This is a genomic window from Paenibacillus periandrae (assembly GCF_022458865.1).
GTDB lineage: Bacteria > Bacillota > Bacilli > Paenibacillales > NBRC-103111 > Paenibacillus_S > Paenibacillus_S periandrae.
In genome coordinates this window covers 230,687-569,750 of sequence record NZ_JAJNMU010000001.1, presented here as the reverse complement: position 1 = coordinate 569,750, position 339,064 = coordinate 230,687, and the positions used below count along the sequence as shown (strand labels likewise).

Below are 339,064 nucleotides of genomic sequence, written 5' to 3'. Positions count from 1 at the left end.
TGCATAACTCTCAGAATTGCTTAAATAACGTTGAACAGCTGATAATTTTTCGTCTGAAGTATACTTAGCCATTAAAAAACTGCACCTCCAACTGTTAGATGATGTCTAACAATTGGGGTGCAGTTCAAAGAGGGGCGGTTTTTTGTATAAATACCTTAAGATAGTACCAGAAACACAAATATTGTCATCTACAGACTGATCAGCTCTCTCTATATAATACAAATATACCAACACGGAGGTGAGCTTACCACATGAGTCGTACCCTAGTAGAACCAGACCCCCAAATCGTTCAAACCAAAGCGAGAAGAGTAAGCAGCGGCCGCTGGAGATTGTTTCGAGGCAATCTCGACCTCTATATATTGTTAGTTCCTGGCTTGCTGTTTCTATTGATGTTTAAGTATGCGCCCATGTATGGCATTATTATCGCTTTTCAGGACTTTAACATTTTTGATGGGTTTGCCGGCAGTAAATGGGTCGGACTGGCCCAATTCGAAAAGTTGGTTCGCTCGGAAGAATTTTATCAGGTATTCATCAACACGTTATTGATTTCACTGTACAAAATCGTGCTGCTATTCCCGATCCCGATCCTGATTGCACTTTTCCTGAATGAGGTGCGCAAGGCCTGGTTCAAAAAAACCGTACAAACAATCATCTTCCTGCCGCATTTCTTGTCCTGGGTTATTATTTCGGGCTTGTTCATTAACATCCTCTCACCAAGCGGCGGACTGGTCAATAATGTTATTCAAGCCTTTGGCGGCACACCGATATCCTTCTTTCTGGACAATAGCTTCTTCCGTAGTGTGGTCGTATTTACAGCTGGCTGGAAAGAATCAGGCTGGAATGCGATCATCTTCATCGCCGCTATCGCAGGTATCGAGCAGGAGCAGTATGAAGCGGCTGCCATTGATGGAGCAGGGCGAATTAAACAAATGCTGCATATTACACTGCCTGGTATCGTGCCAACGATCATTCTGATTTTTATTCTGCGCCTGGGTTATTTACTGGAAGCGGGAACCGAACAAATTTTGACCATGTACAATTCGGTTGTCTATCAATCCGGCGATGTCATAGGAACCTTCGTATACCGTCAAGGGCTTGGGCAGCAGGATTACAGCTTCAGCACGGCGGTTGGCATATTCAATTCGCTAGTTGGCTTCATCCTGATTGTCGCAGGCAACGAGCTTAGCAAAAAACTGATCAAACGCAGCATCTGGTAGGAGGCGAGAATTATGCATAAAAAAACAATTGGCGATTGGTCCCTCGACATCTCCGTTTATCTGGTATTGCTGCTTTCGGGTCTGGCTACCTTACTGCCGCTGGCTAACGTGCTTTCCAAAGCAATCAGTGAGGAATCCGCCGTGGTATCCGGGAGAGTCGGGATCTTCCCTGTAGGCTTTCAGCTCGACACGATGAAGCATGTGGTATCTTCAGCACAATTCCTTCATTCGATAGGGGTTTCCCTGCTGATCACAGTGGTGGGTACGGTGCTTTCGATTCTTTTGACAGCGATAACAGCCTACCCCTTATCCAAAAGGCACCTGCCGGGCATTTCCTTTATTATGCTGCTGTTCATTTTCACCATGCTGTTTAATGGCGGCATCATTCCGAACTATCTGTTGATGAAGCAGCTTCACCTGATTAACAGTCTATGGTCGCTTATGCTGCCCGCCTTGATTAGCGTGTTCAATATGCTTGTCATCAAAAGCTACTATGAATCGTTACCGGAAGCGCTGGAGGAGTCAGCCAGAATGGATGGTGCACGCAACTTTACGATTTTATTCCGCATCATAATGCCGTTAAGCGTTCCTGTTATTGCGACCATCGCGCTCTTCTATGCTGTGTATTTCTGGAACGACTATTTCCATCCCATGCTTTATATCAACGACGCCGGCTTGAAGCCATTGCAATTATATTTGCGAGATATCGTTATGGATGCGGACAGCTCCAGCGCCGTTAACAAAAGCGTTGACGATATGATGAACGTATCTCCGGAAGGTGTGCGTGCAGCAACCGTTATTGCTTCGATTATCCCGATGCTGCTCGTGTATCCTTATTTGCAAAAGCATTTTGTCAAAGGTGTACTGATCGGCTCTGTCAAAGGATAAATTTGCGTTAATGCTCGGGGTGCTTGCATCTTGGGTTTAATGATATAGTAAACATAATCGAATCGGGAGGTTTACACATGTTGATAAACAGAAAAACGATGCTGCTTACAGTTGCAGCCACCTTGTCCGTGACGTCGCTTGCAGCCTGCTCCAGCCCAACCAACACCAGCGGTGGCAGCGCGCCAAATCCAGCCCCTGCAGCTTCATCGCCAGCAGCACCAGGTCCCAAGCCGGAGTTGAAATCACTTCAAATCTGGCAAAAGGATGACTACAATACGTATCCGGTAGCCAAGTATTTAGAGCAAGCTACAGGCTATAAGGTCCAATATGATATGCTGCCGCAGGATAAGCCACAGGACAAGCTGAACATTCTGATTGCCTCTGGAGAGCCTTACGACGCGATTACAACTACCGGCGGTACTGATTTCAAAGCTTTGTATGCCGATTACGCCAAAAAAGGAGCATTAACGGACTTAGGCCCCCTGATCGACAAATTTGGACCTAACATTAAAGCAGCGATTGATCCGGCTGCCCTGGAAGCGGCTAAAGTGGATGGCAAGCTGTATGCGATTCCTACCAGAACGATTCCCTTCGCTGCATCCAGCTTATACATTCGTGAGGATTGGTTAGATAAAGTCGGAATGAAAGCGCCTACTACGTTAGATGAGCTCGTGGCAGTCCTGAAAGCGTTTAAAGACAAGGATCCAGGCGGCAACGGTGATAAAAATATTCCTTTGACGATAAGAGGGGACGCTTCCTTTATTGACAATATTGTCGGTGCATTCGGAATGCCTGGCTTCTGGAACAACGTGAATGGCAAGCTGACGCCTCGCGCCATGGACCCTGCTTACAAGGAATATGTAACGTTTATGGCAGATCTGTTCAAACAAGGCTTGCTCGATAAAGAATTCGGTGCGAACAAGGATGCGACTGCCAAGGAAAAATTCACCAGCGGCAGAGCGGGCATGATTATGTTGAATTGGTCCGATGTACCGACCATTGCGGATGCTTTAACCAAAAGTGTACCTGCGGCCAAAGCTGCTTTTATTCCTACGATAAAAGGTAAGGATGGAAAAATCGGACTTAATGCTACCGCAGGTTTCGACCGTATCACATATATTCCTAAATCCTCCAAGCATGCAGAGGATGCGATCAAATGGATGAATGCGAAGCTTGAAAAGGACGTCTTCAAAACGATGGCGATCGGTGAGGAGAATAAGCATTATACATTCAAGGACGGTGCGTATACGCCTATTTTGCCAATCTTTACCGATGAACGGAATCAGGCTAACAATTTCCTGACGGGTACAGACGATAAAAACTATCCGACCTATTGGCAGGCTCGTGTTCGCAAGGACCCGCGTTTGTTCGACGCATGGAATTATATGAATAAAATCCAGCCGGACAACACAAGGGTTGCGGATCCGCTGGGATTTGCTCCATACTTGCCTGAGTTCTCCAAAAATTTCCAACAGCTGAATACGTTAGTTGGCGATTATACGAACAAGCTGATTTATGGTGCAGAACCGATGACGGGGATCGACAATTTTATTCAAAAGTTTAAAACCTCCGGTGGAGATGCGAGCTACAAGGAAGTAAACGATTGGTACGCAACAGCGAAGAAATAAGGTAGATTAAATTCGCGGCAATTCTCGCACTGTTGTTGGAGTGTGAGGTTGCCGCTTTGTTTGTCTTTGAATTATCTTGTTCTCGGAGGGAATACACATGGATAATCGATTTGAACGCAAATGGCAAGGGAAAAGCTGGTGCACCTTGGGTGACAGCATTACCGAAGCCAATGGCTATCAGCCCTTGGTTGGTGCTGCCCTAGGGTTTTCCGTAATCAGTAATGAAGGGAAAAGCGGTTGTCCACTCACTGCTGGCGGTGATCGGGATTATGGGGCCACCGTGCATGTGGGTCGCAGCATCGAGCCGATGTACGATTGCGTTACGATCTTCGCGGGTACCAATGATTATCGCCTGGACAAGCCGATAGGGCACAGGGATGATCGGAATATCCATACCTTTTATGGTGCTTATCTCACATTGGTCGAGGATTTATTGAACAAGAACCCGGCGTGCAGGCTCAATTTATGGACGCCTCTCCAGCGCGATAAAGACGGCTTCGACATCGATACTATCAATCAGTCCGGTCATCGGCTTATCGATTACGTCGAGGTCATTCAGGAGATCGGCAACCGTTATGCACTTCCTGTACTGAATTTATATGCAGAAAGTGGCTTCAATCGATATACGCTGTCTTATTTGAGTAAGGATCGGCTGCATCCGAACGAACAAGGCTATGAACGGATTGCGTCGATGGCTGTCAGCTTTCTGGAACGGTTATAATCACTTTGAATGGTTCAAACTATCATACGATCCCTAACAGACTTTCCATGCTGCTCTGGAGCAAATGGAAGGTCTTTCTTCATGTACACGCCCTGATCAAGGCTTATTTCGACTGCTGCTCTCTGTACTGCCCCGGTGTGATACCCTCATGCTTCTTGAAGGTTCGATTAAAATAAGCGGCCTGATAGCCTACCTGCGAGGCAATATCATTGATTTTCTCATCCGTTTCTATTAACAGCCGTTTGGCTTTGTCCATACGGAATTGGGTTAAATAATCAATAAACGTTGTGCCTGTAACCTGCTTAAAGCCGACACTCAGCTTCTTGGGGTATGTGCCGTGCAAATCTGCGCAATATTCCAGGGAGATATCCTTCATATAAGTTTCGTGAATCGTATGAAGCACCTTTTCGACGAGCTGTTTGAGCTGGATATCCTGCGTTTGATGCATTTCCTGCAAATAAGGTGCGATTAATTTGTCCTTGATCGTTTGGATCGTGGTCTTGGGGTCCATATGAAACAGCTTTTCCCACAGGGTCTCACCTTCATCCAAATGCAAGGGGTTGAAACCGGAAAGCATGATCGTGTTTTGAATATTGCCAAACAGTTGAAGCAAACCCTGACGCACCTGAATTTCCTTATCACTCTGCTGCTGAAGAGCTGCCAGAAAATGATCCAGACTCTGGTACAGCTCCGTATCGCTACCCATGCGAAGAGCTTGTATAACTTCCTTCTCAGTTTCGAATGGGTAATTAATGGCATGAGACCCTTCCGGCATCATTTCATCCATATACAAAATCTGCTGCTGTTCATCTAGCTTCTTATACTTCAGCGCTTTGCGTGTATCATCGAATAGATCCGCGAGACTGCTGAGCGAGCGGGTGCTTTTGCCTACACAAATGGTAATATGCACCTTGAGCAAATTGTACAGCATAGAAGCGAGCTCGTCAGCAAGATGATACAGGGTGGCCTTGATATCTGCCTCCGACATATCGTTAGTGAATCGGATGAGCAGTCCGACCGTCAAATCCTGAAAGTTAATGACGCTGCAGGCCATCGTTCGACCATTCGTAGCTTCCGCAACAATATTGGATGCTGCAAATGTCACCAACTGCTCGTCACCAGGCGAAAATTTACCTTCGTGATGAGACAAGCCATGCATTTGAATCATCATTACCGAATGGATGGTATCCTGAACATCCCAGCCGTACTGCTCCATGCGATCGACGATTTCCTTTTCATTCAGAAAATACAAATGACCTTGTACAAGCTGGAGCAAAAAGCTTTCCTTAAGCGTAGGCAGCTGGGTGTCCAGACGCTCCTGCATCATCTGACTTTCTCGTGAGATATGCTTCCATTCGCTGGCTATAAAATCAAGCTCATCCGTTCCTTCGGAGCTTTGCTTGCCAGAACGAAAGAGCTGAGCAAGCTTGCGAATCGGACGATACGATTGCCTGGAGGCGAACCAGGAGAGGAACAGGGCCAACAGCAGTCCAAAGCAGCCTGAATAGATAACTAACCGGGACAGCAGCTCGACTGGCTGGGTCAACTGTGCAAGCGGCGCAGCTGTGGCGACCTTCCATATATGTCCGATCCGTTTCATCGTGGCATATGAAATCGAATACGATTGACCTTGTAGGTTTTCCACGTAGGAGCCCTGCTCATTTTCTCCGATGACCCTTGCCACTAATAAATCCAGCTCCGTAGGCTGGTTAATGGGGCTCAAGCCCAGGGATATGGTTCTGCCATCCTGCTGCATCAGAATTGTGGAGCCTTCGCCTCCGGGTTCAAGCTCCCCGATCAGCCGGTTTAACTGCTTGGCGTTAATTTCTATGATTAATGCAGCCTCTGTAGTGGCTAATCCACCAGGAAGCCGGACGACCAGCATATACGGAGCGGCATTGGGATTATGCGTGATTGTATCTGTCCAATATATGTCCCGTTGGTAGGAAACCAATGCTCGATAGTCCTGCAAGGAATCCTTGGAGGTAAACTTCTGAATGCCTTTATTTTCCTTGATCAGGACTTCCTGCTTATCCAGATACAGGCTGACCTCATCGATCAGCGGATCTGATGCCTTGATCCACGTCAGTGATCGATAGATCACCTGCTGGATATTATAGAAGTCACGCTCGACATCCAGATTGCCATACGTATTGCTGAGGTTCAAATTAAATGACCATTGGGCAATGACGGTTTCCAGATGCGCGAGATTACTGTCAATTCGTTCAGTCGCAAACGAAACCTGATTTTGATGGGTTCGTTTGGCTTCTGCTTCAATATTGGCAGTCCCTATGAAATATACAAACAGTCCGATTATGGCAGCGGGTAAACAGGCGCTGATGGCTGCGATGAGAAACGTATTTCTATAATGTTTGTGCTTCCACATGCGCTCACCCCCCAGTATACGTTATATCTTAATACATAGGTGGGCTGTAAGCCAAGCGTTTTTGGCCCTTGGAATGAAAGTCCAATGGCAGGAAATCGAGTGGAATGAAAGTACATATACAGGAAATGGATGGGGAACGAATATGCAATTGCCGGAAATTAAGCGGCATTATAAAGTGAGTCCAAGAACAACAAGAGGATGGTGAATGGGATGAGCGGCCCAAAGATGGATTCCATGAATGCTGCCGCATGGAAGACGACAACGCACAACAAGAAAGCAACCAAACGAAGAGCAGTCTGGCGAGGGATAATCAGGGACAAGTATTTGTATGTGCTTGCATTGCCCATGCTTGCGTATTTCCTCATCTTCAAATATGTACCGATGTGGGGAATACTCATTGCTTTTAAAAACTACACGCCTTATGTAGGGTTTATGAACAGCCCATGGGTAGGGTTGGAGCATTTCGAACGGTTTTTCTCCAATACGGACTTTGCGATCTTGCTTCGCAATACACTGGCGATCAATGTGCTGAACTTGGTCTTGTTTTTTCCGCTGCCGATCCTGATCTCTGTGATGCTTAACGAGGTCCGTAGAGAATGGATCAAGAGAACGATACAATCGGTGATTTATTTACCGCATTTTTTATCGTGGGTTGTGATTGCAGGGATTACTTTTCTGATGCTGTCCACGTCAGATGGTGTCATTAACAAGATGATGTTTGCACTTGGCTTTCAAAAGCATGATTTCTTGACGGACTCCAGCTTCTTCTGGCTGCTGCTCACGTTTCAGTCGATGTGGAAGGAAGCTGGGTGGGGAACGGTCATTTTCCTCGCTGCGATTGCTTCGATTGATCCGGGACAGTATGAGGCTGCCAAAATTGATGGTGCCGGACGCTTGCGGCAAATCTGGCATGTGACCCTACCGGCGATTCGTAATGTGATCATTATTTTACTCATTCTGCGGATTGGCCATATGATGGATGTGGGCTTCGAGCAGGTGTATCTGATGATGAATGGAGCCGTGGCCGATGTGGCGGATGTATTCGATACGTATGTGTACCGCAGCGGGATTCAGCAGGCTCAGTTCAGCTACAGCACTGCCGTCGGTTTGTTCAAATCGATCGTAGGTGTCATTCTGGTTGTGTTCACGAACCGTTTAGCCAAAAAATTCGGAGAAGAGGGCATTTACTAAGCAGGGTACCAAGGGGAGCAAAAAGATGCGGTACCTGATCTTGGGAACAAGCTCAGTGAGCTGCTTGATATCAGCCTAACAAGGAGGTTAACCGATGGTAGATCGGAGTATTTCGGACAAGTTGTTCAGCTCGGCAGTTTTATTCATTTTATTGCTTATTGCTTTAACGATGTTTTTTCCTTTTTATTATGTATTTGTCGTTTCCTTCACCTCACCCGTTGAATACTTGCGCAAAGGTCTGGTGCTGTTTCCAACTGAATGGACCTTAACCTCGTACAAATATTTACTGGCGAATAATGTATTTGTGAATGCAACGGCGGTGAGCACCTTTCTCGCGACAGTCGGAACAGCGCTAAGCTTGATTGTTACCGCAGCGGGTGCCTATACCTTGTCCAGAAGACGGCTGCAGGGGAGAAGGGTGCTGCTGATTCTGATTCTGATGACGACCCTGTTTAATCCGGGCATTATCCCGCCGTATCTGGTGGTTAGGGAATTGGGTTTAATCAACAGTATTTGGTCATTAATCGTACCTGTGCTAACGAGCGGCTGGTATGTGATATTAATGAAAGGCTTTTTTGAAAGTATTCCAGAGGAGCTTGAAGAGGCAGGGAAAATTGATGGTGCCTCTGATATCGGGATTTTCCTGCGGATCATTTTACCGCTGTCGCTTCCTTCTCTGGCTGCTTTTGGCTTGTTTTATGCAGTGGCTTACTGGAATACCTTCTTCTCGGCGATTTTGTATATCAATAAGGCAGATTTAAGACCTCTGCAGGTTGTACTTCAAATGCTGCTGATTGATTCCTCCAGCTCGTCCTCGGGAGAAATCGCAAATCAGATGTCGAGTGAAATTTCGATTCCAACCGATACGCTAAAAATGGCTGCTGTCGTCATCTCGACCGTGCCGATTTTACTGGTATACCCGTTTTTGCAAAAGCATTTTGCCAAAGGGGTTATGGTAGGCTCGATAAAGGGGTGAGCAGGTTTGGAATAGCCCGTTTGTCTGTGGTGGGTTGATGAATGCAGCTGAAAAAGCTGATATTGGGGTAAGCTTAATAACATACTCAGGGAGGTTACAAGGATGAAACGTTATCATTCAAACATGCATCAAAAAATCGCATTTACATGTGCTGCGGCACTCGTTCTGCCTGCATTGCTCACGGCTTGCTCAGGTGGTGCCGGAAGTACGGGCGGAGAACCCAAAGCCGGAGGCGCGGCGAATGCGGATACAGGGAAGCCTACGGAAATATCGATCTTTGCCAACCAGCAGGGGGCGCAAGCCGTAGATTCCTCTAATGAGCTGCTCAAGGAAATCGAGAAAAAAACAAACACGAAATTGAGTATTACCTGGGTGCCATTTAACTCGATCAAAGAAAAAACAAAGGTAGCACTGGCATCTGGAGACTTATCCGACCTGACCTTTGTCGATAATGTTTACGATTCGCAGGTGGTCCAAATGGCGACTTCGGGAGCTTTTTGGGATTTGACTCCTTATATCAAGGATTATCCGAACCTGAACGCGCTGCCCAAGGAAATATGGGATAATGCGAAGATCGGCGGCAAAAACTTTGGAGTACCCCGGCCTCGTCCGCTTGAGGGTGGTTGGGGTGTTCATGTCCGTAAAGATTGGCTGGATAAGCTGGGGCTGAAGGTTCCTGAAACGATGGACGATATTTATGCAGCAGCCAAGGCGTTCACTGAAAAAGATCCTGATGGCAACGGAAAAGCGGATACGTTTGGACTTACCGGAAATGTGGATGCCGATGGGATGGGTGCTTATGGCTGGGTTGAAAATGTATTTGTCGGGGCTTCAGGCAAATGGAAATTGAAAGATGGACAGCTGGTTCCTGTTATTTATGAGCCGGGACAGAAGCAGGCCTTGGAATGGTTGAAAAAAGCTTATGATGAAAAGGTGCTTGTTCCCGATTTTGCCGTTATGAAATCAACACAAGCCAGAGAGCAGTACATGGCGAACAAGGCGGGAATATTTGGCTCTGCACTTAATCCTCAATGGTTGTATACGGATGCGCTACGTAAAATCGATCCGCAAGCCGACTCCTATCCGTTAACATATGTGATAGGACCGGAAGGCAAGTTCGCCGGCAAGGATTCCGGTGTATTCGGGATGTTCGTCATTCCCAAAACGGTGCCGGAAGCGAAGCTGAAGAAAATTTTGACTTTTGTGGATCAAGGCAATAGTGAGGAAATTTCAACGATGACTCAATTTGGCCTGGCCGATAAGCATTATACGATCAAAGACGGCTTCAAGGTTGCGACAGAGCAAGCCAAGATTGACAATATTCCGGATGTGACGAATAACCTGCTGCAAATTTTTCAGCGTTACGATAAATACCAACGGGCCTATTACAACGGTATTCCCAAAGAATTCTATGAGCGCAACAAAAAAATCGTCGATGATCGTTCGAGCTTCAGCAAGCCGGACATCAGTACGGGGTTAATCTCGCAAACGGCGCTGACCTTAGGACCCGATCTGTACAAAAAGATTCAGGATATGAAAATCAAAGTCATTCTCGGTAAAGAGCCTATGTCTGCTTGGGATGATTATGTGGCTAAGCTGAAAACCGATCCGCAGTTCGTGAAAATTATTCAAGAAACCAACGAAGCTTACAAAAATAAAAATAAATAATAAGCTGTTTGTCCCTGGTTGCCGATGTGGTGGTGATCAGGGATGATGTTATTTTCTAATGACTGGGCTGAAGCGTATGGATTATGAGTTTTTGACAGGCTTTACGCCGCGAATGGTCGATGTGGTGGAGCGGGATGTTGAGTTCTGGGAACGTTTTAATTATGTGTTATTGCGTGAGAAGACCAGACTTCATGTGCTCTGTTACGTATATGCGGGTAAAGGCCTGCTTGAGCTTGATGGGGAAAGGCATTTGCTCGTACCTGGCAGTCTGTTTCAAATTCGCCCGAACCGACATATGCAGATTACGACTCAACCGGATACTCCGGTAGGCTTCTTTTCCTTTCATTTTCAATATTGTCTGACCAGCTGGGAGGGTATCATCATGAAAATCACGGAAGGGATTGAAGAGCTGCCTTTTCCAATCGTTCAATATGTTCAGGAGCAGCCTGCTCTCACAGCCGCATTCCGTAAAGCCTTTCAACTGTGGGAGGACAAGAACAGCGGCTACGTATGGCTGGTCAAGCTTGAATTCCTGAATACACTCCAGCTTATGAATCAACTATCCTCGATGCAGCAGGAGGATTCCTCGACCTTGGCAGCGATTCAGAAGGCCATTCAATATATGAAATCTGCCTATCAGGAGCCGTTAACGAGAGATAAGCTGGCCGAGCACGTGTCCTTATCACATGGTTATTTTTCCGTTTCCTTTAAGAAGCATACAGGCATTAGTCCTATCCAATATTTAACGCAAATACGTATGGATTCCGCCAAGCATCTGCTTAAAAGTTCAATGCTCCCGATCAAAAAAATCGCTGAAGAGAGCGGATTTCCCGATTCCTTTTATTTCTCACGTTTGTTTGTCAAAGAAACCGGTATGTCTCCTCGCGACTATCGTAACTCTTAACTGCAGCAGCCAAGAAGAAACCTCTATCACATACATGAGAGAGGTTCCTGATCAATCTTATAGTGCGTGTTCAAAAAGTCGACATTTCAGCACCGAGAAGGTTGCAAGCAGGTGAAGAAGGAGGAGCGGAGTTTAGGCAAACCTAAATGAGCACCGGACTTCGAGCCTGCTTGCAAGATTCGATGCCGAATACGCTTCCTTTGTAACCGCGTGATCAAAAGGTGACTTTTTGAACAACCTCTTATAACTACATTTTAGGATTCGCACCATATTTATTATCATACTCTTCGCTATCCTGACACAAAAATACGATGAGGATGATGCTTCCAATCAGCGGAATCAAACTAATTAAGAGCCACCATCCGCTTCTTCCCGTATCGTGTAGTCGACGAGCTCCAACAGCTAGGGACGGTAACAAAATAGCTAATGAATACAGTCCTGCTAATACGGAATTCAGATTTACGATTGAATCCAATATGGCCGCTACAATAGAAAAAATGGTACTGAACAGAACAAACATCCAGTATTCCTTGCGTCTTGCTCTCCCTTGAAACCCAGCGTAATTCTTAAACGCTTTTAAAAACCATTCCATTTCCTATCCACCTCGATTTCATTTTGTTGCGGTATCCGCAATCTTTCAAGTACTTTTTCTATATCGGCAGGCAGCATACAAATTTTAAGTGTATTTCCAAATTTTTTTTGAGAATATGTCTGCTCTTGCCCTTAGGTTTCCTCTTTGCTCTTGCTCTTGCCCTCTACCTCCTGCCAAGTGAGGTGAACGATGAGCGAAGCGGTCGTGGTGTTCTGGAGAAGCGGAGCGCTCGCCTTTGTTTGCGGATTTTCACCGATAAATAACTGATCAAATGAGGAAAATCCGCAAACAACAGCGATCGTAAGAATACTTCGACCGCGCAGCTCCTACCGTTCACCTCACTTGTTGCATACTTTTCTCCAGATTTTCCGAAACATTTGTTTATGTACGTACCTCTGATGTGTCTTTATAGTAGAACCTATAAGCAATTAGATTCCACGGTTAAAGGAGCGAATAAGATGAACAATAAACCTAATATCATTGATGCTGATGTTCATAATGCGATTGCCAAGCCCAAGGATCTGCTTCCATTTTTGCCGAGAGTATGGCACGAGAACTGGCTGGCAAGCGGTCCAGGCTACGGTGGAGGCTGGTATTCACCGATAGGTGTGATGCGTAAGGATTCCGTTCCTGAAGGCGGAGGAACCCCAGGCAGCGACCCTGCCTTCATGCTGAAGCATCATTTTGAAAAATACGGAATTGACTACGGGATTTTGACAGGGTCCGGGGTGCTCGGCATTTCTTTGAATCCGAACCCCGATTATGGTAATGTCGTCGCCAGTGCTTACAACGATTGGCTCGTTGAAACCTGGCTGAAGGCCAGCCCGGTATTTAAAGGGTCTATACTTATCAATCATTCGGACCCGCAGGCAGCAGCCCATGAAATCGATCGAATGGCCAAGCACCCGGATATGGTACAGGTGATTATGTGCAGCGGTTCGAGAATGCTGTATGGTCAGCGGTTTTATCATCCGATCTACGAGGCGGCGGAACGCAACGGACTGCCGGTGGCTGTTCATCCGGGAACGGAAGGCAGGGGCATATCGGGGGCGCCGACACCATCCGGTTACCCGACATCCTATCTGGAATGGCACAATATTTTACCGACGAACTATATGGCTCATGTGAACAGCCTGGTCTGTGAAGGGGTATTCGAAAAGTTTCCAAAGCTGAAGTTTGTTGCCATTGAAGGCGGAATTGCATGGCTGCCGCATCTGATGTGGCGGATGGACAAGAATTACAAGGCGCTGCGGGATTTAGTTCCTTGGTTGAAGCGTATGCCGTCAGAGTATATTCGAGAACACATTTTGCTAACGACTCAGCCGATTGAAGAGCCCTCAAGCCCTGATCATCTTAACCAGATTTTTGATATGATTGGCGGCGACCATATGGTCATGTTCTCATCCGATTATCCGCATTGGGATTTTGATAATCCACAGATGGTGCTTGCGCCGATTCGCAAAGATTTACGACGTAAGATTCTGGTCGAAAATGCTATGAATCTGTATGGACTGTATGACAAACCAGCTGCAAACATCGCACAATCGACTGAGGCTCCTTCGAACGTAGCTTCCTCAGAGCCTTACAACAAGGCTTAAGCGGGTAAGGTCCGTTGATTCTATAAATTCGAAGGAGGAACACCATAATGAATAAAGTCAAAGTACGTTATGAGGCTGCGTCGCTGATGGAGTTACAGGAAAAAGGGCGGGTCATAGCAATGGTTAAAGGCATGGAGATCGGGATCTTTCTCGTTAAAGGCAGCCTGTATGCATGGCGTAATGTGTGCCCGCACGCTGCGGCTCCGGTATGTGTAGGGGTTGTATGCGGAACCCGATTGCCCTCAATGGTTTATGAGTATCAATATGGCAGGGAGCAGGAAATTATTCGCTGTCCCTGGCATGGCTGGGAGTTCGATCTGACCAATGGTCAGCATTTGGCAGATCCTAACGTTCGACTGCGGGGATATGAGGTGGAAACAGAGGGTGATCAGGTATATGTGCTGATCTGAATGCTTACGTTAATGTCTGTTCCGAAATTGAGTCGGTGAAACGCCGAAATAGGCTGTAAATTGCTTGGTGAAATAATGAATGGAAGCATAGCCCAGATACATTGAAATATCGGTTATGGATCGGTTGCTTTCAAGCAAGGTGGCTGCAGCTCTGCGCATTTTTATTTTCAAAAGATAGGCTTTAGGTGACAGTCCCGTCATCTGTTTAAATAAATTATAAAAATGGGTCTTCTGCAGCCCGCTTTGGATTTGCCAATCCATCTTATTGTCCTCGTTCCAGGAATGGCTTTCCATCTTTTCGATAATGCGTTGAATCCGTGGGTCAAAGGGTTGTGCTGAGCGGCAAATTTGATGAAATTCCAAAATCCATCCATAAAGCAGGCTTGAAGCAATTTCGTGCTTAAACAGGCTGTTTTCACTGTACACACGAGTTATATGAATAAACAAATCGACAAGACGTGGGTGCTGCTGGATTTGTACCACCGAAGGAATGTGCTCCAGTTCATCACAGGGCATTATGGTAGTGAGGTATTGAGAGTCGATTTGTACGGTGCTGTAGGCTACATGCTGCTTTGTCTCCTTGGGATGATTGGTCCAAAGCTCGCAATAAATATTATAGCTGGACAAAGGATCTTCATGACTGCTCTGAAAACCATGTATGTGTGTCGGTGGAATATAGAACAAAGATCCTCTACGTACAGGATAACGTTTGGAGCCGACTGTCACCGTGCCTTGTCCACCATCAAATAGATGAAAAGCATAGCAATACCCATAACGATTTCCTTCATTGGAGCTTTCATAAAACTTGTAATGGTGGGCAATTCTTAGGGAAGGAACTATATCTTGAATGTTTTTCACGGAGCCGATTCATCTCCTGACCTTTGGAACGAGCTGACCTCCTTAGTTTAACATACTTGGTTGAACTCAAATCACCGGAATTTTGTACAAATCAGTGATGATTTATTAAAATACTTATGAACCGCCCATTGCTATAATAATCCTGCAGATCGATCCAAATTTTATTATCTGGAGGTGTTTGAGTGAGGGATGTGTATGTAAGTGGCAGCTTAACGAAAGAGCAATTGGATTTTTATAACGAAGAAGGTTATTTGGTTGTTCCCGAATTATTAACAGAAGAAGATTTGCAAGCGGTAAAGCAAGCGATGTCACAAAAGGTGACACAGATAGCGGATGAGCTGTTAGCCGCAGGTTTAATTACGGATACTTTGGCGGATACTCCTTTTCCGAATCGACTGGCGGATTTGTTCAAGGACTTGTCCGCAGAGGAATTTCTGAAATACGGGCGCAGCTGGAGAGATCGATTACTGGGTTACTTTACCTTAATGAGCAATCCCAAAATATTGAATGCAGTAGAATCGCTGATTGGCGGTGAAATATTTTCTAATCCGGTTTATAATGTTCGTCCCAAGGTTCCTCTTGTTGCGGCAGGTGCAGTGCCGTGGCATCAGGACAAATCGTATTGGCCGGATGCGAATGCAAATCCTGTAATAACAGTATGGATTTCATTGGTTGATGCAACCGAAGAAAATGGCTGTCTGCATATCAAGCCGCGAACGCATAAAAAGCGGGTGTTGAAATGGCATCGGGAGAGTGCTACAGGAACTGGCTACACCACTTTAAGCGAGAAGCAATTAGGAACTGCACCAACCGTAATCTTGCCCGTAAAAGCAGGGAGTGCGATATTGTTTAACGATCGCTGTCTGCACATGTCCACTCCAAACTTGTCGAAAAGTGTTCGCTGGAGTGTGGATCTGCGTTACCAGCCAACAGATCAGGATCCCATGCCACAGCATGGAGCCGGTTTTCTTGCAAGAAGCCATAAGTATCCTGAACGGGTATGCACCTTGGCGGATTGGCTGAACAACAGACCCGAGCGTGGGGAGCAGGATTTAACATAATCTACTTTTGCATACCAAATAGCGCCCTGAACCCGATATTTCAGTCGGATCAGGGCGCTGTTTATTTGGAGCCATCATGCTAGGTACCGCCATGTACAGGGACTTGTTACTACCCTAGTCTAACGGAGAATAGGTTAATGTCATACTAATGAATCCAGAGCGAAAGGTGTAAAGTATATGGATTCAAGCGTATTTGTATAAGTGCGTACGGTATCCATTGAGGTCAGGCAAACAACACCGCTTTCTATGGCTTCACGACGCAATTGGAAGCCGCTGCTGTCAGCCATTTTCCCTGTCGTTACGGTGTTGATGAACAGGTCCGCTTTGAGGCTTCGCAGCGAATGGACCATTTCCTCTATGGGAAGGCTTGCAGCTGGAATACCGGCTGCTTGCAGCACCAGCGCAGTCCCGGGTGTAGCGATAATCTTGTATCCCAATTGGAAAAGCAGCCTTAATGGCTCCACCACTTCCTGCTTATGCCTGTCGTCAACAGAAACAATAACAGTACCTTGAGCTGGAAGCTTCATGCCTGCGGCAAGCATGCCCTTATGCATCGCTTTGGCAAACACGGGATCTCTGCCTATCACCTCACCGGTAGATTTCATGACCGGACCGAGTGCGATCTCCACTCCGCTTAATTTATGCATAGAAAACACGGGGACTTTGACGGATACTTCGTCCGTTTCCTTAAGTAAGCCTTCCGGGAATCCGAAAGAGGAGAGGCTTTGACCTAACGATACTTTTGCAGCCATATTAGCCATAGGTACACTCGTGACTTTGCTCATAAAAGGTACGGTTCTTGATGCACGCGGATTGACTTCGATAACATATACCAGCTCGTTTTCGACTACAAACTGAATATTAACGAGTCCTACGATGCCGAGGTGTTCAGACAATTGCAAGGTGATGGCTACAATTTGAGCTTGGACACCGGACGATAAGCTTTGTGGTGGATATACGGCAATAGAGTCTCCGGAATGGACACCGGTTCGTTCGATTTGTTCCATAATGCCAGGAATCAGGATGGTTTGGCCATCATAAATGGCATCGATTTCGACCTCGATTCCGTGCATATAACGGTCGATTAAGACGGGATGCTCAGGGCTGACCTGAGCTGCACGTACCATATAAATCATCAGCTCGGCCTCGGAATGAACAATTTCCATGGCGCGTCCCCCAAGAACGTAGGAAGGACGTACCAATACAGGATAGCCGATACGTTGTGCGGTATCCGCGGCCTCGACAATCGAACGTGCTGTGGCTCCTTGCGGTTGGGCAATATGCAGCTTGCTAAGGAGCGCCTCGAATTTTTTGCGGTCCTCGGCCGTATCGATTCCGGCAAAGCTGGTACCATAAATACGAATGCCCCGCTCCACTAAAGCCGAAGCCAAGCCAATAGCTGTCTGACCACCGAATTGCACGATAACCCCTTCAGGCTGCTCATGTTTAATCACATGCAGGACGTCCTCAAGATGAAGAGGCTCGAAATACAAACGGTCGGAAATGTCGAAATCGGTCGAAACCGTCTCTGGATTATTATTAATGATAACTGCTTCATAACCCATTTCCTGTATGGCTTTAACAGCATGAACGGTGGAGTAATCAAATTCGATTCCTTGTCCGATACGTATGGGACCAGAGCCCAATACCACAATCCTCGGCTTCGTTGGTGTCGGGGTTTCATTTTCCATTTCATAGGTTGAATAATAATAAGATGAAGTTGCTTCAAACTCCGCCGAGCAGGTGTCCACCATCTTGTATACCGGAACCATGCCAAGAGCATAACGATATTGTTCAATCGCCAATGCGGTTGTCAAGGAATAGGAGGGATTCGCTGAGCGACGAATGCCAGCAATAGCCTGATCGCTGAAGCCATGCTGCTTGGCTTCCAGAAGCAGTGACTCCGTTAGCTCCTCTTGTTGAAACTCATATTCGAATCGAACCAACTGCTCGATATTGTGCAAGAACCAGGGATCGATCTGTGTCAGACGATGAACGTCGGATACGGAATATCCGCGACGAAATGATTCGGCAACCAGAAATAGCCGCTCATCGTCCGCTTTTTGCAGCCGTTTATGCAAATCGTCTTGCTGGAGCTGTGCCACGTCGGGAAGATAGAGTCCTACAGCCCCGATTTCAAGGGAACGAACAGCTTTCTGCAGGGACTCGCCAAAGGTTCGGCCAATCGCCATGACTTCCCCTGTGGCCTTCATTTGTGTGCCCAGCGTACGATTGGCTGAAGGAAATTGATCAAACGGCCAACGTGGAATTTTCGTCACAATATAATCGAGCGCAGGCTCGAAGAAGGCATAGGTTTGGCCTGTTACCGGGTTAACGATCTCATCGAGGGTAAAGCCCATTGCTATTTTGGCAGCAATTTTGGCTATCGGATAGCCTGTGGCCTTGGAAGCCAGAGCCGACGAACGGCTGACCCTCGGATTCACTTCGATGACGTAATGCTGGTAGCTGTCTGGGTCCAGCGCGAACTGGACGTTGCATGCTCCCTCTATACCAAGCGAGCTAACGATTTGTATGGAGGCCGTGCGCAGCATTTGATATTCGCGATCGGATAAAGTCTGGCTTGGAGCAACGACAATACTATCCCCTGTATGTACGCCAACAGGATCGAAATTTTCCATATTGCAGATGACAATGCAGTTATCGTGGGCATCCCGCATAACCTCATATTCGATTTCCTTCATACCGGCGATACTTTTTTCCACCAGACATTGACCGATGGGACTGCAATACAGACCAGAGCGGACGATATCCATCAGCTCATCGGCCTGATGGGCGATACCACCACCGCTTCCGCCCAGCGTATAAGCGGGGCGAACGATGACCGGATACCCGATTTGCTCGGCAAACCGTATAGCCTCGTCGGGCTCGGTAACGATGACGCTCTGTGGCACTGGCTGCTGAAGCTCCTTCATCAGCTCGCGGAACAGCTCACGGTCCTCCGCCTTGCGGATGGCATCCAGCTGCGTACCAAGAAGCCTCACCTGTTCACGCTCCAGAATGCCGTCTTGAGCAAGCTCAAGCGCCATGTTGAGCCCCGTTTGCCCGCCAAGTGTGGCAAGTATCCCGTTAGGACGCTCCTGCATAATGATCTGTTTGACGAATTCCAGTGTTATCGGCTCCAGATAAACCTTGTCGGCAAACGTATGATCGGTCATAATCGTAGCCGGATTGCTGTTAATAAGCACTACCTCTACGCCTTCCTCCTTAAGCGCTTGGCAAGCTTGTGTACCCGCATAGTCAAACTCGGCTGCCTGCCCAATCACGATGGGGCCTGATCCGATGATGAGAACCTTTTGATAAGCTTTATTTTTCGGCATACAACCGTTCTACTCCTTTGTCTTGAGAATTATTTAAAGCACGAGTTGGCTGAAAACGACGGATAACGTCCAAAAATTGATCGAACAGCGCATTGCTGTCGTAAGGTCCCGGAGACGCTTCGGGGTGGAACTGTACTGAAAATGCAGGATAATGGTTGTGTCGGAGTCCTTCTACCGTGCCATCGTTATTATTGATATGAGTAATCGTCAGATCGGTGGCAGCAACGGAAGCATCCACCACCGCATAGCTGTGATTTTGTGAGGTGATGAGACAGCGGCCGGTTTCCAAGTGCTTTACCGGATGGTTGGAGCCGCGGTGCCCGAAGGTCAGCTTGCTGCAATCCGCACCACAGGCCAGTGCAAACAGCTGATGCCCCAGACAAATACCGAACATCGGAATCTCGCCGAGAAGCTCCCGGATCACGGGTAACACATAAGCGACATCCTTCGGATCGCCTGGACCATTGGAGAGCAGAATGCCATCCGGGTTAAAGCGGCGAATTTGCTCGGCTGTCGTATCATGAGGAACGACGGTAACATCGCACCCCCGGGTGATTAGCTCTCGGATAATTCCTGATTTACAGCCGAAATCCACAACCACAATACGCTCTTTGGCTCCGGGGCTCCGGTATGGCTGCGGGGTGGAGACAAGCGCTGCGGGATTACTCAGGGGAGATGTGGCATGCAGCTGCTCCTGCAGTGAGGCTAGCGATTGGCTGCTGGTCGTCAGCAGCCCCTTCATCGTACCGTGCTGTCGCAGAATACGTGTCAGCATCCGTGTATCAATACCGCTGATCCCTGGAATTTCATACTGCTTCAGCAAGGCATCAAGGCTCATGGACGATCTCCAATTGCTTGGTGCTAGCTCGTGCTTTCTAACAATAAAACCGTGAATCCACGGGCGGATAGCTTCAAAATCGTCCCGGTTGATACCATAATTTCCGATCAACGGATACGTCATCGTAACGAGCTGTCCGCAATAAGAAGGATCAGAAAGTACCTCCTGGTAACCTGTCATACCGGTTTGGAAGACGACCTCTCCTGCGGATTCTCTCTCACTGCCAAATGCCTGACCCTCAAAAAGGGTTCCATCCTCTAACAACAATCTGGCTTTCATCCTGCTTCACTCCTAAAATAATTATATAAAAAAGGTGGGATATTAAATTAAAGTTTTATAATTGTGATTAAATATACATTAAAACGAATAAATATACAATCCTATAATTTTTCTGGATAACTGACGAAGGATTCGCAAATGTAGTATAATGTCCTTTTCAAAGAGGGGGAGTGGGAGTTGGATGGGAGTCAGCGTAAAGGATGCGATGCAGATCGGCGGTTTGGTCAAGTGTAAGGTGGTAGCCGGGGAAAAGGGGCTGCATAAGACGATTGATTATATCACTGTTATGGAAGTGCCGGATGTGATCCGTTGGCTGAAGGGAAATGACCTATTGTTGACGAGTCTGTATCCGATCAAGGACGATGAGGAAGCGATTGGACAGCTGGTTCAACAATTGCATGCTGTGGGGAGCTCGGCCTTGGCGATAAAAACCGAGCGGTACGTGAAACAAATCCCTGCTGCGATCATTGAGGCGGGGAACCGGCTTGATTTTCCAATTATTGAAATTGATGACGAGGTTTCCTATCTGGATATCATGACCCCACTGATGGAACGGAGCTTAAATGAGCCGGATCTGGGGAAGGAGCAGCTGGAAAAGTCGTTCCAGTGGATCACGGAGCTGGCTATGGGAGGCAAGGGCATACCGGCCTTGGTGGAAGCTGTCCAGCAAATGACGGAAAACATCATTACCGTGGGTTCGGAGATGCCTAACCTCGAAGGTATTTCGTCGGGCAGTCATGTCGCTCCCCTCACACGGTCACAAAAAAACGAGTTGAAAATAGCGAAACGCTCAATCAGGATGGAGCGAATGCTTAATCATCTCAATACCCCCTGCATAGTCACACCATTGCTGTTAAACGATGAACTGTATGGAGATGTAACGTGCTGGCAAACCAAACGAGAATTTGTTGAGCGGGATTTTCTTATACTGGATCGAACGATACTGCTGATGGCTCTTGAGTTTTTGAAGGTGATTACGAAGGCTGATGTAGAACAAAATTTTAAGGATGACCTGTTAACGGAAGTGCTTTTGGGGAATATTAAGGATAAAGCCGAGGTTATTAATAAGGGGAGAATGTTCAACTGGGATTTAGCGAAGGATTATCAGGTGTTTGCTATCGCTTTTACCAGCTCTTCTTCACATACGACACTGATCGAGAATGAGGCACTGTGGTTTCAGGAGCGTAAACGAAAGCTGCTGCGCAAAGTGAACGATATTTTCCGATTTAATGCCATACTTACGATACGTAAGGAGCATATCATTGTGCTCTATCACTGCGATGGGACAAGTGCAACAGTGTATGCCCAGCAGCAGGGGCCCCACAAAAGCTCCACCATGGATTTGGCTGAATCCGCGTACCGGCAGCTTTCGCAAGAATTTGAGGAATTGCAGTTTACCATCGGTATCGGGCGGTTTTATCATGGACTGGAAGGCATTCACGAAGGGTATAAGGAGGCAGTTAAAGCGATTCAATTGGGAAAACCGATCAGCGGAGCCACAGGCTGTGTCCATTATGAGGATCTGGGTATTTATCGCGTATTGGGCCAGGTAAATGATTGGAAAGAGATGGAGGAGCTGTATTCGGAAACCATCGGCAAGCTGGTAGAATACGACTGGAGTAACAATGCCACCCTTGCAGATACGCTGAGGGAGTACTTTGCGAGCAATTGCTCTTTGTCGGAATCGGCAGAGAAGCTGTTCGTTCACGTGAATACGATGAAATACCGGCTGCAAAAAATAGAGCAGCTTACAGGCTGTAACGTTCATGATGCGGAGAAACGGCTGCTGCTGCATATGGGGCTTAAAATAGATCAGCTTTTACAGTCCGGCAATATTTAGGATTTGGCTAAACCGACGACACTCGGTTTATTTTTTTGTCCAATTCCACATATTCGCACCGCGATTTTCTTGGTACGATTTCTACTATCTCTTTCTATTACTTGAATTGAAAGGATTGACAGGACATGAAGATACTTATAAAAAATGGAACGGTTATCAATCCGGAAAACGATTTTAACGAAATCGCTGACGTCGTCATCGAAGATGGCAAGGTGGTTGCTATTGGAAATAAGCAAGTTGAAGCTATAGATCATGTGATTGACGCGAAGGATTTACTAGTGGTTCCAGGTCTTGTCGATATTCATGTTCATTTTCGTGATCCCGGCTTCCCACAAAAGGAAACGATTTCATCAGGTGCCGCTTCTGCTGCTGCAGGGGGATTTACCTCAGTGGTCTGCATGCCGAATACGAAGCCAAGTATTGATACGGTACAGACCCTTGAATATGTGCTTCGCACCGGACAGGAGCAAGCTAGTGTCAAGGTTTATTCCTCGGCAGCTCTGACTTATGGGATTGAAGGCAAGGTGCTAACAGAAATGGAAGCCCTTTATCGGGCAGGAGCTGTTACGTTTACCGACGATGGCAAATCTGTTATGGACCCACGACTCGTGCATGAGGCTTTCCGCAAAGCTGCAGAATTGGATGTGCCGATCAGCTCACATTGTGAGGATCATCAGCTGGTTCACAGCGGTTCCCTTAATCAGGGTAAGGTAAGTGAGCAACTTGGAGATCCGGGAATCCATCGGCTTGGTGAAGAATTGATTATTGCCCGTGATATCCTGTTCGCAGAAGATACTGGTGCAAGGCTTCACATTCAGCATGTGTCCACATCCAGAGGCGTTCAGCTCATACGCGAAGCGAAGGCTAGAGGGGTGAGGGTGACGGGTGAAGGTGCGCCGCATCATTTTTCCTTAACGGATGAACAGGCATTGGTAAGCGGGACCATGGCCAAGGTGAATCCACCGCTTCGCACCCGTGAGGACGTGGAAGCCGTCATTGCGGGTTTGGTTGACGGAACCCTGGATGCCATTGCAACCGATCATGCTCCGCACACGCTTGACGAGAAAGGGAGCCCATTAGCAAAAGCACCGTTTGGGATGGTGGGGCTGGAAACTGCTGTGGGTTTAACCTTCACCTACCTGGTTCATCCAGGGAAGCTGACTTGGACAGAGGCGATTGCCAAGCTGACGATTATCCCTTCGCGAATTATGGGTCTTTCTTCCGGAAGGCTGGCTGAGGGCTGTGATGCTGATATTACATTACTTGATCCGCAGAAAGAATGGACGGTCGATGCAGAGGCCTTTCAATCCAAATCCCGAAACAGTCCGTTTATCGGTATGAAACTTAAAGGGAAAGCCGTTCTAACGATGGTCAATGGTAAGGTCGTATATGACGAAATGGGGATAACCAGATGACGATTCGATTTCCTAGGGTTTTTCTGATTATTCTTGATAGTGTGGGCATCGGTGCGCTTCCGGATGCATCACAATATGGAGATTCAGGTTCTCATACGTTGGGACATATTGCCGAGACGACAGGACAACTGCGGCTGCCGCAGTTGGAGCAAATGGGTCTTGGCTGTATAGAAGCCATTCAAGGGCTGCAGGCTGTAGCAAATGCCAAGGCTCATTATGGGAAAATGGCCGAGATTTCAGCGGGCAAAGACACACTGACAGGTCATTGGGAGATTATGGGTGTATGGAATAAGGTGCCGTTTCAAACTTTCCCTGAAGGCTTTCCTGAAGCGTTCATTCAGGCTCTGGAGACGGCAGCAGGCCGCCGTATTATCGGCAATAAGGTTGCTTCGGGCACCGATATTCTTGTTGAGCTGGGTGCTCAGCATATGCAGAGTGGACATCTGATTGTATACACCTCAGCTGATAGTGTACTGCAAATTGCGGCACATGAAGATATTGTTCCTCTTGAGGAATTATACGCAATTTGCCAGAAGGCTAGGGAAATGACCTTAAATGAGAACGGTATCGTCGTGGGCAGGGTTATCGCTCGTCCATTTACTGGAGGACCTGACCTGTTCGTAAGAACGCCGAATCGACGGGATTACGCTGTGACTCCTCCTACGGCTACGGTTATGGACTGCTTGGTTGAGCAAGGGCTTGCTAGCATAGGGATCGGTAAAATTTCTGATATATTTGCAGGTGCGGGCGTTACGGAAAGCTTGAAAACCAAATCCAACAGGGATGGCGTGGACCGGCTGCTGAGCGTTATGAAGCATGATTTTACAGGTCTCTGCTTTTTGAATCTGGTTGATTTTGATGCTATTTATGGCCATCGTCGGGACCCGGCAGGGTATGCGTCCGCATTGCGGGAATTCGATGCGCGCTTACCGGAAATCACCGGAGCTTTAAGGCCCGATGATCTGCTCATCATTACGGCTGACCATGGCAATGATCCGACACATCTGGGCACTGACCACACCAGGGAATATGTGCCGCTGCTCGTTTCACATCGAAATCTCGATCAAGGCTTAAATCTGGGAATTCGTCCGACCTTTGCTGACGTTGGAGCGACGATTGCCGATAATTTCAGCTCGAAGCCCCCGGCGCATGGGCAAAGCTTTCTTTCCGATATCTAAGGGGAAAACTGCATAGTCAGAAAGAACAGTGGGCATGAATAAGAGCAAGGAAAAACTTGCTAGATGAACTAATTACAAATATTTCTATTCCGTTTCTGTTTGATATTGCAGTCCACAAAGGCTCAGCCGGATCAAGAATGGTAAATATGTACATTGTCTGAGCGGACAAAAATGATGGCTTTAATTTGTCGGTTTGGATATATTTCTTTACATTTATAAAATGTAAAATAAATGTATACAAAAGGAACAGCTATTTATAAAATGGTGTCCGTAAAATTGCGAAGTTTAAGGGGTGTTATACGTGTCTACTACTGCAATTCACATCGAGGATGTTAACAAAATCTACAAGGCAAGCGATGGGCGAGAGGTACAGGCGTTAACACATATTAATCTGGATGTAAAAAAAAGTGAGTTTATTTCCATTATTGGTCCATCCGGGTGTGGAAAATCCACATTATTGCGTATACTCGCGAATTTGGATACGCCATCGACGGGTAAAATTACATGGGAGAACTCGGCAGATAATATCGGTTTTGTATTTCAGGATGCTACCTTGCTCCCTTGGAAAACTGTATACCAGAATGCCAAATTTCCGCTTGAAGTCAAAAAGATGGAAACTTCGGCCAATCTGGAAAATTTGGACAAGCTATTGGAGCTTGCAGGCTTGAAAGGGTTTGAAAAGGCATATCCCCGTGAGTTGTCCGGCGGGATGAGGCAGCGGGTAGCGATAGTCAGAGCATTATCGTATAATCCGGATGTTCTGCTCATGGATGAACCGTTTGGTGCATTGGATGCTCTGACCCGCGACAAGATGGGTCTTGAATTGCTCCGAATTTGGACCGAAACCCAAAAGACTATCCTGTTCGTGACTCACAGTATTTCCGAAGCTGCATTTCTATCGGATCGTGTCATTGTGATGTCACCACGCCCAGGGAAAATTGATGAAATTATTGATATTCAATTACCACATCCGCGGACCGTAGAAGTGAAGGAAACGATCGAGTTCGTGAACTACGTTAAAAAGCTAAGGGAAGTGCTGGGCTAATGCTGAGATTAAGGCAAGCTGGAGAGTATTTCGTTGCCATCCTTATTCTAGTAGTCATCTGGTATGTGTATGTCATCGCTTTTGATGTACCTGCGTTTATAGTGCCGCTTCCTTCGGATGTAGGAAAAGCACTTATCGAAATGTTTTCCGCTCAGGATTTGCTGCACCATTTTTTCGTCACCTCCGGTGAGGTGCTGGCGGGTTTTGTATTAGGTATTGTATTTGGTTATTTGGTCGGTTATTTGATTGGCCGTTATAAATTTCTTGAAGAAGCATTGATGCCATACATTCTTCTTGCTCAAACGGCGCCGAAGATTGCCCTTGCTCCTTTGTTTGTCATTTGGTTTGGTCTGGGCTTCACCTCCAAGCTGATGCTAATTGTATCTATGGTGTTTTTTCCAGTTATGCTGGGTGCCATATTTGGCTTGAAAAGTGTCACGTATAATCTCAGATGCTTGATGCAAATAACGGGATTAAACTGGTGGCAAAAAATCATTCAAGTTGAGCTTCCTTATTCCTTGCCGCAAATTTTTGCAGGCTTGAAGGTCGGCATGGTCCAGGCGGTTATTGCTGCAATCGTTGCGGAATGGATTTCGGGTGAGAGCGGGCTTGGTTATTTGCTGGTGTTTAACAGCACAACATATAATTCCCCTATGCTGTTTGCCAGTATTATATACACGATTGTAGTTGGGATTATTTTCTACGCACTTATTAGCTTTTTGGAAAACCGTTTTCTATTCTGGCACGATTCCAAGCAAGTGAAATAATATTAGGGGAGGTGAAAAGAGAAGATGAACAGCAGATTCATTCAAGCAGATTTTCCTCTGTATGAAGGAACGAAAGTACCTCATTTACGCATTTCTGAAGGGGAAACAGCACCTTACGTACTGCTGCCAGGCGACCCGGCGCGAGTCGAGCTGATCCGTGAATTGTTCGACAGTTATGACATCATCAGCTCGAATCGTGAATTTAAAGTAGGCACAGGCGAGTACAAGGGGAATCCGATCTCTGTCTGCTCAACCGGCATAGGCGGTCCTTCGACAGAAATTGCTGTTCTGGAGCTGCTTCGCTTAAAGGCCAAGTGTTTACTTCGCATTGGCGGAACGGGAGCGATTCAGGAAGGCATTGATTGCGGGGATATGATTATCAATACGGGAAGTGTCCGGTTAGGCGGTACAACTGGCCACTATGCACGTCCTGAATTTCCGGCGCTAGCCAATCATTATGTGACTCAGGCGTTAATAGAAGCCTGTGAGGAATTAGGCTACCGCTACCATATTGGAATTGGCGCAACGACCTCTTCCTTTTATCACGGTCAGGGGAGAGACGTAGCTCCTTACAATTATTCAACTGACATCATTAATGAGATGAAGTCGCTTGGCGTGCTGAATCTGGAGATGGAATCAGAGACGCTGCTAACGATTGCTTCGGTTATGGGCGCTTACGCAGGCACCTTGCTTGTTGTTCATGCTAACCGCATCACGAATCAATGGCTGGTTGATTATGAGGAAAGTCAAATAAAACTATGCAGGGCCGCTTTGCTAGCTGTAGACAAATTGATAACCAGGGGTGTTGTTTCGTGATGAAGAAAAAATCAATTAGCCTTTTAATTTGTATGTTGTTTGTTGCTTCGATCTTGGCTGCTTGTGGAGCTAAGACGGGGAATGAAGCTGCACCTGCTGCACCTGCGCCAGGCGCAACCGATAAGCCTAAGGAGCTCCAAAAGGTTACCGTTCAAATGGACGGAGCTGCTGTTCCTTACTATGCACCGATGTATGTGGCCAAAGAACAAGGCTTCTTCAAGGAGCAAGGGTTGGATGTTGATTTTGTCTATGCTGATGCTGCAAGTATCGTGAAGAATGTTGCTGCCGATAACGTGCAATTCGGATTTCCTAATGCGGATGCAGTTATTACAGCCAAATCACAGGGTATTCCTGTAAAAGTCGTACACACGACTTATCAGCGCGGTTTGGGAGCGACTATTTTCAAAAAAAATAAAGGGATCACAAGTCCTAAAGATTTGAAAGGCAAGACAGTTGCCGTAACCAGCTTTGGAAGCCCGAACTATATCCAGCTTCAAGTTATGCTCGAGAAGAACGGCATGAATATCAAGGACGTCAATACGAAAATCGTAGGTACGGGTGCTATTGTCAATGCACTGGTGTCTGATGAAGTCGATGCTATCACTTTCTCGATGTTGAGAACCGTTGAGCTCAAAAACAGTGGTGTGGATGTGGACGAAATCCGCTCTGACGATTTCTTGCCTTCATTCGGTAATGTTGTCATCGCATCGGACAAGTATTTGTCCAGCAATAAGAACATGGTTATTGCGTTCAATAAAGCATTGAACCAATCGTTGGATTATATTATTAAAGGCAATGCCAAAGCAGCTATCGATATGTCAATCAAGAAGTATGCGACATCGTCTGAGGGTAAACAGGAGATTACAGAAAAAATATTCAATGATGTGTTCATTCCTTATCTATGGCAAAGTGATTTGACGAAGAAAGATGGCTATGGAGCTGCCGATATGGCAAGATGGCAAGCATCCATCGATACTCAAAAAACGTTTGATACGATCAAGACCAGCTTTAAAGCAGAAGATTTAGTTGTAACCAATCTAAAGTAACGCAGGTGATCGTAAATGAAGTATTACGGACGTAAAAGCTTGCTCGTTCTTGCTACGCTGATTGTGTTTATAGGGCTATGGCAAGCCTACGTATCTGTATTTCATATACCGGTACAAATTCTTCCGGGTCCATTATTGTTCTTGTCCAAGTTTTTGAATATTATGGCCATGGGTGATATGAGCACGCATATTGGATTAACCTTGTATGAGATTTTTGTCGGATTTTTGATTGGTTGTGTGCTTGGCTTGCTCTTTGGATATTTGCTTGCCAAGAGTGTACTGCTGGAGCGTATGTTCACGCCGTATATCGTTTTGGTTCAAATTGCACCCAAAATATCGATCGCTCCGCTGTTTCTATTATGGTTCGGGCTGGGCGCTACCTCGAAAATTGCTTTGGTGATGCTGGTTGTCTTTTTCCCTATTATGGTCAATACGATTGTCGGTATTCGTTCCGTGGAGAGCAATATGCAGGATTTGCTGCATATTCTCAAGGCTAACCGGTGGCAGCGTTTCTGGACCGTGGAGATTCCTTATTCATTGCCTTCAATCATGTCAGGTGTCAAAGTGTCTACGACCTATGCGATTACCGGTGCCGTGATTGGAGAAATGATCGGTGCAAAGGCAGGTCTCGGGTATCTCGTTATTCTGGGCAGTGAAACCTATGATATTAACCTTATATTAACAGCTGTATTGATATTAAGCGTAATCGGTCTGGTTTTATACCTTTTGTCTAATTTATTGGAGAAAAGGCTGCTCCGTTGGCATGAATCTCAAGAAGTTATTATGTAAGAAAAGCTTTCCGTTTCAGCCGACCCCAACGTTTTGTACTCTGTCTGACAGACCTTAACGAAGGGGCGTTTTTTTTAGAGTAAGAGGTGAAGAATCGTGAATATCACTCGTTTGGAGACTGCGTTATTAGAAGTCAATGAGATAGGTGCTGTCAAAGGGCAGGGAATCACCAGACTTGCCTACTCTCGCGAGCACTGGGCAGCGAATGCTTACTTTATTCAAAAGTGTGAGGAAGCAGGGATGTCCGTAAGCATAGATGCCTGCGGCAATGTGATTGCACGGAGGGAAGGCAGCGACCCACAGCTGCCTGCTGTAGCTTGCGGATCTCATCTGGATACGGTACAGCACGGTGGACGTTATGATGGAACGCTTGGCGTTATCGTGGGGTTGGAGATGATACGCAGCTTAAATGATAGAGGCGTTGTCACCCGTTATCCGATTGAGCTTATTTCATTCGCTTGTGAAGAATCGGCTAGGTTTGGAGTCTCAACAATCGGAAGTAAAGCAATGGCAGGGAAATTGAACCCGGATTCGCTGGAGCATTTGCTGGATAATGAGGGTATATCCTTTCCGCAGGCATTGGCTGCAGTCGGCCTGGACTTTGCACAAATCACAAATGCGCAGAGAAAGAACAATGAACTGAAAGCTTTTTTTGAGCTTCATATCGAGCAAGGTCCGCTGCTTGAAAAGCGCGGAGTGGAGATCGGCATTGTCACAGGCATAGCTGCTCCCGTCCGCCTGGAAGTAACGATTCAGGGTCAAGCGTCCCACTCGGGGACGACACCTATGAACATGCGTAAGGATGCGCTGATCGGAGCTGCCGAAATCATCACGGCTCTGGAGAAGGCGGCGTTAGAGCAAACCGAGCATGATACGGTCGCTACCGCAGGTGTCTGCGAGGTTCTTCCGGGAGCGATGAATGTAGTACCGGATTGGGTGAGCCTGAAGATAGATATTCGTGGCACAGATGCGACTTCCAGACAAATGATTATCGAACAGCTATACAGCTTGTTCCATGAATTGGAAAAAAAACGGGGACTGCAGATTGCAGCGCGAATCTTAAGTGAAGAAAAGCCGGTTGCCTTGGACAAAGAAACGATACGTTTGTTGTCCTCTGAGTGTGAGGCTCAAGGTGTCACTTATACCGATATGATGAGCGGTGCCGGGCATGATGCGATGAATATGGCTAGTATTTGTAAAACCGGTATGATTTTTATTCCATCCAGAGACGGTATCAGCCATCATAAAGATGAATACAGCTCCATCTCCCAAATAGCAAAAGGCGCTGCCTTGTTGGAAGAAGTTGTTCTCCGGTGTGCAGAAGAAGTTCGGAATGGTTCAACCGGGGCATTCAATAACATGGACAGGAGCATACAAGATGAAAGCGGAAAAAAGAAAAGTGCTATCTAATCAACAAGTCAGCGAACGTTATTGGCATATGATTGTTGATGCGTCAGACCACCAGATCACAGCAAAGCCCGGCCAGTTCTTTAATGTTCTCTGCGGGGAGTCTTATTATCCGCTGCTGCGTCGGCCTTTTAGCATATACAGAATCAATAAAGACAGCAATACGCTCGAATTTCTTTATTTGGTTAAAGGGATCGGCACCAAGCAGCTGGCAACTATTCAAGCAGGAGATACTGTCGATATTTTCGGTCCGCTTGGCAATGGCTTTACCCTGCGTGAAGAAGACGGAACGATTCTGATGCTCGCTCGTGGTGTTGGCATCGCCACACTGGCAGCGCTGGCGCAAGAAGCTGCGCAGCAGGGGGTTCGCAGTGTGGCTATCCTTAGCGCGAGAACAGCCAATGATTTACTTGCAGCCGATGCTTTGCAAGGATTCGGTGCGGAAGTATACAAGGTGACGGACGAAGACGGCAGCAGCGATGTCGAGCAGGTACGGCTGTTGATTGAGCGTATTATGCAAGAGCATTCCATCCACGCGGCCTACACCTGCGGCTCGAAACGGTTGTCTATGCTGCTGCAGGAGATTGCCGCCGGGCAGGATATTTTCGCTGAAATCGCATTGGAAGAAAATATGGGCTGTGCGTTGGGTGTCTGTTTTGCTTGTGTCTGTGATATTCAGGACGAGAATGGAGCTACCCGGAGTGTCAGGGTTTGTAAAGAGGGCCCGGTATTTGCCTTGGAACAGGTGGTGCTATCATGATCAAAGCGGACCAAGAAACACGAAAGCAGGAAGCTGCTTTAAATTTGCAAGTCCAAATCGGAAGTCTCACTTTGCAAAATCCGATCATGCCGGCCTCGGGAGCCTTCGGCGAAGAGATGGAACAAGTGATTGATTTTAATGAAATTGGGGCGATCGTTCCGAAAAGTATTACCAAGCATCCTCGTAAGGGAAATTTAACGCCAAGAGTTTGCGAGGTTCCTGCAGGAATGATCAATTCCATTGGTATTCAGAGCAAAGGGATTGCGTATTACCTGAAAGAAACGATTCCGAGTTATGATAAGTATGATACACCTCTTATCTCCAGTATTTCGGCGGATTCAATAGATGAGTTTGCGGAGATGGCAGAGATTATCGGGAAGCTGGATAGAGTCAGAGCCTTGGAGCTGAATATTTCATGCCCCAATCTGAAAGGAAATGGACTTGCCTTTGGTATGGACCCGGAAAGCACACGCGCATTAGTCTGTAAGGTGAAGGAAGTTACCGACAAGCCGATTATCGCAAAGCTTTCACCCAACGTGACCAGTATTCAGGAAATTGCCCTCGCAGCTGAGCAGGGCGGAGCGGATGGGTTGAATGTGGCGAATACCATACTGGCTATGGCTATTGATATCCATACACGCAAGCCCAAAATCGGAAATAATATGGGTGGTTTATCCGGACCGGCGGTCAAACCGATTATTGTCCGTATGATTTATCAGGTACGTCAGGTCACCTCTTTACCGATTATCGGCTGTGGCGGGGTCTCAAGTGGCGAGGATGCCATCGAAATGATTTTGGCAGGAGCTACTGCGATACAAGTAGGAACGGCCAGCTTTATCCAACCAACGGCAATGATTGATATCCTGCAGGAAATCAAGGACTACATGGTGCTTTATCAAATTCAGAATATTAATGATTTAATAGGGAAAGTTATGGTAAATAGTATTTATGCTGCAGAATAAGGGAGGTTTATTTTGAGTATAGTCATACTTCGCAATCTGAAATTCAGGTCAAAAATGATAATATTAAATGTGACAGCTCTTATTTCTATCATTCTTATTGCGTTTGTAGGCTATCATTATATGACGAGTATGGCTGTGAATTCCAAGGAAATGTACATGAGTCGATTGATGCCGGTCAAATGGATCAATAATGTTCAAACCAGCACACGCACGAACGAAGCCAGTATGCTTGAGTTTCTGTTGACGAAGGATGAACTGTTAAAAATCAAGATCAGCAAGCAGGATCAATTTATCGATACTACAATTGAAGCGTACAGTAAGATTGCCAATACTCCAACCGAAATGGAGCTGCTCGAGCAGTATAAGAAGCTGCTTCCTGCTTACCGTACAGCTGTCGACAAGGTAATTGGGCTTGCTATGGCTAATAATGAAGCCAAGGCTTACGATGCTTTTGTGACAGAGGCCAGCATACTTGGCAAACAAATTAATCAAACCCTAATCGACTTGTCTGATTACAATGAACAAATCGCTGAGCAGTTGTATGTGCAAACCGAGCGGGACTCAACTACAGCACAGCTCATTACTTTCATTTCAACCTTGTTGGCTGTAGCGATTTCTATTCTTGTAGGCGTTATGATCAACCATGTCATTACAACACCACTGCGCTCCCTGCAAGAGTTAATGAACAGGGCTGGAGCTGGCGATCTTTCGGCAAATGGAGATTATCCTTATCAGGATGAGGTAGGCAGTCTGACCAGCTCTTTTAATAAAATGCTGGAAGGCTTACGGGGCTTGGTCGTACAGGTTTCGGACAATGGGCTGATCATTTCTTCGAGCTCTCAACAGCTGCTGGCAAGTACAGAGCAAAGTGCGCTGGCCTCCGAGCAAATCGCTTCATCAAGTGAATATTTGGAGCAGGAGCTGGATAAGCAAGTGATCAGTTTAGAGGATGCGACGAATGCCATAGATCAAATGGCGGACAAGATTACAGCGATCCAAAGTAACAGTGAAAACGTGTATGTATCTGCTGGACAGGCCGCTACCGCTTCCAAAGAAGGGGCCTTGACCGTAACATCCGTATCGGAACAAATGGTATCGATCCATTCGTCGGTGAAGGATTTGGATGCTACTATTGAGCTGTTGACTACGCATATTCGTGATATTGGCAAATTCGTTGCCGTCATCCATGAGATTTCAGCTCAGACGAACCTGCTTTCCTTGAATGCGGCAATTGAATCGGCGCGTGCAGGAGAAGCAGGAAAAGGCTTCGCGGTTGTCGCTGCAGAGGTCAAAAAGCTTGCTGACGAATCCGCAGTTTCCTCTCAACAAATTGAGAGGCTGATCGGTTTGATTCAATCGGAGATGAAACGAATTGGCAGTACCATGCAGAGCGGTTTATACGAAGTGGAATTAGGGATCGAAAAAACGAAGCAAGCCCAAGTCGTCTTTCAGCATATTGATGTGGCGGTTGACCATGTTTATGCAGGTGTAAGCAGCGTCAAAGAAACGGTTGACCATCTGATATCAGGCAGCCAAAGAATCGTGACCGTTATGGATGTCGTCGATAACGTTGCCAAAGAGGGCAAGGCAGTGAGTCGGCAAAGCTCAGCTTCAAGTCAGGAGCAGTTCTCCAGTATGGAAGAAATCAGAAGTGCGGCAGAATCATTAGCCAAGCTTTCTGAGGATTTGCAGCTGGCTTTACAGCATTTTCGACTGTAAACGACAATTTTTAACAAAAGTCGCTAGATTGTCATAGTGTTGATGATGATTTTAAGGTAAACTAATGGCAAGCGACACAGTTGGTTTATCCATTCGTCGATACTACATTTATGGAAGGGATGATTTTTATGAATAAAGTGGAAAAGGTAAAGGCATTTTCAGAGTTGTTTGAACTCATTAACATGTATTATGTTGAACGGGATCAACCAAGCGAGGAAGACAACTTTTTTGCAAAAGTGGAGAACTGCTGTGATCTATTGGAATTGGATTTTGAAGAGCTTAAAAGAGCGTTTGAGCTTAACTCTCTGGCTTAAAACCCATACGTTTGGAATGACCTGGCCTTTGGCCAGGTTTTTTTCTTATTTTCATGAAAGTCTGAGGCATCTGAAATGACCGTTATTGTAGCGATTATGACCGTTTGAGCACAGGTGGGTGCCGATAAATGTAAACAACGGTAAGCCTTTCAACAATTTCTTTACGTGTCTCTAATCCTTGCAAAACACTGCATAGGTAGAATTAGTATGTAAGCCAAACAAGGAAGCTATCAGGAAGGAGCATTCGGAGTGATATTTAAAGAGGCTGTAGCATTAGGGAGTAAGCCTACTGTTAAACCTGCCGCAACCCTTCGTGAACGCAAGCAAGTCAAGCCGCGTTCCAAACGAAAAATAAGAGAAGCATGGACTGGATTTATGTATGCCCTGCCTGCACTGGCACTACTATTGCTGTTTCGATACTGGCCACTTGTGTTCGGGATGTGGATCAGTTTATGGAAATGGGGATATGTGCCGGAGCGTTTTATTGGCTTGGACAATTATGTGCGAATATTCACCGAGGATCTAATTGTGAGTGATTCTGGAGCCGGCTTGGAGCTTGGCGCTGTCGCGCAGGCATTTATGGTGACGATCTTTTATGCGATAGGAACGATTCCGTTAACGCTATTGCTTGCTTTTATTGTAGCTTATGTGTTGTTTCATATTACGAAAGGGAAGACACTGCTGCGGGTTCTGTTTTTCCTTCCTTATATTACCTCTCATGTAGCTGCGGCGATTGTGTTCAAATGGATTTTTCATCCGAGTGTCGGTCTTGCCAACTGGGGAGTACGCTCCATGGGAGGAACTCCGCAGCAGTGGCTTACTGATCCTGATCCCATTCTGATCAAGCTGATCACGACGCTTGGAGGCCAATGGCCGGCTGCCATTCCGACCGTGCTTGCGGGGCCGACCTGGGCACTGGCTGTCATTATATTATTCTCGATATGGAGCAGCCTTGGCTTTCAGATTATCGTGTTCCTGTCCGGCATGACACAAATTCCGCATGATCTGACGGAGGCGGCCCGTATCGATGGAGCGCGGACCTGGAATGTGATTCGTCATGTGACGCTTCCATTGCTGTCTCCGACCTGGTTTTTGCTTACGATCGTATCGGTCATCGGGGCTTTTGAATCGTTTAATGCTTTTTATGTATTTTCCGGTGGTGAGGGTGGTCCGCTCGGCTCGACAATGTCATTACCGTTGTATATTTTTCGCAGCTTTTATGTGTATGGTCAGATTGGCTATGCTTCGGCAGTATCGATGGTATTGTTCGTGCTGCTGCTGGGATTGACCTGGCTGCAGCTGCGCTATGGTGAGAAAAAGGTTCATTATATGCATTAAACGGAGGAAAGCTTTGAGGAGGAATGTAGCATGTACCAAATGGTTGGGGCGCGTCGCTCCTCCAAAATCTTATGGACTGTTGTGCTGATCAGTGTGTCGCTGTTGGCTTGCTGTGTCGTCTTTCCTTTCTTTTGGATGATCATGACCTCGCTAAAAAGTGCTGTGGAAATCAACCGGATGCCGCCGACCGTGCTGCCTGAGCTGTGGCAGTTTCACAACTATGCGGCAGCTTGGCTAAAGCCGGAGTCGACATTTGAACAGTATTTTATAAATACAGTCATTATCGCCGGGATTGGAACGGCTCTGCAGCTGCTGGTTTGTGTACCGATAGCTTTTGCCATCACGCACTTTTCATTTCGTGGACGCAATCTGATTTTTATGCTGGTAGTTATCACGATGCTGATTCCTTACGATGTGACGCTGGTACCGAATTTTGTAACGATGCGTCATATCCCTTTCGCTGGCGGCAATGATTGGTTGGGTGACGGGGGTCAAGGGTTTTACGATAGCTACATGGGGATGATGCTGCCATTTCTGGCTGAGGCGTTCACGATATTTTTGCTGAGACAGGCGTTTCTTTCCGTACAGAAGGAATACTGGGAGGCGGCTCAGGTCGACGGAATGTCAAACGGTCGCTATCTGTGGACGGTGCTGCTTCCACTCGTGCTGCCTTCGTTGATAACGACAGCATTGCTTGCATTTATCGGTAAATGGAACGGGGTGCTGTGGCCGCTGCTGATCACGTCCAGTGAATCACTTAGACCGCTGCAGGTTGGACTGCTCTATTTTGTCAGCGAGGAAGGTCCGAATTACCATCTTCTGATGGCGGCGGCTACCTTCACAATCGCACCGATTGTGCTGCTGTATGTGTTCGCTCAGCGCTGGTTTCATCAAGGTATCACGGCAACAGGGCTTAAAGGATAAGCATGTGTGCATACAAACATAGCAGTTACTTGACAGAGGAGGATTACAGATGAATGAGCTGCACAATGTGGAGGTCGTACTATTTGATCTGGACGGTACGCTTTATCAGGATGGAACCTTTTATAAGCGTTACCTGGAGCTCTTGTTTGACAAAGGGGAGCACGCTGCAAGGCTGGAAGAGTTTCTGGCCGAAATGGCTTCCTTATTGGAAGGAAGTCATCCGAGCAGCATTGGGGATTGGTACCACCCGGGTTCGGATACATGGACACGCGGTGGAGATCTGACCGTGTACCGGGATTGGCAAGGTCAGCAAGTAGAGGCTGTAACGGATACGGCCGAAATGGCTTCTATATATGCAGGGGATGCATGGAGTCTGGTCAGCATCTTTGCAGCCAAATACGGTGTTGGGGAAGGGCAGCGACAACAGGCCTTCCAGCAGGTACGTAAGGAAATGCTGCGGGGCGCTTCAAGCTTCGAACGCCATCCGGGTTTATACGAGGCGATTGGGGGACTGACCGGAGTACGTAAACGGATACTGCTCACCAACTCGCCGGAACATACAGGCCGCGAATTTATTTCGGCACTTGCCTGCACGGAGCTGTTCGACGAAATCGTGTATGGGGCTGGAAAGCCTAGTGGACTTGAACGATATATGTCTGAGCTGATCGAGCAGGAAGGTCTGCGTCCAGATCAAATCTTATCGATTGGCGATCACGCCTGGAACGATCTGTATCCAGTACGCAAGCTTGGTGGCCGAACCGTTTGGCTGTCTCCGTATCCATCCTCGGAAACGGTGCAATGGGATGTGCAGCTGTCCACACTTGATGAGCTGGCAGACCTGTTAGTGAGGCTGCAGCAAGCACAGGAGCAGAAGCTCGAACAACAGGCTGAGGCCAACATATAAAGCATTCAAAGGAGGAAACAAACATGAGTGATCGGTATGAGGAAAAACTAACCTTCTACGGCGGATTGACTACGATTGGCGGTGTACACATTATGTACAGCTGCGGGGATACGGGAATCGTATTCGATTTGGGTATGGCACGCGGTTTTTTTAACGGAGATACCCGGGTTCGGTCAGATTATGGGATTCGCAGTTTTTTACTGACACGCATGGCTCCACCCGTGCTTGATCTGTATGACCCGGAACTGCTGGGTGATCTGGGCGAAGCAGAGCTGCAGCAGGTATGGGGCAGGGAGCAGCTGGAGCAGGTAACCAATCTGCATGGCTTTGTCAGCCACATTCATCAGGATCATATGGCACTCTTGCCTTCACTTCGGCCAAATCTCCCGGTATGGATGCATCGTGATGCCTATGCAGTATATGAAGCGATTGTGGCAGCGGGTGAATACGAGGACACACGTGCTGATATTCGCATCATTGAGGACGGGCAGATCGTCGATTATGGTCCCTTCCGCATCGAATTTATTGAGGTCGATCATGATAGCCCCGGTGTGACAGGCTTCATCATTCATGGACCGGAGCATCGGATAGCTTTTACCGCTGACTGGCGTCGGCATGGTCGAAATCATCATCGCCTGGACCGTTTTATCGAACGCTGTCAGACGGTTGGTGTGGATGTGTTGATTACAGAAGGCACAAGGATGCGCCCTGATACTTTATTCCGTAAGCCGAAGGATCGGCTTGAGGTGCAGGTAGCTGTTGAATGCCGCCTGGCGATGGAGCAAACGGACGGATTGGTGTATGTGAACATTCTTGCCCGCAATGTGGAGCGAGTAGCCGATCTGATTATGAAGACGCAGGAAGCAGGTCGTGAGCTGGTGATGGACGAAAGCACGGCGGTGCTCTGGTTTGAGGCTTCAGATAAGCTGCAGGTGCTGTCCGGACATCCCGCATTGGAAGCTGGACGCCATGTAATCAGACTGCTTCGCACACCTGTTTGGTCACAAGGACCACGCCCTGCGAAGAATGTTAAGCTTCCTTATGCGCCGATTACATTGAATGAAATTACGGCGAACAAATCGCAGTATGCGGTTTACCTGATTTATCCACTCACAGCATTAATTGCAGAGCTTGAGACCAAAGGCTCGCTAGCTGCAGCGTCCATATACGTTCATGCTGATGGCAATCCGCTGACTTCGGCTGACGAAACGCTATTAAAGTGGTTGAACGAATTTGGTGTTCAATACCGTTATTGTGCAACCGGAGGTCACGCAGCTCCGCAAGAAATTACGGAATTGACGACGGCCATTGCGCCGGGACTCGTGATTCCACTGCACAGCAACCATCCGACCTTGTTCAACAGCGGTGGCGTTCGCAAATATTATCCAGCTCCAGGAGAAAGCTTCAAGGTGTCCGAGCTTGTGGGTCATACAACAACCGTGTAGGACCTGTATTCAACGTTCGATATGACTTGCCATTTACCCAATAAACAATTCCCAACAATCGAAGGAGTGATAGTCGTGTATTCACGTAAATCGTTTGCTCATTGGAAAGCTTCACTGGCGTCTTTGTTATTAATCACAACGGTAGGCTGTGGGGTGACAACTCCCGCAGCAACAACAGGCAGTGGGACGGATAAGAAAACGGAAAGCACAGCAGCCAAAGGCATTGAGCTTGGTAAAAACGGACCGATTACTATTGACTTCTGGCACATTCAGGCTACGATTTATGGCGATGCGATTAAAGAAATGGTAGCTGCCTTCAACAAGGAGTACGAAGGGAAAATCATCGTCAAGGAAGTATTCCAGGGCTCCTATGATGACCTGAACAAAAAGGTTCGTGCTGCGCTGCAGGGCGGAGGACTTCCGGCTGTTGCGATGTCCTACGAGAGCGATACGCTTGAATATATGAAGGCTGATAAAATTGTACCGTTGGACGAGTACATTAATGATCCGGTGAACGGGCTGAACAAGCAGGCGTTGGACGATATTATGCCAGGGGTGCTTGCGCGTCAGCGTATTCCGGAGTACAACGGCAAGACGATGAGTTGGCCGCACGGTAATTCCTCCATGGGCGTATACTACAACATTGATGTACTCAAAAAAGCAGGTTATGAGAAGCCGCCGGCTACGTGGCAGGACTTTGAGAAAATGGCGCTCGATATTACACAAAAAAGTGGTGAGCCGGCACTCGTGATGGGCAACGCCAACAACGGAGGTACGTTCCGTACGTGGCTGCGCACCTACGGCATTGATCCGATCAAGCTGGATCAAAGCGGCGTGAATTATGATAATCCGCAGGCGGTAGAGCTGGCTGCTATGATGAAAAACCTGCTGGATAAAAAAGCGATCATTCTGGCAGAAAATACGGAGCAGGAATTCACGAACGGCAGAGCAGCCATGGAAATCGGAACGACTGCCCGTACAAGCTCTAAGCTGGATTTGATTAAGGACAAATTCAAATGGGGAATCACTCTGATTCCGCAGGGCAAGAGCGATAGCAAGGTAACTGAGCTTTATGGTGGCAATCAGGTGCTGTTCAAGACGACCCCCGAGAAGCAGCTGGCCGGATGGCTGTTCCTGAAATACTTTGCAGAATCCAAGGCACAGGCGATCTATGCAGCGAAAACCGGATATTTCCCGGCTACCAAGTCTGCACAGGATACGGATTTACTGAAGAAAAACTATGCGGATAATCCGCAAAAGAAACAGGCGTTTGATGAAGTGTTCCCTTATGCCCGCATCGATGTATCATCCGCTGCCCGCAGCAAGATGGATACGGTTCTGGGTGAAGCGTTACAGGCGATGAATGCAGGAAAGCTGACTCCAGCTGATGCGATGAAGAAAGCGCAGACTGACGTTACCAAGGCTTTAAAAGAATTCAAATAACTGTTGAATAAGTGAAACCTGAGTCTGGGAAAGCACGCTAACTTCTCAGGCTCTTAGGGGGTAACAGCGTTGAGCTCAGTTCATCGGAGAAATGAAATTATGATCGCAGTACGGCGTGTCGGCAGCGTCTCAGTTGAAGAGCTGGTCGATACGTATCAAGTCTCGGTGGAAACCATCCGCCGGGATCTTCGTATTTTGGACGAGAAGGGATTTTTACGCAGAACGTATGGCGGAGCGGTGAAGCGAGAGCAGACCACCTGGGATATGCCTTATTACGAAAGGATGCAGCTCAATCTGGAGCGTAAAGAGGCGATTGCCCGTGAAGCTGTGAAGCTGCTGGAGGAGGGCGACAGCGTTTTTATTGACGGAAATACCTCCGGTCTGGTGCTTTCCCGTTACATCCCTGATGACAAGAACCTTACGATTGTTACGAATTCGGCTATGGTTACGCTGAATCTGATTCAGAAGAAGGGGAAGCTGAAGGTTTATCTGGTTGGCGGAGAGGTCGATGAGGACGGCAAGACGTTCGGCTACAAGCTGCACTGTGAGCTGCGTCAGTACCGATTCGATAAGGCGCTGTTTTCCTGCATGGGCTTTGGGCCAGAGGGCATCTATTATTCCAAGTGGGAACCGCTGCAAATTGCGCAGATGCTGGTCGAGCAGAGCAATCATCTGATTCTGATGGCGGATTCGTCAAAGGTCAACCGCAGCGGGTTTTTGTTTGGCATGGTACTGAACCGCATTCATACACTTGTAACAGACGAAGGAACACCTTCCGATATGCGCGATAGTTTGCGGGATTCAGTCCGCAGCTTGGTCATCAGCGGCATTGAAGGCAAGGAAGAATAGCTGCCTGATAGGAAATGAAGCATAGAAGTAAATTGAACTGCGGCATCCTTAGGGACGTCGCAGTTATTTGGCATGCCTCAAAGTACTGATTACCGACAATCTGCCCTAATGATTATATACAATCATGACACCAACAGATAACTTAGAGAGCATAGGGGCTGATTTGTAACCCCATTTTGTATTCTATATAATGTAGAAACCAGATACCATTGAAAAACAGTTGTGCCGAGACGTTTTGAATGTATATATTTTCCATCTCATCAAACGTGATGACTATAGCTTGAATCGTGAGGGAATGCCATGTATAAATCCAAATATTTACGGAGAATCATTCTCTTTAGTATGATCCTGGTTACGATCCCCGTCGTATCCTTAGGTATCTTATCTTATTTTAAAGCCAAGGGTATTGTTCAGGAAAAGGTTAATGAGGGCAACATGCAAGTGCTGACGCAGACGGAATTGAAGGTTGAACAGATATTGCAAACGATCGATAACGCAATTGTCCAATTCAGTAACAGTAAAATTGTCAGCGAATCGATAACCCGCGGCTTTGAGGCCAGGGATTTTATGTTAGTGACCGACTTGGCGAATGGCCTGTACAAGCTGCAATCGTATGATTTAGGTATTTCCAATGTACAGCTTGCGAGCTTTGCGCATAGATGGACACTCGACAACAGCGGGTTCACGCAATCTATGACGGACATCGAACTGAAAACGCTGACAGCACGAACACAGTTTGCAGAATCATCCAAGTGGGTTACCAACGAAGGTAACTCCCATATTTTGCTGGTCAAGAAGCTGCCAATCAATATCTATAAGGGCACATCCGGTGTGATTGTTGCGAACGTTCCTAACTATAGACTGCAAAAGCTGATTCCCGAATATAACGGCGTGTCGGACACGATTGTCTTTGATGCGGATTACCGCTTATTGACACAGGTGTCCAATCCCAATTTTTCGCAGGAAAAGATTGATCAGGTGGTTCAACATTTAAAAGCATCGACAGAGGATAAAGGCAGCAATGAACTTCGTCTCCAGGATGGGTCCATCGGTATCACTTACAAAAAATCTGCTTTTAACGGCTGGATCTATGTTTCACTTGTTTCCATTGAACAGATTACGAAGGAGTCAGGGGCGATCGGCTGGTACACGTTTTATGTGTGCACGGGGGTATTTCTTATTTTGCTGGTGCTATCGTTAATCGGTTCCAATCGAATCTACACACCCATTCGTCTTGTATTCGAGTCCGCGGCTGGAGATAAAGCTATCGAGAACAGAAATGAGGATGAGCTGCAATTCATTGGCAAACATATTGTTTCGCTGCGAACCTCACAATCAAGACTGCTGGATCAAATACAGGGACATACGAAGCAGCTGAAGGAATTTTTTGTGAGAAAATTGCTGTTAGGTGAGCTGAATGGTCAAGAAATTAAGGAAAAGTCAGAGCAATTTCAGTATGAATGGGGCGGTGACTCCTATTGTGTGCTGACAGTACAAATTGACACTTTAGCGGGAACGCGTTTTCAGGAAAATGATCATGACCTGCTGATGTTTGCGGTTAACAATATCGTCTCGGAGCTGACACTTCCGGAATCCCGTCTTGAACCTGTCGTTATAGGCGGCAATCAGGTGACACTGCTGAGGAACAGGACTTCCTCGTCCGAGCAAGGCAAGAACGATGTGTATGCCCTCTCAGAGCTGATTCAGACAACGGTCAAAGAAATACTGGGGCTGCAGATCAGCATAGGCATCAGTGGCTTCTATACAAATTTGAATAGAGGGGCGCAGGCTTACCGGGAAAGTCTGGAGGCATTAAAGTATAGAATTCGCTTTGGTGAAGAGGCCATTCTGCATGTTGAGGATGTGCTGCCTGACCATCGGATTCAGACAATTTTCCCCGAATGGATCGAAAAGCAGCTTATCGATGCGCTCAAGATTCCCGATTTGGACAAGGCCCAGCAGCTGCTGCACGAGTTTCTTACTGTGATGCTGCGCGATCCTATTCGGCATCAGGAATACCAGATGATTTTGTTCCGGCTGCTGGCCGATCTGATTCGCGAGATTCAGAATGCAGGCGAGAATCTGCAAGCCTCCTCCCAGGAGGACAGGCAGTTGTTTGAGCAGCTCTTTAACCTCAAAACGATTGCAGAAACCGAGAGCTGGTTTATGAAAACAGTGCTGGAGCCGATGGTCACATTGTTGAACAAAAAGTGGGAAAGCCAGAATAAAAATATTTCCGAGCATATGATCGAAATTATCCATGAAGAGTTTGAGTCCGACCTGACACTGGATCTATGTGCGACGCGGCTTAATTATCATCCGAATTATCTTAAGACGGTGTTTCGTAAGGAAACAGGAGTGAATTTCAGTGATTATGTATCCCAATATCGGCTCAATCAGGCGAAAAAATGGCTGCTGGAAACCGATATGAAGGTATCGCAAATTGCGGAAAGGCTCAGATATCAGAATTCGCAAAACTTCATTCGGTATTTCCGCAAGATGGAGGATATGACTCCCGGCGATTATCGCAAAAAATATTTGGATACCTGAAGAATGTTAGTTAAACTGGCATTCTTTTTTTGTATGCAGTCAATTAATGGACATATTTCGACAAAAAGTTCTCCATTCTTAGATCTCCCATTTGGAATAAACACTCGTTTTTACTATAATAGAAAGCACATGATCAGGACGGGAGTACGAATTCAATATGAATGCTTATCATGACGTTGAAGAAGCCGAGCAGTTTATTCATATATGCTACAGTGAAACAGGCAAAACAATGGGTGAAATGGAACAACGAATTATAGAGATCCGGCAAGCGATGGCCGAACAGGGCTTTTATGAGCATACGTTGGAGGAACTGCAATATGGAGCCAAGCTCGCATGGCGCAACAGCAATAAATGCATCGGCAGGTTGTTCTGGGAGACCCTGCATGTTATCGATGCGCGCACTCTGGAAACGGAGGAGGAGATCGTGCAGGCACTGTACCGTCATATCGAATACGCTACGAATGGTGGTCGGATTCGTCCGGCAATCACTATTTTCAAGCCTGCCATTCAGCCGGAGCAGCAGATTCGCATTATGAATCACCAACTCATTCGTTACGCGGGTTATGAAACCGATGGTGGTGTGGTTGGAGATCCGGATTCCGTTGCCCTCACGAAGCTTTGCCAGGAGCTGGGCTGGACGGGAGCCGGGGGCTCCTTTGACGTGCTGCCGCTCTTGGTAAAAATAGGCGATCGAGTACCGCGGCTATTTGAGATTCCGTCATCGCTCATCATGGAGGTGCCTTTGAGCCATCCGGAGCTCCCTGGCTTTGCCGATTTGGGGATGCAATGGTACGCCGTGCCAATGGTCTCCAATATGCGGCTGGAGATTGGAGGCATTCATTATACAGCAGCACCCTTCAACGGCTGGTATATGGGGACTGAGATTGGAGCGCGGAATCTTGCGGATACGGGGCGTTATAATCTGCTGCCCAAGGTAGCTGATCTGATGGGACTCGATACGAGCAGGGATTCAACCTTATGGAAGGATCGGGCGCTGGTCGAATTGAATTTAGCCGTATTGGATTCTTTCAGGCAGCATGGCGTAGCCATCGTCGACCACCATACAGCCGCCCAGCAATTTATGAGATTTGAGGCTAACGAGCAAAAGAAGGATCGTCAGGTGACCGGGAATTGGTCCTGGTTGATTCCTCCCTTATCGCCTGCGACGACACCTATTTTTCATCGGCAATATGAGGATGCAATTGTTAAACCGAATTTTTTTTATGCTGAAACTATATAGAGCCATCAGCGAAACCTCCCATCAAGGAGGTTTTTTGGCTTCTTAAGAGATTATCCGATCTGCCATAATGATTATTAATGATCAAATTGGCACATAAACCGGCCTCTGAGGCTCTCACAACCCATGATCTGCTGCCGTGATTGTAGACGGTAACGGGCATTGCCTTTAAAGTATGAGCTACAGACAAACAACCATACAACGGGTGAATGGGGAGTGAACCAAGATGCAGGCTGTATCTGAAACGAAGCCATCCATTTCAGATTCCAAAATGAATGCTTTCAAACGAAGATTCAAACGACAAAAATGGTTTTTTATTATGCTGCTTCCGGGACTCCTGTACTTCCTAATTTATAAGTATATGCCGATGTGGGGTATACTCATTGCGTTTCAGGATTACCAGCCATTCCTGGGTTTTTTTGGGAGTAAGTGGGTTGGGTTCAAGCATTTCGAAACGTTTTTTGGCAATGAGATGTTCTGGCAGCTGTTCAAGAATACATTCATTCTGGCTGTATATAACATCGTGTTTTTCTTTCCATTACCGATTATCATTTCGCTGATGCTCAATGAGGTTCGCCGAGATATATTTAAACGATGGATTCAAACACTCATCTATGTACCGCATTTTGTATCGTGGGTAGTTGTGGTCGGGATCAGCTTCCTGTTCTTCTCGACAGAGGGCGGAATCGTCAATACGATGCTGAACAGTATGGGGGCTGAGCCAGTCAAGTTTCTGCTAAGCAAAGATTGGTTCCGAACGATCATTACTTCACAAGTGATATGGAAAGAAACGGGATGGGGCACGATTATTTTTTTGGCTGCGCTCGCTGGTGTCGATCCTGGATTGTATGAAGCGGCCCGCATCGACGGGGCTAACCGGTGGAGACAAATGTGGCATATTACGCTTCCTGCGATTCGCAGTACGATCATTATTTTACTTATTTTGCGGATTGGCACGTTCCTTGATTCCGGCTTCGAGCAAATTTTCCTGATGGTTAATCCATTAAACCGCGAGGTTGGAGAAGTGTTCGATACGTATGTATACACGACGGGGATTTCGCAAGGGAAGTTCAGTTACAGTACAGCGGTGGGTGTGTTTAAATCGATCATCGGGCTGCTGTTGGTAACCGGGGCGAATCGCTTAGCCAAGAAGTTCGGTGAAGAGGGTATTTATTAGATTTCCAGTCAAACTCGAAGGAGGATCAAACCCATATGGTAGAAAAACAACTATCCAGCAGATTGCTTGACGGCATCAATTCCTTGCTTCTGCTCATTATTGCCGCCGCTTGTATCCTGCCTTTTATCTTTATCATCGCTTCGTCACTGACAGCTCCTGAGGAACTGCTGAGGAAAGGATTTATCTTATTCCCTACCAAATTTTCTTTGGTTGGTTACAAGTATATTTTATCGACGGACATTATTGTATCCAGCCTTGGTGTTTCGATATTTATCACGGTAGTTGGAACGCTGGCGAATCTGTTGTTCACCGCCTTAATGGCGTATCCGCTGGCGCAAAGAGAGCTGATGGGCGTCAAGCTGTTCATGAAGCTGGTCGTGTTCTCGATGCTGTTCAGCGGCGGGATGATTCCTACGTATCTGGTCGTGAAGGAGACGGGGCTGCTCGATCATGTTGGCTCTCTTATCATTCCGGGCTTGATCAGTGCCTTTAACCTGATTATTATGCGCAGCTTTTTTCAAAACCTGCCTGATGGTCTGGAAGAGGCAGCACGGATTGATGGATGCAGCGATGTGGGGATTTTGTTCCGGATTGTGCTGCCATTGTCGGCACCTGTATTGGCTTCACTCGCTTTATTTTATGCGGTAGGGCATTGGAATGCTTACTTCAATGCCGTTCTATATATTAACGACAGCACGCTATGGCCAATTCAGGTATGGCTCAGACAAATCGTTATTCTATCGCAGGGAGGGATTGGAGATTCTACGAATTTCGGTGAGGATTTTGTTGCTCCACCAGCGGAAACGGTCAAGATGGCAGTTATTGTGCTTTCAACGCTGCCAATTCTGATTGTATATCCGTTTTTGCAAAAGCATTTTGCCAAAGGCGCGTTATTGGGGTCAGTAAAGGGTTAAACTAAACTAGAGATGAAGAGGAGACTTAACTATGAAAACGAATGAAACTCGTAAGTTTGCGAAAATGATTAGCGTTGTTTGTTTGACCTGCATGTCGGTGTCATTGCTGGCAGCCTGCACAGGCAAAACCGAAACACCTGCCGGACAACCGGCAGCAGGCACACCAGCCAAGCCGTTAGAGCTTCAGATTATGATGATTCAACAAGGTGCTGAGCCGCCCAAGAAGGATAGTCCCATTCAGAAAAAGATCGAAGAGTACACCAATACGAAGCTTGATATTATCTGGGTACCTGGAGCGGGTACAGCCTATGACGACAAGGTTAGTGCGACCAATGCTTCCGGTAAGCTGCCTGATGTGATGCTGATCCGTAAAACAAAGGAATCCGCCATGCTGAACGCGCAAATGTCAGGCATGTACTGGGATTTGACTCCATTTATTAAAGACACGAAAAACCTCAGCAAGATGAATCCGGTTGCAGTTAAAAATGCGAGCGTCAGCGGCAAGCTGTATGGAATCCCGCGGGAGCGCGTATTGGCTCGTTACGGTATGATATTCCGCAAGGATTGGTTGGATAATCTGGGATTGCAAACTCCTAAAACAGCTGATGATATATACAATGTGGCGAAAGCCTTCACGTTAAATGACCCGGATAAGGATGGGAAGAACAATACAACCGGTATCCAGGAGGATGCTACGATGGAATTGCTGAAGCAGCTGACGATCTACAATGGTGGACCGAACGGCTGGGGACTGAAGGACGGCAAGATTACACCTGATTTCCTATATCCAGAGTTCAAGAAATCTTTGGACCTCTATAAAAAGATGGTTAGCGAAAAGCTGATCAGCCCGGATTTCCCGATTGCCAAGAAATACGATTACTTTAACCAGGGCAAAGCGGGCATGTATTTCTCCGTTATCGATGATGGCGCTACCCGTCATTTGGATATGATTAAAGCGAATCCAAAAGTGGTCGTTGATGTCGCTGAGAATTTCGATGGCCCGCAAGGACAAAAGGTAAGAGGCACTGTAGGTTATGATTCTCTGATCGTCATTCCGAAATCGAGTGTTACGACTGAAGCCAAGATGAAGCAGGTGCTGGCGTTCCTGGACAAGTTGGGTGATGAAGAGATGCTCACACTGCTCAATAACGGAATTGAAGGGACTGACTACAAGGTTGAAAATGGAGCAACGAAAAGAGTCGATGGCTCGCAGCTATCTGGTGAGTTTGTTAACCTAAGATGGGGCGATCAGTACGGCGGCATCAAGATTACTAAAAATGCGATTGAAACCAAGATTGACAAAATGTTCGCTGACAATAAAGGTATCGCGGTTAATGATCTAAGCGCTGCATTATTATCCGATACCAACACAGAAAAAGGCGTGGACTTGAAAAAGGCGATTACCGATGCGCAAACCAAATACGTATTAGGTGAGCTTGATGACAAAGGCTGGAGCGATGCCGTTGACAAATGGGTTAAAGGCGGCGGCGGCAAGATCATGGAAGAGTTCACAGCCGATTATAACAAAAACGGCAAATAAAGAGCTGATACCATAATCAAATCTTAGATACCCACGCTTGTATCAGAATCGCGTGGAGCGATGATTTTGTGGAGTGGCATTGGCCGAAATAAACCTGAGCAAGAATAGAGATTCACAGCATTATCATCTACGAGCAGTAGCCGCCTGAGCATCAACTCCGGCGGCTTTTGCAAGATGACATTTGCAAAGCAATCTACACTCGTTGACAGGCAATGGGTAACGACTGGAGCTTAGCCAATAACAACTCCGACTTTGCCTTCGTCAACTTGTGTTGTATAGCTTCGGGTACGCGTTTTGTCATTAAACAACGACTTTCCGGTCTTGATATCAAATTCCCAGCCGTGCCACGGACAGCGAACGATCTCCTGATCTCTTCCATATATAAACTCATATACGCCGGAATCCAGTGTTGTTCCACAAACGTCACCCCTGCACAAAGGCGCACCCTCATGCGGACAATAATTGTGAATGGCGTAAAATTCCCCTTTAATATTGTAAACACCGATCGATCGACCGGATACCTCCACTACCTTGTGACTCCCTGGCGGAATGTCAACGGCTTCAGCAATATAATAAACGGCCATATGTGGGAACCTCCTTAAAGTTTTCGCAGAAAACTTACATCGAAAGCATCTGCCAAGTTTTCGCAGAAAACTCACATCGAAAGCATCTGCTCTTATTTTAGCTGGTACAGCTGACGGGCATTTTCGTAAAAAATCTTGTGTTTCGCTTCAGCGGACAAACCTCTCATGATCATGAAAGGGTCGTCAAAATCCCAATGCGGGAAATCGCTGGAAAATAATAGGATATTCTCCGCGTCCATCATTTCAAATATTTGCTGCAAATGCTTGGGATTATCTGGCTCTTCAATCGGCTGTGTGGTCAAATAACAATGATCACGGATGTATTGGCTGGGCATCTTCTTCAGCCATGGAGTGGTTGCGCGCAGTGCTTTGAAGTTTTTATCCATTCGCCACATCAGATGGGGAAGCCAGGCTACTCCGCCTTCTACGAGTACAAATTTTAAGCGCGGGAATTTCTCGAACACGCCTTCCAGCACAATACTAACGAGCTGAGCCATGAAATTTTGTGACAAGCAAGTGTGCCATTGAAAATAGTTGCTCACATAACCCGCCGCAGTAGGCGGATTGGAAATGCCGCTTCCTTCGGCTCCCGGGTGGATGGCAACAGGAAGCCCATGCCTCTCTGCCGCTTCATAAATCGGATGATAGTAGCGGTTTCCATAGGGAATGTGAGTAGCGCTAATGAGTATGACCTGTACGATATCGGGATGTGGTCCAATCCGATCGATTTCCCGGGCTGCCTGCAGGGGGTCTTGTGTGGCCACGGTCATAGAGCCTTTAAGCTTTGGATGATTCGGGAGCCAATGATCAATCAAATAGTCATTATAGGCTGCTACAATAGCCGTGGAATAATCGGCATCGGGATGAATGGACATTGCATAGGTGCTGCCGGTAAGTATTGCATAATCCATACGATAAGCATCAACCAGATGCTCCATTACGAGCTCAGGATAGGCTGCTGCGTCCCGTCCGTCATCCGCATAAGCATCCTTACGCTGTACGCCAATAGGCGAAGTATACGTGCCACCGCCGCCCTGTATACCGAATTTGATAACTCTGCTTTTCCATGGCTCTTTCAAGTAAGGCACGAGATCCATAGGGCTCTTCAGTGCATGATGAACATCGCAATCAATGATTTGGGCTGGAAGCTTCATATTGTCATTCCTTTCACAACGGCTGATTGATTTCTAGTTCAGTATAAAAAAATAAGCTTCTGCTTGCGATAAACAAAACAATTATTATTTGGACAATTCGATGATTACTGACTATAATGGGGGGGATTAGCCGTAACACTTAGCGAAGAATTGATAATGAAACGAATGAGCAAAACAACATGTATATGAGGTGAAACCGCGATGATTGAATTAAAATCCGTTCTTCTGGAGGAGGTTGGTCCTGAATGGAGGAAGGCAGAGGAGATCACGGAAGCCCATATTTTCATCTATGTGGTCAGTGGTCAATTGACCTATCGACTGAACCACGAGGATATACCGCTTACAAAAGGGGATATACTGTTTATTCCCAAAGGCACACTTCGTGCAGGCATCGGGGATGGTATTCAAATGCATCAAAAGTTCGCATTTCTGTTCCAGTCCTCTGGTGCAGCAGATCACACCTCCATTCCGCTGCTTGCACACAAGCCGTATCTGCTGCTGCATACCCGGAATCATGAATATATGAAGCAGCGCTTTTCACTGCTGCTGCAGCAGTGGCTTGGCAAGCTGCCGCATTACGAGCTGATCTGTACGGGCATCGTGCTGGAGCTGCTCGGTATTGCAGCAAGAGAAGCGGATCATGCAGACTTACCGTTGAAAAAGCTGTCCATGGTAGCGACGATTCAGCAGTATATCCTCGACAGCTACCGCGGACAAATTCGTCTTGAAGAGCTGTCACAGCTCGTTGACCGGACTCCTAATTATGTGACACGAATATTCCGCGAGGTGACAGGACAGACCCCAATCGATTATTTGCATCAGGTGCGTGTGTATGCCGCCCGCGATTTGCTGCTGAATTCGCCGATGACGATTGGGCAGGTTGCTGATCAGCTCGGCTATTGCGATCAATCCTATTTTAACCGGATGTATAAGAAAATCACCGGACATCCACCCTCCAATCATGCCGGACCTCAAGCGATCGGGCAGCGGAAGGAGGAGCAGGCATGAGAAGCTTGTCGAGATTGAATTCGATGCAGACGAAGCTGACGCTGACGTTCCTATTGATCCTGCTGCCGCTCGTGAGTGTCAGCATATTTGCCAATTATTATTCGCAAAGCATTATGAATGAGCAAATTAGTGACCGAACCAAAGGGGCTCTGCTAACTACCTTGGAGTATATCGATCAGCTAACCCAAAATATGGATCAGCAAACACTGCTGATTGCGTCCAATCCCAACATCGTCGATATCTGGAAAGGAATCGAGAATCCTTTAAGCCCGGACCATTTGTATGGCATCCATACCGTTCAGCAGCAGCTGACTGCGCTGACGAACGTGAATGGAGCGGTCAAGGATGCTTTTATCATTCATGGTGAAAGCGGTAACGGAGTCTCCACACTGAAGGGGGGAATCAAATGGCCTGATGTGAAAAAGGATTATTGGTTTCAGCAAACGATTAAAGGGAGCGGAGGGCTGGTAGTATATGTGCCGACCAGGGAGAGTCGCAATCCGTCGCTGTATATGAGTGAGGACATGATTTATTATATGCGTCTGCTGGATGTGCTCAGCAGTACTCGAGAACCGAATGTGATGGTGCTGGCTGTCGACAAGCGATCTTTTCAAAAAATCATCCAAAATCTGCAAACCTCGATCAATATGAACATTACACTGCTCTACAACGACGGATTTGTGCTCGAAACCAATCCAAATTCGGAAAATTTGCATAAGGAGGAGCCTTTTTCGATTACCGTACAAAAGGGTGAATGGTCGATGCGGTTGGAGCAGCCGAGGGAGGAGGTATTCAAGCTATCTCATATTCTTCAGCAATTTACTTATTTGATTACAGCTATCAGTATTATGCTGGCGATATGGATTGCATGGCTCGTGTACAGCAGCATTTCCAAACCGCTGCAGCAGCTATCGGGTGCCTTTAAACAATTCAGCAGCGGGAATCTGGCTTTCGAGGTTGTACATCAGAGGAAGGATGAGTTCGGCTTTGTGATGAATGGCTTCAATCGAATGGCGGCTGCACAGCGTAAAATGATTGAAGATGATTACGAAAAGGAGCTGCGGCTGGCCAAGGCCGAATTCAGCTTGCTGCAGTCGCAGATTAATCCGCATTTTCTGTATAATACTTTGGATTCAATCTATTCGGTTGCTTCAAGCAAACGTATTCCGGAAATAAGCGAAATGGTCATTAATCTGGCCCGTTTTTTTCGTGTAAGTCTGGGTAAAGGCAGAGACTCTTTCACATTGGCGGAGACGGTTCAGCATCTGATGTATTATATGCGTGTACAGCAAATCCGCAAGGATCATTTCACCGTGGAAATCGAGCTGGATGAGGCAACGAAGGAGCTTCAGATCCTGAAATTACTTCTACAGCCCATTGTGGAGAACTCGATCATCCATGGACTGGAACAAAGCCCGAATGAGGGTTACTTATACATTCGCTCGCGAATTGTAGAAGACAGATTATATGTCGAGGTGGAGGATACGGGAGTCGGAATCCCCGAAGACAGACTGCAGGAAATTATCATGGAAATGGACAAAATCACGAGCAAATCGTATATGAGCTCTCCAGATAAACCAACGATTCTCTATTATGGATTGAAAAATGTGAAATCACGGATCAAGCTGTATTATGGCGGTGACGCTGATTTGTTAATCGACAGCCAAGAAGGCAAAGGTACGAAAGTAACGTTGATTTTGCCAATGGGAAGGAAGGATAAACATGAAACTGTTAATCGTTGAGGATGAGCATCATGTCAGGGAGCGGATTGCGGAAGGGATCGAATGGGCAGATAATCAAGTAGAGCTGGTAGCGGCCGTCGGCAGCAGCAGGGAAGCATTAACCATTCTGCAAAAGGATCATATTGATATCGTGCTCACGGATATTCAGATGCCCTTGATGAGCGGACTGGAGCTGGCCAAATGGCTGAAACAGAAATTCCCGCTTATTAAGGTTATTATTTTAACCGGTTATGACGATTTTGAATACGCGCGGGAAAGCATCGAATATGGCGTGTTCCAGTATTTGGTCAAGCCGGCGGAGAACGAGCTCATTATGCGGACAGTACTGGATGCCAAGGCAGTCAGGGAGCGGGAAATTAACGAGAAGCACAATATAGCCATACTCGAAGCCAAGTGGAATGAGCAGCTGCCGGATTTGCAAAAGATGTTTTATAAAAATTGGTTGAATGGGCGCTATTCCATATGGGAGATTGAGAAAAGAAGCCGGGATCTTCTGCTATCTCTGGATGCCCGCAAATATTTGCCCATCATATTTGATATGGACCCCATCTCGGAGGACAACGGCCGTTTTCAGGTACACGATCGATCACTCGTGCAATTTTTGCTTGCTACCATTGCGAGCGATGTGCTGGCTGATCAGGAATGTGTGGTATTGCAGGATGATGACGGCATGACCGCTGTGGTCTTCATATGGCCGGATGAAGAGCAGGATGAAACGTTGTACGGGCGAGTGAATCCGCTCATTAGCGGGCTGCTCGGGACGGTTAAGGACTGTCTCAAGCTGACGGCGAGTGCAGGTATAGGGCCTCTGGTAGCAGACAAACAGCTGCTCGCCAATGCCTATAAGCAAAGCCGAATGGCTCTGCAGGAGAGGATTATTTTGGGCAATGAAATCGCGATTCCGTATAGGGATGTGGTTTCGATTCAGGATTCGTGGATGATGATGAGCCATTTGGAGAAGGAATATGAGGTCGCTATTGAAACAGGTGACCGTACGAAATGCGAAGCCTTTATTCAACAGATGATGGAGCTTGGTTTCTCTGCTCATACACCTGTAACAGAGGCGAAGGAAATGCTGTGGCGAATTACGTGTCTGTTGGCAAGGATTATCCATATCCACGGATGGACACTGCGTGAAGCGCTGCAGCAGGATTATGCGGATTTTGAAAACTTCAACCAGCTGTTATCCAAAGAGCAGGTTGGCGAATGGCTGCGCCGGATGACTTCACGTATTAGCCAAACGATAACCGAACGGCGGCAAACCGGCACGCAGCTTGCCATGAGTCAGGTAATCGGGTTTATTCAGGAAAGGCTGCACGAAGAGGAATTGAATCTGTATCTGGTTGCCGAAAAAATGTTTATCAGCTATTCCTACTTAAGCCGGACATTCAAGGAAGTGACCGGGGAATCCTTTTCCGATTATGTGCTTCGACTGCGTATGGAAAGAGCCAAGGAATTGCTGACCAAGGGTATTAAGGTGTACGACACGGCTGAGCAGGTGGGATATAAGCATGTGAATTATTTTTCCAAAAGCTTTCAGAAGTACTGGGGAGTCAAGCCCAGCGAAATTTATAAATGAGCGTGTTCAAACAGGAAAGTCGGAAAGCGATCCGGCTTTTTTGTGCGTTAGACAACTAGTTCGCAAAAAAGTTGCATGTAAAGGTTTAGAACTGGGGTACGAAAGATAGGTCATCCACGTTATAGTAGACAAATAAAACAAGATCAGACAGCGAGGGGAGAAAGCGATGAAAGCAGTTTCGAAAAGATTCCGGTTCAAATACGTGGATCTTTATCTGATGGTACTGCCTGGTTTACTTTTTTTGATTATTTTCAAATATGTCCCGATGTACGGCGTTGTGATTGCATTTAAAGACTACAACCTCATACAGGGAGTCATGAACAGCAAATGGGTTGGACTGCAATATTTTCGCGAGCTGTTTTTGTTTGATGAATTTCCAAGAGTGGTGCGCAACACGTTATACATCAGCCTGATGAAGCTGATCGTCGGATTCCCGGCCCCAATTTTGTTGGCACTGCTCTTAAATGAGCTTAGGCTGGTTCGGTTCAAGCGTGCTGTGCAAACGGTTACCTACCTGCCTCACTTCATTTCGTGGGTCGTTATTGGGGGGATTGCCGTAGATTTGCTGTCGCCCAACAGTGGTATCGTCAACAAGGCGTTGGAAGTGCTTGGCCTGCAGCCTGTTTTTTTCTTATCTGATGAACGGCTGTTTCGTTGGATCCTTGTCTATTCGGATGTGTGGAAGGAAGCAGGCTGGGGCGCGATTATTTATTTGGCTGCCTTGATCGGGATTAATGAGGAGCTGTTTCAGGCGGCAACAGTCGATGGAGCCGGAAGGTTAAGACAGATTTGGCATGTTTCCTTGCCCGGTATTCGATCGACGATCATCGTACTGCTCTTATTGAGGCTTGGTCATGTGCTGGATGCCGGGTTCGAGCAGGTTCTGGTCATGTACAATCCGGTCGTATATGACGTTGCGGATATTATTGATACCTATGTATTTCGCGTTGGCTTAGGTACAATGCAGTTTGGCTTGACGACGGCTGCCGGACTTTTTAAATCCGTTATCGGCTGTGTGCTGCTGCTGCTGGCTAATTATTTGGCAAGAAAAATGGGCGAAGAGGGTGTATTTTAATGACAGAAGGACGGTGGTCTCCATGATCCAAACAAAAGGTGAATCGGTATTCAGCTATGTGAATGTGCTATTCTTGTCGCTCGTTTCCTTATCGATGATATTGCCGTTCATTCATATTGCCGCCAAATCGTTAAGCAGTGAAGCACATGTATTAGCCAAGGACATCACCCTATGGCCCCAAGGCTTTAATCTGATGTCGTACCAATATGTGCTTTCCAACAAGCAATTTTTTTACTCGTTTGGCAATTCGATATTCATTACGGTGGCAGGAACCTTGATCAGTATGGCTCTAACGGTCCTGGCAGCGTATGCTTTATCCAAAAAAACATTGCCCTACGGCAGATTTCTGATGATGCTGTTCGTGATCACGATGTTTTTTAGCGGGGGTCTGATTCCGACTTATCTGGTCGTGAAGCAGGTGGGGCTGATGAATTCGTTATGGGGTCTCATTTTGCCGGTTGCGCTGGCTCCTTTTAACCTGATTCTCATACGCAATTTTTTTATGGGAGTCCCGGAGTCTCTGGAGGAATCGGTTCGCATGGACGGTGCTAATAACTGGCGTATTCTTTGGTCCATTTACTTGCCCTTATCCAAGCCGGCGCTGGCGACGATTTCGATGTTTTATGCGGTTGGCTATTGGAACAGCTTTTTTCAGGCGATGATGTACATTACAGAGAGACGCTTGATGCCGCTGCAAATGTTCCTGCTCCAGCTCGTGACAGATGAGAAAACATCAGATACGGTCATCACGGATGTATTCAAGGAGGTCACCCCCGAGACGATTCGTGCGGCAGCCATTCTATGTGTGGTTATTCCGATTATATGTGTGTATCCGTTTATTCAAAAATATTTTGTCAAAGGAATTATGCTCGGTGCGGTAAAAGGATAAGTGCCGTTCCGTTCATTATATAAGCAGCTTTTCATGATATGATTAAACAAACAGGAGGGGTTTCAATGAACTACAAGAAATCGGCATGTATAGGGATGTCAGCGGTTCTGCTAACTAGCTTAATCGCGGGCTGTGGTAACGATTCAGGCACAAGCACGACTGCGGGCAGCAGTTCCAGCAAACCTGCAACCAAAAACAAAGAATTAAAGATTATGATGTCCTATCACCCATCGTTGGAGCAGTTTCAAGGCTCTGATAATATGAACAGCAACAAATTGGTCAAGCAGCTCAAAGAGAAATCAGGCTTTGATCTTAAATACGAAGCACTGCCCAAGGATAATCCCTCGCAAAAGGTTTCGATCATTTTGGCATCCGGTGATGTGCCCGATCTGATTCGCATCAATAACAAATCGGATTATTTCAAGCTGGCCCAGCAGGGGGCATTTGAGCCATTGGATGACCTGATCAAGAGTAGTATTCCGACCCTGTCTGCTATGATTACACCGGAAATATTGGACGCCACCCGCTTCGAAGGCAAGGTGTACGGTATTCCTCACCGCGTCGCGCAAAAGGTCGGCAACGGTCTGCTTGAACGTTCGGATGTGATGAAAGAGCTGAACCTGAAGGACCCGGAAACTCTGGATGATTTTTATACGACGCTCAAAACGATCAAGGAAAAGAAAAATATTGCACCACTGACTGCAATGGCCTCCAATCCAGGTTCATTAACGGGTTCCTTCACACCGTTTGCACAAGCATTTGGGGTAGGAATGACGGCGGTAACCAAAAATAACAAGCTGGAATTCAGCTGGCTGCAGCCGGAGTACAAAGAGTTTTTAACGACGATGAAGAAATGGTATGGGGAAGGCTTGATTGATAAGGAGTTTTCGATCAACAAGGACGTGAAGGACAAATTGATTAACGGAACGGCTGTATTCACTACCACGTCGTGGTCAGATGCACAAATCATTGACCGATCTATGAAGGAGAAGAACAATGGAGGTACGCTTAAATTCATCGCACCTGTTGTGGGTAAGGGAGGCCAGTCCGGCTTTCCTGAGGAACGTCCGATAGGCACTTATTGGGTTATTCCGAAGCAAGCGAAGAATAAGCAGGGTGCTGCGGAATATATGAACTTTATTTTAGGTCCAGAGGCGGATAAGCTGCTGACCTACGGAATTGAAGGGGAAGACTACAAGGAAGAAGGCGGTAAAGTCGTTCAAACAGCTGAGCAAAGCAACGCAATTCCGTGGCGCACGCTGTATTTCTTAGGTGATTCGGACCCGAGCTTTTTTGCACGGCTGGGAGCCAAAGGATTTTTGCCTTACTATGAGCCTTTGATTCCATTTAAGCGCAACCGTGATGAGACTGCATACGCTCCTTCCGTGGAAGTGTATGATACGAAGTTTAATGAGCTGCGAAATTACGCAGAGGAGAATGCTTTGAAATTCATTATGGGTAAACGAAGCCTGGATGAATTCGATAAGTTCGTGCAGGAGTTTAATGCAAAAGGCGGCAAGGCGGCGATTGATGCCATGAATGAATGGTACGCGAAGAAAAAATAAACGACATGGTGAAGTAGCAGATACAATGGCATGAAGTGAAGATGGGACTGTCCTGCAAGGTCTGAAGCGACCTGTGAGGCAGTCTTCTTTATGTTGACTGAACAAAAGTACAACTTTTACGTCAGGTTTGGGGAAGTTTTGAACAGCTTTCCATGATACAACTAAAGTAGGACTGTATTCGCTTAAGAAGGGAGACTTATATGCAAACGTCCGTGTTCGCTCGTTCAGGTGAAGCCATCAGCAGGCTTGGCTTTGGTGGTATGGGTTTAAATGGCATCTTTGGCCAACAAGACGATGCTGCAATGATCCGTTCCCTTGTGTATGCGCTGGAGAACGGAGTTAATTTTATTGATACCGCAAGAGTGTACGGAAGATCGGAGGAGCTTATAGGCAAGGCATTAAAGGAGTGGAACGGGGAAAAACCGTTCATAGCCACAAAAGCTGCTGCCTCGGCACCGCCTCATTCCTTACCTGGTGCAGGCTTTCATTTCCCGCTGGATGTACAATCCACCTATCCGCCCGGATCCATACGGACGAGCGTGGAGCAATCGCTGCAGGCTATGGATATCGAGACACTGGATCTGCTCCAGCTTCATGTCTATTGGCCGCAATGGGATGGTGTTGATTATTGGATGGAAGAGCTGCTCAGGCTGAAGGACGAAGGCAAGGTTCGATATTTGGGTGTCTCTCTGCCGGATCACCGGCATGATCATGCGATTTCATTGGTTAGAGCGGGTGTTATTGATTCGGTGCAAACGATCGTCAATATTTTTGACTCGGTTGCACTCGATTGCCTGGTTCCAATCTGCCAGGAGAATAAAGTGGCTGTCATCGCAAGAGTTATTCTGGACGAGGGAGGGCTGACTGGATTCTTGAAGGAGGATACCGTTATCCCCGATTCGGATTATCGCTACAATTATTTTGACTGTCAGCCACGAAGTGTTTATCTGGACAAGGTGGATCGCCTTCGTCAATATGTGCCTCAGTATGCGAGCTCATTAACGGAGCTCGCGATTAAATTCGTGCTGAAGGACCCGGGTGTGACCGTTGCGATTTCTTCGATGCAGGTGCTCGAATATGCGGCGGAAAATATCGCGGCTTGTGACAAGGAAGCTTTGCCCGATGAGCTGTATGAGCTTATTAAAATACGTGAGCGTTGGATCAGACACTTCTATCATGCAAGGAGACATTTATGAGCAATGACTCAAAAACTGTATCCAAGGTGCTGTGGGCCGAGTTGTTCCCGGCTGAATTGATTGAGCGCCAGCAGCAATGTCCTGTCGTGTATATGCCGCTTGGTTTATGTGAGCCGCATGGTCAGATCAGTGCTTTTGGTTTGGATACCTTCAAAGCTGAATATTTATGCACACGTGTAGCCAAGCAGATGGGTGGTATTGTCGCTCCCAGCATGAACTATCATGTGCATGAGTCAGGACCTTCAGCCAAATTTCTGGAGGCAAATGTGGGGGAACATAATCCTTATATGTCATCCGTTCCGCCATACGTATTTTACCATTTTTTCCTGTATCAGCTGCGTTCCTTCTATAATGCAGGCTTTCAGTCGGCGGTCATATTGTCCGGACACGGTGGGGCTCATGTGCATGATCTGCGTAAAATTGCACGGATGTTTCAGGAGCAGACAGGAATGAACATTTGGTATGGAACGGATTTTGATCTGGTCGAGGGTAAGTATACGGGAGATCATGCTGGTAAATACGAGATTTCGATGCTGATGCATATTCGTCCTGATCTGATAGATCCTTCCAAAAAAGCTTTTGAGGAGCTGGAGGGGGCTGGGGGACGGTTGGCGGCTGCATCGGATGCCAATGAGGCAACTCAGGCGTACGGTGAACTGATTTGCGATGCATGTGAGCTTGCTTTAAGCCGCATTGTGGCTGAACTTGGACTGCAATCCGAACCTGTGACGAACCGCCGGCTCCCCCTTTCCTATGGAGTAGTTGAGGAATTATGGTCACATATTGTTGGCTCAGCTGAATCAGGTGCCGAGCATTGGGCAGCTTTGCAGCCGAGGGAAGGGCAAGAGCCTGTCTCTGAGCAGTCACGTTGGAAGCCTTATGAGTATATCCGTATGCAGACTAACCGGTAAGCAAGAGCACTTCTGCCTTATTCTATAAATTTCTTTGAAAAGCTGAACAAAAGTACAACTAATTGATTGAATTGAAGCAGTGAAGAACATCATTTTTCGATATATTTGTAGCATACCAAACAAGGAGGGTTTACCCATGTTAACGACCAATGCATCGAATTTTGTATTGACTGAAGAAATGATTGAAGAATTTTACCGCGAAGGCTTCTTCTACGCACCTGGCTTTTTGACCCAGGAAGCCGTTGATAAAATTAACAAGGAAAATACGGAATTCGCCACCCAGCAATCCAATGACGGCAAGTGGAAGTCCAATGCTACTGTAAACTTGGCCAAAAGTCAGGCACAGTTTCCGGAAACAGTCAATTTCCTGAGCGATACGCGAATTATTGAATCCTTTGAACGCATTTTGGGAGACGATGTCAAGCTATGGATGGGGATGTATGCTGTCGTGCCCCCGCGTGGCGAAGGCTTGGCCTGGCATCAGGATAATATGTACACGCATATTCTGGGGCATATGCTGAATGGCTTTGTCGCATTGGATCACATTACTCAAGAGAACGCAGGCTTGTGGCTGGCACCAAGATCCCATCGTTTGGGTCGTCAAAAGGATCTGAATGAGGCGGGTGAAACACATCGCCGTGCTGCTGATCCGGATAACGGGGCACCTTGCAAGCCGATGGCTCCCGGGGATGCTGTCATATTCCATAGGGAAACGCTGCATCACAGTAAAACCAACCATACCGATCTGCCAAGAAGAGCATATGCCTTTCAGGTGGCATCAGCCGTCTGCCGATATGCCGAGACAGGCAAGCTGCTGACAGACCGAGAAGATTTGTCTCCTTACAAGAAATAATTGTTTATTTATTCAAATAAAGCTGCTCATGGTTGTCTAACGTGAGTAGCTTTACGTTTTTTTATGAGATAGTGAGTTTAAGTAATTAAATATTATTGAAAATGATTCTCATTGTCAACGATAAATTTAATAACAAATTTTAATGCCCCTATCAAGAAAATTTATGTTATTTTGGGGGTTGACAATTATTTACTCCCTCATATACTATCGAAATTGTATGCATACAGCACTCCAACTACCTGGTATAAGCAGAAACGCAGATTGATTAGCAAGTACAAAGCAAAATAAGAAGGCATATGAATATTTTTTTGTGTAATTATTGAGAATGATTATCGTTATTATTTGAAGATTTGGATAAACCTGCTGAGTTTTATTGGTGGCATATTTAAGCTGCTTATTCGTAAAGGAGAGATATTGTGAACGCGCAATTTAAGAAAGTCCTGTCAAGCTTACTCATCCTGTTTGTCCTGCTTGCAGGCATCCCGCTTCCGGATGCAACGGCTGCTATCGGTGATCCAACCGTACAATTAAAATCCGCCACAACCTCGGTGTATGGTGGAAACAAGCTCTCTAGCATTTGGCAATCTGTCGGCAATGTGACCAATAGTGTATATCAACAAGTGTATGGATATGAAGCGACGATATCCTTTGATCCAAATGAGATGGAATTATCGGGCGCTACTGCCCAAACTCAGTTTAATACACCTGTAAAAACGGAAGTAGCTCCCGGAAAGTATCTTGTTACTTTTGATATCAAGGACAGAAGCAATCCTGTCAGTATTACATCCGAGACTTCTTTTCAATTGCTCTCCTTATCCGTGCAGACTAAAGCAACCTCGCAAATTCGTAACGTAACGATACAAGCATCCGATATTTCCATTATCAACAAGGATGGAAGCAAATTAAAAGTCGATGATTGCTCGTTCACCTTTACTGTGTACCCGGCCGGTGATATTACCGAGCAGAATGTGAGCTTTACAGCATTGCATGCTACCAAGGATCAAGCTTCATCTATGGATAGTTACTTTAACAAGCCAGCAAAATGGAAGGTACAAGACGGCAAGAACAAAGTTTCGTTCACTATCAATAACAGTACGGTGGTACCGAGCTTCAAGGTAGAGCAGAACGGTACCATGGTGGAAGCAACTACAGTCAGCACAGATACAGCAGCGAATACAAGAGTAGTTGAGTTTGAAGTGAGCGACATGACGGCATTGTTGAACGCTGTGGTGCATGTATCTACCTCACTGCCAAATGGATCACCTTATGAAATGGATCATTCGATTCGCTTGAGATTCGAAATCTCGAATAAGACCACCTTGAAAACGCTGATAACCGACGCACAAGCATTTCATGATGCAGCTGTGGAAGGAAGTGCAAATGGTCAATATCCAGCAGGTGCGAAAAGCACATTGCTTGTGGTTATTAATCAAGCCAAGGCGATAGCTGACAGTGCATCCGCAACCCAGCAGCAGGTGGATGAAGCACTAGCAGCTCTGCAAGCGGCGCTGGCTGTGTTCAAAGCAGCAGTCGTTGTTGTCACTAACCCGGGTACAGGAACGGGAGGTTTAGCGGACGGCCAGTATGCAATCAATTTCAACATTTACAAAAAAGGTACGAATGAAAATTCGGTAATGTACGATTATGTAGATAAGAGCAGTGGTAAATTAACGGTTGCCGGCGGTAAAAAATATGTCTCGTTCAAATTGCTGCAAAGTGCTGAAATCACTTCGTTCAAAACTGAGCAGGCTGGAATTTTGACAGAAACGGCAATCGTAAGCCAAGATACCGCTAACAACACCCGAGTTATTAAATTTGAAGTCAATGATTTGAATGCACGATTGAACGGATGGGTGAAAATATACTGGCAGGTAACGCCTACCTTCTTGTACGACAATGAGTACGATGTAGAGCTCGGTTTTTCCAGTGTAACCACAAAGCGAGAAATAAACTTTACAGCATTGCATGCTACCAAGGATCAAGCTTCATCCATGGATAGTTATTTAAACAAGCCAGCAAAATGGAAGGTACAAGACGGCAAGAACAAAGTTTCGTTCACTATCAATAACAGCACGGTGGTACCGAGCTTCAAGGTAGAGCAGAACGGTACTATGGTGGAAGCAGCTACAGTCAGCACAGATACAGCAGCGAATACAAGAGTAGTTGAGTTTGAAGTGAGCGACATGACGGCATTGCTGAACGCTGTGGTGCATGTATCTACTTCACTGCCAAATGGATCACCCTATGAAATGGATCATTCGATTCGTTTGAAATTCATTATCGTGAATACCAATTCCTTGCAAGCACTTCTAGCTGAAGCTCAAGCCATCCATGATGCAGCTGTAGAAGGAACAAGCCACGGTCAATACCTGGCAGGTGCGAAAAGCACATTGTTAGTGGCTATTAACGAAGTCAAGACGACGGGTGGCAACACATCCGCAACCCAGCAGCAGGTGGATGGAGCATTAGCAGCTCTGCAAACAGCGCTAAATGCGTTCAAAGCAGTCGTAGTTGACAAGACTATTGATTTAACTCAGCCTGTTAAAAACGGTGAATACAGTGTTACCTTCAAGGCAGCAGTATCGGAGGATGGCTCTGGGACTCCTATCAGTAATTATGTGGACAATGGAGGTACACTGAAGGTAGTTAACGGTAAGAAAATGGCAGTAATAAAATTGAAAAGTGGAGTAACGGTTTCGAAAATTCAGCTTATTAAAGCTGACGGTACAAAATCCGAGTTATTGCCGCAATATTCACTTAAACAATCAGGGGTCGTAAGAATATTGGCTGCTGAGGAAAGCTCCAGGCAGGTGGAGTTTGAGACTGCGGATTTGACAGCTACCTACGCAATTCAATTAAAGGGTTCAGGCGGAGAGGAACATACGTTTAAATTAGAATTTGACAAGGTCATCGCAGTCAATGTACCCGACGATTCGACAACACCGACCACTCCAACGACACCAGGCACCGGTACAAGCGGATCTGGAAGTTCAGGTGGCGGTGGCTCTGGAGGCGGATCAGGAACGATATCATTCACTTTGGCTGATGGCAAGTACAGCACGAACCTCACGATTTTTAAAAGTGGAACAGATGAGAAATCAATCATTCAGGATTATGTGCAAAGTCCAGGTATTGTAAGAGTAGTTGGAGGAAAACAATATATTTCCTTTATTATTAAACAAAGTGAAAAAATTACAGAAATGAAGATTGAGCAAAATGGAAGCTTGTCCGAGGTCAGCGTCCTGAGCAAGGATGAATTGAAAAATACTCGTGAGATCGAATATGAAGTAAAGGATTTATCAGCGAGATCAAAAGGCTCTGTCAAATTGGCTCAGACAGCCGTCAATGACGTCCAGTCCTTCGATATTGAAATTGCTTATGATAAGTCCAGCTTGAAGGAAATTGATCAAAATGCAACACTGACATCGATCGCCGAGAGTGGTCAACCAACGGTTAATCCAACAGCAGGACAGATTGCATTAAGCGATATCCAGAACCATTGGAGCAAAGACGCAATTGAGCGTGCAGTGGCACTTGGCATCGTTAATGGGTATGAGGATGGTTCGTTCCGACCTGACGGTGAAATCAATCGTGCCGAATTTACGGTAATGATCAGTCGAGCACTCAAATTAGAAGGCAAAGCAACAGAATTAACTTTTGCTGACCTCTCCAGCATACCAGCTTGGGTGAAACCACATTTGGCTCAGACAGTAGGTGCAGGTATTATAACGAGCTATGAGGATCAAACTTTCCGCGCAGACCGCAAAATTTCCAGATCGGAAATCGCGGTTATGATCGGGAGGGCGTTGAAGCTTCCGTCTGATGAAAAGGCAACACTTTCGTTTGCAGATGCCGAGCAAATTCCAGCTTGGGCACGTGCGTATGTTGCTGCTGCGGCCAAGCAAGGAATTATTAACGGAAGAGATAATAATATATTCGCACCTAATGCGAGTGCAACCCGTGCAGAAGCAGTGACTCTGATTGCCAAGCTGCTGGTCCAGGTTAAGTAATAATTGCTAAATCATATCCGTTTTGGAAATACGAAGGGTGCCGGGCAACTGGTATCCTTCGTGTTTTTATATGTATCTTTTAACATGATGTTAAATTTTATACCAATATTTATGTATTGAGCGAATAGCTAGGAAGAGGGTAAGATGGGAGAAACTTCATTGTGGGAAGGGAACTGACAAGATGAAACAGACATTATCCAAATTTCTGCTCTGCTCTACACTATTGTTATCCGCCTCCACTCTCCCTAATCTTACTTTATCCGCTTCTGCTGAGCCGATCTCCTCAACAGTTCTGTCACAGGGGTCTACAGGCAACCAGGTATCCTTGCTGCAAACCAATTTGAAAGTACTTGGTTATTTTAAATACTATACCGCAACAGGTTACTACGGAAGCATGACTTCACAAGCTATCGTGGACTTTCAACAAGCATACAGTTTGCCGACAACTGGAATCGCCGATCTGAAGACCCAGGCAGCCATTACAAATGCGTTGATCAAAAAGAAAATTGTTGCTGATAGCTACAGTTACCTAAAAACTCCATATGTATGGGGCGGCACGAATCCTGGTATTGGCTTTGATTGCTCCGGCTTCGTTTATTATATGTTTTCGTCACATGGTGTTTCCATGCATCGGACGTCCTCTGCCGAATTGTCACAAATGGGTACAGCGGTAAGTCGAAGCAAGCTGCAGCCGGGTGATCTTGTTTTCTTCAGCATCAATACACCAGGAGTCGTTGATCATGTAGGCATCTATGTAGGTGGGGGCCAGTTTATTTCAGCGACCCGCTCAGCAGGCATTGCTGTGCAAGCTTTAGACAACAACAGCTACTGGACACCGAGATATTTGGGAGCCAAGCGGATTTATTAAGATAAGCTAAGATAAGCAGCAAGAACCGGAAGCCATGTGCTTTCGGTTTTTTACCTCGAATTTGCTCATGCTTGGATCCGCTTTCATAATAAAAGGATGTCTGCTATACTTAAAGGCTGACAAGTATTCTAGGTTCAACCTGAAATGACGGAGGAAGCAGCTATGTTTTACGATGATATTCGTTTGGATGATGAACTTAATTTTGTGAAAAAAGTAGGTACTTTAACCGAACACGAAATGCATGTTCATGATGCGCTGGAAATTAGCATTGTGTTAAAAAATAATGTTAAATACCACCTGTGCGACCGTGATTATCATGGCAAGCCCGGTGATGTTTATGTGTTTCGTCCGTTTGAGCCGCATTGGAATCTCGCTGAGGAAAGCGATAAGCCGGTAGAGTGGACGATGGTGTTGTTTGCTCCTTCGATTGCAAGGTCAATCCCCGAAGGGCATAAGCTGCTGACGCCGTTCTATGCGGCCGACATGTTCTCGCCATTAATTCCTGCGCATACAAGCTACGCCCAAGCGATTCAAAACGCCTCCAAGCTGGCGATAGCCGAAGGTGAGCAGCAGCTTCCCGGATGGAGGGCCAAGCAATATTTGTATTTTATCGACATTCTGGTGATGATTTTCCGCTACTATGAGGCTGTACAACTGGATGATTCTTCCAATTCGAAAACGGATCAGGGCATTATTCATGTTATTCAATACATGCTGTCCCATTTCTCTGAGGATATCGATATTAACGAAATGATTGTCATGTCAAATCTGCGAAAAACACTGTTTTTCCAAAAATTCAAAGGTACTACGAGTTTGTCCCCCAATGAATTTATTAACCGTCTTCGTTTGCAATCTGCAGTCTATTTGCTGGACCACACGGCCAAGTCGATCACGGATATCGCATTTGAGTGCGGCTTCCATTCCTTAAGTTATTTTAACAAGCAATTCAAGCAGTACAGAGGAATTTCACCCAGAGATCAGCGCAATCAATTGAATATTAGAAGAGAGCTATAGATCCAAATACTGCTTTCGGTATTGATAGGGCGTAATTCTCATCCTTTTTTTGAAAAACTGGCAAAAGTAAGACAGATTCGCGAAACCGCTTTCCAAACAAATCTCGCTGATGGTTTTGGAGGAGGTTTTTAATAATAAACACGCCTGATTCAAACGTTTGGCCATCAGGTAGTCGGTGATGGTTCCCCCGGTTTTTTGCTTGAACAGCGCAGAGATATGCTTGTGGGACAGATGAACCTCCTTGGCCAGCTCTTGGATGGAGAACGGCTCCTGATAATGCGCCTCGATCCAATCCATAATGCGTTCGGCGTGGTTGAGGGAGCGGATTGAAGCGCCATCCGTACTATCATATTCCGTCCATATGGGGCGAAGCAGGCATAGAAATCGAACAAAAAATAAACCATATTCCTCTGCCAGCGTATTGACAGGAACCCTGGAACAGCGACTGTGAAGTTCCTCGTAGAGCAGGACCAGCGGGTGCTCCTCGTTCAGCTCGAATATTTGCTTGGTCAGCTGATCCTTCCATAGATGCTGGAAAAAGCTGCGCAGCACCGGAAATGGTGCCAAATAAGTATCAAATAGTGACGGCTCGAATACAACATAGGAACGTATATAATCCGAGCTGTTATCCTGTTGGATACGGTGCAGCTGAAAGGGCTGGAACACAATCAACTGTCCGCTTTTAAACTCATACATTCGGCTATCCAGCATCAAATGACCTTTCCCCTTGTAAATATACATAAACTCCATCCCTTTATGGGCATGAAAATGGTTCACCATTTGTTGATCTGCCTGATACTTCAGAACAAAATGGTTATCCGTCAAATCCAAATGCTCAAAAACGGCCATACAGTACCTCCTAAGATCGTACTTTAACTACATTATAACCGTTATTAGTGAAAGTTTAACGCGTTTTTTTATGATAAGCTTTTTAGGAAGAGTCGGTATGGCTAAAGGGGGATCAAAAATGACAATCATTATATTTGCCGACAAGTTCAACCAGGATTCTGAAGCAGCTGTATGTAGAGAGAATCAATTACAGCAAATTTGGAAGCGCGTACATGAGGATAACAGAGAGCTCATTGATAACGCTTTCGGATCAAGGATCAATAAGGGAGATGAGCAGAGTGACGGTACGGACGGCCGCATTAATTGGAATCGGAGGCATTGCGCAGGCGCTTCACCTTCCCGCACATCAAGCGTTGCACGGCTCCAGACTCAAATGGCTGTGTGATCCTGATATTCATAAGGCAAAAGCCGCCGCCGAGCAATTTGGTATTCCTCACTGGACGAATGATTCCAACTTGATATGGTCAGATCAGGAAGTCGATTGGGTGGATATTGCTGTGCCTAATCGTTTCCACGAGTCCGTGACCATAGCCTGTCTCGAATCCGGCAAGCATGTTTTATGTCAAAAGCCGTTGGCTGGTACCTTCGATGCTGCTAATCGGATGGTGGATGCAGCCGTTCGTTGTGGACGTCAGCTTGGCGTCTATATGTGCTTTCGTGGGGACCCGGCACTTCAGTTGCTCAGACGGTTGATCCGGCAAGACCATATGGGTGAGATCATTTCACTGCGGGGCAGGATGATTTCTTCCAACGGCTTCCGCATACAGGAGGGGCAATGGCGAATGGAGGAGGCTTCGGGTGCGCTGGATTTGCTTGGTGTCCATATGATCGATCTGTTTGCCTGGCTGCATAGCGATATGGAATGGGTTCAAGCCTACTCCAATACGCTGTATGCTCCGATGAAGGGCGATGATGTGACAACGGCCATATATGGTTTGGCGAGAGGAGTAACAGCAGTCCTCGAAACAACGTACAGCTCGTTCGTTCAAGCTGATACCCCCTTGTATGTGCTGGAGGTTAACGGAACGGCAGGCTGGGCCCGATATGTGCTGGATCGTGGGGAACTGACGATACAACTCAAGGACAGCTTTATTGATGAGCAGCTGGCTTATGAGGGTGGAACCATAATGGAGGCTGAATTTCCACATACGTTATCCGGTGGCGGGGCATTGCCCAATGTTCATCAAGCCTTCGTAAATGCGCTGCGTGAAGATCGTCCTTTCGAGATCGACGGTCAATGCGGCGCGCAAGCCATTCGCGTCATGTCCTGTACCAGGGAAGCGGCGATTACACACGCGAGGGTCATGATTTAAACTGTAAGGTTGGACTTGGTTGTTTTCACGTCATGATGTACATAGGAAAAGGGAGGGTTTAATATGAAGCGAAGTTTGGTAGCAATGATGTCCATGGTGATATTGGCAGGGGGAGTGGCAGGCTGTTCGACGGGAGCCAATAGCGGTAACAATACAATGGCTCCCAAAACCGACACATCCAAGCAGGAGGCGCCCAAGACAGATACGGCCAAGACAGATCCGGCAGCCAAGGTGAAAATTCGTGTAGCCTGGTGGGGCTCTCAGGACCGGAACGATAAAACGCTGAAAGCGATCGATTTGTTCATGAAAAAAAATCCGAACATTGAGGTGCAATCCGAATTTATCGGGTTTGATGATTACTGGAATAAAGTGAACACCCAGGCTGCAGGAGGTAATTTGCCAGATTTGATGCAAATCCATGAAGGCGTCATCAATGAGTACGTCTCACGGAAATTGCTCGTCGATTTGAACCCTTATGTAGATAAGGGAACGATTAATCTTAAAAATGTCGATGCCAACTATTTACCGGATAAGGTGGACGGCAAGCTGTGGGGTGTCAATCTGGGTACCAACACGATGACGATGATCTACGATCCGGCTCTATTCGCAAAAGCGGGCGTTGAAGAATTAAAGCCGGGCTATACGTATGAGGATATGGCCAATACGCTGCGTGCCATGAAAGCCAAGCTCGGTAAAGACTTTTACGGGATTACGCTGGATAACGGTTATGACGGATTCAAGCATTTTGTTAGACAGAACGGAACGATGTTTTATTCGGCTGATGGGAAAAAGCTCGCATATCCCGACGATAAGGTGTTCGTTGACTACTTTACCTATTGGCAGAAGCTGATGAAGGAAGGTTTGACACCAGGACCTGAGGTTCAATCCGAATTTAAACAGCTGGAAAATTCACTTCTGGTCCATGGCAAAGCAGCGATTCAGCCGGTTCAAAGCAACCAGATTGTAGCCTTGGTAGCGGCCTCCAAACGTCCGTTGAAAATGACGGTTTACCCGACGCTGCCCGGCGGAAAGGAAGGGCATTTCCTGAAGGCGGCGATGTCATTCGCTGTTACGAGCCACTCGAAAAATCCGGAAGCAGCAGCCAAGCTGATCGACTTTTTCACCAATGATGCTGAAGGCAACGATATCTTGGCGGCAGAGCGGGGAATTCCGATCTCCTCTGAAATCCGCAAATCGGTTTCGGCGAAGCTTCCAGACACGTCCAAGCAGATGTTCTCCTACGTCGAAGTTGCCCAAAAGTATGCTCGTGAGAGTGAAGCACCATCCCCTCCAGGCGATAACGAGATCCGTACGCTGCTCGGCAAGCTGCAGGAGCAGATCAATTTTGGCAAGCTGACGCCGGAGGAAGGTGCCAAGCAATTCCGTAAGGATGCTGAGCAAATTCTAGCCAAAAGCACAAAGTAAATTTACTAACACGTTAACCAGGATTTCTACAAATTAAGTAAACAGCCGTTCGGCATCGGACGGCTCATCTTCATATAGGGGGCGATTCACGATGCGCCAGACAGTAGCAACAGACCGCCATTCTATCGGGGTGAATAAGCTTGCGGCGTTACGGGAATGGAAAAAAACGATCATTGCATATGGTTTTATTTCACCGTGGCTCATAGGCTTTGTTGTATTCATTATCGGCCCGATGCTGGCTTCTTTATATTTTTCCTTTACGCAATATGACATGCTGTCCAACCCCAAATGGATTGGACTTGATAATTATATCGAAATGTTCACCAGCGATAAGCGTTTTCTCACTGCACTTAAGGTGACCCTGCTGTTCGTGCTCGTTTCGGTTCCGCTTAAATTGATGTTTGCTTTGCTGGTTGCGATGATTTTCAATGTGGATCGAAAAGGGGTTACCGTTTACCGTACGCTTTACTACATCCCGTCCATCCTGGGGGGGAGTGTCGCGGTTGCTGTGATGTGGAAGCAATTATTTGGCTCCAAGGGAGCTGTCAATTCACTTCTGGGCTTGATTGGAATTAAAGGCATGAGCTGGATTGCAAGCCCCGATTTTGCTTTATGGACATTGATTCTGCTCGTGGTTTGGCAGTTTGGCTCACCGATGCTTATTTTCCTGGCTGGGCTCAAGCAAATTCCGACTGAATTGTACGAGGCCGCCAAGATGGATGGAGCTGGTGCCGTCATGCGCTTTTTCCGAGTTACGCTGCCGATGCTGACGCCTATCATATTTTTTAATCTGGTGATGCAGACAATAGGAGGCTTTATGACCTTCACGCAAAGCTTCTTGATTACAAGTGGCGGCCCAATGGATTCTACTTTATTTTATGCGGTGTATTTGTACGAGACGGCTTTTACGCATTTCCATATGGGCTATGCATCGGCGATGGCCTGGGTGCTGCTGCTTATCGTGGGCCTGTTCACAGCATTGATTTTCAAATCCTCGTCCTCATGGGTTCATTATGAAACCGAAGGAGGGAAATAGGATGAGCAGTTCGATACGTACGGTTTTATTTCATACAGGTGTGATACTGCTGGGGTTGTTCATGGTGTACCCGATCCTGTGGGCCATTTCGAGCTCGGTGAAGCCGGAAGCGGAGATTTTTCAGAATGCGTCTTCCTTAATACCTTCAAGCCTGCGATGGGATAATTATGTGAAGGGCTGGGCGGGTTTCGGTAATTTTCATTTTGGGCTGTTTTTTCAAAATTCCTTAATCATTACGACAGCGATTGTGATAGGTACGCTGATTTCGTCCAGTCTGGTAGCGTTTGGTTTTGCACGTCTGCAGTTTAAGCTGCGTAAGCTATTGTTTGCTTTACTGCTGATGGCGATCATGCTGCCCGCGCAGGTCACTTTGATTCCTCAATATATTTTGTTTCACAAGCTGGATTGGGTGAATACCTTTTTACCATTGATCGTTCCCGCATTTGTAGGGGGAACCCCGTTTTTCATTTTCCTGCTGATTCAATTCATCAGAGGTATCCCCAAGGAGCTGGATGAGTCAGCAGTGATCGACGGCTGCTCTACCTTTGGCGTGTTTTGGCATATGATGCTCCCGCTGATGGCTCCTGCCCTGGCGACGGTTGCTATCTTTTCGTTCTATTGGTCGTGGGATGATTTCCTCGGGCCGCTTATTTACTTGAATCAAACGAAGCTGTTCACCGTATCGCTTGGCCTGCGGATGTTTGCAGATCCGTCCTCGATGTCACAATGGGGCCCGTTATTTGCGATGTCCGTGCTGTCGATTGTTCCGCAGATGCTCGTATTTTTGTTTTTCCAAAAATATCTGGTGCAGGGACTTGCTACTACCGGCTTGAAGGGGTAAGGGAAGAGCTGCCAGCAGCCACAGCAATAGTGTTGTAGGCTTAGAACGTATTGGATGGATAGAAACCCGCCGAGAGCGGGTTTTTGTGAATAAACGTACATTTGATTTGTAAATAAAAGGTATCAAATTGTGTACGAAGGGAGACATTAATTTCAGCGAATTTAAAATAGGCCGTCTGTAATTAGATAGGTTGCAAACCTATCTAATTGTGTGATTTAATATATGCATGTCCAGTACAATTTAAAACTGTTGAAGAGGAGAAGCTAGGTATGGAATTATTTATTACGATTTTGGTTCTGCTTGCGCTTATTGGGGTGTCAAATGTTATCAATCGGGAGATCCCATTCGTTCCCGTTCCCCTCATTCAAATTGCTCTGGGCGTTATAGTAACTTTTCTTCCACTGGGCATTCATATGCACCTGGAGCCTGAGCTTTTCTTTCTTTTGTTTATCGCTCCTCTGCTCTATAACGATGGTAAACACACCCCCCGCGGTGAGCTGTGGCGTCTTCGCGCACCTATTTTAATATTAGCCGTCGGCCTTGTGTTCGCAACTGTTTTTGTGATCGGCTATGCCATTCATTGGATGATACCATCGATTCCGCTGCCTGTGGCGTTCGGTCTTGCTGCCATACTGTCGCCGACTGACGCCGTAGCTGTCAGTGCATTAGCAGGGAGAATCCGTCTGCCCAAAAGCTTGATGCATCTGCTTGAAGGCGAGGCGTTAATGAATGATGCTTCAGGACTTGTCGCTTTCAAATTCGCGGTAGCAGCTGCTGTAACCGGCGTATTTTCTTTACCGAAGGCTGGTGCCAGCTTCTTGATTATTGCCATTGGCGGCCTTGTCGTTGGTGCGGTGCTGGCATCGCTTATTACCGGTTTACGTATATTACTGCGCAGATCCGGGCTCGAAGACGAGACCATGCATATGCTCATACATATTCTGACTCCGTTTGCACTTTTTTTGGCAGCAGAGGAATTAGGCTTATCCGGCATATTAGCCGCGGTGGCCGGTGGTGTTATGCACGCTGTCGAACGAGATAAGTCGCAAAAGGCAAAACCACGAACGAATGAGGTTTCAGATAATACCTGGTCTGTGATTCTTTACCTGTTAAACGGGCTCGTATTTGTTATTCTGGGTTTACAAATTCCAAGTGTTTTCAGTACGGTATTAGGGAGTCCTGATTTCAACAATGGGGAAGTTCTGGGTTATGCGTTGGCCATTTTCATTATGCTTATCGTACTGCGTTTTTTATGGACCTTCGCTTTTTCGCGAGTGGGCACTGTATTTGGTCGTAGTAAAAGTAATGAGAAAATATCGTTTAAAATCCTTGCGATGACTTCTTTATCCGGTGTTCGCGGTGCTGTAACGCTTGCGGGCGCCTTCTCCATTCCGCTGATTATCGAGAATGGCGACCCATTTCCAGAACGCACCTTGGTTATTTTCCTGGCAACGGTTGTCATCCTGCTGTCTCTGCTTACTGCAAGCATTCTACTTCCCTTGTTAGCCAGCAACGATGGAAAAAAGAATGAAGAGGAGCGGCTGGAAAAAGAACGATTGGGTCAGATCAAGATGATGAGCGCTGCGATTGAGGCGGTTCATCATGCTACGAATGAAGACAACGAGGTTGAATCCGCGGCTGTCCTTGCCGATTACAATCGTTGGATGAAGCACATTCATCCAAATGAAGGCAGATATGGCAGCCTGCGCATGAGCAAAGATGAACCCAAATTTCGAATCGAAGCTGTTGAAATAGAACGTGAAGAAACGCGCCGTTTGCTGGCAAACAAGGAAATAAGCAAGGAGCATGCTGTTTTATTTCTTGACAGCTTGGAGCAGCTTGAATTAATTTTATCAAGTCGGATGCATCTCTTGCTTATTATACTGAAGTCTTTAGCTAAAAGGTTTAAGGGAGTTTTGTTCAAGGATGTATCGAGGCTTTCAGAAGCTCAATCCAGATCGGATCGGGAGGCTATGAGACAAATTAAGCTTCGAACCAGCAGTGTCGTTATCGAAACTATGGGAAGACTCCATTCTGGATCCAATGAGAAAGAGGTTATGGAGGTTATTAACCATTACCATTTTATTAAAGATAAACTATCAGAGTCTTATCTTTCCCTGCATGGAAATAAGGAAGGCAGTGATGAAGTCAAAAGAGATTTGCATTGGGTAGCCATCCAAGCGGAACGAGATGAGGTACAAGCCTTGTACGAGCAAGGTATAATTACTCGGGACATTGCCAACGAGCTCAGACGGATCATCCGTGATCGCGAGGCATCGATACTTGAGCAGGAGTAGTACAATAAATGAAAATATCAAACGGAGGTGATTGTTGCCGTGGATGAGGAAATATCTTCTATTATGAAGGAAATGACTGAAACCTTCGAACGGTTTGGTAAAGCCGCATGGCGAAAGCAAACCGTCTACGGTATGAAATCGAGCGAGATTCGGGTACTGCTATGTTTGCATCAACTTACGAATGAAAGCGATCATGGAGTTAATATATCTGACATCAGCAAACGGTTATCGGTGACCTCGCCAACTGTCACACAAATGATCAAAAATGTAATAGCTGCTGGTCTGGTAGAGCGTTTTAATGATTCTACCGATAAACGGATTACTTTACTTCGACTGACAAGCAAAGGGGAAGTTGTCGTTCAGAAGGCTACAGAAAGATACCAGTTTCTTTTCTCCGGTCTCATCGAGAAATTGGGTGAGGAGCAAAGCAGAACGCTCATCATGCTGCTTAACGAAGTTTATAATCATTTTTACGAGGTCAGCTCCAATGAGTGGGCACATGAGGATGAATAGGATGGCTGCCGTTCGTATAAAAATCGCTTTTCAGCATCATGATTGGATTGTGTAGGTGGATATATCAATGATTGGATACCAAGCCCGCTGCTGCAATGTATGATCAGTGGGCTTGGTTATTATCCAGTCCTATGTGTAAACATGATAGGGTACTTGCTTTTAGTTTTTATTAGTTGTTTTTAATTGTTTTTAATTGACAGTTTGAAAGCGGCGGAGTATGATGAAGCCATAAGCATTTATCTCCGATAAAGGAGGAGAAGTGGTCATCGTTATCGCTTTTATACTCGTGATTGGCTCTGGGCTGATGCACGCAGTCTGGAACTTATTTACCAAAACGAGCACTAATAAAATTGTATTCCTATGGTCGATTCACATTACATCGTTTGTGTTATTGCTGCCCCAATTTGTTAGTGAATTGTGGCAGTCGCAGCTTACCCCGGCCGTGGTGTCGCTTATGCTGCTGTCCATGGCATTTCAAATGGCTTACTGCTTTTTGCTTCCGGTTGTATATCGGCTTGGAGATATGTCACAAACGTATCCCATTATGCGTGGAACGGGTGCGCTGCTTGTGCCGATTCTAAGTGTGTTGTTCATGGGTGAAACGATGACACCTGTGGGATGGGCAGGCGTGTGCGGTATCGTTCTCGGTCTGTTCGCACTCGGTGGATTTACCCGGAAACGAGGAGAGGAAGCGCCTGCCATTCGCAACATGCTGCCTGTGTTTGCGGTAGGGCTATGCATCACCGGTTATGTCATGACTGACAAAATAGTACTACAGACGCTCTCGCCAGTAGCTTTAATCGAGCTAGCCAATATCGCGTACCTGCTTGTGCTAAGTCCGTTTGCGCTTCGATCCGGCTTGATCAAACAGGAATGGAAGCTGAATTTCAAAACGATTCTACTGGGAACGGTATGCTCACCGGGCTCGTACCTGCTGTTTTTATTTGCTATGCAGCTTGCACCTTTATCGTATTTGGCGCCTATGCGCGAGATTGGAACCGTTTTCGGTGCCTTATTTGGCATCATATTATTAAAAGAATCGGATGGACTGCGCCGTATCATTTTATCCGGTGTGATAACGGCAGGGGTCATTTCGGTTGGCATTTGGGGAAATCCATAATCATTTTCTAGGAGCGTGATGGGTATTGAAGAACATTAATCGTGTCATTATTATTGGATGGGACGGGGCTGGAACTTTTGTGCAAGGGGCACATACTCCCCATTTGGATCGATTCATTCAGACAGGCGCATTTACTCTGGAGGCTCGAACGGTAGTGCCCTCGATCAGTGCCCAATGCTGGGGGGCTCTGTTGCATGGAGTTGTTCCGGAGAAACATGGACTTACCAATGATTTGGCAGCTGCGGCAAGCTTTCCGGAGGATTCCGAATTCCCATCGATCTTTAGATTGGCAAGGGAAGCCTATCCACATAAAAAGCTGGCCTCCTTCAGCGCCTGGCAGCCGATTAATGACGGGATTATTGAACGTTCGCTTGGGGTTTACAAAGAAAATAACCCTGTGGATGGTGAGCTTGCTCTTGCGGCTGCGAGCTATATTCGCGACAACCCGGATTTGCTGTTGATGTATATTGATTTGGATTGGCCAGACGCAATGGGGCACCGACATGGCTTTAATACACCGGAACAGATTGACGGAATTGAGATGACGGATGCACACACGGGGATCATTCTCGATGCGATTGAGGCAGCGGGAATCTGGGATGACAGCCTGATCATCATCGTAACCGATCACGGGGGCGGAGGGCTTCAACCACAGGACCATGGCAGTGATCATCCACTCGACACAACGATTTTTTGGGGATGTATCGGTCCGGGCATCCAGACGGAGGCAGCGCTTTCAGGAATTACAATCACGGATACGGCCGCTGTCGTTGCGCATGCTCTCGGGCTTCAAGCGCCTGCTGCTTGGGATGCAAGGCTGCCGAGTGGATTATTTGCCAATGCAAAGCATACAGCACCATCGGCAGCCGATTAAACGGCGTTGTTTAAGAATCAGCTGTCTTCAGCCATTCGATAGTATGCTGCTTTAATGCCATTTCCCATTCTTCAGGAGGCTCCAGATCACATACAATTCGTGATATGTGATCTGAATCGCTAATTTTATAAGGAAAGCGTTGACCCAGCTTGGAGGAATCGGTGATAACGATCACATCGTTCGTCTGCTGGATAGCTTTTCGGGAAATGAGCGCTTTGCCTTCGTCCATACTTGTAATGCCTGCCTCAGGATGAAGACCGTCAACAGAAATGAATGCTTTATCCACGTAGTAGTGGCTCAGCATGGTTTCCGTGATGGACCCGGAACAGCGTGCCTGCTTGACACTGATTTCGCCACCAAGAAACAGCACCCGTCCTTTAAAAGTATGCCGATTGCTTCTTTCGATCAACAAGGTCGATATGGGAAATGAGTGCGTTATGATCGTAAGATCATGTTGGTTCAAATATGGAACGATGGATAGTGAAGTCGTGCCTTCATCCAAAAAAAGGACATCTCCGTCCTTCACAAGGCCAGCCGACAGGCGGCCTATTTGTGTTTTTTGCTTCTGATACAGGGTGACTCGTTCCAGATAAGGGGGCTCCTCCTGAGCATAGCTCCGTTTAACAGCTCCGCCGTAAATCTTTCTTAGCTTTCCTTGAGCTTCAAGATCGTCCAGATATCTGCGTATTGTTTCTTTGGATACCTGCAATAAGCTGACGAGCTCAGCTGTGGTGACCTCGCCGTTATTGTCAAGAAGCTCAATAATGGTGCGTTTGCGTTCTTCACCGATGAGTGACAATGTAATCCTCCTGGCCTTGGTGGAATGAGTAATAGTAATTCTCAACTGATGTGTTAATCACCGCCCCCACCACCTCCACAACTTGATGAAGAGGAGCAGCTTGACGATGAGCAGCTGGAAGAGGAACCGCCGCTGTCATGGCCGCTGCCGTTATCATTGCTGCAATTGCTTTCATTTCCATTGCCGTGGAATAATGAACCTGAATCACTGCTGCAAGATGAGCCGCCACCTGATGCTGCAGCGTCCTGTTCGCGCTTCAAGGTGTCTTCCTCGGTGTAATGCTGTCCCATGAAGGAATCGAAGCTGCCAAGCTGGGTGGCGGAGTAGAATAGCAAGGCTCCAGCCAAATAAGGCATATAGCCCGCCGATTGGGAAACGGGACGCTCTGTGTAGTAGGTGGTGCCGGGAATTGCCTTGGATACTTGTTCTTTGGCCTGGCCTATGAGCTTGCTGATCGTTTCATTGATCTCGGGGTAACGCTCCGCGGCACTTTGATTGAACCTGCGGGCCCGTATTGTCGTCTCATCAGCCTGCCTAAGCTCCTCAAGCCGTTCGGCATTTAAAGGAAACCGGAAGAACGGACCCCAGATCCGGTTGGAATAAGCGGTATCGATGAACATATGGGAGTATATCCAATCAAACCAAGCCCGGCCATCAGGGTCAGGTGCCCCGTCAGTATGTGGGGCGTGATGGATGGGGGAACCGAGAAAAGCTTCTCCCAGCTGGCCGTATTCACGTGTAAACATCAGCATTTCATGCCAGATCTCGTCAACTGCATCACTGAACATCGGAACATCCTTTAACACCGCAGTCATCAAAAAATAACGTTTCAGCTCAAGAAATTTCCATTCAAATTCAGCTGGGGACATCTGCGGATACTTGTTCAGCATGCGGGTTTTAAGCTTGGCTGTAAATTCTCCGGCTAATGCTTGTTCCAGTCGAAGCACAGCTTGCTTGATGGGCAGTGTTGGCTGGATACCGAGCAGGGAGGGTAATGGAGTATCCTCGTACAAGGCTAGCGGCGGCTGGAACTTTCTTCTTGGCGCCGTAGTCTTATGACGTTGGTGACGATTACGACTGGAGAAATGGTCTTGATTGGATTTGCGTATAGTGGCGTTGCTAATGACGACGACGACAATAACGAGAAGCACAATAATAACAATAGATGCCACAGTCATAAGTTGACCTCCTTTAAATTGTCGAAGTAATGACCTTCAAAACGATTTACCAGGAACTGCCTACAGTATACCATAACACCCCTAAGTGGAATCAACCGTTGATAAAAGAGCTGAAGGAGTGGGGCTGTGGGCATAAGATTTAAATTCAGAATAAATTAAGAAATTTCCCAACTTTATCCGCAGATTTATACGCTAAGCTTATGAACGTTACGGTTCAGTTGCGAATTGCTGATTGCGGAGGAGTCGAGAGGATGTATAAGTTAACCCATTTTTCCATGAAAAATATAGCTGCAGTCGTCATTATTATGCTGCTGCTGCTGCTTGGAGGCAGTTATTCTGCAACAACCTTGAGGGTAGAGCTGATGCCGGATATTTCATCGTCTGTCGTTTACGTTACGGTTCAGTATACAGCTCCGCCTCAGGATATTATGGAAAAGGTCACCAAGCCTATTGAGAAAGCTGTTTCTGGTGTAGCGGGCTTGAAAAGCCTGATGTCCACCTCACAGGATAACTACGCTCAAATCGTATTGGAATTTGAGCAGGGTACAAAGCTGGACGATCTAAAGAAGGAGGTAGAAAGCGCAGTTGCTAACGTTCGCATTCCGCAAGGCGCTGAGAAACCCCAGGTGCTTACCGAAGGCTTCACCTCAAGCGTCATCTATTACATGGCTGTATACGGAAATGAGGGTATGAACCAAAACGAGCTGGACAAAGTGTATAAGGACACCATTCTTCCGGGCTTTGAATCGATTCGGGGGGTCGACCACGTTGATTCCGTCGGCAACCAGGAGAGTGTGTTAACGATCAGACTCGATGCAGCAGCGATCAATAATTATGGGCTTACGCCTTCTCAGGTTAGCGATCTGCTGCAGGCCTCGCTCGTTTCCAGCCCGGCGGGATTACTTGATTTTAACGGAAATACACATATGGTTCGTGTCAAGGGACAGCTCAACTCCTTGTACAGTCTGAACCATCTTCCCCTAACTACGCCTCGTGGTGATACGCTTTTACTTAATCAGCTTGCTACTATTGAAGCGATCAACGAGTCAGCGTTCATAGCCAGGTTGGATGACAAGCCGGCTATTGGCGTGCAGCTGTATAAAGCCAAAGGGGCCAATGAAGTGCAAATCGCCAGTAAGGCGGAGCAAATGATGACCGAATGGGAGCGAACCTTGCCCGGAGTGAAATTTCATATTGTGTTGAATACAGCGGTTACGATTAATCAATCCGTTCATGGCATGGTGCAGGAGGGGGCACTCGGAGCACTATTGGCCTCGCTGATGATATTATTGTTTCTAAGAAATGTACGGATGACCCTCATCGTACTGGTTTCCATTCCACTGTCCATTTTGATCACTCTCTTGCTCATGAACCCGCTTGGGATTTCTCTGAACATTATGACGCTCGGTGGCTTGGCCATAGCCGTTGGCCGTGTTGTCGATGATAGTATTGTTGTAATAGAAAATATTTACAGCCAACTGCAAAAAGCGCAAAAGCGCAGCGAATCGGTAATCAAGCTTGCGACAAAGCAGGTGTCCTCGGCCATTACGTCCTCAACGATTACGACAGTTGGGGTATTTGCTCCGATCGCTTTCGTCAGTGGGGAAATTGGCGAGGTGTTCCGTCCCTTTGCCTTAACATTGGCGTGTGCGCTGCTGTCTTCACTATTGGTTGCATTGACAGTGATTCCGATGCTGGCTAAGCTTATGGTCATGAACAGCAGCATTCCTTGGCATGATGAGACTCAAGTGAGCTGGTCCGCAGAGCACTATAAAAAGGCGCTGTTATGGTCGCTTCACCATCGAATCAAGACGCTCCTGTTGGCTGCGCTTTTATTTATTTTATCAATTGTGCTGATAGTTCCACAGCTGGCGATAAGCTTTATGCCGGAGGAGGAGTCGGATGGACAAATGCTGTATCAAATCAAGCTGCCGCGGGAAACGTCGCTGGAATCGATGAATGCTAAATCCAGAGAAATAGAAGCCATGTTCAGAGAGGCTGTGGATACCGAGGGCAAGCCCATCTTTATGTACAACGAATCACTTGTCGGCTACAGCTTCAGCAGAGAGCGAACTGCCTATATAACGTCAATGTTTACAGAAGTATTTAATAAGAAAGCAGCCAATGAAATTGTTAAAAAGTATGAGCGTGAAATTCTCAATCTGCTTCCCAAAGGTGCTACTGTAAGAGGTGTACTTTTAAGCGGAGGGAACAGCAGTGGATCTATTGATTTCTCTTATTCCTTGCTCGGAAGCGATCAGCGTAATCTGGAGCAGGCAGCGGTTTTGGTCAAAGAGAGGATGTCCACCTTTCCCGAGCTTTCTGATGTTAAGGACAGTCTGAGCGAATCCAAAAGCGAGATTGAAGTAACCGTTGATGAAAACAAGGCAAGGGTATATGGATTGACTGCCGCAGAGGTACTGGATCATGTGCACAAGTGGATCGCGGAGGAAAAGCTGGGAGATCTTAATTTCGATAATGTCATATTTACAACAAAGGTTATGCTCGACCCCCAATTCAAAAACTCGATTGACAAGCTGGGTACCTTGCTCATGAAAACACAGACCGGTTTGAAGGTTCAACTGAATGAAATCGCCAAAATACGACTTGTCGACGCACCGATCGTCATTAGTCGCGAAGGGCAAAAGCAGGTGCTGAAGCTAACAGCCAAAATCGATAGCAAGGATAAAGGCGGAGTTAGCAACCTCGTATCTGCACAGCTGGGCAAGCTGGAGCTGCCGGCTGGTGTCACCCGTGAGGTGAAGGGCGTAGCCCAGGAAATTGACAATAGCTTCCTGCAAATGTACGCAGCGATGGCTGTATCGATCTTTATCGTATTTTTGGTCATGGTACTTGCCTTCGGCAATATCAGTGCGCCAATCGCGATCCTGTTTTCCCTGCCACTGGCGGCTATTGGTGGCCTGCTGGGTCTTCTGGTTACAGGAGAATCGCTCAATGTGACCTCGATGATCGGATTCCTCATGCTGATCGGTATCGTTGTAACGAATGCGATCGTGCTGGTTGACCGGGTTCAGCAGCTGAGCAAGGAAGGACATTCTGTGCGCGATTCGCTTGTGGAAGCGGGATTAACCCGATTAAGACCGATAATCATGACGGCAGGTGCGACCATACTGGCTTTGATGCCCTTGGCGTTAGGTCTGTCCAAAGGCACCTTGATCTCTAAAGGCTTGGCAGTCGTGGTCATTGGAGGACTGACAACATCAACCATTTTGACCCTTGTCATTGTACCGATTATTTACGAGCTGATTTACGCACTTAAAGCTGGTTTGGCCCGATTCAAGAAGCCAGGCAGGGATGTGCAAGCTTAACCCACACTTGGCTCAATCTCGAAAATAAAATTGGTGTGATCAATTCGGCAATGAGCCGTGACCGTGAATTGGGACGTAGCGTAGATATCGTCCCATGAAGCTTGCATTTTTTTCCAATAATTAGGATAGCTGCGATGAATCTTTTCTCCGATACCGAGCAAATCGATTTTATGCTTTTGGGAATAGCGGATATATTGCTGTACGTCACTGGCGATTGTCTTATTCAGCTTCTTTTCCAATTCAAGGATGATCTCGGGATTGATTTCGGCACCCTTACACTCATACCCGGTAATATTTAAGGTCGCATAAATATCAATGTGAGTTTTTGGTTTCAGGGTGGTATCGACAAAGGGTTGAATGACGCTCTTGTTACTGACGTTTTCAAATGTGATGCTTTGATTAGGTCCGCAGGAGAGGGTCTCTACGGCACTCTCCATCTTGTTCAAGGCACGCAAATAGCCCTTGGTTTCCGTTGTACTCATAAGACCGATGAGCTGCTCACCCTGGAATGCATATAGACCCGTAGCTTGCAGCTCCTGCTTCTTGCTCATAATGGGGTCCTTTACAACCTGGAGTGCAGGTATAGTCAAATCATGGGTACGGTTAACCAGATCTTTATAAACTTCAATCAAACTCGTTTGCTGCGTTAACGCGGTGCTCTTCTCACCCTGTGACAGGCCCTTCAGAGTTTGTGAAAAAATCGGACCCTTCGGTTTAGACACCTGCAAAGCTTCAAAAGCTTGTCCTTCCGTCACATAGAGCAGTGTAGAATTACGGAACTGCTTTAAACGGCGTATGGCTTCTATATGCTTGTTAATTCCATTTTTTGCGGCTGCCTTGCTGAACAGGATAACTGCCGTATGTCCCCATAGCAGCGTTCGATCCGATTTGGTCCTCATCAATCGTGCTGCCTCGAACAAGCTATTCCCTTCTGAAGAAAGAAAAAAAGTACCGTTATGCATCCCTTTTGGCTGTTGTCCGCTTGGCGATAGCTCAGCAATTTCGGCAGTAAGCTTAGTTAATCCATGACTTCCCTCGTCAATGGCAATCGAATGGACCAGATGTAAATCGTTCAATTCCATATTGCCTCTGCAGCCTGAGCTGATCAGGCATATGCCCAGAATGACAGCTAACCTCCATGTCCGATGCTTCATCTTCTTTTACCATTGAAGCGGGTTCTGCTAATCGGCCTGAACATACTCGGACGCTTATAATTGACGGAATGGGGTCTCCGAATAATGACATCGGTCAATTGGTCCATATCAAACGGCGCAGCAGGTCCCAAATAAGGAATGCCAAACGAACGAAGAGAAGCCAAGTAGGTCAGCAGCATAATAATCCCCACCATAATCCCAACGTAGCCTAACAGGAAAGCAAACAGCGTCATGGCAAACTGAAGAATACGAATCGTGTAATTCATAGCTGTTGGCGGAAGTGTAAAGGTACATATCCCTGTTAATGCCGCGATAATTACCATAATCGGAGAAACAATACCGGCCTGTACCGCGGCTTGTCCCAGGATAAGGGCACCGACAATGCTGACAGCCTGACCAATCTGCTTAGGCATCCGAACTCCGGCTTCACGCATAATCTCAAAAGCGAACATCATCATGAAGCTTTCTAGCACCGCGGGAAAAGGTACGGGTTCTTTGGCCGCTGCGATGCTTTGCAGTAACGGAGTTGGCACGAGTTCGTGGTGATAGGTAACTGTAGCCACATAAAAAGCGGGAAGGATCAAGCCGAGAAAGCCGCAAAATAAGCGAAGCAAGCGAACACAGGAGCCGATATAAAAATTCCAGTTATAGTCCTCGCTTACTTGAAACGCCTGCAGAAATACAAATGGCAGCAGAATGACAAAAGGAGTCCCTTGAGCTACAACCGCAATCCTTCCATCGAGCAATGCGCCAATGACCCGATCCGGTCTTTCTGTTGACTCCACTAAAGGAAACAAGGTATACGGATTATCAATGATCCACTCCTCGACATAATTGCTGCTCAAAATAGCATCTATCGGAATTTCATCAATTCTGAGGTGCAGCTCATTCAGAATGTCGGGATTGGTGATTTGATTGACTGAGAGTATAGCCAGAGTCATTTTGCTTAAATAACCAACTTTACGGTATTCGACCTTCAGATCCGTTGAGGGAAAATGAAATCGAACCAATGCAATATTATTATGCAACGATTCTGTAAACCCGCTTCGTGGTCCTTTCACCGTAGATTCACTATCAGGTTCATCCACATTTCGCAGCTGAACACCAAATGTAGCTATAGCGATTCCATATGCCTCAGCTGGAATAAGCAGTACCGTTAACCCCGATACAAGTTGTTCGGCAGCATCCTCAATGGTGTATACCTGGGTCTCTTTTTGAAAAGCACGCAGCATTTCCTTATTTTCTTTAAACAGCGTCAACATCTTCTCCAGCTTTTTGGAGTCGGTCATTCCTTCCAAATAACACACCGTCATGGCTTGCCCGGCATCCATAAATAAGTCAGCCATAATCAGATCATCAGAATGTTGAAGCTGATCCAGCAGCAATTGCTTATTATCCGACATATTGTCCGTCAATGCGGTTTTGTTCGTTTGTATGAGGCTCACCCACTTTTAAAGACTTTTAGTTTCATCAGGGCTACTGTTAACAACAAGGTGGGAATAAATAATTGAAAGGATACAAAATACCAGGCTTGTTTATCATAGATGGCTGCTAGTTCGATAAGACCCCACACTTTGTATTTGGCGCATATGACAAATCCAATAGCCATAGGTACGATAAACATGCGAGGGTGTTGAATTCGCAGCAAATCTGTGATTCCCTGCAGAGCTGACCAGAAATAGACCGTAATCTTGATAAAGGAGCTCATCACCCATACCGCAATTAGTAGAGCATCGAATCGTTCAATATTGGTAAATATTCGTATGTTTTGTATGAGACTGATGCTCGGGTATGTAAAAGTTGATGTCGTTCTCCAACCAAATATCAACGTGCTGGCCATGACCGATAACAGCAGTATACAGGCAATAAGTCCAACTGCACCTGCTGCGTAATAAGAGGATTGCTCAGTCTTGCGAACATGCTTGAGAATCATGGAAATAAACATCAGATCACCATACCAGGAGATAGCAACCATCAGACCTTTCAAAGGCTGAATCAATCCGTTCTCCAAAATGGGAAGCAGGTATTCGGCATGGTACTGATTGACCAATAACAAGTAAATACCTATAAATGTGATTAGAGTCACAATGAAAATAATTTCAGATACGCGGGCAAACACCTCGAGGCCATGATAAACCGCATAAGAGCACATAAGTGCACAGGCAATCATGTACCATACTTGTGGGGTTGTAGGATCAAGGGCAATAATAAAAAATTCAGCAAACTCGCGAAGTGTCCATGTGGATACGTCTATTAAATAAAAAATGATAAGAGCAGCAACCAAGCTGCCTATCCAACGCCCTAACAAGGAAATGCTGATTGTAATTATATTTTTACCGGGAAATAAACGGTCCAGCCATGCAAATACGAATATGTTGAACAATCCAAAGGCGCCACCCATCAATACTAGATACCAGGCGTCGCGTTCCGCATAGTGGGCAAGTGCCGCCGGAGCGTATAAGCTTGAGGCCCCAATGGTCGAGATCACAACTAATGCCAGCATTTGATGATTGGTAATCATAACTCGGCGTTCCATATCGGACCTTCCTTTCCATTGATTATAAGTATGCTCATTCATCAATGAAATCATCACCAGAATAACAGGCTGATTTTGGGAAAAGCTAACTTTGGTATATAAGGATTTTGAGAAGAAAGAGGGAGACTTGTCTATGAGTTCTGTACCTATAGTATTTCGATTCCAAGACGATGGGGCGGCTGCCTTGGCTTATGACACGTTACTGGAAATCGGCTATCATGCTCATCAGGATGTACAAGAAGGTCAATGGATCGTTCAAGTGTTTGTGGATCACAGTGAGCTGACTTCTGCTTTGGAAATTGCGCAAGCTCATGGCGGGGAATTGCTGTTATCGGGCGAAGGTACTGCAGGGGATGAAGACGATGACAGTGGCGTATTCATTGGCGGTAATTTAACGGATGCAGCTGGCGGACAGCTGTTCAATACGGCTTATGGACTGGATATGATTCCGATTCCGGCTCATCTCGTCAATGAGGACGAGGTTGCAGATGCAGCAGCATCCGACTGATGAAACCTTATATTTATGCGTACATCCTGTCGGCTATTTGGTTTCTGCTTGTGATCCTGTACATGCCTCACAGTAGAGGGTATCAAATGATCGCAAGCAATAACTGGAGCTTCGTTGTTGTGGATACCTTATTGATCGCTCCTGTGCTCATTTTCCTTGTTATTGCAGATCGCTTTTGTCGTACTGGGAAGAAAGCTGACGGACAGAAGAAATCATCAGATCCATAAAAAATCGATAATGACCGTGCATGTGCTCAAGCCCGATGCGTCCCCCATGCAGCTCAACAATATGTTTGGCAATGGACAATCCGAGGCCGGACCCGGAGGGCATTTGGTTATCATATCGGGACGGTTCTATTTTGTAAAATCGTTCAAATAGCTGTTCTTCCTGCTCGGGTGAGATAGGGATACCGTTATTTTCAATGCTCAGGGTAACCGAAGCTGCTCCCGCATCAAGTGAAACCTGAATGGTACCGGGTCTGTCCGAAAATTTCATGGCATTCATGAGTAAGTTATCTATAGCTCTAACGATCTTTTCAATATCCAGATCCAGCATCACGGGCACCGGCAACAAATTTGTACGTACAGTGATTCCCTGCTCCTTGGCAACGGGCTCAAACTCGGTGATCATTTGCTCCAGTAAACTATTCATATCAACCTGCTGAACTGCTAATTGAATATGACCGTCGGTAAGTCTCGTATACTCAAACAGATCATCAATCAGTTTTTTGAGCTGCTGGGTTTTATTAAATGCGTTGTCAATAAAACGCTCCTGTTCAGTCACATTCTGATAGGTATGCGATTTAAGCAAATCGAGATAGCCTATGATACTGGTGAGCGGAGTTCGTAAATCGTGGGATACATACGTAATCAGCTCCATTTTTGACTTCTCGAGCTGTCGTTCCCGTTCCTGCTGGATCTGCAAGCGTTCTGCCATTTGATTAATATTGTGCGCGACAGTCCCCAGCTCATCCAGTCGGGACAAGGGGAGACGATAGCTCAAGTCCCCGCTTGCGATTGATTGTAATCCCTCCGTTAAGGCCTTGAAGTAACGCACGATAGGATGGGTAAATACAAAAAAGAACACAATAAAGCAAGCTAACAGCATGATCAAATTAAATAGCTTAGCTAGTGATTCAGCCCAGGGAGGCAGGAGGAGGGTTAAGTTATCAGAAACTACAGTCATGAACATTGCGAGAAACCAGCTTAGGATAACCACCCATAAAATGCGGCCTCGAATGTTTCTTTTACCACTCAGGAGAGACCAGAGCTTATTTGTCAATTTTATATCCCACTCCCCAAACGGTTTTTATATATTGAGGTTCTCTGGCATTGATTTCTATTTTCTCGCGAATATTTCGGATATGGACCATGACCGTATTTTCGGAATAAAATTCATTTTGTTCCTTCCACACACTCTGATAAATTTTATCGATACTGAACACTTGTCCCTGGTGGGTGGCAAGCAGCTCAAGGATGGAAAACTCAATGGGTGTTAATGAGATCACTTGACCGCGAACGGTTGTCCTGTGGTGATCCTTGCTTATGACCAATTCATCGATATGAATTTCGGAGCTGCTCTGGGCTTGTGGATGAACGGCGAAGTTCTGTCTTCTCAGCTGGGCTTTCACCCTTGCGATTAATTCCAGAGAGTTGAACGGTTTGGTCACATAATCATCGGCTCCGGTAGAGAGACCGGTGATTTTATCCAAATATTCCTCTTTGGCCGAAAGCATAATAATGGGAACATGGGAGATCTCGCGAATTTTGAGACATGCTGTAATTCCATCCAGAAGAGGCATCATGACATCCAATATGATCAAATCGATCTTATGCTGCTGAACCATTGTCAAGGCCTGACTTCCATTCTCCGCTTCAAGAACCCGATACCCCTCATTTCGCAAGTAAATGTGGATGACATCGCGAATATCCCGATCATCATCAGCAACTAATATAGTGACACTCATCGAGCCGGATCTCTCCTTCGAACTAACCGTATGACGATCATAATAATGATACACAACCCCAGCAATCCTAACAGCCGGATACCGTAATTATAAACCAGAACCCCGACATCCTGCACATGATTTCCAACAAAACGCCCCACGGTAAAAAAAATCAATGTCCAAACAAGACCGGTCGTATACGAGAGCAGCGCATAACGTCTAAAACTCATTTTATTGATCCCGACCAGATACGGCATGATGTGCCGGACTACGGGAAGCAAGTAGCTGATACACAGTGCGAAGCTTCCATACTTGACGATTAATCGCTCCGAAAAGCCGATCCATCTATTCATCCTTGGTTTGCGCCGCAGCTTATCCAGCACTGGTGTACCCACATATCGCCCCAGTATATATCCTAAGGATAACCCGGATATAACACCCAAATACGTAAGCACAAAAGCGGGAATCACCTGCAGAATTCCACTTACTGTAACCGCCCCGCCAGTCATCACAACAACCTCGTCAGGAATCGGCATCCCGACAATCCCGAGCCATAAGGAAAAAAACAAGGCTGCATAACCATAATGTTCAATCATGGATACGAGAGTGTCATAGTTCATGATGGTCGAACTCCTTTTTTGCGGCACACATAAACGAAGGCCGGAGGCAGGTTCAAGGGAACCCAATGGACAGCTTCGATATCAAAATGTTCACTTAGCTGTGACTTCATCTGCAGGGAGTATTGAAAAGCGATAAACAGTCCACCTGTTTTCAGTGACGTGACAATCTGGTTCATCAGCTGATCCCTGATAGCTTGTGGAAAGTTGAAAAAGGGCAGTCCGGAAATGATCGCATCCAGCTGCTCAATGGACTCCTGACGCATTGCATACGACAGGTCGCGGCCATCGGAATAACAAGCAAATTGTGGATATTGGCGTTCCAGCGCTTGCTGCAAATACGGATCTTTTTCAAATAGCAGTACATTGGTATGGACTTGTCTGACAGCTTGGATGTGCTTTGTGATGGCACCTGTACCTGCACCAAGCTCAGCGATGCTGCTTACCTGATCCCATGGTACGGAGGCAAGCATTTTATCGGCCAAATAACGGGAGCTTGGTGTCACACTGCCGATTTGTCCGGGTGAGCATACAAATTTATATAAGAACAGCAGCTTTTCATGTATTTGTGACTTGGTTTCTACCATCATACGAATTCCTCCTGTAAAAGAACTGTTTATAGCATAACTAAAAGTTCTTCAGATAAAGTAAGGGGAATTCTGAAGATTTTCTTAAGAATTTACAAAACTATTAAGCTTGTATGATCTTGCGTTAATAGTGGAGCTGTACAATAAGGTGAAATATAGCACAAAAGAGGAGAGATACCGATAATGCGTAAAGGTAAATGGATCACAATGAGTCTCGCCTGCATCATGGTTTGGACGATCAGCGGCTGCGGCACCTCGCCCACCAGCACAGAAAAGTCCGCCTCTCAGGCAGCGTCTGCCGGAGTAGCGGAGACGAAAGCGGCTGTAGCAGGCAAGCTGAATTTTTACACCTCCCAGCCTGAAGAAGATGTGACAAAGCTGATTACAGCTTTTAATAAAAAGTTTCCTGAGGTGAAGGTGGAGACATACCGCTCCGGGACGGAAGAGGTGATCGCCAAGCTTCAGGCAGAGAATCAGGCAGGTAAAGTCCAGGCCGATGTGCTGCTGGTTGCAGATTCCGTAACCTTCGAGGCGCTTAAACAGCAGAAATTGTTAAAATCTTACAAATCACCTGAACTGGCCAAAATCCCAAAAGGATTTGCTGATCCCGATGGGATGTATCAAGGTACCAAAATTTTAGCGACGGTGCTCGCTGTTAATACACAAAAAGTAAAAACGATGCCTACTTCTTGGAAGGTGTTGACGGAAGCGGCCAACAAAGGCGCAGCTATTATGCCCAGTCCATTGTATTCGGGAGCGGCTGCTTATAATGTTGGCGTGATGACAAGGACGAATGAATTTGGCTGGGACTTTTTCAAACAGCTTAAAGCAAGCGAAATCTCTGTAGTCAAGGGTAACGGCGCTGTTCTTAAGGAAGTAGCGACAGGCGCCAAGTCATATGCCATGGTGGTAGATTATTTAGTGCCGCGTGAGAAAAAGAAGGGTTCTCCGGTTGAGCTTATTTATCCGACGGAGGGAGTGCCGGTTATTACGGAGCCGATTGGTATTCTAAGCAACACGGCTAATGAAAAAGCGGCGCAGGCACTGGTCGATTTTGTACTATCCGAAGACGGTCAGAAGATCTCCGCGGAAATCGGGTATACACCGCTGCGTGATGGTATTAAAGCACCGGAAGGTTTAAAGTCGTTCTCTGAGATGAAGGTATTATCCGGTGATCTGGCTAAGCTGGTAGAAGCACGTGATCAGGATAAAAAAGCATTCACGGACATATTCGGACAATAAGCTAGCGAAGGACGCGAGTACACAGATATGAATACGAATCTTGAGCAGACAGGGCACCGTAACAACGGGTCAAGAGTCGATAAGGCTCCGACCCGATTGGGTTCCCGTGTCTGGCTGCAACGGATCGCTCTTGGATTAGGTTTCGTTACTGTCATTCTGCTGTTTCTGTTCCCTATCATAAAGCTGATGGCGTTAAGCTTTGTGCACAAAACAGGGACGGGGCTTGGCGTATACTTTGATCTATTGAGTGAGGCAAGAACATGGAAAACGGTGGAATCGACTTTAATCATCATCAGCGGTTCGACCCTGGTTGCCATACTTTTAGGTGTAGGTCTTGCATGGTTAATAGCCTATAGTAACTTGTCACATAAATCATGGCTTCACTTGATTGTCATGCTTTCATTTATAATGCCTTCTTATGTTGTAACATTAGCCTGGACATCATTTACAGGTGTACAAGGACCAATAGCCGAATTTCTGCATCTATTTTCCAAGGATATGAAGCCGTGGAGCATGTACAGCTACGGGGGAATTATATTCGTCATGGGTATCCATCATTATCCGCTTGTGTATTTGCTGACGGTTGGTGTGCTCAGGCGAATTCCGCGAGAGCTGGAATGGGCAAGCCGTGCAGGTGGAGCCGGCCGATGGGCGACATTTCGCACGATCACGCTGCCGCTGGCGATTCCGGGTATAGCAAGCGGTGGTCTGCTCGCTTTTCTGGCCAGCCTGGACAACTTTGGCATCCCTGCTTTCCTGGGAATTCCGGCTAATATTACGGTATTAAGTACGCTGATTTATGAGCAGGTAGTCGGATTTGGCCCCAGTGCGTTTGCAAGAAGCTCTGCGCTGGCTGTCCTTCTGGGAATTGTCGCTTTAATCGGGACTTTAATACAATGGCTTGTTCAGCGTTCCTACAAGACATCGGAAACGGGATACGAGGACATGGTTCCGCGGTTTCAGTTAGGCAAAAAGAAGTGGCTGTGGACGGGGCTTGTCTGGCTGTTTCTGGGTGTGATTACCTTTTTACCGTTAGTCTCGATGCTGATGTATTCCTTAAAGAAAGCTTATGGGCTTCCACTTAGCTGGAATAATACGACCTTCGATCATTTCCGTTTCGTCTTGTGGGAGAGTGCCAAGGCGTACCGCGCGATCGGTAATAGCCTCACATTAGCGTTGGTCACCTTAATCGTCTGTATGATAGTGGGGACAGCCTTTGCGTACTATCGGCTGCAACGGTCTACGCTGCTTGTAAAAGGAATGGATCTGGTGATCAGCCTGCCTTATGCGCTTCCGGGCATAGTGTTCGGCTTAGCAATGATTCTTACCTGGATGGAGCCGATTCGAGGCTGGAATCCGGGAATATACGGCAGTGTGGCCATTCTGTTCATTGCTTATATGATCCGTTTCATGACGCTGCAGGTGCGCAGCAGCATGACGGATTTTCAGCAAATCGATGCTTCAGCGGAGGAAGCCGCCCGGATTTCAGGTGCAGGGTGGAGCAGCGTATGGCGTAAAATTCTCCTGCCTCTGACGCTGCCGGGGATACTGGCCGGAGCCCTTCTGGTGTTCTTGTCCGCTTTGACGGAGCTGACGGTATCCTCGTTGCTATGGTCGTCAGGATCGGAAACGATTGGTGTCGTTATTTTTAATTTTGAGCAGGCAGGCAGCACGAATTATTCTACTGCATTGTCGTGCGTCATTGTGGCCCTGATTATGATATTGATGATTCTGCTGCAGGCTGTGAAGTGGACAGCCCAAAGAAAGGGAGGCACATTGTGAATACGGAAATCATTCGAGTAACGAAGCATTTCGGATCGCAGGAGGTATTAAAGGGGATTGACCTGCAGATTCAATCGGGAGAATTTATCGCTATTCTGGGGCCGTCTGGCTGTGGCAAAACGACATTGCTGCGGCTTATGGCAGGCTTTGATCATACAACCGATGGGGAGATACGGATTGCAGGGAGAACAGTCGACGGCAACGGGCATAATGTTGCGTCTGAGCACCGGAATATCGGTATGGTGTTTCAATCCTTTGCGCTGTGGCCGCACCTGAGCGTCAAGGAGCATGTCCGTTTTCCATTACGTCATCAAAGTAACAGAGCTGCTTTACCACGTGCGAATGAGCTATCACGCATATCCGAGGTATTGGAAATGGTCGGTCTGACACAGCTGGCAGATCGGATGCCGCATGAGCTGTCCGGCGGACAAAAGCAGCGGGTGGCCTTTGCCCGTGCAGTCGCAGCCAAGCCCAGCTTGCTGCTGATGGATGAGCCGTTATCGAGTCTGGATGCGATGCTGCGCTTGGAGATGCGCCGGGAAATTCAAAGCCTTCACCGTCGTAGCCAAGCCTCGATTGTTTATGTGACACATGATCAGGGAGAAGCCCTGGCGATGGCAGATCGCATTGTGGTAATGAATGAGGGGCGGTTTGAGCAGATCGGCACTCCGCAGGACGTATACCTGCGGCCGCAAAGCAGCTTTGTGGCCCGATTCGTAAGCAAGGCCAATCTGGTTGAAGGCAGCTGGGACGGTGCTGTTTTTCATCCGAGAAGCGAGAATGTGGCTGCACCTGCATGGGCTGGAAATGAGGTTTCAGGGGAGATCAAAGCCAGCGGCTTGTACCCGGTCAGACCTGATCAATTTTTGATGCATAGAGATGGCAGGGAGCGATCGGAGCGGAATGGATTACCCGGACAAATCGTCAATGTGCAATATCAAGGCAAAGAAATTCATTATGCGGTTAACGTGAATGGGCATACCTGGGAAGTGCATACAGGATTTACGGAGCCCTTCGAGGTAGGCGAGCGGGTACAGGTTGCCTTGAAACAGCAGGCTGTATAAATTAGCGAATATGAATCAGCAGCATAAGCAGTTCATAAGCAAGAGCCGTTTCCTGGAACGAACAGGAACGGCTTTTTGTGTACGATGTTCAATGGAATGCTTATTTTTTATCGGCTAGCCAAGTCGCAAGCGCACCGATTTCAGTATCTGTGAGCTTGCCTTTAAAGCTGGGCATGGCCCCTTTTCCGTTATTTAATATCGTGGCAAGCTGATCCTTGGAGTATTTGGCACCGGCCTTTTGCAAGCTGGGTCCAACCGCACCCTCCAGTGCATTACCGTGACAGCTTACACAGTTTTGCTTATAAATCGCACTAGCATCTGCAGTGGTACCGCCGCCCGTAGTTGATCCAGCTCCCTGATTAGCTGCTGGCGGAGTTGGGGTACTTGGAGGTGCAGAGCTTTTCGAGCCACAGGCGGATAGTGAAATAGAAAGCAGCAGGGTGACACAGACAAGTGATTTGTTCATTGGGTATTCCTCCTTGGGGTTGGTTCTGGTTTCAGCTATTTTGTGAAAAACAGTTTGTTTGCATAAAATGTCCGTCCGGTGATCAAAATATACGCAACGTCCATTTATTACAAAATGAAGCTCAATAATCCAATCTAAAAGGAGATTGCTGTCATGGAAGAAAAGGATACACAACGTCCATCGGATGATTCGCGCCGTCGTTTTTTGAAATATTCCGGAGCTGCTATTGGTGGGGTCGTTGTGGGTGGAGTGCTGACCAAGGCTTTCACCGGCGGGTTGACCAAACCTTCAGAGACTCCTGCCCCAGCGCCCGCACCTGGCAATGAAGCCTCAACGATTGATTACAATCAAGCTCCGATGTTTTTTGATCAGACTCAGCTTCAGCTGACGGAAGCGGCTGCAGAATGTATTTTTCCTAAGGATGAACTTGGACCAGGAGCTACAGAGCTGGGTGTTGCCTTCTACATAGATCATCAGATGTCCAGCCGCTGGGGCGTGAACGCCCGAGAATATCGGACGGGCCCTTTTGTTAAAGGGGAAGTGACTCAGGGCGATTATCAAAGCATTCGGCGTAATGAGCTGTTTACGATGGGTCTGCAATCGTTGGAGGAAGCCAGCCAGAAAAAATATTCAAAAGGTTTTGTAGATCTGGCCGAGGAGGAGAAGATCGCGATTCTCACGATGATGGAAAAAGGAGAAATTATGGTTGTGAATGGGGTCACGGGCAAAACCTTTTTCAACATGCTGCGCGCTTTAACGATAGAAGGCGCCTACTCTGATCCGCTATATGGCGGCAACAAAAATATGATGGGTTGGAAAATGCGCAAATATCCGGGCAATCAAATGAGCTACGCCGAAATTATGGACAAGGAACAATTCGTCTTAATGGAGCCAAGAAGCTTACGTAACCATTTTGTTACCCATTAAATCAGTGAGAGAGCAGTCAACCATAGAAAGTGAGGAAAATAAATGGCTACAGTATTGCCAAAGGTTCCGGTAGTGATCGTGGGCATGGGATTTCTGGGAGGAATTATTGCCGCGGAATTGACCAAGGAAGGGGTCAAGGTAGTCGGATTGGAGCGCGGGAAGCCTCGGAGCACCAAAGACTATTATATGGTGCATGATGAACTGCGTTATTCACAGCGGTATGAGATGATGCAGGATTTATCCAAGGAAACGATTACGTTTCGCAATACCGAAAAGATTGCTGCTGTGCCGATGAGAGAATATGGTTCTTTCCTGCTTAGTGAGGGGCTTGGTGGTGCTGGGGTTCACTGGAATGGACAAACGTATCGGTTCCTGCCTTATGATTTTGAAATCTACAGTAAGACCGTGGAAAAATATGGTAAAAATAAAATTCCGGCAGGGATGACGATTCAGGATTGGGGTATTACCTATGATCAAATGGAGCCGTACTTTGATAAATTTGAGAAGATGGCCGGCATATCCGGTGACCCCGAACAAAATCCGCTTGTAGGAAAAAGAACTAATCCTTTTCCAACCAAGCCGATGATACGGACACCAGTGCTCAAATTATTCGAAGAGGCCTCGAAGAAGCTTGGCTATCACCCCTACATGATGCCATCTGCTAATCTTTCCGAGCAGTATACGAATCCTGACGGTATCACACGGGCTGCCTGTCAATACTGCGGCTACTGTGAACGATATGGCTGTGAATATGGGGCCAAAGCGGACCCGGTGGTGACAGTCCTGCCTGTAGCTCAAAAAACCGGCAATCTGGATCTGCGATCCTACTCGAATGTCATTCAAATTTTGAATGACGGCAAGAAGGCTACTGGAGTCGTCTATGTAAATACGCTCACTGGGGAGCAATTCGAACAGCCGGCAGACGTGGTGATCATGGCAAGCTACGTGTTCAATAATGTTCGTCTGCTGCTGACTTCCAAGCTGGGCAAGCCCTATGATCCCGTTTCGGGAACAGGAGTGATCGGCAAAAACTACGCTTATCAAACAAACGGGGGAGCAGCTACCGGATTTTTTGATGATCGAGAATTCAATTTGTATGCAGGGGCCGGATCACTCGGAATCGAAGTTCCTGATTTCAATGGAGACAACTTTGATCATACAAATCTCAATTTTATTCATGGAGCAGGAATCCGGATTTCCCAGACAGGGCTTCGACCGATAGCAACCAATTCGGTACCCAAGGGAACCCCGTCATGGGGAAAAGAGTTCAAGAAACAATCGATCAAATATGCTAATAGTGTGCTGGCAGTATCTCCGCAGGGCAGCAGTATGCCTTGGAAGCATCATTATCTTGACCTGGACCCTACGTATAAGGATGCGTACGGACTGCCCCTGATTCGAGTGACCTTTGACTTTGAGGATCAGGATCGTGAAATGATCAAATTCGTCGCAGGTAAAGCGGCCGAAATTATGAAAGAAATGAAACCGACGACGATGGGATCGGCCGATCAGCTGGGGCCATACAATATTGTCCCTTATCAATCGACTCACAATACAGGAGGAGCGATTATGGGAGCTGACCCATCCACTTCTGCAGTTAATTCCTACTTGCAAATGTGGGATCACGAAAATATTTTCGTTGTTGGGGCATGCGCATTTCCGCATAACAGCGGCTATAACCCTACAGGAACCGTTGGCGCACTCGCATACCGGGCAGCGGAAGGGGTCTCTCAATATATAAAAAAAGGCGGATCTCTGGTGTGAATACACGGAATCTGCAATCTAGCTTCTAATGGGGTGGGGATCGGATGGAAATGGAGGACTGGGTACTGCATTTGGCGGAGATCAGGAAGCGGCTGATTATCGTGGGCTCATGGTTTATTGCCGCACTTTGTGTAGGACTGTACTTGTCTCCGAGTATTTTACGTTACATCAAGTCACAGCCTTCAGCGAGCGCAATTGAATGGAATGTATTTTCTTTTACGGACGGGCTGCTCATCTATATGAAGTGTGCTTTGCTGTTTGCTCTGCTGTTCGCGGTGCCTGTCATATTGCATCAGCTATGGGGGTTCGTGAAACCAGGGCTTACAGAAGCTGAGGCCAGAAGCACCTTGCCTTACATTCCTGCGGCGTTTGTACTGTTTTTAGCTGGAGCTGCCTTTGGTTACATGGTTGTGTTCCCGATGATGCTGCATTTCATGAAGACCATGAACGTGACGATTGGCGCTGTGGAAACGTATGGTATCGACCGCTACTTTTCGTTTTTATATGAAATTGTGTTTCCGATGGCGGTAGCCTTTGAGATGCCAGTGGTTCTGATGTTTCTTACCAAATTGGGATTGCTGACACCCGAGCGGTTAAAAATGACACGAAAGTATGCCTACATCACCCTGGCCATTGTAGGCTCGTGCATTTCGCCACCAGATATGATTTCTCACCTATCGGTAACTGTTCCTTTGTTCTTGCTGTTTGAAATCAGTGTATTCGTTTCAGGCAGGCAGTGGCGGGCCATGCAGCATACGCCGACGAACAGCTAAGGAAGCCTGTACCGCAGCAGAGGATGCATACATAGGAGCCTTCTTCATTCGGCCAGGCTCCTGATCATTAAGGGAAGAAAGGAGAATCCATATGTTCAACAATATTGGTGTTTCAGGCTTAGTGTTAATTCTGGCTATCGCTCTGATCGTGTTTGGTCCTTCCAAGCTGCCACAGCTCGGCAGAGCCTTCGGGGACACACTCCGCGAATTCAGGAATTCTACGCGCAGTATCGTAGAGGATGAGGAGCCTGCCGACAAAGCTTCTATCAAGAACGAAACGACAAAACTGCTGTAAAGCTGGCTCGTGATTGAGTAGCGTGGAATAACAAATACACCTCTCAAATCCCACTTGAATTGTGGTTTGGAGGTGTATTCGTTGTTATTGGGAAGTGCGATGAATAAGTCTCGCTGCGCGGTCAAATATCCTAACGAATTTATTTACCTTGGTAGAAAGTAAGGGATCCAGCTACTTCATTAGCGCTGACGAACAGGTTGCGTCCGCCAACCTTGTGAATGCCCTCAGGTGAAGTGCCGGAAGGAAGCAAGCCCAGGTAATTCGGTTTCTTGGGATCGGTTACCTCGAAGAACAGAATCACGCTTGCACGTTCAGCAGCTACCGCCATGATTTGCTTGCCGTTCACTTCGGCGATCGTCAGGTTCTCAACCTCGCTGCCACGATTACCGCTGCGGTTTTCTGGGTAAAGACCTACTAGAGCAGCAGATTGATCGATCAGTTCCATGCTGTCATAGATCACATTTCCATCTAAATCCCAGCCCATCACATTACGTCCGCCCGAGCGAACGCCATCCTTGAATTCGTCTTTACCCAGATCACCTTCATTGGCGGTGAACAGGTATTTGCCGTCAGTTGTAAAGGCGATACCATCCGGCTCAGGGCGAGCGGTCATATCTTCGGTGAACGACACTTTGTCATCTGTTTTTAAATCGGCCTTATGCTTGGTAACACCAAGCGAGAAAATTTTGGTAATTGCTTTTTTGTTCAGATCTACGATGGCAATTGCATTGTTTTCCTGCAAAGTGATTGCGGCTGTAGAGCTGTCCGGACTGATCGCTACATATTCAGGCTGAGGATCATGGGGGTAGATAGCTCCCTTTACATTGGTCAAATCTATTTTAAGATCGGTTAATTCACCCTTTGTTACATCTCCACCTGCAAAGCTGATAATTGCGATCGACCCTGGACGTTTGGCATTTTTATAATCGATTTCGTCCTTCGCTACATCAATTTCTTCATCTTCAATCGCGATGACCACATGTTTGCCGTCCTTGGAGATTACGATACTGTCGGGTCCGATGCCAACCTCGTAGGATTTGACAATGCTATATGTATTTAAATCGACTGCGGCCACTATACCTTTGTTGGCGTGCGTTACATCATCACCTGTACGGATAGCAGCCAATGCAAATTTGCCATCAGGAGTTACCGCCACACTGGTAACGGTTGCTTTATCAGAAAGGCTTTTGAAGCTGACTTGCTTCAAGACACTAACCTTAGTCACATCTTCAATATTCAAAATACTGATACTGCCCAGGTCATCCTCGGTAACGACCAAACGTTTACCATCCGGTGTAGATGAAGCGATCTCAGCTTTGCCGCCAGGCATTTTGAAGGTGCTTGCCACCTCGTAGCCGGTTTTGTTTTGTTCTGCAATGGCAACCTGTTGAATAGACTGGAAGGTCTCAGGTGAGATTTGCATCAAGGAATCCGTCAGATAAGGCTTTTTATTTAATTTGAACAGCTTGCCCTGAAGTGTTGCATCTTCGGAATCGAGCTTGAGCACTGCTTGTACGCTGCCGACCACGATTTGCACACTGCGATCCTTTTCATTCCAGGTAAGCTTACCTTGCATGTTTTCAAACGTTTTTCGTACAGGTACATCCTTTGTTTCCGCAAAAGCTGTAGCGGTTGTCAGGCTTGTGATCAATAAGGCGCCTGCGGTCATACTGGTTAATAGTTTACTACTGCGTTTCATGGATACACCTCTTCATCAAAATAGTGACAATATGCATAGTATAAGAGGACATTGTAAAGAGAACGTTATAAAAATATAAATAAATTGTAAAGAAGTGCGTTATTTCCAAGATGTTAATTGTTTACATTACGTTTACACACGCTAAATATTCAGATAGTACTTCCTATATATAATGATTAAAGACCATATTGAAAGAGTGGAGAGTTTATATGACCAAAGGTGATATTTCACAATTTGAAAAAAAAATCATAATCCGCAATATTGTGCGTGCCGACTTCGAAAATATCATCGCGCTGCAAAATATCTGTTTTCCGAATATGCTCCCTTGGAAAATCGAGCAGCTGGAAAGCCATATCCGTATATTCCCGGAAGGACAAATCTGTGTGGAATATGATGGGATTATTATCGGTTCGTGCTCCAGCCTGATCGTTAACTTCGATGAATATTTGGAACAGCATACTTATGCGGAAATTACGGATAAAGGCTATATTCGTACGCATGATCCATTAGGTGGAAATTTGTATGGTATGGAGGTCATGGTGCATCCGGATTACCGCCGCATGAAGATTGGCAGACGCTTGTATGAAGCGCGGAAGCGGTTGGCCGAGGAGCTGAATCTGAAAAGCATTATTGTAGGCGGACGTATTCCGCTCTATCATAAATATAGTGATAAAATGTCGCCGAGAGCGTATGCCGAAGAGGTATTGCAGCAAAACATATATGATCCCGTGCTGACTTTCCAGATGATGAACGGCTTCACGTTGAAACGGATCATTACGAACTATTTACCCGATGATCAGGAATCGATGACCTATGCGACACTGCTGGAATGGAACAACATTGAGTATAAACCGAAGGTTTCCAAAATCCATTACAAAATGTCATTTCCCGTGCGGGTATGTGTCGTTCAATATATGATGAAAAAAATTGAATCGTTTGAGGAGTTTGCTACCCAATGCGAGCATTATGTGGATGTAGCCTCGGATTATAAATCTGACTTTGCCGTATTTCCGGAAAATGTGACGATGCAGCTGTTATCGTTCCTGGAAGAGCGCTCGCCCAGCTTGGCTGTGCGCAAATTGACCGAATTCACACCGAATTATGTGGAGCTCTTTTCCGATCTGGCTGTGAAATATAATGTCAATGTTATAGGCGGTTCACACTTCTTGGAAAAAAATAATCGTATCTATAATGTGGCCCATTTATTTCGCCGTGACGGGACAATAGCCCAGCAGTATAAGCTGCATATTTCTCCCAATGAACGCAAGTGGTGGGGAATCAACGGTGGCAATCGGTTGGAAGTATTCGATACGGATTGCGGCAAAATTTCGATCCAGCTCAGCAGTGATATTGAGTACCCTGAGATTTCACGCATTGTTGCTGAAGAAGGGGCACAAATTATTTTTGTACCGTATTGTACGGAGGACCGCCAAACCTTTTTACGTGTCAAATTTTGTGCCCAGGCGAGAGCGATTGAAAATCAGATGTTCGTTGTGACCGCAGGCACAGTAGGCAATCTGACGCATGTTGAGAATATCGATATCCAATATGCCCAATCCGGTATTTATACACCATCCGACTTCTCCTTTCCCCGTGACGGTGTGGCCGCAGAGTGCAGTGAAAATACGGAAACGGTTATTATGGCCGAGATCGATCTGGAGGTACTGCAGCGTTACAGAAAAACGAAGGAAGTTTTGACGATAGGGGATCGACGAACCGATATTTATTCACTGCAAATTCGTTCCTAATTCGTTTTTCTATTGCAAAGGAGTCACGCCACTATGACAACATTGAAAATTGCTACGATTCAATACGGTTTGAGCGACCTTCATTCCGCTGAGCATTACTGGGAGCTGATGGCTGAGAAGCTGCAGGAGGCAGTCAGGCAGGAGGCGGAGCTGGTTGTTTTACCGGAATATGTGACAGCGCACTTGCTGTCGCTCGTTCCAACTATGAATAATGAGGAAGCGTGCCGGTATTTGGACAGCTTTACGACCGCCTATTGTGATTTCTTTGAGCGTCAGAGTAAAGAAACCGGTATGGTAATCGCGGCAGGCAGTCACATTTGTCAGGAAGCAGACAGTTACGTGAATACGGCATTTATGTTTTTTCCTGACGGCCGGGTAGAAACGCAAAATAAATTCCATCTTACTCCTGAGGAAAAGCATCGCTGGCTGCTGAAAGGCGGCGATTCACTTAATATCATTCATACCCGTTGGGGCAAAGCAGCCATCTTAACCTGTTACGATATTGAATTTCCTGAAATTGCGCGAATTGCTGCAGCCAGAGGCGTAGAGCTGATCCTGTGTCCCTCTTACACGGATTCTGCGGCGGGATATCATCGTGTCCGGCATTGCTGCCAGGCACGTGCCGTTGAAAATCAATTGTTCGTGGCATTAAGCGGGATCGTCGGCTCATTGCCCGTAAGTCGTCCTCAGATTGATGAAGGTCATTGTCAGGCGGGAGTATTTGCACCATGCGATGTTCCTTTTCCCAATGATGGGATCTTGATATCTGGGCGTTTGAACGAAAATATGGCCGTTTATGCGACGGTCGATTTCTCCGAGCTCGACAAAAACCGCAAGCATGGCGTCGTCGCTCCCTTCTATGACCGCAGACAGGATTTATATGAGCGTGAAGAGAAGGCGTAAGTATAATTAGATCGGCATACGCAAGAAAAAATGCACACACAAGAACATATAAGAGTTGGAAAAGCCGATACTGTCTCGCTGCGAGATAGCTCGGCTTTTTCTTTCCGTCTGTTGTATAATCAATATGATGAATTATGCATCAATGATCTGACGGTTTGTAGGCGTAATGGTTATGGACTGTCGTTATTTGAATCATGGAGGGCTTATCATGTTGAATTTTTTGATAATTGCTCCTTATCGCGGGATGAAGGATCTTTTGGAAGATATCCCGTCATCGCCCGACTATGAGGTTCATGCAGAGGTGGGTGATCTGAAGCACGGACTGAACATTGCCAGGACAGCTGAGCTGCAGGGCTATGACGTTATTATAAGCAGAGGCGGAACCGCACGACTAATCCGCAGCCATGTGCAAATTCCGGTGATCGAAATAACGGTCAACGGCTATGATATATTACGTTCGCTTACTTTGGTTAAAGGATATCGGGGGACGATTGGTATCATTGGATTTCCCAACATTGTGGATGGAGTGGACACGATTGCCGAGCTGCTGGACATTCAGGTCATGACCTTCATTATCCATCATGAGCATGAGGCGGAGGCGGCGGTGAATAATGCCAAGGAGTTGGGCGTCGATCTCGTGATTGGCGATGTAGTTACTGTGGCCGTCGCTGAGCATTCAGGTGTTCGGGCAATTCTGATAACGTCTGGGCGAGAGGCGCTGCAGGAATCGCTGCTGCAAGCCGAGCAAATAGCCAGAAAGAGGCAGGCAGAAGCCCATCAAAGAGTGTTAATGAAATCGATACTGGATGCTTTGCACCATGGAGTTGTTTATGTCGATGCCGAACAGAACGTGAAATTTTGCAATGAGCAGGCTGGGCGTCAATTAGGGGTAAGAGCGATGTCAGCGGTAAATATGAAATGGGCTGAGCTCATTGCCAGCACATCCACTTCCCTGGTTTATACAGATGCAGGTCGTTCGGCAGACATAACCAAAGGAGCAGACAGAACGGTTAGAACAGCTGTGCGAAGTAGAACAGATTCGTTTAAGCTTCAGCAGGCTAACTCGACAGAGGATCTCATTCTAGTGATAGAGCATTCTTTGGCGGAGCAAGGAACGATCTTTGAGCTGCATGAAAGTCAGACGATTGAAGGAATGGAGCGGCGGGCCCGCAAGGTAAGGGAAGACAGGCTTTCACCAGCCAAGAGCAGGTTCCAGCAGTTCGTGCAGACAGATTATATGAATGAGGCTTACATGGATAAGGCCAAACGATGGAGTAAACAACTGTATCCGATCTTGATTACGGGAGAGCCGGGGACAGGAAAGAAGACATTAGCTGAAGCTCTGCATAATGACAGCTCTTATCAGTCGGGGCCCTTTGTTCTGTTCGATGCGGGAAGCTGTGCCACCGAGCAGCAGGACCAACAGCTGTTCGGTCGTTTGGAACAGCCAGATAGCTGCTTGCTGCGTCGTGCAGAATCAGGAACGCTGCATATCCAGCGGATTGAGCAGCTTAGTCTACCCGTTCAACGCAAGCTTGCAGCGGCATTACAAGCTTCCCATACAGCTATGACGAATGGTGAGCGGCCGCCGTTTCGTTTTATGGCTTCGACAGCCGCAGATTTGGCGCATCAAGTAAATCTGGGCGAATTCGACCTGCTGCTGCTTGTACAGCTGCAGCTTTATTCGCTTCATCTCCCACCACTTCGCAGCGTAACAACAGAGCTGGATCATATCGTATTTTGGTATTTGGCAGAGATGAACCGAACCTTGGGCAGTCAGGTGCTGGGAATTAAACCGGATGCATTGAATCTGATGACCACATATGAATGGCCGGGTAATTTTGCTGAGCTGCAGCAGGTGCTCAAGCTGATTGTCGAGACGTGTGAAGGTTCTTTTATTACGCTGCAGCATTTACAGCCGGTAATGGACAGCTTAATCAGTAAACATGATAAAACAACGAATAGCAGTCTGGAGCAGTTGATCGGAGCAACGCGGACTCTGGAGGAAATTGAGGCTGATATTATACGTTTCGTTCTTGAGCAGGAGGGCTTTAATCAATCCGCTACTGCCAAAAGATTGGGGATGAACCGCACCACGCTCTGGCGCAAGCTAAGCCCATGAGTCGAGTCTTGTACGATTATAGCTATTACAAATGTCACAATTTAAAAATGTGTTTAAAAATGAAACACAATTTGTATTTCTCGCCGTTGTATTATGAAACGCTGATTTGATAAGATGAGATCAGACAGCAAGTGGAAAAGGAAAGCAGGCGGGTATGATTATGGATAACGTCATTATTCTTTCTGATGATTTAACAGGGGCGAATGACTCTGGCGTTCAGTTCGCCAAGCACGGAATGCCTACAGTTGTTTGCATCGATGACAGGCAAGCTCTTAGGCCGGCTAATTCCGGTACAACGTGTGTGATGAATGTGGAAAGCCGGTCACTTACACCGGAAGCCGCTTTCCATAAGTGGAGCGAGCTGCTTGAAACCCAGGATTTGAGTCAGTTTCAGGTCATTATGAAAAAAATAGATTCTACACTGCGTGGAAATATTGGCAAAGAAATTGAAGCTCTGATGAGCACAGGACAGTTTGACCTGGCCATCGTAGCCCCTGCCTATCCGCAGAAGGGGAGGTTGACCATAGGCGGTTATCAGCTGCTTAACCAGCAATTGCTTGAAGATAGCGAGATTTCACGGGACCCGAAGTTTCCGATTACGAATTCCAAGATTTCTGATATCATCGGTGCTCAATCTTCGATTTCGGTGGGTGAAGTTGAAATTCGTTCAATCCGCAGCGGCAGGCTGGCTATGGAGGTACGCACACTTCAGCAGCAGGGAACACGTGTCATTGTAGCGGACAGCGCCACGCCTAATGATTTGCAAATCATTGCTGAGCAATTCGCGGGCGAGCGTGTGCTTTGGGTAGGCTCTGCAGGGCTGGCGGAAGCATTGGCTAATCGTTATCCCAAGCTTGGATTCTATAAGCTGGAGTCGGACGTTGAGAGGCTTGATGATGAGAGACTCCAAGAACAGGAACAGCTTGCCGATCCTATTGCTCCTGTACTCGTTGTGGCAGGAAGTGTCAGTCAGGTTACGAGACAGCAGGTAGAGACACTGAGGCAGAATGGCTTCCGGTCATTGGTGATTGATCCGCTCCTGCTTCTCGGTATTAGCGATCAGGAAATGGCTGAGCTCGTACAGGAAGCGCGGCAGTTCATTGCCTCGGGCGAGGATCTGGTTGTAACTACGGACATTTCCAATGAAGCCAAACTTCAAGTGGTTAATTATTTGCAGCAGGCAGGCTTAAGTGCACTGGCTGGCGGGGATCTGATCGCAGACGGTATCGGAAGGCTGGCAGCAGCGGTCATTACTCAGGAAAGGCTTGCCGGTGCAGTACTAACGGGTGGAGATATTGCCTACCGTGCCTGCACACATTTGAACATTGCCAGCTTGGTTATTATCGGTGAGGTGGAGGAAGGCTTGCCGCTCTGCAAAGCTGAAGGTAGAGTCTCGATTCCTCTGGTCACAAAGGCGGGGGCTTTCGGAAATCCTAATTCTTTACTGCAGGCAGCAAAAGTTATCAGGGATAGAAAGTAGTCATTGCCCAAGCAAACAGTCATGGAAAATAATCAGCCAAGCATAAGGAGATATATAGGATGCATAGACCGATAATAGGAATTACAATGGGTGACGCGGCAGGTGTCGGCCCGGAAATTATTATGAAAGCATTGAAGGACCCACAAGTATTTGAAACTTGCAAGGCGATCGTAATCGGTGATGCCAAATTTTTATCAAGAGCCGAATTATTTTTGCAAACCGGTTTGCGCGTTCATTCGATAAAGTCCCCTGAGCAGGCATTGGATCAAGCTGGAGTCGTCAATTGTCTTGATATGGATCTATTGCCAATGAGTCTACCTTACGGTAAAGTTTCGCCACAGTCCGGCGATGCCGCGTTCCGCTTTTTGGAGAAATCCATTGAGCTTGCGAAGGAAGAGAAGATCGACGCCATCTGTACGGCACCCTTGAACAAGGAGGCGCTGCAGAAGGGTGGACATCATTATCCGGGACACACGGAAATTTTGGCGGATTTAACTGCAACTAGTGATTACGCAATGATGCTGAGCTCCCCCAAGCTCAAGGTTATTCATGTGACAACCCATATGGGTCTGATCGATGCGGTCAAGTCGATAACGGCTGGACGTGTATATTCGGTTATTAAGATGGCACATGACACACTGAAGAAAGCAGGCTATGAGCAGCCGCGGATTTGTGTATGCGGGATTAACCCTCATGCCGGAGAAAACGGACTGTTTGGTTATGGTGAAGAGGATGCGGTTATTGTACCTGCTGTAGAGCGAGCCAAGCAGGAAGGAATTAACGTGGTTGGGCCGTTGCCTGCGGATACGTTATTTTTCCTGGCAGTTCGCGGCGATTACGATATTGTCGTTGCGATGTATCACGATCAGGGTCATGGTCCTATCAAGGTATTGGGCCTGGATGCAGGCGTCAATATTACAGTAGGCTTGCCAATTATACGTACCAGTGTGGATCATGGAACCGCATTTGATATTGCAGGCAAGGGCATTGCTGATGAAAAAAGTCTTTTGGAAGCGATCCGTCAAGGTATCGAATTAGCACCCAAGCGGTAGAAGTGATGCCATGACACACATACATGACAATCGAAACCATATCCTAACAAGGAGGAATACATCCAATGTTGCTGCCAAAGTTTGTGAAGGTCAAACAGCATTTTAATGGACCCAGGATCGACGATATCGAGGCGGAAATCAGCAAGCAAATGGAAGCTATCCGTTTGTCCGACAAGGTCAAGCCGGGGATGAAGGTGGCAATAACAGCAGGTAGTCGAGGCATCGCTAATATTGCCTTGATCATCAAAAATGTGGTCAACGAGCTCAAGAAGCTTGGGGTTGAGCCGCGAATCATTCCGACAATGGGCAGCCATGGTGGAGCGACCGCTGAAGGACAGATTGAGGTGCTGGAGGGTCTGGGAGTGACTGAGGACTTCTGTGGGGCTCCAATTCTTTCGTCCATGGAGGTCACACAAATTGGTGAGACTCCGGCAGGCCTAGCGGTATACGCGGACAATCACATTCTAGCCAGTGATGCGGTTATCGTAATTGCCAGAATCAAAGTTCATACTGATTTCAAATCATCGCAATGGATTGAAAGCGGAATTGTGAAAATGGCCGCTATCGGTATTGGCAAGCACAAGCAGGCACTGCTGCTTCATTCGTATGGGATTCATGGTATCCGTGATTTGATGCCTGCTGTGGGTCAAGTCACTCTCGATAAATTAAATGTGTTATTCGGATTGGGCATTGTGGAAAATGCCTTTGATCAGACGGCCATTATCGAGGCTATTGAAGCGAAGCAAATTGTTGAGCGGGAGCAGGCGCTTTTGAAAATATCGAAAAGCATGATGCCCAAGCTTCCCGTAGACGATATAGACGTGCTGTTCGTTGACGAAATCGGCAAAAACTACAGTGGGACCGGGATGGATACCAATATAATAGGTAGAATGCGGATTTTGGGCGAGGAAGAGCTGGATAGTCCGAGGATCAAATATATAGTAGCCAGTGATTTAAGTGAGCCTTCTCATGGAAATGCACTCGGAATGGGGCTTGCCGATCTGACAACCAAACGTTTTTTCGATAAAATCGATATGAAAATAACGAACGAGAACGTCATTACAAGCTCATTCATTATGCGAGGCATGATTCCGATGGTCATTGATAACGACAAAGAGGCGCTTCATGTGGCTTTACGCTGTAACTGGGGTATTGAATCGTCACAAGCAAGAATAGTACGTGTCCCCAATACACTTCATTTGAAATATGTCTATGTTTCAGAAGTGCTGATACCCGAAATTCAAAAGCTGTCTCATATCGAAATTTTGGGTCAGCCGGAGCCCATGCAATTTGACGATCATGGTTATCTACCGAAAATGGCTGAGCACGACTAGAGGAGGCAGCGGGCAGACTCACTTTATTTCAGGTAACTATAGGAATCCGAGTATATTAAATGAGAAAAATGTCAGTTCTTTCTATTCTCTCAATTATTGGTTATGATTTAAGAGGTAGATTACATATACCAAAGGAGCTGAGTATTAATGGAGTACACGTTCTTAGGAAGAACCGGACTTAAAGTGAGTCGTCTTTGTTTAGGCACAATGAACTTTGGACCGTCGACGGATGAGAAGGAAGCTTTCAGTATTATGGATGCTGCACTGGATGCTGGAGTGAATTTCTTTGATACCGCCAACGTTTATGGAGGGGAAAACCGCCGTGGCTGGACCGAGGAAATTATCGGACGTTGGTTCGCTCAAGGCGGGAATCGTCGGGAGAAAGTTGTGCTGGCTACCAAAGTGTATGGTCCTATGGAGGATGAAAATGATGGTCCTAATATGGAAAGAGGATTATCCACGTACAAAATCCGCCGTCATCTGGCAGCTTCATTAAAGCGGTTGCAGACCGATCATATTGAATTATATCAAATGCACCATATTGCCCGAAGCGCCACTTGGGATGAATTATGGGAGGCATTTCAGGCACTGGTGCAGCAGGGTACCGTTGACTATGTGGGCTCCAGTAATTTTGCAGGCTGGCACATCACTTTGGCACAAGCCAAGGCGAAGGAGCGTCATTTCCTCGGGCTGGTTTCTGAGCAGCACAAGTACAGCCTGTTTTGCCGTGAGCCTGAATTGGAAGTACTACCGGCTTCGGAGCATCATGGAATCGGTGTGATCGCATGGAGTCCATTGGCAGGAGGCCTTCTGGGTGGTAATGCATTGAATCCGGATGCAGGCTCCAGAACAGCGAATCAGGCCAAGGCTATCGAGAAGCATCGCTCGCAGCTGGAGCAATTCTCCGCGCTGTGCAAGGAGCTGGGGGAAAGTGAAGCGAATGTTGCATTGGCATGGGTATTATCTCATCCGGCACTCACCGCACCGATCATCGGACCACGGACTCTGAAGCAATTTGAGGATACGTTAAGAGCTGTAGAAATCAAGCTCGACAAGGAAACGTTGACCAAGCTGGACGAGATATTCCCGGGTCCAGGCAAGCCTGCCCCGGAAGCGTACGCCTGGTAGCAGGCTGACACATCCATATTTGCATCTATACTTAACAGACTACCCTCCAATTTCGTTGTGAAAACGCGATTGGAGGGTATTTTACTCTCATGCATACTGGGTAAGAAGCAAGGTGTTACACTTTAAACTTACCGATAACGTCCTGAAGTTCGTCGGCCATGCCGGAGAGAACGGTTGCAGATGCCGTGATCTCCTCCATGGTAGCGAGCTGTTCTTCGGCCGCAGCCGATACATTTTGCGTACCTGATGCCGTCATATCGGAAACCTCCATAATGGTCTCAAACGACTGAACGACCTGCAAGGCATTCGCACACATTTGCTGGGATGAGTCGGACACCTCTTGAATTTGTGTAGATACCTGCCGGATTGATTGCTGAATTTGTGTAAAAGCGTCACCTGCGGTATGGACGGCGTGCAGGCCTTGGTTGACCTCGGTAATTCCGATATCCATAGATTCAACCGCGTTTGCGGTTTTGTCCTGGATGATGGCAATAAGCTCGGCAATGGTTTGCGCTGAGCGGGAGGATTGCTCGGCAAGCTTCCTGACTTCGCCAGCAACAACAGCAAAGCCGCGGCCCTGCTCTCCGGCACGAGCTGCCTCAATGTTGGCGTTCAGAGCCAGCAGGTTGGTTTGTTGGGCAATGTTTGTAATAACGCCGATGATTTGTCCGATTTCCTGTGATCGGTCACCCAGTTCCTTGATTACCAAGGCAAGCCCGTTAACGGTTTGCTGCATGGATTCCATTTGGGTAATAGCCGAATGAATGGCCACGTTACCTTGTTCAGTCTTCTCGGAGGCGTCCAGAGCCAGAGAAGAGACATTGGTTGCATTAGCAGCAATCATTTGAATACCATCTGAAATGTCCTGAACCGACTGTGAGCTATCTTTTAAAGTCTGAACCTGCTTCTCCGTTCCTAATGCTACTTCTTCAGTGATCTTAGCTACTTGCTCTGTGGCTTGACTGGTCTGCGACGCGCTGGCTGTCAGCTGCTCGGCAGATGCTGCCAGGCTTTCGGAGTTGGAGCCGATCTGCTGAATCATATGCCTCAAATTTTGAAGCATCAAGTTAAAGCTGTCGGCAAGCTGCCCGATTTCATTGTTGTCCTTGATTGTCACTTGTACAGTAAGATCACCGCTTGATGCTTGTTTAGTAAAGGCGGTCAATTGAATGAGCGGTTTGGCAATTGTATTAGATAAAAAGAAGCCCGCGGTACAGGATACTAGCAATACAATGACAAGTAAAACGATGCTTTCATTGATGATTTTTGTGTTTTGAGACATTACGGAATCGTAGGATTGAGCATTACCTACAAGCCAGCCAGTCAGTTCATTATAAGTGTAAGAAACCATCATTTTCTGACCATTTTCGACAAAAATCGATGTTCCGTCATTTCCCTTCAAGCCCTGTTGGACAAAATCGACCGCACTGATGTCCTTATCTATGTAGCTTTTATCCACGTGAGCCAAAATTTTACCACTGCGGTCTATGATAAAAGGAATATTACCGTTCTGAGAAAGTTTGGTCACATATTCGCTGAGAAAAGAAAGATCAATATTATCAGTCAGGATGCCAGTGACCTGTTTGCTTTCATTCAGAACCGGCACAGCTAGGACGATAATTTTACTTCCGGTAGCTTTGGCTACCAATACTTCGGATACAACAGGCTTACCGGTTTGCAGAGATTGTTTGAAATAGTCCCGGTCGGCTACGTTTGTCATAGCCAGATTATCACTGCGGACTTTTTGCTGCCCTGTAACATCGGTGTAATTTAGGACCGCTTCTGGATGAACCTTTACCGAGGCGTTTAGTAGTGCTTTAGCGGTTTCAGCTTTGGGTGCTCCGCTCTGAAAGATTTCATTCTGGGCAAGTACTTTTAATAAGTCAAAGTTTTGGCCGATGACAACGCTAATATCATTCTGAATCGATTGGGCATTGGCTAGGCTAAATTCGCTGGCATTATGCTGCAACTCCTGGCTATTTGAGTAAATACTGAAACTGGAAAATACTAACATAGGTAATGAAGCGAATAGCATAAGAACAATGATAAGTTTCTTTTTCACATGATGCCCCCCCCTAGGATGTACTTGTAAAAAATTAGTCATCTTTCGTACATTATATTGTATAATTCGACAAAAAATCTATTAAATAATAGTCAAGTTCTTGATAAATTACATAAACTAAGACTAATGGACTAGAGCATTCATGCTTACAAAAGCTGGTTTTTCCTGTCAATTGCCAATTGTCAATGTATTGGAATTTGGGCTTGATTCTGTTAGAGTATTTATATGGAAAATTGATCCAATCAAACAAAGGATGGGGAGACATTTAATTGAATTATTTACAAAAAATAGGCAAACGTTTTATGCTGTCGGTCCTTGCGATGATACTGTTTGTATCCGTTGCAAGCTCGTCAGTTTATGCGGATGCCGCAGCCGACAAGGGAGCTGTTCCCGCGGTTATCGAAAAAACGACCCGATCTGTCGTAGCGATCATCGGTAAACCTATCGATAATAAAAAGACAGTGGAGAAAAACCGCTATGATCTTGCTCACGGCACCGGAGTTATTGTAAAAAGCGATGGGTACATCCTGACCAATGCCCACGTGGTAAAAAATATGCGCAATATCGTGGTTGTAACCTCTGATGGACAGACACATCCTGGGAAAACGACACATTTTGATGAAGAAAGTGATCTGGCTCTCGTGAAAATCGAGGCGACGGGCTTGACCCCGGCCGTGCTGGCTGATCCAACGGACCTTAAAGTCGGTGAATCGGTTATGGCGATTGGGACACCGTTATCCTTTGCGCTGCGCAACTCGGTTACTTACGGTATCGTCAGTGGAATGGACCGCTCGGTCTTATCCAAGTATCAGCTGATACAGACGGATGCGGCGATTAATCCCGGCAATAGCGGGGGGGCGTTGGTCAATATGAAAGGACAGGTTATCGGGATCAATACGCTCAAGTATGTCCAGTATGGTGTGGATGGACTTGGCTTTGCGATTCCGGTGGCGACTGTGCAGCATGTATTGGATCACTTTTTCAAATACGGCAAGGTGAAGCGTTCTTCCCTGGGATTGGAGCTTGGAGAGAGCTGGGAGGCTGTTGTTGGCTTACCGTCAAGCAATGGTCTGGAGGTAACTTATGTAGAACCGGATTCTCCGGGTGCGAAGGCTGGGATTGTCCAAGGTGATGTGCTGCTGGCCATCGACTCTTACCCAACACGCAATCAGGTCGAATTCAACGAGGCTTTGAAGAACTATTTACCGGAGCAAAAGGTCAGATTGACGCTGCAGTCAAGCGGAAGCTCCAAAATCATCGAGGTGGTTCTGGGAGAAGAGCATACCAGCTCCGAAACCGTTATTCAGGATGCCGATGGTTCCTATATTGATGCGGACCAGGGCAAAACGTGGATTGGCGATAGCCATTACGGCTGGTCGATGAAATATCCGGCAGGACTTGTTAAGGCCAATGAAGACTCGGGGCAGGGCAAAAGTGTGCTTCTTGTTGATGCCAAAGGCGAGTTTGCCATCAGTATTATCGTTGAAGAAAAGCAAAGCGAGGATATTTCTCCGGTTGGACTCATGAAAAAAATGGCCGATGATGGCAAAGGTACGCTTTTGGAAAAAAGGTTTATCGAGCAAAAGCCGCAATCTTATTTATTACTTGTAAAGAAAAATGAGCGTGGGGAATATTATCAAACACGAGCCTTTTCCAAAGGGGATAAAGTTTATTACCTGACGCTGATCGTCGAGAAGGAGGAATCCTACAACAACGCGATCAAACGCAACAGCTACAGCGATCTGCTGGATTCGTTCGTGCTCTCTTTTGACGCGAGTAATGCCTCCTTGAAGGATATATCCGCCTATCAAACCGGAAATATGGTGACGACGGAATATGGGCTGGTCTTTGAAACACCTCTGGAATGGAGCAAGCGGGAATGGGGCAATGGTCTGAATTATGCAAGCAAGGATGGTGAGCAAACTTTATCTGTACAGGTGAGCTCGGCCGCATCCGGTGATACCTTGAAGGACTGGGTGGCAAGGCAATCAGCAAAATTTAATGATGCCTACACGGAAGGCTATAAGGAAGTCGGGGAGTCGAATGAAACGGTCATTGGCGGCACCGCAGCTATTGAAAAGCGTTACGCATCTACTATGGGTGATAAGTGGCGTCAGTCTCATGTTATTTATATGATTAAGGATAAATACAAGTACGAAATTAAATTCATGTATCCAAAAGCCGCAGGCGGTGAAGATATGGATACGCTGATCAGCAGCTTTGAGAAGTCTGCTTCCTTTACCAAGGAAGGTGTCAATCGTTCGCTCGGATTTATTCAGGATGAAGAAGATCTGACTGATCTGAACAAAACGATAACGTACACCAACAAAAAATATATGTACACATTGCGTGTTCCCGAAGCCTGGCAGGGAGTTTACCAGAGAGAGCTTGACAGTCCATCCGCGCAGTTCAGCTTTAATGGAGGCAGCCTGAACATATCGGCTGATGACCGTTCGAGTCTGGAAGAGACGATAAAGCGGATTGAACAGGATCATAAGAAAAGTACTGAAGCCGATGCAAATTACAAAAACTCCGCCGCTGACGAGGAAATGTTGGGCATGACGGTCAGAAAGTTCACAACCACGTACAAAAGCAGAAATGTGCCCTACACCCTGGTTGAATATGTATTTGAAAAAAATGGTTATGTGTATTCCGTTCGTCAGCGGATTAATGATGCGGTCAAAACCGACGGTCAGTGGCAGCGGCTGGAAAATGCTGTGCATTCGATTCAACTGCTGGATAAGTAAGGATTGGATGAGTAATGGTGACGAACTATCGATGTAATTTCTTGAATCCGTAGTATCAGGAAGGGGATTATGATCATGCGAGGTTTGGATCAGCAGGTAGCTGTTATCGCAGGCGGCGGCAGAGGGATTGGCAAAGAGATAGCCAAGGCTCTCGCCGGCTATGGCAGCAAGGTCATCATCGGAAGCCGTACCGAGGAGCAGTTTAAGGGGACAGCAGAGGAAATTCGCGGGTTGGGCGTAGAGGCGGACGGACTCCCGCTCGATGTTCAGGATCAGGCCAGTATTCAGCAGTTTGTGGATCAGGCGCACCGTATTCATGGGCGAATTGATATCCTGGTTTATTGTGCCGGGACGAACAAGCGAATGCCTGCCGAGCAGTACACATCGGAAGCATGGGATGAGATTATCGGGATTAATCTGAGAGGTGCCTTTTTAACCTGTCAGGAGGTCGGTAAACGGATGATCGAACAAGGCAGCGGCTCGATCGTGACGATCACCTCGATGCTGTCCCATATCGCTACCCCGAATCAGAGCGCGTATTCAGCCTCCAAGGGCGGTCTGCTGCAATACAGTAAGGTGTTGGCGGTGGAATGGGCCAAATATGGAATTCGTGTTAACTCGGTAAGTCCGGGCTATATCGAAACCGATCTCAATTCGGCGAACTTTAAACGACAAGCGTTCCGAGACGGTGTATTGGGCAAAACCCCGATGGAACGGTTTGGTCTATCACATGAAGTGGCGGAGGCGGCATGCTTTCTGGCATCTCCTCAAGCCTCGTATATAACGGGCATCAGTATCCCTGTGGATGGCGGCTTCTTGGCAGGACATCAAAATATTGTTATGCTATAGGTTCAGTCAGTTAAGGATAGAAGGGAGGCTCATCTCCAGATGGCCAAAAAACAAAGACCCGCAGCGGCACCCAAACCAGCTGCTCAGGATAAGCCGGCTACTTTGAAGGATTTGATTAATCCTGATGTTCTAAGCAAGCTGCAGGCACAGTCTGATGCGATGAAAGCAGCCGAGGCGAAGCAAAAGGAAGATGCCAGACAGCAGATTGTGGATGCCCGCAAGGCCGAACAGAAGCGGCTGGAAAATGACTTCGAATATCTGCTGAACAACAGCAGTACAAAGGGAACGAAGTACTGATAGAAGGGTAAAATTAAAAAGGAACAAAGAGGACGACGGTAAGCTGTCGTTGCTTTGGTCCTTTTTTTGTGCACCAAATTGATCAGGCTTCGTCACTTGATTCCGATCCTTTCGCATAGTATTCCCGAAAATAATAACAAGTGCTATGATGGAAATTGAAAAAACTGATGCTGCATAAGAAATGCTAATCATACTGGTTTTCTGCACAAACTCGGTTTATAATAGTGAAATAAGTTTTCTTGAAAAAACCAAATGAATGCCTATGGAGGGCTACGAAGAAATGCGCATTGACGCACATCAGCACTATTGGCTAACCTCACGTACAGACTACGGATGGCTCAAGCCTTCATTGGGACGTATCTATGCGGACTATATGCCTGAGCAGTTAAAGCCTTTGCTGGAACGGTACGATATCCCCAAATCTATTGTTGTTCAGGCTGCTCCAACCTTAGAGGAGGCGGAATTTCTGCTAAGCATAGCGGAGAGCGAACCTACGATTGCCGGCGTAGTCGGATGGCTGGATCTCGAATCAAGCACATTTGAACAGGAATGGGACCGTTGTCGCCGCAACCCCAAGTTTGTCGGTCTGAGACCCATGATTCAGGATTTGCCATCCGACTGGATACTGGGAGAAATGGTTATCCGTCATCTCAAGTTATTGGCCGATGCCCAGTTCCCTGTTGATTTGCAGGCTAATCCCCGTCATTTGCCGTATATCGTGGAGCTGCTCAAGCAGGTTCCGGAATTACGTGCTGTTGTCGACCATCTGGCCAAGCCGCCGATATTGGAAGGCATAATGGAGCCTTGGGCTTCACAGATCCGACAAATAGCTGCGTATCCGAATGTGATGTGCAAGCTGTCTGGAATGGTTCCCGAGAAACTGGATGCTGACTGGACGCAGGCGGCTATTCAGCCATTTGTGAATGTAGTGGTTGAAGCCTTTGGCAAGCAGCGTGTGATGTTCGGCAGCGATTGGCCGGTATGCCTGTTCTCAGCGACATACGCACAAATAATGGAGTTGATCGAATCAAGTCTGGATGCAAGCTGGACGGAAGAAGAACTGGCTGCTGTCTATGGAGGCAATGCAAGTCGGTTTTACCGATTAAAGGAATAATATAATCGATATTCTTATATTCAATAACCAAGTAAAGCATATTACAGGAGGCATAATGATGACTACTATCCAACAATCAGGCAGCAAAAGGAGCTTATCCGATATTCCACAAACGATGAAGGCAGCGCTAATGACGGAGCCGCATCAAATCTCGATCGTCGAGCTGCCCGTACCAGCAATCAAGCCCGATGAGGTACTCGTCAAGGTAATGGCAGTGGGCATTTGCGGTTCGGATCTCCATTATTATGAACACGGCCGAATCGGTTCCTATGTTGTAGAAAAGCCGATTATTCTTGGCCATGAGTGTGCAGGAATCGTCGCAGCTTGCGGTGAAAATGTAACGCGCTTTAACCCGGGTGACCGTGTGGCCATCGAGCCTGGAATTACTTGCGGTCGCTGTGATGCTTGCAAGTCGGGCCGTTACAACTTGTGTCCAGACGTTCAGTTCCTGGCTACACCTCCTGTAGATGGAGCCTTCTGCCAATATATTGCCCACCGTGAAGACTTTTTGTTCCCGATTCCTGATTCCTTGACCTTCGAGGAAGCTGCTTTGAATGAGCCTTTTTCCGTCGGTATTCACGCGCTGAATCGGGCTGGCTTTCAACCTGGATGGGATGTGGCTATTATCGGGATGGGACCTGTGGGCTTAACAGCTGTGGCTGCCGCCAAAGCCTTTGGAGCCAATCGGATTTTTGTTAGTGATCTGGAAATCAACCGGTTGGAAGCAGCCAGAAAGCTGGGTGCAACCGACCTGATCTATCCTGATGTGGCCGATGCTGCAGCCGAGATCAAACGATTGAGCGGCGGAGGCGTTCATCTGTCTATTGAAACCGCAGGACACCCACGTGCACTCAAAACAGCGATGCAATCGATTCGCCGTGGAGGCAAGCTGTCGATAGTAGGACTGCCACCGGTTGATGAGGTTGGCGTTAATGTTCCTTTTATTTGTGATAATGAAATCGACATCTATGGTATTTTCCGTTATGTGAATACGTACCCGCAAGGAATTACCTTCTTGTCTTCCGGCAACACGGACATGTTGAGCTTAATTACCGACCGATATCCACTCGAGCAGACACATGAAGCGATGGAGCGGGCCAGAACGAATAAAGCAGGCAGTCTGAAGGTTATGGTATATCCGAATTCACTTACGTAACAGGTTTTGAATCAAAAAAGATTAATTTAACAAACCTGATTCATAAAAAACGGGCTGTCCCGAAGAAGTAGCTTTAGCTACCAATGGGACAGCCCGTTTTGCTTGGCTATTAAGGAAGGAGGATTTCCTGACCTGGATAAATGCGATTCGGGTTTGTCAGACTATTCAGCCTTTGTAGGGTTTGCCAGGTTGTTGCGTAGATACCAGCGATTTTCCAAAGTGTATCGTCAGGCTTAACAATGTACACTTTGGATGTATTCGTTAAAGCAGGAGCAGTAACTGACGGAGCCGGAGGAGTGGCGGCAGTATTAGTGATACTGGACGCTGCTGCGCCTTTTACAGTGATACGGCCCTCGATCTTCGGTACAGTACTCCCTTCGGTTTGCATATAGGTGATCACGGACTCCTCGAGTGAAGAGAAGTCGTTGGCGATCGGATAATCCTTGAACATCGTATATTGATCACCGCCTGCAGCCATAAAATCGTTAGTGGCAAGCAGATACGTTTGGTTAGGGTCTAGCTGCTTGCCCTTGATTAATATAGAGAGCACACGGTTACCGACTGGCTGTGCAGGATCGAATTCGAAGATAATACCGCCTACATGCGGAAAACCGCCTAATTCACCGGGATAACCGGATACACCAAGCTCCAACGCTGCTTTAATATCAGAGCCTTTGACTTTCTTGGTTTGAATATAGTTGCCAAAGGGCAGCACTGTAATAATGTCACCCTTTGTTATTTGACCAGCTTCGATAGAGGCACGAATGCCGCCGCCATTCGTAATGGCCACATCAGCACCGGTCTCGCTGAGCATCGCATTGGTTATAAGATTGCCGAGGTTGGATTCACCTTTGCGAACGATTGTCCGGTCACCGATGAGTTTATCAGAGGAGGTTCCGACTACTTGTGAGAGCACTGCCTCTTGTTCCTTTTTAACGTTGTTGATGTCATCCAACACAGCAGGATCTGCCTGAAGCTGATCAGCTTCCTTACGAGTGATTAAACTTGCGTTTTTACTGGTCAACTTACCGCCTTCGATACTGAGCTGGATTTTTCCGATATTTTTACCGTACTCACCAGTTTGTGCGATCAGCACGCTGCCGACCATCATTCCTTTTTCCAAGACCGTATGGCTATGTCCATCAATGATGACATCGATGCCAGGCACCTGCTCAGCGACCTTTTTGCTTGTGTCGATGCTGGTGGTATCTACACCAAGATGCGAGATGGCAATAATGATATCCACCTTGCTCCTTAGTTCAGCAACCTGGGCTTTTGCTTCCAGTACCGGATCGGCAAAAATGATGCCTTCGACATTGTTGGGATGAGTCTTGTAGGCTGTTTCTGGTGTCGTCAGGCCGAAGATCCCGATTTTCACACCGTTCACTTCTTTGATGAGGTTAGTCCCCAGCAGCCTGGAACCATCTGTTTTCTTCACATTTGCACCAAGTACCGGAAAATTGGCCTGCTTGGCAAGCTCTACCAAACGTGTGCTCCCATAATTGAAGTCGTGATTACCGGCGGTCATGACATCATATCCGATCAAATTCATGATCTTTACTATGCTTTCCCCGCGTACCAAATTTGCGATCGTCTGACCGTGGAACGTATCTCCCGCATCTATCATGAGTGTGTTTGGGTTGGCAGCCTTGATTTGCTTAAGTAAAGTGGAAAGTTTGGCGTAACCGATGCTATCAGTGCTTTCCTCAACCCGGCTATGTATGTCATTGGTGTGGAGAATGGTGATCATTTGGCTTGAGCGGTCTCCCGTAACTCTGTTGGTGTCGGTGGTCGTCCCATTGTCTGCAGATATAACGGATTCAGTTGAAGTCAGAACCAGTAATGACGCTAGCACTGTGAAAGCCCACTTCTTCAATTTTTTCATACAAACCTCCATTAGTCGTAGAATTTAAATGATCGCCCCCCTAAAATATAACTATGATTTGTTAATTGAGCCGTCAATTTATATAAAGGATTTGTAAAGTGTGGGAATTGGATGAACATAAATATCATAATGAAGCAAGCTGGAAGCTGACATAACGAAAGCAATCCGGGAATTTGAAATAGGGACTGCACGGATTGCGGCAGCCCCTAACTTATAAATAACCAGTTATCTACTTGCGGATTAAGCACTCGACTGCTTAGTGCCGCTGCTTGTGATGTTTACTTTGCTTGCACGCTGATACGAATCACATTCCATGAAGCCTTTGTCAATTGAGCCGTCAAGCCGGAACCATTCACCACGGCATTGCCGCGGTTATGCGGTGCAACTGCAGTTGAATCGTCAGCAGTGTTGCGCGCCTTGAGATCAGGATTCTCCAGAACGATATGCTCGATCAGACGGCTGTTGGCTCCAAAGCTGCGAAGATCAAGCTCAAGCGGGAGTGGATGCTCCAAATCACGGTTGACAGCAAATACCGTAACCTCCTGCGCTTCCTCATTATGCACAGCTACAGCTTCGAGGTAAGGGACATCGGTGATCTCGCTTGTATCGTATTTCGGCGAATGAATTAACGGAACCAACGCATTGCCTCTCCCATATACCGATGCATGCATATAAGGGAAGAAAATCGTTTGCATCCACGCTTTACCGCCTGTTTCCGTCATAATCGGTGCAATGACGTTGACCAGCTGCGCAAGGCAGGCCATTTTGACACGGTCGGCATGTTTCAATAAACTGATAAGCATACATCCAACAACCAACGCGTCCTCCATCGTATAAATATCCTCAAGCTGTGGAGGAGCGATTTGCCATGGGTCGCGCTTCTTATCAGCCTCATTGGAGTGATACCAGACATTCCATTCATCAAACGAGAGATACATCGTTTTTTTGCTGCGCTTTTTGGCTTTGATATAGTCGCTTGTAGCTATAATTGTTTTAATGAAGTCATCCATTTCCAACGAACGTGCAAGGAATGTTGGTGTATCGTTCTTTTTATTGCCATAATAGGTATGCATCGATAAGTATTCAACGTGATCATACGTATGATCAAGCACAGTAGCTTCCCATTCCGGGAAGGTAGGCATCGTCCGACTTGAGCTGCCGCACGCTACGAGCTCAATCGTTGGATCGACCCATTTCATGACCTTTGCGGATTCGGCAGCGACACGGCCATACTCGGTTGCCGTCTTGTGACCGATTTGCCAAGGACCATCCATTTCATTGCCCAGGCACCAGGTTTTAATTTGATGGGGCTGCTCATAGCCGTGGCTTCTTCTCAAATCACTCCAATATGTACCGGAGGCATGATTCGAATATTCCACGATATTGCGCGCTTCATCGACACCATGGGTGCCCAGATTAATTGCCCACATGACATCGGTTTGAGCTTTTTGAGCCCATTCCACAAAATCATTCAAACCGAACTGATTCGGTTCAATCGTTCTCCAGGCCAGCTCCAGCCTGCTTTTGCGCAATTCCTTGGGTCCGATTCCGTCCTTCCAATCATAACCTGATACGAAATTGCCGCCGGGATAGCGAACAATCGGTACCTGAAGCTGCTGAATCAAAGAAAGCACATCTTGACGAAAGCCTTTTTCATCCGCTTCAGGATGCCCTGGCTCATAAATGCCTCCATATACGGCACGGCCAAGGTGCTCGATGAATGAACCGTAGATGCGATTGTCAATTGCGCCAATAATAAAATCCTTGTCAATAATCATGGTTGCTTTGTGTTGGGACATGATCTGTAACACTTCCTTTTTGATTAATATAATTATTAATTTAAATAAACTATGTTCTTTCTGATATCAATTTAACACGTATGTAAAAGGAATATCAATGTTTATTTTTCAAATTTTCTTGATTTTATTGAAATAATATATATATTAATTATAGTGATTGTTTATACGAAGGAGGCTCTTATGTTAAAAATAAATACGGATACCAAATGGCTTGCGCTCTATGAGGCGTTGGCAAGTAGTGTGCGGCTGCATATTCTGGAGCTGCTGGGGGAACAGCCAATGAACGTAAAGGAACTTGCTGCAAGTTTGAATCTGAGCAGCGCTATTGTCACCATGCACGTCAAGAAGCTCGAAAAGGGTGGGTTGATAACGACCCGAATGGTTCGCAAGCAGGGAGGTACTCACAAAATATGCTCGCTTGCTGTTCAAGGCATTGAGATAGTACTTCCGGGTGAGGCGCCAGTAGAAGAAAGAAGCTACCATGAAGCGAACATACCGATAGGCCATTATACAGCCTTTGACGTATATCCCACATGTGGATTGGCTACACAAAAGCAAAATATAGGACAATATGATGATCCGCGTTATTTTCTGGACCCTGAGCGGATGCATGCCCGGATTTTGTGGTTTAGTAAAGGGTTTGTGGAGTATACGGTTCCTAATTATTCACAGCAAACTCAGAAGTTGGAGGAGATTGAAATCTCCATGGAAATTTCTTCGGAAGCACCTGGTATCAATGAGCATTGGCCTTCCGATATCCGTTTTTACTTAAATGGAATATGCCTGGGAGAATGGACGAGCCCTGGAGATTACGGGCATACCCGAGGTCGGTTCACACCATCCTGGTGGCAGAGAAATGTCAATCAGTATGGATTACTCAAAGTCATTCGAATTGACCACAAAGGGACTTATATCGATGGAAGACAAATATCAGACGTCACAGTCGATTCCTTAAGCCTGCACAAAAAGTTCTGGACGCTGAGATTTGCCGTGGAGGAAGATTCTGAGCACGTAGGCGGGCTGACCCTGTTCGGCGAAGGCTTCGGCAATTACAATCAGGATATTGAACTTCGTGCCTATTATAGTGAAAGCTAAAGGTGTGGTGAAAGAGCGGTAAGAGTTAAAGGAAGCTAATTGAAGATCTTTAAGGTCAAAGAAGGTCAAAGAAACAGAAAGTCCATGATTTGGCAATCATTTTACCGGAAAACCGGTCTATTTTGAGAAATACAGCCGATAATCGCTTTTGATTCTTTAGTCAAGACAGCTTATAATGAACATATACCAGAAAGTTAGATAAACTGAGAGTAGCGGTTGCAGGCTTGCGGGTAACCATAAGGATATTGTAAATACAGCGATTTGGGGCACATTAATGGTTACTGTAACCGTTCAATCGTGCCCTTTTTAATAAATCTGGTTTGACCTTTATTGACCAATTCGATATAGGGAGTGAAGACTATGAGCCCTACCAAGGATTTCTATAAGATACTCGGTGTTGACCGTAAGGCGACAAAGGAACAAATTAAAAAAGCCCATAAAAAAATGGCCAAAACTTATCATCCCGATGTGAATAAAAGCCCTGAAGCAGAAAAGAAATTCAAGGAAATCCAGGAAGCTTACGAGGTCCTGAGCAATGAAGAATCCAGAGCCAACTACGACCAATACGGCGAGAGCTGGCAGGATCGAGGTCGTGCCCAGCAAGGTGGCTATGAAGACTTTGGACAAGCGGGCGGCTTTAATTTCAATGGACAGCACTGGGGAGGCGCATCTGGAGGTGCCACCTTTCAGACTGGAGAAAATGATTACGGTGATCTGTTCAGCCAATTTTTTGGCGGAGCTGCTGGTCGTGGCGGCCCGGCGGGTGGTGGTTTTTTTACGAACGAGGACAGATTTGGTTCAGAGCAAGTGGATGAAGAGGCGTCATTGCTTCTTACTTTAGAGGAAATTATAAAGGGCGGCAAGGTCAGGGTACAGGTTCAAGGCAAGGAGATTGGCGTTACGCTGCCTGCATCCATAAGTGATGGACAGCGTATTCGTCTCAAGGGTATGGGTGGAACCTATAGGAATGGCAGCAAAGGCGACCTGTACATTACGCTCAAATTCAAGCCTGATTCTGTATTTGCCGTAGACGGCTTTAATCTGTCTGCCCGACTTGAGACTGCTCCTTGGCACGTGGCGCTCGGTACTGAAGCGAAGGTCAAGCTGCCGGATGGCGGCATGCTTAATGTTAAGGTGCCGGCCGGAATCAGCACAGGGCAAAAGCTGCGGGTTACCGGTAAAGGCTTGCGCAAGCCGGATGGCAGCTTCGGGGATTTGTATGTCACTGTACAGGTGGCGGTACCTAAGGCAAGCTCGGAGAAGGTGCAGCAGCTGTATCGCGAGCTTGCACAAGAGCAAGCCTTCGAGCCTAAATTTATGACTAGATGAATGGGGGAAACAACATGGATTTTAATCGTTTTACACAAAAAGCGCAGGAAGCCATTATCGCAGCTCAGCAGACGGCGATATCACGGAAGCACCAGGAAATTGGTTTGACCCATCTGTTATGGGCACTGCTGGATCAGCAGGAAGGACTTGCGCCGCGGCTGCTGCAAAAACTGAATGTGCCTATGGAAGCGTTCCGCACCCGTTTGGAGGAGCAGCTTGGCCGTAAGCCGAGAGTAAGTGGAACCGGTACGGACACGATGCGTAATTATTTATCTCCTGCTTTTGACCGGGTTATACAGGATGCAGAAAAGGAAGCCAAATTACTGAACGATGACTATTTGTCGATTGAGCATTTATTGCTCGCACTTCTTGAAGATAAGCAGGAAGCCGGGGGACTGTTTCGTTCCTTCGGTGTGACGCGCGAGACGCTATTGAAGGCATTGTCCGAGGTTCGTGGCCATCAGCGTGTAACGAGTCAGGAGCCGGAAGCAACCTATGAAGCGCTGAGCAAATATGGCCGTGATCTCGTTGCCGAGGTGCGGACAGGCAAGGTAGATCCTGTAATTGGGCGAGACGCCGAAATACGTCGTGTCATTCGTATTCTCTCGCGTAAAACCAAAAATAATCCGGTCCTGATCGGTGAACCCGGAGTTGGTAAAACAGCGATCGTTGAGGGTCTTGCCCAACGTATTGTCAAACGTGATGTCCCGGACGGCCTGCTCGACAAAACGATTTTTTCACTGGATATGAGCTCACTCGTGGCCGGCGCCAAATACCGCGGAGAATTTGAGGAACGTTTGAAGGCTGTACTTCACGAGGTCAAGGAAAGTCAGGGGCGCATTCTGCTCTTTATCGACGAACTGCATACGATAGTGGGAGCGGGTAAAACCGAAGGCGCGATGGATGCAGGCAATATGCTGAAGCCGATGCTTGCGCGTGGCGAGCTTCACTGTATCGGTGCAACCACATTGGATGAATATCGTCAATATATCGAGAAGGACCCGGCGCTTGAGCGTCGTTTTCAACAGGTGCTTGTCAGCGAGCCGGATGTGGAGGACACGATATCGATATTGCGTGGTCTGAAGGATCGCTTTGAGCTGTATCACGGTGTGAAAATCCATGATAATGCACTCGTGGCTGCTGGTGTTTTATCGAATCGCTATATATCTGACCGCTTTCTGCCGGATAAAGCTATCGATCTGATTGATGAAGCCTGCGCGATGATACGTACCGAGATTGACTCGATGCCGACGGAGCTGGATGAGGTAACGCGGCGGATGATGCAGCTCGAGATCGAGGAAGCTGCTCTGCGCAAGGAAACCGATGCAGCAAGTCAGGACAGACTGAGGGTGCTTCAGAAGGAGCTTGCGGATTTAAAAGATCGGCATAACACGCTGAAAGCCAAATGGGAAAATGAAAAAGAAACCATTCAAGGCATCCAAAGGCTTCGTAAGGAATTGGAGCAGCTCCGGATGCAGCTGCAGGAGGCTGAGGATCGTTATGATCTTGAAAAATCCGCAGAGCTGAGCTACGGGCGTATACCCGAGCTGGAAAAACGTGTGAAGCAGGCGGAGGAGGAGGCGCGGGCGAACACGGACCATCGTCTGCTGCGTGAGGAAGTTACGGAGGAGGAAATTGCCGGAATCGTTGCGCTCTGGACCGGTATACCGGTCAGCCGCCTCGTTGAAGGCGAGAGGGAAAAGCTGCTCCGTCTGGAGGAGCTGCTGCATAAGAGGGTTGTCGGCCAGGATGAGGCCGTTAATCTGGTTTCCGATGCTGTGCTGCGCGCGCGGGCCGGATTAAAGGACCCGAATCGACCTATCGGCTCGTTTCTGTTTCTGGGACCTACTGGCGTCGGTAAAACAGAATTAGCCAAAGCATTGGCTGAAGCTTTGTTCGACAATGAGGACCGAATCATTCGGATTGATATGTCGGAATACATGGAAAAGCATTCGGTATCCCGACTGATTGGAGCTCCTCCCGGTTACATCGGCTACGAGGAGGGCGGACAGCTCACAGAAGCGGTGCGCAGACAGCCTTATTCCGTGCTGCTGTTTGATGAGATCGAGAAGGCGCACCCTGAAGTATTCAACTCGCTGCTGCAGCTGCTTGATGATGGCCGGTTGACCGACTCTCAGGGCAGAGTCGTTGATTTCAAAAACACGATTGTGATCCTGACCTCCAATATCGGGTCTGCTTATTTGCTCGATGGTGCAGATGACAACGGAAATATTGCAAAACAAGCGCAGGAAGCCGTCTTCCGTGAGCTGAGGCAGCATTTCCGTCCTGAATTTTTGAACCGGATTGATGATGTTGTCCTGTTCAAGCCGTTATCGCTTCATGATGTGGAGCAAATCGTCAGCAAGCTTGTATATGGCTTGGAGCAGCGCCTTAGTGAACGGCGGATTGAACTGCGCTTGACGGACGAAGCCCGTTTTCATATTGCGGTTGAAGGCTATGATCCTATGTATGGCGCAAGGCCATTGAAACGCTATATTCAGCGATTTTTGGAAACCAAATTGGCTCGTGAGATTGTGGCTGGCAGCATCCTGGACGGCTCGCGGATTGCTATAGGTGTCAGTGAGGGCCAGCTTGCCATTATTCACGAGGAAAAGGTTGCTTATTCTAACGATAGCGAGGCAGATGCAACCATGGATGACCCGACCGCCAGCGTAAAATAACAGGCGGACCGAGTTGCTCACAATTTGTAGATGCTCTTGGTACAGCTGCAGCTTCATGCAAAAAGTCCTTGTCAGATGTTTACACTGATACCCATAGACTAGACACTTTTAAAAAAGGTGTTCAGGCTGTGGGTATTCCTTTTATACTGAGATACGATAACGGACAGTTTTGTTGAAGGAAAACAAATAATGATATAATTATCCTATAAAAGGAATTTGAGGGAGGGTATATATGATTTTAAAGGATTTAACTGGTGTTAAAAAACTTTGGATTCCCATAGGCATTATTCTTGTTACCTTGCTTTCATTCGTCCCTTTCGCTTACTTGTTACCAGTTAAAAAAACGGTGCCCGAAACGAGTCCGGTTCCTTGGGAAGGTGGTAAATGGAGAACCTCTACTCCCGAAGAGCAAGGTATTCATTCTGCTGAGTTGGCTGATGTCCTCAAAACTATCCAAATCCAGCATACCAATATTCACTCCTTACTTATCGTGCGTAATGGTTACCTTGTACTTAGCACCTATTTTGCTCCTTACCAAGAAGGTGATGGCGTATTTTATCAAGTCCATTCCGTGACGAAAAGTATTACTTCAGCATTAACGGGGATTGCCATCAATGAGGGTGCCCTCAAAGGCACAGATCAAAAAGTTCTGAATTCCTTTCCGGAGGAAAGCAAAAACAATACGGATTTGAATAAAGCCGCGATTACCGTGAAAGATTTACTGACGATGCAGAGTGGATTAGATTGGCCGGAAACGCAAGTGCCTTACGGAAACAACAACATTGTCAGCCAGATGATGGAGAATCCTAATCAAGTTCAATTTATCCTTAACCAGCCCATGTCAAGTGCTCCCGGTACTTCCTTCAATTATAATACGGGGGCTTCCCATCTGCTATCCGCTATGATTCAAAAAAGAATCGGGATAAATTTAAAAGAATATGCTATGGAAAAATTATTCGGACCGCTCAACATTACAAATTTCCAATGGGCGGCTGATAAGCAAGGGGTTAGCGACGGAGGGACAGGGCTTCAGCTAATCCCGGAAGATATGGCAAAAATCGGCTATCTCTATGCCAATAATGGCTTATTAAATGGAAAACAGGTAGTACCTGCTAAATGGATATCAGAATCAACAACAATGACGAACACCAATGGTTTTAAATATGGATATCAATGGTGGGGTGGTCAAGATTATTTTTACGCGAGTGGTTCTTTTGGACAGGGAATTTTTGTATCGCCTGAGAAAAATCTTGTCGTTGTAATGACAAGTGACATTTTGGATACTGACCCCATGATAGAGACAAACAAAATATTCTCTCGTATTAAAAGCGCCGCCGTATCCGAACAAGCCCTTCCATTTAATGCGGAAGGTAACCAGCAAATGAAAGAACAAGTACGTCTGGCCAGCTCTTCCAAAATGCCTATTCCTCAGCTTCCGATGATCGCTAACGAGATTAGTGGAAGGACTTATATGGTAAAGAAAACGGGTCTTGATTTTAGTGCATTTACGCTTAACTTTTCTAATAAGAGTGATGTAGCTGTATTTAAGAAAATTTTGGGAGCCGAAACCGTAGATATATCAATCGGACTGGATAACGAATATCGAGAAACTGGAAATTATAAAGCGAAAGGATATTGGGATGGAGATGCATTCATTATAAATGTGCATTACGTCAATCCGGATTTTCATTCCACTTATGATTATATATATAAGTTCCTGTTCGACGAGAGGGAAGGGAGTTTGGAAGTTCAGGGGCTAACCGGAGACAATAGAAATTACCACGAAATTATTGATATCATTTCCGAATGATTGGCTTATAGAAATGCCTTTTTATGTTTTTACATGCTAATAAAATAAATGATTTTATACAAATATCAATATAACCCAACATAAATCCATTCTTATCCTCATTTTCAAGCGCTACACTGTAATTTATTAATACGAAATTGGGATGGGGTATTTAGATGAAAGTTATCATTGGTGCAGGAAGAACAAACTATGATGGGTGGCTCAGTACACAAGAGGATGAGTTAAATTTACTTTATTTGAAAAGTTGGAGCGCTTTATTTAAACCGGGCAGTATTGATGCGCTGTTGGCCGAACACGTGTGGGAACACTTAACTTATGAGGAGGGGGTTGTTGCTGCGAACCATTGTTATGAGTTTTTAAAACCAGGAGGGTACATTCGTTGTGCCGTTCCGGATAAAAATTTCCATAACGAACGGTACCAACAGATGGTTCAAGTCGGTGGTCCCGGTCCGGCGGACCATCCGGCGGCAACTCACAAAATAGTTTATGACGCAAAAACATTCGTAGAAGTATTTGAAAAAGCGGGGTTTGAAGTATCATTGTTGGAATATTGTGATGAAAAGGGAGATTTTCATTATACTTACTGGAACGAAGTGGATGGGAAGATAGGAAGATCCTTTTGGTTTGATTCAAGGAATTCTATCGAAGGACTTGGTATGGTTTCCATTATTGTAGACGCAAAAAAGCCATTGATAATAAAAAATAAGCTCTGAGTGACTATGGCAGGTGGGATAAGAGAAATAAATCGGCTAAGTATTTGGATATTTGGCATGATTTTTTTGCTGATTATGGCTATGTTTGGCACTTATAGTATAGTAATTTGGATCAAAGAAGGAAAGATTTAACTTAACTACCCGGAAGACTATAGTTGAGGGCATAGCTAGATCTTGGAACATACGTTCATAATCGGGAGCGTGTTGTACCCAATCGAAGAATGGATACGTTGGTTGTTGTACAACACTTTGAAAGGACTCAAAGATGCTCTTCTTAATCCAAGGAGGCGTACTGGCTTCCATGATCCGAATAGTGCAGTAACCGCTGGCCGGGGTGTTGGCGTCCATAGGCTTGTTTAATGCCTGTAGAACCAACCCCTTTGTCATTCGTTTACTTATGTGCCAGCCGACGATCTTACGGAAAAACAGGTTGTGGATGCTTCTCTTCTACGGGAAATCTGGCTTGCTATCCTTCGATATTTCCATACTTGCTGCGGTACTGCCCTGGGGTCATTTCCTCCTGCTTGCGGAAGGAGCGAATGAAATTTTGCGGGTTATTGTACTGCAGTTTTTGTGCGATATCCTTGATCGGCATATCGGTTTCGATCAACCATTTGCGTGCCATCTGAAACCGGTACATTAACAGATAGTCGCTGAACGTCATATCGGTTTCTTTTTTGAACACACTGCTTAAATAAAAGGCATTATAATGCAGCCGCAGGGCGCATTCGTCTAAAGTCAGCTCGGTATCATATTCACTATGAATCATGCTAATAATTTGCTCGGATAAATTATGGTATTGCGAGTCGCCGCGGTCACGGAACACTTGCAGCATCGGCTGCAAAATACGAGTGCGGAACCAGGATTCGATTTCCCCGCTAATATACAGCTGCAGCAGCTCTTCATGCATCGAACGTCCTTCATGATGAATTTGCACCAAAGCAATACCGGATTCCTGTGAGACGATCATTAAATCGTTCAGCAGCCTGATCAACGAAATTTGGTATAATTGCGGTGTCTGATCCTTGCCCAGCACTTGAACAAGCCATTGCTTCAGCAGCGCATACGATTTCTCCTCGTCGGCCAGCTTAATGGATTCGATCAGTTCATTTTCCAACTGCTTGGGATACGTGTAAATTAAGGTATGCTTGCCCGAATTGAGGTTTTCATACGGAACCACGATACCTTGTCCGAGCTTGAGCCGCTGCATCAGCGCTTCCAAGCCTTCGCGGTAAGCACGGGCACTTTTGCTCGCACTGTCAAAAGGCAGACTTAAACCAATACTGATCGATAAACCGAGATAAGTACGAATATTTTGCTGAATGGATTCAGTAAATTGGTAAACACGGTCCTTGAAAGAATCCGTCTGTGAACTCTTGAAGCCGATCAGAGTGACCTGTGTCTGGTCAAAAATCACGGGCGTCAATCGGTTTTCTGCAGGCACGATTTCCTCGACGATATTATTGATGGCAAACATCAAGAGATCCAGATCATTAGCGGTAAAACGGGTTTCCTCCAGAGAATCGATCTGAAGCGTCAAGACAATCATCTGATCCCAGCCATCCATCAGCTCGGCATAACCATATGCCCGGAGTCGCTCTTCGATTTCCGTTTTGACGACGTTGTCCTGATACATATTAATGAGAAAAAAACTGCGGACCTGCTGGGAATGCCGGTTGATCTCGACCTTCAGATTCGAGTTGGAGGCAAATAGCTGCTGAATATGCTCCTGGATCACCTGAAACTCATTACGTTTGACAGCATTCCACTCCGGCAGGCCCTCTGAAATCGCTTGAAGAATGCGCCGCATCGGATTATACATATTTCGGCTTCCGTACCAGACGAAGATTACGCATACGGCGAGTATGAGCAGGCAAGCATACAAGGTAAACCAGCCAATGGCTCGTGATTCCTTGGTAAACTGACTCATTTCCGTGAACGATACGTAGATCCAATTGTTTAAATCCGATTTCACATAGGTGACTGAATAAGAACCGGTAGTTGTGTTGGTTTCAAATTGCTCACTATTATTGGCGAAATGGGTAAGCTCGTTCTCATTGATATACCCGGTTTCCATAATGGATTTACCGATCAGGGTTTCGTCGGGATGAACCATGATTGTATGGTTTTGGTCCATAATCATAAAGTGGCGTGCTGTCGAATCCGATTCCATCATACTGGCAAGGCTGCAGACCGGAATCGGCGCAAAAAGAATGCCTCTTTTATCGGACAGCAGCAGGGGAAGCTTTTTGACCAAAATCACGGTATGGCTGCATTTGTTGCTTTGCGTGTCCGGCGAACCGAGATTGCTGTTCTCGTGCAGGATCCAGCTTGAATTGTTCGGTAAATTCATAAAGCTCAGCAGGTGTTCCGTTTCTTTAAATTTATTAAGCTCGTATAAGCCGTTGTTGTTAATCAACCATTTATCGGCCGCATTTAGCAGGAGTACATCCGTTACTTTCATATCGAACGATTGAATATGCCCAAACTCACGACGGAGGCTATTATAGAGCTGAAAGTCGTTATAATCCATCTGACGGAATAGCGCATCCTGCATCAAGGTCGAATCCGCCATATGATTGAGTGTATAATCAAGCGTTTTCAAAACCTGTTCGATATTCCCTTTCATTTGCTTCATAATAAGCGTATTACTTTGATTCACCTGATGCTGAATTGAGCTTGAGGACTCCATATAGGAAAGCATACCGAGCAAGAGCACGGGTACAATGCAGAGGACACATCCAAAAAGGATCAGCTTCGTCAGCAGGCTTTGTTTGTTCATAGATCGGCGACTCCTTTATGAGAGTTGTATAAGTAATCTAGAGATTATTTGTGCAGGTTCGGTGAATCGGGAATGCAGTGCGATCGCATCAGGTACCCGATCGTAGCTGTATGTAATAGTAACAAATACAAGCCGTATCTCCAATAATCATTTTGCCAGAAGTAATCATTATATCAGATTCAGCATGCACATAACAGGTTTTACCGCGTCACACCAGCATGTTGCAAGCCTGCAAAGCCAATGATTATAGACGTAACGGATTAATGATTATAGTCTGAGACTGTCACAAACAGCTTGAAAATGTTCAGCGACAATCACACTTACAAATGATAATGGGGGACCGAACAAATGATGAATAAACGAGTATCGATGGTTATGGCAGCTGTATTATCACTTACCGTAGCGGCTGGATGTGCATCCAGTTCAACGCAGCCCGCTGCTAATGATGGTAAGAATGCCGCTCCAGCAACGCCCGCAGGACCTACCAAAATTTCAATCATGGCTTCACTGAAAATTCCAGAGGTACCAACGGATACAATCCAAAAGCTGGTTGAAGAAAAAACCAATACAAAACTTGAAATTCAATGGGTTCCAGATGGCAGCTACGATGAGAAGATGAACGCTTCAATGGCGACAGGCACACTGCCGCAGGTATTATATTTGAAAAACCCGGCCTCGCTGATCCTCTTGAAGGATGCCATTCGCAACAATCAGTTCTGGGAGGTAGGACCACTACTTAAGGATTATCCGAATTTGAAGAAATTGCTTCCGACGATTTTGAACAACACATCGGTTGACGGAAAAATTTATGCGTTGTATCAGGAAACGCCATTGTCACGCCAAGGTGTTATTTATCGTAAGGACTGGGCTGACAATCTTGGTCTGGCTGCTCCCAAATCTACGGATGATCTTTACAAAATGCTAAAGGCATTCACAGAAAACGATCCTGATAAGAACGGCAAAAAAGATACGATCGGTTTGGCTGACCGTAATGATCTGATCTACGGAGCCTTCAAAACGGTATCCTCCTACTTTGGTACACCTAACAATTGGGGCGAGAAGGACGGCAAGCTCATACCGGAATTTATGTATCCTGCCTATATGGACACGTTGAAATACTTCTTGAAGCTTCATAAAGAAGGCTTGATCAATCAGGATTTCCCGGTTACAAGTAAAACCGACCAACAAAATCTGTTCCAAACCGGTAAAGCGGGCGTTTATATTGGCTCGATGGCCGATGTTATTTCCCTGAACCAAAAAATGACAAATAAGGATTCCAAGCTTGATGTGGCTAATCGTCTGACAGGTCCGGACGGCAAAACCGGCATTTGGTCCATTCCTGGCTACGGCTCAGCCGTATTCTTCCCGAAATCCGCTGTAAAAACAGAAGCAGAGCTCAAGGGCATTCTGACGTTCTATGACAAAATGATGAGTCCGGAATTAACGAACCTGATTTACTACGGTATTGAAGGCAAGCACTACACGTTGAAGGATGGTAAAGCCCAAGTTTCCGAGGATTCCAAAATGACTGACCGCGATGTGAAGCCTTATCAGGCTACACTGATTGGTGGACAAAGCACGAATGGTATGCTGACAGGCTACTTTACTTATGATGCCAAAGCAAAAGCTGAGGATCTGATTGTCGACAATAACAAAATTCTTATTAATGATCCAACTGCACCTCTGGATTCCAAAACCTACACTGAGAAGGGTGTTCGTCTGCAGGATATTATCAAGGACGCAACCTATAACTTTATTATTGGGAAGATTGACGAAGCCGGCTTCCAAAAAGAAGTAGACAGATGGAAAAAAGAAGGCGGAGACAAAATTATCGAGGAATACACAGCTGCCTATCAGAAAGCCAAGAAATAATTTAAACGTTAATTCTCTATGAAGCTGGGGGCCTTCCGGTCTGAGGATGGCTCCCGTGCTTGTTGTATTAAAGGAAGGAGGAACCTGCGATGAATGACACAATTGTCTCCAATCAAGTCCAAATCAAACCGAAATCAAGCTCGAGCCTTTTGCAGCGAGTTATCAAAAATAGAGCGATCTACCTGATGATCTTACCGGGGTTCCTGTTTTTTATCATTTTCAAATACGTCCCGATGTGGGGACTCGTTATTGCTTTTCAGGATTACAAGCCTTATCTGGGAATTGCCGGGAGTAAATGGGTTGGATTCGACAACTTCCAGCGACTTTTTGAGGAGCCGGCGTTTTTTAGAATACTGGCCAATACTTTGATTTTATTCGGGATGAATTTATTGTTCTTTTTCCCGGTGCCGATTTTACTGGCCTTAATGCTTAATGAAGTGCGGCACAGCGGCTTTAAACGCACCGTGCAAACGTTGGTTTATATACCGCATTTTATGTCCTGGGTCATTATCGTGTCGATTACATTCGTTATGCTCTCGATGGATCGGGGGATCATTAATGAATTACTGGTAGCGGCGGGATACGAAAAAATTAACTTTTTACTTAACGCCTCATGGTTCCGGCCTACGTACATTTTACAGGTAATCTGGCGTGAAGCGGGCTGGGGAACGATTATTTATTTGGCGGCGATGGCGGCGATCGATCCTGGTTTGTATGAAGCGGCCAAAATGGATGGTGCCGGACGTCTGCGTCAAATATGGCATATTACGATTCCTTCGGTACGCGGAGTTATTATCGTGCTGCTCATTCTGAAAATCGGTGATGTGCTGGAGCTAGGGTTTGAACAGGTCTACTTGCTGTTAAACTCAGCTAACCGTGAAGTGGCAGAGATTTTTGATACGTATGTGTATACCGCCGGCTTGAAGCAAGGACAATACAGCTTCAGTACCGCTGTCGGATTCTTCAAATCGATTATCGGCCTGATTCTCGTGATGAGCGCTAACAAATTAGCCAAAAAAGCCGGCGAGGATGGCATTTATTAAGTCAACATGGAAAGGAGACAGAGCCTTATGCAGCAAGATAAATCGATGAGCAGTCGCTTGTTTGATGTGATAAATTACGGACTTTTGGCTATTATAGCTCTGGTGATGATTCTGCCGTTCATTCACGTGGTAGCGGGATCGTTCACGACTGCCGAGGAGATGGCGGCCAGACAATTTGTTATCTTTCCGACCGTCTTTTCGTTGAATGCTTACAAATACATTTTCTCGACGAATACGATTCTGCGTTCGTTGGGGGTTTCAATCGGAGTTACATCGGTCGGTACCGTGATTAGTATGTTTTTAACGGCCTTGATGGCGTATGGCTTGACTCGACGTGATCTGGATGGACGGAAAGTGATCATGTTCATGGTCGTGTTTACGATGCTGTTTCATGGCGGATTAATTCCAACCTTTATTACTGTAAAAAACATGGGTTTAATCGATTCCTATTTTGCTTTGATTATACCGACTGCTATTAATGCGTTTAATTTGATCATTATGCGCAACTTTTTCCAAAATATCCCTGACGGTCTGGAAGAGTCGGCCAAAATGGATGGCTGCAGCGATTGGGGCATTTTGTTCCGGATTGTGCTTCCGCTGTCAATGCCTGCCATTGCGACGATTTCACTATTTTATGCGGTAACCTATTGGAATACGTACTTATCGGCGATTCTCTATTTGAACGATAATGCGAAGTGGCCGGTACAAATTATATTGCGGCAAATTGTTATTTTGGCAAGCGGACTCAGTGCAGATTCTTCGGGCTTCGATGACGGTTATGCAGCACCACCGGAACAGACAATCAAGATGGCTGTTATCGTGGTAGCTACCATTCCTGTGCTGATCGTGTATCCGTTCCTGCAAAAGCATTTTGCCAAAGGTGCATTACTCGGTTCGATTAAAGGCTGATTGTACGATTCCATACATTATTCACTTACTACCCGAAGGGAGCTAATTATGAACACTACCGACGCTACATTTAACCGGACTGAAGCAACCCCTATCGATTGGGCCAAAGCGGCCTGCGATTCACTCGTATCCAGCTTTGTGCCAGGGGAGCTTCCTCCAGCTAATCGCTGGCATTATCACCAAGGCGTGTTTTTGCAGGGTATGCTCGCTCTATGGGAGCAAACGAAGGATGAGAAGTATTTGCTGTATCCCAAGGCATATGTGGATCATCTGATTGACGAGCAGGGCAACTTCTATTTCAGCCGCGATGAGCTGGATGCAATCCAACCGGGCCTGCTGCTGTTCACGCTGGATAAGCATTTCAAGGAGCCTCGTTACCGTATTGCGATGGAGAAGCTGCGACAGCTGTTCCGTACCTTGAATCGTACGGCTGAGGGAGGATTCTGGCATAAAGACAAGTATCCCTACCAAATGTGGCTGGATGGCTTGTATATGGGCGGCGTATTTGCGATCAAATATGAGGTCGAGTATGGTGAAGCCGGATTAATCGAACAAACTCTGCATCAAGAGAAGCTAATGCGTACCTATATGACTGATCAAGCAACCGGACTGTTGTATCATGCTTGGGATGAAAAGAGGCAGACGCCTTGGGCGAATCCGAAAACAGGCTGCTCACCGGAATTCTGGGGCAGATCGCTTGGCTGGTATGGACTGGCCTTGGCTGATTTCCTTGACGCTTTGCCTGCCAATCATGAGGCGCGTGAGCAATTGACGACATCGTTGGGTAACTTCGCTGCAGCGCTAGCCCGCTATCAGGATGAAGCCAGCGGATTATGGTATCAGGTTGTAGATAAAGGTGATCGTCCTGAGAATTGGTTGGAAACCTCAGGCTCAGCCTTGTTCGTATATGCGATTGTCAAAGCAATTAAACACGGCTATGCAGATACTGATGGAAGCTTGGCCAAGGCAGCTAAGCATGGTTATCAAGGTTTGGTTAACCGGATGAAGTTCGATGAGCAGGGACGTTTTGTTATGCCGGATATTTGCATCGGTACATCAGCGGGAGACTATACGAATTACATGACAAGACCTGTTTGCGAAAATGATCTGCATGGCGTAGGTGCATTTGTGCTGACTTGTGTTGAAATGAACGGTATTCTTTAGCATACTGAATAGGTGAAGGAAAATCATACACTATGAGTTGCTAAAAGTAGTGTGTCATGGAAGGAGTTGTCTTTCATCTGGAAGCCTGATTTGTATTTGGAAAAGCTGTATGCAGAGACGGAAGCCATACGCAAGAGGAATGGCAGTGATTCTCAGGGCCAGGAGCAGCTTCGCAATAAGCTTGCAACAGCTCTTGGCTCCTTCGAAGCGTTGGATGGCACACAGCCTGCGCTTGATCCTGTAATTCTGGAAAGCACCGATCTGGGTGATGTTATCCGGGAACGCGTTGAGTATTCGTCTGCTGATGGACTGCGGGTTCCGGCCTATGTGCTGATCCCGAAGAAGCATGGCAATGGACCGTTTCCTGCGGTTCTGGCCTGGCATGGACATGGCTATGGCAGCCGGGAGGTTGTCGGACTTCTGCCTGATGGTTCAGAGGATACCGGCGTTTTGGGGATTCATCGTCATTTTGCTCTGGAGCTGTGCCGAAGAGGGATGATCGTCATCGCACCCGAGATTGTCGGCTTCGGTGACCGTAAGCTGACCTGGGATACCGAACAGAACCCGGACACGCCGAACTCGTGCTTTCCGATTGCCGCTGCACTGCTGCTGGCAGGTAAAACGATTGCCGGACTGAGAGGGTATGAGGCCATTCGTTCAGCGGACTATTTGACGACACGAACAGATGTAGATGCCTCCAGAATCGGATGTATGGGCTTATCGGGCGGTGGTATGGTTGCCTCGTTGTCTGCGGCATTGGATCAACGGATTCAGGCTGCTGTTATTTGCGGATACAGCAATACGTATAAGCGCAGTATTTTATCGAGGCGGCATTGCCTGGATAATTACATTCCTGGTATTTTATTGCATGCGGAAATGCCGGAATTGATCGGATTGATCGCGCCGCGAGCCTTATTTATTGAGTCAGGTATTAGCGATCCGTTATTCCCGGTCGATGCGACTGAGGTGATGATAGAGCGAGTGAGCGGCATTTATGCTTCGATGGGTGTACAGGAGCGTTTTTTATCTGATTTATTCGAAGGCAGACATGAGATTAGCGGACGACGTTCATTCGATTGGCTGGCCGAGAGATTAGGCGCTGGCAGGCAAGCAATCAGCAGTTGAAATATAAAGTGGACGGCCGCGCAGGTCGTCTTTTTTTTGTTCATATTTGTGATAACTCGGATTTTGTCGATAGGACTTGAGCTAGTGATCGATATCGAGGTAGACACATTTTGATGCTTGGCGCTGCATTTAGCTCGAAGTACCGATAATAACAAGACATTTTTTGATATCCTGCAGCACTTTTGGCAAAAACAATAAATGTCGCTACCATCTGATGTCAACTTCTATTAAAATAGAGAAGAATGTTACAAAGGAGGAATTTGGATATGGGTTCAATTAAACAAGGTGCTGCAATCGGCTTCATTGGTACGGGTGTCATGGGTCAAAGCATGGTCAAAAATTTAATGAATGCAGGATATAAGCTGCATGTGTACAGCAGAACCAAATCGAAAACCGATGAATTGGTGGAAGCTGGCGCAGTATGGCAGGAAACACCGGGAGCTTTGGCCCGTGAGGTTGACGTTGTGATCACGATGGTTGGGTTTCCAAGCGATGTTGAAGAAGTGTATTTGGGCGAGCAAGGTATTCTCCGTCATGCACAATCAGGCACTTACCTCATTGATATGACGACCTCCAGTCCTTCACTTGCCAAAAGGATCGAGCAGGAAGCGAAAAAAGTCCAATGCTTCTCCCTGGATGCTCCAGTTTCCGGTGGCGATGTGGGTGCTCGTGAAGCCAGATTATCGATTATGGTTGGCGGTGAGCAGGATGTATTTGACGCAGTTTTGCCTGTATTTGAAGTGATGGGCAAAAATATCGTCTATCAAGGACAAGCAGGTGCAGGTCAGCATACGAAAATGTCCAATCAAATTGCGATCGCTTCGAATATGATGGGTGTTTGTGAAGCCTTGATTTATTCGAAAAAGGCGGGTCTTGATCCGTCCACTGTGCTTAAGAGCATTGAATCGGGTGCTGCGGGCAGCTGGTCACTGAGCAACCTGGGACCGAGAATTATTAAAGGCGACTTTGAACCTGGATTTTTCGTGAAGCACTTTATTAAAGATATGGGAATTGCTATTGATTCAGCTGAAGAGATGGGTCTGCAAACACACGGTCTCAAGCTGGCTAAATCGTTGTATGAACAGCTGCAAGCGCTTGGAGAAGAAAACAGCGGCACACAGGCTTTATATAAAATATACGAATAAGCGAGTTTAAGCTGAATGGTCGAGGCTGGATGGTGTTCACGGCTCTACTTGGCCTATACGAGTGTAAAGGCGTGATGAAGGATGGAAACCTTTTTACAATATGGAAAAGATGCTTTGCGGATTAACGTGCCTGATCATTCCCAAATCATTGAACCTTCGCACCTGGAGGGCTTGCAGGATGATAAGGCTGCTGTCATGGAGGCGTTGCAGCATCCGATTGGCGCACCTCCCCTGCGTGAGATGGTGAAAGCGACGGATAAAGTGGCTATCGTGATCAGCGATATTACAAGGCCCACACCGAATCATAAGCTGGTTCCTTGGCTGATTGAGGAGCTTGCCCATGTACCGGCAGAGCAATTCGTCATTATTAATGGGACGGGCACGCATCGGGATCAAACACGGGAAGAATTCGTGCAGATGCTGGGCGGGGAAATCGTCGATAAGGTTAGAGTTATTAACCATCATTGTCACAACAAGGATGAGTTGGTCAACCTGGGGCGAATTTCGTTCGGCTGTGATGCGTATTTGAACAAGGAGTACGTGGAAGCGGACTTTCGAATTGTAACCGGATTTATCGAGCCGCACTTTTTTGCCGGATTTTCCGGTGGACCCAAAGGAATTATGCCTGGAATAGCAGGAATCGAGACGATCCTGACCTTCCATAATGCGCGGATGATCGGGGACCCGCTCGCAACCTGGGGGAATATGGAGCGCAATCCTTTACAGGAGATGGCTGGCGAGGTTAATCGCTTGTGCAAGCCTGAATTCATGCTGAATGTTGCGCTGAACAAAGACAAGGAAATTACGCAGGTATTTGCCGGGGAGCTGTTCGAAGCCCATAAGCAGGGCTGTGCTTTTGCCAAGGAGCATGCGATGGTTCCGGTTGAGCAGCGTTTTGATGTTGTCATTACCTCCAATTCGGGCTATCCACTGGATCAGAATCTGTATCAGGCCGTCAAAGGAATGAGTGCGGCGCACAAAATTGTCAAGCAGGGCGGGACGATTATTGTTGCCTCCGAATGCTCGGATGGGATACCGGATCATGGCAATTATGCAGGTATATTACAGCTGCGTAAGACGCCGCAGGAGATTTTGGAGCTGATCAATGATCCTTCGTTCTCCCAATTTGATCAATGGCAGGTACAAAAGCAGGCTGTTGTGCAGGTGTGGGCTGATGTATATGTGCGTTCCTCACTGCCCGATGGGCTGATCGAACAAGCGATGCTGAAGCCGTCCGCTAATATCGATGATACGCTGCAGCAGCTTGCGCACAAATATGGTGAATCTATGAGTGTTGCTGTGCTGCCTCTGGGTCCCTTGACAATTCCTTACGTTAAGGGCGAGTAATAAGATATGATCAAAAGGCTTTCAAGATGAGCATTGGGGAAGCTATGCTGACCGATTGTTAAATCTTGAAGGCTTTTTGCGTTGTAAACCGTTATAAAGACCTGAATTGCACCATAGAAAGCACATATGACAAGTATTGACGGTTCAATGCCGCCTTCCTTCTGGTTATAATCATGTAGTACAATAAAAGTAAGGCTAAAATACCGTCATAATGGACATTAGACATTGCGTGGAATCCTCCCGCAGTAGATGGAGGCAGCTATGAGCAACTGGATTAACCGCTTGTATCGTGTATTATTTCCCGGGAAAGTAGAGCGAAGTGGTAAATATTTACATCGTTTAATTTGGGTAGGTTGTCTTTCGGTATGTATTCCCATCCTTGTAGCCGGATTATTATATTATCAGTTTGCTATGGAACGGACCAAGGAGCTTATTATAGATGAAAGCAAATCGTCATTGGCACTGACAAGAGACCGGGCGGAGCGTATTTTGCAAGGTATTGAAAAAGAGTCTCTTCAGCTGGCAGCCGAACCGGTAATTAACGATGTATTCTCAAACCGGATTACAGACAAGCCATTGGTATGGCATTTGGAGCTAATGAATAAAATTACGTTGGCCAAAAACGCAAACGATTTTATCAATGAAATTTATTTTTTCAGTACACAGGAAAATGTGGTTCTGACGAATCAATATGGAGCCGTCGACCTTCATGAATTTAAATATACAAATGATGTTGTGCAGCTGATGGCGGATAAAAATCCATTGAGATGGGTGTATTTGCCGGACAGTCAACAAAGTGGAATCATTACTTTTTTTCGAAGATTGCCGGTAGCCGCTGCAGCTTCTTCACAAGGCATTTTGGCTTTTCAGATCGATGCCAAAGGGATTATGCGATTTTTCCCCGATGATACGAATTTGCTAATGAATGGAAAAGAATTGATTTTTGTCAGCTATCCACATCAATTGGCTCAGTCTGGGAAGCTAACAGCAGCTAACGCCTTGAGTTTTGAGGACATGCCGGTCCTGAAGAAAATAAGCGAAGCCAGCAGCAGTATTGACAGCTTTTACTATACGGATGCTGATGGCAAGGAAGCCCATTATTCCTACGTCAAAAGCTTGTTTGGACGCACCTATGTATCGGTAATTCCTCAGGAGCTGATTACGGAACGATTAGTCTGGATACGTGTGATTACGTTATTGGCCTTGACCTTTTTTATTATATTGGCCGTCATTTTTACCTATTTTAGCACCAAACGTGCCTATAGTCCGATTGATCAGCTTATTAAGCACAGTAAATCGCTTGGGGCCGGTCGTGTGCAGACGAATGAAAATGAATTTGACTACATTCGCGCCTGTCTGGATTATTTGAGCAAGGAGACGCAGCAGCTTGGCAGCTATATGGATAAGATCCAGCCAACATTGCGTGAACGGTGTCTGCAGCAGCTCATTAATGGTGATTACGTGCTGAGCAACTCTCTGATACAGGATTGTGAAACGTACGGTCTGACAGTTAAATCCAACTATATGATCATGGTCGTCGAGGTGGAAAATGTGCTGAGGGAAACGCGGTTTTTGCCGGGTGATCAGCCGATTATTGCTTTTGCCGTATCCAATGTGATCCAGGAGCTCATGGAGAAAAACTCGGATTTGAAGGGTTATGTATTTCCGTATCAAGGTAAGGGGATTGCTTTGCTGCAGTGGGATCATGATACGGAGCAATCGAAGCTGCCAGAGCGGACGATTGAATTTGCCCAGACGGTGTGCGACTCTTTGAAAAACTTTCTGTCCTTCGAGGCATCTGTAGGGATTGGCCGCTGCTACTCGCATATTGCCGACGTTCCGGTTTCGTATAAAGAAGCTGAAGTGGCCCTGCAGTATCGGATTTATCAGGACACGGCCTCGGTCCTCTATATTGAAGATCTGGAAAATTCGAAAACCCGCGCCATCTTCCGTTACCCGCGCGATTTGGAGGGGGCAATTGTTGATTCGCTATCCAAAGGCGAGCTGAAGCAGGCCGAGCAGTCGCTGGAACGGTTCACCAAGGCGCTGCAAACATCACAATCGGTTAATTTTATTCACCAAAGCTACTCGGTGCTGCTATCTGCGATTATTACTTCTCTGGAGAAACAGGGAGGGAGCATACTCGATATTCTGGAGCATAATCTGTTCGGCCAACTGGAAAGCAAGCAAACCTCACGCGACATCATCGACTGGTTCAAGGAGGTATTGTTCCCGCTGCACAAGAAGCTGACCGAGGATTCGCTTAATGATACAGGACAGACTGCGATTTGGCAGGTGTGCCAATATATTCGTGAGCACTGCACGGAGGATTTGTCTTTGGTGTACTGCGCCGAGCTGGTAGGGATGAGCCCTTCTTATGTAAGCCGGCTGTTCAAAAAGGAAATGGGGATCAACTTCCTGGAATTTGTCGTGGAGTGCAAGGTCGAGGAGGCGAAGCGGCTGTTGCTGGAAACGGATCAGAGCATCAGCGAAATTGCCGCGATCATTGGCTACTCCGAACGCAACCTGACGCGCGTGTTTCAGCGAAGTATCCAGATGACTCCAGGGATGTTCAGGACGGCTTATCGGTAGTTGAATGTAAAACTTCAGATCAGTTTAAGGGGATTCGTGATAACAGTATCGCGAATCCCTTTCGCATCTTAACAAATGTTATACATGAACAAAGCGCTGATTTTTTTACAATCGTTAGGATTGTACTCCCTTGACCGTGAGGTCGAATTGATTATTATTGATTGTCAAGGCTGCTTCATAATAACCTCTACCACAAAATTAGGATCTAAACTTTTAAGCAAACTTATGCTTGCAAGCTGAATTTTCCAGGTGCATTATCCAACCAGACATACTTCACTTTACCATTCGTCCCAGGGAAATTCATTTCCAAGAACATTTCCTAAATACTTTTTGAATAAAACTCTAGTATTATCTTCCCAATTTCCTATAGACGCCTTAAAGGAGATATTTTTGGGTCCCAAAATTCCTCTGGCGATATCTTTAAATGCTTTATAATCCACATCAGCGGTTGTTCCCGTCGAACCGTGTTTATTATCCCCTCCAAAAATAACAAACTTTATATTCCTCGTTTTCACTGCTTTAGATAACAGGCTTTTATAAATGCTTAGTCCATTACCGTAGCCGACATGACTATCACCAATAATCGTAAAGTTGATTACTTGAGCAGCTGCTTTACGTACCGGTTTGGACTTAAAAAAAGTTTGACTTTACTAAGTTTGTGATTGTTCCTTATGAATCTCAATTGCATTCAACCTTTCCATGAGTTGGATTTGTGTATGAGTACTTTTATTCTTAATGGAACTTCTATGTGTGGGTAAAAAGGTTGTATGAAATGAATGGGTTCTGTGAGTGCTCGCTCAAAGCGTGTCCCGCAGGGACGACAAGCGTCCCGAGAACACCAAAACCCCGCGCCCAATCGACCCATCCACCCAACCCAAGCGTGTCCCGCAGGGACGACAAGCGTCCCGAGAACACCACAGCCGCGCGCCCAATCGACCCATCCACAATAAATCAAGCGTATCCCGCAGGGATGACAAGCGCCCCGAGAACACTACAGCCGCGCATCCGACCAGGGAGTCCAGAGGGCAAAGCCCTTTGGGGCCCTCCCTATAGGGAGGGTTTGGGAGGGTGCGTCCCTTGGGTTCCGGGTGAATATCAAAAGACAATTTCTGTCCATCCCTCCGGACCTTATTTGCATTTCAAGAATTGTCTGTATACTGCCCTCCTCGAGCAGTCTAGTATTAGGTTCACAGGGAAGCAATCCACAACAAATGAGGAGAGAGGGCGTACACAATGATAGAATCCAACAAGGCCGTGTTGAGCACCAGAGCAACCGGAAACGCAGGCTACTGGTCCAGGCTATGGAATCGGATGGTGCAGCACAAATATATGTATTTGCTGGCTTTACCGGGAATTTTGTTTTTCATGATATTTAAGTTTGCACCGATGTGGGGGCTGCTGCTTGCTTTTAAGGAGTATAACCCGTACAGCGGATTTGCCGGTAGTGAGTGGGTGGGGTTCAAGCATTTCAACGAGTTATTTACGGACAAAAATTTCTACATCATGCTTCGCAACACGTTTGCCATTAACATATTCGGCTTGGTGTTTATGTTCCCGCTGCCGATTATACTCGGTTTGATGTTGAACGAAGTCCGTCATGAGGTGTTCAAGCGGATTAATCAATCGATCGTATATTTACCGCATTTTTTATCATGGGTTGTAGTGGCAAGTATGACTTTTTTTGTACTGTCTACAGATGTCGGGATTATCAATAAATTAATAACGGACTCGGGTGGGGAAAGCATCGCTTTTCTATCGAATCCTAATTATTTCTGGGCAATGATCACGCTGCAAAGCATGTGGAAAGAGGTAGGCTGGGGTACGATCATTTTCCTCGCAGCGATGGCGGGTGTCGATCCGCAAAGATATGAAGCGGCGGTTGTTGACGGTGCTAGCCGTTGGCGGCAAATCTGGCATATCACCTTGCCTGCAATTCGACCAACCATTTTCATTTTGTTAATTCTTCGTTTGGGACATATGGCCGATGTAGGCTTTGAGCAAATATTGTTAATGATGAACCCGCTGGTTTCGTCCTTGGCCGAAGTATTTGATACCTATTCCTACACACAAGGGATTCTAAAAGGCCAGATCAGCACCGGGGTTACGGTCGGTATGTTTAAAGGTGTCGTAGGCTTTATTCTCGTCATGATATCCAATTATGTGGTTAAAAAATTAGGTCATGAAGGAATCTATTAATTAAAGGAGGAGAAACTGGATGAGCTTTGTATCGAAAAAGAAATTGGAGCCCTTCGACTGGGTCAATTATTCATTACTGGCCCTCATATCATTCGTCTGTGTGTTCCCGTTTCTGTATGTGTTTAGTGTATCTTTTACCGATCCACAGGCGTATGTGCCGCTGAAATTTTATGTGTTTCCGGAAAAGTGGTCGCTCTCCGCTTATAAATATATTTTATCGACCAACAGCTTTGTGAACGCTTTGAAAAGTACCGTGTTTATTACGATCATTGGTACAGTGCTGAATGTGATTGTATCGTTCTCGCTGGCCTATGCACTAACGAAAAAGACGATGCCAGGCCGCGGTATTATGATGGGCGCTGTTATTTTTACGCTCGTGTTCAGTGCAGGAATCGTGCCGAACTACCTGCTGATTAAAGAGCTGGGCTTGTTAAATTCTTACTGGGCTCTGATCTGGCCGGCGCTGACCAATGCGTGGAGCTTAATTGTCATCAAAAGCTTTCTGGAATCGCTGCCCTCGGAGCTGGAGGATTCAGCCAAAATTGACGGCTGCTCCGATCTTGGCGTGTTCCTGCGTATCGTGATACCATTGTCGATGCCTGCGATTGCGGCGTTCACCTTATTTTTTGCAGTAGCACACTGGAATACGTATTTTAATGCATTGATCTATATTTCCGATTCGAAGAAATGGACACTGCAGGTGCTGGTCAAAACACTTGTTATCGATTCCGATTCGAACGGTGTAGGTCAGGCGGGCTCCGGTGGAGATGATCGGATGGTTCCTCAGGAAACGATTCGAATGGCTTCGATCATGCTGTCGATGGCGCCAATTCTTGTCATTTACCCTTTTCTGCAAAAACACTTTGCCAAGGGTGTTATGCTGGGTTCAGTAAAAGGTTAGTCAATTCGAAGGACGGACAATTTTTATCCTGAGCAAATCAGCGCATCAATTGTCTGTATCACTCGGTCCAATCCAGGTTTAGATTGAATAGGAGTAGAGAGCTTTCCAATAAGAAAGCATTTTTATGAAACCATACGATGCAGGAGGATTTATTCAATGAAAACATCAAGAACATGGACGGCCGGCGTATCTGGCGTGGTAGCACTATCTTTACTGGCAGGCTGCGGAGGCAACGATGGTCAATCCAAGACACCGGGCGCAGCAGCAGGTGCAGGCAATACAAGCAAGCCGCTCGAAATTAAAATGTTTGCCGGGCTTTACAATGAAGTTCCCGATATGAAAAACGCATTTTGGACCGAATGGCAAAAAAGAACGAACAGCAAGCTTGATATCGAATGGGTACCCGACGGTGATTTGAATACAAAGCTGGATCTATTGCTGGCCTCCGCCGATCTTCCCGAGGTTCTGGCAGCGCCGTCTGCGGTACGTCCTACACTATTGAATGCTGTTCGCAGCGGCGCATTTTGGGATTTGACGCCTTTCCTTGGCGATTTGAGCGAATATCCGAACCTGAAAAACAATCTGGCCAAGGACGCGCTCAAATATTTGACGGTTGATGGTAAAATCTATGCGGTTCCGCGTTCCCGTTCCCGAATTGATCCTGGTATCAAAATCCGTAAGGACTGGCTGGACAAGCTGAACATTCCCGTACCGAAAACCTTGGATGAATATGCGGCAGCCTTGAAAAAAATCGTGGAAAGCGATCCTGACGGCAATGGCAAGAAGGATACGCTGGGCTTGATCGGTAACGAAATTATTGTAAAGGATGCTGATCCTTCGTTCGCCGCAGGCTTCGGTGCTTTGGATCCTACTTATAATGCTGAAGGCGGTATGATTGAGAGCCGTTTGACTCCGCAGTATAGCGACGCAGTTGCCTTTTACAAAAAGCTGTTTGATGATGGCATTCTTTCCAAGGAATTTGCGGTTATGAAGAAAACGCAAGCCGAGGAATTGTATAAAACCGGCCGTGCCGCTTCCTATGGACGCAGTGTGTGGTGGGACAATGAGTGGGAAACCGCAATCAAGAAGGTACAGCCTGACGCTCAAATTTTGAACCTGCATTTAAAAGGACCTAAAGGAGACGCTATTGAGCTGCAAACCGGTGTATCCGGCGGCTACTACATTTCCAAAAAGGTTCCTGAAGCCAAGGTGAAAGAGCTGCTGAAATATTTTGACCAAACCGCTTCCAATGAATTAACGGATCTGGCTTATTATGGTATCGAAGGCGTACACTACAAGCTGGTTGACGGGCAGAAGGTACTGAATGATCAAGGCATCAAGGAAGTGAACACCACAAGCAAAGGCGCAGGTGTGCTTGCCTATTCCAAGTGGGGTAAGGTAGAGAGTGCTTCAGGCAGCAAAGCTTATAATGATGCAAAGAAAAAAGAAGTGGAAATTTTTGATGAGGTCGGTAAAGTCAACCCGTTTAACTACACGGTGTCGAATACCTGGAACAGCACATGGCCTAAATACGAGAATGAATGGAAAGCCAATGTGACTAAAGCGATCGTCGGTCAAATTACGCTGGATGAATACAAGGCCTACGTCGACAAGATTAACAACACACCGGAAATGAAAAAAGCTTACAAGGAATTTGCTGAATCGTACAAATCCTTTATTGGCAAGTAAGAAGAGCAAGTAAGCAAATACAACAACCATTCAACGGTTACCAAGCCGTGTGGAGGCTCCAGACCAATGGCGCGCACACGGAGCTGGTAACCGTTTCCAGGAGGAAGCTATGGATACAACGAACAAATCTTGGTGGCAAAAGCCGCTGCGTGTTATTCAACCGAATCTTCAGGTCCGCGACACGGATCAAATCGATCCGCAGGAGCTGGCTGCTCAAATGAAAGATATGGGAGCCAACACTATTGTCTTTAATGTCGGTGGGATTTATGGCTGGTATCCGTCCAAGGTCAAATTTCATACGTTGAATGAATTTTTGCCAACAAGCTTTGATCTCTTAAAGGAAGTTATCGAAGCGTGTCATCAGCAGGATATCCGGTTTATTGCACGTGTCGATTTCAGTAAGGCTGAGGATTCCATCTACCTGCAGCGTCCGGAGTGGTTTGCCAGAGATCTTCAAGGTGAGCCGATTACGATTGGCGCCAAACGGCCGGGCAATTGGTCGCTGCTGATGTCTACCTGCATTAACAGCGCATACCGGAATGAAGCAGTGGCAATTCCCGTACTTCAGGAAATTATCGATAACTATGACATTGACGGGATTTTCTTCAATGCACCTAATTACACCCTCTGCTACTGTGAAGCCTGCCGTCGCAAATATACGAATCTGTACGGAACGGAAATGCCGACGGAGCGAAAAGCCTTCGAACCAGCCTGGGAATCGACCTGCCTGCGCGATAATATGGATAACCTGTACACAATGATCAAACAAACAGGTAAAGATATTCCGATGATCCTTTACTATAATCTGTACCATGATAATTTATTTGATCGTGCCGAAACGACTGACATGCTGTGCACAGAGCCGCAGGATATTTTGTCTCTCGGACATCATCATATTCCGGAATTTTGGAAGCCTGCTCTAAGTATGAAATTGGGCCGCAGCCTGCCGGATCGTCCGACTCCTTTTGGCATCGTGCATTCAAGTCCGGGTATGGATTGGCGGCATACGGGGCTTCCTCCGGCTGAGTATAGCTTCTGGCTGTCGCAAATTCCGGCTCATGGCGGAAGCATCTGGCATTCCTTAACAGGAATACCAAATACGATTGGTGACAAAAGAATTCTGGATGTCGTGAAAAATTTCAACGTCAGCGTCGAGAAGGTCGAGAACTATATGGATGGGGCTGCTCCCGTAGCGCAGATTGGCATGATGTGGACAGCAGATGCTTCGGCAGAGGGCTGGGCCGATGGTTTGATCAATATGCAAATTCCTTTTGATGTGCTGCTGGAGGCACAGGCGACAACGGATAAGCTTTCACACTATCGTGGTCTTGTTATCCCGGAAGGCATGGAATATTCGGATTCATTTATTGCTAATATTAGCGACTATGTTCAAGCTGGCGGTCATATTTTTGCCGAGGGAGCGATTCCGAATCACCCGGCTCTGCTGAAGCTGCTTGGTATTTCTGAGGATATGTACACAAGCGAGTCTTTACTGGCCTCGTACTTACGCTTTGAGGGTGCTAACAATCCATTGCAAAAGGGATTGGAACATACCGAGCTGATCGCTCATCGCGGCAAGGTCAATTATGTTAAACCAACGGGAGCAGACACACAGGTGCTGGCGACATTGGTGCCGCCATTCTCACCACTTGAAAGTGTGGGAGCGCCTCCGGAACGTGCTTCACTGCCGGTTAGCCATACAGATTTACCACTTGCCGTTTGGAATCCATCAGGAAAAGGCCACGCGATGTACCTACCGTTCTCCTTAAGCCAATTGATCAATGAATTTAAATTGGGTGAGCACTACCAGTTCTTATCCAATGCGATTGATATGGCACTTGCTGAACATAAATTTATTAAAGTCAGCAACTTCCAGGGATTGCAAATGACTGTTTTTGAAAAAGATAAGACATTGCTTGTCCACCTTGTTAACGGAGTTGGCAGACGTCCACTATCTACCAATATTCCGCTGCACCAGATCGAGGTGTCGATCAGGCTGAATGGTAAAAGCGTGAAGGCTGTGAAGCAGCTCATCTCCGGGCAGCCATTAGGCTTTGAGAGCAAGCAGGACAAATTAGCGGTTTCCGTTCCGAAGTTGGATATATGGGAGTGTCTGCTGATCGAATTTGAGTAAAGCGAAGGCAGACCAATCTTGCTGCACGGACAGTTTTTGACTTAAGCAGTGATTAGCATGAATTGTCTGTATGATTCCGATTGTTTGGCATTTAATATCGGGTTATCGGGGTTCACGTTCGGACAACGAACGGAGTCCCGACCCAATGCCATAACAAACTGAAGTTTGGCTTGGAAGTTAGTTTGACTTCATAAAAAACTTTTGAGGGGGACAATTTAATGAAAGCGTTTCAAAAATGGTCTGCAGGCATTTCATGTGTAGTTGCTTTATCTTTAGCTGCTGGATGCTCAGGAGGTACTACAGAGAAAGCGGCACCTGCGGCAGCTGGAACAGGAACTGCGACCGACACCAAGGCTCCGGCGAAGCCGTTGGAAATTAAAATTTTTGCCGGTCTGTATAACGAAGTGCCTGATATGAAAAATGCGTATTGGACTGAATGGCAAAAGAGAACCAATAGCAAGCTGGATATCGAATGGGTACCCGATGGCGATTTGAAAACGAAAGCAGATTTGTTGTTCGCATCAGCTGATCTGCCAGAAGTCGTGGCATCCCCTGATTCTACATGGCCGACACTGCGCAGTGCGATCAAGAATGGTGCTTTCTGGGATTTGACTCCATTTCTTGGTGATTTGAGCCAATATCCGAACCTGAAAAAGAACATGGCCCCGGATTGGCAAAAGTATTTGTCAGTTGACGGCAAAATCTATGCAGTTCCACGTTCCCGTTCACGAATTGATAACGGTATCAAAATCCGTAAGGACTGGCTCGACAAGATGAATATTGCTGTGCCTACTACATTGGATGAATATGCAGCTGCCCTGAAGAAGATTGTCGATAGCGATCCTGACGGCAATGGTAAGAAGGATACGCTTGGTCTTATCGGACACGGTGTAATAATTAATGATGGAGACGACGCGTTTGCGGCCGGCTTCGGTGCGCTTGACCCTACTTATAATGCAGAAGGCGGCATGATCGACAAGAGAATGACTCCTCAGTGGACCGAGATGGTGAATTGGTTTAGAGGTTTGTATACCGATGGCGTGCTGTCCAAGGAATTCGCGGTGATGAAGAAAACGCAGGCTGAAGAGCTGTACAAGACCGGCAGAGCCGCTTCCTATGCCCGCAGTGTATGGTGGGACAAGGAGTGGGAGGATTCCATCAACAAAACACAGCCAAATTCCAAAATTATTAACCTGAATCTGAAAGGACCTAAGGGCGACGCCATTGTGTTATCCACAGGTGTATCCGGCGGTTATTACATTTCCAAGAAGGTTCCTGAAGCCAAGGTTAAGGAGCTGCTGAAATACTTCGACTACACAGCCTCCGATGAAATGACCGATTTTGGTTATTATGGACTGGAGGGTGTGCATCATAAAGTAGTTGGTGGTCAAAAAGTGTTGACTGAGCAGGGCGTGAAAGAGGTTAATACCACAAGTAAAGGCGCGGGCGTTCTGGCTTATGCCAAATGGGGTAAGGTGGAAAGCGCATCAGGAGATAAAGCTTATAACGACGCGAAGAAAAAAGAAGTCGAAGCCTACGACACGATTGGCAAGGTAGATCCTTTCCGCTATGTGTACTCTGCAACCTTCAACAGTACTTGGCCGAAATATGAAAGCGAATGGAAATCGATGATGACCAAAGCGATCGTAGGGCAAATCTCGATGGATGAGTACAAAGCCTATATTGAAAAATTAAACAACCTGCCTGAAATGAAAAAAGCTTATATGGAAAACACCGAGGCTTACAAGGAATTTAACAAGAAATAAGCATAGAGTGCACGGAATGTGAAAATGAAATGAACGGAGTGCGGTTACCGGAGGCTTCCTCTGGTAACCGTTTCTATGGTAGATGCTTACGAAGAAAGCTTCCTACGGAAGCTCAGTTACTGCTTACGAAGTTAGTTTTGCTAAAGCAAAACTTAGCAGATGCTTACGAAGAATGCTTCCTACGGAAGCTCACAGGAGGATCAATCATGCAGAACCATACCAAAGCGTGGTGGCAAAAGCCGCTGCGTGTAGTTCAAACTAATTTGCAGATTAAAGACACCTCGCTGATCGAACCGGATCGGTTTGCTGCCCAAATGAAGCAGATGGGGGCCAATACCATCGTCTTTAACGTGGCGGGAATTTATGCCTGGTATCCATCCAAGGTGCCTTTTCATACAATTAATGAATATTTACCGCACAACTTCGATTTATTGAAGGAAGTGATCAGAGCTTGTCATGAGCAGGATATTCGCTTCATCGCACGGTTTGACTTCAGCAAGACAGAAGACAAGTTTTATTTGCAAAAGCCGCAATGGTTCATCCGACAGCCATCAGGCGAACCCGAGATCATAGGTGCAGGGCGACCGGGAAATTGGTCTTTGTTGATGTCGACCTGCCTGAATGGTGGTTATCGCAATGACGATGTAGCTATTCCGGTGCTGGATGAGGTCATTAGCAATTATGACATCGACGGGATCTTTTTTAATGCTCCTCGTTTCGTACCCTGCTGGTGTGAGGCTTGCCAGAAGAAATACTTTAACCTGTTTCAAAAGCCGCTTCCAGCCGATAAAAGCCAGTTTGATCCGAGCTGGGCACCCATCTGCTTCCGTAACAATGCGAACCATTGGTACAACTTTATCAAAAAGAAAAATCCTGAACTTCCGATGATTTTATACCTGTACCCAGCTAATATGCTGGATCGTGAGCAAACCTCAGATATGCACTGCACGGAGCCGCAGGATATTTTGTCGCTTGGACATCATCATATTCCTGAGTTTTGGAAGCCTGCCCTCAGTATGAAGCTGGGCAAATCATTGCCGGATCGGCCTACACCGTGCGGGATCGTTCACTCCAGTCCAGGTATGGACTGGCGGCATACAGGACTTCCGCCAGCGGAATACCGTTTTTGGCTGTCACAAATTCCGGCTCAAGGCGGGAACATCTGGCATTCGTTAACAGGCATACCCGAGACGATCGAAGACAAACGGATTCTGGACGTAGTGAGTGATTTCAATCGCAGCGTAGAAAAAGTAGAGAGCTATATGGAGGATGCGGTTGGTGTCGCGCAAATCGCGATGATGTGGACAGGTGATCCATCGGCAGAGGGTTGGGCTGATGGCTTAATCAACATGCAAATACCATTTGATGTCATTCTCAGTGTACATGCAACCTCTGAGAAATTGTCACGCTACAAGGGTCTCATTATCCCTGAGGGAATGAAGGTTAGTGACGCCTTTATTGCAACCCTTCATCAGTATGTGAATGGTGGTGGAACTATTGTCGTCGAAGGTGCAGTTCCTGAACATGAGCAGCTGCTTGAATTACTGGGCATCTCCAATCAGCTCTACACGAGTGAGGCGCTGACAGCATCTTACCTGCGCTTTGAGGGAGACCATAATCCGCTGCAAAAGGGTATGGAGCATACCGGCTTGATCGCACATCGGGGCAAGGTGATGTATGTGAAGTCGATTGGCGGCGATACGCAGGTGCTTGCTACCTTGGTACCGCCGTTCTCACCGCTTGAGAGTGTGGGTGCGCCCCCGGAGCGGGCGTCGCTTCCAGTCAGCCATACGGATCTGCCGCTCGTGACCCGGAATCGAATCGGCACAGGCCAAGCTGTGTACATGCCTTTTTCACTCAGTCACTTGATTAATGAATTCAAGCTGGGTGAGCATTATCAGCTGCTGTCCAATGTTATCGATATGGCTCTTGGCGACGATAAGCTGATTGAGATCAGCAACATTCATGGTCTGCAGATGACCGTTTTTGAAAAAAACAATACCATGCTCATTCATCTCGTCAATGGTGTCGGAAAGCGCCCGTTGGCAACGAACATCCCGCTACACGACATCGAAGTCAGGCTGAAGCTGGACGACCGCAAGGTCACACAGATCCGTCAGCTGATCTCCGGTCAAGCGATGGCATCTACCGTAACGGATGGTAAACTAGCCATAACGATACCACGGCTGGACATCTGGGAATGCTTGTTCATAGAATTTGAAAAATAAACCTGTAAGTTGGGGGGAATAAAGAGTGGAGCGACCGTGGTGTTCTGGAGATAGTGGAGCAATCGTAAGAACACTTCGGTCGCGCAGCAAATCTTATTCCCCCAACTTTCATCTTGCTGGGAGGCAAAGTTATGAGCTGGTGGAAATCAAACAATTTACGATTAATTCAAAATAATCTGCGTGAAACGGATGCTAATCTGAATGTGGATCGTCTGATTGAAGATTTGCAGCGATTATCCACAAATGTACTGATGATGAACGCAGGCGGGATCGTTGCCTTTTATCCGACAAAGCTTGAGTATCAATACCGGGCTGCTAACCAGCAGAAGGATTTGCTGAAGGAAGCTATCGAAAAAACGCATGCTCATGACATGAAATTTATCGCCCGTTTTGATTTCAGTAAAGCGCATGAATCGATTTTTGACAAACGGCCTGAATGGTTTTACAGAACCCTGGAGGGCAAAGAGGTCAATTATCATGGGATCGTGCATACGTGCATTAATGGCTACTATCAAAGAGAATATTCATTGCAAATGATTGATGAAGTGATATCAAATTACGATGTGGATGGCATTTTCTTCAACATGTTTGGCTACCAGACGCGTGATTATAGCGGCACTCATTACGGAATCTGCTTTTGCGATAGCTGCAAGGCCAAATTTCATGAATTTAGCGGTTTGGATCTACCGTTAACCGAAAGCCTGGATGATCCGGTATACCGCCAGTATAAATTGTTCCAGGATGCGACCACCAAGGAAATGCTGGATCGTATCCATGCACTAGTGAAAAGCAAAAATAAGGATATCGCAATCTCGACGTATAACGAGCATAAGGTCGATATTGTCCGCAAGGAATCGAATACGGATAACAAGCGCCCTCATCCGGTTTGGTTGTATTCAGCCTCGGAAAATGTGCAGTCGCTGGAGGATTCCTGGGAGGATAAGCTGGTGAGCAACTGCTGCATCAATGCGATTGATCTGGTCCATCGGTTCACCGGTGTATCCAGACATGAGGTTAATATTCGCTTGAAGGAAGGCTTGGCAAGCGGGTCGGGACTCGATTTTTGCATTATCGGCGTGTTCGAGGATTATCCGGATCGTGAGAATTTGCCGACGGTTGCGGCCATCTATGAGTATCACAAAAACAATGAACAATATTATGGGAATTTTATCTCAATGTCCGATGTAGCACTGATCAAGCCGGGCAAGCCTGTTCAGAAAAATATGAAGGAATATTTGGGGCTTTACAAAATGCTGAAGGAAGAGCATGTGCTGTTCGATGTTCTGGATCAAAATGTTCTCGCGACGAAAGCAGGATCGCCCAAGCGCTATAAAGCGATTATGATCCCGGATATTGCGAGCTTTTCAGAGGATGAGCTGCAGTCGCTGGAAGCTCTTTATCTACAAGGTGTTTGTTTGTTCAGTACAGGTGGGTCCTTCACCGAAGGCGTTGAGAATGCGTCTTTTCTCCAGCACAGGTTTGATGTCAAGCTGGACAGTGTGCACGTACACAATCAAGAGGCCGCTTACCTGCTAACTGACAATAAGCAGCTTTTTGCAAGCTTCCCTGAGCGCGATTGGATCTTCCTGACCGACAGCTTTTACCGCGTTGAATTTGGTCCGAATACGGATAAGCAGCTTCCTTACGTGATTCCATCTACATTTGGCCCGCCAGAGCGTGCTTCCGGTCATCGCATCTCCGAGCAGCATTGGGGAGCGGGCATCCATACAAATGGGAACCACAAGGCTGTGTATGTCCCATGGCAGGCTGGTGAGCTCTACTACAAGCATGGTTATGCCGATCATAAAAACGCGGTTATGGATTTGCTCCATCATACTCTGAATCAACCGTTGACTCTGGTGACGAATGCACCGACGAATGTGGAGGTATTTTTTCACAAGCTGCCTGATGGTAATTATATCCTGCATGTGCTGAACCTTTCCGGCTTTAACGGTGTATCGTATACAAATCCACTTCCGGTCTATGACTTGAAGGTAACGCTTCGTGGATTAGAAGCATGCAGTGAGGCTATTTATTTAACCGAAACATCCCAACCCCAAGCTCTGTTTGTGCAAACCGAGCAGGAGATGTCGATTGAAATCCCGGAATTGAGCGATTTTGCGGCAGTTGTGATTCGTACCCGTTAAGAAATTGCGTGCAGCCCCGTTATAGACACAATGAAGCCTCCGCCCCACAGTTATAGTGGAAACGGGAGGCTTCGTTGTGTATAAATGAATAATCTTATTACTATTTTGAATCCTGGCCGGATGCAGGCATCATTGTAGTCATTTCATATATATCGAGAATTTCTTGTTCTAGTCCATGATACAAATCGATCTTAGGCTCGTAGCCAAGTAAGGATTGGGCCTTAGTAATATCTGCCCAAGTGTTCCTGGGCTCCCCATACGTAGGTCGGATAAACTGAATGTCCACTTTTTTGCCAACCAATCGTTCCAATATAGAGATGCATTCCAGAACCGAAGCGCGTTCCTTACCACCGATATTGATGGTTTCACCAATGACATTGTTCGCATAGGCAACCTGGGCAACCGCTCGAACACAATCTTCTACAAATGTAAAATCTCGGGTTTGCTGACCATCACCATATATGGGAATTGGTTTATTGTGCATAATGTGATTAATAAAACGGTGAAAGGCCATATCCGGCCGCTGTCTCGGACCATACACGGTGAAGAAGCGAAGGATCACGATAGGAACCCCATCATTATGAGCGTATACGTGACATAGCTGTTCCCCGGTAAGCTTGCTGACTCCATACGGAGATAAAGGATCCGTTGGGGTAAGCTCGTTGACTTGTCCCGTCTTTTCTCCATATACAGAGGAGGTCGAAGCGTAAATCAATTTCTGGACCGGATACTGTCGGCAGCCCTCCAGCAAGCATTGCGTAGCCAAAATATTGTTCGTCACGTAAGTCTCAAAGTCGGGGCCAAAGCTCGAACGAACACCAGGGATTGCCGCCAGATGATACACAATATCCACCTGTGGGAGCAGATTTTCCAATGAAACCTTCAAAATATGCTGTTGGATAAAAGAAAACCGTGGGTGATGAAGCAGCTTACGAAGGTTGCGCTCCCTTATCCAGTTGGGAGTAGCCGATTGAACAAAGGCATCCAGCCCGATTACCTGATTGTTTTCATCCTGAAGTAATCGCTCGCATAGATGTGAACCTATAAATCCGGCTGCGCCAGTGACTAATATTTGCATAACAACCATCCTTTAGCTGATTTAGGTACGTCGACTTGTATCTTCATCGAATAGGCTTCGATCAGAAGCTTTTCTTATAACATAAGAATGTATAAGTTTTCAGTGGAGCTGAAGGATTCTTATGTTTCAAGAAAACCTACCTCTAAACCGCGGTCGCTCATCTTTGAAAGGCCTCGATAGACGGTTTTCTTATTTGTGCATCTGAGTCCAGTTCATGCCAATGCCCGAGTAATGATAGCCCTGTGAAGTTAATTGCGCGCCATCCAGCATATTTCTGCCATCCAACAGGAAAGGCTGCTTCAAGCGGCTTCTTAATTGTCCCCAGTCCGCCGTAATATACGGCTTCCATTCCGAGCATAGGATGACAGCATCACAATCTTGAATAGTTTCCTCCAGGGAATCGAACTGCTGCAGCTGTTCGGAGTACATGCTGCCCGGAAGCTTGGCTACCGGATCGTGGACTCTGATCATAGCAGAGCTTTCCAGTAATTTTGCAATCATGCCGATTGCGGGTGCTTCTCTGATATCATCGGTATCCGGTTTAAAGGAAATGCCTAATACCGCGATTGTTTTCCCATTGAACGTGCCCAACAGCTGCTCCCAAATATCCAAATAATAGACAGCTTGCGACTGATTGACCTGCACAACTTTTTCTAGAATCGTTAAGCTAAGGTCATGCTCCTGAGCAGTAAACAGCAGCGCATGGATATCCTTGGGAAAGCAGGAGCCTCCATATCCGATGCCTGCTCTTAAAAAGTGCGCTCCAATCCGATGATCCATTCCAATCCCGACGGCAACATCGGCAATATTTACTCCTAACTTCGTACACAGTCTGGCCAATTCATTGATATAGGAGATTTTCGTAGCCAAAAAGGCATTTGCAGCATATTTGATCAGCTCAGCTGTTTTGGGCTTGGTAACCACAACAGGACAGCTTAATTTCTCATATAAAGATCGAAGCCGTTCTGTGGCTTGGTCATTTTCACTGCCAATAATAATCCGATCAGGCTCAAGAGCATCTCGTAATGCGCTGCCTTCTCTCAGAAATTCAGGATTAGATATCACGTCAAAAGAAATTGCTGTAAGCTGGGCTTGTGTAATCCATTGGACTACTTGTTCATTAGTTCCAACAGGAACCGTGCTTTTGATAACAACTAGCCTGTATCCCGGCATATTGTTGCCGATACTCTCCGCTGCTTCTTTAATAAACCTCAGATCCGCACTGCCATCACTTCCTGAGGGAGTCCCGACACAGAGGAAGATGATCTCATTATTGCAGACAGCCATGTCCACCTCTGAGGTAAACGTGATCCTGCCGGAAGCCAAATGCTTGCTTAACGCATCGTCCAGACCAGGCTCGTAAAAGGGGAGCACACCTTGACTCAACATTCGAATCCTTGACTCATTCGGGTCCAATCCCGTTACATTCCACCCAAGCTCTGCAAGCAGCAAAGCTGTAGTCACGCCGACATAGCCCATTCCCATTATTAGAATATTCATTTGTTGGTTCCTCCAGAGGTCAGCACGTGCATGAATTGCGGGCCGAGAATGGCATGACTTAGGGTAGTCCCAGAATCAAACAGCTCAAGTCCTTCCAGCAAGATGCAGTTCTCCATATGGCAGCCGTCCAGCTTAACGTGCGGACCAATGGTTACATAAGGACCGATGATGCAGTTTCTTAATAAGGCGCTTGGGTCAATGAGCACAGGGGGAATGACTATGCATCCGTCCAAATGTTCTCGATTATTCAGCAATCCATCGGCATCCATCTGGTCCAGCATCCAGTGATTTGCTTCAAGCCATCGTTCCATCGTCCCCACATCTGAATAGTTTTGTTCTGTCTTGTGGAAGACTGCTGAATAGCCGTGGTTGATCATCCACGAAATGGCATCCGTGATTTCATATTCTCCTCTTGGAGAGGGGCTGATTGCATGTATGGCCTTGAATATGTCAGCCCTAAAAGCATAAGCTCCAAGAACGGCGAGGTTAGACTTGGGTGACACAGGTTTTTCTTCAAGTCCTACTATTCGATTCCCGTCGATTTCTGCAATGCCAAAATCCCGAGGGTTTGCAACGTTTCCAAGCATAATGGCGATCTCATGATCGTCATAACGAATAGCTTGAGCCAAAGGCTCCAAGGACTCTGTAATCAGATTATCTCCTAATAATAAGATGAAGGGTTCATCCAGAATAAAGGACTCGGCCTGCAGAACTGCATTTGAAATCCCAAGGGGCTGCAATTGATGAATATAGGTAATATCCAAATTCCACTGCTCACCTGTGCCAATCTCTTTCATGAAAAGCGCGAGGTGCTCAGGACGTATGACAATGCCAATCTCACGTATTTGTAATTTAATCAGCTGTTCAATGCAGTAATACAGAATAGGCTTGTTGGCTACCGGGAGTAATACTTTTGGTGTTGCTTCGGAAAAGGGGTAGAGCCGGCTGCCTTTACCTGCACAGAGAATTAATCCCTTCATAAGGTTTAAGCTCCTTACTTATATGAATTTATTATTAATTTATGAATATCATTTTCTATATGTTAGGGCGATTAGCAGTTCATAGAAAAATATGCGCTTTGATCAATAAGTGTAGTGGGGTCAACTGAATTCCGCCTTATTACTCTATCAACAGCCTACACAATTAGATTAGAAAATCATAGGATACAGGGAAACCTGAGAAGTTTCAAAATTAGAAGCGAAGGGAATGATCGTGGTGTCTTTGGCAGATCAAGTGAAGTTAATGCTTGACAACCATCCTGATGTAGCAGAAGTTCAGGTGAAATATTATAAAGTCGAGTTGGATGCAGAAAAAGGGGAATTGGAAGAAGTAGAAGACAAAGACGAAGACAGCGACGAGGAAGAAGATCAAGACGAAGAAGACGAGGACGAGGACGAGGAAGACGAAGAAGATGAAGACGAAGAAGATGAAGATGAAGATGAAGATGAAGATGAAGATGAAGATGAAGATGAAGATGAAGATGAAGACGAAGAAGATGAAGACGAAGAAGAAGAAGAAGAAGATGAAGAAGACGAAGACGAAGACAGCGACGAGGAAGAAGATCAAGACGAAGATGACGAGGATGAAGTTTAAGTATGGACATGTAAACATAATTGGTTAGCGGCAACCCGGACGCCTGCGGGGTTAATCCATCATTCAGTATAAATATTAAGTCTATGTAAGTGTACAAGCTGCTTACGTGGAGATAAAAAAGCGGCTGCATCGGCCCTAATGCTGGACTCCTGTGTCAGGAGGTCCAGCATAGGAACTGAGTCTGAGGGAGGCGTTATTTGCGTTCCCAGACGGACAAGATGTCGTCAGCAACTCGCTGCCAAGTGAAATGCTGCTCAACCAGTCGACGGCCATTCAATCCCATTTGTCGAGAGCTGTGAAGATCAGACAACAACAAATTAAGATGATGCGCATATTCCAGGGGATCTTCCGGATCCGTTATTAGAATGCCGTTATTACCCCGTACAATTTCCGGGTTTCCTCCTCGATTGGTGGTAAGAAAAGGGAGTCCTGCAGCCATTGCCTCGTAATGGACTCTTGCCAACGGCTCTTGCCAGATGGAGGTACAAACAAAAATATCACTCGCACAGAACCAACGATGAACATCGTGAGCTTGAACGTATCCGGTTGTGATTACGGGTATAGAGGAATGCTCAGCTAGAGCGCGGACATAAGCCACATAATCACTAATCGTATTATCGCTGTACCAAGCACCACCTACAATGACAAGCGCGGCATCGGAATGCCGCAGATGAGACATGGCGCGGACAAGGACATGTGGACCTTTGTTACGCGACAATCTTCCTACAAAGAGGATTATCTTTTTCGATGCAAGATTGTACTCCGCTCTAATACTTTCTCTGGCCTGCAACGAGTACTGGGATTCAGACCAAGGAGCAAACTTGCTTAAATCAACCCCGGAGTAGATTGTTTTCAGCTTCGGCTCTACCTGAGGGAAGTAATCACTTATCGCACTGCCAATATAATTACTAATAGTAATGATCCGTTCAGCTTGCTCAATGGCAGCGCTGCCCTCGGATTTGCTGATTTTGGCAGGATTAAACATATCGTTATGCATACTTAATATAATTCTGGCGTTTGGTGCGGCCTCATGAACGGCGGCAATGAGCTTCGGACGATTAAAAATATGAATGATATCATACTGCTCCTGGGTCTGCGAGAGGAAATGGATGACTTCTTGAACATAAAGGTCTAAAACACCATCTGAATGGACACGAACATAACGGATACCCTCAGTAACTTCTTCGTTTAATAAATCCGGATCTGTTCTTCCAAGGATAGTAATTTGATGATGCTTGCTTAGCAGCGAAGCAACCCCACAGATATAAGTCTGTATGGCACCGCCCCTAATGTTGGGAACAGGCAGTTTTTCAGTGCAAATCATTAAAATATTCATTAGGCCGTATCCTCCTAAATTTAATAGAAGACTTACTTCGTAAGCTTCTATTTGATAATCAGGCTGTCTTCTGCGTCCTTGGTTTATAAATTGGTTTATTGGAAGATTTAAGCGGAATCGCTTGTTTTTTCTTGACTTCTATTTTCTTTTTGGTTACAGGGGATGGCTGCCTAGCTTTTTTGACCGTCGTTTTCTTAAGCTTTTTAACGATTTTTATTTTGGTTACAGGCCGCGATTGCAACTGTTTTTTGCGTGTTTTACGTTTAGTCTTAACAACCACTTTTTTGACTTTTTTCTTCAATCTCGAAGGTTTAGGAACTCGAAGGGCGATACGTTCCGGCTCATTAGCAGGAGGCTGTGCGGCTGCGCTGTTGTCAGCTTGTGCGACTGTATTTGCAGCTAACTCTCGAGTCCCAACGGCTGCGGGTGGATGCATGATAGGCACTCCAGCCGGCTCATAAATAAGTGGAGCATGTGTAAATAGACCAAAATGCTCAGAACGAGCAGGTGTAGCCGAAATATCAGAGTCTGACAAGTAGACCGGATTGGACAATGGCGTATACGGCAGGTAATCCAGATCAGTATCAAAAACAGGGATAGCTTCTTGCTGCTGGTAATCCAGATCAGTATCGAAAACAGGAATGGCTTCTTGCTGCTGGTGAGCGAAATCAGCATCGAAAACAGGAGTAAGCCCTTGTTCCTGTTTTTCGGAGGCTGCCCAAGGCATTTGTGGGATATCGATGCCCACCGGAAGCTTGATACCTTGTCGAACAGGAGCCTTGCGTACAACTTCCCATTTGGATTCGATTTCCTCGGTCGAGTATTGTGCAGGTAAATAAAGGGCTTTGTCCTGCTCCAGCTCGGTTAAGGCCTGCCATTTACTGCTTTCTGTTGCCAACACTCTTGCCAGAATAGGCTCAAGCTCATGCTGCAAAAATAAATTCGGATCAAATACGATCTCCTTGATATGCTTGTAAAACTCGTTAGGAAACGCCATATCGATCCATAAGAGCTCAAACATATCCTGGTCAATCGGATTAGCTTCGTGGTAAGCACCGATCATACCGCGAATCCAGTTCAAATCCCAGTAACCCATATCATCCATCGTACTCGTTATCAATTTACGCAAATCACGGAAGGGCAGGTCGTAAGCGACTCCATCCAGATCTATGACCCATATCCCGCCGGGGCCCATCTGACCGTTGGACCATCCGTAGTCCTGATGAGCAAGTCCCCAGTACTGCTCACCTTTGCCTATCATTTTGAAATAGGGAGATGTCTGGAAACGAGAGAATATATCCTGAGCCTGTTTTTTAAATTCATCGATAACAGAAAGCAAACGTTCACTTGATGGTGTTTCCCGATAGACGGTAGCAATATCCTCGAACCATCCAATCTTGGCCATAATTTTCTCATAATAGTTGGACCAGCCGTACAACCGGGACGATTTGGCAGCACCCAATGGAGGAGCATAGCCTTGGGAATGCTTATGAAACTCCCCAAGACCGTAGCAAAGCGCGACGGCACCTTCCAGATCGATTTTTGAAGCTTGCTGCAGCGATTCAATCCACTCCGTCACAATCCATAGCTTGCCACCGGCTTCAACATACAACGTGTTTTCTTTATTGGGAATGAAGGCAGGTACCTTGGCACCTCGCTCAACCATATATTGCTGGGCGCCGATACTGAACAGGCTTCTCTTGGGATCTCTGTGCAGTACTTTAAGGCTGCGAGGGCCACGATCCGTATTAATTCTCCAGATAGCCCCGCCTTTATCGGGTTTGGAAGTAATCAGCAGCATGTCGAATACAAGCATTTCGTACTGCTCCATCACCTTGTAAGCCATTTTTTCTAGCTCGGGCGGAACGTATTGCTCCAGAACGGTTCCAGGCGGCAGCGTGTTCGTGAGATGGTCCCAAGGCCCAATTAAGTAGTTCTCCAAAACGATCACTCCTTCATAAAAAATTAATGTTCCGTGCAGATTTCAACTGGATGGCCTGATCGTATAAGCTCAGCTGCTTTTCAGTCGTTTGTGAAATATGAAATCGATCCATCACGAATTTTCTTCCGGCTTTGGCAATATCCGATTTTTGCTGTTGTTCCAGAAGCAGCATACTCTTTATTTGATTGGCCAGCAGGGCACCGGATAATAATTGTGGGCAAGCATGGTCGCCAAACCATGAATCCCATGCTTTCTCGTATAGAACCGGCTTCACCAATCCCAATAACCCGAGTGTGCCTGCCGCTAACAAGGGCCGTTCACAAGCCATAGCTTCAAGGGCTATTCGTCCCGTACCGATAACATAATCGCTGATACAGTAATAAGCACACATGTCGGTAACCTCGCCAACGTAATGAAGATAGGGATGATTTGTCGCCTTGCGATGGTTATTGACCAGTTTGATGATGCTCTCTTGCTTATTGCCTCCGCCAGCAATAATCAGATGCAAATTCGGATCATCCGTGTATCTTAAGGCCGTGGTAACATGAATCATGTACTCACCGATATCCGCTTTCTCCCACGACAGGCGGCCTGCGTACAGGATTACATTTGCATGCTGGGGAATAGCCAGCTTTTGACGCAGATACCTTCGATAGAAGGGGGCATAAGGCTGATATTCCATAACATCGAGTCCATTGGGAACCAGGATGGACTCAAAACCTTTCGCTGCCAGTGAACGTTGTATAGAAGGACTAACACAAGTAACAGTCGTGGAATTTTGCAGCAATTGGAGGAATTCCGGGTCATAATAGTTGCCATGTACGGTGAACACAAAAGGAATGTCCATCCGATCCGCAGCGGTGATAGCAATTCTTCCTGAGGGTATTTGGTGGCCATGAACCAGATCAATTCGTTCCGAAGCTATGATCGATTGTATGAATTCTATATACAGTTCCCTGTTTTGCGAATCAGGCTCATAGGTGTCCAAAACAAAGTCGATTTCATAATAAGAGCATCCCAGTCCGAGAAAGTGGTCCAGCAGCTTTCCTTTTTTACCAGCCACGATGACAGCGGCCCCTTGTTTTAAAAGCTCGCGGGTTAAGGAGAGCGTGTAAGTTTCCGTTCCGCCAATATTGAATTGATCAATAACCATCAGAATCCGCAGAGGGGGAGCGAGGCTTGGGGAAGGAGCGGATTCCGTAGGGTCAGGGCTCAACGTGCTATTCTCAGACACTCCTCGCTTGTTAGCTTGCATGATTCACCTCCCAAACAAGTTACTTGTATCTATTTCTAAGCATATGTCATCTAGCGATTCGTTGATATGTACATTCGTGGATTTTGCTCAAATACGTGGGATACGGAGCATTGTCCTAAGTTTTATTAGCACAAGCTGAATATATTAGTATACGATTCATAACCAAAGGAGTGAACCGCTTGGATATCCAAAAATTGCTTAAAGGGGCAGCGCTGATCGGGAAAGGAAAGCAGGGAAGGGTCTACAAGCTAGCTTCCGATCGGTGTGTCAAAATATATAGCGATGAGCAGCATGCTCAAATGGAATATATGTCCTATTGCCGTGCAGCGGGCTCTCCAGTCATTCCTAAGCTGTATGAAGCAGGACCGAATTACTTGATTATGGAGCTTGTACAGGGAACGTCGCTGGATCGTTATTTGAAAAAAAAGGGCGCGATGACTCGAAGTGATACGGAGCATATTTTATTCATCATTCATGAAATGACAAGGCTTGGGTTTACGCGAATTGATGCCGCGGTATTTCATATTTTTATCGATGAGGACCAGCCAACTGGCAAAGTGATCGATCTGGTCAACAGCTATACAAAGCAATACCGCATTCCGTTGGTAATGTTCAAAGGGTTGTCCAAACTTAACGTCTTAAATTCTTTTCTCGCGCATGTTAAAGTATTGGACCCTGAGTTGTATCAGTTGTGGGGGAGTTACTTGATGGCAAGGAGCGAACGGTATGGGAAACTCCAAGTTTTCGATGAATGAGGATTATTTTAAGCCGCACCTCATATGCGAGCAATTTCAATTAGGCAGTTTTCATAAGGTTCTTGGCGAGCTGGGTGGAGCCTTTAATACAAATGTAAAAATGGAGACAAGTGAAGGTGAATTTGTTGTTCGCATATTGAACGAAAATAATACGATCAAGCATCTGCGATATGTGGGAAAGATGCTTTCGGAGCTGAGTGCGAAGGGGCTGCCGGTATTGGCACCTCTTTTGGCGAAGAATGGGGACTCTTTTATAAGATGTAAGGATAAATTGCTGCAGGTGTCGGCCTTTGTGACTACTGAGCCTTTCCAATGTCGGGAACGACAGGTATATGCCAGCGCGCGGAGCTTAAGGGCTTACCATCAGGCGCTGGAGCATGTACATCCGGGCCCTAAACCGGGCTGGTCCTTCTATCGAAGCTCTGTTTATTACAAGCAAGCCAACGAACGTCTAAAAAGTCTTGATATGGTTCCACAAGCCGAGCTTTCCAGTATGGAGCTCATCCTTGAAGACTTGTCGACCAAATGGGGGCGGGCCCAAGCTTCACTTCCGAAAACGATTCTTCATGGGGATTGGCACTTTTGGAATCTGGGTTATGTGGGGGATGAAGTCAGCTGTGTGATGGACTTTGATTTTATGCAGCAAGGAACAAGGATTCACGATGTCGCCTACGCGTTATGGGTTATCTATGTGCTGCTGCCGGAGTATGCCTACAGCTTTGACAGAACTTTTATAGAGGGATATGGACCACTGACGGATGAAGAGAAGCATATACTCCCAGTCGCTGTAGCTAGAATCGCTATGTTTTTTCTGTTTCAATCAGCTTATGCTTCCAATCCTTCGGTGAAGTGGCAAAAGCACTATCCAAAGCAGGAGCCCCTGATTCAATGGTTATCCTCTGAGGGCGCCATTCGGCTTGAGGAAATAACAAAAGCGGCATCACAGCCAACTTCGTCTTGTAGGACAGAGGGAGGGTCAATTGAAAAGGTTGCTCCATCATAAGCTTCTGAATGGATCGCGGTCGCCCTGGAGGCGGCCGTTTCTTTCTATTGCGTAATTTTACCAAAAGTGCCATTCTATACGTATACATGGATAAGAGGATGTGCACAATCGTATGTTGACAATGAAGCGTTGGCGTTCTTTTTTATATGATTACTTAACCTTGAAACGTAGAATTATGATCATTTTTTCATTCACGGCCCTGATTCCATTTATCAGTATCGGACTTATTTCTTATTATACGATCTACTCGCTGCTCACCAATAAAATTCAAACCGGTATCCAGAGCAATCTGAAGCAGGTTGAGCTCTCACTGGAAAATACGATCACCAACCTGAATCATGTTTCCCAGCAGCTAGCTTTTCAGGGGGCCGTAGGCAAGAAGCTGGATCAGCTGCTCTCGGCCAGCCAGCCCTACGAAAGGGCACAAATGACCGATGAAATCAAACAAGAGCTAAGTCTGATTTCGTTCACCAATCCGTCGGTCGGGCTCACGTTGTATTATTTCAAACAGGACGACACGTACAATTTTGAGAACCTGGGGGTTAAAGAGAACTTTTCCTTGAACTCACTGCCACTGCTTGCTGAATATTTTGGGATTTCCTACTATGGACCGCATATTAGCAACAATCGCTTTGACAACCAATACGTATTGTCGGCGCTGAGAAAGGTGGACCTCCCGGATCGTGATGATGTCTATGTGTATATTGAAAGCGGGTTTCGGCTGACACAGGCAATTTTGAATAATGATCCTTTGGGAGGCAGGCCGTCCCATCTGATTGTGGACAATAACAGCAGAGTCGCTTACAGTGAGGTGGCCGATATATTTCCTCGTGATTCTTATTTTCCGGTCATTACCGACGGTCGCAAATTGGGTGAGTACAATGGCTATTATGGTTTCGTGGAGACAAGCAATCAGGGTTGGAGCGTAATCTCGCTGATTCCGAAAGCTGATTATAACAAAGAAATGAACCGTTGGTTTGTGCAAATATTTCTGATTACCTTGCTGTTTATAGGCGTAAGCCTGCTGCTTGGTTGGATTTTATGGAGAATGGTCTATCGCCCTCTAAATCATTTTAATAAAGAAATCAAGCTGCTGGCGCAAAACCAGAGGCAGTATGAACCCGCCTCGACCCAAATTCCTGAATTTGATTACTTACTCAATCAATTTCGCCAGATGAAGCGGCAAATCTGGGAGCTGTTCAGTGAGGTAGAGCAGAAGGAAAAGCGGAGGGTTGATCTGGAGGTGGAAAAGCTGCTGTATCAGATTAATCCGCATTTTTTGATGAACACATTGGATACGGTGCATTGGTTGGCTGTCATGAATGGTCAAAGCGAAATTGACCGTCTGGTCTCCTCCTTGAACAAGCTGTTGTTTTATAACCTGGGCAAGCTGGGTGAGGCAGCAACGATGCAGGAGGAAATTGACGCACTGCAGCAGTATTTGATCTTGCAGCAAATACGATACGATTTTAAATTTGATGTTCAGCTTCATGTGGATGAGAGTGTACTGAAAATGCCGATTCCTCGATTTATTTTGCAGCCGCTTGTTGAGAACGCACTTTATCATGGATTGAACGACGATGGATACATACAGGTTAATGTCCGATTAAATGAATGTATTGAGATTTCGATTCACGATAACGGCTCCGGCATGTCGGAGGAAACGATTCGTCATTTAATGAACAATCAGGAAGTGGAAACGCGAAAGGTTGGCATGGGGATTGGTATGAATTATGTAAGGCGTGTGATCGAGTCCCAGTATGGTAAGCGGGCGGAGCTTAGAATTGACAGTGTGATTGGGGAAGGAACGACAATTTTTTTAAGTCTGCCTGTTCAGGAGGTAAGTATCCATGATTAGAGTTCTCGTAGTGGATGACGATAAATTAGTTCGTAAAGGCTTAATATCGGCAATGCCTTGGCACGAATTTGATATGCAGGTTGTGGGTGAGGCCAATAATGGGGAGCGTGCGCTTGAATTTTTGCATACCAACGTTGTTGATCTGCTGCTAACTGACCTGGCGATGCCGGTTATGTCAGGAATTGAGCTTATGAGGTTGGTTCGTCAGCAGCTGCCGCACATTCACATTGTTGTGCTAACGCTTCATCAGGATTTTGAATATGTGCAGGAGGCACTGCGTCTCGGTGCTATTGACTATATTGCCAAGGTACAGCTGGAAAAGGAACGCTTTGAAGAAGTTCTGGGGAGAATTCACAAGCGGATGATGCAGGCGGGATTATCGGCGGAAGGGAACAAGCCAGTAATTCAGGATGAGGCTGGCTTCAGCTCAGATCGTGCCTATGTATGGATCGCCTTGAACAAGGAATTAAGCTTTAAAGGGATGAGGCCTTGGAGTGAACAGGAAGGTTTGGGTTCTCATGAACTTCAATGGATTGAGGTCGAGCCCAATCTATGGCTGTCGAATCCAGTACAACCGGAAGATTCGATTACGCAGCTACGCATGGAGCAGCTAATCGGGAGTCTGGCTGGCCAGTCTGGCTGGATGCTGTTCGGCTTGGATGGTTTAAAGGGTCACAAGCAGCAGGAGGTGCATCGATGGTTAAGGGAGTACAGGGAGAAGGAATTTTTTTATGATTATGATCCTGATCAACCAGCAATTGTCTACTTGACGCTGAACAATTCCACAGTCCACCAACGGAACTCTTCTGAAGATAACTCTAATGTATTAAAGATTCAGTGGTCTTCCCATGAATGGATTCATAACGATCTGGTGTTCAGCAGGCTTGTATATGAGCTTAAGCTGCTGCGGCTGTCGCAGGTGAAGCTAATCGGGCTTTTGTATGGGCTGACAGACGAGTGGAACCGGTTATTCGTGCCACTTGGCCTGGTGAAATTAGAGCTTAATCCTGCCTTGGACAGCTGGCATGAGGTTGAAAAATGGCTCATACAGGTGCGTGATTTGGTTCGCAAAGCGCTTGCGAAGCCGGCATTTTCCCCCGAGGTGATCGAATGTGTAATGAAGGCGATTCAGATGCTGCATCAAGAACTGCACCAGCAGGTTACCGCAGCTGACATTTCCAGGAGAGTCAATATGAGCCGCAGTTATTTTAGCCAATGCTTTAAGGAAATCGCAGGCAAAACATTTAATGATTATTTGCGTCAGCTGCGCGTGGAGAAGGCCAAGGAATACTTGCTGTACACGAATAAGACGATTGCCTGGATTGCAGAACATACTGGATATATGGACGAGAAATACTTCAGTCGCTCTTTTCGCGAGCAAATCGGCATATTGCCAAGTGAATTTAGGCTAACGATGCGCGAGGGTAGGGAAATGTCCGATAAATAGGTAGAAGGAGGTCGGTACAACGAGAGGACTTGTTTGGAAGAAGATAAATTGTCGAGCATATACCTACCTGAACCCGTAACCGCTTTCTATCCGGGGAAGCGGTTTATATATGTTACTTTTATACAGCAAGATCATTCGTACAGGAAAGAAGGGGGCGTTAACATGCGTAAGACCCAAAAATCCATCCAGATTTCAATCGCAGCTATGTTAGTTGTGATAACCGCATGCAGCAATACGAATTCGACCAAGGAGGAAACCAAAGCCGCAGCGAGTACACCGAACGCAGGTGCAGTAGCAGCTGTAGCTGCAGATCCATTCGGCAAATATGACAAACCGATCACGATCAACATTGGAAAAAGCATCGATCCCTCTGATAAGTCACTGCCACCAGGAGATACGCCGGAAAGCAACCAGTATACCAAATATGTCAAGGAGCAGCTGAATATTGAATCCAAAATGATTTGGCAGGCAGCTCAAGGTAAAGATTACGACCAAAAGGTCAATCTATCCATAGCCAGTAACGACCTGCCGGATACGATGATTGTCAACGATACACAGCTTAGACAGATGGTCAAGGCAGGACAGCTCGCCGATTTAACTGAAGTTTACAATAAATTTGCTTCACCTGCGATTAAAAGCATTATTGAAACGACCAAGGGCTTGGCCACTAAAAATGTAACGTTCAACGGAAAGCTGATGGCGCTGCCCAATGTCACGACCGAGTCCGACATGGTTCATATGATGTGGATTCGAAAGGATTGGCTGGATAAGCTCGGCTTGCAGGTTCCCAAGACGATCGATGAGCTGGAAAAGGTGGCCAAAGCGTTTGTCGAGCAGGACCCTGACGGCAACGGCAAGGCCGATACGATAGGGATCACCGGACCCCAATCCGGTGGCTTTACGAATGCGACCTTCATTGTACCGAATAACAATAATTATGGCTTTGACCCGATCTTCTCGGCGTATCATGCTTACCCTGGATTCTGGATCAAGGGATCTGACGGCAAGTCCGTATACGGCTCGATCACGCCTGAGACCAAGGAAGCGCTTGCCAAGCTGCGTGACCTGTATGCCAAAGGCTTAATTGATCGAGAGATGAGCGTACGTAAGGATGCTGCTGAATTGATCAAGGCAGGAAAGTCAGGTATTTGGTTCGGTATGTGGTGGGGTGGCTATGGCCCTCTTGGGGATGCCATCAAGAACGATCCCAAAGCCAACTGGCAGGCATATGCAGTTCCACTGGACGCCAAGGGCGAATTTACCCCGCATATGGGTACACCATCGAACCAATTTGTTGTCGTTCGCAAAGGCTATGAGCATCCGGAGGCTGCGATCAAGATGGTCAATCTGCTGCTGCGTGATGAGTCGAAATTCGACTTGAAAGTCGCTATTAACAACTATCCATTAAGACTCGTATTCGCTCCGATGGACGAAATGGACGTAACCTACAAAATGCTCAAGGAAGTACTGGCAGGCACCAAGAAACCGGAAGAGCTGGACATCCCGGGTTATAAATTGCTCAAGGCCGATGCCGAGAACGTGAAGAAGGTGAAGCTGGAGCCCTACGATAAGGTAGATATCGAGTATTGGAATCCGAATGCTGATCTGGGTGTATGGAAGCGGATGTATTCTACATTCGTAGGGGTGGCTGCGCTTCAACAGCCGTACAAGAAAACCTATAGTGTCACTTATTCGCAAACCAAAACGATGGAAGGCAAGTGGGCAACGCTCGACAAGCTGGAAAAGGAGACGTTCCTGAAAATTATTATGGGCGCCGCACCGCTTGAGACGTTCGACCAATTCGTTCAGGATTGGAAAAAACAAGGCGGAGACCAAATCACTGCCGAGGTGGATGAGGCTGCCAAGCAGTAATCGATAAGCGGTTATATGGGAAAATGGCGCGAAGCCATGAACCATCTATATATTGTGCGAGTTTAGGAAGTGCGGTGAATAAGAGGTGGAGGCTGCCATGTGGATTCGGAGATAGCGAAGCGGTGCCTTTGTTTGCAAATTTCAACCTATAAATGTTTTGTATAATGAAGAAATCTGCAAACAACAGCAATCGTAGAACCACATGGCAGCCGGAACCGCCCTTATTCACCGCACTTCACTTAAGGAGTGAAAAGCATTGGTAACAAAAGGTTTTGCCAAGCACTACTATATCATGCTCCTGCCAGGTTTTATTTGGCTGACCCTGTTCAGCATTGTGCCGATGTTCGGCTTCGTTATCGCATTTCAGGATTACAATCCGGGCTTGGGCATGCTGCATTCGGAGTGGGTGGGTCTGGACAATTTCACCTATATGTTTACGCTCGGGGATAGTAAAACGATTTTCGTGAACACGATTTTTATCGCGGTCATGAAAATTATCGCCAATCTAGTGGTGCCGTTGGTTTTTGCTTTAATGCTCAATGAATTAAGAATTATGATATTGAAAAGATGGATTCAGACCATCGTTTACTTACCGCACTTTCTGTCGTGGGTTATTCTTTCGGGGATACTCCTTGATATTTTTGCCTACAAAGGCCCGATTAATGATATGCTGTCAGCGCTCGGGGGAGAGCGGATTTTATTTTTTGCGAGGGCTGACCTGTTCCCCATTATTATTGTAGGAAGCGATGTCTGGAAGGAATTCGGATTTAATACGATCATTTTTCTGGCAGCTTTAACCGGAATTAATCCTTCCTTGTATGAAGCAGCGGCGATTGATGGCGCAACCCGTTTGCAGCGCCTATTTCATGTCACGGTTCCGGGAATAGCGACAACAGTGATCCTGCTCACCGTATTAAGTCTGGGCAATGTCTTGAATGCCGGCTTTGATCAAATTTTCAATTTGTATAATCCACTCGTATATTCAACGGGCGATATTATCGATACCTGGGTTTACCGGACAGGATTAGTGAATTTACAGTATGGACTGGCGACAGCAGCGGGTCTTTTGAAGTCGGTTGTCAGCTTTATTCTAATCACTTGCTCTTATTTCATGGCTTCCAAATATGCAAATTATCGTATTTTTTAATAGATGAACGGGTTGCAACAGCAGGTGGATGGAGGATGGTTATGGTTAAGGAAGCGACACTGGGGTCTAAAGTTTTTGATATTGTGTTGATAGTGCTGTTGGTCAGCATCTCGATCCTGTGTATATTGCCGATCTGGTATACGCTGGCGGTTTCGCTCAGTGAGAATTCGGCAGCCGCAGCCGGGCAGGTGCGATTGTGGCCAATCGGGTTTAATTTGAACTCGTATCGTGAGATTATGGATGACAGTAAATTTTTTAATTCATTCTGGATTTCGATTCAGCGTGTGGTGTTGGGCGCGGTTGTCAGCTTTGTCGTAACGGTTCTCATGGCTTATCCATTATCCAAAACAACAAAAGATTTTCGGCTCAGAAATGTGCTGATGTGGATATTGGTGTTCACGATGCTGTTTAACGGCGGTCTGATTCCATGGTATCAAACGGTCAAGGCGCTCGGCCTGATCAATAATATTTGGGGACTTGTGCTTGGACACAGCGTTCCGGTATTTAATGTCATTCTGGTCGTTAATTATTTCCGCAATTTACCCAAAGAGTTGGAGGAAGCGGCGCTCGTTGACGGTGCGGGTCCTTGGTACATGCTGGTCAAGCTGTATATTCCCCTTGCGGTTCCGGTTCTTGCTACGGTTACTTTGTTCAGTATCGTGTACCATTGGAATGAATTTTTTAACGGGCTGGTGCTGATGTCGAGAGCCGATCATTATCCGCTGCAAACGTACATTCAGCAGCTGGTTGTCATTATTGATGCTTCAACCTTGAATACCGAGCAGTTAAAAAGAATGAGTGAGCTATCCAATCAGACTCTGAATGCGGCCAAAATATTTATCGCGATGATCCCTGTACTGCTCGTTTATCCACTGCTGCAGCGCTTTTTCATTCATGGCATAACGTTAGGATCGGTTAAAGAATAAGAAACAAACAAAGACACCGATGAGGGTGTCTTTGTTCGATATCTATTTGTTGCTTTGGTGCTTCTCATCAGCTGATTTACCGTCGAATGTGTCCTCAACCCTGTCCATGATTTCTTGGACAGCCTCGCTCACCATATCTGTCGGGGCAGCATCCTGCTGATCCACTGGTGTAATGATAAAGTCAGGTGTGGGCGTAGGATGCGTATCCTGCTCTATGTTTTTTTTGCTCATGTCGGCTTCCTTCTCTCGTTTGGTTTTATGACGTACACAATATTACCCATCTCATACGATTTTATTCACCTGGGCTTCAACGTTTTCATTGAATCGTGCATACAAGAGAGTAAAGCTGTACAATAGATAGGAGAAGACATTCAAAGGCAAAGGAGTGAATGAATTGAGCGATATTACTTCTACGATTCAGGAAGCGTTTACCTTGGAAGCGGGACAATTGGAAACTGGAGAGAAGCTGTTTATCCGCGGAGAAGTCAGGGTTGTACCGAATCAACCAGACCCAAGTCCCGTGCTGCTGATCTGTCATGGTTTTAAAAGCTTTAAGGACTGGGGATTTTTCCCTTATATCGCAACACGTTTTGCAGAGCAGGGCTATTATGTCATCACTTTTAATTTTTCCTGCAACGGGGTGAATGAAACCGATTTTGATGAGCTGGAGCGATTCGCCGTGAATACATTTTCCAGAGAGCAGCAGGATCTGGAGGTTATTCTTCAGGCGCTGCTTGCTAACAAGCTTCCAGTTGCGGATGCTGCGGACAAGGAAAGTATTCATTTGTGGGGGCACAGTAAAGGCGGAGGAACCGCTATAATATTTGCCGCGGAGCATCCACAGGTGAAGTCGGTAATTACATGGAATGGAATCGGGTTCACGGATCTGTTCGACGATACTTTCAAAAAGCAGCTGGAGGAATACGGGATTGCCTACGTGGCCAACGTTCGAACCAAGCAGGAAATGCCGATCAAGGCTGTATTTTATGAAGACCTGTTGGCCAACAGAGAACGGTTTAATATTGTGAAGCAATTGGCGGGACTTACCATTCCGGTGCTGCAGATTCAGGGAGATCAGGATTCACCCCGTCTCATGGAGGGCTTTAAACAGATGCGTGAGGGGGATGACAAGCATTCCGTAGTCACTATTGCTGATGGAAACCATACTTTCGGAGCCGTACATCCATTTAAGGGAACAACGACCCAGCTGGAGCAGGCAATTCAGGCCTCCCTGCAGTTTTTGCCTCTAGGTTGACAGTGAAAAGACACTTTGTTAGCATGATATCGTAGTAAACCTATATGAATAAACTTTAATTAAGGTTCTACCGGACAGCCGGAGGCCAACATGTGATGTTGTGTCTCTTTTTCATATCCTATTATAGAAAGCGAAGTGTTCAGGCATGAAGCATAGAAAATTAGGAAGAACCGGTTTAAAAGTTTCCGAGGTGAGTCTGGGTACGATGGCGTTTGGGCGTTGGATTGATGAAGCACAGTCTCAGCAGGTTCTGGATGCCGCGCTCGATGCAGGAATTACATTAATTGATACAGCTGATGTATATGGAAAAGGCATGGATCGCGATAATCCTCTGGAGTCCGGAGAGTCAGAGTATATACTGGGCAGAGTGCTGAAGGGCAGACGCAATCAGATCATTCTGGCGACCAAGGTACATGGCAAAGTAGGGATAGGTCCTAATGATTCAGGACAAAGCCGCTATCATATATTCCGTGCGGTGGATGCAAGCCTGAAGCGGCTTCAAACCGATTATATTGATTTGTATCAGGTGCATCGCTTTGATCCGGAGACGCCGCTTGAGGAAACGCTGAGCGCTCTCGATGATTTGGTCAAATCCGGCAAGGTAAGATACATTGGCTGCTCCAACTTTGCTGCATGGCAAATTGCCAAGGCCCATGGGATCAGTGCGCTGAACCATCTCCACCGGTTTGAAAGTGTGCAGCCTGAGTACAGCATTATTACGCGAGGCATTGAGGATGAGTTGATTCCTTTCGTTGCCTCCGAGCAGGTCGGTGTTATTGTGTACAGCCCTTTGGGTCGTGGACTGCTGTCAGGGAAATACAAGCAGGGGGAAGCTCCACCTGAGGGCTCGAGAGCCGCAGCTGGCGAAAGAAGAATACATACCCTGCTCGGTGTGGAACGCAATTACCACATTATCGAATCGCTCAAGCCTCTGGCGTCCAACCGCGGCTGGACATTGGCGCAATTCGCATTGGCATGGGTGCTGAGCAATCGACATGTTTCCTCTGCTATTCTTGGAGTATCGAAGCCGGAGCAAATCCAAGATGCGTTGCAATTTATCGATGATCCGCTTACGGCTGAGGAATTGGCCGAGGTTGACCGGATTTCGAAGCTGAATTAATGGAAACGGCTAAGTGGAACAATCGCGCAATCAGCTGGATTTTCTTTGATGTAGGCGAAACGCTGGTGGACGAATCGAAGCCGATTCGTGAGAGCATCAGGCAATTTGTCGATAACGCCGCGAGACTTGGTTATCAGATTGAGCCGCATATCGTGGAGCAGTCGCTCATACATTATCATGGGTTGTTCAGTACGTTTCCGATGCGGCAGGTCATGGAACAGCTCGTTCCGTCCGAGGCGGATCGTCTGGAGATACGCAAGGGTATGGCTTATCGCAAGGATTGGGACGAGCCGTTCCCGGATGCTGTCGGGATTCTGGAGCAGCTGAGCCGGCATTACAAGCTTGGGATTATCGCCAATCAGAGTGCAGGTACGGCTGCGAGACTGGAGCAGTATGGGATGCTGCAATATCTATCGGTTGTCTGCTCTTCCGCAGAGGAAGGGTTATCGAAGCCGGATGTACGCTTATATGAACGAGCCCTTACAGAAGCGCAGTGCAAGGCTGAGCATGCAGTGATGATTGGTGATCGGATCGATAACGATGTCATTCCTGCAAAGCGTGTGGGCATGCAGGCGATATGGGTACGGCAGGGACTTGCCCGGCATCAGCCGATTCCGTTGGATCATACCGCACCGGATATCGTAGTGGATCGATTAGGGGAGATCATCAAGTATTTGGCAAGAGTATAGTAGTATCGAAGAAATGATGCTGACAAGGTGCCCTTTTGGCTGTCTTCCTTTAATGGAGGCGGGTGAGAGGGCTTTTTTGAATTGGCGGATCGTCCGTTTGTGATATGATTGAACAGGACAGGAGGACTATGATCGTGGAAAACAAATGTATTAGATGGTATGAGTTCGGAGAGCCACAGCATGTTTTAAAGATTGAGAATAAAGAAATGGAGAGACCTGATCATGGAGAAGTTCTTGTTCGTATGCGGGTTCGACCCATCAATCCATCCGATCTGATCCCGATTACGGGAGCCTATTCCCATCGTATTTCACTTCCGTGTATTCCTGGATATGAAGGTATCGGCATTGTGGAGGATGTAGGTCCTTCGGTTTCTCAGGAGCTGATAGGTAAACGTGTACTGCCTTTACGTGGGGAGGGCACCTGGCAGCAATTTGTTAAAGTGCCGGCACAATGGGTAGTTTCGGTACCTGATGGTATAGAAGATTACATAGCAGCTCAATTATATATAAATCCGATAACCGCCTGGATTGCCTGTACGGAAATCTTGAATTTGCAGCCAGACGATGTTGTACTGGTCAATGCTTGCGGCTCTTCGGTGGGGCGCATCTTAGCCCAATTATCTAAAATTTTAGGTTTTCGATTGATTGCAGTAACGAGAAATCATAGCTATACCCAACAATTACTTCGATTGGGTGCCTCCCATGTTATCTCTACATCTGAAATGCGACTGCATCCAACAGTGATGGAATTGACGAATGGTCGGGGGGCCGATGCTGCAATTGATTCGGTAGGGGGATTATCCGGTACAGAATTAGCTTATTGCGTACGTCCTCATGGCTCATTATTAACCATAGGTCTTTTATCAGGAACATCTGTAAATTGGGCGGATATTACAAACAAGGCTCAAGTCCATATTAAAATGCTTCATTTGCGGCATTGGAATCAGCGTGTATCTGTTCAAGCTTGGCATGAAACCTTTAACCAGTTGCTATCCCTCATTCAGGATAAGAGATTAAGTCTGATGCAACCACAGTCGTTTTACGACCTGACAGCGATACATGAAGCGGTTAGAGCTGCAGAGAGTGGTGGAGGCAATCAGGGAAAAATATTTCTGACGAGCCAGGAGTCAACAAACAGGGATTGACGTTACCTGCGAAAATAAGTATGATAACTTATGAATGAAGCGAAACGAAACTATAAATAACAAAACGAAATGACAAAACGAAATAAAATACACTTTAAATCGAAAGAGGGCTTTATGATGAGTCGAGGGTTGGTTTCATCTACACCGCTATTAGTCGAAGCAAGAGCACAAGGATACGGAATCGTCGCCTTTAACGTACATACACTGGAAATGCTGCAGGCTGTTGTGGAAGCGGCTGAGAGCTGCAGGGCACCGGTTATTATTCAAACCACGGTCGGTACCGTAAAGCATTTGGGGATGGACTATATTGTAGCAGCCGCTCAGGTAGCGGCACGCCGGGCATCGGTACCGATTGCACTTCATCTTGATCATTGTCAGGATTTGGCGCTGATTCAGCAGTGTATAGAAGCCGGGTATACCTCCGTCATGATCGATGCCTCCAAGCTGCAATTCGAGCACAATGTCGAGCGGACGAAGGAAGTCGTGGCCTATGCAAGCCGACGCGGTGTGAACGTGGAAGCGGAATTGGGCAAAATCGGTGGTGTTGAAGACGATATTGTTGTGAGTGATGCCGATGCGATGCTGGCCGTTCCCGAGGAGTGCGAGCAGTTCCTGGCGCTGACCGGTGTTCCTACACTGGCTCCCGCCATCGGTACGGCACATGGTATTTACAAGGGTGAGCCGAATATAGATTTCAAGCGTATTGAACAAATCGCGAGTCGAGTGGCTGTGCCTCTAGTTCTGCATGGCGGGTCCGGTATTCCTGCTGATCAGGTCAAACGATGTGTAGCATTGGGAATGGCCAAGATGAATGTAGCGACCGAATTGAAAAATGCATTTTCATTGGCCATTCAGCAATTTTTTGCTGAGCATCCGGAGGAGCTGGATCCCCGTCAATATATGGTACCTGCCAAGGAAGCAGTCAAGCGTATGGCAATAGATAAAATCAACCTTTGCGGCAGTGCAGGCCGCGCTTAATGCTATAGAAAGAAGGAAGGGATACTGCCTTATGCATAACGAGTATCTGCTTGGTATCGATATTGGAACCTCCGGCTGTAAAATAGCTGCATTTTCACCGGATGGCGAGGTTGCCTTTCAATGCACCGAAAAATATGAAACGTTATATCCGGCGAAGGATTGTGTGGAGCAGAATCCGCTCGATTGGTGGGCGGCGGTATGCCGCGGGACGCAGCGAATGTTTGCCCAAACCGCTATCCGGCCGCATGAAGTTAAAGGTATCGGCGTGGACGGACAAAGCTGGTCGATGATTCCTGTGGATGTAACTGGACAGGTACTGCGTAACAGTATGATCTGGATGGACCGGCGTGCAGTCAGTCAGTGTGAGCAGATGAAGCGTTCCGTAGGGGAGGAACGAATTTTTGCAGTTTCCGGCAATCCGCTGTCACCCTCTTATACGACTGGCAAAATCCTCTGGATGAAGGAGCATGAGCCTGAGCTGTACGCAAGGACACATAAAGTGCTGCAGTGCAACAGCTTTATCGTGTTCCAGCTGACCGGGATTGTTTCGCACGATCTTTCACAGGGCTATGGTATTCATGCATTTGATATGCAAACGGGAACCTGGGACATAGAGCTGTGTCGTGAACTGGGAATCGATCCGGATTTGCTGCCCAAGCTGTACGGATGCAGTGATATCGTCGGGACGGTACATGAGGAGGCGGCTGCGAGCAGCGGGTTGCTCATCGGGACTCCGGTTGTTGCTGGAGGCTTGGATGCGGCCTGCGGCACATTGGGGGTTGGTGCGATTCATGATGGTGAAACTCAGGAGCAGGGCGGGCAGGCTGGTGGCATGAGCATTGTGATGAGCCAGCCCATCATGAATGACAAGCTGATCCTGGGCTTCCATGTCGTTTCAGGTAAATGGCTGCTTCAGGGAGGTACGGTCGGTGGCGGGAGCCTGAACTGGTTCCAGCGCGAGCTGTTTGGGAAGGACGTTACAGCAGTATCTCAGGTATCTAATCCGGGAGATAAGCTACAAGACGATGCAGAAGCGGAGCAGAATGGCAGCGCTTTACCCCAGTCTGTGTTCGATCCGTTCAGAGAGATCAATGAGGAAGCGGCACAAATTAGCGAGGGCAGTGATGGCCTTATTTTCTTGCCCTATATGGCAGGCGAGCGCTCCCCGATCTGGGATATCGATGCCAAGGGTGTTTTCCTGGGACTTTCCTATGCAACGACGCGTGGTCATATGGCTCGTGCCATTATGGAGGGCTGTGCATATTCGCTGCAGCACAATTTGGTAACGGCAGAAGATGGCGGCGTAGGTATTGGTGAGCTGTATAGTATGGGCGGTGCGGCGAATAGTCAGCTATGGTCACAGATTAAAGCAGATATTACAGGCAAAACCTTGCGGATCGCAGCATCCGATACGGCAACCACCCTCGGAGCCGCAATGCTGGCAGGGGTTGGAACAGGCATGTATAAGGACTTTGCCGAGGCGGTTCGAAGGACAGTCCGTTTCCAAAGAGCTTATGCTCCCGATCCTGCACACACGGAGCTGTATACAAAGGGTTACGAGCTGTACCTATCGGCTTATGCAAGCTTGAAGGATTGGTTTCCACAAATGAAAGCGAGGTCTTGACGCATGAAAGCAGCAGTATTATATGGACAAGATGATATTCGTGTTGAAGATATAGCGATTCCCGAGCCGCAGGCGCATGAAATTCTGGTTAAAGTGATGGCCACAGGGATTTGCGGCTCCGATGTGCCCCGTGTTCTGGGAACCAAAGCGCATCATTATCCGATTGTACTCGGGCATGAATTCGCCGGGATCGTAGCCAGGGTCGGCACAGGTGTAACACGGATTGGTGTCGGGGATCGGATTGCCGGAGCGCCGTTGGTTCCTTGTCATCAATGTGTGGATTGCTTCAAAGGGGACTTTGCCCAATGCCAATATTATTCCTTCGTGGGTTCACGAGTGAACGGCAGCTGGGCCGAGTACGTCATTATTCCTGAGATCAATGCGGTTCGGATTGATGATGCGGTCAGCTATGCGGAAGCGGCTTTCTTTGAGCCATCGGCTGTTGCCCTTCATGCGCTGCGTCATATCAGCTTTCAAGGCGGCGAGGACGTGGCCATTCTGGGCGGAGGCACGATCGGATTATTAACACTGCAGTGGGCCAAGGTGCTTGGAGCGCGAACGGTTACGGTATTCGATATCAACCATGATCGTCTGGAGCTTGCCCGCAAGCTGGGTGCGGATTATGTGATCGATACACGCAGCGAAAACTTCAAGGAACAGGCAGCTTCTATTGTAGGTGCCACAGGCTTCGGTATCGTGATGGAGACAGCGGGATCGGATGTGACCATGCGTCTTAGCTTTGAGCTGGCGGCTAATAAGGCAAAGGTCTGCTTCGTAGGTACCCCAACCAAGGAGCTTACGTTCGATTACAAGCTGTTTGAGCTGATGAACCGCAAGGAATTTACTTTAACCGGTTCCTGGATGTCCTACAGTGCGCCATTTCCCGGGAACGAGTGGGAGCTTACGGCACATTTTTTGAGTAAGCAAAAGTTCAATTTCCTGGACATGATCGATAAAATATTGCCTCTGGAGCAAATCAACGAAGCGTTTGAGCTGTACAAGCAGCCGGGTGCAGTTAAAGGAAAAATACTGCTGACCCTGGGAAGTGAACCTGTGTGAGTGAGGACCCTATTAACGCTTCCCATGCAGATTCACGTAAATTGTTAAGCCTGGAGCGGCATCAACGGATCATGGATTATTTAAAAGCTAACAGGAGCGCAGAGGTCTCCCAGCTAAGTGCGCTTCTTAAAGTATCGGAGGTCACCGTGAGAAAGGATCTGGAGCGGCTGGAGCGCGCCGGCTTGTTATCCAGAAGCCATGGCGGTGCGATCCTTTTAGAGCGGCTGCTGTACGAGCCTTCTTTTGCCGAGAAGGAGGATCAATGGATTGATGAAAAACAAGCCATAGCTCAAGCTGCAGCTTCTCTCATTACAGATGGAATGACCGTAGCGATCATGACAGGAACGACATTAAGCCATACGGCACGGCTGCTCATGGAACGTCAACGATTGAAAATCGTCACGAATGCGGTCAATATAGCAACCGAGCTGATGCATGCGGCAGGGGTGAGTGTATTTTTGACTGGGGGCAATATTCGACCGAATACGTTGGCTTTGGTTGGAGAAATGGCAGAAAGGTCATTGGAGGGCATTTATGTCGAGACGGCCTTTATTGGAGTGAATGGCTTCAGTCTGGAACAGGGCTTAACAACTCCCAGTATTGAAGAAGCCCGAGTTGTCAAAAAAATCATGGAGAATGCACAAAAGGTAGTGGTTGCGGTCGATCATACGAAGTTCAATCAGGTTGCTTTTTTTCGGATTTGTATTGTGGAGCAGATCCATACCGTTATTACGGACGGGAAAACACCAGCCTCCGAAATTGATAAGCTGCGTGACAAAGGAATTACGGTTATCGTCACTTAAAGTGTGCCTGCGCAAGTAAGCTACACTTTTGCAATGACAGTTCCGTGAGCCCGCCGACCTGATCTTGTTAAAGGTAACTTTCGCGGACAGGCGGGTTCACGAGGACACATAGCAGATCATTAAAGGTTCCGATGTATAAGTATCGATAACGGCCAGGGGGCTTCAGTCGATTACTGCTTGATTCCAACTAAACGTTTAGCAAATGAGGCACCGAATTCCTGGCATTGCTTAAGCTCGCTCTGTGAGGGGGACATTTCGATTTTCAAGCCTTCCGCTACAACCTCAGCACCAATTTCCTTTAGCTTGTCAACGAGTTGATCGACCGCCCCGCCGAATACTGGATAAGAAGAATCGCAGGAGCCAAACACAATCGCTTTTTGTCCGTCCAGTTGTACCTCCGACATTTCATCAAAGAAATCGAGAAACTCATCCGGCAAATCTCCGTCTCCCCAAGTGTAGGCACCCAGCGCGATACCATCATATTTTAACAGGTCATCGCCTGATGCATACATGACTTCCTTAATATCCAGCTCTACATTCTCGGATTTAATACCCTCGGCAATGGCGTCTGCCATATCCCGTGTATTTCCGGTAAGGCTTGTGAAGACCATCAAAATTTTACTCATTCCCATACCCAGCTCCCTTTATGTGTAATTGCGTACTGATGTTAAGCGAATACCAACAATGATAAACGTTATCAGATAATCAATAATGATAATCATTATCATTTATGTTGTCAATAATAAAATATTTTTGATCCACTCTATGTTCATCCTGTGGTTTCGTCCGTGTTGCTGATGGTGTAAGATGTGTATAGATGCATAGAGAGGATGTTTACAGATGGACAATATCTATTACATAACGGTTAAGCTGGTTACGGCCATGGTTGGGCTGTGGCTAATTACAAAACTGCTCGGCAAGAAAGAAATTTCACAACTGACCGCCTTCGATTTTGTCTCCTCTCTGATGTTAAGCGAGATTGTTGGCAATACGCTTTATGACAAGGACGTTACTCTAAGTGAGCTGCTCTATGCGCTGCTGCTGTGGGCGGCGATGTCGCTGTTTCTGGAAAAGCTGGTGCAGTTTATCCCGGGATTGTCCAAATATTTGAATGGCCGCGCCGATATTATTATTAACCAGGGAAAAATCGATTTTCGGGCGATGAAGCGCAACAATCTGGATTTTGACCAATTACATACACTGCTGCGGGAGCAAAATATATTTACCGTGCGCGAGGTCGCTTTTGCTGTATTTGAAACGAATGGCAATATCTCGGTTTTGAAAAAATCGGAGGTGGACAGCATCACGAAGACGGATCAGGAGCTTCCCGAAAAGTCCATGATGCTTCCGATGGTGCTTGTTGAGAATGGACGGATTCAAACGGATCGATTAGCAAGACTCGGCCGCACGAAACCGTGGCTGCTTGATGAGCTGAGGAAGAACGGGGCTGGGCGATTACAGGATGTTCTGTATGTAGAGTGGTCGGAGCATCAAGGCATGTATATTCAGAAAAAGGAGTGACTGCGGATGTAATTATATACTTGTGTTGTGAATTTAGACCATGGGGGAGCTAGCATGAAGTCAAATAAAAAGGGGTTTAAAATCTCATTTATCATATCCGGTGTCGTGCTGTTTTCCGTTCTCATGACCCTGCTGATTAATTCGTTTGTAGGCTATCAGGCTGAGAAAACATCCTTATACAGCACGACGCAGGAATTAAATCGAATTCGGTCCGATGAGCTGAGCCGAACAACCCAAACGATTATTTTATCGATGAAACAAACCGTAATGGCATCCGCACAATATTTTACTAAAGAACACAGCTCGGATGAGGCAGCCCAAGAGCAGCTGGATTTTTTAATGAGCACCGATAATTTGTTTAATTCTGTAGCGTTGGTAGATAAATCCGGGTCGTTGCGTGCGATATCACCAAGAAATTCGGACATTATTGGACAGAAGCTGACATCACAGGCTTCCAGACAAGCGCTGGAGCTGCAGAAACCGCTAATGTCAGAGCCTTACAGAGCAGTCACGAACCGACTGATCATATTGGTCAGTCATCCTGTTTTTGATGCGAACGGTCGCTACAACGGATTTATCTCCGGTACCATTTACCTGCAAGAGCCTAATTCACTAAAAAAAATACTGGGAGAGCAATCGGCTGCCACTAACGGCTCGTATTATTATGTCGTCGATGCAGCCGGGAATCTTATCTATCATCCAGACACTGAACGAATTGGGGAAAATGTGCTCGCAAATCCTATCGTACAAAAAATAGTAGCAGGAGGCAGCGGTCAAGACGAGGTAAGCAATACGAAGGGTGTGAGTTATTTAGCCGGTTATTCCACAGTCCCTGAAACAGGCTGGGGCATTGTGGCCCAGACCCCTAAGCAATATGTAGACCAAAGCACCAAACGTTTAATAACATCGATGGCTTTGTATTCGTTACCATTTTTAATTATCGTGCTGGTGTTGGTGCTGTGGCTGTCACATAAATTATCACAACCACTGAGCAGGCTTGCGTTTATTGCCTCCGGTCTGAATAATGTTGATGGCAGGGGCAAGGAAGTTCCTCAAATTGATCACTGGAATTATGAAGCTAATGAACTGTATGCGGCCATTGCCAAGGCGTTTCATATCATGAACAAAAGAACCGAGGAGCTTTCCTTTGAAGCGCAAACCGATCCACTGACAGGGCTGACCAATAGAAGGACTATGGATGCCATTCTTGGGTTGTGGCAGGCGCAGTCGAGAAGCTTCAGTATAATCATGCTGGATCTGGATCATTTTAAATTAGTGAACGATACCTACGGTCATCAGATAGGGGACCAGGTGCTTCAATTTACAGCAGGGATCATGATGTCCGAGAAGCGGGAGCACGATTATTGCTGCCGGTATGGCGGTGAGGAATTCACGATGCTGCTGCCGGATGCTACGGAAGAAGAGGCTTATGCAACGGCTGAACGCATTCGAACCTGTATCGAGGGCAGCATCTGTCCGACAGGTCAAAAAATTACGTTATCCTTGGGGATCGCGTCCTATCCGAACGAGACATTGAGCATACAAAGATTATTTAAAAATGCCGATGATGCACTGTACCAAGCCAAGCATAACGGACGTAATCAAACGGTAGTGTATACGAAATCATCTGAGACGACAATATTATCATCTTAAAAACAGATTGTCTGTAGCCAAGCCATGCTCGTTACGGTATTTACCTGGTGACATGCCTACCCAATGCCGAAATACCTTGGAGAAATAATTACCCCCTGCAAACCCGACGGAACCTGCAACCTCGTCCAGGGTTTGTTCGGTCGTTCGCAGCAGCTCGGCCGCCTTTTCGATGCGCAGCTTGTTTAAATACTCCAGTGGTGTCAGTCCGATAAAACGCGTGAATTGTCTGAGGAAATGGTACTTGGAGAGTCCCGCATTTTCGGCCATCTCGTCCAGATTGAGGGGCTGCTCGTAGTGCAGCTCAATGAAATGTACGGTTTTTTGTATCGCTTCGGGGATCTCGGATATGGATTTCTCAAAGGTCGTGCTGCGGTGAAGCTCAGTAATAAATTGATACGCAAATAGCGCGTTTAGGTAACCATCTGTAATTTGTCGCTGCCGGGCTTTCTCGAATATCATTTTCAATGCCCGGATTGGAGGGCTATCTATGGAAAAGTCGGACACATGTCCGAGCTTGGAAATCAGCTCATCGAGGATGGGACGAAGCCGCTCACCCCGCATCATAATAAACATATACTCCCAGTGATCACTTTCCGGGGGGAAATAGTAACGATGCTGGCTTGGAATCCATACCAGAAATGCTTTTTCGGGAGTGAGCAGGCAGGATTGCCCCTCTATATGCATCATGCCATAGCCAGACAACGTATATTGAAATAAAAAAGCCCCTTCTTCGCCGCGATTGAGCCCATCCCAGTTGTAGTCCGTGCTGACTGTACGTTCCCATCCGACCCCGTGCAGCTGGGCGATCTCATAAGCTGGCGTTTCCCGGAAACGAAAGCCATAGCTGTGCCGAAACGATTCATTGGATTTATTGGACAAGTCCGAAGTCTCCTCTTTTCATCGATCTGAAATCATAATCCTATGCAGCAATATATTACCTATGGAAAGCAGTTTATTACCATTGTCATTGTTTCTATAATACTTTATTTTAGATAAAGGAAGCAATTTATTAGATTGATGAGGAATCAGGAGGATGTAACCATGTTGAAGGTAGCTATGATTGGTGCCGGAAGTGTTGGCTTTACCCGTAGATTAATGATGGATATTTTATCTGTAGAGAAGTTCAGGGATACCGAGTTTCGGCTGATGGATATTAACGCAGACAATCTGCGGATGGTCTCAGACCTGTGCCGTAACTTAATTGGAAAGAACAGCCTCGCTGCGACGATTGTGGAAACGACGAATCAAAGGGAAGCCATAGCCGGTGCAGATTACGTCATTTGTATGGCGCGTGTCGGTGGTTTGGAAGCGTTTCATCATGATGTAGAGATTCCACTCAAATATGGCGTTGATCAATGTGTCGGTGATACGCTTGGACCGGGCGGTGTGTTTTTTGCCCTACGGACGATACCGGTGCTGCTCGGGATTGCCAAGGATATGCGTGAAACCGCGCCCAATGCACTGCTGCTGAACTACTCGAATCCGATGGCGATGAACACATGGGCACTGCGGCGTGCAGGCGGCATTAACGTTGTTGGCTTATGTCATGGTGTGCAGGGTGGCCATAAGCAAATCGCGAGAGCGCTTGGACTGCCGCGTGAGGAGGTTGATTTTATATGTGCGGGCATCAACCATCAAACCTGGTACATTCAGGTTACGCATGAAGGAAGGGATATGACGCCTTATTTGCTGGAGGCATTTGAGAAGCATCCCGAGCTGTCCGAGCGTGAGCCTTGTCGGATTGATGTACTGAAGCGCTTCGGCTATTATTCAACGGAATCCAATGGACATCTAAGCGAATATTTGCCATGGTACCGCAAGAACAAGGAAGAGATCGACAAGTGGATTTATAAAGGCGAATGGATCGGCGGCAGAACCGCAGGTTATTTAAACCACTGTATTTCCAAGCGTGATGAATATCTCGAGATGTATCCAAAATGGATGAGCGGTGAAGCTGAATATATCAAGCTTGGGGAGCGTTCCGACGAGCATGGCTCCTATATTATCGAGGCACTGGAGACAGGCAAAACCTACCGTGGCCATTTCAATATCGAGAACAGAGGATTTATCACCAACCTGCCCGATGGTTCTACGATTGAAATCCCTTGTTATGTGGATCGCAATGGCATTAATGTTGCCTGGGTAGGCGATCTGCCCTTGCAGTGTGCGGCAACATGCCGTACGAGCATTAGCGTTCAGGAGATGGCAGTCGAAGCCGCTCTTACCGGAAACCGTGAGCTCGTGAAGCTGGCTATTTTGCATGATCCTCTAACCGCTGCGCAATGTACGACACAGCAGGTATGGGATATGTGCGATGAGATGTTTGACGCTCTGGCTCCATGGCTGCCGCAATTTAACGGTGAAGGCGCGACCTGGCCGGATATCCCGCAGCCGGAATCGTTTTACAAGATCAGCAAGTCTGCTGACGGCTGGCTGCCTCCTGCTCTGCGTGGTGAGCAGGTAATCGTGAATACGGAAGAGCGTTTGTCTGTCGGATATAAGGATTCTTAAGGAAATTACCAAATGGCGGGACGTAAGGAGCTGGAGTACTATCGGTTTACGAAGGACGAAATCATTAAGTTCATTCATGGAAAACGTCCTTTGACGGAGTATGACCAATTCCTGGGGACCTTGAATGCAACCTTTAAAAATGATGCTTATCTGGAGCATGCTGCCAAGTTGTTGAAGGAGAAGGGGATTTTGAAATAGCTTGATGTTAATTAAATGAATTTGCAAGGGCTGTATGGGGTGCTTATCCTCATGCGGCCTTGTTTGTTTGCCGCGGTTTTTGTCAGAGGCACTCAGGATTTGTCGTAGACAGAAATTCATGTTTTATGGATAATAGGGAATGAGACCCATTTTTAAGCAGGAGAAGGAGTGAGTTTGTAATTATGACTTTGAATCGGAAGATAAGTGAAGGTGCATTAATCCTCTTTGGGTTATCGAAATGATTATTTAAATCAGCAAATTCGAGAAAAATTATGCGGCAGACCCTATGCTGACAATTACGTTGTTTTTGTAATGGTCGTGGCACCGATCTCATTTGGTCTGTAGCTTATTCAATATTTGTGGAATCATAGGATATTTTCAACAATCCTTACGTGTTTTTTTAAGTGTAGCGTTATACATATAGGGGGGATTGGAAAAGTGTCATTATTAGTGTTAACCGCAACAACGGCAAAGGCATCGTCCATGTCTGATACGGAAGTAAAGTCCATACTGATAGGTGGAAGCTGTTTAAACGCGCTGCTGCTTATTGCTTTGATTTATTTGATTTACAGACTGGCTCAGCTGAAAAGAAATGACGGGAAAACTTTACAGCACTCACCAAAAGAGCGCCCGAGAAGGCTAACAGAACAAAGTGTAGGGCAGGTTATCGAAAGACAAATTTTGAATTTGGCAGCAGAGCGTGGTGGAACCCTAAGTATCGTAGAGACCGCATATCACACGAAGCTGTCAACTGAAATATCGGAAAGAGCACTGGAATCCTTCGTAAGAAGGGGCCATGCACAAATCAAGGATCGTAACGGCGCTGCCCTCTATTATTTTCCAGGTATGCTTACCGAGTATGAGAAGGTGACGGCCAGACCCCTTAGCGATTTATTGGACGAGTAAGCTTGAAGGATAGGCTTGTTAGTTTGTTAGAGAAAGGAGAATCGATATGTATGTATTCCATTTGGCCAGCAAAACATCCTCAGCAGCAGGTGATGCCCTTGGATCCATTATAGCTGTTATATTGTTGACTTTAATGATGAGTGGTCCTTTATTTGCTGTGGTAACCATTTTATACAGTAAACTTGAAAAAGCTCTCTATAGCCGAAGGTCCTTGACCGCAGGCTTAGAAGCGCAGCTATTAGAGCTGGCCCACGCAAAGGGAGGCACATTGACGATTCCTGAGGTTTCGATGAATACCGATCTTTCACTGGAGGAATCGGAGATCGTGCTTGATTCCTTTGTTAAGCTCAAATACATCAATCTCCGTGTTTCGGAGAAGGGCGCTGTCCTCTATGATTTCCCGCGAATAAATCGCTAACAGCTCGAATAATCAGCTAAAATAGAAGTAATAAGAATCCCGAAGCATGTAGACTTCCAACTGGAGGCCGACCTGATTCGGGTTTCTTTGTTGTTGTGTAATGCTTCATGGGTTCCACAGTCTGTCTTATTGAATGCCAAAAATGTACGAATCTGCGATAACGTTTGCGGTTCGGTAAAAGTCGAATAGGGACCGATGTACAGCATTTGAACATTTGTCCCTTCGTGAAGAGTCTTAAAAGCTGGGATTCGAGAAATATATACCCTAACATACCCCTGTTAAATATTAACTCAGCCCTATCCTTTAATTCTTTTCTATTCGGTAAGATAAATGAAGAGCGTGAACGGCTTACGAAGTCAGTTTTCTGACGAAAACTCAGCAAATGCTTACGAAGTCAGTTTTCTGGCGAAAACTTTTAGGAGGGAACCCATGTCCAAACAGCAGGCGTCCTTGCCCTGGCAGAGGCAATCAGCCGCAAAACACACGAAGTGGCACAGAATCAAAGCATACAAATGGCTGTATGTACTGCTGCTGCCGTCGATTGCTTATTTTTTTCTGTTCAGTATTGTGCCCTACTACGGGCTGACAATCGCTTTCAAAAACTTCTCGCCGTTTGTCGGAATTGCTGATAGCCCTTGGGTGGGGCTAAGGCATTTTGAACGGTTGATGGAGAACCCGGATTTTTATCGGCTGCTGAGAAACACGCTGTTGATCAGCCTGTACAAGCTCGGCTTTGGCTTTCCGGTTCCGATCCTGTTTGCCTTGCTGTTAAATGAGGTGCGTTCGGTTGTATTCAAACGCTCGGTACAGACGATTACGTACTTTCCTCATTTTTTATCCTGGGTGGTGTTCGGTGGGATTGTCGTTACCTTTTTGACTCCCTCGGGGGTCATTAATGCCATGTTGAAGGCTTTCGGCATGGCTCCGGTCAATTTTTTGGTGGATCAGCAGTTTTTTAGGCCGATTTTGGTCGTTACCGGTATTTTAAAGGATTTTGGCTGGAGTGCGATTATTTACCTCGCGGCACTGGCGGGTGTCAATCCCGAGCTGTACCATTCGGCCAAGGTCGATGGAGCGGGCAAGTTCCAGCAGATGCTGCATGTCACGCTGCCCGGCATACTGCCGACGATATCGCTGATGCTGATTATTAATTTAAGCCATTTGCTGGATGCCGGCTTTGAGCAAATCTTCGTGCTGATGAATCCGACTGTATACGAGGTAGGCGATATTATCGATACGTATGTGTATCGGATGGGTCTGGAAAAAGGCCAGTTCAGTGTCGCAACAGCAGTCGGTTTATTTAAGGGTGTCATTGGCTTTGTTCTGATTGTAAGCGCAAATTGGCTGCTGCGGAGATTTGATCAACGTTCGATCTGGTAAGCATAAATAACTGCTAGAAGACTGAATAAAAAGGAGGTTTCCCATGGTCAAAAGTGAGCGCAATGTACTCACGGACGTTTTGATTCACGCTGTACTTGTTCTGTTCTGTATCGTCACGCTGCTGCCGGTCGTGCATGTGTTCTCGGTTTCATTCAGTGACCCCATAGCTATTCATCAATCGAGCATTATGCTGCATCCGAAAGACATTACGCTCAGCGCGTATCAATATATTTTTTCAACACCGGCGCTGGTCAGAGCGTTCCTGATAACGGTTACGATTACGGTGGTAGGGACATTTTTGAATCTGGTATTTACGATTACGGCGGCATTTGCCCTATCCAAACGGAATTTGCCGGGGTTGAAGATCTTTATGATTCTGATTATTGTTGTCATGAATTTTAATGCCGGGATTATCCCGGGTTACCTCAATATCAAAAACCTGGGGCTGCTGAACAGCATATGGGCGATGATCATTCCTGGTCTTGTCAGTGCGTTCAATCTGATCCTGATGCGCAATTTTTTTATGGATTTACCTGAGGAGATCGAAGAATCCTCCAAGATGGATGGCTGCAATGAGTTTACCTTTATTTGGAAAATATTAATCCCTCTGTCGCTGCCAGCGATCGCTACAATTGGCTTATTTTATGGAGTTGCGCATTGGAATGAGTTTTTTAAAGGCGTCTTTTATATTACGGATTCACGTAAATGGCCCTTGCAGGTACTGTTGAAGGTCATTGTGTTCGACGGCAACTTTACGAATTTGGCGGGAGCGGATACGGAGCAAATGAAGGTCGAGCCTGCCAATGTGCAAGCGGCCGCGATTATTTTTGCTACCTTGCCGATCGTGCTGGTGTATCCGTTTTTACAAAGGCATTTTGTGAAAGGTATCGTGATGGGTGCTGTGAAAGGATGAAACTTAACAGAGCAGGGTGAAACATTAAAGCAGTCTTATTATCAAATACCATTTATGCAGCTACCATTAATCGTGTAATCGTCAGTAAACGCAAGCAAATGAAAAGGGAGGTCTTACCATTGATTCGTAAATCATTACCTGTATTTATGACCGGAGTGGTCGCATCCTCATTACTGTACGGCTGTACGGCACAAGAAACGAAGGCCCCTGCTGGCTCAGCTGCAAATACACCTGCCGGGTCACCGACTGCAGCACCTGCAAGCACAGCACCAGCCAAAATTTCAGTTATCAAGCCCTTATATCCGGGACACATTTATTACCCTGATTCCGAGCTGGAGAAGCTGGTTGAGAAGGGAGCCAATGTCGAGGTTACTTATGAGACTCCACCGAGCACGGAGTACAAGACCGCGATTAACGTCAAACTCGCTGGAGGGGATATTCCCGATATCGTCAATACGTTTTCTCCAGGTGACACCGAGCACAATGCGCTGATCGCTCAGGGGGCGTTCAGATCCCTCGATGATTTACTGCCCAAATTTCCGAAGCTGAAGGCTTCCTTCAGTGATTCCATATGGAACATGCTCAAAAATCCCGCAGACGGCAAAATCTATGGAGTACCTTGGCTGCGGGACCGTGGGGGTACAGGGATTGTCATCCGTAAAGATTGGTTGGACAAATTGGGCTTGAAGGAACCCAAAACTTTAACAGAGCTTGTAGATGTACTTAAAGCGTTCCGCGATAAGGATCCTGACGGCAATGGCAAGCAGGACACGATTCCACTCGCATTTAAAGACAATCAGCTGTTGAACGTGTATGCGCTGCTTCCGTTGTTCGGTGTCAATCCGGGCTGGTCTCCTGATCCGAAAGATAACAATAAACTGGTCAATGGTATTACCCAGCCGGGCGTGCTGGATACATTGAAGTTTATTCGGGATTTAAGACAGGAGGGGCTGTTGGATCAGGATTTTCTGGTCGGCAAAACGATCGGCTTTGACAAATTTAAATCCGGGCAGGTGGGTGTGCTCTTAACAGGCCTCGGTGACTATAGGCAGCTTGCTGTGCTGCCCAACATGAAAGCGGAAATTCTTGATCCAATCGAGCATAACGGAAAGAAATGGGGGCTGGCGATGCCTGCCATACCGATTTCACGAACGAACCAAATCTCAGCCAAGTCCAAAAACCCGGAAGCGGCACTGCGTTACCTCGAATACCAGATTACAGATGGCTTTGACTATATTCAATATGGGGTTGAAGGTAAAACTTACAGTATCGTCAATGGCATTAAAACCCCTTTTGCAGACGACAAGAAGGATAAGCAGTACAATACTAATGTAGGCTTGGAGCTGCTGCAGCCGGAATGGCTGTTCGTCGATACGGAAAAATATACGAAATTTGTTTCCAAGGATATTGCCCAGTACATCATCAAGAAGCTTGACGAATACGAGAAAAACAGTGTGTATGATTATCTTCGTCCGAATGTAGATTTCCCTTACCGTACGGAAACCTCCGTGCAGCAGACGCAAATTCTTACCGAGGGCTACAGTAAAGTATTGCTGGATACCTCTGTGGACGCGAACAAAACCTTCGAGGATACTATTGCCAAATGGAAAGCGGCTGGTGGCGATAAGGTTACTGAAGAAGTCAACAAGCTGCAAAAGGATAAATCCGCACCAAGCTATACCTTTAAAAAGAAGTAGGTTGATTTGTTAAACTTTAAAGAATTCATAGCCACTTTTACAAAATCATAATATAATAGACTCCTAAGCCAATCACAGCTGTTAAGGAGCTGCATATGAAAAATTTTGTAACCGTCGTAGGTACCGTATTCGTGGATTGTAAAGGTTTTGCCAAACAAAATTATATTCCGCAAGGAAGAAACTTGGGTAATATCGAATTTGTGCATGGTGGCGTAGGCCGCAATGTAGCCGAGAATCTTGCGAATCTGGAGTTAAATACGGCATTTGTATCTACTTTGGATCATTCCGGATTAGGTCTCGAAATTAAACAACGTCTTCAGGATGTTCAAGTGAATACCGACTTTTTGAAGCCGGCGAATCAAGGAATGGGCATGTGGCTCGCTGTGTTGGATGAGAACGGGGATTTGGCCGGATCGATTTCGCAGATGCCAGATCTTCAAGCATTAGAAAGCGTGTTTGCCGAATCCAGACAGGAAATTGTGGAACGCTCATCCCATATCGCTTTGGAGCTTGACCTGAATGAACAGATTAGCAGCTCAGTTATTTCGATGGCTGTACAACAAAACAAGCCTGTTTACGGAATTCCCGGAAACTTGGATGTTGTACTTAAAAACAGAGGTTTGCTCAAGCAGCTGGAATGCTTTATCTGCAATGAGGTGGAAGCTGAGCGGCTTTTTGAAAAGAGTATAGGTACGACTAACCCGGACGAAATGCTGCAGGAATTGGTTCCTTTTGTAGATGCTGCTGGACTGCGCTCGATGGTTATCACTTTGGGGGAGCATGGCTCCGTGTATTATGACTCCGTTAGCAAGGAGCAAGGTCATCAGCCAGTTTTCCCGGTTAAGGTTGTCGATTCCAGCGGTGCTGGAGATGCTTTCTTTTCCGGAACTATTATGGGATTAGTGCGGGGCATGAGTCTCAAGGAAGCAGTCGTGTGCGGTACCAAGGTTGCGGGCTGGACAATAGAATCGCAGGAAAACAACTGCCCCGATTTAAAAGCTAGAACGGGTAAAGACGAATATTTCCAGAGACTGCTTGTAAAATAAGCAGTCTTTTTTTGTTCATCGCAATCTAGCATCCATCAACGGACATAGTCTACCATTTGCATCCCGCAAAATATGAAGTAAAATGAAGATAGATGTCGATCTGGTGGAGGTGGAGAAGCGATGAAGAGAAATGTGGGAAGGGTGCTGCTCGCTGCAGCTGTGATCATGATGCTCGTACAACCGCTATCTACTGTACATGCCGGATTTTTTGATCGGGTGAAGGATATTTACAAGCTGCCGGAGCAGGTGGAGATCATTGAGAAGGAATACGAATCCACGAAGCAGCAGCTTCAGGAGCAAGTCAAAAAGTTCGACGAACAGAAGGATAAACTGACTGAAACGATAGCACGCTCGAAAGAAATGGAAGAGAGGCTGCTGGCCCAGAACAAACAGCTGCTGGAGCAAAATGAAGCTTTACAAAGAGCTATTCAGTCAGCGGAACAGGACAAGCTGGACAAGGAAGCGCGCAACCGTAAGCTGTTCTGGATGGGAGCGACAGCTGTAGCATTGATCGCAGGCTATTTTGTATCCGGTCGGTTAATACGTGTAGCGGTCTGGAAGCGGCAAAAGCGCAGTTTACGTAAATAGAAAATGGTAATTTGTGGGAGGTACAATGGACATTTCTTTTGAGCAGGCTGAACAAAGGACCCGGCTGGCAGTGCTTACGATGGATAAGGGAGAAGCCGTCCATGTGATGCATCCCAATCAAATTGTTGCTTTTCAAGGCCAGCCTTCCTTGCGTGAGGATTCCTTTATGAAGCTGTCCAATATGTACCGCAAAAAAAGATTCATTCAATCACGGATCAGTGGTCCATCACGTTGTATGCTGGGTCTGCCCGAGGGCTATAGCCTGGGAATGGTTGCTATTAAAGAGGATGACGATCTGCTGTTTGAATTCAAGCATGTGTTGTTTTATATGGAGGGGATGACCTTTCGCACACATATTCAAACCATTCGTAATGCGATCATGACACGTGATTTGGTGAAAATGAGGTTTCAAGGACCGGGAAACCTGGGATTGCTAACGTCAGGACCGCTTTATCAGGTGGAGCTTCACCCGGATAACCCGTTGTTTGTCGATGTGAACTGTCTAGTTGCTTACCCACAGCACATTGAGCTTAAGCCTTGTGTATATGGAAATACGTTGGCCAGCCAGCATATGAATTATCATTGGGAGCTAAAGGGCACGGGTTCCGTACTGCTGCAGCCCTGCAAGCCTGACAAGCAGCTGGATGAGCATATGCAAGGTGACAGTCTGATTCGTCGGGTACTTCGAGAAGTGATTCCGTTCGGAGGGATCTTTATCAAATGAAATAAGCCACCGAAGTGGCTTCAGAGCTTACACAAAACCTCGTACAGTCGCATGGGGTTTTTCTTCTGTTTGGAGAGATACGGTTTTAATTGAAGTGATCGGAATGATATTGATGCTATGGGGAGATTGATACTTCACAAAGCGTTCATCCATCTCAATAAGCGTCCCATTGGCAATACTTCCGCCATCAATGAAAAGTATCGTGACCTTTTGATTGAGAAATTCTTTTAACATGGACCTCACATCCTTCCTAGTTCAGTGTACCCTAAAGTCGGAAAGAAGGCAAAGCAGACATTTCACCCAACAAGTTAAATCAGGCAGGTTAAACCTTAAGTTAGACCTATCTTAACCTGGAGCGATATCCGCTATGATAAAACGGAACCAATAGTAAAGGTTGTTCAAAGAGCTGTTTTTTGAGCACGCAATATGACTGAAAAGGGTGGTTGAGATGTCTGCAAATGTTAACAATCCAATGAAAGATGTGCGGAATATTAAATGGGGTCTTGAAATTCCCCGCGAGCATTATTGTGATCAGCCCTATATCGTGATCACGGCAAGCGGAGATTGGGTATGCGTGATGACGACTGGAGCCGGTGTTGAGGGAGAGCGGGGACAGCATGTGGTCTCTGCAATCAGCAAGGACCAGGGTCAGACTTGGTCGGAGCTTACCGATATCGAACCGGCCGATGGCCCCGAGGCTTCCTGGGTCATGCCGCTTATTGTACCGAGTGGACGGATTTACGCGTTTTATACGTATAATAGCAGCAACAGGAGCGAGGTTATTTCGGATAGTGGTTCCCACATATCCCGCGTAGACACATTAGGTGACCTGATGTTTAAATATTCCGATGACGGCGGACGTTCGTGGTCGCAGGATCGGTATCAGGTGCCGATTCGGAATATGCAGATCGACCGTGATAACCCTTATGAGGGCAAGGTGCAGTTTTTCTGGGGAGTAGGCAAGCCGATCATTCATGAGGATTCGGTCTATATGGGGTTGGCCAAGGTGGGCAGCTTTGGTGATGGATTTATGGCATCTTCAGAGGGGATTTTTGTAAAAAGCAGCAATATTTTAACGGAGTCGTCTCCTGAACGAATTAAATGGGAAACGCTTCCTGACGGAGATCAGGGGATTAAGGCGCCTTTGGGTAAAGTAGCGGATGAGCATAATCTGGTCGGACTGAGTGATGGCAGCTTGTACTGCACGTATCGTACGGTTGAGGGTCATAATGGTCAGGCCTACAGCCGTGATGGAGGTCATACGTGGACAAGTCCTGATTATGCTGAGTATAGTCCGGGTGGCCGGAAGATCAAGCATCCGCGAGCCGCTAATTTTGTGCACAGGTACAGCAATGGCAAATACACGCTCTGGTTTCACAATCATGGTACGGACAATCGGGCAACCCCATCGCTTGCTTATCAGGATCGCAATCCCGTCTGGATGTGCGGTGGAATCGAAAAGGATGGGTACATTCATTGGTCGCAGCCGGAAATCGTGTTATATGATGATGAACCGCGGACACGTATCAGTTATCCCGACTTTATTGAGCAAGAAGGCAAATATTTCATCTCGGAAACGCAAAAAACGATTGCACGCATCCATGAAGTTGATGCCGCATTATTAGAGGCTATGTGGAACCAGCATGACAATGACGAGCGATCCGAGCGGGGTTTGGTTTTCGAGGTCGTGAAGCCGTCAACGACAGGAACAAACGCGCTTGTGGAGCTTCCAGAGCTGCCAAACCTTGCAGCCGGAGGCGGATTTGCGCTTGATCTATGGATTTATCATGGAAGCCGTGGAGCTGCAGGAAGCCTGTTGGATACGAGGAGACGGGATGGCAAAGGAATAGCCGTAGCTATGACCGAGCAGGGAACGATTCGTTTGACGTTGAATGACGGCAGAAGTGAATCTTCCTGGGAGTCCGAAGAAGGACTGCTGCAATCCAACGCCTGGCAGCATATTGTGGTGAACGTAGATGGAGGTCCCAAAATCATTACGTTTGTGATCAACGGTGAGCTGGCGGACGGCGGCAAGCAGCGGCAGTTTGGCTGGGGGCGGTTCTCGCCACATATTCAGGATATCAACGGAAGTCGTCAGACACTGCTAGGAGCGGATTGGGAGGGTCTGATCGGATCGTTTCGTATCTATGACCGCTATTTGCTGACCTCTGAGGCAGTTGGAAATTACCGTTTCGGCTTGACGCCACAATAATCCAAGGAAGAAAGGAAGGCAGATCCCGTATGAACGAGGAGCCATGGAAAAAATATATAAAGCTTGGTTTAAATCATCATTTGCTGTTTCCGGCAACCCTTGAGTCGGCAGCCGAGCATCGACGCACGATCAGGGAGGTGCTGGCTTATCCCGAGTTCGAGGTCATTGATATGTTCATTCCCGAGTCCGATGAAGCCGCCGAAGAAGAAATTCCGTTGGTGCATGCCAGCGGCAAAGAGCCTGTGTATAACTGCCCACTGATGAACGGACCCAGGCTGAATCCGAACAGCCCTGACCGGGCCATACGGATGGAGACCGTGGAGGCGGTAATCAAGCATTTGCGAAGAGGGTTAGATATCGGAGCACGCAAGGCCGTTATTGCGAGTGGACCGAATCCGGGAGAAGCGTTAATTGCCGAGCAAACCGCTTATTTCGTTGAATACGTAGCTGCACTGTGTGCGCGTGTCCCCGAGATCGAGCTGCTTATTGAGCCGTTTGATCGCTCCATCGGGAAAAATCTGCTGATCGGATCAACTCGTGAAGCGGCTGAGGTTGTCAGACAGGTTCGAGCTCAGGGCTATGGGAACATCGGACTGCTGATCGACATGGGACATATTCCCTTGATGAACGAAACCTTCGCTCAGGCTGTGAAGGATTCGCAATCCTATATCAGGCACGTACATCTCGGCAGCTGTGTGATGAGCAATCCTGCCAATCCGTTATATGGGGACATGCACCCGCCATGGGGCTACGAGGATGGCGAGCATGATGTAGTGGAACTGGTTGAATTTCTAAAAGCCTTGTTCGCATCCGGCTATCTGGGTGGAGAGGACCGGCCTTCAGTGACTTTTGAAATGAGGCCTTACCCTGGGAAAAGTGAACGGGAAAGTGTGGATGTTTTTCTTGCCAAGCTGCGCGAGGCCTGGAAGACGCTTTGAGGTGCATCAAGGCTGAATGAACAAGGGGAGGATTAAGCGGATGAAATGGATGATTCGTGTGGATATGGAAGGCTTGACAGGTGTCGTCAATATGAAGCAGGTCGTGCCTGGCGCCGAAGACTATGCGTTTGGCCTGCAAATGCTGAAGCATGATCTGGCAGCTGTGCTGGAGGGCCTCTTGCAAGCCGAAGAGGATGAGGTATGGTTGTATGATATTCATTTTTACGGTACGAATGTCGATCTGTTCCAGCTGGACCCGAGGGTTACCGCAATATGCGGCAAGCCTCATTACGGGCCCGAGAACCTTGCCTATCTGGATGGCAGCTTCGATGGGATGATTCTTCTCGGCCTTCATGCGAAGGCTTCGATGCCGGGGGCGCTGCTCAATCATAACTATGAGCATGATATCATCAGAATGAGCGTAAATGGTGTTGTTGTAGGCGAGATCGGACTGGAAGCATTAATGGCAGGCGAGGCAGGCGTGCCTCTCGTTATGGTTACGGCAGATTCAGAGGGTGTAAAGGAGACGGAGTCGCTGCTGCCGGGTACGGTTACGGTTAGTGTCAAGCAGTCGCTTGGCGACACCGCTGCCGCCTGCTATCCGCCTTCGCGGACAGCAGCTCTGCTGAAAGCCGGTGCGATGGAATGCGCCACGGCAGCGAAGAGGCTGACACCCTATACTATCGCCGGACCGATTGAACTGGATATGCAGTTCAAGCAGGGAGCTTTACTGGATAAGCTTAGAGTCAGACTGGCTTCTGCTTTCATCGAAGCAGACCGGATGGTTCTCACCGGTGACACCGTGCTGGAGGCCTGGAACCAATATTTGATTGCCAAATCCGATTGATGGCTTCGGCAGCTTAAGTAACCCCCCTCAAAAATATATGCAGCCGTGTATTGTTTGTACCTGAGCCTTGGTACAATGACATACACGGCTGTATGAGGTTATCGAGCCGTTCACTGAAAGATCGATTTTTAAACATGATCGTATGTGTATCGATTATAATAGATCTAAAACACTCGTTGTGGTACCGAAGGGAGGCGACCGTATTGAATCCATCGATAGATATTTTGATCATCGAAGACGAGGGTGAGGTACTGGAAGGTATTCGCACTTCCCTTCAACAGCTTGACCCCTCAATCGGTCATATCTACGCAATCGGCAATGCGGAGGATGCCAGAGAGATGATCCGTACGTTGTTTCCGCGGATTATAGTAACGGATATTGTACTTCCGCGATTGTCAGGTCTGGAGCTGCTGGATGAAGTGATGCAAATCTCCGATTACGAGCCCAAGGTTGTCGTGATCAGCAGTTATAATGAATTTTCCTATGCACAGCGGAGCTTGCAGTTAGGTGCGCTTGATTATGTGCTCAAGCCTTTCGATAAAGCTGAATTCAAGCTAAAGCTGCTCAAAATTGTGGCAATGATCCATGAGGAGGAGCGGCAGCGGTTCGAAATGCAGCATCGGATCGAGCATGCGCAGATGGGTACCCGGATGCTGATGGACCAATACATACTGAGCTTTTGTACCAAAAAAACACAGCTGCAGGAGCATATTTACCACCGTCTGCAGCTGTGGAATTTAACCTGGCTGACGACCTCCTCCTATCATCTGATGGCCTTTGGCGTTAGCGGTGAGGTACCGGAAAGCGATAAGGATATGGAGCTGCAGCTGTTTTCTATCGGCAACATAGCCGGAGAGACGATGGAGAAGTTCCATTCCTCCTATCTGCTGAAAAACGTCCATAACCGCTGGATCGTAATAACCGCTTATCCCGATCTGGAGGAGATGATGGAGGCCATTCGCCACAATGTCCGCAAGTACCAGCGGCACGAGCTGCATTTTGGCGTCAGCGGCACGATGTTTTCGTTTCAGGCTTTATTTGACGCCTATGAGCAGTCCAATCAATCACTTCGCTGGGCGGCTGCCAACCGTAAGCCGGAGCTTTACTATCAGGAGATGGAGGATGGCCTGTCGGAACGTACAACGGCGGATGTCAATGAACGGTGCGCTGCTGCGCTGATCTCCGGTGACCGTGACGGCATGGTCCGAGCGGTTCGGGACAAGGTGGAAAGCATCGTCCGGTTAACGCAGCTTATTCATCGCAAGCAGCTGGCCCAAAGCTGCCTGGACTGGATTATGGATATTCAAACGCTAGTCAATGAAAAGTCAGGCATTTATCTGGATCAAATATCTTTATCTCTGTGGGAACGTCTCGAACGCTACGAATCAATAGATTCGGTCAAGCACGAGCTGTGTGCCTATTTTCAAGACTTGTCTGATAAAATAACCTCTCAGATATCCGGAACAGGCAATGCGATTATTGAGCAGGCCAAGGTCATGATAGGTGAGGAATTTGATAAAGATATTACGCTCCAGGGCATTGCCGATAAGCTTGCGATTCATCCGGTATGGCTGAGTCATTTGTTCAAGAAGGAAACAGGCCAAACCTTTTCCGATTACGTGATTGAGCTGCGTATGGAGAAGGCGAGAAGACTGCTTCGTGAATCCAATCTGAAAATATATGAAATCGCTTCAAAAATCGGATATTTGGACCTGCAGCATTTCGGGAAAATATTTAAAAAACGAACGGGGATGTCACCCAAAGAATACCGGTATGGCAAATGAACGGAGTGTGCCAACAGCCATGATCAACCTGAATTTATATGCCAAAATCAGTCTGCTGCTTCTATCCGTCGTGACAATCCCAACCATACTGCTGGGATATTTGTCGTTCAGCAATTCAAGCGAGCAAATCCGTAACGTGACGAATGCGTTCCTACTTGATAATTTGCAGCACAATGCCCAACGGGTGGATACCCTGATGACCAGAATTGAACAACGCTCGGAGAAGGTACTGGAATCAGATAAAGTGAAGGCGCTGCTCAGAGAGCCTGCTCCGGACAGCCTGCTCAATGAATTTGATTTTATAAGACTGATGAATCCGGTGCTGGATGAGCTTAAGGGCGAGTACGAGCTGAACATTTATCCCAAGCAGCCTGCCAAATACCCGAATTATGCGGGCGGTATTACGGGAGAGGAACCGTGGTTCAAGCAGGCTCTGCAAATGGAGGGGCGCGGATACTGGCATGTTTATTCCGTGAATGGGGAGCGTACTACGGATTTGCTGTATGTCCGGGCGATTCGCGACTTCCCTCAGCTGCAGCCGCTTGGTGTGCTTACGATTCGGGTTCCGAGCTTTCTGCTGGCTAACCAGCTGATCATTCCCGAGCGTCTGGAGCAGCTGAGCTTCTATATGGTCAATGATGCAGGCAGGATCGTAGCAACCAGATCGAATCAAAAGGAAAGCGCAGATCTGGCTATAACACCGAGCACAGTGAAGACGAATACCTCGGTGCTTCAGACCAGAATTCAGGGTACCGACTATTATGAGGCCGCCAAGACGCTTGGAACGGCAGGCTGGAGCATTACCGCATTGATTCCGGTCTCTGAGCTGATGGGTCCTATTGAGAACATTAAGCAGTTTACCTGGATACTGGTCGTGTCAGGCATATCAGTTATGAGCATTCTTCTATTAATTATCGTGCGTAAAATAACGATTCCGATAAAATCGCTGGTCCGCCATATGCGCCGCATTTTGCTGGGGGAGCTTGTGTATTTTGACAGCTACAGCAAACGAACAGATGAGATTGGACAGTTGATTCGTGGCTATAATTCAATGATTACAGGGATGATCGAGCTGATTGGCAAAACCAAGCAGTTTGAAGAGGAAAAAAGACGTCTGGAAATACGGACGCTGATTCATCAAATGAACCCGCACTTTTTGTACAATACGATGGATACGATCAAATGGAAAGCCGAGAAGGCCCAAGAGCCGGCAATCGTAAATATGGTTACGGCACTTTCCAATTTGCTCCGTTTCAGTATTAACAATGGAGAAGAACTGACGACGGTGGAGCGAGAGATCCAGCATGTACGCAATTATTTGAGCATCGAGCTGCAGCGGAATCACGATGCATTCGCTGTCTTTTTTCAGGTGCAGCCGAATATTCTTCATTTTCCATTTATGAAGCTTACCGTACAGCCGCTTGTGGAGAATGCCATCAAGCATGCGGTCAAGAAGATGAAGGAGGGTACTGGAAAAATTATCGTATCGGTGTACCAATCCGGCAGCCGCCTGATTTGCTGTGTGGAGGATAACGGAGCAGGCAGCGAGCAGGATTTGTCGGCGCATTTTGCACTCATCGAGCAGTCCGGAGGCAATCAGGAATCAGGTGTCGGTCTATACAATGCGGACAGAAGATTGAAGCTGCGGTTTGGAGCAGACGAGGGCTATGGTATTTATATGGAAAATCGGGCTGGAGGCGGCTGCAAGGTCACACTGGTCCATCCCGTTATCGGGCATGAGGAACAGGAAAACCAACATGAACTGTATAAAGCACGGTGAAACATTAAATAAACCATCTTTCGGTCTGTGGTGGGAAGGATTAGAATCAGGGTGAGTTGGGCCCTGTACCTTATAAGGGGGTTACCGGTTTGAGCAATAACATCACATTCAGAGCTATGGTGGCACTGCTGGTTTGGATAGCCCTGACCGGATGCAGTGAGGGCAGTAATCAAGCGGACAGTAAGGATAATCAGATGGAGCCGATTCCTAAGCTCACCGTGATCAAACCGCTGTTTCCGGGACATATCTATCATCCGGACTCGGAGCTTGAGAAGCTGCTGGAGAAGGAAACGCATGTGGAGGTTACCTATGAAACACCCCCTTATAGTGAATACAAGACAAGGCTTTCCGTTAAAATGGCGGGTGGTGATATTCCAGACATTGTGAATACGTACAGTCCAAATGATCCCGAGCATAATGCATTGATCGATCAGGGTGTGTTTTTGCCGCTGGATGATTTACTGCCCAAATTTCCTAAGCTGAAGCAGGCGTTTAGCGCACAGACCTGGGAGTATATGCGCAATCCGACGGACGGTCATATTTATGGAGTTCCCTGGATGCGGGATCGTGGAGGGCAAGGTATCGTAATTCGCAAGGACTGGCTCGACAAGCTCTGTTTGAAAACACCGACAACGCTCGATGGGCTGGTTGAGGTATTGATCGCCTTTCGCGACCAGGATCCTGATGGCAACGGGGTGAATGATACGATACCCCTTACCTTTAAGGACAATCAGATTTCCAATCTGAACGGGTTATTTTCATTATTCGGGGTCAATCCCGGATGGTCTCCCGCAAGTACGGATGCCAATCAGCTTCAATATGGTTTGGTCCAGCCTGGAGTCAAGGAGGCTCTGAAATTTCTGCGTACATTGCGTCAGCAGGGGCTGATGGATCCCGACTTTCTGGTTGGCAAAACAATCGGAATCGACAAGTTCAAGTCGGGCAAGGTGGGTGTGCTTCTTCTGAATATTGGTGATTATCGGCAGCTTGCCGTGATGCCGTCATTAAAGACAGAAATTTTGGACCCGATTCATCATAAGGGGAATGTCCTGAGCATCAATCTTCCGGCCACGCCGATTAACCGGACAAATCAAATTTCCAGTCGTTCCAAGAACCCGGAGGCTGCGCTTCGTTATCTGGAGTATCAGATTACAGGTGGATATGACCTTATTCAATACGGCGTGGAGGGCAAAACGTATCGGATCGATAACGGGGTCAAGCTTCCTTTTGACAATGAAAAAAAAGATCCCCAATACAGCACGAACGTTGGACTTGAGCTGCTGCAGCCGGAATGGCTGTTTACCGACCCGGAGAAATATACCAAATTCGTACCCAGAGATATGGCTGATTACATGATGCACAAGCTCGACACGTATGAGAAGAACATTATGTATGATTACCTTCGTCCTAATGTGGTGATCCCGTCGCTTCAGGAGAAATCAGCGATTCTTCGTCAAATTATTGAAGAAGGGTATACTCGAATGCTTTTGGAATCGAAGCTGGACGTGGATGCAACATTTGATGAAATGGTCGGCAAATGGAAAAAGTCCGGAGGCGATCAGGTCACCGAGGAAGTCAATCGTTTGCAGAAGGATAAGTCGGAACCCAGCTTCACCTATATGCGAAAACCGTAAAGGTTTTCTGTGGAAAGGAAGGAACACAAGAAGATGACGATGAAACCTGAGATACAAGTGGATGAATGGAAAAGAAGCAATCCCGATATAACGGTTTTTGTGCCCAAGGAGGATGCGTACACCGGAGATAATGAGCATTTTCTCGTATTTGAAAGTCCCAAGGGCGAATGGCTGGCATTATGGACACAAAGCTCTGTGGAGGGACACGGTGACAACCATCTGGTTCTGTCACGGAGTAAGGATCAGCTTGAATGGTCGGAGCCGGTTTATGTAGCCGGAGCGCGTCGGGGCGAGAGAGGCGGACAGGCAAGCTGGGGCTTTCCTGTTGTATCGGAGCAGGGGCGTATGTATATCTTTTATACGAAAGATATCGGCATTCATGACTTGGATTCACAGACGACCGGTACGATGGGCTGCGTGTATTCAGATGATGATGGATATACATGGATAACGGGCACTGATATTCCGATGGATCGGAACCGGTATGATCATCCTGATCCTACGGTGCCGCGCAACTGGATCGGTTGGCAGAAGCCGATTCGCGACAGTCAGGGCCGCTGGATGACAGGGTATACACAGTGGAGCAGCCGTGAAGTCTACGATGTCCCCAAGGTTGGCTGGTACAGCAAGGATTCTCGCGCCCTGTTCATGCGATTTGACAATATCGACGAAGGACCGGACCCCGAACGGTTGAAGATCACCTGGCTTCCCCAAGGCAACGAGGGACTTGCAGTGCCTTTTCCCGAAAAGCCCGAGATCTCCGTCGCACAGGAGCCAAGCCTTGTTCTGCTTCCCGATGGTCGTTTATTTTGCGTAATGCGAACGTTTACAGGATTTATCTGGTATTCGGTTTCGAGTGATGATGGAGACAGCTGGACCACTCCACAAATGCTTCGTTATCGTGATGATGGCGAGCCCATTCGCCAACCTATTGCTTCATGTCCCGTATATCCGCTCCAGGATGGCCGGTTCGTGCTTGTATTTCACAATAATGATGGAAATCTGGGGGAATACGGTCCGCATCATGCGCTTCATAACCGTCGTCCCGCTTACCTGAGCTGCGGGCGTTATGTTGAAGGAGCCCTTCAGCCGCTCTGGTTCGGGAAACCTAAACTGTTTGTGGATACAGACGGTTTAACGATAGGACCCAAGGGTACAAGCGAGATTGCCACCTACCCCAGCTTGACGCAATTTAATGGGAAAACGGTGCTCTGGTACCCCGACCGCAAATATTATTTGTTAGGGAAATATGTGACAGAAGCCTGGCTGGAGAATGAGCTTGATTAGGTTTCTTTAAACGACAAATGCGGCCCGCACAGAGTCATTACTCTGAGCCAAGCCGCATTTGTCTTGTAGCCAACTTATAGGTTCGGATCGCATTCGAATTGTATCAGATCGAATTGCAGCAGGAATAGGCTACTGAGCTCTTGTCGATTTCCCCGGTGCAAAGCCGAGCTCCCGTTGCACATTTTCCATTGAAAAAATAGGCTTGTATGCATGGCCCGGCTGTTCATAATAGGATAGATCGAATTGCTCCGCCCGTTCTCCCAATATGGCGCTCAGCATAGCTATGGTAGGAATGCTGCAGCTGCTTTCAGGACCAACCATATTCCACGTATAGGCTCCTGCTTGGAGTGGGGCATGGATGGCATGAACGATGGCTTCGACAACATCGCTTGCATAAATATGGCTTAAGCGGACAAACGGTATGGTTAATTTCGTAGCTGCTGTAACGAGGGGGGTGTCCAACTGTCATCGGACACGACACTACCCAATCGCAGGTTAATAAAGGTAGCATCTGTATGGTTTCGCTGCAAATAATACGTTAGCTGCTCCAACATGAATTTGCTTAAACCATACGCATCCTTGGCCAGACAGATGTGATCATCAGGGATAGGTAGCTGCTGTGGAAGAAATTCGTTATCCAGGCAGCCCACTGCTGCGATCGAGCTGGCTCCAATAAAACGGGTCGCTCCCCGATCGAGCAAATAACGGTACAGTCTTCTTGTGCCAAGTAGGTTGACCGATAATCCGTCTTCTTCGCTGCAGCCCCCGGTAACCGCGGCGAGATGTACAACGGTGCTGATGCTGAATTCGTCCAGAAGCCGCAAATCTTCAAATCGGTCATAGTTCCCGCGGATAACAGCGACGGAAGGATTCACTGGACTTCGCGACAGGCAGATGACATCCTCATGAGCATCTGTCGATAGTCGTTCGACCAGCCTTTGTCCGATAAATCCGCTTGCTCCAGTTAGTAATATCGTCACATAGATCTCCTATTCCCATCGAATAACGATGCCATTATAAGAATTGCGTTTGCTGGTAAACAGCTGGTTGTACACATCGGCTGAAGCATCCCAGATCAACTCGTGGGATATGAGCTTTGCCATATTCAGAGTACCGGATTCGATGAGGCGTATAACCCCTTCACGAACCGGATAATCTCCGATGAAGCAAGGGAACACGGCATCCAGTTGTTTGCTGTGAGGAATATTGAAATGGAAGCTGACCCGATCCGGGTACCAGCCAAGAAACACGAAGGTTCCTTTGTTCTTGCATGTATCGAAGGCATCGTCGAGCAGAGCCTCAAAGCCTGTCGATTCCGCAACGATGTCAACACCCCCGAGGAATCGTTCTTTGATCGCTGCCACTGCCCGCTGCTCGTTGGAATCGATCACCCAATCCGCACATAGCTCACGAGAGCGCTGAAGACGATCTGTCGCAATATCCGAGGTGATGACATAAGCGCCACGGAGCTTAGCAAGCATGGCTGCACATTGTCCGATCAACCCTTGTCCGACGATATAAACAACATCTCCTGTACGGATCCCGGCCTTGTTCCAGGCGTTAGCCGCAACACTCGGTTGAACGAACATGGCACATGCTTTTAGCGATGCGGTCGAGGTCAATTTGTGGGCGAGATGCCTGCTAGCCTTCACATATTGTGCATGCGCTCCGCTGCAAAACACCGTCACCCAATCTCCCGGTTGGAACATCCCGACTGCGTGTTGTCCCACTTCCACAACTTGCCCGCTGGCCTGATAGCCATTTACAAACGGAGGTGGACCGTAATCCGCCCTTTTTCCTTCTGCAATCCACATTTCAGTACCTATGCTTATGCCCGAATAAGCTGTTTTAATAATAATTGAATCATCGTCAAGCTGAGGATACGCCATTTCGATAATTTCCGCTTTTTTGCCAAGCTCTGTTACGGCTAACGCTTTGATCATGGATTTTGCCACCTTTTTCGTTGTATGGTTAGAGGAAAGTTCTAACAGTCCTATCGTAAAGGGATTGTGGAAGGATGACGATGGTGTAAAGTCAGACTTCGTATGGTACATATTCCGATTATGGAAGGAGATAAGTACATGGGGGAATCGAAAGCAAGTGTTGTGTTTGCGGGCAACCGATTTTTCAGAGAAGGCGAGAGCTTCAGTATTGTCAAGCATTCGGAGTCGATGATAGAGGACAGAAATTTCCATTCTCACGATTTCGTGGAAATCTGTTATGTCTATTCGGGTTCTGGTTACCATGTTGTCGGAGAACAGATATATGAGGTGGCTAAAGGGGATTTGTTTCTCATAAATTATGAGGTGACACATACGTTTTACCGTACAGCTGAGCAGCAGGAGCTGGTAACCTACAACATTTTGTTCAAGCCGGGATTTTTGGATGACAGCCTGCATTTGTTTCACGATTTTACAAGCTTGACGCTTTCCTATTTATTCAAGGATAGCTGGACGGAGGAACCGTTCCGCGAGGACCTGAGATTAAGCCTCGACGAGCAGCATGAGTTCGATCAGCTAATTCATAAAATGGACATGGAATACGATCAACGTATGCCCGGACATAGTGCGATTCTAAGAGCTTATACGATTGAGCTGATTGTTATGATGATGAGGGGCTTTCAGAACCGCAGCACAGGCAATGAGCGTCAGCATAAAAAGGCTTCGGAAATCGAAGCGGCACTGCTTTATCTGGACACCCATTTTCACGAACCCATTCAGCTTGCCGAGCTAGCCAAAAAAACCTTTTTCAGCAAAAATTATTTTTCACACCTCTTTAAAGAGGCAACAGGCCTGACGGTTTCCCAGTATACGCAGCTTGTCCGGATTGATAAAGCCTGCGAAATGATGCTGGACCCGGACAAAAAAATCGCGCAGATAGCATTAGAGGTCGGGTATGCGGACTATAAGGCGTTTTATCTGGCTTTTAAGAAACAAAAGGCTTTGTCCCCGCATGCTTACAGGAGCGGTCTGCCCCACACAAAGCAATAACTTAAATGAAGCGTGTTAAACCTTAAGTGAGACCTATCTTATCCGGGGCCTATATCCGTTATATTGGAAATAAAACCGGAGTGGGGTGAGTGTCGAGATGAACCAAAGACGATGGTTGCAGATTATAAAATGGGGAGAAATACTTCCTTTTGCAAGGACGCTGGCAGGGGATGATCTGCAGTCGGGGCTATGAGACGACCGATCAGCTTTCAGACGAAGCTGTTTATTACGTTTTCGTTGCTTGTTACGATGATCATCGCGATTGCATTCAGCGTCTTTTATTGGTATTACCAGAAGGTAAATGTAGAGACGATTATTCGTACTTATCGGGGAGAAGCGGCAAGTATTACCCAGCAGCTCGATAATTCGCTGTATACGATGGACAGGCTGGTTATGCAAATCAAATACAATCCGACGATTGCCAACACATTTTTTTATATGCCTTATCAGGAGAACGCCGAAAGCTACTTCGAGAATAACCTGGAGGCGGCCTACAAAATGAGAGAGCTGATTACGTCCATTGTCGGCCTGGATCCGCAAATTTTTAATCGGGTATCGATTGTGAGCCGCTCCGGCGCTTTCTTCGGAACGGGTGCCTATTATGACAAGGCACGGGCGTCGAAGCAAGCAAGAGAATCGCCCTGGTTCAATCAACTGAGCAGCAAATCGGAATACCGCCTGCTGCTTCCGCCGCACAAGGACGATTGGGATCTCGCATCGAACCGTGAGGTGATTTCGGTTATTCGTAAGCTGGGAGAGGATTTGACCCCCAATACGTTAGTCGAGATCCAGCTGCCTGCCGAATACCTGGATAAGATCAGCTCCTCCGGACAAACCGGCAGCAAGCAGGTGATGATGATCAGCCGCACCGGAGAATGGATATTTCCCCGTAATCCCATACTTACAGAACGTTTAGAGCCGCATCGTCAGGCTTACATGCAGAATTCCGCTGCATCCCCATCCTTGCCATCCGGGAATGAATTTGCCTGGATTGATATGCCGGACGGCTCCCGGGATTTGCTTATTTATCAGCACGCCCCTTATTCGGACTGGACCGTTATGATCGCAGAGCCGGAGCAGGAACTGCTGGCACCAACCCGCCAAGCCGGATATATATTCAGCGTCACGGCTTTTCTGATTATTTTATTAACACTGTTAACCTTGTATTTCTCCACAAAGCGTCTCCTGAAGCCGCTTCGGCAGCTGCGTGACACGATGAATCAAGTGCATCTGGATGCAATTCCGGATATGCGTGAATCGAAATTGTTCAGGGGCGTGGAGCTGCAAAATACGCACAATGAGCTGCACCACTTGTACCAATCCTTTCGTAAAATGCTGGAGCGACTGGAGGAATCGAAGGAGCAGTCTATCGAGGCTCGCTCACGTGAGCTCAGCTCACATTTTGCAGCTCTCCAGGCACAAATCAATCCACACTTTTTGTACAATACGCTTTCCTTAATCGGCGCTTTGGGCTATGAAACGGGCAATAGCAGCATCAATCAGCTTTCAACGATGCTGGTCGGGATGTTTCGCTATATCACCTATGCGGGTGGGCAGCCGGTCACGCTGCGGGAGGAAATCAGGCATACGCTGAACTACCTGAATATTATGAAAATCCGTTACGAGGACCATCTCGACTTTGTAATCGATGTTGATGAGCGGCTGCTCGAACAAGCCCTTCCCAAGATTACGCTCCAGCCGTTTGTGGAAAACTGCTTCAAGCACGGCTTTGCCAATATTAATTATCCCTGGAAAATCACGATTACAGGGTATGAAAGGGATCAAAGGCAGTTTATTGAAATTCGGGATGACGGTTGTGGATTTTCGGAATCCTATTTAGTTGATTTTGCCGAACAGGCTGCCGAGGTTGCGTCCGGTACATTCACTTTTTATTCACCAACATCTCGCGCACAGAAGGAGAGCGGAGCGGGTACGATCAACACGTATGCACGGCTGTATTACCATTTTGGCGGTCGGGTTTGCTTAGAGCTGCTGAATGGGGAGGACCAGGGAGCCATTGTGCGCATCGGCTGGTGGAAGGGGACATAGATACATGCGGCGCAGTGAACGATCTATTATGTACATGCTGCAATAGCGTGCAGCATTCAAAGCTGATTAAGAGGGAGCTGGGGCCAATGCCGACAGTTGTCGTCGTGGACGATGAAGCGCCGTATTGCCGGGCATTAAGAAAAATGATAGAGGAAGCGGGTCCGCGTTTTCAGGTGCTGGGGGAAGCCTTTAACGGGGAGCAGGCACTCGACATGCTCGCACAATTACGACCTGATGTACTGTTTACCGATATTCGTATGCCGGTGATGGATGGACTTCAGCTTATCGCTGAGGCCAAACGGCAGCAGCCGGATATCGCTACCGTCATTGTAAGCTCGTATGACGATTTCCATTATACGCGCAAGGCGATCCAACTGCAGGCCGAGGATTATCTGCTGAAGCCGGTGACGATTCCGGATTTGCAGGAACTGCTTATACGTGTCGAGGCGGGCATCAATGAGCAAGTGAGAAGAAGGGAGAAGGAGCTATGGGCAGCTGTTGTGGAGCAGGGAGCCGTTGATCGGCTGCCCAATTCGATGAGATATGCTCATTACGTTGTCTACATGCTGTGCGCAGGCTCTATGGGCCAGGCTTATGAGGATCATATGCATCCGGGCAAGTTATTTTGGCAGTCGGATTACGGGGAGGTCATTATACGTAAGATGATAGCTGAATCCTATGGCTGCTGGATACTGGATACAGAGAAAGAAAATGAACGCTTTCTGCTGGTAGGAAGCAAGGGATCCGTAGAATCAGCTCTACAGGCTGCGCAGGGATTGATTAAGGAACTGCTGCACAGGGCGGACCGGTTAGCCATCCCCCTGACCATTGTGCAGCAGCCCGTGACCGAATTGTCAGGACTTAAGCAGGTGCTGCAAACCGTGGGCAAAAGGATGCGGCTTGGCCTGCTGTTCGGCCGATCCAGCATAATGGATGAATGTGCTGACCGCAAGCCTGCGCCTATGCATCCCTATTATCGTACGCTCGGTCAGGCGATGGAGCTGCGGCAGAAGCAGCCGATCCTCGACGCGATCTTTGACATCGTACACGTCTGGGAGCAGCAGGAAGCCAGCCAAATCACTATCGAAAATGGCTTGAAGCAAATTCTTTTTATGTTTCCAGAGCATTTCAAATTGATTTCGGATGAGCAGTTCATCCTTGCAGGGATGGAGCTGGATTCGCTTCTGCTCCATTCCTTGACCTATCCGGAGCTGCTGGCCGGAGCTGAATATACATATAACACCTTGATGGATAGTGCAGCTTCCGGTACCCGAATCAGCGATCATCAAGAGGAAACCATTGTACAAATCGAGCAGTATTTGCAAGCCAATTATTCGCTGCCAATTACCCTTCAGGATTTGTCCAGGCGGTTTAATCTGGTGCCCAATTATTTAAGCGCCATGTTCAAAAAATTCCGCGGGGTTACACCTGGTGAATATTTAACCCAATGGAGAGTTCATCAGGCGAAGAAGCTGATGAGCGATTCATCTGGCTTACTGTTGAAGGATATAGCAGATCGCGTAGGTTATTCCGATCCTTTGTATTTCAGCCGCGTCTTCAAAAAGGTTACAGGCTTGGCACCCTCGGACTATATGAAGTAAGCCTGATCTCTGATGTCGGGCTGAAAGCGCAACAAATGAGATATGTCCATAAGCGGCTCTGATTCGTCCATTCCTTTGGCGCAAGGCTTAGGCGTATACTTTTTCGTGAAAGCGATCTCATTTGTTGTAATGCTTTGACGATTATCCGGTTTCATACAAAATCAGTTCAAGGAGTGAAGACATTGAAGGTTCATTCATCGGGTTTACAGCGTTGGGGACGGGAAAGGCGGCGGTACTTATGTATGTTATTAAGTTTCGGTTTATTGTTCACGGCATTATTACCGATTAGCAGTTTCGGCGCTGCAGTTGCCAATGCCGACTCTCTGCCGGAAAGCGATCTGATCAATGAGTCATTTGACGGGATGGCAACGGGATCGACACCAGCTAACTGGGGAGTGTCGGTGACCGGAAGCTCTTATGTTAAAGTGGCGGAACGGCCTGAGGGCGGACGTTTTCTGCAAATTTACGATGCAAGCAAGCAGGCGACACAGGGAATCACCAAAACCTTCACCTCACAGACGGGCAAGCTGACCGTTCAAGCGGATGTGCAGCTGCCCGCGGGGGCCACAGCCGGCAAGGAAAACATGCTGTTCTATATTCTCGATTCAGCTAACAAGCCGGCAATTGCGCTCAATCTGCAGCCGGACAAAATTATTACCTATCGCACAGTCAGCGGTGTCACGACGAGCACGACACTGGCCACGGGTCTGCCCCTGAACGGCTGGAGAAGCCTGATTGTTGCAGCGGATTATAGCAGCAAAACGTATGATTTCTACCTGGACGGCTCACTCATGCAAAGCGGTGTGCCTTTCCGTTACGATGATGCCGTGAACCTGAGCAAGCTTCAGGTAGCCGGGGCCTACTATGCGGATAATACGAACTATATCCGTATCGCCAATCTGGATCAGGTAGCCGTGTACAGCGGGGCTGTCAGATTGCTGCAGCCTCCTGTGCTTGCTCCTGACGTGACGAATGCCACAGTGGGTCAGCCGGTTGATCTTGCTTTTACGGATAACGCTTCATGGCGTGCGGCGGTCAGCAGCGTTGCGGTTGACGGAGCGACAGTCAGCGGCTCAACGTATACAGTGGGTTCCGGCAATCTACATATCGGGGCAGCCGCTTTTCCAACCGCCAAATCGTATCAGATCGTTGTGAAAGCTGCCGGATACGTGAATGCAGCCGTTACACAGCAGGTCTATGCAGCGGCGGTAACCGATCTCGTGTATGAAAGCTTTAATTCGATCACGGTGGGAACGACCCCTTCCCAATGGGGAGCCCAGACGACAGGCAGCTCTTATGTGCAGGTGAAAGAGAAGCCTGATGGAGACCGATATTTACAAATTTACGATGTCAGTAAAATGACTACGGAAGGCATTAACAAGAGCTTTGCCTCACAGACAGGCAAGCTGACGATTCAGGCTGATGTCCAGCTGCCGACGGGGGCAACTGCTGGCAAGGAAAATGCGCTGTTCTATATACTGGATTCAGCGGGTAAGGCTGCAATTGCATTAAGCTTCACACCTGATAAAATAACCTCGTTTCGAACTGTAGGGACAACAACAACGACAACGAATCTGGTCACAGGACTTCCGCTTCATGGCTGGAGAAGCATCACAGTGGCTGCTGATTTCGCAGCCAAAACCTTCGACTTCTATCTCGACGGTGAATTGAAGTCAGCGGCTGTTCCGTTCCGGTACGATGATGCCGCCAATATAGCAAGGCTGAAGGTCAGCGGAGCTTCCTATGCGGACGATGCCAATTACATCCGCATCGTGAACCTGGACAATGTCCATATTTACGTGGGTGAGCCAAAGTTTCCTGCACCAGACCTTGTTACACCGCCAGCACCAGGTGTTGAGAAAAATTCCTTCGACAGCTACTCCAGCGTATTCCTTTCCTCCAGGTGGTGGCGTACCGACGGCATGGATGGACAGCTGGGAACACTGGATGCGTTGAAACGTTTTATGGCTACCGATGACAAGTGGTCTTATATAACCGACAAAAACCAGATCTCCAATATCGTACGGCAGGGAGTCGGTTTTCAGGGCACCTTGAATATGAATATGGGAACGGTTGGCAGAGCCAAATACTTCGACGGAACTCCGATTGTAGCACCATGGATGACCTGGGGAGCGACCTGGGGCAGCATGAGCGATCCGTTGTACTACCAGGCTGTGCTGAATGTCGGCAAGCAGAGCATTGACGCGGGAGCGGCTTCCTTCCAGTTTGACGATTGGCGCGGCAGCGTGGATGCCTACAAGTTCGGCGGAGATTTCTGCGATCCGTGCATGGAGCAGTTCCGCCAGTATCTGGATGACAACTATTCGGATACACAGCCGAGCGCTTGGGGAGTTTCCGACATTTCAGCCTTCAACTATAAGACGTATTTGCAGACGACACTTAATGTTCAGACCAACGGCGATTATATCAATAAAAAAATACTATCACCCTTGGACGGTGCTTTTAGTGATTTCAACTACAAGGCTACCATTGGTTTTCATACCCGGATGAAACATGATCTGGAGGCTTATGCGGGTAGAACGATAGAGTATTCCAATAATGCCCCCTTCATTAAGGATTCTGTGGCAAGCAAGCATTTTCTGCATGATGCGTTCAACTATGGCATGGGTGAGAATGATGAGGACTCCATGACCATTGATAATATGGTAACGAACGGCTCCTTGTCCTCAGGCCTCGGCAAGCCGCATATCATATCGCCGTTGCCTTATCACGAGGCCAAAATTCGTGAAGGCATCGCCGCATCCTATGCGCTCGGGCAGTATATGCTCGTACCGTGGGATGCCTGGCTGCAGGGCTCGACGCGCTACTTCGGAACCGTTGAGCAGTACGGCGATTTATTCCATTTTATCAGGCAATATCCGTACCTGTTCGATGGGCAGGAGCCTCCCGCCAAGGTAGGCATACTTGTCAAATGGAGCGATATGAATTTTGCGACGCTCAGCAGCTTGTCGATGAAATTGTTTAAAGCCGGTGTACCTTTCAGAATACTTGCTGCTAACGACAGCCTGCCGACTTATGCGCTGCGCGAGCAATCATTTGAAGGTCTGGATACGCTGATCGAATATGCTCCGACAGCTTCCTTCAGCGCGGCCGACCAGCTGCTGATCAGCAATAGCGGCGCCACTGTTCTCGGTGCCACCTATGTCTACTCAACCTGGCTCGCTGCCAGAAGCCAGGTGTCCGTCAGCGGCGGAGAACAACTGTATGCCACCGTTCGCTCGCCTGAGGACACTCACGCTCCGAAAGTCATCCACCTGCTGAACCGTACCGGGTCAACGGCAGAGGATATCGAGGTTATGTTGGCGGATTCGGCATTTTTTGAAGGCTCCAATCTTCAGGCCGTGCTTTACCGACCGGGCCATAATCCGCTTGCACTCACTGTAACGAATACGGGAAGCGGCAAGCATAAGGTTACGGTTCCTTCCCTGGAGGAATGGGGAATCGTTCGTGTAGGCAGCGGCAGCTCGATTACGTCTGGTGATGCGTTCAACGTATCGGCGCCATGGTCGGGTATCGCGATTGGCAATCCCGCACCCACAGGCTCGGCATCTTCCAGCGGAAGCACCGTTACCGTCACGAGCTCCGGTGCAGGCCTGCATGTGCCGTCCAAGGGGGATATGGGCTCCTCGGATCAATTCTCATTTGTATATGAGCAAATCCATACGACACCGCTTCAGGATTACAGCGTAAGCACGAGGCTTGCGGACTCCACAGGGGCTGCTAATGGTGCATTGACAGGTCTTATGCTGCGCGAGACTCCGGCCTCCAACGCCAAGTTCGTTGCTATTGCTAACGTTGCAGGGAACGGGCTGAGGCTGTTCTGGCGTGATGCAGACAATAGCGAAATCGGCTCCATGTCACTCGGTCAGCCGGCGCTTCCCGGGTATGTAAAGCTGGTAAGGCATTCCGGGACGTATTCGGCTTATTATTCCTCGGACGGCATTCAATGGGGGGCTGCTATCGGTACGCATGATATTTCGCTGCGCACCACGCTTGGTGGCGTCTTCACTGCAGCCGGCAAAGGAAATGCATCCCATACGGCTTCGTTTGATTCTACCGTCATTACGTATGGTGAGGTGGTTCTTCCGTCCGGTCAGCTGGATCACCTGACTATAGGCGGCCTGCCACAGCAGCTGACGGTAAGCAAGACAGCGCAGGCAACGGTGACCGCCAGCATCTATAATTCAGGAGTGGAAACGAAGCTGGATATTACAGGTGAGCAGATTCAATATACGTCCTCCGACCCGTCGGTAGCGACAATCAGCTCCAGCGGGATCGTAAACGGGATCGCGACAGGAACGGCAACCCTAACGGCTTCATTCACCGCTAATGGCGTAACCGCAACGGGAACGGTAGCAATCACGGTCGTGCCTCCGAATTCCGTACTGCTTGACGAAACGTTTGATTCCTATGACGTATCAGAGCTGCCGGCAAGCTGGGTATACAGTCCCACTACAGTGGGAGGCTCTTACATTCAAATATCGGAGACTCCGTCTGTATCGGACAAAAGCCTGAATATTTATGATAACTCGCCGGGTGGATTCCCATCGGCAACAGCCAGCTTTGAACAGCAAGCCGGTCCGTTCTCCGTCCAATTTGATTTCAAGGTAAGTTTCGGTACGGTGAAGAGCAACGGCGGTGCGATCGTCGCATATATGCAGTCGCCAAGCGGAACGAATGGTATCTCGCTGCTGGTTGAAGACGACGGTTTCTGGTATCTGGATGGATCGACGACAGTTGTAGCGGCCCCGGTTGTGGAAAACCAATGGTATGCGATTCGTATTGATCTGAATCCAGGAACAAGAAAAATGGATCTGTATATTGATGGAGTGAAGGTTGTGGATCAGGGGAACTTCCGCAACGCAGTCGATACGATTTCCAAAATACAGGTGGGCGGAAGCTCCAACGGAGTGGAAACGTCGGCCTTCTGGAACAATGTGCACATTTCTTCCTGATAAGCAGTCTGTCAGTTTATACAGCTATATGATGTAACTAAGAGTCAAGCCCGGAGAATGTAAGGCTCCGGGCTTTCCCATGTACAACTACTGTTTATCCATATACAACATAGATCCGTCTATGTATGGAGTCTGGCGAGGCTGTTACACTTATTCTGTAAGCGCAAACAAAGCAGGGAGCACGCTATTCAGCAAGAAAAATAGAAGCAGCATGGAGGTGAGAATGAAAATGAATATCGAACATAATGAGAGCGTTATCGCCAATGCTGCCGTCAAACGGTCGGGCACACAGAATAAATCCGGCTGGCTTTATGATCTCCGTAGAAACATAAACCTGTATCTGATGGTGCTGCCAGGACTTATCGGGTTTATCGTGTTCCATTACATACCGATGTACGGCATCATCATTGCTTTTAAACAGTATGATTTGGTCCTCGGATTTATGGATAGTCCATGGGTCGGCTTCAAGCACTTTCAAAGCTTTTTTAACGATCCTTATGCGGTCCGGGTCATTAAAAATACGCTGCTGTTAGGCTTTTACAGCCTGCTGATCGGCTTTTGGCCACCGATTATTTTGGCGCTGCTGCTAAATGAGCTTACCTGGAAAAGGTGGAAAAAATTTTTCCAGTCGATCAGCTACCTGCCGCATTTTATCGCGATGGTTGTCGTGGTTGGGATGATGATGGACTTTCTGAGCATAAATGGTGTGGTGAACTCGATCCTGCTTTCAATGGGTTTTGACAAAATAGCGTTTTTTAATGAATCGGGCTACTTTCGCAGCCTGTACATCGGCAGCGGTATTTGGCAGGGAATCGGGTGGGGATCGATTTTGTATTTAGCGGCTCTGACGGGGATCGACCCGGAGCAATACGAGGCCAGCTATATCGATGGCGCCAGCCGCCTGCAGCGCATTTGGCATATCAGCCTTCCGGGCATGCTGCCGACGATTACGATTCTACTGATCCTGCATGCCAGCGATATTATCAATATCGGCTTTGAGAAAGTATACCTGATGACCAATCCCGCGATTTATGAGGTGGGCGATGTGATCCAGACATATGTGTACCGAAGAGGTATCGTAGACCGCAATTTCAGCTATGCGACTGCAGTTGGTTTGCTCAACAGCGCTGCCGCCTTCCTGATTCTGTATACGGCCAACAAAGCGAGCAGGGCGCTGAAGCAAAATTCGTTGTGGTAGGAGGAACCCCATTTGAAAAATACAGGCTTGGCCAATCGGCTGTTTGATATATCCAATTTCATCGTACTCATGCTCTTATCGCTTTCTATCGTACTGCCGTTTGTGTATATGCTATCGATTTCCTTAAGCAATCCGGTACAAGTGGGGCTTTATCAAGTGGGACTGATACCACGCGGGTTCAACTGGAAGTCGTACGAAACGGTTTTTCAGGATAATCAGATTCTGCTGTCGTACTGGAACAGCGTGCGTTATACGATGCTGGGCACAATACTAGTGCTGCTGATCGGCTGCCTGACGGCATATCCGCTGTCTGTCAATCGGTTCAAGGCGCGCAGACCCTTATCGATTCTGTTTACGTTTACGATGTTTTTCAGCGGCGGCTTGATTCCGTCTTTTATGCTGCTCAAAAATTTGAGCCTGCTGGACACGATTTGGGCAATAACGCTGCCCGCTGCATTCAGCTTCTGGAATATCGTCATCCTGCGCACCAATTTTCAGGCAATGCCGCAGGAGCTCTATGAATCGGCCTTTATCGACGGTGCCAACGACTGGCAGATTTTGTTCCGCATCGTGCTGCCCTTGTCGAAAGCGATTTTGGCGACGATTGCGCTGTTTGCCTCTGTCGGGCTGTGGAATGCCTATTTCGGCCCATTAATGTATCTGACCTCACCAGAAATGCAGCCTCTGACGATTATTCTTCGACGCATTTTGCTGGCCAATGAGGTGCTGTCACAGGGCGCGCTGGATCAGGCCAACAGCATGGAGATCGACCCGGTCGCCTCAGCAGGACGGATGATGAGTATTCGGATGGCGACGATCTTTGTCACGATTGGCCCGATCGTGCTGATTTATCCGTTTGTACAAAAATATTTCGTGCAGGGAGTTCTCGTTGGTTCGGTCAAAGGCTGAGCGGGTTGCGGAGCGGAAGGATGAGCTGCTGCTGCATGTTTATGGATCTATCAGTCTGCTTTCTGTCGGTGTAAGGTGAAGCAATTTGCAACTACAAACAATGGAGGGGTTTATGTGAATAAAGTTACAACAAGAACGGCCGCTGCTGTCATGGCGATCTGTATGACGATTTTGGCTGGGTGCCAGAGCGGGGAGAAAGCCGCTTCGACCGCGCCTGCCGCAGCGGGGGATGGGAAATCTACGAAGGAAATCCCGACAGTCGAAATCATGACGGCCTGGGACCCGGGGCTGCCAATCAGCAGCGATTTGCCCGTCTTCGTAGAATGGGGTAAGCGGACAGGGATCAAATTCAACGTCAACAGCCCGCCAAGGGATGCATTCAAGGAAAAAATAAACATTGTGCTCACCTCGGGCCAACTACCGGATATGATGAAATTTTTTCAGGACGAAACGACGCAAAAGGAATACGGTCCGCAGCTGTTTGTAGCATTGGATGATTACATGAAAGCCGGCAAGCTGCCCAATCTGGAACGCTGGCTGAAGAAATACCCGGAAATTGAAAAGGCGATGCGCCGCCCCGAGGATGGCAAGCTGTACGGCTTCCCGCTCGTTCAGGATTTTGATTTTGCAACGACGCTGTGGCAGGTGCGCAACGATCTCCTGAAGAAGGAAGGACTGGACGCGAGCCAGATCCAGAGCGTCGACGATTTGAAAAAGGCGATGCTGGCGCTGAAAAAGCAGACCGGAGACTATATCACCTCCTCACGGCTCGGCTTTGATTATTTTGCCGAACGGACGCAGGTGTATTTTGGAGTTAATGTCAACAACGGCCCGAATAACGGGATGATGTTCGATCCGGAGCAGAAAAAATTCATGTTTGCCCCGGTTGATTACAAGGACCGTTACAAGCAGTGGGTCGAGCTTATGCGCTGGATGTACGCGGAGAAGCTGCTGCACCCGAACTTTCTGACGATGAAGGACCAGGAGCTGTTCGCAGGCTACGCGAGTGACGATTTCCCGCTGATGCTGGAGCAAACGGCGATGAAAAACCTCAATATGACGGATGATCCGGCCAAGGAGGTACAGCCGATCTATCCTTTCAAGATCGATGGGAAGGTCCAGTCGCAAAATCTCGATCCGCATTACAATATTCATTACCGCTCACCGCTTGTCATTAACAAGAAATCCAAACATATTGATGAAATCATCAAAGCGATGGATTATACGTACAGCGATGCAGGTATTGAGCTTTTGATGCTGGGCGTTGAGGGGGAGACCTTTTCAAAGGACCCGAAGACTCCGTCAGGCTACAAATTCGACAAAACGCAAAGCGCCTGGACGGTTGGCGCAGACGGAAAGTTCCCGGACGGATTGAAAAAGGGTACGGATTACGGTTACGGCACTTGGTGGCTGACTGGAGTAATTCCTGCCGCTGCTCGTTACAGCACCTGGAGCTACAAGGAAGGGCAGGAAAAGGAAGCGCAGCTGGTTCCTGATCGGATGAAAAAGCTGAAGGAACTGGGGGCGCTGCGTGATCCTGAGCCGGCATTAAATTGGAACAAGGAAGAATCCTCCAAAATATCCGAAATCAGCACAGCGATGAAAACCTATATCAGTGAGAACGTGACCAAGTTTATTCTCGGTCAAAAGCCGATGACGGAATGGGAAGCTTTTACTGACGGCTTCAAGAAGTTGAGATATGAGGAGCTCGCCAACATGTATAACGAGAAATACAAAACCTTGAAATAGCCGCCGATATTGAACCCGAAGAGGAGGCCGAGACTTTGCCCGGCTTCTTTCTGTATGTCGGATTTTTTTTCGATTTTGCTAATAACCATGTCCTCCGTTAACACCGGAAGACATGGTTTTTTGTCGTTCAATCACCGGAGATCGGCTAAAGATTATCGAGTTTGTCAAATGATTATCCCGGTGTCTCAACGCTTGAGACAGCTGTTCGGTTCAACTGGTTGGCTGTTGATTATATCCTGAACCCTTCTTAACCTGTTACATTCGGAATGCGGATTAGAGCTTCCGTGTTCGAACCATACAGATCATACAGCTCGGGGAGGTGAAAAGAATCATACACAAGCACAAACAAATGCGGCAATTCTCTATTCGTTCAAGGGATGGATGGCTTTACCTGATGCTGCTGCCCGGACTATTGTTCTTTATTTTGTTCAAATATTTACCGATGTGGGGCGTATTGATTTCACTCCAAAACTATCAGCCGGCTCTCGGACTGTGGGGAAGCGAATGGGTAGGACTGGCTCATTATAAACGTTTTTTTTCTGACCCTTCCTTTTGGATGCTGTTTCGCAATACGACGCTGCTGGCCGTGTACAGCATCGTGATCTTTTTCCCCATGCCCATTATCGTTGCACTGCTGTTGAACGAGCTTCGGGTGCAGTGGTTCAAGCGTTCGATACAAACGTTGATCTACATCCCGCATTTTTTCTCAATTGTTGTCGTTGTGGCGATTTCCTACGTGCTGTTCACAACAGAGGGTGGGATTATCAATGAAATGATAGTGGGGATCGGCGGCGAGAAGGTTAACTTTTTGACAGAGCCCGAGTGGTTCAGGCCGATGGTAACCTTACAGGTGGTCTGGAAGGAAACCGGGTTTGGTACGATCATTTTTCTGGCCGCACTGGCGGGCGTTGATCCGCAATTGTACGAAGCGGCCAAAATAGACGGCGCCAATCGTTGGCACCAGCTCTGCCATATCACGCTGCCAGCGATTCGGAGTACGATTGTCATTTTGCTGATCCTTCGGCTGGGACACTTTCTGGATACTGGCTTCGAACAGATGCTGTTGATGATCAATGCATTGAACCGTGACGTAGGCGAGGTATTTGATACGTATGTGTATACCAGCGGTATTCTGGAAGGCCAGTTCAGCTATTCAACCACGGTGGGTTTGTTCAAATCCATTGTTGGTCTTGTTCTTGTAGTAATTGCCAATCGGATTGCCAGAAAATTAGGTGAAGAGGGGGTGTATTGAAACGTATGCTGCACAAACGCTCACCGGCAGGAGTTCTATTCGACACAGCCAATTTCATCTTTCTGATTGGAATTGCGTTGATTACATTGCTTCCGTTTCTGCATATTGTGGCGGGTTCGCTTGCTTCCGCCCGCGAGGTGCTGAATAGCCGCTTCATTTTATTCCCCAGGGAATTCTCACTGGAGGCGTACCGATTCATATTTTCGGAAAGCACTCTCTCCCGCAGTCTGGCGACGACCGTATATATTACTGTTGTGGGTACTTTTGTGAATATGGCGATGACCTCGTTGATGGCGTATCCATTATCCCGTAACATTAAGGGGAAGCGGCCGATTATGCTGCTGATTGTGTTCACCTTGCTGTTCAGCGGAGGGATGATTCCTTCCTTTCTTGTGGTGAAGTCACTCGGCTTGTTGAATTCCTATGGGGCGTTGTGGCTTCCCGGTGCGATTAGCCCGTTTTATTTGATCATAATTATTAATTTCTTCAAGCAGTTGCCTGTTGAATTCGAGGAATCGGCCAAAATCGACGGCTGCAGTGACCCGCGAATTTTGTGGAGTATTATATTGCCTTTATCGATGCCGGTGATGGCAACGTTTTCGCTTTTTTATGCGATTGCGCATTGGAATACATTTTTCCAAGCATTAATCTATATTAATGACGCTTCCAGATGGCCGATTCAGGTGCTGCTGCGGCAAATTGTGATCATGTCCTCCGGCGGGATCGGGGATGCCAGCTTCAGCAGCGAAACGACGATTCAGGTACCGCCCCAGACAGTGAAAATGGCCGTTATTGTCGTGTCCACACTGCCGATTATTGTTGTTTATCCGTTTTTGCAAAAGCATTTTACGAAAGGCGTGCTGGTCGGATCGATCAAAGGTTAATTCATCACATAATTGAGCGTCCACGCAGCAAATTTATGCTATATAATAATGAAGAGGGGTAGGGGAAATATGAAGTCTATAACAAGTAATAAACGAACTATTTCTTTAATATGTGTTCTATCTACGGTAGTGACTATGGCAGCGGGCTGCGCGAATCAGGAAAAGGGGAATGCGGCTACAACACCCGCAGCGGGATCCGATCCTCTGAAGCTTAGTATTATGGCTACCTATTACACGCCACAGCCGCCGAATGCTCAGAATGAAGCATGGAAAAAGCTGCAGGAGCTGACCGGTACTTCTATTGATATGACCTGGGTACCCCGTTCAGCTTTTGATGATAAGGTGAGTGTGTCGATTGCCTCCAATGACCTCCCGAAGGTGATGCTGGCCTTGAAATATAATGCGGCACCTTTGGTTAACGCAATTAAATCGGGTGTGTTCTGGGAAATCGGACCGTATCTAAAGGATTATAAAAACCTGAACGCGATGAATCCCATACAATTCAACAATACCAAGATTGACGGCAAAATCTATGGTTTGTACAGGCCGCGACCCATATCTCGCCATGGTATCATTTTCCGCAAGGATTGGCTGGATAATCTGGGCTTGAAGGAGCCGAAAACACCCGAGGAATTATATACTGTGTTGAAAGCCTTTACACATGACGACCCTGACCGCAATGGCAAGAACGATACATTAGGCATGGCGGAATACAAGGATATTGAATCGTATTTAATGCCGCATATGGCAGCCATTTTCGGAGCGCCGAACAAATGGAATGAGGACAAGGGAGCGTTTACGGCCGAGTTCATGACAAAAGAATATTTGGATGCGCTCAAATTCATAAAGCGGCTGTATGACGAAAAGCTGATGAACCAGGATTTTGTCGTGACCGAAGAGCTGCAGCGCAGCACGATGTTTTATCAGGGAAAAACAGGGATTGTGCTTGGCAACGCTGATGGTGCAGGCTCGATGCAGAATGAGCTGCGCAAAAATCTTCCTGATGCCAAGGTGGAGCTGATGGGCGGCATTGCCGGTCCGAAGGGCGAACGGAATATGGCGCAGCAAGGCTATACCGGTGTCTATCTATTCCCCAAATCCTCGGTAAAAACGGAAGCCGAGCTTAAAAAGATTTTGTCCTTTTTCGATAAGCTGCTTGAGCCGGATGCCGTTAACTTGTTAGCATGGGGTATGGAAGGCAAGCAATACAAGCTGGTTGATGGGCAGGTGGAGAAGCTGCTGGATAACGAGAAGTTTACAAGCGACTTACTTGGTCTTGATGAGCTGCGCATCGATGACAAGGCGAAGGAGCTGCCGCTCAAGGGCGAGGATGCCATCACCAAAAAAGCGAAAAAAGCAATGCAGGACAACGAAAAGAAAGCCGTTCTTAACCCGTCGCTGGGGCTGGAGTCGGAAACTCTGGTTCAGAAGGGCACAGAATTAAATAAAATCATCAATGATGCCAAAATTAAGTTTATTACAGGCAAGCTGGACGAAGCAGGCTGGAATAAGGCGGTCGAGGATTGGATCAAGGCCGGCGGCGATAAGGTCATGACGGAGCTGGCTGAAAGCCTTAAGAAGTCACAAACCAAATAACCGGTGGTCCAGGGAAAAGCATGTCTTTTCCCTTTCCAATGTTTCATATACTCCGGTGCTGCACGAAACCGCTGCTGGGGAGGGACTGGATGAATCATCATCATCGCATCAACTTTTTCAAAAAATTATTTTTATTTTGCTTCTGCATAGGAATTGTGCCTGTGATTACGTTGGGCTATTTCTCTTATGCCAAGTCCTCCGCGCTTTTGCTCGACAAAGCGAACAGAAGCAGTGCGGAGTCGGTGGAGCAGACGCGGCTGCGATTCGAGCAAAAAATGAAAATGGTTGATAATACACAAACTCAATTCATTGGTGCATCTGCAGTCATCTCGGCGATGGAACAGCGGCTGGACAGCAGTAATTATTGGTTGTATGAGGACTTGATTCAATCGATTCATCGTCTGCAAACGTATGAGTTCGGTTTGGCGGAGGTGTATCTGGTCAACCTTTATCAGGACTGGATTTTGGATAGCCGAGGTCAAAGCTCGTTTGAGCAGCATTATCTGGCAAAGTCGATTGACGCATATGTGGGCATTCCCAAAGCTTCCTTTTGGGCTTCCATGAAGCTGCCCTGGTATGAGGACGGCAACCCGCTCCAATGGAATATGGCTCTTGTCAAAAAGATTCCTAACAATTCGATCAAACCAATGGGGTTGCTTGTAGCCATCCTTCCCTGCATTGAATTGAACAAGATGCTGCCTCAGGGCGGTGAGCCCGGCGAGTTTTATGTGCTGGACGATAAGCTGAGGGTAATCGCTTCCGCCCATCCTGAGCAGGTCGGCATCGATCTTTCGAAGGAGCCGGTGATCGGTCAAATTCAAGGTGAGCAGCTGGAGGCTAACCAATTTCAGACGGATATTGGAAATGATGCCTATGGAATTACTTATCGAAAATCCAGTTACAATGGCTGGACGTATGTGAATAAAATTCATATTAGGGATATCAAGCAAGAATCCAGAGCTATTGGCTGGCTGACCATCGCGATCTGTTTAAGCCTGCTGCTTTTTCTGCTTCTGCTATCCTTTCAAGGGTCTCGACAGCTGTACCGACCTATCCGCAGGCTGTATGACATCATCTTAAAGGACCCGGATACGCCCAAATTATCGCCCAGAAAAGATGAGCTGTCCTGGATTGAATCCAAGCTGCACATGCTGCTTAGCAATCAGGCTCAAATGAGCCATCAGCTAAAGGAATTTTTTGTGCATAAGCTGCTGCAGGGCGCGGTCGGTGCGAATGAGATTATGGAAAGATCCGATTCACTGGGGTTGTCTTCCTGGAAGTCGATTAGAGTCTTATGCGTGAGGATCGATACGATGGAAAGCACGAATTACAAGGAATCGGATCGGGATTTGCTGTTGTTTGCTATACACAATATTACAAGCGAGCTCATAGCAGCAGAGCTGCGCCTGCCACCTGTCGTGATCAATGAATTTCAGGTTACGGTTATAGGAAGCCATGCCGAGCTTGCGGAGGAATCCAAGGCAGAGGCCTATGGACAGGGGAAAGCGATTCAAACGGCGATTCAAGACTATTTGAAGCTGTCCGTCAGCATAGGCATCAGCTCTGCAATTACGCACCCGGCCGATATGCCGGGCGCATTTCTGGAGGCAAAAGAAGCGTTGGCATATGGGGTTCGACTTGGCTACGAATCGATCCTGTTTCTTGAGGATATGCACTCTCCCTTGATGACGGTACCGGTTACGTTTCCACAGCATATCGTCAGCGAGCTAACGGAACAGATCAGGCTGCTGGACGAAGGAAGGGCTAATCTGCTGATTGAGGAGTTTATGGTGGTGGTGGCCAATAAATCCATTAGTCATCAGGAGTTTCAGCTTTATCTGATGCGGCTTCTGGTCGAGCTGCTGCGTTTGTATCAAGATAATGGCGGGCAGATGCAGGACCTCGTGCTCAATGAAAAAGCAGTTGTAAGCGAAATGTTTCTGTTGAAGTCCAATAAAGAAATCGTCGTCTGGTTTCAAACGTCCGTCATCAGGCCGTTAATCGCCCACATCGAGCAGCGCAGGGATTCGCTGTATACCAGCATATCGGATCAAATTCTAACCATCATTCACAGCGAGTTTGATACACCGTTAACACTGGAATTGTGCGGTGTGAGGCTGAGCTACCACCCGGAATATGTGGGTCGCGTCTTCCGCAAGGAGACGGGCTTTGCCTTCGGTGAATATTTGTCCGGGTATCGTCTGCAAATCGCGAAGAAATGGCTGGTTGAGACGGATATGACCGTAACGGAGATATCTGAGAGATTGATGTACAACAAGCCACAAAATTTCATCAGGTATTTCCGCAAAATGGAGCAGGTTACCCCCGGTCAATATCGGGAGTTGTTTCACAGCAAATCCAAACGGGCAGCGGAGCAGCAGGGGACATCAAACGCTGAAGCCTCTGCCACTAAAAAGGAGTGAATGCTAATGCTTACCATGAATACGTATAAAGATACGATGACAGGCTGTCGGATTCAGACAATCGGACAGTCAGGCACCGATACAAGTCATTATTATTTTACGGCTATGACCTGGCTGTCAGACAGTCGAAGATTGATTGCCAGCACTCAAATCGACGCTGACAAGAAATGCAGCTACGTGCTGATTGATACAGAAACCGGTCATTCAACGGTTCTTGCGAATGGGGAGCAGTGGGCGGGAGGTGTTGTTTCCTCGGATGACAAGCTGTACTTTCCACGTGACAATTCAATCCAAGGCATCGATTTGAACACATTGAAATCCTGGACCGTGTGCGAGCTGGCATCTGGAGATTATTTCGGGGAGCCGCTTTCCGTGTCTGATGATGCCGCAGTTCTTGGCGTGTATGGAATGCTCGGCGGACAATCGTTTATCGGAACTGTGGATGTGGCTGCCGGAAAGCTGACTCATCAGATAGCACCCGGGTTCGCCCAGCCCTATGAGATCGCTAACCATGCTATGGTTAATCCCGTTTACGACCATTTGGTATTGTTCGCCCATGAGGGAAAGACCGAGCACATCCCTGACCGCTTGTGGCTCTACGACACCGTGGCCTCTAGACTGAGCAATATATATGAACAGCAACTGCTGCAGGATGGAAGCCTTGGTGAGTATATAGGGCATGAGATGTGGGCGGCTGACGGGGAGGGCGCTTATTTTGTCAGGTATAAATCCAGTCCGATCGAGCCAACCGGCATTTATTATGTGGATAGGCACCGGAACCAAGGGGTATTTATAAATGGGGATTATGGTTATTGGCACGCTGCTGCTAGTCCTGACGGCAATTGGATCGTTGCGGATACACATGAGCAGCCGTCCAAACTCGTGCTGATTGACCTTCGCGTTCGTTCGTCCAGAGTGCTAACCGAAGTACCGTTATGGTGGAACCATCCAGGGCATCCCCATCCTTCGTTCAGTCCGGACAGCCGTAAGGTAACCTATACATTTGCCGATGATGAGAATCATTTGTGGATCGGCATTATCGATATATATGAAGAGCTTGAAACAAAGTCCTAAAGTTGACCAGCAGTCAAGGAGAGGAGCAACGATTGTGAAAAAGCCCGAAGGTAAGCAGGCAGCTGAAACCCTTAATAACGTGGAACACTATGCAACCGATGCCGCGACATTCGTTGGTGAACTGAAGCCGGTCGTGCATATGATCGGCAACGCCCATTTGGACCCGGTATGGCTCTGGCGCTGGCAGGAGGGCTTTGCCGAGATCAAGGCGACGTTCCGCTCTGCACTCGACCGGATGGTGGAATTCCCCGAATTTGTATTTACGTGCGCGGGAGCCTCCTGCTACAAATGGATAGAAGAAAATGAACCCCGTATGTTTGCAGAAATTGTGAAGCGGGTAGCCGAAGGGCGGTGGGTCATTGTCGGCGGCTGGTGGGTTCAGCCGGATTGCAATATTCCGGCAGGTGAGTCGTTTGCAAGGCATTCACTCTACGGCCAGCGCTACTTTCTGGAGCGTTTTGGCAGGTCGGCAAAGGTCGGCTACAATGTCGATTCCTTTGGTCATCATGCCATGCTGCCGCAAATTCTCAAGCTGAGCGGTATGAACAGCTATGTATATATGCGGCCCGAGGAGCATGAGCAGCACATTCCGGCTAATCTGTATTGGTGGGAAAGCATGGATGGCAGCAGAGTCATGACGTACCGGATTCCATGCGGTTACAATACGCATCAATTTGAAACCTCAGAGCCCAAAATCATAAAGGTGCGGGAAATCGCCGAGCAGCAGCAGACCGACCAAATGTGCTTTTACGGTGTTGGCAATCATGGCGGTGGACCGACTATTGCCAATTTGCATGAAATCCGCGCCGTCCAGGAAAGGCCTGGGGGTGAAGCGATCCTGCTCAGCTCACCGGACGCCTATTTTGAGCGCATGCAAGCGCATGGGCCGATACTGCCGGTCGTCACGGGTGAACTGCAGCATCATGCCAGCGGCTGCTATTCTACCCATTCGGAGACCAAGGCCAGCAATCGTAAAACAGAGCACAGGCTGATGACGGCGGAGAAGCTGTCTGCCTTGGCGCACCATCTGCTCGGACACGATTATGACTCTGCACAATTTCAAAAAGCCTGGGAATGTGTGATGTTTAATCAGTTCCATGACATTATGGGCGGCTGCAGCATCAAGGAAGCTTATGACGATGCGCGAGAAGCTTACGGTTATGCGCAGCATATTGCTGCGATTTCGTCCAATGCGGCCCTGCAAAGGATATCGTGGTCGATCAATACGATGCGCCGGGGCATTACCTTTCTGGATAAAAATAAAGACCGCACCTTGTGGGAGCAAAATGACAGCGGGATTCCCGTAGTTGTGTTCAATCCCTTGTCATGGGACGTGGAGGCACCGGTGGTCGTTACCCAACAGATGAAGGGCATTACCGACGAAGCGGGGAATCCCGTTGTCATTCAGCATGTGCGCGCCTCGCGAACGAACGGGGGAGATAAATACGACACGCTCTTCAGGGGAGTGATTCCGGCCTTCGGCTACCGGGTGTACTGGATTTTCCGCAATCAAACGTTTACTGTCACCGATCCAGAAGCCGGTGTGGGTAAAGATCCGAATAGCGGAAACGCTGCATCCCAGACCTCGTGCGAGCAAACGCCAAAGGATGTACTGCTGGTGTCTTCGCAGGGGGCGGAAGCTTTTCTTGAAAACGCATGGGTGCGTCTTGAAATCGATCCTCATACCGGTTATGTGAAAAGCTTGTTTGATAAAAGAGCCGGAATCGAAATCGTAGATGGCCGCTTGGCTGTGCCTCTTGTTATGGATGAGCATGACTGTGATACGTGGGGGCACGGCAAGCTGGAGTTCCGCAATGAAATCGGACGCTTTACCGACGCCACGGTGAAGGTCGTTGAATCGGGACCGCTGCGGGCTACATTAAGAGTAACAAGCCGGTATGGGAATTCCACGCTTAGACAGGACTTCATGTTATATAAGGATAGCCCGGATATCCAGGTAAAAGCCAAGCTCGACTGGCAGGAGAAGCACAAGCTGCTGAAGCTGTCTTTCCCGACCCGTATTCACGAACCGAAAGCAACGTACGAAATTCCTTATGGCTATCTGGAGCGCCCGGTAAATGGCGAGGAAGAGCCGGGTCAGCAGTGGGTCGATGTGAGCGGATGGGTTGTATCCAGCGGAGAGGCTTCAACGAATTCGCCTGTGGAGACTGCGGCAGCAGGCTGCAGCTACGGGTTAACGCTGCTGAATGATAGTAAATACAGCTTCGATGTAAAGAATGCCGACCTGCGTATGACGATTGTGCGCGGAGCTATTTTTGCCGACCATTATGGTAAACGGGATGATCTATGCGAATATATGGATCAGGGTGTTCAGGAGTTTGCTTATGCCTTGGTGCTGCATTCCGGATCTTGGCGGGAGGCGGGTATTGTCCGCAAAGCCTATGAGTGGAATGTCCCCCCGGTTCACATTGTAGAAACCTATCATGAAGGTTCTTTGCCACAAAAGTGGAGCGGCATAAACTTGTCTACAGAACAGGTTGCCGCCACTGTTTTTAAAAGGGCAGAGGAAGGCAATGGATACATATTGCGCTGCTACGAAGCGCATGGTTTGGAAACGGATGTGACAATCGAGCTACCGCTGCTGGGACGCTCATGGCAGTCTAGGTTCGGACGCTGCGAGATTAAAACCTTTTACATTCCGGATGCTTCCGACCTGCCTGTAGCTGAGACGAATTTCATTGAACTGCCCTAAACATGAGGGCATAATGAGTTCGGTGGGTTTGCTGTGATCTGAATTTGAATTCGGAGAGGATGATGGATATGCCGCAAAGACTTATTGCCCAAGAACCGAGAATATGCACGAGCTTCGTACAGGAAGGCAGTCATGAAGCATGAGTCTGGAGTCTGTGAATTCAAGCGTGTCGAGTGGTGGCAGCCAGCTGTGGAAGGCAGTTTACTGCGGTGCAGTTGATTTTGAACCCGTAAGAGCTAACAAAAACCGTTTTCTGCGCAATCAGATCCTGCTCTATGCCGAGGCTCGGACGGGGTGCATTGGGTGAAAAAGGACGTGAGCGACCAAGCATCATTTCCGGGTAAGCGGTATGCAGTCAATCAGGTATTTGGTCTTGGTGAACACTATGATGGTGCGCCAGTATTTTATGATCTTCATGAGCGTGATCCTGAGCGTCGGTGGAAATACTTTTTTGCCAGTCATCGCAAGCAGTTTCTGGCTGTCTCGCATAATGCTATCCATTGGAAGGTGGAGGCTATTCCTCTTGACGAGGTAACGCTTGATTCGCCGATCACGTGCTTCTATAATGATGTTAAAGGTACTTATGTGCTTTCTCGTCGTGTTCATAATGGTGACAGACGTATTGCGCTGTTTGAAACGATGGATTTTCGCACTTTTACTCAACCGGAAATTGTGATTCATCCCGAGCCGCATGATCCTCCATTGGTCCAGTTCTATGGAATGCCCGTTTATAAATACGAGCATTTGTTTATGGGACTACTCTGGATGTTTCATACGAATCCGGGAGAAATCGAGTACCACAAGGATTTCGGTCCGATTGATTGCTCGCTGGCGTACAGCATGGACGGCCGGCATTTTTTTCGTGCGCTGCATGAACCCTTTATCCCACGCAATGAGCGCGGTGAGCACGGCGGCGGCAGTATTTATACAAGCACGATGCTGCAAGCTCCCGATGGTCATCTGCGTTTTTATTCGGGTGGGTCAAAGGCGGAGCATTTTCAGGATCAAAATCTCGATGATGCGGCCCTGCTGCTGCATGAGCTGCGCAAGGACGGTTTTTTTTATCTGGAAAGCCATGCCATGATCGGCAGGGTCATGACACGCTGCGTTGATTTTAGCGGGAATGGTCTGAATCTTAATGTCCGTGCACCGTATGGAAGGATCAGGGTGCAGTTGTCCGAAGCGCAGGGCAAGCCGCATGATGGCTTCGCCTTTGACGATTGTGTACCGTTCTGTGGTGACGCTACTGCGTATAGTCCAGTATGGAAATCAGGCAGGCTTCCATCGGAGCTGCATGGAATTCGGACGGATATTGAAGTGGAGGTAACTTCGGGAGAGCTATATGCCATTCGCGGCGACTTTTAGATTCAAATCGGTTCGAAATAATAGCCTGCGCAAGTAACCTTGAAACCTTTATGCGAAAACGAGAAAAGGCTTACAAAATCAGGAGGTACACAATGATCTACTCACCATCAATTGATGCTGTGTTCAGGAACAGCGGTTATGATCTGGACAAGATTTTGCGAACAGTCAAGGAGCTTGGTTTTACAGCTTTTGAATTTTGGGGCTGGGGAAATCGGGATATCGATTTGATGGAGCAGCTGGTTCAGGAACTGGACCTGCAGGTAGGTTCCTTTTGCACCAAGTCAATTTCACTGGTTGATCCAGCGCTTCGCGATTCATTTGTAATAGGGCTGGAGGAAACATTGGTGATTGCCAAGCGGTTGAACTGCAAGTATTTGATTGCAGTAACGGGGAATACGCTTGATGGGGTTTCGCGAGCAGAACAGCACCAAAGCATCATCGACGGATTAAAGGCTTGTGTTCCCTTGCTGGAAGCGGCAGGCGTTACTCTGGTTCTGGAGCCGCTGAATACGAAGGTCAATCATCCGGGGTATTTCCTTGAAACCTCTGCAGAAGCGTTGGCTATCATTGCCAAGGTTGGCAGCCCTAACGTAAAGCTGCTTTACGATGTGTATCACCAGCAAATTACCGAAGGTGATCTGACGCCAACAATTAGCGCCAATATCGGGCAGATCGGATATATTCACGTCGCTGATCATCCGGGGAGGCATGAGCTGGGAACAGGGGAAATTGCCTATCCATTTGTTATGAACAGGCTGCGAGAGCTTGGATATACCGGCTATGTGGGACTGGAGTTTATTCCTACAGGGACACCGGAGGATGGTTTGAGAGCTTGTCTTGCGCAGTTAGATAAGCGTTTATAATTCGAAAGAAGCAATCATAGTATGGAAGTGAATAGACAAGAAGGCCTCGTTTCCGTTAGCGGTCAAGAGGCTTTTTAATATGAACCGTTAACTGATATATGGATTTCACGCCAAATAAAGGGGATGAACAGATTGATTCAGCTGCCCGAGAAATTTATACATACCATAATGGGCGTGCATCAGGAAAAAGGCGCTTTGTGGCTGGAGCATTTTGAAGAGCTTATCCAATATTGCGAGAACCGCTGGTCTTTTCAAGTACAGGCGGCTTATCCGCTTTCTTTCAACTTTGTTGCGCCTGTGCTTTTTCACAATGGTACGGAAGCCGTACTCAAGCTGGGAGTTCCCAACAAGGAATTAATCACGGAAGCGGAAGCACTGCGCATATACAAGGGGAATGGTTGTGCCAGACTGTGGGATGCGGATACGGACAAAGGTATTTTGATTCTGGAAAAAGCGACCCCAGGGCACACCCTGAAAACAGTCGTAGATGATGATGAGGCGGTACGACTGGCCGCAGCCGTAATGAGGAAGCTGCAGGTGCCCCCGCCGCTGCGCCCTCTGTTTCCATCGACAGCGGATTGGGCCAAAGGCTTCGACAAGCTCCGTACCCGTTACCATGGCTCCACAGGGCCTTTGCCGGAACGCATGGTGCGTAAAGCGGAGGAGTGGTTTGCGAAGCTGCACAAGACTTGGAGAAATCCGCAGCTGCTGCATGGTGATCTTCACCATGAGAATCTGCTGTCAGCCGAACGTGAGCCTTATATCGCTATCGACCCTAAGGGTCTGATTGGTGAGCTTGAATATGGCGTCATTTCTTTTTTAATGAATAACTTGCCTGAGAAGCACCCAAGCGACATCATAAGACGAAGAATTGAGCTGTTTAGTACAGAGTTGACATTAGATCCAGTAAGAATAATAACTTGGGGCTACTGTCATGCGGTACTTTCTGCCTGGTGGTGTGTGGAGGATCAGGTTGGCGATCCCTTGAAATCGCTGGAGCTGGCAGCTGTCTTTGAGAAGCTGCTGGAAGAAAAAGCATAAGATGAGCGCGTACCAGTCCAGGCTATTAAGGGTGTGCTCTGTTGAGTGAATAATAAAGGATGCGAGGCAGATTGACATCACTAAGGTTTAAAAACAAGCTGTACAGGAGTTTGGCAATTTTTATTTTTACAGGATATGGTCTATTTATGTGTTATTTATTGTTTTTCGGATTCTCCAGAGCTGCCAGAACGGAAAGAATGATGAACCTGGTTCCTTTTAAAACGATATCCAATTATATAACAGGGTTTCATCATTACAATTTGGATACGTGGGTTATTAACCTGTTTGGAAATGTGGCAGCTTTTGTTCCGTTTGGTTTTTTGGTGCCACTGGTTTTCCCGGGCGTTCGAAGCTACTTGCAAATCATTACCCGTTTTTTTCTGGCGCTGCTTGCTGTTGAATCGATCCAGTGGGTGTTCCATGTTGGCAGCTTTGATGTTGATGATATTTTGTTGAATGTAATCGGCGGATTGATCGGATTTGCCATGCTGCAAAGAGTTCGCCGTTTGAATAAGAGATGAAGCATAAACTGTATAATGCCTGATGACGGAAAATGAAAGAAGGAACACATTTGCCGCAGGAAATCGATAATGAGAGCGTTTCAGCCACGTCGCCTGAGCCACGCAAGTATAAACGTTTGCTCGATCCACAAGTGCTGTTAAAGCTGGAGACAGGTGGCAAGAAGGAAATCCGTAAAGTGATTTTGCAGCTGGCGGGGCCTTCACTCGTTGAAAATATGATGATGAATCTGCTTCAAATGATTGTGATGATCATGGTCGGGCATGTGGGTGCGGAGGCAGTCACGGCGGTTGGATTGACGAATCAGCCTGTGTTTTTTGCGTTGGCGATCTTTATGGCATTGAACATAGGTACGACTGCGATTATTGCAAGAGCTATGGGAGCGGGTAATGTGGAAGAGGCTACACTTACCGCTCAGCAGACGTTTATGCTCAGCTTATTGCTGAGTGTTGTGGTCATCTCGCTCAGCTACATATTTGCCGAAAATATTCTCGTGCTGCTCGGTGCGACGAGCGATGTTCTTGCAGAGGGACTGAGCTATGCGAAAATGATGTTTATCTCGCTCAGCTTTACGGTCATTTCGACAAGCCTGTCGGCCATTTTACGGGGAGCCGGAGATACGAGAACCCCAATGAAAATCAATGTACTGTCGAATATTCTCGTTGTCATTCTTGGATATCCGCTCATCTATGGAATTGGCTCCATTTCGGGTATGGGACTGATCGGTGCTGCTGTGGCTACGGTGGTAGCGCGTGCTATTTCAACCTTGTGGGTAGTCTTCGTATTATTTGGTAAAGGCTCAATTATTAAGCTTTCCTGGAGGAAGCTGATGGTTGTCGATTACCCGATGATCCGTAGAATTGTCAAAATCGGCCTGCCTTCAGCTGGGGAGCAGCTTGCTCTTCGAGCAGGGCAGCTTGTATTTACTTTGGTACTGAGCGGTTTGGGTACAGCGGTGTTCGCGGCGCATACGATTTGCTTCAACATTATGGGGCTTACCTTTATGCCGGGGATGGCTTTTTCGCTTGCGGCCAGCACGTTGGTGGGTCAAGGATTAGGAGCGGGCAAGCCGGAGCTTGCGGAAAAATTCGGCTGGGAGACCAGCAGGTTCGGACGCATTTTTGCCGGTATTATGGGTGTCGGATTTATTGTGTTCGCGCCTTACATTATGATGCTGTACACCCATGATGCAGCTGTTATTAGCGCAGGGGCGAGTGCACTGCGTATTATTGGGTTGATCCAAACCTTTCAGGCGTCGCAGTTTATCCTGGCTGGCGCTCTGCGTGGGGCTGGCGATACCCGGTTTCCCTTGATTTCGACTTTTGTTGGTGTGTTTATTTTTCGGGGTATGCTCAGCCTGTTGTTTGTGCTCGTTTTTCATTGGGGGATTATCGGTGCTTATTTATCGATTGCCGTCGATCAGGTTGTCCGAACTGCCATTATTTATTTCCGTTACAAGAACGGTAAGTGGAAAATGGCGGCTGTCTAGACTTGCCCAAGCTACAGTCATACAACTATATGTCGATGTTGAATTGAATGGCTTCGGAACCTTCCTTGAAAGGAGGGTTCTTTGTCATTCGTAGCGATTCTGCAGCACAGGGGCATGGGTATATAGTAAATAGCTGGATGCATGCAAAAGATTGGAGCCACAGCGTCAAAACTCCGTCGAATCATGGATATGAGGCAGGCTGAACCTGCATAAAATTAAGATAACAACCAGAGAGGGTGATCCCGGATGGAGATTGTTTTTGTATGTCATGGCCAAGGCGAGCACACACAGCAAATACCAGAGAGCTACAAGATGGAGAATCCCGGACTTACAGATTACGGTAAGCATCAGGCTGAACGCCTGAGAACGATCATGCCTCTGACAGAACGCCATGCCGTCATAGCGAGCCCAACAAGACGCACGCTGCAAACTGCGCAGCTTTGGTGTAAAGGTTCGCACGCGCTTCGTTATGTTCATCCGGCTGCGGGTCCTCGACAATTTCCGCAGCGCTATGATTTTCAAACCTTGCCTTGCGATGAGATGCTGGAGCCTTCCTGCTTATCCAATTGCTATAGTGACTTTTCGCTGCCTCAGGACGTACCGCCCTATATGTGGCTGCAAGGCATCAATACACTGCCTAATCTGTTGTTCGAGAAATGGGCCGAGCAATTTATAAGCTGGTGCAGGAAACTGGAGAAGGATACACTTTACATCGTTTCTCACGATGGAACGATAGCCTCGTATATGCAGCTGATAACCGGAACAAAGCTGACCCGCAGGGATCTGCTGCCAGATGCAGGATGGATTCCAATGCCCTCTTACCATAAGGTTTGATGGACGATTTCTCGCTTTCAGGTAGGAAAGTATGGAATCGACCCTGGACAGCTCCGTCATCGCCGCATGTTCAAATATACACCGCAGGGAGAGGAGCATTTTTGTACTTCATCCTTTACTGCTGATATGCTATAATAATACATTGTGATGTAAAAGTTTCGGTTAGGGAGTGAACAGTTTGTCTCTTATAGTAATGAAATTCGGTGGAAGTTCGGTTGGTGACGCAGAACGGATGAAGCGCGTAGCGGGTCGTATCGTAGAGAGACAGCGCGAAGGTCATCAATGTGTGGTCGTCGTTTCAGCAATGGGAGATACGACAGATGATTTGATTGACTTGACGAAGCAAATCAGTTCGTCAACACCTCCGGCCAGAGAAATGGATATGCTGCTGAGTACGGGTGAGCAGGTATCGGTAGCATTATTATCGATGACGATTCAGAGCTTGGGTCAACCGGCAATATCTTATACAGGCTGGCAGGCTGGGATGTACACAGAGCCTGTTCATGGAAAAGCGAGAATTTCGGATATTCAACCGGAGCGTATATTTAAAGCGCTGGAGCAGGGAAATGTAGTCATTGTTGCGGGCTTCCAAGGTATGACGCAGGAAGGCGAGATTACAACTTTGGGACGTGGTGGCTCTGATACGACAGCAGTAGCGCTGGCTGCTGCGATTAAAGCTGACGTATGCGAGATTTTCACCGATGTGGATGGAATCTACTCTACTGATCCACGTGTGGTCAAATGTGCTCGCAAGCTTCCGGAAATTACGTATGATGAAATGCTGGAGCTCGCCAATCTGGGTGCTGCTGTACTGCATCCGCGTGCTGTGGAATACGCCAAAAATTACAATGTGCCGCTGGTCGTCAGATCCAGCTTTAACCATAATGAAGGTACCCAAGTCAAGGAGGAAGCAGCAATGGAGCAAGGTATCGTAGTACGCGGAATTGCAAGCGATAAGAATGTAGCAAGAATCAGTATTCTTGGTGTGGAAGATAAACCGGGTCAATTGGCCAAGGTATTTACTGCACTGGCTAAAGAGCAGATTGACGTGGATATTATTGTACAAAGCGGTGTTCTGAATGGTGTTGCTGACTTCTCATTCACCGTAGCGCTTTCCGATAAGGACAAAGCGGTCAAAGTCATTGAAGACATTCGCAGCACTGTGAACTTCCGTGAAGTCTCGTCCCAGGAAAATCTGGTGAAGGTATCCATCGTTGGTGCAGGCATGGTCAGCACTCCAGGTGTAGCTGCCAAAATGTTCGAGGTCATTTCGGATCTGGGACTGAGCATCAATATGGTCAGTACGTCTGAAATTAAAACCTCATGCGTAATCGACAACAGCCGTTTGCCGGAAGTGATTCAGGCCCTGCATACTGCTTATGGCTTGGACACCGAGCAGCAGGCATTTGTCGGAGGACCTTCCGACAGACGTTAATTATGATCTTCCTCTTATCTTAGCTTGTCGAATAAAAAGGTGAATACCTTTAACAAAAAAGCTGTAATTCCTGCTGCCATCAAAGGCCCGACAGGAATGCCGCGCAGAAAAATAATACCGAAAATCGAACCGATAACAAGACCCACAATTAATTGTGGGTCTATTTTTAATAAGCTTAATCCTTTACCGTTCATATAGGTTGCGATGGCCCCACCCAGCAGCGCCAATATTCCAGGCCATGTTGTAAACATACTGGCAACGTCTTTGAGTGATATTTTCTCACTGGCAAACGGAACCAGCACGCCCATGGTTAAAAATAACAGCCCCAGCTCCAGCCCTCTGCGTTCAATGGTTGGTAAAAAACGTTCCAGGCTGATCAGCTTGATAATTAGTAGCACGCAGGCTGCTGTAGTGATGATGTTCGAGCGTCCAATTAGGCCGATTATAATAAGCGCAACCAGTAATAGGTCCCCATTCATAGCAAGAACTCCTTGTCTCATAGATTTCACTTTTACTGTATGAGACAGGCAGCTAATTCATGTTCATTTCATGAAAGGTTTATTGCAGCTGTTTCACCGGCAATAAGGTCAAACGTCCACCCTGCATGATAGGGACCAGGGGGATGAGATTCATTCGTGAGCAGTAGATGACATCCTCGCGGAAACCTAGCTTATCCAGTCTTTTGCCGTTACTGCTTTTTAACAAGGCTTCCGTCATCGCGGATTGTACTTGCCGGAATGAGTGCAGCTGACATAAGCCCAGATCATCCACATTCACCGACTTGCCTTGACCCGATAGCCCTTGTATTTCCTCGATAAGCTGACCTGCACAGATCCCGTCCTCAAAAGCAAACACGTCTTGCGTACCCGAGCACAAGATGACAATATCTTTATTTAAAGCGGCTGCTTCCATCGCGCAGGCTCTGCCGTTAAGCAGCGAAGCGATAAGTACAGTACCGGACCTGATCGCTTTTTGGATAGCACGGGTACCGTTGGCGGTCGTAAGAATAATGGTTTTACCTGCAATTTTGTCATCCATATACTCAAATGGGGAATTGCCTAGATCAAAACCCGGTATTTTTTTGCAGTAACGTTCTCCGCCCGTTAGCCATTTCTGTTGTTCTAATAGAAGCTGCTTGGCTTGCAGCACCGTTTCGACCGGATAAATCGCATCGCACCCATGAGCCAAGGCTGTCAGCATGGTACTGGTGGCCCGCAGCACATCAATGACAATAACGGTTTTGTTCACTAGGTCATCCGAACGCGCCTCGTTGACACTGGGAATGACGGTAATATCCATTGGTGCTATCCTCCTATAAGTTTTGCCTTGGCAAAACTGACTTCGTAAGCTTCCTTATATAACCCAATCTCCGACATAGGCACAAGGTGCCTCCAGCCCAAAATGCATCGTATCCGAACGCAATCCTCTACGCAGCGCCTCCAGCGAAATTAAATCCTGCGGGGCTACATTGCCCAAATGAATATCGCTTCCAAGAAGGTTTAACAGATGGACCTGCTGCTCCTTCTGAGGAGCTTCCCACAGCAGCAGATGCTTGGAAGGCACGCGTTCCAGAACGTTGATAATGTCCTGCTTCTTACATTCGCCCTGCTCATCATAAATGCCCACGCCTTTACCTGACTCCCGACCCTCGATCGTAATCAGGCTGGCACCCAGCCCAGCATCTATAGTAACCGTTTCAATCAATGCATCAATTTCGATAGAGGAGCCCCACAGCTTTTTGCCGTATTCGGTAATCACTGTGAACCCTTCCTCTGCAGCGCGAGTAATAAGCTGGCTGCGCAGATTCCGGTCCAGTTCAATCGTGCCATCGGAAATTTCAACACCGTTAAAGCCCATAATTGAGATCATATCAAAAAACTCGTCTACCGCTTCCTGTTGAATAGCGACCTCCAAAAACGTACCACCAGGGTACACAATAATATTGTGTTTTTTGGCCATCTCGATTTTGCGCTTCAATATGTCCGTTTCATACAGCGGTGATGTGCCAAATCCGATTTTGAGCATATCGACATAAGAACCCGCCGTTTGCAGCAAATCGTCAAGCGCATGAATGCCCAGGCCTTTATCGATCACCATGGTTTTACCGAGCATTCTTGGTTTATCAGTCCGCTTACCTGATGGATCGCTGAGCAGTGGATGCCATTTTACCTGTGTCGTTGCTTCCATGTTTTATCGCCTCGCTGTTACTTGGATTGATTACTTCGTCATCATATGCATCAGAAGGTATTGGTGTGCCCATTATGCCTAAAAGCAGACATGTCCGCATAGAGTTGAATGAGAGACTGAAATGGAAGAGTTCCCACGCACAGGAAGAAAGGAGAGGAGAAAGCTGATTAATAAAATTGTATTAAGTATGGCTGCACTTCGCTTGATGTCAGGCAGTATCGAGATCATTGCCGCACTTCTGATGCTTCGTTATAACCAGATTGAAAAAGCTTTGATGGTTAACACCGGGCTGGCTATGGTAGGGCCCTTCGTGCTGCTGACGACTACCACTTTAGGGCTGGTCGGGCTTGCGGATAAGCTGTCTGTAGGCAAAATGCTCTGGGTGCTTGTTGGTGTCAGCTGCATCTTTATCGGGATTTTGAGAAAATAACTGGTCATATTTGAGTAGGCCAAGCATACACATAATTTAGTAACGGAAAAATACTCCGACCGAGCAGCAGTGAGGACTCACTGCATTTTAAATGAAGGAGATGGGTGGATGCAGTCACTACTTCAGCTATTTTCTGTTTCTTTGCGTCAAAGACTAGCAGCACTGCCCTCTCAAATTGTACAGGATTTGCAAGAAATTCGGGTTCGTGAGCAGCGCCCTCTTGAGATTGGCTGGGGAAGGCAATACAGCTTTGTTTCACAGACAGGTGGACTCACGAACAACCCGGCTGAGGCGTATAGGCCAAACCGAGAGGATTGCGCCGCGCTGCTGGAGATGCTGACGCAGCATTCGCTGTATACCTTTGAGGAGGAGCTGCGCAGAGGCTTTATTACGGTGGCGGGAGGGCATCGCATCGGTCTGGCTGGGCGGACTGTGCTGGAGCAGGGCAAGGTCAGGCTGCTGAAGGACATCAGCTCTTTTAATATTCGGGTTGCCAAGGAGCATCAGGGCTGTGGAAACCAAATTTTACCTTATGTGACCGATGCAACAGGACAAGGCTCTATTCTTCATACCTTGATCGTATCCCCGCCACAACAGGGAAAAACAACGTTAATTCGTGATTTGGCAAGAATTATCAGCAGGGGTCCCGTTAATGGCAGCGGCTCGTCACTTCGACGGGGATACAAGGTAGGAATCGTGGACGAGCGATCGGAGATTGCTGCATGCGTTTGCGGAGTGCCGCGTTTTGAACTGGGTCCGCGTACGGATGTGCTGGATGGCTGCCCAAAGGCAGAGGGGATGATGATGATGATCCGCTCCATGTCTCCTGAACTGCTGATTGTGGACGAGATTGGCAGGCCTGAAGATGCGGCTGCAATCCATGAAGCGATTCATGCCGGTATCGCCGTGATCGCTACCGCTCATGGCTTGAATTATGACGACATTTCAAAAAGGCCCGTATTGAAGGAGCTGCTTCATGATCAGGTTTTTAAGAGAATTGTCGTGCTGAGCAGCCAAACGAGTGTAGGATCGCTGGAAGGGATCTACGATAGTCAGGGACGCAGATTGAATACTTCCACCAAAGGCAGCCATGCTCCCAATGTCGCTGTTGAGCAGGAACGATCAATGTCCGCACGCTCCGGTCAACCGTCAGGAATCACCTCATGCTGAAGCTGCTGGGAGCCATGATGATTATGCTGTCGGCAACCTTATTCGGTTTTTATCAGGCACAGCGATTTTCGCGAAGACCCAGGCAAATTTCCGATCTGATCCGATCCTTGCAGCGGTTGGAAACAGAAATGACCTATGGCTTGACCCCGCTGCCCCAAGCGCTGCTGCAGGTCGCACATGCATGCCCGCAACCAGTCAGTCATCTGTTCCGCTATACCGCAGAACAATTGAAAGTAGCTGCAGGTCGGACAGTACAGCACATATGGCAGCAAGCGATAACTGAACATTGGCAATATACGGTGTTAAAAACGGGGGAGCAGGAAATTCTCAGTCAGCTGGGCAGCACACTTGGACTATCGGACAGCGCCGATCAGGTCAAGCACATCCGCCTGGCGGTTCAACAACTGCAGGGTGAACTTGAAACGGCAGTGGAGGAACGCAAAAGATACGAAGGAATGTGGCGCAGCCTTGGACTGCTGCTGGGAGCACTGGTAGTCATATTGATGTATTAGAGGAATTAAGGGGCTAGAGGTTAGAGGTGAGGTGCCGTGAATGAACGTTGACGTAAGTGCGATATTTCAGATAGCCGGAATCGGAATTATTATCGCGATGATTCACACCGTACTGAAGCAAATGGGCAAGGAAGATATGGCGCATTGGGTGACATTAATCGGATTTGTCGTTGTGCTGTTTATGGTTGTCAGAATGCTGGACAGCCTGTTCAAGGAAATCAAAACTATTTTCTTATTCCAGTAGGTGAATCGTCTTGGAGATCATTCAAATAGTGGGCCTGAGCCTGTTCGCCACCGTTCTCGTTCTGATCATCAAGGAACAAAAGCCGATGTTTGCTTTTCTGATCGTCGCGTTTACGGGAATCACCATCTTTTTGTTTCTTATCGGCAAAATATCAACGGTCATTCAAGTACTGGAGGATTTAGCGACAAAAGCAAGCATAGATATGATTTTCCTTAAAACCATTCTCAAAATTATCGGGATCGCCTACATTGCCGAATTTGGTGCCCAAATTGTCAGGGACGCGGGTCAGGAATCGATTGCCTCCAAGATCGAGCTATCCGGCAAAGTATTAATAATGGTAATGGCGATTCCCATCGTATCCGTCATTATAGAAACGGTCGTGAAGCTGCTTCCAGCCTAACGTAAAGTCGCATGGTTCCAGGAGATGAAGCAAATGATGCCCTACAAGACTTGGAAACGATCCACCACCACACCGCTTACAGCTACCCTTTATGGAGATACAAATAAAATGGGAATCAAATGGGGTTGGCTGCTGCTGATATGCTTCCTGTACTTGTTCATAGGTGGACTGGGTGGCATAGGTTTTACAAATGGTACAGCAGGCATAGCCCATGTTGAAGCCGCTGGTCCGGTCGAGCAAATTATTAAGGAAGAAGCCGAAAGGCTGCAAACCGATCCCGTTGAGCAGTATTGGACCAAGCTGATGCAAACGTATGGAGGCTATTTTCCGGACAGCAAGACACCAACCTTTAATGAGCTGTTGACCGGGGCCAAGGATTTTCAGATGAGTACGATCTTGTCCGGTATTTTTCGTTATTTCTTCCATGAGCTCGTATATAATGGCAAGCTGCTGGCGTCCATCGTCGTGTTATCCATATTCAGCATGCTGCTGGAGACGCTGCAAAGCTCCTTTGAAAAAAACAATGTAAGTAAAGTGGCCTATGCGATTATTTTTATGGTATTGATGATCATGGCTGTGAACAGCTTTACGGTCGCCATCGGATATGCGAATGCGGCAATCAGCGAGATGATTCATTTTATGATCGCGATTGTCCCGCTTCTGCTTACACTGCTGGCTTCGATGGGAAATATGGTTTCCGTTTCTGTCCTGCACCCGTTAATCGTATTTATGATCCATGCAGTCGGGACGGGCATTTATCTGATTGTATTCCCGCTGCTGTTCTTTTCAGCTGTGCTGCATATCGTCAGCTCTCTGTCTGACAAATACAAGGTGACCCAGCTGGCTAATCTACTCAGAACGATAAGTGTAGGGTGTCTTGGAGTGTTTATTACCGTATTTCTCGGAGTCATTTCAGTTCGTGGGGCAGGCAGTGCCATCGTGGATGGGGTCACGATCCGTACAGCCAAATATATTGCCGGGAACTTCGTGCCTGTCGTAGGTAAAATGTTCTCGGATGCCTCGGAGACGGTGATAGGCGCTTCGCTGCTGGTCAAGAATGCTGTGGGACTTGTCGGACTGGTGATCCTGCTCATTTTGTGTGCTTTTCCTGCATTGAAAATAATGGCGTTAGCCTTGATATACAACCTGTCAGCAGCTGTCATGCAGCCGCTTGGGGATAGTCCTATCATTGCTTGTCTGGATACGATAGGAAAAAGCCTGATTTATGTTTTTGCTGCCTTGGCTGTGGTTGGACTGATGTTTTTTCTGGCTATTACGATGCTTATAGCAGCAGGCAATCTTTCTGTGATGATGCGATGATCGTCGCACGCAGATAGGGATGACAGAGGAGGGAATAGGATGGGCTGGTTATCCGATTGGTTGAAATCGATCATTATGGTGATCCTGCTCGCGACTTTTGTGGACATCCTGCTGCCGAATCAGACGATGCAGCGTTATGTGAAAACAGTCATCAGCCTTTTTATTTTACTCACCCTGCTTCAACCGCTATTTTCATTGTTTCAAAAGTCGACCTCTGTTGATCTGATGCTGAGCCAGGCACAATCTCTTTTTCAAAATAATTCGGCATCTGGTGCAGCCCTGCCTGTTTTCCAGGCTTCATCTCCAGCGTCGCAAGCAGGAGGCCCGGGACAAACCTTACAGCCGTCACAGATGCAAGGGGCGTCCGGCAGCATGCAGTCGCTCGGAAGCATTCAACAGCAGGCAGAGGCGCTGAAAATACAGCAGGAGGAGCGATCTCAGAAGCTGATGCAGCAGCAAATCATTACTTTAATGAAACAAAATATTGAACAAACACCGGCTTATAAGGTAGGAGATTTGAAGCTGGAAACTGGGAAGGATGCAAATGGACAGATGCAAATCCGCAGCATCCGTGCACAGGTCGCTTATCAACCGGCGTCGGTCTCATCCAAGATACAGGCGCAGACAGTCAACACCTTTCAGGTGGAGCCTGTAAAGCCCGTAGACATCTCGATTGAAGCGGTCAGCGGTCAGAACGATAGTACCTCAATGGGAGGAGGGGACAAGAGACAGACGACAGATAGTAAAGCGGTAAGCACTAATGGCTCCTCAGGGAATAGACAGAAGTCGAATTCAAATACTGGCTATGAGCAGCAGCAATCACAAATCCGCATGCTGCTTAGCAAGACATGGCAGGTGCAGGAGGACCGTATAGATGTAGTGGTTACAGGGGAAAAGCGTTAGCTCACAAGTTGGTGCAGAACGGCAGGCATTTTATTTAATCAGGGAAGGGTGCAGGGGGGAGGTGGAACCGATGGGAAGTCTGATGAAATGGATCGAGAAATGGCTCGGTGGTGGACCGAATGGAACCAAACGCATTCAGACATTTCGCTGGCTGCTGCTGCTTGGACTGGTGGGAGCGGCGTGTATGGTGCTGAATTCTTTTATTCAGGTCAAGGATGTGGATCCTATCGGGGAAGGCCGAGCCTCTCCTACTGAGACAGCCAAGCCTGTATTTGGCTCCTCAAGCAAGGAACGGAGCACCTTTCGTGAATATGAGGAAGCCTACCAATCACAGCTAAAGGAGTTGTTGAGCAAAATTGTCGGTGTGGGTGAGGTGGAGGTACTGGTAACGATTGATTCTACCGAGGAGATTGCTGTCGAGCGGAATACGAAGGATACTCAGCAGGTAACCAATGAGAAGGATCAGCATGGTGCAACCCGCCATATCAGTGATGTCACACGAAGTGGGGAAGTGGTCATCTACGAAGTATCCGGGGGGAAACAACCCCTTGTGACCAAAACGATCAAGCCCAAAATCAGAGGCGTCGTTGTCGTGGCCAAGGGAGCCGAGAATTTGACTGTCAAAAAAATGATGACCGAGGCCGTGGAAAGAGGTCTGGACGTTCCGGCCAACCGCATTTCCATACTTCCCCGAAAACAATAAACATCAGGTTTTCTATGAATACCTGATGAAGCTTGCGAAGCCAGTTTTTGCTGGCGCAAAAACATAGTAGATGCTTACGAAGTAAGTTTTTTACGAAAACTCAGTAATGCTTACGAAGTAAGTTTTTGCTGGCGTAAAAACATAGTAGATGCTTACGAAGTAAGTTTTCTACGAAAACTCTAAGGAGGCAAAACAATGAACTCAAAAAGACAAACAATCTGGTTGGTATCCATGCTCAGTCTGATGGTCGTGTTATCTGCTTATTATTTGTTTACAGAAGACGTCAGCAAGCTTGAGTTTACGTCAACAGGTGCTTCAACAACGGGAACTCCAACAAATGGTACAGCCAAAGGAACGGACAGCACAACTGGACTTTCTGCCAAGGAAATTGTTATCAACACCAATGATCTGAACGTCAAGCCGGTTGAGTCCAAAACGACGCCTCAGGCTGCTGCCAAAACTGATACCAAATCAGGCACGCCTGCCGCTGTGGATACTAAGCAGCCATCCAGTGCGGCAGCTCCAAGCGCCGGGACGAACGCTGCAGTGAATCCAACTACCCCAGCCGCACCTACAGCTAATCCAGCAGCTCCGGCTGCACCAACAACCAAAGCGACGACTCCAGCTGCTGCCGATCCTAAAGCAAGCAGTGGAGCAGCTGCAAAGGATTCGAAGACTACACCCCAGGCCAGTGCAACTACTGCACAGCCTACTGCCAAAGCCAACGATGCGGTGAGTGCAGAGGATGCTAAAGTGCTGCAGCAGGTTATGACACAGGTGAAGTCAGGCAGCGACTATTTTGCAGGACTTGGGTTAAAACGTAATGAGGAGCTTGCCAAGCTGACCGAAAAATGGATGACGATTCTGGCTGATCCGAAGCAGAGCGCCACAGCCGCAGCGAATGCAGAAGCAGAGCTGAGAAAGCTTCAGGATCAAGAAGCCAAGGTCACCAACCTGGAAGACACATTGATGAAGGAATTCCCGCAAGCCGTCATTACCGAGGAAGCCAGCAAATGGAGGGTCACTGTTCAAAGCAATAAGCTGGAAAAAAGCCAGGCAGTCAGCATTATCGATAAGGTTATGCAGGAAATGAACGTTGCGGCTGATAAAATAGTTGTACAATTTGTACCTTAACAGACCACAGAATCATATAATCCGATATCAATGAAAAACCACAAAGAAGCGGAACAGGATGATCACATCCTCCGCTTCTTTGTGATTTTTGTCGATTGAGAAGCTTGGAGGAAGCGGTTGCAAAAAAAGAGTCCGATCCGTCGGACTCTTCGCGTAAAAATAATACATAAGTGCTACTCCACAGGCTCGGTGACAATATCGTCTGCTTCTTCCGCCGAATCGGAAATTTCTCCATCCGCGTCCTCAGACTCCGCCTCATCTGCTTCTTCTTCCTCGACGGCCTCTTCCTCTTCAGCTTCAGCCTGAACGTCCTCTGCCTCAACCTCGGCTTCGCCTACTGCTTCCTCCTGTGCTTCTGCAGCTGTTGCCTCTTCGTCAACCACAATCGCTTCGTTTTCAACTTCACTCATATGTATCCCTCCAATTGTGCTTAGCTGAGCTAAGCCTACTACTAATATAGCAGGGAGATTCTGCAGTAGCTGTCGATATATGGGTACGATTGTTAAATTTGGATTACATTATGATTACAGCTTGTTCCAAATCTGAAATAGCGATTACTCCTGCTTTTCAGCTAATAATTGTAAAAGCTCAGAACGTGTGTTGATGCTTAATTTTCGATACATGCGTGATACATAATTTTTTACAGTGCCTTCGGTAATATACAGATCCTCAGCGATCATCCGGTTACTCCAGCCTTGCCAAATCAGCCTGACTATTTCCAGTTCCTTATCGTCAAGTGAAGAGCTATACTTGGATAGCAGCTTGCTCAGATCATTGATGGTTGTGTTTCTTTCAAGTTCCTTAAGCTGAGTGATTCTGCTGGATATGTTGTTGATCAGCTTGATTGGTGCAACAAACTGGCCTTCCATAACCATTTCGACCGATCGATAAAAGGATTCGACATTCATGTCTTTGAGCAGATACCCGTTGATTCTGGCAATGGTACCCTCTTCCATGTAAATATCATCATCATAAGCTGTCAGCAAAATAATTTTCATTTGAGGATACAGCTCTCTGATCGCCTTAGTGCATTCAATTCCATCCATATCCGGCATTTGAATATCCAGAATACAAAGCTCCGGCAACATAGTGCTGTTCTGGAGAGCACTCAGAGCTTCTTCACTGCTCGCGACTGAGGCTATAATCTCATACTTCGAATTCATTTGCAGGATTTCCTGCAGACTGCTGCGAACCAGTGAATGATCCTCGGCGAGCAGGACTTTAATAGTGTTGGTTATCATGGTATTTGCGCTTGATCCTTCTGGATGCAGCTCTCCTTTTTAATCTATGCAAAGTTATTGTATCATGTAATATAGGAAACAGCTGTAAATTTTCAAGCATGCTTGTTAATTGAAGGAGGACATAGTTGAGAATCTTGGTCGTGATCATGTTTGTATGGGTTATTATGCTCACGGGATGTTCCAATGAGAAGTTAATTCCTCGCGTGAACAAGGGAGTGGCTGACTTCAGTGAGCTTTCATTGTCAGGTGCTAATCGTTCCTATATGTTGTATGGTGATTGGCAATTCGCTCCTGAAAGGCTGGTTGACCCTGGGCAAAGCTGGCCGGAGGCGAACACTGGGTATTTGGAGGTTCCTGCCAGCTGGGAATTTAATCCATACATCGGAGGTAAGGAATGGGACCGTCAATTCGGAACGTATCGATTACAAATCCGACTGCATCCTGACGATGTGGGGCAGACAATTGGCTTAAATATGAAGCAGATTTCCTCAGCCTATCGCTTGTGGATCAATGGTCGACTTTTAAAGGAGCTGGGTACGGTAGGGACAACGGCCTCAACAACTGTTCCCTACGAAGCCCCTGAATACGTTTACTTCGTGCCGGAGAGCAGCAGCCTGCAAATGGATATACAGGTATCCAATTTTGCCCAGCGCAAAGGCGGGATTTGGAGTGAAATTTATATTGGGAGCCAACGGGCGATTCAAGCAGATTCACTTCCTCCCTTGGTTAGAGATCTCATGAGTGCGGGCGCCTTATTGATGATGGGCTTGTTTTATTTAGTATTTGCTTCGTTATACATATCAGAGCGTTCAACCTTGTTTCTTGGCCTGCTATCGATTTCGCTCGGCCTGCGGACATTTTTATTTGGTGAAGTGCTGGTCATTTCCTTTTTTCCGGATCTGCTGTGGGAATGGCAGGCAAAGCTGGAATATTGGATTGAGATAGCAGCCGTTCTTGCTCTCAATCAATACCTGAGTTCGATCTTCCCTGAGCTTTTTTCCAGATATGTACTGAAGTTCCTTTATATAATTTTTGGAATGTTTGCTGTATTTGTTTTGCTGACACCACCGATTGTTTTCACGCAATGGCTGACTGTATTTACGGTAATGATTACATGCACGCTTTTGTATGCTTCATGTATTGTGTATGCAAGGGCGGTCAAGCAGCGTCGCCTTGGGGCACGTTCTGGAGCGATAGCGGGAATTATAGCATTTTTTGCTGTATTGAGTGATTCTTTTTATTACCTGTGTATTCCATTTACATCAGAAGGTCTGATCAACACCGGCTTTTTTATCTATTTACTCACGCAGATGGCGGTTACCGTCCGGCGTTACATTCATCTTAAGCAGGAATCTGTGGCACTCACCCTGCGCCTAGCAGAGTCCAATGAGCAGCTGGAACAAAAGGTTATGCAGCGCTCACGACAGCTCACTGAATCGCATAGGTCCAATTCTCGCTTGTTGCATAATATCGCACACGACTTGAATGCACCGATTGCACTGATTCGACAACAATCGACGCTTCTGCAGGCCCATGTTCAGCAGGATGGCCTCCATCATCTGGAGCTTATCGGGCAGCAATCCGAATGGGCGGTACGGCTGGCACAGAATCTGAATGACTTGGCACGGCTGCAGGAAAACGAAATGAATTTTCAACCCGCGCTGATGAGCTCCGAGGACTTGCTGAGGTTTCTTTATAAAAGGACCGAGCCGATCATACGCGGAGGCGGTTTCATGTGGTCGCACAAAGCGTTGGATGATTTGTTTGAAGCAGACGCGCTGATGGTAAAGGTAGATTTGTTTTTAATGGAACGAGTGTTCGATAATATCGCCTCCAACATGCTTAAATATGCTCTGCCGGCAGGCCATGTTAGTTTGTCTTATGAGAACAAGGAAGCGTGGCTGGAAATTATTTTTAAAAATGAGGTTGCTGCACTGACAGATGAGACACTTGACCGCATGTTTGACCGTTTCTATCAACAGGTTCCGGAAGTGGGGGGGAGAGGCATCGGGTTAGCGGTTTGCAGTGAAATCGTCCGCTTGCATGGGGGACGGATTCATGTCGTTCAGCCTGATAAAGGGACCATCCAATTTGTGATATCGCTTCCCCTTATGCCCTAATCAGAGGAAACTCTTTCTTTGTTAAGGGATTGTGGTATAATAGCAACGTTATTGTTTCACCATCGTTGAAGGAGTGAATCTAGTGTTTAAACTTAGCGAAATTAAAGAATTAATTAAATTAATCGATCAAAGTTCCCTGCAGGAATTGGAAATTGAAAATGAAGGCTCTCGTTTGCTGATTCGCAAACCTACCAAAACAGAATCTGTTGTATTTGCATCATCACCAGCGCAGCACTCATTTCAACATTTAGCACCTCAACAATCTTTACCACAAACGGTAATCCATGCCCCGGCAGAAGGTCATAACCCCGTGGTGGAGGGTGTGATAGCGCCTGCGGCGAACGCGAACTTACATAAAATTGTTTCTCCCATGGTCGGCACGTTCTATGCAGCCTCCTCACCAGGCGCTGCTGATTATGTAAATAAAGGCAGCCAGGTTAAAGAAAAATCCGTAGTCTGCATCATTGAAGCGATGAAGCTGATGAATGAGATTGAAGCAGAAATCAAAGGTGAAATTGTGGAGATACTGGTAGAGAATGGCCAATTGGTAGAGTACGGCCAACCCTTGTTCCTTGTAAAGCCTGAGTAACGAAACGCGTACGCTTATGAAGTCAGTTTTCCTTCGGAAAACTTGTAGGAGGAGATTGGAATGAAGTTTCAAAAAATTTTAATTGCCAACCGCGGCGAAATTGCCGTGCGAATTATTCGTGCTTGTCATGAGCTTGGTATATCGACTGTTGCTGTATATTCGGAAGCGGATCGGGAATCGCTGCACGTTAGGCTAGCAGACGAGGCCTACTGTATCGGCCCCACTTTATCCAAGGACAGCTATCTGAATTTGACCAATATCATGAGCGTGGCGACTTTGACTGAAACCGATGCGATTCATCCGGGTTATGGATTTTTGGCTGAAAACGCCGATTTTGCCGAGATTTGTGAGAGCTGCAACATCACCTTTATCGGTCCTTCGCCAGATGCGATCAATCGAATGGGGGATAAAGCAGTAGCCAAACTTACGATGAAGCAGGCGGATGTTCCGATTATTCCTGGCTCTGATGGTCTTGTTGAGGATTTGGACGATGCGCTCAGGATCGCCAAGGAAATTGGATATCCGGTCATCATTAAAGCAACAGCGGGTGGCGGAGGCAAAGGAATTCGTATTGCCGATGATGAAGAAATGCTGATTAGTCAAATTACAAATGCCCAGCAGGAAGCTCAAAAGGCTTTTGGTAACGCTGGTGTGTACCTGGAAAAGTATTTGACCGGAATGAAGCATGTTGAAATTCAAATATTGGCAGACAAGCATGGTAATGTAGTCCATTTGGGCGAGCGGGATTGCTCGGTTCAGCGTAGACGACAAAAGCTCGTTGAGGAAGCGCCTTGTCCGATTTTGACTGAAGAAGTGCGTGTGCGGATGGGTGAAGCTGCTGTTCGTGCTGCCAAGGCTGTGAATTATTCAGGAGCCGGAACGCTGGAATTCCTACTCGGGGCTGATGGCCAGTTTTATTTTATGGAAATGAATACGCGTATTCAGGTAGAGCATCCGGTAACGGAGATGATCACCCGTATAGATATTATTAAAGAGATGATCCGGATTGCTGAAGGGGACCCATTATCCTTCACACAAGATGAGGTTAGAATCGAAGGCTGGGCGATTGAATGCCGTATTAATGCCGAGGATTCAACTCGTAACTTCATGCCTTCCGCCGGACAAATTCAATTTTATTTGCCGCCTGGCGGGTTTGGAGTCAGGGTGGACAGCGCTGCGTATCCGGGATATACGATTTCTCCACACTACGATTCGATGATTGCCAAGCTGATCGTTTGGGGAAGAGACCGTGATGAAGCGATTCAGCGCATGAAGCGTGCGTTAGCTGAATTTACGATTGAAGGCATTAACTCGACGATCCCGTTTCATTTGAAGCTGCTGGAGCACCACAAATTTATTTCCGGGGATTTTGACATCAAATTTCTTGAAGATCATGACGTGAACGACCCTGAATCGTAAAGCTTTTATTTGTCATGGCTATATGATGATGTTATAGTATGGGGTAAGACAAGTTTGCAAACTTCGCGCATACATATAGAGAGATCGAAGAAATAGACGCTTGGGAATCGGATTATAAAATTAGGAGGCACTCAAATCATGTCAATGATTGCTGCGGATTACGAAAAAACAGAAATGGGAACGATCCAGATAGCTCCGGAAGTAATTGAGATCATAGCTGGTATGGCTACGATTGAAGTTCCTGGTGTTGCAGGAATGAGCGGCGGTTTTGCAGGCGGTATTGCCGAACTGCTTGGTCGCAAAAATTTATCCAAAGGCGTTAAGGTTGAAGTGGGACAGCGTGAAGCAGCAGTTGATGTATCCATCGTTATCGAATTTGGTACACGTATCCCTGAAGTAGCTTCCGGTGTGCAGAACAATGTCAAGAATGCTATCGAATCCATGACAGGCCTGAGTGTTAAGGAAGTTAATGTACACATTCATGATGTTATTTTTAAAACAGTGGAAAAAGTGGAAGAGACAGAAGTTGTTCCACATCGAGTTAAGTAATACAGCTGTGAAATGGTGAAAAAAACGATTTTGAAAACCCCCTTCAAGCTGCAAGGGGGTTTGCTCTCATTCGGAAGGAGTCCGGTTTTGTGGTAAAAGTGATAGATAGACTGCTTCTCTTCGTACTCAGCGTCGTTGTTCTGATCGTAGGCTGCTCGGTGTTATTGTGTGCTTTGGGTTGGATTCCTTTCGATAAAGCTGTTAATTTTGCACGTGACGTATACTTTGATTTGCATACGGCAGTAACCTTTATATCCTTGACAGTCGTGACTATGCTGATCAGTATTCGTTTGCTGATAGTATCCTTGCCGCGAAGCAGTGCGGTAGTGCCATCCATAGATCAACGTACCGAATTTGGAGATATTCGAATCTCGATGGAAACGGTCGAAAATCTATCTTTGAAGGCAGCACAGCGTACACGCGGTGTGAAGGATTTAAAGGCTCGGGTGAAGGTAAGTCCCGCTGGTCTGGAAATTATCATCAGGGCGCTCGTAGACGGGGAAACCTCAATTCCGCAGTTGACCGAAGAAATGCAAGCAGGGGTTAAAAAGCATATCGAGGAAATAACGGGGATTCCGGTTGCGGTTGTCACCGTATTTATCGCCAATATTCAACAATCAACACCTACATTTAAAAGTCGGGTAGAGTAGAGGTGGGTTCTTCCATGTGGAATGGGCTGTGGGAACTGCTGTGGGAACGGCATCGCGGGAAAACCCTGGGGTCAGTCGGTGGCGTACTTTTGGGACTCATCTATTTAATTTGCGGATTGTGGGATATGTTAATTTTCACCCTAATCGTATATACTTGTTATCATATAGGGAATCGTGTAGAGCGGGGAGAGCCCGCCATTCCTGTTGAAACGACGTGGCGCTGGATCATGGACAAATGGAGATTGTTTAGATGAAATCCCTGGTTCTTGCCAAGGATTTTTTTGTTTGATGTTACGAAGTAGCTGTCTATGAAGCGAGCTTCCCTCAGGAAGCCTTTAAGAAAGGAATTAAAACGGATGAGAAGAAGATTGGCAAGAGAGCTAGCTCTCCAAAGCCTGTATCAGGTTGAAATGAACACGGTGAGCGTGATTGAAGCGATCGCTCATGTTGTTGAAGAAGCACAAAACGATGATGAATCTGAATTGATCAAAACGAAGGATATCATCGCTGAAGAGGAAATCAAGGAGCTTGTCGATGGGACGCTTGCCCATAAGGAGAGCATTGATGAGCTGCTTAAAGACTATTTAAAGGGCTGGAAGATGGACAGGCTTTCCCGTGTAGACCGTGAAATCTTACGATTAGCTTCTTACGAGATGCTATACCGTGATGATGTTCCGCCCAAGGTTGTTGTTAATGAAGCGATTGAATTGTCCAAGCATTTTGGCACGGAGGAGTCCGGCAAGTTCGTCAATGGGGTGCTGGGCAAAATGATCAAGGAACTGGATGAAATCAAAAGCAAGCATGAATAAACATTCAGGAAAGGGGACAAATCATGTCCGCACAAGTCATTAACGGAAAAGAAATCGTAAGCACCTACCGTGCGCAAATTAAAGAGGAAGTCGCCAGTTTGACAGCCAAGGGTGTGCAGCCCGGACTTGCTGTTATTATCGTGGGTGAAGACCCCGCTTCTCAGGTTTATGTTCGTAATAAAGCTAAAGCTTGTGAGGAAGCAGGGATCTACTCCGAGGTTCATAAGCTTGCGGGCAGCACGTCGGAGGCTGATGTGTTGGCATTAATCGAACAATTGAACCACAATCCGCGTATTCATGGCATTCTGGTGCAGTCTCCCCTTCCTAAACATATTTCCGAGGATAAAATCGTTGAAGCGATAGCGGTTGAAAAGGATGCAGATTGCTTCCACCCTGTTAATGTCGGCAACTTAATGATTGGCAAGGAAGGTCCGGCTCCTTGTACGCCAGCGGGTGTAATTGCCATATTGAAGCATATTGGTGTTGATATCGCGGGTAAACATGCAGTGGTAATTGGAAGAAGCAATATTGTAGGCAAGCCGATGGCAATTTTAATGCTCAGAGAGCATGCAACGGTAACCATTTGCCATTCCAAAACAGCCAATATGGAAGAAATCACACGCCAGGCAGATATTTTAATTGCTGCAGTCGGCAAGCCAAAGATGGTCAAAAAGCATCATGTGAAGCCGGGCGCTATCGTTATTGATGTCGGTATCAATCGTCTTGATACAGGCAAGCTGGCAGGAGATGTTGATTTCGATGATGTCCTGGATACAGCGAGCTATATTACTCCGGTTCCGGGTTGTGTAGGACCAATGACGATTACAATTTTACTGAGAAATACACTTGATGCGGCTGCGCGCACCTTACAGTCCCAAGTGAACGGATAAGCATATGAAAGAAAAAAAAGTTCTTTCGATCAAAGACCTGAACCGATATATCAAAATGCGTCTCGAAAGTGACAATACCCTGCAGGACGTATGGGTCCGCGGGGAAATTTCCAATTTTACCCACCACTCCAGCGGTCATATGTACTTTACATTGAAAGATGCGGACAGCAGGTTGAAAAGCATCATGTTTGCCTCCAGCAACCAGAGACTTGGATTCATCCCGCGTGAAGGCACGAAGGTGTTGGCCTGCGGGAATATTTCCGTGTATGAGCGTGATGGTCAATACCAATTCTATGTATCTCAAATGCAGCCTGATGGCATCGGAAGTCTGTATCTGGCTTTTGAGCAGCTGAAGAAAAAGCTGGCGGATGAAGGACTGTTCGCAGTTGAACGGAAGCAATCGATTCCACGGTTTCCAAAAGCGATCGGGGTCATTACTTCGCCGACAGGGGCGGCAGTCCGTGATATTATGATTACGCTTCAACGGCGCTATCCGAATGTGCCTATACTGCTGTATCCAGTGCTGGTGCAAGGAACGCAGGCAGCACCTTCTATTGTGAAAGCAATCGAGACGATGAATGCAAGAAATGAAGTCGATGTCATGATCGTTGGTAGAGGCGGAGGCTCCCTGGAGGAGCTTTGGGCATTTAACGAGGAGGCAGTAGCCCGATCGATTTATGCATCACAGATACCGATTATATCCGCAGTAGGTCATGAGACGGATTTCACAATTGCCGACTTTGTTGCTGATCTCAGAGCAGCAACACCAACAGCGGCAGCAGAGCTGGCGGTTCCTCACCATTTAGAGCTCAGGCAGCAGCTCAGCTATTATAATCAAAGGCTTCACGGCGGATTATCCAATCAGCTGGAGCGAGGGCGAGAACGTTTGCGCAGGGCACGGCGGTCACCGGTATTTTTGAATCCACGCAGACAGCTGCTCGTGCAGCCAATGGAACGGTTGGATCGGACGAAGGAGCAGCTTGCTTACAAAATGCGCAGACGTCTGACCAAGCTGCAGGAGCGTCAGCTTAAGCTGGACAAGCTGCTGTCTTCGTACAATCCGAAGGAGCAGGTTCTGTTTGCGAAGCGTCGTCTGGGCTCAATCGTGCGCCAATTGCGGCAAGCGATTCAGACGGCCAAAAGCCAAAAGCGGCAGGAGTTGGTCAGTGCTATCCGTCAGCTGGATGCGCTTAGTCCATTAAAGGTCATGCAGCGGGGCTACAGTCTTGTTTACGATGAAAATCAAAAGCAGCTTATCAAATCCATCCAGCAGGTACAGATCGGCGATGTACTGAAGCTTAGATTGACGGATGGGCAAGTAGATTGCCATGTATGGTCAATGGAGGGAAAAGAAAATGTCAAAACAGGAAACGACGCCTAGCTTTGAGGAGGCGATGGATAAATTGGAGCAGATCGTAGCACTTCTCGAGAGTGGAGATGTTCCCTTGGAGCAAGCGATTGAATTGTTTCAAGAAGGTATGAAGCTGTCCCAATTGTGCGGAAGCAAGCTGGAGCAGGTAGAGCACAAGATCGAAATTTTGATGGAGCAAGAGGGCGGATTGGTCAAAAAACCTTTCAATCCAGGCACAGACGAAAAGGGTGGAGCTTAATATGAGCACCGAAATGACGATAAAGCAATACCTTGATCAAAAAGTCGAGCTGATCGAAGCGGAGCTGCTTGAATCAATTCCCGGTATCTGGAATATTCCTGAGACCTTAAGGGAATCAATGATGTATTCATTGATGGCGGGGGGCAAACGTCTCCGTCCCATTTTGATGCTGGCAGCAGTAGAAGCGCTGAATGGCAGCACCGAATCGGCAATTCCCGTTGCTTGTGCAGTTGAAATGATTCACACCTATTCACTGATTCATGATGATCTGCCTGCCATGGATAATGATGATTACCGCCGCGGCAAGCTGACGAACCATAAGGTATACGGTGAAGCGATGGCTGTATTGTCTGGCGATGCACTGCTTACCCATGCATTTTATTCAGTTGTTCAGGCGTATCGGATTTATGAGGTGCCGGCTGAACGGGTGCTGGACATCGTTGAGGATTTGTCCAGACTGGCGGGTGCTCCGGGGATGGTTGGCGGTCAGGCTGCGGATATGCAGGGAGAACAGGGCTTAACTCGCTTGGAGGAACTCGAATATATTCATACTCACAAGACAAGCGATTTAATCGTGTTTTCTTTGAAGGCTGGGGGTCATTTGGCGGGTGCTAATCCGAAGCAGCTCCAGGCGCTGGAGAAGTTCGGTTATAATATCGGTCTGGCCTTTCAAATTCAGGATGATATTCTCGATCTGGTCGGGGATGAGAAGAAACTTGGCAAGCCGGTTAAAAGTGATGAGAAGCAGCAAAAGGTTACCTATCCTTATTTTGTAGGGATTGAAGCATCTCAGGCCAAAATGAATGAGCTCGTTGAACAAGGCAAGCAGGCGATTATCAATGCCGGATTCCCGTATTCAGCAAGACTTTTGGAGCTTGCTGATTTTATTGTGCAAAGAGACAGGTGAGCTTTGTAGAGGCTGTTCAAAAAGTCAGCTATATGAACATGCACAATAAGCTGCATTTTTCCGTATCATCTTACAATTGAGCACCTATCATCAACTATGCTATAATAAATCAAACGTTTAGTGGGATAGATTGCTTATTCACTCCTGCGATTGGGGTGTTTGTTATACGCAACAGTCCAAACAGGAAAGCGGGGAACACGCGTGCTGCTAGAACATATCAATCAACCACAAGACTTGAAGCACCTGACGATAGAACAATTAGAACTGCTTGCAGAGGAAACGAGGCAGTTTTTGGTTGAAAAGCTTTCGTTAACCGGTGGACATCTTTCTTCTAATCTGGGAGTTGTTGAGCTAACCATAGCCCTTCATTATCTTTACAATAGCCCTGTAGACAAATTTATTTTTGACGTGGGGCATCAATCCTATGTGCATAAAATGTTTACCGGACGTATGAATCAGTTTGATACCCTGCGCAAATATCAGGGTCTATGTGGCTTTGTCAAGCGCTCGGAGAGCGAGCATGATGTCTGGGAGGCCGGGCACAGCAGTACGTCGTTATCGGCAGCCATGGGCATGGCAGTAGCTCGCGATCTCAAAGGCGAGGACAACAAGATCATCGCTGTTATCGGAGACGGCGCCTTGACAGGCGGTATGGCCTTTGAAGCTATGAACCACATTGGACATGAGAAAAAGAACATGATGGTCATTCTGAACGACAATGAAATGTCGATTGCTCCTAACGTTGGCGCGATGCATAATTATTTGGGGAAAATCCGATCCGATAAGCATTATGTGAAAGCCAAGGAAGAAGTCGAGTATTTGTTGAAGAAAATCCCGGCTATTGGCGGGACGCTGGCCAAGACGATGGAAAAGCTGAAAGACAGCTTGAAATATATGCTTGTATCTGGAGTTATATTTGAGGAACTGGGCTTTACTTACCTGGGACCGGTTGATGGGCACAATCTTCCTGTGCTGCTGGAAACGTTAAAGCAGGCCGAGAAGGTTGAAGGACCAGTTATGGTTCATGTGCTTACATTAAAAGGTAAAGGCTACTTGCCAGCAGAAGCAGATTCTTTTGCCTGGCATGGAGCACGTCCATATAAGGTCGAGTCTGGCAAAATGCTTAAGGCTGTCGGACATCCCGTATATACGGATGTTTTTGGCAATACGCTGATCGAGTTGGCTGAGCAGGATTCAAGAATTATAGCGGTTACTCCAGCGATGCCGGGGGGCTCTGGACTGCTGAAGTTTGCGGCTCAATTTCCAAATCGGATGGTTGATGTTGGGATCGCTGAGCAGCATGCAGCTACCTTCTGTGCGGGGCTAGCAAGTGAGGGCATGAAGCCTGTATTTGCTGTATACTCCACGTTTTTACAGAGAGCTTATGACCAGATTGTTCATGATATTTGTCGTGCGAATCTGAATGTGATCTTTGCTATCGACCGTGCAGGCTTTGTCGGAGAAGATGGTGAAACCCATCATGGTGTGTACGATATTGCTTATTTGCGAAGCATTCCTAACATGGTGCTGATGATGCCTAAGGATGAAAATGAGCTGCGGCATATGCTCAAAACTTCAGTCGATTATGATGAAGGCCCAATCGCTGTTCGTTATCCACGGGCTAATGGGCTCGGTGTACCTATGGATGAACCTTTAAAGGCGATTCCTATCGGTACATGGGAAGTACTGAGACCTGGAGACAGCGCCGTAGTGCTGGCTGTGGGACCAATGATCGGCATCGCTTTAGAGGCTGCAGAGCAGTTAAATAAGGATGGATTACAGCTTCGTGTCGTTAACGCGCGTTTTATTAAGCCAATGGATGAGGCTATGCTGCTTCAGATATCCAAGGAGAACCTCCCTATCATTACTTTGGAGGAAGGCACAACATTGGGCGGCTTCGGCAGCGGTGTGCTTGAGTTTTATGCGAATCAGAATCGCCATGGTCTGCAAATCAAAATCCTCGGAGTTCCCGATTATTTTGTGGAGCATGGATCGGTAAAAGAGCAGCGTCAGGAAGTAGGACTTACTGCAGAACGGCTTGTATCCGAGGTAAAAGCTTTGATGCCGCGCAAACGGCAGCATGCTTGAATCGTCTCGGCAGAAAGTGGGAATAACTTCAGCATGGCAGCAGATAAAGAACGACTAGATGTATTACTTGTGGAACAGGGCTTTTTTCTGACCCGGGAAAAGGCGAAGGCGTCTATTATGGCCGGACTTGTTCAGGTGGATGAGGAACCCATCGACAAGGCCGGTACGAAGGTGCTCAGAAGCTCCAGAATCCTTGTTAAAGGCGCCATTCATCCCTATGTGAGTAGAGGTGGATTAAAGCTGGAGAAGGCTTTAAAGCTGTTCAATATTGATCTGAACGGCATTATCATGCTGGATATTGGAGCCTCCACCGGAGGTTTTACGGATTGTGCCCTGCAGCATGGAGCAGCTTACGTATACGCAGTGGATGTGGGTTATAATCAATTGGATTGGTCCATGCGCAGCCATCCTCAGGTGAAGGTCATGGAGCGCACCAATTTTCGTTTTATGAAGCTGGAGGATTTGGAAGGAGAGCAGCCTGCTTTTGCTTCGATTGATGTGTCCTTTATTTCCTTAAAGCTGATCCTGCCTCCGTTAAAAAGTATTTTGGCCGAGCATGGATCGGTCGTTGCATTGATCAAGCCGCAGTTTGAGGCTGGCCGCGATAAAGTGCCCAAGACAGGGGTTGTACGTGATGCGTCTGTCCACACGGAAGTACTTCAAACAGTGCTGGGGTTTGCGGAGGAAGCTGGATTTTATTTGCAGGGTCTTACCTTTTCACCGATCCGCGGCGGCGAAGGCAATGTTGAATTTCTAGCTTATTTTCAATCAGCAAGTCCCGAATCAATGGTGTCAACACAACTCAAAGACGAGTGGATTCAGCAAGTAGTCATCGATGCGCAAAAGCTTCAAAACTCATCTGGAGGATGAGTTTTTTGTTTTTTTGGAGGATATTGATCGAGTTTCGCGAATAATTACCATTGAGGTGAACGGGATGCAAAGTGGCGATGGCTTTGTTATTATTTTGATTATTTTGATCGTGGGATTTTGGCTATTCCTGTATATTCGCAATCGAATGAAGGGTACTATGGAAAGTGACGGGGAAGGACTTCCACTTCCGGAGGGTACCTCGGTATCACCTGATGAAGTCACTCGGTTATTGGAGGAAAATGGATTTAAGCTTATAAGCGGCAAACAGCGTATTCCCATTCACATAACGATTAATGAGGGAGAGCCCTTGCACAGCCGTTTGTTTATTGACTACTTCGTGGAGCAGGACGGTATGTATTATACCGTAAAGGTTGCCAGAGAGCGCAAGCCTATGGAAGCAACAGGAAGCTCGATACGTGATCATTTGCTTGTCTTCCATTTACTGTATCCGCAGACTTCAGGTGTTCTTTATGTAGATCCGCAGCAGCAGAGGATACAGTGTATCCGATTTCAAATAGACAACGAGGATGAGGTATAAAATGAAAGGCCAACGACATATCAAAATACGCGAAATTATTACGAATAATGAAATTGAAACTCAGGACGAGCTGGTTGATCGATTGAAATCGGCGGGTTATACGGTTACTCAAGCGACCATTTCACGGGATATCAAGGAATTACATTTAATTAAAGTTCCCTTGGATGATGGCCGTTACAAATATTCGGTTCCTGCCGATCAGCGTTACAATCCCATACATCGATTGAAAAGAGCCTTAAATGATCATTTTGTACATATCGATTATACCGATAATCTGGTCGTATTAAAGAGCCTTCCGGGAACGGCCAACGCGATAGGTTCGCTGGTAGACAGTCTGGAATGGCCGGAAATTATGGGAACGATCTGTGGCGATGATACTATACTGATGATTTGCCGCGGCAAAGAACAAAGCAGCAAGGTGGTAAATCAAATTTTATCTATGCTTAGCTAACAGGAGAGATGACGATGCTGCTTGAAATGACAATACGCAATTTAGCTGTTATAGAATCGGTGCACCTTCACTTCCGTAATGGATTTCATGTCCTGACTGGAGAAACAGGCGCAGGTAAATCCATTATTATTGACGCTTTAACGCTTGTGGCTGGAGGAAGAAGCTCTGCGGATCTGGTTCGTTATGGCAGCGATAAATCTTCCATTGAGGCTCTATTCCATATTGAGTCCGGTCATCCGGTTTGGACAACCCTGGCAGAGCTTGGCATTGAAGCCGATTCGGAAGAGCATTTAATCATACGTCGTGAAATCACGGCACAAGGTAAAAGCACGAGCCGTATTAATGGGCAAATGGTTAACCTGGCAGGATTGAAGTCCGTGGGTGCGTGGCTCGTGAACATTCATGGTCAGCATGAGCATCAATCGCTGTTTGACGTGGATGAGCACATCAATTGGCTCGATTTATTCGGCGAAACCGAGATCGGTCCTTTAAAGAGTGAATACGGTAAAGCTTATATAACGTATAGCGGTATTCGTAAAAGCTTGAAGGAGCTTGAAGAAACCAGTAAAAAATCTTTGCAAATGCTGGATTTATATCGTTTTCAGGTGGAGGAAATCAGCTCGGCTCAATTAAAGCTGGGCGAGGATGAATCATTACTTGAGGAAAAACGCATACTAGCAAATGCGGAAAAGCTATATCAGAACGCGGCAGATTCTTACGACTCTTTAAGCGGAGCTGGAACTGGGCTTACAACAATTAGCAAAGTCATGCAAAAAATCGAGGATATTGCTGCTTTGGACCCGGCCAAGCTCCAAGCTGTTTTGGAGCAGGTACAAAATGCTTATTATCAGCTTGAAGACGCTGCTTACCAGCTTCGTGATTATCGTGATGATATTGAATTCAATCCGACAAGGCTTGAATTTATCGAACAACGCTTACATACCATGGCAGCGCTTAGACGCAAATATGGAGAAAGCATCGCCGACATTCTTGAATATTTAAAGAAAGTACAGCATGAGCTTGATATGATTGAAAATAAGGACGAAAAGCTGCAGGAGCTGCAGAAGCAGGAAAAGCTGGCTGTTCAGATTTTACGCAAGCACGCCAAGAGTTTATCTGAGAAAAGACAGCAGGTAGCGGACAAGCTGGCCGGTGAAATCGTAGCTGAGCTGCGTGATCTGCATATGGAAAAAACACAATTCAAGGTTCAAATTAAATTTAATGAAGAAGCTTGTGATGCAAGTGGTGCGGACGAAGTGGAGTTTCTGATTTCAGCCAATCCGGGTGAACCGTTACGATCCTTGAGTAAAATCGCCTCAGGTGGGGAGATTTCCAGAGTCATGCTTGCTTTAAAATCGATTTTTGCTCGAGTCGATCGTATACCGGTGCTCGTGTTTGATGAAGTCGATACTGGAGTTAGCGGACGTGCAGCTCAGGCGATTGCCGAGAAAATGTCAAGACTGTCTCGGGATTGTCAAGTGTTTTCAATTACTCACCTTCCCCAGGTAGCATGTATGGCTGATGCCCATTACCTGATTCACAAAACCAACGACGGTAAGCGGACCTTTACCCACGTAGATGATTTGTCTGCTGAAGGACGTACTCACGAGTTGGCGCGCATGCTCGGAGGTGTAGAGGTCACCGACACGACCTTACAGCATGCTCAGGAAATGCTGGATCTGGCAGATGTCAAGAAAGGAAGTTTGTAGCCCCAAGTGTGGGATCATTTTCACTTATAAAACGAATGGTGTGGGGATACCTTAAGGGTACGCATTAAGCGGTAAGTCATTGCCGCTCGTGCACAGGAAGCAAGGGAGCGTGACACCATGAGTTCCAACCGGAGAAAAAGATTGATTGGATTGACGCTTATCTTCTTCGTTTGTCTGGGTAGCCTATCCACACCCTTCCAAAGCTTTGCCTCATTTCCAGAAGAACTAAGGCTGTTCACTGGTCAGCAGACCAGTCTTCAGTTGGCGATGCCTGTTAGCGCCCAGGTGAGCGTGAATGATCCGGAAATTGTGAAGGTTAATGGATCGAACAAGCACTCATTTCAAGTGGATCTTCATCATCCCATTTCTTTGGAATCTTACAAAGCAGGACAAGCGGAGCTTACGCTAAAGCTTTTTGGCAAGATTCCACTCAAAACCGTCAAGGTCAATGTGGTCCCTGACCTCAAGGTTATTCCAGGTGGACATACCATCGGAGTCAAGTTAAAGTCAGCTGGTGTTCTGGTTGTCGGTCATCATTTGGTGACGATAGCAGATGAAAAGAAAATTTCACCAGGCGAGGATGCCCGAATTCAATTGGGCGATTTGATTGTCAAGCTGAACGGTAAGCCAATTACCGACGTGTCCAAGGTATCTGAGCTGGTATCCGAGGCAGGAGAAAGTAGGAAACCCATTGTTTTGACGGTAAAGCGAAATAATGAAGAGCTTGAACTGAGTATGCAGCCAGCCTACGATATTGTGGATAAAACCTATCGACTTGGACTGTATATCCGTGACTCAGCGGCAGGAGTAGGGACCTTGACGTTCTATGCCCCTGATCAAGGCGTGTATGGTGCATTGGGCCATGTTATCACGGATATGGACACACAAACACCGATTGCAGTAGGAACAGGGGAAATTGTTCATTCCAATGTGACCTCAATCTCCAAGAGCCAAAATGGGGAGCCAGGAGAAAAAAGAGCACAGTTTTCCAAGGAAAGTAAAGTGCTCGGCAACATCGAGAAAAACACTTCTTTTGGTATTTTTGGTCAAATGAATGAGCTACCCGATCATAGCTTTTCCAAAGAAGCTTTACCAGTCGCCTTTTCAGAAGAAGTAAAAGAAGGACCAGCCCAGATTTATACGGTTGTGAGCGGGCAAAAGGTTGAGAAGTTCGATATCGAAGTGATGCATGTGACCAAGCAGGACTTCCCGGCAACCAAAGGTATGGTTATTAAAGTTACAGACCCGCGTCTACTGGAAAAAACAGGTGGTATCGTACAAGGTATGAGCGGAAGTCCGATTATTCAGAATGGCAAAGTAATTGGTGCTGTCACTCACGTATTCGTTAATGATCCAACCAGTGGCTATGGATGTTTTATTGAGTGGATGCTGCAGGATGCAGGCATTATGCTTCGTCAGACTTTCAATGAAACGATGAAAGCATCTTAAAAGTTCTCCCTTATGGGGGAACTTGTTTTTTTGACTAAACCTGTCGAATGCTCAGCTATCTTGAAACAAAATATTAATTATATGATAAATACAAAAAAAAATCCAGAAAAATAAATTTCGACAGAAGGAATTTTATTTATCATGTCGAAAGTATACTAAAGAAAACAATTAAACATCCATCTTTACCCATTTTGAAGGAGGAAGCTAATTTTGCAAACGATTGAAGTATTGCTGGCTGACGACAACCGAGAATTTACTAACTTACTGTCTGAATATATTGATGAGCAGGATGATATGCGTGTTTCGGGAATAGCCTATAATGGCAATGATGTTCTTCGTTTGATCGAAGAAGGCAATCGGCTTCCAGATGTACTTATCCTCGATATTATCATGCCGCATCTGGACGGTCTGGGCGTACTGGAAAAGCTGCGTGATATGAATTTGAATCCGCAACCCAAGATCATCATGTTGACGGCCTTCGGTCAAGAAAACATTACGCAAAAGGCGGTTCAATTGGGTGCATCTTATTACATACTAAAGCCGTTCGATATGGAAATATTGACAAGCCGAATCCGTCAGCTGGTCTCTAATAACCAAAGTAACTCGGTTACTTCGAACACAACAAGCACAAGAGCCAACATTGTGCAGCTTCCCAAAGGTAAAAATCTGGATGCCAATATTACAACGATTATTCACGAAATAGGTGTTCCTGCTCATATTAAAGGCTATCAATACCTGCGTGAAGCGATCACGATTATTTATAACAATATTGAAATTTTGGGTGCCATCACCAAAACCTTATATCCGCAAATTGCCGAAAAATACAAAACAACCCCAAGCCGCGTAGAACGTGCCATCCGCCACGCGATTGAAGTCGCCTGGACGCGCGGCAACATCGACAGCATCTCGCACCTTTTCGGTTACACGATTAATATCTCGAAATCAAAGCCGACGAATAGTGAGTTTATAGCCATGGTTGCGGATAAGCTCAGAATTGAGCATAAGGTATCTTGAAAGGGTAAGGAGTAGGGTGTGGTAAGGAATTACGTGTATGGATACTAGTTACGTCTAGTGGACGAAAGCCGATACACTTGTTTTCAAACCGATAATTTTTCCCATCTCACCCGATAAATCTATAAGGATTTATTGGGTGTTTGTATTTAATGAGTCAATCCCGTAATGGGGTTATTAGGATGTTTATACCCAAGCAACAATCATCAAAATAGTGTAAGAGGTGATCCATAATGCTCTTTACACAAATTAAGCCAATGATCGTAAGTATAGGCAGTGAACCATTCAACGATGAAAGGTTCATTTTTGAGCCCAAATGGGATGGATGGAGATTACTTATACATAAGCAAGGCAATCGCATTGAAGCCTACACGCCGAATGGAAACATCGTAACCAATAAGTTTCCAGAGTTATTGGAAGTGTCTGATGCGATACAAGCACACTCCGCAATTCTGGATTGCGAAGGTATTGTACTGCGTGAGGGTAGACCTGTATTTGATGATTTCTCTTATCGAGGGCGGCTAAATCTTTCATCAAGAATCACTCATGCGGTAAAAACACACCCAGCGACATTTGTAGTATTTGATGTTCTATATACGGATCGTGCGCATTTGAATGAGCCACTCATGATTCGGAAGCAGCGGCTGACTGACATTATCTCTGCAACGCCTGTTATATCACCAACCATGTATATTGAAGCACACGGGCAAGCTTTATTTAATTTGACCAAAGATCGTGATATGGAAGGAATTGTGGCAAAGCACAAGGAATCTAAATACTATCTGAATATTAAAAGTCCTGATTGGTTAAAGATCAAGCACTTCAAGACAATTGACGTTATGATTTTGGGATACAGAGACGAACCTTTTGAGCTTGTAATTGGATTGAATTTTAGAACTGTTTCTAATAAACCTGTAGGCATTGTAAAATTAGAATGTAAGCCAGAAGAACAGGAACACTTCCTTGACCTTGCAAAGCAGCTGCATACAGTTAAGGATCAGAAAACACAATGGATTGAGCCGCGTTTATGTTGTCGTATTGAATATTTGGATAGAACCGACGCACATCAATTAAGAACAACGGTATTTAGGGAATTTTTGTTTGATAAGAAGCCAGAGGAATGTAGATGGACATAATTAACAACTATAGGGGATGGCGATAATTGATGAATAGAGAACTTGCGATTGACCGCTCCAAACAGCTTTCCAGAGAAAATAACAAATCATATTTTGTCATCCATTCACCAGAAACGTTTCAGGATACTTTGAACAATAAAGGTTATCAAGTTCTTGATAAAGATGAATTAGATAATCAATTAGCATTAGGGCACTTAAGCAAAGATAAAATTATATTTAGTATCGAGTTTTAGCTGTTTTTAAATTAAGAAAGACACGCTCTTGCTGGTCGATTTGAGCCAATAAAACATGCTCCAGCTGTATATTCTTTTCTTTCAAAAATGTCCTCATCCATTGTGAGTCTTTGTGGATATTTTGCAAGCTCTCGTCAATAATTTTACCATCAATAATACATGCATGTGGAATTCCACGTGTTGAAGCTTTGATATTCATATCTGCGCGGGTTATCGACAGGCTGCTCGTCTTTTTCATGATGGACAAGGTTCCGTCGGTCTCCATAAATGCAAATTCGATTTCATCAATATAAAGAGCATCTTTTTTTCTTAAAAGCATAAGCAATTCATCGATCGTTAAGCGGACTCTTTTCATGTTCTCCAGTAAAATTTGACCTTCTTTGATGATGATTTGTGGCTCACTGTCCAATATTTTTCTTCCAATAAAGCTTTTTAGAGAAATATAGTCTGAAACAAGCACAAGAATTGAAAACATGGTTAAACCGATAACTCCAACAAATAAGGATACATTGGGGTTGAAAATAAGATTACCGCCAATAGAACCAAACGTGACCCCCGCGACAAAATCAAAAAAGGTTAAATGAGATATTAGTTTTTTACCGATTATACGTGCCCAAAACACTAAACCAACAAATGAAATAACGGCACGAAGAACAATTTCAGTTATGGACATTGACATTAGACCTCCAGTATATGTGATATTATTACCATAGTTAAGGCGTTTATTATTAACTTACAGCAATATTTTAATATCGACATCATGAGCAGAGCTAATATGAAAGTGATGTAGAAGATTGTAGAATATTAGCTTAAGGCACCATTGAAATGGGAGGAAATAATGAAATTTGACTATTGTGAATTTGAAAATGAGTCTGAGCAGTCTGTTGAAATTGACATCGGCTGCCGATTCGATGATGAGCCTGATGAGCTCTATGTCATTCAACTTATCCTCGGAAAAGATGGAACCTCGTTAGGGATCAAGCTGCTTTTTAATGGGCTGGACTGTAAGTATCAGTTTAAACCAGATGAGAAAACCTCGATTGTCCGCTATATTCAGCAGAGTTTGCCAGCTACGGCTTATAGGGATTGGTTCGTAGGCAGTATATTTCTATAGTTGGTCCTAAGTAAAAGTCTGGGTGAAGATAGGTCTACTGAGAAGAGATCCTATCCATGCCTGGACTTTTTTATTATAAAAATTCAGATTCATGCATGATCTGGCACGTTCTGACCCAAAATAGAGGGAACAAGAGCTATAGAAGCGGAGTGCGTGCCAATGGCAATTAGAAAAGAGGAGCCTTTAACAGGCCACATTAAGGGTATTGCCCAAGTTGATAGACGGACGAAACAGCTTATGCGGAATATTGAACCTGGCATGATTGCTGTGATTCATCACATGGATATGGATGAGCTGGCTGCAGAAGGCTTGATTCGTGCCCGAGTGAGATTAGTCGTGAATGCAGGTCCCGTCATGTCAGGAACAGTTCCCGTACGCGGCCCCCTGCTGCTGCTTGATCAGGGGATACCCATTGTTCAAATCGAGCCGATGTGGCTTCCGTTTATCCCTGATCGCAGTGAGATTCAATTGACCGAAGCGGGAATTGTCATTGAGAACTACGTGCTTCCCTGTGAGAGATTTACACAAGAGCAATGGTTTTTATATTATCATAAGGCGTTAAGCTCCATTCAGGAGCAGCTAAGTATTTTTATGGATAATACACTTGCCTTTGCGGCCTTGGAAAAGGAACGAATTCTGAAGCCGCTGCGCTGTAATGCTATGAAAACGAAACTTGAAGGCCGGCCAGTACTTATCGTGATTCGCGGCGATCATTATATTAGTGATCTAAAGGCGCTTCACGGTTATGTGAATAAGCAGCAGCCTGTTCTCATCGGAGTTGATGGTGGAGCGGATGCTTTACTTGAACAAGGCTTTATGCCGGATCTTATCATCGGAGATATGGACAGTGTGTCGGATGCAGCGCTGCTATGCGGGGCTGAGCTCGTTGTGCAAGCCTATTCAGATGGGACAGCACCAGGCATGCGCAGACTGCTGGCTATGGGGCTTCAAGCTATTACGCTTCCAGCCTGTGGGACGAGTGAGGATATGGCCCTTCTATTGGCGTATGATCACGATTGCGAATCCATCATTGCGATTGGTACGCACAATCATATGTTTGATTTTATGAAAAAGGGAAGGCTCGGTATGGGAAGCTCAATGCTCGTCCGAATCAAGGTCGGAAGCAAGCTGACGGATGCTAAAGGCTTTCATAGCTTGTTTCCAGATGAGAAAGAACAACTCTGGAAGCGCTTGTTAAGGAGGCTGTCGGGATGGTTGAAATGACAAATCAGCTCTCTTGCAAGGGGATTTCGATTATAGTGCCTGCCTATAACGAAGAGAAGCTCATCGGGGATACACTGCGAGCCATTCGAACCGGAATTCAAGAATGGGCAAGCCTTCGTGAGGGGAGCTCGGAAAATATTTACAATGGAGCAGAAGCTGTGGAAATTATTGTTGTTAATGACGGAAGCAGCGATAGAACCTATGATACGTCGGCGTCTTGGGCAGATATCATCGTCACGCATCCACGTTCATACGGTAAAGGAGCGGCATTAAACACAGGCTGCCGCATGGCAAAAGGAAGTATTCTTGTGTTTCTGGATGCCGATCTCGGTTCATCAGCGGCTAGCTTTCCTCTGATTGTAGAGCCTGTCTTGTCAGATAAGGCTGATATGGTCATTGCCAAGCTGCCTAAGCCTGTCCGGCTTGGCGGCTTCGGAATGGTCAGGAGATTGGCACAGTTGGGTGTGTATAGGTTGTCTGGATTTGATACCGCTGCGCCGTTGTCGGGTCAAAGAGCGATCCGCAGTGATGTGATGAAGAAGATAGGGCGTTTTGGTAGAGGATTTGGCGTTGAGGTAGGCTTGACGATTGATGCTGTAAGGCTTGGGTACCGTGTTCAGGAATGTGAAGCTTCCTTCTCTCATCGAGAAAGTGGGCGGGACCTGCGGAGCTGGCTTCATCGTGGAAAGCAATTCTCTGCAGTAGGTCGAACACTTTGGGAACGTTACAGGTATCCCATATGCTGATACTGGTTGGGCTGATTATATGTGTAATTTTGCTTTGGCTAGCTCGGTCTTCACTTCCATTGATACGGATATTTATGACGAAGCATGGAATGCTGCAGCCCAACTATCAAGGACAGCAAATAGCAACAGGCTGCGGAATACTCATATGGCTGCTTGTATTAGTTAATGCCATAGTAATGAATGGTCTGGCAATGCTGTTTCGAGGGTATGAGGGGCTGAAAGGATTTGATCAGCTGCCCTTTGTAAGCTATGTGGCCGCGCTGTGTGCGGTTGCAATAGTGGGATTTGCTGACGATGCAATCGGTGATAAGGCTGTAAAGGGTTTAAAAGGGCATTGGCTGCTCTGGAAGGAGAAACAGATTTGCAGTACAGGCCAAGTGAAAGCCGTTGTAACCGGGATTGCTGCTTTATTATTTGTTAGTAGTATAACTTACAACTCTTGGTGGCATATCGGTGCTGATTTACTGCTGCTTGGATTAATGACCAATGGTGTCAATTTACTGGACGTGCGTCCAGGTCGTGCGCTTAAGGGCTTCCTCATGATTACAGCTGCAGGGACGATAGTCCAGTTGGTTGTAAACGCTGTAAGTGGGCAATTGCATATCGACGAGCTTTTACAGATGGCCATAAAGTTAGCCCCATATGTGATGCCTGTGTACATCGGTGCATGTGTGTTATTGGGCCCGGATCTGCGGGCAGAGCTGATGATTGGGGATACGGGAGCCAATATGCTCGGCTTCGCAGCAGGCTGCTGGGTGATCCTTGGATTGGCCTGGCAGCTGCAGGCTGTGCTGATTGTATTCATGCTGGTGCTGCATATCATGGCTTGGCGATCTTCGGTATCACGGTGGATTGAAGCCAATCGGCTGCTGCTATGGTTCGATTTGCTGGGTCGCAATAAAAATAAAACCAGTAGTTAGCTGGAAACATGAATAATATGCTGTCAGCAGCTTAAAGTGATGTTTTCTGATTTAAGGACGCTTGCGCTTGACCTTAAAGCGTGGTGCCACATAATTGCGTTTGCGATCGCGAAAAAAAGTCCATCCCCCGAGAAATGCAACCCCGGCCAGAAACATGATCAAACCAATTGTGAATTTTCCCCATAAAATATGAGGGTTCGCCTCCGCCGCTCCAAATTGTGCAAAAAAAGCATCCTTCATGGCAAGAAAGCCATAGGTAGCTATAAGACCAGGAATGACAAGCATTAATACGGCTATAAAACGGGAAAGTGTAGTTTTCATATGTGCTCCTCTGCTAATTCCGATTACACGGATTGTGGAATTCCATTTCTTAAGGTAACATACTATCGTCAACAATTCATGTATGTTTCGTAAATTGTACTATATTTTCCACACTTATAAGAGTTACAATAGGATAAACATCAGAGGTCAGAGACTGCTCACCAGTTGTCACTTTCGGAATCCAATCAGATGCTTACATAAGAAGCGGAAGATCACGAATGAGCTTTGATTTGCAACTAAAGCGGTGCTGTACACAACAAGTTGTGGCTCCGCAAAACTATTAGGAGGTTTTTACATGACGCAAGCTTTTGATATCGTTATCCTTGGAGGAGGAATGGGTGGATATATCGCGGCCATTCGGGCAGCTCAATTAGGAAAAACGGTCGCCGTCGTGGAACGGGATAAACTCGGAGGGACATGTCTTCATCGAGGCTGCATTCCAAGCAAGGCACTTCTGCGCAGTGCGGAAGTTTATGCAACGATGCAAGAAAGCGAAAGATTCGGAATTGAAGCGGCTTCTGTACAGCTGAATTTTCCTAAAGTACAATCACGGAAAACAGTCATTGTTGAGCAAATGCATAAAGGCGTTCAGTATTTAATGAAAAAACATAACATACAAGTTGTTTATGGAAACGGTCGAATTATTGGACCTTCTATTTTCTCCCCCCGCAGCGGTTCGATATCTGTTGAACAGGCGGATGGGGAAATCATTACTCTTGTCCCGGACAAGCTGATTATTGCAACAGGTTCAAGGCCACGTACACTTCCAGGTCTGACTATAGACGGCAATCATATATTAAATAGTGATGACGCTTTGCAGATGGAGCAGCTACCCGAATCGATGATCATTATCGGAGGCGGGGTTATTGGTATGGAATGGGCTTCAATGCTGAATGATTTTGGTGTTAGGGTGACAGTAGTGGAATATGCTCCAAGATTGCTGCCTACTGAGGATGCCGATGTGTCCAAGGAAATGGAGCGACTGCTTAAAAAGAGAGGCGTCCAAATATTCACGGACGCTGCTGTACTCGCAGATACGGTTAAGATTGAGTCTGGACAAGCGAGTCTTGAGGTTGAACGCAAGGGTGAGCGCAGAGCACTACAGGCGGATAAAGTATTGGTTTGTGTAGGCCGTCAGGCGAACATCGAAGGGATTGGCTTGGAAAATACGGATGTTAAGCTTGCCGGAGGCGTTATCCGTGTTAATGAGAACCTTCAGACGGCGGAAGCTCACATTTATGCGATAGGCGATTGTATCGGCGGCTTGCAGCTTGCACATGTAGCTGGTCATGAAGGAATTCAGGCTGTAGAACATGCAAGCGGTCAGAAGCCACATCACCAAGAGGCACATCAAGTACCTCGTTGTATTTATACAAGACCTGAGGCAGCCTCGATCGGTTGGACAGAAGCTCAAGCTATTGAGCAGGGGCATGAGGTCAAGGTCGGTAAATTCCCTTATTCCGTATTGGGAAAAGCTTTAGTGCAGGGTGAACAGGACGGTTTTGTGAAAGTAGTCGCCGATAAGTCGACGAACGATATCCTGGGTGTACATATGATTGGTGCCCATGTTACTGATTACATATCAGAGGCGGCTTTGGCGCAATTGCTGAATGCTACAGCGTGGGAGGTAGGGCAAACGATACATCCGCATCCAACCCTTTCCGAGGCGCTCGGGGAAGCCATGCTTGCCGTCGATGGACGAGCTATTAACATGTAGTAATTGTGTTCATCAATAAAACGGTTTATAATATATATAGTGCCAAGTATTAGTACCTGGTATTAAGTTTATTGTGGAGAGGGGTTACGTCCATGTCCATCGGACAATTGATGAAGCACCGCAAGCTGGGATTATCAGATGAACGCGCAGTTGAGATGTACACATATATGCAAAGAGCTAGAAAGTTTGACGAACGCGGCTTTTTATTACAGCGCTCCGGCAAGATCGGATTTCACGTATCGGGTATCGGACAAGAGGTTGCACAGGTTGCAGCCGCCTTTGCTTTAGAGAAGGGCAAGGACTATTTTCTTCCTTATTACCGTGATTATGGATTTGTACTTTCGGTTGGAATGAGCTTAAGAGAATTGATGTTATCTGTTTTTGCCAAGGCCGAGGACCCCAACAGCGGGGGACGTCAAATGCCGGGTCATTTTGGACATAAGAAGCTGAATATTGTGACGGGCTCAAGTCCTGTAACGACGCAGGTTCCTCATGCGGTTGGTTTTGCTTTGGCTGCCAAGATGAAGAAGCAGGATTTCGTAGCTTTTGCTACCTTTGGTGAAGGTTCCAGCAATCAAGGTGATTTTCATGAGGGCTGCAATTTTGCCGGTGTTCATAAGCTGCCAGCGATCTTCATGTGCGAAAATAATCAGTATGCGATTTCCGTACCGCTGCATAAGCAAATATCCGGCAGCATTGCCGAGCGGGCACTGGGATACGGTTTTCCAGGCGTTAAGGTAGACGGAAATGATGCGCTTGAGGTGTATCGAGTCATGAAGGAAGCACGTGAACGGGCTGTTCGCGGGGAAGGCCCGACTTTGATCGAGGCGGTCATGTATCGTATTTCGCCGCACTCTACATCCGATGACGATATGCTGTATCGTTCGAAGGAAGAGGTCGATGAGAACCGGGCAAAGGATGGCATTCCTTTATATCGTAAATATCTTGTTGATTGCGGGCTGTGGAGTGATGAGCAGGAGGAAGAACTGCTGGAGCAGCTGAAGCTGGAAATCAATGATGCTACGCAATATGCAGATCAGGCGCCATTTCCTTTGCCTGAGGATACGCTGCGCCATGTGTATGCAGAAGAAGGGGAGGTACGGTAATGGCAGTTATTACTTATTTGGAGGCCATCCGTTCCGCCATGCAGGAAGAGATGGAACGCGACGAGAATGTGTTTGTATTGGGTGAGGACGTTGGCAAGGGCGGCGTACTGAACGCTACCAAGGGGCTGCGCGACAAATTTGGTGAAGAGCGGGTTATGGATACGCCCTTGGCCGAATCTGCGATAACAGGTGTAGCTATCGGTGCTGCCATGTACGGGATGAAGCCGATTGCTGAAATGCAATTTGCTGACTTTATATTTCCGGCAACCAACCAAATTATTAGCGAAGCGGCGCGCATACGTTACCGCTCTAACAATGATTGGAATTGTCCTATTGTTATTCGTGCTCCTTATGGTGCTACAGGAGGCGGTGCTCTGTATCACTCGCAGTGTCCGGAATCGGTTTTTTTCGGAACTCCTGGATTAAAAATGGTTGCACCTTCTAATCCCTACGATGCCAAGGGATTGCTGAAAGCAGCGATTCGAGATGCGGACCCTGTGCTTTATTTTGAGCATAAAAAATGTTATCTCGGCATTACAGGCGAGGTTCCTGAAGGCGATTATGTAGTGGAAATCGGCAAAGCGGATGTAAAACGGCACGGTACTGATATCACGGTGATCTCCTATGGTATCACGGTGAATTATGCGCTGCAAGCGGCAGAAGAGCTAAGTAAGGAAGGCATTAGCGCTCATATTCTGGATCTGCGGACGCTGCAGCCACTGGATAAAGAGGCAGTTCTGGAAGCAGCAGCCAAAACCGGTAAGGTACTGATCATCCATGAGGATAACAAAACGGGTGGTGTTGGTGCGGAAGTATCGGCAATTATTGCCGAAGAATTGCTGTTTGAGCTGGATGCTCCGATCAAAAGATTATGTGCACCCGATGTTCCGGCTGTTGGCATGAATCCGCCAATGGAGAAGTTTTACTTGCTCAGCTCCGACAAAATCAAGGAAGCTATGCGGGAGCTTGCCTTATATTAGGTTATGCTTGAGAAGGCTTTCTTAATAGAAAGCCTATCCTGTGCTTCCTACGGAAAACAAAGATTACGCTTACGATGAAGACTTTCTTGACAGAAAGTCGAGCTCATGCTTACGAAGATAGTTTTCCAACGGAAAACTTTTAGGAGGGAAACCCAATGAATCCAAACACACGAGGAACCGAAGTGACAGTTCCGCATCTGGCGGAAAGTCTTGTTGCGGCGACTATCGGTAAATGGCTTAAGCAGCCCGGTGATTACATAGAGGAATATGATGCATTATGTGAGTTGATTACCGAGAAGGTAACAACAGAAATGCCTTCGCCCATCGCAGGGCGTTTGGTAAAGATTCTGGTGGCAGACGGTGAGACCGCTGCAGTAGGTGAAGCGATATGCCTGATAGAAGAGCCGGCCAGCGTGCAAAGAGAGAATGCTTCAGCAGCACCAGGTCCATCCCGGTCAGCCGCCAGCAATAATGTGAGTCAGGTGTCTGAGGGAGCGGCTACGAGCATGCGGAGCCGTTATTCACCCTCGGTATTAAAGCTTGCAGGAGAGTATGGCATTCGTCTTGACAATGTTCAAGGCACAGGCTTAGGAGGGCGTATCACGCGTAAGGATATCGAGGAATACGCCAGCAAAGCGGTTACCGAGGGCTCCACTGGAAACGCGGCGGCCGATGAAGCAGGGCAGCCTAAAGCACGCAGAGATATAGTGAGAACGACAGGGATTCATCTTTCTGAAAATCCGACCTTGCCCAAGATTGAAGTGGAGGAGCCAAGCGGAGAACCGGGGAATGAATATTTTATCGATGTGACTCCGATTCGTAATATGATTGCCAGCCGGACGCGCCAGAGTGTTAGTGAAATCCCTCATGCCTGGACGATGATCGAGGTTGACGTTACGAATCTGGTACAGCTCCGTAATAAGCTGAAGGATGATTTCAGAAAGCAGGAAGGGATCAACCTGACTTATCTTTCCTTTTTGCTGAAGGCTGTTGTCAGTGCGCTTAAAGATTTCCCGATTATGAACTCGGTATGGGCCGTAGACAAAATTATCGTGAAACGCGATATCAATCTTACGCTTCTCGTCGGAACGGAGGATTTTGTCGTCAATCCTGTCATCAAGAAAGCTGATCAAAAAAGCATTGCCGGTCTGGCACGGGAAATCGACGAGTTGTCCCGAAAAGCCAGAGCCGGCAAGCTGACGCTGAATGATATGCAGGGTGGTACGTTTACGGTCAATAACACGGGTGCTTTTGGCTCCATTTTATCGTATCCGATCATCAATTACCCACAAGCGGCCATAGTAACCTTTGAATCAATTGTGAAGAAGCCGGTGGTCATTCAGGATATGCTTGCTGTCCGCTCTATGGTCAACCTGTGCTTGTCCCTGGACCACCGGATACTTGACGGCGTTATTTGCGGCCGATTCCTGCAGCGGATTAAAGAAAACCTGGAATCGTATAATCAGGAAACCAAATTGTACTAGGTGATAGACTTCTACAAAAACGAGTTTAAGGAAAACAATATTGTGGACAATAGCATGGAAGCTAGCATTGCGTAAATAATAATTTTGAATACCAGTTTGTTGCGCATGAAGTTCAACTCCTTATATGGGCTTGATCGTATAATTCTATTTTAACTTAAATCATGCTGAGGAGGAAAGAGATGATTCAGGAAAAAAGATTAGTATCGGAATTCATTGAGTTGGTTCAGGTGGATAGTGAAACTAGGTTCGAGCAGGAAATTAGCAAGGTCTTGAAGCAAAAGTTTACAGCACTTGGGTTAAAGGTTGTGGAGGATGATGTCGCGGCCCAGATTGGACACGGCTCCGGCAATCTGATTTGCACCTTGGCAGCAACAACGGATGCATTGGTTCCGAGATTATTTTTTACCTCGCACATGGATACAGTAACACCAGGAAAAGGGATCAAGCCCCAGATTGGTGAGGATGGAATTATCCGCAGTGACGGAACCACAATTCTCGGCAGTGATGATAAAGCAGGCTTAGCCGCGATGCTCGAGGCTATCCGGGTGTTGAAGGAGCAGAACATCAAGCATGGTCAAATTCAGTTCGTCATTACGGCAGGCGAGGAAGCTGGCTTGAAGGGTGCCCGTGCGATGAATCCGAGCTGGATGGAAGCTGATTATGGTTATGCGCTGGACTCCAATGGAAATATCGGTGATATTGCTGTAGCAGCACCTACACAGGCCAAAATCATCATAGGCTTTTCCGGACGCTCCGCACATGCAGGGGTTAATCCGGAAGCAGGTATTAGTGCTATTACTGTTGCGAGCAAAGCAATTGCACGTATGCCGCTTGGACGCATCGATAAAGAGACAACGGCTAATATCGGTCGATTCGCAGGTGGTGTGAATGGCGCAACGAATATTGTTGTGGATCGTGTAGAGCTTGAGGCCGAGGCGCGCAGCATCGTTCAGGATAAGCTGGATCGCCAGGTTGAGGCCATGCGTAAGGCATGCGAGGAAGCTGCGGCAGAGATGGGGGCGAAGCTTGATTTTCATAGCGAATTGATCTATCCGGCCTATATGTTTGACGAAGAGGCACCGGTAGTTAAGCTTGCTATGAACGCAATGCGGAAACTCGGTCTTAATCCTACAACCTTCCACTCCGGTGGAGGCAGCGATGCTAATGTTTTCAACGGTATGGGTGTTCCTACCGTGAATCTGGCTGTTGGATATGAGCATATCCACACGACAGCAGAGCAAATCGCCATTAAGGATATGGTAAAGGTAGCAGAAGTAGTGGTTCAAATTATTAAAGATGTAGCTGAGCAGCAGTAATCCATCAACACAACGAAAATCGTTACAAGCTAACCGTCATTCCAGGATCTGGATTGGCGGTTTTTTTGAATTGCATTTGATATTGTTTGTAAAAGTTTCAATAAATGATGTGTCTTCAATCATCCAAGTTGCCGAGCCTTCATATAGTTAATACACAGTGTTCGCATAGCTGGAAATGAAAGCAGTAGGAGGGTGTGCGGTAGTGCAATGGGAGCTTGCTGTAGTGAGTCAGATCTTAGAAGCGCGCGATGGTTTGCAGGAGCTGAATGTCAAGATGCAGGATGGTTCAATCAGCAAGGCCATTCACTATACAGACGTGCACGGTCAGCTGACTGTCAATGATCAAGTGCTGCTGAATACAACAGCAGTTTTGTTACAATTGGGTACAGGAGGGTATCATATTGTGCATGCTGTGATGTCAAGACATGGCGAAGAAACTCGTTGGACAAATGTTTTAAGTGCATTTGAACAAGTCCCTTATCATCCGTGCATATTTGATTCCAAACCGCTGGATCGTAACCAAGGACATATTATGAAGCTTCGATACACGTCATTACAGCATCCGGTGCTCGCGGCTGAGGAGCCGGATAGTCCCTATCACTCCTTATTTAAGAACAAGCAATCATTGCAGGGGATGCCAGTGCTTATCGGTGAGCTGCACAGTATGCTGCCAGCTGCGATATGCTTGCTTCAACACCTTTCGCACGGATCCGGAATAGCTTGTCGTATTGCTTATGTCATGTCCGATGGAGGGGCACTGCCGATTGCGTTCAGCCGTCATACAGCCGAGCTGCGTAAGCTGGACTGGCTTGTCGGCACGATTACTTATGGTCAAGCGTATGGAGGCGATGTAGAGGCTGTGAACAAATATACGGCGTTACTAGCAGCCAAACATATATTGCAGGCCGATATGGCCATTGTCACGATGGGACCGGGAAGTGTGGGTACGGGTACAAGGCTTGGCTTCAGCGGATTGGAGACAGGCGAGATCATGAATGCTTCAACAGCTTTGGGGGGCTTCCCATGGCTAATTCCCAGAATCAGCTTTGCGGATTCACGCCCCAGACATCTCGGAATCAGTCATCATACCTTAACCGTTTTGCAAGAAATCGCAGTTAACCGAAGCAGGATTGTCCTGCCAGACCTTCAACATGAGCAGGGCAAATACCTAAGAGAGCAGGCAGATCAAGCATTATTAACCGACAAGCACGAGCTTGAATGGCGTACTCCGGTATCCAGTTCCTTGTGGGAGGCCGCTATGGCTCCATATGCCTTATCTATACTTACAATGGGTAGGGGATTGTCGGCGGATCCTGCATATTTTGCAGGAATAGGGACGGCTGTGGAGGCTGCATGGGACTATTGGCGGAAGACACGGAATTAGTATGGACATAATCGGTTTGCTCCGCCAAATACGTCAAAAGGCTCGTATCCCCGGAACGCTTGCGCTGTGCTAATTGTAAATATCTACGGATTTCCCATACTTGTCCCACCATACTAATTTGCTTTTCGGATACATAGGTTTTCATGATCTTGTCCCTCTTTTCCGGTAAAATAGGATCTTTACACCGTATGTGCTGCCGGGAGCAATTATGTCATTATTTATATGGGGGTCGACGATCCCTTCTATAAAACAAGGATTCGACTGTGATATAATGAAACCTCAAGTTAAGTGTCTGTTATTAGTATTACAGCAAATCGAGTTATTTAAAACGGAGGAATCATCGATGTCACAAATAAATAATAATAAATTTGAAGAAGTTACCCTCTCTACGCAACAAATTTTTGAGGGTAAAATCATTTCGCTTCAGGTGGATACAGTCCGCCTCCCTAACGGAAAAACAGCGACACGCGAGATCGTTAAGCATCCGGGAGCAGTCGCGGTATTGGCATTAGTGGATGATAAAATGCTCGTTGTGGAGCAGTTTCGCAAGCCGCTGGAAAGAAACCAGATCGAAATTCCAGCGGGCAAGCTTGATGCCGGTGAAGATCCGATGGAAGCGGCCAAGCGGGAGCTTAAGGAAGAAACAGGGTATAGCTGTGATACGATGAAGCTGGTGAGCTCCTTCTACACCTCCCCGGGCTTTGCCGATGAAATTATTCATTTGTATGTGGCTGAACAGCTCACCAATGGTGATGCCCAGCTTGACGAGGACGAATTTCTTGACGTGGAGAGCATCACGCTCGAGCAAGCTCAGCAATACATGCGTGAGCAGCGGATTAGCGATGCCAAAACGATTACTGCTGTGTATGCATGGCAGGTATATAAGCTGACAGGAAGCTTCTGATAATGGATCTGAGACCGTTTTACGCAGACCTTCACATTCATATTGGACGAACCGAAGAGGGACAGGCCGTAAAAATTAGCGGGTCCAAGGATCTGACGTTTTATAACATTGCCCGTGAAGCATCTGACCGTAAAGGGATGGATATGGTAGGTATCATCGACTGTCAATCCCCTGCTGTTCAGCGGGAAATGCAGCATTATCTGGATAAAGGCGAAATGGAGGAGCTTGCTGAAGGTGGGATTCGCTACCATCATACTACGGTTATTTTGGGCAGTGAGATAGAGGTTCGCGATCCGGGTATGGGTACTGCACATTTGTTGGCATATTTGCCGACATTGGCGAAGATGCAGGAGTTCACACGTTGGATGTCCCAGCATATGAAAAATGTAGGGCTCAGCTCGCAGCGGATCTATGTTCCCGCTAAGGTGCTGCAGGATGAGGTGGTGGGTCGCGGCGGCTTGCTGGTGCCTGCACATATCTTCACTCCACATAAAAGCATGTACGGCAGCTGCTCCACAAGGATGGAGCATGTACTGGATCTGGACAAAATTGCTGCTGTTGAGCTCGGCTTAAGCGCTGATTCGGACATGGCTGGAATGATATCGGAGCTGGACCGATATACGTTTCTAACCAATTCGGATGCACATTCTTTGGCAAAAATCGGTCGTGAATACAACGTGCTGCAGCTGGCGGAACCGAATTTTGAAGAGCTGCGCAAAGCTTTGGCGAACCTCGATGGGAGATCCGTGTTAGCTAATTACGGACTGAATCCGCGCCTTGGCAAGTATCACCGAACCTACTGCTCAGCGTGCAGCACGATTCTGGATGAGCGGGAAACGACTGTTGAGAGATGCATCTTTTGCGGCAGCAAGAAGGTCGTACGCGGTGTGATGGATCGTATTCTGGACATCGCGGATCGTTCACCGGGTGATGAGTCCGCCGAAGGTCATCCATCTGCTAACAAGCTGATGAACGAACCGCCAAGCCGACCTCCTTATCATTATCAGGTGCCTTTGGAATATATGCCGGGCCTTGGTCCCAAGAAGCTGAATCTGCTGTTGGAGCAATTTGGAACGGAGATGCGTGTACTGCATCATGTTACCCATCAGCAATTGGAGCAAGCGGCAGGTGAGGAAATTGCCGATTTCATTGTGCAGGCGCGTGAGGATAAGCTGACCTTGCAGACAGGTGGCGGAGGGCAATACGGTAAAGTGGTGAATCATGCACGGGGTAAAGTCGAAGATACCCAGGTGATCGCTCACAGCAAAAAATCATAGGAAGTTAGTCATAACAGTTTCTGTCTCCTCATATGCTTGTACTATAAACGTGCAAGGGGGGCCAACACCATGAACCGTAATCGTTCAATGGAGCTCTATATGAAGGAGCATCTGTCGCTGTATATATTTGTCGGGGTGATCTTTCTTACTGGTGTTGTTTTCGGAACCGTGATGGCGGGGGCGCTGTCTTTGGAGCAAAAGCAGGAGATTATGCGCTTCATCGGCAATTTTTTTTCATCGGTGGAGCAGGGGGCTTTGGCGGATGCCAGAACAACCTTCCTGCAGTCATTCGCTTTGCATATGAAGTGGATTTTAATCATATGGGTACTGGGTATGTCCGTCATTGGACTGCCATTAATCCTGATCCTTGATTTTTTAAAAGGAGTGCTGATCGGCTTTAGTGTCAGTTATCTGGTCGGTCAATTTGCCTGGAAGGGCCTTTTGTTCGCACTTGTGTCGATTGCACCACAAAATTTGATTGTCATTCCTGCTTTATGGGTGTGCAGCGTGACTGCGATTGCTTTCTCCATTCATTTGGTTAAAAATCGGTTGATGGTCCGAAACGGGATGTTTTATGAGCCTTTTATGCGTTATGCTGGAACTATTTTACTCTCAGGCTTGCTGCTGGCAGGTGTTGCAATGTTCGAAGCTAGCGTTTCACCGATTATGATGAAGTGGGTAACACCCATGCTGATTACGATGACTCCGTAAATGTTTGACTTTCCGGCATTCCTCCCCCTATAATATAAGATGAAGCCCAGCAGATTTCCCGGTCTATTTTGTTATGTATAACGGGATGCAATAGCTTATGTAGCAGGTTTTGTTGTCGCAAAACCCGTAGGGGGAGGAACATGGAAGCTCGCATCGAAAAAATTAAACAGCAGCTCCAATCACATGGCTATAAGCTAACTCCTCAACGAGAAGCTACGGTTCGTGTGTTGTTGGAAAATGAAGAGGATCATCTGAGTGCCGAGGATGTATTCATGCTCGTCAAAGACAAGGCGCCTGAAATCGGCCTTGCAACCGTATATCGTACACTTGAATTGTTGAGTGAACTTCATGTGGTTGAGAAAATGAATTTCGGTGACGGAGTAGCCCGTTACGATCTTCGTAATGAAAGTAATCGTCATCATCATCATCATTTAATTTGTGTGCAGTGTGGAACTGTGGATGAAATCATGGAGGATTGGCTAACTGAGCTGGAAGAGCGAGTGGAGAACGAGTATCGCTTTAAGGTCCTCGACCATCGATTGGATTTCCAAGGTATCTGCCATCGCTGCCTCGAGAAAAACAATTCATAATATCAAACAAAACCTTCTCAGCATTTTGCCTAACAGGCAGGAGCGAGAAGGTTTTTTGCCGCCTATAGGCGTTGATTTCGATTGCTTACATCTTGATTCCCAGTACGTGGTCCAATGGGATGAATCCAATACTGCGACTGTCTTTGCTGTTGTTGCGGTTATCACCCATGACAAACAGATGTTTGGCAGGAACAGTGATGGACTGCTCGGACGTATAGTTCATTTGCTCGTTCAGGTAGGGCTCGTCCAATGCGACACCATTGCGATATACCTTATGGTCTTTAAATTCAAGCACATCGCCCGGCTTGCCAATGACCCGTTTAATATAGAAGCTGCGGTCATTGTTACCTGTAAATAAAGTAATTAAGGGATGCTCGGCTAAATCATCAATCAGATTGCGGGTACGGTCCACACGGCTGTCAATAATGACGATATCCCCGTATTTGGGCTCTTGATGCAAGGTGTGCGAGATTTTGGAAACGAAGATGCGCTGCTCGTCATGAAGAGTTGGGTCCATGGAATGGCCAAGAACATTGGTCGGCTGAATAATAAAAACGCCAATTAGCATTGCACAACCAAAAGCGATTCCGATCGAACTCACCCAGCTGCGGAGCTCTGAAGTCATTTTTTTCATAAATAGAGCCAATCCCTTTCGTTGCTAGGATGAATATTAAAAGTATAACACGCTGGAGACTCCAATTTCAAAGATTGGCGAATACACTTAAAGTGAGATTAATTGACGGGCAAATAGGGGAAATTAGGGTGATTAAGATTAGATCAGCTGGCTGAACTTTTGAAAGGAGCTGGAACTCATGACAGGATATCAAAGCATCATAGGCATACCCAGGGAAATCAAAAATAACGAGAATCGTGTCGCATTAACACCGGGAGGCGCGGCTTATCTGCATGTGCAGGGTCATCGGGTGCTAATCGAATCAGGAGCTGGCGAGGGCAGCGGATTCACAGATCAGGACTATTTGAATGAAGGTGCTGAAGTACTGGGTCAAGCAGCCGATGTATGGGGCCAAGCGGACATGATAATGAAGGTCAAGGAACCATTGCCGGAAGAATACGGTTTCTTTAAAAAGGATTTGTTATTGTTTACCTATTTGCATTTGGCTGCGGAATCGAGGCTTGCTGATGCGCTTGTTAAGTCTCATGTTACCGGGGTTGCATATGAAACGATCCAAATGGCGAACGGAAGCTTGCCGCTGCTTACTCCGATGAGTGAGGTGGCAGGTAGAATGTCGGTTCAGATCGGAGCGCAGTTTTTGGAACGGTTAAATGGAGGAAGGGGCATCTTGCTAGGCGGAGTTCCAGGCGTGCCACCTGCCGATGTCATTATTTTGGGTGGAGGGGTTGTAGGGACCAATGCGGCCAAAATGGCGATGGGGCTTGGGGCGAATGTGCTCATTATCGACCGCAGTGCGGATCGGCTTCGCTATTTGGATGACGTGTTTCAAGGCAGGCTTCGCACGCTGATGTCCAGTCCTTATAATATTGCGAGTGCTGTAAAAAGAGCAGATTTGTTAATCGGCGCTGTGTTAATACCTGGCGCAAGAGCACCCAAGCTGGTTACCGAACAAATGGTTCAGCAAATGAAGCAGGGCTCGGTAATTGTCGATGTAGCTGTCGATCAAGGAGGAACCATAGAGACCATTGATCGGGTGTCCACGCATAGCGACCCTGTATATGTCAAGCATGGCGTGATCCATTATGCGGTAGCGAACATGCCTGGAGCCGTGCCGAGGACGTCGACAATGGCGCTGACGAATGTCACGCTGGCCTATGCGTCCGAGCTCGCAGGTAAGGGACTTGGTGAAGCAGTGCGTTTACATCCGGAGCTGCGGCCGGGTGTGAATACTTTCCAGGGGCATATTACACATGCTGCAGTTGCTGACGCTTTGGAGCTTCCATGGGTAGATCTGGATAGTTTGCTCCATGGTGATCAGGGACAAGGGAACATAAATGTGGACAGGAAGGCATAAGATGAGAGTGAGAAGGTTTGGTGAATGAGTGAATGAGTGAATGGTGAATAAGTGCAGCTGCGCGGCCGGAGTGCTCCTACGATCGCTGTTGTTTTCGAATTTCATGATTGTATAAATGATGTACAGGTTGAAATTCGAAAGCAAAGGCGAACGCTCCGCTTCTCCAGAACACACCGGCCACTCCGCTTTCCATTCACCGAACTTATAAGAGAGAGATAGATTGAAGGAGAAGTTTTGCTTCGCAAAACTTGGATAGTACTCAATTTTGCCTGCCAATCTCGGCTTACGCAAAGCAAACTCCCTTATGAAACTCCCAGGAGGTTATCCTATGATCATTTATGTTCGCGACTGGTTAAATCGGGGAAAGTATATTTTGTTTTTCTTGGTGTTGACATCAATTTTGTATCATATGATGCTGTTTGTGACAGAATGGATCAAGCCGGTGGAGAAGTATAAGGAGCCGATCGGTGGATCGGTGAAGGTATTTCAAAACCATACTAAGCTAACGGATCAGGCGCCCATGGGTGAGCGCTTGAAGCTGTTTTATTGGCTTGGGGAATAAGCTTTTGACAAGATAAGAAGGATTCTGCTCTTCCATGTTGAATTTGTTCTAGACAGTAAGATCTGTGGTATAGGGTTGACAATAGGAAGGGAATTTTGCATGAAAAACCAATTGCATGATTTTGTACATTTTTTGTCCGACGAGCGGGGACTGTCAGAGAATACATTGGAATCCTACAAAAGAGATATTTCCCAGTATCTCGATTATCTTGGCGACCAGGGATCTTTGACTTTGAAGGACACAAAAAAATTACATATTGCTAATTATTTGCTGCATTTAAAGCAGCTGGGACGAGCGACAGCTACGCAATCCCGAACTGTGGTGTCTATTCGCGCATTTTATCAATTTCTTGTGCGCGAGCGTATCATTGATCAGGATCCTACGATGCAGCTGGAAATTCCCAAGCTTGAGAAGCGTGCGCCGAATGTACTGACCATCGGGGAGATGGAATCGCTGCTGGACTCCCCACTGACGAATACGCCTAACGGGATGCGCGATAAAGCGATGCTGGAGCTGCTGTACGCAACCGGAATTCGGGTCTCAGAGCTGATTTCTCTGGATGTGGACAATGTCAATCTTGATGTGGGCTTTATCCGGTGCATCGGAAAAGGGTCTAAGGAGCGGATCATTCCTCTTGGAGGCATCGCGGCAGAATTCGTGGGTTCTTTTATCAAAATCATGAGACCTAAGATGCTTAAGCAGTCCAAGGACGAGCAAGCCTTGTTTGTCAGTCATCTGGGAACGAGAATTACACGTCAGGGCTTCTGGAAAATTATTAAGCGGTATGCGGCAGAAACTAACATCGTCAAAGAAATTACACCTCATACCTTGAGACATTCATTTGCGGTGCACTTATTGGAAAATGGAGCGGATCTGCGTTCTGTTCAAGAGATGCTGGGCCATGCAGATATATCGACAACCCAGATCTATATGCAGGTCAACCGTAATAAAATGAAGGAAGTATATGATCGTGCTCATCCGCGGGCCAAAAACAGGGAACAGATGCAATAATCTATAATAATGAAGCAGGCTGCCTATTCCATTAGGTGGCCTTTTGTGTAATCTTGACGGCAGTCTCGAAGGAAATGAGCGTATAACGTCGAATCATAAAGGATTGGGTAATGAACCTACATAATGAGAATGAGGTGATTTCAATGACAGAGCTGAACCCTGCATCGTTCAACAATATACAAGAAATCATTAATGAGCTGGGTAAGGAAAAAAATACAAAAATCAACATCGCTTTATTCGGTCAGCCAGGCTCCGGCAAATCATCCTTAATTAATGCGATAATCGGTGAGAATGTGGCCGAGGTATCCACCCGTACAGATACAACTACTGAAGAAGGAAGCGTCGTGTGGGGTGAGGATGATTCGCTGCTACTGACCGATCTTCCGGGCTTTGGAACGAGCCAGTTCCCGGCTAATGAATATTGGCAGCGATTTACGCTGGATAGATATGATCTGTTTATTTGTGTATTTTCGGGCAAATTTCATCAGGCTGATGACGAGCTGTTTAATAAAATTATAGAAAAAGGCAAGCCGTGTATTTTTGTGAGAAATTACTCGGATACGCTGTTTGATACGAAGAGAATTAAAACGAAGGATGATTTGAAAGCTGAAATTCGCGAAGCGGTGGCTCAGCGTTACGGAGTGGATACGAGGCTTATTTTTACAAGCTGTGTAACCGGTGAAGGGGTCGGGGAACTGATCGAGGAAATTGAGAATAGGCTATCCGCTTCCAAAAGAGCCAAATGGGAACGCAATGCAAAAGCGTACTCACTGGATTTTTTGAAGAAAAAAAAAGAAGCTTGTAAAAAATTCATATCCTTGACAGCCGCCGCAGCCGCTGCAAATGGACTGAACCCGATTCCGGGGCTAAATATAGCGATCGACATCGGCATTTTGCAAAAGATGTTTATGCAAATCAGAAAAAATTTCGACCTATCCGAGGATAAACTGAAGTCGAGGCTGCATTTATATCCACATCTTGCGAATGTAGCTAATAATATTCTCAAATCTGTATCGACCCAAGGGGTTATTCATTTATTGGAAAAGCAGGCGGGCCACGTAGCCGCACAGCAGCTGTCCAAATATATTCCATTTATCGGACAAGCTATCTCGGCTACGGCAGGTTTTGGCATCACGTATATGGCAGGCAAATCGTATCTGGACAACTGTTATGAAGTCGCGGAAGCTATGCTGAAGGAAGATTTGCATTATTCCATATCTGAATAAGTGCTTTGCAAACGACCCACCTTTTTGCGATAATAGCAAAAAGGTGGGATTTTCACTATTGGAGGTGGCTGGATTGAGTTTTCAGCGTATTTGCATCATCGTATTGGACAGTGTTGGTATAGGTGAGCTTCCGGATGCAGTGGCCTTTGGAGATGTGGGAGCCCATACATTAGGACATATTGCAGAACGTAATCAGGGCTTTAGTCTGCCTCACCTGGAGCAATTGGGACTTGGACGCATTGCGCCGATTCTAGGCATAGCCGCCGTAGATCAGCCCCTTGCTTACTTTGGCAAAATGGCTGAAGCTTCTGTTGGCAAGGATACAATGACAGGACATTGGGAAATAACAGGACTACGTGTGAGTATTCCGTTCAACGTATTCCCGGATGGGTTTCCTGCTGAATTACTTGAGCGCTTTGAACAAGAAACCGGACGCAAGGTGCTTGGCAATAAACCGGCTTCGGGTACAGAGATATTGGATGAGCTTGGGGAACTGCAAATGGCAACGGGAGATTGGATCGTCTACACATCTGCGGACAGTGTGTTTCAGCTTGCTGCGCATGAAGAGATCATTCCGCTTGACGAGCTGTATCGCGCGTGCGAGATTGCTCGCAGATTGACCTTGGAGGAGCCTTACGCAGTGGGACGTGTAATTGCGCGGCCCTACATCGGCAAGCCCGGAGCCTTCAAGCGGACACCAAATCGTCATGACTACGCGGTAAAGCCGCCACAGTCTACTGTGCTTAATTATTTGCAGGAGGCTGGTCTTGATTGTATCGCTGTTGGTAAAATCAATGACATCTTTTCCGGGGAAGGCATCACGCATTCTCGTCCGACCAAAAGCAATCTGGATGGTATACAAGCTACAATCGATCAGCTCAAACAGCCATTTCATGGCTTGCTGTTTACAAATCTGGTTGATTTTGATTCTCTATACGGTCATCGACGTGATCCTGTTGGTTATGCAGAAGCACTCCGTGAATTTGACGAATGGCTGCCACGCATAATGGAGCAGATCGGACCGGATGACCTGCTTGTTTTGACCGCTGATCATGGCAACGATCCGATTCATGCAGGAACAGATCATACGCGTGAATACGTTCCGCTGCTTGCTTACAGCCCGAGCTTTAAGCATGGTGGATCGCTTGGCATACGCCAAACCTTTGCCGATTTAGGAGCGATGGTAGCGGATAATTTTGGTACTGCATCGACCGGTAACGGAGTAAGCTTTTTAAAGGAATTCAAGAGGGACCAATAGTCTTTCTAATATACAGGCTGGACGTGCGAGAACAGTTTATTTTTAGAGGAGGTTAACGCCATGGGAGATCAAACATTGCTCAGCAGTATCAAGGAAGCTGCACGATATATTCGTGCCCAATACCCAACTGCTCCGCAAATCGGTCTGATCCTTGGATCAGGCTTGGGTGTGATCGCGGATTTGGTAGAGAATGCAACGGTAATTGCTTATCATGAGATTCCGCATTTTCCGGTTTCAACTGTGGAAGGGCATGCAGGTGAGCTGCTGCTCGGTACCATTCACGGTAAACACGTGCTCTTGATGAAGGGGCGTTTTCATCTGTATGAGGGCTACGGGGTAGAAGCGGTGTCATTCCCTGTGAGGGTGATGAAGGAGCTGGGGGTGCAAACCCTGATCGTGACAAACGCGGCAGGCGGGGTTAACACCTCGTATGAAGTCGGCGATCTGATGGTAACTAAGGATCACATCAACTTTACATTCCGCAATCCGCTCATTGGACCTAATTTCAATGAACTGGGAGTTCGTTTTCCCGATATGTCGGAGGCTTACAGCCGACGTCTTCGGCAAACAGCTCATGAGGTTGCCACAGAGCAGGGGCTGAAGCTGCCGGAAGGCGTGTATGCAGGATTAACCGGACCTACCTATGAAACCCCAGCAGAAATCCGTATGCTGCGCACGCTGGGGGCTGACGCGGTTGGCATGTCCACTGTAGCTGAGGTTATAGTAGCGCGACATGCCGGGATTGAAGTATTAGGTTTTTCCTGCATAAGCAATATGGCTGCTGGTATTCTTGATCAGCCTTTATCGCATCAGGAGGTCATGGAAACGACCGAGCGCGTCAAACCGAAGTTTCTGCAATTGATTCTTGGTATTGTTGCCAAGCTTGGCTAGCTATGAGTAACAGATAGATACAAGGAAAGGGATTGAAGGATTTGGAAACGAACTACTTACAACAAATACAAGAGGCAGCGGACTGGATTCGTAAACGTCTGGATGGTCTTGTCCCGCAAATCGGTCTCGTTCTGGGCTCGGGCTTGGGTGATATGGCTAATCAGGTCGAAGCACCTTTAACGATTGCCTACAATGAAATCCCACATTTTCCTGTATCCACGGTTGAAGGTCATGCCGGACAGTTTGTTATAGGTACATTAGAAGGCAAGCCGGTTATTGTGATGCAGGGACGTTTTCATTATTATGAGGGCTACTCAATGAAAAAAGTAGTTTTTCCTATCTACGTGATGAAGCAGCTGGGAATTCAATCGCTTGTCATTACGAATGCCGCAGGCGGCATGAACCGTGAATTTCAGGCGGGTGATCTGATGCTAATTTCCGACCATTTGAATATGACGGGAGATAATCCATTAATCGGGTTTAACCATCCGGAGCTGGGAGTTCGCTTTCCCGATATGTCAGAAGCCTATAACCGTGAGTACCGCGCTTTAGCTAAAGGAATAGCGGAGAGTATGCGCCAGGAGCAAAGCGCTATTCGATTGCAGGAAGGTGTCTACAGCGGAATTAGCGGTCCGAGTTACCTGCCGCCAGCAGAGCTGACCATGCTAGCCCGTTTGGGCGGTGATGCGGTTGGTATGTCCACGGTAGGTGAGGTGGCTGCTGCTCGTCACTGTGGTTTAAAGGTGCTTGGTATTTCCTGCATCACCGATATGGCGATTGGCGAGGAGCTTGAGCCCTTGACACATGAGCAGGTAGTAGCCGTGGCGAATCGGACGAAGCCGATGTTTATTGAGCTGGTGAGAAGGTTCGTTGCTCAGGTGAAAGTGTAGTGTAAGGTAGCAGTTTGTCATACAAAAATCCCGAACCACTGTTAGGTGGAACGGGATTTTTTGTGCTTGAAATTATAACTGGAACTAATGTTCGTTCATGAAGCGGCGATCATTGGGGGACAGATTATCGGGCTTCTGCTTCTTTAGCCCACTCCGCAAGCTTGCGGTCAGAGGGCAGGAAGATGGCAAGCAGTCCGAGAAGCGGTAGGAAGGCGCACAGCTTGATCACGTAGTCAATGCTTGTGGAATCGGCCAGCATACCAAGCAAAGCAGCGCCAAGACCTCCAGCTCCGAAGGCAAGGCCGAAGAAGAGGCCGGATACGGTTCCAATGTTGCCAGGAAGCAGCTCTTGGGCATACACAACGTTAACCGAACCGCTGGACATGATCGTAAAGCCGATAATGATGCAAAAAACGATACTGATTTGGAAATTAACGTATGGAAGCAGAAACGCAAATGGCAGTGCCCCGAGGATGGAAAACCAGATTACATTGCGACGTCCCCAACGATCGGATAAAGGACCGCCGAAAAAGGTCCCGGCCGCACCTGCAGCCAAAAAAGCAAACACACACCACTGCGCTTCCTGAACAGAAAGCTGAAAACGTTCGATGAGATAAAAGGAATAGAAGCTGGTGATTCCTGCCAGATAAGCCATTTTGGAGGTAAGAATCAGCACCAGGATGGAAATGGCCGTTGTCACTTTACCACGATTTGTAATGGCCCTTCCTTTAGAAGAATGATCCCGTTTTTTAACCGTGTTCACGCGCAGCTTGCTGCTGTACCACTTAGCTGTATATATTTGAATACCCAGAGCAAGTGCTGCTAGCAAGGTGAACCAGATTATCCCAAACTGGCCGAGAGGTACGAAGATAAGTGCGGTCATAATCGGTGCCAGTGCTTGCCCCGCATTGCCCCCTACCTGAAAAATACTTTGAGCCAACCCTCTTCTTGCGCCTGCTGCCAAATAAGCAACCTTGGCTGATTCTGGATGAAATATGGATGATCCGATGCCGACGAGGATGGCTGAGAGCAGCATGGTCCAGAATCCGAACGCAAAGGCCATCCCGATGACTCCGATTAAGGTGGCCACAACGCCAAGCGGCAGTAGATATGGCTGTGGTTTCCTGTCGCTGTATAAGCCGACAGCTGGCTGAAGAACAGATGCCGTTAAATTTAAAGCAAAAGCGATCAGGCCAAGCTGTGAGTATGACAGTGACAACGATTCCTTGATAATCGGAAATATAGCGGGAACGATAGATTGGATGGTGTCATTTAACAAATGAACCATACTGACTGCGAGCAAAATACCAAACACCGTTTTATTCGTATTCACCTGCATGGGCAGCCCTCCTTATGATAATTAATTTTGGAAATTATAGCATAAGATAAGATGCATATGTTTATAAATTTGTAAGAAACCCAAATAAGTTGCCTGGGAGTCATATAGTCCGCGAAGTATTTTATAAAATAATTTTGATTTATATGTATTAGTACCTACAATCGTGCTATAATTGGTGCAAAGGAACTACATCATTTTGGGGTAGGAAGTGACAATCATGAGTATTCTGATGGTAGCCAATTGTCCCGGTTGCGGTAAAGTATTTCAAAAAAACCTGCGTAATCTGTGTCAGGAATGCGTAAGTAAGCTCCAGAATGAATTCGACGCCTGTGATCGTTATCTGCGCAGTAACCGTAAAGCCACTACGGAGCAGCTGAGTGAGGCAGTTGGAGTTTCTGTTAAACAAATCATAATATGGATTAAGGACAAGCGCTTGCCTGTTACTGATTATCCTAACTTAACATACCCTTGCAATAGCTGCAGAGAACCGATTAGACAACAAGAGATGTGCTATCCCTGCCGCAGTCGTTTAACCAAGGATATTCGTGAAATGCAGGAAAAGGAAGCGAGCAGGGGCCATCAGGGCTTTGGTTTCAGAAGTCGTGTAGGTGGTCGATTCTAGATAGGCTAGTTAAACTTTCGCCAACAGGTGAAGGTTTTTTTGTTTTTTTGCGTAAATATGATAGAATGTCAAAGGTAGCTGTGAACGGATTGCAAATTGTCACAAACTTTTCACCGGAACCACCTAAAAGGGAATAGGTAAAGCTGGGTTCATTAGGTACAATGATAGTATACGAATTTGAAGAAGGATTTTTTACGCAAAACATTTAGGGGGATTTATTGATGACAAAGTGGATTATGTTTAGCTGTATTATTGTTGCCTGTTTGCTTGGAGCGGGTGTGCTGTTCCAGCAGATCTCGGTACGTCAGTCAGAAATGGCTTCACAAGCTCATGCCGGACCACAATTGAAATTCATTGCATCGAACTTTCAATTTGACCAGGCTGAATATAAAGTGAAAGCTGGCGAAAAAGTTACGGTTTCCCTTTTGAACAAAGAAGGTTTGCATGCGATGGAAATCGTAGGTCTGAACGTGAAATTGGACGGTACAACCAAATCGGCTGAGGTTACCTTTGACAAACCGGGCACATATGAGGTGCATTGCATTCTGCCTTGCGGTACCGGACATGCGAACATGAAATCAACATTAATTGTGTCATAGGATTAGTAAAAGAAGCCGTCAAGGCTTCTTTTTTTCTAAGAAAAATAGTATCTTTACCTATATGCTGGTTGCGAGAGGCGGGTAATTATGAGTTTAATCACAACATTCAAAAAACATTTGGTGCTTCGAATTGTAGCTGCGATTACGATTGTCATTGTTTTGCTGTCGAGCGGATACATTTTATTGCAAATTCTCAACACAAAGAGCGCAGCTCAGGGGGTTATTACCGATAATGGCATGAGAACAGCTTACAGCTATGCAGCTCAGCTGGATACCCAACAATATGCGGATTTTCTGGCGAACCCGCAAGAAAATGAGCTTTACTGGAAGCTGCGAGCAGATTTAGACCGTTTCCGAACTCAGATTGGAGCCATGTATGTGTATTTTGTCAGAATTGATGAGCAGCAGAAGCCGTTAATCATGATTGATGGCCAGCCGCGAAGCTCGCAAACCGCATCACCGATTAATGAAGTCACCGATATTCCCAAGGATGCAGTTGCATTGCTGTTGAAGGGAGAGAATGCGAGCTCGGATTTAATTGAGGATGCCAAATATGGTAAATACATATCTGCCTATGCACCGGTAAGGGATGCTAGTGGTAAGTTAGTCGGGGTATTGGGTATAGATACGGCAGCCACTGTAGTCGATAGTATTACGATGAACGTACTGGAGAAAAGCATTTATTTTTACATACTCATGCTGCTCGTGACACTGGTCAGTCTAGGATTCATAGTTTGGTTTGTCGTTCGCGCATTGCGTCCACTAAAAGTAATAACGTCTAGTGCCGAAAGCATGGCTACAGGTGATTTGGCTCAGGCCAAGGTGATTTTATCATCAAATCCTGTCAAATCCGAAGACGAAATCGGAACAGCTTACCAAGCGATGGTTATGATGTCCGGTAATTTGAATGAAATTATACGTACGATTGTGTCCCGAATCGCTCAAACGTCCAACCAAATGGTTACCTCATCGGCAAGGTTTAACGAGGACGCGGTCGTTATGCTGGACATGAATGTCATTATCAGAGAAACGATACAGCAAATTATGGAGGGTGCCCGCTCTCAAAAGCTGAGTGCGGATGACAGCGCTCAGGCGATGGAGGAAATTGCAGTTGGCATCCAGCGTATTGCGGAATCGTCGATGACGGTATCTGATGCATCAGTGATTGCGCTTGAGGTAGCAGCAGCCGGTAAGGAAACGAGTTTTAAGATGAAGCATCAAATTGATAGCATTTATTCCAAGGCAGAAGAAGCGGTTGCCAGGGTGGCTGTTCTCAAGCAATATTCGGCGAAAATCGAGGATGTATTAAGCGCTATCACTGAGTTTTCGAGTCAAACGAAGCTGCTTGCCTTGAATGCTTCCATAGAGGCTGCCCGTGCGGGTGAGCATGGGAGCGGGTTCGCGGTTGTAGCTGGAGAAGTACGGAAGCTTGCTGAAGCATCCTCCGCGTCCGTACAATCCATTGCGTCCCTGCTGCACAATATTGAGCAGGAATCTCAACGTATTAGCGACAAAATGGATGATGCTGCGAATGAAATCAAGCAAGGAGTAGCTTTGTCCGAGGACGCCGAACAGTCTTTCGAACGCGTTGTGGAAGTGTTCCGTATGGTCACGATGCAAATTCAGGAGGTATCGGCCGCTGCGCAGCAGATGTCGGCTGGATCCGAGGAGGTTGCGGCATCTGTCAACGGTATTGCCTATATTGCCAAGGAGGTATCCGAGCAGACCGATCACATTCATGATTTGACAAATCAACAGCTTGATAAAATGCGTCACGTTGCGGATGCTTCTTCCGTATTGAGCGTGATGACTCATGATATGATCCAGGCTGTACAGCAGGTTAAAGTGTAGCAGTTATACAGGGTAAAACTAGGAGTCTGTCCCTATCTATGATAAAATCTAACCATCCATTCATAAAATAGCGATGAGGTGGCTGGCGATGAGAACGGTTGAACTGATTCAAAAAAAACGTGATGCTGAGCAGTTAACGACAGCGGAAATCGATTATATGATTCATGGCTACACAAAGGGGGACATTCCCGATTACCAGATGTCGGCTTGGGCGATGGCTATCTATTTTAACGGTATGACAGCCAAAGAAACAGCAGATATGACGCTGGCAATGGCACGATCCGGTGATCAGGCAGAGCTTGGCTCCATTCCTGGAGTCAAGGTGGATAAGCACAGTACAGGTGGTGTTGGCGATACGACGACATTGATTCTGGCTCCTCTGGTCGCAGCGGCAGGTGTGCCGGTAGCCAAGATGTCAGGACGCGGGCTTGGTCATACAGGGGGTACAATTGACAAGCTGGAAGCTATTGAAGGCTTTAAGGTAGAACTGGGAAAGGACCAGTTTTTGCAGCAGGTAACCGATATCGGAGTTGCGGTGATCGGTCAATCCGGCAATATGACACCCGCGGACAAAAAGTTGTATGGCCTACGTGACGTTACAGCTACGATTGAATCGATTCCTTTAATTGCAAGCTCGATCATGAGCAAGAAAATTGCTTCGGGCGCAGATGCGATTGTGCTGGATGTCAAAACCGGCAATGGTGCCTTTATGAAGTCATTGGAGGCTTCGATTAAGCTGGCTCAGGCTATGGTAGAAATCGGTGAAGAGGTCGGCAGAGAAACCGTAGCCGTAATTACCAATATGGATGAACCGTTGGGTGAAGCGATCGGCAACGCGCTGGAGGTTCGTGAGGCTATAGAAACGCTGCAGGGCCGAGGCCCTGCTGATTTGACCGAGCTTTGTATCGTACTGGCGGCGCACATGGTCGTGCTGGGAGGCAAAGCAGCAACTTACGAGGAAGCCAAGGCCAAGGTGACCGAACTGCTGCACAATGGGTCCGCATTAGCCAAGCTGAAGCAGCTTGTAGGCGCTCAGGGCGGGAATGAGGCGATCATCGATAATCCGGAGCTATTAGTATCTGCGCCCTATCAGGTGCCTGTCATGGCTGCTGAGGATGGGACTGTCTCGCACATAGATGCTGAGGCGCTGGGTGTTACTGCTATGCTGCTCGGAGCCGGTAGAGCGACCAAAGAGGACCAGATCGATCTTGCAGTCGGTATGGTGCTCCATAAAAAGGTTGGCGACTCCGTTAAGGCTGGCGAGACATTAGCAGAGCTGTATATGAATAACAATGAGTCGATGTTTACAGAGGATATGACCCAACGTACGCGCTCCGCGTTTACCCTGGTTGCAGGCAGTGCTGCCAGATCTCCGCTGATTTATGCGATCGTTACCAAGAACGGTGTTGAGATGATTCAACATTCATGATTTTGTAGCAACCATAGATCGAATTGAGCACCCTTTTCTTCAATGAAAAAGGGTGTTCTTTGTGCATGCTGCAAGTGGGAAAGCATCCTATTTACATTTTCCAGCGTTTGGAATATTTAATTGTAAATTCGTCAACAATAAATAGAAGTAGTTTAACCTTTAGGATGGAGGGATACAGAAGGTATGTTTACGAAAACAATCAAGCTGTTGCTATGCATTCATTTACTTGTGGCTTGTAGTTTACCCATTGCTTGGGCTGAAGAAAAGCAGCAGCCTAATCAGACAGTGGATTTGGCTCCGAACGCATCTTCAGCAGTTACGATGGATGTGGACACAGGTACCGTCATATTTGAAAAAAACAAGGATGCAAAGCTGCCGCCAGCGAGTATTACCAAAATCATGACGATGCTGCTCGTAATGGAGGCCTTGGATCAAGGTAAGATCAAGATGACGGACAAGGTCCGTACGAGCGAATATGCGGCTTCGATGGGAGGCTCACAAATCTTTCTGGAGCCGGGTGAGGAAATGACGGTTCAGGATATGATGAAGGGAATCGCAATGGCGTCAGGCAATGATGCCTCCGTGGCCATGGCAGAGAAGCTAGCAGGCTCAGAGCAAGCCTTTGTGCAAATGATGAATGAACGCGCAGGCCAGCTGGGGATGAAAAACACTCATTTTGTCAACTGCAACGGCCTTCCTGCAGATAACCATTACTCCTCTGCGAATGATATTGCTTTGATGTCTCGCGAACTGTTGAAGCATGAGGAAATCACACAATTTACCGGAACGTACCAGGACTATTTGCGCAAGGATACGCCGAAGCCCTTTTGGCTTGTGAATACGAATAAACTGGTCCGTTTTTACAGCGGAGCTGATGGCTTGAAGACGGGTTACACAAGCGAAGCCAAGTTTTGTTTGTCTGCAACTGCCAAAAGAGATAATTTTAGAATCATTACGGTCGTAATGGGTGAACCCAACACGAAAACACGTAATGCCGAAGTATCGAATTTGTTTGACTATGCATTTTCACAATATATGAGCTACCCGATTTACAAAACCGGTGATCCTATAGGAGAACTTAAGATTAGCAAAGGTGTGCAATCAGTCGTTCCGCTGACGGCCAAGCATTCCTACAGTATGCTGTTGAAAAAGGGTGAAGCCGGAAATGACATTCGTCATGAGGTACAGCTGCTGCCGGATTTAAAGGCACCCGTCGCGATAGGTCAGCCAATAGGTAAAATCGTTGTGTATAAGGGGGATCGGGTGCTCTCCGAATTTCCACTGGAGTCATCCATTGAAGTCGGCAAGGCCGGCTGGTGGGTGTTGGTGAAACGGAGTGCCAAACAATTGTTTTTTATAGACTAATGAAGTAGCAATATTGTTGACTAATGAACGACCAACTGCTCTTTACGCTGTCTGCTTCCTGATCATGTCGCATTTCTTTGCTTTCTGGCACATTTCTTCTAGTTTTGTCGGGTGGCAGGAAAAGGGAATTCCTGTGTAGAAATGGTGTGCATGAAAGGGAAGGAGTGAGCAGCGTGAGTCTGCATATTGAAATCGAGCACCACCATACAGCACTCATTGTCAGGTTGAAGGGTGAACTGGACCATCACACGGCCGAGACGGTTAAGTTGCGTATGGAAGAGGCTCTGAATAAGAGTAATGTTAACCATATGATTCTGAGCTTTAAGGAATTGTCCTTCATGGACAGCTCTGGTCTTGGGGTCATTCTGGGACGCTATAAGCAGATTAAGGCCAGGGATGGCAGGCTGGTTGTGTGCGATCTGAACCCGGCTGTACATCGCTTGCTGGAGATGTCAGGGCTGTTCAAAATCGTCTCCACTTATGATAACGAAAAACAGGCTCTTGGCAGTTTGGAGGCCGTATCATGAGTGAACGAAATTTTATGACCCTGCAGTTTGCCAGTCGATCTGAAAATGAATCCTTTGCCCGGGTGACAGTTGCGGCTTTTGTAACACAGCTTGATCCCACTCTGGAGGAATTAACGGATATGAAAACCGTCGTGTCGGAGGCGGTTACCAATGCGATTATTCATGGTTACGACAATCATCCAGACTGTGTAGTTACGATTGAAGCCGAAATCGAGGATGATACGTTATATTTAACGATTGAGGATCAAGGTGCAGGCATTGCTGATTTGGAACAGGCCAAGCAGCCATTGTATACGACCAAGCCGGAGCTTGAACGCTCGGGAATGGGCTTTACGATCATGGAAAATTTTATGGACGAGATCGAAGTGACAACAGCCATCGGCGTCGGTACAAAAATCAAAATGAAAAAGCGAATTGAATCTAAAAAAGCTTTGTTCAATTAGGGGTCGATTCTATATGGATGTCGATTTGAAACATGCTTCTCACCGATACCTGGATGATAGCGAAGTCAAGCGCTTAATTGCATTAAGTCAATCCGGTGATTCACTTGCCAGGGAAACACTGGTCAATTGTAATATCCGTCTGGTTTGGTCGGTTGTGCAGCGATTTTTGAACCGGGGCTATGAGGCCGATGATCTGTTCCAGATTGGCTGCATCGGATTGCTCAAATCAGTCGATAAATTCGACTTATCCTACGATGTGAAATTTTCTACGTATGCGGTGCCTATGATCATTGGTGAGATCCAACGCTTTCTAAGAGATGACGGTACACTTAAGGTGAGCCGCTCACTGAAGGAGCTTGCTAATAAAATCCGCAAAACGAAGGACGAACTATCGAAAAATAATGGCCGTCTGCCTACAATTAAAGAAGTTGCTGACGAGCTGCAGATCACACCAGAGGAAGTGGTATTTGCTCAGGAAGCGAATAAACCACTGGCTTCGATTCACGAAACGGTGTTTGAAAATGACGGAGACCCAATTACGTTAATTGATCAAATCGCCGATGAAGGCCAGGAAAAATGGTTTGAAAAGCTCGCCTTGAATGAAGCCATAGGAACCTTAAATGAACGGGAGCGGCTGATTGTCTATCTGAGATATTATCGCGATCAGACTCAGTCCGAGGTTGCCAACCGATTAGGCATTTCGCAGGTACAAGTGTCCAGGCTGGAGAAAAAAATACTCCAGTCGATCAAGGATCAGATTGCCCAATAAGCGAATATTTTGTAGCTACAACAGAAAAAATGGCCTTCAAACTTATGGTTTGAGGGCCATTTTTTTGTGCCGTATGGCATAACCACAATTCGAGTATCACCCATGATCTATCGTGCCTTTTTGGTCTCATCCATAAATAAATATTTCAGGCAGTACAGACCGCATAAGCCTACAATTGCGTACACAACACGGCTGAAGCCGGAGGAAGCGCGATGAACCTCGCCACCAAATATCGCTGTGACAAGATCCCATTGAAATAAACCGATGAGCAGCCAGTTCAAAGCCCCGATTATAACGAGCGTCAAAGCGAATTTTCCCATAATGCATAACTCCCTTTCTTCTATCAGGATTTACGACCTTACGATTACTTTCCCATAAAGTGCGATAACTTATTCAAGCATCAAGAGAATTATTGCCATGACCGTTGGCGATTAGGAGCGGAGCTTTTTTTTCATACTATGGGATAAATACGCAAGGGAAGTGATGGGGCATGATAACCGGTACTACCGGTGCAACTTTGTATATCCGTTTACGCAAAAGAATGTGTATACGTCGGGGGGACCCGGTTGTACTCGGTGCTGTCGCGCAAATGCTGGTAGATGCCGAATACGAACCCTCCTTGCAAATGCTGCTGCTGCATCGTCCACGGGAGCATGAAGGCAGCATGCTGTTGATCGATATGATGCTCATTGTGAGTAAAATTAAAAAACTGTACCCTTTTATGCAAATTGAGCATTTTGGCGAACCTCATTGTCTGATCGAAATCAAGGATGAGCGTAAGCCGCCAAGGCTGATCTGGATTGCGCTTGTATGGCTGCTTTTGTTTGTCGGGTCGGGTTTGGCCATCATGAACTTCCATGCAGATGTCAGTATGGGGGTTGTCCACCAACGTATTTACAGACTGCTTACAGGAGAATGGGCAGAATACCCGCTGCTGCTGCAAATTCCATATTCAATTGGAATCGGTGTTGGGATGATCATATTTTTTAACCACCTGTTCAAAAAGAAATTCAATGAGGAACCCAGTCCTCTTGAGGTGGAAATGTTTATGTATCAGGAAAATGTCAATCATTACGTCATTACCGAGGAGTACTGCAGAATCCATGAAGCGGAGGATGAGCCCAAATGAATCAGTGGTGGCTAATCCCCGTTCAGATGTTTATTGGATTGGCGGGTGGGATCGCTGTAGGCAGCGGGATGGTGGCCTTTCTTGTTGTGCTGGATATCATTCCTCGGCTGGCTCAAATAACTCGTTCTTACCGGCACATCCGTGCTTATGAAGGGTCCGTTATTGGCGGTTCGGTGTTTTTTACACTGTCAGATTTTTTCGTGTGGTCCTTTTCATTACATCCGCTGACAGCGGTCCTGCTCGGTTTATTGGCAGGAGGTTTTGTCGGTATGCTGGCAGGGGCGTTGACGGAGGTGATGAATGTGCTGCCCATTCTCGCCAAACGAGTGGGGATGGCCTCCTATATGCTGTGGCTGCTGATGGCGATGGTGTTTGGGAAAGTATTGGGGTCCTTGCTCGATTGGCTGCATGTTCTGGGGTAACTAACAACAAGTGAGGTGGGTGTGTTATGAAGAAATTGTGGACGCGTCCCAAACAGATGCAAGACTCTATGGGTGCAGGTTCGGACAGTACTTCTGATGAACCTCTTAACATTGATGCGGAAGGCAATATTAATGAGCCAGAGAATAACTGGAAGTCCGTGGTGCAACAACCAGAAAAGTCAGTAAATGATGACGGCATAGCTACCGGATTTGAGTCCTTAAAAAAGACACTTGAGCACAGGGTCGGGCTGCATACCAGCTTTGATGTCGTATTTCGTGAGATGGTGTTTGGTGGAATCAAAGCCGGGATTTTTTATTACAACGGTTTTGCCAAGGATAACGTGCTTACGATGGTACTGGACCGTTTGTCTACGGCGGAGCATGTAAACGATCGGGCTAAGGATGAAGCGATTACCGGCAATCCGATTCAGCATCAGGTCAGTCACTCTGCGGGCCAGGATACGATACAGCTGTTCATGGATGCTTTGATACCCCATATTCAGGTGAAGCAGACAGATAAATTGAATGAAGTTATTGATCAGGTGGCGATGGGGGCTACCGGATTTTTCTTTGAAGGCTCCGCGGCGGCTATTGTTGTAGACGCCAAAAGCTTCCCGGTCCGTTCGACAGAGGAGCCGGATTTGGAAAGGGTTGTACGGGGATCGCGCGATGGCTTCGTGGAAACGCTGCTCACCAATGTTACGCTGGTCAGGCGCCGGATTCGTGATCCGCAACTTAAGCTTGAAATTCTGCATGTCGGCCGTCGAACGCATACGGATGTGTGTCTGGCCTACATTGATGATATTTGCGACCCGGCCTTGGTCGAAGCGGTTCGCGATAAAATCAATCAGCTTCAGGTTGAAGGCTTGCCGCTGGCGGAAAAACAGCTGGAAGAAGCCATTGTCGGTAAAAGCTGGAATCCGTATCCGATGGTTCGATATTCGGAGCGTCCCGATGTCATTGCGGTTCATCTGCTTGAAGGGCATGTTACCTTGTTTGTGGATACTTCGCCAAGTGTAATTATATTGCCGGCAACCTTTTTTCATCATGTGCAGCATGCAGAAGAGTATCGTCAAACGCCTATGGCAGGCACCTATCTGCGTTGGGTCCGATTTCTTGGGATCGCAGCCTCGCTGTTTTTGCTGCCCCTGTGGTTTTTGCTTGTGAGCTCACCGGAGCTAAAGCCAGTCGGAATGGAATTTATCGGGCCGCAGGAGTCTGTAAAGTTGCCGCTGTTGGTGCAATTTTTAATAGCTGAGCTCGGAATCGACCTGATGCGTATGGCTGCTGTACATACCCCTGCGCCGCTCACAACAGCAATGGGCTTGGTGGCTGCGGTACTGGTAGGCGAAGTTGCGGTAAAGACCGGGCTGTTCGTCAATGAGGTTATCCTGTATCTGGCTGTTGCTGCTGTAGGCACGTTCGCTACGCCGAGCTATGAGCTTGGGCTCGCCAATCGATTGACACGACTGATGCTGCTGATCGCTTCTGCGATATGGAAAGTTCCGGGTTTCGTCATCGTTTCTACGGTATGGGTCATCTATCTGGCAACACGAAGATCGTATAATGCTCCTTATTTGTGGCCATTTATACCGTTTAATGTGAAAGCTATGAGGGAAATTGTACTTCGTCGACCATTCCTTGCTGTCAAAACAAGAATGAGTTTGACCAAGCCTAAGGATAGCACAAGACAGCCATAAGCGAGGTGGGCTCAATACATATTGTCAGCTCATGCCCCATTATGGTATTTTAGATATAATGTCAACGGGGAGAGGGAAATTAAAATGTATTTGCATGGAACGAGCACAATAAACGATAATGGGCATTTGCAAATTGGTGGATGTGATACAACAGAGCTCGTTGAGCGCTTTGGAACTCCGCTGTATGTTATGGATGAAGCATTGATCCGCCAAAGATGTCGTGAATACGTAGAAGCTTTTCGCGAAACTGGCTTGAAATTTCAGGTTGCCTATGCAAGTAAAGCATTTTGTGTAATGGCCATGTGCCGCGTAGTAGAAGAAGAGGGAATGTCTTTGGATATTGTGTCTGATGGGGAGCTGTATACAGCACTTCAAGCCGGATTCCCGGCCGAGCGGATACATTTTCATGGAAATAACAAAACGCCTATGGAAATTGAAATGGCAATTGATGCAGGGATTGGCTGCTTCGTGGTCGATAATTTGGTGGAGCTTCATATGTTGAATGCGATTGCGGGACAGAAGCGTCAGCGAGTGAATATTTTATTCCGTATCACACCTGGCGTTGAGGCTCATACGCATGAATATATTTCTACAGGCCAAACGGATTCAAAATTTGGATTGGATTTGGATAACGGCTCTGCCTACCATGCCATCGAGGAAGCTACCCAGCTCCCTTATATCAAGCTGTTGGGCGTCCATTCACATATCGGGTCGCAAATTTTTGAGGTACAAGGTTTTCAAATGGCTGTTGATAAAGTTATCGGCTTCGCGGCTAAGGTTCGCGATGAATTGAATGTTGTATTTTCTGTAATTAACTTGGGAGGCGGTTTCGGTATCCGTTATGTCGAGGGTGATACGCCGCTGCCTATCAATCAATATGTCCAAGCGATCGCTGAATCGATTACCAGCAACTTTAACCGTTATGACTACCCTACACCGGAAATCTGGGTGGAGCCGGGTCGAAGCATCGTTGGAGATTCAGGGACAACCCTATATACGGTAGGTACGCACAAGGATATTCCAGGCGTCCGTAAATATGTAGCTGTTGATGGTGGTATGACCGATAATCCGCGTCCTGCCTTGTATCAATCCCGTTACGAAGCGATGCTTGCAAATCGGGCTACTGAGAAGGAAGAGGAGCTTGTATCGATAGCAGGCAAATGCTGCGAGAGCGGAGATATGCTGATATGGGACGTTACGCTACCTGAGGTTCAGTCCGGAGACATTTTGGCGGTATCCTGCACAGGTGCCTACAATTATGCAATGGCAAGCAATTACAACCGGATTCGTCGTCCTGCTGTTATTTTTGTTAATAATGGTGAAGCCGAGGTTGTGGTTGAACGTGAATCGTTTGATAACATTGTCGGCAATGACCGGATCCCGGCAAGAATGAAGCAAACGACAAAGTCCTTGTAGTCTAGCATTTGTACAGAGCTGCAGGATGTAGTACAATAAAACACATTGAACATGAAGATCACAAAGGAGTGTACATTTTACATGTCAAAACAAGCACAAATCAAACTTGCCAATGGCGGCGAAGTCGTTATCGATTTATTTGAAAAGGATGCACCTAACACAGTAGCGAACTTTGAAAAACTGGCAAATGATGGTTTTTATGATGGCCTCGTATTTCATCGTGTAATTCCTGGTTTTATGGCACAAGGCGGTTGTCCTACAGGTACAGGCACTGGCGGCCCGGGCTACAAGATCAACTGTGAAATCAATCCAAATAAGCATGAGCGTGGAACACTGGCTATGGCGCATGCTGGCCGTAATACAGGTGGAAGTCAGTTCTACATCTGCTATGGTCCACAACCGCATCTGGATGGTCAGCATACCGTATTCGGTAAAGTGACTTCAGGTATGGAGCACGTTGACCAATTCAAAGGCAGAGACCAAATGGAATCCGTCAAAGTAGTAGAAGTTTAATTGCTGCCCAAGCATCGATTATAAGCTATAGCCGAGTCCCCTCAACCTAGACGGGGCTCGGCTTTTCTTGTTGGGAAACTATTTGAATAAATGATCCTATTCTATCATGTGAATGACTTCCATATATGCTATATTGACAAGGATTGTTAGTAATAGTTGAGAAGGTGAGGTCATCACATGGATAAAGCGAAATACATAGCTTCAATTGAACATGTGGATGGTTTGGTCAAGACCATTAAAGAGATTTCAATATTTTGTGATCCATCCACATCACCGAATGTTGGAGATTTTATTCAGGCCTTCAAGGAGCAAGGCATGGATATGGAGCTTAAGGATTATATCAATATGGTGTTTGTTCCTGTGGACCGAGCCAGCAATGATCATGTATCGATTCGTATTATCCGAACTTTCAAGGATTTGACGTACCACGTAAATAAAAGAAAATAAAGACGTTGCCATGGGAAAAACCTTATTTAATTAAGGTTTTTTGGCGCATTTGGTAACCCGTACCCACACTGCAGCTCCTCAATCTCCGTTGTTCAACAAACCTGTACGAGTCACAGGATCATTCCAAATTCGTAAAAAGCCAATCGAAATCATAATCATAATCATGTTATACTTATGTTATGTTAAATGACGTAATCGGTGAGTTGTTTTCTAGACAATTTAGGTTCTTCTTGTTAAGATAATGTTAAAAATCATCTTGCAAACGGGGCGAAACTATGCGTTTTTTTCAAAAAAGCATCCGTCACAAACTAACTGTTTTGCTCTTGATCTCGACGATTGTTCCCATCACCTCTTCAATCTTTATAACGGATTCATATACCAAGGAATCGTTAAAAGAGCGTGCCATCGAAGAAAATACTCACCTCATTTCCGAAGGGAAGGCCAACATCATTAATTATTTGGATACGGTGAAAAGTGCTTCCTTGACCATTTACTCGAACGCAACCTTGGACAGTATTTTGACAAAAGGATTTGCCGATTACCGGAGTGAGTCTTATATTTTTACGATTATGCAGATCGTTTCCCGCTCGGCGAATGATATTTACCAGGTCTATCTGAACATCAGCGATAATCAGAGCTCTTATGTGTTATACCAAAATAATTTTAAACGAGGACCGATTCGGTATGAGCCTCCAGCAAACAGGGCCTTAGCGCCTTATGCGGTTTTTACGGAAGGAACGCACAGGAGTCATGATTACGGGATCATTCAGGCTCCAATGGCGGTTCCTGAGAAGGTGTTTACGATTCATCGGCCATTTTATCGGGTCCCCAGCAATGAGCAGATCGGGCTGTTGTCCATAGACGTAAAGTTGGAAGCGCTAAGCAAACTGACTGCTCAATTGTATGAGAAAAATAAAGAGGATTTATACATTCTAGATGAAACCGGAGCCATCATTTATGTAGGGAATGAGACCTACCTTGGCTCAGCGCCTACCGAAGCATGGATCAAGCAGCTTTTGGATAACCCTGATGATGCCGGATATATGGAGTGGAATCAGCGTGAATTTTCGGGCATTATGATATACACCAAGCTATCCACGTCTTATCTGAATTGGACGCTTGTCAAGCGCATACCCTATTCACATCTATACGAATATGCTCGAAATTTGACCTTTATTAACACAATTGTAGCGGCAATCTTTCTCACAATTGCGATGATAGCGGTATTAATGGTTTCACTACGATTAACTAGACCGCTGAAGCAGCTGATTTCGCATATCAATAACATCCAGGCCGGCCAACTGGAGGAAACAATCGTTATTAACCGAACGGATGAAATTGGAATTCTGGCCAAGCGTTTCCGGACGATGATGCACACCATCAATGACTTGATTTTAAGGGAATACAAGCTGAATTTAGCGAACAAAACGATTCAATTGGAGGTGCTTCAAGCCCAAATTAACCCCCATTTTATGAATAATGCGCTGCAATCCATCGGTAATCTGGCTCTGGAAAGCCATGCACCGCAGGTCTATACCCTTATATCTTCATTGGGACAAATGATGCATTACAGCATGAACACCAAAGAAACGATCGTTCCACTATCCATGGAGATTGACTATGTTAACTATTATTGCATGCTTCAGCAGCAGCGGTTCGAGGATAAGCTTTCTTTTGAATTTGATATATGTGAGCAGACGAGTTCTTTTCAAGTACCCAAAATGATCGTACAGCCCATTGTTGAAAACTTTTTCAAGCATGGATTTTATATTACGAACAAAAGAGTCGGTGTGGTCAAAGTAAGTACCAGAATAGAGAAAGCCAGGCTGCTTATCATTGTGGAGGACAATGGGATTGGCGTTTCGGACGAAAGACTTCAGCAGTTGCGCCACAAGTTGACCCATCTGGATGAAAGCGGAGAAAGGCTAGGGGAAAGCATCGGATTGATGAATATTATGTCCAGGCTGCGCCTTTATTATGGGGATCAGGCCAACCTGGAGCTTGACAGTATTCATCCTTATGGGCTACAGGTCATACTGAGCATTCCAATCATGGGAATAGACAAGGGGGCATTATAGATGAAAGTACTTATTGTCGATGATGAAAAGCATGTACGGAGCACCATCCGCCTGCTCACAGATTGGAGTGCTCTGGATATTGAGACCGTTCTGGAAGCGGAAGACGGTCTGGAAGCGATAGAAATCATGGAGAGAGAACAACCGCAGCTTGTCATCACGGATATGATGATGCCATTAATGACGGGGATCGGGCTGATGGAATGGATGGACTCTCATGCGGTTACTTGTAAAAAGATTGTGATTAGCGGGCATAATGATTTTGAGCTCATGCGCCATACGGTTAAATATGGGGCTACGGACTATTTGCTTAAGCCAATTGTTGCCAAGCAATTGCATGATGCTATTCAAAAGGCAGTTGGCAGCTGGAAGAAAGCCCATCAGGAGCAGGTGCGCCATCAGTATCAAAGCAGGGAAGTTATTGAGCTCAAATCGATCTACAGGGACAAGCTTCTGTCCAATGTCATCATGGAGCCTGTCGGATATCGCAATGAATTACAGTTGTTAATCAAAGAGTTTCCACAGCTAGCCAGTGTTCATTCCTGCATGGTTGCCGTTATCAATCTGCAGGACGTCCAGCGTGATATTCAAGAAAAGTATGCTTCCAATATGGGCCTGCTCATATTTTCTCTGCTTAATATTTGTAATGAATGTCTACACCAAGCTCAAATGGGTATTGCCTTTCGTAATTTGAATAGCAATCATGAAATTGTCATTCTGGCATGGGAACAGTTAGAGAAGGCGGAAGCTGTTCTGGAGCGTATTCAGCACGGAATTGCAAGGGTGCTTAAGGCCGCATTCGATATCGGCATCAGCTCCGAGCTAGCCTTTCCAGACCATCTGCAGGAAGCCTACAATCAAGCCAGGCAGGCGCTTGGCCAGCGAAATCTGCTCGATACTTCGACCCGGAAACATAGCTATCAGATAGGCGTTGTATTGCGTATCGGCTCATTGAGATTCAGTGATTACGAGGAGGCTATCAGTCTTGCGATGAAGAGTGGCAGGCCGGAGCAATTACAAGCGGTCATACAAAAATGGTTTGATGGTATGGACAAGCTGGACAAAATATCGATGGATCAGCTTGATCTATGGCTGGACGCCTACAAGGTGTTGAAGGCGCGCTGGATGGAGGAATTTTACGAAGGGGCGGAGCCGGATCAGCTATTGCTGACGGAAGAAACGGATTTCATCATTCCAATGGATCATAATGGTCAGTTTTCATCAGCTTTATTTCAGCAGGAATTTACTAATCATTTGACCGAATTGATGCGGTTGTTCTTGAGCAAAAAGGTCCAAAGCGGACATACAATGAATGAAATTGCCAAATATATTGAATTAAATTACTACCGCAACATTACGCTTCAGGATATATCCACCAAATTCCATTTAAACCGGGAATACATTTCCCGCAAATTCAAGCTGGAGCTCAAGGAAAACGTTATAGACTACCTGAACAGAATACGTATCGAGAAATCCAAGGTACTGCTGTTGAACCCTCAAATCAAAATAGTCGATGTGGCGGGTAAGGTAGGTTATCAGGATGAAAAGTATTTCAGTAGGGTTTTTAAAAAATTGGAGGGACAAACACCCAAAGATTTTCGTATACAAATGAATCGGGAATCTCCGCTATCCATGTGAAGTGTTGGAAGATTCTCCCCACTTATCCTCTCAATCGACCCAGCAAAAATCAAGATTGTCCACTTATGTCCACAATTTTCTGTGTGGGACTCAGCCCTTATTATCGCTATAATTTTTGTATAGAGAATCCGTCTTGGCCGGGTCTTCTTAAGTAAGAATCAGCGGAAGTAAGGAGGTTGGGTCCAAGTGGCATCCTCAACGCTTGTTCCTCAATATCTCCCTTTAGGGGAGCAGGTACTCATCATTCAATTCGAACCCGTCATCTCTACGCTAGTGAATCGTCGCGTCCATGCATGGGCTGACAAAATCAAGGAAGCGAACATCCTGGGCGTCAAACAGTGGCTGCCTGCCTTCTCCAGTCTTTCGGTATGCTACGATCCTGTACGTATAAGCTACAGCCAGCTGTTGAATGCCTTGCAGCAAATCCATCTGTCAGATGCTGATTTGGCAAGTAGTACAGGCAGAATGGTTCATATTCCTGTTGTTTACGGCGATAGCTATGGGCCTGATCTGGACTATGTGGCTGCCGAGAACAACATCAGTCCTGATGAAGTCGTGCAAATCCATTCTTCCTCTGCCTATCTAATTTATATGCTCGGTTTTATAGCCAGCTTTCCGTATTGTGGTGATTTGGATAGCAGATTGGCTTTACCTCGCCGTACAAGTCCGCGTGTCAAGGTCGAGAAGGGCTCGATCGGCATTGCCAACCGTCAAACATGTATATATCCGATAACGTCTCCAGGTGGCTGGCATCTGATAGGGAGAACGCCGATGGATACATTCGATCCCTATAAAACACCGCCAAGCTGTTTTACTGCAGGTGACAGCATTAAGTTTGAAGCGATAACTTCAGCGGAAGCGGAGGGTTGGAACGAACATAAACAAAGAGAGTGGAATGAACAATGGAATTTATAGAAATCATCAAGCCAGGGATGTTCAGCACCGTGCAGGATTTGGGTAGATTCGATTGTCGCCAATATGGGATTCCACAGAGTGGAGCTATGGATGCGTTCTCATTCAGGGTGGCCAACCTGCTGGTAGGAAATCGGCAAAATGAAGCTGCTGTTGAATTTACGCTGGTTGGCCCCAAAGTGAAGTTTCTTCATGAGGGAGTGATTGCTATAACGGGAGCGGATCTCTCATTTACATTAAACGGCCGGCCGCTTGCTTTATGGAAGACGTTTCGGGTTATGCCTGATGACATTCTTCAATGCGGTTCTGCCAGACATGGGTGCCGCTCCTATATGGCAGTCAGTGGCGGCATTGACGTTCCTTTAGTTATGGGCAGCAGCTCGACCTTTGTGCGGGGAGGGTATGGGGGCTTCCAGGGAAGAAGCCTGCGAGCTGGAGATGTGCTTGCAGCAAGGACTGCTCAGCGTGTGTACACAGCATCAACACCGTGTAGAGTATTGCCTTCGAAATACCGACCCGTTTTTGATGGAAACCGTCCTGTCCGGTTTATCTCAGGTCCACAGGCAGATTCCTTTACTCAAGAATCGATGGATATCTTGACAACGCAGCCCTATACTCTATCTCATGATTCGGATCGTATGGGCTTTCGTCTTATGGGCCCGAAGCTCGTCCATACGTCGGGGGCGGATATCATATCCGATCATATAACAATGGGCTCGATTCAGGTACCGGGGGACGGTCAGCCTATTGTGCTAATGTCGGATTGTCAGGTTACAGGGGGTTATACGAAAATAGGTGTCGTTGCAGGTGTAGATTTGCCTTTTCTCGCACAGCGTAAGCCGGGAGACCAGGTGCTTTTTGAAATCATAACTATCGAACAGGCTCAAGTATTGTGGAGAGAACAGGAGCAACTGTTTTCTCTGCTTGATATCAACAATAGGTAAAGAAGGAAGGGGAATTGATGCTTACAACTGTTGATTTGAATTGTGATATGGGTGAAAGCTTCGGCGCCTACAAGCTTGGTATGGACGAAGCGGTCATCCAGCTGATTTCCTCAGCCAATGTGGCTTGCGGATTTCACGGTGGAGATCCCGATGTGATGAACCGTACAGTAGAGTTGGCGCGAAGCTTTGATGTAGGGGTGGGTGCCCATCCGGGGTACCCCGATCTAAACGGCTTCGGAAGAAGATATGTGGATATGGAACGCAATGAAGTGATTAATATGATCGTATATCAGATTGGCGCGCTGCAGGCTTTTTGTAACAAGCATAAGGTCCGAATGCAGCATGTGAAGCTGCATGGTGCATTAGCAAATCGGGTGGATATAGATGAAGCACTTGCGAATTACGCAGCAGATGCAGTACTTGCGTTCAATCCCGAGCTGCCTGTTTTCGTTAACCCGAATTCACTGATGCATAAGGTTTTGCTGGAAAAAAATCTGCATCCGATCCTGGAAGTCTATGCGGACCGTGCCTATAATGACGATCTGACTCTCGTATCCAGAAAATTGACTGGCGCTGTGATTACTGATCCGGATTTGGCAGCCAAGCGTGCTTTAAAAATGATCGCTGAAGGAAAAGTGACTACGATTACTGGGAACGAGGTCGATATCAGTGGCCAGACGATCTGTGTACATGGTGACACCCCTACCGCGTTAAATATGATTAGTAAAATTCGTTTATTGCTGAAAGAAAATGGCGTTGGTATATCTTCGTTTAAGCGCTTATAACAGGAGAAGCGGAAGCAGATCCTTATATCGGCACTTCTCATAATAATCATAGAGACACACAGAAGTGAGGTCATACCCAATGAATACATCAGAATTAAAAGAAATCATCCAAATCGTCATTCAAGCTCCGATTGAGCAATTTTCACTTGAATATGAAACGGTCAAGCTGTCCATTTCTAAGCGCAGCCTCCCTGTATCATCTAAGGAAAGTCTGCCATCAGAAGCCGGTTATCATTCGGAGCCGTTAATGGTTCCTCAACATTTGGAACGGGAAACCCAGGTCGGCACTATTGCAGCGGAGCCTTTAGGTGCTGCTCCCATTGAAATAGCTTCGCCTGCAGTAGGTATCTTTTATTCATCTGCAGAGCCGGGAGAGGAGCCTCTTATCCGGGTAGGTGACAGCGTAACAGAAACTACCGTTGTAGGTATTGTCGAAGCTATGAAATTGTTTAACGAGATACAAGCCGGGATCAATGGTGTCATCACAGAAATTTTGATCGAAAGTGGACAGCTGGTCCAATATGACCAGCCTTTATTTCTCGTAAAGCCTGTAGGAGTGTAGTCGTATGTTCAAAAAAATCATGATTGCAAACAGAGGCGAAATTGCGGTTCGAATAATTAGAGCTTGTCAGGAATTGGACATCCCTACCGTTGCGATTTATTCAAAGGCTGACAGAGATGCCTTGCATGTGCAAATGGCTGATGAAGCCTATTGCATCGGACCTGTCAGCTCCAAGCAAAGCTATCTCAACATTCAGGCCATCCTGACCTTGGCTTCTGCAGTTGGGGTGGATGCGATTCATCCAGGGTATGGGTTTCTTGCTGAAAATGCCGATTTTGCAGAGCTGTGCGGAACGTGTGGTATTACATTCATAGGTCCCAAGCCTGATGCGATTCACAAGATGGGGGATAAAGCCCAGGCGCGACGAACGATGAAACTGGCTAACGTACCCGTGGTTCCAGGTTCAGAGGAGCTAATAGAAGCTGTAGATACTGCTGTGATTCTTGCTGATGAAATCGGCTATCCTGTCATAATTAAAGCTACAGCTGGTGGCGGGGGAAAAGGAATGCGAGTCGTCCAAAGCGAGCTGGAGATGGACTCTATGTTTCGACAGGCTCAAAAGGAGGCCGAGGCGTCCTTTGGTAATCCAGGCGTTTATATGGAAAAGTATATCGAGGAGCCCAGGCATATTGAAATTCAGATCATTGCAGATGCCCATAACCATATCGTTCATCTCGGTGAAAGGGACTGTTCTATACAACGCAGACATCAAAAGCTTGTGGAGGAAGCACCCTCTCCTGCAGTTTCACCCGAGTTAAGGCAGGCCATGGGTCAGGCGGCTGTCGCTGCCAGCAGGGCTGTTGATTATTTGGGGGTAGGTACACTTGAATTTTTGCTCGATAAGCATGGGCAGTTTTATTTTATGGAAATGAACACAAGAATCCAGGTAGAGCACACGGTAACGGAGCTTGTGACAGGTATTGATCTTGTTAAAGAGCAAATTGCTGTCGCTGCCGGGTACCCGCTCTCATGCACCCAGAATGAGATTGAACTGAAGGGGTGGGCGATCGAATGCCGTATAAATGCCGAGGATTCTGACCATCAGTTCAGGCCGTCACCAAGTACAATAACGGGCTACCGGCTTCCCGGCGGTTTCGGGGTGAGGATCGATAGCTCAGCCTTTGCCGGCTATGAAATTCCTCCCTTTTACGATTCTATGATAGCTAAATTGATCGTGTGGGGCCGGGATCGTCATGAGGCAATTCAGCGTATGAAGAGAGCTCTCCAAGAATTTCACATCGAGGGTGTCCAGACAACGATTCCCTTCCATCTGAAAGTTTTGCAGCATGAGTTATTTATAGCGGGCGACTGCAACACCAAATTCATAGAAACCGAGTTCCAATAGGAGAGAGGGGGATACCAATGAGAAAGTCCATGTCGTCGGAATGGATGCAGCAAACGGTGTTTCTGAGTCCTGCCGTTTTGTTCTATACCATCATTATTATGCTTCCTTTTTTTCTTGGCGTGTATTATTCATTTACCGATTGGAACGGGGTTGCTCACAGTATTCGTTGGGTTGGCTTAAGCAATTATCAAACGGTGCTTACCAAGGACACCAATTTTATTCATTCGTTCTGGTTTACGGCTCGGTTTACTTTTGTAGCTGTCATCCTGACAAATTTGCTCGGGTTTGCGCTCGCTTACTTTTTGTCCAAATCGCTGAAGACGCGCAATCTGTTACGAACGGTTTATTTTATCCCGAACGTATTGGGCGGCTTGCTGCTTGGCTTTATATGGCAATTTATATTTGTTCAAGGATTTGCTGCCATTGGGAAGCTGACGAATTTGGGATTTTTCAATCTGCCCTGGCTTGGAACGGAGGATACGGCCTTTTGGGCGCTCATTATCGTATTTGTGTGGCATGGAGCTGGTTATATTATGGTTATTTACATCGCTGGTTTGACCAATGTGCCGAAGGACCTAATAGAAGCAGCCACGATCGATGGTGCGAACAGTGCCCAAATCTTACGCAGTATTATCATTCCGCTCATTATGCCAGTCATCACGATTTGTCTCTTTTTAACGATCGCCTGGGCATTTAAAATGTTTGATTTGAACTTTTCACTCACCAAGGGTGGACCTTATAATTCTTCGGAGTCCGTCGCAATGAATATTTACACCGAGGCATTTGTCAATAACCGATATGGACTGGGAACCGCCAAGGCACTTATTTTCTTTATGGCAGTATCCATCATTACGGCGATTCAGGTGTCTATGACGAAGAAGCGTGAGGTGGATCTGTAATGAAAACCGATGCGTACAATGCCAGACTGCTTCTCATTGAGATTGCGTTAATTGTTCTTGCGCTCCTGTTTCTGGCACCGTTTTATTTTGTATTGGCCAATTCAGTGAAAAATTTTGCCGAGATTCTGATCAATGCGGCAAGCTTGCCTAAGGTGTTGCGATGGGATAACTATGTACATGCATGGAAGGTACTGCAATTCGCTACTACACTTAAAAATTCCTTGTTAATTACTGTATTCAGCAACATTGGCTTGGTCATTATTTCATCAATGGCGGCTTACAGACTGGCGCGCAGGCCGAGCAGGTTCAATCGGATGCTGCTCGCCGTATTTGTGGCAGCTATGGTCATTCCGTTCCAGGCGATCATGATACCTTTGGTAAAGGTTGCATCCTGGTTTCATCTAATTAATAGTATTCCGGGCATTGTTGTCTGTTATTTCGGTCTCTGTGTTTCGTTTACCATTTTTTTGTATCAGGGTTTTGTTCGCTCCATTCCGTTCGAAATAGAAGAATCCGCTAAAGTCGATGGCTGTAGCCCATACGGTGTGTTTTGGAAAATCATTTTTCCGTTGCTCAAACCAATGACAGTTACAGTTGTCATGCTAAACAGCCTGTGGATGTGGAATGATTTTCTGCTCCCATCTATCATTTTGCAGCAAAAAGACTTGCGAACCATTCAGGTCGCTATTAACTCCTTATTTGGCGAATATACGAATCAGTGGGATCTTGCGTTAGCAGCGCTTGTGATGAGTGTGGTACCCATCCTGATCTTTTTCCTTACTCTCCAGAAGCATATTATCGAAGGGATTACCTCCGGGGCTATCAAAGGGTAAATGGTACAAACCTGACCTTATAGGTCAGGAGCAATTTCATCCACCTCAATAGTCAAACCTATGAGTGTCCGCCACTTAGGGGCTGAATTATAATAAAATGGTAAACAATAATAGAACGAAGGGGAGTTTGAACGATGAAACGATCGCTTACTGCTGGCAGTGCGCTTGTATTGTTAATGTCCTTTTTGACTGGTTGTGCAACGAATGGAGACAAGCCCGCTGATACGAAAACAGCGAATGACAATGCCAAGCCAAAGAAAGAAGTAACACTTAAAATCTTTCAGGCCAAGGTTGAGATTTCCGAGCAATTGAATAAGCTGAAGGATGAGTATGAAAAGACGCATCCAGGCGTCAAGGTCCAGGTTGAGACCGTCATTGGCACCGACTACAATACAATCCTCAAGACCAAATTTGCCGCAGGTGAAATGCCGGATATTTTTAACAATGAGGGCTTTCAGCAGCTGGAAACGTGGAAGGATCGTGTAGAGGATTTATCCGATCAGCCATGGGCAAAGGATGTATTCGATTTTGCCAAGGAGCCTACTACAATCAACGGCAAGCTTTATGGGATGCCAGTCTCGCTTGAAGGTTATGGCTTCGTTTACAATAAGGATTTGTTTGCCAAAGCGAACATTACAGAGCTTCCCAAAACACTTTCACAACTAGAGGATGTCAGCAAGAAGCTGCAGGCCAATGGTGTGACGCCTTTTGTTAATATGTTTCAGGTATGGTCCTCACTCGGGCGGCATTTCTTTAATAATCCGATGGCCAAGCAGCCAAACACCGATGCGTTTATTAAGGATTTGAATGATGGAAAGGCGAAATTTGCCGGTAATCCGATTTTTGCCGACTCCTTGAACATGCTTGATCTAATTGTAAAGTACGGCAACAAAAATCAGCTGACGACCGATTATAACAGCTTTATCGCTACATTTGGCAGCGGTCAGGCTGCAATCATGCAAAGTGGGAACTGGACGCTGCCTTTGATTCAAAAAATCGATCCGAAGATTAATGTTGGCTTAATGCCGATTCCGATCAACGAGGATGCTGCTTTAAATGACAAGCTGTTTGTAGGCGTACCGAATAACTGGGTTATCCATAAAGATTCTCAGGTGAAGCCGGAAGCCAAGGAGTTCTTGAACTGGCTGGTCACCTCGGATATTGGTAAAAACTATTTGACAAAGGAATTCAAATTCATCCCCGCTTTAAAGACCATTCCTGCTGATGCGGCCTCTGTAGGTACACCTGGAGAGGATATCGCTAAGTACCTCAAGGAGAACAAGGTGCTTGGCTGGCACTGGCCGAAATACCCGGATGGCAGTCCACAGGAAATGGCAGCCTCTTTACAGAAGTACATCGCAGGCAAAGTAAACCGCGATCAATTGTTAGCCGAATTCCAGGGTACATGGGATAAGATGAAAACCAAATAATAGGGATGATTACAAGCAGTAATGAAGAGGCGTCAAGGTATCTCCAAACGGAGAGGCTTTGATGCCTCTTCTGTTTATCAATCTTAATCTGAAGGTCCATCTGGTACATATACCAATTTCAATGTTCAAAAAAACCGCTTGAATCGGTTGTTCCGATTTCAAGCGGTCAGGCCAACTGCATATCTGGTGTGTGCTCAGGACCTATTGATTGAAGTAAATCGTTTTTCCGGTTGCAGCAGATTGGTAAACGGCTTCGAGAATCTCACTGACAACGAGAGCTTGTTCAGGCTTTACAAGAGGCTCTGTATCATTTAGTATGCATTCAATCCATAACCGTGCTTCCAAATCGGCTGGGCTTTCGTCCGCAGCAGCCGCATAGAAAACGACCGCACCACGCTCAAAGCTCACTTTATGTTCGTACAATCGCCCCATTTGTTCCCCGTTGATCCGCAAGCCATCGTCCATATCCGCTCCGCCTTCGGTGCCGCAGAGGACTGTTTTCGCTTCGCGTATATCCATAGTGTTAAGCGCCCAGCTGGATTCCAGTGTAATCGTCGCGCCATTCTCCATTTTAATAAAACCAATCGCAGAATCCTCTACGGTAAATTTTTTAGTGTCCCAAGGACCCCACAGGTTGGCTGCGTTTTCACGGTCTGCAAGCTTGTGAAATACAGAGCCTGTTACACTAACTGGCTTATAGTTGTCCATCATCCACAAGGTCAGGTCCAAGGCGTGCGTTCCGATATCAATCAAAGGTCCGCCACCCTGCAGTTCTTTTTCAAGAAACACGCCCCAAGTGGGTACAGCCCGCCGACGAATGGCCAGCGCCTTGGCTAAATAAATTTCGCCCAGATTGCCGATACTGCACAGATTTTTCAAAAATAAGCTATCCGGACGATATCTGTTTTGATAGCCAATTGTCAATTTCTTACCTGTCCGTTTGGAAGCTTCGAGCATATTCCGTGCATCGATAGAGGTGATGGCCATTGGCTTCTCGCACATGACATGCTTACCGGCTTCAAGCGCTGCTATCGTGATTTCCGCATGGGAGCTGTTGGGCGTACATACATGAACGACGTCAATAGAGCGATCCTCCAGCATCTTTCTGTAATCGGTGTACACAGTAGACGATTCGCTGCCATAATCCCTGGCTGCTTTAAGGGCCTTTTCCTCGATAATATCGCAGAACGCGATAACCTCAATGTGAGCAAGCTTGGATAAGCTGGGCAAATGCTTGGATGTACCAATCCCCCCCAAGCCTACAATGCCAATCCTTAATTTATCTGTCATGGTGGTGTCCTCCTATGTTGTTTGAGACAGATTCATCAGTTCAACCATGCGCTTGTAACTGAATTCAACACTGTCCAATTGATTGCGGGCTGTAAAATCCTGTTCGACAAAAATGGTTTTCACAATACCCATATCCCGGATGGTAGCAATAATAGCGGGAATATCCATGACGCCTTCACCGATCTCGGTGAATTGATCTGTTGTTGAAGTACCCAGCTTTTTATCAAGCGTAATGTCCGCATCCTCGCCAAAGAACTCGAACCAATTGACCGGCTTGGCAGTGGCAGGCATATCCTTTTGATGAACCAGATCACAACGATCACCAAGCGTACGCAAATACTCAGAAGGGTCAACGCCTCCTCTGAGGGCCCAGTACGTATCGAACTCGATTTTTACCAGATCCTTATCCGTATTGGCCAGGATAAACTCCATGACGGTTTGTCCTTCAAATTTTTGGAATTCCTGAAAATGATTATGATAGTAAAAATCAAGACCATTTTTACGGCATATTTCTCCGCATTTGTTCAGCGTTGCACTGAAATCGAAAGCGGCCTGCTTATTTTTGAACATGGACATGGAGATGGAGACAGCAGGCATTTCAATTTCCTGAACAAAGGGGATCAGACGCTCCCAATGGACATTTTCGATCGGGAACATTTGAGCATTTAATGCTCTCATTCCTAGGCGATCCAGATTGCTTTTGAATTCCGCTGCCTTCATGCCGGCAACCGAATAACCACCATGACCTGCAGCGTCGGAGTAATGGATGGCCAATTCGAGATCCTTATATCCAATCGAAGCTACCTTTTCCAATGCACCCAAAGGATCCTTCTGCAGTTCATTTCTTACGGAATAGAGTTGAAGTCCAAGTGACAGACTCAATTGTGACGCCTCCCTTGTTTGGTGTTCGTTTTGAGGTTCCTATTAATTATAAGTCAGCACCAAATGTGCCGGACACTCATAGGTTTGACTATTGAGGTGGATGAAATTGCTTAGTGAACCAGCGTGCAATCGTTTTCGAATACTAACTGTTGCAATTTCACGAAAATGATGTTAAAATTCTGTCAAAGTATTTTCCAACCTACTTAGTAGGAATTTCAAACAACATAATAGGATGTTTTCCTTCGGGGCGGGGTGAAATTCCCCACCGGCGGTGATATGAGACGTTTAACAGCGTTTTGTTCAGTCCGTGACCCGTGGGCTTCAGCTTTATTGCTGTTGTCACCGGTGGACTTGGTGAAATTCCGAGACCGACAGTATAGTCTGGATGGGAGAAGGGAAAACGTGGACACTGGTATTTGTCGTGGGTTGTTATGAAACCAACTGCAGCATGATAAGAAAAATAGGTTTAGAGCCTGTTCAATTTGTGTTGCCTTGGATTATTCAATCGCGTAGATGCGCTATCACTCTGCGTTTTTTTCGTAATTCTTTCACAAGCCCCTTCTGTTGAGAAGAGGTTTTTTTTGTTGGATTCTAAAAGCAATTTGGCAGGGAAGTGACTTTGATGGAGCTGTTGAATGATGAATATTACATGCGGCTTGCTATTCAGCTTGCTTGTAGTGCTGCAGGCCAGACAGGAATTAATCCGGTCGTAGGCTGCGTGCTCGTCAAGGACGGCAGGATCGTTGGAATGGGGGCTCATCTCAAACGGGGAACGGCCCATGCTGAAATTCACGCCTTGCAGATGGCCGGAGCTGAAGCAGAAGGCAGCACAGCCTATGTTACCTTGGAGCCCTGCAGCCACTTTGGTATCACGCCGCCCTGCAGCGACCGACTCATTAAAGAAAAGGTGAAGCGTGTCGTTGTTGGCAGCGAGGATCCCAATCCACTCGTAGCTGGAACCGGGATTGAACGTTTGAGACAGCATGGATTGGAGGTCGTAACGGGTGTATTGGCCCAAGCGTGCCGGGAGCTGACCGAGACATTCAATCATTTCATCGGTTCCAAACGCCCGTTCGTCACGATGAAGACGGCCAGCACACTGGATGGCAAGCTTGCTTCCAGGACGGGGGATAGTAAATGGATCACGAATGCGGAATCTCGCACTTATGTCCATAATTTACGCCACCGTCACCAAGCGATTATGGTCGGAATAGGGACCGTTCTTGCAGATGATCCCTTGTTGACGACACGATTGGATGTACCTGCGCTGCACCCGATCCGACTCATTGTCGATTCAAACTTGCGGCTGCCGCTTGAGTCTAGGGTAGTGACGGATCGTACCGCAGAGACAATTGTTCTGACAACAGAGAATGCCTCAGAGTCATCCAAACAGCGGCTTGAAGCGGATGGTGTAACCGTCATTTCTTGTGGCAGCGGACCTCAAGTGGACCTGAGCAAGGCAATGGAGCTTTTGGGCAGGCGCGATATCGCATCGATTTTACTCGAAGGCGGCGGTACACTGAATGGTGCGATGCTGGAGCAGCGGCTGGTTAACAAGATTCATTTGTTCTTTGCACCCAAAATTATTGGAGGCGGAAGTCAATCACTGGATACGATGCCTTTTGCAGGCTTTGATCGTATGGAGGAAGCTATCCGACTGGAGCGTATCACGGTTCAACAGTTTGGTGAGGATGTTTGCGTAACTGGATATCCACGCTACAGCAGCGAGGTGAGGTAAGATGTTTACGGGTATTATTGAAGAGATCGGCAATATGAGAAGTATTTCACGGCAGGGGCAGGCGATGATATTGAGCATTGGTGCCAGCCGCATTCTGGAGGATGTTCATCTGGGAGACAGTATTTCTGTCAATGGTGTTTGCTTGACCGTCGTGAAATATGATGGATCATCGATTACGGTCGATGTCATGCCCGAAACGTTCCGACGAACGACACTTAGCAAGCTTCATACCGGTGATCCGGTGAATCTGGAGCGGGCTATGGCGGTAGGTGGACGTTTTGGCGGTCATATTGTTCAAGGACATGTGGACTCCATAGGGACGATCACAAGCAGAACGACCGATCAGAATGCGGTTGTCTACGAAATCGAGCCGGTGGATACAGCTATTTTAAAATATATGATTCCCCATGGTTCGATCACCATCGATGGTATTAGCCTAACGCTAGTGCAAGTAACCGATCAACGATTTACGGTGTCCATCATTCCACATACCTTGGCGCAGACGGTACTGCAGCATAAGAAACCTGGTGATGAAGTGAATCTGGAGGCTGATGTATTGGGCAAATATATGGAAAAGCTGTTGAGCTTTCGTTCACATGGCGGAGGATCAGAGAGTAAATCTAGCAAGCTTACAGCTGCATTTTTGGCGGAAAATGGATTCATGTAAGCAAACATAGAGAGGTGGGAGTGGGAAATGACAGTACCTATTCAATTTAATACTATCGAGGAAGCAATTTACGATTTGATGTTGGGTAAGGTCATTATCGCTGTTGACGATGAGGACCGTGAGAACGAAGGGGATTTCATTGCGCTGGCGGACAAGGCGACTCCCGAGATTATTAATTTTATGATCAAGGAAGGCCGCGGCCTGGTGTGCGTACCCATTACTGAGGAGCGTGCACAGGAGCTGGAGCTGCCGCCTATGGTTTCGAGAAATACCGACTATCATGGAACAGCATTTACAGTTTCCATAGACGGTGCCGATACGACAACGGGAATTTCCGCTACCGAGCGCTCCATGACCGTAAAAGCACTAATTGATCCTAATTCTAAACCGCAAAGCTTTCGTCGACCCGGACATATTTTTCCCTTAATTGCAAAAGCAGGTGGCGTCTTGCGCCGTACGGGTCACACCGAAGCTGCTCTTGATCTGGCTCGTATGTGCGGTTCCTATCCAGCAGCTGTCATTTGCGAAATTATTAAAGAAGATGGAGAAATGGCACGTGTTCCGGAATTAATGGAATTTAGTCAAAAGCATGATATCAAGATCATCACGATCAAAGATATGATTCACTACCGCAATCACAAGGAGAAATTGGTAAACCGTGAGGTTGAGGTCAAGCTGCCAACGGATTACGGCGTGTATAAAGCGATTGCCTATTCCAACGCTATTGATCAAAAGGAGCATGTGGCTCTTGTCAAAGGAGATATCGATGGAACAAAGCCAACTTTGGTTCGTGTTCACTCGGAGTGCTTGACGGGCGATGTGTTCCATTCCCACCGCTGCGATTGCGGACCTCAGCTGAATGCGGCGCTTAAACAGATTGATGAAGCGGGTTCCGGTGTGCTGCTGTATATGCGTCAGGAAGGTCGCGGCATCGGCTTGATTAACAAGCTGAAGGCTTATGTCCTGCAGGAAGAGGGCTTGGACACTGTAGATGCGAATATTAAATTGGGTTTTGCGCCTGATTTGCGTGAATACGGTATTGGAGCCCAAATTTTGAAGGACCTGGGCTTGCAAAAGATTCGCTTGCTGACGAACAATCCTCGTAAAATTAAAGGCTTAGAGGGTTATGGTCTGGAAGTTGTAGAACGAGTGCCGATTCAAATGAAGGAAAACGAATCCAACGCAAGCTATTTACACACGAAACATGAAAAATTAGGACACTTGCTTGATTTTCAAATCTAATAAAAAATGATAAATTGAAAGGATGTTAATCATCATGACGAAAATTTACGAGGGACATTTAGTATCAGAAGGTTTAAAATATGGAGTTGTTGTTGCCCGTTTCAATGAATTTATTACAGGCAAGCTGCTTAGCGGCGCTTTAGACGCATTCAAACGCCATGGTGCTACTGAAGACGAGGTTGAGGTGGCATGGGTACCAGGAGCTTTCGAAATCGCACTGATTGCCCAAAAAATGGCCGAAAGCGGTAAATACGATGCTGTCATCACTCTGGGTGCCGTTATTCGTGGGTCCACACCGCATTTTGATTATGTGTGCAGTGAAGCGGCCAAAGGCGTTGCCGCCATCAATCTCAAAACCGGTGTACCGACGATTTTTGGTGTATTGACTACCGATTCGATTGAGCAAGCAATTGAGCGTGCGGGTACGAAGGCTGGCAACAAGGGCTGGGAAGCGGCTGTGAGTGCAATTGAAATGGCGAATTTGACCAAACAGTTCTCCTAATATACAATTCAATACGAGTCTTAACGAAATGATCGGCTGCTAACATTTTAAGGGGGAACGACGGTTGGACAAGGTTACGTATAAGCTTGACAAGTTTGAGGGCCCCCTTGATTTGTTGCTGCATTTGATTGATCGATCCGAAGTTGATATTTATAATATACCTATTAAAGAGATTACGGACCAATATATGAGCTATCTGAATACGATGCAGGAGCTGGAGATGGAGTTGACAAGTGAGTTCTTGTTGATGGCTGCAACACTCCTATCTATCAAAAGCAAGATGCTGCTACCCAAGCCTCCTATTATTGAGATGGACGATTATGACGATTATTTGCTCGACGAGGATTACGATCCACGCTCTGAGCTGGTTGAAAAGCTGATCGAGTACCGCAAATATAAAGCGATTGCCGACCATTTGCGTGATAAGGAGCTTGAGCGCAAGCTGATTTATACTCGTGAGCCTGAAGATTTATCTCCCTACATACAGCAAATCGTCGAGAATCCGGTAAAAGGACTCGGTGTTTCTGATCTTGTGCACGCATTCCAGCGGGCTATGCAGCGTATGGCGAGCAGAAATTTGGTTACCAAAATACGCAAGGACGAAATATCCGTAAAAGACCGAATGAAAGATGTAGTAAGATGGTTAAAGGAAGCAGACGGCAAAATATTGTTTTCTAAATTAACCGATGGTGATTATTCGCGGGAAAGTATTGTCACTACCTTTTTGGCGTTGCTGGAGCTGATGAAGATGAAAATGATTGTTTGCTACCAGCACCGATTTTTCGAGGATATCGTCATACAGGCAAGAGAGGAAGGAAAGGCGGATGGATTTTCAACAGATGAAATCAGTTATTGAAGGCTTGCTATTTGTCGCTGGAGACGAGGGTCTGGATACCAAGCAGCTTGCTGAGGTGCTGGAACTTAGTACGGATGTTGTCCGTAATTTGATAGGGGATCTGCAAAGAGACTTTCGGAACAGCAAGCGAGGTTTGCAAATTGTTGAGCTCGCCGGAACCTACCAATTAACGACGCTTCCAGCCCATGCGCCATATCTTGAACGGCTGGCCTATTCGCCTTCACGCTCATCCTTGTCACAGGCAGCCTTGGAAACCTTGGCAATAGTCGCTTACAAACAACCGATTACCCGGGTAGAGATCGAAGAGATTCGTGGTGTCAAGGCTGAACGAGCCTTGCATACACTCGTGGCTAAGGATTTAATCAAGGAGGTCGATCGTGCAGACGCTCCCGGACGGCCAATATTATATGGAACCACAAAGCCATTTCTGGATTACTTTGCACTGGGTACGATTGAGGAGCTTCCAGAGTCTTCTCTGTTTCAGAACGATGACAATTTGGAAGAGGAAACTCGACTCTTGTTCAATAAATTAGATAATGGGGAAAGCCATCAAATCTCTTTTGACGATGTAACCGAAAGTGAATAATATGGATCGACCATGCTCCTGGAATGATTTAATCAAATAGGGCTATACTAACTCCTGAAAAGAAGCTTAAGCTTCTGCGATAAGGGGTTTTTTGTTTATTCAGGCTTTAATATTCAAAATGAGGGGTGAGCGATATTGAATTATTGGATTATAGCTGCTGTGATCGTTGCGGTAGTGGCGCTTCTCTCAAGTCCCATTAGATGCCGGTTAACGATTGTTAGAGAAGCACAGGATGATGATATCACATTTGATATTCATGGGCTGTACGGCATGCTCAAGAAACGAATTGCGGTTCCTTTTATCCAGTTCAAAAATTTTGTTGAGGGCGTTAATGTCGAGGCTGCGTATATTGATAAAAAAGAACATCAGGTAGTTAGTGTAAAAGAAGAGAAAATTACCAAGCGCAGTATTAAAGAAAGCTTTGATAATGCATTAGAGCTGTTGAGGAGCTGCTTTCATTTTCATGAATGGCTGACGGTTACGCTAACCCACGTCAGGTGCATTCAATTTGACTGGAAAACCTCTGTCGGTATTGGCGATGCGCCTGAAACCGCTATGGCAACCGGCATGATATGGGGTTTGAAATCGACGATGCTCGGTTTTATGTCCCGCTACATCAAGCTGGATGCACAACCGAAGCTGCAAGTCATTCCGCAGTACAACCAGACCCGATTTTCGACCGAGGTACTCGTACGGCTGCAAATTAGTATGTGGTTCATCCTCATTGCCGGGATACGTTTACTGGCACGGATCATCAAAGTAAAAGGCGGCTTGAAGACATGGCGAAGAGTATTGTTTAAAGCGTGAAGAGCAAGTTTGCTTTACATAGTAATACCGCTTTTCGGTTAAGCTATACTTGCGTTGATTTCCTTATGTTTGAGGAATCCAGTATACAACAAGGAGGCACAACCAATGATGACAGAGCATCCCATACAAGGTCTTATGAAGACGGCAATGGAAAACATCAAGGAAATGGTCGATGTCAATACGATCGTGGGAGATCCGGTGGAAACTCCCGATGGTAGTGTGATTATGCCGATTTCAAAAGTCGGCTTTGGTTTCGCGGCGGGTGGCAGCGAGTTCGGTCAAGAGGATTCCGCATCGGATAATTCCTCTGGAGCAGGCCGTCACGATGGTGCGAATGCCAAGGTTTCACTTCCGTTTGGTGGAGGCAGCGGTGGAGGGGTATCCATCACGCCAATTGCTTTCCTGGTCGTAGGCAAGCAAGGAGTCAAGATTGTTCCATTGGACAATCAAACACATTTGCTGGAAAGACTGATTGATGCAGCACCAAGTGTTGTCGATCGTATTCAAGGCATGATGAAGGGTGGACTGAATTCCACTACCCATAATCAGTCTGGGAGCGGAACGATAAGTGTAACGAATCCATCGGACAATCCGAACTATATTGTCTAAAGCTTGCTTTATTATTCCATAAGACCATAGACCTATACCAAGATCCAGGCAAAGCTGCTCCATCGAGATGATGGGCAGCTTTGCCTATTTATTAAGGAAAATAGATTGCTCTTTTTGCAGGTTTCTTTTATATTTATTTTATCTGGATTTGATGATAATTTTGAGAGAATTTGATGAAAGAGGTTTTCTTGGTGCGTTTATTGCCTACACGGTCTTGCAGTCCGGGAATGAAGCTTGCTAAATGTATTTACAATGAAGACGGGCTTGTTTTATTAAATGAACGTGTTGAGCTAACCCAGGCATTAATTAATCGATTGCAGCAATTTGGAGTCGACTTTGTTTACATTCAAGACAGAGATACTGATGATATCCAAGTTGATGACGCGATAAGTCAAGAAACGAAAATGAAGGCTTTGGCCGAAATCAAAACCCAATTCAGAAAAGCGATGGAAGAGAACAGCAAAAGTAAATTTTCGAAAAATGCGTTTATGGGCAGGGCATTTGGCAATGTGATCAAAATGATCATGCAGGATTTGGATTCGCGTGAAGGTACGCACATCATGCTGTTAAATATGAATGTTCTCAATAATTATGTGTTCAATCATTCGCTTAACGTATGTATTTACGCGACGATGCTTGGAATGGCTAGCGGTTACAATCGTGAAGAAATTGCTGTGCTTGGTATGGGTGCACTTCTTCATGATATCGGTAAAACGCAAATTAATCAGGATATTATCAAAAAGCCGGGCAAGCTGTCGCCTCAGGAGTTTGACGAGGTCAAGATGCATGCGGAGCTCGGGTATCGGCTATTAAAAGACGAGCCCAATATGCCTTTGCTGGCCGCTCATTGTGCGTTCCAGCATCATGAGAGGCTGAACGGCAGCGGTTATCCAAGAGGCATTAAAGGCAATGAGATTCATGAATACGCCAAGCTGATCGCCATCATAGACAGCTATGATGCCATGACCACACATCGTCCTTATCGATTGGCTATGCTGCCGCATCAGGCGATGGAAATTTTGTTCTCAGGTGTGGAATCTTTATACGATTATAAGAAGGTTGCCTTATTTCGAGACAACGTTGCCATCTATCCGCTTGGACTCAGTGTCAAGCTGAGCACAGGTGAGAAGGGCGTAGTTGTAGTTATTAATCCTGCAATCCCGCAGCGACCTACTATTCGCATCATGGAGGGTGCGGATGGAGAGAAGATCACACAGCCTTATGAGGTAGACTTATCGAAGCAGCTAACCGTATTTGTTAGTGAAGTAGAGATGCCATGAATACTGCACTTATTTCGTAGTTCATATAGATCCTTAAGGACCTGCAAAGTCCTGAGGGTCTTTTTTGTGCTTCGCAAATGACCGGGAGCTGTGGCTTTCGAAGAGGACATATAATGGGACAGGACCCGCATATACATGTACAAGATCGGTATGTCCATAATTGAACCTATGTTGGCAGGAGGACCCTTTTATGAAAAAAAACATTGTGCTCTTATTGCTGCCGGTGCTGCTGGTAACGATATGGGCCCCCTCACCCGCGCTGCAAGCCGCCCCAGCGATTTCGACCCACGCGGAAACGGCTGCCTTAATTGATGTACGCTCGGGGCGGGTATTGTACAGTAAGCAGGGCGACAAGCAGATGCGTATCGCCAGCTTAACTAAAATCATGACGGCGATTGTAGCTGTCGAGCAAGGGAAGCTGTCCGATTCAGTGAAGGTGGGCAAAAATGCTTTTGGAAAGGAAGGCTCTTCGATTTATTTGAAGCTTAACGAAGAAATGAGCCTTCACCATTTGTTGTATGGGATGATGCTGCGTTCAGGTAATGATGCGGCAACGGCGATTGCTGAGCATGTTGGAGGTACCGTTGAAGGTTTTGCATATTTGATGAATGAGAAAGCACGAATGATCGGGATGGAGCATTCTTCGTTCAAAAATCCATCCGGACTGGATGAGGAGGGACATTATTCAACCGCAAATGATATGGCCAAATTGGCAGCCTATTCCCTCCGCAATCCGCAATTTCAGGAAATTGTAAAAACCAAGCTTAAGAAAGCGCCCAATCCAAATGAAGCATGGGATTACACGTGGTTGAATAAGAACAAAATGCTGCAGCTCTACGATGGTGCCGATGGGGTGAAAACAGGCTATACCAAGCTGGCTATGCGTTGTTTGGTTTCTTCAGCAACACGCGGCGGGCAGCAGCTGGCGGTGGTTACCTTGAATGATGGAGATGATTGGGCCGATCATGCCAAGCTGCTGGACTACGGCTTCGCCAACTATCCGCTGCTGCCTCTAGTAAAAAAGGGTGATGCCATCGAAGGAACAGCGTGGGTAGCAGGTAAAGAGTTCCTGTATCCAACACAGGAATCAGAAAAAGGACATTATTCGTATCGGGTGGAGCTAAATGATGCCAATTCGGCAAGCTTTCGTCTGGGTGATGTGGGCAGGCTGGTTTATACACTGAACGGGAAGGAAATCGGTGGTGTTCCATTGTTTCCGAAGGATAGCCCGAGATTGAAGCTGAAGGAGAGTTCTGCATTTTCAATTGACCAGTCGCTGTCCGCTACGGCCTCTTATGCAGACAAATGGCTGTTTATCGTTCAATTTATAGTTCGTACTTTATTTACGGGACGTGTTGGGTAATCATCCGAGATAGGAGTTGACCTATGGTAAATTTAATCTGGTTGTTTTTTATTGTTGCTGGGGTTGGCGTCGCCGCGGCGCAGGGGAATATCGAGCTGGTTACACAGGCGACATTTGATGGCGCGAAAAGCGGGGTTACCGTATGCTTTGGCTTGATTAGCATCATGGTATTCTGGCTTGGTATCATGCGTATTGCCGAGGATGCGGGATTACTGAAGCTGTTGGCTTCTTTGCTGCGTCCGATCGTTCGGTTCCTGTTTCCAACTGTCCCCAAGGACCACCCGGCTCTGGGCTACATCATGTCCAATATGGGGGCCAATATATTGGGCTTGGGTAACGCGGCAACGCCGATGGGGATCAAAGCGATGCAGGAGCTGCAGCTGCTCAACACCAATAAAGAGACGGCGAGTCCGGCGATGTGTACGCTGCTGGCTCTGAATACGGCGAGCATTACCTTGATCCCGACAACACTGATCGCAATTAGAATGAATTTTAATTCCTTGAACCCGGCCGAGATTGTCGGGACAACGTTAATGGCTACCTTTGTATCCACCCTCGCGGCTATTTTTGTAGATAGATGGTACCGTGCACGCAACTCCATACAGCATTAATGTTAACCACTGATAGGGAAGGGATGATTCCTTAATGTACGCCTTCGTTAATCTGATATCTGCCTGGGCGATTCCGATGATCATTGTTTTTATACCGCTTTATGCCTTGTATCGTAAGGTACCCGTTTACGAATCCTTTGTAGACGGGGCTAAGGACGGCTTTGATACCGCAATCCGAATCATCCCGCATTTGGTAGGCATGATGGTAGCAATCAGTATATTCAGAGCTTCGGGTGCCATGGAGCTGATGACCAATTGGGTGAAGCCTTTTTGTGAAATGATAGGTATTCCAAGCGAGGTGCTGCCGCTAGCTATTTTACGTCCGATTACAGGGGCGGGATCACTCGCCTTTACAACCGATCTGCTGCAGCAGTTTGGCCCCGATTCCATGGTCGGGCGTATAGCATCCACGATTCAGGGGAGCACCGATACTACGATGTATGTGATTACTGTCTACTTTGGAGCGATAGGCATCCGTAAAGCAAGCTATGCGCTAAAAGTGGGCTTGATCTCGGATGCAGTCGGGTTCGCTGCCTCCATTTTTATTTGTTATTTGGTATTTGCTTAGAACTGACACAGATTTTCGCCTGAGCAACTTGTGATTTCTCTGTAGGATGAGTATCATTAGGTTTGAGGTGAATGGAGACTAATGGAACGATTACAAAAAGTATTGGCAGAAGCGGGAGTGGCCTCCCGTCGTAAGTGTGAGGAATTGATAACGGCTGGACGTGTTCAGGTTAACGATGAGGTTGTGACAACACTTGGAGTTAAGGTTGATGCCAGTAAAGATGTAATTACCGTAGACGGCCGCAAGATCCGTCAGGAGAAAAAAGTATACGTGCTGTTTAATAAGCCCAAAGGGGTTATAACGAGTGCTTCCGACCCCGGTGGACGGAAAATCGTAACCGACTTTCTGGTGGATATCAAGGAACGGATTTATCCGGTAGGTCGGCTTGACTATGATACCGAGGGCTTGCTGCTGCTGACCAATGATGGGGAATTCGCCAATTTGCTGACGCATCCCAGGCACCATGTGCCGCGTACTTACCACGCCACGGTAAAAGGGGTTCCACATGGTTCTTTATTGGACAAGCTGCGGGATGGAATCGAGCTCGAAGATGGGATGACGGCGCCAGCAGAAGTGGATTATTACGATATCGATCCGGCCAAAAAGGAAACGATTGTTTCCATTACTATTTATGAAGGACGTAACCGTCAGGTTCGCCGTATGTTCGATGCCATCCAATTTCCGTTAATCAAGCTTAAGCGTGTTCAATTTGGACCTATAGCTTTGACCGGAGTGCCACGGGGGAAATTCCGCCATCTCGAAGCCAAAGAAATCAAAGAGTTGACCGAGGATGCGCTAAGGACACATAAAATTCAAAAAGACAAATAAGCGTTGGCATTAAAGTTAGCTATAATGAAAATAAGCAAAACTGACTAGCTTCCGTTTGGAGTGAACATCAATGGGCAAAAATAAAAGATGGATACAATTGGCGATTTTCGCCATTGCCATAGTGATCGGTGCATTGACGCTGTTCAATAATTTGTATGCCACGGATAAACGACCGGTTGAAGGCGCCAAGGCACCTGATTTTACTTTGTCCGGATTGGATGGTAAGAAGCATACGCTGTCTGATTATAAAGGGAAAACGGTGATGGTTAACTTTTGGGGTACGTTCTGTCCGCCATGTAAGGAAGAAATGCCTGCCATTCAGCATCAATTTGATAAGCGTGACACACAAAATGTAGAGTTTCTTGCACTAAATCTCGGTGAAAGTAAAATAACCGTGCAAAGCTTTATTGACCAGTATAAAATTACATTTCCAATTTTACTGGATGACAACGAAGCAACGCGCAAGCGATACGGTGTCAGTAATTATCCGACAACGTTCTTTATTTCTCCAGACGGCAAGATTGCCAAGATTATGGTCGGGGAGATGAGTGAGGTATTTATTGAAAAGACACTTGAATCGATCAAAGCTTCAGCCCAAGCTGCTCCCAAATAATTGATTATTACAGTGAGAACCTATTGCTTGACAGTAAGAAAGAAAGCTCAGGAGGCGCCCCATGATTCAAAACACAAAATGTGAATGCGGTCACCTGAATCATGTCGGGACCGTACTTTGCGAAGCCTGTGGAAAGCCTCTCTTTGAAGAGGCTGGCACGGAGCCGCTTGAAATGCGTTATGACGGAGTGGCAAGACGTTCTCAAAAAGCCAATCCGGATATAATCGATAAGGTATGGAATTTTTTCTCTTCCGTTAAGATCGCCATCTACATGATCATCATTACACTGCTTGGCTCAGCAGTAGGCACGATTTATCCGCAGGAAAATTCATTTCTTAATTTTGACCCTTCGATCTATTATGAAGAAACGTACGGGACGCCAGGGAAGATTTATTATTTACTGGGACTGTCACATACCTTTGAATCCTGGTGGTTTATTGGGCTCCTATTAATGATAGGAACCTCTCTTGTCGTTTGCAGCCTTGATAGGGTACTGCCGCTTTACAGGGCTCTCTCCAAGCAGCAGATTCGAAAGCATCTTAAATTCATTTTACGTCAAAAGGTTTCCTATAGCGGTGATCTTCCTCACAAGGATGTTTCTTCAGAGGCAGCAGAGCAGGCATGGGTTCAGCAAGCTGCCGAGCAATTAAAGAAAAAGCACTATCGTGTACATACGGATGGGACCGCTCTGCTGGCGGAAAAAAACCGGTTTAGCCGCTGGGGACCCTATATCAACCATATTGGACTCATTATTTTTTTGCTGGCGATTCTGATGAGAAGTATTCCTGGCTGGCACATGGACCAGCATGTTGCATTTCCTGAAGGACAAGTTGTGAAGATTCCTGAAACGTCGTATTACCTGAAAAATGAAAAATTCACAATTGAATATTACGATGCGAATGAGATGTCGGAAGGATTTCGTGCCAAGGATCAGGCAGTACCCAAAATATACGAAACGAATGCGGTCTTATACACATGTAAAGCCGATTGTGATGACCCCTTCAAGCAGCCCGTGCTTGAGGAGGTTCACCGTCAAAATATTATAGTGAATGAGCCGCTTGAGTATAAAGGATTAATGGCTTACCAATTTGACTACAGGGAATCGCCGATGCTGATTTCCGTGAAGCCTACACTCAAAAACAAGCAAACCGGCGCTGCATACGGCAGCCTGGACTTGTCCATGACACGGCCCCAGGACAGCTATCAGGTTGGACCTTATACTTTAAAGGTAAAAGCCTATTTCCCGGATTTTGGACTGGATGAAAAAGGGGTTCCGATAACCAAATCCAAAGACCCCAAGATGCCGGCATTTATATTCTCGATTACAGGCCCGGAAATCGCCGCGGAAGGTGTTCCGTACCTTTATTTTCCAAGACAGGTGGACAAGGTTACCTTCCGTCAGGATGACATTAATGGAGAAATTGGAAACAAGCTGGAGCTTTCTGTTAATTCTATGGCCGATGTACAGTTTTCAGAATACATCAGTTATTTGAATATTCGTGTGGATCGTGCAATGCCATATATTTGGGTGGGGGCTGCGATTTCCATGATTGGGCTGGTTATGGGCTTTTACTGGCATCATCGTCGTATCTGGCTTCGAATCGATAACGGACGGCTGGCTCTTGGCGCTCATACAAACAAAAACTGGTTTGGCATTCGTCAGGAAGTCGCCCAGGTTCTTCATAAATCGGGAATTGAAGCCGATCCCAAATCGCTGGAAACAGGAGTGGTCACATAATGACAAGCAGTACGTTTTTACTAATCGGTTTCATCGTCTATAACCTGGCCTTTCTGATGTTCGTGATTGCCATTCTCGGCAGAAAGTGGGCTCAGGATAATCCCATCGAGCATACGAGAAAATGGGGTAATTATGCGATAGGTGCCACTATAATAGGACTTGCCGGTCATGCGGGATTCTTCTTTACAAGATGGTATGAAGCAGGTCATATTCCTACAAGCAACATGTATGAATTTATGACATTTCTCGGAATGATGATCATTGTTGCTTTTATCGTCGTGTACTTTATATATCGTGCGCCTGTGCTTGGGGTATTTGCAGTGCCGATTGGAATCATTATTATTGGCTATGCATCTGTATTTCCCAAGGACGTGCAGCCGCTTATTCCGGCTTTGCAAAGCTACTGGCTGAAGATTCATGTCACAACAGCGGCGTTTGGAGAAGCGTTTTTTGCAGTCGGTTTTGCTGCCGGCTTGATGTATCTGCTGCGCAGTGTTAACTTTGACAGTAAGGAAAAGGGTGATCGCAAGGAGCAGCGTGGAGTAGAGGTGACGATATTCACCTTGGTCATGATCATTGCTTTTGTCATTTCCATATTTGGTTTTAATGCATCCGGCTATCACGCCAGATTCGCAAGCGATGTGCTCTACACGGGTAAGGACGGCGTGGAGCAGACTATTAAGCAGAATGTTGATTATGTGCTGCCACCGATCTTCAAGCCTTTTGAAGGGGAGCAGGTGGAGATGAAGCCATTCCTCGGCATGACCCAGGCACCCTTCGAAGCACCATCCTGGATGAAGGGATCTAATGCAGGCCGTAAGCTGAATACTGTGGTATGGTCCATTGCCGGAGGCTTGATTCTATATGGATTGCTCCGTTTGATCGCACGCAAGCCCTTAGGGGCTGCAATCAGTCCTATGCTGAAGGGTATTGATCTTGAAGACATCGATGAAATCAGCTATCGGGCGATTGCTATAGGTTACCCGATTTTCACTCTGGGTGCTCTGGTTTTTGCGATGATATGGGCCGCTGAGGCATGGGGAAGATTCTGGGGATGGGATCCCAAGGAAGTATGGGCACTGATCGTCTTTTTGTATTATGCTGCCTATTTGCATCTACGGTTTTCCAAAGGATGGCAGGGAAAACGTTCAGCCTGGCTCGCTGTAATCGGATTTGTGGTCGTTATGTTTACGCTGGTTGGGGTTAATCTGGTTATCGCAGGTTTGCATTCGTATTCGGGGGCGTAATGAAGAACATACAACAATAGAACAGAGAGGGTTGAAAAGCCGATGTCTGATGTTAAAATGACGATTTTGGTAGTCGACGATGAGGAGCGGATTCGCCGCTTGCTGCGCATGTATCTGGAGAAAGAAAATTTCATTATCGATGAAGCGGAGGATGGCGAAACGGCTTTGAAAAAAGCGCTTGAAACCGATTACGATTTAATATTGCTCGATGTCATGCTGCCAGGTATTGATGGTAACGAGGTGTGTGCGAGACTGCGGCAGGTAAAATCAACTCCGGTCATTATGCTTACGGCCAAGGGTGAGGAAACGAACCGGGTGCAGGGCTTTGAGATGGGTGCAGACGACTACGTCGTGAAACCGTTTAGTCCGCGTGAGGTGATTTATCGGGTCAAAGCGATCCTGAGAAGATCCTCAGTGACGGCTTATTTATCCAAGGAAGTTAATTCGAGCAACAATATTGTATTTCCTAATCTCATCATTGAGCATGATGCGCATCGGGTGAGCGCGGGTGGCCAGGAGGTTGCACTGACTCCGAAGGAATACGAGCTGCTGCATTACTTGGCGGTATCGCCGGACAAGGTCTTTTCACGGGAAGAGCTGTTGAAGGATGTATGGAATTATGAGTTTTTTGGGGATCTGAGAACAGTGGATACACATGTCAAAAGGCTGCGTGAAAAGCTGAATAAAGTGTCGCCGGATGCCGCCTCCATGATTACAACGGTATGGGGCGTCGGATACAAGCTCGAGGTGCCAAAGTAACGTGTTTAGCTTAAAAGGCATCGTTGGCAAGCTATGGCTGACAATTATCGGACTTGTTGCTGTTGTTCTGCTCGTGCTTGGTCTGTTTCTCAGTCAATATCTGGAAACCTCTTTCCCCAAATCTCAGGATCAGATCGAGAATCTACGCAAGCTGGGACAGAAGGTGACCAGCGGCATCGCTTTACACAATGAGGATGAGCGTTACATTGATTTGGTCAATGATCTGTTAAGTGCCCAAGATGCAACAGTCTTTGTAGTGGATGTCGACTTGAAGCCGATGAAGTTATCATCTCAGAAGTCGAACCCTATGAATTTGCAATACGATGATTTTTTTTCCGCTGTTATGCTGAAGCGGGTGTTTGCTGGAGACACGATTGATAATCAAACCGTTAACAGTACCGGCAGCAGGCAGCAGATGAACAGCCAATACTCAGCTGTAGCGGTACCTTTGATGGACTCGACACAGCAAAAAATCATCGGCGCCGCCATTTTGTATCAATCGGTTCAATCTGTAGAAGCGACACAGGCTTACGTCATCCGTTTATTTGCTTATGTGTCCTTGATCGGCTTTTTAATGACAACTTTTTTTGCTTTCTTTTTACTGACGAAAATTACTCAGCCTTTACTGAAGCTCAAAAAAGCAGCCGATTTAATTTCGCTTGGAGAATATGGAACCCGTGTTCCTATTACCTCATCAGATGAAATCGGTGAGCTGGGTAAAACATTTAATCGCATGGGTGAGGAATTATCTGATACGATCAAGGCGCTCAGCCACGAAAAAGAGCATTTATCCAGTATATTACGTAGTATGACAGACGCTGTTATTACATTTGATTCGGATGGAAGTGTGATTCTGGCTAATCCTCAGGGCGATAAAATCGTCAATGACTGGAATCAGATCCACTGGATTGATCGAGAAACCGAGCAATCCATGCTGCCTGTGCTTCAACAGCACAGCTCGTTCATACCCGAGCCAATGAGAATGCTGTTTGACGAAGTCATTACAGGAGCGAAGGAAATTACCTCCAAGCTGCATGTTCAAAACGAGGTGTGGTCCGTTGTCATGACCCCGTTATATGCTCGTGCGGCCGTTCGAGGCGTGGTGGCGGTGTTGCGGGATGTTACAGAGGAATTTAGGCTGGACAAGCTGCGCAAGGATTTTGTCGCCAATGTATCCCACGAGCTTCGTACGCCATTATCCATGCTGCAAGGTTATAGCGAGGCATTGCTCGATGATATTGCAGGTTCTGCAGAAGAACGCCAGGAGCTTGCTCAGGTTATCCATGAGGAATCGCTGCGAATGGGCAGGCTGGTCAGAGACCTGTTGGATTTGGCTCGTATGGAGACCGGTCATATCGAGCTGCATTTTCGAGTGGTGGAGGTTCGGAGCTTTATCAAGCGTATGCATCGCAAGTTCGCGGCACTATCGAAGGAGCAGGGCATTCTAATGAGCTATGAGCTGCCGGAGGAAGAGCTGATTCTGTACCAGGCGGATGAAGATCGGCTGGAGCAGGTGCTGACGAATTTATTGGATAATGCCATCAGGCATACGCCTGCTCAAGCGGAAATCGTCATGCGTGCAGAGCGGCACTCTTACAAGGATGAAGATGCCGTTCTGATCGAAATTATCGATCAAGGAATCGGGATACCTGCAGGTGACCTGCCCTATGTATTTGAACGCTTTTATAAAGCGGACAAGGCCCGTACACGCGGTGCAACAGGGGGGACAGGACTCGGGTTATCGATTGTCCGTAACCTGGTAGAGGCGCATCAAGGCGCTGTTACGGTTAAAAGCACAGTGGGGCAAGGAACGACATTTTCAGTGCTGCTTCCCGTTAAAATGATAACAACATAAAAGAGAGCTCCGACAAGCGTATCGGAAGCTCTCTTTTTATGTTGAACGAGCAGGATTATTCTTGTTGTTCGTGAAACAGTCCGTGAAACAGTCGAACA

296 protein-coding genes and 1 riboswitch are annotated in these 339,064 nt (G+C 46.8%); of the genes, 244 read left to right on the top strand and 52 right to left on the bottom strand.

Going from position 1 to position 339,064, the window contains the following annotated elements; all coding sequences use genetic code 11:
* Positions 1 to 251: 251 nt before the first annotated feature.
* From LRL21_RS02570 to LRL21_RS02555, 4 genes are all read left to right on the top strand, one after another.
* Positions 252 to 1,217 (top strand): ABC transporter permease, encoded by a 966-nt coding sequence (locus tag LRL21_RS02570; RefSeq protein WP_240414181.1) that lies wholly within the window; start codon positions 252 to 254, stop codon positions 1,215 to 1,217.
* A 12-nt stretch (positions 1,218 to 1,229) separates the two neighbouring features.
* Positions 1,230 to 2,105 (top strand): carbohydrate ABC transporter permease, encoded by an 876-nt coding sequence (locus tag LRL21_RS02565; RefSeq protein ID WP_240414180.1) that lies wholly within the window; start codon positions 1,230 to 1,232, stop codon positions 2,103 to 2,105.
* 77 nt (positions 2,106 to 2,182) lie between these two features.
* On the top strand, positions 2,183 to 3,733 hold the full coding sequence (locus LRL21_RS02560; RefSeq protein ID WP_240414179.1) for an extracellular solute-binding protein: 1,551 nt from the start codon (positions 2,183 to 2,185) through the stop codon (positions 3,731 to 3,733).
* 97 nt (positions 3,734 to 3,830) lie between these two features.
* Positions 3,831 to 4,454 (top strand): SGNH/GDSL hydrolase family protein, encoded by a 624-nt coding sequence (locus tag LRL21_RS02555; protein WP_240414178.1) that lies wholly within the window; start codon positions 3,831 to 3,833, stop codon positions 4,452 to 4,454.
* Between the two features lie 103 nt (positions 4,455 to 4,557).
* Here LRL21_RS02555 and LRL21_RS02550 read toward each other — a convergent pair whose 3' ends face one another.
* The gene (locus tag LRL21_RS02550) at positions 4,558 to 6,840 is read right to left on the bottom strand and encodes an AraC family transcriptional regulator (protein ID WP_240414177.1); all 2,283 of its coding nucleotides are present in this window, start codon (positions 6,838 to 6,840) and stop codon (positions 4,558 to 4,560) included.
* A gap of 210 nt (positions 6,841 to 7,050) precedes the next feature.
* On the opposite strand from LRL21_RS02550, the gene LRL21_RS02545 reads away from it, so the two are divergent.
* The 4 genes from LRL21_RS02545 (at position 7,051) to LRL21_RS02530 (ending at position 11,579) form a co-directional block, all read left to right on the top strand.
* Complete coding sequence (locus tag LRL21_RS02545) at positions 7,051 to 8,031, top strand: ABC transporter permease (RefSeq protein WP_420832416.1); 981 nt, start codon at positions 7,051 to 7,053, stop codon at positions 8,029 to 8,031.
* A 94-nt stretch (positions 8,032 to 8,125) separates the two neighbouring features.
* Complete coding sequence (locus LRL21_RS02540; RefSeq protein WP_240414176.1) at positions 8,126 to 9,007, top strand: carbohydrate ABC transporter permease; 882 nt, start codon at positions 8,126 to 8,128, stop codon at positions 9,005 to 9,007.
* Positions 9,008 to 9,109: 102 nt separating this feature from the next.
* A complete protein-coding gene (locus LRL21_RS02535; protein ID WP_240414175.1) occupies positions 9,110 to 10,675 on the top strand; it encodes an extracellular solute-binding protein in 1,566 nt (521 codons plus the stop codon).
* Between the two features lie 58 nt (positions 10,676 to 10,733).
* Positions 10,734 to 11,579, top strand: a complete 846-nt coding sequence (locus tag LRL21_RS02530) for a helix-turn-helix domain-containing protein (protein ID WP_240414174.1) — start codon at positions 10,734 to 10,736, stop codon at positions 11,577 to 11,579.
* Between the two features lie 247 nt (positions 11,580 to 11,826).
* On the opposite strand, the gene LRL21_RS02525 is transcribed toward LRL21_RS02530, so the two are convergent.
* Complete coding sequence (locus LRL21_RS02525; RefSeq protein WP_240414173.1) at positions 11,827 to 12,171, bottom strand: DUF805 domain-containing protein; 345 nt, start codon at positions 12,169 to 12,171, stop codon at positions 11,827 to 11,829.
* A gap of 458 nt (positions 12,172 to 12,629) precedes the next feature.
* Between LRL21_RS02525 and LRL21_RS02520 the strand changes: the two genes are divergently transcribed.
* On the top strand, positions 12,630 to 13,769 hold the full coding sequence (locus tag LRL21_RS02520) for an amidohydrolase family protein (RefSeq protein WP_240414172.1): 1,140 nt from the start codon (positions 12,630 to 12,632) through the stop codon (positions 13,767 to 13,769).
* A 47-nt stretch (positions 13,770 to 13,816) separates the two neighbouring features.
* Positions 13,817 to 14,179, top strand: a complete 363-nt coding sequence (locus tag LRL21_RS02515) for a Rieske (2Fe-2S) protein (RefSeq protein ID WP_240414171.1) — start codon at positions 13,817 to 13,819, stop codon at positions 14,177 to 14,179.
* A gap of 9 nt (positions 14,180 to 14,188) precedes the next feature.
* On the opposite strand, the gene LRL21_RS46150 is transcribed toward LRL21_RS02515, so the two are convergent.
* Positions 14,189 to 15,037 (bottom strand): AraC family transcriptional regulator, encoded by an 849-nt coding sequence (locus LRL21_RS46150; protein ID WP_240414170.1) that lies wholly within the window; start codon positions 15,035 to 15,037, stop codon positions 14,189 to 14,191.
* A gap of 182 nt (positions 15,038 to 15,219) precedes the next feature.
* Here LRL21_RS46150 and LRL21_RS02505 point away from each other — a divergent pair, with 182 nt between their 5' ends.
* Positions 15,220 to 16,098 carry a phytanoyl-CoA dioxygenase family protein gene (locus tag LRL21_RS02505; protein WP_240414169.1) on the top strand — a complete coding sequence of 293 codons (879 nt, stop codon included), beginning with the start codon at positions 15,220 to 15,222 and terminating at the stop codon, positions 16,096 to 16,098.
* A 140-nt stretch (positions 16,099 to 16,238) separates the two neighbouring features.
* Here the strand turns inward: LRL21_RS02505 and carB are convergent, their stop codons facing one another.
* The gene (carB, locus tag LRL21_RS02500) at positions 16,239 to 19,436 is read right to left on the bottom strand and encodes a carbamoyl-phosphate synthase large subunit (protein ID WP_240414168.1); all 3,198 of its coding nucleotides are present in this window, start codon (positions 19,434 to 19,436) and stop codon (positions 16,239 to 16,241) included.
* On the bottom strand, positions 19,423 to 20,553 hold the full coding sequence (locus tag LRL21_RS02495; protein ID WP_240414167.1) for a carbamoyl phosphate synthase small subunit: 1,131 nt from the start codon (positions 20,551 to 20,553) through the stop codon (positions 19,423 to 19,425). Before LRL21_RS02495 ends, carB begins: the two co-directional genes overlap by 14 nt.
* Before the next feature lie 181 nt (positions 20,554 to 20,734).
* Here LRL21_RS02495 and LRL21_RS02490 point away from each other — a divergent pair, with 181 nt between their 5' ends.
* The 24 genes from LRL21_RS02490 to LRL21_RS02375 all read left to right on the top strand — a co-directional run bounded on the left by LRL21_RS02490 (position 20,735) and on the right by LRL21_RS02375 (position 48,932).
* Entirely contained in the window at positions 20,735 to 22,393 is a 1,659-nt protein-coding gene (locus LRL21_RS02490) for a PucR family transcriptional regulator (protein ID WP_240414166.1), read from the top strand.
* A 125-nt stretch (positions 22,394 to 22,518) separates the two neighbouring features.
* A complete protein-coding gene (locus LRL21_RS02485) occupies positions 22,519 to 23,808 on the top strand; it encodes a dihydroorotase (RefSeq protein WP_240414165.1) in 1,290 nt (429 codons plus the stop codon).
* The gene (locus LRL21_RS02480) at positions 23,805 to 24,986 is read left to right on the top strand and encodes a phosphopentomutase (protein ID WP_240414164.1); all 1,182 of its coding nucleotides are present in this window, start codon (positions 23,805 to 23,807) and stop codon (positions 24,984 to 24,986) included. The genes LRL21_RS02485 and LRL21_RS02480 overlap by 4 nt, the downstream gene beginning before the upstream one ends.
* A 301-nt stretch (positions 24,987 to 25,287) precedes the next feature.
* Positions 25,288 to 26,031: an ABC transporter ATP-binding protein gene (locus tag LRL21_RS02475; RefSeq protein WP_240414163.1), complete on the top strand. Its 744-nt coding sequence runs from the start codon at positions 25,288 to 25,290 to the stop codon at positions 26,029 to 26,031.
* Positions 26,031 to 26,798, top strand: coding sequence for an ABC transporter permease (locus LRL21_RS02470; RefSeq protein WP_240414162.1), 768 nt, complete (start codon positions 26,031 to 26,033; stop codon positions 26,796 to 26,798). Before LRL21_RS02475 ends, LRL21_RS02470 begins: the two co-directional genes overlap by 1 nt.
* Before the next feature lie 24 nt (positions 26,799 to 26,822).
* Positions 26,823 to 27,614: a nucleoside phosphorylase gene (locus LRL21_RS02465; RefSeq protein ID WP_240414161.1), complete on the top strand. Its 792-nt coding sequence runs from the start codon at positions 26,823 to 26,825 to the stop codon at positions 27,612 to 27,614.
* On the top strand, positions 27,614 to 28,660 hold the full coding sequence (locus LRL21_RS02460; protein WP_240414204.1) for an ABC transporter substrate-binding protein: 1,047 nt from the start codon (positions 27,614 to 27,616) through the stop codon (positions 28,658 to 28,660). Before LRL21_RS02465 ends, LRL21_RS02460 begins: the two co-directional genes overlap by 1 nt.
* 15 nt (positions 28,661 to 28,675) lie before the next feature.
* A complete protein-coding gene (locus LRL21_RS02455; RefSeq protein ID WP_240414160.1) occupies positions 28,676 to 29,449 on the top strand; it encodes an ABC transporter permease in 774 nt (257 codons plus the stop codon).
* Between the two features lie 96 nt (positions 29,450 to 29,545).
* The gene (locus tag LRL21_RS02450; protein WP_240414159.1) at positions 29,546 to 30,859 is read left to right on the top strand and encodes a Zn-dependent hydrolase; all 1,314 of its coding nucleotides are present in this window, start codon (positions 29,546 to 29,548) and stop codon (positions 30,857 to 30,859) included.
* Complete coding sequence (locus LRL21_RS02445) at positions 30,828 to 31,616, top strand: dihydroorotate dehydrogenase electron transfer subunit (RefSeq protein ID WP_240414158.1); 789 nt, start codon at positions 30,828 to 30,830, stop codon at positions 31,614 to 31,616. Before LRL21_RS02450 ends, LRL21_RS02445 begins: the two co-directional genes overlap by 32 nt.
* Positions 31,613 to 32,578 (top strand): dihydroorotate dehydrogenase, encoded by a 966-nt coding sequence (locus LRL21_RS02440; RefSeq protein WP_240414157.1) that lies wholly within the window; start codon positions 31,613 to 31,615, stop codon positions 32,576 to 32,578. Before LRL21_RS02445 ends, LRL21_RS02440 begins: the two co-directional genes overlap by 4 nt.
* A 12-nt stretch (positions 32,579 to 32,590) precedes the next feature.
* Positions 32,591 to 34,297: a methyl-accepting chemotaxis protein gene (locus LRL21_RS02435; RefSeq protein WP_240414156.1), complete on the top strand. Its 1,707-nt coding sequence runs from the start codon at positions 32,591 to 32,593 to the stop codon at positions 34,295 to 34,297.
* 128 nt (positions 34,298 to 34,425) lie between these two features.
* Positions 34,426 to 34,611, top strand: coding sequence for a hypothetical protein (locus tag LRL21_RS02430; protein ID WP_240414155.1), 186 nt, complete (start codon positions 34,426 to 34,428; stop codon positions 34,609 to 34,611).
* A gap of 249 nt (positions 34,612 to 34,860) precedes the next feature.
* Positions 34,861 to 35,949 carry a carbohydrate ABC transporter permease gene (locus tag LRL21_RS02425; protein WP_240414154.1) on the top strand — a complete coding sequence of 363 codons (1,089 nt, stop codon included), beginning with the start codon at positions 34,861 to 34,863 and terminating at the stop codon, positions 35,947 to 35,949.
* 30 nt (positions 35,950 to 35,979) lie between these two features.
* Positions 35,980 to 36,873 carry a carbohydrate ABC transporter permease gene (locus LRL21_RS02420; protein WP_240414153.1) on the top strand — a complete coding sequence of 298 codons (894 nt, stop codon included), beginning with the start codon at positions 35,980 to 35,982 and terminating at the stop codon, positions 36,871 to 36,873.
* Between the two features lie 49 nt (positions 36,874 to 36,922).
* Positions 36,923 to 37,777 (top strand): HAD family hydrolase, encoded by an 855-nt coding sequence (locus tag LRL21_RS02415; RefSeq protein WP_240414152.1) that lies wholly within the window; start codon positions 36,923 to 36,925, stop codon positions 37,775 to 37,777.
* 23 nt (positions 37,778 to 37,800) lie between these two features.
* The gene (locus tag LRL21_RS02410) at positions 37,801 to 39,222 is read left to right on the top strand and encodes an MBL fold metallo-hydrolase (protein WP_240414151.1); all 1,422 of its coding nucleotides are present in this window, start codon (positions 37,801 to 37,803) and stop codon (positions 39,220 to 39,222) included.
* Positions 39,223 to 39,297: 75 nt separating this feature from the next.
* Entirely contained in the window at positions 39,298 to 40,665 is a 1,368-nt protein-coding gene (locus LRL21_RS02405) for an ABC transporter substrate-binding protein (RefSeq protein WP_240414150.1), read from the top strand.
* 69 nt (positions 40,666 to 40,734) lie between these two features.
* Complete coding sequence (locus LRL21_RS02400; protein WP_240414149.1) at positions 40,735 to 41,514, top strand: DeoR/GlpR family DNA-binding transcription regulator; 780 nt, start codon at positions 40,735 to 40,737, stop codon at positions 41,512 to 41,514.
* A 300-nt stretch (positions 41,515 to 41,814) separates the two neighbouring features.
* Positions 41,815 to 44,064: a helix-turn-helix domain-containing protein gene (locus LRL21_RS02395; protein WP_240414148.1), complete on the top strand. Its 2,250-nt coding sequence runs from the start codon at positions 41,815 to 41,817 to the stop codon at positions 44,062 to 44,064.
* A 157-nt stretch (positions 44,065 to 44,221) separates the two neighbouring features.
* On the top strand, positions 44,222 to 45,304 hold the full coding sequence (locus tag LRL21_RS02390) for a nitric oxide synthase oxygenase (protein ID WP_240414147.1): 1,083 nt from the start codon (positions 44,222 to 44,224) through the stop codon (positions 45,302 to 45,304).
* A 268-nt stretch (positions 45,305 to 45,572) separates the two neighbouring features.
* A complete protein-coding gene (locus LRL21_RS02385; protein ID WP_240414203.1) occupies positions 45,573 to 46,478 on the top strand; it encodes an ABC transporter permease in 906 nt (301 codons plus the stop codon).
* Between the two features lie 35 nt (positions 46,479 to 46,513).
* The gene (locus tag LRL21_RS02380) at positions 46,514 to 47,392 is read left to right on the top strand and encodes a carbohydrate ABC transporter permease (protein ID WP_240414146.1); all 879 of its coding nucleotides are present in this window, start codon (positions 46,514 to 46,516) and stop codon (positions 47,390 to 47,392) included.
* Positions 47,393 to 47,423: 31 nt separating this feature from the next.
* Positions 47,424 to 48,932, top strand: coding sequence for an extracellular solute-binding protein (locus tag LRL21_RS02375; RefSeq protein ID WP_240414145.1), 1,509 nt, complete (start codon positions 47,424 to 47,426; stop codon positions 48,930 to 48,932).
* Between the two features lie 230 nt (positions 48,933 to 49,162).
* Here the strand turns inward: LRL21_RS02375 and LRL21_RS02370 are convergent, their stop codons facing one another.
* Both LRL21_RS02370 and LRL21_RS02365 read right to left on the bottom strand, forming a co-directional pair.
* On the bottom strand, positions 49,163 to 49,516 hold the full coding sequence (locus LRL21_RS02370; protein ID WP_076228251.1) for a Rieske (2Fe-2S) protein: 354 nt from the start codon (positions 49,514 to 49,516) through the stop codon (positions 49,163 to 49,165).
* 92 nt (positions 49,517 to 49,608) lie between these two features.
* Positions 49,609 to 50,670: an amidohydrolase family protein gene (locus tag LRL21_RS02365; protein WP_240414144.1), complete on the bottom strand. Its 1,062-nt coding sequence runs from the start codon at positions 50,668 to 50,670 to the stop codon at positions 49,609 to 49,611.
* Between the two features lie 201 nt (positions 50,671 to 50,871).
* Between LRL21_RS02365 and LRL21_RS02360 the strand changes: the two genes are divergently transcribed.
* The 12 genes from LRL21_RS02360 (at position 50,872) to LRL21_RS02305 (ending at position 67,380) form a co-directional block, all read left to right on the top strand.
* Entirely contained in the window at positions 50,872 to 51,678 is an 807-nt protein-coding gene (locus tag LRL21_RS02360) for a helix-turn-helix domain-containing protein (protein ID WP_240414143.1), read from the top strand.
* Positions 51,675 to 53,420 carry a cache domain-containing sensor histidine kinase gene (locus LRL21_RS02355; RefSeq protein WP_240414142.1) on the top strand — a complete coding sequence of 582 codons (1,746 nt, stop codon included), beginning with the start codon at positions 51,675 to 51,677 and terminating at the stop codon, positions 53,418 to 53,420. The genes LRL21_RS02360 and LRL21_RS02355 overlap by 4 nt, the downstream gene beginning before the upstream one ends.
* Positions 53,401 to 54,999, top strand: a complete 1,599-nt coding sequence (locus tag LRL21_RS02350) for a response regulator (protein WP_240414141.1) — start codon at positions 53,401 to 53,403, stop codon at positions 54,997 to 54,999. Before LRL21_RS02355 ends, LRL21_RS02350 begins: the two co-directional genes overlap by 20 nt.
* A gap of 166 nt (positions 55,000 to 55,165) precedes the next feature.
* Positions 55,166 to 56,074: an ABC transporter permease gene (locus LRL21_RS02345; RefSeq protein WP_240414140.1), complete on the top strand. Its 909-nt coding sequence runs from the start codon at positions 55,166 to 55,168 to the stop codon at positions 56,072 to 56,074.
* Positions 56,075 to 56,096: 22 nt separating this feature from the next.
* Entirely contained in the window at positions 56,097 to 56,963 is an 867-nt protein-coding gene (locus LRL21_RS02340; protein WP_240414139.1) for a carbohydrate ABC transporter permease, read from the top strand.
* 65 nt (positions 56,964 to 57,028) lie between these two features.
* Complete coding sequence (locus LRL21_RS02335; RefSeq protein ID WP_240414138.1) at positions 57,029 to 58,528, top strand: extracellular solute-binding protein; 1,500 nt, start codon at positions 57,029 to 57,031, stop codon at positions 58,526 to 58,528.
* 200 nt (positions 58,529 to 58,728) lie between these two features.
* The gene (locus LRL21_RS02330; protein ID WP_240414137.1) at positions 58,729 to 59,724 is read left to right on the top strand and encodes an aldo/keto reductase; all 996 of its coding nucleotides are present in this window, start codon (positions 58,729 to 58,731) and stop codon (positions 59,722 to 59,724) included.
* Positions 59,721 to 60,635, top strand: coding sequence for a creatininase family protein (locus tag LRL21_RS02325; RefSeq protein WP_240414136.1), 915 nt, complete (start codon positions 59,721 to 59,723; stop codon positions 60,633 to 60,635). Before LRL21_RS02330 ends, LRL21_RS02325 begins: the two co-directional genes overlap by 4 nt.
* A 136-nt stretch (positions 60,636 to 60,771) precedes the next feature.
* Positions 60,772 to 61,488 (top strand): phytanoyl-CoA dioxygenase family protein, encoded by a 717-nt coding sequence (locus LRL21_RS02320; RefSeq protein ID WP_240414135.1) that lies wholly within the window; start codon positions 60,772 to 60,774, stop codon positions 61,486 to 61,488.
* A 416-nt stretch (positions 61,489 to 61,904) separates the two neighbouring features.
* Entirely contained in the window at positions 61,905 to 65,498 is a 3,594-nt protein-coding gene (locus tag LRL21_RS02315; protein WP_240414134.1) for an NEAT domain-containing protein, read from the top strand.
* A gap of 181 nt (positions 65,499 to 65,679) precedes the next feature.
* The gene (locus tag LRL21_RS02310) at positions 65,680 to 66,366 is read left to right on the top strand and encodes a C40 family peptidase (protein ID WP_240414133.1); all 687 of its coding nucleotides are present in this window, start codon (positions 65,680 to 65,682) and stop codon (positions 66,364 to 66,366) included.
* A gap of 162 nt (positions 66,367 to 66,528) precedes the next feature.
* Positions 66,529 to 67,380 carry an AraC family transcriptional regulator gene (locus LRL21_RS02305; RefSeq protein WP_240414132.1) on the top strand — a complete coding sequence of 284 codons (852 nt, stop codon included), beginning with the start codon at positions 66,529 to 66,531 and terminating at the stop codon, positions 67,378 to 67,380.
* On the opposite strand, the gene LRL21_RS02300 is transcribed toward LRL21_RS02305, so the two are convergent.
* Positions 67,375 to 68,229, bottom strand: coding sequence for an AraC family transcriptional regulator (locus tag LRL21_RS02300; protein WP_240414131.1), 855 nt, complete (start codon positions 68,227 to 68,229; stop codon positions 67,375 to 67,377). The genes LRL21_RS02305 and LRL21_RS02300 overlap by 6 nt on opposite strands.
* Positions 68,230 to 68,507: 278 nt before the next feature.
* Here LRL21_RS02300 and LRL21_RS02295 point away from each other — a divergent pair, with 278 nt between their 5' ends.
* The 8 genes from LRL21_RS02295 (at position 68,508) to LRL21_RS02260 (ending at position 77,648) form a co-directional block, all read left to right on the top strand.
* Positions 68,508 to 69,542, top strand: coding sequence for a Gfo/Idh/MocA family protein (locus tag LRL21_RS02295; RefSeq protein ID WP_240414130.1), 1,035 nt, complete (start codon positions 68,508 to 68,510; stop codon positions 69,540 to 69,542).
* Between the two features lie 63 nt (positions 69,543 to 69,605).
* A complete protein-coding gene (locus LRL21_RS02290; RefSeq protein WP_240414129.1) occupies positions 69,606 to 70,967 on the top strand; it encodes an ABC transporter substrate-binding protein in 1,362 nt (453 codons plus the stop codon).
* A 91-nt stretch (positions 70,968 to 71,058) separates the two neighbouring features.
* Complete coding sequence (locus tag LRL21_RS02285; protein WP_240414128.1) at positions 71,059 to 72,003, top strand: carbohydrate ABC transporter permease; 945 nt, start codon at positions 71,059 to 71,061, stop codon at positions 72,001 to 72,003.
* Between the two features lies 1 nt (position 72,004).
* A complete protein-coding gene (locus LRL21_RS02280; RefSeq protein ID WP_240414127.1) occupies positions 72,005 to 72,844 on the top strand; it encodes a carbohydrate ABC transporter permease in 840 nt (279 codons plus the stop codon).
* A gap of 269 nt (positions 72,845 to 73,113) precedes the next feature.
* Positions 73,114 to 75,141, top strand: coding sequence for a Na+/H+ antiporter (locus tag LRL21_RS02275; RefSeq protein ID WP_240414126.1), 2,028 nt, complete (start codon positions 73,114 to 73,116; stop codon positions 75,139 to 75,141).
* Between the two features lie 63 nt (positions 75,142 to 75,204).
* On the top strand, positions 75,205 to 75,654 hold the full coding sequence (locus LRL21_RS02270; RefSeq protein ID WP_240414125.1) for a MarR family winged helix-turn-helix transcriptional regulator: 450 nt from the start codon (positions 75,205 to 75,207) through the stop codon (positions 75,652 to 75,654).
* 259 nt (positions 75,655 to 75,913) lie between these two features.
* Positions 75,914 to 76,774 (top strand): EamA family transporter, encoded by an 861-nt coding sequence (locus LRL21_RS02265; RefSeq protein ID WP_240414124.1) that lies wholly within the window; start codon positions 75,914 to 75,916, stop codon positions 76,772 to 76,774.
* 25 nt (positions 76,775 to 76,799) lie between these two features.
* On the top strand, positions 76,800 to 77,648 hold the full coding sequence (locus tag LRL21_RS02260) for an alkaline phosphatase family protein (RefSeq protein WP_240414123.1): 849 nt from the start codon (positions 76,800 to 76,802) through the stop codon (positions 77,646 to 77,648).
* Positions 77,649 to 77,658: 10 nt separating this feature from the next.
* Here LRL21_RS02260 and LRL21_RS02255 read toward each other — a convergent pair whose 3' ends face one another.
* Together LRL21_RS02255 and LRL21_RS02250 are read right to left on the bottom strand one after the other, a co-directional pair.
* Positions 77,659 to 78,447 (bottom strand): DeoR/GlpR family DNA-binding transcription regulator, encoded by a 789-nt coding sequence (locus LRL21_RS02255; RefSeq protein WP_240414122.1) that lies wholly within the window; start codon positions 78,445 to 78,447, stop codon positions 77,659 to 77,661.
* A gap of 53 nt (positions 78,448 to 78,500) precedes the next feature.
* A complete protein-coding gene (locus LRL21_RS02250) occupies positions 78,501 to 79,625 on the bottom strand; it encodes a glycine-rich domain-containing protein (protein ID WP_240414121.1) in 1,125 nt (374 codons plus the stop codon).
* A 251-nt stretch (positions 79,626 to 79,876) separates the two neighbouring features.
* On the opposite strand from LRL21_RS02250, the gene LRL21_RS02245 reads away from it, so the two are divergent.
* Complete coding sequence (locus LRL21_RS02245; protein ID WP_240414120.1) at positions 79,877 to 82,954, top strand: efflux RND transporter permease subunit; 3,078 nt, start codon at positions 79,877 to 79,879, stop codon at positions 82,952 to 82,954.
* On the opposite strand, the gene LRL21_RS02240 is transcribed toward LRL21_RS02245, so the two are convergent.
* The 3 genes from LRL21_RS02240 to LRL21_RS02230 are packed head-to-tail and all read right to left on the bottom strand — an operon-like array spanning position 82,951 to position 86,644.
* Positions 82,951 to 84,108 carry a Ger(x)C family spore germination protein gene (locus LRL21_RS02240; RefSeq protein ID WP_240414119.1) on the bottom strand — a complete coding sequence of 386 codons (1,158 nt, stop codon included), beginning with the start codon at positions 84,106 to 84,108 and terminating at the stop codon, positions 82,951 to 82,953. The genes LRL21_RS02245 and LRL21_RS02240 overlap by 4 nt on opposite strands.
* A complete protein-coding gene (locus LRL21_RS02235; RefSeq protein WP_240414118.1) occupies positions 84,105 to 85,553 on the bottom strand; it encodes a spore germination protein in 1,449 nt (482 codons plus the stop codon). Before LRL21_RS02235 ends, LRL21_RS02240 begins: the two co-directional genes overlap by 4 nt.
* Positions 85,550 to 86,644 carry a GerAB/ArcD/ProY family transporter gene (locus LRL21_RS02230; protein WP_240414117.1) on the bottom strand — a complete coding sequence of 365 codons (1,095 nt, stop codon included), beginning with the start codon at positions 86,642 to 86,644 and terminating at the stop codon, positions 85,550 to 85,552. Before LRL21_RS02230 ends, LRL21_RS02235 begins: the two co-directional genes overlap by 4 nt.
* A gap of 133 nt (positions 86,645 to 86,777) precedes the next feature.
* On the opposite strand from LRL21_RS02230, the gene LRL21_RS02225 reads away from it, so the two are divergent.
* On the top strand, positions 86,778 to 87,152 hold the full coding sequence (locus tag LRL21_RS02225; protein ID WP_240414116.1) for a DNA/RNA helicase: 375 nt from the start codon (positions 86,778 to 86,780) through the stop codon (positions 87,150 to 87,152).
* 159 nt (positions 87,153 to 87,311) lie between these two features.
* Here the strand turns inward: LRL21_RS02225 and LRL21_RS02220 are convergent, their stop codons facing one another.
* From LRL21_RS02220 to LRL21_RS02205, 4 genes are all read right to left on the bottom strand, one after another.
* On the bottom strand, positions 87,312 to 88,337 hold the full coding sequence (locus tag LRL21_RS02220; protein ID WP_240414115.1) for a sensor histidine kinase: 1,026 nt from the start codon (positions 88,335 to 88,337) through the stop codon (positions 87,312 to 87,314).
* An 85-nt stretch (positions 88,338 to 88,422) separates the two neighbouring features.
* Positions 88,423 to 89,118 carry a response regulator transcription factor gene (locus LRL21_RS02215; RefSeq protein WP_240414114.1) on the bottom strand — a complete coding sequence of 232 codons (696 nt, stop codon included), beginning with the start codon at positions 89,116 to 89,118 and terminating at the stop codon, positions 88,423 to 88,425.
* Entirely contained in the window at positions 89,115 to 89,717 is a 603-nt protein-coding gene (locus LRL21_RS02210; protein WP_240414113.1) for a DedA family protein, read from the bottom strand. Before LRL21_RS02210 ends, LRL21_RS02215 begins: the two co-directional genes overlap by 4 nt.
* On the bottom strand, positions 89,714 to 90,301 hold the full coding sequence (locus LRL21_RS02205) for a class I SAM-dependent methyltransferase (protein WP_240414202.1): 588 nt from the start codon (positions 90,299 to 90,301) through the stop codon (positions 89,714 to 89,716). Before LRL21_RS02205 ends, LRL21_RS02210 begins: the two co-directional genes overlap by 4 nt.
* A 183-nt stretch (positions 90,302 to 90,484) precedes the next feature.
* Between LRL21_RS02205 and LRL21_RS02200 the strand changes: the two genes are divergently transcribed.
* The 3 genes from LRL21_RS02200 to LRL21_RS46145 are packed head-to-tail and all read left to right on the top strand — an operon-like array spanning position 90,485 to position 94,389.
* Positions 90,485 to 91,543, top strand: a complete 1,059-nt coding sequence (locus LRL21_RS02200; protein WP_240414112.1) for an ABC transporter substrate-binding protein — start codon at positions 90,485 to 90,487, stop codon at positions 91,541 to 91,543.
* Between the two features lie 27 nt (positions 91,544 to 91,570).
* A complete protein-coding gene (locus tag LRL21_RS02195; protein WP_240414111.1) occupies positions 91,571 to 93,325 on the top strand; it encodes an ABC transporter permease in 1,755 nt (584 codons plus the stop codon).
* Complete coding sequence (locus LRL21_RS46145; protein ID WP_240414110.1) at positions 93,322 to 94,389, top strand: ABC transporter ATP-binding protein; 1,068 nt, start codon at positions 93,322 to 93,324, stop codon at positions 94,387 to 94,389. The genes LRL21_RS02195 and LRL21_RS46145 overlap by 4 nt, the downstream gene beginning before the upstream one ends.
* A gap of 100 nt (positions 94,390 to 94,489) precedes the next feature.
* On the opposite strand, the gene LRL21_RS02185 is transcribed toward LRL21_RS46145, so the two are convergent.
* The gene (locus LRL21_RS02185; protein ID WP_240414109.1) at positions 94,490 to 94,855 is read right to left on the bottom strand and encodes a c-type cytochrome; all 366 of its coding nucleotides are present in this window, start codon (positions 94,853 to 94,855) and stop codon (positions 94,490 to 94,492) included.
* A 153-nt stretch (positions 94,856 to 95,008) separates the two neighbouring features.
* On the opposite strand from LRL21_RS02185, the gene LRL21_RS02180 reads away from it, so the two are divergent.
* The 4 genes from LRL21_RS02180 (at position 95,009) to LRL21_RS02165 (ending at position 98,614) form a co-directional block, all read left to right on the top strand.
* Positions 95,009 to 95,782 (top strand): gluconate 2-dehydrogenase subunit 3 family protein, encoded by a 774-nt coding sequence (locus LRL21_RS02180; RefSeq protein ID WP_240414108.1) that lies wholly within the window; start codon positions 95,009 to 95,011, stop codon positions 95,780 to 95,782.
* Positions 95,783 to 95,824: 42 nt separating this feature from the next.
* Positions 95,825 to 97,546, top strand: coding sequence for a GMC family oxidoreductase (locus LRL21_RS02175; protein ID WP_240414107.1), 1,722 nt, complete (start codon positions 95,825 to 95,827; stop codon positions 97,544 to 97,546).
* Positions 97,547 to 97,590: 44 nt separating this feature from the next.
* On the top strand, positions 97,591 to 98,319 hold the full coding sequence (tatC, locus tag LRL21_RS02170; protein ID WP_240414106.1) for a twin-arginine translocase subunit TatC: 729 nt from the start codon (positions 97,591 to 97,593) through the stop codon (positions 98,317 to 98,319).
* Positions 98,320 to 98,410: 91 nt separating this feature from the next.
* Positions 98,411 to 98,614: a twin-arginine translocase TatA/TatE family subunit gene (locus LRL21_RS02165; RefSeq protein WP_076228158.1), complete on the top strand. Its 204-nt coding sequence runs from the start codon at positions 98,411 to 98,413 to the stop codon at positions 98,612 to 98,614.
* 139 nt (positions 98,615 to 98,753) lie between these two features.
* Here the strand turns inward: LRL21_RS02165 and LRL21_RS02160 are convergent, their stop codons facing one another.
* A complete protein-coding gene (locus LRL21_RS02160; protein WP_240414105.1) occupies positions 98,754 to 100,313 on the bottom strand; it encodes a choice-of-anchor I domain-containing protein in 1,560 nt (519 codons plus the stop codon).
* Between the two features lie 209 nt (positions 100,314 to 100,522).
* Between LRL21_RS02160 and LRL21_RS02155 the strand changes: the two genes are divergently transcribed.
* From LRL21_RS02155 to LRL21_RS02125, 7 genes are all read left to right on the top strand, one after another.
* Entirely contained in the window at positions 100,523 to 102,061 is a 1,539-nt protein-coding gene (locus tag LRL21_RS02155; protein ID WP_240414104.1) for a bifunctional GNAT family N-acetyltransferase/carbon-nitrogen hydrolase family protein, read from the top strand.
* A 33-nt stretch (positions 102,062 to 102,094) separates the two neighbouring features.
* Entirely contained in the window at positions 102,095 to 102,964 is an 870-nt protein-coding gene (locus LRL21_RS02150; RefSeq protein WP_240414103.1) for a carbon-nitrogen hydrolase family protein, read from the top strand.
* A 208-nt stretch (positions 102,965 to 103,172) separates the two neighbouring features.
* Entirely contained in the window at positions 103,173 to 105,086 is a 1,914-nt protein-coding gene (locus tag LRL21_RS02145; RefSeq protein WP_240414102.1) for a sigma-54-dependent transcriptional regulator, read from the top strand.
* Between the two features lie 160 nt (positions 105,087 to 105,246).
* Positions 105,247 to 106,566: a four-carbon acid sugar kinase family protein gene (locus tag LRL21_RS02140; protein ID WP_240414101.1), complete on the top strand. Its 1,320-nt coding sequence runs from the start codon at positions 105,247 to 105,249 to the stop codon at positions 106,564 to 106,566.
* A 59-nt stretch (positions 106,567 to 106,625) separates the two neighbouring features.
* Positions 106,626 to 107,618: a 4-hydroxythreonine-4-phosphate dehydrogenase PdxA gene (gene pdxA, locus LRL21_RS02135; protein WP_240414100.1), complete on the top strand. Its 993-nt coding sequence runs from the start codon at positions 106,626 to 106,628 to the stop codon at positions 107,616 to 107,618.
* A 65-nt stretch (positions 107,619 to 107,683) separates the two neighbouring features.
* On the top strand, positions 107,684 to 108,952 hold the full coding sequence (locus LRL21_RS02130) for a nickel pincer cofactor-dependent isomerase, group 22 (RefSeq protein ID WP_240414099.1): 1,269 nt from the start codon (positions 107,684 to 107,686) through the stop codon (positions 108,950 to 108,952).
* A 147-nt stretch (positions 108,953 to 109,099) separates the two neighbouring features.
* Positions 109,100 to 110,080, top strand: a complete 981-nt coding sequence (locus LRL21_RS02125) for an aldo/keto reductase (protein WP_240414098.1) — start codon at positions 109,100 to 109,102, stop codon at positions 110,078 to 110,080.
* A 115-nt stretch (positions 110,081 to 110,195) separates the two neighbouring features.
* Here LRL21_RS02125 and LRL21_RS02120 read toward each other — a convergent pair whose 3' ends face one another.
* A complete protein-coding gene (locus LRL21_RS02120; protein WP_240414097.1) occupies positions 110,196 to 112,142 on the bottom strand; it encodes a methyl-accepting chemotaxis protein in 1,947 nt (648 codons plus the stop codon).
* 269 nt (positions 112,143 to 112,411) lie between these two features.
* Between LRL21_RS02120 and LRL21_RS02115 the strand changes: the two genes are divergently transcribed.
* From LRL21_RS02115 to LRL21_RS02095, 5 genes are all read left to right on the top strand, one after another.
* A complete protein-coding gene (locus LRL21_RS02115; RefSeq protein WP_240414096.1) occupies positions 112,412 to 114,889 on the top strand; it encodes a S1C family serine protease in 2,478 nt (825 codons plus the stop codon).
* A gap of 75 nt (positions 114,890 to 114,964) precedes the next feature.
* Positions 114,965 to 115,738, top strand: coding sequence for an SDR family NAD(P)-dependent oxidoreductase (locus LRL21_RS02110; protein ID WP_240414095.1), 774 nt, complete (start codon positions 114,965 to 114,967; stop codon positions 115,736 to 115,738).
* Positions 115,739 to 115,777: 39 nt separating this feature from the next.
* Complete coding sequence (locus tag LRL21_RS02105; protein ID WP_240414094.1) at positions 115,778 to 116,035, top strand: DUF3886 domain-containing protein; 258 nt, start codon at positions 115,778 to 115,780, stop codon at positions 116,033 to 116,035.
* Positions 116,036 to 116,315: 280 nt separating this feature from the next.
* Positions 116,316 to 117,149, top strand: a complete 834-nt coding sequence (locus LRL21_RS02100; protein ID WP_240414093.1) for an amidohydrolase family protein — start codon at positions 116,316 to 116,318, stop codon at positions 117,147 to 117,149.
* A 58-nt stretch (positions 117,150 to 117,207) separates the two neighbouring features.
* Positions 117,208 to 118,305, top strand: coding sequence for an NAD(P)-dependent alcohol dehydrogenase (locus tag LRL21_RS02095; protein WP_240414201.1), 1,098 nt, complete (start codon positions 117,208 to 117,210; stop codon positions 118,303 to 118,305).
* Between the two features lie 109 nt (positions 118,306 to 118,414).
* On the opposite strand, the gene LRL21_RS02090 is transcribed toward LRL21_RS02095, so the two are convergent.
* Together LRL21_RS02090 and arfA are read right to left on the bottom strand one after the other, a co-directional pair.
* Positions 118,415 to 120,190, bottom strand: coding sequence for a 5'-nucleotidase C-terminal domain-containing protein (locus tag LRL21_RS02090; protein ID WP_240414092.1), 1,776 nt, complete (start codon positions 120,188 to 120,190; stop codon positions 118,415 to 118,417).
* 278 nt (positions 120,191 to 120,468) lie between these two features.
* Positions 120,469 to 121,989, bottom strand: coding sequence for an arabinosylfuranosidase ArfA (gene arfA / locus LRL21_RS02085; RefSeq protein WP_240414091.1), 1,521 nt, complete (start codon positions 121,987 to 121,989; stop codon positions 120,469 to 120,471).
* A 180-nt stretch (positions 121,990 to 122,169) separates the two neighbouring features.
* Here arfA and LRL21_RS02080 point away from each other — a divergent pair, with 180 nt between their 5' ends.
* The 5 genes from LRL21_RS02080 to LRL21_RS02060 all read left to right on the top strand — a co-directional run bounded on the left by LRL21_RS02080 (position 122,170) and on the right by LRL21_RS02060 (position 129,617).
* A complete protein-coding gene (locus tag LRL21_RS02080) occupies positions 122,170 to 123,084 on the top strand; it encodes an ArsR/SmtB family transcription factor (protein WP_240414090.1) in 915 nt (304 codons plus the stop codon).
* Positions 123,085 to 123,444: 360 nt separating this feature from the next.
* A complete protein-coding gene (locus LRL21_RS02075) occupies positions 123,445 to 124,413 on the top strand; it encodes a DnaJ C-terminal domain-containing protein (RefSeq protein WP_240414089.1) in 969 nt (322 codons plus the stop codon).
* Positions 124,414 to 124,427: 14 nt separating this feature from the next.
* On the top strand, positions 124,428 to 127,094 hold the full coding sequence (gene clpB / locus LRL21_RS02070) for an ATP-dependent chaperone ClpB (protein WP_240414088.1): 2,667 nt from the start codon (positions 124,428 to 124,430) through the stop codon (positions 127,092 to 127,094).
* Between the two features lie 232 nt (positions 127,095 to 127,326).
* On the top strand, positions 127,327 to 128,904 hold the full coding sequence (locus LRL21_RS02065; protein WP_240414087.1) for a serine hydrolase domain-containing protein: 1,578 nt from the start codon (positions 127,327 to 127,329) through the stop codon (positions 128,902 to 128,904).
* A gap of 155 nt (positions 128,905 to 129,059) precedes the next feature.
* The gene (locus LRL21_RS02060; protein ID WP_240414086.1) at positions 129,060 to 129,617 is read left to right on the top strand and encodes a class I SAM-dependent methyltransferase; all 558 of its coding nucleotides are present in this window, start codon (positions 129,060 to 129,062) and stop codon (positions 129,615 to 129,617) included.
* 36 nt (positions 129,618 to 129,653) lie between these two features.
* On the opposite strand, the gene LRL21_RS02055 is transcribed toward LRL21_RS02060, so the two are convergent.
* The gene (locus LRL21_RS02055) at positions 129,654 to 129,965 is read right to left on the bottom strand and encodes a hypothetical protein (RefSeq protein ID WP_240414085.1); all 312 of its coding nucleotides are present in this window, start codon (positions 129,963 to 129,965) and stop codon (positions 129,654 to 129,656) included.
* 118 nt (positions 129,966 to 130,083) lie between these two features.
* Positions 130,084 to 132,399: an AraC family transcriptional regulator gene (locus LRL21_RS02050; protein WP_240414084.1), complete on the bottom strand. Its 2,316-nt coding sequence runs from the start codon at positions 132,397 to 132,399 to the stop codon at positions 130,084 to 130,086.
* 348 nt (positions 132,400 to 132,747) lie between these two features.
* Here LRL21_RS02050 and LRL21_RS02045 point away from each other — a divergent pair, with 348 nt between their 5' ends.
* The 8 genes from LRL21_RS02045 (at position 132,748) to LRL21_RS02010 (ending at position 143,596) form a co-directional block, all read left to right on the top strand.
* Complete coding sequence (locus tag LRL21_RS02045; RefSeq protein ID WP_240414083.1) at positions 132,748 to 134,271, top strand: extracellular solute-binding protein; 1,524 nt, start codon at positions 132,748 to 132,750, stop codon at positions 134,269 to 134,271.
* An 89-nt stretch (positions 134,272 to 134,360) separates the two neighbouring features.
* A complete protein-coding gene (locus LRL21_RS02040; RefSeq protein ID WP_240414082.1) occupies positions 134,361 to 135,314 on the top strand; it encodes an ABC transporter permease in 954 nt (317 codons plus the stop codon).
* Between the two features lie 27 nt (positions 135,315 to 135,341).
* On the top strand, positions 135,342 to 136,223 hold the full coding sequence (locus tag LRL21_RS02035; RefSeq protein ID WP_240414081.1) for a carbohydrate ABC transporter permease: 882 nt from the start codon (positions 135,342 to 135,344) through the stop codon (positions 136,221 to 136,223).
* A 48-nt stretch (positions 136,224 to 136,271) separates the two neighbouring features.
* Positions 136,272 to 137,387 carry a glycoside hydrolase family 88/105 protein gene (locus LRL21_RS02030; RefSeq protein ID WP_240414080.1) on the top strand — a complete coding sequence of 372 codons (1,116 nt, stop codon included), beginning with the start codon at positions 136,272 to 136,274 and terminating at the stop codon, positions 137,385 to 137,387.
* 51 nt (positions 137,388 to 137,438) lie between these two features.
* A complete protein-coding gene (locus LRL21_RS02025) occupies positions 137,439 to 138,512 on the top strand; it encodes an alpha/beta hydrolase family protein (RefSeq protein WP_338044565.1) in 1,074 nt (357 codons plus the stop codon).
* 266 nt (positions 138,513 to 138,778) lie between these two features.
* On the top strand, positions 138,779 to 139,657 hold the full coding sequence (locus LRL21_RS02020; RefSeq protein ID WP_240414079.1) for an NAD(P)-dependent oxidoreductase: 879 nt from the start codon (positions 138,779 to 138,781) through the stop codon (positions 139,655 to 139,657).
* Between the two features lie 81 nt (positions 139,658 to 139,738).
* Positions 139,739 to 141,004 (top strand): nickel-dependent lactate racemase, encoded by a 1,266-nt coding sequence (gene larA, locus LRL21_RS02015; RefSeq protein ID WP_240414078.1) that lies wholly within the window; start codon positions 139,739 to 139,741, stop codon positions 141,002 to 141,004.
* A gap of 261 nt (positions 141,005 to 141,265) precedes the next feature.
* Positions 141,266 to 143,596 (top strand): helix-turn-helix domain-containing protein, encoded by a 2,331-nt coding sequence (locus tag LRL21_RS02010; RefSeq protein ID WP_240414077.1) that lies wholly within the window; start codon positions 141,266 to 141,268, stop codon positions 143,594 to 143,596.
* A 278-nt stretch (positions 143,597 to 143,874) separates the two neighbouring features.
* On the opposite strand, the gene LRL21_RS02005 is transcribed toward LRL21_RS02010, so the two are convergent.
* Positions 143,875 to 144,111: a hypothetical protein gene (locus LRL21_RS02005; protein WP_240414076.1), complete on the bottom strand. Its 237-nt coding sequence runs from the start codon at positions 144,109 to 144,111 to the stop codon at positions 143,875 to 143,877.
* Between the two features lie 718 nt (positions 144,112 to 144,829).
* Between LRL21_RS02005 and LRL21_RS02000 the strand changes: the two genes are divergently transcribed.
* The 7 genes from LRL21_RS02000 to LRL21_RS01970 all read left to right on the top strand — a co-directional run bounded on the left by LRL21_RS02000 (position 144,830) and on the right by LRL21_RS01970 (position 156,657).
* Positions 144,830 to 145,792 (top strand): ABC transporter permease, encoded by a 963-nt coding sequence (locus LRL21_RS02000; RefSeq protein ID WP_240414075.1) that lies wholly within the window; start codon positions 144,830 to 144,832, stop codon positions 145,790 to 145,792.
* Between the two features lie 19 nt (positions 145,793 to 145,811).
* Positions 145,812 to 146,693 (top strand): carbohydrate ABC transporter permease, encoded by an 882-nt coding sequence (locus tag LRL21_RS01995; protein ID WP_240414074.1) that lies wholly within the window; start codon positions 145,812 to 145,814, stop codon positions 146,691 to 146,693.
* Between the two features lie 156 nt (positions 146,694 to 146,849).
* Positions 146,850 to 148,382: a type 2 periplasmic-binding domain-containing protein gene (locus tag LRL21_RS01990; protein ID WP_240414073.1), complete on the top strand. Its 1,533-nt coding sequence runs from the start codon at positions 146,850 to 146,852 to the stop codon at positions 148,380 to 148,382.
* A gap of 109 nt (positions 148,383 to 148,491) precedes the next feature.
* Complete coding sequence (locus LRL21_RS01985; RefSeq protein ID WP_240414072.1) at positions 148,492 to 150,516, top strand: alpha-amylase family protein; 2,025 nt, start codon at positions 148,492 to 148,494, stop codon at positions 150,514 to 150,516.
* A gap of 218 nt (positions 150,517 to 150,734) precedes the next feature.
* Positions 150,735 to 152,282 (top strand): type 2 periplasmic-binding domain-containing protein, encoded by a 1,548-nt coding sequence (locus tag LRL21_RS01980; protein ID WP_076228043.1) that lies wholly within the window; start codon positions 150,735 to 150,737, stop codon positions 152,280 to 152,282.
* 206 nt (positions 152,283 to 152,488) lie between these two features.
* Positions 152,489 to 154,510, top strand: coding sequence for a beta-galactosidase (locus LRL21_RS01975; RefSeq protein ID WP_240414071.1), 2,022 nt, complete (start codon positions 152,489 to 152,491; stop codon positions 154,508 to 154,510).
* 131 nt (positions 154,511 to 154,641) lie between these two features.
* Entirely contained in the window at positions 154,642 to 156,657 is a 2,016-nt protein-coding gene (locus LRL21_RS01970) for a family 10 glycosylhydrolase (protein WP_240414070.1), read from the top strand.
* A gap of 100 nt (positions 156,658 to 156,757) precedes the next feature.
* On the opposite strand, the gene LRL21_RS01965 is transcribed toward LRL21_RS01970, so the two are convergent.
* The 3 genes from LRL21_RS01965 to LRL21_RS01955 all read right to left on the bottom strand — a co-directional run bounded on the left by LRL21_RS01965 (position 156,758) and on the right by LRL21_RS01955 (position 160,215).
* Positions 156,758 to 157,735, bottom strand: coding sequence for an NAD-dependent epimerase/dehydratase family protein (locus LRL21_RS01965; RefSeq protein ID WP_240414069.1), 978 nt, complete (start codon positions 157,733 to 157,735; stop codon positions 156,758 to 156,760).
* 189 nt (positions 157,736 to 157,924) lie between these two features.
* The gene (locus LRL21_RS01960; protein WP_240414068.1) at positions 157,925 to 159,235 is read right to left on the bottom strand and encodes a UDP-glucose dehydrogenase family protein; all 1,311 of its coding nucleotides are present in this window, start codon (positions 159,233 to 159,235) and stop codon (positions 157,925 to 157,927) included.
* Positions 159,232 to 160,215: a sugar phosphate nucleotidyltransferase gene (locus LRL21_RS01955; RefSeq protein WP_240414067.1), complete on the bottom strand. Its 984-nt coding sequence runs from the start codon at positions 160,213 to 160,215 to the stop codon at positions 159,232 to 159,234. Before LRL21_RS01955 ends, LRL21_RS01960 begins: the two co-directional genes overlap by 4 nt.
* A 241-nt stretch (positions 160,216 to 160,456) precedes the next feature.
* Between LRL21_RS01955 and LRL21_RS01950 the strand changes: the two genes are divergently transcribed.
* Positions 160,457 to 160,828, top strand: a complete 372-nt coding sequence (locus LRL21_RS01950) for a hypothetical protein (protein WP_240414066.1) — start codon at positions 160,457 to 160,459, stop codon at positions 160,826 to 160,828.
* 193 nt (positions 160,829 to 161,021) lie between these two features.
* Here the strand turns inward: LRL21_RS01950 and LRL21_RS01945 are convergent, their stop codons facing one another.
* Genes LRL21_RS01945 through LRL21_RS01935 form a run of 3 tightly spaced genes read right to left on the bottom strand, consistent with a single transcriptional unit; the run spans position 161,022 to position 165,361 of the window.
* Entirely contained in the window at positions 161,022 to 162,164 is a 1,143-nt protein-coding gene (locus LRL21_RS01945; protein ID WP_240414065.1) for a glycosyltransferase family 4 protein, read from the bottom strand.
* 58 nt (positions 162,165 to 162,222) lie between these two features.
* Positions 162,223 to 164,106: a CotS family spore coat protein gene (locus LRL21_RS01940; protein WP_240414064.1), complete on the bottom strand. Its 1,884-nt coding sequence runs from the start codon at positions 164,104 to 164,106 to the stop codon at positions 162,223 to 162,225.
* A 13-nt stretch (positions 164,107 to 164,119) separates the two neighbouring features.
* Positions 164,120 to 165,361, bottom strand: coding sequence for a glycosyltransferase (locus LRL21_RS01935; protein ID WP_240414063.1), 1,242 nt, complete (start codon positions 165,359 to 165,361; stop codon positions 164,120 to 164,122).
* 179 nt (positions 165,362 to 165,540) lie between these two features.
* On the opposite strand from LRL21_RS01935, the gene LRL21_RS01930 reads away from it, so the two are divergent.
* From LRL21_RS01930 to LRL21_RS01900, 7 genes are all read left to right on the top strand, one after another.
* Positions 165,541 to 166,116 carry a kinase gene (locus LRL21_RS01930; protein ID WP_240414062.1) on the top strand — a complete coding sequence of 192 codons (576 nt, stop codon included), beginning with the start codon at positions 165,541 to 165,543 and terminating at the stop codon, positions 166,114 to 166,116.
* On the top strand, positions 166,088 to 167,119 hold the full coding sequence (locus tag LRL21_RS01925) for a phosphotransferase (RefSeq protein WP_240414061.1): 1,032 nt from the start codon (positions 166,088 to 166,090) through the stop codon (positions 167,117 to 167,119). Before LRL21_RS01930 ends, LRL21_RS01925 begins: the two co-directional genes overlap by 29 nt.
* A gap of 121 nt (positions 167,120 to 167,240) precedes the next feature.
* Positions 167,241 to 168,977: a sensor histidine kinase gene (locus LRL21_RS01920; RefSeq protein WP_420832415.1), complete on the top strand. Its 1,737-nt coding sequence runs from the start codon at positions 167,241 to 167,243 to the stop codon at positions 168,975 to 168,977.
* The gene (locus LRL21_RS01915; protein ID WP_240414059.1) at positions 168,970 to 170,424 is read left to right on the top strand and encodes a response regulator; all 1,455 of its coding nucleotides are present in this window, start codon (positions 168,970 to 168,972) and stop codon (positions 170,422 to 170,424) included. Before LRL21_RS01920 ends, LRL21_RS01915 begins: the two co-directional genes overlap by 8 nt.
* A 162-nt stretch (positions 170,425 to 170,586) precedes the next feature.
* Entirely contained in the window at positions 170,587 to 172,296 is a 1,710-nt protein-coding gene (locus LRL21_RS01910) for an extracellular solute-binding protein (RefSeq protein ID WP_240414058.1), read from the top strand.
* A gap of 256 nt (positions 172,297 to 172,552) precedes the next feature.
* Complete coding sequence (locus LRL21_RS01905) at positions 172,553 to 173,443, top strand: ABC transporter permease (RefSeq protein WP_240414057.1); 891 nt, start codon at positions 172,553 to 172,555, stop codon at positions 173,441 to 173,443.
* Between the two features lie 41 nt (positions 173,444 to 173,484).
* Entirely contained in the window at positions 173,485 to 174,369 is an 885-nt protein-coding gene (locus tag LRL21_RS01900) for a carbohydrate ABC transporter permease (protein WP_240414199.1), read from the top strand.
* Between the two features lie 42 nt (positions 174,370 to 174,411).
* Here LRL21_RS01900 and LRL21_RS01895 read toward each other — a convergent pair whose 3' ends face one another.
* The gene (locus LRL21_RS01895; RefSeq protein ID WP_240414056.1) at positions 174,412 to 174,600 is read right to left on the bottom strand and encodes a hypothetical protein; all 189 of its coding nucleotides are present in this window, start codon (positions 174,598 to 174,600) and stop codon (positions 174,412 to 174,414) included.
* 163 nt (positions 174,601 to 174,763) lie between these two features.
* Here LRL21_RS01895 and LRL21_RS01890 point away from each other — a divergent pair, with 163 nt between their 5' ends.
* The 8 genes from LRL21_RS01890 (at position 174,764) to LRL21_RS01855 (ending at position 183,042) form a co-directional block, all read left to right on the top strand.
* Positions 174,764 to 175,624: an alpha/beta hydrolase family protein gene (locus LRL21_RS01890; RefSeq protein WP_240414055.1), complete on the top strand. Its 861-nt coding sequence runs from the start codon at positions 174,764 to 174,766 to the stop codon at positions 175,622 to 175,624.
* Positions 175,625 to 175,769: 145 nt separating this feature from the next.
* Positions 175,770 to 176,744, top strand: coding sequence for an aldo/keto reductase (locus LRL21_RS01885; protein WP_240414054.1), 975 nt, complete (start codon positions 175,770 to 175,772; stop codon positions 176,742 to 176,744).
* Positions 176,744 to 177,433 (top strand): HAD family hydrolase, encoded by a 690-nt coding sequence (locus LRL21_RS01880; protein WP_240414053.1) that lies wholly within the window; start codon positions 176,744 to 176,746, stop codon positions 177,431 to 177,433. Before LRL21_RS01885 ends, LRL21_RS01880 begins: the two co-directional genes overlap by 1 nt.
* A gap of 134 nt (positions 177,434 to 177,567) precedes the next feature.
* Positions 177,568 to 178,578, top strand: a complete 1,011-nt coding sequence (locus tag LRL21_RS01875) for a zinc-dependent alcohol dehydrogenase family protein (protein ID WP_240414052.1) — start codon at positions 177,568 to 177,570, stop codon at positions 178,576 to 178,578.
* 114 nt (positions 178,579 to 178,692) lie between these two features.
* The gene (locus LRL21_RS01870; protein ID WP_240414051.1) at positions 178,693 to 179,556 is read left to right on the top strand and encodes a class II fructose-bisphosphate aldolase; all 864 of its coding nucleotides are present in this window, start codon (positions 178,693 to 178,695) and stop codon (positions 179,554 to 179,556) included.
* Positions 179,557 to 179,587: 31 nt separating this feature from the next.
* On the top strand, positions 179,588 to 181,180 hold the full coding sequence (locus LRL21_RS01865; protein ID WP_240414050.1) for a xylulokinase: 1,593 nt from the start codon (positions 179,588 to 179,590) through the stop codon (positions 181,178 to 181,180).
* A 3-nt stretch (positions 181,181 to 181,183) separates the two neighbouring features.
* Positions 181,184 to 182,239 carry a galactitol-1-phosphate 5-dehydrogenase gene (locus LRL21_RS01860; protein WP_240414049.1) on the top strand — a complete coding sequence of 352 codons (1,056 nt, stop codon included), beginning with the start codon at positions 181,184 to 181,186 and terminating at the stop codon, positions 182,237 to 182,239.
* Positions 182,236 to 183,042 (top strand): DeoR/GlpR family DNA-binding transcription regulator, encoded by an 807-nt coding sequence (locus tag LRL21_RS01855; RefSeq protein ID WP_240414048.1) that lies wholly within the window; start codon positions 182,236 to 182,238, stop codon positions 183,040 to 183,042. Before LRL21_RS01860 ends, LRL21_RS01855 begins: the two co-directional genes overlap by 4 nt.
* Positions 183,043 to 183,212: 170 nt before the next feature.
* Here LRL21_RS01855 and LRL21_RS01850 read toward each other — a convergent pair whose 3' ends face one another.
* Positions 183,213 to 183,668 (bottom strand): flavodoxin, encoded by a 456-nt coding sequence (locus LRL21_RS01850; protein ID WP_240414047.1) that lies wholly within the window; start codon positions 183,666 to 183,668, stop codon positions 183,213 to 183,215.
* A 214-nt stretch (positions 183,669 to 183,882) separates the two neighbouring features.
* Between LRL21_RS01850 and LRL21_RS01845 the strand changes: the two genes are divergently transcribed.
* The gene (locus LRL21_RS01845) at positions 183,883 to 184,563 is read left to right on the top strand and encodes a DUF421 domain-containing protein (protein ID WP_240414046.1); all 681 of its coding nucleotides are present in this window, start codon (positions 183,883 to 183,885) and stop codon (positions 184,561 to 184,563) included.
* Between the two features lie 54 nt (positions 184,564 to 184,617).
* Entirely contained in the window at positions 184,618 to 186,216 is a 1,599-nt protein-coding gene (locus tag LRL21_RS01840) for a sensor domain-containing diguanylate cyclase (protein ID WP_240414045.1), read from the top strand.
* Here the strand turns inward: LRL21_RS01840 and LRL21_RS01835 are convergent.
* The gene (locus LRL21_RS01835) at positions 186,208 to 187,095 is read right to left on the bottom strand and encodes an AraC family transcriptional regulator (protein WP_240414044.1); all 888 of its coding nucleotides are present in this window, start codon (positions 187,093 to 187,095) and stop codon (positions 186,208 to 186,210) included. The genes LRL21_RS01840 and LRL21_RS01835 overlap by 9 nt on opposite strands.
* Before the next feature lie 162 nt (positions 187,096 to 187,257).
* On the opposite strand from LRL21_RS01835, the gene melA reads away from it, so the two are divergent.
* The 10 genes from melA to LRL21_RS01785 all read left to right on the top strand — a co-directional run bounded on the left by melA (position 187,258) and on the right by LRL21_RS01785 (position 196,597).
* The gene (gene melA, locus LRL21_RS01830) at positions 187,258 to 188,727 is read left to right on the top strand and encodes an alpha-glucosidase/alpha-galactosidase (RefSeq protein ID WP_240414043.1); all 1,470 of its coding nucleotides are present in this window, start codon (positions 187,258 to 187,260) and stop codon (positions 188,725 to 188,727) included.
* A gap of 12 nt (positions 188,728 to 188,739) precedes the next feature.
* Positions 188,740 to 188,925: a hypothetical protein gene (locus LRL21_RS01825; protein ID WP_240414042.1), complete on the top strand. Its 186-nt coding sequence runs from the start codon at positions 188,740 to 188,742 to the stop codon at positions 188,923 to 188,925.
* Between the two features lie 438 nt (positions 188,926 to 189,363).
* Complete coding sequence (locus LRL21_RS01820; RefSeq protein WP_240414041.1) at positions 189,364 to 189,831, top strand: hypothetical protein; 468 nt, start codon at positions 189,364 to 189,366, stop codon at positions 189,829 to 189,831.
* A 46-nt stretch (positions 189,832 to 189,877) separates the two neighbouring features.
* On the top strand, positions 189,878 to 190,249 hold the full coding sequence (locus LRL21_RS01815; protein WP_240414040.1) for a hypothetical protein: 372 nt from the start codon (positions 189,878 to 189,880) through the stop codon (positions 190,247 to 190,249).
* 429 nt (positions 190,250 to 190,678) lie between these two features.
* Positions 190,679 to 191,629, top strand: a complete 951-nt coding sequence (locus LRL21_RS01810) for an ABC transporter permease (protein ID WP_240414039.1) — start codon at positions 190,679 to 190,681, stop codon at positions 191,627 to 191,629.
* Between the two features lie 43 nt (positions 191,630 to 191,672).
* Positions 191,673 to 192,542, top strand: a complete 870-nt coding sequence (locus LRL21_RS01805; protein ID WP_240414038.1) for a carbohydrate ABC transporter permease — start codon at positions 191,673 to 191,675, stop codon at positions 192,540 to 192,542.
* A 119-nt stretch (positions 192,543 to 192,661) separates the two neighbouring features.
* The gene (locus LRL21_RS01800; RefSeq protein WP_240414037.1) at positions 192,662 to 194,239 is read left to right on the top strand and encodes an extracellular solute-binding protein; all 1,578 of its coding nucleotides are present in this window, start codon (positions 192,662 to 192,664) and stop codon (positions 194,237 to 194,239) included.
* 95 nt (positions 194,240 to 194,334) lie between these two features.
* Positions 194,335 to 195,285, top strand: coding sequence for a carbohydrate kinase family protein (locus LRL21_RS01795; RefSeq protein ID WP_240414036.1), 951 nt, complete (start codon positions 194,335 to 194,337; stop codon positions 195,283 to 195,285).
* Positions 195,286 to 195,405: 120 nt separating this feature from the next.
* On the top strand, positions 195,406 to 195,873 hold the full coding sequence (locus tag LRL21_RS01790; protein WP_240414035.1) for a DUF3450 domain-containing protein: 468 nt from the start codon (positions 195,406 to 195,408) through the stop codon (positions 195,871 to 195,873).
* A 25-nt stretch (positions 195,874 to 195,898) separates the two neighbouring features.
* The gene (locus LRL21_RS01785; protein ID WP_240414034.1) at positions 195,899 to 196,597 is read left to right on the top strand and encodes an AIM24 family protein; all 699 of its coding nucleotides are present in this window, start codon (positions 195,899 to 195,901) and stop codon (positions 196,595 to 196,597) included.
* Positions 196,598 to 196,624: 27 nt separating this feature from the next.
* On the opposite strand, the gene LRL21_RS01780 is transcribed toward LRL21_RS01785, so the two are convergent.
* Positions 196,625 to 196,831, bottom strand: coding sequence for a hypothetical protein (locus tag LRL21_RS01780; RefSeq protein ID WP_076227957.1), 207 nt, complete (start codon positions 196,829 to 196,831; stop codon positions 196,625 to 196,627).
* A gap of 238 nt (positions 196,832 to 197,069) precedes the next feature.
* Here LRL21_RS01780 and LRL21_RS01775 point away from each other — a divergent pair, with 238 nt between their 5' ends.
* From LRL21_RS01775 to LRL21_RS01745, 7 genes are all read left to right on the top strand, one after another.
* Positions 197,070 to 198,809, top strand: coding sequence for an exo-alpha-sialidase (locus tag LRL21_RS01775; RefSeq protein ID WP_240414033.1), 1,740 nt, complete (start codon positions 197,070 to 197,072; stop codon positions 198,807 to 198,809).
* A 29-nt stretch (positions 198,810 to 198,838) separates the two neighbouring features.
* Positions 198,839 to 199,747: a sugar phosphate isomerase/epimerase family protein gene (locus LRL21_RS01770; RefSeq protein WP_240414032.1), complete on the top strand. Its 909-nt coding sequence runs from the start codon at positions 198,839 to 198,841 to the stop codon at positions 199,745 to 199,747.
* 40 nt (positions 199,748 to 199,787) lie between these two features.
* Positions 199,788 to 200,594 (top strand): M55 family metallopeptidase, encoded by an 807-nt coding sequence (locus LRL21_RS01765; RefSeq protein WP_240414031.1) that lies wholly within the window; start codon positions 199,788 to 199,790, stop codon positions 200,592 to 200,594.
* 203 nt (positions 200,595 to 200,797) lie between these two features.
* Complete coding sequence (locus LRL21_RS01760) at positions 200,798 to 202,378, top strand: response regulator transcription factor (RefSeq protein ID WP_240414030.1); 1,581 nt, start codon at positions 200,798 to 200,800, stop codon at positions 202,376 to 202,378.
* Complete coding sequence (locus LRL21_RS01755) at positions 202,368 to 204,158, top strand: sensor histidine kinase (protein WP_240414029.1); 1,791 nt, start codon at positions 202,368 to 202,370, stop codon at positions 204,156 to 204,158. Before LRL21_RS01760 ends, LRL21_RS01755 begins: the two co-directional genes overlap by 11 nt.
* An 89-nt stretch (positions 204,159 to 204,247) precedes the next feature.
* Positions 204,248 to 205,792 (top strand): extracellular solute-binding protein, encoded by a 1,545-nt coding sequence (locus LRL21_RS01750; RefSeq protein ID WP_240414028.1) that lies wholly within the window; start codon positions 204,248 to 204,250, stop codon positions 205,790 to 205,792.
* A gap of 39 nt (positions 205,793 to 205,831) precedes the next feature.
* Positions 205,832 to 207,079: a sialidase family protein gene (locus tag LRL21_RS01745; RefSeq protein WP_240414027.1), complete on the top strand. Its 1,248-nt coding sequence runs from the start codon at positions 205,832 to 205,834 to the stop codon at positions 207,077 to 207,079.
* A gap of 129 nt (positions 207,080 to 207,208) precedes the next feature.
* Here LRL21_RS01745 and LRL21_RS01740 read toward each other — a convergent pair whose 3' ends face one another.
* The 3 genes from LRL21_RS01740 to LRL21_RS01730 are packed head-to-tail and all read right to left on the bottom strand — an operon-like array spanning position 207,209 to position 209,022.
* Positions 207,209 to 207,541: an NAD-dependent epimerase/dehydratase family protein gene (locus tag LRL21_RS01740; RefSeq protein ID WP_240414026.1), complete on the bottom strand. Its 333-nt coding sequence runs from the start codon at positions 207,539 to 207,541 to the stop codon at positions 207,209 to 207,211.
* On the bottom strand, positions 207,505 to 208,059 hold the full coding sequence (locus tag LRL21_RS01735) for an NAD-dependent epimerase/dehydratase family protein (protein WP_240414025.1): 555 nt from the start codon (positions 208,057 to 208,059) through the stop codon (positions 207,505 to 207,507). Before LRL21_RS01735 ends, LRL21_RS01740 begins: the two co-directional genes overlap by 37 nt.
* Before the next feature lie 9 nt (positions 208,060 to 208,068).
* The gene (locus LRL21_RS01730) at positions 208,069 to 209,022 is read right to left on the bottom strand and encodes a zinc-dependent alcohol dehydrogenase (protein ID WP_240414024.1); all 954 of its coding nucleotides are present in this window, start codon (positions 209,020 to 209,022) and stop codon (positions 208,069 to 208,071) included.
* Positions 209,023 to 209,160: 138 nt separating this feature from the next.
* Here LRL21_RS01730 and LRL21_RS01725 point away from each other — a divergent pair, with 138 nt between their 5' ends.
* The 21 genes from LRL21_RS01725 (at position 209,161) to LRL21_RS01625 (ending at position 240,039) form a co-directional block, all read left to right on the top strand.
* Positions 209,161 to 210,069, top strand: coding sequence for an AraC family transcriptional regulator (locus tag LRL21_RS01725; protein ID WP_240414023.1), 909 nt, complete (start codon positions 209,161 to 209,163; stop codon positions 210,067 to 210,069).
* 189 nt (positions 210,070 to 210,258) lie between these two features.
* Entirely contained in the window at positions 210,259 to 212,118 is a 1,860-nt protein-coding gene (locus LRL21_RS01720; protein WP_240414022.1) for a cache domain-containing sensor histidine kinase, read from the top strand.
* 86 nt (positions 212,119 to 212,204) lie between these two features.
* Entirely contained in the window at positions 212,205 to 213,719 is a 1,515-nt protein-coding gene (locus LRL21_RS01715; RefSeq protein WP_240414021.1) for a response regulator transcription factor, read from the top strand.
* A 182-nt stretch (positions 213,720 to 213,901) separates the two neighbouring features.
* Positions 213,902 to 218,695, top strand: coding sequence for a hemoblobin-interacting domain-containing protein (locus LRL21_RS01710; protein WP_240414020.1), 4,794 nt, complete (start codon positions 213,902 to 213,904; stop codon positions 218,693 to 218,695).
* 229 nt (positions 218,696 to 218,924) lie between these two features.
* Positions 218,925 to 219,893, top strand: coding sequence for an ABC transporter permease (locus LRL21_RS01705; protein WP_240414019.1), 969 nt, complete (start codon positions 218,925 to 218,927; stop codon positions 219,891 to 219,893).
* Positions 219,894 to 219,905: 12 nt separating this feature from the next.
* Positions 219,906 to 220,802 (top strand): carbohydrate ABC transporter permease, encoded by an 897-nt coding sequence (locus LRL21_RS01700; RefSeq protein WP_240414018.1) that lies wholly within the window; start codon positions 219,906 to 219,908, stop codon positions 220,800 to 220,802.
* Between the two features lie 114 nt (positions 220,803 to 220,916).
* Complete coding sequence (locus LRL21_RS01695; protein ID WP_240414017.1) at positions 220,917 to 222,551, top strand: extracellular solute-binding protein; 1,635 nt, start codon at positions 220,917 to 220,919, stop codon at positions 222,549 to 222,551.
* A gap of 349 nt (positions 222,552 to 222,900) precedes the next feature.
* Complete coding sequence (locus LRL21_RS01690; protein ID WP_076227921.1) at positions 222,901 to 223,803, top strand: ABC transporter permease; 903 nt, start codon at positions 222,901 to 222,903, stop codon at positions 223,801 to 223,803.
* Between the two features lie 5 nt (positions 223,804 to 223,808).
* A complete protein-coding gene (locus LRL21_RS01685; protein ID WP_240414198.1) occupies positions 223,809 to 224,687 on the top strand; it encodes a carbohydrate ABC transporter permease in 879 nt (292 codons plus the stop codon).
* 69 nt (positions 224,688 to 224,756) lie between these two features.
* Positions 224,757 to 226,283, top strand: coding sequence for an extracellular solute-binding protein (locus tag LRL21_RS01680; protein ID WP_240414016.1), 1,527 nt, complete (start codon positions 224,757 to 224,759; stop codon positions 226,281 to 226,283).
* Positions 226,284 to 226,372: 89 nt separating this feature from the next.
* A complete protein-coding gene (locus LRL21_RS01675; protein WP_240414015.1) occupies positions 226,373 to 228,706 on the top strand; it encodes a helix-turn-helix domain-containing protein in 2,334 nt (777 codons plus the stop codon).
* A 6-nt stretch (positions 228,707 to 228,712) separates the two neighbouring features.
* Positions 228,713 to 229,780, top strand: coding sequence for an oligogalacturonate lyase family protein (locus LRL21_RS01670; protein ID WP_240414014.1), 1,068 nt, complete (start codon positions 228,713 to 228,715; stop codon positions 229,778 to 229,780).
* 34 nt (positions 229,781 to 229,814) lie between these two features.
* Positions 229,815 to 232,493: an alpha-mannosidase gene (locus LRL21_RS01665; RefSeq protein WP_240414013.1), complete on the top strand. Its 2,679-nt coding sequence runs from the start codon at positions 229,815 to 229,817 to the stop codon at positions 232,491 to 232,493.
* Positions 232,494 to 232,632: 139 nt separating this feature from the next.
* Positions 232,633 to 232,800 carry a hypothetical protein gene (locus LRL21_RS01660; protein ID WP_240414012.1) on the top strand — a complete coding sequence of 56 codons (168 nt, stop codon included), beginning with the start codon at positions 232,633 to 232,635 and terminating at the stop codon, positions 232,798 to 232,800.
* A gap of 8 nt (positions 232,801 to 232,808) precedes the next feature.
* Positions 232,809 to 233,858 (top strand): hypothetical protein, encoded by a 1,050-nt coding sequence (locus tag LRL21_RS01655; protein WP_240414011.1) that lies wholly within the window; start codon positions 232,809 to 232,811, stop codon positions 233,856 to 233,858.
* A gap of 92 nt (positions 233,859 to 233,950) precedes the next feature.
* The gene (locus LRL21_RS01650) at positions 233,951 to 234,721 is read left to right on the top strand and encodes a hydroxypyruvate isomerase family protein (protein ID WP_240414010.1); all 771 of its coding nucleotides are present in this window, start codon (positions 233,951 to 233,953) and stop codon (positions 234,719 to 234,721) included.
* Positions 234,722 to 234,844: 123 nt separating this feature from the next.
* Positions 234,845 to 235,762 carry an aminoglycoside phosphotransferase family protein gene (locus LRL21_RS01645; RefSeq protein ID WP_240414009.1) on the top strand — a complete coding sequence of 306 codons (918 nt, stop codon included), beginning with the start codon at positions 234,845 to 234,847 and terminating at the stop codon, positions 235,760 to 235,762.
* 59 nt (positions 235,763 to 235,821) lie between these two features.
* Positions 235,822 to 236,283 (top strand): VanZ family protein, encoded by a 462-nt coding sequence (locus LRL21_RS01640; RefSeq protein WP_275900534.1) that lies wholly within the window; start codon positions 235,822 to 235,824, stop codon positions 236,281 to 236,283.
* A 32-nt stretch (positions 236,284 to 236,315) separates the two neighbouring features.
* Positions 236,316 to 237,770: an MATE family efflux transporter gene (locus tag LRL21_RS01635; protein ID WP_240414007.1), complete on the top strand. Its 1,455-nt coding sequence runs from the start codon at positions 236,316 to 236,318 to the stop codon at positions 237,768 to 237,770.
* Positions 237,771 to 238,016: 246 nt separating this feature from the next.
* Entirely contained in the window at positions 238,017 to 238,604 is a 588-nt protein-coding gene (locus LRL21_RS01630; RefSeq protein WP_240414006.1) for a histidine phosphatase family protein, read from the top strand.
* 178 nt (positions 238,605 to 238,782) lie between these two features.
* Complete coding sequence (locus tag LRL21_RS01625) at positions 238,783 to 240,039, top strand: aspartate kinase (RefSeq protein ID WP_240414005.1); 1,257 nt, start codon at positions 238,783 to 238,785, stop codon at positions 240,037 to 240,039.
* Between the two features lie 14 nt (positions 240,040 to 240,053).
* On the opposite strand, the gene LRL21_RS01620 is transcribed toward LRL21_RS01625, so the two are convergent.
* The 3 genes from LRL21_RS01620 to comA form a co-directional block, all read right to left on the bottom strand.
* Positions 240,054 to 240,518: a DUF441 domain-containing protein gene (locus LRL21_RS01620; RefSeq protein ID WP_240414004.1), complete on the bottom strand. Its 465-nt coding sequence runs from the start codon at positions 240,516 to 240,518 to the stop codon at positions 240,054 to 240,056.
* Positions 240,519 to 240,597: 79 nt separating this feature from the next.
* Positions 240,598 to 241,338 (bottom strand): 2-phosphosulfolactate phosphatase, encoded by a 741-nt coding sequence (locus LRL21_RS01615; protein ID WP_240414003.1) that lies wholly within the window; start codon positions 241,336 to 241,338, stop codon positions 240,598 to 240,600.
* A gap of 54 nt (positions 241,339 to 241,392) precedes the next feature.
* The gene (comA, locus tag LRL21_RS01610; RefSeq protein WP_240414002.1) at positions 241,393 to 242,226 is read right to left on the bottom strand and encodes a phosphosulfolactate synthase; all 834 of its coding nucleotides are present in this window, start codon (positions 242,224 to 242,226) and stop codon (positions 241,393 to 241,395) included.
* Positions 242,227 to 242,347: 121 nt separating this feature from the next.
* Between comA and LRL21_RS01605 the strand changes: the two genes are divergently transcribed.
* The 9 genes from LRL21_RS01605 to LRL21_RS01565 all read left to right on the top strand — a co-directional run bounded on the left by LRL21_RS01605 (position 242,348) and on the right by LRL21_RS01565 (position 249,042).
* A complete protein-coding gene (locus tag LRL21_RS01605; RefSeq protein ID WP_240414001.1) occupies positions 242,348 to 242,656 on the top strand; it encodes a YqhV family protein in 309 nt (102 codons plus the stop codon).
* Between the two features lie 108 nt (positions 242,657 to 242,764).
* On the top strand, positions 242,765 to 243,826 hold the full coding sequence (spoIIIAA, locus tag LRL21_RS01600; protein ID WP_240414000.1) for a stage III sporulation protein AA: 1,062 nt from the start codon (positions 242,765 to 242,767) through the stop codon (positions 243,824 to 243,826).
* Positions 243,820 to 244,338: a stage III sporulation protein SpoIIIAB gene (spoIIIAB, locus tag LRL21_RS01595; protein ID WP_240413999.1), complete on the top strand. Its 519-nt coding sequence runs from the start codon at positions 243,820 to 243,822 to the stop codon at positions 244,336 to 244,338. The genes spoIIIAA and spoIIIAB overlap by 7 nt, the downstream gene beginning before the upstream one ends.
* A 40-nt stretch (positions 244,339 to 244,378) precedes the next feature.
* The gene (gene spoIIIAC / locus LRL21_RS01590; protein WP_076227891.1) at positions 244,379 to 244,582 is read left to right on the top strand and encodes a stage III sporulation protein AC; all 204 of its coding nucleotides are present in this window, start codon (positions 244,379 to 244,381) and stop codon (positions 244,580 to 244,582) included.
* Positions 244,583 to 244,592: 10 nt separating this feature from the next.
* Positions 244,593 to 244,982 carry a stage III sporulation protein AD gene (spoIIIAD, locus tag LRL21_RS01585; protein WP_240413998.1) on the top strand — a complete coding sequence of 130 codons (390 nt, stop codon included), beginning with the start codon at positions 244,593 to 244,595 and terminating at the stop codon, positions 244,980 to 244,982.
* Positions 244,983 to 245,090: 108 nt separating this feature from the next.
* Positions 245,091 to 246,302, top strand: a complete 1,212-nt coding sequence (gene spoIIIAE / locus LRL21_RS01580) for a stage III sporulation protein AE (protein ID WP_420832418.1) — start codon at positions 245,091 to 245,093, stop codon at positions 246,300 to 246,302.
* Between the two features lie 39 nt (positions 246,303 to 246,341).
* A complete protein-coding gene (gene spoIIIAF, locus LRL21_RS01575; protein WP_240413997.1) occupies positions 246,342 to 247,205 on the top strand; it encodes a stage III sporulation protein AF in 864 nt (287 codons plus the stop codon).
* A 70-nt stretch (positions 247,206 to 247,275) separates the two neighbouring features.
* A complete protein-coding gene (gene spoIIIAG / locus LRL21_RS01570) occupies positions 247,276 to 247,908 on the top strand; it encodes a stage III sporulation protein AG (protein ID WP_240413996.1) in 633 nt (210 codons plus the stop codon).
* Positions 247,909 to 248,103: 195 nt separating this feature from the next.
* A complete protein-coding gene (locus tag LRL21_RS01565) occupies positions 248,104 to 249,042 on the top strand; it encodes a SpoIIIAH-like family protein (RefSeq protein WP_240413995.1) in 939 nt (312 codons plus the stop codon).
* A gap of 173 nt (positions 249,043 to 249,215) precedes the next feature.
* Here the strand turns inward: LRL21_RS01565 and LRL21_RS01560 are convergent, their stop codons facing one another.
* Together LRL21_RS01560 and LRL21_RS01555 are read right to left on the bottom strand one after the other, a co-directional pair.
* Positions 249,216 to 249,452, bottom strand: a complete 237-nt coding sequence (locus LRL21_RS01560) for a hypothetical protein (protein WP_240413994.1) — start codon at positions 249,450 to 249,452, stop codon at positions 249,216 to 249,218.
* A 144-nt stretch (positions 249,453 to 249,596) separates the two neighbouring features.
* A complete protein-coding gene (locus tag LRL21_RS01555) occupies positions 249,597 to 250,283 on the bottom strand; it encodes a response regulator transcription factor (RefSeq protein WP_240413993.1) in 687 nt (228 codons plus the stop codon).
* A gap of 125 nt (positions 250,284 to 250,408) precedes the next feature.
* Here LRL21_RS01555 and LRL21_RS01550 point away from each other — a divergent pair, with 125 nt between their 5' ends.
* From LRL21_RS01550 to LRL21_RS01455, 20 genes are all read left to right on the top strand, one after another.
* Complete coding sequence (locus tag LRL21_RS01550; protein ID WP_240413992.1) at positions 250,409 to 252,403, top strand: sensor histidine kinase; 1,995 nt, start codon at positions 250,409 to 250,411, stop codon at positions 252,401 to 252,403.
* 82 nt (positions 252,404 to 252,485) lie between these two features.
* On the top strand, positions 252,486 to 252,992 hold the full coding sequence (gene accB / locus LRL21_RS01545; protein ID WP_240413990.1) for an acetyl-CoA carboxylase biotin carboxyl carrier protein: 507 nt from the start codon (positions 252,486 to 252,488) through the stop codon (positions 252,990 to 252,992).
* A 60-nt stretch (positions 252,993 to 253,052) separates the two neighbouring features.
* Complete coding sequence (accC, locus tag LRL21_RS01540; protein ID WP_240413987.1) at positions 253,053 to 254,411, top strand: acetyl-CoA carboxylase biotin carboxylase subunit; 1,359 nt, start codon at positions 253,053 to 253,055, stop codon at positions 254,409 to 254,411.
* A 138-nt stretch (positions 254,412 to 254,549) separates the two neighbouring features.
* The gene (locus LRL21_RS01535; RefSeq protein ID WP_240413986.1) at positions 254,550 to 254,960 is read left to right on the top strand and encodes an Asp23/Gls24 family envelope stress response protein; all 411 of its coding nucleotides are present in this window, start codon (positions 254,550 to 254,552) and stop codon (positions 254,958 to 254,960) included.
* An 89-nt stretch (positions 254,961 to 255,049) separates the two neighbouring features.
* Positions 255,050 to 255,610: an alkaline shock response membrane anchor protein AmaP gene (amaP, locus tag LRL21_RS01530; RefSeq protein WP_240413984.1), complete on the top strand. Its 561-nt coding sequence runs from the start codon at positions 255,050 to 255,052 to the stop codon at positions 255,608 to 255,610.
* A gap of 14 nt (positions 255,611 to 255,624) precedes the next feature.
* The gene (locus LRL21_RS01525; RefSeq protein WP_240413983.1) at positions 255,625 to 255,864 is read left to right on the top strand and encodes a DUF2273 domain-containing protein; all 240 of its coding nucleotides are present in this window, start codon (positions 255,625 to 255,627) and stop codon (positions 255,862 to 255,864) included.
* A 102-nt stretch (positions 255,865 to 255,966) separates the two neighbouring features.
* Entirely contained in the window at positions 255,967 to 256,419 is a 453-nt protein-coding gene (gene nusB, locus LRL21_RS01520) for a transcription antitermination factor NusB (protein ID WP_240413982.1), read from the top strand.
* 23 nt (positions 256,420 to 256,442) lie between these two features.
* On the top strand, positions 256,443 to 257,309 hold the full coding sequence (folD, locus tag LRL21_RS01515; protein ID WP_240413981.1) for a bifunctional methylenetetrahydrofolate dehydrogenase/methenyltetrahydrofolate cyclohydrolase FolD: 867 nt from the start codon (positions 256,443 to 256,445) through the stop codon (positions 257,307 to 257,309).
* A 4-nt stretch (positions 257,310 to 257,313) separates the two neighbouring features.
* Entirely contained in the window at positions 257,314 to 258,690 is a 1,377-nt protein-coding gene (xseA, locus tag LRL21_RS01510) for an exodeoxyribonuclease VII large subunit (RefSeq protein WP_240413980.1), read from the top strand.
* Positions 258,665 to 258,919 (top strand): exodeoxyribonuclease VII small subunit, encoded by a 255-nt coding sequence (gene xseB / locus LRL21_RS01505; RefSeq protein ID WP_240413979.1) that lies wholly within the window; start codon positions 258,665 to 258,667, stop codon positions 258,917 to 258,919. The genes xseA and xseB overlap by 26 nt, the downstream gene beginning before the upstream one ends.
* A 1-nt stretch (position 258,920) precedes the next feature.
* Positions 258,921 to 259,826, top strand: a complete 906-nt coding sequence (locus LRL21_RS01500) for a polyprenyl synthetase family protein (protein WP_240413978.1) — start codon at positions 258,921 to 258,923, stop codon at positions 259,824 to 259,826.
* 201 nt (positions 259,827 to 260,027) lie between these two features.
* Positions 260,028 to 261,914 carry a 1-deoxy-D-xylulose-5-phosphate synthase gene (gene dxs / locus LRL21_RS01495; RefSeq protein WP_240413976.1) on the top strand — a complete coding sequence of 629 codons (1,887 nt, stop codon included), beginning with the start codon at positions 260,028 to 260,030 and terminating at the stop codon, positions 261,912 to 261,914.
* Positions 261,915 to 261,947: 33 nt separating this feature from the next.
* Positions 261,948 to 262,784 (top strand): TlyA family RNA methyltransferase, encoded by an 837-nt coding sequence (locus tag LRL21_RS01490; protein ID WP_240413975.1) that lies wholly within the window; start codon positions 261,948 to 261,950, stop codon positions 262,782 to 262,784.
* A gap of 64 nt (positions 262,785 to 262,848) precedes the next feature.
* On the top strand, positions 262,849 to 263,322 hold the full coding sequence (locus LRL21_RS01485; RefSeq protein ID WP_240414196.1) for a hypothetical protein: 474 nt from the start codon (positions 262,849 to 262,851) through the stop codon (positions 263,320 to 263,322).
* A gap of 1 nt (position 263,323) precedes the next feature.
* Positions 263,324 to 263,773: a transcriptional regulator AhrC/ArgR gene (ahrC, locus tag LRL21_RS01480; RefSeq protein WP_240413974.1), complete on the top strand. Its 450-nt coding sequence runs from the start codon at positions 263,324 to 263,326 to the stop codon at positions 263,771 to 263,773.
* A gap of 14 nt (positions 263,774 to 263,787) precedes the next feature.
* Positions 263,788 to 265,482, top strand: coding sequence for a DNA repair protein RecN (recN, locus tag LRL21_RS01475; protein WP_240413973.1), 1,695 nt, complete (start codon positions 263,788 to 263,790; stop codon positions 265,480 to 265,482).
* Positions 265,483 to 265,599: 117 nt separating this feature from the next.
* A complete protein-coding gene (gene spoIVB, locus LRL21_RS01470; RefSeq protein WP_240413972.1) occupies positions 265,600 to 266,931 on the top strand; it encodes a SpoIVB peptidase in 1,332 nt (443 codons plus the stop codon).
* 210 nt (positions 266,932 to 267,141) lie between these two features.
* Positions 267,142 to 267,945 carry a sporulation transcription factor Spo0A gene (gene spo0A / locus LRL21_RS01465; RefSeq protein ID WP_076227841.1) on the top strand — a complete coding sequence of 268 codons (804 nt, stop codon included), beginning with the start codon at positions 267,142 to 267,144 and terminating at the stop codon, positions 267,943 to 267,945.
* Between the two features lie 230 nt (positions 267,946 to 268,175).
* Positions 268,176 to 269,078 (top strand): ATP-dependent DNA ligase, encoded by a 903-nt coding sequence (locus tag LRL21_RS01460; protein ID WP_240413971.1) that lies wholly within the window; start codon positions 268,176 to 268,178, stop codon positions 269,076 to 269,078.
* 26 nt (positions 269,079 to 269,104) lie between these two features.
* Positions 269,105 to 269,311, top strand: coding sequence for a hypothetical protein (locus LRL21_RS01455; protein ID WP_240413970.1), 207 nt, complete (start codon positions 269,105 to 269,107; stop codon positions 269,309 to 269,311).
* Here LRL21_RS01455 and LRL21_RS01450 read toward each other — a convergent pair.
* Positions 269,295 to 269,984 (bottom strand): DUF421 domain-containing protein, encoded by a 690-nt coding sequence (locus tag LRL21_RS01450; RefSeq protein ID WP_240413969.1) that lies wholly within the window; start codon positions 269,982 to 269,984, stop codon positions 269,295 to 269,297. The genes LRL21_RS01455 and LRL21_RS01450 overlap by 17 nt on opposite strands.
* Positions 269,985 to 270,149: 165 nt before the next feature.
* Between LRL21_RS01450 and LRL21_RS01445 the strand changes: the two genes are divergently transcribed.
* The 4 genes from LRL21_RS01445 (at position 270,150) to LRL21_RS01430 (ending at position 273,315) form a co-directional block, all read left to right on the top strand.
* Positions 270,150 to 270,425 carry a hypothetical protein gene (locus LRL21_RS01445; protein ID WP_240413968.1) on the top strand — a complete coding sequence of 92 codons (276 nt, stop codon included), beginning with the start codon at positions 270,150 to 270,152 and terminating at the stop codon, positions 270,423 to 270,425.
* Between the two features lie 159 nt (positions 270,426 to 270,584).
* On the top strand, positions 270,585 to 271,649 hold the full coding sequence (gene steA / locus LRL21_RS01440; RefSeq protein WP_240413967.1) for a putative cytokinetic ring protein SteA: 1,065 nt from the start codon (positions 270,585 to 270,587) through the stop codon (positions 271,647 to 271,649).
* Entirely contained in the window at positions 271,637 to 272,395 is a 759-nt protein-coding gene (locus LRL21_RS01435; RefSeq protein WP_240413966.1) for a glycosyltransferase family 2 protein, read from the top strand. The genes steA and LRL21_RS01435 overlap by 13 nt, the downstream gene beginning before the upstream one ends.
* The gene (locus LRL21_RS01430) at positions 272,365 to 273,315 is read left to right on the top strand and encodes a hypothetical protein (protein WP_240413965.1); all 951 of its coding nucleotides are present in this window, start codon (positions 272,365 to 272,367) and stop codon (positions 273,313 to 273,315) included. The genes LRL21_RS01435 and LRL21_RS01430 overlap by 31 nt, the downstream gene beginning before the upstream one ends.
* A 51-nt stretch (positions 273,316 to 273,366) precedes the next feature.
* Here LRL21_RS01430 and LRL21_RS01425 read toward each other — a convergent pair whose 3' ends face one another.
* The gene (locus LRL21_RS01425) at positions 273,367 to 273,636 is read right to left on the bottom strand and encodes a DUF2627 domain-containing protein (protein WP_240413964.1); all 270 of its coding nucleotides are present in this window, start codon (positions 273,634 to 273,636) and stop codon (positions 273,367 to 273,369) included.
* 295 nt (positions 273,637 to 273,931) lie between these two features.
* On the opposite strand from LRL21_RS01425, the gene lpdA reads away from it, so the two are divergent.
* The 4 genes from lpdA (at position 273,932) to LRL21_RS01405 (ending at position 278,923) form a co-directional block, all read left to right on the top strand.
* The gene (gene lpdA, locus LRL21_RS01420; protein WP_240413963.1) at positions 273,932 to 275,353 is read left to right on the top strand and encodes a dihydrolipoyl dehydrogenase; all 1,422 of its coding nucleotides are present in this window, start codon (positions 273,932 to 273,934) and stop codon (positions 275,351 to 275,353) included.
* Positions 275,354 to 275,445: 92 nt separating this feature from the next.
* Positions 275,446 to 276,459 (top strand): thiamine pyrophosphate-dependent dehydrogenase E1 component subunit alpha, encoded by a 1,014-nt coding sequence (locus LRL21_RS01415; protein ID WP_240413962.1) that lies wholly within the window; start codon positions 275,446 to 275,448, stop codon positions 276,457 to 276,459.
* Positions 276,459 to 277,439, top strand: a complete 981-nt coding sequence (locus LRL21_RS01410) for an alpha-ketoacid dehydrogenase subunit beta (protein WP_240413961.1) — start codon at positions 276,459 to 276,461, stop codon at positions 277,437 to 277,439. Before LRL21_RS01415 ends, LRL21_RS01410 begins: the two co-directional genes overlap by 1 nt.
* 155 nt (positions 277,440 to 277,594) lie before the next feature.
* Positions 277,595 to 278,923 (top strand): dihydrolipoamide acetyltransferase family protein, encoded by a 1,329-nt coding sequence (locus tag LRL21_RS01405; RefSeq protein WP_240413960.1) that lies wholly within the window; start codon positions 277,595 to 277,597, stop codon positions 278,921 to 278,923.
* An 11-nt stretch (positions 278,924 to 278,934) separates the two neighbouring features.
* Here LRL21_RS01405 and prli42 read toward each other — a convergent pair whose 3' ends face one another.
* Entirely contained in the window at positions 278,935 to 279,030 is a 96-nt protein-coding gene (gene prli42, locus LRL21_RS45495) for a stressosome-associated protein Prli42 (RefSeq protein ID WP_179097345.1), read from the bottom strand.
* Positions 279,031 to 279,102: 72 nt separating this feature from the next.
* On the opposite strand from prli42, the gene LRL21_RS01395 reads away from it, so the two are divergent.
* Positions 279,103 to 280,239 carry a M20/M25/M40 family metallo-hydrolase gene (locus LRL21_RS01395; protein ID WP_240413959.1) on the top strand — a complete coding sequence of 379 codons (1,137 nt, stop codon included), beginning with the start codon at positions 279,103 to 279,105 and terminating at the stop codon, positions 280,237 to 280,239.
* Between the two features lie 202 nt (positions 280,240 to 280,441).
* Positions 280,442 to 281,623: a DUF3866 family protein gene (locus LRL21_RS01390; protein ID WP_240413958.1), complete on the top strand. Its 1,182-nt coding sequence runs from the start codon at positions 280,442 to 280,444 to the stop codon at positions 281,621 to 281,623.
* Here LRL21_RS01390 and mciZ read toward each other — a convergent pair.
* Positions 281,523 to 281,768: a Z-ring formation inhibitor MciZ gene (gene mciZ, locus LRL21_RS46735; protein WP_420832414.1), complete on the bottom strand. Its 246-nt coding sequence runs from the start codon at positions 281,766 to 281,768 to the stop codon at positions 281,523 to 281,525. The genes LRL21_RS01390 and mciZ overlap by 101 nt on opposite strands.
* Before the next feature lie 198 nt (positions 281,769 to 281,966).
* Between mciZ and LRL21_RS01385 the strand changes: the two genes are divergently transcribed.
* The 4 genes from LRL21_RS01385 to fur all read left to right on the top strand — a co-directional run bounded on the left by LRL21_RS01385 (position 281,967) and on the right by fur (position 285,105).
* Entirely contained in the window at positions 281,967 to 282,527 is a 561-nt protein-coding gene (locus LRL21_RS01385) for an NUDIX domain-containing protein (protein ID WP_240413957.1), read from the top strand.
* A 2-nt stretch (positions 282,528 to 282,529) separates the two neighbouring features.
* On the top strand, positions 282,530 to 283,804 hold the full coding sequence (locus LRL21_RS01380; protein ID WP_240413956.1) for an endonuclease Q family protein: 1,275 nt from the start codon (positions 282,530 to 282,532) through the stop codon (positions 283,802 to 283,804).
* Between the two features lie 69 nt (positions 283,805 to 283,873).
* Positions 283,874 to 284,515, top strand: coding sequence for a stage II sporulation protein M (gene spoIIM, locus LRL21_RS01375; RefSeq protein ID WP_240413955.1), 642 nt, complete (start codon positions 283,874 to 283,876; stop codon positions 284,513 to 284,515).
* Between the two features lie 140 nt (positions 284,516 to 284,655).
* Positions 284,656 to 285,105, top strand: a complete 450-nt coding sequence (fur, locus tag LRL21_RS01370) for a ferric iron uptake transcriptional regulator (protein WP_240413954.1) — start codon at positions 284,656 to 284,658, stop codon at positions 285,103 to 285,105.
* Positions 285,106 to 285,190: 85 nt separating this feature from the next.
* On the opposite strand, the gene lepB is transcribed toward fur, so the two are convergent.
* Entirely contained in the window at positions 285,191 to 285,730 is a 540-nt protein-coding gene (gene lepB / locus LRL21_RS01365; RefSeq protein WP_240414194.1) for a signal peptidase I, read from the bottom strand.
* A 187-nt stretch (positions 285,731 to 285,917) separates the two neighbouring features.
* Here lepB and ald point away from each other — a divergent pair, with 187 nt between their 5' ends.
* The 7 genes from ald (at position 285,918) to LRL21_RS01330 (ending at position 292,931) form a co-directional block, all read left to right on the top strand.
* Complete coding sequence (gene ald / locus LRL21_RS01360; protein ID WP_240413953.1) at positions 285,918 to 287,093, top strand: alanine dehydrogenase; 1,176 nt, start codon at positions 285,918 to 285,920, stop codon at positions 287,091 to 287,093.
* Positions 287,094 to 287,421: 328 nt separating this feature from the next.
* Positions 287,422 to 287,655 carry a DUF4227 family protein gene (locus LRL21_RS01355; protein ID WP_240413952.1) on the top strand — a complete coding sequence of 78 codons (234 nt, stop codon included), beginning with the start codon at positions 287,422 to 287,424 and terminating at the stop codon, positions 287,653 to 287,655.
* 99 nt (positions 287,656 to 287,754) lie between these two features.
* A complete protein-coding gene (gene xerD, locus LRL21_RS01350) occupies positions 287,755 to 288,666 on the top strand; it encodes a site-specific tyrosine recombinase XerD (protein ID WP_240413951.1) in 912 nt (303 codons plus the stop codon).
* A gap of 143 nt (positions 288,667 to 288,809) precedes the next feature.
* Entirely contained in the window at positions 288,810 to 289,892 is a 1,083-nt protein-coding gene (locus tag LRL21_RS01345; protein ID WP_240413950.1) for a GTPase domain-containing protein, read from the top strand.
* Between the two features lie 73 nt (positions 289,893 to 289,965).
* Complete coding sequence (deoB, locus tag LRL21_RS01340; RefSeq protein WP_240413949.1) at positions 289,966 to 291,150, top strand: phosphopentomutase; 1,185 nt, start codon at positions 289,966 to 289,968, stop codon at positions 291,148 to 291,150.
* Positions 291,151 to 291,210: 60 nt separating this feature from the next.
* On the top strand, positions 291,211 to 292,041 hold the full coding sequence (locus tag LRL21_RS01335) for a purine-nucleoside phosphorylase (protein ID WP_240413948.1): 831 nt from the start codon (positions 291,211 to 291,213) through the stop codon (positions 292,039 to 292,041).
* Between the two features lie 41 nt (positions 292,042 to 292,082).
* Positions 292,083 to 292,931: a purine-nucleoside phosphorylase gene (locus tag LRL21_RS01330; RefSeq protein ID WP_240414193.1), complete on the top strand. Its 849-nt coding sequence runs from the start codon at positions 292,083 to 292,085 to the stop codon at positions 292,929 to 292,931.
* Between the two features lie 124 nt (positions 292,932 to 293,055).
* On the opposite strand, the gene LRL21_RS01325 is transcribed toward LRL21_RS01330, so the two are convergent.
* Positions 293,056 to 294,270 carry an MFS transporter gene (locus LRL21_RS01325; protein ID WP_240413947.1) on the bottom strand — a complete coding sequence of 405 codons (1,215 nt, stop codon included), beginning with the start codon at positions 294,268 to 294,270 and terminating at the stop codon, positions 293,056 to 293,058.
* A gap of 217 nt (positions 294,271 to 294,487) precedes the next feature.
* Between LRL21_RS01325 and LRL21_RS01320 the strand changes: the two genes are divergently transcribed.
* From LRL21_RS01320 to sigF, 8 genes are all read left to right on the top strand, one after another.
* The gene (locus tag LRL21_RS01320; protein WP_240413946.1) at positions 294,488 to 294,892 is read left to right on the top strand and encodes a flagellar protein; all 405 of its coding nucleotides are present in this window, start codon (positions 294,488 to 294,490) and stop codon (positions 294,890 to 294,892) included.
* 221 nt (positions 294,893 to 295,113) lie between these two features.
* Entirely contained in the window at positions 295,114 to 295,491 is a 378-nt protein-coding gene (locus tag LRL21_RS01315; protein WP_240413945.1) for a cupredoxin domain-containing protein, read from the top strand.
* An 87-nt stretch (positions 295,492 to 295,578) separates the two neighbouring features.
* Entirely contained in the window at positions 295,579 to 297,342 is a 1,764-nt protein-coding gene (locus LRL21_RS01310) for a methyl-accepting chemotaxis protein (protein ID WP_240413944.1), read from the top strand.
* Between the two features lie 88 nt (positions 297,343 to 297,430).
* Positions 297,431 to 298,771: a pyrimidine-nucleoside phosphorylase gene (locus tag LRL21_RS01305; protein ID WP_240413943.1), complete on the top strand. Its 1,341-nt coding sequence runs from the start codon at positions 297,431 to 297,433 to the stop codon at positions 298,769 to 298,771.
* 183 nt (positions 298,772 to 298,954) lie between these two features.
* Complete coding sequence (locus tag LRL21_RS01300; protein ID WP_240413942.1) at positions 298,955 to 300,136, top strand: D-alanyl-D-alanine carboxypeptidase family protein; 1,182 nt, start codon at positions 298,955 to 298,957, stop codon at positions 300,134 to 300,136.
* Between the two features lie 173 nt (positions 300,137 to 300,309).
* Entirely contained in the window at positions 300,310 to 300,663 is a 354-nt protein-coding gene (gene spoIIAA, locus LRL21_RS01295; RefSeq protein ID WP_240413941.1) for an anti-sigma F factor antagonist, read from the top strand.
* On the top strand, positions 300,660 to 301,106 hold the full coding sequence (spoIIAB, locus tag LRL21_RS01290; RefSeq protein ID WP_076227766.1) for an anti-sigma F factor: 447 nt from the start codon (positions 300,660 to 300,662) through the stop codon (positions 301,104 to 301,106). Before spoIIAA ends, spoIIAB begins: the two co-directional genes overlap by 4 nt.
* A gap of 13 nt (positions 301,107 to 301,119) precedes the next feature.
* Positions 301,120 to 301,875: an RNA polymerase sporulation sigma factor SigF gene (gene sigF, locus LRL21_RS01285; protein WP_240413940.1), complete on the top strand. Its 756-nt coding sequence runs from the start codon at positions 301,120 to 301,122 to the stop codon at positions 301,873 to 301,875.
* Between the two features lie 107 nt (positions 301,876 to 301,982).
* Here the strand turns inward: sigF and LRL21_RS01280 are convergent, their stop codons facing one another.
* Complete coding sequence (locus tag LRL21_RS01280; RefSeq protein ID WP_240413939.1) at positions 301,983 to 302,195, bottom strand: DUF378 domain-containing protein; 213 nt, start codon at positions 302,193 to 302,195, stop codon at positions 301,983 to 301,985.
* Positions 302,196 to 302,365: 170 nt separating this feature from the next.
* On the opposite strand from LRL21_RS01280, the gene LRL21_RS01275 reads away from it, so the two are divergent.
* The 16 genes from LRL21_RS01275 (at position 302,366) to LRL21_RS01200 (ending at position 318,925) form a co-directional block, all read left to right on the top strand.
* Complete coding sequence (locus tag LRL21_RS01275) at positions 302,366 to 303,004, top strand: stage V sporulation protein AA (protein ID WP_240413938.1); 639 nt, start codon at positions 302,366 to 302,368, stop codon at positions 303,002 to 303,004.
* On the top strand, positions 303,001 to 303,426 hold the full coding sequence (locus LRL21_RS01270) for a stage V sporulation protein AB (protein ID WP_240413937.1): 426 nt from the start codon (positions 303,001 to 303,003) through the stop codon (positions 303,424 to 303,426). Before LRL21_RS01275 ends, LRL21_RS01270 begins: the two co-directional genes overlap by 4 nt.
* Positions 303,427 to 303,452: 26 nt before the next feature.
* Positions 303,453 to 305,126 (top strand): spore germination protein, encoded by a 1,674-nt coding sequence (locus LRL21_RS01265; protein ID WP_240413936.1) that lies wholly within the window; start codon positions 303,453 to 303,455, stop codon positions 305,124 to 305,126.
* An 84-nt stretch (positions 305,127 to 305,210) separates the two neighbouring features.
* Entirely contained in the window at positions 305,211 to 306,542 is a 1,332-nt protein-coding gene (lysA, locus tag LRL21_RS01260; RefSeq protein ID WP_240413935.1) for a diaminopimelate decarboxylase, read from the top strand.
* 81 nt (positions 306,543 to 306,623) lie between these two features.
* Positions 306,624 to 307,055, top strand: coding sequence for a peptidylprolyl isomerase (locus LRL21_RS01255; RefSeq protein WP_240413934.1), 432 nt, complete (start codon positions 306,624 to 306,626; stop codon positions 307,053 to 307,055).
* A 177-nt stretch (positions 307,056 to 307,232) separates the two neighbouring features.
* Positions 307,233 to 307,502, top strand: a complete 270-nt coding sequence (locus LRL21_RS01250; RefSeq protein ID WP_240413933.1) for a hypothetical protein — start codon at positions 307,233 to 307,235, stop codon at positions 307,500 to 307,502.
* Between the two features lie 275 nt (positions 307,503 to 307,777).
* A complete protein-coding gene (locus LRL21_RS01245; protein ID WP_240413932.1) occupies positions 307,778 to 309,580 on the top strand; it encodes a cache domain-containing sensor histidine kinase in 1,803 nt (600 codons plus the stop codon).
* Positions 309,581 to 311,215 carry a response regulator gene (locus LRL21_RS01240; RefSeq protein ID WP_240413931.1) on the top strand — a complete coding sequence of 545 codons (1,635 nt, stop codon included), beginning with the start codon at positions 309,581 to 309,583 and terminating at the stop codon, positions 311,213 to 311,215.
* Positions 311,216 to 311,401: 186 nt separating this feature from the next.
* A complete protein-coding gene (gene pxpB / locus LRL21_RS01235; protein ID WP_240413930.1) occupies positions 311,402 to 312,130 on the top strand; it encodes a 5-oxoprolinase subunit PxpB in 729 nt (242 codons plus the stop codon).
* The gene (locus LRL21_RS01230; RefSeq protein ID WP_240413929.1) at positions 312,118 to 313,071 is read left to right on the top strand and encodes a 5-oxoprolinase subunit C family protein; all 954 of its coding nucleotides are present in this window, start codon (positions 312,118 to 312,120) and stop codon (positions 313,069 to 313,071) included. The genes pxpB and LRL21_RS01230 overlap by 13 nt, the downstream gene beginning before the upstream one ends.
* Before the next feature lie 17 nt (positions 313,072 to 313,088).
* Positions 313,089 to 313,856 carry a LamB/YcsF family protein gene (locus LRL21_RS01225; protein WP_240413928.1) on the top strand — a complete coding sequence of 256 codons (768 nt, stop codon included), beginning with the start codon at positions 313,089 to 313,091 and terminating at the stop codon, positions 313,854 to 313,856.
* Positions 313,857 to 313,935: 79 nt separating this feature from the next.
* Complete coding sequence (gene accB / locus LRL21_RS01220; RefSeq protein ID WP_240413927.1) at positions 313,936 to 314,418, top strand: acetyl-CoA carboxylase biotin carboxyl carrier protein; 483 nt, start codon at positions 313,936 to 313,938, stop codon at positions 314,416 to 314,418.
* A gap of 4 nt (positions 314,419 to 314,422) precedes the next feature.
* Positions 314,423 to 315,763 carry an acetyl-CoA carboxylase biotin carboxylase subunit gene (accC, locus tag LRL21_RS01215; RefSeq protein ID WP_240413926.1) on the top strand — a complete coding sequence of 447 codons (1,341 nt, stop codon included), beginning with the start codon at positions 314,423 to 314,425 and terminating at the stop codon, positions 315,761 to 315,763.
* 17 nt (positions 315,764 to 315,780) lie between these two features.
* Positions 315,781 to 316,662, top strand: coding sequence for a carbohydrate ABC transporter permease (locus LRL21_RS01210; protein WP_240413925.1), 882 nt, complete (start codon positions 315,781 to 315,783; stop codon positions 316,660 to 316,662).
* Positions 316,662 to 317,495 (top strand): carbohydrate ABC transporter permease, encoded by an 834-nt coding sequence (locus LRL21_RS01205; protein ID WP_240413924.1) that lies wholly within the window; start codon positions 316,662 to 316,664, stop codon positions 317,493 to 317,495. Before LRL21_RS01210 ends, LRL21_RS01205 begins: the two co-directional genes overlap by 1 nt.
* Before the next feature lie 134 nt (positions 317,496 to 317,629).
* A complete protein-coding gene (locus LRL21_RS01200) occupies positions 317,630 to 318,925 on the top strand; it encodes an ABC transporter substrate-binding protein (RefSeq protein ID WP_240413923.1) in 1,296 nt (431 codons plus the stop codon).
* A gap of 201 nt (positions 318,926 to 319,126) precedes the next feature.
* Here LRL21_RS01200 and LRL21_RS01195 read toward each other — a convergent pair whose 3' ends face one another.
* The gene (locus tag LRL21_RS01195) at positions 319,127 to 320,215 is read right to left on the bottom strand and encodes a Gfo/Idh/MocA family protein (protein ID WP_240413922.1); all 1,089 of its coding nucleotides are present in this window, start codon (positions 320,213 to 320,215) and stop codon (positions 319,127 to 319,129) included.
* Between the two features lie 12 nt (positions 320,216 to 320,227).
* The gene (locus LRL21_RS01190; protein ID WP_240413921.1) at positions 320,228 to 321,097 is read right to left on the bottom strand and encodes a sugar phosphate isomerase/epimerase family protein; all 870 of its coding nucleotides are present in this window, start codon (positions 321,095 to 321,097) and stop codon (positions 320,228 to 320,230) included.
* Positions 321,098 to 321,331: 234 nt separating this feature from the next.
* Positions 321,332 to 321,498, top strand: a riboswitch (FMN riboswitch).
* A gap of 221 nt (positions 321,499 to 321,719) precedes the next feature.
* Between LRL21_RS01190 and ribD the strand changes: the two genes are divergently transcribed.
* The 18 genes from ribD (at position 321,720) to LRL21_RS01100 (ending at position 338,966) form a co-directional block, all read left to right on the top strand.
* Positions 321,720 to 322,835, top strand: coding sequence for a bifunctional diaminohydroxyphosphoribosylaminopyrimidine deaminase/5-amino-6-(5-phosphoribosylamino)uracil reductase RibD (gene ribD / locus LRL21_RS01185; protein ID WP_240413920.1), 1,116 nt, complete (start codon positions 321,720 to 321,722; stop codon positions 322,833 to 322,835).
* A gap of 1 nt (position 322,836) precedes the next feature.
* Positions 322,837 to 323,502, top strand: a complete 666-nt coding sequence (ribE, locus tag LRL21_RS01180; RefSeq protein WP_240413919.1) for a riboflavin synthase — start codon at positions 322,837 to 322,839, stop codon at positions 323,500 to 323,502.
* 27 nt (positions 323,503 to 323,529) lie between these two features.
* Positions 323,530 to 324,744: a bifunctional 3,4-dihydroxy-2-butanone-4-phosphate synthase/GTP cyclohydrolase II gene (locus LRL21_RS01175; protein ID WP_240413918.1), complete on the top strand. Its 1,215-nt coding sequence runs from the start codon at positions 323,530 to 323,532 to the stop codon at positions 324,742 to 324,744.
* Between the two features lie 34 nt (positions 324,745 to 324,778).
* Complete coding sequence (ribH, locus tag LRL21_RS01170) at positions 324,779 to 325,246, top strand: 6,7-dimethyl-8-ribityllumazine synthase (protein ID WP_076227705.1); 468 nt, start codon at positions 324,779 to 324,781, stop codon at positions 325,244 to 325,246.
* 64 nt (positions 325,247 to 325,310) lie between these two features.
* Positions 325,311 to 326,102 (top strand): segregation and condensation protein A, encoded by a 792-nt coding sequence (locus LRL21_RS01165; protein WP_240413917.1) that lies wholly within the window; start codon positions 325,311 to 325,313, stop codon positions 326,100 to 326,102.
* Positions 326,071 to 326,688 carry an SMC-Scp complex subunit ScpB gene (gene scpB / locus LRL21_RS01160; RefSeq protein ID WP_240413916.1) on the top strand — a complete coding sequence of 206 codons (618 nt, stop codon included), beginning with the start codon at positions 326,071 to 326,073 and terminating at the stop codon, positions 326,686 to 326,688. The genes LRL21_RS01165 and scpB overlap by 32 nt, the downstream gene beginning before the upstream one ends.
* A gap of 135 nt (positions 326,689 to 326,823) precedes the next feature.
* Entirely contained in the window at positions 326,824 to 327,495 is a 672-nt protein-coding gene (locus LRL21_RS01155; RefSeq protein WP_240413915.1) for a DUF2953 domain-containing protein, read from the top strand.
* Between the two features lie 108 nt (positions 327,496 to 327,603).
* Positions 327,604 to 328,104, top strand: a complete 501-nt coding sequence (gene ytfJ / locus LRL21_RS01150; protein WP_240414192.1) for a GerW family sporulation protein — start codon at positions 327,604 to 327,606, stop codon at positions 328,102 to 328,104.
* A 191-nt stretch (positions 328,105 to 328,295) separates the two neighbouring features.
* Positions 328,296 to 329,384 (top strand): HD-GYP domain-containing protein, encoded by a 1,089-nt coding sequence (locus LRL21_RS01145; protein WP_240413914.1) that lies wholly within the window; start codon positions 328,296 to 328,298, stop codon positions 329,382 to 329,384.
* Between the two features lie 190 nt (positions 329,385 to 329,574).
* Positions 329,575 to 330,747 carry a D-alanyl-D-alanine carboxypeptidase family protein gene (locus tag LRL21_RS01140; protein WP_240413913.1) on the top strand — a complete coding sequence of 391 codons (1,173 nt, stop codon included), beginning with the start codon at positions 329,575 to 329,577 and terminating at the stop codon, positions 330,745 to 330,747.
* A gap of 23 nt (positions 330,748 to 330,770) precedes the next feature.
* Entirely contained in the window at positions 330,771 to 331,358 is a 588-nt protein-coding gene (locus LRL21_RS01135) for a nucleoside recognition domain-containing protein (protein WP_240413912.1), read from the top strand.
* Positions 331,359 to 331,392: 34 nt separating this feature from the next.
* Positions 331,393 to 331,926, top strand: a complete 534-nt coding sequence (locus LRL21_RS01130) for a spore maturation protein (RefSeq protein WP_076227690.1) — start codon at positions 331,393 to 331,395, stop codon at positions 331,924 to 331,926.
* Positions 331,927 to 332,007: 81 nt separating this feature from the next.
* The gene (locus LRL21_RS01125) at positions 332,008 to 332,754 is read left to right on the top strand and encodes a pseudouridine synthase (RefSeq protein WP_240413911.1); all 747 of its coding nucleotides are present in this window, start codon (positions 332,008 to 332,010) and stop codon (positions 332,752 to 332,754) included.
* Positions 332,755 to 332,824: 70 nt separating this feature from the next.
* Positions 332,825 to 333,367, top strand: coding sequence for a thiol-disulfide oxidoreductase ResA (gene resA, locus LRL21_RS01120; RefSeq protein ID WP_240413910.1), 543 nt, complete (start codon positions 332,825 to 332,827; stop codon positions 333,365 to 333,367).
* A 61-nt stretch (positions 333,368 to 333,428) separates the two neighbouring features.
* Complete coding sequence (resB, locus tag LRL21_RS01115; RefSeq protein WP_240413909.1) at positions 333,429 to 335,105, top strand: cytochrome c biogenesis protein ResB; 1,677 nt, start codon at positions 333,429 to 333,431, stop codon at positions 335,103 to 335,105.
* Positions 335,105 to 336,352, top strand: a complete 1,248-nt coding sequence (gene ccsA, locus LRL21_RS01110; protein ID WP_240413908.1) for a cytochrome c biogenesis protein CcsA — start codon at positions 335,105 to 335,107, stop codon at positions 336,350 to 336,352. Before resB ends, ccsA begins: the two co-directional genes overlap by 1 nt.
* A 42-nt stretch (positions 336,353 to 336,394) precedes the next feature.
* Positions 336,395 to 337,111: a response regulator transcription factor gene (locus tag LRL21_RS01105; protein WP_091165099.1), complete on the top strand. Its 717-nt coding sequence runs from the start codon at positions 336,395 to 336,397 to the stop codon at positions 337,109 to 337,111.
* Between the two features lies 1 nt (position 337,112).
* Entirely contained in the window at positions 337,113 to 338,966 is a 1,854-nt protein-coding gene (locus tag LRL21_RS01100) for an ATP-binding protein (protein ID WP_240413907.1), read from the top strand.
* Positions 338,967 to 339,064: the final 98 nt, after the last annotated feature.

Bases quoted from the DNA above. Each gene is read 5' to 3' on its own strand.
- LRL21_RS01395 (WP_240413959.1), top strand. From the start codon at position 279,103: ATGATTCAGGAAAAAAGATTAGTATCGGAATTCATTGAGTTGGTTCAG.
- LRL21_RS02550 (WP_240414177.1), bottom strand. From the start codon at position 6,840: ATGTGGAAGCACAAACATTATAGAAATACGTTTCTCATCGCAGCCATC.
- LRL21_RS01660 (WP_240414012.1), top strand. From the start codon at position 232,633: ATGAGTCTGGAGTCTGTGAATTCAAGCGTGTCGAGTGGTGGCAGCCAG.
- LRL21_RS01560 (WP_240413994.1), bottom strand. From the start codon at position 249,452: ATGAGTGAAGTTGAAAACGAAGCGATTGTGGTTGACGAAGAGGCAACA.
- LRL21_RS01865 (WP_240414050.1), top strand. From the start codon at position 179,588: ATGCATAACGAGTATCTGCTTGGTATCGATATTGGAACCTCCGGCTGT.
- LRL21_RS02150 (WP_240414103.1), top strand. From the start codon at position 102,095: ATGACAACATTGAAAATTGCTACGATTCAATACGGTTTGAGCGACCTT.
- LRL21_RS01915 (WP_240414059.1), top strand. From the start codon at position 168,970: ATGATTAGAGTTCTCGTAGTGGATGACGATAAATTAGTTCGTAAAGGC.
- lepB (WP_240414194.1), bottom strand. From the start codon at position 285,730: ATGACTTCAGAGCTCCGCAGCTGGGTGAGTTCGATCGGAATCGCTTTT.
- spoIIIAC (WP_076227891.1), top strand. From the start codon at position 244,379: ATGAACGTTGACGTAAGTGCGATATTTCAGATAGCCGGAATCGGAATT.
- LRL21_RS01815 (WP_240414040.1), top strand. From the start codon at position 189,878: ATGTATGTATTCCATTTGGCCAGCAAAACATCCTCAGCAGCAGGTGAT.
- LRL21_RS01195 (WP_240413922.1), bottom strand. From the start codon at position 320,215: ATGACAGATAAATTAAGGATTGGCATTGTAGGCTTGGGGGGGATTGGT.
- LRL21_RS01435 (WP_240413966.1), top strand. From the start codon at position 271,637: ATGGTTGAAATGACAAATCAGCTCTCTTGCAAGGGGATTTCGATTATA.
- LRL21_RS01730 (WP_240414024.1), bottom strand. From the start codon at position 209,022: ATGATCAAAGCGTTAGCCGTAACAGAGCTTGGCAAAAAAGCGGAAATT.
- lpdA (WP_240413963.1), top strand. From the start codon at position 273,932: ATGACGCAAGCTTTTGATATCGTTATCCTTGGAGGAGGAATGGGTGGA.
- LRL21_RS02065 (WP_240414087.1), top strand. From the start codon at position 127,327: ATGATTTTAAAGGATTTAACTGGTGTTAAAAAACTTTGGATTCCCATA.
- lysA (WP_240413935.1), top strand. From the start codon at position 305,211: ATGTATTTGCATGGAACGAGCACAATAAACGATAATGGGCATTTGCAA.
- LRL21_RS02200 (WP_240414112.1), top strand. From the start codon at position 90,485: ATGCGTAAAGGTAAATGGATCACAATGAGTCTCGCCTGCATCATGGTT.
- LRL21_RS02225 (WP_240414116.1), top strand. From the start codon at position 86,778: ATGAGTTCTGTACCTATAGTATTTCGATTCCAAGACGATGGGGCGGCT.
- LRL21_RS02490 (WP_240414166.1), top strand. From the start codon at position 20,735: ATGGGAGTCAGCGTAAAGGATGCGATGCAGATCGGCGGTTTGGTCAAG.
- melA (WP_240414043.1), top strand. From the start codon at position 187,258: ATGTTGAAGGTAGCTATGATTGGTGCCGGAAGTGTTGGCTTTACCCGT.
- LRL21_RS02310 (WP_240414133.1), top strand. From the start codon at position 65,680: ATGAAACAGACATTATCCAAATTTCTGCTCTGCTCTACACTATTGTTA.
- LRL21_RS01895 (WP_240414056.1), bottom strand. From the start codon at position 174,600: ATGAGCAAAAAAAACATAGAGCAGGATACGCATCCTACGCCCACACCT.
- LRL21_RS01840 (WP_240414045.1), top strand. From the start codon at position 184,618: ATGAAGTCAAATAAAAAGGGGTTTAAAATCTCATTTATCATATCCGGT.
- LRL21_RS01995 (WP_240414074.1), top strand. From the start codon at position 145,812: ATGAGCTTTGTATCGAAAAAGAAATTGGAGCCCTTCGACTGGGTCAAT.
- LRL21_RS02010 (WP_240414077.1), top strand. From the start codon at position 141,266: ATGAGCAACTGGATTAACCGCTTGTATCGTGTATTATTTCCCGGGAAA.
- LRL21_RS02050 (WP_240414084.1), bottom strand. From the start codon at position 132,399: ATGAACAAACAAAGCCTGCTGACGAAGCTGATCCTTTTTGGATGTGTC.
- LRL21_RS01615 (WP_240414003.1), bottom strand. From the start codon at position 241,338: ATGGATATTACCGTCATTCCCAGTGTCAACGAGGCGCGTTCGGATGAC.
- accC (WP_240413987.1), top strand. From the start codon at position 253,053: ATGAAGTTTCAAAAAATTTTAATTGCCAACCGCGGCGAAATTGCCGTG.
- steA (WP_240413967.1), top strand. From the start codon at position 270,585: ATGGCAATTAGAAAAGAGGAGCCTTTAACAGGCCACATTAAGGGTATT.
- LRL21_RS01880 (WP_240414053.1), top strand. From the start codon at position 176,744: ATGGAAACGGCTAAGTGGAACAATCGCGCAATCAGCTGGATTTTCTTT.
- LRL21_RS01910 (WP_240414058.1), top strand. From the start codon at position 170,587: ATGCGTAAGACCCAAAAATCCATCCAGATTTCAATCGCAGCTATGTTA.
- LRL21_RS02420 (WP_240414153.1), top strand. From the start codon at position 35,980: ATGTACCAAATGGTTGGGGCGCGTCGCTCCTCCAAAATCTTATGGACT.
- LRL21_RS01415 (WP_240413962.1), top strand. From the start codon at position 275,446: ATGTCCATCGGACAATTGATGAAGCACCGCAAGCTGGGATTATCAGAT.
- tatC (WP_240414106.1), top strand. From the start codon at position 97,591: ATGGAAATGGAGGACTGGGTACTGCATTTGGCGGAGATCAGGAAGCGG.
- LRL21_RS01780 (WP_076227957.1), bottom strand. From the start codon at position 196,831: ATGTTAAAAGAATTTCTCAATCAAAAGGTCACGATACTTTTCATTGAT.
- LRL21_RS02440 (WP_240414157.1), top strand. From the start codon at position 31,613: ATGATCAAAGCGGACCAAGAAACACGAAAGCAGGAAGCTGCTTTAAAT.
- LRL21_RS02535 (WP_240414175.1), top strand. From the start codon at position 9,110: ATGAAACGTTATCATTCAAACATGCATCAAAAAATCGCATTTACATGT.
- LRL21_RS01300 (WP_240413942.1), top strand. From the start codon at position 298,955: ATGTTTACGAAAACAATCAAGCTGTTGCTATGCATTCATTTACTTGTG.
- ribD (WP_240413920.1), top strand. From the start codon at position 321,720: ATGGAGCTGTTGAATGATGAATATTACATGCGGCTTGCTATTCAGCTT.
- mciZ (WP_420832414.1), bottom strand. From the start codon at position 281,768: ATGAAAACCTATGTATCCGAAAAGCAAATTAGTATGGTGGGACAAGTA.
- LRL21_RS02410 (WP_240414151.1), top strand. From the start codon at position 37,801: ATGAGTGATCGGTATGAGGAAAAACTAACCTTCTACGGCGGATTGACT.
- LRL21_RS02175 (WP_240414107.1), top strand. From the start codon at position 95,825: ATGGCTACAGTATTGCCAAAGGTTCCGGTAGTGATCGTGGGCATGGGA.
- nusB (WP_240413982.1), top strand. From the start codon at position 255,967: ATGAGAAGAAGATTGGCAAGAGAGCTAGCTCTCCAAAGCCTGTATCAG.
- LRL21_RS02130 (WP_240414099.1), top strand. From the start codon at position 107,684: ATGTTGCTGCCAAAGTTTGTGAAGGTCAAACAGCATTTTAATGGACCC.
- LRL21_RS01135 (WP_240413912.1), top strand. From the start codon at position 330,771: ATGGTAAATTTAATCTGGTTGTTTTTTATTGTTGCTGGGGTTGGCGTC.
- LRL21_RS02090 (WP_240414092.1), bottom strand. From the start codon at position 120,190: ATGAAAAAATTGAAGAAGTGGGCTTTCACAGTGCTAGCGTCATTACTG.
- prli42 (WP_179097345.1), bottom strand. From the start codon at position 279,030: ATGCGCAACAAACTGGTATTCAAAATTATTATTTACGCAATGCTAGCT.
- LRL21_RS02160 (WP_240414105.1), bottom strand. From the start codon at position 100,313: ATGAAACGCAGTAGTAAACTATTAACCAGTATGACCGCAGGCGCCTTA.
- scpB (WP_240413916.1), top strand. From the start codon at position 326,071: ATGGATTTTCAACAGATGAAATCAGTTATTGAAGGCTTGCTATTTGTC.
- spoIVB (WP_240413972.1), top strand. From the start codon at position 265,600: ATGAGTTCCAACCGGAGAAAAAGATTGATTGGATTGACGCTTATCTTC.
- LRL21_RS01500 (WP_240413978.1), top strand. From the start codon at position 258,921: ATGAGCACCGAAATGACGATAAAGCAATACCTTGATCAAAAAGTCGAG.
- LRL21_RS01450 (WP_240413969.1), bottom strand. From the start codon at position 269,984: ATGTCCATAACTGAAATTGTTCTTCGTGCCGTTATTTCATTTGTTGGT.
- LRL21_RS02040 (WP_240414082.1), top strand. From the start codon at position 134,361: ATGAATGACACAATTGTCTCCAATCAAGTCCAAATCAAACCGAAATCA.
- comA (WP_240414002.1), bottom strand. From the start codon at position 242,226: ATGGAAGCAACGACACAGGTAAAATGGCATCCACTGCTCAGCGATCCA.
- LRL21_RS01685 (WP_240414198.1), top strand. From the start codon at position 223,809: ATGCTGCACAAACGCTCACCGGCAGGAGTTCTATTCGACACAGCCAAT.
- LRL21_RS01270 (WP_240413937.1), top strand. From the start codon at position 303,001: ATGAATCAGTGGTGGCTAATCCCCGTTCAGATGTTTATTGGATTGGCG.
- LRL21_RS01860 (WP_240414049.1), top strand. From the start codon at position 181,184: ATGAAAGCAGCAGTATTATATGGACAAGATGATATTCGTGTTGAAGAT.
- LRL21_RS01325 (WP_240413947.1), bottom strand. From the start codon at position 294,270: ATGCAGGTGAATACGAATAAAACGGTGTTTGGTATTTTGCTCGCAGTC.
- LRL21_RS01705 (WP_240414019.1), top strand. From the start codon at position 218,925: ATGAATATCGAACATAATGAGAGCGTTATCGCCAATGCTGCCGTCAAA.
- spoIIIAB (WP_240413999.1), top strand. From the start codon at position 243,820: ATGCTGAAGCTGCTGGGAGCCATGATGATTATGCTGTCGGCAACCTTA.
- LRL21_RS01355 (WP_240413952.1), top strand. From the start codon at position 287,422: ATGATCATTTATGTTCGCGACTGGTTAAATCGGGGAAAGTATATTTTG.
- LRL21_RS02220 (WP_240414115.1), bottom strand. From the start codon at position 88,337: ATGACTGTAGTTTCTGATAACTTAACCCTCCTCCTGCCTCCCTGGGCT.
- LRL21_RS01410 (WP_240413961.1), top strand. From the start codon at position 276,459: ATGGCAGTTATTACTTATTTGGAGGCCATCCGTTCCGCCATGCAGGAA.
- LRL21_RS02455 (WP_240414160.1), top strand. From the start codon at position 28,676: ATGAAGTATTACGGACGTAAAAGCTTGCTCGTTCTTGCTACGCTGATT.
- LRL21_RS01380 (WP_240413956.1), top strand. From the start codon at position 282,530: ATGGATCTGAGACCGTTTTACGCAGACCTTCACATTCATATTGGACGA.
- LRL21_RS02340 (WP_240414139.1), top strand. From the start codon at position 56,097: ATGATCCAAACAAAAGGTGAATCGGTATTCAGCTATGTGAATGTGCTA.
- resA (WP_240413910.1), top strand. From the start codon at position 332,825: ATGGGCAAAAATAAAAGATGGATACAATTGGCGATTTTCGCCATTGCC.
- LRL21_RS02465 (WP_240414161.1), top strand. From the start codon at position 26,823: ATGAACAGCAGATTCATTCAAGCAGATTTTCCTCTGTATGAAGGAACG.
- LRL21_RS02530 (WP_240414174.1), top strand. From the start codon at position 10,734: ATGACTGGGCTGAAGCGTATGGATTATGAGTTTTTGACAGGCTTTACG.
- LRL21_RS02485 (WP_240414165.1), top strand. From the start codon at position 22,519: ATGAAGATACTTATAAAAAATGGAACGGTTATCAATCCGGAAAACGAT.
- LRL21_RS02165 (WP_076228158.1), top strand. From the start codon at position 98,411: ATGTTCAACAATATTGGTGTTTCAGGCTTAGTGTTAATTCTGGCTATC.
- LRL21_RS02445 (WP_240414158.1), top strand. From the start codon at position 30,828: ATGAAAGCGGAAAAAAGAAAAGTGCTATCTAATCAACAAGTCAGCGAA.
- LRL21_RS02270 (WP_240414125.1), top strand. From the start codon at position 75,205: ATGAAGGAAATGACTGAAACCTTCGAACGGTTTGGTAAAGCCGCATGG.
- LRL21_RS01275 (WP_240413938.1), top strand. From the start codon at position 302,366: ATGATAACCGGTACTACCGGTGCAACTTTGTATATCCGTTTACGCAAA.
- LRL21_RS01680 (WP_240414016.1), top strand. From the start codon at position 224,757: ATGAAGTCTATAACAAGTAATAAACGAACTATTTCTTTAATATGTGTT.
- LRL21_RS01315 (WP_240413945.1), top strand. From the start codon at position 295,114: ATGACAAAGTGGATTATGTTTAGCTGTATTATTGTTGCCTGTTTGCTT.
- LRL21_RS02305 (WP_240414132.1), top strand. From the start codon at position 66,529: ATGTTTTACGATGATATTCGTTTGGATGATGAACTTAATTTTGTGAAA.
- LRL21_RS02320 (WP_240414135.1), top strand. From the start codon at position 60,772: ATGTTAACGACCAATGCATCGAATTTTGTATTGACTGAAGAAATGATT.
- LRL21_RS01925 (WP_240414061.1), top strand. From the start codon at position 166,088: ATGGGAAACTCCAAGTTTTCGATGAATGAGGATTATTTTAAGCCGCAC.
- LRL21_RS01670 (WP_240414014.1), top strand. From the start codon at position 228,713: ATGCTTACCATGAATACGTATAAAGATACGATGACAGGCTGTCGGATT.
- folD (WP_240413981.1), top strand. From the start codon at position 256,443: ATGTCCGCACAAGTCATTAACGGAAAAGAAATCGTAAGCACCTACCGT.
- LRL21_RS02480 (WP_240414164.1), top strand. From the start codon at position 23,805: ATGACGATTCGATTTCCTAGGGTTTTTCTGATTATTCTTGATAGTGTG.
- ytfJ (WP_240414192.1), top strand. From the start codon at position 327,604: ATGACAGAGCATCCCATACAAGGTCTTATGAAGACGGCAATGGAAAAC.
- LRL21_RS01225 (WP_240413928.1), top strand. From the start codon at position 313,089: ATGCTTACAACTGTTGATTTGAATTGTGATATGGGTGAAAGCTTCGGC.
- recN (WP_240413973.1), top strand. From the start codon at position 263,788: ATGCTGCTTGAAATGACAATACGCAATTTAGCTGTTATAGAATCGGTG.
- LRL21_RS02390 (WP_240414147.1), top strand. From the start codon at position 44,222: ATGAATGCTTATCATGACGTTGAAGAAGCCGAGCAGTTTATTCATATA.
- LRL21_RS01850 (WP_240414047.1), bottom strand. From the start codon at position 183,668: ATGAGTAAAATTTTGATGGTCTTCACAAGCCTTACCGGAAATACACGG.
- LRL21_RS01345 (WP_240413950.1), top strand. From the start codon at position 288,810: ATGACAGAGCTGAACCCTGCATCGTTCAACAATATACAAGAAATCATT.
- LRL21_RS01230 (WP_240413929.1), top strand. From the start codon at position 312,118: ATGGAATTTATAGAAATCATCAAGCCAGGGATGTTCAGCACCGTGCAG.
- LRL21_RS01140 (WP_240413913.1), top strand. From the start codon at position 329,575: ATGAAAAAAAACATTGTGCTCTTATTGCTGCCGGTGCTGCTGGTAACG.
- LRL21_RS02290 (WP_240414129.1), top strand. From the start codon at position 69,606: ATGAAGCGAAGTTTGGTAGCAATGATGTCCATGGTGATATTGGCAGGG.
- LRL21_RS01920 (WP_420832415.1), top strand. From the start codon at position 167,241: ATGAAGCGTTGGCGTTCTTTTTTATATGATTACTTAACCTTGAAACGT.
- LRL21_RS02285 (WP_240414128.1), top strand. From the start codon at position 71,059: ATGCGCCAGACAGTAGCAACAGACCGCCATTCTATCGGGGTGAATAAG.
- spoIIAB (WP_076227766.1), top strand. From the start codon at position 300,660: ATGAGTGAACGAAATTTTATGACCCTGCAGTTTGCCAGTCGATCTGAA.
- LRL21_RS02105 (WP_240414094.1), top strand. From the start codon at position 115,778: ATGGCCAAAAAACAAAGACCCGCAGCGGCACCCAAACCAGCTGCTCAG.
- LRL21_RS02035 (WP_240414081.1), top strand. From the start codon at position 135,342: ATGCAGCAAGATAAATCGATGAGCAGTCGCTTGTTTGATGTGATAAAT.
- LRL21_RS01675 (WP_240414015.1), top strand. From the start codon at position 226,373: ATGAATCATCATCATCGCATCAACTTTTTCAAAAAATTATTTTTATTT.
- LRL21_RS02075 (WP_240414089.1), top strand. From the start codon at position 123,445: ATGAGCCCTACCAAGGATTTCTATAAGATACTCGGTGTTGACCGTAAG.
- LRL21_RS02325 (WP_240414136.1), top strand. From the start codon at position 59,721: ATGAGCAATGACTCAAAAACTGTATCCAAGGTGCTGTGGGCCGAGTTG.
- spoIIIAG (WP_240413996.1), top strand. From the start codon at position 247,276: ATGGGAAGTCTGATGAAATGGATCGAGAAATGGCTCGGTGGTGGACCG.
- LRL21_RS01985 (WP_240414072.1), top strand. From the start codon at position 148,492: ATGGATACAACGAACAAATCTTGGTGGCAAAAGCCGCTGCGTGTTATT.
- LRL21_RS01245 (WP_240413932.1), top strand. From the start codon at position 307,778: ATGCGTTTTTTTCAAAAAAGCATCCGTCACAAACTAACTGTTTTGCTC.
- LRL21_RS01620 (WP_240414004.1), bottom strand. From the start codon at position 240,518: ATGAATGGGGACCTATTACTGGTTGCGCTTATTATAATCGGCCTAATT.
- LRL21_RS02515 (WP_240414171.1), top strand. From the start codon at position 13,817: ATGAATAAAGTCAAAGTACGTTATGAGGCTGCGTCGCTGATGGAGTTA.
- LRL21_RS01725 (WP_240414023.1), top strand. From the start codon at position 209,161: ATGGGGGAATCGAAAGCAAGTGTTGTGTTTGCGGGCAACCGATTTTTC.
- LRL21_RS02415 (WP_240414152.1), top strand. From the start codon at position 36,923: ATGAATGAGCTGCACAATGTGGAGGTCGTACTATTTGATCTGGACGGT.
- LRL21_RS01385 (WP_240413957.1), top strand. From the start codon at position 281,967: ATGTCACAAATAAATAATAATAAATTTGAAGAAGTTACCCTCTCTACG.
- LRL21_RS01870 (WP_240414051.1), top strand. From the start codon at position 178,693: ATGATGAGTCGAGGGTTGGTTTCATCTACACCGCTATTAGTCGAAGCA.
- LRL21_RS02155 (WP_240414104.1), top strand. From the start codon at position 100,523: ATGACCAAAGGTGATATTTCACAATTTGAAAAAAAAATCATAATCCGC.
- accB (WP_240413927.1), top strand. From the start codon at position 313,936: ATGAATACATCAGAATTAAAAGAAATCATCCAAATCGTCATTCAAGCT.
- xseA (WP_240413980.1), top strand. From the start codon at position 257,314: ATGAAAGAAAAAAAAGTTCTTTCGATCAAAGACCTGAACCGATATATC.
- LRL21_RS02140 (WP_240414101.1), top strand. From the start codon at position 105,247: ATGGATAACGTCATTATTCTTTCTGATGATTTAACAGGGGCGAATGAC.
- LRL21_RS01200 (WP_240413923.1), top strand. From the start codon at position 317,630: ATGAAACGATCGCTTACTGCTGGCAGTGCGCTTGTATTGTTAATGTCC.
- LRL21_RS02335 (WP_240414138.1), top strand. From the start codon at position 57,029: ATGAACTACAAGAAATCGGCATGTATAGGGATGTCAGCGGTTCTGCTA.
- LRL21_RS02045 (WP_240414083.1), top strand. From the start codon at position 132,748: ATGATGAATAAACGAGTATCGATGGTTATGGCAGCTGTATTATCACTT.
- LRL21_RS02360 (WP_240414143.1), top strand. From the start codon at position 50,872: ATGATTGAATTAAAATCCGTTCTTCTGGAGGAGGTTGGTCCTGAATGG.
- LRL21_RS02125 (WP_240414098.1), top strand. From the start codon at position 109,100: ATGGAGTACACGTTCTTAGGAAGAACCGGACTTAAAGTGAGTCGTCTT.
- LRL21_RS01825 (WP_240414042.1), top strand. From the start codon at position 188,740: ATGGCGGGACGTAAGGAGCTGGAGTACTATCGGTTTACGAAGGACGAA.
- LRL21_RS02345 (WP_240414140.1), top strand. From the start codon at position 55,166: ATGAAAGCAGTTTCGAAAAGATTCCGGTTCAAATACGTGGATCTTTAT.
- arfA (WP_240414091.1), bottom strand. From the start codon at position 121,989: ATGTCCCAACACAAAGCAACCATGATTATTGACAAGGATTTTATTATT.
- LRL21_RS01445 (WP_240413968.1), top strand. From the start codon at position 270,150: ATGAAATTTGACTATTGTGAATTTGAAAATGAGTCTGAGCAGTCTGTT.
- LRL21_RS01990 (WP_240414073.1), top strand. From the start codon at position 146,850: ATGAAAACATCAAGAACATGGACGGCCGGCGTATCTGGCGTGGTAGCA.
- LRL21_RS02560 (WP_240414179.1), top strand. From the start codon at position 2,183: ATGTTGATAAACAGAAAAACGATGCTGCTTACAGTTGCAGCCACCTTG.
- LRL21_RS01900 (WP_240414199.1), top strand. From the start codon at position 173,485: ATGGTTAAGGAAGCGACACTGGGGTCTAAAGTTTTTGATATTGTGTTG.
- LRL21_RS01485 (WP_240414196.1), top strand. From the start codon at position 262,849: ATGCAAAGTGGCGATGGCTTTGTTATTATTTTGATTATTTTGATCGTG.
- LRL21_RS02095 (WP_240414201.1), top strand. From the start codon at position 117,208: ATGACTACTATCCAACAATCAGGCAGCAAAAGGAGCTTATCCGATATT.
- LRL21_RS01250 (WP_240413933.1), top strand. From the start codon at position 307,233: ATGGATAAAGCGAAATACATAGCTTCAATTGAACATGTGGATGGTTTG.
- LRL21_RS02545 (WP_420832416.1), top strand. From the start codon at position 7,051: ATGAGCGGCCCAAAGATGGATTCCATGAATGCTGCCGCATGGAAGACG.
- LRL21_RS02080 (WP_240414090.1), top strand. From the start codon at position 122,170: ATGTTAAAAATAAATACGGATACCAAATGGCTTGCGCTCTATGAGGCG.
- sigF (WP_240413940.1), top strand. From the start codon at position 301,120: ATGGATGTCGATTTGAAACATGCTTCTCACCGATACCTGGATGATAGC.
- LRL21_RS01490 (WP_240413975.1), top strand. From the start codon at position 261,948: ATGGCAGCAGATAAAGAACGACTAGATGTATTACTTGTGGAACAGGGC.
- LRL21_RS02520 (WP_240414172.1), top strand. From the start codon at position 12,630: ATGAACAATAAACCTAATATCATTGATGCTGATGTTCATAATGCGATT.
- LRL21_RS02470 (WP_240414162.1), top strand. From the start codon at position 26,031: ATGCTGAGATTAAGGCAAGCTGGAGAGTATTTCGTTGCCATCCTTATT.
- LRL21_RS01635 (WP_240414007.1), top strand. From the start codon at position 236,316: ATGAAAGAAGGAACACATTTGCCGCAGGAAATCGATAATGAGAGCGTT.
- LRL21_RS01460 (WP_240413971.1), top strand. From the start codon at position 268,176: ATGCTCTTTACACAAATTAAGCCAATGATCGTAAGTATAGGCAGTGAA.
- LRL21_RS01255 (WP_240413934.1), top strand. From the start codon at position 306,624: ATGTCAAAACAAGCACAAATCAAACTTGCCAATGGCGGCGAAGTCGTT.
- LRL21_RS02375 (WP_240414145.1), top strand. From the start codon at position 47,424: ATGAAAACGAATGAAACTCGTAAGTTTGCGAAAATGATTAGCGTTGTT.
- LRL21_RS01310 (WP_240413944.1), top strand. From the start codon at position 295,579: ATGAGTTTAATCACAACATTCAAAAAACATTTGGTGCTTCGAATTGTA.
- LRL21_RS02355 (WP_240414142.1), top strand. From the start codon at position 51,675: ATGAGAAGCTTGTCGAGATTGAATTCGATGCAGACGAAGCTGACGCTG.
- LRL21_RS01650 (WP_240414010.1), top strand. From the start codon at position 233,951: ATGATCTACTCACCATCAATTGATGCTGTGTTCAGGAACAGCGGTTAT.
- LRL21_RS01175 (WP_240413918.1), top strand. From the start codon at position 323,530: ATGACAGTACCTATTCAATTTAATACTATCGAGGAAGCAATTTACGAT.
- LRL21_RS01265 (WP_240413936.1), top strand. From the start codon at position 303,453: ATGAAGAAATTGTGGACGCGTCCCAAACAGATGCAAGACTCTATGGGT.
- pdxA (WP_240414100.1), top strand. From the start codon at position 106,626: ATGCATAGACCGATAATAGGAATTACAATGGGTGACGCGGCAGGTGTC.
- ribE (WP_240413919.1), top strand. From the start codon at position 322,837: ATGTTTACGGGTATTATTGAAGAGATCGGCAATATGAGAAGTATTTCA.
- LRL21_RS01210 (WP_240413925.1), top strand. From the start codon at position 315,781: ATGAGAAAGTCCATGTCGTCGGAATGGATGCAGCAAACGGTGTTTCTG.
- LRL21_RS01965 (WP_240414069.1), bottom strand. From the start codon at position 157,735: ATGCAAATATTAGTCACTGGCGCAGCCGGATTTATAGGTTCACATCTA.
- LRL21_RS01715 (WP_240414021.1), top strand. From the start codon at position 212,205: ATGCCGACAGTTGTCGTCGTGGACGATGAAGCGCCGTATTGCCGGGCA.
- LRL21_RS01305 (WP_240413943.1), top strand. From the start codon at position 297,431: ATGAGAACGGTTGAACTGATTCAAAAAAAACGTGATGCTGAGCAGTTA.
- LRL21_RS02495 (WP_240414167.1), bottom strand. From the start codon at position 20,553: ATGAAAGCCAGATTGTTGTTAGAGGATGGAACCCTTTTTGAGGGTCAG.
- LRL21_RS01205 (WP_240413924.1), top strand. From the start codon at position 316,662: ATGAAAACCGATGCGTACAATGCCAGACTGCTTCTCATTGAGATTGCG.
- LRL21_RS01240 (WP_240413931.1), top strand. From the start codon at position 309,581: ATGAAAGTACTTATTGTCGATGATGAAAAGCATGTACGGAGCACCATC.
- LRL21_RS02380 (WP_240414146.1), top strand. From the start codon at position 46,514: ATGGTAGAAAAACAACTATCCAGCAGATTGCTTGACGGCATCAATTCC.
- LRL21_RS02540 (WP_240414176.1), top strand. From the start codon at position 8,126: ATGGTAGATCGGAGTATTTCGGACAAGTTGTTCAGCTCGGCAGTTTTA.
- LRL21_RS01335 (WP_240413948.1), top strand. From the start codon at position 291,211: ATGGGAGATCAAACATTGCTCAGCAGTATCAAGGAAGCTGCACGATAT.
- LRL21_RS02555 (WP_240414178.1), top strand. From the start codon at position 3,831: ATGGATAATCGATTTGAACGCAAATGGCAAGGGAAAAGCTGGTGCACC.
- LRL21_RS01960 (WP_240414068.1), bottom strand. From the start codon at position 159,235: ATGAATATTCTAATAATGGGAATGGGCTATGTCGGCGTGACTACAGCT.
- LRL21_RS01980 (WP_076228043.1), top strand. From the start codon at position 150,735: ATGAAAGCGTTTCAAAAATGGTCTGCAGGCATTTCATGTGTAGTTGCT.
- xerD (WP_240413951.1), top strand. From the start codon at position 287,755: ATGAAAAACCAATTGCATGATTTTGTACATTTTTTGTCCGACGAGCGG.
- LRL21_RS02210 (WP_240414113.1), bottom strand. From the start codon at position 89,717: ATGAACTATGACACTCTCGTATCCATGATTGAACATTATGGTTATGCA.
- LRL21_RS02185 (WP_240414109.1), bottom strand. From the start codon at position 94,855: ATGAACAAATCACTTGTCTGTGTCACCCTGCTGCTTTCTATTTCACTA.
- LRL21_RS01640 (WP_275900534.1), top strand. From the start codon at position 235,822: ATGCGAGGCAGATTGACATCACTAAGGTTTAAAAACAAGCTGTACAGG.
- LRL21_RS02030 (WP_240414080.1), top strand. From the start codon at position 136,272: ATGAACACTACCGACGCTACATTTAACCGGACTGAAGCAACCCCTATC.
- spoIIIAE (WP_420832418.1), top strand. From the start codon at position 245,091: ATGGGAATCAAATGGGGTTGGCTGCTGCTGATATGCTTCCTGTACTTG.
- LRL21_RS01745 (WP_240414027.1), top strand. From the start codon at position 205,832: ATGAAACCTGAGATACAAGTGGATGAATGGAAAAGAAGCAATCCCGAT.
- LRL21_RS01795 (WP_240414036.1), top strand. From the start codon at position 194,335: ATGAAAAATTTTGTAACCGTCGTAGGTACCGTATTCGTGGATTGTAAA.
- LRL21_RS02000 (WP_240414075.1), top strand. From the start codon at position 144,830: ATGATAGAATCCAACAAGGCCGTGTTGAGCACCAGAGCAACCGGAAAC.
- spoIIIAA (WP_240414000.1), top strand. From the start codon at position 242,765: ATGCAGTCACTACTTCAGCTATTTTCTGTTTCTTTGCGTCAAAGACTA.
- LRL21_RS02230 (WP_240414117.1), bottom strand. From the start codon at position 86,644: ATGGAACGCCGAGTTATGATTACCAATCATCAAATGCTGGCATTAGTT.
- resB (WP_240413909.1), top strand. From the start codon at position 333,429: ATGATTCAAAACACAAAATGTGAATGCGGTCACCTGAATCATGTCGGG.
- LRL21_RS02240 (WP_240414119.1), bottom strand. From the start codon at position 84,108: ATGAAGCATCGGACATGGAGGTTAGCTGTCATTCTGGGCATATGCCTG.
- LRL21_RS01130 (WP_076227690.1), top strand. From the start codon at position 331,393: ATGTACGCCTTCGTTAATCTGATATCTGCCTGGGCGATTCCGATGATC.
- xseB (WP_240413979.1), top strand. From the start codon at position 258,665: ATGTCAAAACAGGAAACGACGCCTAGCTTTGAGGAGGCGATGGATAAA.
- LRL21_RS01605 (WP_240414001.1), top strand. From the start codon at position 242,348: ATGGAAGAGTTCCCACGCACAGGAAGAAAGGAGAGGAGAAAGCTGATT.
- LRL21_RS01805 (WP_240414038.1), top strand. From the start codon at position 191,673: ATGGTCAAAAGTGAGCGCAATGTACTCACGGACGTTTTGATTCACGCT.
- LRL21_RS02570 (WP_240414181.1), top strand. From the start codon at position 252: ATGAGTCGTACCCTAGTAGAACCAGACCCCCAAATCGTTCAAACCAAA.
- LRL21_RS01970 (WP_240414070.1), top strand. From the start codon at position 154,642: ATGAGCTGGTGGAAATCAAACAATTTACGATTAATTCAAAATAATCTG.
- LRL21_RS01975 (WP_240414071.1), top strand. From the start codon at position 152,489: ATGCAGAACCATACCAAAGCGTGGTGGCAAAAGCCGCTGCGTGTAGTT.
- LRL21_RS02020 (WP_240414079.1), top strand. From the start codon at position 138,779: ATGGGTTCAATTAAACAAGGTGCTGCAATCGGCTTCATTGGTACGGGT.
- LRL21_RS02370 (WP_076228251.1), bottom strand. From the start codon at position 49,516: ATGGCCGTTTATTATATTGCTGAAGCCGTTGACATTCCGCCAGGGAGT.
- LRL21_RS02055 (WP_240414085.1), bottom strand. From the start codon at position 129,965: ATGGACGCCAACACCCCGGCCAGCGGTTACTGCACTATTCGGATCATG.
- LRL21_RS01320 (WP_240413946.1), top strand. From the start codon at position 294,488: ATGAGTATTCTGATGGTAGCCAATTGTCCCGGTTGCGGTAAAGTATTT.
- ribH (WP_076227705.1), top strand. From the start codon at position 324,779: ATGACGAAAATTTACGAGGGACATTTAGTATCAGAAGGTTTAAAATAT.
- LRL21_RS01555 (WP_240413993.1), bottom strand. From the start codon at position 250,283: ATGATAACCAACACTATTAAAGTCCTGCTCGCCGAGGATCATTCACTG.
- LRL21_RS01405 (WP_240413960.1), top strand. From the start codon at position 277,595: ATGAATCCAAACACACGAGGAACCGAAGTGACAGTTCCGCATCTGGCG.
- carB (WP_240414168.1), bottom strand. From the start codon at position 19,436: ATGCCGAAAAATAAAGCTTATCAAAAGGTTCTCATCATCGGATCAGGC.
- LRL21_RS02525 (WP_240414173.1), bottom strand. From the start codon at position 12,171: ATGGAATGGTTTTTAAAAGCGTTTAAGAATTACGCTGGGTTTCAAGGG.
- LRL21_RS01645 (WP_240414009.1), top strand. From the start codon at position 234,845: ATGAACAGATTGATTCAGCTGCCCGAGAAATTTATACATACCATAATG.
- LRL21_RS02215 (WP_240414114.1), bottom strand. From the start codon at position 89,118: ATGAGTGTCACTATATTAGTTGCTGATGATGATCGGGATATTCGCGAT.
- LRL21_RS01105 (WP_091165099.1), top strand. From the start codon at position 336,395: ATGTCTGATGTTAAAATGACGATTTTGGTAGTCGACGATGAGGAGCGG.
- LRL21_RS01885 (WP_240414054.1), top strand. From the start codon at position 175,770: ATGAAGCATAGAAAATTAGGAAGAACCGGTTTAAAAGTTTCCGAGGTG.
- LRL21_RS01125 (WP_240413911.1), top strand. From the start codon at position 332,008: ATGGAACGATTACAAAAAGTATTGGCAGAAGCGGGAGTGGCCTCCCGT.
- LRL21_RS01720 (WP_240414022.1), top strand. From the start codon at position 210,259: ATGAGACGACCGATCAGCTTTCAGACGAAGCTGTTTATTACGTTTTCG.
- fur (WP_240413954.1), top strand. From the start codon at position 284,656: ATGGAAGCTCGCATCGAAAAAATTAAACAGCAGCTCCAATCACATGGC.
- spoIIM (WP_240413955.1), top strand. From the start codon at position 283,874: ATGAACCGTAATCGTTCAATGGAGCTCTATATGAAGGAGCATCTGTCG.
- LRL21_RS01630 (WP_240414006.1), top strand. From the start codon at position 238,017: ATGGAGATTGTTTTTGTATGTCATGGCCAAGGCGAGCACACACAGCAA.
- LRL21_RS01535 (WP_240413986.1), top strand. From the start codon at position 254,550: ATGTCAATGATTGCTGCGGATTACGAAAAAACAGAAATGGGAACGATC.
- LRL21_RS02395 (WP_240414148.1), top strand. From the start codon at position 41,815: ATGTATAAATCCAAATATTTACGGAGAATCATTCTCTTTAGTATGATC.
- LRL21_RS01690 (WP_076227921.1), top strand. From the start codon at position 222,901: ATGCGGCAATTCTCTATTCGTTCAAGGGATGGATGGCTTTACCTGATG.
- ald (WP_240413953.1), top strand. From the start codon at position 285,918: ATGACAGGATATCAAAGCATCATAGGCATACCCAGGGAAATCAAAAAT.
- LRL21_RS01770 (WP_240414032.1), top strand. From the start codon at position 198,839: ATGAACGAGGAGCCATGGAAAAAATATATAAAGCTTGGTTTAAATCAT.
- LRL21_RS01785 (WP_240414034.1), top strand. From the start codon at position 195,899: ATGGACATTTCTTTTGAGCAGGCTGAACAAAGGACCCGGCTGGCAGTG.
- LRL21_RS01755 (WP_240414029.1), top strand. From the start codon at position 202,368: ATGGCAAATGAACGGAGTGTGCCAACAGCCATGATCAACCTGAATTTA.
- LRL21_RS02365 (WP_240414144.1), bottom strand. From the start codon at position 50,670: ATGAAGCTTCCAGCCCAAATCATTGATTGCGATGTTCATCATGCACTG.
- LRL21_RS02430 (WP_240414155.1), top strand. From the start codon at position 34,426: ATGAATAAAGTGGAAAAGGTAAAGGCATTTTCAGAGTTGTTTGAACTC.
- LRL21_RS02195 (WP_240414111.1), top strand. From the start codon at position 91,571: ATGAATACGAATCTTGAGCAGACAGGGCACCGTAACAACGGGTCAAGA.
- LRL21_RS01525 (WP_240413983.1), top strand. From the start codon at position 255,625: ATGTGGAATGGGCTGTGGGAACTGCTGTGGGAACGGCATCGCGGGAAA.
- LRL21_RS02205 (WP_240414202.1), bottom strand. From the start codon at position 90,301: ATGGTAGAAACCAAGTCACAAATACATGAAAAGCTGCTGTTCTTATAT.
- ccsA (WP_240413908.1), top strand. From the start codon at position 335,105: ATGACAAGCAGTACGTTTTTACTAATCGGTTTCATCGTCTATAACCTG.
- LRL21_RS02280 (WP_240414127.1), top strand. From the start codon at position 72,005: ATGAGCAGTTCGATACGTACGGTTTTATTTCATACAGGTGTGATACTG.
- LRL21_RS02250 (WP_240414121.1), bottom strand. From the start codon at position 79,625: ATGACTGTGGCATCTATTGTTATTATTGTGCTTCTCGTTATTGTCGTC.
- LRL21_RS02350 (WP_240414141.1), top strand. From the start codon at position 53,401: ATGAAACTGTTAATCGTTGAGGATGAGCATCATGTCAGGGAGCGGATT.
- LRL21_RS02460 (WP_240414204.1), top strand. From the start codon at position 27,614: ATGAAGAAAAAATCAATTAGCCTTTTAATTTGTATGTTGTTTGTTGCT.
- LRL21_RS02110 (WP_240414095.1), top strand. From the start codon at position 114,965: ATGCGAGGTTTGGATCAGCAGGTAGCTGTTATCGCAGGCGGCGGCAGA.
- LRL21_RS02300 (WP_240414131.1), bottom strand. From the start codon at position 68,229: ATGGCCGTTTTTGAGCATTTGGATTTGACGGATAACCATTTTGTTCTG.
- clpB (WP_240414088.1), top strand. From the start codon at position 124,428: ATGGATTTTAATCGTTTTACACAAAAAGCGCAGGAAGCCATTATCGCA.
- LRL21_RS01765 (WP_240414031.1), top strand. From the start codon at position 199,788: ATGAAATGGATGATTCGTGTGGATATGGAAGGCTTGACAGGTGTCGTC.
- LRL21_RS01425 (WP_240413964.1), bottom strand. From the start codon at position 273,636: ATGAAAACTACACTTTCCCGTTTTATAGCCGTATTAATGCTTGTCATT.
- LRL21_RS02100 (WP_240414093.1), top strand. From the start codon at position 116,316: ATGCGCATTGACGCACATCAGCACTATTGGCTAACCTCACGTACAGAC.
- LRL21_RS01935 (WP_240414063.1), bottom strand. From the start codon at position 165,361: ATGCAAGCTAACAAGCGAGGAGTGTCTGAGAATAGCACGTTGAGCCCT.
- LRL21_RS02245 (WP_240414120.1), top strand. From the start codon at position 79,877: ATGTATAAGTTAACCCATTTTTCCATGAAAAATATAGCTGCAGTCGTC.
- LRL21_RS02275 (WP_240414126.1), top strand. From the start codon at position 73,114: ATGGAATTATTTATTACGATTTTGGTTCTGCTTGCGCTTATTGGGGTG.
- accC (WP_240413926.1), top strand. From the start codon at position 314,423: ATGTTCAAAAAAATCATGATTGCAAACAGAGGCGAAATTGCGGTTCGA.
- larA (WP_240414078.1), top strand. From the start codon at position 139,739: ATGGAAACCTTTTTACAATATGGAAAAGATGCTTTGCGGATTAACGTG.
- LRL21_RS01790 (WP_240414035.1), top strand. From the start codon at position 195,406: ATGAAGAGAAATGTGGGAAGGGTGCTGCTCGCTGCAGCTGTGATCATG.
- LRL21_RS01955 (WP_240414067.1), bottom strand. From the start codon at position 160,215: ATGAAGGGATTAATTCTCTGTGCAGGTAAAGGCAGCCGGCTCTACCCC.
- LRL21_RS02060 (WP_240414086.1), top strand. From the start codon at position 129,060: ATGAAAGTTATCATTGGTGCAGGAAGAACAAACTATGATGGGTGGCTC.
- LRL21_RS02180 (WP_240414108.1), top strand. From the start codon at position 95,009: ATGGAAGAAAAGGATACACAACGTCCATCGGATGATTCGCGCCGTCGT.
- LRL21_RS01775 (WP_240414033.1), top strand. From the start codon at position 197,070: ATGAAAGATGTGCGGAATATTAAATGGGGTCTTGAAATTCCCCGCGAG.
- LRL21_RS02565 (WP_240414180.1), top strand. From the start codon at position 1,230: ATGCATAAAAAAACAATTGGCGATTGGTCCCTCGACATCTCCGTTTAT.
- LRL21_RS01810 (WP_240414039.1), top strand. From the start codon at position 190,679: ATGTCCAAACAGCAGGCGTCCTTGCCCTGGCAGAGGCAATCAGCCGCA.
- LRL21_RS02385 (WP_240414203.1), top strand. From the start codon at position 45,573: ATGAATGCTTTCAAACGAAGATTCAAACGACAAAAATGGTTTTTTATT.
- LRL21_RS01945 (WP_240414065.1), bottom strand. From the start codon at position 162,164: ATGAATATTTTAATGATTTGCACTGAAAAACTGCCTGTTCCCAACATT.
- LRL21_RS02145 (WP_240414102.1), top strand. From the start codon at position 103,173: ATGTTGAATTTTTTGATAATTGCTCCTTATCGCGGGATGAAGGATCTT.
- LRL21_RS02330 (WP_240414137.1), top strand. From the start codon at position 58,729: ATGCAAACGTCCGTGTTCGCTCGTTCAGGTGAAGCCATCAGCAGGCTT.
- LRL21_RS01565 (WP_240413995.1), top strand. From the start codon at position 248,104: ATGAACTCAAAAAGACAAACAATCTGGTTGGTATCCATGCTCAGTCTG.
- spoIIIAF (WP_240413997.1), top strand. From the start codon at position 246,342: ATGGGCTGGTTATCCGATTGGTTGAAATCGATCATTATGGTGATCCTG.
- LRL21_RS01280 (WP_240413939.1), bottom strand. From the start codon at position 302,195: ATGGGAAAATTCGCTTTGACGCTCGTTATAATCGGGGCTTTGAACTGG.
- LRL21_RS01845 (WP_240414046.1), top strand. From the start codon at position 183,883: ATGGACAATATCTATTACATAACGGTTAAGCTGGTTACGGCCATGGTT.
- ahrC (WP_240413974.1), top strand. From the start codon at position 263,324: ATGAAAGGCCAACGACATATCAAAATACGCGAAATTATTACGAATAAT.